The organism is Massilia endophytica, assembly GCF_021165955.1.
GTDB lineage: Bacteria > Pseudomonadota > Gammaproteobacteria > Burkholderiales > Burkholderiaceae_D > Rugamonas > Rugamonas endophytica.
Window position 1 is genome coordinate 4459977 of record NZ_CP088952.1, and the last position, 445257, is coordinate 4905233.

At 64.2% G+C, this 445257-nt stretch carries 436 protein-coding genes, 4 tRNA genes, 1 pseudogene and 1 riboswitch (2 of these 442 running past the window's edge); of the genes and pseudogenes, 185 read left to right on the plus strand and 256 right to left on the minus strand.

Features of this window, described 5'->3' with window-relative positions:
* From LSQ66_RS20365 to hppD, 4 genes are all read right to left on the minus strand, one after another.
* Positions 1-906: the 5' portion of a M14 family metallopeptidase gene (locus LSQ66_RS20365; RefSeq protein ID WP_231766990.1), read on the minus strand. Its footprint begins 861 nt before the window's first position; 906 of the gene's 1767 nt are visible here — the first part of the coding sequence; it begins with the start codon at positions 904-906; its stop codon lies off the left edge, out of view.
* Between the two features lie 111 nt (positions 907-1017).
* Positions 1018-2589, minus strand: coding sequence for a S41 family peptidase (locus LSQ66_RS20370; RefSeq protein WP_231766991.1), 1572 nt, complete (start codon positions 2587-2589; stop codon positions 1018-1020).
* A 33-nt stretch (positions 2590-2622) separates the two neighbouring features.
* The gene (locus LSQ66_RS20375; protein WP_231766992.1) at positions 2623-6186 is read right to left on the minus strand and encodes an indolepyruvate ferredoxin oxidoreductase family protein; all 3564 of its coding nucleotides are present in this window, start codon (positions 6184-6186) and stop codon (positions 2623-2625) included.
* Between the two features lie 92 nt (positions 6187-6278).
* On the minus strand, positions 6279-7400 hold the full coding sequence (hppD, locus tag LSQ66_RS20380) for a 4-hydroxyphenylpyruvate dioxygenase (RefSeq protein ID WP_231766993.1): 1122 nt from the start codon (positions 7398-7400) through the stop codon (positions 6279-6281).
* 126 nt (positions 7401-7526) lie between these two features.
* Here hppD and LSQ66_RS20385 point away from each other — a divergent pair, with 126 nt between their 5' ends.
* Positions 7527-8048, plus strand: coding sequence for an Lrp/AsnC family transcriptional regulator (locus LSQ66_RS20385; protein ID WP_231766994.1), 522 nt, complete (start codon positions 7527-7529; stop codon positions 8046-8048).
* Here LSQ66_RS20385 and LSQ66_RS20390 read toward each other — a convergent pair.
* From LSQ66_RS20390 to LSQ66_RS20410, 5 genes are read right to left on the minus strand one after another with little or no spacing between them, the layout of a single operon-like run.
* Positions 8009-8923: a cupin-like domain-containing protein gene (locus LSQ66_RS20390; RefSeq protein WP_231766995.1), complete on the minus strand. Its 915-nt coding sequence runs from the start codon at positions 8921-8923 to the stop codon at positions 8009-8011. The genes LSQ66_RS20385 and LSQ66_RS20390 overlap by 40 nt on opposite strands.
* A gap of 4 nt (positions 8924-8927) precedes the next feature.
* Entirely contained in the window at positions 8928-9587 is a 660-nt protein-coding gene (locus tag LSQ66_RS20395) for a GNAT family N-acetyltransferase (protein ID WP_231766996.1), read from the minus strand.
* Positions 9584-10843 carry a multifunctional CCA addition/repair protein gene (locus LSQ66_RS20400; protein WP_231766997.1) on the minus strand — a complete coding sequence of 420 codons (1260 nt, stop codon included), beginning with the start codon at positions 10841-10843 and terminating at the stop codon, positions 9584-9586. Before LSQ66_RS20400 ends, LSQ66_RS20395 begins: the two co-directional genes overlap by 4 nt.
* 4 nt (positions 10844-10847) lie before the next feature.
* Complete coding sequence (locus tag LSQ66_RS20405) at positions 10848-11558, minus strand: glutathione S-transferase family protein (RefSeq protein ID WP_231766998.1); 711 nt, start codon at positions 11556-11558, stop codon at positions 10848-10850.
* Positions 11559-11565: 7 nt separating this feature from the next.
* Positions 11566-13524, minus strand: coding sequence for a lytic transglycosylase domain-containing protein (locus tag LSQ66_RS20410; RefSeq protein WP_231766999.1), 1959 nt, complete (start codon positions 13522-13524; stop codon positions 11566-11568).
* 100 nt (positions 13525-13624) lie between these two features.
* On the opposite strand from LSQ66_RS20410, the gene LSQ66_RS20415 reads away from it, so the two are divergent.
* Positions 13625-14155, plus strand: a complete 531-nt coding sequence (locus LSQ66_RS20415; protein ID WP_231767000.1) for a 5-formyltetrahydrofolate cyclo-ligase — start codon at positions 13625-13627, stop codon at positions 14153-14155.
* Here the strand turns inward: LSQ66_RS20415 and metF are convergent.
* The 5 genes from metF to metK all read right to left on the minus strand — a co-directional run bounded on the left by metF (position 14142) and on the right by metK (position 19089).
* Positions 14142-14978, minus strand: coding sequence for a methylenetetrahydrofolate reductase [NAD(P)H] (gene metF / locus LSQ66_RS20420; protein ID WP_231767001.1), 837 nt, complete (start codon positions 14976-14978; stop codon positions 14142-14144). The genes LSQ66_RS20415 and metF overlap by 14 nt on opposite strands.
* On the minus strand, positions 14971-15321 hold the full coding sequence (locus LSQ66_RS20425) for a phage holin family protein (RefSeq protein WP_231767002.1): 351 nt from the start codon (positions 15319-15321) through the stop codon (positions 14971-14973). Before LSQ66_RS20425 ends, metF begins: the two co-directional genes overlap by 8 nt.
* Positions 15322-15488: 167 nt before the next feature.
* Positions 15489-16898, minus strand: a complete 1410-nt coding sequence (gene ahcY, locus LSQ66_RS20430) for an adenosylhomocysteinase (protein ID WP_231767003.1) — start codon at positions 16896-16898, stop codon at positions 15489-15491.
* Between the two features lie 29 nt (positions 16899-16927).
* Positions 16928-16999: riboswitch (S-adenosyl-L-homocysteine riboswitch) on the minus strand.
* A gap of 28 nt (positions 17000-17027) precedes the next feature.
* Positions 17028-17849, minus strand: a complete 822-nt coding sequence (locus LSQ66_RS20435) for a M14 family zinc carboxypeptidase (protein WP_231767004.1) — start codon at positions 17847-17849, stop codon at positions 17028-17030.
* Positions 17850-17925: 76 nt separating this feature from the next.
* A complete protein-coding gene (gene metK / locus LSQ66_RS20440; RefSeq protein WP_231767005.1) occupies positions 17926-19089 on the minus strand; it encodes a methionine adenosyltransferase in 1164 nt (387 codons plus the stop codon).
* A 194-nt stretch (positions 19090-19283) separates the two neighbouring features.
* Between metK and LSQ66_RS20445 the strand changes: the two genes are divergently transcribed.
* Genes LSQ66_RS20445 through dapF form a run of 3 tightly spaced genes read left to right on the plus strand, consistent with a single transcriptional unit; the run spans position 19284 to position 21885 of the window.
* Complete coding sequence (locus LSQ66_RS20445; RefSeq protein ID WP_231767006.1) at positions 19284-20132, plus strand: lysophospholipid acyltransferase family protein; 849 nt, start codon at positions 19284-19286, stop codon at positions 20130-20132.
* Complete coding sequence (locus LSQ66_RS20450; RefSeq protein ID WP_231767007.1) at positions 20129-21025, plus strand: LpxL/LpxP family acyltransferase; 897 nt, start codon at positions 20129-20131, stop codon at positions 21023-21025. Before LSQ66_RS20445 ends, LSQ66_RS20450 begins: the two co-directional genes overlap by 4 nt.
* Positions 21022-21885 carry a diaminopimelate epimerase gene (gene dapF, locus LSQ66_RS20455; RefSeq protein WP_231767008.1) on the plus strand — a complete coding sequence of 288 codons (864 nt, stop codon included), beginning with the start codon at positions 21022-21024 and terminating at the stop codon, positions 21883-21885. The genes LSQ66_RS20450 and dapF overlap by 4 nt, the downstream gene beginning before the upstream one ends.
* A gap of 3 nt (positions 21886-21888) precedes the next feature.
* On the opposite strand, the gene LSQ66_RS20460 is transcribed toward dapF, so the two are convergent.
* Positions 21889-23397: a tetratricopeptide repeat protein gene (locus LSQ66_RS20460; RefSeq protein ID WP_231767009.1), complete on the minus strand. Its 1509-nt coding sequence runs from the start codon at positions 23395-23397 to the stop codon at positions 21889-21891.
* A 425-nt stretch (positions 23398-23822) separates the two neighbouring features.
* On the opposite strand from LSQ66_RS20460, the gene LSQ66_RS20465 reads away from it, so the two are divergent.
* The 9 genes from LSQ66_RS20465 to LSQ66_RS20505 all read left to right on the plus strand — a co-directional run bounded on the left by LSQ66_RS20465 (position 23823) and on the right by LSQ66_RS20505 (position 31753).
* Positions 23823-24878 (plus strand): porin, encoded by a 1056-nt coding sequence (locus tag LSQ66_RS20465; protein ID WP_231767010.1) that lies wholly within the window; start codon positions 23823-23825, stop codon positions 24876-24878.
* A gap of 91 nt (positions 24879-24969) precedes the next feature.
* The gene (locus tag LSQ66_RS20470) at positions 24970-25641 is read left to right on the plus strand and encodes a DUF484 family protein (RefSeq protein WP_231767011.1); all 672 of its coding nucleotides are present in this window, start codon (positions 24970-24972) and stop codon (positions 25639-25641) included.
* A gap of 8 nt (positions 25642-25649) precedes the next feature.
* Complete coding sequence (locus LSQ66_RS20475) at positions 25650-26600, plus strand: tyrosine recombinase XerC (RefSeq protein WP_231767012.1); 951 nt, start codon at positions 25650-25652, stop codon at positions 26598-26600.
* Between the two features lie 97 nt (positions 26601-26697).
* Positions 26698-27747 carry a CobW family GTP-binding protein gene (locus LSQ66_RS20480; RefSeq protein ID WP_231767013.1) on the plus strand — a complete coding sequence of 350 codons (1050 nt, stop codon included), beginning with the start codon at positions 26698-26700 and terminating at the stop codon, positions 27745-27747.
* A gap of 97 nt (positions 27748-27844) precedes the next feature.
* Complete coding sequence (gene dksA, locus LSQ66_RS20485) at positions 27845-28291, plus strand: RNA polymerase-binding protein DksA (protein ID WP_231767014.1); 447 nt, start codon at positions 27845-27847, stop codon at positions 28289-28291.
* A 69-nt stretch (positions 28292-28360) separates the two neighbouring features.
* The gene (locus tag LSQ66_RS20490) at positions 28361-29608 is read left to right on the plus strand and encodes a hypothetical protein (RefSeq protein ID WP_231767015.1); all 1248 of its coding nucleotides are present in this window, start codon (positions 28361-28363) and stop codon (positions 29606-29608) included.
* A 78-nt stretch (positions 29609-29686) separates the two neighbouring features.
* Entirely contained in the window at positions 29687-30223 is a 537-nt protein-coding gene (hslV, locus tag LSQ66_RS20495) for an ATP-dependent protease subunit HslV (protein WP_231767016.1), read from the plus strand.
* A 4-nt stretch (positions 30224-30227) separates the two neighbouring features.
* Positions 30228-31562, plus strand: a complete 1335-nt coding sequence (gene hslU / locus LSQ66_RS20500; RefSeq protein ID WP_231767017.1) for an ATP-dependent protease ATPase subunit HslU — start codon at positions 30228-30230, stop codon at positions 31560-31562.
* 38 nt (positions 31563-31600) lie between these two features.
* Positions 31601-31753 carry a hypothetical protein gene (locus tag LSQ66_RS20505; protein ID WP_231767018.1) on the plus strand — a complete coding sequence of 51 codons (153 nt, stop codon included), beginning with the start codon at positions 31601-31603 and terminating at the stop codon, positions 31751-31753.
* 104 nt (positions 31754-31857) lie between these two features.
* On the opposite strand, the gene LSQ66_RS20510 is transcribed toward LSQ66_RS20505, so the two are convergent.
* Genes LSQ66_RS20510 through gpmA form a run of 16 tightly spaced genes read right to left on the minus strand, consistent with a single transcriptional unit; the run spans position 31858 to position 47148 of the window.
* Complete coding sequence (locus LSQ66_RS20510; RefSeq protein ID WP_231767019.1) at positions 31858-32463, minus strand: type II secretion system protein N; 606 nt, start codon at positions 32461-32463, stop codon at positions 31858-31860.
* A 16-nt stretch (positions 32464-32479) separates the two neighbouring features.
* Entirely contained in the window at positions 32480-33700 is a 1221-nt protein-coding gene (gene gspF, locus LSQ66_RS20515) for a type II secretion system inner membrane protein GspF (RefSeq protein ID WP_231767020.1), read from the minus strand.
* Positions 33701-33703: 3 nt separating this feature from the next.
* Positions 33704-35125: a type II secretion system ATPase GspE gene (gspE, locus tag LSQ66_RS20520; RefSeq protein WP_231767021.1), complete on the minus strand. Its 1422-nt coding sequence runs from the start codon at positions 35123-35125 to the stop codon at positions 33704-33706.
* A complete protein-coding gene (gene gspD / locus LSQ66_RS20525; RefSeq protein WP_231767022.1) occupies positions 35125-37308 on the minus strand; it encodes a type II secretion system secretin GspD in 2184 nt (727 codons plus the stop codon). Before gspD ends, gspE begins: the two co-directional genes overlap by 1 nt.
* Entirely contained in the window at positions 37308-38081 is a 774-nt protein-coding gene (gspN, locus tag LSQ66_RS20530) for a type II secretion system protein N (RefSeq protein ID WP_231767023.1), read from the minus strand. The genes gspD and gspN overlap by 1 nt, the downstream gene beginning before the upstream one ends.
* Entirely contained in the window at positions 38081-38590 is a 510-nt protein-coding gene (gene gspM, locus LSQ66_RS20535) for a type II secretion system protein GspM (protein ID WP_231767024.1), read from the minus strand. The genes gspN and gspM overlap by 1 nt, the downstream gene beginning before the upstream one ends.
* A complete protein-coding gene (gene gspL / locus LSQ66_RS20540) occupies positions 38587-39822 on the minus strand; it encodes a type II secretion system protein GspL (RefSeq protein ID WP_231767025.1) in 1236 nt (411 codons plus the stop codon). The genes gspM and gspL overlap by 4 nt, the downstream gene beginning before the upstream one ends.
* A 22-nt stretch (positions 39823-39844) precedes the next feature.
* Complete coding sequence (gspK, locus tag LSQ66_RS20545) at positions 39845-40795, minus strand: type II secretion system minor pseudopilin GspK (protein ID WP_231767026.1); 951 nt, start codon at positions 40793-40795, stop codon at positions 39845-39847.
* Complete coding sequence (locus LSQ66_RS20550) at positions 40792-41406, minus strand: prepilin-type N-terminal cleavage/methylation domain-containing protein (RefSeq protein ID WP_231767027.1); 615 nt, start codon at positions 41404-41406, stop codon at positions 40792-40794. The genes gspK and LSQ66_RS20550 overlap by 4 nt, the downstream gene beginning before the upstream one ends.
* The gene (gene gspI, locus LSQ66_RS20555) at positions 41403-41771 is read right to left on the minus strand and encodes a type II secretion system minor pseudopilin GspI (RefSeq protein WP_231767028.1); all 369 of its coding nucleotides are present in this window, start codon (positions 41769-41771) and stop codon (positions 41403-41405) included. Before gspI ends, LSQ66_RS20550 begins: the two co-directional genes overlap by 4 nt.
* Positions 41768-42229 carry a type II secretion system minor pseudopilin GspH gene (gene gspH, locus LSQ66_RS20560; RefSeq protein ID WP_231767029.1) on the minus strand — a complete coding sequence of 154 codons (462 nt, stop codon included), beginning with the start codon at positions 42227-42229 and terminating at the stop codon, positions 41768-41770. Before gspH ends, gspI begins: the two co-directional genes overlap by 4 nt.
* Before the next feature lie 11 nt (positions 42230-42240).
* A complete protein-coding gene (gene gspG, locus LSQ66_RS20565; RefSeq protein WP_231767030.1) occupies positions 42241-42684 on the minus strand; it encodes a type II secretion system major pseudopilin GspG in 444 nt (147 codons plus the stop codon).
* A gap of 54 nt (positions 42685-42738) precedes the next feature.
* Entirely contained in the window at positions 42739-43485 is a 747-nt protein-coding gene (locus tag LSQ66_RS20570; protein ID WP_231767031.1) for a HesA/MoeB/ThiF family protein, read from the minus strand.
* Positions 43486-43488: 3 nt separating this feature from the next.
* Entirely contained in the window at positions 43489-44967 is a 1479-nt protein-coding gene (locus tag LSQ66_RS20575) for a S41 family peptidase (protein ID WP_231767032.1), read from the minus strand.
* Between the two features lie 11 nt (positions 44968-44978).
* The gene (locus LSQ66_RS20580; protein WP_231767033.1) at positions 44979-46394 is read right to left on the minus strand and encodes a murein hydrolase activator EnvC family protein; all 1416 of its coding nucleotides are present in this window, start codon (positions 46392-46394) and stop codon (positions 44979-44981) included.
* Between the two features lie 7 nt (positions 46395-46401).
* Entirely contained in the window at positions 46402-47148 is a 747-nt protein-coding gene (gene gpmA / locus LSQ66_RS20585; RefSeq protein WP_231767034.1) for a 2,3-diphosphoglycerate-dependent phosphoglycerate mutase, read from the minus strand.
* Positions 47149-47251: 103 nt separating this feature from the next.
* On the opposite strand from gpmA, the gene LSQ66_RS20590 reads away from it, so the two are divergent.
* The 6 genes from LSQ66_RS20590 (at position 47252) to LSQ66_RS20615 (ending at position 51475) form a co-directional block, all read left to right on the plus strand.
* Positions 47252-47653: a rhodanese-like domain-containing protein gene (locus tag LSQ66_RS20590; protein WP_231767035.1), complete on the plus strand. Its 402-nt coding sequence runs from the start codon at positions 47252-47254 to the stop codon at positions 47651-47653.
* Between the two features lie 20 nt (positions 47654-47673).
* Positions 47674-47934 (plus strand): glutaredoxin 3, encoded by a 261-nt coding sequence (gene grxC / locus LSQ66_RS20595; RefSeq protein ID WP_231767036.1) that lies wholly within the window; start codon positions 47674-47676, stop codon positions 47932-47934.
* A 162-nt stretch (positions 47935-48096) separates the two neighbouring features.
* Positions 48097-48588, plus strand: a complete 492-nt coding sequence (gene secB / locus LSQ66_RS20600; RefSeq protein ID WP_231767037.1) for a protein-export chaperone SecB — start codon at positions 48097-48099, stop codon at positions 48586-48588.
* Positions 48589-48678: 90 nt separating this feature from the next.
* Positions 48679-49122, plus strand: a complete 444-nt coding sequence (locus LSQ66_RS20605) for an SH3 domain-containing protein (RefSeq protein WP_231767038.1) — start codon at positions 48679-48681, stop codon at positions 49120-49122.
* 75 nt (positions 49123-49197) lie between these two features.
* The gene (locus LSQ66_RS20610; RefSeq protein WP_231767039.1) at positions 49198-50895 is read left to right on the plus strand and encodes an esterase/lipase family protein; all 1698 of its coding nucleotides are present in this window, start codon (positions 49198-49200) and stop codon (positions 50893-50895) included.
* An 85-nt stretch (positions 50896-50980) separates the two neighbouring features.
* Complete coding sequence (locus LSQ66_RS20615) at positions 50981-51475, plus strand: hypothetical protein (protein WP_231767040.1); 495 nt, start codon at positions 50981-50983, stop codon at positions 51473-51475.
* On the opposite strand, the gene LSQ66_RS20620 is transcribed toward LSQ66_RS20615, so the two are convergent.
* Positions 51464-52285, minus strand: coding sequence for an IS3 family transposase (locus tag LSQ66_RS20620; RefSeq protein ID WP_231766975.1), 822 nt, complete (start codon positions 52283-52285; stop codon positions 51464-51466). The two genes, LSQ66_RS20615 and LSQ66_RS20620, sit on opposite strands and share 12 nt — an antisense overlap.
* Positions 52282-52596: a transposase gene (locus LSQ66_RS20625; RefSeq protein WP_028103033.1), complete on the minus strand. Its 315-nt coding sequence runs from the start codon at positions 52594-52596 to the stop codon at positions 52282-52284. The genes LSQ66_RS20620 and LSQ66_RS20625 overlap by 4 nt, the downstream gene beginning before the upstream one ends.
* Positions 52597-52599: 3 nt before the next feature.
* On the opposite strand from LSQ66_RS20625, the gene LSQ66_RS20630 reads away from it, so the two are divergent.
* Both LSQ66_RS20630 and LSQ66_RS20635 read left to right on the plus strand, forming a co-directional pair.
* Complete coding sequence (locus LSQ66_RS20630) at positions 52600-53187, plus strand: T6SS immunity protein Tli4 family protein (RefSeq protein ID WP_231767041.1); 588 nt, start codon at positions 52600-52602, stop codon at positions 53185-53187.
* A gap of 61 nt (positions 53188-53248) precedes the next feature.
* Positions 53249-54334, plus strand: coding sequence for a T6SS immunity protein Tli4 family protein (locus LSQ66_RS20635; RefSeq protein ID WP_231767042.1), 1086 nt, complete (start codon positions 53249-53251; stop codon positions 54332-54334).
* A gap of 8 nt (positions 54335-54342) precedes the next feature.
* Here the strand turns inward: LSQ66_RS20635 and LSQ66_RS20640 are convergent, their stop codons facing one another.
* A complete protein-coding gene (locus tag LSQ66_RS20640; protein ID WP_231767043.1) occupies positions 54343-55116 on the minus strand; it encodes a hypothetical protein in 774 nt (257 codons plus the stop codon).
* A gap of 122 nt (positions 55117-55238) precedes the next feature.
* Here LSQ66_RS20640 and LSQ66_RS20645 point away from each other — a divergent pair, with 122 nt between their 5' ends.
* Positions 55239-56282 carry an NAD(P)H-dependent glycerol-3-phosphate dehydrogenase gene (locus LSQ66_RS20645; RefSeq protein ID WP_231767044.1) on the plus strand — a complete coding sequence of 348 codons (1044 nt, stop codon included), beginning with the start codon at positions 55239-55241 and terminating at the stop codon, positions 56280-56282.
* On the opposite strand, the gene LSQ66_RS20650 is transcribed toward LSQ66_RS20645, so the two are convergent.
* Positions 56263-56592 carry a cupin domain-containing protein gene (locus LSQ66_RS20650; protein WP_231767045.1) on the minus strand — a complete coding sequence of 110 codons (330 nt, stop codon included), beginning with the start codon at positions 56590-56592 and terminating at the stop codon, positions 56263-56265. The genes LSQ66_RS20645 and LSQ66_RS20650 overlap by 20 nt on opposite strands.
* Before the next feature lie 192 nt (positions 56593-56784).
* On the opposite strand from LSQ66_RS20650, the gene LSQ66_RS20655 reads away from it, so the two are divergent.
* Positions 56785-57498: a hypothetical protein gene (locus LSQ66_RS20655; RefSeq protein ID WP_231767046.1), complete on the plus strand. Its 714-nt coding sequence runs from the start codon at positions 56785-56787 to the stop codon at positions 57496-57498.
* 30 nt (positions 57499-57528) lie between these two features.
* On the opposite strand, the gene LSQ66_RS20660 is transcribed toward LSQ66_RS20655, so the two are convergent.
* From LSQ66_RS20660 to LSQ66_RS20670, 3 genes are all read right to left on the minus strand, one after another.
* Positions 57529-58176 (minus strand): dienelactone hydrolase family protein, encoded by a 648-nt coding sequence (locus tag LSQ66_RS20660; protein WP_231767047.1) that lies wholly within the window; start codon positions 58174-58176, stop codon positions 57529-57531.
* A 41-nt stretch (positions 58177-58217) separates the two neighbouring features.
* Positions 58218-58691 carry a YbhB/YbcL family Raf kinase inhibitor-like protein gene (locus tag LSQ66_RS20665; protein WP_231767048.1) on the minus strand — a complete coding sequence of 158 codons (474 nt, stop codon included), beginning with the start codon at positions 58689-58691 and terminating at the stop codon, positions 58218-58220.
* 136 nt (positions 58692-58827) lie between these two features.
* A complete protein-coding gene (locus tag LSQ66_RS20670) occupies positions 58828-59667 on the minus strand; it encodes a helix-turn-helix domain-containing protein (RefSeq protein WP_231767049.1) in 840 nt (279 codons plus the stop codon).
* A gap of 152 nt (positions 59668-59819) precedes the next feature.
* Between LSQ66_RS20670 and LSQ66_RS20675 the strand changes: the two genes are divergently transcribed.
* Positions 59820-60770, plus strand: coding sequence for an alpha/beta fold hydrolase (locus LSQ66_RS20675; protein WP_231767050.1), 951 nt, complete (start codon positions 59820-59822; stop codon positions 60768-60770).
* 133 nt (positions 60771-60903) lie between these two features.
* Positions 60904-61911: an HNH endonuclease gene (locus LSQ66_RS20680; RefSeq protein WP_231770167.1), complete on the plus strand. Its 1008-nt coding sequence runs from the start codon at positions 60904-60906 to the stop codon at positions 61909-61911.
* A 94-nt stretch (positions 61912-62005) separates the two neighbouring features.
* Here LSQ66_RS20680 and LSQ66_RS20685 read toward each other — a convergent pair whose 3' ends face one another.
* From LSQ66_RS20685 to petA, 8 genes are all read right to left on the minus strand, one after another.
* The gene (locus LSQ66_RS20685; protein ID WP_231767051.1) at positions 62006-63115 is read right to left on the minus strand and encodes a beta family protein; all 1110 of its coding nucleotides are present in this window, start codon (positions 63113-63115) and stop codon (positions 62006-62008) included.
* A 1-nt stretch (position 63116) separates the two neighbouring features.
* Entirely contained in the window at positions 63117-64331 is a 1215-nt protein-coding gene (locus LSQ66_RS20690; RefSeq protein ID WP_231767052.1) for an ImmA/IrrE family metallo-endopeptidase, read from the minus strand.
* A 959-nt stretch (positions 64332-65290) separates the two neighbouring features.
* A tRNA-Thr gene (locus LSQ66_RS20695) sits at positions 65291-65366 on the minus strand.
* Between the two features lie 26 nt (positions 65367-65392).
* Complete coding sequence (locus LSQ66_RS20700; RefSeq protein WP_231767053.1) at positions 65393-65896, minus strand: ClpXP protease specificity-enhancing factor; 504 nt, start codon at positions 65894-65896, stop codon at positions 65393-65395.
* A gap of 142 nt (positions 65897-66038) precedes the next feature.
* On the minus strand, positions 66039-66650 hold the full coding sequence (locus tag LSQ66_RS20705; protein ID WP_130316072.1) for a glutathione S-transferase N-terminal domain-containing protein: 612 nt from the start codon (positions 66648-66650) through the stop codon (positions 66039-66041).
* 114 nt (positions 66651-66764) lie between these two features.
* Positions 66765-67532, minus strand: a complete 768-nt coding sequence (locus LSQ66_RS20710) for a cytochrome c1 (RefSeq protein ID WP_231767054.1) — start codon at positions 67530-67532, stop codon at positions 66765-66767.
* A 24-nt stretch (positions 67533-67556) separates the two neighbouring features.
* Positions 67557-68969 (minus strand): cytochrome b, encoded by a 1413-nt coding sequence (locus LSQ66_RS20715; RefSeq protein WP_231767055.1) that lies wholly within the window; start codon positions 68967-68969, stop codon positions 67557-67559.
* 3 nt (positions 68970-68972) lie between these two features.
* A complete protein-coding gene (gene petA, locus LSQ66_RS20720; protein ID WP_231767056.1) occupies positions 68973-69581 on the minus strand; it encodes a ubiquinol-cytochrome c reductase iron-sulfur subunit in 609 nt (202 codons plus the stop codon).
* Between the two features lie 202 nt (positions 69582-69783).
* Here petA and mscL point away from each other — a divergent pair, with 202 nt between their 5' ends.
* The 3 genes from mscL to LSQ66_RS20735 are packed head-to-tail and all read left to right on the plus strand — an operon-like array spanning position 69784 to position 72112.
* Positions 69784-70206 carry a large conductance mechanosensitive channel protein MscL gene (mscL, locus tag LSQ66_RS20725; RefSeq protein WP_269449109.1) on the plus strand — a complete coding sequence of 141 codons (423 nt, stop codon included), beginning with the start codon at positions 69784-69786 and terminating at the stop codon, positions 70204-70206.
* A gap of 49 nt (positions 70207-70255) precedes the next feature.
* Positions 70256-71413 (plus strand): Do family serine endopeptidase, encoded by a 1158-nt coding sequence (locus LSQ66_RS20730; RefSeq protein WP_231767057.1) that lies wholly within the window; start codon positions 70256-70258, stop codon positions 71411-71413.
* A gap of 6 nt (positions 71414-71419) precedes the next feature.
* Positions 71420-72112 (plus strand): DUF2461 domain-containing protein, encoded by a 693-nt coding sequence (locus LSQ66_RS20735; RefSeq protein WP_231767058.1) that lies wholly within the window; start codon positions 71420-71422, stop codon positions 72110-72112.
* A gap of 4 nt (positions 72113-72116) precedes the next feature.
* Here the strand turns inward: LSQ66_RS20735 and LSQ66_RS20740 are convergent, their stop codons facing one another.
* Positions 72117-73010: a LysR family transcriptional regulator gene (locus tag LSQ66_RS20740; RefSeq protein ID WP_231767059.1), complete on the minus strand. Its 894-nt coding sequence runs from the start codon at positions 73008-73010 to the stop codon at positions 72117-72119.
* Positions 73011-73092: 82 nt separating this feature from the next.
* On the opposite strand from LSQ66_RS20740, the gene LSQ66_RS20745 reads away from it, so the two are divergent.
* The 3 genes from LSQ66_RS20745 (at position 73093) to LSQ66_RS20755 (ending at position 75324) form a co-directional block, all read left to right on the plus strand.
* Complete coding sequence (locus tag LSQ66_RS20745; protein WP_231767060.1) at positions 73093-74169, plus strand: tartrate dehydrogenase; 1077 nt, start codon at positions 73093-73095, stop codon at positions 74167-74169.
* 153 nt (positions 74170-74322) lie between these two features.
* Positions 74323-74529, plus strand: a complete 207-nt coding sequence (locus LSQ66_RS20750; RefSeq protein WP_231767061.1) for a hypothetical protein — start codon at positions 74323-74325, stop codon at positions 74527-74529.
* Between the two features lie 30 nt (positions 74530-74559).
* Positions 74560-75324, plus strand: coding sequence for a GIN domain-containing protein (locus LSQ66_RS20755; protein ID WP_231767062.1), 765 nt, complete (start codon positions 74560-74562; stop codon positions 75322-75324).
* A 12-nt stretch (positions 75325-75336) separates the two neighbouring features.
* On the opposite strand, the gene LSQ66_RS20760 is transcribed toward LSQ66_RS20755, so the two are convergent.
* The 14 genes from LSQ66_RS20760 to LSQ66_RS20825 all read right to left on the minus strand — a co-directional run bounded on the left by LSQ66_RS20760 (position 75337) and on the right by LSQ66_RS20825 (position 87811).
* Complete coding sequence (locus LSQ66_RS20760; RefSeq protein ID WP_231767063.1) at positions 75337-76209, minus strand: LytR C-terminal domain-containing protein; 873 nt, start codon at positions 76207-76209, stop codon at positions 75337-75339.
* 12 nt (positions 76210-76221) lie between these two features.
* Positions 76222-77166, minus strand: coding sequence for a type II secretion system F family protein (locus LSQ66_RS20765; RefSeq protein ID WP_231767064.1), 945 nt, complete (start codon positions 77164-77166; stop codon positions 76222-76224).
* Entirely contained in the window at positions 77163-78137 is a 975-nt protein-coding gene (locus LSQ66_RS20770) for a type II secretion system F family protein (protein ID WP_231767065.1), read from the minus strand. Before LSQ66_RS20770 ends, LSQ66_RS20765 begins: the two co-directional genes overlap by 4 nt.
* A 9-nt stretch (positions 78138-78146) precedes the next feature.
* The gene (locus tag LSQ66_RS20775) at positions 78147-79496 is read right to left on the minus strand and encodes a CpaF family protein (RefSeq protein ID WP_231767066.1); all 1350 of its coding nucleotides are present in this window, start codon (positions 79494-79496) and stop codon (positions 78147-78149) included.
* 10 nt (positions 79497-79506) lie between these two features.
* Complete coding sequence (locus tag LSQ66_RS20780) at positions 79507-80682, minus strand: AAA family ATPase (RefSeq protein ID WP_231767067.1); 1176 nt, start codon at positions 80680-80682, stop codon at positions 79507-79509.
* Between the two features lie 22 nt (positions 80683-80704).
* The gene (locus tag LSQ66_RS20785; RefSeq protein WP_231767068.1) at positions 80705-81268 is read right to left on the minus strand and encodes a TadE family protein; all 564 of its coding nucleotides are present in this window, start codon (positions 81266-81268) and stop codon (positions 80705-80707) included.
* Positions 81258-81725 (minus strand): TadE/TadG family type IV pilus assembly protein, encoded by a 468-nt coding sequence (locus tag LSQ66_RS20790; RefSeq protein WP_231767069.1) that lies wholly within the window; start codon positions 81723-81725, stop codon positions 81258-81260. Before LSQ66_RS20790 ends, LSQ66_RS20785 begins: the two co-directional genes overlap by 11 nt.
* Complete coding sequence (locus LSQ66_RS20795) at positions 81722-83125, minus strand: TadE/TadG family type IV pilus assembly protein (protein ID WP_231767070.1); 1404 nt, start codon at positions 83123-83125, stop codon at positions 81722-81724. Before LSQ66_RS20795 ends, LSQ66_RS20790 begins: the two co-directional genes overlap by 4 nt.
* Positions 83122-83400: a hypothetical protein gene (locus tag LSQ66_RS20800; RefSeq protein ID WP_231767071.1), complete on the minus strand. Its 279-nt coding sequence runs from the start codon at positions 83398-83400 to the stop codon at positions 83122-83124. Before LSQ66_RS20800 ends, LSQ66_RS20795 begins: the two co-directional genes overlap by 4 nt.
* Before the next feature lie 11 nt (positions 83401-83411).
* On the minus strand, positions 83412-84881 hold the full coding sequence (locus LSQ66_RS20805; protein ID WP_231767072.1) for a type II and III secretion system protein family protein: 1470 nt from the start codon (positions 84879-84881) through the stop codon (positions 83412-83414).
* A 9-nt stretch (positions 84882-84890) separates the two neighbouring features.
* Complete coding sequence (gene cpaB, locus LSQ66_RS20810) at positions 84891-85721, minus strand: Flp pilus assembly protein CpaB (RefSeq protein WP_231767073.1); 831 nt, start codon at positions 85719-85721, stop codon at positions 84891-84893.
* Positions 85718-87076, minus strand: a complete 1359-nt coding sequence (locus tag LSQ66_RS20815) for an ATP-binding protein (protein ID WP_231767074.1) — start codon at positions 87074-87076, stop codon at positions 85718-85720. The genes cpaB and LSQ66_RS20815 overlap by 4 nt, the downstream gene beginning before the upstream one ends.
* Positions 87077-87144: 68 nt before the next feature.
* Entirely contained in the window at positions 87145-87582 is a 438-nt protein-coding gene (locus LSQ66_RS20820; protein ID WP_231767075.1) for an A24 family peptidase, read from the minus strand.
* A gap of 46 nt (positions 87583-87628) precedes the next feature.
* Positions 87629-87811: a Flp family type IVb pilin gene (locus LSQ66_RS20825; RefSeq protein WP_231767076.1), complete on the minus strand. Its 183-nt coding sequence runs from the start codon at positions 87809-87811 to the stop codon at positions 87629-87631.
* Positions 87812-88214: 403 nt separating this feature from the next.
* Here LSQ66_RS20825 and LSQ66_RS20830 point away from each other — a divergent pair, with 403 nt between their 5' ends.
* Positions 88215-89261 carry a GGDEF domain-containing protein gene (locus LSQ66_RS20830; RefSeq protein ID WP_231767077.1) on the plus strand — a complete coding sequence of 349 codons (1047 nt, stop codon included), beginning with the start codon at positions 88215-88217 and terminating at the stop codon, positions 89259-89261.
* Between the two features lie 9 nt (positions 89262-89270).
* Here LSQ66_RS20830 and LSQ66_RS20835 read toward each other — a convergent pair whose 3' ends face one another.
* Positions 89271-90491 (minus strand): HD-GYP domain-containing protein, encoded by a 1221-nt coding sequence (locus tag LSQ66_RS20835; protein WP_231767078.1) that lies wholly within the window; start codon positions 90489-90491, stop codon positions 89271-89273.
* Between the two features lie 107 nt (positions 90492-90598).
* On the opposite strand from LSQ66_RS20835, the gene LSQ66_RS20840 reads away from it, so the two are divergent.
* Entirely contained in the window at positions 90599-91543 is a 945-nt protein-coding gene (locus LSQ66_RS20840) for a LysR substrate-binding domain-containing protein (RefSeq protein WP_231767079.1), read from the plus strand.
* On the opposite strand, the gene LSQ66_RS20845 is transcribed toward LSQ66_RS20840, so the two are convergent.
* Both LSQ66_RS20845 and LSQ66_RS20850 read right to left on the minus strand, forming a co-directional pair.
* Positions 91524-92735: a cation:dicarboxylate symporter family transporter gene (locus LSQ66_RS20845; protein WP_231767080.1), complete on the minus strand. Its 1212-nt coding sequence runs from the start codon at positions 92733-92735 to the stop codon at positions 91524-91526. The genes LSQ66_RS20840 and LSQ66_RS20845 overlap by 20 nt on opposite strands.
* 4 nt (positions 92736-92739) lie before the next feature.
* Complete coding sequence (locus tag LSQ66_RS20850; protein ID WP_231767081.1) at positions 92740-93654, minus strand: LysR family transcriptional regulator; 915 nt, start codon at positions 93652-93654, stop codon at positions 92740-92742.
* 101 nt (positions 93655-93755) lie between these two features.
* On the opposite strand from LSQ66_RS20850, the gene LSQ66_RS20855 reads away from it, so the two are divergent.
* The 5 genes from LSQ66_RS20855 to LSQ66_RS20875 all read left to right on the plus strand — a co-directional run bounded on the left by LSQ66_RS20855 (position 93756) and on the right by LSQ66_RS20875 (position 104320).
* A complete protein-coding gene (locus tag LSQ66_RS20855) occupies positions 93756-95063 on the plus strand; it encodes an alpha/beta hydrolase (protein WP_231767082.1) in 1308 nt (435 codons plus the stop codon).
* A gap of 27 nt (positions 95064-95090) precedes the next feature.
* A complete protein-coding gene (locus tag LSQ66_RS20860; RefSeq protein WP_231767083.1) occupies positions 95091-96143 on the plus strand; it encodes a porin in 1053 nt (350 codons plus the stop codon).
* A gap of 174 nt (positions 96144-96317) precedes the next feature.
* Positions 96318-99863, plus strand: a complete 3546-nt coding sequence (locus LSQ66_RS20865) for an indolepyruvate ferredoxin oxidoreductase family protein (protein WP_231767084.1) — start codon at positions 96318-96320, stop codon at positions 99861-99863.
* Positions 99864-100037: 174 nt separating this feature from the next.
* Positions 100038-103331: a fused isobutyryl-CoA mutase/GTPase IcmF gene (gene icmF / locus LSQ66_RS20870; protein ID WP_231767085.1), complete on the plus strand. Its 3294-nt coding sequence runs from the start codon at positions 100038-100040 to the stop codon at positions 103329-103331.
* A 92-nt stretch (positions 103332-103423) separates the two neighbouring features.
* Positions 103424-104320 (plus strand): phytanoyl-CoA dioxygenase family protein, encoded by an 897-nt coding sequence (locus tag LSQ66_RS20875; protein WP_231767086.1) that lies wholly within the window; start codon positions 103424-103426, stop codon positions 104318-104320.
* On the opposite strand, the gene LSQ66_RS20880 is transcribed toward LSQ66_RS20875, so the two are convergent.
* From LSQ66_RS20880 to LSQ66_RS20900, 5 genes are all read right to left on the minus strand, one after another.
* On the minus strand, positions 104298-105308 hold the full coding sequence (locus tag LSQ66_RS20880; RefSeq protein WP_231767087.1) for a substrate-binding domain-containing protein: 1011 nt from the start codon (positions 105306-105308) through the stop codon (positions 104298-104300). The two genes, LSQ66_RS20875 and LSQ66_RS20880, sit on opposite strands and share 23 nt — an antisense overlap.
* On the minus strand, positions 105305-106573 hold the full coding sequence (locus LSQ66_RS20885; protein WP_231767088.1) for an MFS transporter: 1269 nt from the start codon (positions 106571-106573) through the stop codon (positions 105305-105307). Before LSQ66_RS20885 ends, LSQ66_RS20880 begins: the two co-directional genes overlap by 4 nt.
* A gap of 27 nt (positions 106574-106600) precedes the next feature.
* On the minus strand, positions 106601-107242 hold the full coding sequence (gene pgmB / locus LSQ66_RS20890) for a beta-phosphoglucomutase (protein WP_231767089.1): 642 nt from the start codon (positions 107240-107242) through the stop codon (positions 106601-106603).
* Between the two features lie 9 nt (positions 107243-107251).
* Positions 107252-109561 carry a glycoside hydrolase family 65 protein gene (locus LSQ66_RS20895; RefSeq protein WP_231767090.1) on the minus strand — a complete coding sequence of 770 codons (2310 nt, stop codon included), beginning with the start codon at positions 109559-109561 and terminating at the stop codon, positions 107252-107254.
* A 77-nt stretch (positions 109562-109638) separates the two neighbouring features.
* Positions 109639-110643 (minus strand): LacI family DNA-binding transcriptional regulator, encoded by a 1005-nt coding sequence (locus LSQ66_RS20900; RefSeq protein ID WP_231767091.1) that lies wholly within the window; start codon positions 110641-110643, stop codon positions 109639-109641.
* Between the two features lie 200 nt (positions 110644-110843).
* Between LSQ66_RS20900 and LSQ66_RS20905 the strand changes: the two genes are divergently transcribed.
* The gene (locus tag LSQ66_RS20905; protein WP_231767092.1) at positions 110844-113318 is read left to right on the plus strand and encodes a TonB-dependent siderophore receptor; all 2475 of its coding nucleotides are present in this window, start codon (positions 110844-110846) and stop codon (positions 113316-113318) included.
* 182 nt (positions 113319-113500) lie between these two features.
* A complete protein-coding gene (locus LSQ66_RS20910; RefSeq protein WP_231767093.1) occupies positions 113501-113761 on the plus strand; it encodes a hypothetical protein in 261 nt (86 codons plus the stop codon).
* Here the strand turns inward: LSQ66_RS20910 and LSQ66_RS20915 are convergent.
* Positions 113751-114869 (minus strand): MBL fold metallo-hydrolase, encoded by a 1119-nt coding sequence (locus LSQ66_RS20915; protein WP_407659542.1) that lies wholly within the window; start codon positions 114867-114869, stop codon positions 113751-113753. The genes LSQ66_RS20910 and LSQ66_RS20915 overlap by 11 nt on opposite strands.
* 80 nt (positions 114870-114949) lie before the next feature.
* Here LSQ66_RS20915 and LSQ66_RS20920 point away from each other — a divergent pair, with 80 nt between their 5' ends.
* Positions 114950-115564: a TetR/AcrR family transcriptional regulator gene (locus LSQ66_RS20920; RefSeq protein ID WP_231767094.1), complete on the plus strand. Its 615-nt coding sequence runs from the start codon at positions 114950-114952 to the stop codon at positions 115562-115564.
* Here LSQ66_RS20920 and LSQ66_RS20925 read toward each other — a convergent pair whose 3' ends face one another.
* Together LSQ66_RS20925 and LSQ66_RS20930 are read right to left on the minus strand one after the other, a co-directional pair.
* Positions 115565-116650, minus strand: a complete 1086-nt coding sequence (locus LSQ66_RS20925; protein ID WP_231767095.1) for a WD40/YVTN/BNR-like repeat-containing protein — start codon at positions 116648-116650, stop codon at positions 115565-115567.
* Position 116651: 1 nt separating this feature from the next.
* Positions 116652-116921 (minus strand): MoaD/ThiS family protein, encoded by a 270-nt coding sequence (locus tag LSQ66_RS20930; RefSeq protein WP_231767096.1) that lies wholly within the window; start codon positions 116919-116921, stop codon positions 116652-116654.
* Positions 116922-117008: 87 nt separating this feature from the next.
* Between LSQ66_RS20930 and LSQ66_RS20935 the strand changes: the two genes are divergently transcribed.
* Complete coding sequence (locus LSQ66_RS20935; protein ID WP_231767097.1) at positions 117009-117320, plus strand: hypothetical protein; 312 nt, start codon at positions 117009-117011, stop codon at positions 117318-117320.
* Here LSQ66_RS20935 and LSQ66_RS20940 read toward each other — a convergent pair.
* From LSQ66_RS20940 to LSQ66_RS20995, 12 genes are all read right to left on the minus strand, one after another.
* Positions 117314-117595, minus strand: coding sequence for a 2Fe-2S iron-sulfur cluster-binding protein (locus LSQ66_RS20940; RefSeq protein ID WP_231767098.1), 282 nt, complete (start codon positions 117593-117595; stop codon positions 117314-117316). The two genes, LSQ66_RS20935 and LSQ66_RS20940, sit on opposite strands and share 7 nt — an antisense overlap.
* Positions 117596-117614: 19 nt before the next feature.
* Positions 117615-118589 carry a polysaccharide deacetylase family protein gene (locus LSQ66_RS20945; RefSeq protein WP_231767099.1) on the minus strand — a complete coding sequence of 325 codons (975 nt, stop codon included), beginning with the start codon at positions 118587-118589 and terminating at the stop codon, positions 117615-117617.
* Positions 118582-119943, minus strand: coding sequence for a phenylacetate--CoA ligase family protein (locus tag LSQ66_RS20950; RefSeq protein WP_231767100.1), 1362 nt, complete (start codon positions 119941-119943; stop codon positions 118582-118584). Before LSQ66_RS20950 ends, LSQ66_RS20945 begins: the two co-directional genes overlap by 8 nt.
* A complete protein-coding gene (locus tag LSQ66_RS20955) occupies positions 119943-121058 on the minus strand; it encodes a glycosyltransferase family 4 protein (RefSeq protein WP_231767101.1) in 1116 nt (371 codons plus the stop codon). Before LSQ66_RS20955 ends, LSQ66_RS20950 begins: the two co-directional genes overlap by 1 nt.
* Entirely contained in the window at positions 121055-122293 is a 1239-nt protein-coding gene (locus tag LSQ66_RS20960) for a TIGR04063 family PEP-CTERM/XrtA system glycosyltransferase (protein WP_231767102.1), read from the minus strand. Before LSQ66_RS20960 ends, LSQ66_RS20955 begins: the two co-directional genes overlap by 4 nt.
* Positions 122280-124190 carry an XrtA/PEP-CTERM system amidotransferase gene (locus LSQ66_RS20965; RefSeq protein ID WP_231767103.1) on the minus strand — a complete coding sequence of 637 codons (1911 nt, stop codon included), beginning with the start codon at positions 124188-124190 and terminating at the stop codon, positions 122280-122282. The genes LSQ66_RS20960 and LSQ66_RS20965 overlap by 14 nt, the downstream gene beginning before the upstream one ends.
* Entirely contained in the window at positions 124178-125326 is a 1149-nt protein-coding gene (locus LSQ66_RS20970; RefSeq protein ID WP_231767104.1) for a glycosyltransferase, read from the minus strand. The genes LSQ66_RS20965 and LSQ66_RS20970 overlap by 13 nt, the downstream gene beginning before the upstream one ends.
* 9 nt (positions 125327-125335) lie before the next feature.
* A complete protein-coding gene (gene xrtA, locus LSQ66_RS20975; RefSeq protein WP_231767105.1) occupies positions 125336-126877 on the minus strand; it encodes an exosortase A in 1542 nt (513 codons plus the stop codon).
* Positions 126874-128106, minus strand: coding sequence for a TIGR03087 family PEP-CTERM/XrtA system glycosyltransferase (locus LSQ66_RS20980; protein WP_231767106.1), 1233 nt, complete (start codon positions 128104-128106; stop codon positions 126874-126876). The genes xrtA and LSQ66_RS20980 overlap by 4 nt, the downstream gene beginning before the upstream one ends.
* A gap of 3 nt (positions 128107-128109) precedes the next feature.
* Positions 128110-129153 carry a FemAB family XrtA/PEP-CTERM system-associated protein gene (locus LSQ66_RS20985; RefSeq protein WP_231767107.1) on the minus strand — a complete coding sequence of 348 codons (1044 nt, stop codon included), beginning with the start codon at positions 129151-129153 and terminating at the stop codon, positions 128110-128112.
* Positions 129150-130019 carry an XrtA system polysaccharide deacetylase gene (locus LSQ66_RS20990; protein ID WP_231767108.1) on the minus strand — a complete coding sequence of 290 codons (870 nt, stop codon included), beginning with the start codon at positions 130017-130019 and terminating at the stop codon, positions 129150-129152. The genes LSQ66_RS20985 and LSQ66_RS20990 overlap by 4 nt, the downstream gene beginning before the upstream one ends.
* 100 nt (positions 130020-130119) lie before the next feature.
* Positions 130120-131670, minus strand: coding sequence for a TIGR03016 family PEP-CTERM system-associated outer membrane protein (locus tag LSQ66_RS20995; RefSeq protein WP_231767109.1), 1551 nt, complete (start codon positions 131668-131670; stop codon positions 130120-130122).
* A 31-nt stretch (positions 131671-131701) separates the two neighbouring features.
* On the opposite strand from LSQ66_RS20995, the gene LSQ66_RS21000 reads away from it, so the two are divergent.
* Both LSQ66_RS21000 and LSQ66_RS21005 read left to right on the plus strand, forming a co-directional pair.
* Positions 131702-132466, plus strand: coding sequence for a S1 family peptidase (locus tag LSQ66_RS21000; protein WP_231767110.1), 765 nt, complete (start codon positions 131702-131704; stop codon positions 132464-132466).
* A 44-nt stretch (positions 132467-132510) separates the two neighbouring features.
* The gene (locus LSQ66_RS21005) at positions 132511-133077 is read left to right on the plus strand and encodes an XrtA/PEP-CTERM system exopolysaccharide export protein (protein WP_407659647.1); all 567 of its coding nucleotides are present in this window, start codon (positions 132511-132513) and stop codon (positions 133075-133077) included.
* A 3-nt stretch (positions 133078-133080) separates the two neighbouring features.
* Here LSQ66_RS21005 and LSQ66_RS21010 read toward each other — a convergent pair whose 3' ends face one another.
* Genes LSQ66_RS21010 through LSQ66_RS21020 form a run of 3 tightly spaced genes read right to left on the minus strand, consistent with a single transcriptional unit; the run spans position 133081 to position 137720 of the window.
* Positions 133081-134895 (minus strand): asparagine synthetase B family protein, encoded by a 1815-nt coding sequence (locus LSQ66_RS21010; RefSeq protein WP_231767112.1) that lies wholly within the window; start codon positions 134893-134895, stop codon positions 133081-133083.
* Between the two features lie 12 nt (positions 134896-134907).
* Positions 134908-136143: a pyridoxal-dependent decarboxylase, exosortase A system-associated gene (locus LSQ66_RS21015; protein ID WP_231767113.1), complete on the minus strand. Its 1236-nt coding sequence runs from the start codon at positions 136141-136143 to the stop codon at positions 134908-134910.
* Positions 136140-137720, minus strand: coding sequence for an acyl-CoA ligase (AMP-forming), exosortase A system-associated (locus LSQ66_RS21020; RefSeq protein WP_231767114.1), 1581 nt, complete (start codon positions 137718-137720; stop codon positions 136140-136142). Before LSQ66_RS21020 ends, LSQ66_RS21015 begins: the two co-directional genes overlap by 4 nt.
* A 212-nt stretch (positions 137721-137932) precedes the next feature.
* On the opposite strand from LSQ66_RS21020, the gene LSQ66_RS21025 reads away from it, so the two are divergent.
* From LSQ66_RS21025 to LSQ66_RS21040, 4 genes are read left to right on the plus strand one after another with little or no spacing between them, the layout of a single operon-like run.
* Positions 137933-138181 carry an acyl carrier protein gene (locus LSQ66_RS21025; protein WP_231767115.1) on the plus strand — a complete coding sequence of 83 codons (249 nt, stop codon included), beginning with the start codon at positions 137933-137935 and terminating at the stop codon, positions 138179-138181.
* Entirely contained in the window at positions 138178-138993 is an 816-nt protein-coding gene (locus tag LSQ66_RS21030; protein WP_231767116.1) for a hydrolase 2, exosortase A system-associated, read from the plus strand. The genes LSQ66_RS21025 and LSQ66_RS21030 overlap by 4 nt, the downstream gene beginning before the upstream one ends.
* Positions 138986-139804 carry a hydrolase 1, exosortase A system-associated gene (locus tag LSQ66_RS21035; RefSeq protein WP_231767117.1) on the plus strand — a complete coding sequence of 273 codons (819 nt, stop codon included), beginning with the start codon at positions 138986-138988 and terminating at the stop codon, positions 139802-139804. The genes LSQ66_RS21030 and LSQ66_RS21035 overlap by 8 nt, the downstream gene beginning before the upstream one ends.
* Positions 139798-141093, plus strand: coding sequence for a glycosyltransferase (locus LSQ66_RS21040; RefSeq protein WP_231767118.1), 1296 nt, complete (start codon positions 139798-139800; stop codon positions 141091-141093). Before LSQ66_RS21035 ends, LSQ66_RS21040 begins: the two co-directional genes overlap by 7 nt.
* Here the strand turns inward: LSQ66_RS21040 and LSQ66_RS21045 are convergent.
* The 7 genes from LSQ66_RS21045 to LSQ66_RS21075 form a co-directional block, all read right to left on the minus strand.
* Entirely contained in the window at positions 141014-142222 is a 1209-nt protein-coding gene (locus tag LSQ66_RS21045) for a VanZ family protein (protein ID WP_231767119.1), read from the minus strand. The two genes, LSQ66_RS21040 and LSQ66_RS21045, sit on opposite strands and share 80 nt — an antisense overlap.
* Complete coding sequence (locus LSQ66_RS21050; RefSeq protein ID WP_231767120.1) at positions 142200-143231, minus strand: SDR family oxidoreductase; 1032 nt, start codon at positions 143229-143231, stop codon at positions 142200-142202. The genes LSQ66_RS21045 and LSQ66_RS21050 overlap by 23 nt, the downstream gene beginning before the upstream one ends.
* A 1-nt stretch (position 143232) precedes the next feature.
* Positions 143233-144522 carry a nucleotide sugar dehydrogenase gene (locus LSQ66_RS21055; protein ID WP_231767121.1) on the minus strand — a complete coding sequence of 430 codons (1290 nt, stop codon included), beginning with the start codon at positions 144520-144522 and terminating at the stop codon, positions 143233-143235.
* 99 nt (positions 144523-144621) lie between these two features.
* Complete coding sequence (locus LSQ66_RS21060; protein ID WP_231767122.1) at positions 144622-145428, minus strand: MBL fold metallo-hydrolase; 807 nt, start codon at positions 145426-145428, stop codon at positions 144622-144624.
* Positions 145409-146938, minus strand: a complete 1530-nt coding sequence (gene dsbD, locus LSQ66_RS21065; protein ID WP_231767123.1) for a protein-disulfide reductase DsbD — start codon at positions 146936-146938, stop codon at positions 145409-145411. The genes LSQ66_RS21060 and dsbD overlap by 20 nt, the downstream gene beginning before the upstream one ends.
* 15 nt (positions 146939-146953) lie before the next feature.
* The gene (locus LSQ66_RS21070; RefSeq protein ID WP_231767124.1) at positions 146954-147997 is read right to left on the minus strand and encodes a redoxin domain-containing protein; all 1044 of its coding nucleotides are present in this window, start codon (positions 147995-147997) and stop codon (positions 146954-146956) included.
* 1 nt (position 147998) lies between these two features.
* The gene (locus LSQ66_RS21075) at positions 147999-148388 is read right to left on the minus strand and encodes a cupin domain-containing protein (protein WP_231767125.1); all 390 of its coding nucleotides are present in this window, start codon (positions 148386-148388) and stop codon (positions 147999-148001) included.
* A 100-nt stretch (positions 148389-148488) separates the two neighbouring features.
* Between LSQ66_RS21075 and pdxR the strand changes: the two genes are divergently transcribed.
* The 4 genes and pseudogenes from pdxR to LSQ66_RS21095 all read left to right on the plus strand — a co-directional run.
* Positions 148489-149883 (plus strand): MocR-like pyridoxine biosynthesis transcription factor PdxR, encoded by a 1395-nt coding sequence (gene pdxR, locus LSQ66_RS21080; protein ID WP_231767126.1) that lies wholly within the window; start codon positions 148489-148491, stop codon positions 149881-149883.
* A gap of 32 nt (positions 149884-149915) precedes the next feature.
* Positions 149916-150506 carry a TetR/AcrR family transcriptional regulator gene (locus LSQ66_RS21085; protein WP_231767127.1) on the plus strand — a complete coding sequence of 197 codons (591 nt, stop codon included), beginning with the start codon at positions 149916-149918 and terminating at the stop codon, positions 150504-150506.
* A gap of 75 nt (positions 150507-150581) precedes the next feature.
* Positions 150582-151676: an NADP-dependent oxidoreductase gene (locus LSQ66_RS21090; protein ID WP_269449110.1), complete on the plus strand. Its 1095-nt coding sequence runs from the start codon at positions 150582-150584 to the stop codon at positions 151674-151676.
* A pseudogene (locus LSQ66_RS21095) lies at positions 151651-151920 on the plus strand (tyrosine-type recombinase/integrase); the annotation flags it as partial. The gene LSQ66_RS21090 and the pseudogene LSQ66_RS21095, both read left to right, overlap by 26 nt.
* A gap of 54 nt (positions 151921-151974) precedes the next feature.
* Here LSQ66_RS21095 and LSQ66_RS21100 read toward each other — a convergent pair.
* The 4 genes from LSQ66_RS21100 to LSQ66_RS21115 are packed head-to-tail and all read right to left on the minus strand — an operon-like array spanning position 151975 to position 154824.
* Positions 151975-152892, minus strand: a complete 918-nt coding sequence (locus LSQ66_RS21100) for a hypothetical protein (protein ID WP_231767129.1) — start codon at positions 152890-152892, stop codon at positions 151975-151977.
* A gap of 16 nt (positions 152893-152908) precedes the next feature.
* Positions 152909-153379, minus strand: a complete 471-nt coding sequence (locus LSQ66_RS21105) for a hypothetical protein (RefSeq protein ID WP_231767130.1) — start codon at positions 153377-153379, stop codon at positions 152909-152911.
* A gap of 12 nt (positions 153380-153391) precedes the next feature.
* Positions 153392-154513 carry a HigA family addiction module antitoxin gene (locus tag LSQ66_RS21110; RefSeq protein ID WP_231767131.1) on the minus strand — a complete coding sequence of 374 codons (1122 nt, stop codon included), beginning with the start codon at positions 154511-154513 and terminating at the stop codon, positions 153392-153394.
* Between the two features lie 14 nt (positions 154514-154527).
* Positions 154528-154824, minus strand: a complete 297-nt coding sequence (locus tag LSQ66_RS21115; protein ID WP_231767132.1) for a type II toxin-antitoxin system RelE/ParE family toxin — start codon at positions 154822-154824, stop codon at positions 154528-154530.
* A 636-nt stretch (positions 154825-155460) separates the two neighbouring features.
* On the opposite strand from LSQ66_RS21115, the gene LSQ66_RS21120 reads away from it, so the two are divergent.
* Positions 155461-155676, plus strand: coding sequence for a hypothetical protein (locus tag LSQ66_RS21120; RefSeq protein WP_231767133.1), 216 nt, complete (start codon positions 155461-155463; stop codon positions 155674-155676).
* A gap of 279 nt (positions 155677-155955) precedes the next feature.
* On the opposite strand, the gene LSQ66_RS21125 is transcribed toward LSQ66_RS21120, so the two are convergent.
* Positions 155956-156031, minus strand: a tRNA-Arg gene (locus LSQ66_RS21125).
* Positions 156032-156231: 200 nt separating this feature from the next.
* Between LSQ66_RS21125 and LSQ66_RS21130 the strand changes: the two genes are divergently transcribed.
* Positions 156232-156783 carry a c-type cytochrome gene (locus LSQ66_RS21130; RefSeq protein WP_231767134.1) on the plus strand — a complete coding sequence of 184 codons (552 nt, stop codon included), beginning with the start codon at positions 156232-156234 and terminating at the stop codon, positions 156781-156783.
* 131 nt (positions 156784-156914) lie between these two features.
* Here LSQ66_RS21130 and LSQ66_RS21135 read toward each other — a convergent pair whose 3' ends face one another.
* From LSQ66_RS21135 to LSQ66_RS21150, 4 genes are all read right to left on the minus strand, one after another.
* The gene (locus tag LSQ66_RS21135; RefSeq protein WP_407659543.1) at positions 156915-158963 is read right to left on the minus strand and encodes a M13 family metallopeptidase; all 2049 of its coding nucleotides are present in this window, start codon (positions 158961-158963) and stop codon (positions 156915-156917) included.
* A gap of 78 nt (positions 158964-159041) precedes the next feature.
* Positions 159042-161057, minus strand: coding sequence for a M13 family metallopeptidase (locus LSQ66_RS21140; protein WP_231767135.1), 2016 nt, complete (start codon positions 161055-161057; stop codon positions 159042-159044).
* A 13-nt stretch (positions 161058-161070) separates the two neighbouring features.
* Complete coding sequence (locus tag LSQ66_RS21145; protein ID WP_231767136.1) at positions 161071-163272, minus strand: TonB-dependent receptor plug domain-containing protein; 2202 nt, start codon at positions 163270-163272, stop codon at positions 161071-161073.
* 145 nt (positions 163273-163417) lie between these two features.
* Complete coding sequence (locus tag LSQ66_RS21150; protein WP_231767137.1) at positions 163418-163963, minus strand: hypothetical protein; 546 nt, start codon at positions 163961-163963, stop codon at positions 163418-163420.
* Between the two features lie 298 nt (positions 163964-164261).
* Between LSQ66_RS21150 and LSQ66_RS21155 the strand changes: the two genes are divergently transcribed.
* The 3 genes from LSQ66_RS21155 to ybaL all read left to right on the plus strand — a co-directional run bounded on the left by LSQ66_RS21155 (position 164262) and on the right by ybaL (position 168709).
* On the plus strand, positions 164262-165689 hold the full coding sequence (locus LSQ66_RS21155) for a S41 family peptidase (RefSeq protein ID WP_231767138.1): 1428 nt from the start codon (positions 164262-164264) through the stop codon (positions 165687-165689).
* Positions 165690-165804: 115 nt separating this feature from the next.
* Positions 165805-166926, plus strand: a complete 1122-nt coding sequence (locus LSQ66_RS21160; RefSeq protein WP_231767139.1) for a beta-ketoacyl-ACP synthase III — start codon at positions 165805-165807, stop codon at positions 166924-166926.
* 79 nt (positions 166927-167005) lie between these two features.
* On the plus strand, positions 167006-168709 hold the full coding sequence (ybaL, locus tag LSQ66_RS21165; RefSeq protein ID WP_231767140.1) for a YbaL family putative K(+) efflux transporter: 1704 nt from the start codon (positions 167006-167008) through the stop codon (positions 168707-168709).
* Positions 168710-168722: 13 nt separating this feature from the next.
* Here ybaL and LSQ66_RS21170 read toward each other — a convergent pair whose 3' ends face one another.
* Positions 168723-170750: an NADPH-dependent 2,4-dienoyl-CoA reductase gene (locus LSQ66_RS21170; protein WP_231767141.1), complete on the minus strand. Its 2028-nt coding sequence runs from the start codon at positions 170748-170750 to the stop codon at positions 168723-168725.
* 87 nt (positions 170751-170837) lie between these two features.
* Here LSQ66_RS21170 and LSQ66_RS21175 point away from each other — a divergent pair, with 87 nt between their 5' ends.
* Positions 170838-171452, plus strand: a complete 615-nt coding sequence (locus LSQ66_RS21175; RefSeq protein WP_231767142.1) for an SRPBCC family protein — start codon at positions 170838-170840, stop codon at positions 171450-171452.
* A 3-nt stretch (positions 171453-171455) separates the two neighbouring features.
* On the opposite strand, the gene LSQ66_RS21180 is transcribed toward LSQ66_RS21175, so the two are convergent.
* From LSQ66_RS21180 to LSQ66_RS21210, 7 genes are all read right to left on the minus strand, one after another.
* The gene (locus LSQ66_RS21180) at positions 171456-171908 is read right to left on the minus strand and encodes a hypothetical protein (protein WP_231767143.1); all 453 of its coding nucleotides are present in this window, start codon (positions 171906-171908) and stop codon (positions 171456-171458) included.
* A 3-nt stretch (positions 171909-171911) separates the two neighbouring features.
* On the minus strand, positions 171912-172364 hold the full coding sequence (locus tag LSQ66_RS21185) for a DUF2721 domain-containing protein (protein WP_231767144.1): 453 nt from the start codon (positions 172362-172364) through the stop codon (positions 171912-171914).
* 52 nt (positions 172365-172416) lie between these two features.
* Positions 172417-173373, minus strand: a complete 957-nt coding sequence (gene pip / locus LSQ66_RS21190) for a prolyl aminopeptidase (RefSeq protein WP_231767145.1) — start codon at positions 173371-173373, stop codon at positions 172417-172419.
* Positions 173374-173411: 38 nt separating this feature from the next.
* Positions 173412-174710, minus strand: a complete 1299-nt coding sequence (locus tag LSQ66_RS21195; RefSeq protein ID WP_231767146.1) for an amino acid deaminase — start codon at positions 174708-174710, stop codon at positions 173412-173414.
* Between the two features lie 86 nt (positions 174711-174796).
* Positions 174797-175537, minus strand: coding sequence for an acetoacetyl-CoA reductase (phbB, locus tag LSQ66_RS21200; RefSeq protein WP_231767147.1), 741 nt, complete (start codon positions 175535-175537; stop codon positions 174797-174799).
* 49 nt (positions 175538-175586) lie between these two features.
* Positions 175587-176765, minus strand: coding sequence for an acetyl-CoA C-acetyltransferase (locus tag LSQ66_RS21205; protein ID WP_231767148.1), 1179 nt, complete (start codon positions 176763-176765; stop codon positions 175587-175589).
* Between the two features lie 187 nt (positions 176766-176952).
* Positions 176953-177861: a LysR family transcriptional regulator gene (locus LSQ66_RS21210; protein WP_231767149.1), complete on the minus strand. Its 909-nt coding sequence runs from the start codon at positions 177859-177861 to the stop codon at positions 176953-176955.
* Between the two features lie 112 nt (positions 177862-177973).
* Here LSQ66_RS21210 and metE point away from each other — a divergent pair, with 112 nt between their 5' ends.
* The 4 genes from metE (at position 177974) to minE (ending at position 182248) form a co-directional block, all read left to right on the plus strand.
* Entirely contained in the window at positions 177974-180271 is a 2298-nt protein-coding gene (gene metE, locus LSQ66_RS21215) for a 5-methyltetrahydropteroyltriglutamate--homocysteine S-methyltransferase (RefSeq protein WP_231767150.1), read from the plus strand.
* Between the two features lie 126 nt (positions 180272-180397).
* Complete coding sequence (gene minC / locus LSQ66_RS21220; RefSeq protein ID WP_231767151.1) at positions 180398-181144, plus strand: septum site-determining protein MinC; 747 nt, start codon at positions 180398-180400, stop codon at positions 181142-181144.
* 37 nt (positions 181145-181181) lie between these two features.
* Positions 181182-181997 (plus strand): septum site-determining protein MinD, encoded by an 816-nt coding sequence (minD, locus tag LSQ66_RS21225; RefSeq protein WP_231767152.1) that lies wholly within the window; start codon positions 181182-181184, stop codon positions 181995-181997.
* Positions 181997-182248, plus strand: coding sequence for a cell division topological specificity factor MinE (gene minE, locus LSQ66_RS21230; protein ID WP_231767153.1), 252 nt, complete (start codon positions 181997-181999; stop codon positions 182246-182248). The genes minD and minE overlap by 1 nt, the downstream gene beginning before the upstream one ends.
* A 30-nt stretch (positions 182249-182278) precedes the next feature.
* On the opposite strand, the gene LSQ66_RS21235 is transcribed toward minE, so the two are convergent.
* On the minus strand, positions 182279-182743 hold the full coding sequence (locus tag LSQ66_RS21235) for a hypothetical protein (protein WP_231770171.1): 465 nt from the start codon (positions 182741-182743) through the stop codon (positions 182279-182281).
* Between the two features lie 214 nt (positions 182744-182957).
* Here LSQ66_RS21235 and LSQ66_RS21240 point away from each other — a divergent pair, with 214 nt between their 5' ends.
* From LSQ66_RS21240 to LSQ66_RS21270, 7 genes are all read left to right on the plus strand, one after another.
* Positions 182958-183647 carry a response regulator transcription factor gene (locus LSQ66_RS21240; protein ID WP_231767154.1) on the plus strand — a complete coding sequence of 230 codons (690 nt, stop codon included), beginning with the start codon at positions 182958-182960 and terminating at the stop codon, positions 183645-183647.
* A gap of 81 nt (positions 183648-183728) precedes the next feature.
* Positions 183729-185003: a glutamyl-tRNA reductase gene (gene hemA, locus LSQ66_RS21245; RefSeq protein WP_231767155.1), complete on the plus strand. Its 1275-nt coding sequence runs from the start codon at positions 183729-183731 to the stop codon at positions 185001-185003.
* Positions 185004-185088: 85 nt separating this feature from the next.
* Positions 185089-186165, plus strand: coding sequence for a peptide chain release factor 1 (gene prfA / locus LSQ66_RS21250; protein WP_231767156.1), 1077 nt, complete (start codon positions 185089-185091; stop codon positions 186163-186165).
* Positions 186166-186216: 51 nt separating this feature from the next.
* A complete protein-coding gene (locus LSQ66_RS21255; protein ID WP_231767157.1) occupies positions 186217-186684 on the plus strand; it encodes a disulfide bond formation protein B in 468 nt (155 codons plus the stop codon).
* Positions 186681-187514, plus strand: coding sequence for a peptide chain release factor N(5)-glutamine methyltransferase (gene prmC, locus LSQ66_RS21260; protein ID WP_231767158.1), 834 nt, complete (start codon positions 186681-186683; stop codon positions 187512-187514). Before LSQ66_RS21255 ends, prmC begins: the two co-directional genes overlap by 4 nt.
* Before the next feature lie 133 nt (positions 187515-187647).
* A complete protein-coding gene (gshA, locus tag LSQ66_RS21265; protein WP_231767159.1) occupies positions 187648-189243 on the plus strand; it encodes a glutamate--cysteine ligase in 1596 nt (531 codons plus the stop codon).
* 17 nt (positions 189244-189260) lie between these two features.
* Entirely contained in the window at positions 189261-190277 is a 1017-nt protein-coding gene (locus tag LSQ66_RS21270; protein WP_231767160.1) for a histone deacetylase family protein, read from the plus strand.
* A gap of 5 nt (positions 190278-190282) precedes the next feature.
* Here the strand turns inward: LSQ66_RS21270 and LSQ66_RS21275 are convergent, their stop codons facing one another.
* A complete protein-coding gene (locus LSQ66_RS21275; RefSeq protein ID WP_231767161.1) occupies positions 190283-191233 on the minus strand; it encodes a proline dehydrogenase family protein in 951 nt (316 codons plus the stop codon).
* Between the two features lie 84 nt (positions 191234-191317).
* Between LSQ66_RS21275 and LSQ66_RS21280 the strand changes: the two genes are divergently transcribed.
* The gene (locus LSQ66_RS21280; protein WP_231767162.1) at positions 191318-192205 is read left to right on the plus strand and encodes a helix-turn-helix domain-containing protein; all 888 of its coding nucleotides are present in this window, start codon (positions 191318-191320) and stop codon (positions 192203-192205) included.
* Here the strand turns inward: LSQ66_RS21280 and LSQ66_RS21285 are convergent.
* Genes LSQ66_RS21285 through LSQ66_RS24760 form a run of 3 tightly spaced genes read right to left on the minus strand, consistent with a single transcriptional unit; the run spans position 192193 to position 194382 of the window.
* Complete coding sequence (locus tag LSQ66_RS21285; RefSeq protein ID WP_231767163.1) at positions 192193-193479, minus strand: ATP-binding protein; 1287 nt, start codon at positions 193477-193479, stop codon at positions 192193-192195. The genes LSQ66_RS21280 and LSQ66_RS21285 overlap by 13 nt on opposite strands.
* Positions 193480-193505: 26 nt before the next feature.
* Positions 193506-194246: a response regulator gene (locus LSQ66_RS21290; protein WP_231767164.1), complete on the minus strand. Its 741-nt coding sequence runs from the start codon at positions 194244-194246 to the stop codon at positions 193506-193508.
* 7 nt (positions 194247-194253) lie between these two features.
* Positions 194254-194382, minus strand: coding sequence for a hypothetical protein (locus tag LSQ66_RS24760; protein WP_269449186.1), 129 nt, complete (start codon positions 194380-194382; stop codon positions 194254-194256).
* A 174-nt stretch (positions 194383-194556) separates the two neighbouring features.
* Here LSQ66_RS24760 and LSQ66_RS21295 point away from each other — a divergent pair, with 174 nt between their 5' ends.
* Together LSQ66_RS21295 and LSQ66_RS21300 are read left to right on the plus strand one after the other, a co-directional pair.
* Positions 194557-195258 (plus strand): cytochrome c biogenesis CcdA family protein, encoded by a 702-nt coding sequence (locus tag LSQ66_RS21295; protein WP_231770172.1) that lies wholly within the window; start codon positions 194557-194559, stop codon positions 195256-195258.
* Positions 195259-195260: 2 nt separating this feature from the next.
* Positions 195261-195782, plus strand: a complete 522-nt coding sequence (locus LSQ66_RS21300; RefSeq protein ID WP_231767165.1) for a thioredoxin family protein — start codon at positions 195261-195263, stop codon at positions 195780-195782.
* A gap of 3 nt (positions 195783-195785) precedes the next feature.
* Here the strand turns inward: LSQ66_RS21300 and LSQ66_RS21305 are convergent, their stop codons facing one another.
* Both LSQ66_RS21305 and LSQ66_RS21310 read right to left on the minus strand, forming a co-directional pair.
* Positions 195786-196913 carry a nuclear transport factor 2 family protein gene (locus LSQ66_RS21305; RefSeq protein ID WP_231767166.1) on the minus strand — a complete coding sequence of 376 codons (1128 nt, stop codon included), beginning with the start codon at positions 196911-196913 and terminating at the stop codon, positions 195786-195788.
* A gap of 110 nt (positions 196914-197023) precedes the next feature.
* The gene (locus tag LSQ66_RS21310) at positions 197024-198034 is read right to left on the minus strand and encodes a helix-turn-helix transcriptional regulator (RefSeq protein WP_231767167.1); all 1011 of its coding nucleotides are present in this window, start codon (positions 198032-198034) and stop codon (positions 197024-197026) included.
* Between the two features lie 148 nt (positions 198035-198182).
* On the opposite strand from LSQ66_RS21310, the gene LSQ66_RS21315 reads away from it, so the two are divergent.
* Positions 198183-199226: a hypothetical protein gene (locus LSQ66_RS21315; protein ID WP_231767168.1), complete on the plus strand. Its 1044-nt coding sequence runs from the start codon at positions 198183-198185 to the stop codon at positions 199224-199226.
* A gap of 4 nt (positions 199227-199230) precedes the next feature.
* Here LSQ66_RS21315 and LSQ66_RS21320 read toward each other — a convergent pair whose 3' ends face one another.
* The gene (locus LSQ66_RS21320) at positions 199231-200043 is read right to left on the minus strand and encodes a helix-turn-helix domain-containing protein (protein WP_231767169.1); all 813 of its coding nucleotides are present in this window, start codon (positions 200041-200043) and stop codon (positions 199231-199233) included.
* Between the two features lie 135 nt (positions 200044-200178).
* On the opposite strand from LSQ66_RS21320, the gene LSQ66_RS21325 reads away from it, so the two are divergent.
* The 4 genes from LSQ66_RS21325 (at position 200179) to LSQ66_RS21340 (ending at position 202596) form a co-directional block, all read left to right on the plus strand.
* A complete protein-coding gene (locus LSQ66_RS21325) occupies positions 200179-201129 on the plus strand; it encodes an alpha/beta fold hydrolase (RefSeq protein ID WP_231767170.1) in 951 nt (316 codons plus the stop codon).
* 173 nt (positions 201130-201302) lie between these two features.
* Positions 201303-201728: an organic hydroperoxide resistance protein gene (locus LSQ66_RS21330; protein ID WP_231767171.1), complete on the plus strand. Its 426-nt coding sequence runs from the start codon at positions 201303-201305 to the stop codon at positions 201726-201728.
* A 56-nt stretch (positions 201729-201784) separates the two neighbouring features.
* On the plus strand, positions 201785-202102 hold the full coding sequence (locus LSQ66_RS21335) for a DUF4148 domain-containing protein (protein WP_231767172.1): 318 nt from the start codon (positions 201785-201787) through the stop codon (positions 202100-202102).
* A 41-nt stretch (positions 202103-202143) separates the two neighbouring features.
* On the plus strand, positions 202144-202596 hold the full coding sequence (locus LSQ66_RS21340) for a GNAT family N-acetyltransferase (protein ID WP_231767173.1): 453 nt from the start codon (positions 202144-202146) through the stop codon (positions 202594-202596).
* A gap of 43 nt (positions 202597-202639) precedes the next feature.
* Here LSQ66_RS21340 and LSQ66_RS21345 read toward each other — a convergent pair whose 3' ends face one another.
* Positions 202640-203104, minus strand: coding sequence for an FKBP-type peptidyl-prolyl cis-trans isomerase (locus LSQ66_RS21345; protein ID WP_231767174.1), 465 nt, complete (start codon positions 203102-203104; stop codon positions 202640-202642).
* Positions 203105-203216: 112 nt separating this feature from the next.
* On the minus strand, positions 203217-205094 hold the full coding sequence (locus LSQ66_RS21350; RefSeq protein ID WP_231767175.1) for a potassium transporter Kup: 1878 nt from the start codon (positions 205092-205094) through the stop codon (positions 203217-203219).
* Between the two features lie 116 nt (positions 205095-205210).
* On the opposite strand from LSQ66_RS21350, the gene LSQ66_RS21355 reads away from it, so the two are divergent.
* Together LSQ66_RS21355 and rarD are read left to right on the plus strand one after the other, a co-directional pair.
* Positions 205211-205651, plus strand: a complete 441-nt coding sequence (locus LSQ66_RS21355; RefSeq protein WP_231767176.1) for a GNAT family N-acetyltransferase — start codon at positions 205211-205213, stop codon at positions 205649-205651.
* Positions 205648-206544, plus strand: coding sequence for an EamA family transporter RarD (gene rarD, locus LSQ66_RS21360; RefSeq protein WP_231767177.1), 897 nt, complete (start codon positions 205648-205650; stop codon positions 206542-206544). Before LSQ66_RS21355 ends, rarD begins: the two co-directional genes overlap by 4 nt.
* On the opposite strand, the gene LSQ66_RS21365 is transcribed toward rarD, so the two are convergent.
* The gene (locus LSQ66_RS21365; protein WP_231767178.1) at positions 206513-208618 is read right to left on the minus strand and encodes an HzsA-related protein; all 2106 of its coding nucleotides are present in this window, start codon (positions 208616-208618) and stop codon (positions 206513-206515) included. The genes rarD and LSQ66_RS21365 overlap by 32 nt on opposite strands.
* A 112-nt stretch (positions 208619-208730) precedes the next feature.
* On the opposite strand from LSQ66_RS21365, the gene LSQ66_RS21370 reads away from it, so the two are divergent.
* The 4 genes from LSQ66_RS21370 (at position 208731) to LSQ66_RS21385 (ending at position 213130) form a co-directional block, all read left to right on the plus strand.
* Positions 208731-210341 (plus strand): hypothetical protein, encoded by a 1611-nt coding sequence (locus LSQ66_RS21370; protein WP_231767179.1) that lies wholly within the window; start codon positions 208731-208733, stop codon positions 210339-210341.
* A 13-nt stretch (positions 210342-210354) separates the two neighbouring features.
* Positions 210355-210879: a superoxide dismutase family protein gene (sodC, locus tag LSQ66_RS21375; RefSeq protein ID WP_231767180.1), complete on the plus strand. Its 525-nt coding sequence runs from the start codon at positions 210355-210357 to the stop codon at positions 210877-210879.
* Between the two features lie 119 nt (positions 210880-210998).
* Positions 210999-212666 (plus strand): energy-dependent translational throttle protein EttA, encoded by a 1668-nt coding sequence (gene ettA, locus LSQ66_RS21380; RefSeq protein ID WP_231767181.1) that lies wholly within the window; start codon positions 210999-211001, stop codon positions 212664-212666.
* A gap of 2 nt (positions 212667-212668) precedes the next feature.
* Positions 212669-213130, plus strand: coding sequence for a DUF6265 family protein (locus LSQ66_RS21385; RefSeq protein WP_231767182.1), 462 nt, complete (start codon positions 212669-212671; stop codon positions 213128-213130).
* A gap of 25 nt (positions 213131-213155) precedes the next feature.
* Here LSQ66_RS21385 and LSQ66_RS21390 read toward each other — a convergent pair whose 3' ends face one another.
* The 3 genes from LSQ66_RS21390 to LSQ66_RS21400 form a co-directional block, all read right to left on the minus strand.
* Positions 213156-213743 (minus strand): outer membrane beta-barrel protein, encoded by a 588-nt coding sequence (locus LSQ66_RS21390; protein ID WP_231767183.1) that lies wholly within the window; start codon positions 213741-213743, stop codon positions 213156-213158.
* A gap of 194 nt (positions 213744-213937) precedes the next feature.
* A complete protein-coding gene (locus LSQ66_RS21395; protein ID WP_231767184.1) occupies positions 213938-215254 on the minus strand; it encodes a serine hydrolase domain-containing protein in 1317 nt (438 codons plus the stop codon).
* A gap of 117 nt (positions 215255-215371) precedes the next feature.
* Complete coding sequence (locus LSQ66_RS21400; protein WP_231767185.1) at positions 215372-215968, minus strand: alpha-ketoglutarate-dependent dioxygenase AlkB family protein; 597 nt, start codon at positions 215966-215968, stop codon at positions 215372-215374.
* A gap of 19 nt (positions 215969-215987) precedes the next feature.
* Here LSQ66_RS21400 and LSQ66_RS21405 point away from each other — a divergent pair, with 19 nt between their 5' ends.
* On the plus strand, positions 215988-216563 hold the full coding sequence (locus tag LSQ66_RS21405) for a molybdopterin-dependent oxidoreductase (RefSeq protein WP_231767186.1): 576 nt from the start codon (positions 215988-215990) through the stop codon (positions 216561-216563).
* Here LSQ66_RS21405 and LSQ66_RS21410 read toward each other — a convergent pair.
* From LSQ66_RS21410 to LSQ66_RS21445, 8 genes are all read right to left on the minus strand, one after another.
* Positions 216560-216922, minus strand: coding sequence for a hypothetical protein (locus LSQ66_RS21410; protein WP_231767187.1), 363 nt, complete (start codon positions 216920-216922; stop codon positions 216560-216562). The two genes, LSQ66_RS21405 and LSQ66_RS21410, sit on opposite strands and share 4 nt — an antisense overlap.
* Positions 216923-217122: 200 nt before the next feature.
* A complete protein-coding gene (locus tag LSQ66_RS21415) occupies positions 217123-217941 on the minus strand; it encodes a Rossmann-like and DUF2520 domain-containing protein (RefSeq protein ID WP_231767188.1) in 819 nt (272 codons plus the stop codon).
* On the minus strand, positions 217941-218525 hold the full coding sequence (locus tag LSQ66_RS21420) for a DUF924 family protein (protein ID WP_231767189.1): 585 nt from the start codon (positions 218523-218525) through the stop codon (positions 217941-217943). The genes LSQ66_RS21415 and LSQ66_RS21420 overlap by 1 nt, the downstream gene beginning before the upstream one ends.
* 10 nt (positions 218526-218535) lie before the next feature.
* Positions 218536-219282 carry an MgtC/SapB family protein gene (locus LSQ66_RS21425; protein ID WP_231767190.1) on the minus strand — a complete coding sequence of 249 codons (747 nt, stop codon included), beginning with the start codon at positions 219280-219282 and terminating at the stop codon, positions 218536-218538.
* 15 nt (positions 219283-219297) lie between these two features.
* Positions 219298-219555 (minus strand): hypothetical protein, encoded by a 258-nt coding sequence (locus LSQ66_RS21430; RefSeq protein ID WP_231767191.1) that lies wholly within the window; start codon positions 219553-219555, stop codon positions 219298-219300.
* Complete coding sequence (locus LSQ66_RS21435; protein ID WP_231767192.1) at positions 219552-221360, minus strand: aminopeptidase P family protein; 1809 nt, start codon at positions 221358-221360, stop codon at positions 219552-219554. The genes LSQ66_RS21430 and LSQ66_RS21435 overlap by 4 nt, the downstream gene beginning before the upstream one ends.
* 71 nt (positions 221361-221431) lie before the next feature.
* Positions 221432-222430 carry an alpha/beta fold hydrolase gene (locus LSQ66_RS21440; protein WP_231767193.1) on the minus strand — a complete coding sequence of 333 codons (999 nt, stop codon included), beginning with the start codon at positions 222428-222430 and terminating at the stop codon, positions 221432-221434.
* 87 nt (positions 222431-222517) lie between these two features.
* Positions 222518-223204, minus strand: a complete 687-nt coding sequence (locus LSQ66_RS21445; RefSeq protein ID WP_231767194.1) for a Crp/Fnr family transcriptional regulator — start codon at positions 223202-223204, stop codon at positions 222518-222520.
* 139 nt (positions 223205-223343) lie between these two features.
* Here LSQ66_RS21445 and LSQ66_RS21450 point away from each other — a divergent pair, with 139 nt between their 5' ends.
* From LSQ66_RS21450 to LSQ66_RS21490, 9 genes are all read left to right on the plus strand, one after another.
* Complete coding sequence (locus LSQ66_RS21450; RefSeq protein WP_407659648.1) at positions 223344-225293, plus strand: AMP-binding protein; 1950 nt, start codon at positions 223344-223346, stop codon at positions 225291-225293.
* A gap of 14 nt (positions 225294-225307) precedes the next feature.
* Positions 225308-226123, plus strand: a complete 816-nt coding sequence (locus tag LSQ66_RS21455; protein ID WP_231767195.1) for an ABC transporter ATP-binding protein — start codon at positions 225308-225310, stop codon at positions 226121-226123.
* A gap of 6 nt (positions 226124-226129) precedes the next feature.
* Entirely contained in the window at positions 226130-227026 is an 897-nt protein-coding gene (locus tag LSQ66_RS21460; protein ID WP_231770174.1) for a branched-chain amino acid ABC transporter permease, read from the plus strand.
* A 3-nt stretch (positions 227027-227029) separates the two neighbouring features.
* A complete protein-coding gene (locus LSQ66_RS21465; RefSeq protein WP_231767196.1) occupies positions 227030-228088 on the plus strand; it encodes a branched-chain amino acid ABC transporter permease in 1059 nt (352 codons plus the stop codon).
* Positions 228089-228117: 29 nt separating this feature from the next.
* On the plus strand, positions 228118-229425 hold the full coding sequence (locus LSQ66_RS21470) for an ABC transporter substrate-binding protein (RefSeq protein ID WP_231767197.1): 1308 nt from the start codon (positions 228118-228120) through the stop codon (positions 229423-229425).
* A gap of 49 nt (positions 229426-229474) precedes the next feature.
* Positions 229475-230284, plus strand: a complete 810-nt coding sequence (locus LSQ66_RS21475; protein ID WP_231767198.1) for an ABC transporter ATP-binding protein — start codon at positions 229475-229477, stop codon at positions 230282-230284.
* Between the two features lie 7 nt (positions 230285-230291).
* Positions 230292-230645: an MmcQ/YjbR family DNA-binding protein gene (locus LSQ66_RS21480; protein ID WP_231767199.1), complete on the plus strand. Its 354-nt coding sequence runs from the start codon at positions 230292-230294 to the stop codon at positions 230643-230645.
* Entirely contained in the window at positions 230645-231898 is a 1254-nt protein-coding gene (locus tag LSQ66_RS21485; RefSeq protein WP_231770175.1) for a phenylacetate--CoA ligase family protein, read from the plus strand. Before LSQ66_RS21480 ends, LSQ66_RS21485 begins: the two co-directional genes overlap by 1 nt.
* Positions 231899-231992: 94 nt before the next feature.
* The gene (locus tag LSQ66_RS21490) at positions 231993-232568 is read left to right on the plus strand and encodes a hypoxanthine-guanine phosphoribosyltransferase (RefSeq protein WP_231767200.1); all 576 of its coding nucleotides are present in this window, start codon (positions 231993-231995) and stop codon (positions 232566-232568) included.
* Between the two features lie 20 nt (positions 232569-232588).
* On the opposite strand, the gene LSQ66_RS21495 is transcribed toward LSQ66_RS21490, so the two are convergent.
* The 4 genes from LSQ66_RS21495 to LSQ66_RS21510 all read right to left on the minus strand — a co-directional run bounded on the left by LSQ66_RS21495 (position 232589) and on the right by LSQ66_RS21510 (position 235323).
* Positions 232589-233545, minus strand: coding sequence for an NAD(P)H-dependent flavin oxidoreductase (locus tag LSQ66_RS21495; protein ID WP_231767201.1), 957 nt, complete (start codon positions 233543-233545; stop codon positions 232589-232591).
* A 205-nt stretch (positions 233546-233750) separates the two neighbouring features.
* Entirely contained in the window at positions 233751-234662 is a 912-nt protein-coding gene (locus LSQ66_RS21500) for an MBL fold metallo-hydrolase (protein WP_231767202.1), read from the minus strand.
* Positions 234659-235102, minus strand: a complete 444-nt coding sequence (locus tag LSQ66_RS21505) for a hypothetical protein (protein WP_231767203.1) — start codon at positions 235100-235102, stop codon at positions 234659-234661. Before LSQ66_RS21505 ends, LSQ66_RS21500 begins: the two co-directional genes overlap by 4 nt.
* Complete coding sequence (locus LSQ66_RS21510; RefSeq protein ID WP_231767204.1) at positions 235099-235323, minus strand: DUF1289 domain-containing protein; 225 nt, start codon at positions 235321-235323, stop codon at positions 235099-235101. The genes LSQ66_RS21505 and LSQ66_RS21510 overlap by 4 nt, the downstream gene beginning before the upstream one ends.
* A gap of 185 nt (positions 235324-235508) precedes the next feature.
* On the opposite strand from LSQ66_RS21510, the gene LSQ66_RS21515 reads away from it, so the two are divergent.
* Positions 235509-236501, plus strand: a complete 993-nt coding sequence (locus LSQ66_RS21515; RefSeq protein WP_231767205.1) for an extracellular catalytic domain type 1 short-chain-length polyhydroxyalkanoate depolymerase — start codon at positions 235509-235511, stop codon at positions 236499-236501.
* On the opposite strand, the gene LSQ66_RS21520 is transcribed toward LSQ66_RS21515, so the two are convergent.
* Entirely contained in the window at positions 236482-236685 is a 204-nt protein-coding gene (locus LSQ66_RS21520) for a cysteine-rich CWC family protein (protein ID WP_231767206.1), read from the minus strand. The genes LSQ66_RS21515 and LSQ66_RS21520 overlap by 20 nt on opposite strands.
* A gap of 111 nt (positions 236686-236796) precedes the next feature.
* On the opposite strand from LSQ66_RS21520, the gene argB reads away from it, so the two are divergent.
* Complete coding sequence (gene argB, locus LSQ66_RS21525) at positions 236797-237723, plus strand: acetylglutamate kinase (RefSeq protein ID WP_231767207.1); 927 nt, start codon at positions 236797-236799, stop codon at positions 237721-237723.
* A gap of 45 nt (positions 237724-237768) precedes the next feature.
* Positions 237769-237843, plus strand: a tRNA-Thr gene (locus LSQ66_RS21530).
* A 7-nt stretch (positions 237844-237850) separates the two neighbouring features.
* Here the strand turns inward: LSQ66_RS21530 and LSQ66_RS21535 are convergent.
* Positions 237851-238759, minus strand: coding sequence for a TraB/GumN family protein (locus tag LSQ66_RS21535; RefSeq protein WP_231767208.1), 909 nt, complete (start codon positions 238757-238759; stop codon positions 237851-237853).
* Between the two features lie 23 nt (positions 238760-238782).
* Between LSQ66_RS21535 and LSQ66_RS21540 the strand changes: the two genes are divergently transcribed.
* From LSQ66_RS21540 to pabB, 4 genes are read left to right on the plus strand one after another with little or no spacing between them, the layout of a single operon-like run.
* Positions 238783-239508: a pyrimidine 5'-nucleotidase gene (locus LSQ66_RS21540; RefSeq protein WP_231767209.1), complete on the plus strand. Its 726-nt coding sequence runs from the start codon at positions 238783-238785 to the stop codon at positions 239506-239508.
* A gap of 25 nt (positions 239509-239533) precedes the next feature.
* Positions 239534-240100, plus strand: a complete 567-nt coding sequence (gene slmA, locus LSQ66_RS21545; RefSeq protein WP_231767210.1) for a nucleoid occlusion factor SlmA — start codon at positions 239534-239536, stop codon at positions 240098-240100.
* Between the two features lie 7 nt (positions 240101-240107).
* Positions 240108-240980 carry a DMT family transporter gene (locus LSQ66_RS21550; RefSeq protein WP_231767211.1) on the plus strand — a complete coding sequence of 291 codons (873 nt, stop codon included), beginning with the start codon at positions 240108-240110 and terminating at the stop codon, positions 240978-240980.
* The gene (gene pabB, locus LSQ66_RS21555) at positions 240977-242788 is read left to right on the plus strand and encodes an aminodeoxychorismate synthase component I (protein WP_231767212.1); all 1812 of its coding nucleotides are present in this window, start codon (positions 240977-240979) and stop codon (positions 242786-242788) included. Before LSQ66_RS21550 ends, pabB begins: the two co-directional genes overlap by 4 nt.
* On the opposite strand, the gene LSQ66_RS21560 is transcribed toward pabB, so the two are convergent.
* On the minus strand, positions 242785-243144 hold the full coding sequence (locus LSQ66_RS21560) for a DUF1428 domain-containing protein (protein WP_231767213.1): 360 nt from the start codon (positions 243142-243144) through the stop codon (positions 242785-242787). The genes pabB and LSQ66_RS21560 overlap by 4 nt on opposite strands.
* 52 nt (positions 243145-243196) lie before the next feature.
* Positions 243197-244162, minus strand: a complete 966-nt coding sequence (gene ftrA / locus LSQ66_RS21565) for a transcriptional regulator FtrA (protein ID WP_231767214.1) — start codon at positions 244160-244162, stop codon at positions 243197-243199.
* A gap of 94 nt (positions 244163-244256) precedes the next feature.
* On the opposite strand from ftrA, the gene LSQ66_RS21570 reads away from it, so the two are divergent.
* Complete coding sequence (locus LSQ66_RS21570) at positions 244257-244652, plus strand: rhodanese-like domain-containing protein (RefSeq protein WP_231767215.1); 396 nt, start codon at positions 244257-244259, stop codon at positions 244650-244652.
* On the opposite strand, the gene LSQ66_RS21575 is transcribed toward LSQ66_RS21570, so the two are convergent.
* Entirely contained in the window at positions 244649-245245 is a 597-nt protein-coding gene (locus LSQ66_RS21575) for a glutathione peroxidase (protein WP_231767216.1), read from the minus strand. The genes LSQ66_RS21570 and LSQ66_RS21575 overlap by 4 nt on opposite strands.
* A 181-nt stretch (positions 245246-245426) precedes the next feature.
* Between LSQ66_RS21575 and LSQ66_RS21580 the strand changes: the two genes are divergently transcribed.
* Positions 245427-246464, plus strand: a complete 1038-nt coding sequence (locus LSQ66_RS21580; RefSeq protein ID WP_231767217.1) for an extracellular catalytic domain type 2 short-chain-length polyhydroxyalkanoate depolymerase — start codon at positions 245427-245429, stop codon at positions 246462-246464.
* Here the strand turns inward: LSQ66_RS21580 and gabD are convergent.
* A complete protein-coding gene (gene gabD, locus LSQ66_RS21585) occupies positions 246461-247909 on the minus strand; it encodes an NADP-dependent succinate-semialdehyde dehydrogenase (RefSeq protein WP_231767218.1) in 1449 nt (482 codons plus the stop codon). The two genes, LSQ66_RS21580 and gabD, sit on opposite strands and share 4 nt — an antisense overlap.
* 72 nt (positions 247910-247981) lie before the next feature.
* Entirely contained in the window at positions 247982-248824 is an 843-nt protein-coding gene (locus tag LSQ66_RS21590) for a PPK2 family polyphosphate kinase (RefSeq protein ID WP_231767219.1), read from the minus strand.
* A gap of 145 nt (positions 248825-248969) precedes the next feature.
* Between LSQ66_RS21590 and LSQ66_RS21595 the strand changes: the two genes are divergently transcribed.
* On the plus strand, positions 248970-251303 hold the full coding sequence (locus tag LSQ66_RS21595) for a TonB-dependent receptor (protein WP_231767220.1): 2334 nt from the start codon (positions 248970-248972) through the stop codon (positions 251301-251303).
* A 6-nt stretch (positions 251304-251309) separates the two neighbouring features.
* Here LSQ66_RS21595 and LSQ66_RS21600 read toward each other — a convergent pair whose 3' ends face one another.
* On the minus strand, positions 251310-252209 hold the full coding sequence (locus tag LSQ66_RS21600; protein ID WP_231767221.1) for a LysR family transcriptional regulator: 900 nt from the start codon (positions 252207-252209) through the stop codon (positions 251310-251312).
* 137 nt (positions 252210-252346) lie between these two features.
* Here LSQ66_RS21600 and LSQ66_RS21605 point away from each other — a divergent pair, with 137 nt between their 5' ends.
* The 6 genes from LSQ66_RS21605 to LSQ66_RS21630 all read left to right on the plus strand — a co-directional run bounded on the left by LSQ66_RS21605 (position 252347) and on the right by LSQ66_RS21630 (position 257972).
* Complete coding sequence (locus LSQ66_RS21605) at positions 252347-253213, plus strand: alpha/beta fold hydrolase (RefSeq protein WP_231767222.1); 867 nt, start codon at positions 252347-252349, stop codon at positions 253211-253213.
* 38 nt (positions 253214-253251) lie between these two features.
* On the plus strand, positions 253252-254433 hold the full coding sequence (locus LSQ66_RS21610) for a substrate-binding domain-containing protein (protein WP_231767223.1): 1182 nt from the start codon (positions 253252-253254) through the stop codon (positions 254431-254433).
* A gap of 12 nt (positions 254434-254445) precedes the next feature.
* The gene (locus tag LSQ66_RS21615) at positions 254446-255195 is read left to right on the plus strand and encodes an ABC transporter ATP-binding protein (protein WP_231770176.1); all 750 of its coding nucleotides are present in this window, start codon (positions 254446-254448) and stop codon (positions 255193-255195) included.
* Positions 255188-255910, plus strand: a complete 723-nt coding sequence (locus LSQ66_RS21620; RefSeq protein ID WP_231767224.1) for an ABC transporter ATP-binding protein — start codon at positions 255188-255190, stop codon at positions 255908-255910. Before LSQ66_RS21615 ends, LSQ66_RS21620 begins: the two co-directional genes overlap by 8 nt.
* A 75-nt stretch (positions 255911-255985) precedes the next feature.
* Complete coding sequence (locus LSQ66_RS21625; protein ID WP_231770177.1) at positions 255986-256909, plus strand: branched-chain amino acid ABC transporter permease; 924 nt, start codon at positions 255986-255988, stop codon at positions 256907-256909.
* 1 nt (position 256910) lies between these two features.
* Positions 256911-257972 (plus strand): branched-chain amino acid ABC transporter permease, encoded by a 1062-nt coding sequence (locus LSQ66_RS21630; protein ID WP_231767225.1) that lies wholly within the window; start codon positions 256911-256913, stop codon positions 257970-257972.
* A 42-nt stretch (positions 257973-258014) separates the two neighbouring features.
* Here the strand turns inward: LSQ66_RS21630 and LSQ66_RS21635 are convergent, their stop codons facing one another.
* Positions 258015-258254, minus strand: coding sequence for a hypothetical protein (locus LSQ66_RS21635; protein WP_231767226.1), 240 nt, complete (start codon positions 258252-258254; stop codon positions 258015-258017).
* On the opposite strand from LSQ66_RS21635, the gene rsgA reads away from it, so the two are divergent.
* Positions 258235-259290 carry a ribosome small subunit-dependent GTPase A gene (gene rsgA, locus LSQ66_RS21640; RefSeq protein ID WP_231767227.1) on the plus strand — a complete coding sequence of 352 codons (1056 nt, stop codon included), beginning with the start codon at positions 258235-258237 and terminating at the stop codon, positions 259288-259290. The two genes, LSQ66_RS21635 and rsgA, sit on opposite strands and share 20 nt — an antisense overlap.
* A 56-nt stretch (positions 259291-259346) precedes the next feature.
* Here the strand turns inward: rsgA and LSQ66_RS21645 are convergent, their stop codons facing one another.
* Complete coding sequence (locus LSQ66_RS21645) at positions 259347-259736, minus strand: VOC family protein (protein WP_231767228.1); 390 nt, start codon at positions 259734-259736, stop codon at positions 259347-259349.
* 105 nt (positions 259737-259841) lie between these two features.
* Here LSQ66_RS21645 and LSQ66_RS21650 point away from each other — a divergent pair, with 105 nt between their 5' ends.
* Entirely contained in the window at positions 259842-260390 is a 549-nt protein-coding gene (locus LSQ66_RS21650) for a hypothetical protein (protein ID WP_231767229.1), read from the plus strand.
* 49 nt (positions 260391-260439) lie between these two features.
* Here the strand turns inward: LSQ66_RS21650 and LSQ66_RS21655 are convergent, their stop codons facing one another.
* The 14 genes from LSQ66_RS21655 to LSQ66_RS21720 all read right to left on the minus strand — a co-directional run bounded on the left by LSQ66_RS21655 (position 260440) and on the right by LSQ66_RS21720 (position 273073).
* Positions 260440-260865 carry a F0F1 ATP synthase subunit epsilon gene (locus LSQ66_RS21655; protein WP_231767230.1) on the minus strand — a complete coding sequence of 142 codons (426 nt, stop codon included), beginning with the start codon at positions 260863-260865 and terminating at the stop codon, positions 260440-260442.
* Between the two features lie 51 nt (positions 260866-260916).
* The gene (atpD, locus tag LSQ66_RS21660; protein WP_231767231.1) at positions 260917-262317 is read right to left on the minus strand and encodes a F0F1 ATP synthase subunit beta; all 1401 of its coding nucleotides are present in this window, start codon (positions 262315-262317) and stop codon (positions 260917-260919) included.
* A 30-nt stretch (positions 262318-262347) separates the two neighbouring features.
* Positions 262348-263223 (minus strand): F0F1 ATP synthase subunit gamma, encoded by an 876-nt coding sequence (gene atpG, locus LSQ66_RS21665; RefSeq protein WP_231767232.1) that lies wholly within the window; start codon positions 263221-263223, stop codon positions 262348-262350.
* A gap of 55 nt (positions 263224-263278) precedes the next feature.
* Positions 263279-264820 carry a F0F1 ATP synthase subunit alpha gene (gene atpA / locus LSQ66_RS21670; protein ID WP_231767233.1) on the minus strand — a complete coding sequence of 514 codons (1542 nt, stop codon included), beginning with the start codon at positions 264818-264820 and terminating at the stop codon, positions 263279-263281.
* 60 nt (positions 264821-264880) lie between these two features.
* Entirely contained in the window at positions 264881-265414 is a 534-nt protein-coding gene (locus LSQ66_RS21675; protein ID WP_231767234.1) for a F0F1 ATP synthase subunit delta, read from the minus strand.
* A 2-nt stretch (positions 265415-265416) separates the two neighbouring features.
* The gene (locus LSQ66_RS21680) at positions 265417-265887 is read right to left on the minus strand and encodes a F0F1 ATP synthase subunit B (RefSeq protein ID WP_231767235.1); all 471 of its coding nucleotides are present in this window, start codon (positions 265885-265887) and stop codon (positions 265417-265419) included.
* A gap of 38 nt (positions 265888-265925) precedes the next feature.
* Complete coding sequence (gene atpE / locus LSQ66_RS21685) at positions 265926-266207, minus strand: F0F1 ATP synthase subunit C (protein ID WP_231767236.1); 282 nt, start codon at positions 266205-266207, stop codon at positions 265926-265928.
* Between the two features lie 67 nt (positions 266208-266274).
* Complete coding sequence (atpB, locus tag LSQ66_RS21690; RefSeq protein WP_231767237.1) at positions 266275-267078, minus strand: F0F1 ATP synthase subunit A; 804 nt, start codon at positions 267076-267078, stop codon at positions 266275-266277.
* Positions 267079-267140: 62 nt separating this feature from the next.
* Positions 267141-267509, minus strand: coding sequence for an ATP synthase subunit I (locus LSQ66_RS21695; RefSeq protein WP_231767238.1), 369 nt, complete (start codon positions 267507-267509; stop codon positions 267141-267143).
* 164 nt (positions 267510-267673) lie between these two features.
* Positions 267674-268564 (minus strand): ParB/RepB/Spo0J family partition protein, encoded by an 891-nt coding sequence (locus LSQ66_RS21700; RefSeq protein ID WP_231767239.1) that lies wholly within the window; start codon positions 268562-268564, stop codon positions 267674-267676.
* A 158-nt stretch (positions 268565-268722) separates the two neighbouring features.
* Positions 268723-269493: a ParA family protein gene (locus LSQ66_RS21705; RefSeq protein WP_231767240.1), complete on the minus strand. Its 771-nt coding sequence runs from the start codon at positions 269491-269493 to the stop codon at positions 268723-268725.
* 100 nt (positions 269494-269593) lie between these two features.
* The gene (gene rsmG / locus LSQ66_RS21710) at positions 269594-270238 is read right to left on the minus strand and encodes a 16S rRNA (guanine(527)-N(7))-methyltransferase RsmG (RefSeq protein ID WP_231767241.1); all 645 of its coding nucleotides are present in this window, start codon (positions 270236-270238) and stop codon (positions 269594-269596) included.
* A complete protein-coding gene (mnmG, locus tag LSQ66_RS21715; RefSeq protein WP_231767242.1) occupies positions 270238-272166 on the minus strand; it encodes a tRNA uridine-5-carboxymethylaminomethyl(34) synthesis enzyme MnmG in 1929 nt (642 codons plus the stop codon). The genes rsmG and mnmG overlap by 1 nt, the downstream gene beginning before the upstream one ends.
* A 142-nt stretch (positions 272167-272308) precedes the next feature.
* Positions 272309-273073 (minus strand): sulfite exporter TauE/SafE family protein, encoded by a 765-nt coding sequence (locus LSQ66_RS21720; RefSeq protein WP_231770178.1) that lies wholly within the window; start codon positions 273071-273073, stop codon positions 272309-272311.
* Between the two features lie 104 nt (positions 273074-273177).
* Here LSQ66_RS21720 and LSQ66_RS21725 point away from each other — a divergent pair, with 104 nt between their 5' ends.
* The 3 genes from LSQ66_RS21725 (at position 273178) to LSQ66_RS21735 (ending at position 275105) form a co-directional block, all read left to right on the plus strand.
* Positions 273178-274341: an iron-containing alcohol dehydrogenase gene (locus LSQ66_RS21725; protein WP_231767243.1), complete on the plus strand. Its 1164-nt coding sequence runs from the start codon at positions 273178-273180 to the stop codon at positions 274339-274341.
* A gap of 105 nt (positions 274342-274446) precedes the next feature.
* Positions 274447-274692 carry a BPSL0067 family protein gene (locus LSQ66_RS21730; protein ID WP_231767244.1) on the plus strand — a complete coding sequence of 82 codons (246 nt, stop codon included), beginning with the start codon at positions 274447-274449 and terminating at the stop codon, positions 274690-274692.
* On the plus strand, positions 274686-275105 hold the full coding sequence (locus LSQ66_RS21735) for an STY0301 family protein (RefSeq protein ID WP_231767245.1): 420 nt from the start codon (positions 274686-274688) through the stop codon (positions 275103-275105). Before LSQ66_RS21730 ends, LSQ66_RS21735 begins: the two co-directional genes overlap by 7 nt.
* On the opposite strand, the gene LSQ66_RS21740 is transcribed toward LSQ66_RS21735, so the two are convergent.
* From LSQ66_RS21740 to LSQ66_RS21785, 10 genes are all read right to left on the minus strand, one after another.
* Entirely contained in the window at positions 275102-277093 is a 1992-nt protein-coding gene (locus tag LSQ66_RS21740) for a D-(-)-3-hydroxybutyrate oligomer hydrolase (protein ID WP_231767246.1), read from the minus strand. The genes LSQ66_RS21735 and LSQ66_RS21740 overlap by 4 nt on opposite strands.
* A gap of 71 nt (positions 277094-277164) precedes the next feature.
* The gene (locus tag LSQ66_RS21745) at positions 277165-277854 is read right to left on the minus strand and encodes an alpha/beta hydrolase family esterase (protein ID WP_231767247.1); all 690 of its coding nucleotides are present in this window, start codon (positions 277852-277854) and stop codon (positions 277165-277167) included.
* Between the two features lie 324 nt (positions 277855-278178).
* Positions 278179-279156, minus strand: a complete 978-nt coding sequence (locus LSQ66_RS21750; RefSeq protein WP_231767248.1) for a branched-chain amino acid ABC transporter permease — start codon at positions 279154-279156, stop codon at positions 278179-278181.
* Between the two features lie 10 nt (positions 279157-279166).
* A complete protein-coding gene (locus LSQ66_RS21755) occupies positions 279167-280051 on the minus strand; it encodes a branched-chain amino acid ABC transporter permease (protein WP_231767249.1) in 885 nt (294 codons plus the stop codon).
* 112 nt (positions 280052-280163) lie between these two features.
* On the minus strand, positions 280164-281372 hold the full coding sequence (locus tag LSQ66_RS21760) for an ABC transporter substrate-binding protein (RefSeq protein ID WP_231767250.1): 1209 nt from the start codon (positions 281370-281372) through the stop codon (positions 280164-280166).
* A 48-nt stretch (positions 281373-281420) separates the two neighbouring features.
* On the minus strand, positions 281421-282128 hold the full coding sequence (locus LSQ66_RS21765) for an ABC transporter ATP-binding protein (protein ID WP_231767251.1): 708 nt from the start codon (positions 282126-282128) through the stop codon (positions 281421-281423).
* The gene (locus tag LSQ66_RS21770) at positions 282128-282898 is read right to left on the minus strand and encodes an ABC transporter ATP-binding protein (RefSeq protein WP_231767252.1); all 771 of its coding nucleotides are present in this window, start codon (positions 282896-282898) and stop codon (positions 282128-282130) included. Before LSQ66_RS21770 ends, LSQ66_RS21765 begins: the two co-directional genes overlap by 1 nt.
* 132 nt (positions 282899-283030) lie before the next feature.
* Positions 283031-284677 carry a GMC family oxidoreductase gene (locus tag LSQ66_RS21775; RefSeq protein WP_231767253.1) on the minus strand — a complete coding sequence of 549 codons (1647 nt, stop codon included), beginning with the start codon at positions 284675-284677 and terminating at the stop codon, positions 283031-283033.
* 10 nt (positions 284678-284687) lie between these two features.
* Positions 284688-285725, minus strand: a complete 1038-nt coding sequence (locus LSQ66_RS21780) for an NAD(P)H-dependent flavin oxidoreductase (RefSeq protein WP_231767254.1) — start codon at positions 285723-285725, stop codon at positions 284688-284690.
* A 234-nt stretch (positions 285726-285959) separates the two neighbouring features.
* Positions 285960-287288: an aminotransferase-like domain-containing protein gene (locus LSQ66_RS21785; protein ID WP_231767255.1), complete on the minus strand. Its 1329-nt coding sequence runs from the start codon at positions 287286-287288 to the stop codon at positions 285960-285962.
* Positions 287289-287346: 58 nt separating this feature from the next.
* Here LSQ66_RS21785 and LSQ66_RS21790 point away from each other — a divergent pair, with 58 nt between their 5' ends.
* Positions 287347-287922, plus strand: a complete 576-nt coding sequence (locus LSQ66_RS21790; protein ID WP_231767256.1) for a LysE family translocator — start codon at positions 287347-287349, stop codon at positions 287920-287922.
* Positions 287923-288145: 223 nt separating this feature from the next.
* The gene (locus LSQ66_RS21795; RefSeq protein WP_231767257.1) at positions 288146-288850 is read left to right on the plus strand and encodes a 5'-methylthioadenosine/adenosylhomocysteine nucleosidase; all 705 of its coding nucleotides are present in this window, start codon (positions 288146-288148) and stop codon (positions 288848-288850) included.
* Here LSQ66_RS21795 and putA read toward each other — a convergent pair.
* Positions 288847-292479 carry a trifunctional transcriptional regulator/proline dehydrogenase/L-glutamate gamma-semialdehyde dehydrogenase gene (gene putA, locus LSQ66_RS21800; protein WP_231767258.1) on the minus strand — a complete coding sequence of 1211 codons (3633 nt, stop codon included), beginning with the start codon at positions 292477-292479 and terminating at the stop codon, positions 288847-288849. The two genes, LSQ66_RS21795 and putA, sit on opposite strands and share 4 nt — an antisense overlap.
* Positions 292480-292690: 211 nt before the next feature.
* On the opposite strand from putA, the gene LSQ66_RS21805 reads away from it, so the two are divergent.
* Together LSQ66_RS21805 and LSQ66_RS21810 are read left to right on the plus strand one after the other, a co-directional pair.
* Positions 292691-293146, plus strand: coding sequence for an Lrp/AsnC ligand binding domain-containing protein (locus LSQ66_RS21805; RefSeq protein ID WP_231767259.1), 456 nt, complete (start codon positions 292691-292693; stop codon positions 293144-293146).
* 81 nt (positions 293147-293227) lie between these two features.
* A complete protein-coding gene (locus LSQ66_RS21810) occupies positions 293228-294742 on the plus strand; it encodes a methyl-accepting chemotaxis protein (RefSeq protein ID WP_407659649.1) in 1515 nt (504 codons plus the stop codon).
* Here the strand turns inward: LSQ66_RS21810 and LSQ66_RS21815 are convergent, their stop codons facing one another.
* Together LSQ66_RS21815 and LSQ66_RS21820 are read right to left on the minus strand one after the other, a co-directional pair.
* On the minus strand, positions 294743-295288 hold the full coding sequence (locus LSQ66_RS21815; RefSeq protein ID WP_231767261.1) for a DUF1579 family protein: 546 nt from the start codon (positions 295286-295288) through the stop codon (positions 294743-294745).
* A 92-nt stretch (positions 295289-295380) separates the two neighbouring features.
* The gene (locus tag LSQ66_RS21820; protein ID WP_231767262.1) at positions 295381-296349 is read right to left on the minus strand and encodes a LysR family transcriptional regulator; all 969 of its coding nucleotides are present in this window, start codon (positions 296347-296349) and stop codon (positions 295381-295383) included.
* Positions 296350-296451: 102 nt separating this feature from the next.
* On the opposite strand from LSQ66_RS21820, the gene LSQ66_RS21825 reads away from it, so the two are divergent.
* A complete protein-coding gene (locus tag LSQ66_RS21825; protein ID WP_231767263.1) occupies positions 296452-296745 on the plus strand; it encodes a hypothetical protein in 294 nt (97 codons plus the stop codon).
* A gap of 38 nt (positions 296746-296783) precedes the next feature.
* Here LSQ66_RS21825 and LSQ66_RS21830 read toward each other — a convergent pair whose 3' ends face one another.
* From LSQ66_RS21830 to coaD, 3 genes are all read right to left on the minus strand, one after another.
* The gene (locus tag LSQ66_RS21830; protein WP_231767264.1) at positions 296784-297377 is read right to left on the minus strand and encodes a chalcone isomerase family protein; all 594 of its coding nucleotides are present in this window, start codon (positions 297375-297377) and stop codon (positions 296784-296786) included.
* Between the two features lie 114 nt (positions 297378-297491).
* Positions 297492-297746: a YfhL family 4Fe-4S dicluster ferredoxin gene (locus LSQ66_RS21835; protein ID WP_231767265.1), complete on the minus strand. Its 255-nt coding sequence runs from the start codon at positions 297744-297746 to the stop codon at positions 297492-297494.
* A gap of 9 nt (positions 297747-297755) precedes the next feature.
* The gene (gene coaD, locus LSQ66_RS21840; protein WP_231767266.1) at positions 297756-298247 is read right to left on the minus strand and encodes a pantetheine-phosphate adenylyltransferase; all 492 of its coding nucleotides are present in this window, start codon (positions 298245-298247) and stop codon (positions 297756-297758) included.
* A gap of 198 nt (positions 298248-298445) precedes the next feature.
* Between coaD and LSQ66_RS21845 the strand changes: the two genes are divergently transcribed.
* Positions 298446-299060, plus strand: coding sequence for a DUF2306 domain-containing protein (locus tag LSQ66_RS21845; RefSeq protein ID WP_231767267.1), 615 nt, complete (start codon positions 298446-298448; stop codon positions 299058-299060).
* On the opposite strand, the gene rsmD is transcribed toward LSQ66_RS21845, so the two are convergent.
* Positions 299007-299633 carry a 16S rRNA (guanine(966)-N(2))-methyltransferase RsmD gene (gene rsmD, locus LSQ66_RS21850; protein ID WP_231767268.1) on the minus strand — a complete coding sequence of 209 codons (627 nt, stop codon included), beginning with the start codon at positions 299631-299633 and terminating at the stop codon, positions 299007-299009. The genes LSQ66_RS21845 and rsmD overlap by 54 nt on opposite strands.
* 21 nt (positions 299634-299654) lie before the next feature.
* Positions 299655-300551 (minus strand): DUF6279 family lipoprotein, encoded by an 897-nt coding sequence (locus LSQ66_RS21855; RefSeq protein WP_231767269.1) that lies wholly within the window; start codon positions 300549-300551, stop codon positions 299655-299657.
* A gap of 26 nt (positions 300552-300577) precedes the next feature.
* On the opposite strand from LSQ66_RS21855, the gene glmU reads away from it, so the two are divergent.
* Positions 300578-301954: a bifunctional UDP-N-acetylglucosamine diphosphorylase/glucosamine-1-phosphate N-acetyltransferase GlmU gene (gene glmU / locus LSQ66_RS21860; protein ID WP_231767270.1), complete on the plus strand. Its 1377-nt coding sequence runs from the start codon at positions 300578-300580 to the stop codon at positions 301952-301954.
* On the opposite strand, the gene LSQ66_RS21865 is transcribed toward glmU, so the two are convergent.
* Together LSQ66_RS21865 and LSQ66_RS21870 are read right to left on the minus strand one after the other, a co-directional pair.
* Positions 301938-302531 carry an acyl carrier protein phosphodiesterase gene (locus tag LSQ66_RS21865; RefSeq protein WP_231767271.1) on the minus strand — a complete coding sequence of 198 codons (594 nt, stop codon included), beginning with the start codon at positions 302529-302531 and terminating at the stop codon, positions 301938-301940. The genes glmU and LSQ66_RS21865 overlap by 17 nt on opposite strands.
* A 297-nt stretch (positions 302532-302828) precedes the next feature.
* Positions 302829-303293, minus strand: coding sequence for an Lrp/AsnC family transcriptional regulator (locus LSQ66_RS21870; RefSeq protein ID WP_231767272.1), 465 nt, complete (start codon positions 303291-303293; stop codon positions 302829-302831).
* Between the two features lie 126 nt (positions 303294-303419).
* Here LSQ66_RS21870 and glmS point away from each other — a divergent pair, with 126 nt between their 5' ends.
* The gene (gene glmS / locus LSQ66_RS21875; protein WP_231767273.1) at positions 303420-305249 is read left to right on the plus strand and encodes a glutamine--fructose-6-phosphate transaminase (isomerizing); all 1830 of its coding nucleotides are present in this window, start codon (positions 303420-303422) and stop codon (positions 305247-305249) included.
* A gap of 106 nt (positions 305250-305355) precedes the next feature.
* Here glmS and LSQ66_RS21880 read toward each other — a convergent pair whose 3' ends face one another.
* The 10 genes from LSQ66_RS21880 to LSQ66_RS21925 form a co-directional block, all read right to left on the minus strand.
* On the minus strand, positions 305356-306342 hold the full coding sequence (locus LSQ66_RS21880; protein ID WP_231767274.1) for a hypothetical protein: 987 nt from the start codon (positions 306340-306342) through the stop codon (positions 305356-305358).
* A gap of 17 nt (positions 306343-306359) precedes the next feature.
* Positions 306360-308828, minus strand: coding sequence for a S8 family peptidase (locus LSQ66_RS21885; protein ID WP_231767275.1), 2469 nt, complete (start codon positions 308826-308828; stop codon positions 306360-306362).
* Between the two features lie 8 nt (positions 308829-308836).
* A complete protein-coding gene (locus LSQ66_RS21890; RefSeq protein WP_231767276.1) occupies positions 308837-309829 on the minus strand; it encodes an AAA family ATPase in 993 nt (330 codons plus the stop codon).
* Between the two features lie 470 nt (positions 309830-310299).
* The gene (locus tag LSQ66_RS21895; RefSeq protein WP_231767277.1) at positions 310300-312099 is read right to left on the minus strand and encodes a hypothetical protein; all 1800 of its coding nucleotides are present in this window, start codon (positions 312097-312099) and stop codon (positions 310300-310302) included.
* A complete protein-coding gene (locus LSQ66_RS21900) occupies positions 312096-314567 on the minus strand; it encodes a phospholipase D-like domain-containing protein (RefSeq protein ID WP_231767278.1) in 2472 nt (823 codons plus the stop codon). The genes LSQ66_RS21895 and LSQ66_RS21900 overlap by 4 nt, the downstream gene beginning before the upstream one ends.
* Before the next feature lie 560 nt (positions 314568-315127).
* Positions 315128-317962, minus strand: coding sequence for an ATP-binding protein (locus LSQ66_RS21905; protein ID WP_231767279.1), 2835 nt, complete (start codon positions 317960-317962; stop codon positions 315128-315130).
* A 128-nt stretch (positions 317963-318090) separates the two neighbouring features.
* The gene (locus tag LSQ66_RS21910; protein ID WP_231767280.1) at positions 318091-318711 is read right to left on the minus strand and encodes a hypothetical protein; all 621 of its coding nucleotides are present in this window, start codon (positions 318709-318711) and stop codon (positions 318091-318093) included.
* On the minus strand, positions 318708-319283 hold the full coding sequence (locus LSQ66_RS21915) for a hypothetical protein (RefSeq protein WP_231767281.1): 576 nt from the start codon (positions 319281-319283) through the stop codon (positions 318708-318710). The genes LSQ66_RS21910 and LSQ66_RS21915 overlap by 4 nt, the downstream gene beginning before the upstream one ends.
* Before the next feature lie 18 nt (positions 319284-319301).
* On the minus strand, positions 319302-319787 hold the full coding sequence (locus LSQ66_RS21920; RefSeq protein WP_231767282.1) for a hypothetical protein: 486 nt from the start codon (positions 319785-319787) through the stop codon (positions 319302-319304).
* A 70-nt stretch (positions 319788-319857) separates the two neighbouring features.
* On the minus strand, positions 319858-320214 hold the full coding sequence (locus LSQ66_RS21925) for a cupin domain-containing protein (RefSeq protein ID WP_231767283.1): 357 nt from the start codon (positions 320212-320214) through the stop codon (positions 319858-319860).
* Between the two features lie 70 nt (positions 320215-320284).
* On the opposite strand from LSQ66_RS21925, the gene LSQ66_RS21930 reads away from it, so the two are divergent.
* A complete protein-coding gene (locus tag LSQ66_RS21930) occupies positions 320285-321136 on the plus strand; it encodes an AraC family transcriptional regulator (protein WP_231767284.1) in 852 nt (283 codons plus the stop codon).
* Here the strand turns inward: LSQ66_RS21930 and LSQ66_RS21935 are convergent.
* Positions 321133-321846 (minus strand): anti-sigma factor family protein, encoded by a 714-nt coding sequence (locus LSQ66_RS21935; RefSeq protein ID WP_231767285.1) that lies wholly within the window; start codon positions 321844-321846, stop codon positions 321133-321135. The genes LSQ66_RS21930 and LSQ66_RS21935 overlap by 4 nt on opposite strands.
* Complete coding sequence (locus LSQ66_RS21940; RefSeq protein WP_231767286.1) at positions 321843-322349, minus strand: RNA polymerase sigma factor; 507 nt, start codon at positions 322347-322349, stop codon at positions 321843-321845. The genes LSQ66_RS21935 and LSQ66_RS21940 overlap by 4 nt, the downstream gene beginning before the upstream one ends.
* A 73-nt stretch (positions 322350-322422) precedes the next feature.
* Between LSQ66_RS21940 and LSQ66_RS21945 the strand changes: the two genes are divergently transcribed.
* Positions 322423-323706 carry a S8 family serine peptidase gene (locus tag LSQ66_RS21945; protein WP_231767287.1) on the plus strand — a complete coding sequence of 428 codons (1284 nt, stop codon included), beginning with the start codon at positions 322423-322425 and terminating at the stop codon, positions 323704-323706.
* Positions 323707-323799: 93 nt separating this feature from the next.
* The gene (locus LSQ66_RS21950) at positions 323800-324324 is read left to right on the plus strand and encodes a hypothetical protein (protein ID WP_231767288.1); all 525 of its coding nucleotides are present in this window, start codon (positions 323800-323802) and stop codon (positions 324322-324324) included.
* A gap of 36 nt (positions 324325-324360) precedes the next feature.
* Here LSQ66_RS21950 and LSQ66_RS21955 read toward each other — a convergent pair whose 3' ends face one another.
* Complete coding sequence (locus LSQ66_RS21955; RefSeq protein ID WP_231767289.1) at positions 324361-324870, minus strand: hypothetical protein; 510 nt, start codon at positions 324868-324870, stop codon at positions 324361-324363.
* 232 nt (positions 324871-325102) lie between these two features.
* On the minus strand, positions 325103-327913 hold the full coding sequence (locus tag LSQ66_RS21960) for a ThuA domain-containing protein (protein WP_231767290.1): 2811 nt from the start codon (positions 327911-327913) through the stop codon (positions 325103-325105).
* Between the two features lie 129 nt (positions 327914-328042).
* Between LSQ66_RS21960 and ipdC the strand changes: the two genes are divergently transcribed.
* The 5 genes from ipdC (at position 328043) to LSQ66_RS21985 (ending at position 334642) form a co-directional block, all read left to right on the plus strand.
* The gene (gene ipdC / locus LSQ66_RS21965) at positions 328043-329701 is read left to right on the plus strand and encodes an indolepyruvate/phenylpyruvate decarboxylase (protein ID WP_231767291.1); all 1659 of its coding nucleotides are present in this window, start codon (positions 328043-328045) and stop codon (positions 329699-329701) included.
* Complete coding sequence (ubiU, locus tag LSQ66_RS21970) at positions 329698-330720, plus strand: ubiquinone anaerobic biosynthesis protein UbiU (protein ID WP_231767292.1); 1023 nt, start codon at positions 329698-329700, stop codon at positions 330718-330720. The genes ipdC and ubiU overlap by 4 nt, the downstream gene beginning before the upstream one ends.
* Positions 330721-330736: 16 nt before the next feature.
* A complete protein-coding gene (gene ubiV, locus LSQ66_RS21975) occupies positions 330737-331630 on the plus strand; it encodes a ubiquinone anaerobic biosynthesis protein UbiV (RefSeq protein ID WP_231767293.1) in 894 nt (297 codons plus the stop codon).
* Complete coding sequence (ubiT, locus tag LSQ66_RS21980; protein ID WP_231767294.1) at positions 331627-332079, plus strand: ubiquinone anaerobic biosynthesis accessory factor UbiT; 453 nt, start codon at positions 331627-331629, stop codon at positions 332077-332079. Before ubiV ends, ubiT begins: the two co-directional genes overlap by 4 nt.
* An 88-nt stretch (positions 332080-332167) precedes the next feature.
* Complete coding sequence (locus LSQ66_RS21985; protein WP_231767295.1) at positions 332168-334642, plus strand: adenosylcobalamin-dependent ribonucleoside-diphosphate reductase; 2475 nt, start codon at positions 332168-332170, stop codon at positions 334640-334642.
* A gap of 45 nt (positions 334643-334687) precedes the next feature.
* On the opposite strand, the gene LSQ66_RS21990 is transcribed toward LSQ66_RS21985, so the two are convergent.
* Complete coding sequence (locus LSQ66_RS21990; RefSeq protein WP_269449111.1) at positions 334688-334996, minus strand: c-type cytochrome; 309 nt, start codon at positions 334994-334996, stop codon at positions 334688-334690.
* Between the two features lie 90 nt (positions 334997-335086).
* Entirely contained in the window at positions 335087-336505 is a 1419-nt protein-coding gene (hemN, locus tag LSQ66_RS21995; RefSeq protein WP_231767296.1) for an oxygen-independent coproporphyrinogen III oxidase, read from the minus strand.
* A 208-nt stretch (positions 336506-336713) separates the two neighbouring features.
* Here hemN (LSQ66_RS21995) and LSQ66_RS22000 point away from each other — a divergent pair, with 208 nt between their 5' ends.
* The 5 genes from LSQ66_RS22000 to LSQ66_RS22020 are packed head-to-tail and all read left to right on the plus strand — an operon-like array spanning position 336714 to position 341258.
* Positions 336714-338990, plus strand: a complete 2277-nt coding sequence (locus LSQ66_RS22000) for a nitric-oxide reductase large subunit (protein ID WP_231767297.1) — start codon at positions 336714-336716, stop codon at positions 338988-338990.
* Between the two features lie 54 nt (positions 338991-339044).
* A complete protein-coding gene (locus tag LSQ66_RS22005; protein ID WP_231767298.1) occupies positions 339045-339308 on the plus strand; it encodes a DUF2249 domain-containing protein in 264 nt (87 codons plus the stop codon).
* 21 nt (positions 339309-339329) lie between these two features.
* Positions 339330-339833 carry an RrF2 family transcriptional regulator gene (locus LSQ66_RS22010; protein ID WP_231767299.1) on the plus strand — a complete coding sequence of 168 codons (504 nt, stop codon included), beginning with the start codon at positions 339330-339332 and terminating at the stop codon, positions 339831-339833.
* On the plus strand, positions 339817-339987 hold the full coding sequence (locus LSQ66_RS22015) for a DUF2249 domain-containing protein (protein ID WP_231767300.1): 171 nt from the start codon (positions 339817-339819) through the stop codon (positions 339985-339987). The genes LSQ66_RS22010 and LSQ66_RS22015 overlap by 17 nt, the downstream gene beginning before the upstream one ends.
* Positions 339987-341258 carry a hypothetical protein gene (locus tag LSQ66_RS22020; protein ID WP_231767301.1) on the plus strand — a complete coding sequence of 424 codons (1272 nt, stop codon included), beginning with the start codon at positions 339987-339989 and terminating at the stop codon, positions 341256-341258. The genes LSQ66_RS22015 and LSQ66_RS22020 overlap by 1 nt, the downstream gene beginning before the upstream one ends.
* Here the strand turns inward: LSQ66_RS22020 and LSQ66_RS22025 are convergent.
* Together LSQ66_RS22025 and nirK are read right to left on the minus strand one after the other, a co-directional pair.
* A complete protein-coding gene (locus tag LSQ66_RS22025; RefSeq protein ID WP_231767302.1) occupies positions 341246-341926 on the minus strand; it encodes a Crp/Fnr family transcriptional regulator in 681 nt (226 codons plus the stop codon). The genes LSQ66_RS22020 and LSQ66_RS22025 overlap by 13 nt on opposite strands.
* A 62-nt stretch (positions 341927-341988) precedes the next feature.
* Positions 341989-343386 (minus strand): copper-containing nitrite reductase, encoded by a 1398-nt coding sequence (gene nirK, locus LSQ66_RS22030; RefSeq protein WP_231767303.1) that lies wholly within the window; start codon positions 343384-343386, stop codon positions 341989-341991.
* Between the two features lie 229 nt (positions 343387-343615).
* Here nirK and LSQ66_RS22035 point away from each other — a divergent pair, with 229 nt between their 5' ends.
* Together LSQ66_RS22035 and LSQ66_RS22040 are read left to right on the plus strand one after the other, a co-directional pair.
* The gene (locus tag LSQ66_RS22035) at positions 343616-344575 is read left to right on the plus strand and encodes a transporter (protein ID WP_231767304.1); all 960 of its coding nucleotides are present in this window, start codon (positions 343616-343618) and stop codon (positions 344573-344575) included.
* A complete protein-coding gene (locus LSQ66_RS22040) occupies positions 344575-345042 on the plus strand; it encodes a TlpA family protein disulfide reductase (protein WP_231767305.1) in 468 nt (155 codons plus the stop codon). Before LSQ66_RS22035 ends, LSQ66_RS22040 begins: the two co-directional genes overlap by 1 nt.
* Positions 345043-345049: 7 nt before the next feature.
* Here LSQ66_RS22040 and LSQ66_RS22045 read toward each other — a convergent pair whose 3' ends face one another.
* Together LSQ66_RS22045 and LSQ66_RS22050 are read right to left on the minus strand one after the other, a co-directional pair.
* The gene (locus LSQ66_RS22045; RefSeq protein ID WP_231767306.1) at positions 345050-345535 is read right to left on the minus strand and encodes an Rrf2 family transcriptional regulator; all 486 of its coding nucleotides are present in this window, start codon (positions 345533-345535) and stop codon (positions 345050-345052) included.
* 54 nt (positions 345536-345589) lie between these two features.
* Entirely contained in the window at positions 345590-346798 is a 1209-nt protein-coding gene (locus tag LSQ66_RS22050) for an NnrS family protein (protein WP_231767307.1), read from the minus strand.
* Positions 346799-346975: 177 nt separating this feature from the next.
* Here LSQ66_RS22050 and LSQ66_RS22055 point away from each other — a divergent pair, with 177 nt between their 5' ends.
* A complete protein-coding gene (locus LSQ66_RS22055) occupies positions 346976-347227 on the plus strand; it encodes a heavy-metal-associated domain-containing protein (protein ID WP_231767308.1) in 252 nt (83 codons plus the stop codon).
* A 2-nt stretch (positions 347228-347229) separates the two neighbouring features.
* Here the strand turns inward: LSQ66_RS22055 and LSQ66_RS22060 are convergent, their stop codons facing one another.
* Entirely contained in the window at positions 347230-347967 is a 738-nt protein-coding gene (locus LSQ66_RS22060) for a substrate-binding periplasmic protein (protein ID WP_231767309.1), read from the minus strand.
* A gap of 83 nt (positions 347968-348050) precedes the next feature.
* Here LSQ66_RS22060 and LSQ66_RS22065 point away from each other — a divergent pair, with 83 nt between their 5' ends.
* The gene (locus LSQ66_RS22065) at positions 348051-348401 is read left to right on the plus strand and encodes an ArsR/SmtB family transcription factor (RefSeq protein ID WP_231767310.1); all 351 of its coding nucleotides are present in this window, start codon (positions 348051-348053) and stop codon (positions 348399-348401) included.
* Positions 348385-349344: an SRPBCC domain-containing protein gene (locus LSQ66_RS22070; RefSeq protein WP_231767311.1), complete on the plus strand. Its 960-nt coding sequence runs from the start codon at positions 348385-348387 to the stop codon at positions 349342-349344. The genes LSQ66_RS22065 and LSQ66_RS22070 overlap by 17 nt, the downstream gene beginning before the upstream one ends.
* Here LSQ66_RS22070 and LSQ66_RS24765 read toward each other — a convergent pair.
* The 3 genes from LSQ66_RS24765 to LSQ66_RS22080 are packed head-to-tail and all read right to left on the minus strand — an operon-like array spanning position 349341 to position 351419.
* Positions 349341-349472 carry a hypothetical protein gene (locus LSQ66_RS24765; protein WP_269449112.1) on the minus strand — a complete coding sequence of 44 codons (132 nt, stop codon included), beginning with the start codon at positions 349470-349472 and terminating at the stop codon, positions 349341-349343. The genes LSQ66_RS22070 and LSQ66_RS24765 overlap by 4 nt on opposite strands.
* A complete protein-coding gene (locus LSQ66_RS22075) occupies positions 349469-350668 on the minus strand; it encodes an MFS transporter (RefSeq protein WP_231767312.1) in 1200 nt (399 codons plus the stop codon). Before LSQ66_RS22075 ends, LSQ66_RS24765 begins: the two co-directional genes overlap by 4 nt.
* 10 nt (positions 350669-350678) lie before the next feature.
* Positions 350679-351419, minus strand: coding sequence for an SDR family NAD(P)-dependent oxidoreductase (locus tag LSQ66_RS22080; RefSeq protein ID WP_231767313.1), 741 nt, complete (start codon positions 351417-351419; stop codon positions 350679-350681).
* 143 nt (positions 351420-351562) lie between these two features.
* On the opposite strand from LSQ66_RS22080, the gene LSQ66_RS22085 reads away from it, so the two are divergent.
* Complete coding sequence (locus LSQ66_RS22085) at positions 351563-351874, plus strand: DUF2917 domain-containing protein (protein WP_231767314.1); 312 nt, start codon at positions 351563-351565, stop codon at positions 351872-351874.
* Here LSQ66_RS22085 and LSQ66_RS22090 read toward each other — a convergent pair.
* On the minus strand, positions 351815-352771 hold the full coding sequence (locus tag LSQ66_RS22090; RefSeq protein WP_231767315.1) for a LysR substrate-binding domain-containing protein: 957 nt from the start codon (positions 352769-352771) through the stop codon (positions 351815-351817). The genes LSQ66_RS22085 and LSQ66_RS22090 overlap by 60 nt on opposite strands.
* 72 nt (positions 352772-352843) lie before the next feature.
* Between LSQ66_RS22090 and LSQ66_RS22095 the strand changes: the two genes are divergently transcribed.
* Positions 352844-353425, plus strand: a complete 582-nt coding sequence (locus LSQ66_RS22095) for a YdeI/OmpD-associated family protein (protein ID WP_231767316.1) — start codon at positions 352844-352846, stop codon at positions 353423-353425.
* Here LSQ66_RS22095 and LSQ66_RS22100 read toward each other — a convergent pair.
* Positions 353422-353886 (minus strand): DUF2269 family protein, encoded by a 465-nt coding sequence (locus LSQ66_RS22100; protein WP_231767317.1) that lies wholly within the window; start codon positions 353884-353886, stop codon positions 353422-353424. The genes LSQ66_RS22095 and LSQ66_RS22100 overlap by 4 nt on opposite strands.
* Positions 353886-355154, minus strand: coding sequence for an SDR family oxidoreductase (locus tag LSQ66_RS22105; RefSeq protein ID WP_231767318.1), 1269 nt, complete (start codon positions 355152-355154; stop codon positions 353886-353888). The genes LSQ66_RS22100 and LSQ66_RS22105 overlap by 1 nt, the downstream gene beginning before the upstream one ends.
* 33 nt (positions 355155-355187) lie before the next feature.
* On the opposite strand from LSQ66_RS22105, the gene LSQ66_RS22110 reads away from it, so the two are divergent.
* A complete protein-coding gene (locus LSQ66_RS22110; protein WP_231767319.1) occupies positions 355188-355655 on the plus strand; it encodes a hypothetical protein in 468 nt (155 codons plus the stop codon).
* On the opposite strand, the gene LSQ66_RS22115 is transcribed toward LSQ66_RS22110, so the two are convergent.
* A complete protein-coding gene (locus tag LSQ66_RS22115; protein WP_231767320.1) occupies positions 355652-358735 on the minus strand; it encodes a response regulator in 3084 nt (1027 codons plus the stop codon). The two genes, LSQ66_RS22110 and LSQ66_RS22115, sit on opposite strands and share 4 nt — an antisense overlap.
* Before the next feature lie 156 nt (positions 358736-358891).
* Here LSQ66_RS22115 and fnr point away from each other — a divergent pair, with 156 nt between their 5' ends.
* Positions 358892-359647 carry a fumarate/nitrate reduction transcriptional regulator Fnr gene (fnr, locus tag LSQ66_RS22120; protein ID WP_231767321.1) on the plus strand — a complete coding sequence of 252 codons (756 nt, stop codon included), beginning with the start codon at positions 358892-358894 and terminating at the stop codon, positions 359645-359647.
* Here the strand turns inward: fnr and LSQ66_RS22125 are convergent.
* The 11 genes from LSQ66_RS22125 to LSQ66_RS22175 all read right to left on the minus strand — a co-directional run bounded on the left by LSQ66_RS22125 (position 359644) and on the right by LSQ66_RS22175 (position 371170).
* Positions 359644-360141, minus strand: coding sequence for a FixH family protein (locus tag LSQ66_RS22125; RefSeq protein WP_231767322.1), 498 nt, complete (start codon positions 360139-360141; stop codon positions 359644-359646). The two genes, fnr and LSQ66_RS22125, sit on opposite strands and share 4 nt — an antisense overlap.
* Positions 360142-360151: 10 nt before the next feature.
* Entirely contained in the window at positions 360152-361513 is a 1362-nt protein-coding gene (gene ccoG, locus LSQ66_RS22130) for a cytochrome c oxidase accessory protein CcoG (protein ID WP_231767323.1), read from the minus strand.
* 14 nt (positions 361514-361527) lie between these two features.
* Entirely contained in the window at positions 361528-362454 is a 927-nt protein-coding gene (ccoP, locus tag LSQ66_RS22135; RefSeq protein ID WP_231767324.1) for a cytochrome-c oxidase, cbb3-type subunit III, read from the minus strand.
* Positions 362447-362611, minus strand: a complete 165-nt coding sequence (locus tag LSQ66_RS22140; RefSeq protein WP_231767325.1) for a cbb3-type cytochrome oxidase subunit 3 — start codon at positions 362609-362611, stop codon at positions 362447-362449. Before LSQ66_RS22140 ends, ccoP begins: the two co-directional genes overlap by 8 nt.
* 1 nt (position 362612) lies before the next feature.
* Positions 362613-363227 carry a cytochrome-c oxidase, cbb3-type subunit II gene (gene ccoO / locus LSQ66_RS22145; RefSeq protein ID WP_231767326.1) on the minus strand — a complete coding sequence of 205 codons (615 nt, stop codon included), beginning with the start codon at positions 363225-363227 and terminating at the stop codon, positions 362613-362615.
* A 13-nt stretch (positions 363228-363240) separates the two neighbouring features.
* Positions 363241-364662 (minus strand): cytochrome-c oxidase, cbb3-type subunit I, encoded by a 1422-nt coding sequence (gene ccoN / locus LSQ66_RS22150; RefSeq protein ID WP_231770180.1) that lies wholly within the window; start codon positions 364660-364662, stop codon positions 363241-363243.
* 77 nt (positions 364663-364739) lie between these two features.
* Positions 364740-364895, minus strand: coding sequence for a cbb3-type cytochrome oxidase assembly protein CcoS (gene ccoS, locus LSQ66_RS22155; protein WP_231767327.1), 156 nt, complete (start codon positions 364893-364895; stop codon positions 364740-364742).
* A 4-nt stretch (positions 364896-364899) separates the two neighbouring features.
* The gene (locus LSQ66_RS22160; RefSeq protein ID WP_231767328.1) at positions 364900-367347 is read right to left on the minus strand and encodes a heavy metal translocating P-type ATPase; all 2448 of its coding nucleotides are present in this window, start codon (positions 367345-367347) and stop codon (positions 364900-364902) included.
* On the minus strand, positions 367326-368063 hold the full coding sequence (locus tag LSQ66_RS22165; RefSeq protein WP_231767329.1) for a sulfite exporter TauE/SafE family protein: 738 nt from the start codon (positions 368061-368063) through the stop codon (positions 367326-367328). The genes LSQ66_RS22160 and LSQ66_RS22165 overlap by 22 nt, the downstream gene beginning before the upstream one ends.
* A 7-nt stretch (positions 368064-368070) precedes the next feature.
* Positions 368071-369510 carry an oxygen-independent coproporphyrinogen III oxidase gene (hemN, locus tag LSQ66_RS22170; protein ID WP_231767330.1) on the minus strand — a complete coding sequence of 480 codons (1440 nt, stop codon included), beginning with the start codon at positions 369508-369510 and terminating at the stop codon, positions 368071-368073.
* A 25-nt stretch (positions 369511-369535) separates the two neighbouring features.
* Entirely contained in the window at positions 369536-371170 is a 1635-nt protein-coding gene (locus LSQ66_RS22175; protein ID WP_231767331.1) for a methyl-accepting chemotaxis protein, read from the minus strand.
* A gap of 145 nt (positions 371171-371315) precedes the next feature.
* Between LSQ66_RS22175 and LSQ66_RS22180 the strand changes: the two genes are divergently transcribed.
* Positions 371316-371621: a TfoX/Sxy family protein gene (locus LSQ66_RS22180; RefSeq protein WP_307730232.1), complete on the plus strand. Its 306-nt coding sequence runs from the start codon at positions 371316-371318 to the stop codon at positions 371619-371621.
* On the opposite strand, the gene yiaA is transcribed toward LSQ66_RS22180, so the two are convergent.
* Positions 371622-372029, minus strand: a complete 408-nt coding sequence (yiaA, locus tag LSQ66_RS22185; protein ID WP_231767333.1) for an inner membrane protein YiaA — start codon at positions 372027-372029, stop codon at positions 371622-371624.
* Positions 372030-372087: 58 nt separating this feature from the next.
* Positions 372088-373014 carry a DUF808 domain-containing protein gene (locus LSQ66_RS22190; protein WP_231767334.1) on the minus strand — a complete coding sequence of 309 codons (927 nt, stop codon included), beginning with the start codon at positions 373012-373014 and terminating at the stop codon, positions 372088-372090.
* Positions 373015-373120: 106 nt separating this feature from the next.
* Between LSQ66_RS22190 and LSQ66_RS22195 the strand changes: the two genes are divergently transcribed.
* The 3 genes from LSQ66_RS22195 to LSQ66_RS22205 all read left to right on the plus strand — a co-directional run bounded on the left by LSQ66_RS22195 (position 373121) and on the right by LSQ66_RS22205 (position 376431).
* Positions 373121-373762, plus strand: a complete 642-nt coding sequence (locus tag LSQ66_RS22195; RefSeq protein WP_231767335.1) for a LysE family transporter — start codon at positions 373121-373123, stop codon at positions 373760-373762.
* 93 nt (positions 373763-373855) lie between these two features.
* Complete coding sequence (locus LSQ66_RS22200) at positions 373856-375835, plus strand: DUF6600 domain-containing protein (RefSeq protein WP_231767336.1); 1980 nt, start codon at positions 373856-373858, stop codon at positions 375833-375835.
* A gap of 323 nt (positions 375836-376158) precedes the next feature.
* The gene (locus tag LSQ66_RS22205) at positions 376159-376431 is read left to right on the plus strand and encodes a DUF493 family protein (protein WP_231767337.1); all 273 of its coding nucleotides are present in this window, start codon (positions 376159-376161) and stop codon (positions 376429-376431) included.
* On the opposite strand, the gene gcvA is transcribed toward LSQ66_RS22205, so the two are convergent.
* Positions 376424-377326 (minus strand): transcriptional regulator GcvA, encoded by a 903-nt coding sequence (gcvA, locus tag LSQ66_RS22210; protein WP_231767338.1) that lies wholly within the window; start codon positions 377324-377326, stop codon positions 376424-376426. The genes LSQ66_RS22205 and gcvA overlap by 8 nt on opposite strands.
* Before the next feature lie 103 nt (positions 377327-377429).
* Between gcvA and yfcF the strand changes: the two genes are divergently transcribed.
* From yfcF to LSQ66_RS22265, 12 genes are all read left to right on the plus strand, one after another.
* Positions 377430-378065, plus strand: coding sequence for a glutathione transferase (yfcF, locus tag LSQ66_RS22215; protein WP_231767339.1), 636 nt, complete (start codon positions 377430-377432; stop codon positions 378063-378065).
* Positions 378066-378111: 46 nt separating this feature from the next.
* Entirely contained in the window at positions 378112-378789 is a 678-nt protein-coding gene (lipB, locus tag LSQ66_RS22220) for a lipoyl(octanoyl) transferase LipB (protein ID WP_231767340.1), read from the plus strand.
* A gap of 38 nt (positions 378790-378827) precedes the next feature.
* Positions 378828-379814 carry a lipoyl synthase gene (gene lipA, locus LSQ66_RS22225; RefSeq protein WP_231767341.1) on the plus strand — a complete coding sequence of 329 codons (987 nt, stop codon included), beginning with the start codon at positions 378828-378830 and terminating at the stop codon, positions 379812-379814.
* Positions 379814-380485, plus strand: coding sequence for a uracil-DNA glycosylase (locus tag LSQ66_RS22230; protein ID WP_231767342.1), 672 nt, complete (start codon positions 379814-379816; stop codon positions 380483-380485). Before lipA ends, LSQ66_RS22230 begins: the two co-directional genes overlap by 1 nt.
* Positions 380486-380497: 12 nt before the next feature.
* On the plus strand, positions 380498-380923 hold the full coding sequence (locus tag LSQ66_RS22235; protein ID WP_231767343.1) for a PaaI family thioesterase: 426 nt from the start codon (positions 380498-380500) through the stop codon (positions 380921-380923).
* Positions 380923-381387, plus strand: coding sequence for a group I truncated hemoglobin (locus LSQ66_RS22240; protein WP_231767344.1), 465 nt, complete (start codon positions 380923-380925; stop codon positions 381385-381387). The genes LSQ66_RS22235 and LSQ66_RS22240 overlap by 1 nt, the downstream gene beginning before the upstream one ends.
* A gap of 10 nt (positions 381388-381397) precedes the next feature.
* On the plus strand, positions 381398-382282 hold the full coding sequence (locus LSQ66_RS22245) for a DUF3034 family protein (RefSeq protein WP_231767345.1): 885 nt from the start codon (positions 381398-381400) through the stop codon (positions 382280-382282).
* Positions 382283-382499: 217 nt separating this feature from the next.
* Entirely contained in the window at positions 382500-382847 is a 348-nt protein-coding gene (locus LSQ66_RS22250; RefSeq protein WP_231767346.1) for a YbbC/YhhH family protein, read from the plus strand.
* 285 nt (positions 382848-383132) lie between these two features.
* Positions 383133-383585, plus strand: coding sequence for a DUF4279 domain-containing protein (locus LSQ66_RS24825; protein WP_407659544.1), 453 nt, complete (start codon positions 383133-383135; stop codon positions 383583-383585).
* A 39-nt stretch (positions 383586-383624) separates the two neighbouring features.
* Positions 383625-383921, plus strand: a complete 297-nt coding sequence (locus LSQ66_RS22255) for a hypothetical protein (protein ID WP_231767347.1) — start codon at positions 383625-383627, stop codon at positions 383919-383921.
* A gap of 60 nt (positions 383922-383981) precedes the next feature.
* Entirely contained in the window at positions 383982-384251 is a 270-nt protein-coding gene (locus LSQ66_RS22260) for a hypothetical protein (protein WP_231767348.1), read from the plus strand.
* A gap of 113 nt (positions 384252-384364) precedes the next feature.
* Positions 384365-384577, plus strand: a complete 213-nt coding sequence (locus LSQ66_RS22265; RefSeq protein WP_231767349.1) for a FitA-like ribbon-helix-helix domain-containing protein — start codon at positions 384365-384367, stop codon at positions 384575-384577.
* Positions 384578-384670: 93 nt separating this feature from the next.
* Here LSQ66_RS22265 and LSQ66_RS22270 read toward each other — a convergent pair whose 3' ends face one another.
* From LSQ66_RS22270 to LSQ66_RS22290, 5 genes are read right to left on the minus strand one after another with little or no spacing between them, the layout of a single operon-like run.
* Positions 384671-385186, minus strand: coding sequence for a peroxiredoxin family protein (locus LSQ66_RS22270; protein WP_231767350.1), 516 nt, complete (start codon positions 385184-385186; stop codon positions 384671-384673).
* Between the two features lie 24 nt (positions 385187-385210).
* Positions 385211-385825, minus strand: a complete 615-nt coding sequence (locus LSQ66_RS22275; protein ID WP_231767351.1) for a BON domain-containing protein — start codon at positions 385823-385825, stop codon at positions 385211-385213.
* Entirely contained in the window at positions 385818-386414 is a 597-nt protein-coding gene (locus LSQ66_RS22280; protein WP_231767352.1) for a phosphoheptose isomerase, read from the minus strand. The genes LSQ66_RS22275 and LSQ66_RS22280 overlap by 8 nt, the downstream gene beginning before the upstream one ends.
* Positions 386415-386472: 58 nt before the next feature.
* Positions 386473-386823 carry a YraN family protein gene (locus tag LSQ66_RS22285; RefSeq protein WP_231767353.1) on the minus strand — a complete coding sequence of 117 codons (351 nt, stop codon included), beginning with the start codon at positions 386821-386823 and terminating at the stop codon, positions 386473-386475.
* Between the two features lie 10 nt (positions 386824-386833).
* A complete protein-coding gene (locus LSQ66_RS22290) occupies positions 386834-388102 on the minus strand; it encodes a penicillin-binding protein activator (RefSeq protein WP_231767354.1) in 1269 nt (422 codons plus the stop codon).
* Between the two features lie 10 nt (positions 388103-388112).
* Here LSQ66_RS22290 and rsmI point away from each other — a divergent pair, with 10 nt between their 5' ends.
* The gene (rsmI, locus tag LSQ66_RS22295; RefSeq protein WP_231767355.1) at positions 388113-389018 is read left to right on the plus strand and encodes a 16S rRNA (cytidine(1402)-2'-O)-methyltransferase; all 906 of its coding nucleotides are present in this window, start codon (positions 388113-388115) and stop codon (positions 389016-389018) included.
* A gap of 3 nt (positions 389019-389021) precedes the next feature.
* On the opposite strand, the gene LSQ66_RS22300 is transcribed toward rsmI, so the two are convergent.
* Positions 389022-389582: a hypothetical protein gene (locus LSQ66_RS22300; RefSeq protein ID WP_231767356.1), complete on the minus strand. Its 561-nt coding sequence runs from the start codon at positions 389580-389582 to the stop codon at positions 389022-389024.
* A 73-nt stretch (positions 389583-389655) separates the two neighbouring features.
* Here LSQ66_RS22300 and LSQ66_RS22305 point away from each other — a divergent pair.
* Positions 389656-389732: transfer RNA gene (locus tag LSQ66_RS22305), tRNA-Pro, on the plus strand.
* Positions 389733-389870: 138 nt separating this feature from the next.
* A complete protein-coding gene (locus LSQ66_RS22310) occupies positions 389871-390449 on the plus strand; it encodes a PEP-CTERM sorting domain-containing protein (RefSeq protein ID WP_231767357.1) in 579 nt (192 codons plus the stop codon).
* Here the strand turns inward: LSQ66_RS22310 and LSQ66_RS22315 are convergent.
* The 10 genes from LSQ66_RS22315 to LSQ66_RS22360 are packed head-to-tail and all read right to left on the minus strand — an operon-like array spanning position 390424 to position 401575.
* On the minus strand, positions 390424-391332 hold the full coding sequence (locus tag LSQ66_RS22315) for a hydroxymethylglutaryl-CoA lyase (protein ID WP_231767358.1): 909 nt from the start codon (positions 391330-391332) through the stop codon (positions 390424-390426). The genes LSQ66_RS22310 and LSQ66_RS22315 overlap by 26 nt on opposite strands.
* A gap of 1 nt (position 391333) precedes the next feature.
* Positions 391334-392266, minus strand: coding sequence for a 2-hydroxyacid dehydrogenase (locus LSQ66_RS22320; protein ID WP_231767359.1), 933 nt, complete (start codon positions 392264-392266; stop codon positions 391334-391336).
* Positions 392267-392275: 9 nt separating this feature from the next.
* Positions 392276-394303 (minus strand): acetyl/propionyl/methylcrotonyl-CoA carboxylase subunit alpha, encoded by a 2028-nt coding sequence (locus LSQ66_RS22325; protein ID WP_231767360.1) that lies wholly within the window; start codon positions 394301-394303, stop codon positions 392276-392278.
* A 46-nt stretch (positions 394304-394349) separates the two neighbouring features.
* Positions 394350-395387, minus strand: coding sequence for a biotin synthase BioB (bioB, locus tag LSQ66_RS22330; protein WP_231767361.1), 1038 nt, complete (start codon positions 395385-395387; stop codon positions 394350-394352).
* 17 nt (positions 395388-395404) lie between these two features.
* Complete coding sequence (gene bioD / locus LSQ66_RS22335; protein ID WP_231767362.1) at positions 395405-396178, minus strand: dethiobiotin synthase; 774 nt, start codon at positions 396176-396178, stop codon at positions 395405-395407.
* 1 nt (position 396179) lies between these two features.
* Complete coding sequence (gene bioF / locus LSQ66_RS22340; protein WP_231767363.1) at positions 396180-397364, minus strand: 8-amino-7-oxononanoate synthase; 1185 nt, start codon at positions 397362-397364, stop codon at positions 396180-396182.
* A 4-nt stretch (positions 397365-397368) separates the two neighbouring features.
* Positions 397369-398700, minus strand: coding sequence for an adenosylmethionine--8-amino-7-oxononanoate transaminase (gene bioA, locus LSQ66_RS22345; RefSeq protein ID WP_231767364.1), 1332 nt, complete (start codon positions 398698-398700; stop codon positions 397369-397371).
* 15 nt (positions 398701-398715) lie between these two features.
* Entirely contained in the window at positions 398716-399501 is a 786-nt protein-coding gene (locus tag LSQ66_RS22350) for an enoyl-CoA hydratase/isomerase family protein (RefSeq protein ID WP_231767365.1), read from the minus strand.
* 10 nt (positions 399502-399511) lie between these two features.
* On the minus strand, positions 399512-401134 hold the full coding sequence (locus tag LSQ66_RS22355) for a carboxyl transferase domain-containing protein (protein ID WP_231767366.1): 1623 nt from the start codon (positions 401132-401134) through the stop codon (positions 399512-399514).
* Between the two features lie 15 nt (positions 401135-401149).
* Positions 401150-401575, minus strand: coding sequence for a YchJ family protein (locus LSQ66_RS22360; protein ID WP_231767367.1), 426 nt, complete (start codon positions 401573-401575; stop codon positions 401150-401152).
* Positions 401576-401728: 153 nt separating this feature from the next.
* On the opposite strand from LSQ66_RS22360, the gene LSQ66_RS22365 reads away from it, so the two are divergent.
* Complete coding sequence (locus LSQ66_RS22365; protein WP_231767368.1) at positions 401729-402100, plus strand: BPSL0067 family protein; 372 nt, start codon at positions 401729-401731, stop codon at positions 402098-402100.
* 417 nt (positions 402101-402517) lie between these two features.
* Here LSQ66_RS22365 and LSQ66_RS22370 read toward each other — a convergent pair whose 3' ends face one another.
* Entirely contained in the window at positions 402518-403774 is a 1257-nt protein-coding gene (locus tag LSQ66_RS22370; RefSeq protein WP_231767369.1) for a D-amino acid dehydrogenase, read from the minus strand.
* A gap of 129 nt (positions 403775-403903) precedes the next feature.
* Positions 403904-405241, minus strand: a complete 1338-nt coding sequence (locus LSQ66_RS22375) for a serine hydrolase domain-containing protein (protein ID WP_231767370.1) — start codon at positions 405239-405241, stop codon at positions 403904-403906.
* 199 nt (positions 405242-405440) lie between these two features.
* Here LSQ66_RS22375 and LSQ66_RS22380 point away from each other — a divergent pair, with 199 nt between their 5' ends.
* The 10 genes from LSQ66_RS22380 (at position 405441) to LSQ66_RS22425 (ending at position 414598) form a co-directional block, all read left to right on the plus strand.
* The gene (locus LSQ66_RS22380) at positions 405441-405836 is read left to right on the plus strand and encodes a hypothetical protein (protein WP_231767371.1); all 396 of its coding nucleotides are present in this window, start codon (positions 405441-405443) and stop codon (positions 405834-405836) included.
* A 171-nt stretch (positions 405837-406007) separates the two neighbouring features.
* The gene (locus LSQ66_RS22385) at positions 406008-406463 is read left to right on the plus strand and encodes a hypothetical protein (RefSeq protein ID WP_231767372.1); all 456 of its coding nucleotides are present in this window, start codon (positions 406008-406010) and stop codon (positions 406461-406463) included.
* Positions 406464-406565: 102 nt separating this feature from the next.
* Positions 406566-407306: a GntR family transcriptional regulator gene (locus LSQ66_RS22390; RefSeq protein WP_231767373.1), complete on the plus strand. Its 741-nt coding sequence runs from the start codon at positions 406566-406568 to the stop codon at positions 407304-407306.
* A 98-nt stretch (positions 407307-407404) separates the two neighbouring features.
* Entirely contained in the window at positions 407405-408301 is an 897-nt protein-coding gene (gene murQ / locus LSQ66_RS22395) for an N-acetylmuramic acid 6-phosphate etherase (protein ID WP_269449184.1), read from the plus strand.
* A gap of 44 nt (positions 408302-408345) precedes the next feature.
* On the plus strand, positions 408346-409611 hold the full coding sequence (locus LSQ66_RS22400) for an MFS transporter (protein WP_231767375.1): 1266 nt from the start codon (positions 408346-408348) through the stop codon (positions 409609-409611).
* Positions 409612-409627: 16 nt separating this feature from the next.
* Positions 409628-411223, plus strand: coding sequence for a glycoside hydrolase family 10 protein (locus LSQ66_RS22405; RefSeq protein WP_307730234.1), 1596 nt, complete (start codon positions 409628-409630; stop codon positions 411221-411223).
* Positions 411224-411232: 9 nt separating this feature from the next.
* A complete protein-coding gene (locus LSQ66_RS22410; protein ID WP_231767376.1) occupies positions 411233-412144 on the plus strand; it encodes an N-acetylglucosamine kinase in 912 nt (303 codons plus the stop codon).
* Positions 412145-412166: 22 nt separating this feature from the next.
* Complete coding sequence (locus LSQ66_RS22415) at positions 412167-412997, plus strand: N-acetylmuramoyl-L-alanine amidase (RefSeq protein ID WP_231767377.1); 831 nt, start codon at positions 412167-412169, stop codon at positions 412995-412997.
* Positions 412998-413084: 87 nt separating this feature from the next.
* A complete protein-coding gene (locus LSQ66_RS22420) occupies positions 413085-413990 on the plus strand; it encodes a LysR family transcriptional regulator (protein WP_231767378.1) in 906 nt (301 codons plus the stop codon).
* A complete protein-coding gene (locus LSQ66_RS22425; protein WP_231767379.1) occupies positions 413987-414598 on the plus strand; it encodes a M15 family metallopeptidase in 612 nt (203 codons plus the stop codon). Before LSQ66_RS22420 ends, LSQ66_RS22425 begins: the two co-directional genes overlap by 4 nt.
* 17 nt (positions 414599-414615) lie before the next feature.
* On the opposite strand, the gene LSQ66_RS22430 is transcribed toward LSQ66_RS22425, so the two are convergent.
* Positions 414616-416271 (minus strand): D-alanyl-D-alanine carboxypeptidase/D-alanyl-D-alanine-endopeptidase, encoded by a 1656-nt coding sequence (locus tag LSQ66_RS22430; RefSeq protein WP_231767380.1) that lies wholly within the window; start codon positions 416269-416271, stop codon positions 414616-414618.
* A 9-nt stretch (positions 416272-416280) separates the two neighbouring features.
* Positions 416281-417519: a nucleoside recognition domain-containing protein gene (locus LSQ66_RS22435; protein ID WP_231767381.1), complete on the minus strand. Its 1239-nt coding sequence runs from the start codon at positions 417517-417519 to the stop codon at positions 416281-416283.
* 188 nt (positions 417520-417707) lie between these two features.
* Between LSQ66_RS22435 and LSQ66_RS22440 the strand changes: the two genes are divergently transcribed.
* The 4 genes from LSQ66_RS22440 (at position 417708) to LSQ66_RS22455 (ending at position 424415) form a co-directional block, all read left to right on the plus strand.
* The gene (locus LSQ66_RS22440) at positions 417708-419522 is read left to right on the plus strand and encodes an ABC transporter substrate-binding protein (RefSeq protein WP_231767382.1); all 1815 of its coding nucleotides are present in this window, start codon (positions 417708-417710) and stop codon (positions 419520-419522) included.
* Positions 419523-419678: 156 nt separating this feature from the next.
* Positions 419679-422423, plus strand: a complete 2745-nt coding sequence (locus tag LSQ66_RS22445) for a TonB-dependent receptor (RefSeq protein WP_231767383.1) — start codon at positions 419679-419681, stop codon at positions 422421-422423.
* 26 nt (positions 422424-422449) lie between these two features.
* Entirely contained in the window at positions 422450-423478 is a 1029-nt protein-coding gene (locus LSQ66_RS22450; protein ID WP_231767384.1) for a S66 peptidase family protein, read from the plus strand.
* A 49-nt stretch (positions 423479-423527) separates the two neighbouring features.
* The gene (locus LSQ66_RS22455) at positions 423528-424415 is read left to right on the plus strand and encodes a YihY/virulence factor BrkB family protein (RefSeq protein WP_231767385.1); all 888 of its coding nucleotides are present in this window, start codon (positions 423528-423530) and stop codon (positions 424413-424415) included.
* 19 nt (positions 424416-424434) lie between these two features.
* On the opposite strand, the gene LSQ66_RS22460 is transcribed toward LSQ66_RS22455, so the two are convergent.
* The 3 genes from LSQ66_RS22460 to LSQ66_RS22470 form a co-directional block, all read right to left on the minus strand.
* On the minus strand, positions 424435-425088 hold the full coding sequence (locus LSQ66_RS22460; RefSeq protein WP_231767386.1) for a hypothetical protein: 654 nt from the start codon (positions 425086-425088) through the stop codon (positions 424435-424437).
* Positions 425085-425672 (minus strand): papain-like cysteine protease family protein, encoded by a 588-nt coding sequence (locus LSQ66_RS22465; RefSeq protein ID WP_231767387.1) that lies wholly within the window; start codon positions 425670-425672, stop codon positions 425085-425087. Before LSQ66_RS22465 ends, LSQ66_RS22460 begins: the two co-directional genes overlap by 4 nt.
* 128 nt (positions 425673-425800) lie before the next feature.
* The gene (locus LSQ66_RS22470; protein ID WP_231767388.1) at positions 425801-427108 is read right to left on the minus strand and encodes an ATP-binding protein; all 1308 of its coding nucleotides are present in this window, start codon (positions 427106-427108) and stop codon (positions 425801-425803) included.
* 130 nt (positions 427109-427238) lie between these two features.
* On the opposite strand from LSQ66_RS22470, the gene LSQ66_RS22475 reads away from it, so the two are divergent.
* The 3 genes from LSQ66_RS22475 (at position 427239) to LSQ66_RS22485 (ending at position 430152) form a co-directional block, all read left to right on the plus strand.
* The gene (locus tag LSQ66_RS22475; RefSeq protein WP_231767389.1) at positions 427239-428477 is read left to right on the plus strand and encodes a protease complex subunit PrcB family protein; all 1239 of its coding nucleotides are present in this window, start codon (positions 427239-427241) and stop codon (positions 428475-428477) included.
* Between the two features lie 66 nt (positions 428478-428543).
* Positions 428544-429452 (plus strand): MipA/OmpV family protein, encoded by a 909-nt coding sequence (locus LSQ66_RS22480; protein WP_231767390.1) that lies wholly within the window; start codon positions 428544-428546, stop codon positions 429450-429452.
* 1 nt (position 429453) lies between these two features.
* The gene (locus tag LSQ66_RS22485) at positions 429454-430152 is read left to right on the plus strand and encodes a hypothetical protein (RefSeq protein WP_231767391.1); all 699 of its coding nucleotides are present in this window, start codon (positions 429454-429456) and stop codon (positions 430150-430152) included.
* 6 nt (positions 430153-430158) lie between these two features.
* Here LSQ66_RS22485 and LSQ66_RS22490 read toward each other — a convergent pair whose 3' ends face one another.
* The 7 genes from LSQ66_RS22490 to LSQ66_RS22520 form a co-directional block, all read right to left on the minus strand.
* Positions 430159-430839: a response regulator gene (locus LSQ66_RS22490; protein WP_231767392.1), complete on the minus strand. Its 681-nt coding sequence runs from the start codon at positions 430837-430839 to the stop codon at positions 430159-430161.
* Positions 430840-430945: 106 nt separating this feature from the next.
* Positions 430946-432073: an acyl-CoA dehydrogenase family protein gene (locus LSQ66_RS22495; protein WP_231767393.1), complete on the minus strand. Its 1128-nt coding sequence runs from the start codon at positions 432071-432073 to the stop codon at positions 430946-430948.
* A gap of 148 nt (positions 432074-432221) precedes the next feature.
* Positions 432222-432890, minus strand: a complete 669-nt coding sequence (locus LSQ66_RS22500; protein WP_231767394.1) for an SDR family oxidoreductase — start codon at positions 432888-432890, stop codon at positions 432222-432224.
* Between the two features lie 2 nt (positions 432891-432892).
* Complete coding sequence (locus tag LSQ66_RS22505) at positions 432893-434092, minus strand: acetyl-CoA C-acyltransferase (RefSeq protein ID WP_231767395.1); 1200 nt, start codon at positions 434090-434092, stop codon at positions 432893-432895.
* A complete protein-coding gene (gene aceK, locus LSQ66_RS22510; RefSeq protein ID WP_231767396.1) occupies positions 434089-435900 on the minus strand; it encodes a bifunctional isocitrate dehydrogenase kinase/phosphatase in 1812 nt (603 codons plus the stop codon). The genes LSQ66_RS22505 and aceK overlap by 4 nt, the downstream gene beginning before the upstream one ends.
* A 46-nt stretch (positions 435901-435946) precedes the next feature.
* A complete protein-coding gene (locus tag LSQ66_RS22515) occupies positions 435947-437131 on the minus strand; it encodes an isovaleryl-CoA dehydrogenase (RefSeq protein ID WP_231767397.1) in 1185 nt (394 codons plus the stop codon).
* A 105-nt stretch (positions 437132-437236) separates the two neighbouring features.
* A complete protein-coding gene (locus LSQ66_RS22520) occupies positions 437237-437638 on the minus strand; it encodes a MerR family transcriptional regulator (RefSeq protein ID WP_231767398.1) in 402 nt (133 codons plus the stop codon).
* Positions 437639-437686: 48 nt separating this feature from the next.
* Here LSQ66_RS22520 and LSQ66_RS22525 point away from each other — a divergent pair, with 48 nt between their 5' ends.
* Positions 437687-438727 carry an MBL fold metallo-hydrolase gene (locus tag LSQ66_RS22525; protein WP_231767399.1) on the plus strand — a complete coding sequence of 347 codons (1041 nt, stop codon included), beginning with the start codon at positions 437687-437689 and terminating at the stop codon, positions 438725-438727.
* 279 nt (positions 438728-439006) lie between these two features.
* The gene (locus LSQ66_RS22530; protein ID WP_231767400.1) at positions 439007-439414 is read left to right on the plus strand and encodes a hypothetical protein; all 408 of its coding nucleotides are present in this window, start codon (positions 439007-439009) and stop codon (positions 439412-439414) included.
* 12 nt (positions 439415-439426) lie between these two features.
* Here LSQ66_RS22530 and LSQ66_RS22535 read toward each other — a convergent pair whose 3' ends face one another.
* From LSQ66_RS22535 to LSQ66_RS22545, 3 genes are all read right to left on the minus strand, one after another.
* On the minus strand, positions 439427-440008 hold the full coding sequence (locus LSQ66_RS22535; protein ID WP_231767401.1) for a UbiX family flavin prenyltransferase: 582 nt from the start codon (positions 440006-440008) through the stop codon (positions 439427-439429).
* Complete coding sequence (gene grxD / locus LSQ66_RS22540; RefSeq protein ID WP_231767402.1) at positions 440001-440315, minus strand: Grx4 family monothiol glutaredoxin; 315 nt, start codon at positions 440313-440315, stop codon at positions 440001-440003. Before grxD ends, LSQ66_RS22535 begins: the two co-directional genes overlap by 8 nt.
* Before the next feature lie 70 nt (positions 440316-440385).
* Positions 440386-442734: a Tex family protein gene (locus LSQ66_RS22545; RefSeq protein WP_231767403.1), complete on the minus strand. Its 2349-nt coding sequence runs from the start codon at positions 442732-442734 to the stop codon at positions 440386-440388.
* A gap of 184 nt (positions 442735-442918) precedes the next feature.
* On the opposite strand from LSQ66_RS22545, the gene LSQ66_RS22550 reads away from it, so the two are divergent.
* A protein-coding gene (locus LSQ66_RS22550) for a DEAD/DEAH box helicase (protein ID WP_231767404.1) crosses the window boundary here: on the plus strand, positions 442919-445257 show its 5' portion. It continues 778 nt past the right edge of the window; 2339 of the gene's 3117 nt are visible here — the first part of the coding sequence; its start codon is at positions 442919-442921; the stop codon falls past the right edge of the window.

A 445257-nucleotide genomic window follows, 5' to 3' on the forward strand; every position in this document is an offset into this window, starting at 1 on the left:
GCGGGTCGGGTAGTCCTTCCACGAATGGGTTTCCACCAGCATGGCGAAGCGGTTGCGCAGCTGGAAGTAGCCGGTCGAGAAGCGCGGCGTGGACATCTCGTCCACGAAGCCGGATTGCGGATCGTCGGTTTTGGCAAAGGAGATGTAGAAGTGCTTGGGGTCGGAGCCCTGCTTGCGCAGGTCGGCCATCACGTTCTCGCGCAGGGCCAGGCCCGCCGCCTTCAGCGCTTCGTCGCCGCCGTGCACCGGCTCGACCTGGATCGACACGTCCGGCTGGAACTTCGCGCCATCCGTCACGTGCAGGTCGATATAGGCCAGCGGGTCCCACTGGTTGACCAGCGCCAGCATGGCCTGCATCTCGGGCGCGTCCGCCTTCACATAGTCGCGGTTCAGGTTCAGGTTCTGGGAGGTGACGCGCCAGCCCATCTCCACCGGTCCGCGCTGGTTGGGGCGGTTCCACTTGCCGAAGCGCTCATGGCCGTCGACATTGAAGACGGGGACGAAGAGCAGCACCTGCTTGTCCAGCGCACCCGGCGCCGCCTTGCCCTCCAGCGCCTCGCGCAGGGCCAGGAAACCGGCGTCCTTGCCGTCGATCTCGCCCGCGTGAATGCCGCCCTGCACCAGCAGGACGGGCAGCTTGCGCTGCTTCGCCTGTTCCGCCGTCAGCGCGCCGGTGCGCGACACGGCCAGCGCCAGCATGGGACGCCCTTCCGGCGTGCGGCCGAATTCGAAGCAGCGCACGGCTTTCGGATACGCCTTCTGGAAGGCGGCGCACAGCTTCACGACTTCCTCGTAGCGGCCGGTGGCCTGGAAGCCGGATTGCTCGGAAACGGTGCTCAGGACAGGCGCGGCATGGGACAGCGGCAGGGCGGACAGCAGGGCAAGCAGGAGGGCAGGACGGATCATCGGCAACGGGCTCCGGTTAGCGGTTGGAAGACGCCAGGGTCCGGATCGCGGGCCGCGGCGAAGGCCGGAGCATTATAGTCGGCTTTCTCCGGCGGGGCCGGCGCCCGGCCTTCAGTTGACGATGGAGATCTCGCTGCCCTGTTCGCGCACCGGCACCAGCAGCTCGCCTTCGCCGCCGGCGCGCATGCGGGCGCTTGCAGCAGGCGCGCAGCTGCGGCGCGTCTTGTCGAGCGCTGCGGCGAACAGGCCTTCGCGCTTGTCGCCCAGGGCGTGGCCGAAGTCGTCCGCCACACTGCAGGATGGAGCGAAGCCGTCGCTGTAGTCGCCGAAGCCCTTGTGGTTCACGCCCTGGTACTGGATGGTGAAGTAGGTGTTCTCGCAGTTCTGCGTCGGCACGAAGGCGTAAGGCTTGCCGCAGGTCTGGCCGCCCACCAGGTTCACCTCCACGTCGATGCCGCGCAGGCTGTTGATGATGGATTCGCTGGCCGAGCAGGTGCCGGGACCGGTGAGGATGCTCACGCGCTTCAGGCCCAGCGCGGGCAGCGCCTGGCCCCATGGCACGGGATTGCTTGTGTCCAGCCCCAGCGAAGTGGAGTTGAAGGGCATGGGGTCGGGCAGCGGGCTCTTGTCGTTGACCAGCGTGAGCTCGAACGTCTTGCCCTGCGTTTGCTGAGGGCCTGCGATCATGTACGCGACCTGGCTCGCCACGCTCAGCAGCCCGCCGCCGTTGTAGCGCAGGTCCAGCACCAGTTCCTTCACCTTCGCGTCGCGGAAAAGGGCGAAGGCTTCGATCAGCGGCTTTTCGGCGGGCGCGTTGTGGTTGATGAAGGTGAGATAAGCGACCTTGCCATCGGGCGTATCGATCACGCGCGCATTCTGCACCGGCGATATGCTCACGGCGGCCGATACCATGTTCACCGTGACGCGGCGGCCGTTACGCATTACCACGAAGCTGTGGCGCTCGTCCTTCTTCGGCGGGAACAGGCCCGCATTCAGTTTTGCGATGCTGTCGTTATCCGCCGTGTTCACGAAGTCCACGCCATCCACTTCCTGCAGCACGTCGCCGCGCAGCAGGCCTGCCCGCGCCGCCGCGGACCCCGGCTGCACCATGGAGATGCGCCAGGTGCGCGGCACCTTGCCGTCCGCATTGCGCATCCAGGAGATGCCGTAACCCAGTTCCGAGCCGCGCGAGAGCTCCGCCCAGCGCTCGTTCGTGTAACTGAAGTGGAAGCGGTCTTTCGGCTTGCCGGACGCCGTCAGCTGCGGGGTTTTCAGCGCGTTGAAATACGGGACAGGGGCCTGGTAATTCGCCGTGTCCAGCGTCGGCACTTCGCGATACCAGAGATAGGTGAGGCTGGTCCAGCGCCGCAGGAACTGCAACTCGTCGGCGAGCGTGCCCTGGGTCTGGCCGGACGCGGGCTTCTCGCAACGGTTGCGGTAGTGGATCACCGCATGCAGTTCCGACGGAAACTCCGGTTCGGCCGGTGGCGGATCGACAGGCGGCGGGTCGACCGGAGGCGGGTCGACAGGCGGCGGGGTGACGGGCGGCGGGTCCACCGGTGGCGGATTCACCACCGGCGGGTCGGAAGGAACGTCCCCGCCCTGCCTGGGCGGCGGCTCACCGCCGCCGCCGCAGGCGGACAGCAGTGTCACAATCGCAAGGCAGGTCCCGATCTTTTTCATGCCCGGCATTATAGCAATGCCGTATTGCAAGGATCAGGCGGCGCTGCTCCCCGCCTGCTGCAGTACCGGCGCATGGAAGGCCGCCAGCAGCGAGGCTTCCTTCTGCCTGGCTGCCTTCAGGTGGCGCTCCTTCACGTGGCCGTAGCCGCGAATGTCCTCCGGAATGCGGGCGATGGACACGGCGGTCGCCAGATTCTCCTGGCTCAGCTTCGCCAGCAGCCCTTCCACGGTGGCGCGGTATTCGCCGATCAGCGCACGCTCCATGCGGCGTTCGGCGGTATAGCCGAAGATGTCGAGCGGCGTGCCGCGCAGGCCCTTGAGCTTCGCCAGCACGCGGAAGGCGCCCATCATCCACGGCCCGAACTCCTGCTTGATCAGATGGCCGTCCTTGTCGTGCTTCGCCAGCAGCGGCGGGGCAAGGTGGAACTTGAGCTTGTAGTCGCCTTCGAACATGCCTTCGATCTTCGCGCGGAAGGCGGGGTCGGTATGCAGGCGGGCCACTTCGTATTCGTCCTTGTAGGCCATCAGCTTGTACAGGTAGCGGGCCACAGCCTCGGTCAGCTTGAACTGCTGGTTGCCCAGCTTGCCCTCCGCCGCGCGCACCTGGTCCACGAAGGCCTTGTACTGCTGCGCGTAGGCAGGGTTCTGGTAGGCCGTGAGCAGCTCGATGCGGCGCGCCACCACCTCGTCCAGCGTCTGCGAGCGCTTGAACTCGATGACCTTGGCCGGGGTGGCGAGCTTCGTCACCGCAGCGATATCGTGGGCGGCGTAGCGGCCCCAGTTGAAGGCGGCCTTGTTGAAGCCGACCGACACGTTATTGAGTTCGATGGCTTTCATCAGCGCCGCCTCGCCCAGCGGCACATGGCCCTTCTGGAAGCAGTAGCCCAGCATGAACATATTGGTGGCGATGGAGTCGCCCATCAGCGCGGTCGCGATATGGCCTGCGTCCACGAAGTCCACATGCTCCTTGCCGCAGGCGCGCGTGATCTCGCCCTGCGAGGAAGCGCCGGGGAATTGCCAGTCCGGGTTCTTCACGAAAGCCGCGGTGGTGGCGCCCGTGGAGTTGATGGCGGCCCAGGTGCGGCCTTCGCCCATGCGCGACAGGGCGTCGCGGCTGGCGGTCACGATCTGGTCGCAGCCGATCACGAGGTCCGCATTGCCGGTGCCCACGCGGGTCGAGTGCAGGTCGGACTGGCGGTCCGCCAGGCGCACGTGCGACATCACGGGGCCGCCCTTCTGCGCCAGGCCGCTCATGTCCAGCACTACGGCTCCCTTGCCCTCAACGTGCGCCGCGACAGCCAGGATCTGGCCCACGGTAACGACGCCCGTGCCGCCGATGCCGGTGATCAGGATGCCGAAAGGCTGCTCGGTCGACGGCAGCTGAGGCGCGGGCAGCGGCGGCATGGCCGCTTCGCCCTGCGCGGCCTTCTTCGGCTTCTTCAGCGCGCCGCCTTCCACCGTGACGAAGCTCGGGCAGAAGCCGGTGGTGCAGGAGAAGTCCTTGTTGCAGGAGGACTGGTTGATCTGGCGCTTGCGGCCCAGTTCCGTTTCCAGCGGCTCCACCGAGAGGCAGTTCGACTGCGCGGAGCAGTCGCCGCAGCCTTCGCACACGGCCTCGTTGATCACCGCGCGCTTGGCGGGGTCCGGATATTCGTTGCGCTTGCGGCGGCGGCGCTTCTCGGAGGCGCAGGTCTGGTCGTAGATCATGGCGGACACGCCCGGCTTGTCGCGCAGTTCGCGCTGCACGTCCATCAGCTCCGAGCGGTGGCGCACGGTGACGCCGGGCGCCCAGGCGTAATCGTCCGGATACTTCTCGGGATCGTCCGTCACCACGATGATGGGGTTCACGCCTTCGGCCGCGATCTGGCGCGAGATCATGCCCGGATCGAGCGGGCCGTCCACGTTCTGTCCGCCCGTCATGGCCACGGCGTCGTTGTACAGGATCTTGTAGGTAATGTTCACCTTGGCCGCCACGGCCGCACGGATCGCCAGGATGCCGGAGTGGAAGTAGGTGCCGTCGCCCAAGTTGGTGAACACGTGCTTCTCGTTCGTGAACGGCGCCTGGCCCACCCAGGTCACGCCTTCCGCGCCCATATGGGTGAAGGTGGAGGTTTCGCGGTCCATCCACAGCACCATGTAGTGGCAGCCGATGCCTGCCAGCGCGCGCGAGCCTTCCGGCACCTTGGTGGAGGTATTGTGCGGGCAGCCGGAGCAGAAGAAGGGCGTGCGGTCGGTCTGCGGATTCGGCTTGGCCGGAACGCTGTTCAGCAGCAGCTCCTTGGCTTCCAGGTAGGCGATGCGCTCCTTCACACGCGCCGCCACGGGATGGCCGTCGCAGTAGTGCATGATGCGGCTGGCGATGGCGCGCGCGATCTGCGCCGGGTTCAGCTCATAGGTGGCGGGCAGGAGCCAGTCGCCGTGGCCGCTGCGGTGCTTGTTGGACCATTCGCCCGTGTCGTCGAACTTGCCCACCACGCGGGGGCGTTCGCTGTCCGGCAGGTTGTAGAGCTCCTCCTTCAGCGCGTATTCCAGGATCTGGCGCTTCTCTTCCACCACGATGATCTCGTCCAGGCCGCGCGCGAATTCGTGCACGCCGTCCGCTTCCAGCGGCCAGGTCATGCCGATCTTGTACAGGCGGATGCCGATGTCGGCGGCGGCCTGCTCGTCGATGCCCAGGTCCGCCAGCGCCTGGCGGGTGTCGAGGTAGGATTTGCCCGCGGTGATGATGCCGATCTTCGGCTTCGGGCTGTCCCAGATGATCCTGTTCAGCTTATTGGCGCGCACATAGGCCAGGGCCGCGTACCACTTGTAGCTGTTCATGCGCACTTCCTGGTCCAGCACCGTGTCCGGCCAGCGGATATTCAGGCCGCCCGGCGGCAGCTCGAAGTCGTCCGGCATGGCGATCTGCACGCGGTCCGGATCGAAGTCCACCACGGCGCCCGATTCGATAATGTCGGTCACGCACTTCATCGACACCCACAGGCCCGTGTAGCGGCTCATGGCCCAGGCGTGCAGGCCGTAGTCGATGTATTCCTGCACCGAGGACGGATAGAGCACGGGAATGCCGCAGGCGGTCAGGATATGGTCGGACTGGTGGGCGGTGGAGGAGGACTTCGCCGCATGGTCGTCGCCCGCCAGCACCAGCACGCCGCCATGGCGCGCGGAACCTGCGTTGTTGGCGTGCTTGAACACGTCGCCGCAGCGGTCCACGCCGGGGCCCTTGCCGTACCACATGGCGAAGACGCCGTCGTATTTCGCGTCCGGGAAAAGATTGGTCTGCTGCGTGCCCCACACGGCCGTCGCCGCCAGGTCTTCGTTCATGCCGGGATGGAATTTGACGTGGTGTGCGTCCAGGTGCTTCTTCGCCTTCATCGCCGTCATGTCCACGCTGGTGACGGGAGAGCCGCGGTAGCCGGTGATGTAACCGGCCGTGTTCAGGCCCGCCTTCAGGTCGCGCTCGCGCTGCATCATGGGCAGGCGGATCAGGGCCTGGGTGCCGGTCATGAAGGCGCGGCCGCGCTCCAGGGTCCACTTGTCGTCCAGCGAAACTTCCTGGGCCTGGGCGTTGAGCTCCGTCCCTTTCAGGGGTGCGTTCATACTATCTGTCTCCAATATTCTTCAAAGTGCCAAAGCCGGCGCCCCGTCTTGCGCGGGGCTGCCGGCTTGTCGTGCTGCCGATGCTGCGTGTATCAGGCTGGCGTCTTGCTCGGGTCCTCGAGAACGCCGCGGCGGATCTGGTCGAGTTCAATCGATTCGAACAGGGCGCGGAAGTTGCCTTCGCCGAAGCCCTGGTCGCCCTTGCGCTGGATGATCTCGAAGAAGATCGGGCCGATCACGTTCTGCGTGAAGATCTGCAGCAACAGCTCGCGTTCCGTTTCCGACTTCGCCTTGCCGTCGATGAGGATGCGCAGGCGGCGCAGCTCTTCGAGGTTCTCGCCGTGGTTCGGCACGCGGCGGTTCACCAGCTCGTAATAGGTTTCGATCGTGTCCTGGAAGACCACGCCCGCATCCTTCATGCCCTGCACGGCGCCGTAGATGTCGTCCGTGCCCAGGGCGATGTGCTGGATGCCTTCGCCGTGGTATTCGTTCAGGTATTCCGCGATCTGCGACTTGTCGTCCGACGATTCGTTGATAGGAATGCGCACCTTGCCGCAAGGCGAAGTCATGGCCTTCGACTTCAGGCCGGTCAGCTTGCCTTCGATGTCGAAGTAGCGGATCTCGCGGAAGTTGAACAGGCGCTCATAAAAGTCGGCCCACTCCTTCATGCGGCCGCGGTGCACATTGTGGGTCAGGTGGTCGATGTAGGTCAGGCCGTTGCCCTTCGGATTGGGTTCGGCGCCCGGAATGGCCACGAAGTCCGCATCGTAGATGCTGATGTCGCCGATGCCGCCAGGCGTTACGCCCGGCTTGCCGCGCCAGCGGTCCACAAGGTACAGCAGGGAGTCGCCCACGCCCTTGATGGCAGGGATGTTCAGCTCCATCGGGCCGGTCTTGTTGTCGAAGCCCCAGGCGCCCAGTTCCAGGGCGCGCTTGTAGGCAAAGGCGGCGTCCTGCACGCGGATCGCAATGGCGCACACGGAAGGGCCGTGGATGCGGGCAAAGCGCTGGGCGAAGGAGTCCTGCTCGGCATTGATGATGAAGTTGATGTCGCCCTGGCGGTACAGGGTCACATCCTTGGTGCGGTGGCGTGCGATGGCGGTGAAACCCATCCGTTCGAACAGGGCGCCAAGCGCTTTGGGGTCTGGTGCTGCGTACTCGACGAACTCGAAGCCGTCGGTCCCCATCGGGTTTTCCCAGGGCGTGAATTGCATATTGCGTCTCCTTGCAGAATAGCGCTCAGTATAGTCGCCGGATCGCAGAATTAAATTGCAAACATTTCCCTACTCTGCAGGTTTTGAGCAATAATATTGCCCAGGCACGCACTTTATGGGGGAAAGATGTCCAAGATTTCGCTGGATAAGACCGACCGCAAGATTTTGTCCATTCTGCAGACGGATGGCCGCCTGTCCAACCAGGACGTGGCCGAGCAGGTGAACCTCTCGCCCTCCCCTTGCCTGCGCCGCATCAAGCGGCTGGAGGAAGAAGGCGTGATCCGCCAGTACGTGGCCCTGCTGGATCCGGACAAGATCGGCCTGGGCCTGCTGGCCTACGTGAACGTGCGGCTGGAAAAGCACAGCGACGGCGCGGCCCAGAGCAATGCGCGCGCCCTCGGCGCCCTGGCGGGAACGGCTTCGCCCCGCGCCGATTTCGCGGTGGCGGTGGAACAATGGCCGGAAGTGGTGGCCTGCTACGCGATGACGGGCGAAATGGACTACCTGCTGCGCGTCCACGTGGAGGACATGGACCACTTCTCCCGCTTCATGATGGCGACGCTGCTGCGCCACCCGGCGGTGCTGGACGTGAAATCCTCCTTCGCCCTTCAGCGCATCAAGGACACCACCGCCCTGCCATTGGTCTGAAGCGCCAGCGGCATCGCCCTGGCCCAGCGGTTGGACGACAGGGAAAAGGCCAGCGAGCGCACCTGGTGATACCACCCGGCCGGCACATACAGCATGTCGCCGGGATTGACGATGCACTCCACGATAGCGGCCTGCCGCGCCAGCGGGAAGCGGTCGTAATCCGGCGCCTCCGGGTCGAAGGGGGAACCGAAGAGAATGGCGTTCGCCTCGCGCACGTACAGGAATTCGTCGTGGTGCGGCGGCGCCAGGCAGATGCGCTTCGTGCCCCAGATCTGGGCGAAGATATTGTCGTCGTAATCGCAGTGCAGCGGCGTCACGGTTCCTGCGGGACCGATCCAGAAACGGGGCGGCCCCATTTTCCCGAAGTAGGCAGGCCAGTGGCACAGGCTGTTCAACTCGCGCAGCTCCAGGTTCCCCAGGTAGGGCGGCAGGTCCTGCGTTCCGGCTGCGGCAAGATCGAGATACTCCAGCATCGTCATGTCCTGCATGGCCCGGTCGGGCGCGAACGCCGTGTTGATGTAGTCGCCCACCCGTGCCCGCACGTGCAGGTGGCCGAAGCGCTCGCGCAGGATTTCAGGCGGGTGGGCGGACAACGGCCACTTGCCGACAAGCCCAGTGATGAGGAATGGCAGGCCTTCTTCGGCGCGCGCACGGAAGGCCGCGGCATCGGGCGCCCGCACGCGCGGCACTTCGGACAGGGGCGGGAGGGTGCGGGCGGCCTGCCTGATCGCTTCCCGCATTTCATGGATCGAGGCGACGCCGCGCACCTGGGCGTCCCTGCGCTCCTGCGCCTGCCTGCGGGCGATGATCTCTTCCGGCGATGCGGGAACGTGCAATCGCGGCGGCAGCCGCGGTGAAGTCTTCTCGTTGGACATCTGGCTAGTCTGTGCGTTTCCGGCGGCCGGGCAGGCGTTCCCACAGCTTGGTGGCACGCCGCACATTGGCCTTGAGCGCGTAATCGAGCGTGGCCAGCTGCTCCTGCATCGCTTCCTGCAGCACACTGGCCGGGTCGGCGGGACCGAGTTTCAGGTAGGCGTCCGCCTCGCCGTAATCGCGGTGGATCTCCATACCCGCCTTCTTCGCGATATGCATCATGGTCTGGTTGGAGGCCAGGCAGTGCATGTAGAGCGTATCCACGTCGTTGTTGCGGCAGACGATGTTGGCGCGCTCGAACATGCGCGAGCCGATGCCCAGGCCGCGCGCGGACTTCAGCACCGACACGCCGAACTCCGCCACCCTGTCCTTCTCTGTGGTGCTCTCGGCGGGCTTGGGCGCGAAGGCGAGATGGCCGACCGCCACCAGCTTGAAGGTGCGGTTGTAGACGCCGAACACGATATCGCGCTCGAAATTAATGCCCATCACGTACTTCGTGACTTGCTCGTCGTTCAGGTGGGAGCCGAAGCGCAGCACGCGGTCCTGCTGTTCCAGGGCCAGAAAATGGCGCAGCATGCGGCGGCGGTCGCGCTCGCGCAGTTCCTTGATGGGCACGGCCGGACGCTGCGGCGACTCTCCGAGCCAGCGGAAGAAGTTCAGGGTCATGCCTCGCCGTCCTCTTCGTCGGGTCCCTGGTCGCCGATGGCTTCCTTCACCGCCACGACACGGGCGCGGCGGATCATCTCGGGAATACGCTCCGGGCGCTCGGCCAGGCCCTGCGCGATCTCGCCCGCGTTGACGCCGCGCGCCGCTTCCAGCGCCTTCTCGAGATAAGGCCGCTGAGGATAGGGCTTGTCGCGGAAACTGCCGGAAGGCCCTTCCCTGCCGCGCGCATCGCATTCGGATGCCAGCAGCATCTGGCCGAAGCGCGCGGGCTTGCGGAAGGCGTCGCAGCGTTCGAAGAGGGTCACGATGGTGCGCGGGCGCAATTCCAGCGCGCGCGACACGTTGCCGTGGTCGCGCGCGGTCATCACCGCCAGGTCGCGGCAATCCGTGGGCGCGCGCAGGCGCTTGCAGACCTCCCCCACCAGCTCCACACCCAGCCCTTCATGGCCGTGGTGGGACGGCCATTTCTCCGGCGGCGTTGCGCCCTTGCCCAGGTCGTGCAGCAGCGCCGCGAAACGCACAGGCAGCTCATAAGCCTGCGAGGCGGCATAGTCCGCGACCTGCTCCATGTGGATGCCGGTGTCGATCTCGGGATGCCACTTCTCGGGCTGTGGCACGCCCCACAGGCGGTCCAGCTCCGGAACGATGCGGGCCAGGGCGCCGCAGTCGCGCAGCACCTGGAGCATGCGCGAGGGCTTCTGTTCCATCAGGCCGCGTGAAAGCTCCTGCCACACGCGCTCGGGCACCAGGGCATCCACTTCGCCCTCGTCCACCATCTTGCGCATGAGCGCATTGGTTTCGGGCGCCACGCGGAATTCGGGATAGCGCGCCGCGAAGCGGGCGACGCGCAGGATGCGCACCGGGTCCTCGGCAAAGGCATCGGAGACGTGGCGGAAGATGCGGTCGCGCACGTCCTGCTGGCCGTTGAAGGGATCGGTAAGCGTGCCGTCTTCTGCGCGGGCCATCGCATTGATGGTGAGGTCGCGCCGCACGAGGTCGTCCTCCAGCGTCACGTCCGGCGAGGTGTGGAAGACGAAGCCCTTGTAGCCTGGCGCCGTCTTGCGTTCGGTGCGGGCCAGGGCGTATTCCTCCTGCGTCTGCGGATGGAGGAAGACAGGGAAGTCCTTGCCTACGGGGCGGAAGCCCTGCCGCACCATGTCGTCGGGGGTGGCGCCGACCACCACGTGGTCGTGGTCCTTGACCGGCAGGCCAAGCAGCTCGTCGCGCACGGCGCCGCCGACGACATAGGTTTTCATTGCATCAGTCCAGCGTGTCGTACTTCGGCAGCGCCTCCTGCTCGGCCAGCGCCTCCTCCACCCAGCGCGCCACGGCGGGATGGTTGCGCACGCGCTCGCAGTACGCGTTCAGCGCGGGCGGCAGCACCACGCCGTAGGTCTTGAAGCGCATGACCACGGGCGCGTAGAAGGCGTCCGCCACCGAGAAGTCGCCGAACAGGAACTGGTTGTGGCCGAAGCGGCTCAGGCACTCTTCCCAGATCTCGCTGATGCGGCCAATGTCCGCCTGGGTCGCGGCCGTGCGGCCCTTGCCGGGGAAGCTGGCCTTGATGTTCATGGACATAGTGCTGCGCAGGCTGCTGAAGCTCGAATGCATTTCGGCGCAGACGGAGCGCGCCAGGGCGCGTGCCGCCACGTCGCGCGGCCACAGGTGCTCGTCCGGGAACTGCTCGGCGAGATACTCGCAGATGGCCAGGCTGTCCCAGATGGCGATTTCGCCCGCCAGCAGCACGGGCACGCGGCCGCTCGCGCTGTAGCGGGCGATGTTGTTGGCCGTATCCGGCTGGTCCAGCAGCACGCGCACTTCCTGGAAGGGGATGCCGAAGGCGTGCAGCAGCACCCAGGGCCGCATGGACCAGGAAGAGTAGTTCTTGTTGCCGATGACGAGGGTCAGGCCGGGGGCGCGGGCCGCCGCCAGGGTCTGGCTCAGGGTGGGGTCGAGTTGGGTAGTGTGCATGTAAGTGTTATCGGCTGCTGAAAGTGGTCTGCTGCTGTTCCTGCTGGGTATAGCCCTTCGGCGTCACCACGCCGAGGCGCGCCTTGAGCGACTGCGGCTTGCCTTCGAAGAGGGCCGCATAATAGGTGGCGTTCGTCATCACGTTCTTCACGTACGAGCGCGTCTCGTAATAAGGCATGGTTTCGATGAAGACGGTGGCGTCCATCGGTTTCGTGAGCGAGGAGCGCCAGGAGCGCAGGCGGCCGGGGCCCGCATTGTAGGCCGCCGTTGCCAGTACCTGCGAGCCGTCCATGCTGCCCAGGACCATGTTCATGTAGTTCGCGCCCAGCAGGATATTGGTGCGCACGTCGGTGAGCATGTCCTGCACGAAGTCCGTGAGGCCGATCTTCTTGGCGACCCAGCGGCCCGTGGACGGCATCACCTGCATCAGGCCCGAAGCGCCCACGCTCGACTGCGCGTTCATGATGAAGCGCGATTCCTGGCGGATCAGGCCATAGACCCAGGCGCGGTCCAGGCCCAGGGTGCGCGTGGTGGGCGCCATGATGTCGTCGTGCGGCGCGGGGTAACGGTGCGTGTAGTCGGCCTGTACCCGCGTGCGTTCCGCCGTGTACACCATGCGGTCCAGGATATGGTTCTGGCGCGCGTATTCGGCCGCGGCGATCAGTTCGCGCTCGTTCAGGCGGCGCACTTCCCAGTTCCACTCGCGCGTGCCTTCGAAGCGCAGGCGCAGGTCGAAGAACTTCAGGGCACGCTGGAAGCCGGGGCTGGCGGCGATGGCGGCGATTTCGGCAGGCGTGGGCGGAGCGCCAGGCGCGGGGATGGACACGTTGCGGCCCAGCTCCTCGGCGGCCAGCAGGCCGTAATAGTCCTGGCGGTCGGCGATGCTGCGGTAAAGCGCCAGCACTTCGGGCGTGTTGCCGCGCGCTTCGGCCGCCATGGCGCGCGCGTTCCAGTAGATCCAGGTGGGATCGGCGCGCAGGCTGGCGGGCATGGCGGCGATGGTCTGGCGCAGCAGGCTCCAGTCGCCATCGCGCATCGCGGAGCGCGCCTTCCACTGGAACTGGTCGATGGAGAGCGGTGCGCCGCTGGACTGGCGCCAGTATTCGGAAGTCTCGGGCGCGATCACGTACGAGGCCTGCAGGGCGATATTGGCCCAGCCGATGGCCCGCTCCTGCGGCGTGAGTTTGGGCAGCGCCTTCTTCAGCGCCAGCACGGAGAGCTTGATGCTGGTCTTGGCGGCGCGGCCGACGGCGACCAGGAAGGCCTCGTGCTCGTCCTTCGTCTGGCCGGCTCCCTTGGCCAGGGCCACGGCAGGCAGGTCGATGGCCTGCGCGATTTTCTTGTCCGAGCCGTTCAGGAGGATGATGGTGCGGCGCGCGGGCCCCGTGGCGTTCATCTCGCCCGCGAGGCGCACCTGGGCCCACAGGTCCTCGGCGCTGAACTGGCGGGTCTGGGACAGCGCGGCGATCAGGGCGCCGCAGCCCTCGCCGTAGTTGGGCGGATTGACCAGCAGCGCGCGCGCCTCGTTCGCCACGTTCTGGCCCTTGCTCAGGCGGGACAGCAGGGTGTAGCACTTCACCTGCAGGTCGTCGTCCAGCACGAAGAGCGGCTGCTGCTGGTCGAACATGGCCCAGTCGCGCTTGCGGCCCAGTTCAAGGAGCCAGTCGTTGCGCAGGCGGTCGGCGATGGCGCTGCCTTCGTAACGCTTCAGGAAGTCCAGGATCTCGGCGGCGCTGGCGTCGCGGAAATGCGATTTCAGCCGATAATAGTCGACATAGGACGGGATCGCGTAGTTCGCGAGGCGGGCCGCGTAGAATTCGGCCTTGCTGGCGTCGTCGCGCCGCACCGAGTCGCGCAGGAGCAGGAAGGCATCGTCTTCCTTCCTGGTGTCGCCGTCCTGGGCAAAGGCAGTAAGGCAGGCCGCTGCGAGCAGTGCGCCGGCTATCCATTTCGACTTGGAAATCAATGTACGACTCTCTCTGTAATTCAGCCATATGAGCAGCGATTCAAGAATACCACGCGGGGCCGCCGGGCTACCAGCCTCCAACGCACAGACAGGGGCCGAAGTGAAGGCCAGCCTGCGCAAGCAGCTGCTGGCTGCGCGGCGCGAACTTCCGGCCGAGCTGAGGGCCCGCTGGGACGCGGACATCTGCCGCCATGTGGTGCAATGGTGGCAGCGGAGCCGCGTGGAAGCCCTGGGCGTGTACTGGCCGCTGCGCGACGAGCCGGACCTGCATGCGGCCTACGCCGAGCTGGCGCGGCTGGGCGTGCGCCTGCTGCTGCCGGTGGTGGTGCAGCGCGACGCGGCGCTGGAGTTCGCGGACTGGGAGATCGGCGAATCGATGGTGAAGGACGCGATGGGGATTGCGGTGCCCGCCCACCTGCGGCTGGATGCGCCGCCGGCCGCGCTGCTTGTGCCCTGCCTGGGCTACAACAGCGCGGGCTACCGCCTGGGATACGGCGGCGGATTCTACGACCGGACGCTGGCGCGCGAGCCTCGCCCGGCCACGGTGGGCATCGCCTATTCCTGCCTCGCCGCCGAATTCGGCAGCGACGCGCACGATATCCCGCTGGACAGCATCATCACCGAGGCGTGACGAGGCGCTCCCACAGGGCCGTGGTGGCCGCCGCCTGGTTCATGCTGTAGAAGTGCAGGCCGGGCGCGCCGCCCGCGAGCAGGCGTTCGCACAGCTGGGTCACCACGTCCAGGCCGAAGGCCTTGATCGAGGCGCTGTCGTCGCCGAAGCTGGCCAGCTTCAGGCGCACCCAGCGCGGGATCTCGGCGCCGCACATGTCCGAGAAGCGCATGAGCTGCGTGTAGTTCGTGATGGGCATGATGCCTGCCACGATGGGCACGTCCACGCCTGCCTTGCGGGCATTGTCGGCGAACTGGAAATAGGCGTCCGCGTTGTAGAAGTACTGCGTGATGGCGGCATTGGCGCCCGCCTTCACCTTGCGCACGAAGTTCTGCAGGTCGTCCTGCGGCGACTTCGCCTGCGGGTGCACCTCGGGATAGGCCGCCACCTCGATGTGGAACCAGTCGCCCGTTTCGGCGCGCACGAACTCCACCAGCTCGTTCGCATAGCGGAACTCGCCCGCCGCACCATAGCCGCTGGGCAGGTCGCCGCGCAGCGCCACCAGGCGCTTGATGCCGTGCGACTTGTACTGCTGCAGGATGGCGCGGATGGATTCGCGCGTGCCGCCCACGCAGGAGAGGTGGGGCGCGGCGTCCTCGCCTGCGGCCAGGATTTCGAGCACCGTGTCCAGCGTGCCCTGCTGGGTGGTGCCGCCGGCGCCGAAGGTGACGGAAAAATACTTGGGATGCAGCTCGGAGAGCTTGGCGCGCGTGGCGCGCAGCTTCTCCGCGCCCTCCGCCGTTTTGGGCGGGAAGAACTCGATACTGAAATTATGGTTAGCCATCGGCGTCTTTCAACAACAGTGTGGAAAGGGCCCAGGAGATCACGCTGTACAGCAAGGCTCCGCCGATCGCCGCCCAGAAGCTATCGACATGGAAGCCATCCACCAGCTGCGCCACCATCCAGAACATGAATCCGTTGACGACGAAGATGAAGAGGCCCAGCGACAGCACGGTCACAGGCAGGGTAAGCAGCAGGAGCAGCGGGCGGATCAGGGTATTCACCAGGCCCAGGATGAGCGCCGCAATCAGGGCCGTGCCGACGCTTGTGACATCGACGGAATGCATCAGGTAGGGCACTGCGAAGAGCGCCGCGGCATTGATAAACCAGGTCAGGACCAAACGCATAGTGGTAAGCCTCGCGACTTGAGGACAGAGGGGACGGACCCTGTACAGGGTCTGTCCCCGGTATCCTGGTCCGCCACCGAACATGGTCAGCCGACTGTGTTCGGTGGCGGACCGGGTGTTCGGGGACAGACCCCATGCGGGGTCCGTCCCCATCTGTCCCGGATTGATTAATAGCGGTAGTGATCCGGCTTGTACGGACCGTCGACCTTCACGTTGATGTAGGCAGCCTGCTCTTCCGTCAGGGTGGTGAGCTGCGCGTTCAGCTTCTTCAGCTGCAGGCGCGCCACTTTCTCGTCCAGGTGCTTCGGCAGGGTGTACACGCCGACCGGGTAGGCCTTGGTGTTCGAGAACAGCTCGATCTGCGCGATGGTCTGGTTGGCGAAGGAGGACGACATCACGTACGACGGGTGGCCCGTGCCGCAGCCCAGGTTCACCAGGCGGCCTTCGGCCAGGATGATGATGCGCTTACCGTCCGGGAAGATCACATGGTCCACCTGGGGCTTGATGTTCTCCCACTTGTACTTCTTCAGCGAGGCGACGTCGATCTCGTTGTCGAAGTGGCCGATGTTGCAGACGATGGCCTGGTCCTTCATCTTCAGCATGTGCTGCTCGGTGAGGATGTGGTAGTTGCCGGTGCAGGTGACGAAGATGTCGCCATGTTCGGCGGCGTAGTCCATGGTCACCACGCGGTAGCCTTCCATCGCGGCCTGCAGGGCGCAGATCGGGTCGATCTCGGTCACCCACACCTGCGCGGAGAGGGCGCGCATGGCCTGGGCCGAGCCCTTGCCCACGTCGCCGTAGCCTGCGATCACGGCGATCTTACCGGCGATCATGACGTCGGTCGCGCGCTTGATGCCGTCCACCAGGGACTCGCGGCAGCCGTACAGGTTGTCGAACTTGGACTTGGTGACGGAGTCGTTCACGTTAATGGCCGGGAAGGCCAGCTTGCCTTCCTTGTGCATCTGGTACAGGCGGTGCACGCCGGTGGTGGTCTCTTCGGTCACGCCGAGGATATGCGGCAGGCGCTTGGAGTACCAGTTCGCGTCCTTGGCCAGGTGGGCCTTGATGGACTTGAACAGGCAGATCTCTTCTTCCGAACCCGGATTGTCCAGCACCGAGATGTCCTTCTCGGCGCGCGCGCCCAGGTGCAGCAGCAGGGTGGCGTCGCCGCCGTCGTCCAGGATCATGTTCGAGTACACGCCTTCGCCCGGCCATTCGAAGATGCGGTGGGTGTAGTCCCAGTAGTCGTCCAGGGTTTCGCCCTTCACGGCGAACACCGGGGTGCCGTTGGCGGCGATGGCGGCGGCGGCGTGGTCCTGGGTCGAGTAGATATTGCAGGACGCCCAGCGCACCTGTGCGCCCAGCGCTTCGAGCGTCTGGATCAGCACCGCGGTCTGGATGGTCATGTGCAGGGAACCGGTGATGCGCGCGCCCTTCAGGGGCTGCTTGGCGGCGAATTCCTCGCGGATCGCCATCAGGCCCGGCATTTCGGTTTCGGCGATCTTGATTTCTTTATTGCCCCAGTCGGCGAGACCGATGTCGGCAATGATGTAGTCTTGTTTGAGTCCGGCGTTCATCACGCCCTCCTTTCAGTAAGTTGAATGAAGTAACGTGAGCGCGGTTTGCAGAATCCCGAGCCTGGCGGATGAGTGCACCCGTCGCAACGCTCCTCGGAGAACCGCCATTCTACCTGATCTGCCTGCCGTTCAGGAAGTCCGGTTCACGTTGCGCCGGATCCAGCTCAGCATATCGGCCCAGATGCGCTGCTGCTCGGCGGGCGGCGGCAGGGCCTGGGCGTGCGGCAGTTCCAGGGTGATCACCGGGGTGTTGCGGGAAAGGCCAAGGTAGTTGCCCAGCGAGCCGGGATAGACGCCCACGCGGTTGAAACGCAGGCGCCCGAAGCGCTGCGGCACGGGGGCCGGGCCGTCGAAATCGAGCACGCCGAAGGGCGCGTGCACGGAGATGATGATGTCCGGCTTGAAGCGTTCGATCTCCTCGCTGATCCAGCGGCTCTCCGGCTCGGAGAGCGGCGTCTTGCCGGGGAAGCGGCGCGGATCGCTGCCCGTGCGGCGCGCCCAGTAGGCGGGCGCCTCGCGTTCCCAGCCCGGCGTGGGGAAATTGCGGTTCAGGTCCACGCCCCTGGCGTTCACGCGCGTGGCCCTGGGCGCCAGCAGGCCGTCGGGATTGACGGCCGGGGCGATGCGCCAGTGGAAGCTGCGGGCGATGGGGCGCTCCATCCAGTTCATCCAGCGGAAGACGATGGCCGAGGCGGTGGGCTCGTCGCCGTGGATGCCGCCCAGCAGCAGCACGCGCAGGGGCGCCTCGGCGCCCGGCCCGGGCGGAATCTCGCGCACCAGGATGGGCTGGCCCTTGTGCGACTGCGCGCCCGTGGCCCGCAGGCCGCTGGACTGGCAGTCCGCGCGCGATACGCCGGGCAGGCGTTCGCTCAGCCTTGAACACAGCTGGTCGGCCTGTGCGCCGGCCAGGGCGAAGCCCGGCGCCAGCAGCGCCAGGGCCAGAGCTCCCACAATGCGGTTCGCAGCGATTTCGGCACCCCAAAAGAAAAAAGCGCCCGGAGTATCCGGGCGCTTGTCACTCTAGCACTTACAGGCCGGCGGCGGCGCGCAGCGCTGCTGCCTTGTCCGTGCGCTCCCAGCTGAACTCCGGCTCTTCGCGGCCGAAGTGGCCGTAGGCGGCGGTCTTCTGGTAGATAGGACGCAGCAGGTCCAGCATCTGCACGATGCCTTTCGGGCGCAGGTCGAAGTACTCGTGCACCAGGGCTGCGATCTTCTCGTCCGCAATCACGCCCGTGCCTTCGGTGTAGACGGTGATGTTGATCGGGCGCGCCACGCCGATGGCGTAGGACACCTGCACCTGGCACTGGCGCGCCAGGCCTGCGGCCACAATGTTCTTGGCCACGTAGCGCGCGGCGTAAGCTGCCGAACGGTCAACCTTGGACGGGTCCTTGCCGGAGAAGGCGCCGCCGCCGTGGGGCGCTGCGCCGCCGTAGGTGTCGACGATGATCTTGCGGCCGGTCAGGCCGCAGTCGCCCTGCGGGCCGCCGATGACGAAGCGGCCGGTCGGGTTGACCAGGAATTTGGTGTCCTTCAGCCATTCGCGCGGCAGCACGGGACGGATGATCTCTTCGATCACCGCTTCCTCGATCTGCTTGTGGTGCATTTCAGGCGCGTGCTGGGTGGAGAGGACCACGGTGTCCACGGCCACCGGGCGGCCATCGACATAGCGCAGGGTGACCTGGGACTTGGCGTCGGGACGCAGCCATGGCAGGCGGCCGTCCTTGCGCAGCTGCGACTGGCGCTCCACCAGGCGGTGCGAGTAGTAGATCGCGGCAGGCATCAGTTCCGGGGTCTCGTCGCAGGCATAGCCGAACATCAGGCCCTGGTCGCCGGCGCCCTGGTCCAGGTCGATGCCCGCGCCTTCGTCCACGCCCTGGGCGATGTCCGGCGACTGCTTGTCGTAGGCCACCAGCACGGCGCAGCCCTTGTAGTCGATGCCGTATTCGGTGTTGTCGTAGCCGATGCGCTTGATGGTTTCGCGCGCGACCTGGATGTAGTCGACGTTGGCGTGGGTCGTGATCTCGCCCGCCAGCACCACCAGGCCGGTGTTGCACAGCGTTTCGGCGGCCACGCGCGCCTTCGGGTCCTGGGCCAGGATGGCGTCCAGGATGGCGTCGGAAATCTGGTCGGCGACTTTGTCGGGATGGCCTTCCGAGACGGATTCGGAAGTGAAGAGGTAATCGTTAGACATCGCAAGCTCCTGTGTGTCTGGTTGATAGTACTGTCGCAACCACCACAACGGCCTTGCGACGCTTTAGCGAGATTTGTATTCCGCCTCGCAAGTTGTCTGTTAACTCGGCGGTTGCTGCTTGTCGTGGTATTTTACGCTTCTTCAAAAATTTTTGGGTAGGGCAACGTAAAAATCCGTTGCTGATAAACACCTCCATGCTGTTAGCCACTTTCCGTTTCTTTTCAATCTTTCCATTGCCAGTTTTGCACGCCCTGGGCTCCGCCCTGGGATGGCTGGTCTATCTGCTATCGCCGTCCGTGCGCCGCCGCATGCGGGAAAACATGGCGCGCGCGGGCTTTGAGCAGCATCTGCCGCAGGCCGTGGCCGAGGCGGGCAAGGCCATTGCCGAGCTGCCCTTCATCTGGTGCGCCGACCCGGCCCGCGTATCGCGCCGCGCCCGCATCGAGAACTGGGAGCTGGTGCAAAGCACGCTGGATGCGGGCCGCGGCATCGTCTTCCTGACCCCGCACCTGGGCTGCTTCGAGATCGTGGCGCAGGAGATTGCGCTGCGCCAGGAGCTCATGGTGATGTACCGGCCGCCGAAGAAGGAGGCGATGAAGCCCCTGATCGAAGGCGCCCGCGCCCGCAAGAACCTGCTGCTGGCGCCCGCCAACATGGGCGGGGTGCGCATGCTGGCCAAGTTCCTGAAGAAGGGCCTGCCCATCGGCCTGCTGCCCGACCAGGTGCCGCAGGAAGGCGAAGGCGTGTGGGCCGACTTCTTCGGCAAGGCCGCCTACACCATGACCCTGCCCGCCAAGATGGCGCAGCTGGGGGATGCGGTCGTCATCGTCACCTATGCCGAGCGCCTGCCGCTGGGCCGCGGCTACATCATCCGCTTCGTGCCCTTCACCGGCTCGCTGGACGGCGACAGCGCCCAGCAGGCGCGCGCCATCAATGCGGCCATGGAGCAGCTCATCGCCCGCAACCCGGCGCAGTACTACTGGAGCTACAACCGCTACAAGGTGCCGGCCGGCGTGGCCGCGCCTGCGCAGGAGGCGGCATGAAGATCCTGCTTGGCTTCATGTGGCTGCTGCACTGGCTGCCCCTGCCCGTGCTGGGACGCTTCGGCGACCTGGTGGGCAGCCTGCTCTTCATCGTGATGGGGCCGCGCCGCGAAATCGCGCTGACCAACCTGCGCCTGTGCATGCCCGAACTCTCGGAGGCGGAGCGCCGCAGCCTGGCGCGCCAGCACTTCCAGGCCTATTCGCGCAGCGTGTTCGAGCGCGCGATCCTGTGGTGGGCGCCGGAGTCCCGCCTCAAGCGCCTGATCGAGATCGAGACCAGCGAAGGCATGCCGCCCGGCCAGATCCCCGTGGCGGCCATGACGGAAAAGCCCACCATCCTCCTCTGCCCGCACTTCGTGTGCCTGGATGTGGGCGGCGCCGCCATCGCCATGGAAGCGAGCGCCTCGTCCATGTATGTGCAGCAGAAGAACGCCGACTTCGACAAGGTGCTGCGCGAAGGCCGCGCGCGCTTCCGCCCAGTGAAGCTGTTCACGCGCCAGGACGGCATCAAGCCCATCCTGCGCGCCCTGCGCGAGCACCTGCCCTATTTCATGCTGCCGGACATGGATTTCGGCGAGAAGGATGCGGAATTCGTGCCCTTCTTCGGCATTCCCGCCGCCACCCTGACGGCCACGGCCCGCATTGCGGCCACCACCGGCGCCCAGGTCATGCCCGTGATCGCCACCTTCCTGCCCGGTTACCGTGGATGGCGCGTCAAGTTTTATCCAGTGTGGGACAATTACCCGGGCCCGGACATGGTCGCCGCAACCCGCCGCATGAACGAGTTCATCGAGGACCGCGTGCGCGAAGCGCCTGCGGAGTACTTCTGGACCCACAAGCGCTTCAAGACCCGTCCCGAGGGCGAACCTTCCTTCTACTCGAACAAGCGATGAAACTCAAATTCACCAAGATGCACGGCGCGGGCAACGACTTCGTCGTGATCGACGCCATCAACCAGCAGCTCGACCTGTCGCCCGCGCAGTGGAAGGCGCTGGGCGACCGCCGCTTCGGCGTGGGCGCGGACCAGATGCTCGTGGTGGAGAAGTCGGCCACGCCGGGCTGCGATTTCCGCTACCGCATCTTCAACAGCGACGGCGGCGAGGTGGAACAGTGCGGCAACGGCGCGCGCGCCTTCGTGAAGTTCGTGACCGAGAAAGGCCTGACCGACCGCCGCAGCATCTCCGTCGAAACCATGAAGGGCGTGATCTCGCCCCGCCTGGAAGACGACGGCAGCGTGACGGTGGACATGGGCCCGCCCGTGCTGGAACCGGAGCGCGTGCCCTTCGATACCGAGGGCCTGCAGGGCCAGCGCGAAGGCCGCGACACGCTCTGGCCCCTGGTGCTGGAGCTGGGCGGAGAGAAGGAAACAGTGCTGGTGTCGGTGGTCTCGATGGGCAATCCGCACGCCGTGCAGGTGGTGGCCGATGTGGACACCGCGCCGGTGGAACTGACCGGCCCCCTGATCGAGCACCACCCCCACTTCCCGCAGCGCGTGAACGCGGGCTTCATGCAGCTCATGGACCGCCACCATATCCGCCTGCGCGTGTTCGAGCGGGGCGCGGGCGAAACCCTGGCCTGCGGCACCGGCGCCTGCGCGGCGGTGGTGGCGGGCATCCGGCGCGGCCTGCTCGATTCGCCCGTGCGCGTGGATGCGCGCGGCGGCCGGCTCTCCATCGCCTGGGCCGGCGAAGGCCAGCCGGTGCTCATGACCGGCCCTGCGGTCACGGTGTTCGAAGGCGAAATCGAGATCTGAGCGTCAGGCCGCCATGGCCTCGTTGCCGCGCGCCGTGGAGAGCAGCCAGGTCTTGAAGCGGTAGAGGCGCTGGCGGTAGTTCCCTTCCGGCCCGGAGAGGCTGCAATCCACTTGTTCGAACAGGCGGGCGATGCGGTCCAGGGCCTGGCGCTGCTGGGCGTTGCGCACCAGCACCAGCCGCCGCTTGCTGCGCCCATAGGCGGCGCGGATATCCACCACGAGACAATGCCCCTGGTCGGCCGACCGCACGTCCAGCAGCAGGGCTTCGGCCCGCGTCAGCTGGAAGGTGCGCGCCAGCTCGATGCGGGCAGCCAGCAGGGGCTGGCTGCTGAAAAGCTCCCGCGTCAGCAGGGGCATCAGCTGCTCCGCCCAGCCCGCGGCCGGGGGCGGCGGGGCGATGCGGTCCAGCGCCGCCTGGGCCTCGGCGCTGCCCTGGGCCGCCGCCTTCTGCAGCCAGTAGGCCGCCTTCACATCATTCTGTTCGCCGCCCCGGCGCGTGCGCCAGGCCTGCATGCCGCACTCGAGCTGGGCGCCGCTGTGGCCCATGCCCGCCGCGCGCTCCAGGCAGGCCTGGGCCTCGCTCACGCTGCGCTGGGAGAATTCCGGTTTCACATAGATGCGGGACAGGGCATACCAGGCGTCCGCCAGGCCCTGCTCGCCCGCCTGGGTGAGCCAGCGGATGGCGCGCTTGAAGTTCACCGTGCCGCTGCCCTGCGGCAGGCGCTCGCCTTCGCAGTTCATGCGGGCCAGGGCCAGCCCCAGGGCCAGCTGGGCGTTGCGGTCGCCTGCGGCGGCGGCCAGCTCGCGCATGCGCGCCAGCTCCTCGCCCTCCCCTTCCTCGGCCATGGCCTCGGCACAGCGGGAGAGCAGCCGCACCTGGGCCTCGCTGCCCTGCCAGGCGGCCGCTTCGGCCGGCGCCTCGGCCAGCAGGCTGCGCGCCAGGGGCAGCGCGCATTGCAGGAATTCGCCGCCTTCTTCCTCGTTCCAGATCTGCTCCAGCAGGGCGTACTGGGCTTCCTCCGCGCTGCCGTCGCTCGGCCAGCGGCGCGGCTCGGCCAGGGTATATCCGGCGGGGGCCGGCTCGCGCTGCGGTTCGGGACGCAGCTGGGCCAGCAGCCAGCGCGCATCGGCAAAGCCCTGGCGGGCGGCAGCTTCGAGGCGGGGCAGCAGGCGCTCGCGCAGGCCGGGCTGTTCGAGGACGGGGCCCTGCAGCACCAGCTGGGCCAGGGTCACGGCCGCCTCGGGAATGGCCGCCTCGGCCGCCTGGGCGTACCAGTCCAGTACCGCCGGACGGCAGTGCTGTGCAAACTCGAAGGGAATATGCTCGCCGATCAGGCGCCAGGCCAGGTCCTCGCCCTGGGCGGCCGCCCGGCTCAGCCAATGCAGGGCGGTCGGCATGCTGTGCGGCAGGCTCGCGCCGCCGAACAGATACAACTGCCCCAGTTTCAGTTGGCACGCGGCATCTCCCGCCCGCGCCCCGCGGATCACTGCCAGCTCCTCACGATTCGCCATCGATCGGCTCCAAGAAAGTGCGCTTCTCTTATATTGCCGGGCTCCCGTGGAAGACCGGCTGTTATGGTCTGACCATGTTGCCATAAGAAGCAGACGAGGATGGAAGGCCGCCAAGCGGGCTTTCGCCTAGAAGTTGACGTAGCGCAAATCCCAGAAACGGGCCGAAAGCCCGCGCCAAGACGGAGAATTAGCTCATTAATGAAGGGAAGCGGCCTCTGCCGCAGGCCCTTACCCTAGTAGTTTTACCGTTTCATAAATACAACAAGAAAAACGCAATCTTTCGCTTTCTGCCAATACTCGCGCTCATAATCAACCAATCCTGCGCACTGGACGGGAGCAGCAATTAAGGTTTCACTCATCCGAGTGTTCGAGACGCACTCAGCTTGTTGATTTTTGACCGACACAATTCTTAAAAAGGACGAAAAATGAAGAAATCCTTGGTAGCTCTGGCATTGATGGGTGCATTCGGCGGCGCCTATGCGCAGTCCTCCGTCGTCATTTACGGCACGCTGGACGCGGGCGTCCAAAAGACCACCAATACCGCCAACACCGCCACCCAGATCACCAAGCGCGACAACAACAAGCTGGGCTTCCGCGGCGTGGAAGACCTGGGCAGCGGCCTGAAGGCCCTGTTCCAGCTGGAGATCCGCTATGAGCCGGACACCGGCGTCATCGAATCGACCACCCGTCCCCTGTTCCAGGGCCAGAGCCGCGTGGGCCTGCAAGGCGCCTTCGGTACGGTGCGCCTGGGCCGTGGCCTGACCGCCTACCAGGAATCGACCATCGCCTTCGAGCCATGGTCCGGCCTGCCGAACGTGGCGGGCTACCAGACCAACCTGCAAGTGGCCGGCTACACCAGCGATCCGCTGAGCGCCGCGGGCAACTCCGGCAACCGCTTCTCCAACGCCATCTGGTGGAACTCGCCCGTGTGGAACGGCTTCCAGCTGAACGTGAACGTGGCCAGCAAGGAAGCCAACGGCAGCCCCGCCATCATCGGCCGCGGCACCGCCGCCGCTCCGCAGTACGGCGCGAACGCCATGGCCTCGGCCAACCCGTACTCGATCAGCGCGACCTATACCAACGGTCCGTTCGCCGCCATGCTGGCAACCGAGCGCAACGCCATCGAGACCAAGCTGTGGTCCATGGCCGCCTCGTACAAGCCGACCACCGCCCTGAAGCTGATGGCCACCTACACCAAGCAGGACCTGGAGCACACCGTCGCCGTCAACAACGAAGTGGACGCATGGGTGCTGGGCGCCAACTACACCGTTGGCCCAGGCAAGTTCCTGTTCGGCTACGGCCAGAAGTCGCCGGACGGCCAGCTGAAGACCAAGCAGATCTCCGTGGGCTACGAGTACAGCCTGTCGGCCCGCACCTACCTGTACGTGGACCTGGCCAGCAAGAAGACCCCGCTGACCGCCACCGCGACCAGCGACGTGAACCAGAAACACTACGCACTGGGCATCCACCACAACTTCTGATCGCCTCCGGGCGGTACAAAAAGACGCCTGCGGGCGTCTTTTTTTATTTGCTGTCGGGTAAAATGCGCATGCCTTACTTGGGAAACAACACATGACCGCTCAACTGGACTCTCTGGCTGTCGCGCAGTATCTCGCCGACCATCCGCATTTCTTCGAAGAACACGCCAACCTGCTGGGGGACGTCAAGCTGTCCAGCCCCCTCACCGGCCGCGCCGTGTCGCTGCAGGAAAGGCAGATGGAAGTGATGCGCGAGAAGTACAAGACGCTGGAGCTGCGCCTGGCCGAGCTCACCCGCCACGCGCACGAGAACGCCGCCATCGCCAACCGCTTCCACAGCTGGAACCAGGCGCTGCTGCGCGAGCGCGACCCGGCCGCCCTGCCGCGCGCCATGACCGAAGGCCTGAAGGACAGCTTCCATGTGCCCGCCGCCACCCTGCGCCTGTTCGACGTGCCGTCCCAGTATGCGGACGAATGGTTCGCCGCCGGCGTGTCGGAAGACGCCCGCCTGTTCGCCAACAGCCTGCTGGCGCCCTACTGCGGCAGCAATAACGATTTCGAAGCCGTGCGCTGGCTGGACGATGCGGACAGCATCAAGTCCACCGTCATCCTCGCCCTGCGCAAGCCCGGCACGCGCGACCCGGCCTTCGGCCTGCTGATCATGGGCTCGCCCGATCCGGAACGCTTCACGGCCCTGATGGCGACGGACTTCCTGGTCCACATCGCCGAAACCGCCAGCGTGGCCCTGGCTCCCCTGGTGGCCTGAGCCGCACCATGGACAGGGCGCACGGCAAGCAGGACTGGGCCGGCGCCTGGCTGGACTACCTGAAGACCCAGCGCAAGCTGTCCGATCACACAACTGCCGCCTACGGCCGCGACCTGCGCGAGCTGGCCGTCCTCAGCGAAGGGCGGGAGCCCGCCGCCCTGAACCACTTCGATATCCGCCGCTACGCGGCCAAGCTGCACGCCTCCGGGCAGGATGCGCGCACGATTTCGCGCAAGCTCTCCTGCTGGCGCGGCTTCTTCGACTGGCTGGGCGGCCAGACGGAGCTCGCCGCCAATCCCGTGGAAGGCGTGCGGGCCCCCAAGCGCGCCAGGACCCTGCCCAAGGCGCTGGCCGTGGACGACGCCGTGCAGCTGGTCTCCACCCCGGCGCGCACAGCCGCCGCGGGCAGCGAACCCGCCGAGCTGTGCAGCCTGGCCATGTTCGAGCTGCTCTATTCGAGCGGGCTGCGGGTCTCGGAGCTGTGCGGCCTCGACCTCGTCTTCCGCAAGGCGGAGGCGGGCCGCGGCGCCTCGGCGGGCTGGCTGGAGCGGGACAATGCGGAAGTGGTCGTGACCGGCAAGGGCGGCAAGATGCGCCGCGTGCCCGTGGGCAAGGCGGCCCTGGCCGCGCTGGACGCCTGGCTGGCCGTGCGCCCCGCGCCGGCGGACGGCAGCGCCGCCCTCTTCCTGAGCGCGCGCGGCAGCCGCATGTCGCCCCGCGTGGTGCAGCAGCGCCTCAAGCAGCACAGCCTGGCCACGGGCGCACCCATGCATGTGCACCCGCACATGCTGCGCCACTCCTTCGCCTCCCACGTGCTGCAGTCCTCGGGCGACCTGCGCGCCGTGCAGGAGATGCTGGGCCACAGCAGCATCAGCTCGACCCAGGTGTATACGGCGCTGGATTTCCAGCATCTTGCCCAGGTCTATGACAAGGCTCATCCCCGGGCTAAAATCAAGTAAGGCCGGGCATTAAGGCTGATTCAGATCAATTCCGCCGTTGGACAGCTCTCTTGAAATTCCGGCATAATCGACCGATTCTGTTACCGGTAAAGCGCACATGGCACTGATTCCCACCACTATTCTCACCGGCTTCCTGGGCGCCGGAAAAACCACCCTGCTGAACCGCATCCTGCAGGAAAACCACGGCATGCGCATCGCCGTGATCGAAAACGAATTCGGCCAGGAAAATATCGATAACGAGATCCTGGTGCAGGAAAGCCGCGAGCAGATCGTGGAAATGAATAACGGTTGCATCTGCTGCACGGTGCGGGGCGACCTCATCATTGGCCTCTCCGACCTGGCGCGCCGCCGCGCCGCCGGCGAGATCCAGTTCGACCGCGTGGTGATCGAGACCACCGGCCTGGCCAATCCCGGCCCCGTGGCCCAGACCTTCTTCGTGGACGACGAAGTGGGCAGCAACTACATGCTGGACGCCATCGTGACTGTGGTAGATGCGCGTCACGCCAACCAGCAGCTGGACGAGAACGAGGAAGCCCAGCGCCAGGTGGGCTTCGCCGACAAGATCCTGCTCTCCAAGACTGACCTGGTGGACGCGGCCGCCGTGGACGCCCTGTGCGCCCGCCTCAAGCGCATCAACCCGCGCGCGCCCATCAGCCGTTCCGACTTCGGCCGCGCGCCGATCACGGAAGTGCTTGATCTGAAAGGCTTTAACCTGAACGAGAAGCTGGAGATCGACCCCGATTTCCTGGCCGCCGAAGAGCACGAACACCACCACGATCACGACCACGAGCATGGCGAACACTGCGACCATCCCAGTCATGCGCACGATCATCACCATAGCCATCATACTGACGAGATCGCAGCCTTTGCCTTCCGCAGCGAGCGGCCTTTCGATCCCAACAAGCTGGACGAGTTCCTCGGCGGCCTGATCAACGTGTACGGCCCTCGCATGTTGCGCTACAAAGGCGTATTGTGGATGCAAGGCGCCGAGCGCAAGGTAGTATTCCAGGGCGTCCACCAGATCATGGGAAGCGATCTGGGCGCGAAATGGGGCGAAAGCGACGTTCGCGGCAGCAAAATGGTGTTTATTGGCAAAAATTTACCAAAAGACGTGTTTATTCGCGGTTTGGAACAATGTTTGGTATAAACTAACCCGGTTTTGTGTGGGGACCGGCTGAGCCGGGCCAGATGTCGCCGAACATCTGCTATTTGAAAACTCTGTCGTATCGAAGGTAAGCGAAGTCATGACGAAAACTAATAAATCGACCCCCGCCGCTGAAGCTCCGCTGCTCACGGAAGAACAGATTCTGAAGATGAGCGACAAGGACTACATGAACCCGGCGCAGATGGCCTTCTTCAAGGCCCGGCTGCAGGCGCTGGAAAAGGAGCTTCTGAAGAACGCCGGCGAAACCACCGAACACCTGCGCGAAACCGTGCTGGTGCCGGACCCGGCCGACCGCGCCACCATCGAGGAAGAGCATGCGCTGGAGCTGCGCACCCGCGACCGCGAGCGCAAGCTGCTCAAGAAAGTGCAGCAGTCCCTCATCGCCATCGACAACGGCGAGTACGGCTGGTGCGAGGAAACCGGCGAACCGATCGGCATTCCGCGCCTGATCGCCCGTCCGACCGCCACGCTGTCGCTGGAAGCGCAGCAGCGCCGCGAACTGAAGCAGAAGCTCTACGGGGACTGATCCTTCCGAGCTCAGCACAAAAAGCATGCCCCGGGCATGCTTTTTTTTCGCGTTCAGCTACACTAGGGCGTGGGCATTTTCTCCAAGTTCAGGAAAAACAAGGAAGGCGAGGCCGTCCCCGAGGACGATGCCGCCGCCCGCCGTGCCGCCCAGGCGGAGCTGCAGCGCGAGCTGGCGCGCGCCACGGCCCTGAAAATCGACGCCATCGAAGCGGCCATGGCGGCCGACATCTTCGATAGCCCGGAACCCGTGTTCCGCCGCCCTCCCCGTCCCGCCGCCGCACCGTCCAGCCCCTTCACCGAGGACTTCACCACCGAGCTGCTGGAAGACGAGGACACGCCCGCCGAAGCGGCCGCGGCCGAAAGCGCGCCCCTGGTGGAGGAAGTGGCCATCCTGTACGCGAACGGCGAGCTGGAGGCGGCCGGGCTGCTGCTGCGCAGCGGGCTGGACGCGAAGGACCGCATGGTGTGGTGGATGCTGTTCGACCTCTACCAGATTCTCGGGCGGCAGGAGGACTTCGACAGCCTGTCCCTGGACTATGCCGCCGCCTTCGAAACCTCCCCGCCGCCCTGGAATCCCCCCGCAGCGGACCAGTCCGACGCCCACGCCGGGGCCGTGCAGACGGTAGTGCTCTCCGGCCTGCTGGACGAGCAGGTGGCCGAGCAGATCGGCACCCTGCGCGCCACGGCGGCCCAGGCCAGCCAGCTGCGCCTGGAGCTGGGGCGGCTCACGGGCGCCGAACCGGTCGGCTGCGCCCTGCTGCTGCAGGCCCTGAACCAGATCGAGCGGCCCGGCCTTGAGCTGGCCCTGCCGGGGGCCGACGTGCTGTGCGGCCACCTCCGCGCCCTGCCCGGCCTCAGGGACAAGGCCCAGGGCGAGGCGCCCTGGCTGCTCCTGCTCGAACTGTTGCGCCTGCAGAACCTGGAACAGGAGTTCGAGGATGTCAGCATGGACTACTGCCTCGCCTTCGAGGTCTCGCCCCCGCCCTTCCGGCCGCCGCAGGACAAGGTGGAAGCGCGCATGCGCCAGCCCGCGCCCGCGGGCGGCGAGCGTTTTGTGTTGCCTGAAGTCATCCATACGGACGACCTTGCTTTACTCGGCCGGATTGCCGCCTATGCTGAACGGTATCCGGCGCTGGTGTTCGACTGCTCGCGGCTGGCGCGCATCGAATTCGGCGCCGCCAACCAGCTGCTGGCGGCCCTGCAAGCCCTGCCGGGGCGCCGCATCGAATTCCGCGCCCTGAACCACCTGGCGGCGGCCCTGCTGCGCCTGGTGGGCATGGGCCGGATCGCCCGCCTGCAGCCGCATCGCTACTGATTCGAAGCAACTTGCAATTTTGACGTCCCATCCCCATTTCCGGGGCTGGACGCAGAGGCGTCACTCATCGAGGGCACTATGGAACAATTTCACGGCACCACCATTCTGTGCGTGCGGCGCGGCAAACAGGTCGCATTGGGCGGCGATGGCCAGGTAACCCTGGGCAATATCGTCATGAAGGGCACGGCGCGCAAGGTGCGCAAGGTCTACAACGGCAAGGTGCTGGTGGGCTTCGCGGGCGGCACCGCGGACGCGTTCACCCTGCTGGAGCGCTTCGAAGCCAAGCTGGAGAAGCACCAGGGCAACCTGCTGCGCTCCTCCGTCGAGATGGCCAAGGACTGGCGCACCGACCGCGTGCTGCGCCGCCTGGAAGCCATGCTGCTGGTGGCCGACAGCGAATCGACCCTGGTCATTACCGGCAACGGCGACGTGCTGGAGCCGGAAGACGGCGTGGGCGCCATCGGCTCGGGCGGCAGCTACGCCCAGTCCGCGGCCAAGGCCCTGGCCGAGAACACGGAACTGAGCCCGGCCGAGATCGTCAAGAAATCCCTGACCATCGCAGGCGAGCTGTGCATCTACACCAACCTGAACCACATCATCGAAACGCTGGACTGAGCCCATGAACATGACACCCCAGGAAATCGTCGGCGAACTGGACAAGCACGTCGTCGGCCAAGGCAAGGCCAAGCGCGCCGTCGCCATTGCGCTGCGCAACCGCTGGCGCCGCCAGCAGGTGGAAGAGCCCCTGCGCCACGAGATCACGCCCAAGAACATCCTCATGATCGGTCCCACCGGCGTGGGCAAGACCGAGATCGCGCGCCGCCTCGCCAAGCTGGCCGACGCGCCCTTCATCAAGATCGAAGCCACCAAGTTCACCGAGGTGGGCTATGTGGGGCGCGATGTGGACACCATCATCCGCGACCTGATCGACATCGGCGTGAAGCAGACCCGCCAGTCCGAGATGGCCAAGGTGCGCGCGCGGGCCGAGGACGCGGCGGAAGACCGCGTGCTCGACATCCTGCTGCCGCCGCCGCGCGACTTCGGCTTCGCCAATACGCAGAGCGACGCGCCTGCCAGCGACAGCACGCGCCAGACCTTCCGCAAGCGCCTGCGCCAGGGCGAGCTGGACGACAAGGAAATCGAGATCGAGCTGGCCGAGCCGGCGCCGCAGATGGAAATCATGGCGCCGCCCGGCATGGAGGAAATGACCGAGCAGATCAAGTCCATGTTCTCGGGCGTGGGCGGCGGGCGAAAGAAGGCGCGCAAGATCAAGATCAGGGAAGCCATGAAGCTGCTGCTGGACGAAGAGGCGGCCAAGCTCGTGAACGAAGACGAGATGAAGCAGAAGGCGATTCAGAACGTGGAGCAGAACGGCATCGTCTTCCTGGACGAGATCGACAAGATCGCCTCGCGCTCGGAGACGGGCGGCGCCGACGTATCGCGCGCGGGCGTGCAGCGCGACCTGCTGCCGCTGGTGGAAGGCACCACGGTCAACACCAAGTACGGCATGATCAAGACCGACCACATCTTGTTCATCGCCTCCGGCGCCTTCCATCTGGCCAAGCCCTCGGACCTTATCCCCGAGCTGCAAGGGCGCTTCCCCATCCGGGTGGAGCTGGAATCGCTGTCGATTGCCGACTTCGAGCGCATCCTGACGAGCACCGACGCCTGCCTGACGCGCCAGTACGAAGCCCTGCTGGCGACGGAGGGCCTGAAGCTGGAGTTCTCGCCCGAAGGCATTACGCGGCTGGCAGAGATCTCCTACCAGGTCAACGAGCGCACGGAAAACATCGGCGCGCGGCGCCTGTACACGGTGATGGAGAAGCTGCTCGAAGAGATCTCCTTCACGGCGACGGAAGGCGGCAGCAAGACGGTGGTGATCGACGCCGACTACGTCAACCAGCGGCTGGACGCGCTGGCGGTGAACGAAGACCTCTCCCGCTACGTCCTGTAATGGCCAACAAGACCTTGCGGACGCGGCAGAAGATCGTCGTGACCGCCCCGCCCGTCAAGCCCCGCAACCCGTTTGCGGGGCTGGCGAAGGCGCGTTCCGCAGGTCCCCACGAGCGCAGCAAGAGCGCCGAACGGCAAGCCGCCAAGCGCGCCATCGCCAAAGCCAAGCTCAAGCCCGACCCCGACGATTAACCCGGTCGCCGTAAAAAGTTGCTTAATTGGGGACAGACCCCTTTAAGAAATTCGCAAAATTTCTTAAAGGGGTCTGTCCCCAATTAAGCAACTTTTTCTGTTTTTTATTGCGAGGTGACCGGGCGCTGGGCGGGGGCCGTCTGGACCGGAGCATTCGGGATCGGCGCCAGCTGGCCGGGCGGGCCGACCGGGGTGCCGGGCGGCGGAGTCACCAGCGGCGTGGCCGATGGAGCCTGGGCCACCGGCGCCGGCGGCGGCGTGATTGTGGGCGGGTTCACCGGCGCCAGCGGCGCCGTGGTGGTGGAGGATACGCCTTCAGCCGCTGGCAGGTCGATGCGCTTCTGCACCCCGCCTTCCAGCAGGATCACATGGCGCGCCTGCACATCATGTACGGTGACACCCGGCGCCACTTCTTCGCCTATCGGATACGCCTTGGCCGGTTCGCCGTTCGCGGCGATGATGGCCACGCTGCGCTGCCCCGCGCGCGAGGCGACCACGCCCACCAGCTGGTAGTTGCTGACCGCGGCAACGGCCGTCTGGCCGCCGAACAGGCCGCGCGCCATGTCGGGCGAGGCTTCGGGCATCTGCTGCACGGGCACCACGGCAATGGGGCGCTGCTGCGGCTTGAAGAGCTGCAGGCCCCAGTAGGCCAGCGAGGCGGTCAGCGCGACCACGGCGGCCAGGGTGCTCAGGAAGGGTAGTCGGTTCAAATGTGTTCTCCAGTGTTCAGCGCACCAGCTGGTTGATCTCGATGATGGGCATCAGCACGGCCAGCACGATCAGCAGCACGACCACGCCCATGGCCAGGATCAGCGCCGGTTCGAGCAGGCCCGCAATGGTGAGCGTGCGGCGCTCCAGGTCCTGTTCCTGCGCGCTGGCGGCGCGTTCGAGCATGGCGGGCAGCTCGCCCGTGATTTCGCCTGCGCGGATCATGTGGATCAGCATGGGCGGGAAGTGTTTTTGCGCGGATAGTGCACGCGCGAGGCTCACGCCTTCGCGCACGGCGTTGCTGGCGTCTTCCACCAGCTGGCGCATGGCGACGTTGGACAGGGTGTCGCGGCTGGTCTCCAGCGCGCGCAGGATCGGCACGCCGGAGCCGGTGGTGATCGCGAGCGTGCTGGCGAAACGCGAAGTGTTCAGGCTGCGTTCGAACTTGCCGTACAGGGGCGCCGTGAGCAGCCAGGTATGCCAGCGCAGCTTGAGCGCGATGTTCTGCAGCGCGCGGCGCCACATGAACCATGCGCCAATGAGGAGCACGAGCACGATCAGGCCGTAGTTCCGCACGAAGTCCGACACGGCCAGCATGATGATGGTGAGAACGGGCAGCTTCTGCTTGGTGTTGGCGAACACGGATACGATCTGCGGCACCACATACGTCAGCAGGAAGATCACGATGGCGAATGCCACCACCGTCACGATAGCGGGATAGGTGAAAGCCAGCTTCACCTTCTGCACCAGGGCGTTGCGCCTTTCGATATAGTCCGCAAGCCGCGAGAGCACGCGCGAGAGCTGGCCGATCTGCTCGCCGGATGCGACCAGGGCGCGGTAGATTTCGGCGAAGTCGCGCGGGTGGCGCGAGAGCACGTCCGACAGCGATGCGCCGCCTATCACCTCCGAGCGGATCGATGCGATCAGGTCGCGCACATAGGGGCGCTCGGCCTGTTCCAGCAGGGCCGTGAAGGCCTGTTCCAGTGGCAGGCCCGCTTCGAGCAGGCTGGCCAGCTGGCGCGTGAACAGGGCCAGTTCGCTGGTGGAGAGCTTCTCGCCGAAGCCGCGGCGCGTGGCTGCGCCGCTCGCATCCACCTGGGCGGAAATGGCGTCCACCTTGATCGGCACCAGGCCTTGCGCGCGCAGGTCGGCACGCGCGGAGCGGGCGCTGTCCGAATTGAGCACGCCTTTTTTCGTTGCGCCTGCCTCGTCGACGGCTTCATAGCGGAATGCGGGCATCGCTTAGTCCTTGGAGACGCGCAGCAGTTCGGCGAGCGTGGTGGTGCCGTCCGCGATCCAGCGTTCGCCGTCTTCGCGCATGGTCTTCATGCCGTCGGCGATGGCGACGTTGCGAATCTCCGCTTCGGAGGCGCGGTCGTGGATCTGGGCGCGGATCTGTTCCGTCGTTTCGAGGAGCTCGTAAATACCCACGCGGCCCTGGTAGCCGGTGCTGCCGCACTGTTCGCAGCCGACGGCCTTCCATTGGCCCGCTTCGAAGGTCTTGCAGACGGGGCACAGCTTGCGCACGAGGCGCTGGGCCAGCACGCCGAGCAGCGAAGACGAGAGCAGGAAGGGCTCGATACCCATGTCCAGCAGACGCGTCACCGCCGACGCGGCGTCGTTGGTGTGCAGCGTGGCCAGCACGAGGTGGCCGGTGAGCGAGGCCTGTACGGCGATCTGCGCGGTCTCCAGGTCGCGGATCTCGCCGATCATGATGACGTCGGGGTCCTGGCGCAGGATGGCGCGCAGGGCCTTGGCGAAGCTCATGTCGATGCGCGGGTTCACCTGCGTCTGTCCCACCCCGGCGAGATCGTACTCGATGGGGTCTTCCACTGTGAGGATGTTGGTGGTCGTGGAGTTGAGCAGCGAGAGCGCGGCGTAGAGCGTGGTGGTTTTGCCCGAACCGGTGGGGCCCGTCACGAGGACGATGCCGTGGGGCTGGGTGATCAGGCCGTTGAACTGGGCCAGCATGCCGTCGCTCATACCGAGATGCTGCAGGTCGAGGCGGCCCGCTTCCTTGTCCAATAGACGGAGCACGGCGCGCTCGCCGTGGCCGGTGGGCAGCGTGGACACGCGGACGTCAACAGGCTTGCCGCCCACGCGCAGCGTGATGCGGCCGTCCTGCGGCAGACGCTTTTCAGCGATGTCCAGCTGCGCCATGATCTTGATACGCGAGATCAGCGAGCCGTGGATGGCCTTGCGCGGCTTGACGATGTCGCGCAGCGCGCCGTCGATGCGGAAGCGCACCACCGAAACCTGCTCGAAGGGTTCAACGTGAATGTCCGAAGCACCGTCACGCAGGGCCTGGGTGAGCAGCGCGTTGATCATGCGGATCACCGGCGCGTCGTCCGAGGATTCCAGCAGGTCTTCGATGGCGGGAACATCCTGCAGCAGCTTGGTGAGATCGAGGTCGGCGTCGAATTCGTCCGCCACCTGCGATACGTCGCCGCCCGCGCCTGCATAGGCTTCGGCGATGGCGGCTTCGAGGTCGGCGCGCGGCAGGGATTTGAGATGGATGCGGCCGAAACGGCGCGACACCTCGGCGATGGCCGAAGGCGCGGTCGCGCTGGATACGTACACGTCCACCTGGTTCGCCACCTGCTCGCCCGGCTTGGCCAGGACGAGGAAGTCGCGCGCGAAGGCGTAAGGCAGGAGATTGCTCATTATCGCTGCGGAGTGTTGGTGGTCTCAGGCGCAGCGGCGCCCGGGTCGCGCACTGGAACCGGTGCAGGCGGCACGGGGCGGGCAAGGCCGCCTTCAGAACCTGGCACGCCATTGGTCAGCGCAGGCAGCTGCGGCTGGCCCAGCTGCTTCAACAGCACCGTGTCGCTCGGCGTGAACTCGGCGCCCGCGGCGCGCATGTAGTCGTAGCGGTCGGCGGCAAGGCTCATGCTCTGTTCCTTGTTGCGAATGACGACAGGACGCAGGAAGACCATGAGGTTGGTCTTCTTGCGGCTGCGGGTGCTGTACTTGAACAGGTTGCCAATGACGGGGATATCGCCAAGGCCGCGCACCTTCTCGACGTTGTCGCCCGCGCGGTCTTCGATCAGGCCGCCCAGTACGATGATCTGGCCATCGTCCGCCACCACGTTGTTCTCGATGACGCGGGTGTTGAGCGTAATGCCGGCCGTTGCGGCCAGCGAGGACTGGTCCACGCTGGACGATTCGTTGTAGATGGCGAGCTTGATGGTGCCGCCTTCCGAAATCTGCGGGCGCACCTTCAGCGTCAGGCCCACGTCCTTGCGGTCGATGGTCTGGAAGGGGTTGGTGTTGGTGCCCGAGGTGGTGGTGAACTGGCCCGTGAGGATAGGCACGTTCTGGCCCACGCGGATGGTGGCCACTTCGTTATCCAGCGTGATCATGTTCGGCGTGGAGAGGATGTTGCCGTTGCCGTTCGTCTCCAGCGTGTGCGCCACGGCGCCCAGGCCGAACTTGCCGTCCGCCAGCTGCTTGAATACGCCGATGGTGAGGCCGTTGCCCGGCGCCGCCGTGCCGTTGTAGACGTTGACCAGGTTGTTGCCGCCGCTGGCGAAGGACTGCAGGCCGCCGAGGCGGTAGGTGCTCTTGCTGTCGCCGGATGCGCCCACCCACTGCACGCCGAACTCGGAAGCCTTGTCCGCGCTGACTTCGACGATCAGGGCTTCGATGTAGACCTGGGCGCGGCGTACGTCCAGCTGGTCGATCACGGCGCGCAGGTTGCGGTAGACGGCTTCCGGCGCGGTGATGATGAGGGTGTTGGTGGAGGCGTCGGCCTGGATGAAGCCGCCCGCGCCGCCAGCAGTGGACTGGGTCGCGCTGCGGGCCGCGTTCAGCAGCGGATTGGTGCTGCCGGCGCCCTGCCCCGCCACCCCGGTCTGGCCGATGGTGTTGTTGGCGCCCGTCTGCATGGTGGCCTGGTTGCTGCCCAGCGTGCCTCCCGTGTTGCTGCCACCGGTCGGCGCGGCTTCGCCGGAAATGACGGCGCGCAGGGTTTCTGCCAGCTTGGTCGCATCCGCGTTCTTCAGGTAGACCACGTGCACATTGCCCGCCTGGGTGGTCGGCTGGTCCAGCTTTGCGATCAGCGATTTCGCCAGATTGGCGCGCGCCACGGACGGCGCGCGCAGCACCAGCGAATTGGTGCGCGGATCGGCCAGCACGCTCACGCGGCCGCCGCCATCGCCCCCTGCGCCGGGTTCCATCAGCTTGTTGATCATTGCTGCCAGGTCGCTGGCGATGGCATTGCGTACGGGGATCACGTCCATGTCCGCCGCCGCAGGCGAATCCATGGAAGCGATGATCTTGGCCAGGCGCTTCAGGTTGTCCGCATAGTCGGTGATGACGAGCGTGTTATTGCCCGGATTCGCGTTGATCGTGTTGTTCGGGGTGATCAGGGGGCGCAGCACCGTGACGAGGTTCGCCGCCGACTCGTGGTTCAGGTGGAAGACCTGCGTCGCCACCTGGTCGCCTTTCGGCGCGGCCTGGCCGCCCACGATGGTGGGGCTGGCCTGCAGCTTGGCTTCCGCTTCCGGCACCACCTTCGCGTAGCCGTCGCCGCTGACGATGGCGTAGCCTTGCAGGCGCAGCGCGGAAGTCAGGAGGCTGAAGGCCTGCGACTTGCTGATCGCCTTCTCGGACACCAGCGTGATCGTGCCTTTCACGCGCGGGTCGATCAGGAAGGTGATGTTGGTGTAGTGCCCCACTGCCTTGATGACGGACTCGATGTCGGCGCCAACGAAGTTCAGCGCAGCCTCGTCGGCCTGGGCCCAGGCGGGTCCGGCGGACTGGCCCAGCACGCAGCACAGGAGTGCCGCTGCGCTCATGCGGCGCAGCACGGGGGTGGGGGTTTTGCTTGCAGACTGTTTTTTCATTATCTGAACTCTAGTGCGATGACATTTTTACCGCTGATATTGCGGCGCTGGCCCAGCAGGTTGAGCAGGCTGCCCAGCGTCGCTTCGTATCCTTCTGCCGCCTCGGCCTGTCCGGAGAACTGGAAGCGGCCGTGATTGATGTTGCCGGAACCGCGCAGCAGCAGCGGCCCTTTTACGGTGCTGACGGTGAGCCCGGCCTGCTGGCCGCGCCAGTCCATCGCCACCTGGTAGCTGCCCAGCGGCCGGATCGGCACCAGCCGCGAGGACATGTCCTGCATCTGCAGCGTGGTCTGGCCGTTGATGACGACGTTGCGGTCCACCAGCGCCAGCTGCAGCGATGTCCAGGAGAGCTGCATCGCTCCGCTGAAGGCCAGCGTGTTGAGCGGCGCCCCCAGGCCTGCCAGCCCATCGGCAGGCAGCTTCAGGGCGCCGGGGCTCAGCTGCCATTCCTTCCAGCTTCCCGTAACGTGCAGGGGCTGCGTGAGCGCGTCCGGATTCTCCAGATCCATGTTCACACTGCCGACCAGCACAAGCGGCGAGATCTTCCAGCTGAAACGGCCGGGCAGCAGCGGCGTAATCGCGCCGCTGTGGCTGGCGGCCCCGCCGATAAAGGCCGAACCGCTCCACAGCGTACCTTGCGGGTCACCCAGCGTCAAACGCCCTGCCGTCTGCTTTTCCACCAGGGCGGCGAGCCAGCTGGCGGGGAAGAAGACGGCCAGCGTCAGCGCCGCCGTAACAGCAATCGCCAGCAACCATAGCACGGCGCGCTTCATCAACGCTCCTGCCGCAGGGTGATGGTGGCGTCCACCATGCCTGCGGGAGTCTGTGCCGTGAAGCTCGCGTCCTGCACTGCGATGCGGTTCTCGCGGCGGATGGCGTCGAGCCAGGTAACGATGCCTGCGAAGGAGGCGCCCTTGAATTCGAGCTTCGCATATTCACCCGTCATGACCACCGAAGCAGCCGTCAGGCCGCGCGCGGACAGACCCGTGTTCAGGGACTCGCGCGTCATGGGCGGCGCCTGCAGCGGCGGCTGGGCCGAGAGCTGGGCGGCTTCGGCGGCCAGCGCCTGCAGTTCGGCCGCCTGCTGGCGCAGCTTCGGCAGGTCCTTGTTAAGCTGTTCGCGGCCGCTCAGGGCAGGATCGATCAGCAGGCCATAGACCAGGCCCACGATGACGACGATACCGCCAACGGCCAGAAACTTGCGTTCCTGCTCCGTGCGTTCAGACCAGAAAGCGCGCGCCTGCGCGCGGTAGCCGTTCAGTTGTTCGCGTACGGTGCTCATGATTTTCCTCCTGCGCGAACCTGCCACACGCCGGGCGCGGACTCCGTCAGCGACAGGCGGTGGTTCGCCAGCGCGGCCTGCACCTGCGCAAGCGCGCCGGGATCGGCGGCATCGGGCTTGAGCTTGACGTTGAGGGCGCGGTCGCGGTACTCCAGCGAGGCGATAATGTCCCGGCGGGGCAGCGTGGCAAGCGCCTCGCCCAGCGCTGCGCTCATGGCGTTGAAGTCGTCCGCCGCGGTAGCGCCGCGCGCCGCCTTCGCCGCGGCGAGGTTCTTGCGCATCTGGCCTGCCGGGTCGAGGATCACTTTCTCGTTCGGGTAAGCGGCGCGGAAGGTCTGCTCCATCGACTTGCGCACGGTGTCCGCTTCACGCTTCATGCGCAGCCAGTCGATATTGAGGCCTGCGATGTTGACGAGCAGCGCCAGCACGGCGAGGCGCAGCGGCCAGCGCCAGCGCTGCCACAGGCGCGCATTGGCGCCGCTGCTTGCGGCGAGGCCCGCCGCCAGGTCCAGCTGCACGGCGCGCGAGGCGGCGATACGGTGCGCCCAGTGGTCGTCTTCCAGCGTGATGCCGCCGACCGACGGCAGCAGCGCTTCGTACTGCGCCCGCTGTGCGGGCGGCACGTAGAGCGTTACGGGCGCGTCGCCAGCGAGGGCGCGCACCGTGTGCAGGGCGGCTTCCGGTTCCGGGGGCAGCGTGAGGCCCATGCCTTCGTACTGCGCGGCGCGCAGGGTCAGTTCAATGCCCGCGTCGTCGGTCGCCAGCGCGGCGGAGGCGCCGCCAGGCGCCAGCGGCAGGCAAAGCTGGGAGGGCATCGCCGAAACGGCGTTGGCGCCTTGCGCCACCAGGGCCTGCACCAGCACTTCCAGCCAGGCGCGCTGCACGACGGCGACGGTGCGCTCGCTGCTGTTCGGCTGCGCGGGCGCGAGGGCGAGCACGCAGTCCGCCGGGTCGCCCAGGAGATGTTCTTCGACGAGATTGGGCAGGGCGGCCTTCAGGCGCGCGCCGGAGAGCGGCGGCACTTTCACGCGCAGCAGCGTCACGTCGGCGGCGGCCAGCAGCAGCACCACGCGGCGTGCGGCGGCCACCATGTCGCGCAGATTGCCCAGCGCTCCAGCGCCCTGCTGCATGACGTTGCCGCCATCGCCCACCAGCGCGAAGTGGCAGCTTTGCGGCACGCCGCTGTCACCTGCGGCCGCGCGGGGCGGATAGCTAATGTACAGAGTTGTCAAAAGGTCTCGCTTTCGTTCTTTTTCAGTTTTCCCTGATCCATTCCAGCGACGTCAGATACTGACCGTTGCGGTTCGCCCGCCGGATCAGCGCCCAGGTTTCCAGCGCCGCCCGATCCAGCTTCACCCAGCTCTGCACCAGGAAGAAGTTACTCTCCACGACTCGCGCCGCCGTGGTGCTGAGCCCCAGCTGGCTAAGCTGCGTATCGAACAACTGCCTCGTCAGGAACGGCGTCCTGCGCCGCGTCTGCACCAGTGCCTGCGCCTGCGACACACTCATGCCCTGCACCAGCGCGGCCAACACCTCCGGCGAAGCCGTGTTCACATTGACCGCCGCATCGTCAGGCAGCACGATGACAAAGGGCCGCAGCGCCTCAACAGCTTGCTGGGTAAATCCGGCAACGGCAAGCAGGTCCTCAACGCGCAGCAGCTCCATCGTCGTTGCCACCGCTGGCTGCTGCCCGCCCGTACCCTGCTGCGGTTGCTGCGACCGCGCCACTTCGTTGGCGACGGTTACCGCCAGCCCGGCATCCAGCTGCAGCTGCACCAGCAGGCGCTGGAATACTTCCAGCTGCTCCGGCACCACCTGGCCCTGCCGTGCAAGACTGCCAAGATTGTAGCGCGACTGGGCGTCGTAAATCTGTCCGGCGATTGTCGCATCGTAGGATTCGTTCTCGAGGCGCTCACGCTCCACGTACTGGTCGAGCCGCGTTTCCGCCAGCGGCGTAGCCCATACGCCGTTCTCGCGTGTGACCTCGCGGTCGTCGTAGCCGCTCTGGCGCAGGATCAGGCGGGCCCAGTCCAGCGCGCCGCGCAGGATCCAGCGCGTTTGCAGGTGCAGGCGCTGGTTTTCCATGGACCTCACCTGCACCTGCTGCTGCCAGAACAGGCTGGCGACAATCGTGATGGCCAGAGTTGTCAGGAGCAGCGCCGTGACCACGGCCACGCCGCGCTGTTTCGCCAGGCGCGCCTTCATATCGCCCCCAGCAGGAAGATCTTCACCAGGGGCGTGGCCTGGCCGCGCAGCTTGAGCGACATTTCGAGCCCCAGCGGCGTATCGGCTCCGGGCGCCGTGGCCCCGCCGTTGCCGGGAGCCTGCCAGTTCCCGCCCTGCCAGACGCGCACGCCCATTGTGTCCACCTGTCCCTGCATGGCCACACCCGCCACGGGGTCGCTGTCGCTCATCGCCGCCTGCCACAGGCCGTCCAGCTGCGCCAGGTCGCGGGTGGATGGCGACTCCCGCCGCGTCAGCACGCCGTCGCGCACGCGGTAGCTCACCACCTGCAGCTGCGATGCCGCATTTTCCGGGAAGGTGGTACGCACGAAGACCAGGCGGGCATTGTCGGCTGCGAGGTTGGCGCGGTCCTTCAGCAGCTTCTTCCCGGCCAGTTGTTCAAGGTCGCTCTGCATCTGCGCGAATGCCAGCTGCATGCCGCGCATCTGCTCCATGGTGCCGGTGAGCTGTACGCGCGAACGCACGATGCCGTCCAGGCCGCGCCAGCCCAGCACCGCCACAATGGCGAGCACGGTGATGGCCACCAGGAGCTCCACCAGCGTGAAGCCGCGTTTTGTGCGGAAGGCCATCATTCGCGCAGCACCAGTTGCACCAGCTTGATGATGCGGCGCTCCGGCCGGCTGGCTTCATACACGCTGACCTCCACGCGGCGAAGGCGGGGGTTTGGCGACAGAATCACTTCCTCCTCGCATACCAGCTGCAGGTCGCCCTGCGGACAGGCGAAGGAGGTTTTGCCCACGTTGGGGAAGACCTTGCCGAGGCGGATCTGCACCAGTCGGTTCTCGGCCGACCACGTGGCCATCATGGCGCTGCGCAGGCCGTCGCTGTTCTGCGTAAGGCTGCCCACGGCGCGCAGGGACGCGCCCAAGGCCGTGCCCACGATGACCAGCGCCACCAGCACCTCCAGCAGGGTAAAGCCGCGTGCCTTCTTCATCATTCCACCGTGAAGTGGCCGATGCCGTCGGCGCGGATGGCGGCGCTCACGTCGCCGCTTGCAAGCGTCAGCACGAAGGGTTTGTCCACCGGCTCGCGCCCGAAGACGATGCGCATGGTGCCGGGAATATTCGAGGGGGGGTCGAGCAGCAGGGTTACCGGGCTGCGCTTGAACTCGCGCTGGCGGAGCATGTCGTCCTGCGGCAAGGTTTCCCACTGGCGCCCGTTACGCACCAGGAAGCGGTAGCTCTCGGCATTGGCCTCGAAGGCGATGGGGCGGTTGCGCACGATGGCTTCGTCCCGCGCCAGCTGCAGCAGCAGGGCCACGCGCTGGGCTTCCTGCTGCATGGCCTGGCGCTGGCTCGGCGCCGCGTTCATGGTGACGAGGCCCAGCGTGAGGCCGATGATGACCAGCACCACCAAAAGCTCGATCAGGGTGAAACCCCGCTGGCGGCGCCACATATGCGTGCTTGCTAGATGTCCCAGGAGCCGATGTCGGCGTCGTCGCCGGTGCCGCCAGGCTGGCCGTCCGCACCGTAGGAGAACACGTCCACTTCGCCCTTCACGCCGGGCGAGAGCATCTGGTAAGGGTTGCCCCACGGGTCCTTCGGCATCTTCTCCAGGTAGCCGCCCTCTTTCCAGCCATTGGCTGCGGGACCGGCGGTGGGCTTGGTGATCAGCGCCTGCAGGCCCTGTTCTGTGGTGGGGAAACGCTGGTTATCCAGCTTGTAGAGCTTCAGCGCCTGCATGATGGTGGAGATATCCACCTTGGCCGCTGCAATTTTCGATTCGCCGGTACGGCTCAGGAGCTTGGGCACTACCAGCGCGGCCAGCACGCCCATGATGACGACCACCACCATGATTTCGATCAGGGTGAAACCACGGGAGCGTTTCGTGCGATGTAAGACTTTTTGCATGAGATGGAAACCAGTTGTCGTAAGTTAGTGCGAAAAGGCAGCGAGCAGTATAGCCTACGCCGCGCAGACGGGGCAGCCTTCGTGGCGCCCGATGCGGATGCTGCTCCATTCCATGCGCAGCCCGTCCAGCAGCAGCAGGCGGCCAGCCAGTGATTCGCCGATGCCCATCACCAGCTTGAGCGCCTCAGCGGCCTGCATGGCCCCAACCACGCCCACCAGAGGCGCGAACACCCCCATGGTGGAGCAGGCCACGTCCTCGAAGGCTTGGTCTTGCGGGAAGAGGCAGGAATAACAGGGATTTTCGCCGCTGCGCGGGTCGAAAACGCTGATCTGCCCGTCGAAACGGATGACGGCGCCCGAAACCAGCGGCACCTTGTGCGCCACGCAGGCGCGGTTCACAGCGTGGCGGGTCTTGAAATTGTCCGTGCAGTCGAGCACCACGTCGGCGGTTTTCACCAGTTCGTTCAGCCGCGCATCGTCCGCACGCTCGACCAGCGCCACCACTTCCGTGCCGGGATTGATCTGGGCCAGCGCCTCGCGCGCCGATTCGGCCTTGTAGCGGCCCACGCGCTCCGTGGTGTGCGCGATCTGGCGCTGAAGGTTGGTGAGATCGACCTTGTCGTGATCGACCAGCGTGAGCTTGCCGATGCCAGCGGAGGCGAGGTACATGGCCGCCGGGGAGCCGAGGCCGCCCGCGCCGATCACCAGGGCATGCGCCTCCAACAGCTTCTGCTGCCCTTCGATGCCGATTTCATCGAGCAGGATATGGCGCGAATAGCGCAGCAGCTGCGAATCGTCCATGCCTTACTTCCGGGCCGGCGCCTTCTTGTCTTCCGGTTTGATGTCGGACTTGATCTCGGGCTTCACCAGCATTTGCTCGGCGGCCTTTTCGGCCGGGGTGTCGGCGCGCGCCAGCTTCACGGGCAGGCCCTTGAAGTGATTCAGGGCCTGGGCCAGCTGGAAATCGTCCTTGCCGCCGAATTCGATGGGCTTCTGCTTCTTCGCCAAGGTGAGGATGCGCTGCTCCTCTTCCAGCTCGTCCAGCTTCACGGGACGCTTGTCCTCCGAATCGCCGGAGAGGTGCTTCTCCAGGTCCGCTTCGCGCAGGCGCAGGCTGTTCAGGCCATCGCCATCCGGCGTTTCATCGACGGCGATATCCGGCACGATGCCCTTGGCCTGGATGGCGCGGCCGTGCGGCGTGTAGTAGCGCGCGGTGGTGAGCTTGATGGCCGTGTCGGCGGTGAGCTGGCGCAGGGTCTGCACCGAGCCCTTGCCAAAAGTCTGGCTGCCCATGACGATGGCGCGCTTGTAGTCCTGCAGGGCGCCAGCAACGATTTCGGAAGCGGAGGCAGAACCGGCATTCACCAGCACCACCAGCGGCACCGTCTTCACGGCGGCGGGAAGCTTGGACAGGGGGTCGGCAGGACCGCGCACCGAGTAGTACTCAGGGCGCGCGTAGAAAGTCTGTTTCGAATCGGCCAGCTGGCCGTTGGTGGATACCACCACCGAATCCTTCGGCAGGAAGGCCGCCGATACGCCGATGGCGCCCGGCACCACGCCGCCTGGATCGTTGCGCAGGTCCAGCACCACGCCCTTGATATCCGGATTCTGCGCGTACAGGCCGCCCAGCTTCTTCGCGAAATCTTCCACCGTGGGTTCCTGGAACTGCGAGATGCGCAGCCAGGCATAGCCCGGCTCCACCATCTTCGCCTTCACGCTCTGCACGCGGATTTCCTCGCGAACGATGGGGAAGATCAGCGGCTTGTCCTCGCCCTTGCGGGAGATGGTGAGCACTACCTTGCTGCGCGGCTCGCCGCGCATCTTCTTGATCGCTTCGTCCAGGGACAGGCCCTTGAGGGGCACGTTGTCCAGGCGCGTAATGAGGTCGCCCGCCTTGATGCCCGCCTTGTAGGCCGGAGAATCCTCCATGGGCGACACCACCTTCACGTAGCCGTCTTCCGTGGATACCTCGATGCCGATGCCGACGAACTTGCCCTGCACCGACTCCCGCATTTCGCGGAAGGCTTTCTTATCGAGGTAGATGGAATGGGGATCGAGGGAGGCCACCATGCCGGAGATGGCGTCCTGCAGGAGCTTCTTGTCGTCGACGCTTTCCACGTAGTCCGACTTGATCAGGCCGAAAACGTCCGACAGCTGGCGCAGTTCTTCCAGGGGCAGCGGCGCGTCCGCCTTCTGCGCGATGGCGGAAAACTGCATCGAGGCGGCGACGCCGGCCACCATGCCCAGGCCAATCAGGCCGAAACTCTTGACTTTGTTGCCCATGTTTTTCCCGCTCAGAACTTCACCCACCCGGCCGGATCGAAGGCCCGGCCCTGATGACGCAGTTCAAAGTATAAACCCGATTCTTCGTTGCCACCGGTATTTCCGGCCGCTGCGATCACGTCGCCCGCCTTCACCACGTCCCCCGCCCGTTTGAGGACGGACTGGTTATTGCCGTAAATGCTCATGTACTGGTTGCCATGGTCGACGATGATCAGGTTGCCGAAGCCCCGCAGCCACTCGGAGAACACCACCCGGCCGCCCGCCACGGCGCGCACTTCCGCACCCTCCGGCGCCTGGATGAACATGCCCTTCCACGCCGGGCTGTCGCCACGCTTGCTGCCGAACTTCGCGGCCACCTTGCCGGACACCGGCGCCTGCATGCGCCCTTTCAGGCTGGCGAAGGCGCCATCCGGCGCGGCGGGCGCCAAGGCCACCTCGGACGGACGGGCCGCGCCTTCGTCGCGCGCTTCGGGCTTGTCGTCCTTCGCCACGCGCGGCTCCTCCGGCAGGGGCTTCTGCTCCTTCACTGGCTTGCCCTTGTTTTCGCGGGCGATGCGTTCGCGTTCGGCCTTGATGCGCGCCCGCTCGTCCGCTTCCGCCTTGGCCTTCGCGGCGCGGGCGGCGGCCAGTTCTTCCTTGCGCTTCTTCTCCGCCGCGGCGGCGCGCGCCTGTTCCTCGATAAGCTTGTTCAGGCGATTCACGAGGGCGCCCATGCGCTGCTCGTCCCGTTCCAGCTTGCCCACCTCCTTGCGCTGGCTCTCCAGCTTGCGCGACAGGTTCGCCAGCAGGGCCGCGCGGCGCTGCTTTTCCTTCTCCAGCACTTCCTTCTGCTGCCGCTGCTCCTCGGCGATTTCTTCCAGTTCGTCCTTGGCATTCTGGGCCTGCGCCTGGTTCGCCTCCACCGCCGCCAGGTTGGCGCGCAGGGAAGCGAGCAGGCGCGCCTGCGCCTGCGAAACGTAGGACATGAGCTGCAGCTCGCGGTTGATGCGGTTCGGGTTGTCCCCCGAAAGCAGGAGCTTGATGCGGTCTTCGTTGCCCGTTACGTACTGCTCGCGCAGCAGCTTCGCGAGCTGCTGCTTCTGCTGCGCCACCACGGCGGCAAGGCGTTCATGCTCGGCCGCCAGCTCCTTCACGCGCTGGTTGGTCTGCTCCTGCTCCTCGGCCAGCTCGCGCAGGGAGCGGCGGGCATTGGAAATGGCTTCTTCCGACTCGGCCAGCGTATCCGCCGCATCCTCGCGCGCGCTCTCGGTCTTGCCGATGTCGCTCTTCAGGGCGTTCAGCTTCTGCTGCAGGGCCTTGCGCTCGGCCTCGGCCACAGCCTTCTGCTTGCTGCGTTCGGTGGGCTTGGGCGCCGCCAGCACGTTGCCGGCGGCCAGCGCCAGCGCCAGGGCTGCGGCCAGCCACTGGCGGGTCGGAATCACTGCCATCCTGCGCTTACTTGGCCTTGCCCTGGTTGGCGACAGCTGCCTGAGCCGCGGCAATGGCCGCCGGGTCGCCCAGGTAGTAGTGGCGGATAGGCTTCAGGTCGGCGTCCAGCTCGTACACCAGGGGCTGGCCGTTCGGAATGTTCAGGCCGACAATGGCTTCGTCGCTGATGCCGTCCAGCATCTTGATCAGGGCGCGCAGGCTGTTGCCGTGGGCCGAGATCAGGATTTTCTTGCCCGCGCGGATGGCGGGGGCGATTTCCTCGTCCCAGGCGGGCATGACGCGAGCCACGGTGTCCTTCAGGCATTCGGTCATGGGAATCTGCTCCTTCGGCAGACCGGCGTAGCGCGGATCGTGGAAGGAGGTGCGGTCGTCGCCCGCTTCCAGGGCCGGGGGCGGCGTGTCGTAGCTGCGGCGCCAGACCAGCACTTGCGCATCGCCGAACTTGGCGGCCGTTTCCGCCTTGTCCAGGCCCTGCAGGGCGCCGTAGTGGCGCTCGTTCAGGCGCCAGTCGTGCTTGATGGGCAGGTACATGCGGTCCATTTCGTCCAGCGTCAGCCACAGGGTGCGGATGGCGCGCTTCAGCACGGAGGTGTAGCACAGGTCGAACTCATAGCCTTCTTCCTTCAGCACCTTGCCGGCGGCCTTCGCTTCGGCAACGCCCTTCTCGGTCAGATCCACATCGGTCCAGCCGGTGAAACGGTTTTCGAGATTCCAGGTGGACTCGCCATGACGCATGAAAACAATTTTGTACATAGAGCAATCTTCTAAAGGTGGAATGGGACAGAAATGGACCGCCTGAGCCGTCGTTCGCCTTCTATTTTATAATGCGCGCATTCACTTCAACCATTGGAAGCCCGTGAAATTCGTTCTCGACCATATCTTTCTTATTGGCATCGTTCTGCTCTCCGGCGGCGCGCTGCTGTGGCCGTCCCTGACCCAGCGGGGGAAAAAAGCCTCGCCGCAGGAAGTGACCCTGTTGATAAACCGGGGTAAAGCCACCATTGTGGATGTACGCGAGGCGAGCGCCTTTGCCGCCGGCCACTTGCCGGACGCAAAGAATATTCCGCTGGCCGAGCTGGCCCAGCGCGGTAGCGAGCTGGACAAATTCAAGAACAAGACGGCCGTGGTCGTCTGCCAAAAAGGGGCCCGTGCCTTCGGCGCGGCGAAAATCCTGGAAAAGGCGGGTTTCAGCGATGTCCTCGTCCTCGACGGCGGCATCGACGCATGGCAGGCGCAGAGCCTGCCTATCACCAAATAACGCTTTGGAAGGGGAATGCCATGACCGCCAATGTCACCATGTACAGCACCGCCGTGTGCCCTTATTGCGTACGCGCCGAACGCCTGCTGGAAAGCAAGGGCGTGAAAGGCATCAATAAAATCCGCGTCGACCTCGACCCGGCCCAGCGCCAGGAAATGATGCAGAAGACGGGCCGCCGCACCGTGCCGCAGATTTACATCGGCGACACCCATGTGGGCGGCTTCGACGACCTGCACGCGCTGGACATGCGCGGGGGCCTCGATCCCTTGCTAAAAGGTTAACGCGCACAAATAGCAACGTGGCGACAGCCAAAATAGGCTGTTTGCATAATAGTTTTGCTACAATTGCCCTCGCGTTTGATTTGGGCCACCCCAAGTCTGGCCAAAAAGCACTATTAATACAGAGCGGCGTGGCCGCTCTTTTCTAATTCTTGAAAGCGTTCCATGTCTGACGAAAACCTGCAACCCGTATTCCAAATCCAACGCGTCTACCTGAAAGACATGTCGCTGGAACAGCCGAACTCGCCGGCGATTTTCCTGGAACAGGAATCCCCATCGATCGAAGTGTCCCTGGACGTTGGCGCCGAGCCGCTGGCCGAAGGCATCTACGAATCGACCGTGACCATCACCGTGACTGCCAAGATCAAAGACAAGGTGGCATTCCTGGTGGAAGGCAAGCAGGCCGGCATCTTCGAAGCCCGCAATATTCCTGAAGACCAGCTGGATCCGGTACTGGGCATCGGCTGCCCGAATATCGTGTATCCTTACCTGCGTGCAAACATTGCGGACGTGATCTCCCGCGCCGGCTTCCCGCCCGTGCACCTGGCCGAGATCAACTTCGAAGTGTTCTACCAGCAGCGTCTGCAGGCCATCGCCCAGCAGCAGGCTGCAGCCGCCGGTTCGACCCCGGCTGAAGGCAGCACCACCGTTCAGTAATAGCTGGACATCAGCAGCCGCTGTTGCGGCTGCATAATCAAAACAAAGGCCATTCGTGGCCTTTGTTTATTTGGGCCGAGGGTTTGTGCAATGAATATTTCCCGTCTGCTATTCGCGTTGCTTTTGCTGCTGGCCGCCCTGGCCGGGCAGGCGGCCGATTTCAAGACGGTGGGCGCGACGCCCGTCGTGCTCTACGACGCGCCCTCGCTCAAGGGCAACAAGCTCTTCATCGTGCCGCGCGGCGCGCCCCTGGAAGTGGTGCTCAGCTACGGCGAGTGGGTGAAGGTGCGCGACATTACGGGCGACTTGGCCTGGACCCAGGCCAAGGGGCTCTCGCCCAAGCGCAATGTGGTGGTGAAGTCGGCCAATGTGAAGGTGAAGGCGGAAGCGGACGAGTCTTCCACCACGGTCTTTGTCGCGGACAAGAGCGTCATCCTCGAATACCTGGAACCGGCAGCCAATGACTGGACCAAGGTGCGGCATCGGGATGGGCTGATCGGGTATATCCGCAATGCCGATATCTGGGGCATCTAAAAGTCCCTTGCTGGACATCAATTCTTAACGCTGAGCATTATGTGACGATGGTTTCCCGACACGTGGGGGAGACCAATGCCAACTCAACTGCCCATCTTTATCGAGCATGGCGGCCGTACGACTTACGGCTTCTTCACGCCGCTGGAAGATAAGACTCCCCAGAGAATGATGGTCCCGCCGCGGCGGGTGATTCCCATCGTATTTCTGCCCGGCATTATGGGATCGAACCTCCGGATGAGCGCAGCGCGGCAGAAGCAGATCGAAAAAACCAACAATATTGCCTGGCGTCCGGACCGCACTGCCGAGGCAATAGCGCTGATGAAAGCAAGCGCCGGACAACGCCAGCTGCAACTCGATCCCAATCAAACAGAGGTCGACACCTATGACCCCGCAAGCAGCCCCACAGGTTCCAAGGAAACGGCGGATGAACGGCACTACCTGAGCAACATCCGCCTGCGCATGTCGTCGGAACTGCCTTCGGTATTCCTCAGCGACGATCCACCTGGGCTAGGGGCGCTTGCCAAGACAAAGGAGCAGAAAGCCATGTCGCGCGGCTGGGGCGAAGTCTACTTCTCCAGCTATCGGGACATCCTGGAAACCTGCGAGAAGTATTTGAACTGCAATATCAAGGACGACTGCTGGAAGACCATCCTCGACAAAGATCCCCGCAGCTGGACCTCCGGCGCGCCGACCGATATGGCGCCGCTCACGTTCGACCAGTTGCGCAGAGCTACGAAGGAATGCTTCTTCCCCGTCCATGCAATGGGATATAACTGGCTTCAAGGCAACGAGGTTTCGGCTCGCCAGCTAAGCAAACGCATCCGCGCGTTGATCTCTTACTACAAGAAGGGACGCTTCGAGTGCGAGAAAGTCATCATCGTAACGCACTCAATGGGCGGCCTTGTCGCGCGCGCACTGGTACATCCAGATTTCGGGAACGCTGCGTCAATCATCCTGGGAATGGTTCATGGCGTTATGCCCGCAATGGGAGCGCCCGCAGCTTACAAGCGCATGCGGTGCGGTTTTGAGCAAGGCCCTCTGAACATGTCCCTTACTGCACGAGTGCTGGGCGATACCGGGTCCAAGGTGACCGCCGTCTTAGGCAATTCCCTCGGAGGACTCGAGCTATTGCCGAGCAAAGCCTACGGGAACGGATGGTTGGAGATCAGATGCAACGGCACGCTGTTCGACAAGTTTCCCAAGCACGGAGATCCTTACAAGGAAATCTACAAGGCAGACGGCTGTTGGTACGGCCTTCTCCGCTCCGAGTGGCTGAACCCAGGCGGAGACAAGAAAGCTGGCGTTGAGCGCACGAAGTTGATGCTGGACCAAGCATGCCAGTTTCATGAAACGATACGGGAAACCTACCACGACACTAGCTACGCACACTACGGAGCTGATCCGAGCCGCCCCTCTTGGGAAACCGTAACCTGGGATCTGAAGCATAGTTTTCCCGGCATCGATTGGCATTGTCTGAACATCGAAGACGATGACCAACAATGCCAGCTCACACTGTTGGAAGCAAACCCACCGCCAAATCGTCCTCGGATGAAAGGCCTGGCCGTTCTTGGAGCATCCAAGGGCCCGGGGGATGAAACAGTGCCGTTGAGGTCCGCTGAACATCAACTGCTAAGTGGAAAATTCAAGGGGATCTTCCGCCAGACCGACTACGAACATCAATCAAGTTATCAGAACCAGCGCGCTCTGCGGTCAACTCTCTACAGCATCGTCCGTATTGCGGAACAAATGAAGTGGGAAAGCGATGCTAGGTGATTCGAGAAGCCGTAGAGCGATACTCTTGCTGCTGGCTGCAGTGTTAGTTGGCATTTTCTTCAACCATGGAACGGGAAGATCAACGATGACACCTCCCTCCGAGCGCATCGGCGCCCTGTTCAACAAGACTCGAACAATTTGCGTTGGCCGCTTCCTGCTGGACATCCCCGATTCAGCTACCGTCGCCTTTGGGCGTACCGACACGCCATTCGAGACCTACCGTTATGAAGGCGATGCAGAAAATATGGACAAGATCATCGCCGGATACATAAGTAGGCTGAACGAGCGGAAGGACCTGGCGTACGGCGCGCTCGTCAAGCCCGACTCCATGCTCGGAAAGGTTGTCGACGGGCCCGTGCCGGGACAGAAGATCTTGTTCGACTTCAGCGACGGTGGCGGCGAAGAGTACCACCTCAAGTCTCTCACCAAAGTAGGGAAAGACTTGTTCCTGCAGTCGGTAGATACTTTCGCCGATCGCAGTTACTACTCGAGAGATCTCGCCGAAATAAACGATTCCGCGGCAAGACTGGTCGCTCGAGATGTAATGACCCAGCGGTTCCTGCTCAACTTAAGCCGCTAATCTAAACGCCTCAGCGGGTGTTTTCATGCCCAGCGCCTGATGCGGGCGCCGGTTGTTGTAGAAGCCAATCCAGTCGGCGATGACCCGGCTGGCGTTCTGCAAACTTTCGAAGCGGTGCCGATGTACGCACTGCTCCTTCAGCGTCCTGATGACGCGCTCCACCATGCCATTCTGCTCGGGGCAGTGAGGCGTGATGAATTCCTGGCGCAGGCCATAGCTGCGCACCAATCTGGTGTAGCTGCGGCTGGTGAAAACCAAGCCGTTGTCCGACCTTAACAAGAATGGCGCTGTAACTTTGCCCAGGGTGCCATAGCGGGCAATAAGGGCCTGTTCCAAGGCCGCCTCCGCCGTTTTAGCCTTGCCGGAGCGGGAAAGATGCCAGCCCAGTAGTTCACGGGTATGGCAATCGATCACCAAAGCCAGCACTGACCACCCATCGCGCCCAGCCCAGACGCGGCACATGTCGGTCGCCCAGCGCTGGTCCGGAGCCGTCGCCACCGAAGGCAAGGCCTGCACACGCGGACGAAAGCCGATCGGCCGCTTCTTCACTTGCCAGCCACGTAGTTGGAAGATGCGTTGCACGGTGTTCTTGTTGAAGCCCAGCAGGGCCGCCACGGTGCGATAGCCGAACGATGGCTCCTCGTTGATCATGGCCTTGATTGGTTCGGCAAAGCGCGGCTGCACCTTCGGCGCCGCCTTGACGGACTTGTAGTACACCGTCCGGCGCGGCATGTCGAACCACTGGCACAGCTTATTGATCGAAACTTTGAATCCGTCTTCTGCTAGTCCCTGGCGGATCGTTTCGATCACTTCTCTTCCTCGCCCAGCAGGGACGCCAGCTTTTTTCTGGCACGCAGTTCCAGCATCGCCTCACCGTAGGCTTCCTGAAGCTCTTTGATCTGGCGTTCGTACTGCTCGCGGACGTCGAGCGGTTTTGCCCGCAAGGCGTTCTCCATGCCCCGCTTGGCTTCATCCACCCACTCTTCGATCTCCGAAGGCGGCATATCAAAGGCCCGGCTGGCCTCTGCCACGGTGGTCTTACCTTGAATGATTTCAGTGACCAGCGCCGCTTTGCGCTTCGCCGTCCAACGTTTTACTTCCTCTTCCATGACCATGCTCACGTGATGTCCTTTCTGTATTATCACCTGAGCAGGAATTCACTGGGTCATTACAGAGACAACAACACGATTCCTACCGAAAGCGGGTTCTGCATTGATGGCGCGCTCGTGCGCGATGCCAAACAGTCCGACATTGAACGAATCCAGGTTGGCGTACGCCTGAAAGAATTCCCAGATGTCCACTTCTCGATTGAAATGGTTCGGAAGAACGACAAGATCGAATCTGATGCCCTGGAGCCCAGGTTGAAGGAAGCCGAGAGAGAAGCGATGCTCATGGGGTTTGGGGCTTGGTACGCAAGAATCAAGATGCTGAGGCGCGGCGAGCGCGCTATCAAACCTTGGAACGGTTACGAGGTGTTGGCTCATATGCCCGAACAGGAACACGAGGGTGAATCCCATCACTTCAACTTCGTCGCGTTGGGCGAACCGAAGAACCCTTACGTCCCGACGATAGATATGGACCTCAACACTGGCGTGGAGCAAAACCGTCCCGGCGCGGCCAGGCCAAGCGTCACGGACGATGAGGCAGTCTACATATGGGATCGACTGACGAATTCCCTTCGTCTGAGACCCATATCACCATCGCCAAACTAATCACCACGTAAGTACCCATATCCAACGTCCTCGGGGTGTGGTACGGAACAAGGATAGAGAAATGAATACTCATCTTTTGCGCGGCAACGCTGCGGCTATCGCGGTCGTGTGCGTCCTCGCCATTCCTTTAATCGTTCACAGCACTGCAAAAGCAGCCAGCCCATCACCATCGGATCGCGTAAGTGTCCTCTTCAAGAAAATGCGCACTGTGTGCGCGGGCCGGTTCCTGTTGGATGTTCCTGAATCAGCCACTGTGATATTCGGTCGCGCCGACACTCCTTATCAAACATATCGCTTGGAAGGCGACGGCAACAATGCCGACAAGATCATTGACGAATACCTGAAAGCGCTGGAAAAAGAGAGATACAGGGTGAGTAACGAGCTACTTGAGCCCGAATCCTTGTTAGGTAAAGTGATAGACGGTCCAGTACCCGGACAAAGAATCCTGTTTGATCTTAGTGCGGCTGCGGGTGACGAATACCATATCAAGTCGTTTACAAGAGTTGGCAACGATCTTTTTCTCCAGTCGGCAAACGTCTTCGCCGATCGAGCATACTACTCAAAGCACCTTTCGCAGATCAATGAAGCTGCTGCGCGATTGAGACCTCGTGATAACAACTCCGTTCCAACAGAGAGCGGCTTTTGCATCGACGGGGCGCTTGTACATGATGCTGAGCACTACCTCGTTGAGCGCGTCCAACTGGGTGTACGGCTAGCCGAGTTCCCCGACGTGCACTTCTCCCTCGAAATGGTTCGCAAGAGCCGAAAGATTGAATCCGATGCCCTCGAGCCCCGGCTAAGGGAAGCTGAGCGCGATGCGATCCAGATGGGGATGGGTGCTTGGTACGCCAAAATCAAAACACTTCGCCGCGGTGAACGCATCCTCAAACCTTGGTCGGGTTACGAAGTGTTAGCGCATCTTCCGCCACAAAAACACGAAGGAGAATCGCATCACTTTAACTTCGTTGCGCTAGGTGAGCCGAAAAACGCCTATATTCCGACAATAGACATGGACCTCAACACTGGTGTGAAAAACAACCGCCCCGGTGCCGTCACTCCCAGTGTGACGGACGATGAAGCAGTCTATATCTGGGATAGGCTAACGAACTCGCTTCGGGTGAGGCCTGTTACGACACCGGCGAAATAGCTGGCTGCTCAGGCAGGGCGCCGCATGTTCATCAGTCGCTTTACCGCGATCTGCACGCCAAAGGCAAAACAGAACGCCATTCCAAAGGTCAAAGCGATCGGCCAATCACGCAACGCCAATGCCACCACAAGGCAGAAGACCGAGAACGCGTAATAGCCGTAGACCATTCCACGCATAAGGCTTACAGCAAACGCGCGCCCTGAGCGGGCGTGCGAGAAGCCGACCAGCACGCTTCCCATCACCGGGAACATCGCCAGGAAGCCGCTCAAACGCGGCCCAAGGCTCGATGCGGCAAACGTCACCGATAGAACAAGCACGGCCCCGGCAAGCATGCGCCACGGTAGATCGTTGCCCTGCACTGGGCTCCGGCCGGGTTCGGGCGCCACATCCGGGAACAGTCGCAGAGCAAGCAGCAAGGCGCCCCAGACCAGCACAAAGCAGGCGACCAGCGGCGGATGGATTGCCTGCAAACCCGCTACAGTCAGGGCGTACGCAAACAGCGCGCAAATCATTGAGCCCGTCACCTCAAAGCGCCCCGACGCCCACGCGTAGGCAAGGCTGAATACCAGGATGGCGACTACCGCCAGCAAGGTTCCTTCTGCCGCCGTGGCTGCGAAGTCCGCGCCCTGCTCCAGCGTGATCGTCAGCTGGATCGGCCCCGCAACGATAGGAAAGGCGGACAGCCAGCCCGCAACGCCCGGCCCCCAGCGCCGCCCCGCCAGGGTCACCATGTAGATCAGGAAGGGAACGAGGAAGAGCTTGAGGATCAGGACAAATGGCATGTGGGGAGTCGGAATGATGGCGGAGCCCGATGATGGTAGTGGCTTCCCTGTGAATCTGGCAACCATTTTCCTATGACCGAACTGTCGCGGCTTCCTGCCTTGCACGAGTTATACTTCGCGTCATGCAAGAATCTGACAAATCCACCGCCCGCCAGCGCAAGATCGCCGTCCTCGGCTCCGGCGCCTGGGGCACCGCCGTCGCTATCAGCGTCGCCCACCGCCACAATGTGCTGATGTGGGGCCGCAACGCGCAAGCCATGCAGCAAATGGCGGCCGACCGCGAGAACAAGCACTACCTCGCAGGCTTCCCCTTCCCCACTGGCCTGAACGTGACCGCCGACTTCGATGCGGCCGTCGCCCACGCTGGCGATGACGGCCTGCTGATCGCCGCCTGCCCGGTGGCCGGCCTGCGCCCCCTGCTGGCCGCACTGAAAGGCCGCAAGATTCCAAACCTGGTCTGGCTGTGCAAAGGCTTCGAATACGAAACTGGCCTGCTGCCGCACCAGATCTTCAAGGAAGTGCTGGGCGACGACATCGCCAGCGGCGCCCTTTCCGGCCCCTCCTTCGCGCAGGAAGTGGCGCGCGGCCAGCCCTGCGCGCTGACCATCGCTTCCACCTCCGAAAAGCTGCGCGACTGCGTGGTAAGCACCGTCCACGGCGGCACCATGCGCGTGTATTCGAGCGAGGACGTAATTGGAGTGGAAGTGGGCGGCGCCGTGAAGAACGTGCTGGCGATTGCGACGGGCATCGCGGACGGCCTCGGCTTGGGCATGAACGCCCGCGCCGCACTGATCACGCGCGGCCTGGCGGAGATCACCCGCCTCGGCGCCACGCTGGGCGGCAATATCGAGACCTTCATGGGCCTGACCGGCATGGGCGACCTGATTCTCACCTGCACGGGCGACCTCTCGCGCAACCGCCGTGTGGGCCTTGGCCTGGCCAAGGGCAAGCCCCTGCAGGAAATCGTCGACGAACTGGGTCATGTGGCCGAAGGCGTGCCCTGCGCCAAGGCGGTGCGCGAGCTCTCCACCAAGCTGGGCGTGGAAATGCCCATCACCCACGCTGTGGCCGCCGTGCTGTTCGACGGCGAGAAGCCGCAAGACCTCGTCGCCCGCATGCTGGCGCGCGATCCGCGGGGCGAGGCGATCAGTCCTTCAGCAAAATAGTCAGCAGGGCCACCGAATCCTGGACGGCGCGCAAGGCATGCGCCGCGCCGCCTTCCAGGTACAGCATTTCGCCCTCCCGCAGCGTGACCGTGCGGCCGTGGGCATCGAAGGCGATCTCCCCCTTCAGGCACTGCAAGGTGATTTCGCCCTTTACCCAATGCTCCGGCATGCCCTTTCCGACCGGCATGACCATGCGGATCAGTTCCATCTGCTCGGTCTTCACCAGTGCGATGGACGAGAATTGGGACAAATCTTCCGCGCCGTCCCGGATCTGAAACACCTGGCCCGACGATGCGTGCTGTAGCGCCATGACTGCTCCTTGCGTCTGATCTTTATGGCTATGTTAGCAGCGCATCGATTCGGGCGACGCGCGATGGGTTGCCTCATAATTCAGCAACTCGTCATCGAAATCTGCAAGGCAGCGACAAGATCGCGACAGTTTACCGACCAATGGTTTTCCGTTGCATAGTATGCTGACGGCAACTAAATTGCTGAGATAACAATGAAAGTCCGACTGACGTGGCAATACTTCATTGCCTTCTTCGCGCTGAACGGCGTCGTGAGCGAGCTGCACGAGCAGGCGCATATCACGGTGGGCCGCCTCATCACCGGCTGCTACGGCCCGCGCGACTTCAACAACTGGCTAAGTTGCGCCGACGGCCCCCAGTCGCCGCCCTGGGCGCCGCCGCTGGCCGGGCCGCTGTTCAGCTACCTGGTGATGTGGCTTGGCGTATGGCTGCTGCAGCGTGCCCAATCGACGGCCCAGAAATCGCTCGCGTTCTCGCTTGTGTTTGCGCCGCTGCCCTTCGCGCGCATCTTCACGGCCGTGATGGGTGGCGGCGATGAAAAGATCATGCTGCTACGAATGTTCGACGGTTTGCCCGAAGGCGCTGCCCGCTGGGGTGCGCTCGCACTGACACTGCTCTTCTGCGCGCCGCCAATTGTGATGGCATGCCGCGCGCTGACAAACCACCGGCGGGCTTGGTATGTGGCTGGCTTCTGCGTCGTGCCCCTGCTTGTGATCTGGTTCTACAAGTTGAAGTTCCTGAACGGACTGCTGCAGCAAGGCCTGTTCGCGGAGCCCGTCATCATCGGCACGCCACTGTTTGTGCACATCGTATTCGGTGTGATGCTTGCGACAACCGCCTTGATGTGGCCGTGGCTGCAGCGCCTGGAAGGCCTGCCGCCCAAGGTGCGTGGCTTTGCCGTCCCCTGACAGCCGAATGCAGGCGGCACAGCTCGTCCGTTATGCCCCGAAGTGCCGCACAAACCAGTTCGTGGCGAGTCCCGCAACTGCTTCCAGGGTTCCCGGTTCCTCGAACAGGTGAGTAGCTCCGGGGACGATGTCGAGATGCTTCTCGCACTGGAGGGTGGCGTAGGCGACCTGATTCAGTTCGATTACCCCATCATCAAGCCCCCCGACAATCAGCAAGGTCGGCGCGCGCACATTCCCCAAGGCCTGCTTGCCCGCCAGATCAGGCCTGCCGCCGCGTGAAACCACTGCGGCGATATCCGGTCCGCGCTTTGCCGCCAGTTGCAAGGCTGCTGCAGCGCCAGTACTGGCGCCGAACAGACCGAGCGGCAGTGCCGCACCGCTGGGGTGCTGGCGCAGCCAGTCGGCGGCAATGTCCAGGCGCTCGGTAAGCAGGGCAATATTGAAGCGGGTCTGGTAGTTCTGGTCTTCCTGCTGCGTGAGCAGATCGAGCAACAAGGTGCCTATCCCGGCCTTGCGCAGTTCACCAGCGACATAGTTGTTCCGGGGGCTCAGGCGGCTGCTGCCGCTGCCATGCGCGAACAGGACGATGCCGATCAAGTCAGAAGGCAGTTCGAGCATGCCTTCCATGCTGGCCGAGCCGGCCTTGATTCCGATTAGTTCGCTGTGCGCCGATGCCATGATTCTGCTATCTCAACCTTAACCGTGACGCTTCCGCGCACTCAGCTTTTTTGATAGAGGCCAATCAGTTCCGACTGTTCGATGACATGGCCCTGCATTGCCTTCTCCAGCTGTGCCTTGGTGGGGGTGCCCAGGTCGGGCAATTCGATATCGAGCGCATACAGCTTGTGGAAATAACGATGCCGGCCAATCGGCGGGCAAGGGCCGCCATAGGCAGCCTTGTTCCAATCGTTGCGCCCTTCGCGCGCGCCTGGCGGCAGGTTTCCGTGGCCTGCGCCCTGCGGTATGCCGATAGCGTCGGGCGGTATGCCGTACAGCACCCAGTGCACCCAGATTCTTTGCGGCGCCGCCGGGTCCGGCGCGTCTGGATCTTCAATGATCAGCGCAAGGCTCTTCGCTCCAGTCGGCACGCCCGACCAGGCCAGCGGCGGCGACACATCGGTGCCGTCGCAGGTGAAAACAGAAGGCATGTCCTCGCCGTCACGAAATGCGGTGGAGGTAAGTGTCAGACTCATGCTTGTCCCTTTCAAAGCACTTGCGTTTGACAGCCGATCTATGTCTGCGCAGCTTAAGCCACTGCGGGCTTTCATGGCACACCGGAGGCGCCAGGGGCAAGGGAGTCCAGCTGCGCGCGGCGTATCCCGCCACCGCCTAAGGCCGCAACTGCGCAGGGCTCAGGCCCAGCACGCGGCGCAGGCAGCGTGCCATGTGGCTGGGATGAGCGAAGCCGGTTTCAAGCGCGATATCGGTGGCGCTCATTTTCCCTTGCAGGATGTGCGTACGGGCGCGCTCAACGCGTCGTTCGAGCACGAAACGATGCACTGGCATTCCAGTAGCTTCCCTGAACAGCGCCTTGAAGTGGGACAGGCTGAAGCCTGCCACGCCAGCAAGCTCCGCCAGGGTTAGGTCGTGCGCAAGGTGCGCCTCAACATAGTCCAGCACCTGCCGCAAACGCCACTGGGGCAAAGCATGGCCGCGCCTTGGCGCGTGTTCGGCGGCGCCCGTTTGTACTGCTATCAGCCGGGCTGCCAGCGCCGTCGCAAGGCTGTCCGCGAAAAGACGTCCGCCCGGATAGGCATTGTGGTCCTCGGCCTGCATCATCCAGCCGATGCGCTCGATGTGAGGATCGCGAATATGGATCAGGGAGGCGAGATCGCCGCCCTGCCCTGCTTCCGCCATGAGCGATGGCGACAGGCGCAGTAACAGCGAGGTCGCGGGCTTGGTAAGGGTCCAGCGCGTGCTGGAGCCAGCGGGCACCACGCAGAATTGGCCATGCAGCCGAACTCCCTGCCGCTCATGCTGGCCGGCGCGGTACGACACGGGCACAGGCGCCCCAAGATGCAGGCAGAGTACATGACGGTGGTCGACGGGCGAATCGAAGCGCCCTTCAGGAACCGGGGAGGTGAGCACGTCCAGCAGCGGCAACGCCACCCGACCATCGGCCGCGAGAGCGGATGGCGGAGCGGGATAGCAGGCTGGGCGCGTATTCATCGCGTTCGATTGTACGTCCGTTCTGGGCGTGCGGCTTGCCTCTGGCCGCACAAATAATCAGCCGTTTGTGCTCGACTTCGGCTGCAGGTGCGTGCGAGGAAGGGCCCGGATTGCTAGGCTCTTTCCTCGTGATTTCCCTACTGGAGCTTCCCATGAAACGTCGACACTTCCTGCAGCTGACCGGAGCTACGCTGGCCGCTGTCTCCCTCGTCCAAACCGCCCGTGCTGCGCAGCCGCCAGCCACCGATGCCAAGGCCTTCCGCGCCATGCGCAAGTACGCCAACCTCTCGTTCGGGCGTATCGCCTACGTCGACCGAGGCACGGGCGATGCGGCGCTGTTCCTTCACGGAGCTCCACTCAATAGCTTCCAGTGGCGCGGCGCGATTGACCTTCTCTCGCCGTATCGCCGCTGCATCGCGCCGGACTTCATGGGACTCGGTTACTCCGAGGTACCGGAGCACCAAGCGCTCGATGCACGAGCGCAGCTGGAAATGCTCGTAGCACTTCTGGATTCGCTCGGCATCCGGGCTGTGGACATCGTTGCAAGCGACAGCGGCGGCGCAGTAGCGCAGCTCTTTGTGGCCCACTACCCCAAGCGCGTTCGCACGCTGCTACTGACGAACTGCGACGTGGAACCGAACAGCCCTCCGCCAGGCATCAAGCCAATCCTCGACATGGCCCGGGCGGGCACGCTTGCCGACATGACGGCCGAATGGCTGACTGATAGAGCAAAAGCACGTGCCACATTTGGTGCAGCGGTATTTGTGAACCCAGCGCAGCTCACCGACGAGATCATTGACTACTATGTCCAGCCACTCGTGAGCTCGCCATTGCGGCGCTCGCAGTACGAACGGTATCACCTTGCCCTAACGCCGAATCCCCTGGCTGGCATCGAGAGCAGGCTCGCCCACAGCACGGTGCCAGTACGTATCGTTTGGGGCGGGAGCGATACGCTATTTCCGCAGACCGATGCCGCGTACCTCGACCGCATCTTCCCACGCTCTCAGGGCGTGCATGTCATTCCCGAAGCAAAGCTGTTCTTCCAAGAGGAGTATCCAAGCGTTATTGCGGCGGAAGCCAGGCGGGTGTGGGGCATGCGGTGACTATTGCCCTCATTCGACCCAAATGCGGTCGTAGCGTTAGCTACCAAAAACACGTCATGGATAACCAACTATTGAGAAAGTAACTAAGTGGAGGTATTCTCCGAAGCAAGCTCATCTGTTGGAGGGATCTTTGATGGAGGATTCGGGGGATGGTGGAAACGCCGGGACGCACACGACGAATGTAGACAATACGAACGCCGTGCTGAACGCGAGGCGATTCTGGTGGGTCAATCAAAATCAGACCTATCAGTTTGAGATTGGTGGCCACTATCTATGGTCTCCCAAAACTAAGTCAAACGGGCACCGGAACCCTTTCTATGACTTCATGTGTGAGGTATCCGCGGGCGACCTCGTTTTCTCTTTTTGCGACACCCGGATTCGAGCGATCGGTATCGCGACGGCACCCGCTCAAACCTCAGTGAAGCCGAACTTTGGAAGCGCAGGTGCAAACTGGGCAGAGGAGGGTTGGCTGATCCCCGTGGAATTCGCCGAGCTAGCTAATGTGGTTCGCCCGAAAGACCACATTGTGACGCTTCGGCCACTGCTCCCTGAGAAATACTCCCCGTTACAGCGTAATGGGAACGGATATCAGTCTGTCTACCTTACGAGGATCGATCATACGTTAGCGAATGCCGTGATTGAGCTTATAGGTCCGAGCTATGCCAGCACCTTGCGATTGTTGGAGGGGGCGGTAGACTGGATTGAGCTGGCGGCGGATCGGGTAGAGGCCGCAATAAAAGGGCGTACGGATATCGGAGTGACGGAAAAGGAGCAGCTCGTTAAATCGCGGCGAGGGCAAGGGCTCTTCAAAGCGAATGTTCGGCTCAACGAGAAAAGCTGTCGTGTAACTGGAATTACCGACCCACGCCATCTGCGAGCGAGCCACATTAAACCGTGGAAGGACAGCACGGATGAAGAAAAGCTGAACGGGTGCAACGGCCTTCTTTTAGCGCCACACGTTGATCACTTGTTTGATCGCGGTCTGCTTAGCTTCAGAAGCAACGGCGATATGCTAGTGTCCCCTCGCTTGGATCGAACTATTCTAAGGAAGTGGAACATAAACGAGACTCAGAACGTAGGCAAGTTTAACTCGGAGCAAGCATATTTTCTGGACTACCATTCGCAATTGGTCTTGAGGTAGGGGGCACAGGGACGGCGCAGCCTCATGCGTTTGAATACACGAGACATAGTTGTACTGGCGTTGCGTTGCAGACTTAGCCCCAGTCCAATAGCTCTCACACACTCGAAGCAGAGGTTGGCATTCCAGGGATATGACGTCGTTGAAACTCAAACACCTCAGTCAACACAGCCTGAATGTGATGATTGCTGTCAATGGCAATCCAAGTTGTCGGGGAACCCATCTCAACGGCACCAACGCTACATTGCAAGATTTGACTGTCGCCCCAACTAAAGGTTGGTCCCATGTAGTGATGCGATGAAACGAGAATACAGGCCAACTCTGTGTTCTGAATTGCCAAGCGAGTAATTTTCTTCGAATGACCGCGCACGACAAAGGTCTGATTGCTGATCGTGTAACGAATCTTCGCATTAGCATGCGGTGCTGGTACTCCGTCAAGCGCATCTGGGTTGCGAACGGCATAATCGCCGAACACAATCTTCAAGTCATTTCGATCTTCAAAGATGGCCTTCCAGGCCATCATTTCGATGCGAGGAATACAACCGACTGCGTCCGGCTCATCAACAGCCAAATTGATGGTGGCAGGCATCGAGCTCCCAGCAATGACTACAGTCTCAAATCCGATCGAACGAACAGCGTCGATTGCCGTCTCCGCATCGCCCAGCACGTCTGGTACTGAGGCCTTCGAGACATCGCCCAAATCAACCAACACGACGCAGTCTTTTGGCTCAACCTCAAGCTCGACCAAAATGGCGCCCATACGTTCGCTAAAATACGACAAGTCGTAAGTGTCTTCGAGCGACTCTCGATCGAGGCGGATGCAAGGAGTCACTGTGTGTGATGCAGCGATATTCTTCAACGCCTGACTGTACTCAGGGTCATCCCAACGATCGTAACCGACGACCGGGTGGACCTGAACGCCTTCCGCACGAAACTGCGCAAAGGAATACTCCAGTACATGAATTCCGCTCTCTGTACGTGCGTTTGACTTCCACTTCGTAATATCAAGGAATGCCTCCTTACCACCCCAGGCCTTACCTGCTTTAGCCGCAGTTCGCGACATTGGCATCTCGCGTGGCTTACCGGGTCCAGGATTGGGCACGTCAAAAACTGGTCGAATGCGAGATTTGTATGATGGTTGCAGGTTCGAAAGCGCTGCGAACTCCCCCTGCTTTGCCGGCAAAATTGGGACGTAAAGTAGATCCATACTAAGCCTCGATTTCTAACAAATTGAAGTGCTTACGCACCTGGTTATGCCCAACAAGATCATTGAATACCGTGTAATTCTCGCGCTCTTTCCTTAATCTCCCAGCAATGATCGAAGGATGAATTCGCAACTCTCTAGACAATTTGTCAATTGTTTCGTAATTCGGATTCAGGTAAGCATCGCTCCTCTTCCAAGCTACACGTGGAATTAGAGCCTCCTTAGCAATTCGATTCGCCTCTAACTCGCGTCGATCCTCAGAAGAAGAATCCAAATTATCAAGGAAAAGTTCTTCTATATTTACATGTTTCCACAAATGAGCAACTTCATGCAACAAGGTAAACCAAAAATTATCCAGACGATCAAACCTTAAGGTCAGTCCAATCACCGGCATTCCATCCGAATCCTGTAGCGCAGCCCCGTCCAGAAGTGTTCCCCTTAACGCTGGCTCGACAACGACCGCTATTCCGTGCTTTTCCAGAAATTCGACCGCAAGCGCTGGACCATGCTCATACCAACTCAGTTGCACTAATTCGCGCAAAAACGCGGGTCCCAAAGTCTCTGGATTGAAAGGGCCAACCCTAGATTTTCTCTCCCGGGCCTTTTGAATCACCCTTGCCAGCCAAGCATACAAGGCATGCTTCGTACTCGGGGAGTAAGCGTCCCCATGTAGACTACGCCTAAACGCCGCACTGCCAAACTGCATTCCCGCATCCGCTATGAAGCCCTTTACGAGGTCCTCAGCAGACTGAACCGCTTTGTTTGTGAGCTTATTCAACCACCCCCGGGCCATCATTTCCTTCACAGGGAAGTCAGCCCAATCTATGTCGTCTTTCCCACCAGTAGACGCATCCGTAGGCTCAATTCCAACCAAGGTCTCAGCAGAAATGCCTAACCCAACCGAAAGGGCGCGAATCATATGCACCGTCAGGGGCCGTTTCCGACTCAAAACCTCTGAGACTCTGCTGCGGGTCCCAAAATACTGAACTAGGTCGGCTTGCCTAAGCCCTTGCTCTTGCATACGGAAATGTATGGCGTCGATAGGATCAGGGGCCTCTATCGGATACTTCTGATTCTCATATGCTTCCACTAAGACGCTCAGCAACTCTAAGCGTTCAGCATCTACGCTGCCAACTGCCGGATTATTGGCAATTAACCTTTGCATCTCGAGCAAGTACTCTTGATGCTGCTCTTCGGAGCGAATTACTTTGGCTTCCATCAACATCTCAATTTACGGGTTTCAAGTCGGTTACGATGGCCACAGCGAGTGGGAATGTCACCGAGATCTCAATGTATTTGGCGCAGTTTACTGCGCGAAAATAAAAGACTCCGTCCGCCACACTTTTTGCCTGTGGAAACTGAAGAAGAACATCCCTCGGATGCTTCCAGTTCGCATGCGAAATTTCCGATACCCAGCTGCGAAGCCACTTATCGGTCTGGTCATCCAAACCGTACAGCGCTTGCAGGCGGTTCCTACCGAGCAGTTTCATAATCCCACTAAAGTTCACGATATGGGAACATATTATTGCTCAGCACGGCTTTCGTCAAGTTCCCAAATTGAGAACTTTTTCATGATACTGTATATACATACAGTAGTCAATCGTATTGATACTTTGGGCATACGCCTACTCCATGGGCGCTGACATTCCTTGCGATTGGAATTTGGACAAGACGCTGGATAGAGACAGGATTGTGAGGAAGGTCGAGGCCCACTCGTGCATGCCGGGGTAAGAGGTTGCTCCGACATCGCAAGCTAGATGGAAATTGGTAAGGTCCTCACGGCACAGGCGGTGTTTCCAATAGGATGAACCAGCTCACTGCTCATGGCCATCAAACATTTGCCCAGGAACACGTCGTCGTTGGAGTTACTTCGTTGAGGTTGCGCTGCAGGCCTGCTGCACGGTCAAGTGTTCCCAGCCGTTGCATGTTGGTGGGTACCTTGGATCATCTCATCTTCGATTCTTCGCGCCCAATCCCTACGTTACGTTCGACGCTTGGAAGTGCTGGGCGAACCCCTCATTTGCGCGTGGTGGGTAGGCCACCAGAGGGGGGCTGAACGATGTTGCCATGAACGTACATCCTTCTTGCTATGCTAAAAGGCATGTACTTCTTGAAGAACATAAAGAGAAACGGCTTACGTGCAAGGCACGTAAGCCGGTGAACTCAAAGCCAATTTTCTGGTGCCGGCTGCCGGTTTCGAACTGGCCACCTGATGATTACAAATCAACTGCTCTACCAAATGAGCTAAGCCGGCGTAACTTTTACGGTCGCGATTATACGCTATTTGATGCGGGTGAGGGTCGGTCGGCCGCCCTTGGGGGCTCCGCCGTCGCCGCCGTCATCGGGGCCGTTGTCGTCTTCGCTGCGGGAGGCCGGCGCGGGGGCCAGTGCGGGGCCGCTGGGGACGGCGGACAGCGATGGCGGCGCGGGTTCTTCCGCCTTCGGGGCGGGCGCAGGCGCAGGCGCGGCGCCCAGCAGCGGTTCGAAGGCCATGCCTTGGCCGTTTTCGTTGGCGTAGATGGCCATCACGTTGTTGACGGGGATGTAGATCTCGCGCGACACGCCGCCGAAGCGGGCGTGGAAGTGGATGGCGTCGTTGTCCATCTTCAGGCCCGAGGTAGCGCCGTAGCTGATGTTGAGGACGATTTCGCCTTTCTTCACGTACTCCATCGGCACGGTGGTGGCGCTGTCGACCTTCACGGCCAGGTAGGGCGTGTAGCCGCTGTCGGTGCACCATTCGTAGATGGCGCGCAGCATGTAGGGCTTGGTGGAGATTTCGGACATGGGTGTTCTGCAAATTACTGCAGGGGGAGCCGGGAGTTAGTGGAACACTCCTGGACTCCCGCCTGCGCGGGAGCGACGGTACGTTATTCCCGCCTAAGTTACGGTTTCTCGCGTGTTTGCTGACTTTACGCGGGTTCGCCGATTAGCGGCGCATCACTTTCTCGGACGGGGTCAGCGCTTCGATGTAGGCAGGGCGCGAGAAGATGCGCTCGGCGTACTTCATCAGGGGCGCGGCCGTCTTCGACAGTTCGATGCCGTAGTGGTCCAGGCGCCACAGCAGCGGGGCCACGGCCACGTCCAGCATGGAGAACTCGTCGCCCAGCATGTACTTGTTCTTCAGGAAGAGCGGGGCCAGAGTGGTGAGGCGGTCGCGGATTTCGGCGCGGGCCTTGTCGTGGCTCTTGTCGTTCGCCTTGTTGCGCTCGCTTTCCAGCGTGTGCACGTGGACGAACAGCTCTTTCTCGAAGTTGAACAGCATCAGGCGGGCGCGGGCGCGCATCAGCGGGTCGGCCGGCATCAGCTGCGGGTGCGGGAAGCGCTCGTCGATGTATTCGTTGATGATGTTCGATTCGTACAGGATCAGTTCGCGCTCGACCAGGATGGGCACCTGGCCGTAGGGGTTCATCGTCGAAATGTCTTCCGGCTTGTTGAACAGGTCCACGTCGCGCACTTCGAAGTCCATGCCTTTTTCGAACAGGACCAGGCGGCAGCGCTGGGAGAATGGGCAGGTGGTGCCCGAATAGAGAACCATCATTTTTCGTAGTTCCTTAGAAACAAAGGGGGCGAGACCGCGAACGGTTCACCCCAGTTGAGCCGCTGGCTCTTGGCCAGCGGCGCAAAACTGCGCCGGCACGGGCCGGCGCGCGGATTATTTGACTTCTTTCCAGTACGAGGCGTTCAGGCGCCACGCGAGCAGGGCGAAGACGGTCAGGAACAGCACCACCCACACGCCCAGGCGCTTGCGGAACTGCTGGGCCGGCTCGGCCATCCATTCCATGTAGCCCACCAGGTCGGCCACAGCGGTGTCGAACTCCAGCTTGCTCATCTTGCCCGGGGTCACCTGCTCGAAGCCCACGAACTTGTGGATCATCTTGCTCTCGTCATGGGGGTCCTTTTCCTCCACCATCTTGGCGGCCTGTACGCCCTGCAGATCCCACAGCACGTGCGGCATGGCCACGTTCGGCACCACCAGGTTGTTGAAGCCGGTGGGGCGGGTGTCGTCCTTGTAGAAGGTGCGCAGGTAAGTATACAGGTAGTCGCCGCCGGTGCCGGCGGAGCTGGCCTTGGCGCGCGCGATCACGGACAGGTCCGGCGGCACAACGCCGAACCAGGCCTTGGCGTCCTTGGCGGGCATGGCGGTGGTCATCATTTCGCCCACTTTTTCGCCCGTGAACAGCAGGTTGGCCTTGATCTGCTCTTCCGTCAGGCCCAGGTCGCGCAGGCGGTTGTAGCGCATGGACGAGGCGTTGTGGCAGTTCAGGCAGTAGTTCACGAACAGCTTGGCGCCGTTCTGCAGGGCCGCCATGTTGGTGGAGCGGTCCGGCGCGCGGTCCAGCTTGTGGCCGCCTTCGCTGGCGAAAGCCAGGCCCGGCACGACGATTGCCAGGATGGCGAGCGTTTTCTTATAGAAATTCATTCTTGGTCCTTTGCCTGGTGTCGATCAGTGCGGATGGAAAGTGACGCGGTCCGGCACTTTCTTGAAGTTGCCCATGGTGCTCCACCATGGCATCAGCAGGAAGAAGGCGAAGTAGTACAGCGTGGCGACCTGCGACACGATGGTACCGATCACGCTCGGCGGCTGGGTGCCCAGGTAGCCCAGGGTCACGAAGGCCAGCGCCAGCAGGGCGTACACATACTTGTGCCAGTCAGGACGGTAGCGGATGGATTTCACCGGCGACTTGTCCAGCCACGGCAGGAAGGCCAGGATCACGACCGAGCTGCCGAAGAAGACCACGCCCCAGAACTTCGCATCCAGCACGCTTGGCAGCATGCCGACGATGGCGATCAGGGCGAACACGGCGATGCCGGCCTTGACCTTGAAGGACAGGCGCGACTTCAGCCACAGGAACACCACGTAGGCAGCCACGGCGGCCATGAGCACCCACATGAAGTCGGCGGTGGTGGCGCGCAGCACCGAGTAGAACGGCGTGAAGTACCAGGTCGGCGCAATGTGCAGCGGGGTCTTCAGGGAGTCGCCCGGCAGGAAGTTGTTGTATTCCAGGAAGTAGCCGCCCATTTCCGGAGCGAAGAACACCACGGTGCTGAAGATCAGCAGGAACACGGACACGCCGAACAGGTCGTGCACGGTGTAGTACGGGTGGGAAGGAATCGAGTCCAGCGGGTGGCCGTCCGGGCCCAGGTTCTCTTTCACTTCGATGCCGTCCGGGTTGCTCGAACCCACTTCGTGCAGTGCGATCAGGTGTGCTGCCACCAGGCCCAGCAGGACCAGCGGAATCGCGATCACGTGGAAGGCGAAGAAGCGGTTCAGGGTGGCGTCGGACACCACGTAGTCGCCGCGGATCCACAGCGACAGGTCAGGGCCGATCAGCGGAATGGCGCCGAACAGGTTCACAATCACCTGCGCGCCCCAGTACGACATCTGGCCCCATGGCAGCAGGTAGCCGAAGAAGGCTTCGGCCATCAGGCACAGGAAGATGGCGAAACCGAACAGCCAGATCAGCTCGCGCGGCTTGCGGTAGGAGCCGTAGAGCAGGCCGCGGGTCATGTGCAGGTACACAATGATGAAGAAGGCCGAGGCGCCGGTGGAGTGCATGTAGCGCACCAGCCAGCCCCATGGCACTTCGCGCATGATGTATTCCACGGAGCCGAAGGCCAGGTTGGCGTCCGGCTTGTAGTGCATGGTCAGGAAGATGCCGGTAACGATCTGCAGCACCAGCACCAGCATGGCCAGGGAGCCGAAGATGTACCAGAAGTTGAAGTTCTTCGGAGCGTAGTACTTGCCCCACTGGTCGTTCCACAGCTTGGACAGCGGGAAGCGGTCATCGACCCAGCCCAGGGCCTTCTGGCCTGCCGGCGCGTCGGCCGGGAATTTGGTTTCCTTGAAAGCGCCCATGTCTTATGCCTCGCCTTTCTCGTCTTTGCCGATCACGATCTTGGTGTCGCTCAGGTACATGTGACGCGGCACTTGCAGGTTGTCCGGCGCCGGCTTGTTCTTGAACACGCGGCCGGCCATGTCGAAGGTCGAACCGTGGCAAGGGCAGAGGAAGCCGCCCGCCCAGTCGTCCGGCAGCGAAGGCTGCGGGCCGGGGGTGAACTTCGAGGATGGGGAGCAGCCCAGGTGGGTGCAGATGCCCACGGCCACCAGGATCTCCGGCTTGATCGAGCGGTTCTCGTTCATGCAGTATTCCGGGGTGAACTCCTCCGGATTGCGCTTGGAATCGGCGTCGGCGACTTTATCGTGGGTTTGCTTCAGCGAAGCGACCATCTCGGGCGTGCGCTTCAGAATCCAGACCGGCTTGCCGCGCCATTCCACGGTGCGCATCTCGCCAGGCTGCAGCGTGGAGATGTCCACTTCAACCGGCGCGCCTGCGGCTTTCGCGCGTTCCGAAGGCTGGAACGTGCTCACCAACACCCCGGCGGTGCCCAGACCTACTGCCCCACCCGCCGCGCACGTGGCGACGAGCAGACCGCGACGGCTGGAATCGACCTGCTTTTCGTTACTCATACAAACCCCAATCAGTCAAAATGCGAATCTTTTGTTATGCGTCAATAGAGCTTCTAGCAACCTTAAATTATAAGGCAAGCGCATGACGATTTAAAGCAAAACGTTGCATTTGGCGAAAGCGTCCCCATGGGGAGCGGCGCCGGATTTGGCGCAATGTTGAAAAAACCGTATCATCGGGCAGCACCACAACACGGAGGACATCATGGCAATGTTGCAAGAATTTAAAGAATTTGCGATGAAAGGCAATGTGATCGACCTGGCGGTGGGTGTGATCATTGGCGCGGCCTTCAGCAAGATCGTCGACTCGCTGGTGCAGGACATCATCATGCCACCAATCGGCAAGCTGCTGGGCGGGCTGGACTTCTCCAATTACTACATTCCCCTGAACGGGCAGGCCGCGGCGCTGAGCCTGGCGGAGGCGAAGAAGCTGGGCGCGGTCATCGCCTACGGCAATTTCCTCACCATCCTGCTGAACTTCATCATCCTGGCCTTCGTCATCTTCCAGATGGTGCGGCTGGTGAACAAGGCGCGCCGCGCGAACGAGCCTGCCGCCGCCGCCGAAACGGCGCCGCCCGCCGAAGATGTGCTGCTGCTGCGCGAGATTCGCGATTCTTTGCGAAAATAGCGGCTGGACTTCCCATGCGCCGGTGAACGGCGCTTCTTGAACGAACGCCATGCGACGACTCTGGTTATTGTTTGCGCAAACGGTGACCATTGCCCTGGCACTGTATCTTGTCTACTACGCCGTGCAGCCGGACTTCCGGCTGCGGCGTCCGGCCACCGTGCAGCAGCTGGGCACGGCAAGCCAGCCCGCCGCCACCATCGAGGCGGCGCCGGCGCCCACCCCGAACTCCTTCCGCTCCGCGGCGGGACGGGCCATGCCCGCCGTCGTCAACATCCTCACTTCCAAGGCGGTGCAGCGCAAGCATCCACTGATGCGCGATCCCTATTTCAAGCGCTTCTTCGGCGAGCCGGATGGCGAGGAGGAGGACGACGACCAGAACAGCCTGGGCTCGGGCGTCATCGTCAGCCCGGACGGCTATATCCTCACCAACAACCACGTGGTGGAAGCGGCGGACGATATCGAAGTGGTGCTGGCGGACGGGCGCAAGGCCAAGGCCGCAATGGTGGGCACCGATCCCGAGACCGACCTTGCCGTCATCAAGATCGACCTGCCCAAGCTGCCGGTGATCGTGCTGGGGCATGCGGAGTCGGCCAAGGTGGGCGATGTGGTGCTCGCCATCGGCAACCCCTTCGGCGTGGGGCAGACGGTCACCATGGGCATCATCTCCGCGCTGGGGCGCAACAACCTGCACATCAACCATTTCGAGAATTTCATCCAGACCGATGCTGCCATCAACTTCGGCAACTCGGGCGGCGCGCTGATCGACACCAACGGCAATCTCCTGGGCATCAACTCGGCCATCTATTCGCAAACGGGCGGCTCGGTGGGCATCGGCTTCGCCATTCCGGTAACGACGGCCAAGTCCGTGATGGAATCCATCATCAAGAGCGGGCACGTAGTGCGCGGCTGGATCGGCGTGGAATCGCAGGAGATCACGCCGGAGCTGGCCAAGAGCTTCGACCTGAAACGCGACAGCGGCGCCATCATCGCGGGCGTGGTGCGCAACGGGCCGGCGGACAAGGCGGGCATGAAGCCGGGCGACATTCTGCTCTCCGTGGACGGCAAGGCCGTGAAGGACACCAACGACATGATCAACCTGATCGCCCAGCTTGAACCGGGCGGCAAATCCACCATGCGCGTGCTGCGCAAATCCCGCGAGACCGATCTATCCATCACCGTGGGCCAGCGCCCGCGACCGAGAAAGTAAACAAGAATGCATCTGCGTGACCTGAACGGCTACCTCCAGGAGCTGGCCGAAAACAACAATCGTCCCTGGTTCGTGATGAACAAGCCGCGCTACGACATCCTGCGCGAGGAGTTCCTGCAGCTGGTGACGGACGTGATTGTGGAAGTGGGCAAGTTCGATCCGGCGGTGAAGTTCTGCAATCCTAAGAAGGCCATGTTCCGCATCAACCGCGACGTGCGCTTCGCCCACGACAAGAGCCCGTACAAGACGCACTTCTCGGCGGCGCTGGCGCCGAACGACCAGCGGCGTCCCACGCAGGCGGGCGGGCCCACCTACTACTTCCAGCTGAACGGCGAGGGGCGGCTGCACATTGGCGCGGGCGAATACATTCCGCCGCCGCACAGGCTGAAGGCGCTGCGCAATCACATCGTGGAAGATCCTGCAGGCCTGCGCAAGGTGCTCAACAACAGGGCGCTGAAGGCCCGCTATGGTTCCATCCGCGAAGAGGACGGCAAGCTGCAGCGGCCGCCGAAGGGCTTCGACCCGGAGCACGAGCATATCGAGCTCATCAAGCTGAAAAGCTTCTTCGTCTGGACGGACATCGACCTCGACCTGAACAAGCCCGACCTGCTGCTGCCGCTGATCGTCTCCGGCCTGAAGGACACGCTGCCGCTGGTGAAGTGGATGCGCGAAGCCAAGGTCGAAGAGGAAGCCGAGTAACAGGCTAGGCCGCGAGCCAGCGCTCGAGGAATTCGACGCAGACGCGCACCTTGGCCGAGGCGCTGAGGCGGGTGGGGTACACGGCCCACACGTCCGCAGGCTGCGCGTAGCCGGGCAGCACGCGCAGCAGCCGCCCATCCGCCAGCGCGCTCCCAACATCCCATTCCGAGCGCAGGATGATGCCGTGGCCGTCCAGCGCCCACTGGTGGACGATCTCGCCGTTGCTGGCCGATAGCGGCCCGCTTACCTTCACCACCTCCGGTCCCTTCGGTCCTTCCAGCGCCCAGCGCCCGAAGTCGCCGCTGCGCTCGCGGATGACGATGCAGCGGTGCTGCGCCAGCTCGGCCAGCGTCTGCGGCGCGCCGTGGCGCTCCAGGTAGGACGGCGCAGCGCACAGCACGCGCTGGTTCGGCGCAATGCGCCGGGAGATGAGATTCGGCTCGTGCGCTTCCCCAACGCGGATATCGAGGTGAAAGTCTTCCGCGATCAGGTCCACTTTGCGGTCCACCAGTTCCAGCTGGATTTCGAGCGCGGGATACTGCCTCGCCAGGGCCGACAAGGCAGGCCCCAGCCGGTTGCGCCCGAAGCCGGAGCTGGTGCACAGCCGCAGCAGCCCGCTCGGCGCCATCTTCTCGCTCGACACGGCTTCCGCCATCTGCTCCACATCCTCCAGGATGCGCAGCGCCCACCCATGCACCACCTGCCCCTGCTCCGTCAGCGCCACGCTGCGCGTGGTCCGGTGCAGGAGCCGCACCTGCATGCTCTGCTCCAGCATGGCAATGCGCTTGCTCACATAGGCGTTCGACACGCCCAGCTCGCGCGCGGTCGCGGCGAAGCTGCGCCGCCTCACAACGGCGCAGAATAGACCCAGGTCTTCCAGCAGCGGTGGATTATTCACGATATGTGCACGAATACTTCACGATTCCGTCAATTATATCCGCAGCGTGTTTGGCTATGCTTACGGTCAAAGGAGAGCATTTATGAAAACACAACGTATCGCCGTCATCGCCGGGGATGGCATCGGCAAGGAGGTCATGCCCGAGGGTATGCGCGCCTTGCAGGCCGCCGCCCAGCGCTTCGCCCTGCCGCTGGAATTCACCACCTTCAAATGGGCCAGCTGCGACTATTACCTCGAACACGGCAAGATGATGCCGGACGACTGGTTCGCCCAGCTGAAGGACTTCGACGCCATCTACTTCGGCGCCGTGGGCATGCCCCACCTGGTGCCCGACCATATCTCGCTCTGGGGTTCGCTCATCCAGTTCCGCCGCCAGTTCGACCAGTACGTGAACCTGCGCCCCGTGCGCCTGATGCCGGGCGTGCCCTGCCCGCTGGCGAACAAGAAGCCTGGCGATATCGATTTTTACGTGGTGCGCGAGAATACGGAAGGCGAATACTCGTCCGTCGGCGGCCGCATGTTCCCCGGCACGGAGCGCGAGCTGGTGCTGCAGGAAGCCGTGTTCACGCGCCAGGGCGTGGACCGCATTCTCAAGTACGCGTTCGAGCTGGCGCAGTCCCGGCCGAAGAGGCACCTCACCTCGGCCACGAAGTCGAACGGCATTTCCATCTCCATGCCTTACTGGGACGAGCGCGTGGAAGCCATGGCGCCGTCCTACGCGGATGTGAAGTGGGACAAGTACCACATCGATATCCTCTGCGCGCGCTTCGTGCTGAGCCCCGAGCGTTTCGATGTGGTGGTGGCCTCCAATCTCTTCGGCGATATCCTGAGCGATCTCGGTCCCGCCTGTACTGGCACCATCGGCATTGCCCCTTCCGGCAACCTGAACCCGGAGCGGAACTTCCCCTCCCTGTTCGAACCCGTGCACGGCTCGGCGCCGGACATCTACGGCAGGAATATCGCCAACCCGGTGGCCATGGTGTGGTCGGGGGCCATGATGCTGGACTTCCTCGGCCAGGGCGATGCGCAGTTCAAGGCCGCGCACGACGCCATCATGGCCGCCATAGAGAAGGTGCTCGTGGACGGCCCGCGCACGCCGGACATGGGCGGCAGCGCGAACACCACACAGATGGGGGAGGCCATCGCTGCGCTCATCTGAGCCTCCGGAAATCCCCTCCAGTACGGCCTAAACGCAGTTCATGTCGCCAAAAACGCATTTCGTCGCAAGTCGATAGTGCTGGACATAGCGCTTCTCTATAGTTCACACATCGAAAGACGAAATGCAAACCCCAACCGACACAAGGAGCCGATCATGAACATCGCTAAAAACATGGAAACCATCTTCCTCGCCACCCTGGTAATCGTAGGCGCAACCAGCTTCGCAACGGCCGCCGTGCCGAAGCTCGCACACCGCGCCACCGCACCTGTGGCAGCCGTTGAAGTGAAGGCCGATGCTGCAATGCCTGTTGTAACCGTCACCGCAAAGCGCCTGACCGCAGCAGAAAAAGCAGCACTGTAATCGCAGCATCCAACCTTCACGCAGGAGAGCATGATGAACAAGTTTGTCAACGCAACGATGATGGCTGTAGCCCTGTACGCAACGGCGGCTGCCCCCGTGCTGGCGGATGAGATCATCAGCGAATCGCGCACCGTGGATGCGCGCACTGTGAAGGTTTACCTCGATGGCGTGATCGACCTGAAACTGAAACAGGGTCCGGCCTCGCTGGTGGTGTATGGCGACAAGCGCTACGTGCAGAAGATCGTGGTGACGCAGAAGGGCGAAACCCTGCGCATCGGAACGGACCTGCATGGCATCCACCTCGGCCACCCCAACCTGCGCGCCGAACTGACGCTGCCGAACCTTACCGAACTCGTGTCGGCGGGCGTGGGCAGCGCGGAAGTGAGCGGCTTCAAAGGCGACAAGGTTCGCCTGACCCTGGAAGGCGCAGGCTCCGTGAACATGGCTTCGCAGTACCGCACGGTGGACGCAAGCCTGAACGGCGCCGGCAGCATGACCGTGAATGCCGGCATGGCGGACGCCGTGGACCTGAACCTGCGCGGCGCAGGCCAGATCTCGATCAGCGGCCAAAGCAAAACCCTGCGCGCCCGCCTGGGCGGCGTGGGCAGCCTGGATGCGCAGCAGCTGCGCTCCGACAGCGTGGATGTGGACATGACCGGCCTGGGAGGCGCCACGGTGTACGCGAAGTCCGCCGCGAACCTGCGCCTGAGCGGCCTCGGTTCGGCCACCGTCTACGGCAACCCCGTCAGCCGCAGCACCAGCGCGCGCGGCCTGGGACGGGTCGCCTTCAACTGACGGTCCTCTCCCTCACGGAGCATGCTGCCCGCCTTGTGCGGGCATTTGTTTTTGTGCGCGCTGGTCCCAGCCCAGCACAATGCGCAGGTCCACACTCTGCGACGCCACCTTCTGCAGCGACGCTCCGCCGATGCGTTTCGCGAGCGCCTGAGCGGCGGCCTCGCGTTCTGCCGTGAACTCGATGCGCGTGCGCGGAACGGCGAAAGGCAGGGTATTCGTGAGCCGCACGGATTGCCAGGCGCCGCTGCGCAGCCTGCGCGCCCAGTCGGCCGCCATGCCGTTCACGCCGTTCCCGTTGCTGATCTCCAGCTTCAGCGCGGGCGCTTCGCTTGCCGCCACCAGGGCGTAGTCCGCGCGGATATCGTGCGCGCGAAGGCTCTCGGCCTGGCTCATCATCGTCTTCGCCCGCGCCTCCTCGCCTGCATCGCTGAGCGCCTTGCCGAGCTGCTGCCACGTTCCCGCATCGAGCGGGTTAAGAAGGGCCGCCCTTTCGAGCGCCGTCAGCGCGTCCGGCGCGTTTCCCTGTTTCGAGAGCGCATGCGCGAGGTTGCCCAATACCAGCGACATATCCGGCGGCGCCAGGTCTTCCCCGGCGAGCTTTTTCCAGATCTCGATGGCCTGCGCCGTTTCGCCCCGTTCCGCCAGCAGCACCGCCAGGCCGTTGCGCGCATCGACATGGCCTGCGTCGCGCTGCAGGGCGAGCAGATAGGCGTGCTGCGCCTCGTGCAGCCGGGATGCCGCGTAGTGGCTTCGTCCCAGCGCGTAGTAGGCATCCGCGCTGGCAACCGCCACCGGCGCGGGCGCCGCGCCGAAGCGCGGCAGGCTGCAGGAACAGAGCGCGAGGCTGGCGCAGGCGGCAGCGAGGATCTTCCGTTTCGTTTGCATGGTCCTTTCTCCTTAATGGCCGCCGGTCAGGGAGGGCAGCAGAACACGCGTAATCTGGATGGCGGCAGGCCCCAGCAGCACCAGCATCAGCGCCGGGAAGATGCAGAAGATCAGCGGGAACAGGAGCTTGAGCGCGATGCGGGCCGCAGCCTCTTCCGCCATCAGGCTCCGCTTCAGGCGGAGGTTTTCGGAATGCACGCGCAGCGAGTCGCCCATGCTGGTGCCGAAGCGCTCGGACTGGATCAGCATGGCCACGAGGGTATCCACGTCCTCCACGCCGCTGCGCAGGGCAAAGTTGCGCAGCGCCTTGTCCTTGCTGAAGCCCGCGCGCAGCTCCATCAGCACCAGCTGCAGCTCCTGGGCCAGCACGACGCTCTTCACGTGCATTTCGCTCGCCACCTTGCTCAGGGCCCTCTCCAGGCTCAGGCCCGCTTCCACGCAGATCGTGAGAAGGTCGAGGGCGTCAGGCAGGTTCTCGAAGATCTCGCGCTGGCGCCGTTCGGCCGTGCGGGCCAGGATCATGTTGGGCAGGTAGTAGCCGATGGCAGCCGTGGAGCAGAGCAGAAGCAGGAAGATCTTGCGCAAGCCCGCCGACTGCGAACCCGCCAGCACAATCGCCAGCACAAGGGGAAGGCCGATGGCGAGCACTGTCTTCGCGGCGAAATAGAGCACCGGCGCGTTGGCGCTGCGCCAGCCCGCGTTCATGAAGCGGGTGCGCAGCGGCGACCGCTCCCAGCCCTCCTCCGGCAGCGACAGGCGGGTGAAGGGCCTCGCCACGCGGGCCACGCGCTCCACCCACCCGCCTCCTTCATCCACACGCGCTGCGGAGTCCTTGCCGCGGAAGGCGCGCAGGCGGTCGCGCAAGGGTACGGGCGACAGGGCCAGCATGGCGGCGAGCGCCGGAATCGCGACAGCGAAGAACACAACCGCCAGGAAGGCAATCTGCGAGCCGTTCATACCCGTATCCTTATGGTGTTGCGCATCCAGAGTACGCCGAACAGCACGCCGCCTGCCGCATACCAGAGCAGCTTCGGGCCGGCCGGGTCGGTCCACAGCAGGCCTATGTATTTGGGGCTGGTGATGGACATCACGGCCGCCACGCCCACCGGCAGGGTGGCCAGGATCCAGGCCGAGAGGCGGCCTTCCGCCGACAGCACCCGCACCTGGCCCACGAGCTTGAGCCGCGCGCGCGTCATGCGGCTGATATTGCCAAGCAGCTCGGCGAGATTGCCGCCCGATTCGCGCTGGATCAGCACCGCAATCACCAGGTAGCGCAGGTCCGTGAGCGGGATGCGGATCGCCAGGTTGTGCAGGGCTTCGTTCATCGGCACGCCGTAGTTGATCTCCTCGTAGCAGGTGCGGAACTCGCCGCCGATGGGCTCCGGCAGCTCATGGCCCGCCATCTGCAGCACGTTGGCAAAGGAGTGCCCTGCCCTCAGCGCGCGGCTGAGAAAGTCCGCCGCATCCGGCAGCTGTTCCAGAATCTTCTTGAGCCGGGCGGCGCGCAGATGGAACAGCAGGGCCATGGGCGCGGCAGCGCACAGTCCTCCCATGACCAGGAAGGCCAGCAGGGGTACGGACAGCATGGCCAGCAGGCTCCAGCTCACGATCACAAGGGCCGCCCAGGCAGCAAGGAAGCGCCCCACCTGCCATGCCTGACCCGACTGCATCAGCCACCGGTCCAGGACGGCCATCCGGGGTATGCGGCGCAGCCAGTCCTCCAGCAGCGGGGACGCAGCGTAACGGCGCTGCTTGAGAATGCTGATCCGCTCGGCGCCGTCGGCGCGGCCGGACATGAGCTGGAGCCGCCGCGCGATGCGGCGCGAGCTGCCGCCGTGGCGCGCCTGCCACCACAGCCATGCCGCTTCCACGGCGAAGATGACGGAGGCGAACAGGAAGACGTAGAAGAAGGTGAGCGCCATGTCCATGAGCGGCCCCTATTCATAGACCCGGTCGGGATCGAAGACGCTGTCCGGCACGGGCGCGCCAAACAGGCGCAGGCGGTCGGCGAAGCGCGGGCGCACGCCGGTGGCGGAGAAGCTGCCCTGCACCCTGCCGCTGGCGTCCACGCCTGTCTGGTCGAAGCGGAAGATCTCGTGCATGGCAATGACGTCGCCTTCCATGCCCGTCACCTCCTGCAGGCTCACCAGCTTGCGCGCGCCGTCCGTAAGCCGGGACACCTGCATCACCACGGTGACGGCGGAGCAGATCTGCTGGCGCACCGCGCGCGAGGTGAGGTTCACGCCTGCCATGCCCACCATGTTTTCCAGCCGCGACAGGGCATCGCGCGGGGAGTTGGAGTGGATGGTGGCCAGCGAGCCTTCGTGGCCAGTGTTCATGGCCTGCAGCATGTCGATGGCTTCGGCCCCGCGCACCTCGCCCAGGATGATGCGGTCCGGCCGCATGCGCAGCGCATTGCGCACGAGCGCGCGCTGGGTGACCTCGCCCTTCCCCTCCAGATTCGGCGGCCGCGTTTCCAGGCGCACCACGTGGGGCTGGCGCAGCTGGAGTTCGGCGGCGTCCTCGATTGTCACGATGCGCTCCGTGCCAGGAATGAAGCCGGACAGCACGTTCAGCAGGGTGGTTTTGCCGCTGCCCGTGCCGCCGGAGATCAGGATATTGATCTTGGCATGGCCCAGCGCCTGCAGCACCTGCACCATCGGCGGCGTGAGGCTCTTGAACTCGAGCAGGCGTTCCACGGTCAGCGGATTGGCGGAGAAGCGCCGGATCGACAGCACGGGGCCGTCCACCGCCAGCGGCGGAATGATGGCGTTCACCCGCGAGCCGTCCGGCAGGCGTGCGTCCACCATGGGGCTGGACTCGTCCACCCGGCGGCCCACTCGCGACACGATCTTCTCGATGATCTTCATCAGGTGGGCGTTGTCGTGGAAGCTCACGTTCGTGAGTTCCAGGCGTCCCGCGCGCTCCACGTAGACCTTGTCGTGCGTGTTGACGAGGATGTCGGACACGCCGGGATCGCTCAGCAGCGGCTCCAGGGGCCCGAAGCCGAGCATCTCGTGCTGGATGTCCAGCACCAGGTGGTGGCGCTCGCTCTGGTTCAGCACAATGCGCTCGTCCTCGATGATGCGCTGGACCAGCAGGGCCAACTCGTGCTTGAACTGCTCCGGCGTCAGCCGCTTCAGGCGCTCAAGGTCGATCCTGTCCAGGATCAGCTGGTGCATGGTCTTCTTCAGTTCCAGATAGGCCGCCGTACCGGCCTGCTCCAGCTGGACAGCCATGCCGGGACGGTGTTCCTCCGCCAGGGACAGTCGTTCGCGCAGACTCATATCGCCTCCTTCAGTGTTCCGTTTCGCTGCGGCCGAACAGGCGGTCGAACAGGCCCTTGCTCTCATGGACGCGGCGCGAGGTCAGCATCTCCACCAGCTCCGCCAGGCTGCGCGCTATCAGGCTGGTGCGCGAGATCTCGAGCGCGGGCACGCCCTGGTTGACGGAGTCCGTGACGGCCAGGTAGTCGTTGGGCATGGTGTGCAGCACGGGTGCGCCCAGGGCCTGTTCGAGGTCCGCCAGGCGCAGCTTGCCGCCCTTCTCGTAGCGGTTCACGATGAGGCGGGTGCGCTCGATGGGATAGCCCAGGGAGCGGAAGATGTCCAGCAGCCGGCGCCCGTCGCGGATGTCGGGCAGCGCCAGCTGCAGCACGGGATAGATGGCGTCCGCCGTGTCGAGGGCGCGCAGGGAGATGGCGTCGATCTGGCGGCCCACGTCCAGCAGTATGTAGTCGAAGTGCTGGCGCGCCACCCGCAGGATCGCTTCGATATGCTCCGGCTTCATCTCCACCGCGTGGTTCGGATCGTCCGCCGCCGCCAGGATGCCGTAGTTGGGCGCCACGTGCACCAGGCAGGATTCGAGGAAGGCCCCGTCCATGCGCGCGATCTGGGCGCACACATCGGAGAGCGTCATGCTCGGCTTCTGGTCCGAGACATAGAGCGCCGCGTCGCCGAACTGGCCGTGCAGGTCGATCAGCAGCGTCTTCTTCTCTCCCAGCGCCGCCAGCGCGTGGCCCAGGTTCGTGGACAGGAAGGTGGCGCCGCTGCCGCCCTTGCAGGCGATGAAAGCCAGCACCCTGCCGTCGCGCTGGCGCGTGATCCCGGCCTCGATCTCGATGCGGTCCATGGCCTCGTGGAATGCGCGGTGCACCAGGGGCAGCTGCAGCACTTCGCGCATGCCCGCGCGCATGGCATGGATCAGCAGCTCCTGCTGCGGTTCGCGCGTGAGCAGGATGAAGCTGGCGTTGGGATACAGCCGCGCCAGGCGGTCCACCAGGTCCGCCTCGGCCGGTTCCACGTCGCTCGCGTCCAGGATCACCAGTTCCGGCGCGTCGGGCACGATGCGGTCCACTGCCTCCTTGAGGCTCTTGCGGGAAGAAGTCAGCTGCAGCGTGGGCAGGCGCGCGGAACCCTGGGCGGCGATTTCTGCATGCAGCAGGCTGTCCTTACTGATGATCAGCGTCTTCATGTCGTTCCCTCGTTTCGCAAAGTCAGGGGCAATTCGCCATGCCGGGCCGCCGCCCCAGCGATTCCGCACGCACCACCGTGGCCGACGGCGGCACGACCGCATTCACGGGCAGCAGGGGCAGCATGGGCTCGTACGGTACAGGCACGCATTCGCCGTTGGCATTGGAGCAGAAGCTGGCGCGCACGAAGCGGATGCAGTCGCCCCCGTTCGGATCGCGTGCGCAATTGACGGCGTTGCGCATCGGGCACGCAGGCATGGCCGTCAGCGCCGCCGGACCGCCGCCCGGCGCCTGCGACAGGTACTCGATCCGCAATGTATTCACGTCGAGGAAGGGCGCGAGCGGCATTCTTCCCGCCGTGAACAGCGCGGAGCTGCGCAGCGCGGTCATGGCTGCCGGGTCCGAGAAGTCGGTCATGGCCGCGGCGCGCGCCGCCCGCCTCGTTACGTCCTGCACGGCATTCCATACAAAGAGCAGGCGCGAAACTTCGAACAGGCCCACCAGCATGACCAGCAGGGCCAGCATGTACAGGGCCATCTCCACGATGATCACGCCGCGGCCGCGCCGCTTCCGGATGTCAGGGCGCATAGCTCACCTCCACCACTGCATCCAGGTTCCAGTCGCTTGTTCCGAATGCTGCAATGAGCGCGTCCACGCCAATGCCGTCCGGCGTCACCGGCAGGCGGACGTGCAGGCTGACCGACTGCGGCGGAATGTTGCCTGCGCAGGTGACGTCATCGCACAGGACCTGAACCGAGCCGGGGCCGATGCCGGGGCTCACGCCGGCGGCCGCCAGCGCATCCGCCACCATGTTCCCGGCGGCGGCGAACAGCTGGGGGTTCACCGCCGTGTTGGTGAGCACCTCGGGCGGCGCGGACGCCACCATGCGCGCGGCGTCGTACATTGCCTTGTTCAGCACATTGGCATACCAGGCCATGCGCCCGCACAGAATGAGCATGAACAGGAGCAGGACGCTGGCCAGGAGCACAAAGTAGAACTCGAAGGCCGCAATACCGCGCTGCCGATTGCCTGGTCGCGTTTTCATCGGAACAGCTCCGCAGTCTGGGCCAGCGCGTTGGGGTCGACCGTACCGGCGAATTCTCCCGGCAGCACGGCCGCTGTCGCCTGCGCCGTCAACAGGAAACGGCCCACCGCAAGCACATTGGCCTGGACCGTCGCACCAGCGGGAACCGGACAGGCCAGCAGGGGAATATTCAGGATGCGGCGCGAGGCGCGGCCTTTGATGGGCGGCTGGGTCTTGTACGCCGCGCCAGAGTTCAGGTAGGGCGGCAGCCCGGGATATGCCGCCGCCGTGGTGGCGGGGCTTCCCGGATACAGGGTATTCATCTGCGCCTTCGGCACGGAGCCGTTGCCGGGGTAGGTATGCGCCGGACCATAGGCCCACAGCGTGCCGTAGTTGCCCGGCGCTGTGGCGGCCAGTGGCGGCGGCAGGTCGGCGATTGTGCGCAGCGGCTGCCCGGCCCCGCTGGACTGCTGGGCGGTGACGGCAGCGGGCGGATTTGCCTGCCACACGGGCGCCGTGTAGGCCATGATGTTGGTATCCGGCGGCGCCGCGGCGGCGCTGCAGGACGGCGAGGCATAGTTGGCGAAGCGCGAGTTGAGCTCCTGCCACAGCGCGAAGGACGCGATGCGCCGCAGGTTCAGCTGGCCGCCCGAGAGCCGTGGATAGGCCAGTTCCCCGTTGCAGATAAAGGGCGCGACCACGCTGTCGTCCGTGTTCCCCGGCACATTGGGCTGGCCGGGCGCGTCGAGCGGATTCACCAGGAACATTTCGCCGTCCGTTGCGCCCAGGGCCGGGTTCAGCTTGAGCAGGTTGTAGCCCACGCCGTACCGGAAGCCGTATTCCACCCGCTCGCTGACCGGGGCGCCAGCGGGATTGATGCGCTGGGCGACGGCCGCGCTGTCCATCGCGCAGATGGCGAAAGGCGTGATGCCCAGCTTCGTCTTGCCCGCCACGGAGGCTGCCGCCAGCACGGCTGCGCCGGTCGACCTCAGCGCGTTGAAGAACACCGGCTGCACCTGCCCCACGTCCGCCGCGAGCTGGCGGGTATCGACCCTGGCGTAGCGGATGTCCGCAGGCGCTGCCTGGGCCGCCGCGGCGCTGAGCCAGGCCCCTTCCGCCGTATCCGGGCTGTCGCTGAAACTGAGCGCAGCCACGTTCCAGGGCAGCACCTGCCCGCCCACCTTGATGTTCTGCGCGGCGGTCTGGGCGCGGGTGGCGGCGGCCGTGATGCCTGCGGCGGTGCCATTCAGCTGCTGGGCCGCCGCGAGCACGATCCGGTCCGAAGCCGTCTGCAACTGGGTCTGGCGGTTGTACATCACGCCCAGGTCCAGCGCCAGGCCTGCGAAGCCGAGGATAATCGGCAGCAGAAAGGCGTACATGATCGAGAAGGCGCCGCGCTGGCGCCGCAGCGCGGGTTTCATTTCGATTCCGCGACGCCGATGGTGAAGGCGCTGGGCGGCGCCACGGGTGCGGCATAGGATTTCTGGTAGCGGGTCTGGGTCGCCGCCGCGCTGCGCCCGTCCTGCGCGGGATTGGCGTCGCGCCGCCGGCCCGCGTCGGGATCGAGCACCTGCTGGGCGAAGGTGGCGCGGCTGATTTCGCCGGCCTGCTGGTCCCAGCGCGGCGTCGTTGCCTGCAGGGTGGCGCCGCAGCCCGCGGCGGCGGCGCAGAACATGAGCAAGAGGTGGCGTTTCATCGCAGTGCTCCTCATTTCAGGCGGTAGCCGGAGGGCCGCGCGTCCTGCACAGGCTGCGGCGGCGTGGCGGATTCGAGGCGGCCGCCCAGGAACAACTCGGCGCGGCTGGCCGGCTGCAGGGTATCGGTGGGCAGCGCCGGCACGGCAGGCAGGGGCTTGACCAGGCGCGCCGTGATCACGAATACCAGTTCGCTGCGGTCCTGCTGGAAGTCGGTGCTGCGGAACAGGGCGCCCAGTACGGGGATCTCGCCCAGCAGCGGCAGGCCGTGGATGTTGCTGACCTGGTTGTGCCGGATCAGGCCGCCGATGGCCAGGCTCTGGCCGTCGTTCAGCTGCACCGTCGTCATGGCGCGCCGCGTGGTGATGAGGGGCAGGATGGCGCGCGCATTCAGGCCCTGGGCATTGATGCCCACGCCGTCGCGCGACAGTTCCGAAACCTCGGGCGCCACGCTCAGGTTGATGCGCCCTCCGCCCAGCACCGTGGGCGTGAAGCGCAGGCCGACGCCGAATTCCTTCTCCTCCAGCGTGACCTTGTTGTTGTCCTGCGCCACCGGCACCAGTATCTTCCCGCCCGCGAGGAAGTTGCCCTCCTGGCCGCTCATGGCCACGATGGTGGGTTCGGCCAGCACGCGTACCAGGCCGTTCTGGCGGTCCGCTTCCAGCGCCACCCGGTTGCCGTTGGATTTGAGGAGGTTGACGCCGCCTGCCGCCGTGCCGGTCAGCAGGTCCGAGAACAGGGTCGCGGTCCAGCTGCCGATGCCCTTGTGCAGGCCGATGGCGCTTTCCAGCCGGTCCAGCAGGGTCTTGGAAACTTCGGCGATCTTCACCTCCAGCATGACCTGCTGCGGCGCCGTCACGCTGAGGAGGTTCACGATGCGGACCTGCGGGTCCTTCGCCGCCGCCGCGTCCTGGTCGCCGCCGCGCTGGCCGTTCTCCTCGCGCCCTTCGCGCAGGGCGCGCAGGGGCTTGCGCACATAGGCCTGCGCCAGGTCGAGCACACGCGCCAGTGTCGCGCCATCCTCCACGGTTCCGCTCAGGACGAGGGAATCGGCGGCCGCGCTGACGCGGATATTCTTCTCGTTCGGCAGCAGCGTGGCCAGCGCCGCCTGCAGGGCCGAGGGGTCCATGCTCACGGTGACGTCCACGACGGTGCAGGCGCCGCTGCGGCCCTGCACGATCATGTTCGTGCTGCCCACCTCCACGCCAACGAGGTAGAGCGTCTGCGGCGCCACCAGCATGGCCTGCAGCACGCCGGGATGGCCGATGCTGCGTCCCGCCACCTGCTCGGGGAGACGGTAGAGGGACGACTTGCCCAGCTGGAGAGCCAGGCTGGCGGGCGCGCCGGGATCGCCCCGGCACTGCAGGCCATCACCGCGCGGCGCGGCTTCCTTTGCCTCCTTCGCCTCCTTCGGCAGCGCGGCGGCGGCGCTTGCAGCGGCCAGCAGCAGGCTGGCGGCGGCGATCGTTCGACGGGGGACCATGGCTGCTCCTCAAAGGCATTCCCTGCTGCTGCGTACACCATCGATGGCGCCGATGCAGTAGCGCGGCGCGGGTTCGCGGGGCGGCTTCGGCGGCTTGGGCGGCTGTGCTGCCACCGCCAGTGCGGGCGCGGCCGGCTCTTTTGCAAGACCGAGCAGCGTGCCCTTGGTTGCGCCGGGCGTCACCCCGGGCGTCGGATCGACCTGGTTGCGCAGCACGAGCGACAGCGTGCCCACGCTGCGCGCCAGGTCCAGCTGCTCCGCCTGTTCCGGCGTGACTTCCAGCGTCACGGCGTTCACCACGCGGGGCTTGGTCTCGTCGCGGCTGACTTCCTGGGCCACTGCCAGCACGAGAATCCGTTCGAGCACGATCTTCGAGATCGCGTGTTCCTGCTTTACCCCGGGCTCCGTCTGCGTGTTGACGAGAATGTCGACGAAGGTGCCGGGCAGCGCGAAGCCCGCCACGCCGATCACGTCGTTCACGCGCACGGTGATGGCGCGCTTGCCTTCGCTGATCACCGCGGAGAGCCCGCCCAGTGTGCCGGCCGGCGCCAGCTTCGCTTCCGTGAGCGCCTCGCCGCGCAGCACGCTGGTCTTGAGCACCCGCCCGCTCAGGGCGGCGGGATCGCGCAGGGCGCCCTGGGGCAGCCCGTCGGCGGGCCAGTCGGCCAGCTTCACCATGTCCGGGCTGAGGCGCTGGCCCAGGTTCGCATCGGCGGCGGAGACCACGATGCGTGCTGCGCCGGGGCCCTGGCGCAGGAGCCAGCGCGAAGCCAGCATCACGGCCGCTATGCCGAAGACGACGGCCAGGGCCAGCATGAGGAGTGCGCGGCGGTATTTCATTCGATCCTCGCAAAGAGGCTGCCTTCAGTACCGGTGGCCAGCTGCGGTACGGTGGCGGCGAACATGCTGGACCAGGCCTGGTCCAGCGCGGCCACGGTGGGCCGGGCGGGCTGGCCGGCGTAGCCCGCGAAGTCGGCGACGCGGCCGAGGATCTCGCGAGGGAAACTCGCCAGCAGCGGTTGGCCTCCTCCGCGGTGCAGCTCCTCCACGAGGTAGGCCAGTGCGCCCTCGTCCACCTCCATGCCGCAGGCGCGGCACTGCTGGCGGAACAGGGTGCGGTAGGCGGCGTCGCCCAGGGGGCCGATGTGGATCTTGTAGCCTGCCCTGCGCAGCGCGCCCGCGTCCAGCAGCATTTCCGGCTCCTGGCTGGTGACCAGCGCCAGCACCACGTTGAAGGGAACCGTGAATTCGCTGCCGCCCTGCAGCGAGAGCACGTCCTGCTGCTGCTCCACGGGCCGCGCGAAGCGGGCCAGCAGTTCGTCCGCCGGAATGCGCTGGCGGCCCAGATCGTCCACGATCAGCAGGCCGTTGTTCGCCTTCAGGTGGGGCGGCGCCTGGTAGCAGCCATGCGCGCTGTCGCGGCGCAGGTCCAGCATGGGCTGCGTAAGCTCCGCCCCCAGCTGCAGCACGGGGCGCTGGCAGAGGGCCCAGCGTGCGTCCGTGCTGCGGCGATCGGCGCCGTGGCGCGCCTGCTGGGCCAGCGGCGGCGGCAGGTGCACGGCCGGGTCGTGGAGCTGCACGATCTCGGGCCCCACCGCCAGCGCGTAGGGCACCGCGACCACCCCGTGCAGCAGCCGTCCCAGCTTGCGCGCCAGGGTCGACTTGCCGCTGCCGGAAGGGCCGTAGAGGAACAGGGCGCGGCCCGAATGCAGGGCGGCCCCCACCAGTTCGCGCACCTGCGGCGAGAGGCAGTCCTCGGCGAAGGCTTCGGCCACGTCCTGGGCGCTCACGCGCGGCAGGGTCGCCGCCTGGCGCTGCGAGACCGAGCGGTACATTTCGAGCGGCACCGGCGCCGGGCCCACATAGGCGCTGCGCTCCAGCCATCCCGCCGCGCGCTGGCGGCCCGGTCCCGTCAGCTGGTACTGCACGTCGATCTCCGATTCGCCGCGCCAGGAAACCTCGGCCAACTGGTCCGCCACCAGCGTGTCCAGCACTTCGCGCAGCACGCTGACGGGCAGGCGCAGGCGGGTGGTGAGGACGGGCAGGTGCATCTTGCCGCCCACGTAGAGCGTCTTGGCGCACAGTTCGCACAGCAGGCTCAGGTCCAGCCCCGTTTCCTGCACCGAGCGGGGCGGCTGGGGCAGCAGGGGAAGGTCGGCTTCTTGCGTCGTGCTGAAGGGGGAATGCTCGATCATGTGTTTCTCCTGTTGAGGACACGATGTTAGCGAGGCGTTTCCTATCGGATATTGATGTCCAGCAAAAATCAGCGGTGCTGCCAGAACAGCCAGGCCATGGTGCCGAAGGCGATGGCGACGCCGTAAGGCATGCCGCGCCGCTCCGGCCCGTGGGCGGGCACAAAACTCAGCCACAGTAGGGCCAGCGCGCCGCCCGCCAGGGCCGTCAGCACGGCGGTCACCAGGGCGCCCGCGGCGCCGGTGAAGCCGCCGACCATGGCCATCAGCTTCACGTCTCCGGCGGCCATGCCCCGCAACACGTACATCGGCAGGAAGACCAGCAGTCCCGCCATTGCGCCGGCCAGCCAGTCCAGGGCAGTGGACCATTGGGGGTCGGCGGTGCAACGCAGCGCCAGCGCGAGCAGCAGTCCAGCGGCCACCAGCACATTGGGAATCCGGCGCAGCGTGAGGTCCGTGGCGGCAGCCTGCACCACCAGCCACAGCAGAATCAGTTCGCTGCCATTCATGATGAAAAAAGATCCCCTGGCCTTGGGGCCGGGGGATCAAGCTGGGTCAGGGTGCCGGGGTCAGCTTGGTGACCAGAACATCAAAGGCATCTTTCAAGCCATCGCCCAATACATCGAAGGCGACGGTCACTGCCACAGCCAATACCGCGGCGACCAGACCATACTCGATCGCCGTGATGCCCTCTTCGTCCCGCACAAACTGCCTTACAGCGCTATACAGTGCGTTCATGATGTACTCCTTGAAGTAGAGGAAAACTCTGGCGCCTTGCTGCGCAGCCATTGAGTCCACTATAGGAGCGATGTGCCGGTGGCTGTTGACGGTACGCAAGTTTTCCACACGGAATTATTTGCGCCAAGCCACTACCGAATTGCGACTGACATGATGTTTGGCGTATGTCAAACTGGAAGTGCGCCCGCGACTGCGTCTGGCGAGCGCTGCCGTGAAAAAGCGGACGGTAAAATCGTGGCGTTTTCAAAAATTTTTCGCAAAGGATAATTGCCTATTATGCAAAAAGCCTTTATGCTGATCAGCTGTCCTTTGGAAAGGCACCGTGCTTCGGCTCACTGCGCGCCTTGATACAAGGAAACAATGGCGGCTGCTGCGATGAGTAAGTGATTATCCAAAAGAGAGCATGGATTCCCTACTGAAACACATGGTGGACATGACTGGCCACCGCGATCACGCGATGCTCGACATCTCCGTGATCTCGGCGGTGCAGGAACTGGCGCGCGCCAGCCAGGCGCGCGTGCTCACCATCGCCAATGTGCGCGGCCAGCTCTTCGTGCGTCCGCGCGCCGCCGTCGGCGCCGGCTCCCCTGCCCGCATGGTGGAACTGGCCGACCCGTCGAATCCCGGCGAGCCCATTGCTTCCTTCCCTGCGCTGGCGGCCTGCATCGCGCGCCACGAATCGAACGCCGACGCGATCGATGCGGAAGGCAACCACACGCTGTGGATGCCGATCTGGATCGGCGACAAGGCCGACACCTGCCTCGAGATCGTCAATCCCACGCCCTACACGAGCGACACCATCCACACCATCGGCGGCGTGGTCAGCGTCTACCGCAATTTCCAGAACCTGCTCGACTACAGCGAGCGCGATTCCCTGACCGGACTGCTGAACCGCAAGACCTTCGACGACCAGCTGGCCAAGATGCTGCATTCGAGCGGCGAGCAGGAAGCGGTATCGCTGCCGCCCGGCGAAACGGAACGCCGCCACCATCACGAGGAAGAAAAGCAGTGGCTGGCCGTGGTCGACGTGGACCACTTCAAGCACGTGAACGACAAGTTCGGCCACCTGTACGGCGACGAGGTACTGATCCTCATCGCCAACCTGCTGCAGTCCTCCTTCCGTGCACAGGACCGCGTGTTCCGCTTCGGCGGCGAGGAGTTCGTGGTGCTGCTGCGTTCCACCACGCTGGAGAACGCGAAGAAGATCATCGACCGCTTCCGCATCAACGTGGAGCAGCACGATTTCCCCCAGGTGGGCAAGGTGACGGTGAGCGTGGGCTTCACCAGCATCAGCGCCTACGATGCGCCGGTGGTGGTGCTGGGACGCGCCGACCAGGCCCTGTACTACGCCAAGAGCCACGGCCGCAACATGTCTTGCCACTATGATGAACTGGTCAGCAGCGGGCAGCTGCAAACCATCGAATCGAACGATACCGCCGAATTCTTCTGAGGCGCCGCCTCAGTTCAGCGTCATGAAGCGCATGGGGTCCACGTTCCACTTGCTCGGAGTCTCGTGGCCCACGATCTTGTCGCCGCCGCCAAAGCCCAGCGCCTTCGACAGGTCCACCGTTTCCGGCTTGATGTAGAGGTTCTTCTTGGTGTGGAAGAACACGTTCACCTTCGGCGCCAGCAGGTTGGTCTCGTGCGGCTCCACCACCACGCCCAGGCGGCCCGACTCCAGCAGCACCAGGGTGCCCACCGGGTAGATGCCCACGCAGCGCATGAACTCCTGCACCATCTGCGGATTGAAATGGAACTTGCTCCACTCGTAGATCTTGCGCAGGGCCGCCGCGGCGGACATGCCCTTGTGGTAGCAGCGGTCCGCCGTGATGGCGTCGTACACGTCGACGATGGCGGCCATCTGCGCCAGTTCGCTGATGCTGTCGCCCGCCTGCTTGTCGGGATAGCCGCTGCCGTCGCGCCGCTCGTGGTGGTGGCGCGTGATGTCCAGCGCGATCTGCGGTACTTCCGGCGACTGCTTCAGGATGTTGTAGCCGTCTTCCGGATGCTTGCGGATGATGGCGAATTCTTCGTCGGTCAGGGGGCCCGGTTTGTTCAGGATGGCGTCCGGCACCAGGGCCTTGCCCGTATCGTGCAGCAGGCCGCCCAGGCCCGCCTCGCGCGTGATCTCGGGATCCATGCCGCGCGAATTGCAGAAGGCCACCAGCAGCGCGCACACGCTCACCGAGTGCAGGAAGGTGTAGTCGTCCTTGGTCTTGATGCGCAGGAGGCCGAGCAGCGCGCCGGGATTGCGCAGGATCGACTCGGTAATGTTCTGCACCACCGGTTGAACGGCGTCTACTTCAACCGCCTTGCCCAGGCGGACATCGGCCATCACGCTGCGCACCAGGCCAGCGGCCTGGTTGCGGATCTGGGCTGCGCGCTGGAGCTCCTCGCCCAGCGAGGCCTTGACGATCTTGATCGGCTGCGACGCAATCTCCACCACCTCGCGCTCGGTCGCCTGCTGCGCTTCCGCCAGCGTGGGCGCATCCTGCACGTCCAGCCCCTTGCTGATGTCGATCACCACATCGTGGATGCCCGCCCTCAGGATCTTGCGGATTTCTTCTTCTTCCGTGATCTCGAAACGGTTGCGAACGAAGGGATGGGTCATCCAGTCACAGCTGAGGTCGTGGATGAACATGCCGATCTTGAGTTGGGAGGAATCGACTTTCTTTAACATGATCGGGCGGCAATGAAGGGGAAAATGGGCGCGAAGCGCTAGAATAAGTATAGCAAAATTAGTTGCCCAAAAGGATCAACTGAGGCAAAGAGGAGACAAACTTTCAAATGGAATTGCGACAACTTCGTTACTTTGTCGCCATCGTCGATCACGGCTCGCTCTCGCGCGCGGCGCTCGTGCTGCACGTGGCCCAGCCCGCGCTAACCCAGCAGCTGCGCCAGCTCGAAGAGGAGCTTGGCGCACAGCTCCTGCACCGCAGCGCCCAAGGCGTGCACAGCACGGACGCGGGCAAGGTCTTCTATGAGCACGCCCTCGCCATCCTCAAGCAGGTGGCGGATGCCAAGTCGGCCGTGACGCAGTCCGCGGAGCGCCCAGCCGGCGCGGTCACGCTTGGCCTGCCGCACAGCATTTCCGGCGCGCTCGCCCTGCCCCTGCTCACGGCCGTGCGCGAGCGCTACCCCGAGATTACCCTGCAGCTGACGGAAGAGCTGACGGGCAATCTTGGCGAACAGCTAAAGTCCGGCCGCGTCAACCTGGCCGTGCTGTTTGATGACGGGCAACTCTCGAGCTTCGCCACCACGCCGCTGGCGGAGGAGGAGCTGCGCTTCATCTGCCGCGCCGACTCCCCTTGGGTGCAGGGGCGCGAGAGCATGACCCTGGCCGAGGCGCTGGCCGCCACGCTGATCCTGCCCGGCCTGCAGCACGGCGTGCGGCCGCGCATCGAGAGCACAGCACGCCAGGCCGGGCTGCATACTTCCGACGTCATCGAGATCAATTCCATCGCCATCCTGAAATCCGCCATCCTCGCGGACATGGGCGCCACCATCCTGCCTGTGGCTCCAGTGCTGGAGGAAGTGGAGCGCGGCGCCATGCGCGCGCTGCCGATTCACGATCCCGCGATCTCGCGCACGGTGGTGCTGTGCGCGTCGAAGAACATTCCGCTGACGAATGCGGCCAATGCCGTGAGCCGCCTCGTTGCGCAAGTGGCGGATACGCTGTGCACCAGCGGCAAATGGCTGGGGGCCCACACCCTCAGCACTGCCCGAGCGTAGCCGCCATTGCCTCCCGATCCAGGCTGCGCTCGCGCGCGGCGCATACCACGCAGGCCAGGCCGTGGCCGATCACGTTGGTGAGCGCACGGCATTTCATGGTGCGGTCGATCCCGAGCAGCAGCGCCACCATATCGACGGGAACGATCTGCAGCACCGCGACCGTTGCAGCCAGGGTGGTGATGCCGGAACCGGCGATGCCCACGGCGCCTTTGCTGGTAAGGAGCGCTATGCCGAACAGCATGGCCAGGTCCTGCCAGCCAAGCTGCACATGCGCGGCCTGGGCAAGAAAAAGCAGCGCCAGCGCGATATAGAGGCTGGTGCCCGCGAGATTGAGCGAATAGGAAAACGGCAGTACCACGCCGGTCACAGGACGCGGACAACCCAAGCGCTCCAGCTTTTCCGACAGCGGCGCGAGCGCCGCCAGCGAGGAACTGGTGAAGAACACCAGATAGAGTTCCGTGCGGATGTATCGCAGATAGCGCAGCAGCGGCAGTCCCACGATGCGCGCCACGGCGCCCATCGCCAGTACGACAAACAGGATCGAGCTGGCGTTGATGGCGACGATGAACTTCAGCAGCGGCATCAGCGCCAGCGTGCCGTAACGGCCCACGGTATAGGACATGGCCCCGAAAGCCGCCAGCGGCGCGAGGCGCAGCAGCCATCCGACCGCGGCAAACAGCATCGACCTTCCCCGTTCGATCCATGCCAGCACAGGCTGGCCGCGCGCGCCTGCGCGCCCCAGCAGCAGTCCCGCAGGCACCGCGGCCAGCAGCAGGTACAGATTGTTCACATGCAGCGCGGGCACGCCGAGCAGGAAGCCGAAGGCGCCGCGCGGTGCGGCGTCCGCACCGGCAACCGAGGTGGGTTGCGCGTGATCCGCATCGAATCCTGCGCCGGGCTGCAGCACTGCGCCTGCCAGCAGCCCCGCTCCCAGCGACAGCAGGGACATGAAAAGGAAGTACAGCAGCGCGCTTGCCGCCAGCCTGCTCAGCTTGCGGCCCCGGGCCATGCTCGCGGCGCCCGATGCGAGCATGCAGAAGACGAGTGGGTTCATGAGCCACGCGAGCAGCCGCACAAAGCCATCGCTCAATGGCTTCATCTGCACTGCAGCGGCAGGATCGGCGAGGCCGAACAGCAGGCCTGCGCCAACAGTGGCGGCGAGAACGAGGAAGGGACGGCGATAGAAGCGCATCGCTTCAGCGCCTTGCCTGCTTCAGGCTGAGCTTGAGGAAGTGCTGCAGTGTCGGCGTCTGGCCTTCCTCGCGGCAGACAAGGGTGAGAGGCGCGCCGAGGGCCGATGTCGCATCGCGGATGCTGCAATACACCACGCTCTCGCCGTGGAAGCCCTGCATCGACGCGGGCACGGCGGAAACGCCTGCGCCTGCCGCCACAAGGCTGATATTGGTCAGCATGCGCTCCACTTCGATCGCCACGTTGGGCACGAAGCCTGCCTGCACGCAGGCCTCCACGAGATTTGCGTACATGCCCGGCGCGCCATTGCGGCGCACGAGGATGAAGCGTTCGTCGCGCAGCGCCGTCAACGCAATGCTGGGCCGCCCCTTGCCCTTGTGCCTCGCCAGTGCGGGATGCCCGACGGGCAGCACCAGCAGGAGCTCCTCTTCCAGCAGGGTATGGAACTGCAGCCCCGGCGGGCGGCTCACGGGACGGCGCAGGAAGGCCACATCCAGCTTCTCGCGCGCTACGGCTTCGGTGAGCTCTGCGGCGTTGCGCTCCATGAACTCCACGTTCACCGAAGGCCAGGTTTCGCGATAGGCGCGCATCACGCGTGGGATAAGGGGATGCGCGGCCGCTGAACTGGTGAAGCCCACCGAGAGCTGCCCTTCCGTTCCCTCGTTCGCACGGGCCGCGCGTGCGGCGGCCGCGCTCACGTTGGCCAGGATGGCGCGCGCCTCCTGCAGAAACACTTCACCTCCCGCCGTCAGCGCCGCGCCTTTGGGGTGCCGCCTGAAAAGCGGAAACCCAAGCTCCTCTTCCAATGCGCGGATCTGCTGGCTCAGTGGCGGCTGCTGCATGTGCAGACGCTCCGCCGCGCGGGTGAAGTGGCCTTCCTCGGCCACCACGACGAAGTAGCGCAGGTGTCTCAGTTCCATTTGTCTCTCGATATCTTCTAAGTATGGGACAGCTATTTTCAAGATATTTTACATTGATGAGTCCCGCCGGTAGCATCGGTCCACCAAAAAAGGAGGAGACCATGCACAACTGGATTCGCCGCGCCGCCTGCGCGGTACTGGCGCTGTCGGCCGCGCCGCTGTGGGCGCAGGCCATCACGCCCTGCCCGGCCGATCTCGGGCCCATCGCGCAGTGCTATCGCGGCACGGACGCCAACGGCGCCAACTACTGGATTGCGATGCCGCGCCAATGGAACGGCGTGCTCGTGGTGCATGCGCACGGCGGCCCACGCCTTTCCGCCGCCACCAACGACAACAACGTGGAAGACCTGGAACGCTTCGCCATCAATGTGAAGCAGGGCTTTGCCTGGGCGGGTTCGGCTTACCGCCGTCCCGGCTATGGCGTGCGCATGGCCGCCGAGGACACGGAGAACCTGCGCCAGTTCTTCCTGAAGCGTTTCGGCAAGCCGCGCCGCACCATCCTGCACGGCCAGTCCTGGGGCGGCAACGTGGCAGCCAAGGCGATCGAGCTGTATGGCGACGCGGGCCAGTATGACGGTGTCGTGCTCACGAACGGGATGCTGGCGGGCGGCACGCTGAACTACCTGCACCGCGCCGACCTGCGCGCCGTCTACCAGTACTACTGCAACAACCATCCGCGCCCAGACGAGCCCCAGTATCCGCTGTGGATGGGCCTTCCCGAGAACTCCACCTTGAAAAACAAGGACCTGGAAGCGCGCGTCAATGAGTGCCTCGGCCTCAAGCTTCCCGCCGCGCAGCGCAGCGCCGAACAGCAGCGCAAGCTGCGCAATATTCTCGCGGTGGTGCCGGTGCCGGAACGCAGCCTGCAGTCCCACCTGAACTGGGCCACCTTCACCTTCCGCGACCTGATCAAACGCGTGGGCGGGCGCAATCCCTTCGACAACCGCAATGTCGCGTATCGCGGCACGGACGACGATGCAGCCCTGAACCGCGGCGTGCAGCGCTTCGATGCCGATCCCGCCGCCGTGGCCCAGCTGGCGGACGACTCGGACCTGAGCGGCAAGCTCCCCGTCCCCGTCATCACCCTGCACGCCATCGACGACCCCACAGCGCTGGTCGAGTACGAGGACGTCTACCGCAGCAAGGTCGCCGCCGCGGGCCAGAGCGCCCGCTTGCTGCAGACCTTCACCCGCGAGCATGAGCACAGCAAGCTTTCGGACGCCGAATACGCGGCCGTCTTCGACTCGCTCCTGGAATGGGTGTCGACCGGCCGGAAGCCCGGCGTCGCTGACGTGGACGCGGCCTGCGCGCGGGCGGCATCGCAAGTCCTCGGAGGCTGTCACTTCGACCGCACATACCAGCCCAAGCCCCTGTTCCAACGCGTTCCGCCGCGCCACGCGGCTCCCTGAATCACTACAACCACAACGGAGACAAGAATGAAGCGTTCCATCCTCACCGCAGCGGTTCTCGCTGCCCTTTCCAGCCACGCATTCGCCCAGTCGGGCGTGGTGGTGTACGGCTCCTTCGACGGCGGCCTGCGCCACGAAACCAATATCGACCCCGAAGGCAGCAGTGTCACCACCATGAGTTCCAACGGCACCTTCCGCTCCAACCGCCTCGGTTTCCGAGGCAGCGAAGATATCGGCAACGGCATGAAGGTGAACTTCGTGCTGGAGGCAGGCTTCAATTCCGGCACGGGAGCCCTGAACAACACGAACGGCGTGCTGTTCCAGCGCGAAGCGCATGTGGGCGTATCCGGCAAATACGGCGCCATCGACATGGGCCGCAACTACACGGCAGCCTACCGCACCATCATCGCCTTCGATCCCTTCAAGTACCGCTACCCGAGCGTCACCTATGTGCTCTCCTCCACCGCAGGCACGCGCAAGGACAACGACATCCAGTACACCGGCCGCTTCGGCGACTGGACGGCACGCGCCGAATACGCGCTGGGCGAACAGCCGGGCAGCAGCGACAACGGCACCACCAAGGCGCTGGGCCTGAACTACAGCGCCAACGGCCTGAAGGCGGGCGCCGTGTATACCAAGTCCGAACAGAACGTGGGCACGGCCGCCAACCAGAACTACCGCGACTTCGACCACTACGCTTTCGGCGCGTCCTATGAGCTGGGTCCGGTGACCTTCGCTGCCGGCCATGTGAAACAGGAGCAGGCCACCACCACGCGCGACAACACCTCCACCTGGGACTGGGTCGGCGCCAGCTACCAGGTCACGGAGCGCTTCGACATCACGGGCGCCCTCTACCGCAACAAGGCATACAACACCAAGGCCAGCGCAGCAGCCGCCGTCGGCGATTCGCGCAAGGACCTGCTGATGCTGGGCGTGACCTACGAGCTCTCCCGCCGCACCACGCTTTATGCTGAGCTGGACCGCACCAAGCTGGAGGGAGGCTTCGCCACCGGCGGCACGACCAAACTGAACCAGACCCGCCAGCGCGGCATGGCGGCGGGAATGATGCATACTTTCTAATAGCCATCGTTTTTTCTTATACCCCTATCCCCAAACGGTATTTCCGTATACGTCAACTTGTCTCTAAACTGGGAAGAAAGCCGTTAACAACGGCGCCGCCAGCCCGACTCCTGCCAGCACTTACCCAGTATTGCGCAGGCTCGGGCTGCTTCTGAATACCCTTTGGAGACATTCATGCCCGATACCACGGTGCCCGCAGAGCCGGTCACGCTCAAGCCCGTCACCCTCGACGACAAATACACCGCCACCTCCGGCAAAATCTTCCTCTCCGGCATCCAGGCCCTGGTGCGTCTGCCCATGATGCAGCGCCTGCGCGACGAAAAAGCGGGCCTGAACACGGCCGGCTTTATCTCCGGCTACCGCGGCTCGCCGCTGGGCGGCCTGGACGAAACGCTGTGGAAGACCAAAAAGCACCTGGAAGCGAGCCATATCCAGTTCGTGCCGGGCGTGAACGAGGACCTGGCGGCGACGGCGGTGTGGGGCTCGCAGCAGGTGGACCTGATTGGCCCGGCCAAGTACGACGGCGTGTTCGCCATGTGGTACGGCAAGGGCCCGGGCGTGGACCGCTGCGGCGACGTCTTCAAGCACATGAACCACGCGGGCACCGCGAAGAACGGCGGTATTCTGCTGGTGGCGGGCGACGACCATGGCGCCTATTCCTCCACCCTGCCGCACCAGTCCGACCACATCTTCTCGGCCTGCATGATCCCCGTGCTCTATCCCTGCAACGTGCAGGAATACCTGGACCTGGGCGTGCATGGCTGGGCCATGTCGCGCTTCTCCGGCTGCGCGGTGGCCTTCAAGGCCCTGGCGGATACTGTGGAATCGAGCGCCTCGGTGGATGCGGACCCGTTCCGCGTTGAAGTGAAGCTACCGAAGGACTTCCAGATGCCCGAAGGCGGCCTGAATGCACGCCTGTCCAGCATTCCGCTGGGCCAGCAGGCCCGCAATCAGGAAGCCCTGATGCAGGACTACAAAATCTACGCGGCGCTGGCCTATGCGCGCGAGAACAAGCTGAATCACACCACCATCGACAGCAAGGATGCGAAGCTGGGCATCATCGCCAGCGGAAAATCCTACCTGGACGTGCTGGAAGCGCTGGAAGACCTGGGCATCGACGAGGACATGGCCGCCAAGGTGGGCCTGCGCCTGTTCAAGGTGGCCATGCCATGGCCGCTGGAGCCGGACAGCGTGCGCGAATTCGCGCAGGGCCTGGACGAGATCCTGGTGGTGGAGGAAAAGCGCCAGTTCGTGGAATACCAGCTCAAGGAACAGCTGTACAACTGGCGCGACGACGTGCGTCCCCGCGTGATCGGCAAGTTCGACGACAAGGGCGAGTGGGTTGCCCCGCGCGGCGAATGGCTGCTGCCGCCGAAGGCCGACTTCTCCGTGTCGCAGGTGGCGCGCGTGATCGCCAGCCGCGTAAAGCGGTACATCACCGACACCAATATCCAGGACCAGATCAAGGCCCGCCTGACCTTCCTCGACGCGAAGGACGCGGTGCTGCAGAAGGCGATCAACACGCCTTTCCGTCCGGCCTTCTACTGCTCCGGATGTCCGCACAACACCTCCACCAAGGTGCCAGAGGGCTCCTTCGCGCTGGCCGGCATCGGCTGCCACGTGATGGCGACCTCCATCTACCCGGAGATGAACAAGCTGACGACGCACATGGGCGGCGAAGGTACGCCATGGATCGGCCAGCAGGCCTTCTCCAAGGTGCCGCACGTGTTCCAGAACCTGGGCGACGGCACCTACTTCCACTCCGGCTACCTGGCGATCCGCGCGGCCGTGGCGGCGAAGGTCAACATGACCTACAAGATCCTGTACAACGACGCCGTGGCCATGACGGGCGGCCAGCCGGTGGACGGCACCGTGTCCGTGCCGATGATCGCGCAGCAGATGGCAGCCGAAGGCATCAAGCGCATTGCGCTGGTGACGGAAGACCTGTCGCGCTATGCCGACCGCTCGGCGCTGCCTTCGATCGTGTCTCTACACGACCGCAAGGACATGGACGCCGTGCAGCGCGAACTGCGCGAGGTGCAGGGCGTGTCGGTCCTGATCTACGACCAGACCTGCGCCGCCGAGAAGCGCCGCCGCCGGAAGAAAGGCGAGTTCCCCGACCCGGACAAGCGCATGGTCATCAACGAAGCCGTGTGCGAAGGCTGCGGCGACTGCGGCATCCAGTCCAACTGCGTATCCATCCTGCCGAAGGAAACCGACTTCGGACGCAAGCGCACCATCGACCAGAGCTCCTGCAACAAGGACTACTCCTGCGTGAAAGGCTTCTGCCCGAGCTTCGTGACGGTGGAAGGCGGCACGCTGAAGAAGTCGAAGACCGGCGTGGGCAAGGAGAAGGCGGAAGACGAATGGGTGCTGCCGAACCCCGTGCTGCCTTCGTGCGACGAGCCCTACAACATCCTGATCAACGGCATCGGCGGCACGGGCGTGATTACTGTCGGTGCGCTGATGGGAATGGCCGCCCACCTCGAAGGCAAGGGCGCCTCCGTGCTGGACATGACCGGCATGTCGCAGAAGAACGGCTCCGTGACCTCGCACGTGAAGGTAGCGCAGTCCCCGGCCCACCTGCGCGCGCAGCGCATTGCGACCGGCGAAGCCGACCTGGTGCTCGGCTGCGACATGCTGACCGCAGGCGCTGCCGATGCCGTTGCGAAGATGCGTCCCGGCCGCACCCTGGCCGTGGTGAATCTGCACGAGCAGCCGCCCGGCACCTTCGCACAGAACGCCGACTGGGAATACCCGGCGGAAGACGTGCGCGCGCTGATCACCGAATCCGTGGGCGATGCGGGCGCGGTGGACTTCGTGAACGCCACCAAGCTTGCGACGGCCCTGATGGGCGACTCCATCGCCGCCAACCTCTTCATGCTGGGCTACGCCTGGCAGAAGGGCCGCATCCCGCTGAGCGAAGCCTCGCTGCTGCGCGCCATCGAGATGAACGGCGTGGCCGTGGAATCGAACAAAAAGAGCTTCCTGTGGGGCCGCCGCGCCGCCGTGGACCTGAAGCGCGTGGAGCGTGTGGCGGTTCCGGCCCAGGCCATCGTCGTGCAGATGCCGCAAAGCCTGGACAGCGTGATCAAGAAGCGCGTCGAGTTCCTCACCGGCTACCAGAACGCCGCCTATGCCGCCTCCTTCGAAGAAGTGGTGCAGCAGGTGCGCGCGAAGGAAAGCTCGCTCGGCCTGGGCAACAAGCTCTCCATGGCGGTGGCCAAATCGCTGTCCAAGCTCATGGCCTACAAGGACGAATACGAAGTGGCGCGCCTGTACACGGACGGCCGCTTCGTCGAGCAGATGAAACAGCAGTTCGAAGGCGACTTCTCGCTGAAGTTCAACCTCGCGCCGCCGCTCTTCGCCAAGAAGGACGCAAAGGGCCGCCTGGTGAAAGCCCAATACGGCTCCTGGATGTGGAGCGCCTTCAAGGTGCTGGCCAAGTTCAGGGGCCTGCGCGGCACGGCGCTGGACATCTTCGGCCACACCGCCGAGCGCAAGATGGAGCGCGCGCTGATCGTCGAATACCGCCAGCTGGTGAGCGACCTGCTCGCCCGCCTGACGGCCGACAACTACGAGCAGGCCGTGGCCCTGGCTGCGCTGCCGGAGAAGATTCGCGGCTTCGGCCACGTGAAGGAAGCCGCCGTCGAGGCCTACCACGCCGAAAAAGCGCGCCTCTTCGCCGCCTTCAGCGCTCCGAAAGCCCAAGCCGCCTGACCATGGCATCCCCTTTAGGAAACATTTCCTATTAGGGGACAGACCCCTTTAAGAAATTTCTTAAAGGGGTCTGTCCCCATTTAAGCAACTAATTGCTTGACTTGACGTTAACGTAAACGTCATATAATGAACGCTCCCCCTTGATCGCGTGAGCAAGAATTCGAAGGAACATCCATGAACGATCTCTCCAACGCCAAGAAAATTGCCGCTGAGCCGGACCAGGTGAAACCGGCGAACAAGGTCCGCTTCGTGACCGCGGCTTCCCTGTTCGACGGCCACGACGCGTCGATCAACATCATGCGCCGCATCCTGCAGTCGAACGGCACGGAGGTGGTGCACCTCGGGCATAACCGCTCCGTGGACGAGGTGGTGACCGCCGCCCTCGCGGAGGATGTGCAGGGCATCGCCATCTCCAGCTACCAGGGCGGCCACGTCGAATACTTCAAGTACATGATCGATCTGCTGCGCCAGCGCGGCGGCGCGCATATCAAGGTGTTCGGCGGTGGCGGCGGCGTGATCGTGCCGCACGAGATCAAGGACCTGCACGACTACGGCGTGACCCGCATCTTCTCGCCCGAGGACGGCCAGCGCATGGGCCTCGCGGGCATGATCCAGTGGATGGTGCAGCAGTGCGACATCGACCTGTCCCAGTATTCGCCCACTTCGCTGGCGCCGCTGCGCGAGGGCGATATCGCCGCGCGCCACCGCCCGCTGGCGCAGCTGATCACGGCCCTCGAAAACGGCAAGGCTTCCGATGCGCTGCGCAAGGAGCTGGCGGATGCCGCCGCTTCCCTGTCCGTGCCGACCCTGGGCATTACCGGCACCGGCGGCGCGGGCAAGTCTTCACTCACCGATGAACTGATTCGCCGCATCCGCCTGGACCAGGGCGATGCGCTGAATATCGCCGTCATCTCCATCGATCCGTCACGGCGCAAGTCGGGCGGCGCCCTGCTGGGCGACCGTATCCGCATGAACGCGATCAATCCATGGAACGGCAATGCGCGCGTCTTCATGCGTTCCCTGGCAACGCGCGAGGCGGGCTCGGAGATCTCCCAGGCGCTGCCGGATGTGATCGCGGCCTGCAAGGTGGCAGGCTTCGACCTGGTGATCGTGGAAACCTCGGGTATCGGCCAGGGCGATGCGGCCATCGTGCCGCACGTGGATGTGTCCATGTATGTGATGACGCCGGAATTCGGCGCTGCCTCCCAGCTGGAAAAGATCGACATGCTGGACTTCGCGGACTTCATCGCGATCAACAAATTCGACCGCAAGGGCGCCCAGGATGCGCTGCGCGACGTGGCCAAGCAGTATCAGCGCAACCGCGAACTGTGGAGCCAGAGCCCGGACCAGATGCCGGTGTTCGGCACCCAGGCTTCGCGCTTCAACGACGATGGCGTGACCGCGCTTTACCAGGGCCTGCTGCCCAAGCTGGCGCAGTTCGGCCTGAAGACCCAGCCGGGCAAGCTGCCCGCAGTGAATGTGCGCTTCAGCAGCGGCAAGAATGTGATCGTGCCGCCGGCGCGTGCGCGCTATCTGGCCGAAATCGCCGATACGGTGCGCGGCTACCACAAGAACGCGCGCAAGCAGTCGAAGCTGGCGCGCGAACGCCAGCAGCTGCTGGAATCGAAGCGCATGCTGGCCACCGCCGGCAAGAGCGTGGCGGACTTCGACGATGTGATCATCGAGCGCGATCACGCCATGGAGGCGGGCGCGAAGAAGCTGCTGGCCATGTGGCCTGACATGCAGGAAGCCTACGCGGGCGACGAGTATGTGGTGAAGATCCGCGACAAGGAAATCCGCACCGGCCTCGTTCAGCATACCCTGTCCGGCACGAAGATCCGGAAGGTGTCGCTGCCGAAGTATGAAGACCACGGCGAGCTGCTGCGCTGGCTGATGCTGGAGAACGTGCCCGGGTCCTTCCCATTCACCGCGGGCGTGTTCGCCTTCAAGCGCGAAGGCGAAGATCCCACCCGCATGTTCGCGGGCGAAGGCGATGCCTTCCGCACCAACCGCCGCTTCAAGCTGGTGTCCGAAGGACTGGACGCGAAGCGCCTGTCCACCGCTTTCGATTCGGTTACCCTGTACGGCGCCGATCCTGCCATCCGCCCGGACATCTACGGCAAGGTGGGCAACTCGGGCGTGTCCATCGCAACCCTGGACGACATGAAGGTGCTGTACGATGGCTTCGACCTGTGCAACCCGAGCACTTCGGTGTCGATGACGATCAACGGCCCTGCCCCGACCATCCTGGCCATGTTCATGAACACGGCCATCGATCAGCAGATCGACAAGTTCGTGACCGAGAACCACCGCCAGCCGACCGACGACGAAACCGCCAAGATCAAGGCCTGGGTGCTGCAGAACGTGCGCGGCACGGTGCAGGCGGACATCCTGAAGGAGGACCAGGGCCAGAACACCTGCATCTTCTCGACCGAGTTCTCGCTGAAGGTGATGGGCGACATCCAGGAGTACTTCGTGCACAATCAGGTGCGCAATTTCTACTCCGTTTCGATCTCCGGCTATCACATCGCCGAAGCGGGTGCGAACCCGATCTCACAGCTGGCCTTCACGCTGTCCAACGGCTTCACTTTCGTGGAAGCCTATCTGGCGCGCGGCATGCACATCGACGATTTCGCACCGAACCTGTCCTTCTTCTTCTCGAACGGCATGGATCCGGAATATACGGTGCTGGGCCGCGTCGCACGCCGCATCTGGGCCGTGACCATGCGCGACAAGTACGGCGCGAACGACCGCAGCCAGAAGCTGAAGTACCACATCCAGACTTCCGGCCGCTCGCTGCACGCCCAGGAGATCGACTTCAACGATATCCGCACCACGCTGCAGGCCCTGATTGCCATTTACGACAACTGCAACTCGCTGCACACCAACGCCTACGACGAGGCGATCACCACGCCGACCGACGAATCGGTGCGCCGCGCGCTGGCCATCCAGCTGATCATCAACCGCGAGTGGGGCCTGGCGAAGAATGAGAACCCGAACCAGGGTTCCTTCATCATCGAGGAACTGACGGACCTCGTGGAGGAAGCCGTTCTGCAGGAGTTCGAGCGCATCGCGGAACGCGGCGGCGTGCTGGGCGCCATGGAAACGGGCTACCAGCGCGGCAAGATCCAGGAGGAGTCGCTGCTGTACGAACACAAGAAGCACGACGGCTCCCTGCCGATCATCGGCGTGAACACCTTCCGCAACCCGAAGGGCAGCGAAGCCCCGCAGACGATCGAGCTGGCGCGCTCCACGGACGACGAGAAGCAGTCGCAGCTCAAGCGCCTGGAGGCCTTCCACCAGCGCCATGCGGACGTGGCCCCTGCCGCCCTGGCAGCGCTGCAGAAGGCCGCCATCGACAACGAGAACGTGTTCGCCAAGCTGATGGACGCTGCGCGCGTCTGCTCCCTGGGCCAGATCACCACCGCCCTGTTCGAGGTGGGCGGCCAGTACCGCCGCAATATGTAAGTCCCTTCCCGTTTGCGGCGCATCAAGACCCTGATGCGCCGCAAACGCTACCGTTGTAGCTCACAGCCAGGGCCTCCGGAAGAGGACAGGAAATGAGATACGCACGCCTTACGCCGGGCCACGGCTTCAAGCCCTCCAACAGCTTCCTGTACTACCTCCAGCGCATCATCGTTTCGCCGCCCCTCCGCGGTGTCTGCGTGAAATTGTTCCGGCAGTGGGTACGCGTGCGCCAGGGAGTCAACAATGGCAGGCAATCGGCCTTGCGCGACCAGCAGCTCGCCGCCCTGCACGCAGAGGGATACGTGGCGCTCGGGGCGCTGTTCAGCCGCGAGCAGTGCGAGGACATTCAGCGCTACTTCGCGGACAAGGTGCTGACCGACCGGCACGACGAGAGAACCCGTTTCACCATCGATGCGGTTCCCGACACCGTCAGGCTGGGCGAATACAGCCTGCGCGACATCGTGGCCTGTCCCCATATTCTCGCGCTGGCGAACAGCGAAACCCTTCTTTCGCTGGCGGAGCGCTATATCGGCTGCAAGCCCACCATCTCGCAGCTGGGCGTACGCTGGTCCTTTCCCAAACCGGACGGACGCAGCGACCTGCAGACCTTCCACCGCGACTCGGAGGACTGGCGCTATTTCAAGGTGCTGGTCTACCTCACCGATGTGGGGCCCGGCGAAGGGCCCCATGTCTACGTGCGCGGCACGCACCGTACGCGCGCGCCGCTGCGCCTGCACCTCCAATCGGACGCCGAAATCGACGGCATGTACGGGCGGGACATGCTGATCACCGCCATGGGCGAGCGCGGCTTCGGTTTCGCCGTGGATACGGCGGGTGTGCACAAGGGCGCCGCGCCGTCCGCAGGCCGCCGCCTGATGCTGCAGATTCAGTACTCGCTGTTCCGCAGCTATGCCTATCTCTATCAGCCGGAGCCCTATCACGGCGCCCTGCCGCTGGACCGCTACATCAACCGCCTGATCGTGGCCTAGCCACCGACCCGGCCAGCACAAGCTCCGGCTGCCACAGCGTTTGCAGAAGTTCCGCAGGCTTGCCGCCGATGAGGGCCAGCAGCATGTCCGCCATCACGGCTCCCGCCTCGCGGGCGCGGGTCTGGTCGATGGTTGCCACCGGCATGCCGACATCGTTCATGCGTCCCCAGACGATCAGCGACATCTCGCCGCCGATCTGCACGCCCGCATCCTGCAGGGCGCGCACCACACCGGCGCCTGCCAGGTGGTTGTCCACCACCACGGCGGTGGGCCGGTCCGTCCCGGCAAGCAGCTGGCGCATGGCTTCGTAGCCGCTGCGGTGCTCGATCGCGGTCTCGATGAGGTGGCGCGGGTCCGCCTGCAGTCCCGCCCCCGCCAGCGTGGCCATGAAGCTTTCGCGCCGCTGCGCCGCGAAGTTCAGTTCCAGCGGGGCGCTGATCATGGCGATGCGCTGGTGGCCATGGGACAGCAGGCTTTCTACTGCATTGCGTATGCCAGCGGCGTTGTCGTAGTCGAACCAGGCGTATGGCGCATCGAGCTGGGTGCGGCCATGGGCCACGAAAGGAAAACGCGCCCTCGCCAGGTAGGCAATGCGGCTGTCGTGTACCAGCGTGCGGCTGACCACCAGGCCATCGACGCGCCTTCCCTTCACCATCTGCTCATAGGAGGGCATTTCGTTCGCGGCGGATACGGGGGCGATGATGAAGTTCATCTGCGCCGCTTCCAGCGCCTCGGAAATGCCGCCTACGACGTCCAGGAACATGGGGTCGCCCAGGTCCGCAGCCAGCAGGGGGTAGATGATGCCGAAAACGTTGCTGCGCCCAACCGCCAAGGTGCGCGCCGCAGGATTCGCCTGATAGCCTGCGGCTCGCGCCGCGGCGAGCACGCGCTCGCGGGTGCGGTCGCTCACTTCGGGATAGCCGTTCAGCGCCCTGCTCACCGTCGTTTTCGACATGCCGAGCAGGTCGGCCAGGCTCTTGAGATTCATCCGCCGATTATAGCCGAGCCACCCAGGCCGTTATCGGGCGTGCTGCCATCCACGGCACGCTTGAAGAAGTAAAGCATCACCAGCACCACGGCAATGGGCACGAGCGTGAGATAGAAAGCGAAGTGGCCGCTGAAGGCGCCGAACACATAGCCCGTGATCAGCGAGCCCGTGGTGCCGCCCAGGGCGGAGAAGATCACCAGCAGGCCGGTCATCGCCGAGTGCTGGTTCTTCGGCAGGGAGCTGAGCATGACGGAGTTGATGCCGGGGTAGATGGGGGCCATGAAGAGGCCAATCAGCGGGAAGATGAAGGCAGCGACGGGCGCATTGCTCCAGCTGATATCCGGATTCGCAACGACACCGTGAGTGAGCGGCAGCGCCACCAGCACCACGGCGCCCATGCCGATCAGGCAGGCGTTCATGACGGGATACCAGTTCAGGCGGCGCAGCAGCACACCGGCGGAAAGCCGCCCAGCCGCGAGGCAGGCCGCGAAGATGCTGGTGACCTGCACGCTCATGGCCGCAGGCAGTTTCAGGATTTCGTTGTTGAAGGTCGGCAGCCAGGTCCCTACGCTCTGCTCGATCAGCACATAGAGGAAGGCAGTGATGACGAAGACGCACACCAGGGGCTTGAAGAAGAGCCTGAGCATGGCGGCGAAGTCCTGCGCCAGCGTGCGGTCCGCTGGCAGCGCGGCCAGGTGCTCGTCGAACTGGGTCGTCAGCAGCAGAACGAAAGTGAAGGCGCAGAGCGCGGCAAGCACCCAGTACACATTCAGCCAGCTTTGCGACTTCGGATTGGCTGAATCGATGAAGAAGCTGAACACCCAATAGGCGCACAGCACGCCCACCATGAAAAAGCCCTCCAGCGTGTTCATGATGCCCGCGTGGTGCCGGCGGTCCGTGGCGATGAGGCCGAGGGTCGAGTAGACGGACACCTTGGTGAGCGCGAAGGACACGCCCACCGACAGGAAGAGCAGCTTGGTGGTGAGGAAGCTAGGCAGCAGCGGCATTGCCACGCAGGCCGCGGTGACGATGGCCAGCGCGATCAGCATGGCCTTCTTGTAGCCGAGGCGCGGCAGGAAGGAGGCCACGAGGAAGGACACAACGGCAATCGGCAGATCCTTGAAGCCTTCCAGAACGCTGGCGGAGGATTTGCTGATCTCATAATTGCTGATGACCTGCAGGATCACCGTGCCCACGCTGTTCAACAGGATGGCGAACACGAAATAGATCAGGAACAGGATGTACAGGATGCGCTGGTTTTTCATGGTTTGTCTCCTCCGGCCTTTCTTGTTTTAGTAGGCTTGCAGCTTGAACTGCGTGAGCCCAGGTATCACCACATCCGCCTGGGTGAGTATCTCCGGGTCGCCTATGCCCAGCGCGAACATGCCCGCCGACTTGATCGAGGCCACACCTGCCACGGCGTCTTCCACGCCCAGGCAGTCCGCGGGCGATACGCCGAGTTCGCGCGCCGCCTTCAGGAAGATTTCCGGGTCCGGCTTGCCGCGTTCGATGGTGGCGGCGTCCACCACATAATCGAACTTGCCGCGGATACCCAGGCTGTCCAGCACCGAGAACGCGTTCTTGCTGACGGAAGCAAGGCCGATCTTCAGCCCGTCCCTGCGGCAGGCGTCCAGCGTTTCGACGGCGCCGGGCAGCAGGTCGGCGGGAGTCATGGTGGCGATAAGCGCCTTGTAATGCTCATTCTTCTGGTCCGCCAGCGCCAGCTTTTCCGCTTCAGTGTAATTGCCCGCGGCGCCGGCGAGAATCAGCTCCAGGGAGCCCATGCGGTCGATGCCCTTGAGGTGCTCATTGGCCGCTTCGTCGAAAGGTACGCCTTGCGAATCGGCCAGGCGCTTCCAGGCGAGGTAATGATAGCGCGCGGTGTCGGTGATGACCCCATCGAGGTCGAAGATGACGGCTTTGAATCGGCTCATGGTTTCTCCTTATGCCAGCGCGCAGCTGGGGGCGGTATTCGTCAGTGCGACTGCCTTGCCGCGATGGCTGAAGGCCACCGCCGCGCCCTGCAGCAGGGTGTATTCCGTCTTACCTTCGGCAACGCGCACCTGCAGCAGGCAGCCCTGGATGTGAATCTTGAACTGGTAGTGCTGCCATTGTTTCGGCAGGGTGGGAGCGAAACGCAGGCCGCCATTCACCACCCGCATGCCCGCGAAGCCGTAGGCCACGCCCATCCAGGTGCCGGCCATGGCGGCGGTGTGGATGCCGTAGTGCGTGTTGCCGTGCGTGTCGTCCAGGTCCAGGCGTGCGGTCTCCATGAAGTAGTCGTAGGCCTTGTCGTGGTAGCCTACTTCGGAGGCAACGATGCTGAAGATGCAGGACGAGAGCGAGGAGTCGTGCGTCGTCACGGCTTCGTAGTAGTCGAAGTCGCGCTTCTTGTCCTCCAGCGTGAACTGCTCGCTCAGGAGCAGCAGCGCCAGCACCACGTCCGCCTGCTTGCACACCTGGTGGCGGTAGATCACCATCGGGTGGTAGTTCAGCAGCAGCGGATACTTGTCCTTCGGCGTGCTGGCGAAGTCCCATACCTTCTTGTCGAGGAAGCTGTCGTCCTGGGCGTGGATCTTCAGGGTCTCATCGTACGGCAGCAGCATGAGGTCCGCGGCGCGGCGCCACTCCGCTGCTTCGCCCGCGTCCAGCTGCATGGCGGCCGCAATGCGCGCGAAGTCCGCCGGGTATTGCTTCTCCAGCTTTTCCGCCACCGATGCAGCGAAGCGCAGGTGCAGCTGCGCCATGGCGTTGGTGTAGTAGTTGTTGTTGACGAGGGCCGTGTATTCGTCCGGCCCCGTTACCTCGTTGATGACGAAGCGCCCGGCGCGGTTATAGCTGCCGATGCCGGTCCAGATGCGGGCAGTCTCCATCACGATCTCCGCGCCCGCCTGCACCAGGTAGGCGTCGTCGCCCGTGGCGTCCATGTACAGCTTGATGGAATAGGCAATGTCCGCGTTGATGTGGTACTGCGCGGTGCCCGCCGGGAAGTAGGCCGAGCACTCTTCACCCGCGATGGTGCGCCACGGGTAGAGGGCGCCCTTTGCGTGCGACATCTGGCGCGCGCGCTGGCGTGCCATCTCCAGCCCCGCGTAGCGGTATTCCAGCAGCTTGCGCGCAATCTCCGGCTTGTTGTACAGGAAGAAGGGGAAGATGTAGATCTCGGTGTCCCAGAAGTAGTGGCCTTCGTAGCCTTCGCCCGTCACACCCTTGGCCGAGATATTCGTCTTGCCGTCGCGGCCCACCGACTGCAGCAGGTGGAACTGGTTGAAGCGGATGCCTTGCTGGAGGGCGTCGTCGCCCGCGATCTCGACATCCGCCTGCTGCCAGAAATCGGCCAGGTAGGCGGCCTGGCGCGCGGCGAGCGCGGCGAAACCGTCGGCCCGCGCCTGGTCCAGCGCCCGGCGGCTGCGGCCCGGCAGCTCCGGCGCGGGATAGTCGCGCGAGGAGAAGTAGCTGCCGTACTTGGTGAGGCACACGGTCTGCCCCTGCGCCGCCTGCACGGTGTAGCGCTGTTCCAGCAGCAGGCCGTCGCGCTCGAAGCTCAGTTCATGCGGCGCGTCCACTTCGGAGGCCGTTGCGCTCACCAGCGTGAAGCCGCTGTTGCGCGTGTTCTGCACGAGGGCGGAAAAGTGCTCTTCCTGCTCCACCGCCAGAAGATGCAGGGCCGGGCCGGACACCGCGGAACCCACGCGCGGATCGTCGCCCGCCTCCAGGTTCTTCACGGCCCCGTTCAGCGCGGACACGATGCGCACGCTGCCCGCGAAGTTCAGCGGCGTCACCTCGAAGCGGATGGCGAAGAGGTGCTTGTTCTCGAAGCTGACCAGGCGGCTGCTGCGGATGGCCACCTTGCGCCCCTGGGGCGAGGTCCACTCCAGGCTGCGCTGCAGGATGCCGGTGCGGAAGTCCAGCGAACGCTCATAGTTGTCCACGCCGCCCTGCAGCGGGTCGAAGCGCTCGCCTTCCACCCACAGCGAAATGCCCTTGGCGTTCGGCACGTTCAGCATGAACTGGTTGGTGCGCGCCAGCGCATAGGCGTTCTCGGGATAGTGGATGGGTTCGGACTCGTAGAAACCGTTCAGGTAGCTGCCGTCCAGCGACGTACCCGCCGGGCCGCTGTAGCCTTCTTCGCCCGTGCCGCGCAGGCCAATGTAGCCATTGCCGAGCGCGAACAGGGTCTCATCCAGGAAATGGGACTTGGTGTCGAAGCTGGTCTCCCGTATGCACCACGCGTCCAGAGGAAAAGTATGCACAATCCGTCCTTTTATCTAATTCAAACCGGTTTGGATTTCGGTTTTAGTTCTTTTGATCGTAAAACCACAAGGGAAAATCAGGTCTGGCGCACCATCAGCTGGGTCGGCAGCATCTCGGATGCCACCGGCTGGCCGTTCATCAGGTCCAGCATCTTCTTCGCCAGCAGCACGCCGCCGTCGCGCAGATACTGGTGCACGCTGGTCAGCGGAGGCACGAAGCTGGCCGCGCCGGGCGTATCGTCGTAACCGATCACGGAAACGATTTCAGGCACGCGCAGGTTTTTCTCCGCCAGTGCGCGAATCGCGCCCATGGCCAGCAGGTCGCTCGCGGCGAACACGCCGTCGAACACCTGGCCCTTCTTCTTCAGCAGGGAGGAGATGCAGTCGAAGCCCGCCTCGAAGGTAAACGCCTTCGGACGCATGATGTGCACCGTGCCCTGCCCGCCCATGCCGTCGATGAAACCGGCACAGCGTTCCTGCACCTCGGCGTGGTCCACGTCGCCGAGGAAAACCAGCTTCTTGCGGCCCTGCTCCAGGAAACGCTGGGCCGCGCTGTGGCCGCCCTTCCGGTTGTCGGAACCGACCACGATGGTGTCCGCATCCGCCTCGGGCGCCCCCCACACCACCAGGGGCAGGCCCGTCTTCTTCAGCGCCGTCACCGCCTCGCCGTGCGAGCCCTGGCCCAGCAGGATGAGGCCGTCCGCCGCCTGCACCGGCGCCGTGTCCAGCAGCTGCTTCGAGGTCAGCACCACGCTATAGCCCGAGGTGGTGAGCTCCTGCGTGATGCCGCCCAGCAGTTCCAGCGGGTAGGGATCGGACATGGGCCGGCCCCGCGCCGGTGTCATTTCCACCACCACCGCCACCGAGTAGGAACGTCCCATGCGCAGGTTGCGCGCGCTGACATTGAAACGGTAGCCCTGTTCGCTGGCGATCTGCTGCACTTTCTGGCGCGTTTCCTCGGTGACCAGAGGGCTGTTGCGCAAGGCGCGGGAGACCGTGATTTTCGAGACGCCGGCCAGCTGAGCCAGGTCTTCCATCGTCAGTCCGGCCTCGCCTTTGCGTGCATTTTTTGATAAGGCCATCGATCGCTCATTGTTCCAAAACAGGGTGCGAAATCATTATGACAGATTTTTTCTTGCTGTTGGAGGAAAATGACATCGATAACATTTCGATTGACATCGATATCATTTGTTGATTCAATGATAGTTCCTACCCGTGGCAGCGCAGAAACGACGCGTATTGTCCAGGAGACGACAATTTCTCATAAGAAAGCCCAAGCCAAATGAAGACCCCTCGGAAACTCCTGCTGTCCTCCATCTCCCTGGCCGTACTGGCCCTGATCAACCAGGCCCAGGCCGCCGAGCCAGCCGAGCCGCAAGCCCCGGCCCAGGCCGACCAGAACGCCGCGCCCGCGCAGAAAGATGCCGTCCAGGCCGAACTGCAGCAGGTGGTGGTGACCGGTGTGGCGCGGGGCGGCGTACGCCGCCTCGATTCCGCCTTCTCGATCAGCACCGCGAACGAAGAACAACTGAAATCCGCTGCGCCCAGCAGCACGGCGGACATCCTGAAACTGGTGCCCGGCGTGTATGCCGAGTCCACCGGCGGCCAGTCCGGCGCCAATATCGAGGTGCGCGGCTTCCCCTCCGGCTCCGACTCGCCCTTCGTGTCCGTGCAGATGATGGGCAACCCCATCTATCCTGTGCCCACCCTGTCCTTCTTCGAAGGCTCCTCGGCCTTCCGCCTGGACGACACCATCGAGCGCGTGGAAGTGCTGCGCGGCGGACCGAGCACCATCTTCTCCAACGGCCAGCCGGGCGCCACGATGAACTTCATCCTGAAAAAGGGCACGGACACGCCTGAGGGCTCGGTGCGCTTCTCCACCGGCACAGGCGAGCTGCGCCGTGTTGATGTGTTCTACGGCGGTAAGATCAGCGAGGGCTGGTACGGCACGGTGGGCGGCTTCTACCGCAACACCAATGGGGTGCGCGACGCGGGCTTCCCGGCCGACAAGGGCGGCCAGATCACCGCCACCCTGACCCGCAAGCTGGACCAGGGCGAGCTCACCTTCTATGCCCGCCGCACGGATGACAAGAACGCCTTCTACACCGGCGTGCCCCTGATCTCGAGCAATGAAGGCCGCAGCATCAGCGAATTCCCGGGCTTCGATCCCCTCACCGGCACCCTGATGAGCGGCGAAATGCGCCGCTTCACGGTGGAAGCGGCCCCGGGTAAAACCCTGAACTACGATCTGGGCGACGGCCGCGGCCTGAAAGCCACCGTGCTGGGCGCGGACTTCGAGCAGAAGTTCTCGGGCTGGAACGTGTCGAACAAGTTCAACTACTTCAAGGGCGACCTGAACACCATCGCCATGTTCACGGGTAATAACCCGCTGACGATGGCGGCCTATAACGCCGCCGCCATCAATACCCACCGCAACGCCGTGGCAGGCCAGACCGCCACCACCGCCACCGCCACCTATCTGGACGGCACGGCTGTGAATCCGAACCAGCAGGTGGTGCAGGCCGGCCTGTGGGCCGTGGAGAAGAAGCTGGACTCCTTCACCGACGAGATTCGCGTCAGCAAGGAATGGATGAAGGACAACACCGTCACGATCGGCGGCTACTTCGCCAACTACTCCTCGGACGACGTCTGGTATCTGGGCAGCAGCCACCTGATGACGGCCGTGCCGAACGCGCGCCTGATCAATGTGAAACTGAACAACGGCGTGATCGTGTCCAACAACGGCAAGGACGGCAATGTGTTCTACGCCCCGGTCGCTTCCTATGACGGCAGCAATACCGCCTTCTTCATCTCCAACGATTGGAAAGTCAACGAGCAGATCCGCGTCGACGCGGGCGTTCGCCGCGAACGCCAGAAGATCGATGGCACCATCTCGAACCTGAGCTCGGGCGACACGGACAACAATCCTCTCACCGTGTACAACAACGGCACCTCCATGCCGAACGGTTCGAACACCTTCCTGAGCCGCACGGACTCGGCAAACTCCTTCACCGTGGGCGGTAACTACAAGCTGAGCCGCGACGCCAGCGTGTTTGCCCGCGCCAACACGGGCCATACCTTCATCGCCTTCGACGACCTGCGCAATGCGGGCTCCCAGAAGAACGTGGACGACCGCAACTTCCTGCCGACGCCGAAGATCAAGCAGATCGAAGTGGGCTTCAAGACGGCGACCCAGCTCTACAGTGCCTACCTGAACTACTTCCACACGGAGTTCGACGGCATTGCCTTCCAGCAGATCCTGTCCAATGGCCAGATCCTGAACTCGGTCAGCGGCTCCAAGGGCAACGGCATCGAATGGGAACTGGCACTGCGCCCGGTCAGCAACCTGACCCTGCAGCTCTCCGGCGACTACCAGGATTCGGAGTACAAGGACAATCCGGTAACCGCAGGCAAGCGCGTGCAGCGTCAGCCGAAGCTGCAATACCGCTTCACGCCGACCTACCGCATCCCGATGGGCGACAACGAGCTGAAGCTGTACGGCACCTTCACGCACATCGGCGAGCGCTGGGCTGACCAGGCGAACCTGCAGTACCTGCCGTCGTACAAGACCCTGGACCTGGGCGCCCTCTTCATCGTCAATGACAAGATCGAGTTCCGCGTGAACGCGACCAACGTGAACAACGAGCTGGGCCTGACCGAAGGCAATTCCCGCCTGACCACCGGCGGCACGGGCCCGATCAACGCCCGTCCGCTGTTCGGCCGGACGTGGGAAGCGTCCATCACCTACCGCTTCTGACCGAAGCAAAGGGGCAGGCTCAGGCCTGCCCCTTTTTGTTTCCTGATAGATTTTTCTGGATTTTCCTGCAATATTCGCCTACCCTTGAATTGATGCCTGCTCGGCAGCAAGCCCCTCAAGGTGAGATCGTGGCCAGTTCCATTAACTCTTTGCAATCAGCTGTTGCCATCGCGGAAAGGCGCGTGCAGCAGAGCCGCGCCCAGGTCGCGGAGGACGAAAACCGGCTGGAAGCCAGCCGCAATCAACTCGACAATGCGAACGACGGGCTGCGCCGCAGTCAGCTGGACAGCCAGCGCGCCCAGTCCGGCGAACCGGCCCGCACGGCCCGCACCATCGAGCGCGCCATCTCGACGCCCGTTCCGGCGGACCTCGTCACCCAGCCTTCCTACCAGCTGAATGCCCGCGGCGAAGCCCTGGGCAAGCTGATCGACGTTACGGCCTGAGCGCAGCCGCCGCCTGCTGCGGCTCTTCCTTTTCCACCACCCCGCGCCACCATGGCGTGGCCGCCTGCGGCTGGGCTATGCTCAGCGGCAGGCCGATCTCCGGCGTAGCGAGTACTTGCTCACGCTGCCGTGCCAGCGCCGCAATGCGCTCGAAAGGCTCGTGCCAGCTGTGCATGGCGAGGTCGAAGGTCCCGTTATGGATGGGCATGAGCACCTTGCCGCGCAGGTCGATATGGGCCTGCATGGTTTCCTCGGGCTGCATGTGGATGTCCGGCCACTGGGGATCGTAGGCGCCGGTCTCGAGCATGGTCAGGTCGAAGGGGCCGTATTTTTCGCCAATGGCCTTGAAGCCGGGGAAGTAGCCCGTGTCGCCGCTGAAGAAGATGCGCAGGTCCTGGGCCTGGATGACCCATGAGGTCCACAGGGTGCTGTTGCCGTCGAAAGGCGTGCGGCCGGAAAAGTGCTGGGCCGGAGTGGAGGTCAGCTGCACGCCGTCCAGGGTGACGGAACGCCACCAGTCGAGCTGGCGGACCTTGTCGGCCGGGATGCCCCACTGTACCAGGCGGTCGCCCACGCCCAGCGGCGCAACGAAGTATTCCGTCTTCGCGGCCAGGGCCAGCACGGCGGCATGGTCCAGGTGATCGTAGTGGTCGTGGGACAGGATGACGCCCTTGATGGGCGGCAGCTCCTCAATGGTGACCGGGGGCGCGTGGAAGCGGGCCGGACCAGCCCACTGCACGGGCGAGGCGCGCTTCGAAAACACGGGATCGGTCAGCCAGAACTGGCCGTTCAGCTTGAGCAGCATGGTGGAGTGGCCCAGGCGGTAGAGCGTGGCGTCCGGCGCGGCCAGCAGCTGGGCACGGCTGATGGGGTGCACGGGAATGGGCTGGGAGGGCACCGAATCCGCCGGTTTCTGCGTCATTACCTTCCACATGATCCCGAGGGTTTTGCCCAGGCCGCCCTTCTGCATGCGGGCAGGGTTGCGGAACTTGCCGTCCTGCTGCTGAGGCGAGCTGTGGACGGGGAGATTGGTGGTCATTACGTTGCAGGCCATGGCGATTGCTCCGGTAAGCGACACAAGGGCGAGAGTGCGGAATCGGGATTTCATGCTGTGTCGGCGTTAAATTTACACTACACAGTGTAGTTCCTGTTTTGGGAAAAGTAAACTACCCGGTGTAAAATATCTTCATGACTACCGCATCCGTTCCGCGCCTGACCGACCGCAAGCGCGCCGCCATCGTGGAGGCGGCGCTGGCCGAGTTCCGCAGCAAGGGTTTCGAGGCCACCAGCATGGACCGCATCGCGGCCACAGCCGGGGTGTCCAAGCGCACCGTGTACAACCACTTCCCAAGCAAGGACGAACTGTTCGGGCAGATCCTGCGCGAGCTGTGGGAATGCAGCGCGGCGCTGAATGCCGTGGCCTACGATCCGGCCAGGCCGCTGAAGGAGCAGCTGCTCGCCTTGATGCAGCAAAAGATGCTGCTGCTGCGCGATCCCTATTTCCTGGACCTGGCGCGGGTGGCGATTGCGGAAGCGATCCACACGCCCGAGCGGGCGCGGGACATGGTGGCGAAGCTGGGCGACAAGGAGGAAGGCGTCACCGTCTTCCTGCGCGCGGCCCAGGCGGACGGCAAGCTGAAGGCGGGCGATCCGGCCTTCCTCTCGCACCTGCTGCAAGGCCAGTTGAAGACCTTCGCCTTCTGGCCGCAAGTGGCCATGGGCCAGCCGCCGCTGGACGAAGCCATGCAGGAGCTGGTGGTGAGGAACGCGGTGGAGATGTTCCTGGCGGCCTACGCCGCCTGATCAGGCAAAGCGCACCGCATACACGGGTGGCAGCGTGGTGGAGATGGTGTCCCACTTCGCCCCGCCGCTCTCGGACAGCCACAGACCGCCCGTGGTGGAGCCCATCACCAGGGTTTTCCCATCGTCCGCGACCGCCAGGCCGTGGCGGTAGACCAGGTCGTAGCAATGCTCCTGCGGCAGGCCCGCACGCTCGCTGACGAAATGGCGGCCGCCGTTGTCGGTGCGGTTTACGGCCAGCGCCGCTTCGATGGGCACGCGCTGCTGGTCCGCCACCGCCGGCGCAAACCAGGCGGTGTCGGGGTCGCGCGGGTGCACCGCCACCGCAAAGCCGAAGGTGGACAGCGGCGCATCCGTCACTTCTTCCCAGTTCTGCCCATTGTCCGTTGAGCGCCAGATGCCGCAGTGATGCTGGCACCACAGCACGTCCGGCTGGCCCGCGCAGCGCACGATGCGGTGCGGGTCCTGCACCTCGCCCAGGTTCTGCATTTCCGGCGGCATGTAGCGCGCCGCCATGCCGCGCGTGCGCAGGTTCCAGCTGGCGCCGCCGTCCTCCGTCAGCCATGCGCCGCCGCAGGATATGCCAACCAGCACGCTGCGGCTGTCGCGCGGGTCGACGCAGATGCTGTGGATGCCCGGCACGTCGTAGCCGCCGCCGAACCACTGGCTGCGCCCTTCCACATTCCACAGCGATTCGACCAGCTGCCAGGTCTCGCCCCGGTCCTCGGATTTGAACAGGCCGCCCGGCAGCGTTCCCGCCCACAGCACGCCCGGCTGGTCCGGACCGCCAGCCTCCAGTGACCAGATCTGGCGCAGCTTCCAGTCCGTCTTGTCTTCGCTTCCCTCGGGCTTGGGCGGATAGACCGGCACCGCAACCTCCTTCCACTCGCCGCCCGCATCGCGCCGGTGCAGCTTGGCGCCGAAGTGGCCGAGGTTCAGGGCTGCGTACAGGGCGCCGTCGCGCGTGTCGTGCAGCGCCATGGAGACGGGCTCGCCGAAGAAGTGCTTGTCCTGCAATTGCCAGCCCTGGGCCGTGCGTCCCAGTTCGAACAAACCCTTGCGGGTCGAGATGTACGCGCGGTCTGCCATGTCAGCCTCCAGAAAGTGCTTGCAAGATGTAGATGCGGGAATCGGGACGGAGCGGATCGTCCAGCAGCATGCGGTCGCGGGTGCGCTGGCCGTCGATGAAGATGACGACGTTCTCGCGCAGGTGGCCCTGGTCGTCCAGCACGTAGGCGCCCAGGCGCGGGTTGTCCGCGAAGGCTTCGCTCAGGGCCGCGCGCAGGGTGAGCGCCGCCGTTGCCAGCTCGGGCACGGGCAGGAAGCGGGCAAGCTGTTGTGTAAATATTATTTGCGCCAAGGTTGTCTCCCCTCAGGTGCAGCGATTCTAGCGCGGTTTTGCCCGGCCTGGCCTAAAATGAAACCAGGCGAACAAGCGGAGAGCAGCATGTCGATCAGCCAGCAGGATCTGGAACTACTGATGCAGGAAGTGGAAAAGGAAGACCCCATCGATTTCGCCGATCTGCCTTTCGATGAGCAGGACCTGCGCGGGCTGGTAGCCAGCCACCTGTGCGAGATGGCGGATGCGATGGAAGCGTTCAGCGAGGAGGACAGGCGCCTTACCTTGCTGGCCGTGTCGGCCAAGCTGGTGCTGGAAAATCTCGTGCTGCACGTGCAGCTGCTGCGCCGCCATGGCTTGCCGCTGAACGAACAGACGGAGGCGCTGCTGTCCCGTCTGAGAAAGGGGCCGGATCAGTAACGCCGGGCGGCAGGCGCGAAGAGGGTGAGGTCCGCTTCCGCGACGGTAACGCAGGGCAGCACATCGCCCGCGCGCTTTTCATCCGCGGAGAGGCCGGGCCATTCGACGAGATAGCGCACCGCGCCGCCGTCGCTCCGGCAGTAGCAGGTGCGGCAGGTGCCGTTGCGGCAGGAGCTGGGCAGGCGTATGCCCGCCGCCTCCGCTGCCGCCAGCAGGGACTGGCCTTCGGCGGCATCGAACTCCCAGCCCTGGGGCATGACGGTGATGCGTTTCATGCCCGGGATGGTAGCACCGTCAGGCGCGCGGCGCCTTCTTCAGCACATTGGCCGCAAGGCGCAGGAGGAAGCGGCGGCGGCTCCTGTCCCAAGGGGTGAAGCGGGGCAGCTGGTACACATCCGGCGCGGGGCCCGCCGCGCCCCAGGCCGTCGACACCGCGCCTTCGAAACCGAGCTCCCTCACCATCGCAACGTGCTCGCGCCCATAATCGATACCCGGTTTCCCGTTGGGATAGGCGAACAGGCTCACCTCTTCCCCGATCAGCCCCTGCAGCATGCGGCGGCCTTCCGAAATCTCGCGCTGGGCGCGCGCCAGCGGCGTGCGCGCAAGGATTGGGTGGCGCACCGTGTGCGCGCCGATGCCCATGCCGCAGCGATGCAGCTGGCGCACCTGGGCGCTGCTCATCATGAGGTCTTCCGGCAGCACGCAATCGGCCAGTTCCGCCAGGCGCCGCACCTGCACGCTGCGCTGGGCCATGGGCAGGTACTTGAATTTCCCGATCAGGATGGAGATGGCGCGCTGCCTGTCCGCCAGCGAGAGCAGGGGAATGCGGCCGCAGCCCAGGCGCGACGCGTCCAGCACGCCGCCCGGCGCCCGCCGCACGATCTCGATCACGCAGTCGTTCCACATGCGGCCTCCGTCCAGGAAGCCCGCTGCGATGAAGAAGGTGGCGTGCAGGCCGTGGCGGCGCAGCAGCGGCAGGGCCAGTTCGGCGTTGTCCGCATAACCGTCGTCGAAGGTGATGCAGGCCGCGCGCGGCGGCAGCTCGCCCGCTCTGGCGAGGCGCACAGCGTCCAGCAGGGGAATCACGTTGAAGATGGACTTCAGCAATTGCAGCTGGCTTTCGAATTCAGCCGCATCGACTTCGGAAGGAAGAAGCGCATCCTTGCGCCGGAGCACACGATGGTAGATCAGGATCATGGGCGCCCGCTGCCTTCCCGGCGAGAGCAGGGAGAACAGCGAGCGTTCGAGCGTGGCGGGAATATCAGGCATGGGCCATCACCTTGCTCACCACATAGCGGAACTTGCCCGACGATTCCGGCGCTATGAACTCTACCTGCGAAATGCGCACGGCCACCTGCTGGCCGAGGCGCGCCTTCAGGCCGCGCTCGATGCGCGCCCGCAGGGCCCCGGCCAGGGGCGCATCCAGCACCACCTGCACTTCGGTCAGCGTCAGGCTCTCCTGGGTGATCTTGAAGGCCTTCACCTGCGGCAGCTCGCGCAGTACGTACACCAGCGAGAGGCCGTGCATCACCGTGCCGTCGTGAGCGATGACGAAATCCGTGCTGCGTCCCTGTATCTCCTCCAGCAGCGGCAAGGTGCGCCCGCAGCCGCAGCGGCGCGCGGAGAGCGAGCCGATATCGCCCGTGCGGTAGCGGATGAAAGGGAAGTCGCCCGTCGCCAGGTGCGTGACGACGATCTCGCCGGGTTCTCCGGGCGGCATCGCCTGCCCGTCCTCGTTGACGATCTCCACGATGATGTCCTCGGCGCTGATATGCATGCCGCCGTGGGCGCACTGGTGGGCGATGAATCCCGCATCGCGTCCGCCGTAGCCGTTGGCGACCGCGCAGCCGAAGACGGAGGCGATACGCTCACGCTGCTCGTCGTAGAGCCGCTCCGAAGTGACGAAGGCGACGTGGATGCCCAGGTCGTCCATGCGCTGCCCCCGCGCCAGCGCATGCGCCGCGATGTGCGAAAGCGCCGAGGGATAGCCGAACAGCATGCGGGGACGGCGGCTGCGGATGCTGCTGAGGAACTGGTCGAGCCGCGCCGGGGACATGTCGAAGGCGGGCAGCAGCGACGTGCGCAGCACGCTGTCGCGCAGGCTGCGCACGCGGTCCTGGGCGCCAAGCTCGATGGGCGAGCCCCAGACCACGATTTCGCGGTCGCCAATGTCCACGTCCCACCAGCGGGTGGCGCGCCATTTGGCCGCGACATCGTGGCTCACACGGTCCCGGCCCACGTAGAACACCAGCGGCTCCCCGCTCGACCCGCCGGTGTTGGAACGCGCCAGGCCTGTTGCGCCGCCGGCCTTCAGCTTTTCGATATTGCTGCGGATCGCGGCCTTGTCCAGCATCGGCAGGCGCGCCAGATCCGCCAGGGAACGTATGTCCCGCTCCGGCTCGAAGCCGATCTTGCGGAACAGGTCGCGGTAGTATGGGACGGTGGTGCGCGCTTGCACTGCCAGCGCGCGCAGGCCCTCCAGCTGGCGCGCTTGAAGGGCTTCTTCCGGCCAGTACTGCGAGGCTTCCAGCTGGCGCAGGCGCGCCACGGTATCGTGCTGCTTGATGAGTTCATGCAGGGGGAAGAGCACGCGCGCCACCAGCGCCGTATAAGGGCGCGCCATCACGACACATCCGCCGCCGCAGCGGCATAGCGGGCCGCGACGGCCCGTTCATACACATCCAGCAGGCGCGGGCGGATACCTGCCCAGGTGTACTGCTGCACGTCGCGCAACGCTGCCTGGCGGATGGCGCCGTACAGCGCGGCATCGTCCAGCAGCCGCGCCACGGCCTGCGCCATCGCAACGGGCGACTGGGGCGGCACCAGGAGCGCGGTGCGCTCGTGCTGGACGAGGAAAGGAACGCCGCCCACGGCGCTGCTCACAACCGGAACACCGCTGGCCATGGCTTCCAGCAGGGAGTTCGGCATGTTGTCGGCCAGGCTGCAGTTCAGCACCACGTCCGCCTTCTTGTACAGGGCCGCCATGCCGTGATGCGCAACGGCCCCTGTGAACGTCACCGCCTGGGCGATGCCCAGTTCCGCGGCCAAAGCCTCGAGCTGGCGGCGCTGCGGGCCGGATCCGGCAATCAGCAGCGTGGCGCCAGGGTGGGTGCGGCGCAGGAGGGCCAGGGTGCGCAAGGCGGTTGCATTGTCGTAGATGGCTTCCAGGTTGCGCGCCGCCAGCAGGCAGGGCGCGCGCCCTGCCGCCGGGACGGTGGAGCGCTGCGGGAAGCGCGCGATATCGACCACGTTCGGTATCACGCGCGAGCCCATGCCATGGCGGGCAAAGATCCCTTCCAGGAAGCCGGAGGGAACGATCAGGGCGTCCGTCCGCTTCATTGTGAAGCGCACGACCGCGGCGGCCTTGTCGAGGAACGCCGCCGCCTCGCCGCCCCGGTAATTGACGATGACGGGGATGCCGCGCAGGTGCGCCACCCACACTGCCGGTGCGGCGAACAAATGCCATGACCAGCCGGAGTTCGCCATCACATGCAGCATCTGCACCTTGGCCACGGTGCGCCAAAGCTGCACGAGGTAAGGCAGCAGGCGGACCACGGCGCGCAGGAAGCGGATGCGCCCCGTCCACGCAGGCCGGTAGGGAGGATTGAACTGCACCATCTCGACCAGGAAGCCTTCCGCCCGGAGGAGCGCCGCCAGCTGGAGCGTCTGGTTGGCGATGCCGCCCGAGGGCGGGGGCAGCGGCCCGGCAAGACCGATCCTGAGTACCGGTGAACTCATGTAGCGCTCTCCTTATTGTTCAGCACCTGCTCGTACAGTTCGCGGTAGCCGCGCACGCTGCTCATCCAGGTGCGCTCCTGCTCCACATAATGCCGCGCGCGTTCGCGCAGCATGGGCCACTGCCATGGCGATTCCAGCAGGCCGATGACCTTGCGCGCCAGGTCCTGCGCGTCGCCCGCTTCGAACAGCACACCGGTGCGGCCATCCTGTATCAGCTCGCGGTGGCCGCCGACATTGGAGGCGACGATCAGCCTTCCCTGCGCCATGGCCTCCAGGGGCTTGAGCGGCGTGACCAGCTCCGTCAGGCGCATGCGCAGGCGGGGATAGCACAGCACGTCGATCAGGCTGTAGTAGCGCTGCACCTCGCTGTGGGGAACCTGGCCCGTGAAGATGACATGGCGTTCCAGGCCCAGGGCCGCCGCCCGCCGCCGCAGCGCGGCCTCCTGCGGTCCGCTTCCCACCAGCAGCAGGCGCAGGTCGGCATAGCTGGCAACCATGGCAGGCATGGCTTCGAGCAGGAGGCCGAGGCCCTCGTAGCCGTAGAAGGAGCCCGCGAAACCGAGCACGATTTTCCCTTCCAGGCCGAGATACTGCGCGAACACCGAATCGCGCCGGTAGTGCAGCATGAAGCTGGCGGTATCGACCGCATTGGGAATCACGCGGATGCGGCCCGCCGGAAGCCCGCGCGCGATCAGGTCGCGGCGCAAGCCTTCGCAGATGGTCGCTGCGCCATCCGCCTTCCTGAGCGCCCAGGTCTCGAGCTTGCGCGTGAGCCAGTAGCGCGGCCCCCAGGGATGGCTTGTGCCGTGATCGACCGCCGCATCCTCCCAGAAGGCGCGCACTTCATAGACAAGCGGGATGCCCAGCTGGCGGCTGACGAAGAGCGCGGCAATGGCATTCAGCACCGGCGAGTGGGCATGCAGGATGTCCGGCTGCACCTCGGCTGCCACTTCCCGCATGCGCTGCAGCAGCTGGTAGACAACCAGCATCTGGCGCAATACCGGCAGTCGGGCCAGGGTGCCGCGAAGGGGCTCGCAGCGGTAGAAGGCCAGGCCGTCCACCAGGGCTTCCGGATATCCGCTCGCGCCCTGCTTGGCGCTCGTGAGGTGAAAGGTCTCCCATCCGAGTTCGCGCTGGGTGCGGATGATGGAGCGCGTACGCATGGCATAACCGCTTTGCAGCGGGATCGAATGATCGAGAATATGGAGAATGCGCAGCGGCTTATCCGTTTGCATAGGCGGTTCCCAGTTCCTTGCGCAGGAATGCGTCGAACATGAGCAGGGTCCAGATGGGCGCACTGAAGTCGCGCCGGCCCGACTGGTGCTGCTCGACCAGCATGGCGAGGAAGGCGGGCTGGAAGATGCCCGTCGATGCCAAGCCGTTGCCCAACAGGGCAGTGCGCACGCGTTCGCGGAGCGGGCCCCGGAACCAGGCTTCCAGCGGCACGGCAAAGCCTTGCTTGCGCCGGTAAAGAATCTGCTGCGGAAGGTGCTGCAGCATGGCGCGCTTGAACACATGCTTGCCCTCCCCTTTCTGCAGCTTCAGCCCGGGAGGCAGGCCGGAGATCCATTCCACCAGCTCGTGGTCCAGCAGCGGGGAGCGCACTTCGAGCGCATGCGCCATGCTGGCCCGGTCCACCTTGGTCAGGATATCGCCGGGCAGGTAGGTCTTCATGTCCAGGTACTGGACGAGCGACAGCGGATCGTCGGACGGGGCGTTGCGCGCGTGGGCGCGCAGGGTATCGACGGCGCGGTAGCCCTGCAGGCTGGAACGGAAGCCGCGCGAGAAGAGCTGGTCGCGCATCGCGTCGCGCATCAGGCTCACGCCATGGAAATAGCCGTCCACCAGGTCGCGGGCCAGCGACTCGAAGGTGCTCTTGGCGCGGAAGATGCGCGGCGCCCAGTCGGCCTTCGGATAGTAGCGGCCCAGCATGCGGAAAAGGGGCCGCCGCGCGCAGGCCGGGAGCAGGCGGCGCATGCGCTCTTCCGCCACCGCGTGCCGGTAGCGCCGGTAACCTGCCAGGCTCTCGTCGCCACCGTCGCCGGACAACGCCACCGTGACGCGCTGGCGCGCGAGCTGGCAGACGCGGTAGGTGGGAATGGCGGAGCTGTCGGCATAGGGCTCGTCATAGAGCGCCGCAAGGGTGTCGACCAGGCCGTAGTCCTCGGTGTCCACGGTCTGCACATGGTGCTGGGTTCCGTACTGCTGCGCCACCATGGCGGCAAATGCAGATTCGTCGTAGGCCTTGTCGCGGAAGGCGATGGAGCAGGTGTTGACGGGAGCATCGCTGAGCCCTGCCATCAGCGCCACCACGGCGCTGGAATCGACGCCGCCGGACAGGAAGGCGCCCAGCGGCACCTCGGCCACCAGGCGGATACGCACCGCCTCGCGCAGGCGTTCGACCAGCTCGGCCTGTGCATCGCCCTCGCTGATGCGCGCGCCGGTCCGGAAGGGAACGTCCCAGTAGCGCAGCGCCTGGGCGAGCGGCGCGTTCATTTTCTGCGTGAGGCGGTGCCCCGGAGGCAGCTTGAACGCGGACTGGAAGATGGTGCGCGGTTCGGGGATGTAGCCGTAGGCGAAATAGTCCTCGATGGAGCGCGCCTCGAACATCTTCGGCAGTCCCGGAACGGCCAGCAGCGATTTCAGCTCCGAGCCGAAAATGAAAAAGCCGTTGGGCAGCATGGCATAGAACATGGGCTTGACGCCCAGCCGGTCGCGCGCAAGGAAGAGCTGGCGGCTGTTCCTGTCCCACAGGCCGAAGGCGAACATGCCGCGGAAGCGTTCGACGCAGGCCTCGCCCCACTCCTCCCAGGCATGCACGATCACTTCCGTGTCGCTGCGGGTGCGGAACTGGTGGCCAAGCGCCTTCAGCTCCGCGGTCAGTTCGCGGAAATTGTAGATCTCGCCGTTGTAGCAGACCACAACGCTGCCGTCCTCGTTCGCAAGCGGCTGCTGGCCAAGCGAAATGTCGATGACGGACAGGCGGCGGTGGCCAAGGCCGAGGCCCGGTTCGCGGTAGATATCGCTTTCGTCCGGCCCCCGATGGCTCTGCGTGTCGTTCATGCGGCGCAGCAGGCCGGCATCGATGGCGCGCTGTCCCCGGGTATCGAATATGCCCACTATTCCGCACATTGCGGCACCAGCCTTTCCGCGCCCAGCTTGCGCGCACAGAGCGTGTCGTACATGTCCAGGTAGGCATCGACTGTGGCCTGCATGCTGTAGCGCTGCACGGCGCGCTCGCGCGCGGCCGCGCCATGCCGGGCCGCGTACGATGGGGCCAGCACATAGCGCTCCAGCGCCGCTGCGAGCGCAGCGGGGCGTCCCGGCGCCACCAGCAGGCCGCTGGCGCCATGCTCGATCAGCTCCGGCACGCCACCGACCCGGGTGGCGACAATCGGAAGGCCGCTGGCCATGGCCTCCAGAACTGCCCCTGGGGTTCCCTCGGCCAGGGACGGCAGCGCGAATATCGACATCTGCTGCAACAGGGAAGGAATGTCGTCGCGGGCGCCGGGCATCCAGCAGCAGTTTGCCAGCCCTCGGGCGGCTGCCAGTCCGCGCAGGCTGGCAAGGCAGGGACCGTCGCCGATGATCGCCAGGCGCAGCTCCGCCCGGTGCTCAGGCACGCGAGCGCGCAGCAGCGCAAATGCCTCAACCAAGGTCGCGTGGTCTTTTACCGGGTCCAGGCGGCCGACGGTGCCGATCAGGAACCGCCCCGCGCGCCGCGAGGCTGCTGGACGGAAGCGTTCCGTATCGACGCCGTTCGGCAGGAAGCGGCTGCGCGACGCTGGAATGCCGATCCCGCGGTTCCATGCTTCCATGGCGGCGGAGTTGGCATAGCAGCAGTCGTAGAACGGCGCCAGGAACCTGCGCAGGCAGCGGTGCGAGAACCTGCTGCCGTCGGGATCGTCCGCGTCACGCCCATGGGCGCCGTTCACGCGCACCGGAATGCTTGCCGCCAGGGCGGGAAACACATACTCCATCGCCGACAGGTTGTAGGTGTGCAGCACGGCGGGTTTCAGCTCGCGCAGCAGGCGCCAGAGGCGGTAATGCGTTCCGGGCGACAGGCCCGGCTTTTTGTCGAGGGAATGGAAGGCGACATCCGTACGTCCGATCCGGGCCGCGAACGCCAGGTCTGCACCCGCAAGGCAGACGATGGCGTGCCGGTAGCGGTTCGCGGGCATGCGCTTGATGCGTTCGGCGAGCTGCACCTCCATGCCCCCCATGGCGAAGCGGTAGAGCAGGTGGACGATGAGCGGGGGCTGATGCATGTTCGCTCCCTAGCGCCTGTCGTTGGCCGCGATGGCGGCATGCAGCCCGCCCAGCTGGGACGCCAGCAGCGCGCGCAGGACGGGACGCACCGCCTCCGGGCTGTCTTCCATGCGGGTGAAGGCCACCACAATCGCCCCATCCCCATGGCCCGACCGGAGCTTATGCCGAATCTGGCGAAGCTTCGCCTTGTAATCGCCAGCGACAGGCTCGCCGCCGATCACGTACCATTGCCAGACCAGCAGGCGGTCCGCCCCCGCTATGGTCACTTCGCGTACCGGAAGCTCCATGCCGCCAATGCGCTCGCTGCGCAGCAGGGATCCCGTTTCGTGCCACGCCGCACGCTGGCCCGTGAGGCGGTTGATGGAGCTGACCAGCCGCGCCTTGCCACCGTCACGGTAATAAAAAGCCATCAGGCCCGCTTCCTGTGGGGTGGACAGGAAGTGGCGCAGCTCGACGCTGGGCGGAGCGAACGCCGGGGACCATCCGGTGAAAACTGAAGCTGGCGGCAGCGCCGGGCGGAAAGCCGCCAGGGAAGCGGGGGGCGCCGTGCCCTCCAGGCGCTCGAGATGCCAGGCGTAGGCGGGCCAGGCCGCGAAGGCGAGACCTGCGCAGGCGGCTGCGGCCATGCGCTGCCCCGGACGTGCCGGGGCGGCCCCGATGCTGGGCGGCTCGACGCTTTCTGCGGGAGCTTCTTCGCGCCAGAAGCGGCCCAGCCAGAACAGGACCAGCATCAGCAGACCGAAGAAAAGCCAGCCGTAAAGCACATGATCGATGCCCACGGCGAGCCGCATGCCGCTGGCGTGGCCGATCATCACGATCATGTACGCCCGCACGCCGTTCGCTGCGATGGGCAGCACGAGGGATATGGCGATAAAGGCAGCTCTGCGCCACCAGCTGCGGTAGGTAAGGTAGGCATACAGGCAGCCCAGGGTAAGCGACGAGATCAGGTAGCGCAGGCCGCTGCATGCCTCAACCACCGACCAGTCGCCGGTGGGAATGCTGAAATTGTTCCCCTCTCTCAGGACGGGAATGCCGCTGGCGCGCAAGGCGTCGACGGTGAATCCCGCTGTCAGCTGGATCAGCGGATCGATCAGGCTTTCCCCTGCGGGCACGGCAAACAGGACAAAAAGCAAGGGGAATGCAATAGGCTTTGCGACCTCTACGCCAAAGACGGCCAGCACGCCGAGCGGAATCATGGCAGCGAACATGAACTGGCGCACCACCAGCACCTCACCCAGGGTGGCCACGAGCCACACGGCGCCGCAGAGTGCCAGCGCAGCCACTGCGGGCCAGCATGGCCGTTGCGGTACGCCGCGCAGCCTGGCGCGCCGCTGCCATACCAGGTACGCGCTGATCGGCAGGATCACATATCCGTGGGCGAAGGTTCCCGAGCGCGTCCAGATCGAAACGATGGACTGGGCCGTGCCGACATAGGCCAGCGGCAGGAGCAGAAGGACGCCCGCCGCCAGCCACGCGGCCAGATCCCTGGTATCGCGCATCCCTCCCGGCGGCAGCGGCGCCGGTTGCATGCGTGCCGCTTCCATCTTCATGCTCCGCCTCCCATGCGCGAGGCCTTCCATGGATCTTCCAGCAGCTCCTGAAGATTGGACAGGCGCGCCTGCCAGCCATAGTTGGTCTCAGCCCTGCGGCGCGCAGCCCGGCCGATGGCGGCCAGCGACGCGGGCGGCAGATCCAGCGCCGCATGCAGCACGCCGGAGAACTCCTCGGCGCTGCGGGCAAGCAGCACTTCCAGACCGGATTCGGCATCGATCCCTTCGAGCGCCTGGGGCGTGAGCAGCACGGGCTTGGCCATGGCCATGGCCTCCAGCACCTTGTTCTGGATGCCGCGCGCGACGCGCAGCGGCGCAACGGACAGCACAGCGTGCGAGACATAGGGCCGCACGTCGGGAACGGCCCCTGTCACCACGACTCCGGGAAGCGCGGCCAGCGCCTTGACCTGGGCCGTGGGCCGGGCCCCCACTATCCATAAACCGAGGTTCGGATGGTTCGCCAGAGCGCCAGGCAAAATCTGGCGTGCAAACCAGCTCACTGCATCCACATTGGGCCAGTAGTCCATGGCGCCACAGAAGACGATGGGCAGCATGCCGGGCGGGTAGGGATTGTCGTAGCTGCGCTTGGGCGAGAAGTAGGCGGTGTCCACGCCATTGCAGACGGTGTAGCAGCGTCCTGACGCCTCCGGTGCGAGGCGCGAGAACAGCTCGACCTCCGCGCGCGACACGAACAGCGCTGCGTCGCAGTTCAGGGCCGCCTTGCGCTCCCAGCGCAGCAGGCGGCTGGCTTCATAGCGGTAGAGCGCACTGGCCGGCCAGGGCTTCTTCTCCGCATACTGCCGCCATTTGTCGGAGTCCACATCGCAGAAATCCACGACGCGCTGAGCCGCCGTGTAAGTGGAAAGGTATTGCGCCATCGGCGACGAGAATGCCACCATGCGGGCGATGCCGCGCTGGGCGACGGTACGGTGAACCCATTCCTGCATGGCGCCGTCCCGGTAGTAGCGCAGCGAAAGCGGTTCGTTCCGAGCAAGGGCGAGCAGGCTGCGCACGCGCGCCATCCGTGGATCGAGATGAGATATGTGGGCGGATGCGCACTGGGCCTGTACGTGCGGCACATAGCGCCAGTCGTCCTTCTCGTCCACGAAGGTGGCGAGGTGAACCCTGTAGCGGCGCGAAAGGAACTGCAGCAGCTGCCAGGAACGGATCTTGTCGCCCTTATTGGGGGGATAGGGCAGACGATGCGTGAGGAACAGGAGATCGTCCATGGCCTACCCCAGATCGCGCGCGATATGCGGACCGATGGCGTTGGCCAGCGCCAGGGGAAGGCGGCGCCAGGCGGCGATCAGCAGCTTGTAGCGCGGGTTGAGGGGATTTACATCCGGTACGCTGGCGCCGGTGTTCAGCCAGTACGCATATGGCAGGGGGGCAGGCGCGAAACCCCAGTTCTTCTTGAAATCGAAGGCTCCCGTACCGCGCTTGCTGCGGCCGAAATCGAAGATCGTGCAGCCGCGCGCGGCGGCATCCCGCATCAGGCTCCAGTACATGAAATCGTAGGCGGCCGTACTGCGAGCCTGCGGAACGCCACCGCCGTAGTAGGGCAGCACCTCGTTACGGAAGAAGAAGCTCATGACGGCAGCCAGCGCGTGCCCGTCCTTGCCGATGACGCGCAGTTCGCAATCATCGCCGAATTCCTCCTTCAGCAGCTGGAAGTAGCGCCTGCCGAATACCGGCGTTCCAAGGCGGTGCACGCTGCCCGCGTAGACCGGGAAGAACCGCCCTGCATCCGCATCGATTTCGCTCCGCAGTCCAAGAGCGATGCCCTTGCGTACGACCGCGCGCTGCTTGCGTGGTATCGCCGTGAGATTGGCTTCATCCGAAGCGCAGATCGGTTTGCGGAAAGTGTAGTAGAGGTCCTTCCCATGCCATTCCGGTCCGTCTTCGGCCGCCTGCAGGCGGCGGAGTTCAAGGTGGCGTACGCCAAGCTTCCGCGCCAGCGCCCGGGCTGCGTCAACGAGCGCCGTCCGCGAGCGCTCGCAAGCGCCGGCCACGCCGCCATACACGCAGAATGGCAGCGACACCAGTGCATGCCCGAACAGGCGGCTGCGGATTTCGGCGAGCGGCAGGATGGCGCTGATCCTTCCACCCTGCTCCGTGTAATAAAACCAGCAGCGGTGGCCGAAGGCTTCGCCGATGACGCGCTGCCAGCCGGAACGGTGGAAGAAGGTTGCATCCGGGGTTTCGTAAACAAAAGCGTCCCAGCGCCGGCGGCCGCTCGTGTCGGCGTCCATCAGCTGCAGCACCGGAATGCTCATGGCGCCTCCAGGAAGAGACGGTCCATGCGGCTCCAGGCGAAGTCCGTCAGCAGCGAACGGATCTTGCCTTCCATGCGGCTCAGATTGACGTAGTGGCGGAAGCGCGTGGCCAGGCTGGCGCCGGCGGGACGCGGCTGCTCCGGGTCGATTTCCCATGGATGGAAGTAGAAAACGGCTGGCTGCCCCTCGCCCTCGTTGAGATGGCGCAGCAGCCCGCGCGACAGCGCATAGGGCATCAGCCTGAAATAGCCGCCGCCGCCAGCCGGAAGGTTCTGCCGCATCACGCGCGCCGTGCTGACGGGCACTTCGAGCAGGCCGCTGCCGCAGGGATGGTAGGGAAAGCGCGGCGCGGCGGGCATGCCGTAATGGTCGTGCCGGATCGGGTAGATGCTGGAGCTGTAGCGGTAGCCCGCCTCCTGCAGGGACTCCAGCGCCCACTGGTTGGCTGCGCCAATGGAAAAGCTGGGCGCGCGGTAACCTGAGACCGGCTCGCCGGTCACGTCCTCCAGGATTGCCTTGCTGCGCCGAATGTCCTCGTCGAACTCCCGCCGTTCCTGTTCGCTCGCGCGCTGGTGCGCGTAGCCATGGCTGGCAATTTCGTGGTCTGCGTCGACGATCCTGCGCACCATGGAGGGATAGCGCTCGGCGATCCAGCCGAGCGTAAAGAAGGTGGCCTTGATGCCAGCGTCGGAGAACATGCAGAGGATGCGGTCGACATTGCGTTCGACGCGGCATTCGCGCTGCGGCCAGCTGTCCCGGTCAATCAGGGAGGCGAAGGCGGAAACCTGGAAGTAATCCTCGACGTCGACCGTCATCGCATTGCGGATGGCTGCCAGGCGTGATGATGACATACGCTGTGCATTCATGCCGTGCTCCTGGATTGCAAACGCAGAGGGTCGGGGCGTAACATGATCCATTCTTTCATCGCACGGCCCCATGCGTACTGCGCCAGATCAAGCCGGCGGGTCAGAATGTGGCAGAGAGGCTGGCAGCAACGGCGTGCTCCTTGACGGTACGGGCATCGAAGGCGGACCGGGTGCGCAGCGTGCGCAGCTCCACGGTGCCATTCAGGTGGGGCGCGATGCGGTGGCTGAAGAACACGCGCGCGCTCTTGTGCTGCGCCTCCCTTTCCAGCGCACCGGAACGCGTCGTGTTGACGCTGGCGGCCAAACTCAGGTTGCTGCGCGCCGTCAGCGCGTAATCGGCCACCACGGTGAGGCCCCGCTGGCGCACATTGTCATTGATGCGGGCGCCGCTGCTGCCAAGAAGGGCGCTGTCCGCCTGGAACAGCGAAAGCGCTTCGCGCCGGGTGGAGAAGGCGCTGACAAGCACCGTGGTGCGCGGAAGCCGCAGGCCCACGGATGCCTGTCCCTGCCGCTGCAGCATATAGCGGTTGGTGAAGTAGTTCACGCTGTCGGGCAGCGAGCGTGGCAAGCCTGATGCGCGTATATATGCCTCGACGGCGATGGCGCGCAGCACGGGATCTGGATAGGCTGGGATGAAGAGGCGGTCCAGCATGGCGGCAGTATCGACGGCGGAGGGCAGCAAGAATTGGGAGCGCGTGGTGGTCACGTCGTCGCTATAGCTGATGTTCCAGACCGTATAGCGGCTGCGGTGGCTGCCGCTCAGGAAGTAGCTGTTGCCATAGTAGCGCCGTCCCCCGGAAAGAGTGAGGCTCGTGCGCGGCGAGGGATTCCAGATCAGGCCCGTCGACCAGGACGCGCCCTGCGTGTCGCTTCCCAGGCCCTCGTAGTCGAATTTGTCGTAGCCGCCGCCGAGGGTCCACGTCAGCTCCGGCGTCACCACATAGCGCAGCGACACGCCCGCGCCCTGGCTCGACGAGGGTGGCGCCACGCTGTCCTCCAGATGCTGCTTGCTGAGGGAGACGGACCAACCTGCGCGCTGGAACGCCGCACCGCTGTTGACGGCAAGGTTCAGGGTGTCGGCAGTACTGCGCCCGAAGCCTGCATTGTCGCTGCCTACCATATCGTGCGCGTAGCGCAGGTTGGCGCTGGCGAATGCACCGAATGTGCGGTGGATCCAGGGTGAAACGCGGTAGCTGCGCACTTCGTTCCTGTTGTCCCTAGCGAATCCGTTGCCGAAACCGGCGGCCAGCGGCGTGACGGGAGCCTGTGAGACCGAAGCGCTGGCATCGACGAACAGGAGATCCGACAGCAGTTCGCCGAAGGCGCCCGCCTGCAGCTGCTGCGTGGTGCGGTCGGTCCCGCTCACCCTGTCCCTGGCGTATTCATAGATATGGACCTGATAGGCGGCGTTGAAACGGAAGCGCGGCGTCTGGTCGCTGATCACGATGCTCGGCGCGATTTCGGTGACGAACTGGCCGGTTCCCTGCCCGTCCGGCCGCAGGTTCACGTTATCCGAATAGCTAAGCCTTCCGGTAAGCGCTGGAGTGAAACGCCATTCGGCACGGGCCTGCGGCGCCAGTACGAGGGCGGCGATGGCCGGGCCAATCCAGGCTTTGCGCACGCTCAAGGGCAATACGTTCAGTTCTGCCATCTTCTCAACTCATAGGGATCAGGGATTAGCCATGGCCTCCAACCGCTTCGCCGCTCTGCTGCTCGCCGCAATGCTTTGCGCCATTGGCGCTGCGGCACATGCGGACACGCTGGCTGCAACCGTTGCGGCGGTAAAGCCCTCGATCGTCGGCATCGGCACCTTGCAGCGCACCCGCACGCCGCCGGTGCAGTTCATTGCCACCGGCTTCGTGACCGGCGATGGGCTCAGCGTCATCACCGCTGCGCATGCCGTTCCCCTGGTGCTGGACGTGGCGCGCATGGAGACACTGGGCATCATCACCGGCCGCGGCGATCAGCTCGATTTTCGTCCTGTAACAGTAAAGAACATTGACCGGGAACATGATCTGGTGCATTTGCGGCTGATGGGCGCTCCGCTTCCGGCCTTGCGCATCGACGATGGCGACCGCGGCGCCGAAGGGCAGTCCCTTGCCTTCACCGGCTTCCCGCTCGGGATGGCCCTGGGCATGGTGCCTGTAACCCACCGCGCCACGCTGGCCGCCATCACGCCCGTGGTGCAGCCGATCGCCAATTCGCGTTCGCTGGATGCGCGCACGATCCGGCAGCTCCAGCGCCCATTCAGCCTGTTCCAGCTGGACGGAACGGCTTATCCGGGCAACAGCGGCAGCCCGTTGTACGACCCCGAAACAGGAGTGGTGTTCGGCGTCGTGAATTCAGCGGTGCTGAAAGGTTTGAAGGAAAGTGCGATCAGCCAGCCAAGCGGCATTACCTACGCCATTCCGGCGCGCTATATACGCGAGCTGATGGATCGAATATGAGAAGGAGAGCATCCATGAAAAAACTACTCTGGCTGATGGTTCCCATGATGCTGTGCGCCTGCGCCGCGCAGAAAACGCAGCCGCTGGATGCGGGCCCCGAACCGCAGGTCGACTACCTGATCGGCCCTGGCGACAATGTGCAGATCATCGTTTGGCGCAACCCCGAGGTTTCGCTCTCGGTGCCGGTGCGTCCCGACGGACGCATCACCACCCCGCTGGTGGAGGACCTTGAGGCAAGCGGAAAGACCTCGACCCAGCTCGCGCGCGATATCGAACAGGCGCTGTCGAGGTACATTCAGCAGCCGGTGGTCACCGTCATCGTCACCGGATTTTCAGGCGTCTACGACAAGCAGATACGCGTAATCGGCCAGGCGGCGCGGCCGCAATCGCTGCCATACCGGCGCGGCATGTCGCTGATGGACGTTCTCATCATGGTGGGCGGGGTGACTGAGTTCGCCGCGGGGAACCGCGCCAGCATTATCCGCATGGTGGATGGGAAGCAGCAGCAGTTCACTGTCCGCCTGAACGACCTGCTGAAGAAGGGCGATATCACAGCCAACGTGCCGATGCGCCCCGGCGATGTTCTGGTGGTTCCCGAAAGCTTCTTCTGAGGTTCAGGGAGTCCGCTCCCTGTACCACTGCTCCAGCATCATCAGCACCCACGCCATGGTGCCGTGGTACCCGGCGTGCTCCTGAAGATGCTGCCCGAGCAGCTGCCCGGCGAAATGCGGACGGATGATGCCGCGCCGGGCCAGCCCGGCCAGGCTGTCCGCCGCCAGCTCCTGCAGCGGCTTGTGCTGCTGCAGCCAGATACCGAAGGGTAGGCCGAAGCCGTGCTTCTGTTTGGCGATGATCTCGTCCGGCAGATAGCCGCGCAGCGCCTCCTTGAAGAACCAGCGCAGCTTCCGGCCCCGAAGTTTCTGGCGCGGCGAAAGGCGGGACGAGAAGGCGACGATGGCGTCATCCAGGAATGGAAAGGCGCTGTCCAGGCCCGCCAGCTCGCATGCCTTGCGCACCTTCGGCAGGTCGTTGTCCGCCAGAGTGATCTTCAGATCCAGTTCCAGCATGCGGTTCACCGGGCTCGCGGCGCCGCTGCGGTTGTACTGCTCGCGAAGGGTGGCCAGTGCCAGCTCGGGAGACACAGCGTGCAGGAAGTCGCTCGTGAAAACCTGCCCGGGGCCATAGCGTTCCAGGAGATTGTAGGTCTCCAGGCGCGCGGGCATGGGCACAGACGCCTGTTCGACGTAGCTGCGCGCCTTGCGCAGCAGCCGCACCCGCTCCGTTCCCGGAATGCCGAACAGTAGCGGCTCCAGGACTCCCTTGCGCACGGCCAGCGGGACCCGCCCGTATAGGCCGAACAGCTGCTGTTTCGCGTAGCGCTCATTGCCACCGAAAAGTTCGTCCCCGCCATCGCCGCCGATCAGGCGCTCGACCCCGTCTTCCTTTGCCATGCGGGCGCAGTAGAAGGCGGGAACGGCAGAGGCGTTGCCGAAAGGCTGGTCGAAGACCGCCGCTATCCTTGGAATGGCAGATACCACATCGTTCGGGCTCACATAATATTCGTGATGCGCGGTGCCGAAGTAGCGGGCCGCGAGGCGGGCGTAATCCATCTCGTCGTAGCCCTTGGCATCGAAGCCGATTGAGTAGGTACGTGCTGGTTCGCCACGCAGATCTGTGAGCATGCCTGCGATGGTCGAACTGTCCGTTCCGCCGCTCAGGAAAGCTCCGGTCGATGCGCCTTGGGCGGCGCGGCTCACCCCTTCCCGAAGCTGGCGCAGGAACGCTTCCTTCAAGTCGGGGAAGGGCTGTTCGCTGCCTTCGCTGTAGCGCATTCGCCAGTAGCTGTCCACTCTCGCCCGGCCTTGCCGGTAATGCAGGAAATGGCCGGGCAGCAGGCGTTCGATACCGCGATAGATGGTCGCGGGGCCCGGCACCATGTGAAAGTAGACGTAGTTGTAGACGCTTTGAAGATCGACCTCCGCCTGCCGCCTGAGGCAGTCCGCCAAGCTGGCGAACCGCAGGGTCTCGCCACGCAGGGACCAGAACAGCGGGTGAATACCCATGCGGTCCGCCGCCAGAAGTGCTTCTCCCTTGCGGTTGTCGATAACGGCAAGCGCAAAAGCGCCCTCCATCCGTTCGCACAGCCGGTCGGCGCCCTGCTGCCATAGGCTGGCCAGCACGTGCGCATGGCCTTCCGCCTCGGCCAGCCGCGCCAGGGCAGGATCGCGCCACACCGGGCGGCCCCAGACGGCCGTCAGCAGGCCGTCCGTCCCGGCGATATCCGCCGCGGCGCCATGTGCGCAAAGCGCAAGCGCGCTACGGCCGCCGGAGGCGGAGTGCAGGGGACTGCTATCGAAACGGGCGAGCGGCGCCGCCATCGTGTGGAGCTGCTCGTCACTGCTGCCGATCCATCCGCACAAGCCGCCCATGGCACGCTCCTGTCAGATAAGAACCTCTACTGCTTCGGGATGACTGAGAAAAGCCGCCGGGCTGGCGGAACGGCCATAGGCGCCCGACTGCAGGACCACAACGAGGTCGCCAGGCTCCGCACGCGCCAGTTCCATCTGGTCCGCCAGCAGGTCAAGTGGTGTGCAGAGCGGGCCGACAACAGACACGGTCTCGCGCCCGGCGCCAACAACCTTGTTGCCGATGAGGACGGGGTAATTCTTGCGGATCACCTGCCCGAAATTGCCGGAGGCAGCCAGCTGGTGATGCAGCCCGCCGTCCGTGACGAGATAGACCTGGCCGCGCGATTCCTTGCGGTCCACGACGCTGGCCACGTAGACGCCTGCCTCGCCGACCAGATAGCGCCCCAGCTCGATCACCACCTGCGACTCGCGCAGCTGCGGCGCGTGCCGGTCCATCAGGCCATGCAGATGCTGGCCCACCGCTTGCAGGTCCAGTCTTTCCTCGCCGGGGAAGTAGGGAATCCCGAACCCGCCGCCGATATTCATGATGCGCGGCGCGCGCGGCGCCTCCTCGGCAAGGCGCAGGCCGAGTGCAAAAGTCTTGTCGTGCGCTTCCTGGATCGCGGCCGCCTTGAGGTTCTGCGATCCGCTGAAGATGTGGAAGCCGTTGAAGTCCAGCTCCAGCGCGGCCAGCCGCTTCAGCATGGCAGGCACGCGCTCTGCATCCACGCCGAACTGCTTCGGCCCACCGCCCATGCGCATGCCCGAGGACTTCAGCTCGAAGTCCGGATTGACCCGCACCGCCACACGCGGCTGAATTCCCAGCTGGGCGCCGATGGCCGCGGCGCGTTCCATCTCGCCTTCCGATTCCAGGTTCAGGACGATGCCCGCGGCAACGGCGCAGGAGAGTTCCGCGTCGCGCTTGCCCGGGCCGGCGAAACTGATGTTCTGGGCCGGCATGGCCGTGTCCAACGCCGTGCGCAGCTCGCCGCCCGAGGCCACATCGATACCATCGACCAGTCTTGCCATGTGCTGCACCACCGCAGGCATCGGGTTCGCCTTCATGGCGTAATGCAGGTGGACCGAAGGGGGAAGATGCTCGCGCAGCTCCGCTACCCGCCGCGTCATGGCGGCACGGTCATAGGCAAAGAACGGAGTCTGGCCCACCCGCTGCGCCAGGCGCGTGAGCGGGACTCCGCCAACGGCCAGGCAATCATCCTGGACGGGGAACTGGAGCAATGCTGCGTGCTGCGGACGTGCTGCGCTCATGGCTGTTCCTGGAACACGTTGGCATATTCCATGCTGAGCTGTTTGCGGTCGATCTTGCCGTTCAGGTTGCGCGGCAGGCTGCCCTCGATCATGACGATCTTCTGCGGCAGCATGTAGCCAGGCAGGTGGGGCTTGCACGCGGCCAGCAGATCGGATGCCGTCAGGGCCGTGCCGCTGCGGGCGCTTGCGATCACGACGATCGCCTGGCCCAGCGCCGGATGCGGCACGCCGATGGCGGCCGCCTCCGCAACCTGTTCGCGCGCATAGATCACTTCTTCCACCTCGGTCGGGCTCACGCGGTAGCCGGAGGTCTTGATCATTTCGTCCTTGCGGCTGACGAAGTAGAGGAAACCCTCTTCGTCGCGGCGCACGGTATCGCCGGACCAGACGGCGAGCTCCGGCAGCGGCAGCCCGGCGTGGCGCGCGGGAAGCGGCTTGAAACGTTCGGCTGTGCGCGCGGGATCGTTCCAGTAGCCCATCGCAACCAGCGCGCCCCGATGCACCAGCTCTCCCGGCTCGCCTGGATCGCATTCGCTGCCGTCGGCGCGCAGCACCATCACCTCGGCATTCGGAATTGCCTTGCCCATGGAATCGGGACGCCGCTCCAGCTCCTCCGGTGGCAGATAGGTGGAGCGGAATGCCTCGGTCAGGCCATACATCAGGAAGGGCTGCGCTTTGGGGAGGGCGCGGCGCAAGGCATCCAGCGTCGGGCGCTGCATCGCTCCACCCGAGTTGGTGAAGTAGCGCAGCGTACAGCCGGCCGGCCAGCTCAGGGGAGCCAACTGAATCCACAGGGGCGGTACGGCGGCCAAGCCTGTGATGCGCTCGGCGGCAACCGCATTGAGAACGTCGCGCGGCAGCAGATGGTTCAACAGCACGGCCGTGGCGCCAACGCTGAAGGCAGTGGTCAGCTGGCTCAGTCCATAGTCGAAGCTGAGCGGCAGTACGGCGAGAATCCTGTCCTCTGCCGTGTTCCGAAGATAGGAGGCTACGCTGCGGGCGCCTGCCACCATGTTCCGGTGCGAGAGCACAACGCCCTTCGGTTTGCCCGTGCTGCCCGAGGTATAAAGGATGGCGGCCATGTCGGCGTCGATGGCGCGCGGCGCGCTGCCTTCCTTCGCCGCACCCAGGGCAGCTTCCCAGGCCACGACTTGCACGCCTTCCAGCGGCGGCAATGCACCCTCGCCCACTGCAAGCACAGTCCGCAGATCCGGGCATTGCGCCAGCGAGGGCGCGAGCTGCGCCAGCCTCGCAACGGACGTGACGAGAATGCGCACGTTGCAGTCCGCCAGGATATAGGCCACCTGCTCCGGTTTCAGCAGGGGGTTCACTGGAACGAAGACGCCCGCTGCCGCCGACGCGCCGAACATCGCCGCCACGTTCTCCACATTCTTTTCCATGTACACGGCAACGCGCTCCTCGCGCCGCAGTCCTGCGGCGAGGAAGGCGGATGCCGCTTCGCGCACCTGCTGCGCCAGCGCGCCATAGCACAGCCTTGTGCCGCCGTAGACAAGCGCTTCGGCGTCGGGCGCCATGCGGGCACTCTGGAAAATGAGGTCGTGAATCAGTTCGTTCATGGGAAGTCCGGCAAAACGGGCCGCGGGATCGGCTGCTCCAGCCAGGGAAAGCATCGAAAACTCTCGGACAATCCTACCATTCTACAATTGGGCGTCATTTGCGCCAAGCCAAACTCTTCCGTACGGGAGCCGCCTACACTGGGGAAACGCCGTCAGGGTATACTCCGCCGCGCCACGCCGCGCTGGTTGCGGTCATCACCATGGAGTAGCACATGTATTTGCAAGAAGTGAAAAAGATTGTCATCGAGGTACTGGCCCTGGGCGCCGCGGGCGAAGCGCTGGACGCGCACTCCGCGCTCCTGGGCAGCCTTCCGGAACTGGATTCGATGGCCGTAGTACAGCTGATCGGCGCACTGGAAGACCATTTCGGCTTCAGTGTCGACGACGACGAAATCAGCGCCGCCAACTTCGCCACCCTGGGCAGCCTGGCGGACTTCGTGAAGTTCAAACTCACAGCATGATTCCCTCAAGCGCGCCGCCACCCCACCCGTTCTTCATGGGCGGCGGGGCGGCGGCGCGCTTCTGTCTCTATCACGCACCGGCGGGCGAATGCCGCGGCAGCTGGCTCTATGTCCATCCCTTCGCCGAGGAGATGAACAAGTCGCGCCGGATGGCTGCATTGCAGGCCCGCCTGCTCGCGGATCACGGTTTCGCCGTCCTGCAGCTGGACCTGTATGGCTGCGGCGACAGCGCGGGTGATTTTGGCGACGCGCGCTGGAGCATCTGGCAGGAAGACCTTGACCGCGGCGCCCACTGGCTGCGCCGGAATGCCGATTCGGCGCCCGGATTGTGGGGGCTGCGGCTGGGCGCCCTGCTGGCCGCCACACATCCGAGCTGCAGGCCCGCGGCACTGCTGTTGTGGCAACCCGTCCTGACCGGGGCCCAGCACTTGCAGCAGTTCCTGCGGCTGAAAGTCGCAGGCCAGGCGCTGGCGGCGCCACTGGACCAGCGCAACTCGGCCGCACTGCGCCGTGAGCTGCTGGAAGGCAGTGCGCTGGAAGTTGCCGGCTACAGCCTGGCGCCGGAATTGGCGGCCGCAATGGAACAGGCGAACCTTGCCAGCCGCGTCCCACAATGCCGCGTCCACTGGTTCGAATGCAGCGAGCTCACGCCCGCCTCCTCCCGCGCCATCGAGCAATGGCGCGGTGCAGGCGCAAACATCCATACCCACGCTGTGGAAAGCCAGCCTTTCTGGGCCACGCAGGAGATCACGGAAAGCCAGGCATTGCTGCGCGCGACCCTCGACGCCTGCCTGAGCCCACACCATGCGTGAAAATGCCCTCTCCTTCCGCTGCGGAGACGACTGGCTGACAGGCATCGTCAGCGCCCCCGCGTCGCCAGCACAGCGCGGCGTTCTCATCGTTGTCGGCGGCCCTCAATACCGAGCGGGCAGCCACCGCCAGTTCACGCTGCTGGCCCGCGCCTTGGCCAAAGGCGGCATACCGGCCATGCGCTTCGACTATCGCGGCATGGGAGACAGCACGGGCAAGGTGCGCAGCTTCGAGGCCGTGACCGCTGACCTGCGCGCCGCCATCGACCAGTTCATGGACGTGCAGCCCGGCCTCCAGGAGGTGGTGCTATGGGGCCTGTGCGATGGCGCATCCGCCTCCCTCTTCCACGCGCAGCACGATGCCCGCGTGCGCGGCCTCGTATTGCTCAACCCATGGGTGCGCACAGGCCAGGGCCTGGCGCGCGTCACGATAAAGCACTACTACCGTTCGCGCCTGTTCGACCCCGAGCTCTGGAGAAAAATCGTGGGAGGCCAGTTCCGGCCTGCCGCGGCGCTAAAGTCCTTCACCGGCATCGCATTCGCGGCGAGCGTCGCGCAGGATCAGGACCTGCCCACCCGCATGCTGCAGTGCTTCGCAGGCTTTCACGGCCCTGTTCTTCTGATACTGAGCGGCCAGGATCTCACGGCACGCGAGTTTCAGGACATGGTGGACCGCTCCACGGCATGGCAGCGGCAGATCGTTTCGCCGCGCGTGCGCCGCGAACTGCTGGAAGACGCCAACCACACATTTTCGAGCGCCGCCTGGCGCAGCCAGGTCGCATCCTGGACCGCGGACTGGGTAAGATCATGGTGAAACGCGTGCTGATGGTGGCCTTCCATTTCCCGCCGCTGCATGGCAGCAGCGGCATCCAGCGCACGCTCAAGTTTGCGAAGTATCTCCCGCAGCATGGCTGGCAGCCGCTGGTACTGAGCGCCCATCCGCGCGCCTATCCGCAAACTGGGCCGGACCAGATGGAGGAACTGGATGCCCATATCGTGGTTCGCCGCGCCTTCGCGCTGGATGCGTCGCGCCACCTCTCCCTCTTCGGCCGCTATCCCGGCTGGCTCGCCCAGCCGGACCGCTGGGCGAGCTGGGTGGCAGGCGCCATTCCTGCTGGCCTGTCCCTGATCCGGCATTACAAGCCGCAGCTCATCTGGTCCACCTATCCTATCGCCAGCGCAAACCTGATCGGCTATGCGCTTCATCGTTTGAGCGGGCTCCCATGGATTGCGGACTTCCGGGATCCCATGATCGACGAACACTATCCGGCCAATGCCCTGAGCCGCAGGATGCATCGCCGCATGGAGCAGCTCACCATGCAGCGCTGCGCTGCTGCCGTCTGCACGACTGCCGCTGCGGCGCGCAGCTACCGCCGCAGCTATCCCGGCATGGACCTGCGCCTGATCGAGAACGGCTACGATGAAGCGGACTTCATGGGTGTCGAGCCCACTGCACCTGCTTGCGACCGGCCATTCACGATGCTGCACAGTGGCGTCATTTATCCTTCCGAACGCGATCCCGGCCCGCTGCTGCAGGCCATCGGGAGCCTGCTCAGGGAAGGGATTTTGAGTCCCCTGCGTTTCCGCCTCGTGCTTCGAGCCACCGGGCACGATGCGCACTTGCGAGAGTTGATAGCCGGCCATGGAGTGGAGACAGTGGTACAGACAGCTCCCCATATCGGCTACCGCGAGGCGCTGGCGGAAATGCTGTCGGCGGACGGTCTATTGCTGCTGCAGGCCGCGAACTGCAACGAACAGGTGCCCGCCAAACTCTATGAGTACCTGCGGGCGCGGCGCCCCCTGTTGGCGCTGACGGATCAACACGGCGAAACCGCCGCCGTGTTGCGGCAGGCAGGCGTCGATACCATTGCCCCGCTGGATTCGGCAGAGGAGATCCGGCAGGCCCTGCCTCGCTTTATCGAACTGGCATCGTCCGGCAAGGCGCCCATGGCCTCGGATGCAGCCGTCGCAAAGGCATCACGCCTTTCGCGCACGGCGGAGCTGGCGGCGCTGATGGACGAGATCATTGCGGGTGAACGGGAAGGCGCCGCCGCACGCACCAGGGAACGATCCAGCCCGCACAGACCATTGCCACCTGGGTGATGTCGCCGAAGCGCCCCGGAACGCGCTGCTGCATCCATTCCAGGGCCAGCATGCTCACGGCGAGCAGCAGGCCGCCTACGAGGGCGCATACGCGCTTGTGCTGGGGCGGCACGGCGAGGCGCAGCAGATAGGCCAGAGCCATGCCGGGCCAGACGCATTCCACAATGTTCTCGAAGCCGTCCAGCCCCGACATCTGCGCGCGGAACGGCACCCAGTTGAAGGGAACCGCGCGGCCTGTCCACTGCGCAGGCGAAAGCTCGGAGATCCCCAGCCCCGCCGCAATCAGCACGAAGCTGCAGGCAGCCATGACGCGCGGCGGCAGGCTGCCGTAGATCATCAGCAGGGGCAGGGCCAGAAGCGACGCCGCCATCAGTTCAGCGGAGAGCGTACGCTCCGGCACCAGAAGTTTGGCGATCCACACGGCGCAGGCGAGGCAGCAGTAGGCAAGCAGCCGCGATTGGCGGCGGTTCGCGAGCGTGTAAAGCAGAAGTCCCAGCCCGGTCTGATAGCACAGCAGAACGGCCAGCTTCGGAGGACGCAGCGATTCTGGCGCCATGACGGCACGCCAGACCTGCCCGAGCTCATGGCGCAGGTAAGCGATATCGAGGGTCGGCACCAGCGGACTGGCCTGGGACAGGAACCACAGCGCCAGCACCGCCATGCCGGTGTTCGGCAGAGGCCCGGGCAGTATCCACTTTGCGCGCAGCCTGGCGAGCCACGCGCCGGGCTGCGTATCCTGCGAAAGAAGTCCACCGAATCCGGCCCCGACTGCGCTGCCCGTCATATCCGCCGCCACATCGCCCAGCGAAGAGACACGCGCGGGCAGCCATTGCTGAACCATCTCCACACCCAGGCTGAAAACTCCCGCGCATGCCATGGCGAGCACCACGCCGCGCCACAGGCCCTGGCGCCAGAGCATCGTGACAAATGCGCCGAATGGCATGTAGACAAGGAGATTCTGGACCAGATCGCCCTTGTCGATATGCGCCGGCCATTCGGGCATTCCCGGCCCGTGCGCCGGCCATGCGCGCCATTCGAAAGGGTAGAAGCTCCCGTAGGCCAGGAGCAGGCCGTAGATGATGACGAATGCCGGAAGCGGCGAGCGCTTATGCGTCCAGATAGCGGACATACCAGTCCATGGCTTCGATCAGCCCGTCCTGCACACGGTGCGTCGGCTCGTAGCCAAGAATGCGCCGCGCCTTGCCGATATCCGCTTGCGAATGGCGCACGTCGCCCGCCCGGAAACCGCGGAACTGCGGCTGGTGCTGGCTGAGATGGGGATAGCGCGGCTGGAGCATGTCGCGCATGAGCTGGTAGAGCTGCAGGAGCGTGGTGCGTTCGCCCAGCGCCACGTTGTACACCTCGTTCAAGGCATCGGGATTGTCCGACATCGCCGCCATCAGATTGGCCTGGACGACATTGGCGATGTAGCAGAAGTCGCGGCTGGATTCACCGTCACCGTTGATGAACACCGCCTCATTGGCAATGAGGGCGGACAGCCATTGCGGAATGACCGCCGCATAGGCCCCTGCGGGATCCTGGCGCGGGCCGAACACGTTGAAATAGCGCAACCCTACAACTGGCAGGCCGTAGCAGCGGCTGAACGTATCCGCATACAGCTCGTTCGCAAGCTTGCTGACCGCGTATGGCGACAGCGGCCTGCCGATGCGCTCCTCCACCTTGGGCAATGCGGGATGGTCCCCATAGGTGGAACTGGAAGCCGCGTAGACGAAGCGCGTAACCTCCGCGTCGCGCGCAGCCAGCAGCACGTTCAGGAAACCGGTGACGTTGCTCTCATGGGTGGCGAGCGGATCGTCGATGGAACGGGACACCGAACCCAGTGCCGCCTCGTGCAGCACGAACTGCACGTCCTCGCACGCGCGCCTGCAGGCCTCGATGTCGCGGATGTCGTCGTTCTGGAATCGGAAGCGCGACCAGGCTTCGGGACCGACGTGCCGCCGCACTTCGGACAGGTTGCGCGGATGGCCGGTCGAAAAATTGTCCAGGCCCGTCACCTGCTGTCCCAGCAGGAGCAGCGCTTCCGTGAGGTGCGAGCCGATGAAACCCGCCGCGCCGGTCACGAGCCAGCGGTAGCGGTGCATGACCAGGTGCGCGCGCACCTCTTCTATCTGGCGCATGCTAGAGCCGCCACACGCTGAAACCGGCCTCGCGCAGCGCGGACTTGTCGAACTGCGACTTCACGTCGATGAAGCAGCCGCCCGCATTCAACTTGCTGCACAGGCTTGCCAATGGCAGGTCGAGCAAGGCCTGGTGAGGCACGGTGGCGACCACCGCGTCGCCCTTGGGCAGGCTCTCCCAGCTGTCCAGATGGATGCCATATTCGTACTGCGCATCGTCCGCATTCGCCACCGGGTCGAACACGTGCACGTCCAGGCCATAGGAAGCCAGCTCGCTGACGACGTCCGCCGCCTTGGAGTTGCGCAGGTCGGGGCAGTTCTCCTTGAAGGTCAGGCCCAGCACATTCACCTTCGCGCCCTTGATGTGGCAGCCGGCCGCGATCATTTCCTTCACCGTCTTCTCGGCTACGAACTTGGCCATGCCGTCGTTGATGCGGCGCCCGGCCAGGATCACGTGAGGGTGGTAGCCGATCATGTCCGCCTTGTGCGTGAGGTAGTAGGGATCGACCCCGATGCAGTGGCCGCCGACCAGTCCCGGACGGAAGGGCAGGAAATTCCACTTGGTGCCCGCCGCCTGGAGCACTTCGAGCGTATCGATGCGCAGCCTGTCGAAGATAATGGCAAGCTCGTTCATCAGCGCGATGTTCAGGTCGCGCTGCGTGTTCTCGATGACCTTGGCCGCCTCCGCCACCTTGATCGAGGACGCGCGGTAGACGCCGGCCGTCACTACCGATTCGTAAAGCTTCGCGATGGCCTCCAGCGTGGCCGTATCGTCACCGGACACCACCTTGCGGATCGTGGTGAGCGTATGCGCCTTGTCGCCGGGATTGATACGCTCTGGAGAAAAACCCACGTGGAAGCCCTCCTTCCAGCGCAGGCCCGAATGCTGTTCGAGCAGAGGGATGCAGATCTCCTCGGTGGCGCCAGGGTAGACGGTGGATTCGTAGACGACGATGGCGCCCCGCTTCAGGTGCTTGCCCACGCTGATGCTCGCCGACCGGAGCGGCCCGAAGTCCGGGTTGCGCGCCTCGTCCACGGGCGTGGGCACGGCGACGAGAATGAAGTCCGCCTGCGAGAGCACGGCGGGATCGGAACTGAGCGTGAGGTGCTCCGCCGCGCGCAGCGCCGATTCGGACACCTCGCCTGTTGGGTCGATGAAGCGCCGGTAATTGTCGATCTTCTGCACCGAAAGGTCGAAACCGATGGTTGTCCGCTTCTTGCCGAATTCCACAGCCAGGGGCAAACCGACGTATCCCAGGCCTACAACTGCGACGACAGGCACCTTTTCCATGGCCATTCCCCGAAGTAAACGGCCAAAGCCGGAGCGGCTTCGGCCGTTATGCCATCATAAGAAGGCAATTGCGAGGCGGCTCTGATCTATAGCAAGAGCTCAATCGGAAACGGCATGCAGATAGCGCTCGAAGGAGACATCGGCCGCCGCGCGCGCGCCCTCGATAATGTTCCGCCCCCATGTGAAGCCGAAGATATCGGTGTAGTCGTATGCCGCAAGCCGTGCGCGCATGGCGCGGACGTCACCAGGCTTCATCGGAATATAGTTTGGATAGCTGTACATGAAACCCAGGTGGCGTCTGTCGGAAGCGACCTGCATCGCGTCACCGGGGAAGAGCGCACCGCCGGACCGCGGTCCGCGCTTCCAGTGCAGCGCTGTGCTGCCCGGGAAGTGGCCGCCGCACCGGACAAGCGTGACGTCGGCCGACAATGCCTTCTCCTCTCCCTCCCAGAAGTGTATGCACGGCGAAGGCCGCATCACCCAGCGCCTGTCCGCCTCATGCAGCAGGATAGGAACACCGCCAAAAGCCTCGCTCCACTCCACCATCGACGAATAGAAGTGCGGATGCGAGATTGCGATGCAGTCCACGCCGCCGCGCGCCTTAAGCATGTCCACAACTTCCGGGGTCACGAGGCTCACGCACTCCCAGAGAATGTTGCCAGCGTCGGTAGGGAGCAACAACGCCCGCTGCGGAATCGCAAATTCCACCGGAAGGCCGATGCCGAGCAGGCCGTCGTCCTCCTCGATGCGCAGCGCGTACCGGTCCCGCAGAGCATCATGGGTCGTCCAGGTTTGGCCGTTCCAGCCCACATACTGCCTCTCGTCTTCACAGACCGCGCAATGAGCAGGGGGATGCGCGCTTGGCGCGTACTGCGTTCCACAGGTATTACAGATGAAGCAATCCATTTGCTGTCCTTTCTAGTGAGCGCAGGAAGTCCGGCGCATTCTGGAAACCGATGATGCGGGCGCCCGCTATCTCCCGTCCCTGGCCGTCGAACAGAATGATGGCCGGCGGCCCGAACAATCCGAAGCGCTTCATCAGCGCCCTCTCATCGGGACCGTTGGCTGTTACGTCCACCTGCAGCAGCGTGAGGTCTTTCAGCCTGGCCTTCACCTGCGGCTGGCTGAACGTGAGCTTTTCCATCTCCTTGCAGGAGACGCACCAGTCAGCATAGAAGTCCAGCATCACGGGTCTGCCGCCGGTGCGGCCAAGCGCAGCATCAAGTTCCTGGACTGTGCGGATGCGGGTGAACTGCGTACCGGCCGCCTCGGTCCGCAGTCCGGGAAGCACCGGCGCCACCAGCCAGGCGGCCGTTGCCAGCAGCAGCACGCCGAAGAACTTCTTCACCTTGCCCATCCAGGCGCCGGACCTGGGCAACAGGGAACCGGCCGATACGCCAAGCAGAAGCAGGGGCACGCTCATCCCGGCAGCCATCGCAAACAGGGCGCTCCCGCCGATGAGGACATTACCCGTCTGGCTGATATACAGCAGGGCGCCGGCCAGCGGCGCCGCGACGCATGGCCCGACGATGAGCGCCGATACCATTCCCATCGCGAATACGCCGGCCAGTTTTCCGGACGCCTGCCGGTTCGCCACCCCGGCAAGCCTTCCCTGAAGCGCCGCTGGAACCTGGAGCTCGTAGAGGCCGAACATCGACAGCGCGAGAAGGGTCAGGAGCAGTGCGAAGCCGCCGAGGGTCCATGGGTTCTGGAGAAATGCCGCCAGGCCCTCGCCTATCAGCCCCGCCGTGATGCCAAGCGCCGTGTAAACGATGGCCATGCCGAGCGAGTAGCTGGCTGACAGCAGCAGTCCTCGTTTACGGCTGGCTGTACCTTCCCCAACGATGATCGAAGACAGGATGGGCAGCATCGGCAGCACGCAAGGTGTGAAGGCTAAGCCAAGGCCGAGCACGAGAAACAGTGGAGCGATCACCCACAGTCTCCCTTCGGCCAGCGCCGCCCCGATACGGTCCGGTTCACCTGTACTGGCCTTGCCGGTCAGGGTGATGGACGATTCCTGCGGCATGTAGCAAAGCCCTGAATCCGAGCAGCCCTGGCTGGTGGCAGCAAGCTTGAACGTGCCCGAAGCCTGAACCGGGAGGAGAACCGTCACTTCGCCGCGATAGATCTCCATCTCTTTCTGAAACGTGGAGTCGTACTTGACCTTCCCGCGCGGGAAGCGCGGCTGGCCCAATGTAGCTGCACTCGCCGCGAACTTGAAACGTTCACGGTACATGTAGTATCCGTCGGCTATATGGAAGGTGACTGCAGCTGTGCCTCCGTCCACCATTTTGGCGCTGAAGCGAAACGCGGCTTCCGGTTCAAGGAAATCTTCGGCTGCATTTGCCGCGCGACCAAGGACGAACAAGGCAAACAGCGCGGCCAAAACGAAGCTTGCGCGAATGTAAGCGGGCATGAACACTCCTTGCATTCAGCGGAAGGCCAGCCGCTGGCGCGGCGCCAGCGATTGCACAGCCCTGGCGATGTTGCGGTCCTCCGGACCGAGAACCTGGGCCACGCGTCCGGTGGCGTCGATCAGCACGATGGATGGAATCTGCCTGATGCCGAACGCAGCGAAGAGCGCTCCCGTTCTGTCGAGTACAAGGGGAATGGCAGTCTTCCTGGACTTTCCATACTCGGCCAGTTCTCCAGAGCTTGCCCACAGCGGGGCCGAAACGCCCAGCCACTCCACATCGCCACGCCTGGCCAGGCGCTCTGCCTCCTTGCGCACGCGGGCGCAGGCCTGGGCCGTTGCGGGACGGCTCTCACGCAGATAGGTTTCGCACCATGGAGAGAAGAACACCAGCGCGCGCGGCTTGCCTGAACCGCCCGGACCGAAGGCCACGGACGGCCCTGCAATGGTTTCCGCTGTAATGCCCGAGACCTCCTCGCCCACTTTGAACGCGCGGGACTTGACCGGCGGCTCCGCAGGAAGGATGGCGAGAGGCGCCGGCTTTTCCGACACGGCCTTTTCCAGCGCCTCGTCCAGCTCCCTGTCCGCCAGGTGGCCGACGTGCATGATTCGCCCATCCACGCCGATCAGCACATGCTGCGGCGTGACGCGCAGATTGAGCTTCCCCGCAAGGCTCCCGTTGTCGATCACGATAGGCATATGAAGTCCGTGCCTGCTGCGATACGAACGCACGTCGGCCTCCGTTTCGCTGAAGCCGGTATTGACGGCGACTACCGCGATGCGGCTGCCGTATTTCTGGAATATCTGCTCGAAGCCCGGCATCTGCTCACGGCAGGGCACGCACCATGTGGCCCAGAATTTCAGGTACACCGGCTTCTTTCCATAAAAAGCCGCGAGCTCGATGGTCTTGCCATCGATTGTGGTGAGGCTTGCGCTGGGTCCGGGCTGGCCGATCAGCCGTTTGCCGGCGCTCTGGGCGCGGCTTTTGCCGTCGCCCCCATCGTCGGCCGCGTTGGCGGCGCACAGCACCGCGAGAAGAAGAAGTGCAGCGATCGATTTCATGTCAGTCCGGCTTCGAAAGAGGTTTGTCATCGCTGTCCACCACGAATACGGCCAGCAGTCTGGCGGGCTCGCTCTCGCTGGCGTTCTCGCTGATAAGGTGATGCTCGCCCGGGAGCTCGGAGAAGCCCTCCCCGGCACGATAGACGCGCGCGGCCTGCCCTTCCACCTGGCTCCGGACAGCGCCCGACACCACGTAGGCGTAAATAAAGGCGGATTTTGAATGCCGGTGCGGTGCCGATTTCGCGCCGGGAGCGTAATTCACCTCCACGGCAATCAGCGATTTGCCGGGGATATTCGGAATCGCGCGGTCGAATACGGGGTGCGACTGTGCGCCAGCCAGCGCCAGCCCTGGCAGGGCGGCGAGCGCAATGCAGATCTTCTTCAGGTACATGGTTCGCCTTCAACTCGTTGAGGATCGATGCATGGTATTCGGCTCTTGGCATAGGTAAAAGATGCAAGAATGTTGAGAATCACTGTACCATTACGCTTCGATGGAACCCGGCATCCATATCAACCTCGACCGCGGCAGGGGCGAATCCCTGACCGAGCAAATCACCTCCGCGATGGCTGCGGCCATCCGCGAAGGCCGCCTTTTGCCCGGCGCCCGCCTTCCCTCATGGCGCGACCTGGCGGCCCAGTTGGGCGTCGCCCGGGGCACGGTGCGCATGGCCTACGAGAACCTGCGGGACCAGCAACTGGTGTGGACTGCCGGAGCCGCGGGCACCTACGTCGCGAAGCACATTGCCGCCGTGCCGCCCAGCGCCCGCACCATTCATGATGGCGAACCGGCTGCGGGCTCGCCCTCCCCATCCGCGATCTTCCGTATCGGCGTGCCTGCGCAGGACGTGTTTCCGTTCAAGACCTGGTCCCGCATCATGGGCCGCGCAGCGCGTGCGGCTTCCGCAATGCCCCTGGCCTACCCGGACCCGCAAGGCGAGACCGCATTGCGCGCCGAAATCGCGGCCTACCTGTGCATGGCGCGGGGCATGCAATGCACGCCACAGCAGATCTTCATTACCCACGGCTTCGCGGGAGGACTGGAGCTTGCGCTGAAGGTGTTGGGAATGGCGCGGAGCAGCGCCTGGATGGAGGAACCCGGATTTTCATTGACACGGCAAATGCTGGAGAAATCCGGTGTCAGTCCGATACCGGTGCCAGTGGACGCGGAAGGCCTCAACGTGGAAGCGGGCATTGCCCTGGCGCCCCATGCGGCGCTGGCAGTGGTCACTGCGGGCCAGCAGGCGCCTACCGGCGTCACGCTTTCGCTCGCGAGGAGACATGCCCTTCTCGAGTGGGCAGCCCGTTCAGACGCCTGGATCGTCGAAGATGACTACCTGGGCGAGCTTCAGCTCCAGGGCCGCGCGACGCCCGCATTGGCCTCGCTGGACCGGAACGGCCGGGTGCTCCACATTGGCACGTTCAGCAAAACCATCAATCCGGGACTACGCGTGGGCTACCTGGTGGCGCCGCCACAGCTTGCGCCGCAGGTGGCCAGCATGGCCGGAACTTTCACCTCTGCCCCGGCACCCGCGATCCAACTGGCCGTCGCGGAGTTCATGCACGATGGCCACTACCTGCGCCATCTGCGCCGCATGAAGCGCCTCTATGCGGACCGGCGACGCGCCCTTGGCGATTGCCTCGCTTCGATGTCCATTCCGCATGTCGAAGCCGGACTCGCCGTGCTGATCCGCCTGCCCGATGGCGTGAACGATGCCGAAGCCGCCGCGCGGGCACGCACCGCGGGCATGGCCCCCTCGGCGCTATCCTGGTGGCACGCGAATCCCTTCCCCGGCTATGGCGGGCTGCTGCTGGGCGTCACCAACCTGGCCGTGGAAAACGTTTCCGCATATTGCCAACGCCTGCAAGACGTCTTGAAGAGTTTCTAGACGACTGGTCTACTTCATGTTATGGTGTGCGCATGAAGACCTCCATCGCAGACTCGCGGCAGCACATTCTCCGTATCGGCAAAGGGCTGATACTGCGGAAGGGCTTTACGGCCGTGGGCCTGGCCGAGCTGCTGGCTGCCGCCTCGGTGCCGAAAGGCTCCTTCTATCACTACTTTGCCTCCAAAGAGGCGTTCGGCGAGGCGCTGCTGGAGTGGTACTTCGAGGAGCATCTTCAGCACCTCGATACCTTGCTTACCCGTCCCTCCTCGGCGGCGGAACGTCTCAATGGCTACTGGCGCTACTGGCTCGCCGCCCAGCGTGGCGACGACCCGAACGCCAAATGCCTTGCCGTGAAACTGAGCGCGGAAGTATCGGACCTCTCCGAAGCCATGCGCGCAGTTCTGGAGCGCGGTACGGACGGCGTCATCCGCAGGCTTACGGAATGCATCGAGGACGGCAAGCTCGATGGCTCCATTGCCGTTCCGGACAGCGCAAAAGAGCTGGCCACTTCCCTGTATGCCATGTGGCTGGGCGCCAGCCTGCTGGCCAAGGTCACGCAGGATGACCGTCCGCTGCAGACAGCGATGGTAAGCACACGGCACATTCTGAAGCTTTCAAGGTAGGCGGCATCTCAAATCGAACCGCCAGATTACTTTAACCAATTTCTAGACGACCGGTCTACTTCAAGGAGAACAAAAATGGATAAGAACCACCGCATCGTATTGGCCGCCAGGCCCGAAGGCGCACCGCGCATGGGCGACTTCCGGCTTGAGGAACAGGATAAACCGGCGCCGCAGCACGGCCAGGTGCTGCTTCGAACCCTGTACCTGTCGCTGGACCCGTACATGCGCGGCCGGATGAGCGACGCCAAGTCCTATGCGCCCCCAATCCCGCTGGGCGAAGTCATGGTGGGCGGCACGGTAAGCGAAGTCGCCGAGTCGGCCCATCCGGATTTCCGGCCTGGGGACCTGGTGCTGGCCAATGCGGGATGGCAGACGTACGCCCTGTCCGACGGCAGTGACCTCACCCCTCTCGCCGGCCTGCCCCGGCCCTCCCTCGCGCTCAGCCTTCTCGGCATGCCGGGCTTCACGGCCTGGCACGGGCTGCTGAAGATCGGCGATCCGCAGCCTGGCGAGACCGTGGTGGTGGCCGCGGCCAGCGGCGCCGTGGGCTCCGTCGTGGGACAGATCGCTAAAATCAAGGGCGCGCGGGCAATAGGCATCGCGGGCGGGCCGGAGAAGTGCCGCTACGTCGTCGAAGAACTCGGATTCGACGCATGCCTCGACCGCCACGATACGGACTTTGCCCGCAAACTCGCCGAAGCCTGCCCGCAGGGCATCGACGTCTACTTCGAGAGTGTTGGCGGCGAGGTGTTCGACGCCGTCCTGCCCCTGCTCAATGACGGCGCGCGCGTACCCGTGTGCGGCTCCATCGCGCACTACAACGAGAGCGAAGGCGGCCAAGGCAAGGACAGGCTTCCCGCCCTGCTCTCCGCACTCGTGTTCCGCCGCATCCGTATCCAGGGCTTCATCATCCTGGACCATTACGCGGAAGGCTTCGAGCCCTTCAGGCAGGACATGAGCCGCTGGCTCCGAGAAGGCAAGGTGACGCTGCGGGAGGACGTGATCGAGGGACTGGAGAATGCTCCCGCTGGCCTCATCGGGCTGCTGGAGGGTAAAAACTTCGGAAAGGCCGTGGTGCGGGTCGGCGAAAAAGCCCAGCTTCCCAAAGCAAACAACGCATCTGCCAAAAAACGAAAACTGAGGTCCCCGAACGATTCCCTTATCAACTAAGGCGGTAGCGGCATTGAGGACTCGCGACGTCAACAAGGTAGAGGCTCAAGTATTTTCGCTTCAGGCTGAATCCGTGAACCAAGCTTTTGAGCGAGCTTGTGAGCCTCATCGCGCTAATATTCCCGGGCTGCGCTTCCATGATCTAAGGCACGAAGCTACGAGCCGACTGTTCGAAAAAAGGCTGAACGTGATGGAGGTTGCGGCGATCACTGGTCATAAAACATTGGATATGCTCAAGCGTTAGACACATCTACGCGCAGAGGATCTGGCAAAAGAACTAGGGCGAGCCAGGTCGCAGTTAACTCCAGGGAAGGAATTTTTCGTATTGGGACGGCAGGAGGCTGTATTCTCCCCAGTTCTCAGTCTTGAACCTAGGGATTCCTTCACCCGCCGAACTTATGGCGCCGTAGAACAGCATTACTCGACCAATCGAGCCCTGATCAATTCTCTTCCGTTCGTCAAACGTCGGGTAAGTGTAAATCTTGAGTTCAGGGAAGTTTTGGACTTTGAGGTAGATGATGTTGCGGAACGTCAGGCGAGCATACCGCTCGATACGGCCAAAATACAAGTTGGGCCGCTGCGGGAGGTCCATCTCATCTAAGCGCGCCACATCATAAAGTAAGTCGCGTAAATGCAACGCGTATTGACTGTCTGGCAGGAAGAACGCGCGATGAATGTTCTTATCAAAACCGCGACAGATCGAAAGAACGCTGGTGATTCTCGTTGGGAGTAACACCTTCTTCCCGGTATGACGACCGAGTGGTATTTCCGTAATAGGCCCATCAGGATCGACTATCTGTGTCTGCCGGAATTCGAAATCCTCCAACGTCTCGTCGATCAGAATCTCTGGCGGATGTTCGGCCCATCCCCCCACTAGCACAAGGTTCTCATTCTGAACCGCTCGCTTGACTTCCTCTTCAGAGTGGTATTGCAAGCCCGCTCCACGAGAGACTCGCAGTGAACAGGCAATGTGTTTAAAAGCCTTCCTATGCCTGAAATGAGCTGTACGGCTATTGGTGAAAAGCTCTTTCTCCTCGGGTGCTCTACTCAATGGAGTTGTGCATTCAGGGCAAAAGATCGCACCCCTCATTTCATGACGATACTCAGCTGGAGTGACTTGCTCAGCTTTTTCCAGATCCTCACGTTTATCTTCGCCAAAGATCCAATTAGGGTTATGGTAAGCAAACGCTATCCGATGCTGCTTATCACCAACCATCAGCTCCTCCGCGTAATCAACCGAACTTCCTACGAGCAAGCGCAGACTCTTCTAAGTCATAGGTGAAATCAAACACCACTTGCACTGGAACCTGCGGCTGACGATTTTCGTTATAACTGTCCACATCGTTTTTGAGCTGTTTGCAATCACCTAAAATCTGTTGTCGGCGCTGTTGAAACGCGAGTTGCATGTGCTGAGGCGAGGCCGTGCGAATGTCGTCCCACAGAACGAGTTGCTCAGTACCTTCAACATAGGTAGCAGCGTGCTTGGTTCTTACGCGGCGCCCTTGTGCATCACGAACGTACTCATCTCGAAGGGCGCGTGAGAGTTCCTCCGCACACTGACTGACCACTGCCGATGGATGAGGTGCCCACTTGCCAACTCTTATCGCCCAGCTTGCGACCTCGCGCGTAGTGGCGGGCCATTTTTGACCAGCCTCTTGATAAAGCTGAACAAGTTGTTGCAGTCTCTCATTCTTCGTCGCCATAGCTCCTCCAAATCAATTACTACTTAGATCTAACATCCTTCCAAAGCCATCAGTTAGCGCGGTTGAAGTCACAAAGTCTCTAATCTTCTCCAACTTCTTCCTATGGAAACTCCAAGGTAAAAGGCCTCGATTTTGGAGCTGGCCGACCACTATCCCTGGATGCACTCGCATCCGAAGAGCAAATCCATTGATCGATTCATCGCTAAACATTGGGCTCACTCGCGCTATAAAACCCTCGAACTCTTTACTTGGAACAAGAGTTTCAGCAGCAGCATCATTCGCCCTAATCTCATTCGCTGGCTTCTCATCGTTGCTTTGAATATCCACATCCAAAATAGGATGCGACATCCCTTCTTTGTGCAAGACATGGTCGAGTTCATGGAATAGGGTGTGCCAAAAATTGTCCACCCTATCGAACCTAAGCGACATAGCTATGACTGGACTCTTATCTATCCAAAAACATGCACCGTCGATTTTGCAACCAGGCAAACTCTCCACAACAATGAAGCGGATACCATATCTGTTTAGAATGGAAGCAACTGATCTTGCACCATCTACGTACTCGACAAGCTCACGTAGCTCTTCAATAGCACCTTTGAGCTTAGACTCTGAGTACTTTTGAGCAGGAGCAGCCTTCGCTAGTTGTTTAGCTCGCGATAGCCAAGCAAGTTGCAAAATTGACGTGTCGTCATAGGATTTTTTTTTCGCAGCGTGGAGAAATTCTGGCTGCTCATCAATAGATGATATACCAAAAAACGAAAGCACTTGACTCTCTAAGAGTTCAATATTCTTCGTAGACTCAATCCAACCACGCTTTACCATCTCTCGGACAGGGAAAAGCCCATGCAGCTTTGCCTTCTTAGCGATTGACTCTTCCCCATACGAACGAACCTTAGAAAGCTGATATTGGCTCTCCAAATTCATCCAAAGTTCAGGGCCGGTTTCAAGAGCCTGTCCAAGTGCAATAGCAGTCTCAGGAGTAACCGTTCTCTTCCCACCGATTACTTCGCTCACCAGACGGGCATCTTTACCAATGATCTCGGCAAACTCGGCTTGCGTCCACCCCCTCGCTTCCAGTTCCTCCCGAAGAAATTCTCCTGGAGGAAATACCTCAGCAGCGACTCGTGCTCCCATAACAATCTCCAAATTCAGTGATAATCTTCGATAGAAATGATCCAGACGGCCTTGCCATCGTCGCGTTCTACTAACTTCAAAATCAAGCGCCATTGATCATTCAGCCGCATCGAGTACTCTCCGGCACGGTTGCCCTTCAGCTTCTCAAAATGCAACGATTTCATCGAATAAAACGCCCGCTCATCCGGGGCAGCACGGATGAGTTGCAGACGTTTCCTGTACGCTGTAACGATGGGTCTAGCGAATCCTCCAGTGAAGGTGAGATCCGTCTCAAGACGATCGTACGTTTCATCCTTAAAGTCGATATCCATCCACTGTATATAATATCAGTATTTCGTGATTTTTCCAACTTTACGCTTTGTGTAAAGATGTATGGATCGACAGGTTACAACAGCCATGTGATCTTTGCAACTTAAATGGGGAAATGGGCATGAAAGTGGATAGCGCCACGTACCAGCCCTGTCGGTCAAGAGCAAAGATGAGCACCAGACTCATGCGCACTTTACGTGGGCGGCCACGACGCTTGTCTTCGAATACGGTAGAAGTGTGCTAGGTGGATGGAACCGACAAGGACTCTGAACACATACGAGGCGAAGAAGGCAGCGATACCCTCAGCATGCCAAAGGAAACGCTTAGCCCCAAGGAGGCGTCAGATCGGAGGCAGAGCTGATGGATTGCGAGATGCATCCCTGCTTGCTGATGACTTGTGCATCAGCACCGCTAACTGTTCGACCGACACCAGCTCCAACTCAAAGGAGAACTTGACCTCAACCTCCCCCTTCATAAATTTCCGAGTTAACAATCTCTCGATTCTGGCTCGACTGATAGCGGTCATCAGGGCTGTCACAGATAAACCACGAAGACTCAAGGCGCTAGAGACCACTACAGGAATCTCTGGCGCCACGTGGCGAACCTTTTGGAATAGGACGAGTTCGCCGTCAGGAGAAATGATCGTGACTGCCGCAAAGCATTGGCCGCAATACGCCTTTTGGCTCGCCAGTGGGGCAGCTGAACCGGAGGCATGGCATGTAGCTCTTGCGAGGGCGGACGGTGTAGAAGAGAAGAAGGTGGAACTCGCGGAAACTACGGCGTATTTTGGCTACCAACTATCCCTGATTGGTGCGCTGCAGCCTCCGGCATTTCCTGCCCTCAAAGGTGCTTGAATGGGTGGATGACGCATGGCAGGAAGAAATCGCTAAAAGAATGCCACTTGGCCCGCATCTCTACCAGCACCAGTCGGACTCATCGACAGTTAATCTGGTCAGGAGCCTCGCTTGAGTGCTGAATACATGGCGGCTAGGGAGGAGCTTTTCACCGAAATTAGGCGGAAAAAGCTGGAAAAAACTTGCAACCCTAAGATCGCGGAAAAACCACGCCGCAAGGAAACCAACGCGGCTCATTTTGATACATTCGTATTGCAAAAATGCGCAAAACAATGCCGTTGGTGCGGCTGGCTGGGATCGAACCAGCGACCCTTGGCTTCGGAGGCCAATACTCTATCCACTGAGCTACAGCCGCACGGGGGTATGTCGGAAGAGACACGAAGGATACCGGGTTTCGTGGAAACCGTCCATGGAAAGTGTCTCTTCGCCAGCATATTGCATTCCCCGCAAGGGGTTTTCCGTCTATAATCGCGGGTTTGGCGAGGGTTGCTTGCTATTGGTGCAAAAAAGCTAACGCCAAGGGTCACCAGCTTCGGAAACTGTACTAAGGAAATCATGAGCGACGCACACCACGAACACGAATCCGCCATCAGAACGCCTAAGCAACTCGTTGCTGCCGTAGTTGGCTTCTTTGCCATTACCATTCTCGGTATTATCCTGCTGGTGCAGTACGTTACCCAGGACAAGCTGACGGGCGCCGGTTCGAACGCGCAGACCGCCGAAGCCGTGGCTGCACGCCTGAAGCCAGTCGCAGACGAAGGTTTCACCCTGAAGGATGCGAATGCACCGAAAGTGCTGCAGTCCGGCGAAGCGATCTACACCTCCACCTGCCAAGCTTGCCACGGCACCGGCGCTGCCGGCGCACCGAAGGTTGGCGACAACGGCGCCTGGGGCAGCCGCCTGGCACAGGGCTACGACACCATCGTGAAACACGCTATCGAAGGTATCCGCGCAATGCCTGCCAAAGGCGGCAATCCGGATCTGGACGATGTGGAAGTGGCGCGCGCTGTGGTGTACATGGCGAACAAGTCGGGCGGTAAGCTGAAGGAGCCTGAAGTGCCTGCAGCTCCAGCTGCTGCGGCGCCTGCACCGGAACCTAAGGGCTGATTCTTCCGGCCTCATAAAAAAACCGCTCGTTTGAGCGGTTTTTTTTCGTCCCTGCCGCCGCCGACTGTGTGCGGTGGCGGACCGGGTTACCGGGGACAGACCCCCTGGGGTCTGTCCCCTGCCTTTCGGCATTACCAGATGATGACGCGGTCTTTCGGGGACAGGTACATCTTGTCGCCGGGCTTCACGCCGAAGGCGTCGTAGAAGCCTGGCTGGTTGCGCATGGTGCCGTTGGCGCGGTACTGGCCAGGCGAGTGCGGGTCGGTCTTGATCTGCTGGATCAGCGCCGGATCGCGCATCTTCATGCGCCATACCTGGGACCAGCCCATGAAGAAGCGCTGGTCGCCCGTCAGGCCGTCGATCACGGGCGCCTTCTTGCCCTTCAGGGACAGCTTGTAGGCCTTGTACGCCACGGCGAGACCGGAGTTGTCGCCGATGTTCTCGCCCAGCGTCAGCTCGCCGTTCACGTTGTAGCCTGGCAGCGGGCTGAAGGCGTTGTACTGCGCCACCAGCTGGCCGGTCTTGGCCTTGAAGTTCTTGTGATCCGCTTCGCTCCACCAGTCGCGCAGGTTGCCGTCGCCGTCGTACTGGGCGCCCTGGTCGTCGAAGCCGTGGCTGATCTCGTGGCCGATCACGCCGCCGATGGCGCCGTAGTTGACCGCGTCATCCGCCTTTGGATCGAAGAACGGCGGCTGCAGGATGGAGGCCGGGAAGACGATTTCGTTCATCTCCGGGTTGTAGTAGGCATTCACGGTCTGCGGAGTCATCAGCCACTCGTCGCGGTCGATAGGCTTGCCCAGCTTGTTCACTTCATAGTTGTAGCGGAACTCCGTGGCGCGGCGCACGTTGCCCAGCAGGTCGTCGCGCTTGACGGTCATGGAAGAATAGTCGCGCCACTTGTTCGGATAGCCGATCTTGGTGGTGAACTTGGCCAGCTTGGCCTGGGCTTCCTTCTTGGTGGCAGGGGTCATCCACTCCAGCGTGTTGATGCTTTGCTTGAAGGCGGCCAGCAGGTTCTTCACCAGCACGTCCATGCGCGCCTTGTATTCCGGCGGGAAGTACTGCTCGACATAGACCTTGCCGATGCTTTCGCCCAGCGCCGCTTCGGTGGCGCTCACGCCGCGCTTCCAGCGTGGACGCATCTCGGTCACGCCGCTCAGGGTCTTGCCGTAGAAGTCGAAGTTCGTTTCGACGAACTGCTTGGACATGTATGGCGCTGCGCTGCGCACCAGCTGCCACTGGAAGTAGGCCTTCAGCGTTTCCAGCGGCGTATCCGCCAGAACCTTGTCCAGCGCCTGGAAGTAGGTCGGCTGGCCGACAATGACGTAATCGACCTTGCCCGCCAGGCCGGTGGCGGCCAGGTAGCCGTTCCAGTCGTAGCCCGGCATCATGGCAGGCAGCTTGGCCAGCTCGTACTTGTTGTAGGCCTTGACGGGGTCGCGCAGTTCAACCTTGGTCCACTGGATCTTCGCGATCTCGGTTTCGAAGGCGACGATGGCTTTCGCGTTGGCGGTGGCGTTAGCATCGCCCGCCAGCGCCAGCATCTTGGCGATGTTGACTTCGTACTTGGCCAGCGCGTCGGCCAGCTTCGCGTCGTCCTTCTTCAGGTAGTAGTCGCGGTCCGGCAGACCGAGGCCGCTCTGGCCGAAGTCGGCCACGTATTTGGTGGAATCCTTGTTGTCCTGGTGGACGCCGAAATCGATCGGTGCGCTGATGCCCACGCGGTTCATGTAGGCGATGAGCGCGGGCAGTTCCTTCTTGTCCTTCAGCGCCGCGATGCGGGCCTGGTCGGCCTGGATCGGCGCAACGCCCAGCTGCTCGAGGCGCGCTTCATCCATGAAGGCGGCGTAGAAGTCGCCGATGCGCTGCTTGTCCGCATTGCCGCTTGCGTTCGCGGCGGCATTCTCGATGATGGCGCGCAGCTGCGGCTGGATATCGTCATGCAGCTTGGCGAAGGAGCCCCAGCTTGCCTTGTCCGCAGGGATCTCGGTCGTGGCCAGCCACTTGCCGTTGGTGTGGACGAAGAAGTCGTCCTGCGCGCGCACGGCCGGGTCGATGTATTCGACGGCGATGCCGGAGGTGGGCTTGGATGGCTTGACGGACTTTTCGGCCGCGCCGGCCATACCGGATACGCTGGCCAGCAGGGCCAGCGTCAGGGCACTGAGCAGATGTCGTTTCAAAGTATTCCTCTCATGGAGTTTTGTTTTCAAATGCAAAACGCCCGGTCTTGTAGCCGGGCGCCCTACTCTAGCACATCGTTACCAGATGATTACCCGGTCTTCAGGCTTGAGATACAGCTTGTCGCCTTCCTTCACGCCGAAGGCTTCGTAGAAGCCCGGCTGGTTCACCACCGTGCCGTTGGCACGGAACTGGCCCGGCGAGTGCGGGTCCGTTTTCACCTGCTGCAGCTGCGCTTCCGGACGCATCTTCGTGCGCCACACCTGGCCGAAGCCCATGTAGAAGCGCTGCTCGCCGGTGAGCTTGTCGATGACCGGCGCAGGCTGGCCGTTCAGCGAAATCTTGTAGGCCTTGTAGGCGATGGCAAGGCCGGAATTGTCGGCGATGTTCTCGCCCAGGGTCAGCTTGCCGTTCACGTAGTAGCCGGGCAGCGGGCTGTAGCCGTCATACTGCTTGACCAGCGCATCCGCCTTGGCCTTGAAGTTGGCGCGGTCGGCGTCCGTCCACCAGTTGCGCAGGTTGCCGTCGCCATCGGACTGGCTGCCCGAATCGTCGAAGCCGTGGCTGATCTCGTGGCCGATCACGGCGCCAATGGCGCCGTAGTTCACCGCGTCGTCCGCGCGCGCGTCGAAGAACGGCGGCTGCAGGATGGCGGCCGGGAACACGATTTCGTTCGCAGTTGGGCGGTAGTAGGCGTTCACAGTCTGCGGCGTCATGCCCCATTCCGTACGGTCGATTGGCCTGCCCAGCTTGTTGATGTTGCGGTTGTAGTTGAAATTGGCCGCGCGGTGCACATTGCCCATCAGGTCACCGGCGCTGAACTGCAGCGCTGTGTAGTCGCGCCACTTGTCCGGATAGCCGATCTTCGGCGTGAACTTGGCCAGTTTGGCCTGCGCCTGCTCCTTGGTCTCTGGGCTCATCCAGTCCAGGGAATCGATGCTCTGCTTGTAGGCCGCGAGCAGGTTCTGCACCAGCTTCTGCATGCGCTCCTTGCGGTCGGCCGGGAAGTGCCTGGCCACATACAGCTTGCCCAGGCCTTCGCCGATGGAAGCCTCCACCAGCTGCACGCCGCGCTTCCAGCGCGGGGGCTGCTTCTGCACACCAGCCAGCACCTGGTCGTAGAAGGCGAAGTGCGCTTCGGCGAAAGGCTTGGACAGGTATGGCGAGGCGTCGCGCAGCAGCTGCCAGCTGAAGTAGGCCTTCCAGGTGGCCAGGTCCGTATCCTGCGCGATCTTGTCGAAGCCCGCCAGGTAGCTGGGCTGCATCACGATCACGTAATCGGTCTTGGTGGCCACGCCTGCTTCGGACAGGGCCTGCTTCCAGTCGTAGTTCGGGGCGATATCGCCCATTTTCGCAATCGGCGTCTTGTTATAGCGTTTGACGGGGTCGCGGTTCTCCACGCGCGTCCACTGCACTTCCGCCAGCTTCGTTTCCAGCGCCACGATGGCCTTGGCCTGGGCCGCGCCATCCTTGAAGCCAGCCAGCTCCAGGATCTTCGCCACGTGCAGCTCATACTTGGCGAGGGCGTCCGCCATCTTGGCGTCGTCCTTCTTCAGGTAGTAGTCGCGGTCCGGCAGACCGAGGCCGCCCTGGCTCATGTAGGCGGCGTACTTCGTCGACTCGCGCGCGTCCTGCGACACGCCGATCGAGTACGGCACTGGCACGCCGATGCGGTTCAGATGCGCGATCATGCCCGGCAGGGCCTTCTTGTCCTTCATCGCACGGATGCGGCCCAGCTCACCGGACAGCGGCTTCACGCCCTGCGTTTCCAGCCTGGCTTCGTCCATGAAACTCGCATACAGCGCCGCGATCTTCTTCTCCTCCACATTCAGGTCCTTGCGGGCCTGCAGGCCTTCGATGATGCTGCGCAGCTGCGCCAGCGCATCGTCGCGCAGCTGGTTGAAGGAGCCCCAGCGCGACTGGTCCGCCGGAATCTCGGTCGATTCCAGCCATTTACCATTCAGGTGGGTGAAGAAGTCGTCCTGCGGACGCACCTTCGCGTCGATGTACTGCGTATCGACGCCGGAGATGGCCGGCGTATCGGCCGCGTGGGCAAACGCTGCGGCCAGGCTGAGAGCGAGCAGGGTGTATTTCATGCTGTCCTTACGATCAGAATTTGGTTTCGAGGCGCAGGCTCCACACCGTGAACGTCGGATTCAGGGTATCGGCGCGCGCCGCCAGGCCATTAGCGTATACGAGGTTGCTTCCTATTGCATCTTCAGCAAGCACATTGTTGGCAGAAAGCCGCAGTTGGGTGCGTCCGTCGAATTTCCACAGGGCGTACCAGTCCAGCGCGCGCTTGCGGCCCACCTCCACCGTCTGGGTCAGGCTCGATTGCACGCGGATCGCGGGCGTCCAGTTGTAGCTGCCGCCCAGGGTCAGGGGAGCGGCCTTCAGGCGGTAGTCCAGGCCAAGGTTTGCGGTCTGCTTCGCCTGCTGGTCGAGGCGGTTGTCCGGACCCGGAATGCCATCCACTTTTGACCGGAAGCGGCTGTAATTGCTGCGTATATCCATGTCCGGCGCGTCGGTCATGAACTCGGTGAGCTTGAACTTCGCTTCCAGTTCGATGCCCGCCGTGCGCGCATGGCCGATATTGCCCGGCGTGGATACCCAGCGCGGGCCAAGTTCGGTGTTGCGCAGGGTGAGCTCGCGGCGGATCAGGTTATCGATGTCGCGCACGAAGCCGCCCGCGCTGAGAATGCCGCTCCGGCCGATGTAGTGCTCATAGGCGAAGTCCAGTCCCGTGGCCAGCTCCGGCTTCAGGTCCGGATTGCCGGTGCGGTCCGGGCGGGTGGCGCTGTTCAGGCGCGACAGCGCGGGCAGCGCGATCAGGTCCTGCACGTTCGGCGACTTGTAGCTCTTCGTGAGGCTGGCGCGCACCTGGTCTTTTTCGTGACCGGGAATGCGCCAGACACCGTGCAGCAGGGGGCTGAACACCTTGCTGGTGTTCTCGATCTCGCCTGCGCTTCGCTTGCTGGAGGTGCGTATGCCTTCCCAGCGCGCGCCGAGGTACACGCCGAACTGCGGCGTGATATCCCATTCGTCCTGGGCGAAGACGGCGGCGCGCCGGGTGTCGGCTGTGAGGTTGTCGCCGGAATCCGCAAACTGCGCCTTGCCTTCCTTGTCCAGCTCCACTTTCGTCTGTTCCCGGCGGCTCGCCTCCAGTTCCCAGCCTGCGGCCAGCAGATGCCCCTGGCCGAGGGGGCGGGTGTATTTGCCGCCGGTGTTGACGCCGCGGTCGCGCGTGGAATCGGTATCGGTGAAACGCTCCAGCAGCGTGCCTGCGCTGTCGTACTGATTGCGCAGCGACTCCGAGTTGCGGCGGCCGATGCCGCCGCCGAACTTCACATCCAGCTTCGCGTTGCCGTCCATGCGGTGCAGCCAGTTGCCGAAGCCGCGCAGGAAGCTCATGCTGCTGTGCGATTGCTGGTCCGCGAAGTTGTACTCCGGCGCCATCTGGCCCACGGGCTGCACCAGGGTGCTGTCCGAGCCGCTGTCGCTGCGGTTCGCCATCAGGAAGGGCTGCAGGTTCAGCGTGTCGCCGTTCTCGAACTTGTAGGTGAAGCGGGGCGTCAGGTGCAGGCCCTTGGTGATGCCGGAGCTCCGGTCGCTCACCTCCTGCTCCTTGACCACCGTGCCGTCGTCCAGGGTGTCGACGTTATGCGTTTCACCCCGGTCGTGCTGGCGGTTCTGCATGATGCTGCCGGACAGGCTGTAACTCAGCTTGCCGGATTTTCCGGGAACCGTCAGCGACACATTCGGCGAATGGCGGCCCTGCTCGATGGAATCCGACAGCTTGAGCTGCTTGTCGCGCTGCACATAGCCTTCGCGCAGCACCACGTTGATGGTGCCCGCAATGGCGCGCGTGCTGTGCTCCGCCACCGGGCCGCGCATCACCTCGATGCGCTCCACCTGGTCCGGCGAAAGCGACTCCATGGAGAATCCCGCCGGCGGACGCTCGCCGTTCAGCAGCACCTGCGTGTAGCCGCTGCCCAGGCCGCGCATGCGCACGTCGCCGCCCCTGCCGGGACGCCCGCCTATCGTCACGCCCGGCAGGCGCTTGAGTACATCGCCGATATTGCTGTCGCCATTGCGGTCCAGCTCTTCACGGCCGTAGATCTGTTTCGCGGCGGTGGAAGTGCGGCGCTCCTCCATCTCGGTCTGGCGTCCGCCGGTGATGGTGACCTGCTGGACCGGCTTGCCGTCCTTGCCGAGTACCGGCGTTTGCGGGTTCTCGGAGGGCGCGGTCTGCGCGCCGGCGGCGCCGGATGCCAGCATGGCGGCACAGGCGAGGGGTATCAGTTTGCTCATGAAAGGTTCAGGTCGGGGGTCCGTGCGGCGGGCTGGCGCGGGCTGGCCGGACACGATTGCCGCGATGACATTCTAGACGCCCGGAACGACGCTGAGTTCACGCCGGGCAGCGTTTTTACTTTTCGATACTTTTTGATACAGCGCCTCAGTTCCGGCCAGGTCCGCCTCCGCCCATGCCGCCCGCGCCGCCATGGCCGCCGCGATGGCCGCCCGCGCGCCCCTCCCCGCCTTCCGGACGTGGAGCGGCTGGACGCATGGGGCCCTCCACCCGCTGCAGCTGCTCGACAAGGAAGACCGCCACCGCGCGGCGCTGGGATTCGTCCAGCGCGTCGTTCACGGTGAGCCACCATTCGCGCAGCTGCTTTTCCTCGGCCGCCGTCGCCGCCTGTTCCGCTTCCATTGCTCCGTTCAGGTCGCGCAGCTCCACGTCCTTGCCTTCCAGCGCCTGTTTGCTCGCGGCCTGAAGGCGCTCACGCCGCGACTGCCTTTCCCTGAGCAGGGTGCGCGTCCTGCTCTCGGTCTGGGCCCAGAGCGTGGACTGGTTGGCATTGAGCTTGAGGGAGGCCTTCAGGTCCGGCGCCATCGGCAGCAGGTCCTCCGCGCGCATCTCCATCAGGGGCGTGGCGCCGGCCGAGAAAGCGGCGAACAGGGCGAGGACAAATGCTGTCTTCTTGAAAAGTTTGAATTCCATGCATGCTCCGGGCAAAAAAAAGCCAGCGCGGGCGCGCTGGCGAAAACCACTTCAGGGTAGAGAGAAATACAAACCCAGTGTAGGACGCGGCTGGCACGACTTCCCGGACTCTTACAATTGCTTACCGACGTAAAGCTGCCTATACATTGCGCCCGAAACGCGCAACATTGTCGGGTCAACATTCTGCTTTGTGTAAATCGGTGTTGTATTACGCAAAGGCTGCCTCGCTTGCTGAGAATCAGGTTTATACTCGGCTTACGGCCGTCGCGTGAACCGCCGTAATCTCGGAAGGTGACTCATGGGCAAGAAACTGAAAAGTACCGGGCTGGTGGGCCTGGGAGTCGTAGCGGGGGTTGCCATCTCCCTGCAATTTTCTGCGATGGCACAGCGTCCGGCCGAGCCCGGACTGCCCCTGGAGGAACTGCGCCAGCTGGCCGACGTCTACGGCCTGATCAAATCCGACTACGTGGAGCGGGTCGAGGACAAGAAGCTGCTGACCGAAGCCATCTCCGGCATGGTCGCCTCGCTCGATCCCCATTCCGCCTATCTGGACAAGCAGGCCTACGCCGAGCTGCGCGAAGGCTCGCAGGGCAAGTTCGTGGGCCTGGGCGTGGAGATCGGCCAGAGCGAGGACGGCTACATCAAGATCGTGGCGCCCATCGAAGATACCCCGGCCTGGCGCGCGGGCATCAAGCCGGGCGACCTGATTACGCGCCTGGACACCACCTCGCTCAAGGGCCTCTCGCTGGACGAATCCATCAAGCGCATGCGCGGCGAGCCGAACACCAAAGTCACCCTGACGGTGCTGCGCAAGGACGAGGCGCAGCCTCTCACCTTCACCCTGACGCGCCAGGAGATCCACCAGAAGAGCGTGAAGGCGAAGATCGTGGAGCCGGGCTACGCCTGGCTGCGCGTGGCCCAGTTCCAGGAGCCCACCGTGGACGACTTGGCCGCACGCATCATGGACCTCTACCGCCAGGATCCGAACCTCAAGGGCATGGTGCTCGACCTGCGCAACGATCCGGGCGGCGTGCTGCAAGGCGCCATCGGCGTGGCGGCGGCCTTCCTGCCCAAGGATGCGCCCATCGTGTCCACCAACGGGCAGCTGCCGGACTCGAAGCAGATCTATTACGGCCGCGCGGAGTACTACTCCCTGCGCGGCGATACCGACGCGCTGGCCCGCCTGCCGGAAGCGGTGAAGCGCATTCCGCTCGCCGTGCTCGTGAATACCGGCTCGGCCTCCGCGTCCGAGATCGTTGCGGGCGCGCTGCAGGACTACCGCCGCGCCACCATCATCGGCAGCCAGACTTTCGGCAAGGGTTCGGTGCAGACCATCCGCCAGCTCACGGCCGACACGGCCCTGAAGCTGACGACCGCGCGCTATTACACCCCGCACGGCCGCTCCATCCAGGCCAAGGGCATCACTCCCGACCTGCTGGTGGACGAAACGCCGGATGGCGACGGCATCAACGGCCTGCGCATGCGCGAAGCCGACCTGGAAAAGCACCTGGCCAACGACCGCGAAGCCGAAGGCGAGAAGAGCAAGCGCGACGAACTCGAAGAGAAGATCCGCATCCTCTCGATGGAGAAGAACCGCAAGCCGCTGGAATACGGCGGCACGGACGACTTCCAGCTCACGCAGGCGCTGAACCATCTCAAGGGCCTGCCGGTGCAGCTTTCGAAGGGCGAATCGAAGTTCGCTGCGGCCGTCCCGGCCAGCAAATAAGCCGCTCCGCAGGGGAAAGGCGCCGCCGTTTTAGGCGCTGTCCTCTATGTTTTTTGCATGGCTGCATGCGGTAGAATCTGCCCACAACCGCCTCCACCGAACAAGAAAGCCAAGCATGAAACAAGCCGTCATCAGCGGTACTGGGCTCTTTACGCCACCGAACTCCATCTCGAACGACGAGCTGGTTGCCTGTTTCAACACCTATGTCGAGCAATACAACGCCGAGCACGCGGACGCCATTGCGGCGGGCACGGTGACGGCGCTCGAACCGTCCAGCTCCGCCTTCATCGAAAAGGCCTCCGGCATCAAGTCCCGCCACGTGATGGAGAAGGAAGGCATTCTCGACCCCAAACGCATGGTGCCGCGCATACCTGAACGGGCGGACGACGAACTCTCGCTGCAGGCGGAGATCTGCGTGAAGGCTGCCCAGCAGGCGCTCGACCGCGCGGGCCGCAGCCCGGCCGATATCGACATGGTGCTGGTGGCCTGCTCCAACATGCAGCGCGCCTACCCCGCCATGGCAGTGGAGGTCCAGCAGGCGCTGGGCATCGAAGGCTACGGCTTCGACATGAATGTGGCCTGTTCCTCGGCCACCTTCGGCATCCAGACCGCGGTGGCGGCGGTGCAGACGGGCCAGGCGCGCGCCGTGCTGGTGCTGAATCCAGAAATCACCAGCGGGCACCTGAACTGGCGCGACCGCGACAGCCACTTCATTTTCGGCGACGCCTGCACGGCCATCGTCATCGAAGCGGCGGAAGGCGCGGTATCGAAGCACCAGTTCCTGATCCTCGATACGAAACTGAAGACCAGCTTCTCCAACAATATCCGCAACAATTACGGCTTCATGAACCGCTTCGACGAGAGCGGCGTGGGCAAGCCGGACAAGCTGTTCCGCCAGCAGGGCCGGAAGGTGTTCAAGGACGTGTGCCCGATGGCGGCGGAGATGATCAAGAACTCCATCGCCAGCGCTGGACTGGAGGTCGAACAGGTGAGCCGCTACTGGCTGCACCAGGCGAACCTCAACATGAACCAGCTGATCGCTCGCCTGATCCTGGGCCGCGATGCCGAGCCGTCGGAAGCCCCGGTCATTCTGGACAGCTATGCCAACACCTCGTCCGCGGGTTCCATCATCGCCTTCCACAAATACCAGGACGACCTGCCGCAGGGCGCCTACGGCGTGATCTGCTCCTTCGGCGCGGGCTATTCCATCGGCAGCGTCGTCGTACAAAAACGCTGAGCAGGCGCGGGGGCGCTATACTCGATGACGGGCGTCCGGCCGGGCGTCAGCCACCGATGCCGAAAGGAGTCCCGCGCGCATGCCCCATGACGTCAGCCTGATCACCACCATCGCCGCGGCGCTGGGCTTCGGCCTTGTGCTTGGCTTTCTCGCCACCCGCCTCAAGCTGCCAGCCCTGGTGGGCTATCTCGCCGCCGGTATCCTGATTGGCCCCGCCACGCCGGGCTTTGTGGCGGATGCCGCGCTGGCCGGCCAGCTGGCGGAGATCGGCGTCATGCTCATGATGTTCGGCGTCGGCCTGCACTTCTCGCTGGACGACTTGTGGGAAGTGCGCAAGATCGCCCTTCCCGGCGCCGTGCTCCAGATTGCGGCGGCCACCGGCATGGGCATGGCGCTCGCCCACTGGTGGGGCTGGACCATCGGCGGCGGCCTCGTATTCGGGCTGGCGCTCTCCGTGGCCAGCACCGTGGTGCTGCTGCGGGCGCTCGAAGAACGCGGCATTCTCGATTCCTTCAACGGACGCATTGCCGTCGGCTGGCTGGTGGTGGAGGACCTGGTCACGGTGATCGTGCTCGTGCTCCTGCCGCCGCTGGCGGGTTCGCTGGGCGGCGAAACCACGGGCGCGGCAAGCGATGCGGGCCTGCTGCGCACCCTGGCGGTGACCCTCGGACAGGTAGCCGTCTTCGTCGGCTTCATGATGCTTGTCGGCCGCAAGCTTTTCCCGTGGATTCTCTGGCAGGTGGCGCGCACCGGTTCGCGCGAGCTGTTCACGCTGTGCGTGATCGCGGCGGCAGTGGGCATTGCCTACGCCGCCACCAAACTGTTCGGCATCTCCTTCGCGCTCGGCGCCTTCTTCGCGGGCATGGTGCTGCGCGAGTCGGACCTGAGCCATCGCGCGGCCGAAGAATCGCTGCCGCTGCGGGACGCATTTGCGGTGCTCTTCTTCGTTTCCGTCGGCATGCTGTTCGAACCGTCCATCGTGATGAACGAACCACTGCGGCTGCTCGCGGTGGTCGCCATCATCGTCTTCGGAAAATCGCTGGCGGCCTTCCTGCTGGTGGTGGTGCTGCGCTACCCGGCCAAGACGGCGCTGATGGTCTCGGCCAGCCTGGCGCAGATCGGCGAGTTCTCCTTCATCCTTGCGGCGCTGGGCATTTCTCTCAAGCTGATGCCGCACGAGGGACAGAGCCTCATCCTGGCGGGCGCCATCATCTCCATCGCGCTCAATCCACTGGTCTTCGCGGCGACGCGGCCGCTGGAACGCTGGCTGGGCAAGAACAAGCTGCTGGCCGCGAAGTTCGACCGGCCCGCCGACCCGCTGGCCGAGCTGCCGATGACGACAGCGCACAGCAAACTCTCAGGCCAGGTGGTGCTGGTGGGGTATGGCCGTGTGGGCCAGAGGATTGCGAAGACGCTGGCCGAGCGGGGCATCCACTACGTGGTGGCCGAGCAGAACCGCGAGAAAGTGGACCAGCTGCGGCGTGAAGGCGTGGCGGCGGTGGCGGGCAATGCGGGTGAGCCGGCGGTACTGATCCAGGCGCACATTGCACGGGCCCGGATGCTGGTCATCGCCACGCCCGACACCTTCCATGTCCGCTCCATGATCGCCACGGCGCGCGCCCTCAACCCCGGCATCAAAACCGTGGTGCGCACCCACAGCGAAAGCGAGGCCGAGCTGTTGCGCGGCGAACGCGCGGGCCGCATCTTCATCGGCGAACAGGAGCTCGCCAAGGGCATGGCCGACCACATCATCGCCGACTTCAACGCCCCACCCCACAGCTGAGCCCGGGCGGTTGTCAGAGGCTGGCGGCGAGGGTGGCGCCTTCCTTGATGGCGCGCTTGGCATCGAGCTCGGCTGCAAGGGAGGCGCCGCCGATCTTGTGGAAGCGGGGCCCGCCTGCCGTACCTTCCGGCGGCATGAGCTCGTCCAGGCTGTCCTGGCCCGCGCAGATCACGACGTGGTCCACCGTCAGCAGGCGCTCTTCGCCGCCCACCACAATGTGCAGGCCCTGGTCGTCGATGCGCTTGTAGCTCACGCCTGCGAGCATGACGACGCCGTTCCGCGCCAGCACCGCGCGGTGCACCCAGCCAGACGTTTTGCCCAGCCCCGCGCCGGGCTTGCTGGCCTTGCGCTGCAGGAGGTAGAGCTGGCGCACCGGTTCCGAAGGCACCGGCGGCACCAGGCCGCCGCCCGTCTTGGCGTGCAGGTCGACGCCCCATTCGGCTGTCCAGTGGTCGATGGAGAGGGGCAGCCCGAGCGAAGGATCGTGCAGCAGGTATTCGCCAACGTCGAAGCCGATGCCGCCCGCACCGATGATGGCCACGCGCTTGCCCACGGGCTTCTTGTGCTGCAGGACGTCGATGTAGCTCAGGACCTTGGGGTGGTCGATGCCTTCAATCGCTGGCTTGCGCACCTTGATGCCGGTGGCGACGATGACATCGTCATAGCCTTCCGCCAGCAGCTCTTCGCGCGTGACGCGCCGGTTCAGCTGCTGCTTGACGCCCGTAAGTTCGAGCTTGCGGCTGAAGTAGCGGATGGTCTCGGCAAATTCTTCCTTGCCGGGGATCTGCATGGCGATCTTGAACTGGCCGCCCACCGCGCCGCTCGAATCATAGAGCGTGACGTCGTGGCCCCTCTCGGCCGCCACGGTGGCGGCCGAGAGGCCCGCCGGCCCGGCGCCCACCACGGCGATGCGCCGCTTCGCGGCAGCCGGTTTGTATTCCAGTTCCGTTTCGTGGCAGGCGCGCGGGTTCACGAGGCAGCTGGCGCGCTTGTTGGAGAAGGTATGGTCCAGGCAGGCCTGGTTGCAGCCGATGCAGGTGTTGATTTCGTCCACGCGGCCTTGCGCCGCCTTTTCCACGAAGGCGGCATCTGCGAGGAAGGGCCGTGCCATCGACACCATGTCCGCGTCGCCGCGGCGCAGAATATCCTCCGCTTCGTCCGGCATGTTGATGCGGTTCGATGCCACGACCGGAATCGTGACCTCGCGCCGCAGGCGCCCCGCCACTTCGGCGAAGGCCGCGCGCGGCACGGAGGTCACGATGGTGGGCACCCGTGCTTCGTGCCAGCCGATGCCGGTGTTGAGGATGGTGGCGCCCGCATGCTGCAGGGCCTTCGCCACGGCCACCACTTCTTCCCAGGTATTGCCGCCTTCCACCAGGTCGAGCAGGGAGTGGCGGTACATGATGATGAAGCCGGTCCCCACGGCCTGGCGGATGCGCGACACGATTTCCACCGGCAGCCGCATGCGGTTTTCAATGCTGCCGCCCCAGCGGTCGGTGCGCAGGTTGGTGCGCGCGCACAGGAACTGGTTGAGCAGGTAGCCTTCGCTGCCCATCACTTCGATGCCGTCGTAGCCCGCCTTCTGCGCCAGCTTCGCGCAGCGCACATAGGCGCGGATGGTGGACTCGATGCCGCTCTCGCTGAGCGCGCGCGGCTTGAAGGGCGAGATCGGCGACTTGCGCTCGGAGGCTGACACCACGAAGGGCTGGTAGCCGTAGCGCCCCGCATGCAGGATCTGCATGAGGATCTTGCCGCCTTCCTCATGCACGGCGCGCGTCACCTTGCGGTGGTTGACCACGTCGCCGATGAAGTTCATGGTGCCGCCGAATGGCAGGAGCCATCCCTGGCGGTTGGGAGAGATGCCTCCGGTGACGATCAGCCCCACGCCGCCGCGCGCCCGTTCGCGGTAGAAGGCGGCCAGCTTGCCGTAGTTGTAGAAGCGATCCTCTAATCCCGTGTGCATGGAGCCCATGATGACGCGGTTGCGCAGGGTGGTGAATCCGAGGTCCAGAGGGGCAAGCAGGTGGGGATAGGTCGTCATCTTCTTGTAATAATCGTTCTGTGCGTTGACTAACAGTGGAAGCGCGTTGCGCTTGTATTCTGCCACCAGTTACCTTACGCTGGAAGAATGAAGCGATTTCTGCTGTATTTGCTGTTCGGCCTTGTGGCGCCGGTGTCCGTGCTCGCGCAGGCGCCGCGTGCCGACCTGCCCAAGCTGCAGGTGGACGTGAAGCGCGAAACCCAGGATTCGCTGACCATGTATGTGATCGACGCCAGCGGCGCCGTGCTGGCGCCCCTGCCCGCGGTATGGCGCATCCTCACTGGCTACGACCATATGGAGGAGTTTGTGCCGGACCTGACGTCCTGCCGGGTCCTCTCCCGCAATGGCAATGAGGTCATCATCGAGCAGTTCGGCACGGCGCGCCTGCTCTTCGTATCGAAATCCATCCACCTGATCGTGCGGGCGACCGAGCAGCCCATGTCGTCCATCGACATCTCGCTGGTGTCCGGCGACATGAAGCACTACGAATCGCGCTGGGAGCTGATACCCATGCCGGAAACGGGCGGCACGCGCATTCTCTACAGCGGGAAGATGGCGCCCAACTTCTATGTGCCTGGCCTGCTGGGCACGAATATCATCCGCAGCGATATCGAAAAGATGATGAATGCGGTGCTGGCGCGGCTGGACCGGCCGGCCTCCGCCACCCGCCCCGCCATCGAGCCGCGCCAGGCCCTGAACTGAGCTTCAGGACGGGCGGTAGTCCCTGCCCCGCACTTCCGCGAAGTTCTCCAGGCTGCCGATGCGGATCACTACAGGATTCAGCGATGCGGAGCTCTGCATCGAGCGCCAGGCGAACTGCCATTCCTTTTCCATCGATTCCTGCGTGCCCTTGGTGAAGGCGGCGCCCAGGGCCGCGCGCGTGCCGTATTCGACGGCGCCGTCGATACCTGCCCAGTTGGGCAGGGTGCGCTGTACCGCGCGGTGGATGCGCTCCCCGAACTCCTCGGTGTTGTGGATGACCAGGCAGGCTTCGGCGCCAAAGTGCTCGAACAGGTCCGCGTCCCATACCCGCGAGAAGCTGAGCGTGAGGAAGGAGGCGGCGGGACGCAGCACAAACTGCCCCTGGCTCAGCGCCAGTTCGAGTTCGCTGCGCGGGCCGTAGCGGTGCAGGGTGGGAGGGCGTTTGTAATCGTGCATTGCTTATCCGTTGTCGGTGCGGGGCTGGCGAATGTGGCGGTGGTCGCGCATCCATGAGGAGGCGATGAATATCTCCCGCAGCAGGAAGCCGAAGCTGCCGATCAGGCTGAAGACGCCCGCCACGAACATGCCCGCGATGTATTTGTCGAGGGTGAAGTTGGTGGTATCGCCGATGAACAGCAGCGCAATGACCAGGCAGACGAACAGGCCTGTCGCAGTGGACAGCGTAATGGACCAGTTGATCAGGTGCGAGCGGCGGTACAGCACATCCAGCTCGTTCAGGTAGGTGTCATTGTAGGCGACATCGAGCCGGTCTTCCAGCACGCGCGAGCGGTCGATGATGCGGGCCAGGCGGTTGATCAGCACCGTGAGGTTGGTGCAAACGCCGGTAAGCAGGAAAACCGGCGCGATCGCCAGTTGGATGATATGGCCGATATCGCCGAGCTGTATGTTCATGAATCGTTCTAATAATGTTGGCCCCGGGCCCAAGTGTAGCAGGCCTGCCCGGCTATTCGAAACGGTTCAGGCGCTTGAACTGCTCCGTCGCGGCCACCAGGGCGCGGCTGATGCCCACTTCCATGGCGCCATGGCCCGCATCCGGAATCATTTTCACGATGGAGCCCGGCCAGCGCTTGTGCAGGCGCCATGCCGTGAAGGGCGGGCAGATCACGTCGTAGCGGCCCTGCACGATGACGGCCGGCAGGTGAGCGATGCGGTCCAGGCCGCGCAGCAGCTGCTCCTCCTCGAAAAAGCCAAGATGGGCCATGTAGTGCGCTTCCAGGCGGCCCACGCCGAGGTCCAGGGTGTCCGACGGCAGTTCCTCCGGCTGCGGCAGCAGGAAGACGCGGCGGCCTTCGAAGCGGCTCCACGCGCGCACGGCGGGCCAATGCACCGAAGGGTCTTCGTCCATGATGCGCTTGTAGTAGGCCTGCAGCAGGTCGTTGCGCTCCTCCGGCGGAATCGGCGCCGCGAATTCTTCATGGATCTCGGGATGGAACCACTGCGCCCCGTCCATGAACCAGTCAATCTCCAGCGGCGTGCAAAGGAAGATGCCGCGCAGGACAAAGCCCAGGCAGCGCGAAGGATGGGCTTCGCCGTAGGCCAGCGCCAGCGTCGAACCCCAGGAGCCGCCGAACACCAGCCATTTCTCGATGCCGAAGTGTTCGCGCAGGCGCTCGATGTCTTCGATCAGCAACTGCGTGGTGTTCTGGCGCGTTTCGCCCAGCGGCGTGGACTTTCCGGCGCCGCGCTGGTCGAAAAGGATGACGCGGTAATGCTGCGGGTCGAAGAAGCGGCGGTGCTGCGGCGAGAGGCCTGCGCCCGGGCCGCCATGCAGGAAGATGACCGGAACGCCGTTCGGATTGCCCACTTCTTCCCAGTAGATGGTGTGGATGTCGTCCACCGGCATCATGCCGTGGCGCAGGGGGGTAATCGGCGGGAACAGGTGGTTCAGCGGTTCTGGCATGGCATTCCTCTCGGCGTGAAGCCCAGATTGTAACGGTTTCAGAAGAAGGTATTGACGGCGCCCAGCACCTGGTAACTGTCGTCCACCACCAGCATCAGCGGCCATTTGTCGAAGGTGGTGCAAGGATGCGAGATGCCGCAGCCCACCAGATCGCCCACTTCGATGGAGTAGCCATCGGGCAGGCGCAGATAGCCATGCTGGTCGTTCATCTTCACGATCGCCGCTTCCGCTGGCAGCGCTTCAGGCGCGGCCGCACCGCTGCGCTGCACGAAGAGGGGATGCGGCAGGCCGAGATCGTGCGAGGCGTCGCGCTTGCCCATGGAGAGGATGGCCAGCCCCGGTTCGGGACGGGACAGCACCACGCTCCATACCTCCAGCGCCGGCTGCAGGCCGCCTGCTGGCGCCTCCGGCTCGCGCTCGCTCAGCTCCTTCGTGGCCTGATAGTAGTGGCCGTGGTCGTTGGTCAGGTAGCAGCCGCTGCGCAGCACGGGCAGCACGGGACGCGACAGGCCCTGGATGCCCGCGAAGCCGCGCGCAACGAGATCGAAATGGGAAGAGCCGCCTGCGGAGATGATGATTTGCGGGCCGCCGAACAAGCCCTCGCTGTCCATGGTGTTCAGCAGCTCGCGCATCTGCGCGAGGAACTCGTTGACGCGCACGACGCTGGCTGCGCGGTCGTCGCTCGTGAGCACGCCCTCGTAGCCTTCGATGCCTGCCAGGTGAAGGCCTGGCGCGGCGGCGATGGCGCGCGCCACTTCCAGCACTTCTTCGGGCGTGCGGCAGCCCGCGCGCTTGCCAATTGCACCCTGCTCCACCAGCAGCGGCAAAGGCCTTTGCAGGCCGCTGGCCTGGACCGCCTGCGACAGGCGCGCCACGCCTTCCAGCGAATCTGCGAGGGCGAAGAATTCGAAGTCCGGCTGGTCCTTCATCAGCTGGAGCACGGCGCGGATGTCGGATGGGCCGGCAAGTTCGTTAGCCAGCAGTACGCGCCGGATGCCGAAGCGGGCCGCGATCTGCACCTGCGGGATGGTGGCAAGGGTGATGCCCCACCCGCCGTTGGCAATCTGCGCGGCGAAGAGCTGGGGGCTCATGGTGGTTTTGCCATGCGGCGCAAGGAGCACGTTGAAGTGGGCGCAGAAGCGCTGCATCCAGTTCAGGTTATGCGCCAGTGCGGACTCCTTCAGCAGCGCGACGGGATAGCTGGTATCGCCGCGCAGCACGTTCCAGCCCTGCCTTGCAATATCGGCCTGGCGCAGCGGCGCGGTGAGCGGAAGGCCTTTGACGCCGGGGAGCAGGGTTTGCCCGTCGAGGGCGGGAAGGGATGGGAGCTGGGACATGGCGGAACAGCGCGCGTTGGAAACGGCACACTGTATCAAAAAAAACACCGCCCGGGCGGGCGGTGTTTTGCGGCGGCGAGGCCGGATCAGGACATGTGCTGGCCGCCGTTGATGGCGATGTTCGCACCGGTCACGAAGGCCGCTTCGTCGGAAGCCAGGTAGGCCACCAGGCCTGCCACTTCATCCGGCTTGCCCAGGCGGCCCATCGGGATCTGCGGCAGGATCTTCGAATCCAGCACTTCCTGCGGAATCTCGGTCACCATCTTGGTGCCGATATAGCCTGGCGAAATGGTGTTGACCGTTACGCCCTTGCGCGCCACTTCCAGCGCCAGCGCCTTGGTGAAGCCGTGCACGCCCGCTTTCGCAGCCGAGTAATTGGTCTGCCCGAAGGCGCCCTTCTGGCCGTTCACGGAGGAGATGTTGATGATGCGGCCCCAGCCCCGCTCCACCATGCCATCCGCCACGGGCTTGGTCATGTTGAACACGGAATCCAGGTTGGTGCGCATCACGGCGTCCCAGTTCACCTTGTCCATCTTCTTGAAGGTCATGTCGCGGGTGATGCCGGCGTTATTCACCAGCACATCGACCGGACCGATCTCTTTCATGATGGCGGCCACGCAGGTCTGCGCCGAATCGAAATCCGACACATCGCAGGGATAGGCGCTGAAGTTGTATCCAGCTTCCTTCATCTGCGCCAGCCACGCCTCGGACTTGGTATTGGAGGGGGAGTACGTGGTGACCACCCGGTAGCCCAGCGCAGCCATCTTGATGCAGACCGCTTCGCCCAGACCACCCATACCGCCTGTTACTAATGCTACTCGTGCCATATTGTCTTCCCCTTATTATTGTTGCGTTCTACCGAAAATCGACTGCTGTTTACTCCCGTTCTACTGCCAGTGCCACACCCATGCCGCCGCCGATGCACAGCGAGGCCAGGCCTTTCTTCGCGTCGCGGCGAGCCATCTCGTGCAGCAGGGTCACCAGGATGCGCGCGCCTGAGGCGCCGATCGGGTGGCCGATGGCGATGGCGCCGCCATTGACGTTGATCTTGCTGGTGTCCCAGCCCATTTCGCTGTTCACGGCGCAGGCCTGCGCGGCGAAAGCTTCGTTGATCTCCATGAGGTCCAGCTGCTCGGGAGTCCAGCCAGCCTTCTTCAGGCACAGGCGGCTCGCGGTCACAGGGCCCATGCCCATGAAGGCCGGGTCCAGGCCGGAGGAAGCATAGGCGGCGATGCGCGCCAGCGGCTTCAGGCCCAGCTTCTTCGCCGTGGAAGCGGACATCATCATCACCGCTGCCGCGCCGTCGTTGATGCCCGACGCGTTACCCGCCGTGACGCTGCCCTCTTTCGAGAAGGCGGGACGCAGGCCGCTCAGCGCGTCCAGCGTGGAACCGGCCTTGATGTATTCGTCCGAATCGAAAACGATGCTGCCCTTCTTCTGCGGGATCTCCAGCGGCAGGATCTCGTCCTTGAACTTGCCAGCCTTCTGCGCGGCTTCCGCCTTCTGCTGCGAGGCCAGGGCGAATTCGTCCTGCTGGCTGCGCGAGATCTCGTATTTCTTGGCCACGTTCTCGGCGGTGATGCCCATGTGGTACTGGTTGTACACGTCCCACAGGCCGTCCACGATCATGGAGTCCGTCATCTTGATGTCGCCCATGCGGAAGCCGTCGCGCGAGCCGTTCATCACGTGCGGCGCGGCGCTCATGTTCTCCTGGCCGCCGGCGATGATGATGTCCGCATCGCCGCACTTGATGGCCTGGGCCGCCAGATGGGTCGCTTTCAGGCCGCTGCCGCAGACCTTGTTGATGGTGTAGGCGGGAATGGCGTTGGACAGGCCTGCCTTGATGACTGCCTGGCGCGCCGGGTTCTGGCCCACGCCTGCGGTGAGCACCTGGCCCAGGATGGCTTCATTGATCAGGTTGGGATCGATGCCGGTTTGCGCGATCAGCCCTTTGATCACATGCGCGCCGAGATCGGCCGCGGGGATCTTGGCGAGGCTGCCGCCGAATTTGCCGACCGCGGTGCGGGCCGCGGCAACGATAACTACGTCATCCATGTGAATCTCCGGTGGTTATATCAAAAATACAAAAGCGGTTCCGACCCATTCTAGCGAAGTCCCGAGCCCGGAGCCAGCGCCGCTTCAGCTGAGCAGGCGCAAGGTTTGCCATCTTAAAGTTCGTGGGAGCAACAGCGTTTGAGCTGCGTCAATACCCGGACTATTGTGCAGAAAACTTAACCAACTGTCACGAGAGTAACTTGATACCGTCCAGCGATGCGGCGCACTGCTCGCGTATCACGTTCACGAAGTCCGCCACATAGGCCTTGTGGCGCAGGGGCTCCGGCACGGAAACGAAGAGATCGCTCCACAGGCCCTGCTCCCCGATGGGGCGCGCCATCACATAGTCGTAATCCACATAGTTCTTGATGGCCCAGTTGGGCAGGGCGGCTACGCCCCGGCGGCTCGCCACCAGCTGCAAGATGGCGACCGTGAGCTCCGCCGTGCGGCGCTGGAAATTGATGCCCTTGGGGAGCAGCAGCTCGCGAATGAGGTCGATACGCTCTTCCGGAACGGGATAGGTAATGAGCGTCTCGCCCTCGAAGTCGGCGGCGGCCAGGCGGCGCTGCGCCTGCAGCCGGTGCTTCTGCGCCATCACGCACAGGATCTCGAAGCGGAACAGGGGGAAGGTGGCATAGCCCGCGCGGTAGTCGGAGCCGATGACGAGATCGGCCGCCCCGCTGCGCAGAAGTTCCGCGGGCTCGCTGTGGAATCCCGACACCAGGTCGATCTCCACTTCCGGCCAGCGCTTGCGGAATTCGTCCATCACGGGCATCAGCCAGTCGAAGCAGGTATGGCATTCGAGGGCCACGCGCAGCTGCCCCTGGTCGCCCTGGGAGAGGCGGGCCACATCGCGCTCGGCCTGCTCGATTTCCGGCAGCAGCGCATCCGCGAGCCGCAGCAGGCGCGCACCGGTGGCCGTGAAGCCGATGGGCACGGACTTGCGCTCGAAAAGCGGGCCGCCGTAGCGGTCCTCCAGCAGTTTGATCTGGTGCGACAGGGCGGACTGCGTAAGGTTCAGCAACTGGGCGGCGCGCACGAGGCTGCCGGCTGAGCGCAAGGCAGCGAGAGTGCGCAGGTGGCGAATTTCCAGCATGGTCAGGTTAAATGAATGATTTTCATGTTGATCCGCAAAATCTTTCGTTTTTATTATAGAACGGATTGCTGCACACTCTACTTCACCAATATTTACTGAGCGTGACAGCAACATGAATACCATCCATACCCATATCCCTGGTTATCCCCGTATCGGCGCAGCGCGCGAACTCAAATCCGCCCTGGAGCGCCACTGGAAGGGTGAGCTGACTGAAGCCGAACTGGAAGAAGCAGGCCGCAGCCTGCGCGCCCGCCACTGGGCCGAGCAGCAGGCCGCGGGCCTGGATTACGTTACCGCGGGCGACTTCGCCTTCTACGACCATGTGGCCAACCATATCCAGATGCTGGGCTGCGAACCGGCGCGCTTCGGCTTCGAGCCCGAGTCCACGCCGCTGTCGCGCTACTTCGCCATGGCGCGCGGCGCGGCCCAGTGCAGCTGCGGCCATGCCCACCAGGACGGCGCAGCGCTGGAAATGACCAAATGGTTCGACACCAATTACCACTACCTGGTGCCCGAGTTCTCTGCTGAGACCCGCTTCCACCTCACCAGCGAGCGCCTGTTCGGCGAGGTGGCGGAAGCGCAGGCCCTGGGACACCGCGTGAAGGCGGTGCTGCTTGGCCCCCTCACCTTCCTGTGGCTGGGCAAGGCGCGCGGAGGCTTCGAGCGCATCGAACTGCTGGAACGCCTGCTGCCGGTGTACGGGGCCATTCTCGCGCGGCTGAAATCGGAAGGCGTGGAATGGGTGCAGATCGATGAGCCCATCCTCGGGCTGGACCTGCCGCCGGAATGGCGCAACGCCTTCGAAACCAGCTACTGGCAGCTGAACCAGGCGGGCGCCCAGCTGCTGCTGGCCACCTACTTCTCGCCGCTGGAGGAAAACCTGGGCCTGGCCTGCCGCCTGCCCGTGGCCGGCCTGCATATCGACGGCGTGCGTGCGCCGCAGGAACTGGCCAGCGTGGCGGACTGGCTGCCCGCGCACAAGGTGCTGTCGGTGGGCCTGGTCGACGGCCGCAACGTCTGGCGCACGGACCTCGATGCGGCGCTGGAGCGCCTGGCGCCGGTGCTGGAAAAGCGGCGCGGCGCGCTGTGGCTCTCCACTTCCTGCTCGCTGCTGCACGTGCCCTACAGCCTCGCCGCCGAACAGCGGCTCGACCCCGAAATCCGTTCCTGGCTGGCCTTTGCGTCGGAAAAGCTGGCCGAGCTCCATGCCCTGAAGCTCGCGCTGACCCGGCCTGCGGACGCTGAAGCTGCGCTCGACGCAGCCCGCCAGGCGCTTGCCGCCCGCCGCCGCAGCCCGCGGGTGCACAGCGCCCGCGTCGCGGAACGGCTGGCCGCCCTTCCTGAAGACGCCGACCGCCGCACCTCGCCCTTCGCCCAGCGCCAGCTGGTGCAGCAAAAACGGCTGCAGCTGCCGGTCTTCCCCACCACAACCATCGGCTCCTTCCCGCAGACGCAGGCGATCCGCGGCGCGCGCTCCGCCTGGAAGCGCGGCGAACTCACTGCCGAAGCCTATGCGCAGGCCATGCGCGCCGAGATCGAACACGCCATCCGCCGCCAGGAAGAACTGGAGCTGGACGTGCTGGTGCACGGCGAGGCGGAGCGCAACGACATGGTGGAGTACTTCGGGGAGCAGCTGGAGGGCTTTACCTTCACGGCCAACGGCTGGGTACAGTCTTATGGATCGCGCTGCGTGAAGCCGCCCATCATCTTCGGCGACGTGGCGCGTCCGTCCCCGATGACGGTGGAATGGGCGGCCTATGCCCAAAGCCTGAGCAGCAAGCCGGTGAAAGGCATGCTGACAGGTCCCGTCACCATCCTGCAATGGTCCTTCGTGCGGGACGACCAGCCGCGCGCGGATACCACCCTGCAGATCGCGCTTGCCATCCGCGACGAGGTGCGCGACCTGGAGGCGGCGGGCATCGGCATCATCCAGATCGACGAACCGGCCCTGAGGGAAGGCCTGCCGCTGCGCCGCAGCCGCTGGGACGAATACCTGGCCTGGGCGACCAGGGCTTTCCGCGTGAGCGCCAGCGCCGCGGCGGACAGCACCCAGATCCACACCCATATGTGCTATGCGGAGTTCAACGTCATCCTGCCCCAGATCGCAGCGATGGATGCGGACGTGATCACCATGGAGACCAGCCGCTCCGCGATGGAACTGCTGGATGCCTTCGGCGAGTTCCGCTACCCGAACGAGATTGGCCCGGGCGTCTACGACATCCACTCCCCGCGCGTGCCGTCGCAGGAAGAGATGGCGGCGCTGCTGCGCAAGGCCGCGGCCGTGATTCCCGCCTCGCGCCTCTGGGTCAATCCGGACTGCGGCCTGAAGACGCGGGGCTGGGAGGAGACCGAGCGCGCCCTGCGCAATATGGTGGCCGCAGCGCGCGAGCTGCGGCGCGAAGCGGCGTAAAAGCCAGGTCCCGAAAGGCCGCTGTGGGGCGCCGGACACGCCGGAAAGCCGCATGAAAGCTCCACACGGCCGAATTTACAAAGTAGAATGCGGGTGCCCGGGCGCGCCCGCATTTTTACTTTCGTCATGTCGTTAAAGAAGCCTATCGAAATCAAGATTTCCACCGTCGTCGCCGTTTCCGCCATCCTGCGGACCGCCGACGGCTCCGCCCTCGACGCCGCCCTGCGGCACATGACCGGCGGCGTATCCGACTTCTTCGAGGGCGACCTGGCAGTCATCGACGTTGGCGACCTGGCCCCGGAAAGCCTCATCGACTGGGCGGCCACCATCGCCCTGCTCAGGAAATACAATCTCAATCCCGTCGCCGTGCGCAACGCAACGCCGGACATGATCGAAGCGATCCAGGCCCACGGCCTCTCGCTCGACAGCGGCAAGCGCGAGGAGGCTCCGGCCGCGGCAGCCGCGGCGCCCGCGCCAGCTCCCGCCCCGGCTCCCGCTCCGGCGGCCCCCGCCGCAACGCCTTTCGCAGGCACCATGATCATCGATACCCCGGTCCGCGCCGGACAGCGCATCTACGCGCGCGGCGGCGACCTGGTGGTGATGGCGATGGTGAACAACGGCGCCGAAGTCATTGCCGACGGCAGCATCCACGTCTACGGAGCCCTGAACGGCCGCGCCCTGGCAGGCGCCTCCGGCGACCAGCGCGCGCGCATTTTTGCGCAGTCCATGGCGCCCGAGCTGGTGTCGATCGCGGGCGTCTACCGCACCTTCGAGGACGGTTTTCCGGCCGAACAGGCGCGCCAGCCCGCACAAATCAGGCTCATGGGGGACCGCTTAGAGATACAATCTGTCAATTCTGCAACCCGCGCCTGAGTTCACAGGACGCTTAGCTCACCCAAAAGGATAATCCGTGGCAAGAATTATTGTTGTAACGTCCGGTAAGGGCGGTGTCGGCAAGACGACCTCCAGCGCCAGCTTCTCCAGCGGGCTCGCCCTGCGTGGCCACAAGACCGTGGTGATCGACTTCGACGTCGGCCTGCGCAACCTGGACCTGATCATGGGCTGCGAGCGCCGCGTGGTCTACGACCTGATCAACGTGATCAACAAGGAAGCGACGCTCAACCAGGCGCTCATCAAGGACAAGCACACCGACAACCTCTTCATCCTGCCCGCCTCGCAGACGCGCGACAAGGACGCCCTGAGCGAAGACGGCGTGGAAGAAGTGCTGGCCGAGCTGATCAAGATGGGCTTCGAATACATCATCTGCGATTCGCCCGCGGGCATCGAGCACGGCGCGCTGATGGCGCTGACCTTTGCCGACGAAGCGCTGATCGTGACCAACCCGGAAGTCTCCTCGGTGCGCGATTCCGACCGCATCCTGGGCATCATCCAGGCCAAGTCGCGCCGCGCGCAATCGGGCGGCGAGCCGGTGAAGGAGCACCTGCTGATCACCCGCTACTCGCCCAAGCGCGTGGAAGCGGGCGAGATGCTGTCCTATACGGACGTGCAGGAAATCCTGCGCATTCCGCTGATCGGCGTGATTCCCGAGTCCGAGCAGGTGCTGCACGCCTCGAACCAGGGCAATCCGGCGATCCACTTCAAGGGCACGGACGTGGCCGAGGCGTATGAAGACGTGATCGCGCGCTTCCTGGGCGAAGACCGGCCGCTGCGCTTCACTTCCTACGAAAAGCCTGGCCTGCTGCAGCGCATCTTTGGAGCGAAATAATGGCACTCCTCGATTTCCTGTTCCAGAACAAGCCCAAGACGGCGACGGCGGCCAAGGAACGGCTGCAAGTGATCATCGCGCGCGAGCGCAACGGCCGCGCCGGTCCGGACTTCCTGCCCGCGATGCACAAGGAACTGATCGAAGTGATCTCCAAGTACACCAAGGTGAACGCGGACGACATCAAGATCTCCCTCGACCGCCAGGGCAACCTCGAAGTCCTCGACGTCAACGTCATCCTTCCCGACGCCTGATAGCTCGGCGCGCTGAGGCCGCCCGCGGCCTCAGCGGGCGGTGACGAGTTCCTGGGCGACGCGGGCGCAGGCGTCCACGTGCTGGTAGCCGATCTGGCGGAAGGCGAAGAAGCCGATTGCCGCCGAGGCCGCCTGGCCCGCGAGCGGCACCACCTTGCTCGCCTGCTTCGCCAGCAGCTTTACCCCGCTGCGCCGGATCAGCTTCAATACCACTTCCCGCGTCACGATCTTCCCCACCAGCATGCTGCCCACGCCCATCGCCGCCTCATAGGCGATCAGGCGGAATTTGGGCTGAAGGCGGTCAATCTGCTCCGGCGTGAGGCCGAATTCGCGGTTCACGTCCTCGATCAGCTGGGTAAACAGGCGCAGGTCGGAGATCACGTCCATGCCCGGAATGGGCACCGCCGCCAGCCCGGCCGACATCGTCGCCCGCCGCCGCACCAGGCGCCGGCAACGCTCCCGCACTTCCGCTATTTCCTGCGCGCTGGCAGGCATCACTGTCCACTCTTCCGCCACAGTCGCCACCATTAAAAGATTGCCAAATGTAAATGGCCATTGAAAAGGGGGTCTAACAAGTGTACCGTGTAATCGCCAGGCGGCTCCGCACCGCAACAAAGTATCGTTCTCAATAGAAATATTTGGTTTATTTTGAAACTTTTCTTGTAAATCTCTGTTATATTCCTGTGACCAAGCCTTAACTTCCGCTTACATGAGAATTGTAGTCCTCGACCACGACCGCACCCAGACCGATTTGATCAGCCAAGTCCTGACGTCGGCCGGCCATGCCTGTCATGGCGTGCAGAGCGCCAAGGACCTGCTGGCGCAGTTGCGCAAGGACAACTACGACATGCTGATCATGGACTGGCAGGTGGACGGCATGTCCGCCGCCGAGCTCCTGCGCAAGGCCCGCGAGCGGCTGACCGAGAAGGCGCCCGTGATGTTCATGACCACCGCCTCCGGCGAGGACGATATCGTGGCCGGCCTGGATGCGGGCGCGGACGATTACATGATCAAACCGCTGCGCCGCAGCGAACTGGTGGCCCGGGTGCAGGCCCTGCTCCGGCGCGCCTTCCCCAGCCAGAACGGCGCGGAGCAGCTGCAGTTCGGCCAGTACGTCTTCGAAACCCGTCCCGGCCGCCTGTTGATGGATGGCAATGTCCTGGACGTGACGCACAAGGAGTTCTACCTGGCGCTGCTGTTTTTCCGCAACATCGGGCGCCCCCTGTCCCGCGCCTACATCCACGAGGCCGTCTGGATCCGGGAAACCGACGTGCCTTCCCGCACCATGGACACCCACGTGTCCCGCGTGCGCAACAAGCTGCAGCTCAAGCCTGAGAACGGCTTCCGCCTGGTGCCCGTGTACAGCTACGGCTACCGCCTGGAAAAGCTGGGCGCCTGAGACATTCTGTCCCTGCGGGGGCCGGGCCCCCTCTGCCGCAGCGCGTTATAATGTGCGGCAACGACCCTATCTATTCCGGAAATGCAGCTCCTTGCCGTCGGCCTGAACCACACCACTGCTCCGCTCGCCCTGCGCGAGCGGCTGGCGTTCGCGCCTGAGCAGCTGGGCACGGCGGTCGCGGCGGCGCGCAACTGGTTCCAGCGCCTGGATTCGCGCGGCAGCGACGAGGCAGCCATCCTGTCCACCTGCAACCGCACCGAGCTCTATGCCGCCAGCCATGCGGACAATCCGCTCGACGCGGGCGCCCATTTCCTGGCCGATTTCCACCAGCTGAACTATTCCGAGCTGCGCCCGCACCTTTACATGCTGCCGCAGCACGACGCCGTGCGCCACACCTTCCGCGTCGCCTCCGGCCTCGATTCGATGGTGCTGGGCGAAACCCAGATCCTGGGCCAGATCAAGGACGCCATCCGCACCGCCGACGAAGCGGGCGGCCTGGGCACCTACCTGCACCAGCTCTTCCAGCGCAGCTTCTCGGTCGCCAAGGAAGTGCGCAGCACCACCGAGATCGGCGCGCACAGCGTGTCGATGGCGGCGGCCGCCGTGCGCCTGTCCCAGCGCATCTTCGACAAGCTCGCGGACCAGAATGTGCTCTTCATCGGCGCGGGCGAGATGATCGAGCTGTGCGCCACGCACTTCGCGGCGCAGAACCCGAAGTCGATCACCATCGCCAACCGCACCATGGAGCGCGGCGAAAGCCTGGCCCACCGCTTCAACGGGAAGGCCATGCGCCTGGCCGAGCTGCAGAACCAGCTGCACCAGTTCGACATCGTCATCTCCTGCACCGCCTCTTCGCTGCCGCTGATCGGCCTGGGCATGGTGGAACGCGCAGTGAAAGCGCGCCGCCACAAGCCCATGTTCATGGTGGACCTGGCCGTGCCGCGCGATATCGAAGCCGAAGTGGGCCGCCTCAACGACGTCTTCCTCTACACCGTGGACGACCTGGGCAAGGTAGTCCAGACGGGCATGGAAAACCGCCAGGCCGCCGTGGCGCAGGCCGAAGCCATTATCGAAACGCGCGTGCAGTCCTTCATGCACTGGATCGACGACCGCGCCGTGGTGCCGGTGATCCAGGGCCTGCAGGAGAACGGCGAAGCGATCCGCCTGCTGGAACTGGAGCGCGCGCGCAAGCTGCTGGCCAAGGGCGAAGACATCGACACCGTGCTCGAAGCGCTGTCCAAGGGCCTTACGGCCAAGTTCATGCACGGCCCGCAGCAGGCGCTGCACAGCGCAAAGGGCGACGAGCGCGCCCAGCTGGCCGAACTGCTGCCACAGCTGTTCCGCGGCCGCCGTTAGCGGCGCCGCCTTCTTCTGCTGCCTTGCTGGCGGCGTCCCCTTGCATGTCCCGCGCCGCACCGGCGCATTCACACCGAATCGAACCATGAAACCATCAATGCTGGCCAAGCTGGACCAACTCGCCAACCGCCTCGTGGAGCTGGACGAACTGCTCATGTCCGAAAGCGCGACGTCGAACATGGACAGCTATCGCAAGATGACGCGCGAGCACGCGGAGCTGCAGCCGCTGGTGGCCCTGTACAAGGACTACCAGCAGGCGCAGAGCGACATCGCCGAAGCGCAGGACATGCTCTCCGACCCGGACATGAAGGACTTCGCGCAGGAAGAAATCGAAAACGGCAAGGCGCGCCTGGCGGAGCTGGAACTGGACCTGCAGAAGATGCTGCTGCCGAAGGACGCGAACGACGAACGCAACATCTTCCTCGAGATCCGCGCGGGCACGGGCGGCGACGAATCGGCCCTGTTCGCGGGCGACCTGCTGCGCATGTACACGCGCTTCGCGGAGCGCAGCCGCTGGCAGGTGGAGATCGTGAGCGCATCCGAGAGCGACCTGGGTGGCTACCGCGAAGTGATCGCGCGCATTGTCGGCAACGGCGCCTACTCCAAGCTCAAGTTCGAATCCGGCGGCCACCGCGTGCAGCGCGTGCCCGCAACCGAAACGCAGGGCCGCATCCACACCTCCGCCTGCACCGTGGCCGTGATGCCCGAAGCCGACGAAGTGGAGGACGTGCACATCAACCCCGCCGACCTGCGCATCGACACCTTCCGCGCCTCGGGCGCGGGCGGACAGCACATCAACAAGACCGATTCGGCGGTGCGCATCACCCACATCCCGAGCGGCATCGTGGTCGAATGCCAGGACGACCGCTCGCAGCACAAGAACAAGGCCTCGGCGATGAAGGTGCTTGCGGCGCGCATCAAGGACGTGCAGCTGCGCGAGCAGCAGAGCAAGGAAGCGGCCACGCGCAAGAGCCTGATCGGCAGCGGCGACCGCAGCGAGCGCATCCGCACCTACAACTTCCCTCAAGGCCGCATGACGGACCACCGCATCAACCTCACCCTCTACAAGCTGGACATGATCATGGACGGCGACCTGAGCGAGCTCACCACGGCCCTCGCCGCCGAACACCAGGCCGAGCAGCTCGCCGCCCTTGGCGACTGAGGCGCGATTTGTGCGAGAATGGCGCGGCCTAACTTTTGCGATGATTACACGATGAATTCACGCTCCATTCTTCTCGCTACCGCCGCCGTGAGCTTTGGCCTGATCGGCGTGGCCCTGTATCTGCAGCATGCGATGAACATGCTGCCCTGCCCCCTCTGCGTGATCCAGCGCTATCTGTTCATCGCCATCGGTATTGGCGCGCTGATCGGGGCCTTCTCGCAGAAGCCCAAGCTGGGCGCGGGCATCGGCCTGCTGGCGGCGCTCGGCGGCCTCGGTGTGGTGGGCAAGCATCTGTATGTGCTCGCCCACCCCGGCCTGTCCTGCGGCATCGATCCGCTGGAAACGGCATTGAACAAGATCCCCACCGCCACCGCCCTGCCCTTCCTGTTCCAGGCGGACGGCCTGTGCGAGAACGCGACCGACGCGCTGTTCGGCCTCTCCATTCCGCAGTGGTCCGCCGTGTGGTTCGGCATCCTCACGCTGACCCTCATCTGGGTGCTGCTGCGCCGCCGCGCATGACACGGCTGGTCGCTCCCGGCACCACGCTCGCCGCCCTGCAGCGACAGCCCCTGCTCGATCCGGTGGACCAGCGGCTGCTGGTCTGCCATGCCCTGAACGTATCCCGCACGGCCCTCATCACGCAGGCCGACCGCGCCCTCGATGAGGACGAGGCGCTGCGCCTTTCCGGACTGCTGCAGCGCCGCCTGGACGGCGAACCCGTCGCCTATATCCTCGGCCGCCGCGAGTTCTATGGCCTGGATTTCGAAGTCGGCCCCACCGTGCTGATTCCCCGCCCCGAAACGGAGCTGCTGGTCGAGCTGGCGATGGAGCGCCTGCCCACGCAAGGCCGCATGCTGGACATGGGCACAGGCAGCGGCGCCATTGCGGTGGCCGTGGCACACACGCGGCGCGACGCGAACGTGACGGCGCTGGATGTGAGCCCCGAGGCTCTCGCCACCGCAAGCCGCAATGCCTCGGCCCACGGGGCTTCCGTACGTTTTCTCGCCAGCGACTGGTACTCGGCCGTCGGCGGCGAGACCTTCGAGCTGATCGTCTCCAATCCTCCCTATATCGCGGCGGGAGACCGCCATCTGTCCGAAGGCGATCTGCGCTTCGAACCCACCAGCGCGCTCACCGATCATGCCGACGGCCTGTCCGCCCTGCGCACGATCGTCGCCGGGGCCCCGGCCCACCTCGTTCCGCAGGGCTGGCTGCTCATGGAGCATGGCTACGACCAGGCCGAAGCCGTGCGCGCGTCGCTCGCGCAGCAGGGCTTTACCGAGGTCCGGAGCTGGGCCGACCTGGCGGGCATCGAGCGTGTCAGCGGCGGCCGCCGTCCGCCGACTTAGGTGCGCCAGCGCGCGGAAACACCGCGCCCCGTTTTGCTAAAATGGCATTTTTGGGGCCCGCCACACGCGCCTTGCCGATTTCGGTTACTCTCCCACCAATCTTTTGTTAGCTGCACAAGAAAGGAAGAGCATATTGTCCAATCTATTGACCCGCCGTCTGGCCCTGCTGGCCGAGGAACGGCACCGCGAGGTGCTGCGGGGCGGCTTGCGCGGCATTGAGCGGGAGACCCTGCGGGTGCGTCCGGATGGACACCTGGCCAGTACGCCACATCCCCTTGCACTGGGCTCCGCCCTCACGCACGAACAGATCACGACCGACTACGCCGAGACCCTGCTGGAGTTCATCACTCCCGCCGAAAACGACATCGCCATCACGCTGGACAAGCTGAACTCCATCCACCGCTTCGCCTACGCCCACCTGGGCGACGAACTGCTGTGGAGCCAGTCCATGCCCTGCCAGCTCCCGGCCGAAGAGGACATCGAGATCGCCTGGTATGGCAAGTCCAACCTGGGCATGCTGAAGCACGTGTACCGCCGCGGCCTGGCCCTGCGCTACGGGAAGGCGATGCAGTGCATCGCGGGCATTCACTACAACTATTCGCTGGACGAGCGCCTGTGGCGCATCCTGGACGATCACGAGACCACGGGCCGCCGCCTCTCGCCCATGGCCTACCAGTCGGAAGCCTACCTGGCCACGATCCGCAACTTCCGCCGCTACAGCTGGCTGCTCATGTACCTGTTCGGCGCATCGCCCGCCCTGAACAGCAGCTTCCTGCGCGGCCGTCCGCACAAGCTGGAGACCCTGTCGAACGACACGCTCTACCTGCCCTATGCGACCAGCCTGCGCATGAGCGACCTGGGCTACCAGAACGACGCCCAGTCCGGCCTGCGCCCGCACGAGAATAGCCTGGACAGCTATGTGGCCACACTCACGCGCGCCGTGAACCAGCCGTACGAGCCTTACCAGAAGATCGGCGTGAAGAACGAGAAGGGCGAGTGGCAGCAGCTCTCGACCAACGTGATCCAGATCGAGAACGAGTACTACTCCACTATCCGTCCCAAGCGCGTTATCCGCACGGGCGAACGTCCCATCCAGGCGCTGTGCAACCGCGGCGTGCAGTACATCGAAGTGCGCTGCATGGATGTGGACCCGTTCGAGCCGGTCGGCATCAGCGAACAGGCAGGCCGCTTCCTCGACGCCTTCCTGCTGTTCTGCGCCCTGGAGGACAGCCCCACCATCACCACGCTGCAGGGCGAGCATTACGCCAGCAACTTCGCGCGCACCGTGAAGGAAGGCCGCCGTCCGGGCCTGATGCTGGAAAAGGACGGCAAGCCCGTCGCGCTGAAGGAATGGGGCAGTGAGCTGATCGAACGTATCCGCCCCGCCGCCGAACTGCTCGACACCCTGCGCGGCGACCAGGCGCATGCCGAAGCGCTGAAGGTCCAGCAGCTCAAGCTGGACGATCCCGACGCCACGCCATCGGCCGCCGTGCTGCGCGAACTGAATGCGAACGGCAAGTCCTTCGCGGACTTCGGCCTGCGCCAGAGCCAGAAGCACGCCGAATGGTTCCGCGCGCATCCGCCCAGCGCCCTGGAACAATCGTACTTCGAGAAGCTGGCCGAGGAATCGCTGGCCAAACAGGCCGAGATGGAGCGCATCCAGACCGGCAGCTTCGACGACTACGTGACAGCCTACCGCGCCAGCAATCTCTGCCCCAACCGCAGCTGAACGCCGCAGGGGCAGACGTGCTCACTTTCTACAACGAACAGCACGCCCAGCAGCCCGGCGCCGCCGACAGTCCGCAACGGATCGAAGCGGTGCTGGCCGAGCTGGGACGGCGCGGCCTTGGCCGCATTGTCACGCCGCAGAACGTGCCGCTCATGTCGCTGGAGCGCGTGCATACGCCGCGCTACCTGCACTTCCTGCGCACGGCTTGGAATGAATGGGTATCGCTGGCGCCTGCGAATGCGGGGCGCGCGCCTGTCGCCGCTGGCTGGCCGATTCGCGGCAAGCGCGCCGACATCGAGCCGCAGGACTTCAACGCGCGCCTCGGCCTATATTCGGCCGATGCCTCCACCGAGCTTTCTTCCGGAATGTGGACCGCCGCGCGCATGGGCGCAGACTGCGCGGTCAACGCCGCCCACGCCCTGCGCCTGGGAGAGCGCAGCACCTTCGTGCTTACCCGGCCGGCGGGCCACTTCGCGGGCGCCGACTATCTGGCGGGCGGCTGCTATCTGAACAACGCCGCACTGGCTGCCCAGCACCTGCTGGACGACGGCCTGCAGCGCGTCGCGGTCCTGGACCTGGACTATCACCACGGCAGCGGCACCCAGTCCATCTTCTACGAACGGCCTGACGTGTTCTGCATCTCCCTGCACGCCGACCCGCGCGCCGCCTATCCCCATTTCAGCGGCCATGCCGACGAAACCGGCGCCGGCGCGGGCCTGGGCTACAACGCCAATCTGCCGCTTTCTCCAGGAGCGGCGCCTGCCGAATGGTTTGCGGCCCTGGAAACGGCCTGTGTGCGCCTCTCCATGTACCGGCCGGAGGCGCTGGTCGTGGCGCTGGGCGCCAATACCTTCGCGGGCGAGCCGCACAAGGGCTTCGGCCTGCAGGCGGCTGACTATCTGCGCATCGGCGAACGGCTCTCCTATCTCGGTCTGCCCACCTGCTTCGTCTTCGAAGGCGGGAGCGCGCTGCGCGAGCTGGGAACCAACACGGTCAACGTGCTGGAAGGCTTCGAGACGGGCGACCTGGCCTGAGCGGCTCAGGGCCGCAGCAGGTCGATCAGCGCCTGATAGACCCGTACCGGTTCTTCCGATATCCGGTTCAGCACATACAGGAAGTGCTCCGTTCCGAACACCGCGTATTCGCGCGTGGGGAAGCCCTGCGCGCGCAGTCCGTCGATCTGCTCCGTACCCAGGCCGTCCAGGGATTCGAACTCATAGCGTGCCGGGTCCAGGCCTTCGTTTCGGATCATCTCTGCCAGCTCGCCCTGGATCGCGCGATCATGCGTAGCAATCGAACACAGGTGGCCGGAACGCAGCAGCGTTTGCGCGTGGCGGCGGTAGGCGGCTGCCAGCTCGGGGCTGTTGCGTGGATGCGAAACCTCGGGGCCTTCATGGAAGGCGCCTTTTACGAGGCGGATGCGGCCCGGAAGCTTCATCATCGCAGGCAGGTCCTGCTCGCTGCGGTGGCGGCGTGCGGGAACGGTAATGCCTACATGGTGCATGCCCGCCTCTTCGTGCAAACGGCGGTAGATGTCGTAGATCAGGTCCGCCCGTTCGTGGTTCTCCATGGAGACCATCACCTCCCGACCCTCAGCTGCGCGCGCAATGCGCAGCGCATTGCGGTAGCCCAGCTCCGGATCGACGGCCGCTCCCACGTGGGAAAGGTCGAAGGAAATGGAGCAGTCTGCGCCCTGCCGTGCCAGCGCGCCGGCAAGCTGCAGAAAGACTTCGGTCTCCGAGTTGGCAAAGCCTTCGTCATGGACGCTTTCGCCCATGTACTCGGCGGAAGCCCTGTGCCCGCGCGCGGCCATCTCCGCGACGCGGCGAAGAACGTCGTCCACTGTACTCCCGGCGACATAGCGCTGCGCCACCCGCTGCATGAAAGGCTGCAGCAAGGGATCGGTGCAGAAGCGCTCCTTGGCTTCCTCGTTCAGGGCGAAGGCGCGCAGGGCTTCCGCCGCCTGTTCGATCAGATTCTGGTTCTGCATGAAGGCTCCTTGTGGTCGATACCGGAATCATGCCAGCGCTGGCGGCCGCGCGCTTGCCAAAAATTGCTGTGTTAGAGTCAATGCATGAAGCGCGACGACACTTCCATGCTGGCCCGCCCGCAATCGGTCTTCGGCGGCCTGGCTGCCACCGGCCTGGCTCCGCTGCGCCATATGCAGCTGGGGGACGGCATGGCGCTCACGCTATGGGAGCGCGATACGGAGGGGCTGGAGATCGCCTATTCCCAGCCCGGCCACCACACACTCGCCTACTACCTGAAATCCGGCCGCGGCACGCGCCGCCTGGATGGGGCATCGGCCTTGCAGGACGAGGAAATATGCAGCCTGCCGTACGACCACGCGTCGCGCTGGCTGGTGCGGGGCCGGTTGCGCTTTCTCCATCTCTATTTCAAGCCCGAGCTGCTGGAGCGCCGCGCCACACTGGAGCTGGACCGCGACGCACGGCTCGTGCGGCTGGACGACCGGAGCCATGCTCCCGGCGGAGAGCTCCAGCGCCTATGCGGCAGGCTGGCAGTATTGCCGTGGCAAGGTGCGGACGCCCCGATGCAGGCGAATGAGCTCGCGCACGAAACCCTGAGCTGCCTGCTGCGCGCACAGGGCGAAGCGGCGGACGTGCGACTGCGCGGCGGGCTGCAGCCTGCGGTGCGGCGCCGCGTGCGCGATTACATCGAGGCCCATCTGCACGGCGCCCTCACGCTGGGCATGCTGGCGGATGTGGCCTGCATGTCGGAATACCATTTCCTTCGCATGTTCCGCGCATCCTTCGGCTTGCCGCCGCACGCGTGGATCGCCGCACGGCGAATCGACCGCGCGCGGCAGCTGTTGCGCAGTACCGACCTGCCGCTTCAGCGCATCGCGGACGACTGCGGCTACGCGACCTTGAGCCACTTCAGCCACAGTTTCCGCTCTGCGCTGGGTTGCGCGCCCAGCCGGTTCCGGGCTCAGCTCCCTTGAAGCCTGAGCTGAAGCCGCGCAATGAGACCACCGCCCTCCCGGGGATGCAAAGTCAGCTTCGCGTCCATTGCCTGCGCGAGCTGGCGTGCAATGGCGAGGCCAAGCCCGGTGCCGCCTGTCTGCCTGTTGCGTGACGACTCCAGGCGGCGGAAAGGTTCGAACACGGCTTCCAGCATGTCGTCGGGAATGCCCGGGCCCCGGTCCAGAACCTGCAAAGTGATTACGCCGTCGCGGGGAGGACCAGCCTCGACTTCTGCGGAACCCGCGTACTTCAGGGCGTTGTCCACCAGATTGCCGACGATGCGGCGCAAGGCCTGCGGGCGGCTTGTGAGGGTCTGCCCCACCCTGCCACGCAAGCTCACGTTTTCGCCCGCGTCCTGATAGTCCAGAACCAGGCTCTCCAGCAGCGAATCGGGATCGATCGCGCACGGTTCCTCGCTGGCCGCGTGCAGCGTGCGCGCATAGGCCACGCCCTCTTTCACCAGGCCTTCCATCTCCTGCAGGTCCTGCTGGAGCTTTGCCTGCTGCGGTTCCTCGTCCATCATGTCCACACGCAGGCGCATGCGGGTGATCGGCGTTTGCAGGTCATGCGATACCGCCGCGAGAATCTGTACGCGCTCCGCCATGTAGCTGGCGATGCGCTCCTGCATGGCGTTGAAGGCGCGGGCGGCGCGCGCCACCTCGCTGGGGCCATCCTCCGGCATGCGTACAGGTTTCAGGTCCGGCCCCAGCGCGTCGGCCGCATCCGCCAGCTGATGCAAAGGACGCGTTGCCAGGCGAACGGCGATATAGAAGCAGCCCGCCAGCACCAGCAGCTGTGCCGCCAGCACATAAGGCAGCCAGCCCGAGAGAGGCAGGCTGGGCATGGGCCGGATGTCGATGGTCAGCGGCGAGTCGTCGCTGAGCTGAAGGTGGACCTGCAGCCGCTCCTTCTCGCCGGGCACCATATTGGCCGTGAGCGGGTAGCGCGTGCCGATGCCTTCGGCGATCTGCTGCGCAATCTCGGCGGACAGTTTTGCATCCGGCGCCTGACCCGGGATTCCCGGACCGAGGATGAAGCTGTAGCTGCGGCGCGCAAGCCGTGGCAGCCAGGCCTCGCGCTCGGCGGGCGGCAGATGGTCAAGCAGCGCCACCGAGGCCACCACCTCGCGCTCGATATAGCCCACCATCACCTGCGTCATGGACTGGTCGCGCTCCATGCGGGTCAGCCAGAAGGCCAGCCCCTGCGCCACAAGCAGGCCCGCGACAAGGATCAGCGCCAGCCGCGCGGCCATGCTATGAGGCCAATGCCGCAAGCCGCTCATGCTTCACCGCCGGACAGCGTCACCGAGGACGAGAACACATAGCCCTCGCTGCGCAGCGTCTTGATATAGCGCGGCTCGCGCGCCTCGTCGCGCAGGCGCTGGCGCAGGCGGCTCACCAGCAGGTCGATGGAGCGGTCGAACTGGTCGGCCTGCCTCCCCTGGGTCAAGTTCAGCAGCTGGTCGCGCGTGAGCACGCGCTGCGGATGGTCGAGGAAGACCCGCAGCAGGCGATATTCCGCGCCGCTCAGGGCGACCATCACGCCATCTGCGTCGAGCAGGTGGCGCGCCGTGGTGTCGAGACGCCAGTCACCGAAGCGGATGATCTCCGCCGCCTCGGCCAGCTGCATGTTCGGGGGCAGCATGCGCGCACGCCGCAGCACGGCCTTGATGCGGGCCAGCAGCTCTCGCACGGCAAAGGGCTTGGCGAGATAGTCGTCGGCGCCCATTTCGAGGCCGATGATGCGGTCCGTTTCCTCTCCGCGCGCCGTCAGCATCAGCACAGGCACCGTGCGGAACTTGCCCGCGCGGAGTTCACGGCAGAGGGTCAGGCCGTCTTCTCCAGGCAGCATCAGGTCCAGGACGATGAGGTCGGGGACGCCCTGTTCCAGCTCGGCGCGCATCTGGCGGCCATTGGCCGCGACGGCGGTGCGCATGCCGTTCTTCTCGAGATAGGTGGCGATCAGTTCGCGGATGCCGCGGTCGTCGTCGACGATCAATACGTAGTCGGAAGTATCCATGCGGCGATCATACTCCTCGCCGTTTTATCCGTCCGGCGCTGGCCGGAAGCTGGTCGCAGTGCAGCGGCTGGCGCACTTCCGCGGCCACCGCGCCGGCCAGAAAGGCCAGCATGGCAAACAGGCGCTTCATGGTCATGGTGTTCTCCGAATTGGACATGACTGCTTTATAGCGGAAGCCGGTGGGAGTTTTGTATCCCAGTGTATCTGGCCCGTACACATACACAAAACATTGCAAAAACGGGGGATGGACGACACAAGCGGGATACGTGGCGGGGGTCTAATGGCTTCACACCAAACGACGGAGTCCACCATGCACAACCCGCTCGAAATACCGCTCTCCTTCCTCGCTGGACTGTTTACGATCGCGTCGCCCTGCGTGCTCCCGGTGCTGCCCATCCTGCTCGGGAATGCCGTAACGAAGCAGTCGCGCAGCCGGCCCCTGTATATCGTGGCGGGCTTCATCCTCGCCTTCGCCTCCTTCGCCATGCTGCTGGGCGCCGTATCGGCCAGCATCCACATTGCCCAGGAAGCGCTGCGCAACGCCGCCATCGCCCTGCTGGCCATCTCCGGCCTGCTGCGCATCTGGCCCCAGCCCTACGACTGGCTGGCGCAGCACCTGCAGGGATTCGGTTTCGGCGTGCCGCAGGCGGCCAGCAGCGACAGCAACGCGGGCGGCTTCGTGCTGGGCATGTCGCTGGGCGCCGTGTGGACGCCATGCGCGGGCCCCGTTCTTGCCTCCATCCTTGCGCTGGTGGTGAAGGCGCACGACCCCGCGTGGTCCGCATCTTTGGTCACGCTGTACGCCCTGGGCGCGGGCATTCCCATGCTGGCCATTGTGTATGGCGGGCAGCTCGCCACCCAGCGTGTACGCCTGCTGGCGCGCCACGCATTCAGCCTGCAGAAAGTGTTCGGCGCGCTGGTGCTGGCGACGGCACTGGCCATCTATCTGCAGTACGACATCCTGGCCTATGCCTGGGCCTCCAATCTCTTCCCCAACCTGAAAGGACTCTGACCATGCATGCACTTCTCAAAACCCTGGCCGCAGCCGCCGCGCTGGCCACCGCTGCCGCTTCCGTCACCGCCGCGCCGCTGAAAACCAGCGTAAAGGCGCCCGAGTTCGCGGGCATCGAGCAATGGCTGAACAGCGCTCCGCTCACCATGAGCCAGCTGCGCGGCAAGGTCGTACTGGTCGATTTCTGGACCTATTCCTGCATCAACTGCGTGAACACGCTCTCGCATGTCACGAGCTGGCACAGGAAGTACAAGGACCAGGGCCTGGTAATCGTGGGCGTGCACACGCCGGAATACGCCTTCGAGCGCAGCACCGACAATGTGAAGACGGCCATTAAGCGCTTCGGCATCGAATATCCGGTCGCGCAGGACAACCGCTACGCGACCTGGAACGCCTATGACAACCGCTACTGGCCGGCCTTCTACCTGATCGACAAGAGCGGACAGGTCGTCTACACCCACTTCGGCGAAGGCCAGTACGCGGAAACCGAAGCTCTGATCAAGAACCTGCTGGCCCAGAAATAGGCATCAATCCTTCTGCGCCAGCAGGCGGATCATCGCCTCCGCCACGCCGACGGACGACTCCCAGTTCATGCCGGTCACCAGCCGGCCGTCGACCTCGACGTGGCCTTTTCCGTTCTCGCCGTGCGTGAACTTCCCGCCGCGGCGCTTGATGCTGCCCTCCACGGAGAAGGGATAGGCCTTGAATATCGGCGATTCCCTGTTGAGGAAGGCGTCCGGGAAGGAGGTGAGCACCTTGTTCTGGACAAGATAGCTGCCGTCCCTGAGCTTCAGGTTCGTGATGCCTTCCGTGCCCTGGCAGATGGCTGCGAGCACGCCGCCCGGCTGTTCGTAGATATGCATGGCGAACTCCTGCACCGCCCGGTTCTCCGGCACGCCGACGATGGCAGCGCCGCCCCCGATGAAGGCGACGCCCGCATACTCCTCCGGCTTCGCCTCGGCCACGGGCCGGGTGTGCGCGAGCGCCCACATGAAATCGCTGTCGTACAGGTGGCGCTTGATCGTTTCGTCCGAGGTATTGATCATCTCCAGCGGCACGGCGCCGCCATCCGGGCTGACGAAGTCCACGATATAGCCCGCCTTGCGGAACACGTCGTAGGTATAGGCCAGTTCCGGGAAGTTGTTGCCCGTGTTGACCTTGGTGCCGGGGTACTGGTGGGCGTTCGACACCACCAGCGCGATCTTGCGCGCCTGGCTGATGCCTTTTTCGCTGTAGGCGGACTTGCTGACCACCTTCCACGCTCCGCCAATCTTTTTCAGGACGAACACGTCGACGTAGCGGATGCCTTGTCGCGGAACGAGGATCTCCGCCTTGGCTGTAGCCACACTCCCGCCGACGTTCACATGGGCCACGCGGCCCAGGCGGCCGTTGAACTGCCCCTTCCTCTCGTCGGGAAACAGTTTTGCGTATTCCGGGCCGCTCAGCTCCCACACCTGTCCATCCTTGCCGTCCAGGTAAAGGCGGGAGTTCGGATAGAAAGCCTGGTTGATATCGCTCTGCACGTTCAGGCTCGTTCCGCGCAGATAGAGACCGATGGCCTCGCGGACTTCATCTTCGTCGGAAGCGGCGTTCCCGGCGCCCGCAACAGTCAGCAACAGGCAAGCCAGCGCCAGCCGCCGCAAAAATCGATTCATGACCTCACCTCAATAAATACGTTTATCGGAGCAACGAATCTATCGAAGTGACGCGGGCTTGACTCGCAAAACCACGATTCCGCACTCCGGAATCGCGATTCCGGAGGGTTTCAGGCGGCAAATTCGGCGCGGAAGCTGGCGGGCGTCTGCCCGGCGGCCTTCTTGAAGGCGGCAAAGAAGGTGGAACTGGAGTTGAAACCGCAGCGTTCCGCGACGATCTCCAGATTCAGCTGCGGCTCCTCCGTCAGCAGCCGCTTTGCGTCGGCGATGCGGAATTCGTTGACGTAGGCATTGAAACTCTTGCCCAGCCTGTCGTTCAGTACCTGCGACAGGTGCGCCTGGGTGGCCCCTGCTTTTTTCGCAAGCTGGGCCAGCGTCAGGTTCGGATTCAGGTGCAGTTTCTGCCCGACCATGAGCTGCTCCAGCGACGCCGCCAGGGCCAGCGCATCCTCGTTCGCCAGCTTGCTGTTCCGATACTTCTCCTGTGCGCCGGATTCCCGCCGCAGCAGGAACACCATCACGCCGACATGAAGCGAGAAGGTGAAGGACAGCGCGCCCACTATATAAGAAGTGAACGGTGTGCTCACATAGGCAGCTAGGATGAGGAAGCTGCCGCCATAAACGCTGAGCAGGAGCAGATTTCCTGCCGAGCTGCGGCGCCGCGCCTCGAACAGTTCGTGGCGCGCCTTCCAGAGCGCCCAGCCTGCCGCCGCCAGGTAGCAGAACCAGTAAAGATGGATGCCGTACCAGATCTGGAAAGGCGAATACCTGTAGAAGAAACCAAGGCCGATGATCAGGCAAGACAAGCCGAGATGCCAGCGCCATTCGCCGCCTGAAGTCCGCTGCGCAAGCCGGTCGAGCGAATAGCGGACGTAGAGCCAGGTCAGGGGACCGATCAGCAGGCATGCGGACAGCCCCAGCTGGCGGTAAGCGAGCGGAAGCTCAGGGTTAAAGAAGAGGAAAGTCGACTTGGCCGTGCGCACCCCCACGGCAACCAGCAAGGCGCCGAGCATGCAGTCGGCCAGGCTGCGCGGCCGCCGCGTGAAAAAATACACGGCCAGCAGAATGCCGTTGATGGCGCCCAGGGCGCTGAACAGGAACAGTATTTGGCGGGCGATCATGTCGGATGAGGTCCTGATGCGTCATGCCCAGTATATGACAGCCGGGCGGCCGTGATAAAGCGCGTATTTTCGTGTTCTTTCCAGATGGTATCCTGTACGCGCCGCCGTCCAGCATTGGTTTCCCTGCCATTCCCAGGAGTCGACTGCCGTGAAAACGCACCTGCCTGCCAAAGGCGAACCGAAAACGACCGTACCACCCCATCCGGCCGCGCAGTTGCAGAAAGCACCGGAGGGCGCCGACAGGCGCCCGGCAGCAGTGGTTCAAAGGCAGCTTCGCGACATCGCCAACGGCAGCAGGAGGGCGAGCCAGCTGGGCGCCATGTCGGCGTTGGTGAACCATGGGTCCGCTCCCATGCAGGGAGCAGGCGTGGCGCAGCTCCAGGGCAAGGGAGAACGGGCCCTTCAATACGGCATGCTCGGTGCGACGATGGGATCGCGTGCAGGCGTTTACGGCGCGCTGGCCGGGGGCGCGATTGGCGCGGCCTACGGATACCTCTCCGGCACCTCGGCGCCGCCCACTTTCTCCAATCATCACAAGGACCAGTACCAGAGCGAACTTTCCGTCTACGAGGGATGGCGCTCCCGGCTTCCCGATGGCCTGAGCGCCTACCAGAGCGGCGCTTTCTACCGCTACAGCTCCTCCACGGCGGCGGTAATACACAGCATGCTGTGCGAGGGAAAGCTGATGTACACCTATGACACGGAAGACCAGCTGAAGGTATCGGGAAACCACGGGAACATCAAGCATGCGCTCCTGGCAGGCGGCCAGGATGTGTACGCTGCGGGCACGGTCGACCTGGATCATCCGGAGAAAAACAGGCTGGTCACGGCGATCGACGCGGCCAAGATGCGCGTCGAAAACGAAGGCAACATGATAGGCCTGCGGGACGAATTGCAACGCGAGCAGTTCCAGGCCGAGGTGCAGAAAGCGCAAGGCATCCTGCTGTCGATGGGCTTCCGTCCCGATGTGGGCCTGGATGACCTGGTTGGCCGCTATAACAACCTCGCGGTGCGCAAGGCCGACGCCCACCTGGAAGTCACGGAGGACAGCGGGCACTACTCCCCAAGCTACGATTCGGGGCACAAGGCGGTGGAGGCGTGGCGCAATGCGGGATACAAGAAGATCAGCTGGAAACCACGCTGGACAAAAAGGAAATGGATGGGGTCCGTGGTACAGGATGTGAACGAGTAGCGGTTTACTTCAAGCTTCGGCAGAATTGCGCCGTGGCCTCGTCCACGGGAAAACAGCACTCTATGTGGAGTTCCTCGAGCGTGACGTCGCGCGGCGTGCCAAAGGTGGTGATGGTCGAGAAGAAGGTCAGCACCACGTCGCCGCGCTTCAGCACGGTGGTCAGCAGCGGCATGGTCACGGTGGAGAGGTCGCGGGTCCGCCAGCTGGCCGGGACGCCGGGATAGGCCAGGGCCTCCTCCAGCAGCGCCCGCGCGACTGTGTCGCCAGGCGTCCTCGCAACATGATTGTGCAGGTGCCGTATCAGGGTGCCCGCCACTTCCTCCCAGTTCGCGAAGGCAGCACGGAAGTCGTCCGGGTCGAAGAGCTGGCGCACCATGTTCGTGTGCTTGCTGGGCCGCCCGTCCATCATGAAGTTCCCCACACGCTGCGCTCCTTCGTTCGCGGCCAGCACGTCCCAGTGGTGGTTCAGCAGGAAGGCGGGAAAAGGGTCCTGGTGGCCCAGGATGCAGGCGATGGCGTGGTTCATTTGGGCCAGCTCGGGCCGGGCCAGCGCCGTTTCAGGATAGGTCGGCGCAAAACCCGCCGCCGTCAGCAGCGCGTTGCGCTCCCGCAGGGACATGTCCAGGGAATCCGCCAGGCGCGCCAGCATCTCGCGGCTGGGCTGGGCCTTGCCATTTTCGATGTAGCTCAGGTGGCGGGTCGAGAGTCCCGCATCGAGTGCGAGTTCGAGCTGGCTCAGGCGCCGCGCGGAACGCCACTCGCGCAGCAGCACGCCAACCGGTGCCGGGGAAGAGTCGGAATTGGCGGCGGCGCTCATGGTCATTTGCCCATACTACCAGAGGCCGGTTTGAGCGCCATTACCTCGGAGGTAATGGCCCCTTTACCTTCCAGGTAATTGAATCCGGACCTGGTAGCCGCCGATACTGGCATCTCCCGACAACAAGGAGCAGACATGTATCGCAGAGACTTTCTGAAGACGGCTGGCGGCGTACTAAGCGCAGCTTTAATGGTCAACGTGGCGGGCGCCGCGGTGCGCTCCCTGAGCGCCGCGGACTATCATGCCACCCGCCGGTTCGCGGATACGGGTTTCGGCCGCATTGCGTATGTCGAAAGGGGAAGCGGCGATGCGGCGCTCTTCCTGCATGGTTTCCCCCTCAGCAGCTTCCAATGGCGCGGCGTCCTGGAGCGGCTTGCGCCGCACCGGCGCTGCATCGCTCCCGACTTCATGGCGGCCGGCTTTACCGAGGTCGCGGAAGGCCAGAGCGTGATCCCGCGCGCGCAGGCGGCCATGCTGATCGCATTGCTGGACAAGCTGGGCATCGCCAAGGCCGACATTGTGGCGAACGACAGCGGCGGCGCGGTTGCCCAGCTGCTGCTTGTGCACTACCCCGAGCGCGTGCGTTCGGTCATCCTCACCAATTGCGACAGCGAGATCAACTGCCCTCCGCAAGCCATGCAGGTGGTGTTCACCCTGGCCCGCCGCGGCGCGTTCGCGGACGAAATGCTGGCGCCCTGCGTGGCCGACAAGAACAAGGCCCGGCAGCCGGACAATCTGGGAGGCGCCTGCTACGCCAATCCTGCCAACCTCACCGACGAGGTGATCGATTATCACCTTGGCCAGCTGGTGAGCACCCCGAGCCGCAAGGCCCTGGTCAACGCCTACGCGCTGGGACTGGAGCCCAATATTCTCCACGGCGTGGGACCGGCGCTGAAGAAGAGCCGCATTCCCGTGCGCATCCTGTGGGGCATGTCGGATACGGTATTCGCCCCGTCCGATGCGGACTTCCTCGACCGTGCCTTCGGTAACTCGAAGGGCGTGCTGCGCCTGCCGGAGAGCAAACTGTTCTGGCCTGAAGAGCGCCCCGACCTTATCGCCTCCGAGGCGCTGAAGCTTTGGGGTTGAGCTGCGCTCCTGACTCGGAAATCCTGAATAGTGTGTTCAGTTCAGGTATCAAAAAAATCGCTTGCAAGTAGATCGCGTGCTATGTATATTGTCGACATGGACGAAGCGCACAGCGCCAAGCCGGTTAATAAGTAGCACACGATCCAATAGCCAACTATACGAAAGGATTCATCATGTCGATCAAACAAGTTCTGTACCGTGCCAACGCAACTTCCACCGGCGGCCGCGAAGGCCGTTCCGTCAGCAGCGACGGCGTACTGGATGTGAAGCTGACCACGCCGAAAGAATTGGGCGGCAACGGCGCCGTGGGCACCAATCCAGAGCAGCTGTTTGCAGCCGGTTATTCCGCCTGCTTCATCGGCGCCATGAAGTTTGTCGGCGGCCGCGACAAGATCGCCGTGCCTGCTGACGCCTCCATCGATGCCACCGTCGGCATCGGCGCTATCGAAACCGGCTTCGGCATCGAAGTGGAACTGAAGATTTCGCTGCCTGGCCTGGACCGTGCGACCGCCGAAAAGCTGGTTGCCGCCGCCCACATCGTCTGCCCCTATTCGAACGCCACCCGCGGCAATATCGACGTAACCCTGACCATCGTATAAACAGACCCTTGCCGGTGCGGCCTAACGCCGCCCGGCCCAGCTGAAGGAGAGAGATCATGAAAGCATCCACCTTGTTCGCCGCCGCTGCCTTCGCCTTGAGCACCGGCGCCTTTGCCCAGGCTCCGTCCCCGGTCAAAGCCCCCGTCAACACCACCAGCGGTGAAGCCTATCAGGGCGACATCAGCTTCCAGTCTTCGCGTACCCGCGCCGAGGTGAAGGCGGAACTGGCCGCCGCGCAGCGCTCCGGCCAGGTAGACGCCGGCGAAAGCTATCCCTCCGCACCCATCGCCAGCGGTCCGGCCAAGACCCGCGCCCAGGTGCAGGCCGAGTTCGAGCAGGCCAAGGCGCAGGGCCTGATCCGCCACGAAGACTGAGCTGGCTTACAATGAGCGCCCCGACTGAATATGAGGCGCTCATGATTGAATGGCAGTGGCAGGATTTTGGCGGCATTCCAGGCAAGGACCTGTATGAAGTGCTGCGCCAGCGGCAGCAGGTCTTTGTGCTGGAGCAGAAATGCCTGTATCCCGACATCGACGGCTACGATCTCGATGCGCACCACCTGATGGCCTGGCGAACGGTGGACGGACAGCGCCAGCTGGCGGCCTATCTGCGCTGCCTGGCGCCGGGAGCGAAGTATGCCGAGATGTCCCTGGGCCGCGTACTGACCACGGAAGCGGCGCGGGGCAGCGGCATTGGGAGGCAGCTGATCGCCGAAGGCATCCGCCGTGCCGAGGCGCTGCATCCCGGCCACCGCTTCCGCATCGGGGCGCAGCAGTATCTTGAAAAGTTTTATGCCAGTTTCGGCTTCCGCACGGTGAGCGATCCCTACGACGAGGACGGGATCATGCACATCGATATGGTGCGATAAAAAAGCGGCCCGCAGGCCGCTTTTTTCATGCTCCGTGTAGCGCCTAGCGGCTCAGGGAGATCAGTTCCACTTCGAAGACCAGCGCCGAATTGGCAGGAATGACCACCTTGCCGGTTGCATCGGTCTTCTGCTGCGCGCCATAGGCCATTGCCGCAGGGATGACCAGGGTGCGCTTGCCGCCCGGTTTCATGCCCAGGATGCCCTGGTCCCAGCCGGGGATCACGCTGCCGCGGCCAATGGTGAAGCTGAAGGGATTGCCGGTACGGCTGGTTTCGAACTGGTCGCCCTTGTTGCCGGTGGCGGTCGCGGAGTACACCCAGCCGGTGTAATGCACGGTCAGCAGATCGCCGTTGCTGGCTTCCAGGCCGCTGCCCACCACGGTGTCGGTCTTGGTGAAGGCCGGTTGCGCCGGAGTGTTGTCCGCAGGTTTGTCGTCGCCGCCGCCGCCGCAGGCGGTCAGGGTCAGGGCGCAGGCCAGGGCAGCAATAATTTGGAACATCGATTTCATGTGATCTTGCCTCAATTGATTGAACGGTCCCGGCGCCGGGCGCCGAACAAACCGGGAGTGTATCAGACTGCTGCTGGCTGCCGCCAGCAATCACAATCCGTTACAAAGTTTTTCAGATCTCGACCTGCGTGCCCAGTTCGATCACCCGGTTGGTGGGAATCTGGTAGTAGTCCGCCGCGCCGCGCGCATTGCGCGACATGGCCACGAACAGGTGTTCGCGCCACGGCGCCATGCCTGCACCGGGCGCGGAGATCACGGTCTGGCGCGCAATGAAGAAGGAGGTCTCCATCATCTCGAACGGCAGGCCGTGTTCGGCGCACAGCTCCAGGATACTGGGAATATCCGGCTCGTCCTTGAAGCCGTAGTGCACATTGAGCTGGTAGCAGTTGTGACCCAGCTCCGTGATGCGCACCTGCTCGGCGGATGGCACATAGGGTTCCTCCACGATGTGCACCGTGAAGAAGACAACGCGCTCGTGCAGGATCTTGTTGTGCGAGAGGTTGTGCAGCAGCGCGTGGGGCACGCCGTCGCTCTCGCCGCGCAGGAAGATGGCCGTTCCGGGCACGCGCACGGGCGGCGCCATGAACAGCGAATTGAGGAAGTCTTCCAGTGGAATCGCGTGCTTCTCCAGGTTCTGGAACACCAGTTCGCGGCCTGTGCGCCAGGTCAGCATCACCGTGAACAGGGCAGTACCCAGCAGCAGCGGCATCCAGCCGCCATGGAACAGCTTCAGGGTGCTGGCCGAGAACAGCATGATGTCGATGGCGATGAAGAAACCGGTCGCGGCAAAGCAGACGATCAGCGGCAGGTGCCAGCGGTAGCGGATGACGAAGAAGGTGAGGATCGTCGTCGCCAGCATGGTGGCCGTCACGGCGATGCCGTAAGCGCCCGCCAGCGCATCGGAAGAACCGAAGCCCACCACTGCGATCAACACCACGATCAGCTGCAGCCAGTTCACTGCCGGAATATAGATCTGGCCGATCTGGTGTTCGGAGGTGTGCAGCACGCGCATGCGCGGCAGCAGCCCAAGCGCGATGGCCTGCTTGGTCATGGAGAAGGTTCCGGAGATGGTGGCCTGGGAGGCGATCACCGCCGCCATGGTGGACAGCACCACGAGCGGGTACACGCTCCAGCTGCCCAGCTGCTGGAAGAACGGATTGCTGATCGCTTCGGGGCGCATGATGAGCAGCGCGCCCTGGCCGAAGTAGTTCAGCGCCAGCGCGGGGAAGCAGACCATGAACCAGGCCAGGCGGATCGGCTTCTTGCCGAAGTGGCCCATGTCCGCATACAGCGCCTCGGCGCCGGTGAAGGCCAGCACCACTGCGCCCAGCGCAACGAATGCGACGAAGCCGTTATTGAGCATGAAGGTGAAGGCATGCAGCGGATTGAGCGCATGGAGAATGCGCGGCTCCTGCACGATATTCACCACGCCCATGGCAGCCAGCGCCGCGAACCAGGTCACCATGATGGGGCCGAACCAGCGTCCGATACCCGCCGTGCCGTGGCGCTGCAGCGCGTACAGCGACACCAGAACGATAATCGTCAGCGGCACCACATAGCGCTCAAGCGCCGGCGCCGCCACTTCCAGGCCCTCGATGGCGCCCAGCACCGAAATCGCCGGCGTCACCACGCTGTCGCCATAGAACATGGTGGCGCCGAAGACGCCCAGCAGCAGCAGCGGGAAATGCCAGCCAGAGCGGCGGCTGACGGAATTGAGGGCCAGCGCCATCAGGGCCATGATGCCGCCTTCGCCGCGGTTGTCCGCCCGCAGCACCAGGCTGACGTATTTGAGCGAAACGATCATGGTCAGGCCCCAGAAGATCAGGGACACCACGCCGAGCAGATTGGCCTCATTCAGGGGCAGCCCGTGCTCCGCATCGAAGATGGTCTTGAGGGTATAGAGGGGACTTGTGCCGATATCGCCGTAGACGATGCCGACGGCCGCCAGCGTCAGGGCGGCAATGCTGTTTTTTTTATGTTCCGACGTCAAGATGACACCCAAAGTGGTTTTGGTGCATTGCACAATAGTTCAAGTATTTGCAAATTGCAAGGAGATTGTACCTTCACAAACTGTGGTATTTTCCGTCTTTAGCCCGAAAGAAAGTCATGCAAATCAGTCAAGCAACAGAAGCCGATGTGCCCCGCCTGTTCGAGGTGTGGGAAGCGTCGGTGCGCGCCACCCATCATTTCCTTGGCGAGCAGGGAATCCAGCAGTTGATTCCCCTGGTGCGGCAGATTCTCGGCGAATTCTCTCCACTGTATTGCCTGCGCGATGAAAGCGGCGCAGTGTACGCCTTCATGGGTGCGGCCGAGGGCGTGATCGAGATGCTCTTCGTCGACCCTGCACGGCGCGGCGGCGGCGCCGGGCGCACGCTGGTGGACTTTGCCGTCGCGCAGCTGGGCGCGACGAAGGTGGATGTCAACGAGCAGAATGGCCAGGCCTGCGGCTTCTATGAGCGCATGGGCTTCCGCCAGGTGGGACGTTCGGAGCGGGACCCCTTCGGCAATCCCTATCCCCTGCTCCATCTCGCACTGGCGGCGCAATGAGTACCGGCGTGCTGTATGCGGCCCTCGCCTTCTTCTGCTGGGGCCTGTTTCCGCTCTACTTCCACGCCATCGGCGAGGTGCCGCCCATGGAGATCCTGGCGCACCGCATGCTGTGGTCCCTGCTCTTCCTCGCCATCGTGCTCGCGGTCCGGCGCCAGTGGAAATGGCTGCCGGATGTGCTGTCGAAACCGAAGGTGGTGGGAGCCTTCATCGCCAGCGCCCTGCTGCTCAGCGCGAACTGGCTGATCTACATCTGGTCCGTCAACAACGGCCATGTGCTCGATGCGAGCCTGGGCTACTTCATCAACCCGCTCGTCAATGTGCTGCTTGGACTGGTGGTGCTGAAGGAGAAGCTGCGGCGAGGGCAGTGGCTGGCCGTGGCCATCGCGGCCTGTGGGGTGGGCTGGCTTACCTGGCAGGCGGGCCAGCTGCCTTGGATCGCATTGCTGCTGGCGGCGAGCTTCGGCGCCTATGGCCTGCTGCGGAAGACGGCCGCGCTGGCGGCGCTGGAAGGGCTGTCCTTCGAGACCATGCTGCTGTTCCCGCTGGCGATCGCTTACGTGAGCTGGCTCACGGTGAACGGCCAGAACACCTTCATCAACACGCCGAGCGACACCACCCGCCTGCTGCTGATGGCGGCGGGCCCGATCACGGCCATTCCGCTGCTGCTGTTCGCCGCTGGCGCGCGCCGCATTCCGCTGTCGGTGCTGGGCATGCTGCAATACCTGTCGCCCACCATGCAGATGCTGCTTGGCCTCCTGGTTTTCCACGAGGCCTTCTCGCCCGCGCGGCTGGCAGGCTTCATCGTGATCTGGAGCGCACTCGCCATCTATGTGGCGGAAGGGCTGTGGACTTCGCGCCTTACTGGCGCGGCAGCGTCTTCCAGTAAGTAAGCAGTTCGCGCAGCGCCTGCGGCTTGTTCAGGGGCGGCAGGCGGCCCGCCTGGTCGCGCGTGTTCACGCCGTGGCAGGATGCGCAGGTGCGCATCTCGCCCGGCTGGAAAGTGACCCAGTTCCGCTCGCGCACCACGGCGTTGCCTTGCGCATCCGTGGTCTGCCAGGTGAGCGCACGGCCCGCGGGAACAAAGGCCGCGGTGGAGCCGTCGATGGCGATACGCACACTCCCAGCCGGACCCGAAGGATTGGCCGGATTGGACTGCCCGTCCATGGGCTGGGCGATCACGCGGCGTCCCGGACGGCCCGGATAGGCCCGCAGCTGTTCGCCCTGCAGAATCTGAAAGTGGCTGATCTCATACACCTTCGCATCGGGAGCATCTTTCGACCTGCTCTCGACGCCTCCCGGCACCTTCAGGTTGTATGGCTGCTGCAGCTCCGCTCGGTCGCGGCTTGTCTGGTCGCGCGTGACGACCAGCGCCAGCTCGTGTTGCTGCAGCCAGCGGCGCAGTTCATCCTCGCTCACCTTCTCCTCGGCCAGCACGGCGCGTTCGGGTGCTTCCAGCACCGTGCTCGAAGCGGGCGGGCGGACACGCGCACGCACTTCCACGGCTTCCAGCTCCCATAGTTCCTTGCCGTCCGCTCCACGCAGTCCCTTGGTCAATGCGGGACCTGCGCGGTACAGGCCCGATGTCGAATCGGGCTCCAGCCAGCGCAGGCGCAGCCCGTCGAGCGTACCGCCCGGCTCCGGCGCACGCACGCTGGCCGTGTGGCTGGCGACGATACGCCCGTCCGACAGGGGCAGCGGATTGCGGAAACGCCCGCCGCGCAAAGCGTCGCCGGGATGCGATTCCGTCAGCTGGGTCACCGTCATGCGTTCCGGGTTCATGCCAGCCGGACCATTCAGGCGCACGATCTGGTTGGTGGTGAATGAATCCTGCTCGCGCGCCGCAATGGCGAGGTAGCTGCCGGGCGCGTGCGGGTCTTCGCGCAGGTGGAACAGGCCGCCGTCGCGCCGCACCGCCACGCGGTTGGCGTGCAGCGTATCGAGCGTGCGGGCCGACAACGCGGGATCGTCGCGGAAGCTGGGCGTCATGAAGCCGAACGAGAGTTCGTGCTGGCCCACATGGTTCAGGGTCTCCTCGTTGCTGCCGTCCTGGTTCATGGCCCAGGCAGTAAAGAAGTTCGTCACGAAAGGACTCACTTCGCCATACCTGCCCTTGCTGCCTGCGCGCGATTCGGGAAACACCTCCTCGCGGCTTTCCAGCTGGCGGGCGTTTGCAGCCTCGCTGTCGAAGTTGAAGGAGTTGAAGGGCAGTGCAACGCCGTTGCGCACCGCATCACGGTCGCGCTCCGCCAGCTGGTCCTGCTGCAGGTGGTCCCAGCGCGTGAAGACGATGCGGCCGAAGCTGTCCAGCGTGGGGCTGAAGGCGCCGCTGGGCGCGTGGTTCAGCAGCCGCAGTGCGCCGCTTGCCGGGTCCAGGCTCCAGATCCCGGTGTTGGTGGGCGTGGCCTCGTATTCGTCCAGCTGGGGATAGAGGTGGGCCTCGCCGGTGCGTGGGCGGTCGGAAGTAAACAGGATGCGGTCGTCGCTTGCATAGAGGGGCGAGACATTGTTGTAGCCTTCCGGCTGGCGCGGCACCCTGGCTACATGCGCTGTCTCGTTCCTGCCAAGTCCAGTCACTTCATAAAGCTGCCACACCGCGCCTTCGAGCATGCTGAATACAGCCTTGCGCCCGTCCCAGTACACGGCTGGCTCACGCACCGCGACCTGCCCGAAACCCGCCTCCAGCGTCAGGTTGCGCAGGCTTCCGTCCGGGTAGCGCAGCATGAGCGCGCCGCCGCGCGGCGCCTGCGCTGCACCGGGCATGTGGTTCGCGAAGGTGGACAGGCGCGCCGCGAAATCGGTGTGCAGCGGCGTCTGCGTGACGAACAGGATGGGGTAAGGCGCCGGGGCGGAGGAAGGAATGCGCGCGGGAGGCGCCTCTCCCGGCACGAGCGGACCATTGCGTTCGCACGCAGCCAGAAGAAGGAGCAGAGCGAGGCTGGCGGCGCGTTTCAGGGCTGGTGTCATTGTGGCTGGATCTGCGAAATCGGCTCAAGTGTAGCGCACCTGCAATTGAATACTTGAGTTTTCCAACGGATCGGTGCAACCTTGTGCGGATTACAAGATAACCGGAGACACCATGCCTCACTCCCACCTTCGATCCCTGCGCCGTGCCGGACTGGCTGGCGCCTCCGCGCTGGCGCTCGGCGCACTGGTCATCGCCTGCGGTGGCGGCGGCGGCGGCGGCGGAACCGTGGCGCCGCCTCCCCCGCCGCCCGACCCCGGCCCTACCGGCCCGGGCCCCATCGTGAACGGCCCGGCATGGACTTCCTTTGGGCGCGATGCGCAGCACAGCGCCGTTTCGGCTATTGCGACGCAGACCCTCAGCCGCATCGTGTGGCAGGCGCCGGTGGACATGGCGCCGCAGTACTCGGCGCAAGGCTATCTGCTGGTGCACTACGGCTCTCCCGTCATCACGGGCAAGAACACTGTCATCCTGCCCGTCAAGCGCGCAGCCACGGCGCAGTACAAGGTGGAGGCGCGCAGCGGCGCGAACGGCTTCGTCATGTGGAGCATGGACAGCGATTACGTGATGCCCGCCCATAACTGGATGCCGAGCTATAACGTGACGCTGACCGCGGCCAATCGCATCGTCGCTCCCGGCGCAGGCGGCAAGATCCTGTTCCGCGACGATGCCGATTCGCCCACGTCCACCAACCAGACTTCCCTCTTCTACAGCGCCGCCACCTATGCCGCCAACAAGGCGGCGCTGGATGCGCAGATCTACATCAACACGCCGATCACCGCCGATTCGGCGGGCAACCTGTATTTCGGCTTCGAGGCAGCGGCGGGCAACGCGGCCAACCTTTCCAGCGGCATTGCGCGGCTGGCGGCGGACGGCAACGGCAACTGGAAAGGCATATCCCAGTTGACCGGCGAAGCAGCGCTGCAGAAGGTCGCAATGAACAGCGCACCGGCCCTGTCGGCGGACCAGAAGACGCTGTACATCGTTGCCAAGGGCTCCGCATCCAGCACCGCAGGCTCGCTGCTGGCACTGGACAGCACCACGCTGGAGCTGAAATCCAAGCGCGCCCTGATCGATCCGGAGACCGGCCTCGCTGCACGCATCACCGACGACAGCACGGCCTCTCCTGCCGTCGGCCACGATGGCGACGTATACATCGGCGTGCTCGAGACCACCACGGGCCAGCACAACCAGCGCGGCTGGCTGCTGCACTTCGACGCTCCGCTTGCCACCGTCAAGACGCCCGGCTCTTTCGGCTGGGACGACACGGCTTCCTTCGTGGCCGCAAATCTGGTGCCCAGCTACAAGGGCAACTCGCCTTATCTGGTCATGACGAAGTACAACAACTACGGACGCTCCGGCAGCGGCGATTCGAAGAACCGCATCGCCATCCTCGATCCTTCCGACCCGCAGACCGACGCCATCTCGGGCAAGCCGGTCATGCGCGAAGTGCTCACCATCCTCGGCCCCACGCCGGACCCGCGCTTCCCCGGCGGCGTAGTGGAGTGGTGCATCAACACGGCGGCGGTGGACCCCTTCACCAAGTCCGTGCTGGTGAACAGCGAGGACGGCTATCTGTACCGCTGGGACCTCGCCACCAACACCCTGAGCGAGCGCATTCGCCTCACCAGCGGGCTGGGCGAGTCATACACCCCAACGGCCATTGGCGCGGACGGCAAGGTCTACGCCATCAACAACGCCATCGCTTTCGCGATCGGCAAATAACGGAGGAAAAACCATGCGTATCCTGATGTTGGCTGCCACCCTGGCAAGTTCGCTGGCGATGGCGGCGGAAAGCACCGTGACGGTGGAGATGAACATCGTCGACGGCAATGGCACCGTGTCGAAGGCGGGAGAGATGAGCGTGAGCGAATCGCCATACGGCCTCGTATTCACGCCCAGGCTGAGCGGCCTGCCCGCCGGCGTGCATGGCTTCCATATCCACGCGAATCCTTCCTGCGCGCCGGGCCAGCAGGAAGGCAAGACCGTTGCGGCACTGGGCGCGGGCGGCCATTGGGATCCGGACGCCACCAAGGTGCACGCGGGCCCCTACGGCAATGGCCACAAGGGCGACCTCCCGGCGCTCTATGTGGGCGCGGACGGCAAGGCGGAATATCCGGTGCTGGCGCCGCGCCTGCGCAGCCTGTCGGAAGTGCGCGGCCACGCCCTGATGCTGCACGCGGGCGGCGACAACCACGCCGACCACCCTGCCCCGCTGGGCGGCGGCGGCGCCCGCATGGCCTGCGGCGTGGTCGGCAGCTAAGTTCCCTTCTCCGGGCGGGCGATTTCTCCGAAAATCGCCTGCCTTGCCGTTTTCGCATGGCTAGCGCGGCCGGTTTGGCGTATCCTTGTTGACCTTTGTTCTATTTCTGAGAATTTCCGATGGCAAATTACGTCTATACCATGAACCGCGTGGGCAAAATCGTGCCGCCCAAGCGCCAGATCCTCAAGGATATTTCGCTGTCCTTCTTCCCCGGCGCCAAGATCGGCGTGCTGGGCCTGAACGGCTCCGGCAAATCCACCCTGCTGAAGATCATGGCTGGTATCGATACGGACATCCAGGGCGAAGCGCGCCCGATGCCGGGCCTGAACATCGGCTATCTGCCGCAGGAACCGCAGCTCGATCCCGAAAAAACCGTGCGCCAGGAAGTGGAATCGGGCCTGGGCGAAGCCTTCGAGGCGCAGGCCAAGCTGGAAGCCGTGTACGCCGCCTATGCCGATGAAGACGCGGACTTCGACGCCCTGGCCAAGGAACAGGAGCGCCTGGAAGCCATTATCGCCGCAGCCGACGGCGGCAACCTGAACCTGCAGCTGGAAATGGCCGCCGACGCGCTGCGCCTGCCGCCGTGGGACCAGAAGATTTCCGTGCTGTCCGGCGGCGAGAAGCGCCGCGTGGCGCTGTGCAAGCTGCTGCTGTCCAAGCCGGACATGCTGCTGCTCGACGAACCCACCAACCACCTGGACGCCGAATCCGTGGAATGGCTGGAGCAGTTCCTGGTGCGCTTCCCCGGCACCGTGGTGGGCATTACCCACGACCGCTACTTCCTCGACAACGCCGCCGAATGGATCCTGGAACTGGACCGAGGCCACGGCATTCCATGGAAGGGCAACTACAGCTCCTGGCTGGAACAGAAGGAGGCGCGCCTGAAGCAGGAAGAAGCCACCGAATCCGCCCGCCAGAAAGCGCTGGCGAAGGAACTGGAGTGGGCGCGCCAGAATCCGAAGGCGCGCCAGGCCAAATCCAAGGCCCGCCTGGCCCGCTTCAATGAGCTGAGCGAATACGAATACCAGAAGCGCAACGAGACCCAGGAGATCTTCATTCCCGTGGCCGAGCGCCTGGGCAATGAAGTCATCGAGTTCAAGAATGTGTCGAAGGCTTTCGGCGACCGTCTCCTGATCGACAACCTGAGCTTCACCGTGCCGCCGGGCGCCATCGTCGGCATCATCGGCCCCAACGGCGCCGGTAAATCCACCCTGTTCAAGATGATCGCCGGGCTGGACAAGCCGGACAGCGGCGAGGTGGCCATCGGCCAGACCGCCAAGATTTCGCTCGTGGACCAGAGCCGCGACGAACTGTCCGCCACCAAGACCGTGTTCGAGGACGTGTCCGGCGGCGCCGACCTGCTGAGCGTGGGCCGCTTCGAAATGCCCTCGCGCGCCTACCTGGGCCGCTTCAACTTCAAGGGCGCCGACCAGCAGAAGATCGTGGGCAACCTCTCCGGTGGCGAGCGCGGCCGCCTGCACCTGGCCAAGACCCTGCTCAAGGGCGGCAACGTGCTGCTGCTGGACGAACCGTCGAACGACCTGGACGTGGAAACCCTGCGCGCGCTGGAAGATGCGCTGCTGGAATTCGCTGGCAGCGTGATGGTGATCTCCCACGACCGCTGGTTCCTGGACCGTATCGCCACCCACATCCTGGCCTTCGAAGGCAACTCGCAGGTGACCTTCTTCGACGGTAACTATCAGGAATACGAAGCGGACAAGAAGAAGCGCCTGGGCGAAGAAGGCGCGAAGCCGAAGCGTATCCGCTACAAGCCGCTGTCGGCCTGATCATGCGGACCCTGCTTGCCGCCCTTCTCGCTTCGGCCTGCATGCAGGCCGGGGCTGCATCCGTGGACCAGCTCGGCTGGCTCGCGGGATGCTGGGCTTCCGAAGGCGGCGAGCCGGGTTCTGGCGAACAATGGATGGCGCCTGCGGGCGGCACCATGCTCGGCACGGCCCGTACCGTCAAGGGCGGAAAAACCGTTGCCTGGGAATTCGTGCAGATCCGCGCGCTGGACGACGGGCGCCTGGCCTACGTGGCCAAACCGCACAACCAGGCGGAAGCCGCCTTTCCACTACGGAGCGTGACGGAGAACGAGGTGGTGTTCGAAGCGCCGGAACACGATTTTCCGCAGCGGATCATTTACCGCCGCGAAGGCAGCGAACGGCTGCATGCGCGCATCGAAGGCACGGTGAAGGGGAAGCTGAAAGGCATCGACTTCCCGCTGCGCAGGACGGCGTGCACGCAATAATCGCGCCGCCGTCCCACTTGCAGGCTTAGAAGTTGTAGTTCGCGCCCAGGGTCACAGCGCCCTTGCGGCGACCTACGTCGATATCGTTCTTCCCGTAGTGCTCATATTCGAGCGACAGGGACACTTTCTGGTTCACCGTATACTCCGCGCCCACGGCGGCGTAAAGTGCATTGCGGCTGCTGTCGCCACGGACGGCGGACGCCAGTCCGGTGCCGCTCACGTCGTTCTTGTTGTGGGCCACACCCAGCTTGCCGAACAGGGAAAACTGATCGTTGACGGGATAGCTGCCTTTACCAGCAAGATAGAAGGATTTGGCGTCGCTTTCCACCCGGCCGGTGGCGCTGCCCACGGTGTAGGCGTAGTCGGATTTGCCGAAGTCGGTGTAGCCCGCTTCCACGGCCCAGGTCGGATTGATCTGGACGCCGCCGAAAATCTTGCCGCCCCACTCATTGCTCTTGCGGTCGCCCGAGCTGGTATCGCCGGGGATGTTGTAGCGATGTTCGCTCGAGACGGCGCCGATACCGACGTATGGCGTGTTATCGGCGGCGTGGGCGGTGGACAGGGCGCCAAAGGCGGTCGTGGAAGCAAGCAGGGCAAGGATAGTCTTTTTCATCTTCTTGATCTTTCAGCAAAAGTTACTCGGAGTTGCTTGGGATCGCTGTTCATTAGTGAAAGAACTGCGATGGGTCCAAGATAGCATCGAGATAGCATTACAAAAGAGCCTATTGCGTAATAAATGTGAGAAGATGTAATCACTATTGAAGAAGTTAGCCCTGCCCCCCATATCGCGGCCAGCGTCCCGGCTGCTTACTCATCGGCGGTTTCGATGTCTTCGATCTTGCCTTCGGCGTCATATTTCACGATCCAGCGCACCGTGTGCTCCGAGCCATAGATGGCGCGGTAGACTCGCCTGTTGCCCGATTCTTCCACCAGCAGCAGGCCGCTCAGCGGCGGCAGCGCACCCAGTTCGTAGGGGAGCCAGCCATTGATTTCCGCGAGTCCTTTTTTCGCTTCGCCCGTGAATGATGCGGCTTCGGCCTTGCCCTGGGCCAGCGCATTCAGCACCGGCTTCAGTGCCTGGGTCAGCTCCGGGCGGCTGTCGGCGATGCCGGGCTTGTTCAGGTAAGGCGAGGGCGGCAGGTAGAAATTGGCTACGCCGTGCGCCAGAACCGGCGCCATGCTGCGCTGGTTGGCCAGCACCACCACGCCGAGTTTGCGCGCGGGGAAATAGATCACATCCGCCAGCGCCGGGCCGCCAGCGTGGCCGACGAGGCGCTCGCCACGGTAAGTACTCACTGTCCAGCCGACGGCGAAGCCAGCCAGTTTCCCGTCGTTGAGCTTGGCTGGCGTCCACATCTGTTCCTGGAGGGCGGGCGCCAGCAGCTTGCCGCTCGAGATGCCCTGCAGCAGCCCCGCCATGTCCTTCACGCTGGCGAAGAGACCGCCTGCCGAATACGTGTAGGTGGGATAGTGAAAGCGGTAGGCCTGCTGCCTTCCCTGCTTCCACTGGTAGGTGGTGACGCGGTTCGGAATGATGTCGGAAGTGGTGACGATGCGCGCTTTCTCGACAAAGGCATTGTCGAAACGGATGGTTTCCATACCCTGGGCCGCGAAGCGCTCCGCATACAGTTGCTGCAAGGTCTTGCCGCTCACCTTTTCGATGATGAAGGTGAGGACGGAGAAATCGTCCGAGCCGTAAGCAGCCACCTCGCCCGGCCGGGCGGCCAGCGGCTTCTTCATGGCAGCCTGCACGGCTTCGGCGGCGTTGGAAATGTCATGGGTCACCGGGCCGCGCGGCAGGCCCGAGGTGTGGCCGGCCAGCTGGCGCACCGTCATATTCTTCCAGCCTTCCGGCGTGTCAGGGATGTAGCGCGATACTGGGGCGTCCAGCTCGATCTTGCCCTCTCCCACCAGCTGCATCAGCAGGGTCGAGGTGAAGAGCTTGGTGGTGGAGGCAAGCTGGAAGGCCGAGTTCAGGCTCACCGGCACATTGTTCTCCAGGTCGGCAACGCCGTAAGCCGCCAGTTTCACCAGTTTGCCGTCCTTGAGGACGGCAACGGCAGCGCCCGGAATATGATTGCGCGCCATCTCGCTCTTGAGATAGCTGTCCAGTTCATCAGCCATCGCGGCTGCAGGCAGAAGAAGCAGGAGAAGAGAGGCCAGACGCATGGGATTCCTTGCAGAGTAAGTAGAAAATTTATTCTACTTCAGGAAGCCCGGAGCGAATGTAGAAAATTGTATCTAGTAAATGTGGCGGAGAGTCAGGTTGACCCGCAGGCCGCAGGGCCGCGTCTCCTTGTTGATGCCGTGCCGCCAATTGGCCTGAAGCGGCCCCGCCATGTGCAGCAGGCTGCCGTCGGTCAGGTCCAGCTTGACGGTACGCGGCAGGCGCTTGTGCTTGAGGATGAAAGTGCGGCTGGCGCCGAAGCTCACCGAAGCAATGGAAGGCTCCGGCCCCAGCTCCGGCTCGTTGTCGCTGTGGAAGCCCATGCTGTCGCGCTCGTTGCGGTAGCAATTCAGGAGCACGCTGTTGTAGCGGCGGCCCGTGACCTCTTCGGCAGCGGCCTTGATGGCCAGCTGCAGCGGCGTGAAAGGCAGGGGATCGAAGGTTTTGCCGGAATAGGTGTAGCGGGCTTCGCCGTACCAGGCGCTGAGCCGTGGCTGAAGGTGGCGCTTGCCCCAGACCGTGATCATCTCCTCGCGCCAGGCCGTTTCATCGAGCAGCAGGCGCAGCACTTCATCGTTCGGCAAGGCAAGCGGGAGCTGGGGAAGGAAAGCCAGTTCGCCGTCCTCAACGGGAATGGGCGTCAGTTGATTGACGGTAGAGAACAAGTCCATACACGGTATGATAACGGACATGAAAAAACGACACTTCCTGGGCGCGCTGGCCACCGCGGGCGCCCTGCCCGCCTTGCACGCGGCGCCCGCGAACAAGCGCGGGCCGGTGCTGCTGACCGTCAGCGGCGCCATCGCGAAAGCCAACCGCAAGCCCTTCGATCCCCAGCTGGATCAGATGATGCACAAGCATAAGGTCACGTTCGACAAGGCCTGGGCCTTCGACTTTGCCGCCCTCGCCGCCCTGCCCGCGCAGACGATCCGCCCCACGCTGGAATACGACGCAAAGGTACATACCCTGCAAGGGCCGCTGCTGACGGAGGTGGTGAAGGCAGCCGGGGCCGCGCTGCAGGAGAGCGGCAAGCTGGTGCTGAGGGCCGTGGATGGCTATGCGGCCGTGGTGCCGGTGGCGCAGGCGCGCGCGCAGCGCTTCATCGTCGCCACCCATCTGGATGGCGAAGCGCTGGCGCTGGGCGGCCTGGGTCCTCTATGGGCAGTCTACGATGCCGACCGCATTCCGGAGATGGCGTCCAAACCCCTGGCAGAGCGTTTCGGCAACTGCCCATGGGGTCTTTACCACATCGAAGTGCAGGCTTAGGCGTAAGCCTCGGCCAGGGACATCACGCGCGGCGTGACGGTGATGCCGACGCCGTTGAAGATGCTGTTGATCTGGGCCATGTTGGCCTCGGCTTCTTCGGGCTTCCAGCCTTTGAAGAGATCGGTCCCGTCTTTCTGGAAGTGCAGGTCCAGCACTTTGCCGCGGTCCTTGTGGGTGTAGCCGGAGCTGTGCGTCTTCACGAAACCGGCGCTCGCCAGCGCTTCCAGTACGGCGCTGGGCGGATTGTCCGGATCGGTGGCCATATACACGCCGTAGGTCTTGCCGGGCGGCTTGGCAGCGATATCGACTTCGTAGATGCCAGGCGCCTTGGTGACGGACGTGGACTTCAGAAATAACATAACAATCCCCTGTTCGGCGTCTGAGCATCGCGCCGATGATGAAATAACTTCTTGTTGCGAGAAGCGAGAGGCCTAGCTTATTGCTTTCGGCTAAATTTGTCGATGGCAAGCAGTGCGTTTTTGCTCGTCCGCAACGCTTGGGGTCAAAAAATATTGGTAAGGAATTAGCAGCCATTGCAAGAACAGCCACATTGGCGCGCTCAGCGCTTGCGTGAAGCGAGGTCCTGGGTTGGCGGAACGAGGGCGGCGTAGAGCGCCCCCGTTGCGGCATCCCATGCCGCGAGGGCCTGCTGCTGGCGCTGCACGGTGGCCATGTCGCCGCGCGCTATCGGGCCGCTGAGCGCGGGCGCGGGGCCGAGGCGGAAGACATTGCGCATCGATTCCTCGGCCAGGGGGCGGGCCAGTTCGCGCGCCACGTCTTCGGGAATACCGGCCGCCTGGTAGGCGCGCAGCGCGGCGTCCAGCACGGTGACCAGGTAGTTGCTGGCGAAGACCGCAGCGGCGTGATAGACCGTCTTGGCGGATGCGTCGATGCGCACCGGACGCGCCCCGATCCGCTCCAGCGCGGGCAGCAGCACGGCGAGGGCCGGCTCCTCGCCTTCCACGCCGCAGAACGTGCCCGCGAAATGCGCTGCCACGGCTTCCACGTCCGCAAAACTGCGGATCGGGTGGACGCTGGCGACAAGGGCGCCGGCATCGCGCGCGGCCGAAAGCCGGTCAGAGGCCAGCGCACCGCTGCAGTGGAAGACCACACTGCCTTGCAGCGGCACGGCGCCGGCGAGCGCTTCGCAGGCGCTGACGATCTGGTCGTCCGTCACGGCCAGCAGATACACATCTGCCTTGCGCAATTGGGAATAACTGGAGCAGGCCTGGCCCGCGCCGATGAAGAGCGTGCCTGCGGCGGCCGAAGCGGCGCTGCGGGCCAGGACATCCTGCACCGTGAAGGCGCCGGATTCGTGGAACAGGCGGCCCAGCGTGCGGCCGACATGGCCTGCGCCGATGATGGCGAGCGTGGGCATCAGAAGCGGGAACCGGGCTGCTTGAGGAATTCGATTTCTTCCGGCGTCGATTCGCGGCCGAGGATGGCGTTACGGTGCGGGAAGCGGCGGAAGCGGCGGATCACATCGCGGTGCCGCTTCGCGTAATCGAGCATGCTCTCGTAGCCGCCCGCCGTCGCGTTCAGCATTTCGAAGAGTTCGACGGCGCGCTCCTGCATCGCCAGGTCCTCTGCATGCTCGAAAGGCATATAGGAAAAGGCGCGCTGCACCGGCGGGAGGGTCTGGTTGGCGCCCGAATCGTCCAGCATTCGCGCCGCCTCCAGCGCGAGCTCGTCGCCCGCAAAGGCTTTCGGCGTATCGCGGAAGACGTTGCGGGTGAACTGGTCCAGCACGATGATGCGTGCCAGGGAACCCTGCGTACCCTCGTCGCTCCAGCGCCGCAGGCCGCCCGACAGCGCCTCTTCGATCACGCCGCCGAACTGGCGCTGGATCTCGCGGTCGAAGGCATCGTCCTTGCGGAACCATTCCATGCGCTGGGCGTTGTGGCCTTTTGCGCCAATGGGCAGAAACCAGAAATCGAGTACGTCCTGTGCGGTGACGATCACGCTGTCCTCCTCAGTTCCTTGCGTGGCTTAACTGGAAACCTTCAATGCCCTCGAAGCGCCGCAGTTCCGCGGCGATCTGCGACATGGGCGAGCCGCTGCGCTTGCTCAGCGCCAGCGCGACGAAGCGCCATTCGAGCCTGCCACGGTCGTCCTGGCCGATCATCAGCGAACCGCCTGCGATTTCGTAGCCGCGCTCCAGCGCCATGCGGCGCAACGCATCTTCCTTGGGCTCGTAGTCCTCCTTGAAGCGCATGGTGATGGCGATGGCGTGGCGCGAAGGCAGCCAGGCCTCGATGCGGGACAGATAGATCATGATGGCGGCGCTCAGCAGCGCCAGCACAATGGCTGCGAGATAGAAGCCGACGCCTACCAGCACACCGATGGCGGACGCCGCCCAGATGGAGGCCGCCGTCGTCAGGCCGCTGATATTGAAACCCTCGCGCATGATGACGCCTGCGCCGAGGAAGCCGATGCCCGTCACAATACCCTGGATCACGCGCGTGGGGTCGGCCGAAATCAGAAGGTTGGCATGGCCGCCGAACCAGAAATTCGGATAGCCGCCGATCACGGTGAGCGCGGCGGAAGCCATGCACACCAGGCCGTAGGTACGCATGCCTGCGGCGCGCCCATGATAGGAACGCTCGTAGCCCACCAGCATGCCAAGCAGCAGCGCCCCGACAAGATTCATCAGGATGACGGCATTGGTCCTCACTTCGGCGGACGACCAGTAGGCGCCCAGGAAATCGCTCAACGGCATGACTGCCCTTTCTTCTTATGGTTTCTTCTTGGTGAGCTGCTTTTCAAACGCCACATCGAGCTTGCTGACGCGCTTCGGCTTCTGCGGCCCCTGCGCATTGATGAACGCCACGAATTCGTCCAGCTCCATGGGAGGACAGAGCGGCGGCTCGCCCGGCCCCTCCGTGAGGAAGAAGTGGCCGCTTCCGGTGCGCACCATGGAATAGCCTGCGTTGCCGCTGCGCTCCTTCAGCCGCTCCAATGCGTTGGATGCCTTCGTCGAACGGTTGCTCATAGGGGCTTGGTCCTCTCTTCCAGCCAGGCCAGCGCGTCGCCGCTCACGTGCGAACGCAGGCGCTCCAGCACCGTGGCGTGATAGGCGTTCAGCCATTGCACCTCGTCGGCGCGCAGCAGCGAAGGCTCGATGCAGCGGGTGTCGATGGGGCACAGGGTCAGGGTTTCGAAGCGCAGGAACTCGCCGAATTCGGTCTCCTGCGCTGGCACGTTCAGCACCAGGTTCTCGATGCGGATGCCCCACTTCCCCGGACGGTAAATGCCCGGTTCGATGGAGGTGATCATGCCGGGCTCCATTGCTGTATGCGGCTCGGGCATCGCGGAAGGCGAGACGACCTGCGGGCCTTCGTGCACGTTCAGGAAGAAGCCCACACCATGGCCGGTGCCGTGGCCGTAGTCGATGCCCTCGGCCCAGATCGGAGCGCGCGCAATCGCATCCAGCATCGGTCCGCGCGTCCCGCGCGGAAAGCGCGCGGCGCTCAGCGCCATCATGCCTTTCAGGACCAGAGTGAAATCCCGGCGGTGTTCTGCGGTGATGCGGCCAACCGGCATCACCCGCGTGATATCGGTGGTGCCGCCCACATACTGGCCGCCGGAGTCGATCAGCAGCAGGCCGTCGCCCTCGATGACCGAACAGGCATCGGGCGCGGCGCGGTAATGCATGATGGCGCCATTGGCGCGGAAGCCTGCGATGGTGGCGAAGCTCGGGCTCACGAATCCGGGCCGGCGCGCGCGGGCTGCCGTGATGCGGGTGTCGATGTCGACTTCCGTCAGCGGAGCGCGCTGCGCGTCGGCCAGCGTCTTCTCCAGCGCGGCGAAGAATTCGCAGAGCGCGGCGCCATCCTGCTCCATCGTGGCGCGCACGTGGGCGGCTTCGTCTTCGTTCTTCCTGGACTTGGCAAAGGTGGTCGGATTGATTGCCTCCACCACCTTCACGCCCTGCGGCACGGCCTGGCGGGTGCCGAAGGTGAGGCGGCGCGGGTCCAGCAGGAGCACGGCATCCTGCGGCAGCGCGGCCAGGGCGGACGCGGCCTGCGAGTAAGGCGCCAGCTTCACGCCATCGCGCTCGAGGGACGCCTGAACGTCCGCAGGAACCTTCCCTTCCAGGACGAAGAGCGTCGCGCCCTGGGCATCGACGATGGCGTGGGCGAGGAAGATGGGATTGAAGCTCACATCCGCGCCGCGCAGGTTGAACAGCCAGGCGATATCGTCCAGGGTCGAGATCACATGATGGGTGGCGCCCTGCTTCGCCATGGCGGCGCGCAGGTCGGCCAGCTTGCCGGCGCGGCTGCGGGTGGCGTGGGGCGGCTTGTGCTCGAAGACAGGAGCGTCCGGCAGCGCTGGGCGGTCCTTCCACACCTGGTTCAGCAGATCGGCATCCGTGCGCAGCTTCGCGCCCTTGGCCGACAGCGCCTGCTCCAGCTGGCGCGCAATGGCCAGGCCGAGCACCGCGCCGTCCACCGCCACGGTCTGGCCGGACTGCATGGTTTCGGCCAGCCAGTCGATATACAGCACGCTGGCGCCGGAGGGGATCTTCATCAGCTGCACGCTCGTTCCCGCCAGCTCGGTTTCCGCCTGGGTGAAATAGCGGCCATCGGTCCAGACTCCCGCGAAATGCTGGGTGGCGATAAAGGTGCCGACCGAGCCGGTGAAGTTGGACAGCCATTCGCGCCCCTTCCAGTGGGCGGGCAGATATTCGGACAGGTGGGGGTCCGCGGACGGCACCATATACGCATCCACGCCTTCGCGGCGCATGGCCTCGCGCAAGGCCTGCAGACGGTCGGCGATAACAGAGGTATGGGACATGATCTTCCTGCAGCGTTTCTATCCCGCTATGATACCCCGACTCCCCTCTTGCGCTCGCCTGCACCCGAGCATTAGTGGAGGGTGCGGGGCTCTTCCGTGGAGGCGGGCTGGGGGTAGTCGATGCCCGGGCGCTGTTCGGTGATGCTGCGCACGGCGGCGGCGATGGCGTCCTGCGCCACATAGTGGACCATATGCCCTGTGTGCGGCACCACGTGCAGCTCGCTTTGCTCCAGCTCGCGGTGCAGGCGCTCGGCTTGATGGCTCGGGGATATCATCTTGTCGCCGTCGCCGGTAAAGATGGCGACGGGCATCGTCAGGCTGCCGTAGCGCTCGTGCAGGCGGGCGGCGCTGGGGATCATCAGCGCCGTTTCGGCCGCCTCGACGCGCAGCTGCTTCGGCCGCAGCGACATCCACTTGGGCCAGCGCCGGAACGCCGCGTCCACCGGCCTCGGGCTGAAGACGCGCCGGGTCAGCGCGGGCCACATCGCCCGGCTCAGCAGGGGCGCAAGGGTGTGGCTGAGGAGGTCGCCAACGACGGGCAGCGCAGGAGCCGACAGGGCTACGTCCATGCGCATGCTGGGGTAGTAGTAGCCCGACAGCAGCACGAGGCCGCGCACCAGGCCCGGATGGTCCAGCCCCATGGCCAGCGCCACCATCGCGCCCCATGAGTGGCCCAGCACAATGGCTTGCCGCACATCCAGCAGGCGCAGCGCCTCGGCCAGTACCGCGGCCTGCGCTTCCGGCGTCCAGATCTTGTCCCGGGGACGCTCGCTGTAGCCGAAGCCCGGCCGGTCGATGGCGATGACGCGATGCTCGTAGGCGAGCTGGTCGAACAGGCCGCTCAGGCGGAAGTCCTGGGAGGTGGCGCCATTGCCGTGGAGCAGCACCACGGCCGGCCCGCTGCCCCGCTCCTGGTAGTGCAGGCGCAGGCCGTTGACCGCGATGAATTTGCCGCTCGGGGGATGCTCGGCCTCCACCTGCCGCGTCTTGCTCCGCACTACGAGATATGCCGCCGTCAGCGCGCCCGCCGCCAGCAGGAGATTCCTGTTCCGTCCGCTCAGCCTTTGCATTTGCCTCTCCCGGAGAGTGTCGACTGCAGGACAGCTTAAGCGGCCTTTCAGCGGCAAACCGTTAAAGGGCGAACACAGGACGCCGTTTCAGGCCTCGAAATTGCGCAGGCCTTCCAGGTCGAGGATGCGGATGCCGCCGTAGTCCACGCGCAGCAGCCCCTGCCTTTCCAGCAGCTGCAGCGCCTGGTTGGCGCGCTGGCGGGAGGCGCCGGACAGCAGTCCCACTTCCTCCTGGGAAATCTGCACCAGCCGTTCGATGCCGGGATAGAGATGGGAGTTGAACAGGGAGGCCAGGCAGCGCGCCACCCGAGTGTCCGGATCGAGCAGGCGATCGTTCTCGACCAGGCCGATGAACTGGCCCAGCCGCTCGTTCAGCTGCATGAGGAGAAAGCGGGTAAAGGGCAGGCTGGTTTCGAGCAGCCAGTTGAAGGTGGAGACCGGCATGTGGGCGATGCGCGAGTCGCGCAGGGCCATCACGTCATAGCGCCGCGGTTCGTTCTTCAGCACGGTGCCTTCGCCGAACCAGCTCCCGGCCGGAACGCCTGTAAACGTGACGCTCTTGCCCGCCGGGGAGAAGTTGTTGATCTTGACGATGCCGGAGAGGACGCCGAGCCAGCTTTCCACCGCCACGCCCTTGCGGCAGACGAAGCCGCCTTTCGGCACAAACACCTCGTACGTTTCCGCCTCCACCCGCGCCATCTGCACCGGCGTCAGGGTCTGCGCCCACAGCGACATGTGCAGGGCTTCCTTGAGGCTTGGCTGTTTATCTTCCATTGTTGCGTCGCACAATCAAAAGTCGGGCAATTGTCTTTGAAAAGACAACCATGCCGGAATAGTCACGCTACTATCATCCCACAAACGCTTGCTGGCTCAGAAAAATCATATAGCGCCCCAATGAAGGGCAGAGGAGACACTGGTGCAGACTGACGGACTCACTTTCCCCCGCATGCTGCTGCGGCACGGCGAGGAAAGGCCGCACAAGCCGGCGTTCCGCGAAAAATATCTCGGCATCTGGCAGACCTGGACCTGGTCGCAAGTCAACGAGGAAGTGCGTGCCCTGGCCTGCGGCCTGGCGGCACTCGGCTTCCAGCGCGGCATGAACCTGGCCATCATCGGCGACAACCGCCCGCGCCTTTACTGGTCGATGCTGGCCGCACAGGCCCTGGGCGGCGTGCCCGTTCCCCTTTACCAGGACGCGCCAGCGGCGGACATGAGCTATGTGCTGGAGAACGCCGAAATCCATTTCGCCGTGGTGGAGGACCAGGAGCAGGTGGACAAGCTGCTGGAGCTGAAGGAAAGCTATCCCGGCATCGCCCATATCGCCTACGATGACGAGCGCGGCATGCGCCACTACACCCAGCGCGAGCTGGTGTCCTTCGCGGCATTGCAGGAAGCGGGCCGCGCCTACGACAAGGCCAATCCCGGCTTCTACGAAGGCGCCATCCAGGCAGGCAAGCCCTCGGATAACGCCATCATCCTGTATACCTCGGGCACGACGGGCAAGCCGAAAGGGGTGTGCCAGACCCACGCCGCGCTCATGGCGGCAGGTACGGGCGGCGTGGGCTTCGAACAGCTGACGGATGCGGAGAACGTGCTCTCCTACCTGCCCATGGCATGGGTGGGCGACTGCCTGTTCTCCTTTGCCCAGGCCATGACGGCGGGCTTCACGGTGAACTGTCCCGAATCATCAGACACGGTGATGAACGACCTGCGCGAGATCGGCCCCACCTATTACTTCGCACCGCCGCGCATCTTCGAGAACATGCTGACCCAGGTCATGATACGCATGGAGGACGCGGGCAGCATCAAGCGCCGTATGTTCCATCACTTCATGGAGGTAGCGCGCCGCTGCGGGGCAGAGATTTTGGACGGCAAGCCCGTTGCGCTCTCCGACCGCATCGCCTACGCCATCGGCTCCGTGCTGGTGTACGGGCCGCTGAAGAATGTGCTGGGCATGTCGCGCGTGCGTGTGGCCTATACCGCGGGCGCGGCCATCGGACCGGACCTGTTCCGCTTTTACCGCTCCATTGGCGTGAACCTGAAACAGTTCTACGGCTCCACCGAAACCTGCGCCTATATCTGCCTGCAGCCCGATGGCCAGATCAAGTTCGACAGCGTGGGCCTGCCCGCGCCCGGCGTGGACGTGCAGTTGGCGCCGAACGGCGAGGTGCTGGTGAAATCTCCCACCCTCATGGACTGCTATTACAAGCGCCCCGACGCGACCAGCGAAGCCATCGACGCCAACGGCTACTTCCACACGGGCGATGCGGGCGTGTTCGACCAGGATGGCCACCTGCGCATCATTGACCGCGCGGCGGACGTGGGCAAGATGAACAGCGGGGCCATCTTCGCGCCGAACTATATCGAGAACAAGCTGAAGTTCTTCCCCTTCATTAAGGAGGCCGTCGCCTTCGGCAACCAGCGCGACCAGGTCTGCGCCTTCATCAACATCGACATGGAGGCCGTGGGCAACTGGGCCGAGCGGCGCGGCATCGCCTATTCCGGCTACACCGATCTTGCGGCCCTGCCGCAGACCTATGAGCTGGTGCAGGAATGCGTGGAGAAAGTGAATGCGGACTTGGCCAGCGAAGCGCTGATGGGCGAAACCCAGATCCACCGCTTCCTGGTGCTGCACAAGGAGCTCGATCCGGACGACGACGAGCTGACCCGCACGCGCAAGGTGCGCCGCAAGTTCATCGAGCAGAAGTACGGTGTGCTCATCGATGCGCTCTACAGCGGCAAACCGTCGCAATATATCGAAACGCAGGTGAAGTTCGAGGACGGCCGCACCGGCCTGGTGGCGGCGGACCTGCGCATCGCCGACAGCAAAACCTTCCCTGTCGTGGCGCGGCAGGCGGCATGAGCGAGGACGACAGCATGCAAATGAACGAACCTGGGGCGCATTTCGGCACGGGGCGCCAGATCGGCCCCGTGATCCTGGATCTGCGCAATATCTCGCTCTCCTTCGGCGGCGTGAAGGCGCTCACCAATATTTCCTTCGACGTGCGCGAGCACGAGATCCGCGCCATCATCGGCCCGAACGGAGCGGGCAAGAGCTCGATGCTGAACGTGATCAATGGCGTGTACCGTCCGCAGCAGGGCGAAATCATCTACCGCGGCGAGCACCGCAAGGGAATGGATTGCTATGCGGCCGCCAAATCCGGCATCGCACGCACCTTCCAGAACATCGCGCTGTTCAAGGGCATGACGGTGCTGGACAACATCATGACCGGCCGTAACCTGAAGATGAAGTCCAACTTCCTCATGCAGGCCCTGTACTGGGGACCGGCGCGGCGCGAGGAGATCGAGCACCGCAAGAAGGCGGAGGAGATCATCGACTTCCTGGAGATCCAGCATATCCGCAAGACGCCCGTCGGCCGCCTGCCCTATGGCCTGCAGAAGCGCGTGGAGCTGGGCCGCGCCCTTGCTGCCGAGCCGCAGATCCTGCTGCTCGATGAGCCGATGGCGGGCATGAATGTCGAAGAAAAGCAGGACATGTGCCGCTTCATCCTCGATGTGAATGACCAGTTCGGCACCACCATCGTGCTGATCGAGCACGATATGGGCGTGGTGATGGATATCTCGGACCGCGTCGTGGTGCTCGACTACGGCAAGAAGATTGGGGACGGCACGCCGGACGAGGTGCGCGGCAACCAGGATGTGATCAACGCCTATCTCGGAGTGGCGCACTAAATGGATATCAATTTCTTCTTCGAGGTGCTGATCGGCGGCCTGCTCTCGGGCGTGATGTATGCGCTGGTGGCCATCGGTTTTGTGCTGATCTACAAGGCGTCGGGCGTCTTCAATTTCGCCCAGGGCGCCATGGTGTTCTTCGCGGCCCTCACCTGCGTGGGCCTGATGGACAAATTCGGCATGCCGCTCTGGCTGGCGATTCCCGCCACCATCGTCGCCATGATCATTCTCGGCATCGCCATCGAACGCGTAGTGCTGCGGCCCCTCGTGAACCAGCCCGAGATCACGCTCTTCATGGCCACCATCGGCCTCGCCTTCTTCCTCGAAGGCCTGGCCCAGCTGATCTGGGACTCGCAGGTGCACAAGCTGGAACTGCCCATCGAGGACGTGCCGCTGCAGTACCTGATGGACAAGTTCAACATCATCGTGTCGCAGTTCGATGTGGTGGCGGCCGCCATCTGCGGTCTCATGGTCATTGTTCTGGCCCTCATGTTCGCCTACACGAAGGTGGGCCGAGCCCTGCGCGCCGTGGCGGACGACCACCAGGCCGCGCTTGCCGTGGGCATTCCCCTGCAGCGCATCTGGGCCGTGCTGTGGGCCGTGGCCGGGCTGGTGGCCCTGGTGGCAGGCATGTTGTGGGGCGCGCGCAATGGCGTGCAGTTCGCGCTGACATTCATCGCGCTCAAGGCCCTGCCGGTGCTGATCCTGGGCGGCTTCACCTCGGTGCCGGGCGCCATTGTGGGCGGCCTGATTATCGGCGCCTCCGAGAAGCTGGCCGAGGTGTATATCGGCCCGCACGTCGGCGGCGGCATCGAGGGCTGGTTCCCTTACGTGCTGGCGCTCCTGTTCCTGCTGGTGCGCCCCGAAGGGCTGTTCGGCGAAAAAATCATCCGGAGGATCTGAAGCATGTTCTATCGTGAAGCCGGGCAGTTCAAGACCAGCTATGAGGCCGATGGCCAGATCCTGCCCATCCGGCAGGACCGCATTGCGCTTATCGCCACCATCGCCCTCGCGCTGCTGGTGCTCCCAACGTTCGCCACGCCCTATATGCTGTCGGCGATCCTGATTCCCTTCCTGATCTTCTCGCTGGCGGCGCTCGGCCTGAATATCCTTACCGGCTACGCGGGCCAGCTTTCGCTGGGCACCGCCGCCTTCATGGCCGTAGGGGCCTTCTCGGCCTGGAACTTCGTGGCCCGCGTGCCGGGCATTCCCATGCTGCTGGCCTTCGTGCTGGGAGGACTCTGCGCAGCCGCCGTGGGCATCGCCTTCGGCCTGCCGTCCTTGCGCATCCGCGGCTTCTACCTCGCCGCCTCCACGCTGGCCACGCAGTTCTTCGTGGTGTGGTGCCTCACCAAAATCACCTGGCTCACCGGCGGTTCCGCATCCGGCGTGATCACGGCGCAGAAGATCGAGATTCTCGGCTACGCCTTCGATACGCCGGAACGCAAATACGTGCTGGTGCTGGTGGTGGTCGCCCTCATGGCGCTGCTGGCCAAGAACATGGTGCGCTCGAACGTGGGCCGCTCCTGGATGGCGGTGCGCGACATGGATGTGGCGGCGGAGGTCATCGGCTTCCGCCTGATGCGCACCAAGCTGCTGGCCTTCGCGGTGAGCTCCTTCTATTGCGGCGTGGCGGGCGCGCTGTATGCCTTCGCCTACCTCGGCACGGTGGAGCCGGAGGCCTACAACCTGGACCTCTCCTTCCGCATCCTCTTCATGATCATCATCGGCGGCGTGGGCTCCATTCTCGGCTCCTTCCTCGGCGCGGCCTTTATCGTGCTGCTGCCGGTGTTCCTGAACATTCTGGCGCACAGCCTTTCCCTGCCCACCAGCGTCGCCTCCAATCTGGAGCTCATGGTGTTCGGGTCCCTGATTATTTTCTTCCTGATCGTGGAACCTCACGGTCTGGCGCGTTTGTGGCAAATCGGTAAAGAGAAGCTTCGTCTGTGGCCCTTCCCCCACTAAGGCACATAACAACCTCATAAGGAGACAATATGAAAGCTCTGAAATCCCTGGTCATCGGCGCCGCGCTGCTTGGCAGCCTCGCCTCGGCCGCCGCACAGGCCCAGGAACAGTTCGTGGCCCTGCCCTCCTACCGCGTGGGACCTTACGCCTCCGGCGGCTCGGGCTTCTACGGCGGCATCATCGACTACTTCAACCTGGTCAACGCCAGCGGCGGCGTGAACGGCGTGAAGATCGCCTGGGAAGAGTGCGAAACCGAATACAACCCTTCGCGCGGCGTGGAGTGCTATGAACGCCTGAAAACCAGCCATGGCGGCGCCACCCTGGTGGAGCCGCTGTCCACCGGCATCGCCTACGGTATTCTGGACCGCATCCCGCAGGACAAGATTCCGATGACGATGCTGGGCTACGGCCGCTCGGACGCGGCCAACGGCAAGGTCTTCCCCTATGTCTTCCCGCTCATCTCCAGCTACTGGAGCCAAGCGGCCGCCATGATCAAGTACCTGGGCGACAAGAATGGCGGCGTGGCCAAGCTGAAAGGCAAGAAGATCGTGCACCTCTATCACGACTCCGCCTTCGGCAAGGAGCCGCTGCCGGTGCTGGAGGCGCTGGCCGCCCAGCATGGTTTTGAACTGATCAAGATTCCTGTCGCGCCACCGGGCAGCGAACAGCAGGCGCAGTGGCTGCAGATCCGCCAGGCGCGTCCCGACCACGTCATCCTGTGGGGCTGGGGCGTGATGAACTCCGTCGCCATCAAGACCGCGCAGCGCAACGGCTTCCCGCGCGAGAAGATCCTCGGCGTGTGGTGGGCGGGCTCGGAGGAGGACACCGTGCCGTCCGGCGATGCCGCCAAGGGCTATACCGCCATGTCCTTCAACACGCCGGGCAACTACCCGGTGCTGGATAACATCCGCAAGACCGTGTATGCGGGCGGCAAGGGCAACCTGCAGGACCAGTCGCGCATCGGCTCCGTGTACCACATGCGCGGCGTGACCGCCGGCATCCTGTTTGTGGAAGCCATGCGTACCGCGCAGGCGAAATTCGGCAAGGGCAAACCCGTCACCGGCGAACAGCTGCGCTGGGGCCTGGAGAACCTGAACATCGATGCGGCGCGCCAGAAGGAAATCGGCGCCACCAATATGTTCCCGACCGTGAAGACTTCGTGCGAAGACCACGAAGGCTCGGGCGCCGTGAAAGTGCAGCAGTGGGACGGCAAGAAGTGGGTGCCGATCACGCCGAACTGGATCGTGGGCGACCGCGCCCTGGTGCGCAAGCTGGTGGAAGAGTCCTCCAACAAGTACGCCGAAGAGAAGAAGATCACCCCCGCCTGCATGAAGTAAGCAACCTGCCCGCGCAGCCTTGCGCTGCGCGGGCGCTACGGACAAGACCATGACCACAACGCCTTATCTGTCGGTGAACAATATCGAGGTGATCTACGATCACGTGATCCTCGTGCTCAAGGGCGTTTCGCTCGAAGTCCCGCAAGGGAAGATCGTGGCCCTGCTGGGTGCGAACGGTGCGGGCAAGTCGACCACGCTGAAGACCATCTCCACCCTTCTGCGCGGCGAACGGGGCGACGTGACCAAGGGCGAAGTGCAGTTCAAGGGGGAACGCATCGACCAGCTCACACCCAATGAGCTGGTGAGGCGCGGCCTGTCGCAAGTGATGGAAGGAAGGCACTGCTTCGGCCACCTCACGATCGAGGAGAACCTGCTGACGGGCGCCTACACGCGCAAGGCCTCGCGCGCCGAGCTGCGCGAGTCGCTGGACAAGGTCTATCACTACTTCCCGCGCCTGAAGGAGCGCCGCGCCAGCCAGGCGGGCTACACCTCGGGCGGCGAGCAGCAGATGTGCGCAATCGGGCGCGCGCTGATGGCGCGGCCTTCCATGATCCTGCTGGACGAGCCTTCCATGGGCATCGCGCCGCAGATCGTGGACGAAATCTTCAGCATCGTGAAAGACCTGAACACGAAGGAAAACGTGTCCTTCCTGCTCGCCGAGCAGAACACCAACGTGGCCCTGCGCTACGCTGACTTCGGCTACATCCTGGAGAACGGACGGGTGGTGATGGAAGGCGAGGCCACGGAACTGGCCAACAACGAAGACGTGAAGGAGTTCTATCTCGGTGTATCCGGCGCCGGGCGCAAGAGCTTCCGCGACATGAAATTCTACCGCCGCCGCAAACGCTGGCTGGCCTGAGCTGCACATGAACCTGAACAAAGCAAAGCAAGTATGCCGGAGCCTTCCCGGCACGACGGAAGACATCAAATGGGGCGCGGACCTCGTGTTCTCGGTTGGCGGCAAGATGTTCGCCGCCATGGGCGCTGGGGACGATGCCACGAGCATCAGCTTCAAGGTGGATGACGACCGCGTCCTCGAGCTCACGGACCGTCCCGGCATCATTCCAGCGCCGTATCTCGCGCGGGTGAAGTGGGTGATGATCGAGGACCTCAAGGCCGTGAGCGACGCGGAAGCGGCCGAACTGCTGCGCCGCTCGCACGAGCTGGTGTTCTCCAGGCTGACGAAGAAACTGCAACGCGAAATTCTGGGAGAGGCATGATGCCTGAAACTCTCGACCATCTCGAAACGCGCGATCCCGCGCAGCGCGAGCGCGAGCTGATGCAGCGCCTGCCGCAGCTGGTGGCGCAGGCCAAGCGTGCGCCCGGCTGGGCGCGCATCCTGGGCGATATCGACGCCTCCTCCATCACCAGCCGCGAAGCGCTGGCGCGCCTGCCGGTCACGCGCAAATCCGAACTGAAAGGCCTGCAGCAGCAGGACAAGCCCTTCGGCGGGCTCACGAGCACGCCGCCGCGCGAGCTTTCGCGCATCTACATGTCGCCCGGGCCGATCTACGATGCCGAAGGCCGTTCGAAGGACTGGTGGCGCTTCTCGCGGCCCATGTACGCGGCCGGCGTGCGCGCGGGCGGGCTGCTGCAGAACTGCTTCTCCTACCACTTCACGCCCGCCGCCTTCATGGTGGAAGCGGGTGCGGCGCAGCTGGGCTGCACGGTCATCCCCGCTGGCAGCGGACAGACGGAGATGCAGGTGCAGGCCATGGCCGACCTGAAGCCGGACACTTACGTCGGCACGCCGTCCTTCCTCAAGATCATCATCGAGAAGGCGCGCGAAATGGGCGCGGACATCAGCAGCGTGAAACGCGCCATGGTAAGCGCCGAGGCGCTGCCGGATTCGCTGCGCCGCTGGTTCGCCGAGCATGGCGTGACCGACGTGATCCAGACGTATGCATCGGCGGACCTGGGCAACATCGCCTACGAAACCCGCAGCAACGGCCAGCTCAATCCCGGCATGGTGCTGGACGAAGACGTGATTCTCGAAATCGTGCGGCCGGGCTCAGGCGATCCCCTGCCGCCGGGCGAGGTGGGCGAGGTGGTGGTGACCGTGTTCAGTCCGGACTACCCGCTGATCCGCTTCGGCACGGGCGACCTTTCCGCCATCATGACCGATGCGGCGCCCTCCCCCTGCGGCCGCACCAACACGCGCATCCGCGGCTGGATGGGCCGCGCCGACCAGACCACCAAGGTGCGCGCCATGTTCGTGCATCCGTCGCAGGTGAACGAGGTGGTGCGGCGCCACCCGGAGATCGTCAAGGGACGCCTGGTTGTCACCGGCACCATCGCGGACGAGACCATGACGCTGCACTGCGAGGTGGACGATCCCGGCGCGCAGGACGCCAGCCGCATCGTTGCCACGATCCGCGAGGTGACGAAGCTGCGCGGCGAGGTGCAGTTCGTGGCCCGGGGCGCTCTGCCAAATGACGGCAAGATCATCGACGATGCGCGCGATTACAGCTAGATAGCGCAGTGCGTTGCATAAACCCAACCCCGCACTGCGGCCAGTGCGCGAATGGCGGATAATGGCGCCATTGTTCACTCGTTGTTGCGACACCATGCAAGACTTTCACCACAACCGCGCCCGCGCCCTGCTGAAGAACGCCGAAGAGATCTTCGACCGCGAGGCCGTGCAATCGGCCGTCAGCGCCATGGCCGACACCCTGAATGCCCGTTTCGGCGGCGACGAGGAGTTCCCGCTGGTGCTCGGCGTGATGGGCGGCGCCGTGGTCTTCACCGGCAACCTGCTGCCGCAGCTGACCTTCCCGCTCGAATTCGACTACATCCACGTCACCCGCTACGGCGACGAAGACCGCGGCGGCGAGGTTGTGTGGAAAGTGATCCCGCGCCAGAACGTGGCCGGCCGCACCATCATCGTGCTGGACGACATTCTGGACGAAGGCGAAACCCTGGCGCACGTGAAGCAGCGCCTGCTCGACATGGGCGCCAAGGAAGTGGTGATCGCCGTCTTCGCCGACAAGGACATCGGCAAGCGCAAGCCCGTGAAGGCCGACATCGTGGGCCTCACCATCCCCAACCGCTTCGTGGTGGGCTTCGGCATGGACGTCTACGGCTACTGGCGCAACCTGCCGGGCCTGTGGGCGATCAACCCCGAGGATCTCAGCGCCAGCTGAACGCCGGCGCCGCAGGCGGCTCAGCCAAGCGACAGGCGCTGGCGCGCTGCCGCGTATTCCGTCTTGAGGCGCTCCACCATTTCGGCAACGGAGGGCACATCATCCATCAGGCCCACGCCCTGGCCAGCGCCCCAGATATCGCGCCAGGCCTTGGCGCTGCCGGAGCCGAAGCTCATCTTGGTCTTGTCCGACTCGGGCAGCGCATCGGGATCGAGACCGGCGGCGACGATGGACTTCTTCAGGTAATTCCCGTGCACGCCGGTGAACAGATTCGTGTAGACGATATCCGCCGCCGCCGATTCCACGATGGCATCGCGGTAGCTCTCGCTCACGTTCGACTCCTGCGTGGCCAGCCAGCGCGAGCCGATATAGGCGAAATCCGCGCCCATGGCCTGTGCTGCCAGGATGGCGTCGCCGGTAGCAATGGAGCCGGACAGCGCCAGCGGCCCCTTGAAGAATTTGCGCACCTCGCCCACCAGGGCAAACGGCGACAGCGTGCCGGCGTGGCCGCCAGCGCCGGCAGCCACCAGGATCAGGCCATCGACGCCCGCCTCCAGCGCCTTCTCCGCGTGGCGGATGGAGATCACGTCATGCATGACGATGCCGCCGTAGCTGTGGATAGCATCGAGCATCTCCTTGGGCGGCGCGCGCAGCGAAGAAATGATGATGGGCACCTGATGGCGGACGCAGACCTCCACATCGTGGGGGAGGCGGTCGTTCGACTGGTGGACGATCTGGTTGACGGCGATAGGGCCGACCTTGCGGTCTGGATGGGCCGCCTGAAAGTCGGCCAGCTCCTTCTGCAGATCCGTGAGCCAGGTATCCAGCAGCTCCGCCGGGCGCGCATTCAGCGCCGGGAACGAACCCACGATCCCCGCCTTGCACTGGGCCGCCACCAGGGCGGGCCCGGACGCGATGAACATCGGCGAAGCGATCACCGGAAGGGTCAGGTTTTGCAGTACAGAAGGCAGGGCCATGGCGGACTCGCAAAGAAATAGATCCGCCGATTATATCCCCATAAAAGAACGACCGTGCGAATTTTAGACGGATCGCTCTAGCACCGCCGAGCCCGTGTCCACTTCTGGTGCCAGGGAAGATTTTTGGACACGGACACAGCACTACGGCGGCTACAGCCGCGCTCGTGTCCACTTTTCTTCCCTGGCACCAGAAGTGGACACGAACTCAGCCGTCGTTGAGGAGGTAGTCGCCGTCGACGCGGGCGGAGCAGGCGCGGGTGAGCTGTTTGATGGCCCAGGCGGCCAGCTCGCCGGGCGTTTTGTGCAGGTGGCGGGTGTTGGCTTCAGTTAGGGCGGACATGCCGCCAAGCAGCGCGGCCACGTCGGCGACTTTGATGCGCTGGCGCTCGAGCAGCAGGAATTTCAGCATCACTTTCACCGCATATTCGGCATTGCGCACGGGGTCGCCCGACAGGAAGTCCAGCCGCCGCCGCGCACGGTCCAGCGCCGGCTTCACGTCGCTGAACATGGCGCCGTGGCCGGGGACGACCAGTTCCACGTCCAGGCCCGCGATCAGGTCCAGCGTGGCGCGCGCCTCTTCGAAGCCGCTTTCGCCTTCCAGCTCGGGGAAGATCACGCCGAAGCCGTTCTGCCACAAGGCGTCCGCCGACAGGAGCAGCTTGTGCGCGGGCGCGTAGTAGATCAGGGAATGCGGATGGTGGCCCGGCGCGCCCAGCGCATGCCATTCGACGCCGCCCGCCGCGATCACATCGCCCGGATGCACCACGCCGTCGATGGTGAAGCGCTCGCATTGCTGGCCCGTGGCCTTGAAGCTCAGCGCATTCTCGTCCCAGTGCCGCACCTTCGCTTCTTCCGCCGCAGGAATGAAGGTGTCGCAGCCGTAGTGCGCCTGCAGCATGGCGTTGCCGCCGCAATGGTCGGAGTGCAGGTGGGTGTTGTAGAGGCGGTCCAGGCGGCGGCCGGGTATCGCGTGGCGCACAAGTTCCAGCGTCTGTTCCGCATGCGTGAGATAGCCGCTGTCGAACAGCACGGTGTCGTGCGCCCCCACCGCCAGCACATTGTTGGAGGAGAGCCAGCCGCGTTCGAAGACCTGGATGTTGGATGGCAGCGTCGTCATCGTTTCATCTGGTAGGCGAGCGAGATCTTCGCGAATTCGACCAGCACTTCGCGCGAGCCGCCATTGAAGGTGGCGAAGGCCGATCCGGTGCGCACCACAAGGCGCGGCGGGAACAGCCAGGAGAAATAGGGAATGCCGATCATCTTCGCACCGCGCACGTCGCGCCATTCCACATGCCTGTCGTACAGCCAGGTCTGGCGGATGCCGGCTTCGTCGATGGTCACGGTGGCGCGCAGGAACCAGTAGTAGCTCACGCCCAGCATGAGGCCTGCGCCGAGCAGCAGGAGTTTGACGCCGATGCCGAACTGCGGCAGCGGAAAGCGCATGGCGATGCTCACCGCGTAGGCGCACAGGGCGATGGTGACGCAGCTTGCCAGCACCTTGAAGCCTTTGCCGTAAGCCGGTCCCGTGACGGTGCCCGCGGGTCGGTAGAAATTCATTGGTCGTGCCCGAAGTCGATCAGTTGTTCGCGGCGGCGGATTTCCGCCCATACGCCGCGCTTGTAGGCATCATCCGCCTTCGACCACGCAATGATCTCGTCGATCGTGCGCAGGCAGCCCTCGCAATAACCGGTATCGCGGTTCATCTTGCACAGGCTGATGCAGGGGGACGGCACCGGCGTCGCCAGTTCGGGCGCGCCAGGCGGCAGTGGATTGCTCATGATGCGGTGTCGTTGGATATCAGGCGCTATTTTATCGCGAATGCCCGGCGATGATGCAGCGCCGCAACGGCCGCGACACCAGCCGGGGTTTATGGCTATACTGGATTCAAACAAGGCCCGGGCCATCGCCACGGCGCAAGGAGCGGACGAGGAGGCATCGTCAACACAAGCCCCGAGGTGATTCTATGAGAATCCGTCATCATTTCCTGTCGCAGCTGCGCAAAAGCACGCAGGACCTGCTCAACCGCACCATGCGGCTTTCCGACGCCGCAATGCGCCTGGCCACCATCGAGCCTCCGGCGCCATCTCCTTCCGGCATGCCGCCCGGCGCACGCTTTGTGGATGGCCGCTTCGGCAACCGCGCGGGCAGCCGCCGCTACAAGCTGTATATCCCTTCCACCTGGCGCGGACAACCCATGCCTTTGCTGGTGATGCTGCATGGCTGCACGCAGGACCCAGAGGACTTCGCCGCAGGCACGCAGATGAACGCAGTGGCCGAGGAGCGCGAATGCTTCGTGGTCTATCCCGCCCAGTCGCAACAGGCGAACAATTCGCGCTGCTGGAACTGGTTCAATGCGATGGACCAGGAGCGCGGACAGGGTGAACCATCCATCATCGCGGGCATTGCAAGGCAGGTGATGCGCCGCTTTCCCGTGCAGCGCGGCCAGGTCTTCGTCGCGGGCCTCTCCGCAGGGGGCGCGATGGCGGTCGTCGTCGGCACCCTGTATCCGGATTTGTTCGCCGCAGTCGGCGTCCACTCGGGCCTTCCCTTCGCATCCGCACGCGACCTGCCTTCGGCGCTGAGCGCCATGAAGCGCGGCGCGACGAATTCGCGCGAGGTCAATAGCGCCGGGCTTCCCATCATCGTCTTCCACGGCGACCAGGATACGACCGTGCATCCTGTGAACGGTGAAGAGGTCATCGCGCAGGGGCTGCGCAGCCATCCGCTTGGCAGCAGCGTGCAGCCTTCCACGGTGGCGGGCCGCGTGCCGGACGGGTACGAATACACGCGCGTGAAGCACTGGCTGGAGGACGGCTCGCCGCTGGGCGAGCACTGGATCATCCACGGCGCGGGCCACGCCTGGTCAGGCGGCAGCGCGGCAGGCAGTTATACGGATGGCAAGGGACCGGATGCGAGCCGGGAGATGATGCGCTTCTTCAGCACCCTCGGCGCGTAACGCTGTCGATATGGGCCTTGAGGCAGTCCGGGCACCAGCAGCCGACGGCCTGGCCGGCATCCGGCACGGGCAGCGCTGGCGGCAGGGCGCAGCACCAGCAGGGCTGGGTATCGGCCTTGCCGTCCGGCCCGGGATCGCTCATCGCGCAGTGAAAGGTGGCGCCGCAGCGCTCGCAGGTGCTCATGCGCCCAGCCTAGCCAATCTGCCAGGAAATTACAACGGCTTAGCCCTATAATGCGCTCTTGAAGCCCGCCGTTGGCTGTAAAATCGCAGAAATATCTTTACCGGACCCGCCATGACCCAACTGAGCACCCCTAGCCTCTCCGACAATGCAGATGACCTGAGCGCAGTTTCGCCTGCGATCAAGGCGCAGATCCTGGCGGAAGCTCTTCCTTACATCCGTAATTTCCACGGCAAGACCATCGTCATCAAATACGGCGGCAACGCCATGACGGACGAGCGCCTGAAGCACGGCTTCGCGCGCGACGTGATCCTGCTGAAGCTCGTGGGCATGAATCCGGTGGTGGTGCACGGCGGCGGTCCGCAGATCGACAATGCGCTGAAGAAGATCGGCAAGCAGGGCACCTTCGTGCAGGGCATGCGCATCACCGACGAAGAAACCATGGAAGTGGTGGAGTGGGTGCTGGGCGGCGAAGTGCAGCAGGATATCGTGATGCTGATTAATCACTACGGCGGCCAGGCCGTGGGCCTGACCGGCAAGGACGGTGGCCTGATCCGCGCCCGCAAGATGGCCATGCCGGACAAGGACAATCCGGGCCAGTTCCTGGACATCGGCTTTGTGGGCGAGATCGATGCGATCAACCCCGCGGTGGTGAAGGCCCTGCAGGACGATGCCTTCATCCCCATCATCTCCCCCATCGGCTTCGGCCAGGATGGCCAGGCTTACAACATCAACGCCGACGTTGTGGCGGGCAAGATCGCCGAAATCCTGAAAGCCGAAAAACTGATCATGATGACCAATATCGCCGGCGTGCAGGACAAGAACGGCAACCTGGTCACGGACCTCTCCGCCCGCGAAATCGACGAGATGTTCGCCGACGGAACCATCTCGGGCGGCATGCTGCCTAAAATTTCATCGGCGCTGGATGCGGCCAAGAGCGGCGTGAACACGGTTCACATCATCGATGGGCGGATTGAACACAGTTTGTTGCTGGAAGTATTGACCGAACAGGCGTTTGGCACTATGATCCGGTCTCACTAAAAATTTTGCGGCGCAACGAACACCACCGCGCCGCGAAATGTGAATGCCCTTGTAGCTCAGTGGTAGAGCACTCCCTTGGTAAGGGAGAGGCCACGTGTTCAATCCACGTCAAGGGCACCACTTCCCTTCAGTACACCCGCTCCACCGCAATACCCTTCCGCCGCAGCAGTTCCGGCACGCTTTCCTTCCCCACCAGATGCAGCACGCCAATCGCGGCAATGCTACGCTTTTCGTTCGCCAGCTGTTTCGCGATATTGTCCGCCAGCGCGGGATTGCGCCCTGCCAGCAGCACGCGCTTGACGAAACGGGCCGAGAAGCTGGTATCGGCATCGAGTTTCGCGGCGACGCCGTCGAAAGCGGCGATATCGGCCTTGCGCCAGGCTTCGCCGAGGGCGCGCGCTTCTTCCGCCTGCTCCTTGTTGTCGATGGCGTCGATGCTGTCCTGCAGGAAGAGCAGCTGCTCCTTGTTCGGCATGGCGCCGAACAGCGCCATCTGCCCCGCCGCCGATTCCAGCTCCACCACGCGGACCTTGCGCGCTCGCGCCTCGCGCGACAGCCACGCGTCCACTGCGAGCTCCGGCTGGTAACCCTGGGCCGCGAATTCGCTCACTGCCAGCAGGCTGGCGATCATCCAGGGCTTCATCGGCATCACGGCCTCGCGTGAAATCGCAAAGCGCTGCAGCTGGCGCTCCAGGCGGGGCTGGTAGGCCTTCGGCAGTTCGCTGAACGCCGGACCGCGTCCATTCTGGTACATGCCGTGCTGGCGCACCGCCTGCACCAGGGCGCCCTTGTCGCCCAGGGGATCGACCTCCAGCGCCAGCACCGAGGCCTCGTCCAGCGCCTGCATCATGCGCGGCTCCAGGGGGTAGAAGTCCGGCGCGCCAACGTGAATGGTCCCGAACAGCCAGACCACGTGGCCGCCCTGCTCCGCCTTGAACAGGGCGCCCCGGTTCTGCACAGCGCCTGCATCGGCCCAGGCGGGAACGCCGGCAAACCAGAACAGGCTTGAAAAGATCACTATAATCAGGCGTTGCATAGAATCCTTCGCTTTGTTTGGACGTGAATATTAAACCCTCCGCGCCGGTCTGGCTCTTCGACCTCGATAACACGCTGCACAACGCCTCGCATGCGATCTTCCCGGCGATCATGGCCAATATGAACGCCTACATCGCGCGCGTGCTGGGCGACGGCACCACGCCAGCCAGCATCGATGAGGTGAATGCCGCGCGCACCCTGTACTGGAAGCGCTACGGCGCCACCCTGCTTGGGCTGATACGGCACCATGGCGTGAAAGCCGAGCACTTCCTGCACGAGACCCACCACATGGACGACCTCACGTCGATGATCCGCCACGAAAAGGGCCTGGGCCGCATGCTCAAGCGCCTGCCGGGCAGGAAGATACTGCTCACGAATGCGCCGCACCGCTATTCCACGGCCGTGCTGCGCCACCTGGGCATACAGCGCCAGTTCTCGCACCACATCGCCATCGAATCCATGCGCGTGCACCGCCAGCTGCGGCCCAAGCCGTCCAAGCTCCTGCTGCGCAAGGTGATGCGGCGCCATGGAGCGACCGCCGCGCGCTGCATCCTGGTGGAGGACACGCTGGCCAACCTGCGCACGGCGCACGCCCTGGGCATGGGCACCGTCTGGGTCACGCAATACCTGAAAGTGGGCGATCCTATCGGCACCGCGCACCCGCCAAAACGGCTGCACCGCCCCGCGTGGGTCGATGTCAAAGTAAAATCTGTCAAACACCTGCCGGCGCAGCTCGCGCGCCTGCGTTGAATTATCTTTTCGACACGTAGAGATCATGCCCACGACACCGCCCGGCCAACGCAGGCTGCAAATTCTCCAGGCACTGGCAGCGATGCTGGAGCATCCCAAAGGGGAGAAGATCACCACTGCGGCCCTGGCCCGCAAGCTGGAGGTGTCTGAAGCAGCCCTGTACCGCCATTTCGCCAGCAAGGCGCAGATGTTCGAGGGGCTGATCGAATTCATCGAGTCGAGCGTCTTTGGCCTGATCAACCAGATCGCCGAGCGCCAGCCGGACGGCCTGGCGCAGGCGCGCGACATTCTCACCATGCTGCTGCAATTCGCCGTCAACAATCCCGGCATGACGCGCGTAATGACGGGCGACGCCCTGGTGAACGAGGACGAACGCCTGCAGCTGCGCATGAACCAGTTCTACGACCGCGTTGAGCTGGCCCTGAAACAGGCCCTGCGCGCCGCCTCCCATGTGCGCGAGGAGGATGTGGCCGCGCGCGCCAATCTGCTGGCCAGCTTCGTCCTGGGACGCTGGCACCGCTACGCCAAGAGCGGCTTCAAGGCGGACCCCGCAAAGGACGCGGGCCTGCAAATCGCCATCCTGCTGGGCTGAACACCGGATGAAACCATTTCCTGCTGTAGCATTCGGCGCCCTGCTTCTGGGCGGCATGGCCATTGGCTTCGCCGGTATCCTGATGCGCCTGTCCGACGTCAACCCTATCGCCTCCGCCTTCTGGCGCATGGCCCTCGCATCGCCCCTGCTGTGGGCCTGGGCCCTCTCCACCGCGGATCAGGACAGCGCAAAGGGCCTGCGCACTGACCTGGACAAGGGCGTGGTGCTGTCCGGCCTTTTCTTCGCCGGTGATCTCGCCATCTGGCACCTGGCACTGCACTACACCACCGTGGCCAATGCCACGCTGCTGTCGAACATGACGCCGCTGTTCATTGCGGTCTGGCTCTTCATCGCCTACAAGGCCCGCTTCGCGCCCACCTTCCTGGCGGGCATGGCGATTGCGCTGACCGGCGCCGTGCTCCTGATCGGCCCGAGCGCGAGCACCAGCAGCACGCAGCTGATGGGCGACGCCCTGGGCTTCTTCACGGCAGTGTTCTATGCGGGCTACCAGCTCGTGATCAAGGATTGCCGCGCCAGCTACTCGACGGCACGCCTCATGGCCTGGAGCACCACCATCAGCGCCATCGTGCTTCTGCCCCTGGCCCTGCTGATGCCCGGCCCCTTCCTTCCTGCGGATGCGGCAGGCTGGTGGCCGCTGCTCGGCCTTGCCCTGATCGCGCAGATCGGCGGCCAGACCGTGATAGCCTATGCCTTCGCCCACCTGCCAGCTTCGCTGGCCTCGGTCAGCCTGCTGATCCAGCCGCTGACGGCGGCCGTGGCGGCGCTGCTCATCTTCGGCGAACGCATCGGGCGCCTGCAGGTCGCCGGTGGCGCGCTGCTCCTGTGCGGTATCTATCTGTCCAAACGTGGTTCGCAATGAGTGTTGAATGTTTCGCATTGCTGGACGACGCCAGCACCGGCGGCCGTTCCCGCCTTTTCTCCGGCCATGCCGGAACGCTGCGCTGCGACGATATTGCGCACTGGCCAGCCACCCTGGAGGAGCTGGAGCAAGCGCTGGCCACCGGCCTCTATGCCGTAAGCCTGTGCAGCTACGAACTGGGCGGCCTCATTGCAGGCCTGCCGCCGCGCGCGGATATCGATCCCGCCCAGCCGCTCGCCCAGTTCCTGCTCTTCGACACCTGCGAACGCCTCACACAGGAAGAAGTGGCGGCCTGGCTGGCGATTCACTCGGAACCCGATACGCAGCCTGCCGGTGTCGCGGATATCCGCGCCAGCGTAACGATGGCCGAGTTCACGGATGCCATCGCCCGCATCCGCGACTACATTGCGGCGGGCGACACCTACCAGGTGAATTACACCTACCGCCTGCGCTTCGACGCGTTCGGCTCCCTGTTTGCGCTGTACCAGCAGCTGCGCGCGCGCCAGCCGGTGCCATATGGCGCCCTGATCGCGCTGGAGGATGGCAGCGCCGCCGTATCGCTCTCGCCGGAACTCTTCGTGCGCCATGAGAACGGCCTGCTGACGGCGAAGCCGATGAAAGGCACTGCGCCTGCTTCGCCCGACCCTGCGCTGAACGCGGGCCGCGCCGCGGCCCTGGCGGCCGATCCCAAGAACCGCGCCGAAAACCTGATGATCGTGGACCTGCTGCGCAACGACGTGGGCCGCATCGCCGTCACCGGTTCGGTGAACGTGCCTTCCCTGTTCGAGGTGACGCGCTTCAGCAGCGTGCTGCAGATGACGTCGACCATCCAGGCCGCGCTGCGCCAGGACGCCACGCTGCGGGAGATATTCGACGCCCTCTATCCCTGCGGCTCCATCACGGGCGCGCCCAAGCGGCGCACCATGGAGATCATCGCCGAACTGGAAAGCGCGCCGCGCGGCCTGTACACAGGCGCCATCGGCTACTTCGAACCTGCGCAGGACGCGCAGCGCCGCATCGGCAATTTCTGCCTCAGTGTCCCCATCCGAACGCTCGCACTGGCGGCGCCCGAGAATGGCGTGCGCAAGGGAGAGATGGGCGTGGGCGCCGGCATCGTCTACGACAGCGTGGCGGACGACGAATACGCCGAATGCCTGCTCAAGGCGCGCTTCCTGACCGGCCTCGCGAATGAATTCGAACTGTTCGAGACCATGCACGCCACGAAGGAAGGCGTGCGCCACATGGAGAGCCACCTGAAACGCCTTGCGGCATCCGCGCGCTACTTCGGCTTCGCATGGGATGAAGCGGCGGCGCGCGCCTACCTCACCATCGCCTGCAATGCCCTCGCGCCGGGCCAGCCCTACCGCCTGCGCCTGGCCATGAACGCCGCTGGCGCCTTCGCCGTGCAGACGGGCGAGCTGAAAGAACTGCAGCAGCCCGTACGCCTGTTGCTGGCCGAAGAGAAGACCAGCGCCAGCGATCTTTTCCTGCGCCACAAAACCACGCTGCGCACGACTTATGACGCAGCCTGGAAGGACGCCGAAGCGCAGGGCGCCTTCGACAAGCTGTTCTTCAACGAACGCGACGAGCTCACCGAAGGTGGACGCAGCAATGTCTTCGTCAAGCTGAACGGGCAGTGGCTGACACCGCCCCTGGGCAGCGGCCTGCTGCCGGGCGTGATGCGCGCCGTCGTGCTGGACGCCTGGGGCGCCAGCGAAAGCGTCATCACGCGCGGCATGCTGCTGCGCGCCGAGGAAATCGTGGTCTGCAACGCCCTGCGCGGCGTGCTGCGGGCGACGCTGGCCTAAACCTCCACGAACACCTCGAAACCGCCGAAGAACATGCGCTTGCCGTCGAAGGGCAGGTCTTTCGGGTCCATCATGTCCGCCAGGCGTTTGTCGCTCATGACCTTTTCGTTGCAGGCATCGCGGGCCGCGCGCGACTCGTAGGTGATGTAGGAGAAGAAGACCACTTCATCGTCCTGCAGCTGCACCGCCTGTGGAAAAGAAGTGACTTTTCCCGGCTTCACATCGTCGGCCATGCACTCGCGGAACTCCAGTGCGCCGTGCTCTTTCCATACCTCGCCGGCGCGCCGCGAGAGCTCGCGGTAGGCGTCCAGCTTGCTGCGTGGGACAGGGGTAACGAATCCATCGACGTAGGCCATCTTCTTCTCCTGTTCTGGTTGGCCCCACCGGGCGGCGGGCGCAGAAGCCAGATTAGCCGCGCACCGGCGCGTTGACAAGGAAAGCGCGCCGATAGGCGCCGGGTGTCGTCGCGGCAATGCGGCGGAAATGATGCCGCAGGGATTCTTCCGAGCCGAAGCCCGCCCGCTCGGCCACCTGCGCCAGGGGCAGATCGGGCGATTCGAGCAGGTCCTTGGCAATGCCCACCCGCTCGCGCGTCAGCCATTCGATGGGTCCCATGCCGGTTGCTTCCTGGAACTGGCGCTGCAGGGTGCGCGCACTCATCGCGGCACGCTCGGCCATGGAGCGAATGCTGTGTTCGCCACCTGGATGAGTGCGCAGGTAGTCCATCAGGCGCGACAGGCGGCCCTGCTCATCCGGCGCCATGGGCCGGGGCAGGAACTGGGCCTGGCCACCTTCCCGGTGCGGCGCCACCACCAGGCGCTGCGCGACCATGTTCCCCACCCGCGCGCCATAGTCGCGCCGCACCAGGTGCAGCAGCATGTCGAGCCCGGCGGCGGAACCGGCCGAGGTGATGATCTGGCCGGCGTCCACATAGAGATCGTCTTCCAGCACCTCGATCTTCGGATAGCGCCGCGCCAGCCGCTCCGTGTAGCGCCAGTGCGTGGTGGCGCGCTGGCCGTCCAGCACGCCCGCCGCGGCCAGCACGAAGACTCCGGAACAGATGGTGCACAGCCTCGCCCCGCGTGCGTGGGCCCTGCGGATCGCCTCGAGCAGCTCGGGCGGCGGCACCTCGTCGGCATCGCGCCAGCCGGGAATCACGATGGTATCGGCGCGCTCCAGCAAGGAAGGATCGTAAGGCGCCTGCACCTGGATGCCGCCCGCCGCGCGGATGGGCCCCGGCTCTAGGGCGCAGACGGCGAACTCGTACCAGTCCACCTCCAGCTCGGGACGGTCGAGCGCGAACAGTTCGACCGTGCAGCCGAATTCGAAGGTGCAGAGCTGGTCATAAGCCAGCGCGACGACAAGATGAGCCATGGCGCAATCTTAACGCATATTGGCATTCGCGCCACTGCCGCGCGATCGGCCCGGGACGGACAATGGCTACACGTCAACAAGAAAGGAGCTGAAGATGTCGATTGTTTCCGAAGTCCCCGCCGCCGCCAGCGAAGCCGCGCTCGCCCATTTCGAAGGCGAGCTGCAATTCGAGACCGATTGCTGGGATGTGCACAGCGTAATGGGCACGCCGGGCCAGGACTTTGTGCTGCTGGATGTGCGCGGCACGGAGAAATACCGCGAAGGCCACGTGCCGGGCGCCGTGGACCTTGCCCACCGCAAGATCATCGCCTCGAAGCTGGCGGAGTATCCCGCCGATACCCTGTTCGTGACCTACTGCGCCGGTCCGCACTGCAACGGCGCGGCGCGCGGCGCCATCCGCCTGGCGAAGCTGGGCCGTCCGGTCAAGATCATGACCGGCGGCATCACGGGCTGGCTGGACGAGGGCTTCAGCCTCGCCAAGGGCGATTAAGCGCCGAGCGCTTTCTCGATGGCGCCCACCAGCTGCTTGTCGGAAGGCGTCACTTTCGAGGGGAAGCTTTCGATGACCTTGCCGTTCCGGTCGATCAGGTATTTGTGGAAATTCCAGGCCGGAGCCTTGCCCGTTGCCTTGAGGAGGTTGGCGTACAGGGGATTCGGCGTCGGTCCGGACACCACGGACTTCGCGAACATCGGGAACTTCACGCCGTAGGTGTTATAGCAGAAGTCCGCGATCTCCTTGCTGCTGCCCGGTTCCTGCTTGCCGAAGTCGTTGGAGGGGAAGCCCAGCACCACCAGGCCTTTGGGGCTGTACTTTGCATAGAGCGCTTCCAGGCCTTCATACTGGTTCGTGTAGCCGCAGTAGCTCGCCGTATTCACCACGAGGATCACCTTGCCCGCGTACTGGCACAGATCCTGCGGCGCCTCGTCCTGCAGGCGGTTGAAGGTCTGCTTGAGGATGGCCGGGCAGCTCGCCGGGCGCGCCGTCAGCGCAGGTGCATTTCCAGTGGGAACGGACGTCTGCGCCTGGGCGCTCAGCGCGCTGGCGCCGAGCGCGGCAACTGCGAGGAATCGGGCGATATGCATGGTCGGAGCCTCTGTATTGGTGAGAAAATCATTGTAAGGCAAAGTCTTTTCTTGCGCGCAGCGCCGGTATACTCGGCTGTGAATCGCGCATTGGTTCCGCGCAGACGATTGATGCCGAATAAACGCATCGGTTTGCGTCAACTCAAAAATGCAGCTTCCAGCCACTTGCCGGGAGTGCGACATGATCATCTCTGCCCTGCTTCGCCTGCTGGCACTGCTCGCGGTCTTCGTCTGCAGTGCCGTCCTGCCTGGCCAAGCCGAACCCGGCAGCCTGCCGCCCATGCGGGCCGGCCAGCTCTCGGTCTCCGGCCTTTCTTCCGGCGGCTACATGGCCGTGCAGTTCGAGGTCGCCTTTTCAGCCAGCGTGATGGGTGCGGGCATTGTGGCGGGCGGCCCCTACTTCTGCGCGCGGGGCAACCTGGGCACGGCCGTCACGGTATGCAGCTGCACCACCGGCCTGCCCTGGTGCGGCGTATCGCCGGGCGGTACGAATGTGTCCAGCCTCGCGGACATCACGAACCGCAATGCGGCTGGAGACCGTATCGACGCCACCAGCAATCTGGCCGGACACCGCATCTGGCTCTTCTCCGGCCGCTGGGACACGGTGGTGCCCACGGCGGTGATGAACGACCTGCAGGACTATTACCGCTTTTACGTTCCACCTGAAAACATCCGCTACCGCACCCACCGCAGCGCCGAGCACGCCATGCCGACGGACTTCTTCGGCAACCAGTGCAGCGTACTTGGCTCGCCCTACATCAATAACTGCGGCCTGGATGCTGCGGGCGAGCTGCTGGGCTGGATCTACGGCGCCCTCAACCCGAAGAACGGCAACACGCCCGCCGGGCGCTTCGTGGAGTTCAGCCAGGACGAGTTCCTGCCCGACGCGCGCAGCCACGGCATGGCGGCCACGGGCTTTCTCTACGTGCCGCCCGGCTGCGAGGGCGATGGCGCGGAGTGCCGCCTGCATGTGGCCTTCCACGGCTGCAAGCAGAATGCGGATTTCGTTGGCGACGCCTACATGCGCAACGCCGGCTACAACGGCTGGGCGGACACCAACCGCATCCTCGTGCTTTACCCGCAGGCGGCCACCACCTTCAGCAATCCCAACGGCTGCTGGGACTGGTGGAGCTACGACGACCGCAGCTACGCCGAGCGCTCCGGCCGCCAGATGCGGGCCGTCAAGCGCATGACCGAGCGCCTGACGGGCCAGCCTTAGAGGCCGAGGCAGATGTACTTGATGACCAGATAATCGTCCATGCCGTACTTCGAGCCTTCGCGGCCCAGGCCGGACTGCTTCACGCCGCCGAAAGGCGCGACCTCGTTGGAGATCAGGCCCGTGTTCACGCCCACCATGCCCGATTCCAGGCCTTCGGCCACGCGCCAGATGCGGCCGATGTCGCGCGAGTAGAAGTAGCTGGCCAGGCCGAACTCGGTGCTGTTGGCCAGGCTGACGGCTTCCTCGTCCGTCTTGAAGCGGAACAGGGGCGCGAGGGGGCCGAAGGTTTCTTCGCTTGCCACCTTCATTGCATTGCTCACATCCGCGATCACGGTCGGCTGGAAGAAGCTGTGGCCCAGGGCATGGCGCTGGCCGCCCGTGAGCAGGCGGCCGCCCTTGGACAGCGCATCCGCCACATGCTCCTCCACCTTCTTCACGGCCGCCTCGTTGATGAGCGGGCCCTGGGTCACGCCCTGCTCTACGCCATTGCCCACCTTCAGCTTCTCGACGGCGGCGGTAAACTTCTGCGCGAAGGCGTCGTAGACCCCGTCCTGCACATAAATGCGGTTGGCGCACACGCAGGTCTGGCCTGCGTTGCGGTATTTGGAGGCGATGGCGCCTTCCACCGCCGCATCCAGGTCAGCGTCGTCGAAGACGATGAAGGGCGCGTTGCCGCCCAGTTCCAGCGACAGTTTCTTGATAGTGGGCGCACACTGCTGCATCAGGATGCGGCCCACGGCGGTCGAGCCGGTGAAGCTCAGCTTGCGCACGATGGGGTTGGCGCACATTTCCGCCCCGATTTCTTTGGGCGAGCCTGTCACCACGCTGAAGATGCCTGCCGGAATGCCAGCGCGCTCGGCCAGCACGGCCAGCGCCAGCGCGGAGAAGGGCGTGGCCTCGGCGGGCTTGAGCACCATGGGACAGCCTGCCGCCAGGGCGGGACCGGCCTTGCGGGTAATCATGGCCAGCGGGAAGTTCCAGGGCGTGATGGCGGCGCAGACGCCGATCGGCTCCTTGGTCACGATCATGCGGCGGTCCGGCCAGGGCGTGGCCAGGGTGTCGCCCGCGACGCGCTTGGCCTCTTCCGCGAACCATTCGATGAAGGCGGCGCCGAAGGCCACCTCGCCCTTGGCCTCGGCCAGGGGCTTGCCCTGTTCGGTGGTCATCAGCAGGGCCAGGTCTTCCGCATTGGCCGTGATCAGGTCGAACCATTTGCGCAGCACGGCGGCGCGTTCCTTGGCGGTTTTCTTGCGCCAGGCGGGCCATGCGGCGTTCGCGGCTTCGATGGCGCGGCGGGTCTCTGCGGCGCCCATATTGGGCACGGTGCCGATCTGCTCTCCGGTGGCGGGGTTGCGCACAGCGAAGCTCTCGCCATTGTCCGCATCGGTCCAGACACCGTTCAGATAGGCTTGTTGGCGCAGCAGGCCGGGATCTTTGAGTTGCATGGTAAGAGTCTCCGCAGTTAGTGAAATAGTAAGGCGGTTACTATGCCACAGAGCGCGGCCCCTTGCAGGGGGCTAGACGATCTTGAGCCCCAGCAGCTTCGGGTCGGGTTGCGGCCACTTGAGCTTCATGGCCTGCAGCGTCTCCAGCAGAATCGCGGCCACCGCCACGTTGCGGTGGGGCTTGGAATCGGCAGGCACGATGTACCAGGGCGCGTGGTCCGCATCCGTTTCCATGATGGCGCGCTCGTAGGCGCGCAGGTACTCGTTCCATTTTGCGCGCTGCTTCAGGTCCGCGGGGTCGAATTTCCACTGCTTTTCGGGGTCGCCCAGGCGCGCCTCCAGCCTTTCCTTCTGCTCCGCCTTCGAAATGTGCAGGAATACCTTCACGATGACGGTGCCGGTTTCCGCCAGCATGCGCTCGAAGTCGCGGATCTGGGCGTAGCGGCGCTTGCATTCGCCGGCGCTGATCATGCCCTCGACGCGGGTGATGAGCACTTCTTCATAATGGCTGCGGTTGAAGATGGCGATCTCCCCCGCCTTCGGCACTTCCTTGTGCACGCGCCATAGATAGTCGTGGGCAGCCTCGATCTCGGTGGGCGCCTTGAAGGCGACCGGACGCAGGCCCATGGGATTCACGTAGTCGAAGAGCGCTTTCACGGCGCCGTCCTTGCCCGAGGTGTCCGTGCCCTGGAGGATCAGCAGCAGCTTGCGCTGGCGCTCCGCGTACAGAATGGGCTGAAGTTCGGCGATGCGCTCGCCCAGGCGCTTCGCCTCTTCCTTGTCCATCTCCTTGATGTCGGCATGCGCGAGCTGGCCGTTGCCGGGGCGGCTGGCGGCGCTCATGGGGGTGCACGCGGCATCGGCGTCGCGCAGCTTCAGTTTGGGCGGTGTCCGGAACAGGTCGCAGGCTTTCATGAGGCCAGCGTAGCAAAAGCACGGGGCCACTGTCGCACGGGGAGGCTGTGTGCAAAAATGCACAACGTGAGTGCAACCCTGTCAGTTTCGCACAGTAGGCAAAAGATGCACACTCCCCAGCTATAACAAACATGAGGAGACTTCGATGCGTCTGTCGAAACAGAATTTCGTGCTGCGCCGCTCCGTAGCGGCGGTGATGATGACCCTTCCCGCGCTGTACGCCCAGCCTGTCCTGGCCCAGACGGCCGGTGAAAGCGCCGATGGCGGAGTGGAGAAGGTGATCGTGACCGCCCGCAAGCGCGCGGAGCTTATCCAGGATGTGCCGGGCGCAGTCACTGCGGTTTCCGGCGCCCAGCTCGAGAAGCTGGCCCTGCCCGACATCACGGCCCTGACCGACATCGTGCCGAACACCACGCTGAAGTCCTCCCGTGGCACCAATACGACACTCACCGCCTTCATCCGCGGCATCGGCCAGCAGGATCCGGTGGCAGGCTATGAGCAGGGCGTCGGCATCTACATGGACGACGTGTACCTCGCCCGTCCGCAGGGCGTGCTGACCGACATCTACGACCTGGAACGCATCGAAGTGCTGCGCGGCCCGCAGGGCACCCTGTACGGCCGCAACACCATCGGCGGCGCGGTGAAGTATGTAACGAAGAAGCTCTCCACCAACCCCACCTTCGAGGTGAAGGGCACGCTGGGCAACTACGGCCAGAAGGACCTCGTTGTGAAAGGCAGCACGCCGGTCAATGACATGCTGCGCCTGGGCGCCACCGTGGGCACCTTCAACCGCGACGGCTTCGGCAAGAATGTGCTGAACGGCCGCGAAAACTACAACAAGGACGTGGGCGCGGCCCGCGTGAGCGCCGAACTGGCGCCGAACTCCGACCTGTTCATCCGCCTGGCTGCCGACTACACCAAGGACGACTCCGAGGCCAAGCAGGGCTACCGCCTGACTCCGGGCCCGGCCCCCGCCAACCTGCAGCCGCTGGCAGGCGACTACGATACGCGCGCCAACCTGTACAAGGTGAACGGCCATGCGCAGCAGGTAACCAACAAGGGCGCCTCGCTGACCATCGACTACAACATCAATGCCGAGACCATGTTCAAGTCGGTGACGGCGCACCGCTCGTCCAGGTCCTACGCACCGATCGACTTCGACTCGCTGGATACGCCGCTGTTCGAAGCGCCCGCCATCTACACCGACAAGCAGGACAGCCAGGAATTCCAGCTCACCTACACCGGCTCCAAGTGGCAGGGTGTGGCAGGCCTGTTCTACATGAAGACCAACGCCTTCAACGAATTCGACGTTCTGTACAACGCGGCAGGCGGCCTTTCGCTGCTGACCCGCGACGATATCGACTCGAAGACCTGGGCCGTTTATGCGGATGCCAACTACAACGTGTCGGATGCCTTCAGTGTGAGCGTCGGCGGCCGATGGACCCAGGACGAGCGCGAAGCCGCGATCTACAAGCGCACCTACTTCGGCCTCGCCGGTTCGCCGAACCTCGGCAATCCTGCCGCTGTCGGCGCCCCGGCCAACACGGACCTGGGCAAGGGCGACCTGCACCGCAAGGACACCAAGTTCACGCCGAAGCTGGGCTTCGGCTGGAAGCTGGCCAAGGAACACAATGTGTACGGCACCTACCAGAGCGGCTTCAAGGGCGGCATGTACGACCCGCGCATGGACCTGGCGGCCACCGGCGGCCCGAACACCCCGGCCTCGCTGGAGAAGCGCAAGGGCGTCAATCCTGAAGAAGTCGACACCGTGGAACTGGGCCTGAAGTCCTCGCTGAACGGCGGCCGCCTGCAGACCAATGCAGCCGTGTTCTACACCGACTACAAGAACGTGCAGATTCCCGGCTCCATCCCCACCTTCAACGCGGCGGGCCAGGTGAATGGCTTCGCGGGCACGCTGACCAATGCGGGCAAGGCGAAGATCAAGGGCTTCGAGCTGGAAGCGATTGCCCGTGTCACCGATCGCCTCAGCCTGAACGGCATGCTGAGCTACATCGACGCGCAGTACAAGGAATGGATGGTGGCGAGCGGCTCCACGCTGGTGAACGTAGCGGGCAGCGCCGAGTTCCAGAACACGCCGAAGCATTCCGCCAACGTGAGCGCCAACTACGAGTGGCCGGTAAACATGTTCGGCCGCAGCGGCAGCATGAGCCTGAACAACAGCCTGTCCTACAAGAGCAAGGTCTATCAGGCCGAGATCATCCGTCCGAGCGGCGTGGCTTCGCTGGACCCGCTGGTGGCGCAGAACCTGATGCTGGCGCAGGGCGGCTTCTCGCTGTGGGATGCAAGCCTGGTGTGGACCAGCGCCGACCGCAAGCTGCAAATCGGCCTGCACGGCCGCAACCTGACGGACAAGCGCTACAAGGTGGCAGGCTACGCCTTCGGCGGCTTCTTCAACACCGTCACCACCTACTACGGCGATCCGCGCACCTACAAGCTGACCGCCTCCTACAAGTTCTGATCGGGGTCAGGCCAGGGCGAAAAGCCCTGGCTGCGATTCAGCGAACTTGCGCAGCAGATCCCACACCGCGCGCACGCGCGGCAGGCGATACAGGTCTACTGGCGCCACCAGCCAGTAGGCCCTTTCCACATATACCTCATCCTTCAATACCGGCACCAGGCGGCCGTCCATGGCCATATAGGGCGGCGCCATCATCAGGCCCAGGCCCGACGCAGCGGCTTCGGCCTGCGCCAGCATGCCCGTGCAGCAAAGCCTGCGGCGCGGATCGACGCCCAGTTCATCGAGGAAGTTCAGCTCATTGCTGGCAAGGCGGTCGCGTACATAATCCACGAATTCATGGTTCGCCAGGTCGCTGGGACGCTGGATGGGAGGGTGGCTGGCCAGGTATCCGGGCGAGCCGTGTACGTAAAGACGGAAAGTGGTCAGGCGGGTCACCATGTAGCGGCCAGTGTTCGGTGCATCCAGCGTCACGCCCAGGTCGGCCTCGCGGCTGGCCAGGTTGGCGAAGCGCGGCTGCACCAGCAGGTCCACCGAAAGTTCAGGATAGTTCTGCAGGAATTGCGCCAGCAGCGGCGTGATGAAGCGCACACCCAGCGCTTCCGGCACGCCGAGGCGCACCACGCCGCGGATGGCGACTTCGGTGCCGGAAAGCTGCCCCTGCGCCGCCAGCAGGGCGCTTTCCATCGCCTCCGCGTGCGGCAGCACGGCGTGGCCCATCTCGGTGAGTTCATAGCCTTCGCGCGAACGGTCGAAGAGCGTAGCGCCCAGCTGCTGCTCCAGGCGGTCGATGCGGCGGGCGACGGTGGTGTGCTCCACCTCCAGCCTGCGCGAAGCGCCGGACAAGGTGCCGGAACGCGCCAGCTCCAGGAAGAAGCGCAGGTCTGTCCACTCGGGCAATGTTTTCATGCAGGGTATTGTGCATCATTTTTAGCCGGGCAGCGAACGCTGTGCAAAATTGCACACACAGTGGGCGCTGCCGCCGGTTCACCGCGTGCCGCATTTCACGCACACTGCATGCTCCTGCAACGCTGCCCCTGAGGACAATGTATTCCGAGATCAGCTATCTCAGTGACGATGGATTGCGCCTGTATGCGCGCGATTACGCCCCCGCAAGCGGACCAGCGCACCTGCCCGTCATCTGCATCCACGGCCTGACCCGCAATTCCTCCGACTTCGAGGACGTGGCCCCCTGGATCGCCGCCCAGGGCCGCCGCGTGATCGCGGTGGACGTGCGCGGGCGGGGGAAATCCGATTACGATCCCAATCCCATGCGCTATACGCCCGTCACCTACGCCGGCGACGTGGCCAAGCTGGCGCGCGATCTCGGTATCGCGCGGGCCGTATTCGTCGGCACATCCATGGGCGGCCTGATTACGATGACGCTGGCCTTGCGCGAATCCCCGCTGATCGCGGCGGCGGTGCTGAACGATATCGGCCCCGCGCTCTCGCCGCGCGGCCTGGCGCGCATTGCGGCGTACACGGGCAAGGGCGAGCAGTTCAACAGCTGGCCCCAGGCCGCCGACTACCTTCGCTCCATCAACGAAGTGGCCTTCCCCGCCAATACGGAAGAAGACTGGGACCGCTGGGCGCGCCGCGCCTTCCGCGAGGAGCCGGACGGCAGCCTTGCCATGCGCTACGACCCGAACATCGCCGTTCCGATCCGGGCCAACAAGCTGAAGGCGTCGGCAATGATCACTCACTACGCCTTCCGCCGCCTGGCGCGCAAGCGCCCCACCCTGCTGGTGCGCGGCGGCCTGTCGGACCTGATCGAGCCGGAACAGGCGCAGGCCATGCGCAATGCTGCGCCACGCATGCAGTATGCCGAGGTGCCCGATATCGGCCACGCGCCCATGCTGACCGAGCCCGCCGCACAGGCTGCACTGCGCGGCTTCCTCGCCAGCGTGGATTAATCTATATTAGGACCGGAAAAATAAACGGAGACACGCCGATGAAAAAACTGATTCCCCTGCTGGCCGCCCTGGCGCCGGTATTCGCTTCCCAGGCCGTACTGGCGCAGGACCTGAAGGTTGCCCTCATTACCGGCAAGACCGGCATCCTCGAGCCCTATGCCAAGGAAACCGAGACCGGTTTCATGATGGGCCTGGAGTACCTCACCAACGGCAAGATGGAGATCAACGGCCGCAAGCTGAAGGTCATCGTCAAGGACGACCAGAGCAAGCCTGACCTGGGCCGCACCCTGCTGGCCGAAGCCTATGGAGACGACAAGGTCGATATCGCTGTCGGCACCACGTCCTCCGGCTCGGCCATCGCCATGCTGCCGGTGGCCGCGGAATACAAGAAAGTGCTGATCGTGGAACCTGCCGTGGCCGACGCGATCACCGGCGACAAGTGGAACAAGTACATCTTCCGCACCGCGCGCAGCTCCATGCAGGACGGCCTGGCCGCCGCTTCCACCTTCAAGCAGGGCAGCGTGGGCTTCCTGGCCCAGGACTACGCCTTCGGCAAGGACGCCATCAAGGCAGCCAAGGAAGCCCTGGCCCTCACCGGCAGCAAGGCCAAGGTGGTGCATGAAGAATATGCGCCGCAGACCGCCACCGACTTCACCGCTTCCGCGCAGCGCCTGTTCGACAAGCTGAAAGACGCGCCGCAGCCGCGCGTGCTCGCCATCGTGTGGGCTGGTCCCAACCCGATGAACAAGATCGCCGACATGAAGCCGGAACGCTACGGCATCACGCTGGCTCCCGGCGGCAATATCCTGCCGGTCCTGAAGACCTGGAAGGCCTATGCGGGCACCGAAGGCACCATCTACTACTACTATGACTTCCCGAAGAACAAGATGAACGACTGGCTGGTGGCCGAGCACACGAAGCGCTACAAGGCGCCGCCGGACATGTTCACCGCAGGCGGCTTCACCGCCGCCAGCGCCGTGGTGAGCGCACTGACCAAGGCTGGCGGCGGCAATACCGACAAGCTGATCGCCGCAATGGAAGGCATGGAATTCGACACGCCGAAAGGCAAGATGAGCTTCCGCAAGGAAGACCACCAGGCCATGCAGCCCATGTACCACTTCCGCATCAAGAAAGACCAGAAGTCCGAATGGGACCTGCTGGAGCTGGTGCGCGAAATCCCTGCATCCGAACTGCCGGTGCCGGTCAAGAACAAGCGCTGAGCGATGACGCCATTGCTGTCCACCCGCGGGCTGACGATCCGCTTCGGCGGCCACACGGCCGTCGACGACGTCAGCGCCGATTTCAATGCGGGCCAGCTCACGGTGATCGTCGGCCCGAACGGCGCAGGCAAGACCACCTATTTCAACCTGATGTCCGGGCAGTTGCCCGCGACCAGCGGAAAGGTGCTGCTGCACGGCGAAGACATCACCGGCAGCGGCCCGGCGCACCGCACCCGCAAGGGCATCGGCCGCGCCTTCCAGCTGACCAATCTCTTCCCCCACCTCACCGTGCACGAGAATGTGCGGCTGGCGGTACAGGCGCGCGCCAACGCGGGCATGAAGCTGTGGTCCGTGTGGTCCAGCCACAAGGAACTGATCGAGCGCGCAGACCACTACCTCGAGCGCGTGGCCATGGCGGGCCGCCGCAATACCGCCGTTGCGGCCCTGTCGCATGGCGACAAGCGCAAGCTGGAGGTGGCCATCCTGCTCGCGCTGGAACCGGAAGTGATGATGTTCGATGAACCCACCGCAGGCATGAGTGTGGACGAGGTGCCGGTGGTGCTGGACCTGATCCACCAGGTGAAGGCGGAGCGCAACAAGGCCGTTCTGCTGGTCGAACACAAGATGGACGTGGTGCGCGCCCTGGCCGACCGCATCATCGTGCTGCACAACGGCGCGCTCGTTGCGGATGGCGAACCGGCCGCCGTGATGTCCTCCGCCGTCGTGCAGGAAGCCTACCTCGGAACCGCAACACATGACTGACGCGCTGCTTACCCTGTCCGGCGTGCATACGCACATCGGCGAATATCACATCCTGCAGGGCGTGGACCTCGCCGTGCCGCGCGGCGGCCTCGCAGTGCTGCTGGGCCGCAACGGCGCGGGCAAGACCACGACGCTGCGCACCATCATGGGCCTGTGGCAGGCCAGCGCGGGCAAAATCGCCTTCAATGGCCGCGACATCACGGCCCTGCGCACGCCCGACATTGCGCAAGCGGGCATCGCCTACGTGCCGGAGTCGATGGCTGTGTTCAGCGAACTGACGGTGCGCGAGAACCTGTATCTCGCCGCGCGCAGCGGTCCCATGGATACGGCCCGGCTGGAATGGATCTTCTCCTTCTTCCCCGCGCTGAAAAAATTCTGGAACTACCCCGCTGGCAAACTCTCCGGAGGCCAGAAGCAGATGGTGGCCATTGCCCGCGCCATCATCGAGCCGCGCGAGCTGCTGCTGATCGATGAGCCCACCAAGGGCCTGGCGCCAGCCATCATCCAGAACCTCGCCGAGGCGATCCGCCAGCTCAAGGGCCAGACCACCGTGCTGCTGGTGGAGCAGAACTTCAATTTCGTGCGCCAGCTGGGCGACACGGTGGCCGTGATGGACGACGGCCGCATCGTCCACAGCGGCCCGATGGCCGAACTGGCCGCCGACCGCGCCCTGCAGGAACGCCTGCTCGGCCTCGCCCTCGATTCACACCAATAAGGAGCGACCGTGAGCGACACGACGCTGCCCTCCGTCCCGCGCGACTATGCGCCCCTGCTGCTGGCGCCAGTGCTCATGCTGGCCATGCTGCCCCTCGTCGGCAGCTTCCCCACCTGGGTCACGCTCACCGTGGCCGGGCTGGCGATGGGGATGATGATCTTTATTATGTCCAGCGGCCTGACACTGGTGTTCGGCCTGATGGACGTGCTGAACTTCGGTCACGGCGCCTTCGTTTCTGTGGGCGCCTTCGCCGCCACCCTGGTGCTCGTGCCCATGCAAGGCTGGCTCGAAGCCGAGTCGCTGGCGATGAACCTGGGCGCCCTGGGCCTCGCGATATTGATGGCGATGGCAGTCACTGCGGCGCTGGGCTGGATGTTCGAGCGCGTGATCGTCATGCCTGTCTACGGCCAGCACCTGAAGCAGATCCTCATCACCATGGGTGGCATGATCGTCGTCGAGCAGCTGATCCACGTAATCTGGGGTGCGGACCACAAGCCCATGCCGCTGCCCGCCGCGCTGCGCGGAGCCATCGTGATCGGCGACGCCGCCATCGAGAAGTACCGGCTGCTCGCCGTGGTCGTCGGCCTGGCGGTCTTCGTGCTGCTCTCGCTGGTGCTGAACCGCACCAAGCTTGGCCTGCTGATACGCGCAGGCGTCGAAAATGGCGAAATGGTGGAGGCCCTCGGCTACCGCATCCGGCGCCTCTTCGTTGCCGTCTTTGCCGCAGGTTCCGCGCTGGCAGGGCTGGGCGGCGTGATGTGGGGCCTGTACAAGGAAACCCTGAGCGCCTCCATGGGCGGCGAAGTGATGGTCATGATCTTCATTACCGTCATCATCGGCGGCCTCGGTTCCGTGGGCGGCTGCTTCATCGGCGCCCTGCTCATGGCGCTGACGGCCAACTACGCGGGCTTCCTGGCGCCCAAGCTGGCCCTCGTGTCCCATATCGTGCTGATGATCGCCGTGCTGCTGTGGCGCCCCGCTGGCCTGTCGAGGAAATAAGATGCTGAACACCCTGCTCTCCGGCGACCCGCCGCGCAGCCGCGCCCTGTCCGCCCTCCTGGTGCTGATCGTGCTGGGCCTCGCGCTCGCGCCCTTCATCACGAGCGGCGCGCGCCCGCTGAACACGGCCGCCACCATCTGCGTGTACATCGTTCTCGTAGCGTCCTACGACCTCCTGCTCGGCTACACCGGCATCGTTTCCTTCGCCCACACGATGTTCTTCGGGATCGGCGCCTACGGGGTCGGCCTTGGCCTCTCCGGCGAAGAGCCGACATGGAGCGGCATGGCGCTGGGCGTGGCCGCCGCATTGGCGCTGACCCTGGCCCTCGCTTTCATCATCGGCCTGTTCGCGCTGCGCGTGCGCGCCATCTTCTACGCCATGATCACGCTGGCCGTCGCGTCCTCCTTCGCCGTGCTGGCCTCGCAACTCTCCGACTGGACCGGCGGCGAGGACGGGAAAACCTTCAGCGTGCCAGGCCTGCTCTCTCCCGCAACGGAGTTCGGCGAATTCATGGGCCGCTCGCTGGACGGCAAGCTGATCACCTACTACATCGTCTTCTTCGGCGCGATACTGCTCTTCCTCGTTCTCCTGCGGGTGGTGAATTCGCCCTTCGGCCGCGTGCTGCAGGCGATCCGCGAGAACGAGTTCCGCGCCGAAGCGCTGGGCTACCGCACCGTGGTCTACCGCATTGCGGCCAATTGCATCGGCGCGCTGGCTGCCGCGCTGGCGGGCGCGCTGATGGCGCTGTGGCTGCGCTACGTCGGCCCCAAGACCACGCTGGGCTTCGAAGTGATGACGGATATCCTGCTGATCGTGGTCATCGGCGGCATGGGCACCATGTACGGCGCCGTGGTGGGCGCCGCGCTCTTCATCCTCGCCAACAACTACCTCAAGTCCCTGATGGCCGAAGCGGCGGGCGCCGTGTCCGGCGTGCCCCTGCTCGAAGCGGCGCTGCATCCTGACCGCTGGCTGCTGTGGCTGGGCATCCTCTTCATCCTCGCCATCTACTTCTTCCCGACGGGGATCGTGGGCAAGCTTGCGCCGCCCTCGCGGCGCGGTTGACCTTCCGCCTGGCCGGTGCGATACTGGCCACCCATTCAACTTTTACAGGAGGACCATAAAATGCGAGCCATGGACATTGCCCTCTTGTCGGCAGCCTGATTGCTGCGCCTCAGCTTCTCCTAGCCTTCCTTTATCTGAGCTGGTGTTGAGCCGCGCCTGATCGCGCGCCGACCTTCCCCTTATTTTTCGCGTTGCCGCATTGCCTGCGGCGGCTTGTGCTCGCGCGCCGCGAGCGAACGAATCCGGGAACACCAACTCAATCATGATCGAGATCGATTTCAATTCTCTCCGCACTATCGGCCTGAACAACCAGATCGCCGCCCAGCTGGCGGCCGTGGAGGCCGGCGCCCACCTGATGCGCATCACCGAAGTCCAGCGCGACTGGCTCACCCTGCACGACGGCGCCGGCGAATGGCCCGCCCGCGCCCTGCCGCGCCTGCTGGCCGACATGGCAGAAAGCGGCTTCAGCCTCTCCGTCGGCGACTGGGTCGCGGCCGAACTGCGGGACCAGGGCGAGCTGTGGATAAGCCAGCGCCTGGAGCCCTTCAACCACCTGGCGCGGCGCGCCAACGACGGGCGCCGCCAGTCCCTCGCCAGCAATATCGATACGGCCCTGCTGGTGATGGGGCTGGACAATGATTTCAACGTCCGGCGCCTGGAACGCTATATCGCCATGGCGCAGGCGGCCGATGTCAGCCCCGTTGTCGTGCTGACCAAGGCCGATATCGGCGACGATATCGAGGCGCGCCTGAACGAATTGCAGCGCCGCCTGCCCGCCGTTATTCCCGTATTGGCCGTCAATGGCCTAAGCGACGAGGCCGCCAATCAGCTGGCGCCATGGATGGGGCCGGGTCAAACCCTGTGTTTATTGGGCGCTTCGGGCACCGGCAAATCGACTTTGACAAATACGCTTACCCAGGCGGGACAGGAAACGGGCGGCACCAGAAAAGGCGACGGCCGGGGACGCCATACCACCACGGCGCGCTCGCTCCATTTATGCGGCAATGGCGCCTGCATTATCGATACGCCGGGATTACGGACCTGGCGCCCGGACGCGGACGAAGAAACATTGGCGGCCACATTCGACGATATCGAGTTACTGGCGCGCGATTGCCAATTCCGGGATTGCCAGCATCAGTTGGAGCCGGGGTGCGCGGTGCGGGCAGCCATCGACCCGGACCGCCTGATGAACTACCACAAGCTCCTGCGCGACGCCCGCCGCGGCCAGCAGACGCCGCTCGACCGCATTGCGGAGCGTTCGAAGTGGAAGGTGCTGGGAAAAGCGGCTGCGGAGCGCAGCAGGCAGAAGCGGAGCTAAGGAGATCGTGCCAGCCTCTGGCGCGATCGCGCCGGGAGCTGGCACAGGCAGAGGCGCTAGGCCTCTCGGAACGTGGCCTCGATGTTGTTGCCGTCGAGGTCGAGAATGTAGGCGCTGTAGTATTGGCCGTAGCCGGTGCGCGGCCCCGGCGGGCCATTATCTTCGGCGCCGTATTCCAGCGCCTGGGAATAGAAACGGTCCACCGCTTCGCGGCTTTGCGCCGACAGCGCGAAATGGAATGGCGCCTGCCCGGCCTGGTGCGAGCTTTTCCAATAACTGGGTATTTCGGATCCAATCCAGATAAAAGGCATGCCGCTTTCCGGCGCATAAATGGCCCAGTCCAGATCGGTTTCCGTACGTTTTATCCCCAATGGCAGAAGGCAGGCGTCATAAAGCGGCATGCTGCGCACGAAATCGGATACGACGAAACCGAAGTGGTGAATCATGGAAATCCTCGCGGGCCGAAACTATTAGTCGATCCAGCCTAACACTTCCTGTCGTCGCGCGTCGTTCGGTTAAACTGTCGGCATTTCCCAGCTGGCCATACGACTATGCGTTCTGCCCTCCTTGTTCTTCCCCTGCTGCTCGCTGCCTGCGGCGAAAGCTACACGCCCGAACAGCTGTACATGGCGGCCACGCCGGAGTGCAGGGACTGGCAGGAGGGATCGCAGTTCCTGCTCCCGCGCGGCATCAAGGTCTCGGCTACCGCGCCCGTGCTCCAGGCGGATGGCAGCCTGGACCTGGGGATAACGTACATGCTGCCGCGCACGACCCAGCTGCAGTTCACCACGCGCGCCTACAATGTGACGGAACCGAAGGGCCCCGTGATCCAGAAAGCGAAGGTGGTGAATTTCTACCAGCGGGCGACGAATACCCGCGCCGAGATGGTGGAAGTAGTGGACGGCGTGCCCGGCCTGCTGATCGCCGTCGCCAGCGCCGACGAAACCCAGTGGCGCGTCACGCTGCGCCTGACGGGCAAGCTGCCGCAGCGCTTCGACCTGGTCCCGCCCGCCGCCGTCATCGCAGGCGAGCGCTACCCCGTGCGCACCTTCACCTACCGCTGGTTCGAGGACCGCAAGGCCTACGGCCTGTGCCGCTGAAATAAAAAAGGCAGCCGAGGCTGCCTTTTTGCTGTGCTGTGTGCTGCGATCAGTGCTTGGTCTGGCGCAGTTTGGCGATGGCTGCCAGCTGGCCGATGGCCGCTGCCAGTTCGGCTTGCGCTTTCGCGTAGTCGATGCCCGTCTTGTTGTTCAGCAGATGCTCTTCCGCCAGTTTCTTGGCGGCTTGCGCTTTTGCTTCGTCCAGGTCGTGGCCACGGATCGCGGTGTCGGCCAGCACCGTCACGGCGTTCGGCTGCACTTCCAGCAGGCCGCCAGCGACGAAGACGAACTCTTCCTCAGCCTGGCCCGGCACCTGGATGCGCACGGCGCCCGGACGGATGCGGGTGATCAGCGGGGTGTGCTTGGGATAGATACCCAGCTCGCCCTGTTCGCCCGGCAACGCGACGAAGGTGGCTTCGCCGGAGAAGATCTGCTCTTCTGCCGACACCACATCAACGTGAATGGTATTTGCCATGTGTGTCCTATCGGGGTGACGCGGCCCCGTTGCCGGGGCCGCAGCGCTCAATTAGCCGAGCTTCTTGGCCTTTTCGATGGCTTCTTCGATCGTGCCCACCATGTAGAACGCTTGTTCCGGCAGGTGATCGAGTTCGCCGGAGGCGATCATCTTGAAGCCCTTGATCGTGTCCTTCAGCGAAACGTATTTACCTGGGGAGCCGGTAAACACTTCAGCAACGTGGAACGGCTGGGACAGGAAACGCTGCATCTTACGGGCGCGGGCCACCAGCAGCTTGTCTTCCGGCGCCAGTTCGTCCATGCCCAGAATCGCGATGATGTCGCGCAGTTCCTTGTAGCGCTGCAGGGTGCCCTGCACGGCGCGCGCGGTGTCGTAGTGCTCCTGGCCCACGACCAGCGGGTCCAGCTGGCGCGAGGTCGAGTCCAGCGGGTCCACGGCAGGGTAGATACCCAGCGCGGCGATGTCACGCGACAGAACGACGGTCGAGTCCAGGTGGCCGAAGGTGGTCGCTGGCGACGGGTCGGTCAGGTCGTCCGCAGGGACGTACACGGCCTGGATCGAGGTGATCGAACCGGTCTTGGTGGAGGTGATGCGCTCCTGCAGGCGGCCCATTTCTTCGGCCAGCGTCGGCTGGTAGCCCACGGCGGAAGGCATACGGCCCAGCAGTGCGGACACTTCGGTACCGGCCAGGGTGAAGCGGTAGATGTTGTCCACGAAGAACAGCACGTCGCGGCCTTCGTCACGGAAGGACTCGGCGATGGTCAGGCCGGTCAGCGCCACGCGCAGGCGGTTGCCAGGCGGCTCGTTCATCTGGCCGTACACCATGGCCACTTTCGAGTTGGCCGGGTTTTCCAGGTCCACCACTTTGGCGTCGGCCATTTCGTGGTAGAAGTCGTTACCTTCGCGGGTACGCTCGCCAACACCGGCGAACACGGACAGACCCGAGTGCGCTTTAGCGATGTTGTTGATCAGTTCCATCATGTTCACGGTCTTGCCCACGCCGGCGCCGCCGAACAGGCCCACCTTACCGCCTTTGGCGAAGGGGCAGACCAGGTCGATCACCTTGATGCCGGTTTCCAGCAGGTCCTGCGACGGCGACAGCTCGTCGTAAGCAGGGGCCACGCGGTGGATGGAGGCGATCTGGTCGTGCGCAACGGGACCGCACTCGTCGATCGGGTTGCCCAGCACGTCCATAATACGGCCCAGGGTTGCCTTACCCACCGGCACCATGATTGGTTTGCCGGTGTTCTGGATGGTCATGCCGCGACGCAGACCGTCGGAGGAGCCCAGTGCAATGGTACGGACCACGCCGTCACCCAACTGCTGCTGCACTTCCAGGGTCAGCTCGGAGCCTTCCATTTTCAGCGCGTCAAAAACCTTAGGCATCGCGTTGCGTGGGAACTCCACGTCCACCACAGCGCCGATACACTGAACGATTTTGCCATCAGCCATGTTCGTTCCTTCAAATATAGTTAAATTCGTTTAAACCGCAGCCGCACCGGCGACGATTTCGGACAGTTCTTTGGTAATTGCAGCCTGGCGGGTCTTGTTGTAGACCAGCTTCAGTTCGCCGATCACGTTACCGGCGTTGTCGCTGGCGGCCTTCATGGCCACCATGCGCGCCGATTGCTCGGACGCCAGGTTTTCCGCTACCGACTGGTACACCAGCGCTTCGACATAACGTTCCAGCAGTTCGTCGATCACGGTCGCAGGGTCCGGTTCGTAGATGTAGTCCCACTGGTGGGCGCCTGCATCGGCCTTGCGCTTGTCTGCCGTGAGGGGCAGCAGCTGCTCGACCATCGGTTCCTGCTTCATCGTGTTGATGAACTTGGTGTAGCACAGATAGACTGCGTCCAGCTTGCCTTCCTGGAATTTCTCCAGCATGACTTTCACCGGGCCGATCAGCTTCTCCAGGTGCGGCGTGTCGCCGATCTGGGTGGCCTGCGCAATGACGGGAACGCCAATGCGGTTCAGGAAACCGAGACCTTTGTTACCAATAGCGACTGCTTCAATCTTGTTGCCGGCTGCTTCCAGCTCGCGGGTCTTCGACGTCACCATACGCAGAACGTTGGTGTTCAGGCCACCGCACAGACCCTTGTCGGTCGTGACGATGATGAAGCCCACTGCCTTGGCTTGCGTGCCCTGGGCATCGGCCAGGAACGGGTGCGTGTATTCCGGATTGGCGGCCGCCAGATTCGAGGCGATATTCCGAATCTTGTCACTGTAGGGACGGGCGGCGCGCATGCGATCCTGCGCCTTGCGCATTTTCGATGCGGCGACCATTTCCATCGCCTTGGTGATCTTCTTCGTATTCTCTACGCTCTTGATCTTGCCACGTATCTCTTTGCCTACTGCCATGAGTCCTTACTCCTTCTGCGCGTGAAGGCGGCCCCTTGCGGAGCCGCCGTGCCGCTTAAAATGCGCCGGATTTCTTGAAATCAGCGATGGCGGCGGACAGCGCAGCTTCGCCGTCTTTGTCCAGTTGCTTGGTTTCTTCGATCTTGGCCAGCAGAGCGGCTTGCTTGGTCTTCAGGTACGAGTGCAGACCGGCTTCGAAGGCCAGCACCTGCTTGACCGGCACGTCGTCCAGGAAGCCCTTGTTCACGGCGAACAGGGAAGCGCCCATCAGGGAGATCGGCAGCGGCGAGTACTGGGACTGCTTCAGCAGTTCGGTCACGCGCGCACCGCGGTCCAGCTGCTTGCGGGTCGATTCGTCCAGGTCGGAAGCGAACTGCGCGAACGCAGCCAGTTCACGGTACTGCGCCAGGTCGGTACGGATACCGCCGGACAGGTTCTTGATGACCTTGGTCTGCGCCGCACCGCCCACACGCGACACCGAGATACCTGCGTTGATCGCAGGACGGATGCCGGAGTTGAACAGCGAGGTTTCCAGGAAGATCTGGCCGTCGGTAATCGAGATCACGTTGGTCGGCACGAAGGCGGACACGTCGCCAGCCTGGGTTTCGATGATCGGCAGTGCGGTCAGCGAACCGGTCTTGCCGGTCACGGCGCCCTTGGTGAAGGCGGACACGTAGTCGGCGTTCACGCGGGCTGCGCGCTCGAGCAGGCGGCTGTGCAGGTAGAACACGTCGCCCGGGTAGGCTTCGCGGCCCGGCGGACGGCGCAGCAGCAGCGAGATCTGGCGGTAGGCCACGGCCTGCTTGGACAGGTCGTCGTACACGATCAGCGCGTCTTCGCCGCGGTCGCGGAAGTATTCGCCCATGGTGCAGCCGGAGTAGGCCGAGATGTACTGCATCGCTGCCGATTCGGAAGCGGAGGCAGCCACCACGATGGTGTACTCCATGGCGCCGTGCTGTTCCAGGGAACGCACGATGTTCTTGATGGTCGATGCCTTCTGGCCGATGGCGACGTAGATACACGTCATGCCCTGGCCCTTCTGGTTGATGATGGCGTCGACGGCCACGGCGGACTTGCCGGTCTGGCGGTCGCCGATGATCAGCTCACGCTGGCCACGGCCGATAGGCACCATCGCGTCGATCGACTTCAGGCCGGTCTGCATTGGCTGCGACACGGACTCGCGGGCGATCACGCCCGGAGCGATCTTTTCGATCGGGGAGGTCAGCTTGGCGTCGACCGGGCCTTTGCCGTCGATCGGCTGGCCCAGGGCGTTGACCACGCGGCCGCGCAGTTCAGGACCGACCGGCACTTCCAGGATGCGGCCCGTGCACTTCACGGTGTCGCCTTCGGAGATGTGCTCGTAGGCGCCCAGAATCACGGCGCCGACGGAGTCGCGCTCCAGGTTCATGGCCAGGCCAAAGGTATTGCCTGGGAATTCCAGCATCTCGCCTTGCATCACATCGGACAGACCGTGAATGCGGCAGATACCGTCGGCAACGGAGATCACCGTGCCTTGATTGCGCACTTCAGCGCCGCCTTCAATGCCTTGGATCCGGCTCTTGATCAGCTCGCTGATTTCAGATGGGTTGAGTTGCATACTAACTCCTAATTGTTTTCTCTCAGCTTGCGCGAGGTCTATTGGGTCTGCCGCTGTGGCTTACGCTGCCAGCGCAACACGCATCTGTTGCAGGCGGGCGCGCACCGAAGTGTCCAGCACTTCATCACCAACCACGACGCGCACACCACCGATCAGCGAAGGATCCACCGTGACGCTCGGGTTGAGCTTGCGGCTGAATTTCTTTTCCAGCGTCTGGACCAGCTGCGCGGTCTGCGCGGCGTCCATCTCGAAAGCGCTCGTGATCTCGGCATCCGCCGCACCTTCCTGGCTGTTTTTCAGCGCATGGAATTGGGCGCCGATTTCCGGCAGCAGTTCGATGCGGCCGTTGGCGATCAGCATCGAGAGGAAATTCTTCGCTTCCGCATTGAGCGGCGATTTCAGCAGAGCCTGGATGGCGGCAGCAACATCGCTGTCCGACACCTTCGGATTGCGGGCGTATGCCAGCACCTCGGCATGGCTGCCGACCTGGGTCAGTTCATCGACCAGGTCGGACCACTGCGCGAGGTTGCCAGCCTGGGCAACGCGGAAGAGGGCTTCCGCGTAGGGACGGGCGACGGTTGCGAGTTCAGCCATGATTACAGCTCGGTCGCGAGGCGGGCCAGCAGGTCGGCGTGGGCCGACGCGTTGACTTCGCGCTTCAGGATTTGCTCGGCGCCCTTCACAGCCAGGTCGGCCACCTGGGCGCGCAGTTGCTCGCGGGCCTGGGTGATCTGCTGGTCGGCTTCGGCCTTGGCTTGCGCAATGATGCGGTCCGCTTCGGCTTTGGCATTGGCCTTGATTTCTTCAGCGATCAGCTGAGCGCGCTTTTCGGCATCGGCAACGCGCGAAGCAGCTTCGTCGCGTGCGGAGGACAGGGCCTCGGCGGCGCGCTTTTCAGCCGCTGCCATGGAAGCCTGGCCCTGGTCGGCCGCAGCCAGACCATCCGCAATACGCTTGGCACGCTCATCCAGCGCGCTATTCAGCGCCGGGAATACGAACTTCATCGAGAACCAGACGAGCACCGCGAAGGTGATCATCTGACCGATGAGAGACATATTGATGTTCATACCTTGCTCCTAAAAAGTTTCCCCAGTTGGAGCGTGAATTACTGTGCAGCAGCAGCGGCCAGGGCGGTCAGGAACGGGTTGTTGAAGGTGAACAGCAGAGCAACACCAACGCCGATCATCGAGATCGCGTCCAGCAGACCAGCGATAACGAACAGCTTGGTTTGCAGTTGTGGCATCAGTTCAGGCTGACGTGCCGAAGCTTCCAGGAACTTGCCGCCCAGAATAGCGAAGCCGAGTGCGGTACCGATGGCGCCCAGGCCGATGATGATAGCCACAGCCAGAACGGTCATGCTTTGTACTTGTGCGATCAGAGCTTGCATTTGAGATTTCTCCTAAGATTTAAAAAGAACTACAGATACCAAATTTGAAAAACGAGTATTACGAAAATTAGTGCTTCTCAACCGCGAGGCTAAGGTACACAACCGTCAGGGCCATGAAGACGAAGGCCTGCAGCGTCACAATCAGGATGTGGAAGATTGCCCATGGACCACCCAGCAGCCACTGTGCCCACCATGGCAGCAGCGCGATCAGGATGAAAATCAGTTCGCCGGCGTACATGTTGCCGAACAGTCGCAGCGACAGCGAGATCGGCTTGGCCAGCAGTTCCAGCATCTGGAAGATGAAGTTGACGGGGGCCAGCAGGATGATGCCGACGGTGCCGTGCGCGTGGAAGGGGGCGGTGAACAGCTCCTTGCCCCAGCCGCCGACGCCCTTGGCCTTGATCGAGAAGCCGATGATGCACAGCAGAACGCCGATGGACATGCCGAAGGTGTGGTTCACGTCGGCGGTCGGCACGACGCGCAGGTTGTACACGCCGAAGAACTCCAGCACGCGCGGCAGCAGGTCAACCGGCAGGAAGTCCATGGCGTTCATCAGCCAGACCCAGACGAAGATGGTGACGGCCAGCGGGGCGATCACGGCGCTCTTGGCGTGGAAGGCGGAATTGACGGTGTCGTTCACCAGTTCCATGATCCACTCGACGAAGTTCTGCAGCTTGCCCGGCACGCCAGGGGTGGCGCGCTTGGCGGCCATGTAGAACAGGCCCAGGAACACGAAGCCCAGGACCAGGGAGATCCAGAAAGTGTCCAGGTTGAACGTCTTGTTCGCGTCGGACAGGTGCGTCAGGTGGTGCTGAATGTACTCCGTGGCGTTCGCCGGGGCTGCGTGGCCCGTTCCGTGTTCAGTGGTCATAGTGATGATTTAAGATTTGTTGCCCTTACCCGCCAGCTGCAGCGGGCTCGAACCGGTGATTTTTAAACTGCGAGCAATGCCGACCAGTACGCCAGGGTCGTCACCGCGAAACCTATGATCAGCCACATCCAGGCGGCTGACTGAAACAGCAGCAGCGTGACAATAAACAGCGCTGCTGTGATAAACATCTTCACCATCTCGGCCTTGAAATGCGACCGGAAGGCCTGTTTGGCGTCCCGGCTGCCCCCTGCCACGATCATCGCGTACGCCAGGCTGCCGGCCACCGCGATGAGGCCGCCCACGGCGGCAGACCAGCCTTTTTCCACCCCGGCGAAATACGCGACGAGGGCCGAAAACAGGACGGCGATTGTGAATTGCAGGGCGACGACTCGAAAAACTGGCCGGGCGATACTTTGCGTAGAATCACTCACTTGCCAACTTCCCAGAGATAGCCTATGGACCCAAAGACACGGGATTATAGGGGTTTTTTCTGAGCTCCGTCAAACATGGTGCACCGCAGCAGAGCAAATCGAGCAACATTGCCTTGCAATTTGTGACATAAGGACATGCATCGCACCAAAAAGGTGCGGCGCATTCAACCACGCAGCCGCGCCAGGACGCCTTCGAGAATGTCCAGATCGGCGAAATCGATGATCATCTGGCCGCGGCCCTTGGCGCCCATCTTGAACACGACCGGCGTGGCCAGGGTGTCGGACAGCTCTTCCTCCAGGCGCAGGATGTCGCCCGATTTCTCGCGCGCCTTGGCCTCGCCCTTGCTGCTCTGCTCCTCCAGTTGCTTCGCGACCAACTTCTCGGTCTCGCGCACGGAGAGCCGCTTGGCCACCACCTGGTTGGCCAGGGTGATCTGGGTAGCCGCGTCCACGGCCAGCAGGGCGCGGGCATGGCCCATGTCGATATCGCCCGCCATCAGCATGGTCTGGACCGGGCTTGCCAGGTTCATCAGGCGCAGCAGGTTGGACACGGCGCTGCGGGAACGGCCCACCGCGTTGGCGGCCTGCTCGTGGGTGAAGCTGAAGTCCGTGATCAGCCGGTGAATACCTTGCGCCTCTTCCAGCGGATTCAAGTCCTCGCGCTGGATATTTTCGATCAGGGCCATGGCGGCGGCGGCCGTGTCGTCCACGTCGCGCACCAGCACGGGCACCTGCTCCAGGCCCGCGATCTGGGCCGCGCGGAAGCGGCGCTCGCCCGCGATGATCTCGTACTTCGTCTTGCCGCTCGCCTTGTCCACGCCCACGGGGCGCACAAGGATGGGCTGCATGATGCCCTGGCTCTTGATGGAGGCGGCCAGCTCCGTGAGGCTGACCTCGTCCATGCGGGTACGGGGCTGGTACTTGCCCGCCTGCATCAGGGAGACCGGCAGTTCGTTCGGAGCGCCCTGCACTGCCTGGATTTCGTTCTTGTCGCCATCGCCGCCCAGCAGCGCTTCGAGGCCGCGACCGAGGCCTTTCATTTTTTTCGTAGCCATAATTTCGTTATCAGAGGGGACAGACCCCGGATGGTGACTCGCCGTCCGCGTCTGTCCCCGAAAGCCCAGTCCGCCACCGAGCACAGTCAGCTGACCATGTTCGGTGGCGGACTCTGACACCGGGGACGGACCCCATACGGGGTCCGTCCCCTGCGCCATTACATCTTTTTAATTCGCTTGACCATCTCGGCGCCGAACTCGATATACGCCTGCGCGCCCTTGGAGCTCGGGTCGAAAGTCACGCCCGGCATGCCGTAGGAAGGCGCTTCTGCCAGCCGCACGTTGCGCGGAATGATCGTCTTGAACACCTTGTCGCCGAAGTGCTGCTCCAGCTGCGCGGACACCTGCTGCGACAGCGTCATGCGCGGATCGAACATCACGCGCAGCAGGCCGATGATCTTCAGGTCCGGATTCAGGTTCGCATGCACCTTCTTGATGGTGTTCACCAGGTCGGACAGGCCTTCCAGCGCGTAGTACTCGCACTGCATGGGAATGATCACGCCATGGGCCGCGCACAGGCCGTTCAGGGTCAGCATCGACAGGGCCGGGGGACAGTCGATCAGCACGAAGTCGTAGTCCTTGTCCACGGCGGCCAGCGCGTCCTTCAGGCGGCGCTCGCGGTTGTCCAGTTCCACCATCTCCACTTCCGCGCCCGCCAGTTCGCGGTTGGATGGCAGCACGTCGAAGCGTCCCGCCTCCGAGCGCTGGCGCGCCGTGCCGATGTCGGCGGAACCGAGCAGCACTTCATAGGTGGAGGCGGTAAGCCCCGCCTTGTTGATGCCCGCACCCATGGTGGCATTGCCCTGGGGGTCCAGGTCCACCAGCAGCACGCGCTGGTTCAGCTTGGCCAGTCCTGCGGAGAGGTTGACGGTCGTGGTGGTCTTGCCCACCCCGCCCTTCTGATTTGCGACGCAAAAAATTTTCGCCATGAATATTCTAGTTATTGAACTATACCGTTTATACGGTATAAATATTTTATTCTGTTTATACAATATAAACGTTATATACCGTTTATACGGTATATACGATTTATGCCTTTTGGATGAAAACGAGGTGCCGCTCCGCATCCAGTCCCGGCACCTGGAGAGCCTGCAAACCGCTCACTTTCCAGGGCTCTGGCAGCCGCTCTCTTTCGTCTGCCGGGGCTGTGCCTTTGAGTGCAATGAAACGCCCGCCGTCGGCCAGCAGGTGTCCTGACCAGTTCACAAAATCGCTGAGGTCGGCAAAAGCCCGTGATGTGATGACATCGAAAGGCTGCGCCGTTTCCAGCTCCTGCACCTTCTTCGTGTAGATCGTTGCGTTACCGAGGCCCAGCTCCGCCTTCACTTGCGTGAGGAAGGCGGTCTTCTTGTGGACGGTGTCGATCATCGACACTTTCATGTCCGGCCGTGCGATTGCGAGCACGATACCAGGCAAGCCGCCCCCTGCTCCTACATCCAGCACATTCTGCGCCCCGGCGAAGGCCGGCACGGCGGCCAGCGAATCGAGCAGGTGCAGCGTCATCATCTGCATCGGGTCGCGCACGGAGGTCAGGTTGTAGACCTTGTTCCATTTGTTCAGCAGCGCCAGGTAATCCAGGAGCTGTTCGTGCTGCGTTTCCGATAACGCCAGTTTCAGTTCATTCAAGCCGTTCGTCAATACCTGAGACAGCTTTGGCCGTTCAAACAACACCATTAGGCAGCCTCATCTTTCAGCGTGAGGAAACCGCCGTAGCCCGCTTTCTTCAGGTGCACCAGCAGCAGCGAGATGGCCGCCGGGGTCACACCCGAGATGCGCGAGGCCTGGCCCAGGGTTTCCGGGCGATGCTTGGCCAGCTTCTGGCGCACCTCGACCGACAGGGCCGTGATGTCCAGATAGTTGAAGCCTTCCGGCAGCTTCAGGTTCTCGTAGTGCTCGTGCCGCTCCACTTCCTTGAGCTGGCGGTCGATATAGCCCGAATATTTCAGCTGGATCTCGATCTGCTCGCGCACGGCGTCGTCGCTCACGCCGGGGCCGGCCAGCGGCTGGCCTTCCTTGCCGCTCAGGGTCATCAGCTTTTCGTACTCCACACCGGGACGGCGCAGCAGGTCCGCCAGCGAGTATTCGCGTTCGATGGCCTGGCCGATCACGCGCTCCGACTCGGCCGCCTTCAGGATGCGCGGGTTCACCCAGGTGGATTTCAGGCGCTCCAGCTCCTGTGCCACGGCTTCGCGCTTGCGGTCGAAGGCTTCCCACTGTGCGTCGCCCACGACGCCCAGCTTGCGGCCGATTTCGGTCAGGCGCATGTCGGCATTGTCCTCGCGCAGGCTCAGGCGGTACTCGGCGCGGCTGGTGAACATGCGGTAAGGCTCCTGCACGCCCTGGGTGACGAGGTCGTCCACCAGAACGCCCAGATAGGCTTCCGAACGCGCCGGAGTCCAGGCTTCCCTGCCCTGCGTCTGCAAGGCGGCGTTGATACCGGCCAGCATGCCCTGCGCCGCCGCCTCTTCGTACCCGGTGGTGCCGTTGATCTGCCCGGCGAAGTACAGGCCGGAAATCGCCTTCGTTTCCAGCGAAGCCTTCAGGCCGCGCGGGTCGAAATAGTCGTACTCGATGGCATAGCCGGGACGCAGGATGTGCGCGTTCTCCAGGCCCTTCATCGAGCGCACCAGTTCAATCTGCACGTCGAACGGCAGGCTGGTCGAGATGCCGTTCGGGTAGAACTCGTGCGTGGTCAGGCCTTCCGGTTCCAGGAAGATCTGGTGCGATTCCTTGGACGAGAAGCGGTGGATCTTGTCCTCGATGGATGGGCAGTAGCGCGGGCCCACGCCCTCGATCACGCCCGTGTACATGGGGCTGCGGTCCAGGCCGCCGCGGATGATGTCGTGGGTCTTCTGGTTGGTGTGCGTCACCCAGCACGGCAGCTGCTTCGGATGCATGGCAGCGTTGCCCATGACGGAGAACACCGGCACCGGATCGAGGTCGCCCGGCTGTTCCGTCATCTGCGAAAAGTCGATGCTGCGGCCGTCGATGCGCGGCGGCGTACCGGTCTTCAGGCGGCCCTGAGGCAGCTTGAGCTCCTTCAGGCGGGCGGACAGGGACAAGGCGGGCGGGTCGCCTGCGCGTCCTGCCGAGTAGTTCTGCAGGCCGACGTGGATCTTCCCGTCCAGGAAAGTGCCCGCCGTCAGCACCACGGCACGGCTCACAAACTTCAGGCCGATCTGGGTCACGGCGCCAACCACGCGGTCGCCCTCCACCATCAGGTCGTCCACCGCCTGCTGGAACAGCCACAGGTTCGGCTGGTTTTCCAGGCGCGAGCGGATGGCCTGCTTGTACAGGATGCGGTCGGCCTGGGCGCGGGTGGCGCGCACGGCCGGGCCTTTGGACGAGTTCAGGATACGGAACTGAATGCCCGACTCATCGGTGGCGATCGCCATCGCCCCGCCCATCGCATCCACTTCCTTGACGAGGTGGCCCTTGCCGATGCCGCCAATGGACGGGTTGCACGACATCTGCCCAAGGGTTTCGATGTTGTGCGTCAGCAGGAGCGTCTTCTGGCCCATGCGGGCAGACGCGAGGGCCGCTTCGGTGCCGGCGTGGCCGCCGCCGACAACGATGACGTCGAATTCGGTAGGAAATAGCATGGTGGAAAGCGTAAATCGAGGTATGGAACAGAATTATAGATTCTTTTTGAGGCTGCGACTTTTTTGAGCAGAAATTTTCCGCTCAGATTGTTTCACGTGGAACAAAAGGAAGTCGATTCCCCGACTGTTCCACGTGAAACATTCACCAGCGCACCCAGGCGTCGTAGCCCGTCTTGACGATCAGCACGGAGACCACAAGCAGGAAAACGCGGCGCACAAAACCGGAGCCGTGCTTCATCGCCAACTTCGTGCCGATCAGGGAACCGGCCACCTGGCACACGGCCATCATCAAACCCAGCTGCCAGAGCAGGTGGCCGCTGTAGCCGAACCACATCAGCGCGGACAGATTGCAGGCAACATTCACGACCTTGGCCACTGCCGAGGCGCCAAGGAAGTCGAAGCCGAAACAGCGGACGAAGAGGAAGACCAGGAAGCTACCAGTGCCCGGCCCGAAGAAGCCATCGTAAAAACCGATGCACGCGCCCACCAGCACAGCGATCAGCCGCTCGCGCAGGCCGGTGTGCAGCGGCGCATGCACGCTGCCCAGGTCCTTCTTCCAGAAGGTATAGATCGCAACCGCCAGCAGCACGACCGGCAGCAGCGTCCGCATGAAGTCGGCAGGCACATGGGTCAGGGTGTAGGCGCCAAAGAAGGCGAAGGTGAAGGCGGCAACGGCGGCAGGTGCGGCCGTCGTCCACGCAATGGACACGCGCCGCGCATAGTTCACGGCGGCAGCGGCCGTACCGAAGATCCCCGCCAGCTTGCTTGTGCCTAACAGGGTTGCCGGAGCCGTCTGGCCAAACACCGAGAACAGCACCGGGATCTGGATCAGCCCTCCTCCGCCGACCACGGCATCGACCAGCCCTGCGGAGAATGCCGCCAACCCAAGAAACGCATACTCAACCATCATCAACCCTTCGCTAGACAAGCTCATCATTGTACGGGGGAAACGCAGCGGCATCAGAGCTGGTGTAAGCTAAGCGCTGAGCCAACCGCGAAACGACAACCATCATGAGCTTCCCTGCTTTCAGCTTCAGCACCGTGCCGCACATCGTTTCCGAGACCGGCGCCGCCCAGCGATTGGGCGAGCACATCCGCGCACGATTCCCCAACGTCCACCGTCCGCTGATCGTCACCGACCCCGGCTTCCTGCGCACGGGCATGGTGGCCGCGCCGGCGGCAAGCCTCGACCGCGCCGGACTGCACGCCGCCATCCACTCCGAGGTGGTGGCCGACCCGCCCGAGCAGATCGTGATGGACGGCGTGGCGGCCGCCCGCGACCATGACGCCGACCTCATCATCGGCCTGGGCGGTGGCAGCTCCATGGACGTGGCCAGGCTGATCGCCGTGCTGGCGGGAAGCGACCAGCCTCTGAAAGAGATCTACGGCATTGGGAACGTGAAGGGCGAGCGCCTGCCGCTGGTCCAGATTCCCACGACGGCAGGCACCGGTTCGGAAGTCACCAATATCGCCATCGTCACCACCGGCGAAACGACCAAGATGGGCGTTGTGGCGCCCCAGCTGTATGCAGATATGGCGCTGCTGGACGCCGAGCTCACCATCGGCCTGCCGCCGGCCGTAACGGCCGCCACCGGCATCGACGCCATGGTGCACGCCATCGAAGCCTATACGAGCAGACACAAGAAGAACCCCTTGTCGGATTCCCTGGCCCGGCAGGCGCTGGGCCTCCTGTCCGCCAACCTGATCCGTGCCTGCGAGAACGGCAAGGACCTGCACGCACGGCAGGCAATGCTGCTGGGCGCCATGCTGGCAGGGCAGGCCTTTTCCAACGCACCGGTCGCCGCCGTGCACGCCCTCGCCTATCCCATCGGCGGCATCTTCCACGTGCCGCACGGCTTGTCCAATTCCCTGGTACTGCCGCACGTCCTCCGCTTCAACGCCCCGGCAGCCGCGGCCCTGTACGCCGAGCTGGCCAGCATCGTCGTGCCGCACGCCGAAGGCAGCGAAGAAGCGCGCACCGAAGCCCTCATTGTTGCGATGCAACAAATCGCCGCCATCACCGGCATCGAGCGCAGCCTGCAGCAGGTCGGCATCCAGGAAAGCGACCTCGACCGCCTCGCCGACGACGCCATGCTCCAGACCCGCCTCCTCGGCAACAACCCCCGCGAGCTCACCCGAGCCGACGCCTACGCCATCTACGCTGCCGCCCTATAACAGCATAGTTGCCGCGGGCCGCCAACCGCGGGTACTTGAGGATGGTCACGACCACCCTTCGTCATCAGCGCATCATGACTTCTCTTCATTTCCATGGAGGAAGTCATGCCATATCGCCTCGCCGATCCGGAGCAATTGGTCAAGCCACATGGCAACCATGCAGCACTGGTCCTGAGCGTGATCCGAACCGGAATCTGGGTAGTCGATCAGTGGAATACTGATCCGCAGCGTACTTTCGTCGACCGTCGGTTCATCCGCGTGCCGCCACGCAACCCGCAACGCAGAGCGGACGGCAGTTTCATTCGGCCAAGCGACAATGCGCTTGCCTTTTCGGTGATCGAACTATGCTGATGACCGCCCTTCTTCTGGCGCTGGCTCAAAGCGCATTGACCCAGCAAGTCAGCTGCCCGCCATGGCTAAGCAAGGATGCATTCAAACCCGGCAGAGCCCCGGACGGCTGGGTCGCCCTGATGCCGAGCGCAGCGCGGCTGTCAGGCGGTGGCCTGCTGTATGGCCCGCCTGAGGAACAAGCCTATCTGCGCCCCGACAAAACGAGCGAAAGAACCATCCAGAACCAGACCGAGTACACCACTTCCTGGAGACTAAGCCAACCTCATCAGTTCGAAACGTGGATGTTCTGCTCTTATGGCGGACAAGCCTCGCTCCAAATCTTCAAGAAGGTTCGTTCCGATGCCAATCAATGCACCGCAACGAGCAGGCTCACGCGCGGTACGTTCACGGAAGTCCAATTTGAATGCCGTTAGTTCGGCACGCTCACTACCGTCCCGCTGACCACAATGGCATTCGCGCCGGGGTTCGCGGAAATCGGAGGAACGTTGGCGACCGTAATAGGCGCCAGCGCATTGGGCCGGGTCTGGGTGCGTACGACTTGCGAAGGCGGCAAGGGGGTCCCGTTCTTCAGGTTCGCATACACCGCGTCGAGTGCCCGGAACAGGTAGACGTGCAGCGGCACGATGGCCGTGGGCAGCAGGCTGGTGAAAGAATCGAAGTGATTGGCGTTCGTCACCTCGAGGTAGCGCAGCCTGCTGTTGCCGCCCTCCACTGCCGCGTTCAGGCCAACATAGGCACGTGAAGCGTGGTTCACGGGGATCAGCGCATCGGAACGGCCGGAAACGATCATGGCGGGCTTGCCATGGAGATTTCCCGTAGCGGCTACCTCAGCCATGCCTGAGCGCACGCGAGCGCTCCTGGAGGCCATATCGCCCGTTAGCGGGGCTCCCGTCACCGCATCGGCCCCGGTGGCCAGCGAACGCAGGCAGAGGAAGCCATCGAGCGCCTGGTCGGCAATGTTCGACGAGGGCGACACGGCCGCGCTGTAGATCTTGGCGCCCCCTACGGAATCCTCATACACAGGCGTGCCAACGATGCCGTTTTGCGTGGCAAAGCTGCTCGCCTTGAGCAGGGGCGCCAAGGGAATCGGACTGCCGGTGGCGTCGACCGCCGCCCAGCTGAAGCCGCAGATGTTGTCGGCCACCGAGAACTTGCCGTAGGCGTTGACATAGGTCACTGCAACAAGGACGTTGGTCAGGGCATGGAAAGCCTGCAAAGGCTCGGCGTCGATGTGCCAGCCATAGGCGACCATACGCGCTTTCGCGTCGCTCATCTGCGCCGCGACGTCCACGCCCGTCAGTAAGCCTTTTGCTGCGAGCGAAGTACACCGTCCGGCGCTTCCTGCAATGCAAGGCTGGTAGAGCGCCGCATAGCTCGAATAGTCCAGCAGCGGCTTGCCCTGCGCTGGAACGACGGCTGAGCCCTGCCGGACGGTATAGCCTGTGGACATCTTCGGCTGGATCTGCGGTTCCGTCGCGGCCACCGCATCGATCAGCCCTTGTGTATCCTGCTCGGCCGCCAACAGCGCCGAACCCGCCCCGTTGGAGATACTGGAGGCAATGGTCCAGGTATTGGCAGGCGTGAGCCGGATCTTCTGTCCATACCTTTCGTTGAGCACGTAGAAAGCAAATTCGACGGCCTGCAAGGTGATCTTTCCCCACTCCTTCTCCGGATTCTGCTGGGAGTGCGCATGCTTGAAGGCGATACGGCCGGGGAAATTCAACGCAAACGCCGTGCGCTCCGCATCGCTCAGCGCAGGCGTGAAGTGCGAGGTCTTGCCTGCGGCGCTGCGCGAGGTGCGGACGCCATTGATCAGGTTCACACTGTCGTCCTCGAAGGTGTAGAGACCGGTGCCGCTGCCCTTGTCCGCATAGGCCACTGCGCAGTTGTTCTTCAAACCCCACTCGCCCGCGCTGCCGATGGCGCCATAAATGCCGCGCGAACCGCTGGAAGTCCCCGTCACAATGCAAGGATTGTTGACGGGGTCAAAGCTCGCGGGCACCTGCACCATCAGCGTCACGTTCTGCCTGCCGGAGCCATCGTCGGCATATGCGAGATACTCGGTCCCCGCGACCTTCCCGCTGGGACCATACAGGCTTCCGTATCCGCTGCTGGCGGCAATGTCGAGCACGGCACGGTAGTTCGTGTAGATAGCGTTGCGGCGCAGCTCTGCGGCCGTTGGATGTGCCGGGTCCGCATAGCCCGGCGCTGCGGCAGCGGCGAGACCGGCAGCGCCAAGGCCGGCGGTCAGCAGGTCGTCGCTGTCGCCGTCGTAGCTCGTGGAAGTGATTGGCCCGAGGAAGGCCGGTTTGACGTTGGGCTGGCTGCCGACGGTATCGTCATGGCAGGAAACCAGCGCCAGCAAGGTGGCGCTGGCCAGGGCGTATCGGTACGGTTGCATGTCATCTCCTGAGGGAATGGCACTTCACCGCACAAAGTAAAACGCCGGTCGAGTCCGGCGCTTGTGATTGCTTAAGCGCGCTTCAGGTTGGCGCGCTTCGGCTTGAAAAAATCCCAGGCCGCTTCGGCTGCTTCCAGGTCAGCGTTCTGCGGACCGGTCAGCCAATTGATAAAGCGCGGATAGCGCTTCAGACGGCTGGGTTCGGCATGGCCTGCACCGTCGATACGATACAGGCCCACCTGCAGCCCATCAGGTGCCCTACCCCACATGTAGCGCGTGACGCGCGTTCGCGCCCGCTCGTCGCCCTCCGGCAGATGCACGACGTCGGGCACGTCCGCCAAGCCCGCCAGCTCGCGCCAGGCGTGCACGGTATCCTCAATGCTGCGCACAGGCTCGGCGAACCCGAACGCATACCAAGGTTTGCCACCGCGATAGTAAATCAGCGGATCAGCCGTGCAACCGAAGACCAGCGCGGGCAGCGGCACCGCGGGCTCCTTGCAGCGGCCGGGCGGCGGCATGCCCGCCAGCACCACCGAGAATGCCGCCAGCTTCCGCGGAAGCGCGGTGGCAACGGCGTAAGCCATCCAGCCGCCGCGCGATACTCCCATCAGGTAGACGCGATCGGGATCCACATCGTGATTGGCCACTGCATGGTCGACCAGCGCGCCGATGAACCCGACATCATCCTTCTTCGCCACGCGCGCTTCCGATGCGAAGCAGTCGCTCCATCCGCCTTTTCCCGCGTCCGGTGCGATGACCACGAGCTGCTCGCGCGCCCCGATTTCAAGCCACAGGGATAGCGGCGAGGGGGAAACGCCAGTCCCAGCACCTGGTCTGCCGAGGCGCCAGCGCCATGAAGCACGACCACCAGCGCCCGCCTCTTGGCTCCTTCCCTTGGCGGCGCCGCTACCAGATAACGGCGCTTTCCTTCCGGGCGGCCGAGTGTTGCGGGCACCGGCACGAGCGCTGCTCCGGCACTGTCGTTGACACCTTGCAGGAGAGCCCTGAACGTGGCGGCAACATTGGCATAACTGAGCATTCACATCCTCAAAAAAAACGCCGGACTGATCCGGCGTTCGATTTGCTTAAGCTGGCTTCTTCTTCCTGCCCATGAAAGCCACAATCTCTCCCACGATGCCGCGCCGGAACGCCAGCACGCAGGCAACGAAGATCAGGCCGGTCACCATGCTCACCGCCTCGCCCAGGGTGTTGAACCATTCGATGCCGGTATTCGTTGCGACGAAAGCGCCGAAGTCGCCCAGCTTGTTCTCCAGCGCAATGATCAGCACCGCGCCCAGGATCGGGCCAGCCAGGGTGCCCATGCCGCCCACCAGGGTCATGAGGATGACCAGGCCCGACATGGTCCAGTGCACGTCCGTGAGTGTTTCGAAACCGAGCACCACGGTCTTGGTGGCGCCTGCCAGGCCTGCCAGCGCGGCGGAGAGCACGAAGGCCATCAGCTTGTACTTGTCCACGTCATAGCCCAGCGAGATGGCGCGCGGCTCGTTTTCCTTGATCGCCTTCAGCACCTGGCCGAAAGGCGAGTGCACGGTGCGCACGATCAGCATGAAGCCCAGCACGGCAATGGCCAGCACCACGAAGTACAGGGTCAGGTCGTTGCCCAGATCCACGGCTCCCAGCAGCTTACCGCGCGGCACGCCCTGCAGGCCGTCTTCGCCGCCGGTGAAGTTGGTGAAGCGGAGGCCGCCGAAGTACACCATCTGGGCCAGCGCCAGGGTAATCATCGAGAAATAGATGCCCTGGCGGCGGATGGCCAGCGCGCCCATCACCAGGCCGATCAGCGCCGCGCCGCCCACGCCGGCCAGCAGGGCCAGTTCGAAGGGCAGGCCCCAGTTCTTCAGCGCATTGCCCGCCACATAGCCCGCACCGCCGAAGAAGGCCGCGTGGCCGAAGGACAGCAGGCCCGTGAAGCCGATCAGCAGGTTGAAGGCGCAGGCGAACAGCGCGAAGCACAGCAGCTTCATCAGGAAGACGGGATAGCCCACGAAGGGCGCTGCCAGCGCCACAATGAGCGCAAGGGCGTAGCCGATATTCTTGTTCATACTTGACCTCTTATTTCTCTTTGCCGAACAGGCCAGCCGGGCGCAGCAGCAGCACGATGACCATCACCAGGAACACCACGGTGGAGGAGAATTCCGGGTAGAACACGCGCGTCAGGCCCTCGATCACGCCCAGGCCCAGGCCGGTGAGGATGGAGCCCATGATCGAGCCCATGCCGCCGATCACCACCACGGCGAACACGACGATGATGAGGTTCGAACCCATCAGCGGAGAAACCTGGATAATAGGCGCGGCCAGCACCCCAGCGAAGCCCGCCAGGGCCACGCCGAAGCCGTAGGTCAGGGTCACCATCAGCGGCACGTTGATGCCGAAGGCTTCCACCAGCTTGGGGTTCTCGGTGCCCGCGCGCAGATAGGCGCCCAGCTTGGTCTTCTCGATCACGAACCAGGTCGCGAAGCACACGATCAGCGAGGCCACCACCACCCAGCCGCGGTAATTCGGCAGGATCATGAAGCCCAGGTCGGTGGCGCCCTGCAGCAGCTCGGGCGTATCGAAAGGCTGGCCGGAAACGCCGTAGAAGGAACGGAACACGCCTTCCACCAGCAAGGTGATGCCAAAGGTGAGCAGCAGGCCGTAGAGATGGTCCAGCTTGTACAGCCAGCGCAGCATGGTTTTCTCGATGACGATGCCGAGCGCGCCCACCACCAGCGGCGCCAGCAGCAGCATCGCCCAGTAGCTCAGGCCCAGGTAGGTCATGCCCATCCACGCCAGGAAGGCGCCCATCATATACATGGCGCCGTGCGAGAAGTTAATCACGTTCAGCAGGCCGAAAATGACCGCCAGGCCGAGCGACAACATGGCATAGAAGGAGCCGTTGACGAGACCCAGCAGCAGCTGGCTCATCATTGCAGGCAGAGGAACGCCGAAAATATCCATGGCTGCACAAATTCAAAAAGAGTCAAAAAGAAAGGCGCAGCGGGATAACGCTGCGCCGTAGGCAGGGCGCGGAAACCGCCGGTCGGCGCGTGCGCCCTGCCGGCTTACCGCATTACTTCCACAGCGCGCACTTGGTCTCGGCCTTGGTGGCGTAAGCCTGGTCGCCCGGAATGGTGGCCACCAGCTTGTAGTAGTCCCAAGGATACTTCGACTCGGACGGCTTCTTCACTTCCATCAGGTACATGTCGTGCACCATGCGGCCATCCGGACGGATCACGCCGTTCTTGGCGAACATGTCGTTGATCGGGGTCTTCTTCATCTGCGCGATGACCTTGTCCGAATCGTCGGTGCCCACCGCCTTCACGGCCTTCAGGTAGTTGGTGGCGGCGGAGTAGTCCGCTGCGTGCAGCATCGAAGGTTCCTTCTTCATCTTCGCGAAGAAGCGCTTGGACCATGCACGGGTTTCAGGATTCATATCCCAGTACCAGCCATCGGTCAGGTACATGCCCTGGGTAACGTTCAGGCCCAGCGAGTGCACGTCGTTGATGAAGATGAGCAGGCCAGCCAGCTTCATTTTCTTGGTGATGCCGAATTCGTTGGCCGCCTTGATGGAGTTGATCGCATCGCCGCCCGCATTGGCCAGGCCCAGGATCTGGGCGCCGGAGGACTGCGCCTGCAGCAGGAAGGAGGAGAAGTCGGAAGCCGAGAGCGGGTGCTTCACGCTGCCCAGCACCTTGCCGCCGCCGGACTTCACCACGGCCGCCGTATCGTTCTCCAGCGACTGGCCGAAGGCATAGTCCGCAGTCAGGAAGTACCAGTTCTTGCCGCCCTGCTTCAGGATGGCGTTGCCGGTGCCGCGCGCCAGGGCGATGGTGTCGTAGGCGTAGTGGATGGTGTAAGGGGTGCATTCCTCGTTGGTCAGGCGCGCGGAACCGGCGCCGATGGAGATGAACACTTTCTTCTTCTCGGCCGCCACCTTGGCCATGGCCAGGTTCGCGCCCGAGTTGGTGCCGCCGATCAGCATGTCCACGCCCTGCTGGTCGAACCATTCGCGGGCCTTGGAGGCGGCGATGTCGGCCTTGTTCTGGTGGTCGGCCGAAATGAATTCGACCTTCTTGCCTGCGATGACGACGCCCGCATCGGCAATCGCCATCTTCACCGCCTCGGCGCCGCCGGCGCCATCGATATCGGTGTACAGGCCGGACATGTCGGTGATCATGCCGATCTTGATGGTGTCGCCCGATACCTGGGCAAATGCCGCGGTGGAGAGGCTCATTGCGCAGATGGCAGCGGCTGCGGTGGCGATAGCTTTACGTTTCATTATGTCTCCGATCAAGGTTCTGAGTTCGTGTTGTAGTCCTTGCCCACTTCAAACGCCCAGCAGCTCGGTCAGGACCGGCATCTTGGCGTTCAATTCGGACGAAGCGAAGGTCTCCACAATCTGACCGTGCTCCATCACGTAAAACCGATCCGCCAGTGGTGCGGCGAAGCGGAAATTCTGTTCGACCATCACGATGGTGTAGCCCTTGGATTTCAAGGTCGTGATCATGCGGGCGAGGCCCTGGACGATGACAGGCGCAAGGCCTTCGGAGATTTCGTCCAGCAGCAGCAGGCGCGCGCCGGTGCGCAGGATGCGGGCGACGGCCAGCATCTGCTGTTCGCCGCCCGAGAGGCGCGTGCCCTGGCTGTTGCGGCGTTCCTTCAGGTTCGGGAACATCTCGTAGATTTCCTCGACCGGCATGCCCTTGCCGTCAGTTTTCAGCGCGGGCGGCAGCATCAGGTTTTCTTCAGTGGACAAGGAGGAGAAGATGCCGCGTTCTTCGGGGCAGTAGCCCACGCCCAGGTGCGCCACCTTGTAGGTTGGCAGACCGATGGCCTCTTCGCCGTTGATCTTGATCGATCCCTTGCGGGCCCCGGTCAGGCCCATGATCGCGCGCAGCGTCGTGGTGCGGCCCGCGCCGTTGCGGCCCAGCAGGGTCACTACCTCGCCCGGCTGCACCGACATGTTCACGTCATGCAGGATATGCGATTCGCCATACCACGCCTGCAGATTGCTGATTTCCAGTGCAGTCGTCATCAGTGCGCTCCCACCAGTTCGGTGGCTTCGGTTCCCATATAGGCTTCCATCACCTGCGGATTCTTGGAAACTTCGGCATAGCTGCCTTCGGCCAGCATCGCGCCTCGCTGCAGCACGGAGATCTTGTCGCAGATGCCGGAGACAACGTTCATATTGTGTTCGACCATGAGAATGGTGCGTCCGTTCGATACCTTCTTGATCAATTCCGTCACGCGGTGCACATCCTCGTGGCCCATGCCCTGGGTGGGCTCGTCCAGCAGCATCAGCTCCGGCTCCATGGCCAGGGTGGTGGCGATTTCCAGCGCGCGCTTACGGCCGTAAGGCATGTCTGCGGTGATGGTGTCGGCAAAGCTGGTGAGATCGACTTCGGCCAGCAGCTGCATGGCGCGTTCGTTCAGCTGGTTCAGGGAACGCTCGCTTTTCCAGAAGTGGAAGGTGGTGCCCAGCTGGCGTTGCAGGCCGATACGCACGTTCTGCAGCACGGTGAGATGCGGGAAGACGGCGGAAATCTGGAAAGAACGGATCACGCCCATGCGCGCGATCTGCGCGGGCTTGGCGGAGGTGATGTCCTTGCCGTTGAACAGAATCTGTCCGGAGGTCGGAACGAGAAACTTGGTGAGCAGGTTGAAACAGGTGGTCTTGCCCGCGCCGTTCGGTCCGATCAGGGCGTGGATGTGGCCACGCTGCACCTTCAGGTTCACGTCGTTGACGGCGGTGAAACCCTTGAATTCCTTGGTCAAATTCCTTGTTTCCAAGATGAAGTTTGACATCGTGTCTCCCGATTATTCTTTACATACTGCTAAATTTTTTTTCAGATCATACACAGGATGATTGGGGCTCACAATACAGTATAACTACCATAAAGTTTTGATATTTTGCTTCCAAACTTGCCAGAAATTTGGTCACCGTTTGGCAGAAAATTGCGCTACGCAGCGGTTTTGCTGCAGAATCCTTGCCGTCTTCTCGGCAATCATGATCGTGGGGGAGTTCGTATTTCCGGACGTGATACGCGGCATGACCGAGGCGTCCACGACGCGTAGTCCTGTTACATTTCGGACACGAAGTTGGCTATCCACAACAGCCATCGGATCGTCCGCCCTGCCCATCTTGCAGGTGCCCACGGGATGGAAGATCGTAGTGCCGATGGCGCCCGCCGCTTCCGCCAGTTCGTCCTCGGTGCGGTAGTGGATGCCCGGCTTGAACTCCTCGGGCGCGTATTTTTTCAGCGCCGGTGCGGCCACGATGGCGCGCGTCAGCCCCAGTGCGGCTGCGGCTACCTTGCGGTCTTCCTGCGTGCTCAGATACATGGGCGCGATTTTCGGCGGCGCGTACGAATCGGAGGAGGCGATGCGCACATGGCCGCGTGAAGTGGGGCGCAGGTTGCATACGCTGGCCGTAAAGGCCGGGAAGGTGTGAAGGGGCTCGCCGAAGCGCTCGAGCGACAGCGGCTGCACGTGGTACTGAAGATTGGGCGAGGGCTGGTCTGGATGCGATTTCGCGAATGCGCCCAGCTGGGACGGCGCCATCGACATCGGACCGCTCTGGAACAGCATGTATTCGAGGCCGATGCGCATTTTGCCGAACCAGTTGCTGGCCATGGTGTTCAGTGTTTTCGCGTTAGTAACCTTGAACACCATCCTCAGTTGAAGATGGTCCTGCAGGTTGGCGCCCACGCCCGGCAGGTCCGCAACCGGCTGCACGCCCGCCGCATGCAGGGCCTGCGCATCGCCAATGCCGGACAGCTGGAGAATCTGCGGCGAACCGACCGCGCCTGCAGCCAGCAGCGTCTCGCGCGCTTCCGCAAACCACTGGGTGCCGCCGCCGGTGAAAATCACGCCCTTGCACACCGCGCCGCCTTCTCCCTGCTCGATCATCAGCTTCTCCACATGGCAACCGGTCATGAGCGTCAGGTTCGGGCGCCGCGTCGCTGGCTTGAGAAAAGCCTTGGCTGTATTCCAGCGGATGCCGCGCCTCTGGTTCACTTCGAAGTAGGAAGAACCGAGATTGTCGCCCCGGTTGAAGTCTTCGACCTTGGGAATGCCTACCTGTTCCGCGGCATCGCGGAAGGCGTCGAGAATTTTCCAGGACAGCCTCTGCTTTTCCACCCGCCATTCGCCGCCAGCGCCGTGATAGTCCGTCGCGCCGAGGTGATGGTCTTCGCTTTTCCTGAACAGGGGCAGCACTTCCTCCCAGCGCCAGCTCGGATCGCCCGTCAGCTCGGCCCAGTGATCGTAATCGCCCGCCTGGCCGCGCATATAGATCATGCCGTTGATGGAGGAACTTCCGCCCACCACTTTCCCGCGCGGGTAAAGGAGGCTGCGGCCGCCCAGGCCTGCATCGGGTTCGGTGCGGTAAAGCCAGTCCGTGCGCGGATTGTCGATGCAATGCAGGTAGCCGACGGGGATATGGATCCAGACGTAATCGTCCTTGCCGCCCGCCTCGATCAGCAGCACCTCAACGTTCTTGTCCTGGGTAAGGCGGTTGGCCAACACGCAACCGGCAGTTCCGGCGCCAACAATGATGTAGTCGAACTGTCCTGCCGATTCCAAATGCTGTCTCCTATGCCTGGTGCATTTCGGCGACCAGGGTTTCCATCAGCTGGGCGCAGCTCATGGAGCGCGCCCTTGCCACGCCCGTACCGCACCACATCGACATCAACTCCGTATCGCCCCGCTTGGCGGCTTCCGCCCGGATACTGCCGGTCAGGGCATTCTGCACCGGATATGGTGGAAGCTGTAGCTCAACAGCAGATAAATGTTGCATAAATGTATTTTCCAGACCACGGGCGTAGCGGCCGGAGAAGGTACGGGTCAGGCGGGTTGGCGCATTCCCCGCATGCAGGAGCCGCTGTTTGTAGGAAGGATGGATGCCCGATTCCTCCGTGACGAGGAAGGCTGTCCCCATCTGCACCGCCGAAGCGCCCATGGCCAGGCGCTCCCGGATATCCGCCCCGGTCATGATATTGCCCGCTGAAATGACGGGAATTTGCACGGCCTTCACTACGGCCGCCAGCAATTCCAGCGCCCCCATCGTCGCCTCGCGCTGGTCGACGAGGAAGGTGCCGCGATGCCCACCTGCCTCCACACCAGATGCCACCACAGCATCCGCGCCAATGGATTCCCAGGCCTGCGCTTCCCCAACCGTAGTCACAGTTCCTACCACCGCGATACCGGCCGCATGCAGACGTTCAACTTGAGCCCGCTCAAGGATATTGAAGGTAAAACTCGCCACGGCCGACTTGAGCTCGATCAAGGTCTCGAACTGGGCCGTAAAGTCTTCACACCATTTCGCCGGGGTCGGCAGGCTGTCCCAGCCCAGGCTTTCCCAGACGGGCCGCAGCAGTTCCTTGGCCCGTGCAACTTCTTCGTCCGAAGGGGATGGCGTGTTCTGGACGAAGAAATTGAGCATGAAGGGCTTGTCGCTGAGACGGCGGATCTCCGCCACCTGGGCACGGATGGTGTCCGGCGCGAGCAGCGAGGCGCCAACCGAGCCCAGCCCGCCTGCATTCGACACCGCAGCCACCTGCGCCGGAGTATTCGAGCCGCCCGCCATCGGTCCCTGGATGATGGGATGGGGGAAAAGGTTCAGGAATTCCATGTCAGCTCCTTATTCGGCTGTGGATAAGCTATTGGATATCCACAGGCATCGTTTGTGCGTAAACCGCTTTCGCATGTGGAGGTCCATTTTTGTCCCAAAACAGTTCCTCGTCCATACAAGGTTTACGCGCCCGCTTATTCAGACCGTAAACGATTGATTTCCTTCCGCTTCGCCCACTTATCCACAGAAAGGCCGAGTTGTTAACAACTACTACTATTTTGTATACCTACCTTATCAATGTAAACCTACTGCCTTACCTACCAGCCGCAGCGCCCCCTCAAGCGCTTCAAGAGAAATCGAACCGAGCGCAATTCGCAAAGCCTGAGGAGACTGCAAGCCGATCGAGAAAGGCTCGGCCGTTGTCACCAGTACACCGGAACGCTGCAAATCGGCTGCCACCACATCTGCGCGCAGGTAGTCCGGAAGCTCCAGCCATAAAAAATAGGATGAGGGATGACTTCTGACCGCCGCACCATCCAGTATTTTCCGGGCCAGACGCTGCCTGGCTGCAGCATCTGCCCGCTTCCGCTCTTCGAGCTCATCCACCAGACCCGACTCGATCCATTGGCAAGCCAGGGCGACAGTCATCGACGGCGTATTCCAGGTTGAGATCCTGATTGCATGCTCAAGTTCTGGAATCAGCGCCTCGGGCGCTGCAACAAAACCGAGACGCAGCCCGGACGCCACGCTTTTCGAAAGCCCGGATACATAAACGGTGCGCTCTGGAGCGTAAGTGAACACTGGCTTTGGCGCCGGTTCGGCAAGGAAGGCATATGCGCCGTCTTCGATAATGAAGAACCCGAAACGCTCGGCCAGTGCTGCAAGCCGAAGTCTGTCCTGATCCGTCATGATCCAGCCAAGCGGGTTATGCATGGTCGGCATGGCATAGACCGCGCGAACCGGCCTCTCCATGCACAGCTTTTCCAGGGAATCGAGACACATGCCGCCACCGGCGGCAGGCAGGGCAGCCAGATCGAGCCTGCTCGCAATCGCCAATGCTTTCAAACCGGGATAAGTCAGCGCATCGGCTGCCAGCAGGTCTCCCGGTTTGAGCAAAGCGCTGACAGCCACCGACAATCCCTGCTGCGCACCATTGACGATCAAGACCTGCCTGCCTGGCACACGAATGGAGCGGTTGCGCAAATGCCGGGCGACTGTCTCGCGTTCGTGGGGACGTCCACCTTGGGGAGCAGAATGAAGCAGGGCATCGAGATCTCCCGAATTCGCCAGGGTTCTCAAGCCTTCGCGCAGCATTTCCGCCTGGCCTGGCAAAGAAGGATAGTTGAAGCTCAGGTCCACGGCGCCGCTTGGCAAGGGATGCTGTTCCAGGCCAAGTCCCCGGGGCAGCGAAGCATCGCGAACGAATGTGCCGCGCCCGCCCTCGCCCACGGCAAGCCCGGATTTCTCCAGCTCCGCATACACGCGAACGGCGGTCGCCAGGGCGATGCCCCGCTCCTTCATCATGCGCCGCAAGGGAGGAAGCTGTTCGCCAGGCCGGAGTTCGCCACGCTGGATAGCGGAGGAAAAATGATCGACCAGCTGTTTGTAGCGATTCTTCGGCATGAGCTGTATCCAGAACAATTAATTCACTGTACCAGATACGCCGCGTAAGCTCGCGGGCATGGAAAACCTGATCATGTTCTGCGGCGCCGTGACGCTGCTGCTGCTTTCGCCCGGCCCCAATATGGCGTTCGTGCTCGCCCATTCCTCCGCTTACGGACGTAGTGCAGGCGTCGCGGCCGCTTTCGGCATCGGTGCAGCCGACATCATTCTTACCCTGCTGACCGTAGCCGGATTCACCTCCCTGGTGGCGGCCTGGCCCGCTGCGATGGCAACGATCCGGTACGCAGGCGCCTGCTACCTGCTTTACATGGCCTGGCGCGCCTTGGCGGCCAGGAGCAAGCCGCTGGACGGAGAGCTCGGGTCTGGAGCCGTGTTCTGGCGGGCAGTGGTCAATAACCTGCTGAATCCAAAGGCAATTCTGTTCTTCCTGGTCTTCATTCCACAGTTCGTCGACCCGGAAACCGCTTCCCCGGCTGGCCAGCTGCTGGTACTGGGCCTGCTGCTCACGGCAATCAGCACGGTCTTCCACACGGCCCTGGCGTTTGCTGGCGGCGTCCTTCGTTTTCCGGGTCAACGCTACCTTCTGGCAGCCGTTTTGCTCCTTCTGGCGCTGCGTCTGTTGATAAGTCGATGAATATCCACAGGAACGAATGTGCGTAAACACCCCGTCTGTACACAGGCCTATTTTTTGTACAGAACTCGTCCTTCGCTCATACAATGCTTGTTCAGGCAGTTTTGAAAGATGTAAACACCTGATTTTGTGGATGTTAACAGCCTTATCCACAGACACTCTCCCGTTTACTATCTACTACCAGAGTAAATATTTACTCTTATATCTATAAAACAGCGGAGCGAACATGCGTCTTGGCGTGATCTCGGCCCTGGCTGAAGAACAGCAGGGATTGATAGAAGCCATGGAAGGCCCTCAGAGCGTTTTGCACGGCATGCGCGAGTACACAGCCGGAAAACTCTGGAAAATCGACTCTGTGTGTGTTTTATCGCGAATTGGCAAGGTTGCCGCTGCCATGACAGCCGCGACGCTTGTGGAAAAATTCGGAGTTACCCACATCGTCTTCACCGGCGTGGCCGGAAGCGCCGATTTTGATGTGCGTGTGGGCGATATCGTTGTCGCCGAATCGTTGATCCAGCACGATATGGACGCTTCTCCCCTGTTTCCCCGCTTCGAAGTGCCGCTCACGGGCCTCTCCCGCCTGCCGACTGACAAGGAAATGAGCGCCAGGCTGTCCGCCGCCGTCAGCCGCTTTCTGGAAAACGAGAAAAACAGGACCCTGCACCGCGGCCTGATAGGCAGCGGCGATCAGTTCATGAGCGATCCGGTGAAGCTGGCGGCGCTGAAGAATGCGCTGCCCGACCTGCTGGCCGTGGAAATGGAAGGGGCGGCGGTCGCCCAGGTCTGTTTCGAACTGGGCGTGCCCTTTGGCGTTATCCGGACCATCTCGGACAACGCCAACGAGGATGCGGCCATGGATTTCATGCACTTCGTGAAGCACGTGGCTTCACGCTATGCATTCCATGTGATCCGTAACTTCTGCCAGGCCTAGGCGCCCAGCGTCATCAGGCTGGCGTTGCCGCCGGCTGCCGTGGTGTTCACGCACAGCGCGCGTTCGGCGATCAGGCGCCACAGCGGGATCTCGCCGTCTTCCGTCGTGTCGATCACTGAAATCAGCGCGCCTTCGCGGGCTGCCAGCGGCTCGCGCACGCCCGCCGCCAGCGCCGATTCGACCAGGGCAATCTGGAAGTCGCCCTTGATGCCATCCAGGCTGCCTACCACTTGAATGCGGTCCTGCACTGCGGCCGGAAGGTCGGCAGGTACGCAGGACGTCGACGACGTGACCACGAGCGCCTGGTTGCCGGTCGCCAGAACCGCCGCGAGCTGGTTGAGCAGCACCTGCTGGCTGTCCGCGACGCAGACGATGGTCCCGCGCGGCATGTAGCTCAGGGTATTGCGTTCCCCAGTGGGCCCGGGCAGCAGCGTGACCTGGCCCAGTGGCGTGGTGCGTGCATAGTGCTCGGCCAGCGCGGCCATGCGTTCCTTGCCATGCGTTTTGGCCCAGGCCATGAGCGCATCCATGCTTGGCACGGACAGGCGGGAATGCGGTTCGCCCGAGTACATGCCGCGCTGAAGGCGCTTCAGGTAGAGGGGGCCGCCCGCTTTCGGGCCGGTGCCGGACTTGCCTTCGCCGCCGAAGGGCTGCACGCCTACGACCGCGCCGACGATATTGCGGTTCACGTAGATATTGCCCACATGCGCGCGCGAGGTGATGTAGTCGATGGTCTCGTCGATACGCGAATGCACACCCAGGGTCAGGCCGAAACCGCTGGCATTGATCTCGTCGATCACCTTCGGCAGCTCCGAACGCTTGTAGCGGATAACGTGCATGACAGGGCCGAAGACTTCCTTCGTCAGCTCGCTCAGGGAACGGATCTCCAGCACTGTCGGCGGCACGAAGGTGCCATCCGAGTCGGATGGAACGCCCAGCGAGAAGTGGGCCACGGCGGACATGCGCGTGCGGTCGATATGCGAGAGCAGGTTCTGCTGCGCTTCCGCATCGATCACCGGGCCGATATCCGTCACGAGGCGGTCCGGGCTGCCGATCTTCAGCTCGCCCATGGCGCCCTTCAGCATCTTGATCGTCTTGTCGGCGATGTCTTCCTGCAGGAAGAGCACGCGCAGCGCGGAGCAGCGCTGGCCCGCACTGTCGAAAGCGGAGGAAATCGCGTCCTGCACCACCTGTTCCGGCAGCGAGGAGGAATCCACGATCATGGCGTTCTGGCCGCCGGTTTCCGCGATCAGCGGAATGTCCGTGCTTTCCGCGACGGAGCGCTTGGCGAGGGTGCGGTTGATCAGCTGCGCCACTTCGGTGGAGCCGGTGAATATCACACCCTTGATGCGCGAATCGTTGCACAGCCCCGCGCCAACGACTTCGCCGCGGCCGGGCAGGAACTGGAGCGCCTCGCGCGGCACGCCTGCTTCATGCAGCAGCTGCACGGCGCGGTGTGCGATCAGCGGCGTCTGTTCCGCAGGCTTCGCGAGCACCACGTTGCCGGCAGCAAGCGCCGCAGCCACCTGGCCGGTGAAGATCGCGAGCGGGAAGTTCCATGGGCTGATGCAGGTGACCGGGCCCAGGGCCAGGATATTGGTCGAATGGCGAACCTGCTCCGCGTAGTAGCGCAGGAAGTCGACCGCCTCGCGCACTTCAGCCACCGCGTTCGGCAGCGACTTGCCCGCTTCGCGGATGGCCAGCGCCATCAGCTCCAGCTTGTGGGTTTCAAACAGGTCCGCAGCACGCAGCAGTGCGGCGGCTCGGAGCGATGGTTCGGTGGTTTGCCAGTCCATGGCGAAGTTCGTAGCTGCCGCCAGCGCCATTTCCACATCGCGCGCACTCGCTTCGGTGACTTCGCCCACGATATCGGCATTGCGCGCGGGGTTGCGCACCTGCTGCGGCGTGCCTTCGACGGCATCCACCGCCAGCAGCGGCGCCGCGCGCCAGCTGCGCTTCTCCGACAGGGCGGCTGCCACTTCGCGCAGCACGTCCTCGTTCGAGAGATCCAGGCCGGAGGAATTCTTGCGCTCGGAGCCGAACATGGCCAGCGGCAGCGCAATGCCGGGATGCGGCAGGCCGCCTTCGGCGCGCGCGATTTCCACAGGATTGCGCACCAGGGCATCCACTGGAACACTGGCGTCCACGATCTGGTTCACGAAGGAGGAATTGGCGCCGTTTTCCAGCAGGCGGCGCACCAGGTAGGCGAGCAGCGTTTCATGCGAACCCACCGGGGCATAGATGCGGCAGGGCTTGCCCAGGTTTTCCGCGCCAACCACCTGGTCGTACAGGGTTTCGCCCATGCCGTGCAGGCACTGGAACTCGTAATTCTCGATGCCGTCGCGCTTGGCCCAGGTGTAGATCGTGGACAGCGTCTGCGCGTTGTGCGTTGCGAACTGTGGATAGATAACATCCGTGGCGGCGAGCAGGCGCTGCGCACACACCAGATAGGAAACGTCCGTGTACACCTTGCGCGTGTAGACCGGATAGCCCGGCATGCCTTCCACCTGCGCGCGCTTGATCTCCGCGTCCCAATAGGCGCCTTTCACCAGACGCACCATGAACTTGCGGCCGCTGCGGCGCGCCAGGTCCACGAGGTAGTCGATCACGAAGGGGCAACGCTTCTGGTAAGCCTGCACCACGAAGCCGATGCCTTCGAAGCCTTCCAGTTCGGGATCGAAGGCCATGGCTTCCATCAGGTCCAGCGACAGTTCCAGGCGGTCCGCTTCTTCCGCGTCGATATTCAGGCCGATGTTGTAGCCCTTGGCCAGCAGCACCAGCTGGCGCAGGCGCGGCAGCAGCTCGTTCATCACGCGGTCGCGTTGCGCGCGGCTGTAGCGCGGGTGGAGCGCCGAGAGCTTCACCGAAATGCCGGGACCATTGCGGATGCCGCGGCCGTTCGAAGCGCGGCCGATGGCGTGGATCGCCGTTTCATAGGCGGCGTAGTAATTGGCGGCATCGGCCTCCGTCAGCGCGGCTTCGCCAAGCATGTCGTAGGAATAGCGGTAGCCGCGCGCTTCGTTGTCGCGGCCATTGCGGATCGCTTCGTCGATGGTCTGGCCAGTCACGAACTGGTTGCCCAGCATGCGCATCGCCAGGTCCACGCCCTTGCGGATCAGGGGCTCGCCGCCCTTGGCGATCAGGCGCGTGATGGCTGAACCCAGGCCCTCCTCGCTGGAAGAGCTCACCAGCTTGCCCGTCACGAGCAGGCCCCAGGTGGCGGCATTCACGAACAGCGAAGGCGACTCGCCCAGGTGCTTGCGCCAGTCGCCCTTGCTGATCTTGTCTGCGATCAGGCGGTCAGCGGTGGCACTGTCAGGAATACGCAACAGCGCTTCGGCGAGGCACATCAGCGCCACGCCCTCTTCGGAGGACAGCGAAAATTCGTGCATCAGCGCGTCCACGCCGGAAGCGCGGGTGCGCTTTTCGCGCACGGCCGTCACCAGGCGGCGGGCCAGGGACTGCGCCTGCTCCGTGGTATCCGAGCCGCCTTCGCGGATCTCGGACAGCAGCCATTGCACGGCATTCTGTTCGTCGCGGCGATAGGCGGCAGTGATGGCGGCGCGCAGCGGCGACGGGTCGCGCAGCACTTCCGCCTGGAGGGCGGCGAAGGGGGTATCAAATGGCATGAAATCTACTTTTATCGAATTGAAAAGTGGCTGCACCGCACGTAACAAAACACGCCCCGGGAACCACGTTCGCGGAGCGTGCTGTTCGGCAGTGCCGATGATTTGATTGTATGCCGGATTCTTCTGGATTAATTCTGGTATTGCCGGGGGCTAGCAATACATTGTTTTTGGTGAGAGAATTTAACCAAATAAAATTAATTAGGGGATTTCCATGCTGGACAAGATCAGTAAAAAGATCCTGATGGAACTGCAAAGCGACGGACGTATCAGCAACGTCGAGCTCGCGGGGCGCGTCAATCTGTCGCCTGCCGCCTGCCTCGAGCGCGTCCGCAAATTGCACGAATCTGGCTACATCATGGGCTACACCGCCCAGCTCAACCCGCAGCTGCTCGATGTTTCGCTGCTGGTGTTCATCGAGGTGGTGCTGGACCGCACCACGCCCGAGGTCTTCGACGCCTTCAAGCATAGTGTACAACTGATTCCCGAAGTATTGGAATGCCATATGGTCGCGGGCGGCTTCGACTATCTGGTGAAGGCCCGCGTCAAGGACATGGCCGCCTACCGGGAATTCCTGGGGAAAACTTTATTGCAAAAAGGTGTCAGGGAGACACATACTTACGCTGTAATGGAAGAAGTAAAAAACACGAGCAAACTTCCTATCAAGTAAGGCAGCGGCCCCAGAGCCGCGCACAAGACGGAGACAGTCATGAAGCTGCATGGCAAGCCAGTGCGAAAGATCCTCACGACCATGGCAGCTGCAATCGGGGGGCTATTCGTTTCCTGGCTGGCCTGGGTGAGCATAGGCGCCGGTTCTCCCATGTGGTATGTCGCCCTTGCCGCCGTAGTCAGTGCGGCAGCCATGGCCTTGATCCCGGCCGAAAACGCGGAAGACGGCGCGCTGCGCTTCGCCCACCTGGTGGGCAAGGAGATCGACGCCATCATGATCGGCGCCGCAGAAACCTCCTACTTCGTGGACTCGGTCAAAAAGAAGATCGAGCAGGACGTGCAGACGGCCAGCGATATCGTGGCCAGCTCGGACCAGAACGCCCGCACCACCGAACAGATAGCCGCCAACGCCGAACGCGCATCGCAGGTGGCGCACCGCGTGCGGCAGGAAACCACGGTGGGCCGCACGGAAGTCGACCAGGGCCTCGAACGCATTTCCACCGCGCGGCGCGATGCGCAAACGGCGGCGGAAACCATGGCCAGCCTGCAGGAAAAGGCGAAACGCATCTACGGCTTCACCAACGCGATTACCGAGATTTCAGCCCGCACCAATCTGCTGGCGCTGAACGCTGCCATTGAGGCGGCGCGTGCCGGCGAACAGGGGCGCGGCTTCGCCGTGGTGGCGGGCGAAGTGCGCCAGCTGGCGCAGCGCACCAAGGAGGCTACGGACGAAATCAGCCACATGGTCCGCGAAATCAACGAGCAGGCCGAGAAGGCCAGCAAGGGAATGAGCTCCCTGGCCACCGGCGTGGCGGAAGCCGCGCGCAATGTGGAATCGGTGCACGGGCTGCTGGGGAATATCGAGGAATCATCCAGCATTTCCGAAAAGGAGATCGACGAGATCGCGCGGGCCTCGCGCGAGCATGTCGAGACCACGCACGTCATTGCGCAGGCGATCACGCAGATCCGCGACAGCATGCTCTCCACCGACGGCGAGCTGCCACGCGTTACCGGTTCCGCCATGGCGCTGGCCGAACGGGCCGAGATCATAGCGGGGGCGCTGGCGGAGTCCGGGGTGGAAACGGCGCACGACGAGATCCGGGAGGCGGCGCAGCGCGCGGCGCAGGAAGTGGGCCGTATTTTCGAATCGGCCATCGCCAGCGGGAAGATCACGCGCGACGCGCTGTTCGACCGCCGCTACCGCGAAATTCCGAACACGAATCCGCCCAAGTTCAACACCATGTTCGACGCGTTCACCGACAAGGTGCTGCCCGAGCTGCAGGAAGGACTGCTGGCCGCGCTGCCGCAGCTGGCCTACGCGGGGGCTGTGGATAACAACGGCTACTTCCCCACTCACAACAAGAAGTTCTCCCAGCCGCTGACGGGGAATTACGACGTCGATATCGTCAACAACCGCACCAAGCGCATCTTCAGCGACCGGACGGGCAAGCGCTGCGGCTCGAACACCCGCCCCTTCCTGCTCCAGACCTACAAGCGCGACACGGGCGAAGTGATGCACGACCTCTCCGCCCCCATCTACGTGGACGGCAAACACTGGGGCGGCTTCCGCATCGGCTACCGCTCCAGCGCCCACTGATTACGCCAGGCGCCGCTTGAACAGGATCTGGGCGCGGATGAATTGGGTGGGCCGCACGAGGCCCAGCTGCCAGAAGGTGTAGAGGCGGGTGTCCTTGTCCTTGTATTCCACGTTGAAGCGGTAATCGACGAAGCGGCCCTGCCCATCCGGCTGCTTCGCCGACCAGGCCATAGTCTTCTCGGCTTCGTGCCAGTAGCCGTAGGAGGTGCGCACGGCGCCGTCGTTGGTATCGATCCATGTGTCCACATAGGTCTTGGCCACGGGGTCGTAGCCCCACATGCCGTGGCCCTCGTAGGCAGGGAAATCTCCCGTTTTCGCCACCTTGAATTCGTTGACGATCCAGTGGCCGTTGGCCAGCAGCGTGTTGACCTGCACGCCCTTGGCGGTGCCGGTTGGCTTGCCGCCGCTGTAGAAGGTGATGTCGGCGTCCCAGGTGCCCGCTTCGGCGCGCAGCACCTCGTAGACTGAGTCTGGAACTTGGGCGGCAGCCATCAGGCTGGCGGCGCCGAGTGAAAGTGCGGCGAGGGCGTGAATAAGGCGGTTCATTGCGGGTGTCTCCTGTTTTTGCGGTCCTATTGCCGCTGCTGGAGACAATAGACGCCGCGCGCGGCGGCGTCTTTCGCAAAGTTGTAGCGCCGTCAGGCGGTATCGGGTTTGGGCGAGGTGTTCGGCGCGGTGCGCGAGGCCACGGTGTTCATGCCTTCCAGGTGGCTGCGCAGCCACTTGTGCGCCGGGCTGCGGGCGTCGCGCTCGTGCCACAGCATGTCCAGGTGAACCGCGGGGAGCTGGAAAGGCAGTTCCTTGTAGATCAAGGCGTCCGTCATGCCGGTGGAGGCGATCAGGTGCTTCGGCAGCACCGTGACGAGGTCGGAATTGGCCACCACCCGGCCCGCCGTGAAGAACTGGTTCACCGTGAGGATGATGCGCCGCTCGCGCTGGATCTGGGCCAGGGCCTCGTCCACCAGGCCGTGCGCCCGGCCGGAGAAGCTCACCAGGAGGTGGTTGGCGGCGCAGTAGTTGTCCAGGGTGAGTTCCTTCTTCGCCAGCGGGTGGCCGCGCCGCATCACGCACACATAAGTGCCGGAATACAGGCGCTCATGCCGGATCGGCGAGGCGATTTCGTAGGAAAGCTGCGCGGCCACGCCCGGGAAGAAGCCCACGGCCAGGTCGATATCGCCGCGCAGCAGCATGGGGCGCGGCTCGCGGGTTGTCAGGGGCACCATGCGCACGTTGACGCCGGGTGCGTCGCGCTCGATGGAGCGCATCAGCGAGGGCAGCCAGAAGGCCGCGGTGGCATCGGCCATCGCCAGGCGGAAGGTGGCGTGGGCCTTTGAGACGTCGAAGGTGCCGGGCGTGACCGCCGCCTCCAGGGAGGCCAGGGCGCTGCGCACGGATGGCCAGAGCGCCTCGGCGCGCGGCGTGGGCTTCACCCCGTAGGCGGTGCGGATCAGGAGCTCGTCGCCCAGACTTTCGCGCAGGCGCTTGATGGCGTTCGATACGGCGGGCTGGGTCATCGCCAGATGGCCGGCGGCCCGCGTCAGGTTCTGCTCGGTCATCACCGCGTCGAAGACCCGCAGCAGGTTGAGGTCCAGCGTCAGGAAGCTCATAAGAAATTCACGGTAATGATGATTGTTATCGGGAAATGGAATTGGATTTATATGTTGCGGCGCACTAATATGACAACTGATTCTAATAGCTTACGAAATATCATGTCCAGTTACATTTCCGTCGCACAATATATTGCTCAGGACATGTCCGTGGCCGATGCATTGATCGTTTTGCTGAGCTGCGCCATGTCGGTTGCCCTGCTGTTCCTGTTCAAGCCGCTCCTGCGCGGCCTGGCGCTGGCCGCCATGCTGGTGGTGAAGCCGAAACTGAGCAAGGACGAGCGCCTCCAGCGCCGCCAGATGCGCGACGCCATGCTGCTGAAGCGCCTCATGAACTCGTCGGAGCGCTCGCCCAGCGACGCCGCCGAACTGCGCGCCCTGGCCTCGCGCGCCTGAGCCGAACTAGCGCGGCAGGCCTCTGCCGCGCTGCAACATCAGCTGCCGCCCAGGAGCTTGGGCTTGAGCGAGCTGTCCGCCGGGTTATCCCCGATCCAGATGCGCAGGATCGCGTTGTAGAACGCCACGTCCGGCACCGTTTCCCCGATCTTCTTCCCGTTTAGCGTGCATTGCGTGCCCACATTCGGCACCCAGTCCACAATCAGCACGTCGCCTTTCTTCAGGCCGGGGATGGAAGCGAACATCTCGCCGAAGGTCTTGGTCTGGGGCAGCAGGCGGGTGCGCTCTGCCTGGTCGGTGTTGGCGTTCAGGCCCTTCATGAAGGCTTCGCCGAAATCTTCCGAACTCAGGTCGCGCAGGCTCACGATCTGCACCCGGCGCGCCCCCTGGCTGGCCAGGATGTCGGCCGCCGTGGTCTTCTTCTCCGGCAGGTAGAGCCCCAGGGCGTACACCTTGAAGATGACCTTGGTGCGCTGGCCCGCGCCATTCAGCTTCAGGGTCTGTCCAGCGACGGTGGCCGTATCCTCGAACTTCACGCCGGCCACTTCGGTAGCAGCAAAGGCGCCCGGCGCAAAGGCCGAGGCCAGCAGGACGGCTGCAGCGCCCTGCATCATTTTTCTGCGAGTAATCATCGTGTCTCCAAAGAGTGGGAAGTGCCGTTGCAATATACCATCGCTTTAACGCACGCCCATGCTTTTTCTGTCACCTTCTGGTGCCAGGCACCAGAAGGTGACACGGACTCGGCCTTAGGCTTTGGCGGCTTGCAAGCGCTCGTATTTCACGAACAGCTCTTCCTTCGACTCGCGCCAGGCGGGGTTGAAGGGGATGCAGGCCACGGGGCAGACCTGCTGGCACTGGGGCTCATCGAAGTGGCCCACGCATTCGGTGCATTTGTTCGGGTCGATCTCGTAGATTTCGGGACCCATGTAGATCGCATCGTTCGGGCACTCGGGCTCGCACACATCGCAGTTGATGCAATCGTCGGTAATCATTAATGCCATGACAAACTCCTACCCGGCCTGGCCTGCGGCGATCTTTTTGAGCAGCCAGCGTTCCACCGAGGGGAACACGAACTTGGAAACGTCGCCGCCCAGCTGGGCGATTTCGCGCACGATGGTGCCCGAAATGAACTGATACTGGTCGGACGGGGTGAGGAAGAGGGTCTCCACGTCCGGCAGCAGGTAGCGGTTCATGCCCGCCATCTGGAATTCGTATTCGAAGTCGGAGACGGCGCGCAGGCCGCGCACGATCACGCGGGCGTCGTGGGCGCGCACGAAGTCCTTCAGCAGGCCGGAAAAGCCTTCGACCTTGACATTCGGATAATGGCCGAGCACTTCGTTCGCAATCTCCAGCCGTTCTTCCAGCGTGAAGAAGGGACGCTTGTTCTTGCTGTCGGCCACACCCACCACGAGGGTGTCGAACAGGCCCGAGGCGCGACGCACCAGATCCTCGTGACCACGGGTCAGCGGATCGAAAGTTCCCGGATAAACGGCTACAACCATTGTTGCTCCCTGCGCTTTGCGCCTACTCAGAAGGCGAATTATGCCTTATTTTGGGGCAGCCGATCAGATGGCCGGTCGCCCGCCTGCCCCGTTTCGTCGGCCGGAAAGCCTGTTCCGTCGCTTTCCCCGGAAAGAATATCCGCCCCGCCGTAGTCTTCACGGTGCCGCCATGCCGGCATCCGAACAATTGGGGATAACATGAAAAATACTGCTCGCTTCATCATGTACGCGCTCGTCCTGGTGGTTGCCATCAGCTCGCTGTACAACTACGGATTCAGGGGCTTCAGCCTGCCACAGCATTTCCAGTCGCACTCTGTGGGCATCTTCTATACCCATGTATTCGCGGCGGTGGTGGCGCTGCTGCTGGGGCCGCTGCAGTTCTCCGCGCGCCTGCGCCAGCGGCGGCGCCAGCTGCACCGGTGGCTGGGCCGCCTGTATCTGGGCGTCGGCGTCCTGTTCGGCGGGCTGTCCGGGCTGGCCATGGCCTGCTCCTCCTCCAACAGCCTAGCGGCACGGATCGGTTTTGCTGCGCTGGCCCTCACCTGGCTGTATTCGGGCTTCAAGGCCTACCAGACCATTCGCGCGGGGGACGTGGAGCAGCACCGCAGCTATATGGTGCGCAACTTCTCGCTGACCCTCGCTGCCGTCACGCTGCGCGTCTACCTGCCCCTGTCGATGATGTCGGGCGCGGACTTTACGACGGCTTACGCCGTCATCGCGTGGATGTGCTGGGTTCCCAACCTGCTGCTGGCCGAGCTCTTATGGAACCGCAGGCCGGAGCAGATGAAAGTGGACCATGCCCGCCTTGTCTGAACGCACCACTTCCCAGGGGGCCATCCATTCCGGCGCCTCCTCGCCTTCGAGGGGCGTTTCGGATTCGGCGTAGACGAGTCCGTCCTCGGTCAGGAGCTTCCCGCACAGGGGCAGGGATTTGGGGAGCAGGTCCTGCTGGTAAGGCGGGTCGAGGAAGATGAGGTCGAACTTCTGGCCCCGCAGCGCCAGCGACTGGGCCGTGGCCAGTGCATCGCCGCGCTGGGCGGTGACGTTGGCGGCCTTGAGCTTTTCGCGGATCAGGTCCAGCTGGCGGATGACGGCGGTATTGCTGTCCACCATGGTCACGCGCGCGGCGCCGCGGCTGGCGGCCTCGAAGCCGAGGGCGCCGCTGCCTGCGAAGAGATCCAGCACCTGGGCGCTGTCCCAGTCGCCGTCGCGCAGATGGTTGATCCAGTTGAAGACCGTTTCACGCACCCGGTCGGGCGTGGGACGCAGGCCCAGCGCTTCGAGCACGGGCAGCGGCGTACGCTTCCACTGGCCGCCGATAATGCGCACCTGCCTGCTGTGCTGGGGACCGTGGACGGGGACTTTGGCGGGCTTCTTCTTTTGCATAGGGCGGCACTATAGCACGCCCTATTTTGCCTCGGCCGCCAGGGTGCTGAAGTCCGTGATCCAGCCCTGCATGCGCTTCTGGGCATGGGCCTTCTGCTCCGGCGTGGCGATGCGGATCACCGTGTGTACCAGCTCGATGGTGGCGGCCGTGTAGGCGTCGTAGAAGGGTTTGCGCTCCGAGCTGTCCATGCGGGCGAAGTTCTCGCGGATGGTGCTCTGGATCTGGGCGATGGCCTGTTCCCGGCTCGGCTTTTCGCTCATGATCTTGCGCGCCAGCGCCAGGATGCTCTCCTGGCGCCGCATGCGTTCGTCCAGCCAGATCTGGTTGTCCAGCGGCCGCGCGTCCGACGCCTTGCGGATGATGGCTTCCTGCTCGCGGCTGAAATTGCCGAACCACAGCTCGAACTGCTCCATCGACTTCTTGTAGCGGTACTTGTTCTGGTCGTCCCGGTCGCCGCGCATGTTCTCCTTGCGGAATTTGGCGTTGTTCTTGGCGAATTTCTTCTCCATCTGCTCCAGCTGATCGGGCTTCAGGGTCAGGGCCAGGTCGGCGATGTCGGGCGCAGCCTTCAGCAGCAGGGTCTGGGTGCGGGCGCGGATATCGTCGTAATTGGCCTTCAGCTGGGCCTGCGTCACCTCGCCCTTGAGCTGGGTCTGGGCGCGCTGCAGGAGCTGGATATAGTCTTGCAGCTGGGTCTTGCGGTGCCAGCGGAACAGATCGTCGATATCGCGCTTCACTTCGGCCTTCTGCTCGCCGTCGAAATCGACATAGGCGTCCAGCCACCAGTAGAGCAGGGTATCGCCGTTGTTGTAGGCCAGACGCAGCGAGCTGCAGGCCGCAATGAAGAGCATGCAGGCGAGCACGATCCAGCTGGCCATGGAGCGGTGGGAAGGGGACTGCGTGTTAAACTTTTGCATATATTTAACTCACACTAATTCGGCTTATGAACGTTGTTATCCTCGCCGCTGGCATGGGCAAACGCATGCAGTCCGCGCTGCCAAAAGTGCTGCATCCTCTGGCCGGCAAGCCATTGCTGGCGCACGTGATCGACACCGCGCGGACCCTTTCTCCGGCCAAATTATGCGTGATTTACGGGCACGGCGGCGCAGCGGTGCTCGAGCACCTGGAAAGCCATAAGGCAAAAGGCGGCGTGGAGATCTCGGCCGCCCTGCAGGAGCCGCAGCTGGGCACAGGCCACGCCGTCATGCAGGCCATGTCCGAACTGGACGAGAGCCAGCCTACCCTCGTCCTTTACGGCGATGTGCCCCTGACGACGGCCGACACGCTCAAGCGCCTGGCCGAGGTGGCAGGCAACGACAAGCTGGCCATTCTCACCGTGATGCAGGAAAACCCCTTCGGCCTGGGCCGCATCGTGCGCCATGGCGGCCGCATCACCCGCATTGTGGAAGAGAAGGATGCGCGCGACGAAGAGCGCAGCATCAAGGAAATTAACTCCGGCATCATGGTGGCGCCGACCGTGCTGCTGAAGAAGTGGCTGGGCGCGCTCACCAACAACAACGCGCAAGGCGAGTACTACCTCACCGATATCGTCGCCCAAGCGGTGGACGACAAGGTGGAAGTGGTCTCGGCCCATCCCTCGGCGGGCTGGGAAGTGCTGGGCGTGAACAGCAAGGTGCAGCTGGCCCAGCTGGAGCGCATCCACCAGGGCAATATCGCGCTCGGGCTGCTGGAACGGGGCGTGACCCTGGCCGATCCCGCCCGCATCGACGTGCGCGGCGAACTGGTGTGCGGGCGCGACGTCTTTATCGATGTCGGCTGCGTCTTCGAGGGCAAGGTGGAGCTGGCGGACGGCGTGAGCGTCGGCGTGCACAGCGTGCTGGTCAACGCCAGGGTCGAGGCGGGCGCCAATATCAAGCCCTTCTGCCATATCGAGGACGCGGTGGTAGGCCCGGCCTCGCAGATCGGCCCCTATGCCCGCCTGCGCCCCGGCACCGTGCTGGGCGAGGATGTGCATGTGGGTAACTTCGTCGAAATCAAGAACAGCCAGGTCGCCGCGCACAGCAAGGCCAATCATCTGGCCTATGTGGGCGACGCGACCGTGGGTTCGCGCGTGAATATCGGCGCGGGCGCCATCACCTGCAATTACGACGGCGCCAACAAGTTCCGCACCGTGATCGAGGACGACGCCTTCATCGGCAGCGACAGCCAGCTGGTGGCGCCGGTGACCGTGGGCGCAGGCGCCACCCTGGGGGCGGGCACCACGCTCACCAGGGACGCGCCAGCAGGCAAGCTCACCATCTCGCGGCCCAAGCAGCTGACCATCGAGAACTGGAAGCGTCCCGTCAAGGTGAAGAAATAAGCCTGCGCTCCTCGGCGTAGGCGATCAGGTCCGGGAAGAAGTCGCCGAAACCCTGTGCGAAGGCGGTGTAGTGCTGGCGGACATCGCCCAGGCCTTCGCGCAGCAGGTGCCCGTTCCTGCTCAGCCGCGTGGACAGCCGGTTCACGGCCAGCTCCACGCCTTCCAGCTCGCCATACGCGCCGAGCCAGTCCTGCTGGATCAGGCGGGGCGCGATCTGGCGCAGCCTTTCCGGCAGAATCGCTTCATGCTCCGCCAGCGCCTTGTAGAAGCGCGCAATGAGCTCCTCCCGTGGAATATCGCAGTAGCGCTCCCAGTGCTGGCTCAGCACGTGGTCGTAGAACACGTCCAGCACAATGCCCGCGTAGCGGCGGCGCCCTTCCCCGAACATTTCCTTGGCCGACTGCACGACCGGGTGGCTGTCCGTATAGCTGTCGATATGCCGGTGCAGAATGATTTCCCGCGCAATCCCGGGTGCATAGAGATCCGTGTCGTTCGCCTTCACGAAATCCCCCAGCATGGCGCCTACCATGGCTTCGTCGCTGTGGCGGGCCAGGTAGATGTGGGCGAGGTAGTTCATTGGCTCATTCTAGTCCTGTGGATAAATATGTGCGTAAGCCTGCGAAAAAGCGCGGGACAGAGCTGGGATAAAGGCAAAGTGGTATGGTCCATTTATCCACAAACGACGGCCTGCTGCGGCTCTTGTGGAAAACCATGGGGATAGTGCTTGAGCAACCGGGTATAAGCCGAAATTGTGGATAAGCCTGTGAGCAAGCCCGTGAAAATCCGGTGAATGAGGACTGGAAAGCGTGTGCAAAACTCCAGCCGGGTGTGGAAAACCCTGTGCACAAGGCTTGTAAAACGCAGTACAACTCCCTCACACATCGATTCTGGTCTCAAACTTGCTCCGGAAAGTGGAGAAGTAGGTTTTTACGTTGCGCACATTCTTCTGTGAGGCAAACAGCCGATGAGCCAGCGCATGGTAGGCGGGCATGTCCGCCACCTGCAGCACCAGCACGAAGTCCGGTCCAGGAGAGACCCGGTAGCACTGGAGTACCGCCGACTCCTTGGCCACCACTTCCTCGAACTCGCTCATGCGCTCGGCAGCCTGGATATCCAGCGTGATCTCCACAATGGCAGTGAGCCCTGCCCCCACTTTCTCCGGCGCCACGATGGCGACCTCCCGCTCGATCACCCCGCTGTCTCGCAGCTGCTTGACCCGCCTCAAGCAGGTCGGCGGTGAAACATGGACGAGCTGAGCCAGCTCGTTATTATTCAAGGAGGCGTCCTGTTGCAAAGCATTTAAGATGCGGCGATCAATTTCGTCAAAGATTACGTTCATGCGAAATATTCTTTCATGGCGGGATGCGTTGGAAATATTATTTCATCAAACTGCAAAGTTCGACAGCATATTTCAGATGGCATAGCCTAGCATGCAACTCATCAATCATTTGGCGAAGAGGTTCCTATGTGCGGCATCGTCGGCGCGGTAGCGCAGCGCAATATCACCCCCATCCTGGTCGAAGGCCTGAAGCGGCTCGAATACCGCGGCTACGACTCTTGCGGCGTCGCCCTGCACCTGGACGGCAAGCTGGCCCGCTCGCGCAGCACCTCCCGCGTGGCCGACCTGGAGAAGCAGATCCAGGAAGTGGGCATGAAGGGCTTCACCGGCATCGCCCACACGCGCTGGGCTACCCATGGCGCCCCGGCTTCGCACAACGCCCATCCTCACTTCTCGCCGAATTCGGATGGCGCCCGCATCGCGCTGGTGCATAACGGCATCATCGAAAACCATGACGAGCTGCGCGCCGAGCTGGTCGCCCTGGGCTACATTTTCCAGAGCCAGACGGATACCGAAGTGATCGCCCACCTCGTGGACCACATGTACAACGGCGACCTCTTCGAAACCGTGCAGCAGGCCGTCAAGCGCCTGCACGGCGCCTATGCCATTGCCGTGTTCTGCCGCGAGGAGCCGCACCGCGTGGTCGCCGCGCGCCAGGGCTCCCCGCTGATCGTGGGCCTGGGCGAAGGCGAAAACTTCGTGGCCTCGGACGCGATGGCGCTGGCAGGCACCACCGACCAGATCATCTATCTCGAAGAAGGCGACGTGGTCGACTTGCAGCTGGGGCGCGTCTGGATCGCGGACGTGAATGGCAAGCGCGTGGAGCGCGAGGTGAAGACGGTGCACGCGCATACCGGCGCCGCCGAACTAGGTCCCTACCGCCACTACATGCAGAAGGAAATCTTCGAGCAGCCGCGCGTGGTGGGCGATACGCTCGAAGGCGTGACGGGCATCATGCCCGAACTGTTCGGCGACGGGGCCTACAACGTCTTCAAGCAGGTGGACCGCGTGCTGATCCTCGCCTGCGGCACCAGCTACTACGCCGGGCTCACGGCCAAGTACTGGATCGAATCGATCGCCCAGCTGCCAGTGAATGTGGAAATCGCCAGCGAATACCGCTACCGCGACTCCGTGCCGCACCCGAACACGCTGGTGGTCACCATTTCCCAGTCCGGCGAGACGGCGGACACCATCGCCGCCCTCAAGCACGCACGCTCGCTCGGCATGGAGCACACGCTTACCATCTGCAATGTCTCAACCAGCGCCATGGTGCGCGAATGCAAGCTGGCCTATATCACGCGCGCGGGCGTGGAAGTGGGCGTCGCTTCCACCAAGGCCTTCACCACCCAGCTGGCCGCCCTCTTCCTGCTCACCCTGAGCCTGGCTCAGGTGAACGGCCGCCTGAGCGACGAACAGGAAGCCGCGCACCTGAAAGCCATGCGCCACCTGCCCTCCGCTATCGCCGCCGTGCTGGCGCTGGAGCCGCAGATCATCGCCTGGGCCGAAGAATTCGCGCGCAAGGAGAACGCGCTATTCCTCGGCCGAGGCATGCACTACCCCATCGCGCTGGAAGGCGCGCTGAAACTGAAGGAAATTTCGTACATCCACGCCGAGGCCTATCCGGCGGGCGAGCTGAAACACGGCCCGCTGGCGCTGGTGACGGAGGAAATGCCGGTGGTGACCATTGCGCCGAACGACGCGCTGATCGAGAAGCTGAAGTCCAACATGCAGGAAGTGCGCGCCCGGGGCGGCGAGCTGTATGTGTTCGCCGACGTGGACTCGCGCATCACCTCGGGCGACGGCGTGCACGTCATCCGCCTGCCCGAGCACTACGGCCAGCTCTCGCCGATTCTCCACGTCGTGTCCCTCCAGCTGCTGGCCTACCACGCCGCCCTTGCGCGCGGCACGGATGTGGACAAGCCGCGCAATCTGGCGAAATCCGTCACGGTCGAATAGAACGAGCACTGTCGCTCCAGCATAGATGGTAAGCGACAATAATGTACGAGACAAAATGTTTAAGTCTGAGACAAGATAATAAAGTCGGTTTTTCCTTAGGAGGGCGTCAATCTGATTCTAAGGCTGCGAGAGACGTCGATATGGTCGAACCTGGTGCGCGCGAGTGGATGTCAACGGCGTAATGCGATCGGACATGCGCAACGAGATCTTGATATGGAATACGTTTTTGCAGGCTGTGAGCAATCAAATATCGACGTAGCGCGCGATTCGATAGATCCGAGGATCCTATTTCATGCGCGTTCACACTTTCGGCATACTGGCTGGCGTCTCGCAATATGTGTCCGATGGTCCAAGGCATCACTGCGTCGTCAGTACGGAGTTTTGCAATGAGCGGTACATCAGTTTCGCTAGACCGGGGTGCCGGAGACAAACCTCGCGATATGCGGTAACGACGTAGGGCTTCAATTGCGGGCGCAGGGACAAATACGTTGTCGACTACGTCTCCGCGGCCGAATCGATGAACACTGGTCTGCCATCCAACCGCGGTTTGCCTGATGTCAGACATACGTGCGGAGGCCAGTTCACTACGATGTAGCGCTGTCCAATAGGACCATTCCGCAACAACAATCGTTCGCCATAATGGGTCACGGCTGCCGCGTTCTGGATCGGGCAGCTTGGTCCACGATTCGCGGATCTCATGCCAACGTTTGGCGGCTTGCAGTAGCTGGCGCGGATCAATCTCGTCAGGGTCGACCGTTCTTGGAACCGAAAGTGAGGTCGCGGGGTTGTCCGTGCGTAAGCCCGCCACAGATAGAACTGCAAACAGGCGGACTAGCGTATTGCGAGTGCTGCGCACCGTACGTTCACTGAGCTGAGTAGGCTGCTGATCCCTTTCCAATTTAGGGTGCAATAGGCCAGAAGAAAATTCGTCGAGGTAGCGCGCCAGGTCGCTAGTATCTACATTGAGAAAGTCCAGTTCCTCCAGTAGGAGCCACGTTTGCAGACGTTCAAACTCACGGAAGTATGTTCGATAAGTGTTCGGAATATGTTCATATTGTCCGAGCCATTCCATCAATACCTCGGTGCTACTCATGCCATCCACCTTTGCCACTATCCGAGCTCCAAATCGATCGGTACTTCGAGCTCTTGTGCAATCGCGTTATACAACTGAACTGTCACGTCTTCACTTTCCAGTGACACCAGCAACGAAAAGCGTGCCGGCGTGGTGCATCGGCCGCGGTTGAGCCTTTGCCGCCACCAACCCACAACAGGATAGACGGCGATTAGGTTTTTCGTCGCCAGGTCGGCAGCAGGACCGCGCCAGCAATCTGCATGCAACGAGCCATGCCCACGAAGCCGAGGCCCGAGATCCCATCCCGTGTCACCGGCGACATCGATTGTTTCGCTGTCGTCCCGCATGGCATAGTTGACGCGCTTGTTGAACATATCCTCTGTTTCCGTGGTGCGCTTTACATCGAATCTCAGGCTGTGGGAAGCGTAACGATAGCGGTTCGTCCAACCGCGCTTACCAGGGCTGGGCTCGACAAAATATGAGAGGGTAACACGCATCTTTACCCGCGTGTCTTGCATGTCCAAAAGCATCTGTTGAGGCCATGGCAGCTGAAAAATGCAAAGCTCGTTCATTTTTCCGACGCTTTGATCGAGTCGGAAAGGTTGCAGCGTTTCTTGCGCGATAAGGCAAACGCGATGCTGAGCAGAATGCTTAGCACGGGTCTCATCCGGAACGCCATGTCCACAGGCTCGCAAGAGATCACGCCAATTTGGATAGCGAGCTCGCTGTGCTTCTGTCCAGTTCGCATGGTGCACGATTAGCCCGCGCACCGATTCCGGCCAAAGATCCGGATTTTCCGCCCAAATACGCCCCGCTACTCCTGCTCCTTGAGCAGTTGCCGCGCTTGTGGCCCAAAAATAGGACAGCGGATGGACGTTGAAATTTCGGTTGGTGGTCAATAGCTGCAGTGAAGGCGGGATATCCGTCAGCTCGCCGGCGGGATCGACGGCAACATTTCCTCCTTCAAAGACGACATCGGGCTTCATGGGCCAACCACGCCACTCTTGCGATGTCGAGCTGAACGGGCTCAAATCACCTGCGGCCGCCAACGTGGACCAACCTGCAAAATCATCTGAGGCCGGCAGAGTAGTCTTGTCAGTGTACGCGCCTATGGTCAGAGCGTTCCATGCCTGGCCAGGTTGCTCGACGCCATACTCCTTATTTGACAGCGGATACGCAAGCCAGCGTTGGTCCGGCTGCACATTTCCGGCGGAAATGATGAACAAACGCCCGTCTCCGCCCTCGGCGTCGAAGGCAAGCTGGTCAATTGCCGCTGAATACGAAGACGGCTCGCCGATTTGATGCATGGCGGACGTAACCGCCTTACAAATCACTCGGCGCCGGTTGGGAGCGTCAATTTCGCACTTATAGACCGCTTGTTCGGTTATCGCTCCTAAGACTTCATGGCTATCATTGCCGTCAACTTGCATGCCGCTGGGCGGCAAAATCTTTGACGACTCGAGGCGAAATGGCACTGATATGCGGCCGCCAGCCTCAACTGCGTCGCGCAGATCGCCGTACAAGACCACGCCTGCCATTCTTGTGCCGTGTCCCTCATGGTCAGCCACGCCCCAGGCATTGTTGACGGCATGCATGTCTCCCTCAGCCAGCACCGGGGCAATAAGGGGATGTGCTCGCGCAACCCCAGTGTCCAGGATTGCTACGGACACATCGTCGCCCCTGATGTCGATACGCCCGGCAATATTCGCCACAATATTGTCCTGGTCGCCAAGTGTCAGCGTATGTGGGAATAGCGGCGGTCGATCCGCGCGGCGAATTTCAGCGACGAGATTCAGGATAGGGATCGACTGGGCAAGTTGAGCCTGGGTTGCCTTGATGTTAGTGACGACCCGCTCGTGAAATGCAAGCCATTGCTCTGCAATTTCAATGTGGGCCGCCGTGGCGGCATTTTTGAAGCGGAGAAAGGTAGCTGCTGGCGCGAGCTTGTCGGTGCGTAGCCAGATTTCCCACCAATGCTCGCCATCGCCGTCAGGCATGGCTTCTTCGTCGGTCCAGAGCTGAGTCATTGTTGCAACGCCAATTTCCTCGATGCTTTCGACCAGATTGGCATTTCGAGGTCTTGGAACCTCTGACCGTGTGTTCTCTTGCAAATATGCGACGACTTTGCGAACTAGAATGTCCAGCTTCCCATCGGGAATCCAGCAGGTTGCGAAGGTAACCTCGCCTTGCTCCCTGACGTTGAGCAACTCGATTCCAGAACGTATGACGTCGAGGCTCTCGAATACCAAGTCAAAGCCAGCAGCACTTCGGAATTCGACGGCGATACCGTCCGGCGCGTCGATGTTGAGCGCTTGGCGGCTGAGCTTTCGCTCTTCTAGTACGGGGCGGAGATTTTCCAGCTGGCCCAGAATCCGATTGCCGTGTTGGGCTCGCTCACGCTGCATAAGATGCAAGGTGGGACCACGGCCGGGTCGCGGAGTATAGTCTTGAGTCACAAATCGGTTCACTAGACGCAAATGCGGAAGACGTTGCGGTCCAGTGGCCATAGACTCTCCTAAATCGATTGGGAAAAGTTCTTACGATCAGAGCGCCGTTCTTGCAGCGCATTTTTCATATCTTGCTCAGCAACGTGGTCGCGGCCGGCAACGATCATGTCCTTAATGGCGTCGTTGCACGCGCGCTGAATGTCCGCAAAACTTAGTCCAGCGGCTGCTTCTGCCAATTCATCAACCCTTAAGCCGGGCGCGTGTCGGACTAAGCGGCGTGTAAGCAATTCGACGATGGCTGATGATGGCGGCAATTCGAATCGAAGAACATCGTCGAAACGCCGAAACAGTGCGGCGTCGAGCAATTCTGGGTGATTGGTCGCCGCGATTACGACGCTATTTGATTCGTCTTGTTCAACCAGCTGCAGGAACGAATTTAGGATTCGACGAATTTCGCCGACGTCGTTTGTCGTGGCTCTTTGCTGACCGATAGCATCGAATTCGTCGAATAGGTAGACGCCGCGCACTTGCTGAATGTTATCAAAGATAAGTTTCAGCTTTGCTGCTGCTTCACCCATAAAACGCGTGAAGAGACTCTCTAGTCGTAAGCTAAAGAGTGGCAGGGAAAGTTCGCCGGCCAGAGCCTTGGCTGACATTGTCTTGCCAGTTCCAGGCGGACCAACCAATAAGAGTTTGCTCCGCGGGTGCAAGCCGTGCTCGCGAATTCGATTGGCTTGTCGTTGCTCACGCACCAGCCGATCAAGACGTACGCGCGTCTCCGTAGACAATACGACATCGTCGAGGCGTGCGTCTGGATACGCCACATTCACCAAATCGGCAAGTTCGCCCTTAGGTTGGGCGATCGGCGTGGGGTGCCGCTTCGCAACGATCGAGCCCTGCTCGCGAAGTTGGTCTACCAGGTCTCGGATCTCGCCCGCCAAGCGCTCATGCCCTGCTTTGGCTTCTCGCGCGGCGATTTGAAGCGCAAGCGTCAGCACTTGGTTCTCGTCGGCGTCCTTGTAGGCGCGCAACATTGCCTTGATCTGATCGCCGTTAGCCATTACGAAACCCTTGAGATTTTCCAAAAAATGCCGCGTGAGACCGGCAATTAACACCTAGCGACATTGTAGCCTTAATCGTAGGTCAATATCAACGATATCTAAAAATATCGTTGATAAGATACGCGAAAAGGGCGCCTTCGCTCTGCTTAACCATGACCGATGTGGGGATCGCTTTCGCAGCGCTGCAACCGCTTGCTGACACTCGATCGTTCCTGCCCCAAGAGGATGCGCAACGTGAACGCGGAGTTCTTATCACGGCCTCTTGTAGGCGGCGGCCAAACTGCCGCGATCCCATTGGCTTTTCCTGTCCTAAACTTTATTGCCGTAAGAACGGTGATTCCATTTCAAAGCGGCCCGCCTGTCTCAAACATTGATTCCCAGGACACCAGACCGGCAGTGCGCTAAGTCACTGATTTGTCTAGCACGGTTGTCTCAATCTCTATTACCTATCGCCAACAGAGGCAGTCTCCCTAGCTTTGCGAGGCGTCAGCCAGAAGTCTGCGGCCCGCCGGTAACAGCCTGAAGCTGGCGTCCCGGTAGTATCTGCCCTGCGGCCCGGCGCCAAGCCTTACATCGAGACAGCCGCAGTCTTCCAGCAGCAGCAGCGCGTTCAGCAGAATGTCATGCGCTTCCTGGGCAAAGATGAACTTGGCTGCACGGCCTTCCCGCCACCGCGACAGGCCATGGCTCTCCTGCGTAAAGATGAAGCGATTCTTGCCATCGCCCGCAGACGCCGTGCGCGCACCGGCTGTGCTCAAGTGCTGCTCGATAACGTATCGGCTGATGACTACGAAGACGAAATCGCCAAGTGGCCTGTCCCTGTACTCGTTGACGAGTGCAGCCAGCTGGGCGAGGCAAAGCTTGTCGTCGTCAAAGGCCAGCAGGCTCTCGACGTGGTCCCTCGCCTTCTTCTCGTCATGCACCAGCGCCCTCAAATTTTCTATTTCGATAGCGCAGTAGGTTAGCGCATTGATGGCGAATTGGCCGGTCGTTGCCCAACGCTCGAACGTGCCTTCAATGTCATTTGGCTGGAGAACTATGGGGAAACCCCTCAGGTAGTCCTTCATTGCTCCGGTGTTCAAAAATTCCTTGTGGCGTGCCCGGCATATGCCGGCAGCCTGTAACGACGGAAAGCTCTTTTGTTCCCTCCTGTACCATTCAAGATCGCTGCCTATCGTGGCGCCCAGCGCGATACCAGGCGCCTCCGTCTCGCATATGAGTATCTGCAGTTCCCTGCAGATGTCGGCCTTAAATGTGGGCTCCTTCGCTTGCTCCTTGCGGAGGATGACTCGCTCAACCAGTCCCAGCAGCGCTTCCATCCCGAGGCGCTGGAGCTGGCGAATCTGAAGTACATACCATTCCCGCCAGCTTTCCTCGACGCCGTTCAGGTCGACCCGCACGCGCTCTGGGGCATACCCAGCTGCCATCACTTGCCGTATCGACTCCACAGGGACGAAGTCGCGGGTTTTCCCTTGCCCCGCCTCGATTGCCTCCAAGGCGCGAAGCGCCAATACGATGCTCTGCTTGCGTTTTCGGGCATTCTTGATCCGATGCGTTCGGGTGGGGTCACTGCTACCGTCAAGGTCAACTGATCCGTCCAGGTACAGATGGAGAAAATTTGTCTTTTCCGACTTCGACGGTTTCCGGAGCGATATAACTTCACTCAGGGAGGACAGCCTTTTCCTGGTGCAGGTAATGTCGTCTGTCGACTTAAGCCATCGCAAGACGGCGGGCTCCAAGCTTTCCAGTTCTTTGGCAAATGCTTTGGCCAGCAGCGTCCCAGCCGGGGTGCAGGAGAACGTCCCCTTTGCTTCCTTTATCCCGCGTCCAAGAAGCCCGATTCCGTTCACTAGTCCCGGAAGGTAGTACAGGGGGTTCATGAACGTTGTCTTGACACCCCAGCCGTCAAGGGTCAAATCCCGCTTGTCCCTATCGTCCTTGAAGGCGCTTAGGCCGGGAACCATCTTTTCTTGTTCACGCCAGGCTTGCCACGTCAACAACAGCTGTACTTTGTCCAGCAGAATCGTGGTGGCGGATGCCAGCTCGGCAACGTTCACCTTCTCTCCATCGGATGAAGCTTGCCTGACAGCGTGATCCACCGCCCAGCATAAAGCCGAGTAAGCGCGAATGTGCCGGACAGTATTATTCAGCCCGGGAAAGACTCGACCGTAGAGACGTTCACCCACAGCACCCATACCCAGAAAATCGCCTGCCTGGGCCGAACTCACCACGGCGTTGAAGGTTGGCCCGGCAAACTCGAAGCCCTTCATTGATCTCCTCCTTGCTTTCGTGGTGCGATGAAAGCGTGGCATTGCTCATGAAATTCATGCAAAGCCGTGAACCTGGTGCGCGCGACAATCGGACGGCGGCAAATCGCTTCGCACACGGCGATGTGCTTCTCTCTCAACCTGCTTCCCTGTTGCTTGGAAAGCGCTACGTGGCATTGCGGACATCCGGGAGAATGGATGTCGGAAGGGTCAAGCTCCTGAACGATCGAATACTTCTTGAATCGAGCACCCGGCGCAATCCTTAAGCCCGCGACAAAGTCGGTTTCGGCGTGCGTCATGGCGCCAGGCGGCGACTGCAAAGCGCCCATGCCGTAACGGAGCAAGTCGTCGATACGGTCGGCAAGCCGCGGCGCCTGTGCAATCTTCTGCAGCTCAGGCAGTAATTCGCTCCAGCTGAAGGCCTTGAGTATCAGATAGCCCCTTCCCGGAAAGTCTTGAGCATGAAAGCCCTGTAACTCGGCAACATTGACCGTCCTGCCGACAAACTCTTCAAGGATGTTCAGGACGGTGGGGTAGGAGGGAATGCTGCCGTGTCGGCTGAAAGCGAGGCAAGCGGCGGCACCGACGCAAGCAAATGCCGGCAACAGCTCGTGCTTGCTGGCCTGCGTCAATTGAGCTCCCGCATGCCGTTGGAGAGCCTGAACCAGAATGGTGCCGGCATTCGCGCCGTCCGCCGCAGCGGCGGAGGGCCTTTCTGGAAAATGCCTTCGCAGCTGCAGTCCCAGCAGGTAGGGCAGCAGCCACCTGGCCTTGGCATCCGGCAGCGCGGATTTCAGGGCCTTGCCGATAGCCGCTTCCAGGGACTGCCTGGCCAGTCGCGCTCTTTCGCGGGCATCGGCTTTCTGCTTTCTGTTTCGCCTCTCCGCCTGGGTTTCGGCCGGCACGCCGTCCTCTGCAGCGCTCTCGTGCTCCTCCTCTTCGGTCGATATCGGCTCTTCTTCGTCTTCAGTTGCTTCTGTCCCGTCCTCTGCTTCCCTGATTGATTTTGACAGCGCCAGCAGCATCCGTGTCAGCCTTGAGTTCCCCGCATAGCCATTGGCGTTGCTACGAGAATGATGGTTTTCCTCCAGTTCAGATCTGGTCATTTCGATGTCCGCGTCAGCTGCGCTTTCCTTTGCGGCGCCTCGCGTGCCACCCGACTTCTTGAGCTGCCGTCCAGTTAGTGCCGAATGAACCGCAGTCAGCACGAGATACTCATCCTCGGGGTCGTACGCGCCATCTTCCCGTTCCAGACGCCCGACCGCTTTTTCAACATCCACCTCCGACGGGCGGTACTTCAGCTCGTCCTCGACATTGACCCAGGAATAGCAGAGGAAGGGGTTTCCCCCGGCATTTGTACCCGATACCTCTACCCATATTGCGCCGTCTTTCACCAACTTCTTGATGCTGCCGTTCAGCCACAACTTCAAGGCGCCATCTGTATTCGGAATGTCGCCTTCCTCAAAAAGTGTGGTCTGACCTTGGAAGAGCCGAACATGTAAAGGCGTAGCGGCTGGCCGAGGTGCCAACTCGATTTCCAACTCATAGCCGGCGCTCAGGCTCGCCTTGCAGAGGATCGCTTCCATGGATGCGAGCGGCGCCGGAAACTCGCAGGGCTCGTAAACCACCTTCCCCTTGGCATGCTTCCAAATTTCCGCGCGCGCTTCCATGTTGACGCGAGCAATAGCCAGCTCAATGTTAACTGTGCGCCAGAGGCTCCGATAGGTCGCGTTGACAGAACCGGTCATGGAAACGCTCGCGCTGGCGTGATTGCACACATCGAACCACTTTGCGTGCAATGGACGGTCGTCACCATTGAGCTTGGGGGTTACAAAGTGCGTTGAAGCATCAGGCTTGATGTTCTTCGCGAAGGGAGCCAGGAATTCTCCCTTGGCTCTTTTACCCAAAGCATACTGCAGCGACTTGGCGCCAATCTTCCGCTGCAATTGGCGGGTCGCGTTTGCGTCCTTGTCATGGTAAGGCGAGAGTACCGTCAGCGTTTCGGGAGCCGGAACGAAGCGTTTCACCAGCCCGATCAGTTTTTCGCCGGCAGGGTTTCCCAAGCTGGACACAAGAAATGCCGTACGCGCCGACCCTGCGTTGCGAACATTGATCCTTGATTGAGTGAGGGCCCGCTTCGAAAAGTAGCTTACGGCCCGCCGCTCCGCCCCTTCGGCCAGATTGGCGACCACGGCGACTTCTTCGAGAAATTGGCTGAATTCCTCAAACACCTCAGGCTCGGCAGTGGCGCTGACTGCGTCGAGTACCTCCAATTGCCCGCCCTGGCCGGCGGCAGTGAGGTTCCCGCTGCCGACGACCAGGATGTCGCCACCAGTGGTTTCCAAGTAGGCCAGTTTTGGATGGAAAATGCCGCCCGATGCGCCAGTCGCACTGATGACGCGGTACCGGCTGCCGCCAAACTGGCTCCTGGTATTATCGATACTGCATAAGGCCTCTCGCGAATCGACCATTACAACGATGCTTTCGCAGTCGTTCTGTCTCAGTAGAGGGTAAAGCGTTGATTCGAACCAAGTTGCCGAAAAGGTGTACGACGTCAGCAGTACGCGCCTGGGTTTTACAGCTTTAATAATGCCGTATAGATTGTTCAACCGGTCCTCGCGAGCTATGTTGAGCAAATATCAGTAGAAGACGCATGCGACGCCTCGAGGAATAGTGTGTCAGCCCCTCTATCACAACAATTCTACGTCACCACAGCTACGTCACCACAGCGAGCCCGAGCCTGTCCGGACTTTCGCTGACTTGATCTAGCCATTAATCCGAGAGACAGCGCAAAATCGCAAATTCCGGGCCACGTGAGGGGACTTCCTGCTGGAGCTGCTACTGACAGGTGGACACATGCGCGAGAACTCCTTCAGTTTGCTGCAAAAGTCGCCACGCGGGAGTACCGGATGCGCCCATATCTGCCGGTACTTGTAGCTGGCGCTCGTGACGAAAGAAATGCCGGTCGGTTACTTGGGAATATGACTGCGCGGCCAGGAACGCGGCCGTTGCATGGCAATAGGACTCCGGCTTAATGCCGCACCGGCGGCGCTGTCTGTTCGGCTATCGGCATGTTCATTGACAGCAGCACGTCCAGTTCCGTGTGGTTGACCGGTTTGGTCAGGTGAAAGTCGAAACCTGCCTCGCGCGTCAGGCGGCGGTCGCTTTCCTGGCCCCAGCCGGTGACGGCGATGATGCGCGGCCCCGGTCGGGTCGTCATTCCCCGCAGCTCGCGCGCAACATCGAAGCCGGACATGCCCGGCATGCCCAGGTCGAGCAGCACCACCTCGGGCTCGAACTCGAATGCGAGCTTGAGCCCTTCCCGCCCGTCATGCACTTCGCGCACCTCGTGGCCGGAGGCCTGCAACAGCGCGGCCATGCTGGTGGCGGCATCGCGGTTGTCGTCGACCACGAGAACCCGGCGCGGATGCAATCGCGCCTCGTGGCTGGTGCGGGCCCCTTCGGTCGGCGCCACAGCGGGCCGCTCAAGCAGCGGCAGGTAGACCGTGAAAGTGCTGCCCTTGCCCGCCCCTTCGCTCGCCGCCCCGACAGTGCCGCCATGGAGCTCGACGAAGCCCTTCACCAGCGACAGCCCGATGCCGAGCCCACCCTGGCTGCGCTCCAGCGCGGGAGTGACCTGCGAGAACAAGCCGAAAATATCCTCGAGGTGTTCCGGCGGAATGCCGATGCCGCTATCGGAGATTGAGATCTTTGCCCTTCCCGGCAGGCGTTCGGCTGAAACGCTGATGACGCCCCCGCGCGGCGTGAACTTGATGGCGTTGTTCAGCAGGTTGAGGAAGCACTGGACCATGCGCGTGGTATCCGCGGAGGCATATAGCGGATCGTCCGGCAGGTGCACCACCACCTCGTGCCCTGCGGACTTCAGCGTTTCCTCCACTGCCTGCAGCGCGTCGGACAGGCAGTCGACCAGCGACACATCCGCCTTGCGCAGGGAAACCTTGCCCTGGGTGATGCGGGACACCTCCAGCAGGTCGTCAACCAGCCGCGCGAGGTGGCGGGACTGGCGGTCGATGACGGCCAGCAGCCGTCCCGCATTGGCCGGAAGCCCGGGGATGCGCGACAGCAGCTCGGTGGCGTTGCGGATCGGCGCCATCGGATTGCGCAGTTCGTGGGCGAGGGTGGCCAGGAACTCGTCCTTGCGCTGGTCGGCCAGCTTGAGCGCCTGTTCCGCCTCGGTCTGCGCGGTGATATCGGCGTTGACTCCGAACCAGTGGATGATCTGCCCTTCCTTGTTGCGCAGCGCCACCGCGCGGCTCAGGAACTGACGCCATCGGCCATCGGTACCTTTCAGGGGCACCACCATTTCGTAGGGCTCGCCGGTGGCAACCGAATGGCGCCACCGCTCGACGATGGTCGGCAACAGTTCCGGATCGTTGACCTGCCGCCAGCCCCAGCCCTCCGCCTCGCTCAGCGACAGTCCGGTGTACTCGTGCCAGCGCCGGTTGTACCAGTAGATCCAGCCGTCCGGGCGCGCCATCCACGCGATCTCGGGCAGCTCGTCCGCGAGCGTGTGGAAATGCGCCTCCATCTCCTCTGCCGCCGCTTCGCCACGCTTGCGCTCCGTAATGTCGGCGATGACGCCGGATACCACCGATGCCCTGCCATTGTCGTCGTAGCCCGCTTTCCCCCGTGCGAAGGCCCAGCGCCTGTTTCCCTTCGCGTCGCGCAGGCGGAACTCGACGTGGCAGTCGCGCCTGCTGCTGAGGCATTCGCGCACCTGCGCGCGAAGGCGGTCGCGATCCTCGGCGAACACGTAGTGCATCAGCGCATCTGGCGCCGATCCCAGTTCCCCGGCTTGAAGCCCAAGGATGTCGCGCTCTACTTCGGGGCTCCACCATGCACGGTTGTCGACCAGGTTCCAGTTGAACACGCCCATCTGGCCCGCTTCCAGTGCCAGGCGCAGCACTTGCTGCATCTCCTGGAGCTTGGCTGCGGTGCGTGCTGTGGCCTGGGCTTCGGCCAGGTCCTGGTACATGCGGCGCTGCTCGGTCAGGAGCATGATGAGGACGAAGCTCGAAGCGACCAGTGCGTAGACCCTGCCTGTGTAGAAGCCGACATCCCACCGGCCAGCGTTGAACACGCTCACGAGTCCGATCTCGAAGAACCATGCGGACAGCACCACCACGAGCCACATATCCATCGTTGACGTGGAGCGGCGGGTGAACAGGATCACCAGGGCCAGCCCGGTAATGAACCATTGGCCATAGCGCCCGACGTTGAAGGCGGACGAGTATCGGTCGTTCTTCAGCATCTCGGGCAGCCAGTCGCCGCCCGCCGTTGCCAGCGCACCCAGCATGGCGGCGCAAGCGAGCGTCACCAGCACTGCCTGCGCCGTCGCCCACCCCGGCCGCTCGGCCCGCCAGTCGGCCTGCTTGAGAAAGGAATAGGCGATGACGGAAGCGGGAAAGCCGATGTGCCAGAAGACGTGCAGATAGCCCGTGGTCTGTGGGCCCGCGCCAAGCAGCCCGGTGGGCGCAAAGACGCCCGGGAAGGACAGGAGGTGTACCGTCGCCATGACGGCCGAGTACAGGTAGCCGCAGGCCAGGATGAGGATGCAGCGCTTGCGGACGAGGTAGAAGTAGCCGAGCAATAGTGTCATCGTGATCAGGTCGTTGATCACGAGAACGGGCTGGTGCAGGGGAATGAACCACGGCGCGGCTGACAGCGGCGTGCTGGCGAAAGGGATGAGCGCAATAAACATCCCGAGCGATACTGCAACGATGATCAGGGCCAGCCGCACCGAGGCCGGTCCCGCCCCGTACTCGAACAGGGTTCTTGCTGCCTGGCTGTCAGTGGACGCCGCATCCTCGGGCGGGATACCTGACAACTTGGATATGTAATTCATACGCAATGAGCACCACCAAGCTTTCGCGGAACCCATCGTATGCCAGGTAGCAGTGGAGCGGAGCACGGTACAGGCCGCGCTAGCTGGCGGAATCCGTCACCGGGGAGTGACGGTCCGCCGCAGGGTGCTCAGCGCTGAGCCGTGGGGACCGGCGCCGCCGGCGCCTGCTCCAGAAGAAGCTTCTGCATCTGCAGCAAGGCGTCCTGCATGGCCAGCTTGCCGCTCAGGCCGAAGTCGTTCTTAAACTCCGAAAACTCGGCATTGCCCTTGCCAACCACCCGCTTGGTGTCGATTGTGCGGCCACTGGTGTCGCTGATCTCGCAAACGAGGTCCACCGTGAAGTAGGTGGGCGGCCAGGTCATCATGCTCGACGAAGAGGAATTGGGCTCGATGCGCGGCTTGACGATGTAGTTCAGCGCATTCTGCTGGATGGCCTGCTGGTCGGACGGGCTTTTCAGTGTCGTCACGTTCTCGTAGACGTTGGTGAGCATTTTGTAGAAGCCCACTTCCAGGTCGCGGTAGGGCTTGGTGCTCACCTTGTCGCCACCGCCGCCCGGGGTGATGCGCTCCTGTTCGCGCTGAGCGGCGTCGACGTAGTAGCCGACGTTCGCCTTGACCCGCGGCTTGGCATCGGCCGGGCGTTCGATCTTGGCGATGTCGGGCGTGATCACGATGGGATGGGAGCAGGCGGTCAGCAGCACGGCCGCTACGACGCCGCATCCCAGTTTGCATGCACGAACGAAGGTCATTGCGCCTCCTTGTTCAGCGCGGTGGAAAAGTCGGGATCGGCGTACAGCGCCGCCAGCAGTTTCGAGACCAGAACCGGATAGGCGCCGATGGCGTTCGGAATGGCGACCGCGCCGACGAAGGACGAGTCCCATTCGTGGTTGGCCGACTTCACCTTGTCATACTTCACGCCGCTGGCGCCGCTGACCACGAAGCGCGCGGAAATGATGCCATTGCCTTTGCTGAAACCCGAAGCATCCAGTTCGTTCTTCAGGAGCGTGCCCGTGATGACGGTCGACGCGTCGGGCGACAAGCTGCCGGCCAGCGTCAGTTCCTGTTTCAGCGCTTCGGCCACGTAGGCGGCGTACGAGGAATCGTAGGGAGAGTTCATCGAATTGCCGCGCAGGGAGATCGGGTTGGCGTTCTGCTTGTCCTGGGCGGAGCTGAAGGCGCCCACTTTCGCTTTGGCCGAGCTGGCTTTCTTGATCGCCGCCACGTTGTCCAGAACGGGCGAATACTGGGGGGCATTGGTGCTGCATGCCGTCAGGCTGAGCGCGAGCAGCAGGCTGCTGCCCGCAATGAGAATGCGTTTCATGGTGAGCTTTCTATCGGTTTATTTTGCTGCGGCGGAATCGGTCATCGCGCCAGGTGCGGCTGGCCGATCGCCAATGGGGCGCATGGTGATGGCAACGGTGTTGGGGTAGTCGAACCCGGCTCCGGTATTGCGGTCGACGATGTAGCCGATGCCGCCGCCGAACAGGATGTTGCCCCATACCGCAGTGTTGGACTTCGAAACGACAGTGGCATTGCCGACCATGTCATGGCGCTTGCAGTCGATGACCAGGTCGCCGGTGCTCTTGTGCACAGTAGCGGTGCCCGGGCTCGTGACGAACCAGTTGCCCGAGTCATTGGTCAGCGTGCAGCCGATGCCCGTAATTTCCTGGTTGTTGTGAACGGTGGTGACCGAAAGTGGTTGCAGCTTGTTACCGCTGATGGATGCGCAGCCGGTAAGCAGCGCAGCCGCCAGGACTGCCGATGTTTTTGTTAGCATTTTTATCCCTGTTTTGGTGGGCTGCCGCGTGCGCGGCAGCGTCCGCATTCTAGAAGCAAAATGCTTTGAGAAAACTATCCAAAACTCACACTTGATTGATTTCCCTTACAGGCCAGCCTCAGATCACCCGGCGTGGCGCCGCCGTGGCGGGATCTCCGCTGTTCGGGGTGCCTGTCGGCTCGATGAGCAGGATATGCGCTTCGCCGTGCGCGCGCGGGCGGTGGCTCACGCCGCGTGGCACCACATACATCTGGCCCTGGCCCAGCTTCACCGTGGACCCGTCCTCCAGGTCGATCTCCAGGCTGCCAGCGAGGACGAGGAAGAAATCGTCGGTATCGGGATGAACGTGCCAGTGATAGTCGCCCCGCAGTTTTGCCACCATCACGTCGTGGCCGTTGAAAAGGCCGACGGTGCGGGGCTGGAAAGCTTCGTCGAAGGTGCTGAGCTTCTGGGATAAATCGACAGCGTGCGGCATGCGGGTCTCCTTCCAAATGAAAGGCTCATGGTGTCGCAGGCGCAGCGAGGCGGTCTAGTACAATTGTTGCATGGACCTCATCTCCAGCCCCGCGGCAGGAAACCACGTCGAGATCGCCGCCCTCGATGCTGGCGTCATCCTGATGGAGGCGCGCTTCACGGACTATGCGTTCGAGCGCCACAGCCATGACTGCTATGCAATCGGCGTGACAGGCGAAGGCACGCAGAGCTTCCGCTGCAAGGGCCGCCGGTATGACAGCCGTCCCGGGGAATTCGTTCTGTTCAACCCTGACGAAGATCATGACGGCGATCGTGGAAGCTCCGATGGCTTCCGCTACCAGATGCTCTACTTGCCGGAACAATTCGTGCGCGACTGCGTGGATGCCGATGCGGGACTGGATGCATCGTTCTACCTGCAAGCGCCCAACCTCAGCGACCGCCGCATGGCCCGTGATTTCCTGCGCCTGGCCCGTGTACTTTGGACTGAGCGCTACGAAACCTTGAGGGCGGAAACGCTGCTTCGGGAATTCATTGCAGGTCTTCTGATGCAGCACGGCGAGCGGCCCCGGCCGGAAGCGATACCGCCGAAGGCCGTGGGCATGGAGAAGCTGGCCAGGGCGAAGGATTATATCCGCTCAAACTTCTGGCGCGAACTGACAGTGGGCGAGCTGGCCACGGTTGCGGGCCTGTCGCGCGCCCACCTCACACGCGCCTTCACGGCGGCGTTCCATACCCCGCCGCACGTCTATCTCAATGCGGTCCGCATCGCGCAGGCGCAGAGGCTGATACGCAATGGCATGCCGCTTGCCGCCGTGGCCGCCGAGTGCGGCTTTTCAGACCAGAGCCACTTCGCGCGGCGGTTCAAGGGAAGCATCGGCCTGGCTCCAAGCCAGTGGCGGCAGGCCGTCCTGGCCAGAACCTAGCGTTGCCAGTGGCGCTCGCGGGCGGCGCGTTCCGCTGTCGCGTCCAGCGCCTGGCCATCGATGCGCCCATCGATGGCATCGAGAACCGCGGGCGGCAGCTGGGCCGCGGCCTGGCGGATGCCGCCCTGCTGCCCCGCTTCCGTTTCCTGGATCATCGGCACCACCCAGTTGCCCCCTTCGCGGCAGGCAAGGCCCGCGCTGGCTTGCGCGGTGAAGCTGCGGCAGTAGCTGCCATCCCTGGCGAGGAAGCTGATGCCGGGCTGTATCGGGGACTTCCCGGGCTCGCTGGCCAGCTGCTGCGACAGGGCGTCCGCCAGCGCGCCGCGCGCCACGAGGCGGCCCGACGCATCGGCCGCGAGCAGCGCCTCGCTGGTGGACGGCGCCTGCCGCGTGCCCAGCAGCCCAGCAAAGACACCGATGGCCAGCGAGGCGGCCATGGCAGCCCAGTGCGGCAGGCCCCAGTGGCGCCGTGCCTCGCGCCTTGCCCGCGCGGCGGAGAGTTCGTCCGTCTGCGGCTGGAGCACGGGCGGTACAGGTTCGTCCAGAACGCCCGCAAAAGCGGCGAACACGTCGCTGCGCAGGGACTGGTGGCGGGCGACGGCCGCCGCAACGGCGGGGTCTTCCTGCATGGCGCGCTCGATCTGCGCGCGCTGCGCGGCGTCCAGCTCGCCATCGGCATAGGCCATCAATTCTTCGTCGGAGAACTTCATTGTGTGTTCCTGGCTTGGTCGGACAACAGCTTCTGCAGCGCCTCGCGGGCGCGCGCAAGGCGGCTGGTGAGGGTTCCCATGGGTATTTCCAGCACCTCCGCCGCTTCCTTGTAGGGCAGGCCGTCCACCAGCACCAGGGCGACCACCAGCCGGTGTTCTTCGGACAGCATGCTGACGGCCTTGCGCACCGCCAGGCTCTGCTGCAAGCCTTCGGTGGGGTCGTCGCCCACATGCTCGCCCTCCTCTTCGGGGGCGAACAGCCGGTCGCGGCGGATGCGGCTGCGCACTTCGTCCACCCAGGCGTTCTTGATGATGCGGAAGAGCCAGCTGTCCAGCCGCGTTCCCGCTTCCCACTGCCCGCTTCGGCCCAGGGCGCGTTCGACGGCGATCTGCACCAGGTCGTCCGCATCCTCCCGGTGCCAGGTCAGGGCGCGGGCGAAACGGCGCAGCCTCGGCAGCAGGGAGGCAATCTCGGCAGCTATGGGAGCGCTGGCGGGCGGCATATTAGGTAAACGTTCGTGGCGGCTGGTTTCTTCCGGTGCGAGGCGCCGGGCTCCATCATATTATCATTCGCCCATGAGAACATTTCGCACACGCAATGGCCGTTGGCTGCTGGCGCTGCTTCTCTGCGGCGCGGGAGGCACGGCGCACGCGCAGCTCGGCCTGCCATCCCTGCCCTTGCCGCAACGCCTGGGCCTGGACACGCAGCAGTTGACGCGGCCCGCGGAGCGGCTGCTGGACCGTAATGTGATAGCTGATCTGCGTACTGTGCGGGCGGAGCTTGTCCGCAAGCTGCTCGCCGAGCAGGCGCGTGTGGTGGAGGCCGACCCCGTGGGCCAGCCGGTCCGGCGCGGCGAAATCCTTGCGTGGGCGCCGGGCGAAGCTGGCCGGAGCGCGGCACGGGCGCTCGGGCTGGCCGTTCTGCGCGAGGAAAACCTGGAGGGCAGCGTTCTTCTCGTGCTGCGCGTTCCCGAAAATTTGAGCACGGTTGCGGCCCTGGCCCAACTGCGGGCTGCGGACCCTGAGGGCAGTTACGACTTCAACCACCTTTACAACGAAAGCGGTTCCGCCCCGGGCGTTCCGGCTGCACAGGATTCCGGCCGCCTGCGTGTGGGGCTGATCGATGCGGGCGTGGATGGCGAACATCCTGTGTTTCAGGGCACGGAGATCGTGCGCTGGGGTTGTGGAGGCAGCGCTGTGCCGAGCAGCCATGGCACCGCCGTGGCGGCCTTGATGGTGGGCCGTTCCGAGCGCTTCCACGGGGCCCTGCCGGAAGCGAGGCTGTATGCCGCCGACATCTACTGCGGCGACGCCGCCAGCGCCTCGGTGGACCGGATCGCAGGGGCGCTGGCCTGGATGGCACGGGAAAAAGTGGGTGTCGTCAATATCAGCCTGGTCGGCCCGGCCAACCAGGCGCTGGAACGCGCCGTGGCGGCCATGGTGGCCAAGGGCCATCTTCTGGTGGCGGCCGTGGGCAATGACGGACCGGCGGCGCCGCCGCTGTACCCCGCCAGCTACCCCGGCGTGGTGGGCGTCAGCGCGGTGGACCGCCAGGGCCGGCCCCTGCCCGAAGCGGCGCGCGGGGCGCAGGTGATGTTTGCGGCGCCCGGAAGCCAGATGGTCAGCGCCACCGTCGGGGCGCCGCCTTACCGGCAGGTGCGCGGCACCTCCTTCGCGTCGCCGATCGTGGCGGCCCTGCTCGCCCCCGCGCTGCCTGTGCCATCTCCCGAGTCGGCAAAAGCTGCCGTGGCCGCGCTGGCAAAAAAAGCGCGCCAGGCGGATGGCGTTACGGTGAGCAATACCACCGGCTACGGCGTGGTCGGTTCGGAACTGCGTATCGACCCTTCGCGGCTGCGCTGAATTTTTTTTTCGGGACGGCGGATTAAACCGCCGGGCTCGCTCGTTTTCCTTGCAAGGGCCGGGTTGTCTGGCCTTCAGACAGGAGAAAACATCATGCAAGCCAAGAAACTCGTTCAGTACATCGCACTCATCGCCACTATCGGTATCGCCAGCTCTGCGCAGGCCCAGCTGCTCGGACGCGGCGGACCCATCGGCGGTTCCGTGGGCGGCATGCTGGGCGGCAGCGGCAGTTTCGGCGGCAATATGCGTGCGCTGGATAATCTTCCTTCGCGCAGCGCAGCCGCCGAACCACGCGCCGCGGAAACGCCGCGTCCGGCCCGCCAAGCGAATGCAGGCGGCAGCGCCAGCGGTTCGCTCTCCGGTATCTCCGGCGGCGGCCTGCAAGGTTCGGCCACCAGCCTGATGGATCCGCTGGCGCAGGGCGCGCGCAGCCAGGCGGCGGCTACCCGCGACTATGCAAACGCCACGGGCGGCAATGCCCGCGCGGCAGGCGAGGGCAGCGCCGCCGCCGCGCGCCAGCTGGCGGATTCGGCAAGCAACGCCGGTATCCAGGCGGGCGCGAACGGTTCAGCCAATGCGAATGGCCAGGCGGGCGGCCGGGCGGCTGCCGATCGTTAATCCTGACGCGCCCGGCTTCCGGTTCTGGCGGTTCCCCTATTCGCAGCCTTCGGCGTAGTCAATCACAGGGTGACTGCCTGCGATGATCCTTACAAGCCGTTGGTCCTCGAACTGGAAGCTGAGCGCATGATGCTGTCCCGGCTTTGTAACAAGCAGCGACTTGCCTGAGTCAACGTGGTCAAGTTTCTCCCACTTGCCCTCAGGCAGTCTGCTTGCGACGTCTCGCTCGCGCTGTCCTACCTCAGTGCCATTGATAGAGCGGATTCCGGGAGCGGTGACATCTATCCGCGCAACCTTGTCGTCTATGAAGACCAGGGACAATCCGGGATAAGAGGGAATGTTCTGATAGTCGCAATCAGGCGTGACGCGGGCGCCCACAGGGGACGGCGTAATTGTCGCGGGGAGCACACGGTTAACCTCGGCCACGTGCATTCCGATGCGAACAGGTCCCAATCCGTCGGCATTCAGTAGCCACCGTGGCTTGTCCGCCTGTGCACTGATGGCTACACAGAACTGCATCGCAATGCCAAGAGCCAGACGCATCATCTCTGTGGTCTCCTTTTGGTGGAATTCTAATGACGGAAGGTACTCCAGTGAACGTGATTGTTCATCGTAGGGAGATCAGCACTGCGCGTCCATTGTCCTCCCGGTGATGTACGATACCAACCCTCTACATAGCGCACGCTCAGATTGGCGAGCGCCTGCGCTTCGAGTTGCAGCGCCAGGTTTTCCGGTGCGTCAGCTGTTTGCTCCGCACTGCGACGGACGAGGGTTCACTTCATCGTTTCAGGTAACGGGCCACGTCTTCGATTTGTTCCACGGTCAGGCCCTGAGCATGCGGACGCATGACACCGACGGTCAAGGCGTCAATAATGCGTTCCGTGGATCGGGTGGCGAGGAGGCTGCGTGGCGGGATGTTGCCTTCCGCGTTGTCGTGGCAGATGGAGCAGCGTTGCTGGTAGATCGCCGCGCCGCCGAGGCCAGGCGCGGCAGCCTGCGCAGGAGCGGGGGCCTGTACGGGCGGCGGGGCTTCGGCCCGTCCCGAGAACTTGCGTCCGCCCGGACCGAAGGCCTGGATGCGGTCCGTGCCCACGAATACCTGGCCGCCACCGAAGGCTGGCTCGTTGTATTTGCCGCTGGTGAACAGCTCGTCGGGTGCGCTGCGCCAGGCAATGTCCAGGCTCGCCGCGTCCAGCGCATACAGCACCGGCCTTGGCGAGTCGGCGCCGCTCAGCGAAGCGGAGCGGCTCGCGTTTTCGTCCAGTATCCAGACCAGGGCATCGCGCGCGCCATTGCTGGTGACGACCGGCGAACCGGGGTTGCCCAGCACCAGCGATGGATTGGCCTTGTCGAGGCGCAGGTAAGGTGCGCCTTTCGCCGGGCGGGCCACGGTGAGCCTGGCAACGGATGGTGGAACGCTGGCCGGGGAGCCCGGCGCGCGTTTGGTATTCCCGGTCACGAATAGGAAATCGGCGCCGCGCGCATCGCGGAATGCCGCAGGAACGGAGCGCGCGCGGGCCAGGTCCAGCGCCGCATCCTCGTCGGAATAGGGACCGAAGACGTTCAGCGGGCCGCGTGTGCCGAACTGGGGCTGGGGCCCGGGAGCGAGCAGCGAAGTGTCCAGCGATGCGTCCTCGCTGCATGGCGGCCGCCGTTCAAGGCTGCCGGGCAGCCGGTCGCGGTCCAGCAGGTAGACGTTGCCCTGCTTGCCGCCAATTGCCATCAGCTGGCGCGAACCCTTGGGCGCATCGGGCAGCAGGATTGCACCGCCCGCGCCCAGGTCGATATCCATCTTCGCCGTACGGCAGTAGTTGAAGGGCGTGTATGTCCCTTGCAGCGTGAAGCCCTTGGCGCCGGGCTGCGACAGCTTCAGCACCGACTGCGTCCAGTCGCGGTCGGAGTTCTGGTAGCCGCCGAAACCGCTGCCGGTGACCACATACACGCTTCCCTGCGCATCCACCGCAGGCCCGCCCGCACCCCAGATGCCGCCGCTGCCGCGATTGGGCATGGCCACGGCAGCAAAGGCGCTGCTCACTTTGGGATTATTGGTATCGACGGACACCAGCCAGCCCGTTTCTGTCTCGCCGAACACCACGTACAGCTGCGATCCATCGGGGCTGAGATTCAGCGCGCCACGCTGAACCCGGAAGTCGAAGCGGCGTTTCGGCGGAACGCGTTCGGGACCTGCGTTTACATTGAGCGTGTTGAAGGTTTCTTCGTCCAGACGCACGGGCCAGCCGGGCAGAACTTCGCCGCTCGCGATATCCAGCGCGTAAGCCTGCCAGCGCTTCTCCGGATCGCAGTGGGTCACGTAGAGGCGGCCGCGCGGCACGTCGATCACGGGGGTGCTCAGAATGCCTGTCGGTACGCCGTCCAGCGGCGCGGGCTGCAGCTTGCACGGCGCGGCAAGGCGGGTGCGCCAGAGAATGCGGCCGGGAGCAACGTCGCCATTGCTCGCCGCATTGACCGCATACACGTAGCCGTTGCTGCTGGCCGCGAACACCATTGCGAATGCAACGCCGCGATGGGGACCCTTCGATATCGCAACCTTGTCCACATACAGGGGCGATGCGTAAAGGCGCGGCGGCTGGCCTTCGAATGCATCAAGCTGGGGAGATTCCCAGACGGCGCCGAAGTCCGCGCTGCGCACCTTCTCCGGCGTGAGCACCGTCTCGTTCGCGCGCCAGCCGCTGCGGCCTGCATCGGCGTGGAAGGTGGCGCGCACGGTGGTTGCAGGGCTGGCGGCCGGCGTTTCGACTGTTCGTGCAGGCGCAGTAGAACGGATACCGCCTTCCGGCACTTCGAGACCGGCCGTCCAGAAGATAGCATCGAGCAGCATGCGCCTCGCTTCCGGCTGGTCCAGCGTGTGCAGGTAGTGAGCGCCGCTGAAAGTGAAGGAGCGTCCGCCGCCATCGCGCTCGAAGGCCCAGGCAACGTTTACGGGTTCGGCCAAGTCTTCAAGGATCTGACGGCCATCGCGGAACTGGGGCTGCAGCTCCGTCTTCAGGATGGGGATGACCTTGCCGCCACCTTGGGAGAAGCGGAATGTGGGATAGAACTCGTCGCGGTAGGCGAAGGGCTGGACGCCGCGAATGGCCGGGTGCGCGGGCGCTGCGGGCGCCAGTTCGGCCCATTGGGTGGCGCGGTCGAAGGTTCCATAGCGCGCGGCGCCAAGCCAGCGTGGCAGGCCCAGGTCGTCGTCCGGCGGCACCGTGGAGGCCTGGTGCAGGCTTACGAGGCCTGCGCCACGCTGCATCGCCGCTTCGAATGCGGCGCGGCGCGCGGGATCGCGCAGCGGATGCTTGTCCTGGCCGTCGAAGTACCATACGAGGGCCGCGGCCCCGTCCAGCGCCTTCGGGTCCGCAGGCCATCCATCGGGATAGGCCTCGACCAGCAGCCTGCCTTTGGCATCGGGCGAGGATTCGAGGATGCCTTTCAGCGCGCGTATGCCGTTCGGGTAGTCGTGCAGGCCCGCGCCCTTCTCGCTCTTCACGCCCCCGATCAGGACTACCTTGCGCAACGGCTGGGCGTGGCATGCGGCGGCCAGCGCGAAGCCGCACATCGCGGCGAATACGGTTCTTGTCAACATTTCATCAGCTTCCTTGACCGGTTCTGGATCGGGCCCACTATAACGCCATCGAAATTCTTAATGTAGTTTAAGGCGTGCTGCCAGGGGGCCGGGATACAGTGCGCCTGCATTCTTCAACGGTCCCCTCACATGAATCTTTCACAAGCATTACTGCACGCGTTGCGCGACCATGGCGCGCGCGAGCTGTTTGGGCTTCCGGGCGATTTCGTCCTCGCCTTCTTCAGGCAGGCCGAGAGCTCGGGCATTCTTCCAATGTACACGTTGAGCCACGAGCCCGCGGTCGGCTTTGCCGCCGATGCCGCCGCGCGCTTTCACTCGCGTCCGGGCGTGGCCGTGGTCACCTACGGCGCGGGAGCGCTCAACATGGTGAACGCCGTGGCCTCGGCGTATGCGGAAAAGGTGCCGCTGGTCGTGATCTCCGGAACGCCGGGGGCCGCCGAGCGCAGGAGCGGATACCTGCTGCATCACCAGGCCAAGACGCTGGATTCGCAGCTGGCCATCTATCGCGAAATCACCTGCGCGCAGGCGGTGCTCGACGATCCGCAGCGCGCACCGGGAGAGCTGGCGCGCGTGCTGGCGGAATGCCTGTCCCAGTCCCGCCCCGTCTATATCGAACTGCCGCGCGATCTGGTCCATGCGGCCTGCGCGCCCGTGCTGCGGCTCCCGGCATCGAGCGCGGAGCCGCGCGCCCTTGCCGCCTGCGCCGCAGCGGTGCTGGCGCGGCTGTCGCAGGCGCATTCCCCGCTGCTTCTCGTTGGCGTTGAAATCCGCCGCTTCGGCGTCGAGCGCAAAGTGGCCCGCCTCGCACGGCTGCTCAATATTCCTGTCGCCACCACCTTCATGGGGCGCGGCCTGCTGACCGATACCGACGCCCCGCTGCTGGGCACCTACCTCGGGCTTGCAGGTCCGGAAGGAATCACGGGCGCCGTGGAAAGGTCCGACGCATTGTTCATGCTGGGCGTGATCGTTTCCGACACAAACTTCGGCGTATCGGGAGAGAAGATCGACCTGCATGGCAGCATACTCGCCGCCAATGGCGCGGTGACGATGGGCTACCAGGTCTATCCCGGCATATCGCTGGAAGCGCTGGTCGATGCGCTGCTCGAACAGGGCGAAGCGCTCGGCATCGCCCAGACAGTGCAGCCCGCGCGCTACCCCCGCGGCCTGAAGCGCGACGCCAGCTCCATTACGCCGCGCGACATTGCCTGCGCCCTGAACGATGCGCTGGCCCTTCATCCGGGGCTTCCGCTCGCGGCGGACATCGGCGACTGCCTGTTCACCGCGCTCGATATCGCGCACACGGACCTTGTGGCTCCCGGCTACTACGCCAGCATGGGTTACGGCGTGCCGGCCGGCCTTGGCCTGCAAGCGGCGGGCGCCGGGCGGCCGGTGATCCTGGTAGGCGATGGCGCCTTCCAGATGACGGGCTGGGAGCTGGGCAACTGCCAGCGCTACGGCTGGGACCCCATCGTCATCGTCTTCAACAACCGCAGCTGGGAAATGCTGCGGGCCTTCGAGCCGGAGGCGGGTTTCACGGACCTGAGCGACTGGCACTTTGCCGACATGGCGCCTTCTCTCGGCGGACGGGGATGCCGCGTGTCGAACCGCGCGGAGCTTGGGGCGGCGCTCGATGCGGCCTTGAGCCGGCGCGGGCGCTTCGAGCTGATCGAAGTCATGCTGCCGCGCGGGGCCGTGTCGGAGACCCTGTCGCGCTTCGTCCAGGGTGTCCGCAGGCTGCAGCAGCCAGCCCATTCGGCGGCCGAGGTTCCGGAGATGGCTGAAGAATGAGCGAACCACGTCAGACCGGGATTCCGGAACTCGTTTGCCCGGCAGGCAGCCTGCCCGCCCTGAAGGCGGCAGTGGATAACGGCGCGGACTGCGTCTACCTCGGCTTCCGCGACGCCACGAATGCACGCAATTTCGCGGGCCTGAACTTCGACGACCAGGCCATCGAGGCAGGCATCGTCTACGCGCGCCGCCATGGCTGCAAGGTGCTGGTGGCGCTGAACACATATCCCCAGGCAGACAGCTGGGATTCCTGGCGCAAGGCGGCCGAACGGGCGGCCAAAGCCGGGGTGCATGCCCTGATCTGCGCCGATCCCGCGCTCATGGGCTGGGTAGCGGAACACCATCCCGAACTGCGCCTGCATCTCTCGGTGCAGGGCTCGGCCACCAACCACGAGGCGATCAACTTCTATCACAAGCACTTCGGCATCGCGCGCGCCGTGCTGCCGCGCGTGCTGTCCATGGCGCAGGTGCGCCAGCTTATCGCCAACACGCCGGTGGAAATCGAGGTGTTCGGCTTCGGAAGCCTGTGCGTCATGGTGGAAGGCCGCTGCGCCCTCTCGTCCTATGCCACAGGCGAATCGCCGAATACGCACGGCGTTTGCTCTCCGGCGAAGGCCGTGCGCTGGGCGGGAACGCCGAAAGGACTGGAAGCGCGGCTCAATGGCGTGCTGATCGACCGGTATGAGGAAGGCGAGAACGCCAGCTATCCAACCCTGTGCAAGGGGCGCTTCGATGTGGAGGGCGAGAGCTATTACGCCATCGAGGAACCGGCCAGCCTGAACACCCTGGAACTGCTGCCGCAACTGATCGACGCCGGCGTGCGCGCAGTGAAGATCGAGGGCCGCCAGCGCAGCCCCGCCTATGTGGCGCAGGTGACCCGCGTGTGGCGCGAGGCGCTGGACGCCTGCCGCGACAATCTCGCGCGCTACTCGGTCCATCCGGCATGGATGGCGGCGCTGGGCAAGGTTGCCGAAGGCCAGCAGCACACACTGGGCGCCTATCACCGCGCCTGGAAATAACCTCTATGGAGCACACATGCTGAAGCTGGCCCTCGGGCCTGTATTGACCTACTGGCCGCGCGCCACCGTTTTCGAGTTCTACCAGCAGGTGGCGGAGAGCCCGGTGGAGATCGTGTACATCGGCGAAACAGTCTGTTCGCGCCGCCACGAGCTGCGGCTGAACGACTGGCTCGACGTGGCCGACATGCTGGCGGATGCCGGAAAACAGCCCGTACTGTCAACCCAGGCCCTGATCGAATCTAATAGCGAACTGGCGACACTGCGCAAGATCGCCTCGAACGGCCGCTACCTCGTGGAGGCGAACGACTTCGGCGCCGTCCACAGCATGCCGCCAGGGACGCCATTCGTCGCCGGTCCCCACCTGAACCTGTACAACGGGCCAGCGCTCGCCATGCTCGCGGGGCTCGGCGCCACGCGCTGGGTGCCGCCGCTGGAAATGAACCGCGAGCAGCTGGCCCACCTGATGCTGGACGTTCCGGCGGCCATCGAAACGGAGCTCTTCGCGCACGGCCGCATGCCGCTCGCCTTCTCGGCCCGCTGCTTCACGGCGCGCAACCGTAACCTGCCCAAGGACGATTGCCAATTCAGCTGCATGGAACATCCGGACGGGCTGCTGCTGCGCACGAAGGAGCAGAAGCCCTTCCTCGTCCTAAACGGCACGCAGACGCAATCGTCGGGCATTTATTCTCTGATCGGCGAACTGGAGCAGCTGGAGGCGGCGGGCGCGGGCGTGCTGCGCATCAGTCCCCAGGCCAGCGGCACGATGCAGGTGCTGGAGATCTACGACCAGGCGCGCCGGGGCCTGATCGGCGGGAACGAGGCACGCCAGCGGCTGGCGCCCTTGCTGCCGGGAGAAGCCTGCAATGGCTACTGGTACGGACGGCCGGGCATGGACCAGGTGGCGGCATGAACTGGCGCCAGCGTACCCTCACCGTGCCCTCACCGGCGGCCCTGCTTTCGCGCCTTCCGCCCTATCCCGGGTCCTGGCTGTTCGCGCGCATGCTCAATGCAACGCTCGGGCCGCAACTGCCCGCCGACGTGCGCGCTGCGCTTGAAGCGAGGCGGCTGCGGCTGCGCATCGGCAATCTCGGCATCGCCTTCGACGTGAGCTGGAAGGACAAGGGCTTCGCGCCGCTCCTCCCGGTGCCGCAGCCAGACCTCATCATCTCCGCCACGCTGCAGGACCTGTGGCTGCTCGCGAGGCGCGAGGAAGACCCGGACAGCCTGTTTTTCAGCCGCCGCCTCTGCCTGGAGGGGGATACGGAACTTGGCCTGCTGTTCAAGAACTGCATCGACGCCTTCGACCTGGGCGCGTTCGACCTCTTCCTGCGCCGCCTGCCCTTCCTGCCGAAATCTTAGCCTGCTTTAAGGAATTTGCGGCGGGCTTCGCGGATAGTGAGGTGGTCTGGCGCCGCAGTGGCGGCCAGTATCACTGACCAGGACACGAATGAACGCGAACGAAAAAATGTTGAACCGCTCCCTCCCGCCGCAGGAGCTGGCGGTGGACGTGCTGTGCGAGAAGTACGCAAAGGGCAGCGAGAACACGGTGGGCGCAGTGCAGGCGCGCGTGGCGCGCTCGCTGGCCCAGTACGAGAGCCCTGACCTGCGCGACGCCATGGAAGAACGCTTCCTGTGGGCGCAACTGCAGGGCTTCATTCCCGCGGGGCGCATCAACTCCGCCGTCGGCATGGGCATGAAGGCCACGCTCATGAACTGCTTCGTGCAGCCGGTGGGCGACTCCGTGACGGGCTGGCACGACGGCCTGCCCGGCATTTACACCGCGGTGGCGGAAGCTGCCGAGACCATGCGCCGGGGCGGCGGCGTGGGCTATGATTTCAGCCCCATCCGGCCCTGCGGCAGCAAGGTCAAGGGAACGCATTCGCGCGCCTCCGGGCCGGTCTCCTATATGGAGGTTTTCGACGCCTCGTGCAAGACGGTGGAATCGGCCGGCGCCCGCCGTGGCGCCCAGATGGGCGTGCTGCGCATCGACCATCCGGATATCGAGCGCTTCATCGCGGCCAAGCACAAAGGCGCCTTCACCAACTTCAACCTCTCGGTAGCCGTGACCGACAGTTTCATGCAGGCGCTTGAGGCCGGACAGAGCTTCGACCTGGTGCATGCGGCCGAACCGGCGGACGACCAGATCGCGGCGGGCGCTTACCAGCGGCCGGACGGCGTCTGGGTCTACCGCACGCTCGACGCCGCCGCGCTCTGGCACGCCGTAATGACCTCCACCTACGATCACGCCGAGCCGGGGGTACTCTTCATCGACCGCATCAACGCTGAAAACAACCTGTACTACGCCGAACGCCTGTGCGCCACCAATCCCTGCGGCGAGCAGCCCCTGCCTCCTTACGGCTGCTGCGACCTGGGCTCGGTGGACCTCACCCGCTTCGTCGAGCGGCCCTTCAGCAGCGACCCAGGTTTCGACTTCGCGCGCATGCGCGAAGTGGTGTCCATCGGCGTGCGCATGCTGGACCTGGCGCTGGACGCCACCGAATGGCCGCTGCCGCAGCAGGCGGACGAAGGCCGCGCCAAGCGCCGGATCGGGCTGGGCTTCCTCGGCCTGGGCAGCGCCCTTGTAATGCTCGGCATCCCCTATAACAGCGAGGAGGGGCGAACCATGGCGGCGCGCATCGCCGAACAGCTGCGCGATGCTGCGTACGCGGCCTCCATCGACCTCGCGCGGGAGAAGGGCGCTTTTCCCCTGTTCGATGCAGCGGCCTATCTTGAGGGCCAGTTCGTGTCGCGCCTGCCGGAGGATCTGCGGGCGCAGATCGCGGAACACGGCATCCGCAACTCCCACCTGCTTTCCATTGCTCCCACGGGCACCATCACGCTAGCCTTCGCGGACAATGCATCGAACGGCATCGAACCCGCCTTCTCCTGGGTCTACCAGCGCAAGAAGCGCATGCCGGACGGCAGTACCCGCAGCTACGAGGTGGCGGACCACGCGTGGCGCCTGTACCGCCACCTCGGCCACGACGTGAGCGACGACGCGAAGCTGCCGCCGCAATTCGTCACCGCTCTCCAGATGAGCGCCCGCGACCACCTTGGCATGATGCAGGCGGTGCAGCCCTTTATCGATACGGCCATCTCCAAGACGGTCAACGTGCCGGCCGACTACCCGTACGAGGACTTCAAGGACCTGTACCGCGACGCCTGGCGCGCAGGCCTCAAGGGACTGGCGACCTACCGCCCCAATCCAGGCCTGGACAGTGTGCTGAGCGTGGCTCCCGTCGTGCAGGCGGCCGCGCTGCCGGACGAGGACCCCCTTCGCAAACGTTTCGACAGCCGGCCGCCGGGCGAACTGGAATCGGTCACGTGCAAGATCCGCTACACCACGCAGGAAGGCACGAAGGCCGCCTACCTCACGGTGAGCTTTATCCGCGCCGAAGGCCGCCTGGGAGGCCAGCCCGTGGTGATCGAGCGCCCCTTCGAGTTCTTCATGCCCGCCAACCAGCGCAGCGACGGGCAGCAGTGGATCAATTCCACCATGCGCCTGCTGTCCCTGGCGGCACGCGCAGGAAGTTCGATAGCGAAAGCCCTGGCGGACATGCGCGAGGTGGTATGGGAAAAAGGGCCCGTCCGCTGCGGAAGTCTTACCAGGGAAGACGGCGCCGAGGTGCCGGTATACCACGACTCCGAGGTGGCGGCGATCGCTTTCATGCTGCAGCAGATCCTGATACGGCGCGGCTTCCTGGACCGCTACGGCAACCAGGTGCCGGTGGCCGACCTCGCACGCCGGCTGGCGGCCATGGATGCCGCTGGACCGCCGGCTCCGCCGCCGCTGGCATCCATGGCCATGCCGCCAGCGCCGAACGCGGGACGCAAGTGCCCTGAATGCGGCGCCTATGCCCTGCGCAAGGTGGACGGCTGCAGCCATTGCGCCGAGTGTCACTACATCGGCAGTTGCGGCTGAAAAAAAGCCCGGCTGCCAGCCGGGCCTCGTTCTGGCGTCTTGCGCTTACTGCTGCGCCAGAACCCATTTGGCGAGCGTCTGGGCCTCGGCCTGGCTCACTCCATTCGCGGGCATCGCGATGGGGCCCCAGGCGCCGGTGCTCCCCTTGGTGATGCTGGCGACCAGTTTGGCCTCTGCATCCTTTTGTCCCTTGTACTTGGCCGCCACGTCGCGGAAGGCCGGACCCAGCACCTTCTTGTCGATTGCATGGCAGCCAAGGCAGTTCTTGGACTTCGCGAGGTCCGCGCTGGCGCGCGCCTGGCCGCTCATGGCGATGCTTGCGCAGGCGAGTAAAACGAATACTACGGTCTTCATATCATCTCCCATAAAACCGCGAAGGCGGCGAAATCATTGTAGAACGGGCCTGCCCCCGCCGCGCTTGAACTGCCTTAAGAATGCGGTCTCTCATATCGTCTTCGAGTAGCGCATGCGCTGCAGCGGAATGTGGTTGGGAGAGCCGAAGTACTTGTCGAACACCATGCACAGGTTGCGTACCAGCAGGCGGCCCTTCGGCGTAACCAGGAGGGAGGTCTCCGACAGCTCGAGCAGCCCGTCGCGCTCGAAGCCGCGCAGGCGTTCCAGCTCCTTCGCGAAGCAGGCATTGAAGCCGATGCCGTGCGCGTTCTCGACGGAGGGGATATGCAGGCTGAAGTCGCACATCAGGCGGCCGATCACGTCGCGCCGCAGAACGTCGTCGGGCGAGAGCTCGATGCCGCGCGCCACCGGCAGATGGCCCGCATCCAGGGCGGCGTAGTAGCGCTCGAGCGACTTCTCGTTCTGGCAGTAGGATTCGCCCACAGCGCTGATGGCCGACACGCCGCAGGACACCATGTCCGTGTCCGCATGCGTGGAATAGCCCTGGAAATTCCGGTGCAGCTGCCCGCTGCGCTGGGCGATGGCCAGTTCGTCGTCCGGCTTCGCGAAATGGTCCATGCCGATGTAGACATAGCCTGCTGCGGTCAGGCGTTCGATGCACAGCCCCAGCATGGCCAGCTTGTCCTGGTCCGAAGGCAGGTCCGATTCCACGATCAGGCGCTGCGACTTGAACAGCTGCGGCATGTGCGCGTAGTTGTAGATGGAGATGCGGTCCGGGCTGGCCGCCACCACCTTTGCCAGGGTCTGGGCCATGGTGGCCAGGGTCTGCTTCGGCAGGCCGTAAATGAGGTCGATGCTAATGGAACGGAAACCGGCGCCCCTGGCGGCGGCGATGGCGTCCAGCGTCAGCGCTTCCGGCTGGATGCGGTTGACGGCCTTCTGCACCTCGGGGTCGAAGTCCTGCACCCCAAGGCTGATCCGGTTGAAACCCTGGCGGCGCAGCGAACGGATCCTGTCCGGGTCCACCGTGCGCGGGTCGATCTCGATGGAGTACTCCCCGCTGATGTCGTCGGCGAAGCTGAAGCTGGCGCGCAGGTGAGTCATGAGCTGCTCCATCTGCGCGTCGGAAAGATAGGTGGGGGTGCCGCCACCCAGGTGCAGCTGCTCCACGCGCTGGCCGTCCCCCAGCAGGGCTGCCTGCATGCTGATCTCCCGCATCAGATAGCCAAGATAGACGGCCGCCTTGCCATGCTCCTTCGTGATGATCTTGTTGCATGCGCAGTAGTAGCAGAGCGACTCGCAGAACGGAATATGAAGGTAGAGGGAGAGCGGCAGGCGCTGCCCGCCACCTTTCAGGCGGTTCACCACGGCGGCGTACTCCGCGTGGCCGTAACCGGCGCGGAAACGGTCGGCTGTGGGGTAGGAGGTATAGCGGGGCCCCTGCTGGCTCATTTTGGCTATCAGCGCCGCGTCGAAATGGACGGCTGGCGCCGTGGCAGTGTCATTCATTTTCCAATCCTCTTTAACATGTATTGTAAATCCATGTTAATGGCCGATTCCGCTGGCCGCAAGACGGCACGGAGCATCGAAAAGCGAAAAACCTAACCTGGATCAATTTTAAACATACATTCGCTTTGCATCTTAAAAAACATACCCATAGAATGCATCTTATCGCTTCACCCGTACCACCCATAACATCATCAATAAGGAAACTGTCATGCACGCCACGCGCAAACTATGGACATGGCTGGCCGTCATCTGTGTGCTTTCGTTCGCCGCCCTTGGCTGGGTTGGCCGCGAAATCTACCTGGCGGCGCCGCCGATACCGACGCAGGTCCGTACCCCCAACGGGGACGTCATCTTCTCGAAGGCCCACATCCAGGGCGGCCAGCAGGCCTGGCTGGCCGCCGGCGGCCAGCAGCTCGGCTCCGTATGGGGCCACGGCAGCTACCTGGCTCCCGACTGGTCCGCCGACTGGCTGCACCGCGAGGCGCTCGCCCTGCAGGACCTCTTCGCGCAGCGCGAATACCGCAGCAGCTACTCCGCATTGCACGAGCAGGACAAGGGCCGGGTGGACGTGCTGGTGAAGAACGAGCTGCGCACCAACACCTATGACGCCAAATCGGACACGCTGGTGCTCTCTCCCATCCGGGCGGAAGCCGTGCGCCTGACCGCGCAGCACTTCGATGAGCTGTTCGGCAACGCCAGCGCCCTCGACGCCCTGCGCGAACAGTACGCCATGACGCCAAACGCCCTGCCCAACGCGGAAGACCGCAAGGCCCTGAGCGGCTTCTTCTTCTGGACGGCATGGTCCGCAGCGGCCGACCGTCCCGGCGAAACGGGCCTGTCCTACACCAGCAACTGGCCGCACGAGCCTCTCGTGGGCAATACCCCGACCGCGGGCGCGGGCATCTGGTCCATCGCCAGCGTGATCCTCATGATCGGCGCCATCGCGGGCATGATCTTCTTCCACTCGATGCACAAGGAAGAGGATGATCCGGTCCCGCCCAAGAACGATCCCCTGTTCAACCTGAAGCCGACGGCCTCGATGAAGGCCACGCGCAAATACTTCTTCGTGGTGGCCGCCCTGATCCTGGCCCAGGTCGGAATGGGCGTGATCACCGCCCACTATGCCGTGGAAGGCAGCAGCTTCTTCGGCATCCCGTTGGCCGACATACTGCCCTTCACCGTGAGCCGCACCATCCATACCCAGTTCGCCGTGCTGTGGATCGCCACCGCCTGGCTGGCAACGGGCCTGTACATCGCACCAGCCATCTCCGGCCATGAGCCGAAGTACCAGGCGCTGGGCGTCAACCTGCTGTTCTACGCCCTGCTGTTCATTGTCGCCGGCTCCACCCTGTTCGGCTGGCTGGGCACCCTGCAGCGCCAGGGCAGCGACTTCGCGTTCTGGATCGGCAACCAGGGCCTGGAATTCACCAGCATGGGCCGCGTGTGGCAGATCCTGCTCTTCGTGGGCCTGCTGTTCTGGGCGACCTTGCTGGGCCGCGGCCTGTGGCCCGCGCTCAAAAAGCCTTCGGAAAGCCGCGGCCTGATCGCCATGGTCTTCCTGGCTGCGCTGTGCATCGGCGGCTTCTACGCCACCTCCCTGACCTGGGGCACGCATACCCACTACTCCCTGGTGGAATACTGGCGCTGGTGGCTGGTCCACCTGTGGGTGGAAGGCTTCTTCGAAGTGTTCGCCACCGCCGTCATCGCCCTGCTGTTCTCCCGCCTGGGCCTGATCCGCGCCGCGGCAGCGAACAGCGCCATCGTCCTGGAAACCATCGTCTTCCTCTTTGGCGGCATCCTGGGCACCCTGCACCACCTCTACTTCACCGGCACGCCAACCTCGGTGATCGCCATCGGCTCCATGTTCTCGGCGCTGGAAGTGGTGCCCCTGTCGATCATCGGCATCGAAGCCTACCGCAACTACAAGCGTTCGCAGGCCGCGCCATGGGTGCAGAGCTACAAGTGGGCCATCCTGTGCTTCATCGCTGTAGGCTTCTGGAACACGGTGGGCGCGGGCCTCCTGGGCTTCTCGATCAACACCCCTATCGCGCTGTACTACATGCAGGGCATGAACATGACGGCCGCGCACGGCCACGCAGCCCTGTTCGGCGTGTACGGCATGCTCGGCATCGGCCTGATGCTCTTCTGCCTGCGCGGCCTGTCCGACCGCCTGGCCTGGTCCGACGCGGCCCTGCGTCCGATGTTCTGGCTGCTCAATATCGGCCTGGCCATGATGGTCTTCATGTCGCTCGTCCCGGCGGGTATCTACCAGGCATGGGCCAGCATAAGCCGCGGCGTGTGGTTCGCCCGCTCGCCTGAAGTTGTGCACTCCAGCTTCATGGAAAACATGGTGTGGCTGCGTGTTCCGGGCGACGTCGTGTTCTCGGTGGGCGTCCTGTTCCTGCTGCTGTTCATGTGGCGTCTCGTGTTCCAGAAGCGCGCCGAACGCAAGCTCGCGGCCAGCGCCGAAGCGGCTGTCAAGTAAACCCCGGCCGGCTGCGCCATCGGCGCAGCCGGCAGTATCCACAAGGAGAACACCATGCCACATGACTGCTCCACGCCCCAGGCCCCTGGCGGCGTCTATACCTTCGATGCGCGTGGCGTTGCACGCCGCTTCCGTCACGCCGCAATCTTCGGCGCCCTCGAATCGCTGTATGCGGGCGAGACCATGCGCTTTTACAACGACCACGATCCCCTGCCGCTGATGCACCAGCTGGCGCAGCACTTCGGCGCCCGCCTGAAGGCCGCCTATGTGGCGCGCGTTCCCGGGGAAGTGGTGATCGACTTCAAGCTTGTCAGTTGAGCCAGACCGGCCGGGATTGCCATGCGCCTCACCGACTACACCGACTACGCCTTGCGGGTGCTCATGCATCTGGGCAGTCATCCCGGGCAGACGATCACGATTCGCGAGATCGCCACCGTCCACGGCATCTCGCACAACCACCTGAGCAAAATTGTCTATCACCTGGGACAGCTCGGCGTGCTGACCACCCTGCGCGGCCGCGCGGGCGGAATCCAGCTGGCGCGCCCGCCGGAGCAGATTATGCTCGGCGACGTCATCCGCCTGACGGAGCCCGATTTCCAGATGGTCGAATGCTTCTCCGAGCGCGACAACACCTGCATTCTCGCCGGGCGCTGCAAGCTGCGCGACCTGCTGGCCAAGGCCACCTTCGCCTATCTTGAGCGGCTCGACCAGGTGCCCCTGTCGGCGCTGCTCTCACCCTGTTCTTCGATTGCCAAGCCCCATGCCACAGCCAAACGACCTGCCCGAACTGTTCCTCGACCTGCGCGGCCTGTTTCCGCCCGAGCCGATGGAACGCGTACTTGATGCCCTGACTGCCCTGCGCACCGGCCAGCGGATACGCATGCTGATCGAGCGCGAGCCCCATCCGCTGTTCCGCATCCTGGACAACAACGGCTATGCCTACAGCTGCGCCGAGGTGGAGCCCGGCCTGTATCAGGTTGTGATCCGGGAGAAGTGATGCAGCGCGCACTGGCGTATGCGCTCTCGCCGGCGCCGGGAGTGCCGCTGCGCCTCCTGCTGACCGCCCCGTGGTTCGCCCTGCTGGCGGCGCTGCTGCTTCTGTGGGCAGGCGGCGACGCCTTTGCTTCCCGCTGGTCCGGCGCCACGCTGGGCGCCACCCATCTTCTGACCCTGGGCTACCTGTCCATGGCCATGGCAGGTTCGATGTTCCAGCTGATTCCCGTCGTCTCGGGCACGCCGCTGCCGCTGGCGCGAGGCCTGGCATGGGCGGCCTGGGGCGGCCTGGGATCGGGCGCTCTCCTGCTTGCCGCAGCGCTCGCACTGGGCCTTGCCATGCTGTTCATCCCCGCCGCACTGCTCCTGTGTATCGCATTCGCGCTGATCGCGGCGCCGGTCGCCCTGGCGCTGGCCCGGCCTGCGCCGCCGGCGGCCATGCCCATGGTGCGCGGCATGCGCATCGCGCTGGGCGGCCTGCTCGTGACGGTGACGCTGGGAGCAACACTGGCCAGCCAGCTTGGCGGCCGCGCCGTGCTGCCCTTGCTGATGCTGGCGGACCTGCACGCGGCATGGGGGCTGATCGGCTGGGTGGCCATGCTGGTGGTGTGTGTGGCCTTCCAGGTCATTCCCATGTTCCAGTCCTCGCAAGCCTATCCGGCCGCAGTCACCCGCTGGACCGCATGGGCCCTCGCAGCACTGCTATGCGCCTGGAGCGCGGCCTGGATTGCTTTCCCTGACTGGGCAGTCGCAGCGGGCTTGCCAGTCGCAGCGGCCCTCGCGGCGTTTGCTGCCCTGAGCGCATGGCTGATCACCCGGCGCAAGCGCAAGGATACGGATGTAACGACCCTGTACTGGCGCCTTTCCCTGGGCAGCCTCGCAGGAAGCGCATTGCTGTATGCAGTGCAGGGCGGCCAAGCCATGGAGCTGGCCACGGGTGTGCTGTTCGTGGGCGGCTTCGCCATGGGCGCGGTGAACGGCATGCTGTACAAGATCGTTCCCTTCCTGCTGTGGTATCACCTGCAGCACGATCCCCGCGCAAGGAAAGGTGATGTCCCGCAGATGCGGACGATTATCGCCGACGCCCGCGCGCGGCGGCAGTTCTGGTGGCATGCCGCATCGCTGGCTGCGATGCTCGCCGCCGTGCGCTGGCCGCTATGGCTCGCGCGTCCCGCAGCGGTACTGCTGGCGGTTGCCTGCGCACGCCTCGCACTTGACCTGGGCCGCGCGGCGCTGCGCTGCCGCCGCGTGCAGCGGCAATTTCAGCCCTCGTAGATCCGCAGGCGTTCGATGTCGAGAATGGTGATCTGCCTTCCCTGCACGGCGATCATTCCCTGCTCCGTGAGGTCGTGCAGCACGCGCGAGAAGTACTCGGGCGTGAGGTTCAGGCGCGAAGCAAGGGACTTCTTGCTGACGGCAAGGGTGACCTGGGCGCCGTCGCCATCCGGTTCGTCCTTCAGCAGGTAGCCGACGATGCGCTGGCTGCCGGAGCGCAGCGAGTACGATTCCACGTCCTTGATCAGACCATGCAGGCGGCGGCTCATCCCGGCCAGCATGCGGCGTGCAAAGGCAGGGTTGCGCTCAAGCGTGCCGAAGATCGCCTCCTTCGCAATGTGCAGCAGCATGGTATCGGCCAGCGCAGCGGCGCCGACGATATAGGGCTTCTCCATGAACATGAGCGCCTCCCCGAAGCTGAAGCCTGGGCCGATGATCTCGATGATCTTCTCGTCGCCCTGGGCGGACAGGAAGCCCAGCTTCACCTGGCCATAGATGACGATGTGGAAGCCCCGGCATGGATCGCCGCGCTGGAAGATGGTCGTTCCGCGCGGCACATGGAGCTCCTGGGTCGCGGCGCCGAGGTCCTGCAGTTCGTCAGGCGTGAAGTCGGCAAACAGCGGCAGGCGCCGCAGGAACTCGCGCGGATCGATTTTTGACGTGAGCATGATGCCTCCTTCAGAATGCAAAAAAGACCCGCGCAAGCGGGTCTTGGTGAAAAGCCGGAGAATCAGTGCCCCGAATCCGCGTCCGGCTTGCTGGCGGTGCGGAAGACATCCGGGTTCTCCTTGCCGGTCACATACAGGAAGCCGGCCAGGCCCTTCTCCATGCGCGAGAGCGCGTGGTCGACCAGGATGTAGCGGCCCGGCACCTCCACCTTGAACTCCACCATCGTTGCGCCGCCGGGGGCGACCGTCGTGGTCTGCACGTTCTTCAGCGGCAGCGAGGTGAGGTCGGCCTGCGAATAGACGCGGTCGAACACTTCGCCGATGACATGGAAGCTCGAGGTCAGGTTGGGCCCGCCCACGCCAAAGAAGATGCGCACCGTTTCGCCGACCTTGGCTTCCATGCGGTGAGTCTTGGTCAGCGCATCGTGGGTGCCGTTGAACATCAGGTGCTCCGGCTGCTCGTTGAGCAGCTTCTCCAGCGAGAACTCGGCCTCGCCAGGCGTGCCGTGGCGCTGCGCCGTGTACAGTTCGCCCTGCATGACGTAGAACTCGCGGTCCACTTTCGGCAGGCCGCCTTCAGGCTCCACCAGGATCATGCCGTACATGCCGTTCGAGATGTGCTGGGCCACCATGGGCGTTGCGCAGTGATACACGTAGAGTCCAGGGTTCAGGGCCTTGAAGGTGAAGCTCTTCGTGCTGCCGGGGGCCGCCTGCGTCACCGCCGCGCCGCCGCCGGGACCGGTCACCGCGTGGAAGTCCACGGAGTGGATCATGTGGCTGTCCTTGGCGTTCGCCATATTCACCTCCACCGTGTCGCCCACGCGCACGCGCAGGAAGGGACCGGGGACCTTGTTGTTGAAGGTCCAGTAGCGATAGGTGGTGCCGTCCGCAAGCTGGCCTTCGATCTCCGTGGTTTCCAGGTTGACGGTCAGCTTCTTCGCGCCGCGCGCGCCTACAGGCTGGCCGACATCCATCGGGTTCTGCGAAATGTCGCGTGCCTTCGGTGCGGGTGCTGCGGCAGCGCCGCCCACCACGATCTTGCCGATCATGCCTGCCGCCACGTGGCCGGGCAGGGAGCAGATGTAGGTGAATACACCCTTCTTGTCCGCCTTGAAGACGATGGAGGTGCTGGAGCCCTTGTCGTTCAGCTGGTTCGACTTCACGTTGAAGTCCGGCACGCTCACGTCGTGCGTTGCGCCGTCGCCGTTCACAAGGTTGATCTGCACTACGGCGCCTTCGGGCACGTTGAGGGTGGGGTTGGCCACGCCCTTGTTCGACCCGGTCTCGCTGACGAATACCAGCTTGCCGTCCGCGATATCGGTGCGCAGGGTGAAGGTCACATCGGGGCGGTACTGCACGGCCGAGCTGCCGTCGGTCTTGCCGTGTGCGCCATGCTGGGCCAGGGCCGGCGACATTGCCGCCGCACCGATGACGAGAGCCAGGATTGCCTGCGAAATCATTGTCCTTTTCATGTTTTTCTCACCTAGTTATGTCGAGGTGCGGAACTGCACCGTTTGACCATGAGCAAATCATACATTTGGGCTACATCTTAAAAAATTGATTCAAATCAAAAATCCAGAAAGTCGGTTTGCTTTTTTGCCTGTCTTTGTAATTTTTGATTTGGATCAATTTTTTAAGATGCATCGGAAAGTTATGATTTTCACGCACAACATCAAAGGTAAAGACAACATGAAAACCATTCCTACCGTTCTCGCAGCCGCCTTCGCCGCCATGGCGCCCTCGTTTGCCATGGCCAGCTGCGGCGCATCGTTCTGCCCCGTCAACAGCAACTGGACTTCCGAAAGCGCGCTGGCCGAAGCGAAAAACGCCTTCGACCTGCGCTACGAGTACATCAACCAGGACCAGCCCATGGCGGGCTCGCGCAAGGTCTACGCAGGCCAGATCCGGGCCCACCACGACGAGGTCAGCACGGAGAACAGGAACTTCGTCTTCGCCTACAGCCACAATTTCGACGAACGCTTCGGCCTCACCGTCAGCGGAGCGGTTGGCGCGCGCGACCACCTGCATATCCACAACCACCATGGCGCCCAGATCAGGGACAGCTGGGACATGACGGAGGTGAGCGATGTGCGGGTAGTGGGCCGCTACCAACTTACGACCGTGACCGATCCCCTGAAGCCGGTCAATGGCGGCATCACCTTCGGCATCAAGCTGCCCACCGGGAAGTTCGATGTCGCCAACAGCAAAGGCGACAAGGCGGAGCGCAGCCTGCAGCCGGGCACCGGCACCACGGACCTGATCCTGGGCGGCTACTATCACCAGAAACTCACCGAGTACGGCGCGTCCTGGTTCGCGCAGGCGCAGTACCAGCACGCGCTGAATTCGCGCGACGATTACAAGCCGGGCGCCCAGCTGGGCATCGATGCCGGCGTACGCAAGGGCGTGGGCGGGAATGTCGGCCTGCTCGGGCAGCTGAATTACGTCTACAAGCGCTCGGACAGCGGCAGCGAAGCCGAACCCGCCAGCAGCGGCGGACGCTTCCTCTTCGCCAGCCCGGGCCTGAGCTATGCCTTCACTTCGTCCACGCAGCTCTACGCCTTCTATCAGGTGCCCGTGCACAGGCATGTGAAAGGCGTGCAGCTGACGGCGAACCGCGCATTGGTGGTGGGACTTTCGGGCCAGCTGTAATGAAACCGCGCCCTCTCCGGCTATGGCGTCTGGCAGGCGCCGCCCTTCTCGCCGCGGCCTGCCTGCCCGCCGCCGCCATGCATCTCACCGACGTGCAGGGCAAGGCGCACACGCTCGAAGCCTACCGGGGCAAATGGGTGGTGCTCAATGTGTGGGCAACCTGGTGTGCGCCCTGCATCAAGGAGATGCCAGAGCTGGAGGCGCTGGCGCGCACGCGCAGCGATGTGGTGGTGCTGGGTCTGGCGGCGGATGGCGACAATGTCGTCCGCATACGCCAGTTCGCGCAGGCCCTGCGCGTCAGCTATCCGATCATCGCGGGCAACGAGGAGCTGATGAAGGAGTTCAAGGTGAAGGCCTATCCCACCACCTTGCTCTTCGATGGGGAAGGCAAACTGGTCATGACGAAGATGGGCCAGGTCACCAGGGCGGAACTCGACGCCCGCCTTCCGGCCCAGGCGGGCCGCTGACACACGCTTATGCCGCCTGGCGCTTCGGCTTGAAGTGCAGTTCCACCGGTTTGATCGCGCCCACAGCTTCCTTGCCGCGCCGCTTGCGCTCTTCCTTGATCACCATCTGTTCCAGCGTCATCCCATCCAGCACCTGCAGAAACGCCGCGGTGGCTTCGCCCAGGGCGCCCTTCAGCACGCAGGCAGCGGAATACATGCAGCCCTTCGAGGCTTGGTCGAAGCAGGAGGCCATGTAGAAGTCAGGTTCGGTATGCCGCACCACTTCGCCGATGCGGATGGCGGCAGGCTCCTTGCCGAGCCGCAGGCCGCCGTTCCGGCCCCGGACAGTTTCCACATAGCCCAGCGTGCCCAATTGATGAACCACCTTGGTGAGGTGGTTCTTGGCGATGCCGTGGGCGTCGGCGATTTCCTGAATGGTCACCAGCTGTTCCCTGTTCATCGCGAGGAAGATCAGGGTGCGCAGCGAATAGTCGGTGTAGGCGGTCAGTCTCATGGTCCGGGTTCGTTGTGGCGCGGTGTCGCAAGCATTCTACTCTTGTGGGGGCGATCAGCCTTCCTTGCCATCCAGGCGGCGGCGCCAGAGGTAGGGCGTGTACACCAGCAGGAACAGGACGAAGGCCAGGCTCCAGCAGCTGCCGGACAGCATCAGCGCGGCCTCCCGCCAGCTGGGTGGGGCTATGCCTGCCGCCACGCGGGCTGCCGCCCCGGCCTGGATAAGCAGATACATTGCCGTCTCCGCCTTGCCCGCCACCAGCTTGCGTCCAGTGTGGCCCAGGGTCGTGCGCGTCATCATGCCGACGATCAGGCCCGCCATCGAGCCGACGGCCAGGGCATGGAAGGCCGTGCTGGCGGCGCCCATGCCGAGTGCGGCCAATGCCAGCAGCACGAAGCCAGCCGGTATCCATGCGTAGCTGAGGTGCAGAATCCACAGCAGCGGTATGGGCACGGAGCGCAGCGGCTTCCACCCGGCCAGGCGGCGCGCGCTGGCGGCGGCCGCCGCCAGGGCCAGCGCCGCCGTCACGGCGCCGGGAACGCCGAAGATCCAGCTGGCGCTGGCGGCTGCGAGCAGGCCGAGGGCGACCCTGTCGCCGCGCGGCCGCACCACGGCCTTGGGCCCTCCCGCAGCATTATCGGTGAACATCGGTATCACACGGCCGCCGATGACCGCCTCGATCTGGACGACCAGCAGGATGCCCGCGTGGATGGGCGCAATTTCGGACAGGGGAATCCAGCCCAGGGCCGCCGCATGGAACACACCATTGGCCGCCGTGAGCAAGGCGAGCAGCCCAACCAGGAACATGTTGCGCTTGTTGCCAGCCCGCTGCAGTACGCGAAACATCGACCAGGCGGCGAGCGGCAGGAAGAGCATGTCGACCGCGGCCGCGAGGGGAGGCGGTGCAGTGAGCATGGCCGCACGCCCGGCAATCCACAGCAGGGCCAGCGCGGCCAGGTGCAGGCCGCGCGGCGTCCACAGTCCTGTCCAGGCCCTCCCTGCCGTGAAGAGGAAACCGACGACGACGGCAATGGCAAAGCCGAACACCATTTCGTGCATATGCCAGCCCAGCGTAATGTTCGGCAGCACCGTAAGCCAGCCGAAATAGCGGGCCAGCCATGCTGGCACTGCGCTTGCGGCGAGCAGCGCCGCCAGTACATAGAAGGGCCTGAATCCGAGCGCCCAGAACGCATGCCTGCCGCTCCAGACAGGATAAGCCGTTTCCAGCGGTGGCGCCGGTTCTTCGATGGTCAGAAAGTTCATTTTGCGAGCCCTGCTATAAAAGATACATTGAAAATACTACTTCAAGCCGAGGCAGGCGGCAACGGGGTGTCCGTACCAATCGAGGCGGAATTGATCTGGTTTAGGTTTTTCCAAAGATGCTGTGGACGGAGCCCACGTTCCTGAATACGCTGGCGGCACCAATCAGGAGAATCCAACATGCAAACAGCTACATTCACCATCCCCGCCATGCAGACCGAGGCCGTCGCCATGGAGGTGGCCAAGGCTCTGGAATCTGTGTCCGGCGTTGACCGGGTCTATATCACCCTGGCGCATGCGCGGGCGCGCATCGGTTTCGATGAAACGCTGGCGTCGACGCAGCAGCTCCGTACGGCAGTGCAATCGGCCGGCTTCCTTGTGGCCGACGATGCAGCCACCGCGCATTCCTGCTGCGGGGGTTGCGGAGGCTGAGCTCAGTTCTCCAGATCGTAGCGCCGGTAGATCTTCTGCAGCCTGCCCTGGCTCTTCAGCATCGACAGCGCGTGGCTGAAACGCTCGGCTTCCGATTCCGGCATGTCCGGCGAGCCAGCCAGCCAGGCGGTCAGGCTGCGGATCGGCGCGCTCACAGCAAAGTCGCCAGCCGCGCCACGCTGCTTCAGCGACGCGCCGATGATATTGCGTTCGCCGAACGCGGCATCGGCGATTCCGCTCACCAGGAAGCGGTGCACCTCGTCGATCGTCGAGGCCTCCACCAGGTTCTCATATCCCAGTTCACGCAGGATCGCCGCCTGCACCGCTCCCCGCAATAGCGAAATCTTCCGGCCGCGCATGCGCGAGGGCTGCCCGGTGTCGAAGCTGCCGCCGCGCGGCGCAAGGAACACGTAGTGCTCGTCGTAGAGCGGGGCCAGCCAGCGGAACCTGCCTTCCCTTTCCACGTTGCGCGTGAGCGGGAAGATGGCCGTCGCGGGCAGCTTGCTCGCCATGAAGAGGGCGCGCGGCCAGGGGAAGAAGCCGATATCCGGCTCCACTTCAGCGATGCGGCACAGTTCCCGGACGATTTCCACCAGCGCACCCTGGCGCTGTCCCTTCTCGTACACCAGCGGGGGCAAATGGCTGGTCACGATGCGCAGCTTGCGCGCGGCCTCCGCATGCCCAGGCGGAAGCGCGCCGAGAGCAAGGGCAAGTCCCAAAATCTGTCGTCTGTCTGTCATGGACGCCTTTTACCATATTGGCTTGACATCCGGCTTTTCCACGATTACATTACCAACAGGTTAATTAACCAAATGGTTTAATAATGGAAAACGACCATCTCAGCCTGACTTTCGCGGCCTTGGCCGACCCCACCCGCCGCGCCATCCTGGCCCGGCTGGCTGAGGGCGAAGCCTCGGTTTCCGAGCTGTCCGAGCCCTTCGAGATCAGCCAGCCCGCGATTACCAAGCATCTCAAGGTGCTGGAGCGTGCGGGCCTGATATCGCGCGGCAGGCAGGCGCAGTGGCGGCCCTGCAGGCTGGAGGTGCAGCCGCTGCGGGAAGCCACGGGCTGGATGGACCAATACCGGCAGTTCTGGGAGGAGAGCCTGGACCGGCTGGAAGACTATCTCATCGAACTGCAGGCAAAGGAGACCAGGCATGGCAAACGCAAATGACGTGGCATTCATCATTCACCGTGAATTCAAGGCTCCCCGCGAGCTGGTATTCCGCACCATGATGGAAGCACAGCACCTGAAACACTGGTGGGGGCCCAAGGAGTGCACGATCACTGTGCAGCGCCATGAGCCCCGGCCGGGCGGCATCTTCCACTATTGCATGACGCCGCGCACCGGCGCCGTGCCGGGCGCGGAGATGTGGGGCCGCTTCGACTATCACGAAATCACGAAGCCCAGCCGCATCGTCTTCGTCAACGGCTTTGCGGACGCCCAGGGTACCCGCATCCGTATTCCCATGCTGCCCGTCTGGCCGCTCGAAGTGCTGAACACCATCACCCTGGAAGAACGCGACGGCTGCACGCAGATGACGCTGCAGGCCGTGCCCGTGAACGCGAGTGAAGCCGAATGCGCCGCATTCCTGGCAATGCATGAATCCATGGCGCAGGGCTACGGCGGCATGTTCGACCTTTACCAGGGCTATCTGGTGGAAGCGGATACTTCGGACCGCGAGATCGTGCTGGAGCGTGTGCTGCGCGCCCCGCGCGAACTGGTGTTCGAAGCCTTCACCGACGCGAAGCATATCGGGCAGTGGTGGGGGCCGAACGGCTGGACCGCCACCACCAAGAGCATGGATGTGCGCCCCGGCGGCAGCTGGCGCTTCGATTTCGATGGGCCGAACGGCATGCACTGCGCCGACCGTATCGACTACATTGAAGTGCAGAAGCCGGACCGCCTGGTGTACCGCCACGGCGGCGATGGCGACAACCAGCTCGCCTTCCATGTGACGATCACCTTCGAAGAGGCAGGTCCCGGCCAGACGCTGCTCACCATGCGCTCCGTGTTCGCCGATCCGGGCGCCCTGGCGGAAGTGAAAAAGTACGGTGCCGTGGAAGGCGGCCAGCAGACCATCAGCCGCCTGGAAGCGTACCTGGCTTCCCGCTAACAGAGCAGGAAGACGCGGGCGATGGCGGCCACGTTCTCGCCCTTCATCATGGCCATGAAAGCCCATGCCGAGGCTGTGCATAACAAGGCTGTTATGCACAGCACGATCAGCGCCTGGCCGCGCTTCATGCCACTTGCAGGCGGCTGACCGCCCGGTCGTCGATGGGCCAATGCAGGGCTGCCGCCGCGAGGCCGATCAGCACCGACGCCGTCCACACCATATCGTAGGAATGGGTGGCGTCGAACACCACCCCTCCCATCCACACGCCCAGGAAGCCGCCCAGCTGATGGCCCACGAACACAAAACCGAAGAGCGTTGAGATGTACTTCACGCCGAACACCTGCGATACGAGGCCGTTGGTCAGGGGAACGGTGCCCAGCCAGGTGAGCCCCATCACGAAGGCGAAAGCGTAGACGCTGGCCGCCGTCAGCGGCATCACGACGAACAGCAACATGGCCATGGAGCGGACCACGTAAAGCCCGGCCAGCAGGTGCTTGCGCCGGTACTGGCCTCCCAGCTGGCCGCAGAGATAGGTGCCCGCCACATTCGCCAGCGCCACGATGGCCAGGGCCGCGACACCGGTGCTGGCGGGCAGTCCCTTGTCGATCAGGTAGGCCGGTAGATGGCCAGCGATGAAGGCCAGCTGGAAGCCGCAGGCAAAGAAACCCGCATTGAGCAGCCAGAAGCCCTTGTGCGACAGCGCCTCGCCTATCGCGGCGCGCATCGACTGCCCGCTGGCGGCAGGCGCCCGCGCCGCGCTGCTGTCGTCGAGCGGCAAGGCTAATGGCGCCGCGGCCGCCAGCAGCACCGCGATGATCACCAGCGCGGCCAGCCAGCCCAGATTGCCGATCAGGCCCTGGGCCACTGGCACCATGGCGAACTGCCCCACGCCGCCTACCGCGCCCGCCATGCCGAGCGCCCAGCTGCGCCGCTCGGGGGACACGACGCGGCTCAGGGCCCCGTACACGGTGCCGAAGGCCGTTCCGGACAAGGCCATGCCGATCATCACGCCCCCTGTGAGGGCCAGCTCCATGCTGCCGGCCGCATGCGCCATCAGGTACAGGCCCAGGGCGTAGAGCGAGCAACCGGCAAACAGCACGCGGCGGGAACCGAAACGGTCCGCGATCATGCCCGTAACCGGCTGGGCCAGGCCCCAGATGAGGTTCTGCAAGGCGATGGCCATGGCGAATTCCTCCCGCGTCCAGCCACGTTCCGTGGTCATGGGCAGCATGAAGAGGCCCTGCACGTGGCGCATGCCGAGCGCCAAGCCCATGATGATGCCGCCGCACAGCACCGCGGCAAGGGGGGATTTCAACCATCGCATGACTGCCTCCTTACAAACCTCCCGAAACGGGAAGGGTCACTCCGGTGATATAGGAAGCGGCGGGCGAGAGAAGCCACAGCACCGGCGCTGCAATCTCCTCGGCCTTGCCCGGCCGCTGCATGGGTATACGCTGGGCCACGCGGTAGGGGCGGTCCGGGTCGCCCATATTGGCGTGGATATCCGTCAGGGTGGTGCCAGGCGCCACGCAGCAAACGCGTATGTTCTCGGCGGCGAGCTCGCGCGCCAGGCCGTTGGTGAATGCTTCCACGGCCGCCTTGCTGGCCGAGTAATGCACATACTCCCCGGGACTTCCCGTCTTTGCTGCCACTGAGGAGATGTTCACGATAACGCCGCCCTGACCATGCCTGCGAAAGGCGGCTATGGCTGCGCGGCTGCAGAACATCACACCGTGCACATTGGTGCGGAAAATGCGTTCGATATCCTCCGAGGCCACTTCGGTGAAGGGGCTGGGGCGGCTCGTGATGCCCGCGTTGTTGACCACGGCGGTAACGGGACCCAGTTCGGCCTCGGTACGCTCGAACATCGCATGCACGTCCTTCTCGTTCCCCACGTCGCCGCGCACGGCAATCGCCTCGCCTCCTTCAGCGCGAATCTCGGTGAGGAGCGCTTCCGCCGCGCCTTCGTCGCGGTGGTAGTTGATGGCGACGGCATAACCCTCGCGCGCCGCACCACGGGCAATCGCCGCGCCGATGCCGCGTCCGGCCCCGGTGACGATCAAGACTTTCTTCATGAATCCTCCGAATGTGTGATCAGAATAAAGGCAATTCGTCCGGCGGACGAACGGCGATTTGGCATGCGATCCATGCGAAAAGCGCATGAATGGGATGCCGATATAACGTTTGAAGCGTGGGCGGCGCCGGAACAGAATGGGGCATGGACAAGGAGAATGCCATGCTCACCATGCATTTGACACTGCAGCCCGGACAGGCTGCGAGCTTCACCCCGGACTGCGCCACGCGCCTGCGCTGCCTCGAGGGCATGCTGTGGCTGGTGCGCGACCGCGATACCGAGGACAAGGTTCTGGAAGCAGGCGACAGCCTGCAACTGCCGGGCGCCGCGCGCCACGTGCTCTCCAGCGTGGGACGCAACGAGCCCGTAACCATCGAGCTGGCCGTGCCCTTCGCCTCAGGCGGAACTGCGCTGCGCCCGCGCTGGCTGGCGCACTGCCTGCGCCAGTTCCTTTGACGTGCGCTCCACCTGCGCCCTGACCCAGTCGCGGAAAAGGGCCACTTCGCGGCGCGGATGCTCCGTCGCCTGGATCAGCCAGTAGCCGTAATCGTCCGCGCGCCGCCGCTGCGGCATGTCCGCTACCAGCCTTCCATCCTTCAGCATCGGCAGCACGAGGGCCAGCCTGCCAAGCGCCACGCCGTTGCCCTCGATGGCGGCCTGGATCACCTGGTCGTACTGGTTGAAATGCAGGTATCCCTTTGGCTTGGCGCGGATGCCGTAGGCTTTCAGCCACTGGGCCCAGTGCAGCCACGGCCTGCTCCGTTCATCCAGGTCGAGCAGCACATGCTCCAGCAGCGCACCGGGATCGGAGAAGGCATGCCGGGCCACTGCCTTGCTTGCGACGGGCACGATTTCCTCGTCGAAGAGATGCAGGGAGCCTTCCGGCGCAAGGGCGGCTGGGCAGTAGCGTATGGCGAGGTCCACGCCGTCGCGTTTCAGGTCGGTGAGCCGGTTGCTGGCCGCAACGCGGATATCGATATGGGGGTGCTCCGCCTGGAAGGCGCCCAGCCGGGGCAATATCCACAGGGCCGCCACGCCGATGCTGGCGGTGATGGTGACGGGGCGCAGCTTGGTGTCGTGGCGCAGATTGTCGGAGAGCTCCGCCAGCTGGTCCATCCAGGGTGAAGCCAGCTCGAACAGCTGCGCGCCCGCGTCGGTGAGCACGATGCTGCGCCGCGCCCGCACGAAGAGCGGGGTTCCGAGGCGCTCTTCCAGCTGCTGGATCTGGCGGCTCACGGCGGACTGCGTCAGGCACAGGTCCTCCGCGGCGGCCGTGATGCTCATGCGCCGCGCGGCCGCGACGAAGCCGCGCAGGGCATCCAGCGGCGGCAATGTCAGCAGCGGATTGTGCATGCGTCCTCCCGGGATATTGAAAGCCGATGATATCGCATTAGAATGGCGCAGTGATCAACCCAGGAGCGCCGCATGCCAGCGAAACCCGCCTTACCCGAACTGCTTTTCCGCGACGCGAAGGCCTGGACCCGGTGGCTGGAAAAGGAGCATGCGTCTGCGCCAGGCGTCTGGATGCGCATCGCGAAGAAGGAGGCGCCGGAAAAATCGGTGCAGTATCCCGAAGCGCTGGAGGCTGCGCTGTGCTTCGGCTGGATCGACGGCCAGAAGAAAAGCATCGACGAACATTACTGGCTGCAGAAATTCACCCCGCGCGCTGCGCGCAGCATCTGGTCGAAGATCAACCGCGACAAGGTGGAGGCGCTGATCGCCAAGGGCCTCATGCGCGAAGCCGGCCAGCGCGAGGTCGACCGGGCCAAGGCGGATGGACGCTGGGAGGCGGCCTACGATTCCTGGAGCGCCGCCGAAGTGCCCGCCGACCTGCAGGAAGCGCTGGACGCCAGCCCTGCCGCGAAGGCATTCTTCGCCACGCTTAACAGCCAGAACCGCTACGCCATACTGTTCCGCACCCACACCGCGAAGAAGGCGGAAACGCGCGCCAAACGCATTCGCGATTTCGTGGCGATGCTGGAGCGGGGCGAGAAGATCCATCCTTAAACCGGCTTCGCCACCATCAGGTAGAACACGGCGAGGAAGGCGAAGAAGGCTGGAATGCCCAGCGCCACCCAGGCCTTGAAGTAGCGCCAGAACAGGGGCGGCAGCGCCGTGTCTTCATCCGCCGCCCGCGCCGCGAGGTCGCGCAGGCGCATCTGCAGCCAGACCACGGGAAGCCAGCACAGGCCCGCGATCACATACAGGACGATCGACCATACGATCCATCGGCTGTTCATGGGAAAACCGGCGAGGTGGATCAGGTAGAAGCCGGTCAGCGGCTGGGCCACCATGGTGGTGGCCGTGAAGGTCCAGTCGGCGACCACCACGATGCGGCTCACCACGGCAATGGCGCGCACATTCCGGCTGATGACGGCAAAGAGCAGATACCAGGCCGACCCGATGCCGGTGCCGAACAGGAAGGTGGAGGACAGAATGTGCAGCCACTTGACGACGAGGTATTCCATCACTTTTTCTCCAGTTCGTAGAGCATCCAGATGGCCGCCAGCATGGGCAGGTTCTTGCTCAATGGTCCATAGGGATGCCACAGGAATTCGGGCAACTTCCACGCGATGACCGCCGTGTAGAAGCCGATGAGGGCGAGCTGCGCCAGCCATAGCCAGCGGCGCCAGTGCCGGGCCAGGAACAGGCTGCCGAGGCCCATCAGCAGGTCGAAGGCGCTGGCGCCGTACAGCATCAGCGGTCGAAGCGCGGCAGGAATGCCAGTGCGTTCCAGCAGCAGGTAGCTGTCGGCCACGGGGTAGACGAAGGCCGAGACCCAGGCCGTCCACAGCCAGACTGCGGCTATGCTGACGCGCAGGAGCGGCAGCAGCCAGCCCAGTTGCGCCTCGATCCGCGCGCTGCGCGCGTCCACAATAAAGGTCTCGACAGCGCGTGGCGGCCTGCCGAGCAGCCCTTCCATATCCGCGCTGTCCGCAGTATTGCCGCGTTCGAGCATGCTGAGGGTTTCCGGTGTCAGCGGGCTGGCTGGCAGCAGCACCGCCAGCCTTGCGGCGGCGCTGGCCAGCGCACCGGGCAAGGCGAGTACACGCAGCCTCCCAAGCCCCATCTCGCGGCGCAGCGCGTCCAGATAGTCGAGGAAGCGAAGAGCTTTGGGACCCACGAGCGCGACCCGCCGGGTTCCGGCTCCCGGTTCCGCGAGCAGCGCCACAATCGCGGCACAGACATCGTCGACATGGACGGGCTGCACGCATTGCGCGGCTTGGCCGAAGCGGAGAACCAGCGGCATGGCGGCCAGGGCGCGGAAGAGGCGCGCGCTGGCGCCGTCCGGCCCGTAGACGAGCGATGGCTGCACGATGCGCGACGTCAGCGGCAGCGAGGCGAGGAAATCGTCGGCCACTTTCTTGCTGCGGTGGTAGCCCGTGGCCGCGTGCCCGTCCGCGCCCAGTGCGGAGATCTGTACCACCCGCTGCACCCCTGCCTCCGCGCAGGCCGCAAACAGCGCGCAGGGCGTGGCGATATGCAGTGCCTGGAAAGTCTGTTCCCCCGCTTCGCGGATGATGCCCACGGTATTGATGACCGCGTCCACGCCTCTCAGGCGCGACACCCAGAGCGCTTTTTCGCTATCGTGAACGAAGTCTGCCTCGATGAAGCTCACACGCGGATCGGGGTGCGGGCGGCGCCCGGCACTGGCGACGCGATGCCCCTGTGCCAGCAGCAGCGGCACAAGGTGCGAACCGATAAAGCCGGTGGCGCCGGTCACGAGGATATGCATGCCAACACGATATACGAGAACAGGAACGACGATATGGACAATTGGAAGACGATGATCGGCCGCAGCCTGCTTCCGGGCGCGGCGGCGAGCCTTAGCTCAACCGTTGCACTGGCGCTGTGCGGCAAGACCGACAGCGGCAGCCTGTATGGCCCGACCAATGCCGTCAGCCACTGGCTCTACGGCGACAAGGCCTTCGAGCACGACGAGCCCTCCATGAAATACACGCTGGCGGGCTATGCCATCCACCACGCCAGCGCCATGTTCTGGGCCGCCATCTTTGAGCAGCTGGCAGGCAAGACCCTGGACCGCAAGAACGTCAAGTCCACGGCCGCCGCCGCCGCCGTGGCCAGCGCGGTGGCCTGCTTCGTGGACTACAAGATGACGCCCAGGCGCTTGCAGCCCGGCTATGAGAAACGGCTGAGCACCGGCTCGGTAACGCTCGTCTACGCCGCCTTTGCGGTAGGTCTTGCTGCTGGCGCGATGGTGAACCGCCGCCGCTAGCGGTCTTCCCGTTCGAGCCAGGCGCGGCCGGCATCGAGCACCATCGACAGCTCCTGGCGCACGAGGGCAAAGCGGCGCGGGGCGTCGTCGATGGGGCCTTCGGCAATGGCGGCTTCGGCATCCAGCGTGGCGCTGATCAGGCGTTTGGCGCCCAGCGAGCCGACTGCGCCGCGCAGGCTGTGCATGGCCCGCGCCGCGTCGTGGTGGCGCCCTTCGCGCAGCGCCTGGTCGGCTTCATCCATCGGCTGCATGCCGCTCTCCAGGGCGCCCCTCACCATCTTGAACAGCATGGCCCGGCCTTTCGGGTCGGCGCCCATCACTTTCATCAGGCTGTCCATGCTGAAGACCTGGCCGGCTATCGGCGCGGGTGCGGAATGCCCGCCCGCTTCGTTCTGCGCCGCGGCCTGGGGGCGCGGCAGGTGGCGCTGGATGACACTCATCATTTCCTCCACAACGACCGGCTTGGCGATGAAATCCGTGATCCCGGCCTCCACGCAGCGGTCGCGCTCGGAGGCCAGCACCCCGGCCGTCATCGCTATCACCGGCAGGGTCAGTTTCAGCTCGCGCCGCAGCATGGCAGTGGCCGTGAAGCCATCCATGACAGGCATCTGCATGTCCATCAGGATCATATCGTAGCCTGCGGGGCTTGCGCGCAGCAAATCGACGGCCTGCTGCCCGTCGCCCACCACGTCCAGCGTGGCGCCCGCCTGCTCCAGGATGCCGCGCGCCACGGCCTGGTTCAGCAGATTGTCCTCCACCAGCAGGAAATGCACGCCGCGCAGGCGGTTGTGCAGGCCGTTGCTGCCCAGGGGCTGGTCGTCCCGGCCGCTGTGCCGCGAGGCCATGGCCTGGTGCAGCGCTTCGAACAGGCTGGAGCTCGTGATGGGCTTCACCAGCACCACGCCCGCCTCAGGCGAAAGCGAAATATCCTCCAGCTGGCCGCGCGCGAAGGCGTTCAGCATCACCACGATGGGCGGACTGCCGCCTCCGGCCATGCGCCGGATCTCCTGGGCCACCGTATCGCCTTCAGTCCCGCGCATATGCCAGTCGGCCAGCACGATGTCGTAGGACTCTTCGCGCTCAGCGAAGAGCCGCCGCGCCTCCGCTCCGTCCGCCGCCAGGTCGGCGCTCCAGCCCCAGGCCTCGATCAGGCGGCCGATCATCTCGCGGCTCGTGCGGTTGTCTTCTGCCACCAGCACGGACAGCGGACCGATGGCCGGTTCGCGCTTCGCCGGCGTTTTATCGGGCAGCACCTCGAAGGGCAGCGCGAAGGAGAAGCAGCTGCCCCGCCCTTCCGTACTGCGTACCTGGACTTCTCCGCCCATCAGCGCCACCAGCCGGTGGGTAATGGCCAGGCCCAGCCCCGTGCCGCCGAAGCGCCGCGTAATGCTCTGGTCTCCCTGCGAGAAGGCGCGGAACAGCCTTGCCTGCTGGGCGGGGCTCATGCCGATGCCGGTGTCTTCGACCTCGAAGCGCAGCACCGCTCTGCCATCCGTCTTCTCCTTCACGTGAACGCGCACCACAACTTCTCCCTGCTCAGTGAACTTGATGGCATTCCCGGCAAGGTTGACCAGCACCTGCTGCAGGCGCAGGGCGTCGCCGCGTAGCTGGCGGGGGACTTCGGGGTCCACCACAATGGCCAGTTCCAGCTCCTTGTCGCCCGCGTTCATGGTCATGGTGGTGGCGAGGGAGCTCATACTGTCGTCAAGGTCGAAGTCCGCTGGCGACAGTTCCATGCGCTGCGCCTCGATCTTCGAGAAATCCAGCACGTCGTTCAGGATGGAGAGCAGCGTGTCGCCCGCGCTGCGTATCATGTTCAGGTATTTGCGCTGCTGCGCCGTGAGGCTTGTGTTGCCGAGCAGGTGGGCCATGCCCAGCACCGCGTTCATGGGCGTGCGGATCTCGTGGCTCATATTGGCCACGAAGTCGCTCTTGGCCTGGTTGGCGGCGTTGGCCTTGTCGCGCTGCTCCTCGAGCTCCTTGCGCAGCGCCTGGGCGCGCTCGTCGGCGGCCGTGCGCGCAGCCATCAGCTCATTGAAGGCGGAAGTGAGCTCGCCGATCTCGTCATGCTTGCTGACCGGAATGGGCGTGAACGCGTCAGGTTCTTCGCGCAGGCCCTGGATGGCGTTGCGCAGGTCGACCAGGGGCGCCATCAGCCGCACCGTGAACCAGACGATCAGCGCGGTGGTCAGCAGGGAGGCCAGTCCTCCCCACACAGCCATGCGCATGCGCAGCCCCTTGAAAGGCTCGAAGGCCTCGTCCGTCGGCAGCGATGCGGCCAGCACCCAGTCCACAGTTTTCAGCCTGCGGAAGCTGGTCAGGGCGGGCTTGCCATAGCTGTTGGCGGTGATGACGGTGCCGGTCGTACCGTCGCGCAGCATATGGCCCACGGCGGGATCGGCATCCGGAGGGCGGCGCTGCAGCACCCGTGCGGAATCGGGATGCAGCACATAGATGGGCGCTTCGCCCCGCGTGACCGCGAAGTAGTAACCGGTACGGCCCACCTCCGCGGTGCGCAGGTGGCCCAGCACATTGTCCTTGTACAGCTGCAGTACGCCGAGCAGGATGCAGATCACATTCCCGTCCGGATCCAGCACCGGCGCCACCATCTGCACGATCGGGCGCTTGCCTGCCTTGCCGAGCATCGGCCCGGCGATCAGTGGCTTCTTGCTGGTCATCACTCGGCGGAAATATTCGCGGTCGGATGCGTCCACGCCCGCGCGGCCCGGCCTTTCCGGAACGTCCGCCAGGATCACCCCCTGCGGACTCAGGATCAGAATGTCGTCGAACAGGGAGAGCACCGGCCGATCCTTGTAGAAGGCACGCAGCGCGGCAGGGTCGCCCGCGATGTCGCGCGGCTGGTGCTTGGCGGTAAGAGTGATAACGTCGAACAGCATGGAAATCTTGTCATCCAGCTCTTCGGCGGTGCGCGCCACCAGGGCGCTCTGCTGGGCGAACAGCACGCGCGTGAAGTCCGTCTGCATGCGGTCCGAGAGCAGCGCAGTGACGAGCGCGATCATGACGATCGAAGTGACGCTGGTCGCCAGGGCGACCTTCGCTTTGATCCCAAGCGGTTTCATGGTGTCCTGTTGAGGAAGCGCTGTGGAAATTTTGCTATCAACAGCCGGGCGTGGCAAGGTCAATACCGCGAGGCAATAACGCGCAAGGTGCGCGGTGTTTGTTCATTCGGGCGCAAGCCGGTAAACTGGGGCAAACGCCAATCCCCGGAAACTTTCATGATCGAACTGCCATCCCTCACGCTGCCCGGCGCCACCATCGAGATTCTCAAGGCGCGCTGCGCAACCTGCAGCATGCACCAGCTCTGCCTGCCCATGGGACTGGACATGGGCGATATCGACAAGCTGGACAAGATCATCGGCCGCCGCCGCAAGGTGGAGAAGGGCAGCACCCTGTTCCGCGTGGGCGACCCCTTCACGAGCCTGTATGCGATCCGCCTCGGCCACTTCAAGACCTACCAGATCAATGCCGGCGGCGAGGAACAGGTGACGGGCTTCCAGATGGGGGGCGAGCTGCTTGGCATGGACGCCATCAGCACCGACCTGCACTACTGCAGCGCGGAAGCCCTGGAGGACAGCGAAGTATGCGAAATCCCCTTCGCCAGCCTGGAACAGCTGCTGGGAGACATGCCCACGCTGCTGCGGCACTTCCACCGCATGATGAGCCAGGAGATCACCCGCGAGCAGAGCGTGATGCTCCTGCTGGGGAATATGCAGGCCACGCAGCGTTTCGCGGCCTTCCTGGTGAACCTCGCCTCGCGCTACGAGGCGCGGGGCTATTCCAGCACTGCCTTCCAGCTGCGCATGTCGCGCGAGGACATCGGCAACTACCTGGGCCTGACCATTGAAAGCATCAGCCGCCTGCTGAACAAGTTCAAGAAGCTGGGCCTGATCCGCGTGAGCAACCGCGAAATCCAGGTGCTGGACCTGCCGCGCCTGAAAGCCATCACGGCCGGCACGGAGACTTGCGCCTAATCGGCGCGCAGCGTCACCTCGCGTTCCATAGGCCACTGCCAGCTTCCCTCCAGGCGCCAGCTGCGCTGGCCGCCTTCCACCAGCACCACCCAGCGGCTGCGCTCCAGCATCGGCAGGGGGGCGGTGAAACGTCCTTCCGCGTCCGGCTGCACGGTCAGGCGCACATCGTGCTCCGGCTGCGTGGCATGGGCCAGGTGCAGGGCGAGCGCGCCGGGCGGCAGGGCCGTACGGCTGATGACGCGGCCTTGCAGCGCGCCGCGCGCAGCGTCATAGCGCAATTCGGCGGACAGGCCAAGCGCCGACGCCATCCTGTCGCGCCGCAGGTCCTGGTTGATGGCCTTGCCGCGCTTGTAGTAGTCCCCCACCACCAGCGCGTCCTGCTGCGAGAAGGCGATATAGCTGGTGTAGAAGCAGGCCAGGAGCACGATGGCCGGACCGGCCATCAGCAGCCATGGCCAGCGGTGGGAATACCAGGGGGTGCTTGCGGGGTTCATGTGCTTCTCCTTAACGCGGCACGATGAAGACGGCCTTCTCGTGGACCGCAATGGCGGAATCGTCCAGCGCTTCCAGTGTGATCTCGATGGTGTTCGACCCTTTCTGCGCCTTGCCGTGTTCCGTACGCAGGCGCAGGGGAACGGCGCGGGTCTCGGTGGGCGCCAGCGTCACTTCCGCATCGCTCGCCACGTTCAGCGAAGGAATGCCGCTCGCGCGGATGCGGTAGGTATGCGGCGCCTCCGTCGTGTTCATGATCTGGAGGCGGTAGACGTTTTCGATCTTCCCGTCCTCCACCTCGCGGCCCATCGAGCCGCGGTCGCGGATCACGTCCATCTTGAGGGGCGTGCGCAGCCAGAGCGCGGCGATGAATGCCAGGGCCACGGCGCCCAGCAGGCCGGTGTAGATCAGCACCCGGGGACGCAGGGCGCGGCGCTGGATGTCCCGTGCGCCCAGGCCTTCCGCCATGGCGCGGTCGGTGCTGTAGCGGATCAGGCCACGCGGCTGCGCGACCTTGTCCATCACGCTGTTGCAGGCGTCGATGCAGGCGGCGCAGCCAATGCACTCGTACTGCAGGCCCTTGCGGATATCGATGCCGGTGGGGCAGACCTGCACGCACATGGAGCAGTCGATGCAGCCGCCTTCCGAGCGTGGATTGCGCGGCTCGCCGCGTTTCGCGTCGTAGGTGACGATCAAGGAATCGCGGTCGAACATCGCGCTCTGGAAGCGCGCATAGGGGCACATGTACTTGCACACCTGCTCGCGCATCCAGCCCGCGTTGCCATAGGTGGCGAAGCTGTAGAACAGCACCCAGAACCACTCCCAGGGACCGAAGGAGAACGTGAGCGCCTCCGTTCCCAGCATACGGATGGGCGTGAAATAGCCCACGAAGCTGAAGCCAGTCCACAGCGCCACGGCGCCCCAGGCCAGGTGCTTGGCGCTCTTGCGCGAGAACTTCTTCAGCGAAGGCGGCTGGCGGTCCAGCGCGATGCGCGCGCTGCGGCGGCCTTCGATCTTGCGCTCGATCCAGAGGAAGATCTCGGTATAGACCGTTTGCGGGCAGGCGAAGCCGCACCACACGCGGCCCGCCACCGCCGTCACCAGGAACAGCAGCCAGGCGCACATCACCAGCAGCACCGCCAGGTAGATGAAGTCCTGCGGCCAGAGCACGAGGCCGAAGAGATAGAACTTGCGCGACGCAAGATCGAACAACACCGCCTGACGCCCGTTCCAGCTCAGCCAGGGCAGGCCGTAGAAGGCCAGTTGCGTGAGCCAGACGCAGACCCAGCGCAGGCTGGCGTATCGGCCCTTGATTTCGCGGGGATAGATCTCCTCGCGGGCGGCGTACATCTTGATGACTTGCGGCGCGTTCATGATGCTGCTTCTCTCTACTTCTTCGCTACTTCCACGGGATTCGACAGGCCCCACACATAGGCGGCCAGCACGTGCACCTTGCCTTCGCCCAGGAAGTCCGCGAAGGCGGGCATGGTGTTGTTGCGGCCCTTGCGGATGGTTTCCATCACGGTTTCGGCGCTGCCGCCGTAGAGCCAGACCTTGTCCGTCAGGTTTGGCGCCCCGAGGGCCTGGTTGCCGGTGCCGGCCGCCGTGTGGCAGGCCATGCAGGCGCTGAACTTGGCCTTGCCGAACACCGTCTTGATCGGATCGGCGGTACCGCCCGAGAGGCTCAGGACGTAGTGCGCAACGTTCTCGATGTCCTTGTCCGAACCGAGTGCGGCGCCCATCGGCGGCATCACGCCGTTACGGCCGTGCATGATGGTGGTCTTGATCACGTCGGGCGAGCCGCCATAGAGCCAGTCCTTGTCCGTCAGGTTCGGGAAGCCCTTGTTGCCGCGCGCGTCCGAGCCGTGGCACTGGGCGCAGTAGGTCAGGAACAGGCGTTCGCCGATGGCGTGTGCCTGGGGATCGGCCGCCACGGCCTTCAGGTCCTGCGACTGGTATTTGGCGAACAGGGGGCCATAGTCGGCGTCCGCCTTCGCCAGCTCCTGCTTGTACTGGCCGGAGGAGGCCCAGCCCAGCGTGCCCGCGTAGCTGCCCAGGCCAGGGTAGAGGAACAGGTAGCCCAGGCTGAAAACGATGGTGATGTAGAAGAGCCACATCCACCAGCGCGGCATGGGCGTGTTCAGTTCCGTCAGGTCCTCGTCCCAGATGTGGCCCGTGGTGCCGACGGGGCCCTTGTGGTCCTTCAGCACCTTGTGCACGGACTGCGTGTACAGCAGCACGCCGCAGCCGATTACGCCGAGCAGCGTGAGAACGATAATGAAGCCGTTCCAGAAACCGTTGGTGAAGTCAGACATGGTCTTTCTCCTCGTCCGCGAAGGGCAGCTGCGCGGCCTGCGCAAAGCTGTCCCGGTTCGATTTCGCCCAGGCCCATGCCCAGATGCCGACGAAGGTGATGAATGAGATCACCGTCATCACGCTGCTGGCGCTGTCAAACACATTTTCGATTGCCATTTCAGTTCCTCGTCTTGATCAGGGTGCCCAGGCCTTGCAGGTAGGCCACGAGCGCATCTTCTTCCGTCTTGTCCGCCAGCTCCGCCGGAGCGGCCTTCACCTGCTCCTCGGTGTACGGGGTGCCGAGGCGCTGCAGGGCGCGCATCTTCGGCACGACTTCGGCCGGAACGAGGCGGGTTTTTGCCAGCCAGGGGTAGTTCGGCATATTCGATTCCGGCACCACGTCGCGCGGGTTCTGCAGGTGGGCGCGGTGCCATTCGTCGCTGTAGCGGCCGCCCACGCGCGCCAGGTCGGGACCGGTGCGCTTGGAGCCCCACTGGAAGGGCCGGTCGTAGACGAACTCCCCGGCCACCGAATAGTGGCCATAGCGCTCGGTCTCGGCACGGAAGGGGCGCACCATCTGCGAATGGCAGTTGTAGCAGCCTTCCCGCACATAGATGTCGCGGCCCACGAGGCGCAGTGGGGTGTAGGGCTTCAGGCCTGCCACCGGCTCGGTGGTGGACTTCTGGAAGAACAGGGGAATGATCTCCACCGCGCCGCCCACCGACACCACCAGGGTCACCAGCGCGATCAGCAGCCAGGGGTTCTTCTCGATCCATTCATGTGAAAATTTCATCTGTCTTGCTCCTTCATGCCGCTTTCAGTTCGGGGATGCGGGCGGCGGCGGTTTCGCGGCCGCGCAGCGTCATCCAGGTGTTGTAGCCCATCACGCACATGCCGCCGAGGTAGAGGGCGCCGCCCGCAAGGCGCACAACGTAGTAGGGATAGGTGGCCTTCACGCTTTCGACGAAGGTGTAGGTCAGCGTGCCGTCCGGATTCACCGCGCGCCACATCAGGCCTTGCATCACACCGGCGATCCACATGGCGGCGATGTAGAGCACCACGCCGATGGTGGCTACCCAGAAGTGCAGGTCGACCAGCTTCGTGCTGTACATTTCCTTGCGGCCCGCGAGGCGCGGCAGCAGGTAGTAGATGGAGCCCATGGTGATGAAGCCCACCCAGCCCAGGGCGCCGCCGTGAACGTGGGCGATGCCCCAGTCGGTGTAGTGCGAGAGCGCGTTCACGGTCTTGATGGACATCATCGGACCTTCGAAGGTCGCCATGCCGTAGAAGGAGAGCGAAACGATCATGAACTTCAGGATCGGATCGGTGCGCAGCTTGTGCCAGGCGCCCGAGAGGGTCATGATGCCGTTGATCATGCCGCCCCAGGACGGCGCGAGCAGGATGAGCGAGAACACCATGCCCAGCGACTGCGTCCAGTCGGGCAGCGCGGTGTAGTGCAGGTGATGGGGACCGGCCCACATATAGGTGAAGATCAGCGCCCAGAAGTGGACGATGGACAGGCGGTAGGAATACACGGGGCGCTCGGCCTGCTTCGGAATGAAGTAGTACACCATGCCGAGATAGCCCGCAGTGAGGATGAAGCCCACGGCGTTGTGGCCGTACCACCACTGGATCATGGCGTCCTGCACGCCGCTGTACATGGAATAGGATTTCGTGAGCGAAGCGGGCATGCTCATGCCGTTCACCACGTGCAGCAGGGTCACGGCGAGGATGTAGCCGCCGAAGAACCAGTTGGCCACGTAGATGTGCTTGACCTTGCGCTTGACGATGGTGCCGAAGAAGACCACCGCGTAGGCAATCCACACCACCGCGATCAGGATGGTGATGGGCCATTCCAGTTCGGCGTATTCCTTGCCGCGCGTGAGGCCCATCGGCAGCGTCACCACGGCCGACAGGATCACGGCCTGCCAGCCCCAGAAGGTGAAGGCCGCCAGCTTGTCCGAGAACAGGCGCACCTGGCAGGTACGCTGCACAACGTAATAGGAAGTGGCGAAAAGGCCGCTGATGCCGAAGGCGAAGATCACGGCATTGGTATGCAGGGGACGCAGGCGTCCGTAGGTCAGCCAGGGTATATCCAGATTGAGCGAGGGCCATGCCAGCTGCGCGGCGATGATGACGCCGACCAGCATGCCCACGATGCCCCACACTACCGTGGCAATCGCGAACTGCTTCACGATCCTGTAGTTGTAGTTCAGTTCATGATCCACTTGAAGTTCTCCCGAGAACACTTTGATGATGTACATCAAAGGTTACCGAGCCCAACCTCAAAAATCTTTGACCTGGATCAAAATTCTCCGGATCGGTCGTCGTCCTGGAGAACGCGTAATGCAGGACCGACAAGATCGTCGAACTGGCCTGTGTCGGAAGCGTTGAAAAATAGCCAGATTGCGCCGAACACCAGCAGCACGCTCAAAGGAACCAGCAGATACAAGGCTTCCATAATTTCACTTCCCGCGCAGGCGCAGCGCGTTGAGGACGACGACAGCGGAACTGGCAGCCATGCCAATGCCCGACAGCCAGGGGTTGAGCCAGCCGCAGGCAGCGGCCGGAATCGCGACGATGTTGTATGCCACGGCCCACGCCAGGTTCTGGCGGATGACGCGCATGGTGCGCGAAGCGGTGCGCGCCGCGTCGGCGATGGCGCCGATACGCCCGTTCAGGAGCACCGTATCCGCGCTGACCTGGGCCAGCGCAGAGCCGCTGCCCATGGCAAAGGAGACATCGGCAGCACTGAGCACCGCCGCATCGTTGATGCCGTCGCCTACCATGGCGACAACAGCGCCACGGCTTTGCAGTTCCTGCACCAGTTCCAGCTTTTCCGACGGCAGGCAGCCACCTTCCGCGCGCTCGATCTTCAGTTCGCGCGCCATGCGCTGCACCAGCTCCTCCCGGTCTCCGCTGAGAAGGACGAGGTGCTTGCCCTGGCTGGCGAAGTAGTCCAGGGTCGCGCGGGCGTCCTCGCGGATGGTGTCGCTGAGCGTGAAGCAGGCCAGCCATTTTCCCTGCATGCCGAGGAAGACCGTTGACATTCCGGCATCCGGCGCGCTGCGCCAGGGCGGCAGGCATCCCGCGATTCCGGCCACATGAGAGGCATTACCGATCCGGTAAGCGGTGCCGCCGACCTGGCCTTCCAGCCCCTGGCCCGGCACTTCGCGCAGGCCGGTAGCGGCAAGGCGGGGCGCCCCGGTTTGCGCCGCATGGGCGGCAATGGCGCGCGCAATCGGGTGGGCGCTCCCGGCTTCCAGCGCGGCGGCGATGGCCACGCACTGGGCGCCATCGGCCGCGCTGAAGGTATCCGCACGCTGCACAGCCAGCTGGCCGGTTGTCAGCGTGCCCGTCTTGTCGAAAACGATATGGGTGGCGCGGTGCAGGGTCTCCAGCACATGGGGGCGCACGATCAGCACGCCCTTGCCCAGCAGCCTGTCCGTAGCGGCAGCGAGTGCGGACGGTGTCGCGAGCGACAGGGCGCAAGGGCAGGAAACCACCAGCACCGCAATGGCAACTGGCCAGGCGCGTGCCGCATCCTGCCACCACCAGAAGCCGAAGCTGGCCAGCGCGAAGAGCAGAAGCCCGGCCACGAACCAGGACGCGCTGCGGTCGGCCCACTGCGCGATGGCGGGTTTGGCGCTGCCTGCGCGCTCGGCCAGCTTGAGAAGGCCGGACAATGTGCTCTCGGCCGCGCTGCGTTCGACACGCACCAGCACCATGGCGCTGGCGTTGACGGCGCCGCCGGGCACTTCGTCACCGCAGCTCTTCGTCTGCGGCGCGCTTTCGCCGGTAAGCAGGGAGAAATCGAGTGCTGTGCGGCCTTCGACAATCACGCCGTCCGCGGCGACGGTTTCGCCGGGCTTGACCATGATGACATCGCCGCGCGCCAGCGATGCAGCCGGAACGACGCGGCCTTCGCCGGGCGCAGGCCAGGCGGAAAGCAGCGTGGCCGAGGCGGGCAGCGCATGCTGCAGCCGTTCCAGCGCCGTTGCCGCCTTGCGCCGCGCCGCCATTTCAAGATAGCGGCTGGCGAGCAGCAGGAAAATGAACATCGTGACCGAGTCGAAATAGACTTCGCCCCTGCCGCGCCATGTCGCTGCAATGCTGCCGGCGAAGGCCGCAACAATGCCCAGCGCCACCGGAACGTCCATGCCCAGCGTGCGCGCACGCAGGCTCGCCCAGGCGCCGCGCAGGAAGGGTTGTGCCGAGTACACGATGGCGGGAAGCGTCAGGAGCAGGCTGGCCCAGCGCATCAATCCCGTCATGCTGGCGTCGAGGGTGCCGTCTTCCGCCAGGTACTCCGGCGCCACGTACATCATTACCTGCATCATGGACAGTCCGGCCACGAAGAGCTGGCGGCCCAGCGTGCGGCTGGCCTTTCGCAGCTGCTCGGTATGGCGCACGGCGTCGTAGGGAAAGGCGGTGTAGCCGATCTGGCGCAGGGCCTGCAGGATGGCCGACAGCTGGATTCTGTCCTTGTGCCAGCGCAGGGCCAGACGTTCCGTGGAAACGTTCATCGAGGCCGACACCACGCCGTCCAGCTGCATCAGCCTGCGCTCGATCAGCCAGACGCAGGCCGCGCAGCGGATGCCTTCCACCAGCAGTATCGCTTCGGACTCTTCTCCGCCGCCAGCGAAGCGCGGGTCATCGTTGTACAGCGCCAGCTGGGACGGGAGCGGAGCCTCCGCATCGGCCCGCGCCGCGTAGGCGCTGCGGTTGCGGTAGTAGTCTGCCTGGCCAAGATCCACGATGGCCTTGGCCACGGCTTCGCAGCCGGGGCAGCACATGGCGTGCTGTGCGCCGTCGATGGCGACTGACCAGCGCGAGCCGGGCGGAACGTCCTGCCCGCAGTGGAAGCAGGACTGCAGCGCGGGAGCGGCGGTCATGGCAGCACCGTCAGGCATAGCGCATCCAGCCAGCCGTGAGTGGCGCCGGTGGCGGCGCGTGCCAGGCCAAGCAGGCCGAAGCCCAGTACCAGAAGGCCCGCAGCAATGCGCACCTGCTTGCGCTGCATGGCAGCACGCAGGCGGGCGCCCGCGACGCCCAGCGCCAGCAGCATCGGCAGTGTACCGAGGCCGAAAGCGAGCATCGCCAGCGCGCCGTTCAGTGCGGAGCCACTCAGCAGGGCAGTCAGCAGCACGCTGTAGACCATCCCGCAGGGAATCCATCCCCAGAGCGCGCCCAGCGCAAAGGCCTTGGGCAGCGTATCCATGGGCATGAAATGGCGGATGGCTGGCTGCACGCGGCGCCATACCACGGCGCCTGCGGCCTCCACGCGGGCCAGGCCGCGCCAGGCGTCCATCAGGTAGAGGCCCAGCATGAGCAGCATCGCGTTGGCCAGCCAGTAGCCTGCGCTCTGCACCGCCGCGATGCGCACCATGTTGGCCGCCCCCTGGGCGAGTCCGCCCGCCATTGCGCCCGCGATCATATAGCTGGCGATGCGGCCTGCGTTGTAGGCAAGAACCCGCGGCGGCAAGCTGGCCGGGACGCCGCGCACGACCTGAATACGCCCACCCCCGGCCGTACTCAATGCGCCCACGACGCCCCCGCACATGCCCACACAATGCACGCTGCCCGCCAGTCCGGCGGCAAACAGCGGCAGCAGATTGAGCCCGTTCATGACATCCTCAGATCGTTTTCGAATAGCGCAGCGGCTGCGCTTCGCCGCCGGCGGCCGCCGCTTCGCGCGTGCGGTTCAGGTGGCGGTCGAACACCATGCAGATATTGCGGATCAGGAGGCGGCCTTTCGGGGACACGGTGATCCATTGTTCGTCCATGTGCAGGAGGCCCTCGCGTTCCAGCTCGGCCAGCTTTTCCAGCTCCGCCGCGAAGTAGCTGCGGAAGCGCACCGGGTAGGCCTGCTCGATGGCCTCGACGGACAGCTCGAAGTTACACATCAACATCTGGATGATGATCCGCCGCAGCAGGTCGTCGGTGTCCAGCTTGTAGCCGCGCGCGATGGGCAGCTTGCCCTGGTCCAGCAGCTCGTAGTACTCATCCAGCGTCTTCACGTTCTGGCTGTAGGTGGCGTTCACGGCGCTGATGGCCGATACGCCGCAGGCCACCAGGTCCATCTCCGCGTGCGTGGAATAGCCCTGGAAGTTGCGGTGCAGGCGGCCCTGGCGCTGGGCCACGGCCAGATCGTCTTCCGGCTTGGCGAAATGGTCCATGCCGATATAGACGTAGCCTGCCGCCGTGAGGCGGCTGATGCAGAGCGCCAGCATGTCCAGCTTCAGCGTGGGCGAAGGCAGGTCGGCGTCCGCGATGCGGCGCTGGGGCTTGAACAGGTGTGGCATGTGCGCGTAGTTGTACAGCGCGATGCGGTCCGGGTTGGCCACAATGACCTTGGACAACGTCTGCTCCATGGTCTGCAGGTTCTGCTTCGGCAGGCCGTAGATCAGGTCGATGCTGATCGAGCGGAAGCCCGCTTCGCGCGCCGCATTCATGATGGCGATCGTGTCTTCCGCAGGCTGGATGCGGTTGACGGCGCGCTGCACCTCGGGATCGAAGTCCTGCACGCCCAGGCTCACGCGGTTGAAGCCCTGTGCGCGCAGCGAGTGCACGCGCTCGCGGTCCACCGTGCGCGGGTCGATTTCGATGGAGTATTCGCCTTGCGCATCGGGCGCGAACTCGAAGTTGCGCCGCAGGTGCTCCATCAGCTCCCCCATCTGGGCATCGCTGAAATAGGTGGGCGTGCCGCCGCCGAAGTGCAGCTGCTCCACCCGGTTCATGCCGGAAAAGAGCTTGCCCTGCATGCTGACTTCCTGTTTCAGGTAGCTCAGGTAGGTGGCGGCCTTGCTGCGGTCCTTCGTCACGATCTTGTTGCAGGCGCAGTAGTAGCACACGGTGTCGCAGAAAGGCACGTGCAGGTACAGGGACAGGGGACGGCGTCCGCCGCGCATCTTCAGGCTGGCCAGCGCTTCGAGGAAGTTCCCATAGCCGAAGTCCGGCGTGAAGCGGTCGGCGGTGGGGTAGGAGGTGTAGCGCGGGCCGGACATGGTCAGCTTGCTGATCAGGTCCGCGTCGAACTGCACGGATGGCGCTACGGGGCTGGCGAGGGCATTCATGATTTTCTTGTCTACTTTCGATGTTTCAGGCGGCGATGCGCTTCAAGGCAGGCGCGCGGGTGCTGCGCAGCGGAGAGCGCGTGCTTGCGCGGCCGAACTTGAACAGGCTGACGGCCTGGGTCAGGCTGCCCGCTTCCTCGGCCAGGCTGTTGGCGGCCGCCGCCGCTTCCTCGACCAGGGCAGCGTTCTGCTGCGTCACTTCGTCCATGTGCGTGATGGCCTTGTTCACTTCGTCCACGCCCAGGCTCTGTTCGCGCGAGGCGACCGAGATCTCCTGCATGATGGTGGTGACCTGCTTCACCGAGTTGACCACCTGTTCCATCGTGGCGCCGGCGCGCTGGGCGCGCTCCATGCCGTCGCCCACCTTGCTGACAGAGACATCGATCAGGTGCTTGATGTCCTTGGCGGCTACGGAGGAGCGCTGCGCCAGGTTGCGCACCTCGCCCGCCACCACCGCAAAGCCGCGCCCCTGCTCGCCGGCGCGCGCCGCTTCCACCGCCGCGTTCAGCGCGAGGATGTTGGTCTGGAAGGCGATGCCTTCGATTAGGCCGATGATGTCCACGATCTTCTTCGAGGAGCTGTTGATTTCGTCCATCGTGGCGATCACTTCGGATACGATGGCGCCGCCCTGTTCGGCCACGTCGGAAGCCGCCACGGCAAGCGCATTGGCCTGGATGGAGTTGTCCGCGTTGGCTTTCACGGTGGAGGAGAACTGGTCGATGCTGGCCGCCGTGCGCTCCAGGCTCGCCGCCTGCGATTCCGTGCGGCCTGCAAGGTCCGAATTGCCTGCCGCGATCTGGCGGGTGGCCACGGCCATGGTCTCCACGTTTACCCGCACGTCGCGGATGGTGGCAATGAGGTTGCTGTTCATCTGCTGCAGGGCGCGCAGCAGCTGGCCCACTTCGTCGGTGCTGTCGGTGTCGAAGGAGCCGGACAGGTCGCCAGCGGCGATGCGGCGAGCGCCTTCCAGGGCGCGGCCCAGCGGCTGCAGCACGCCGCTGCGCAGGGTCCACCACAGGAAGACATTGATCAGGAGGCCGATGAAGGTAGCGGCGAAAATGCTGTAGCGTACCGGCCCGCTGGCCTGGTTGCCGAACAGGCTCGCGATGCACACGGCCAGCTGCAGGGTGTTCACGACGCTCGTGGCCAGCCAGATGCGCGCCGCCAGGGACACATGGCTCAGGCGCGCGGCCAGCGAGCGCCAGCCGCGGTGGATGATCTGGCCGTTGCGGATTTCGAGATCCCGGCCCTTGCCTTCGCGCAGGGCGCGGTAGGCTTCGGCGGCGGCGGCGATCTGGGCGCGGTCGGCGCGGCTGCGCACGGACATGTAGCCCACGGTGCGGCCCGCGTCGCGGATCGGCGTGATGTTTGCGCGCACCCAGTAGTAGCTCCCGTCCTTGCAGCGGTTCTTCACGATGCCGGTCCAGGGAATGCCGGCCCGGATGGTGGTCCACAGGTCGGCGAAGGCTTCCACCGGCATGTCCGGATGGCGCACGATATTCTGCGGCGCGCCCAGCAGCTCGGCCTCCGAGAAACCGCTGATCTGGACGAAATAGGGGTTTACATAGGTAATGTTGCCATCCAGATCAGTTTTCGAGACAATGGCTTGATCCTCGTCGATGTCGACTTCGCGATTGATGACCGGCAAATTGTTGCGCACGCTGCTGCTCCTTCCGTTTTATTGCTTCAATGCAATATCTTCAGGATCCAGTTTACGGAGCGGCACCTTCAAAATCATTGATGTAGATCAAAATTCCCCATCTTAGAAAAGGTAGGCATAAACGATGGCATCGCACCAGAGCACGATGGATTTCATTCTTGACCAGATGCACGGGGCGGGCGGCGTGACCGCGAAGAAGATGTTTGGGGAATACGGGGTTTACCTGGACGGCAAGATGTTCGCCGTGGTCTGCGACGACCAGCTGTTCATGAAGCCCACGGCGGCGGGAAAGGCCTATATCGGCGAGCCGGAGATGGTGCAGCCCTTCCCGCAGGCCAAGCCCTACTTCCTCATCCCCGGCGACCAGTGCGAAGACAGCGCCTGGCTCAGCGAGCTGTGCCGCATCACGGCAGCGGAACTGCCGCTGCCCAAGCCCAAAAAGAAAAAATGATCAGTTTGCGGGGGCGGCGCCAGCACTGTCCCGCACAGTTTTCTGCAGGACGACCGCGGCAAACAGGCTCAGAGCAAACGACATGCCGAAAAAGCCCTTTTCGCTGAGTGTTATCGACGCGTTCCACAAACCCACAAGGAGCAGGAGCAGCGCCAGCAGCGTGGACGTCCAGCACAGGCCGAAATACAGGCTGCTGACCGTCAGGCCTTCCAGCCGGTCGCGAACCGACTTCTGCAACGAGACCGCCGAGAACAGGCCATACATCAGGATGGTGAAGTAGTAGCCCTTTTCGTTCAGCTGCATGCCGGCGTTCCACAGCCCGACGAAGTAGGTCAGGGTGCCGGCCAGCAGCGCGGCCCAGGTTGCGCCAGCGAAGGCGCTGGAAGGGTGTTGGGATGTGGCGGCCATATGCTCTCCTTGAAAGAAACCCCGGCCAATTGCCGGGGTTTTCATTGGAGCAAAAGAATCAGCGCTTGCCCTTGATGCCGCTCAGCAGGCGTTGCACTACCGTCACCACACCCAGCACGATAGCGCCCGCGATCACGCCCACCACCGCGTCGATCACGCTGGAGACCACCACGCCAGCACCGGGCACCGCGTGCACGGCTTCCGTGGCATGGTGGATGATGTCGTGCGCGCCGGGCAGGCCGTGGGTCAGGATGCTGCCGCCGACCATGAACATGGCCACCGTGCCTGCCACGGAGAGGAACTTCATGAGTTTCGGCGCCGCCGCGAGCAGCAGGCGTCCCAGGCCCGCGAAGCGGCCGTTGTTGCGGGTCAGGTAAAAGCCCGCGTCGTCCATCTTCACGATGCCCGCCACCAGGCCGTACACGCCCACCGTCATCAGCAGCGCGATCCCTACGAGCACCACCACCTGCTGCGTGAAGGGCGCGGCCGCCACCGTACCCAGGGCGATCACGATGATTTCGGCGGACAGAATGAAGTCGGTGCGCACGGCGCCCTTGATCTTTTCCTTTTCCAGTGCCACCAGGTCCACATCCGGATCGGCCACCGCCGCCGCAAGTTCCGCGTGATGCTGCGCGTCTTCCTCGGGCGTGTGCAGATATTTGTGCGCCAGCTTCTCGAAGCCTTCGAAGCACAGATAGGCGCCGCCGAGCATCAGCAGGGGCGTCACGGCCCAGGGAGCGATGGCGTTGATGGCCAGCGCGGCGGGCACCAGGATCGCCTTGTTGAGGAGCGAACCCTTGGCCACCGCCCACACCACGGGCAGTTCGCGGTCCGCGTCCACGCCGGACACCTGCTGCGCATTCAGGGCCAGGTCGTCGCCCAGTACACCGGCCGTCTTCTTCGCGGCCACCTTGCTCATGGCAGCCACGTCGTCCAGGATGGACGCGATATCGTCGATCAGTGCAAGCAGGCTGCTACCGGCCATGAGGCAAACTCCGTAAAGTGGAAAGACAGACAATCTTACCTTAGCGGCTCCAGCGGTGGCGCAATTCCCGGGCTACAATGGCCTTCCACTACCCGCAGGACCCATCATGAGTTTCGCTACCTGGCTCGCCTTCCTTGTTTCCTCCATCGTGATCGCCCTCTCGCCGGGGTCCGGCGCAGTGCTGTCGATGTCGCACGGCCTCTCCTACGGCGTGCGCAAGGCCAGCGGCACCATCATGGGACTGCAGGCGGGCATTCTGCTGATCCTCTTCATCGCGGGCGCCGGAGTTGGCTCGCTGCTCCTGGCCTCCGAACTCGCCTTCAACGTCGTGAAATCGGTGGGCGCCGTGTACCTGATCTACCTGGGCCTGAGCCAGTGGCGCGCCAAGGTGAGCGAAGGCGGCGGCCCGGGCGTGGCGGCGCAGGCCGAACTGCCCTCGCTGCGCAAGCGCTTCCTCACCGGCTTCCTCACCAACGCCACCAACCCCAAGGGCATCATCTTCATGGTGGCCGTTCTGCCGCAGTTCATCACCCAGGGCCAGCCTCTCCTGCCCCAGCTGGCGATCCTGGCCGCGACCATGCTGGTGGTGGATGTCACCGTGATGCACGGCTACGCCTTGCTGGCGTCCACCATGCAGGGCCTGTTCCGCAACGTGCGCGCAATGAAGCGCCAGAACCGCGTGTTCGGCGGCCTGCTGATGGCCGTGGGCACGGCCCTCTTCTTCGTCAAGCGCGGCGCCCACAGCTGACCGGATATTCCGGCATGTGAAAAAGTTTGTAACCGGCGTCGGCGCGTTCCGGGCAATGGGCGTTTAATGGAGAAAACTCAAGGAGTCTCTCCAATGTCCCGCAAAGCCGTGCATTTCGTCCTGCTTCTGGCCCTCGTGGCTGTTTCCTCCTTCGCGCTGGCCGACCCGCCAAGCCGTGTGGGGCGCATTTCGGCCGTCGAAGGCAAGGTTACGCTCCAGACGGATGGCGACGAGGATACCGGCCCCCTCCTGAACTGGCCCGTCACCAGCAGCAACCACCTGACCACGGCGCGCGGTGCACGCACCGAATTCCGCGTCGGCTCCGCCGCCATATGGCTGGACGGGGATTCCGACCTGGAGGTGGTGGAGCTGGACGACGACAGCCTGCGCCTGCGCCTGAACTACGGTTCGGCCAGCGTGCGCCTGCGCGCTCCCGAGATGCTGGGCGAATTCGAACTCACCACGCCCCAGGCCCGCATCGTGATGACGGAGCCGGGCATGCTGCGCGTGGATGCCGAGCGGGCCGTGGACACCACCTCAGTCTCCGTCTTCTTCGGCGCGGCCCAGGTGGACGGCGCCGGCACGCTGCTCAACCTGCGCGCCGGGAAGCGCGGCGAAGTGCGCGGCGACGATGTGTTCACCGCGCTCGCACGCGCCGACGGCTTCGACGAATGGGTGCAGGGCCGCGACAAGCGCACCGATGCCGCCATCGCCACCCGCTACATTCCGGACGAGGTTACCGGCTACGAAGAACTGGACCGCTATGGCAGCTGGACCGTCAACGAAGAATACGGTCCCCTGTGGACTCCCCGCCTGCTGGCCGCCGATTGGGCGCCCTACCGCGACGGCCGCTGGACCTGGATCTCGCCCTGGGGCTGGACCTGGGTGGACAACGCTCCCTGGGGCTATGCCCCCTCGCACTACGGCCGCTGGGTGGTGGTGAACCGCCGCTGGTACTGGTCGCCGGGCCGCTTCGTGGGCCGTCCCGTATGGGCGCCCGCGCTGGTGGGCTGGGTCGGCGGCGCCAACTGGTCCATCAGCTTCGGCAGCCGCCACAGCGGCCCGGGCATCGGCTGGTATCCGCTCACCCCGCGCGACCGCTTCGTTCCCACCTACCGAGTTTCACCCGACCATGAGCACCGCCTGGGCTGGACCTACCGGGGCAATGAACGCTGGCGCGACCGCAATCACGACGGCCGCCGCGACGGCGTGACCGTGCTCCCGCACGACCGTTTCGACCGCCGCCATACCGTGCAGGTAGACCGCGCCCAGCGCGTTACCGTGGCGCCGAATGCGCTGGTGACGGCGCCAGTGGCCACGCCCCCGGTGCCGGCGGGCATCGACCGCAACCGCGACGGCGTACCCGACCGCTTCCAGCGCGACCGCAACCACGACGGCATTCCGGACCGCATCGTCGGCACCCCGCGCGACCGCAACGGGGATGGCATTCCTGACCGTAACCCGATCTCGACCCGCGACCGGAACGGCGACGGCGTGCCCGACCGCAACGTAATCACCACCCGCGACCGCAACGGCGATGGCATCCGCGACCGCAGCATGGCCGTGCCCCCCTCGCGCGACCTCAACGGGGACGGCGTGCCCGACCGCAGCCGCTTCGACCGCAACGGCGACGGCGTGCGCGACGCGGGCGACTGGCGTCACAGCGGCCCGCGCACCAATCCGGTGCAGCCGCTGCAAACCAATCCGGTGGCGCCCCAGGTCCAGTCCCAGGCCCCTGCGCCTGTTCCACAGCCGGGTATCCTGCAGGCGCGTCCTGCCATCCAGGAAGGAGCGGACCGGCGCCAGCAGATGGAAGAGCGCCGCCAGCACATGCTCGAGGAGCGGCGCCAGCGTGTGGAGGAGCGCATGGCCCAGCGCCCGCAAATACAGCCACAGCCTCAACAGCCACAAGCTCAGATGCAGCCCCAGCCGCAGCCCGCCCCGGCCCCCTTCCAGCGCGCCCAGCCGCCGCAGGCAGTCCAGCCGCAAGCCGCGCCGCCTGCGCAGCAGGATGTCCGGGAGCGGCGGGAGCGACGGGGCGTATCCAAGAACGGCGAACGTGACCGGGAGTAATACCGTCCAGCCGCAATTTTTGGTCGTTCAGCCTGCGATTTGCGCACTTTGTCACAAAGCGGTAGCCCGGCATGCCTACACTCACTAAAGTGTAATCGTGCAATGCTGGGAACTTCGGGAAAGACAGGACAGCTACAGTGTCCGCAACCCAGGGAAGTTCTCGTGATGCTACCGGTGTCCCGACTATTTTCCCGAATCCCGTGGAAATAGTTTTTATGGCCAGCCCTCGGGCTGGCCTTTTTTTATCCGGCGCCGGACGGCGTTACAATACCGGTATGCGCGATCCGCTCGCGCCTTCTTCATTGTTCACGATTGGAAATAACATGGCGATCCCTCCCTCCGAGTCCCTCATCGAGTACCCGAGCGACTTCCCGATCAAGGTGATGGGTCCGACGCATGACGCCTTTGCCGCCACGATCCTGGAAGTGTGCGTCAAGCACGACCCCACCTTCCACGAAGGCAAAATGGAAACCCGGCCTTCGGCCAAGGGCAACTACACTGGCCTGACGGTGGTGGTGCGCGCCACCAGCCGCGAGCAGCTCGACGCGCTGTACACCGAACTGTCCGGCCACCCCATGGTGAAGATCGTCATGTAAGGTCGGCCGCGCCGAAAGCCGCGAGCTCGGCATCGAGCCACTCGCGGAAGGCACGCACTTGCGGCTTCGCTGCCGCGCCCGGCGGCGTCACGAAGTAGTAGTCGTCCGGGCTGGGCACCGAAATGCCGAACAGCCGGCGCAGCTGGCCCGCCGCAATCTCCTGCCGCGCCACCACGTGGCGCACCAGCGCCACGCCGTCGCCGTCCACCGCCGAGCGGATCAGCATCGACAGGTCCTCGAACATCACCCCGCCGGAGGGCTCCGGCAGATCCAGCCCCGCCGCCCGGAACCAGGGCAGCCAGGGTTCGTTCGAGCGCAGCAGGGTGGCCTGCGCCAGTTCCTCTGGCGAGACAGGCAGCTGCCCGCCTCGATAGTGAGGGCTCACAACGGGATAATAAACGTCCCCCATCAGGCGCTCCGCCATCAGGCCCGGATAGCGGCCCCGGCCCCACCGGATGCCCACGTCGATTCCCTCTCTCGCCAGGTCCTGCAGGTGGCTGCTGGCCTGCAGCACCACCTCGATTTCGGGATGCCGCTCGATGAACTGCCCCAGCCGGGGCGCCAGCCAGCGCGCCGCGAAAGAGGGCACCGAGGACACGGTCAGCCGGAGATTCTGCCCGCGCTGGCGCAGCGCTTCTGCCGCCGATGCGATCTCGCCCAAGGCCCGCGCCAGGGTCGCCGCGAAGCGGGCTCCTTCCTCGGTCACGCGCACCTGCCGTCCCTTGCGCTCGAACAGGGCCAGTCCCAGTTCCTGCTCCAGCCCGCGCACCTGGTGGCTGATGGCGCCATGGGTCAAGTGCAGCTCCTCGGCAGCGCGCGAGAAGTTCTGGTGGCGGGCCGCCGCTTCGAAAGCGCGCAGGGCGGAGAGGTTCGGCATGCGCCTCAGGTCGCTCATCTTGTGAGAAAAATTATCAAGGATGGCCAAAATATATCGCTTTGGCGCGGCATGGACAAGGCTTAGCATTGTGAACCGATTTCAAATCATGCCGGAGGCCACCATGCACCTTACGCTCTATGCGGACAGCCAGTTCACCAGTCCCTACGTCCTCTCGTCCTATGTGGCGCTGCTGGAAAAGGAACTGCGCTTCGAGATGCGCACGGTGAACCTGGAAGAGCGCGAGCAGCTGCGTGCGCCATACCGCGAGCTGGCGCTGACGGCCCGGGTGCCCTGCCTGAAGCATGCGGACTTCTACCTGACGGAATCGAGCGCCATCGTCGAATATGTCGAAGAGATGTTCCCCGCACCCCAGTACCGCGCCCTTTTCCCGGCGGACGTGCAGCAGCGTGGCCGGGCGCGCCAGATCCAAGCCTGGCTGCGCAGCGACCTTGGCGCCTTGCGCCAGGAACGCAGTACCTGGAACGTATTCTACGAACCCACGGACAAGCCCTTGTCGCAAGCGGCGCAGGACGCGGCGGACAAGCTGCTCGCCGCTGCCGAGCGCCTGCTGCAAGGTCCCAACCTGTTCGGCGACTGGTGCATCGCCGATACCGAGTTCGCCGTCATGCTCTCGCGCCTCGTGAAGAACGGCGACCCGGTGCCGGAAAAGGTGCGCGCCTACGTGGAGCACCAGTGGCAACGGCCTTCCCTGCAAGCTTGGCTAAAGAACATCACCGCCGCCAGCGGGAAGGAATAGCCGGGCTGACTTATAATGACGGGGCATCGAACAACGCAATGTGCCCATGTCCACGACCCGTCCCGAGCCAGCGGTGATCCGCCATCTCGGCCAAGCAGACTACGAACCGACCTTCGCCGCCATGCGCGCCTTCACCGACGCGCGCACGGCGGACACGCCCGACGAGCTGTGGATTGTCGAGCATCCCCCCGTGTTCACATTGGGCCTGGGCGCCGACCGCGGCCACCTGCTGGCGGGCGCGTCGGCCATTCCCGTGGTGCAGACGGACCGCGGCGGCGAAGTGACCTTCCACGGTCCCGGCCAGGTGGTGATTTACCTGCTGATGGACCTGCGCCGCAACAAGCCGGGCGGGAAGCTCTACGCCCGCCAGTTCGTGCACAAGATCGAACAGGCAATCATCAACGTGCTGGCGGCGTATAATCTTGCGGGCGAACGCATCGAAGGCGCGCCGGGCATCTATATCGCCGGCGGCCCGAAAAAGGGCGCCAAGATCGCCGCGCTGGGCTTGAAGGTGCGCGGCAACGGCTGCACCTATCACGGCGTATCGCTGAACGTGGCGATGGACCTGTCGCCTTTTACCTGGATTAACCCATGCGGCTACGCCGGCCTGGAAACCATCGACATGCGCAGCATGGGCGTCGATGCGCCGCTGGCGGACGTGCAGGACGCGCTGGCGCAGGAGCTGGTGCGGCTGCTGCACGAGGTGGAAGCCGCCGCCGCCTGACCGAATTCACTTGAAAAGCCCGCGAGGGCAAGCAGCTTATGACTACCGAAAACCCTTCCAGCACTGCCGCCGCTTACAACCCGAGCGAAAAGCAGAAAGGCGCCAGCAAGACCTCGCGCATCCCCATCAAGATCGTGCCGGTCGAGCAGGTGGAGCGCCTGAAAAAGCCGGAATGGATTCGCGTGAAGGCCGCTTCCGCCTCCAGCCGCTTCTACGAGATCAAGGACATCCTGCGCGAGAACAAGCTGGTGACCGTGTGCGAGGAAGCGAGCTGCCCGAATATCGGCGAATGCTTCGGCAAGGGCACGGCGACCTTCATGATCATGGGCGACAAGTGCACCCGCCGCTGCCCCTTCTGCGACGTGGGCCACGGCCGCCCCGATCCGCTGGATGTGAACGAGCCCACGAACCTCGCTAACACCATCGCCAAGCTGCGCCTGAGCTACGTGGTCATCACCTCCGTTGACCGCGACGACCTGCGCGACGGCGGCGCCGCCCACTTCGTCGAGTGCATCACGAAGACCAAGGAACTGTCGCCCAAGACCCAGATCGAAGTGCTGGTGCCGGATTTCCGCGGCCGCCTGGAAAAGGCCCTCAACATCTTCGCGGACGGCCTGCCGGACGTGATGAACCACAACCTCGAAACCGTGCCGCGCCTGTACAAGGAAGCGCGTCCCGGTGCGGACTACCTGCACTCCCTGAAGCTGCTGAAGGACTTCAAGGCCATGTACCCGCACGTGAAGACCAAGTCCGGCCTCATGGTGGGCCTGGGCGAAACGGACGAAGAGATTCTGCAGGTGATGCGCGACATGCGCGAGCACGACATCGACATGCTTACCATCGGCCAGTACCTGGCGCCGTCCAACAGCCACCTGCCGGTGCGCCGCTACGTGCACCCTGACACCTTCAAGATGTTCGAGGAAGAAGCCTACAAGATGGGCTTCGGCCACGCCGCCGTCGGCGCCATGGTGCGCAGCTCCTACCACGCCGACGAGCAGGCGCATAACCTGCTCGAATCGGCGTAATGGGCGAGGACAGCGTCCGGATCGAGCCCACCTGGAAGGCGCGGCTCGCACCGGAGTTCGTGAAGGCGTACTGGCAGGAGCTGTCCGGCTTCGTCAAGGGCGAATACGCGGCAACGCACTGCTGCCCGCCGGGCAAGCACATTTTCCGCGCCTTCGACCTCACGCCTTTCGACAAGGTGAAGGTCGTCATTCTCGGCCAGGACCCCTACCACACGCCCGGCGCGGCCATGGGTTTCTGCTTCTCGGTCCCCGAGGGCAACCGCCCGCAGCCCAGCCTTCAGAACATCTTCAAGGAGATCGAGAGCGACACGGGCGTGCGCCGCACGCGCACCGATCTCTCCGACTGGGCCGAACAGGGCGTCTTCCTGCTGAACAGCGTGCTCACCGTGCGCGCGGGCGAAGCGGGCTCGCATGCAAAGCGGGGCTGGGAGAACTTCACCGACTGCGCCATCCGCGCCCTCTCGGAAGAGCGCGAGCACATCGTGTTCATCCTGTGGGGCAGCTACGCCATTTCCAAGAAGGCCCTGATCGACACGAGCAAGCACCTCGTCATCACTTCGCCGCACCCTTCCCCCCTGTCGGTGCACCGCGGCTTCTACGGCAGCAAGCCCTTCACGCGCGCCAACGCCTACCTCGCTGCGCATGGGCAGGAACCGATTCGCTGGGCCTAATCAGAGCAGACCATGGACAAGACCAAATTCAATCTCGACTACTTCAACACCTTCGGCAAAGGCAAACTGCCCGAATACCTGGGCATCCGCGTCACCGGCGCCGATACAGGCGAACTCAGTGCCGAGATTGAAATCGCTCCCCATCACCTCGCGCCAAACGGCTACCTGCATGCAGGCACCATCGTCACGCTGGCCGACACGGCCTGCGGCTACGCCTGTTTTGCCCATCTGCCGGAAGGCGCGAACAACTTCACCACGGTTGAACTGAAATCGAACCACCTCGGCACGGCGCGCGAAGGCGTGATTGCCGTGACCGCGAAAGCCGTCCACCTTGGCCGCACCACGCAGGTATGGGACGCGAACGTCATTAACAAGGCAACGGGCAAAACGCTCGCCCTCTTCCGCTGCACCCAGATGGTCCTGTACCCAAAACAGTGATGAAAAAAGCGCTCGCCGCCAGCCTGCTGCTGGCATCCACCCTGGCGCTGGCCCAGACGCCGTACAAGGACGACACCACCTATCGCGGCCTTGGCGGCAAGGACGGTATCGAGCGCATTATCGACACCTTCTTCCCCATCGTCCTCGCCGACCCGCGCATCAAGGACACCTTCGCCGACTTCGACATCAAGCAGGTAAAGGTGCGGCTGGTCGAGCAGCTCTGCGAATTCGCGGGCGGCCCCTGCAAATACACCGGTAAATACCGCGACAGGACCATGGACGGCGTGGGCACCGTGCGCGACATGCAAACGGTGCACCAGGACCTCCAGATCACCGACGCCCAGTTCAACGCACTGGCGGAAGACCTGCAGCTCGCGATGGAGCGCAACGACGTACCGAACCACATCGCCAACAAGCTGCTCGCCAAGCTCGCGCCCATGCGGCGCGACATCGTCACCAAATAGGCCGACAACCATGAATCCGAAAACGCTGCTGGCGCTGTGCATCCTGACGTTGGGCGGCGGCGCGCAGGCGCAGTCCATGCCCGATTCCGCGAAGCTGCTGGCGACCGGCGGCGTAAGCCAGATCGAAGGCGCCGGCGGCGGAGGCCTCACACCGTGGGCGCTGATCACCGGCTACGGCACGCGCGACAGCTGGGGCGCCAACGCCCACTACACGCACGTGAAAACGCAGGACTACTCCCTCGGCAGCTACGGCGTGGCCGTCGGCATTGCGGACCGCGTGGAACTCTCGCTGGCGAAGCAGGACTTCAAGGGCGAGCTGGCGCCCCTCGACCAGCTCCGCATCAAGCAGGACATCGTCGGCCTCAAGCTGCGCGTGGCGGGCGATGCAGTCTACGAGCAGGACAGCCTCCTGCCGCAGATTGCGGTGGGCGTCATGTACAAGAAGAACAAGGGCGTGGACGGCCTGGGCGCGCTGGGCGTCACGAAGGTCACCCAGCTCGGCGCGAAGGACGACAGCGGCTACGACGTCTACGTATCGGCGACGAAGCTGATGCTCGAATACAGCCTGCTGCTGAACGGTACCCTGCGCTCCACCCGCGCCAACCAGATGGGCCTTCTCGGCTTTGGCGGCGACCAGCACAGCGGGCGCAGAGTGATGCCGGAAGTGTCAGCCGCCTACCTCCTGACCCGCAAGCTGGCGCTGGGCGCCGAATACCGCCGCAAACCCCACAACCTCGGCGTGGACCACGAAAAAGCCTACTCCGACGTCTTCATCGCCTGGTTCCCCACCAAGCACTTCTCGCTGACCGCCGCCTACGCCCAGCTCGGCGACATCACTACCTTCAACCCGAAAAAGCAGAAGGGCATCTACCTGTCCGCGCAAGCCGGGTTTTAAACTTCGAGGGGGCGTTTCGACGCACCGGGAAAAATAATTGGCAGTGACAATTCGAGAGACTTCCCGGCGAAATCACCAAGTAGAATGGTTCCATCAGGAAACTTTTGTCGATGGTGGAGCGACGTAAATTGCGGAAACTGGACGGCGAACTGGACTTATTCACAATGTGAGCTAAATACGCGGTGGCGCTCGCATTACAGTGGAGAAGAAGGATTGCATGAGAAATCGAACGTTCGCACAAAGGGGGTATGCATTTCTGGCTTGCCTCGCAGTCGCCCAGTTTGTAAGCGCTCAGTCGATGAAACCTAGTGGTCGGGAAACCTATCGGCCACCGGAAGGATATGTACCAAATGAATTGGTAGCCGAGCAGATCGCCTATGCGGTTCTCGTACCTGTTTATGGCAAACAGGTGATCGACGACCAGAAACCGTTTAAGGTCACGCTTACACGTGGGGTATGGATGGTAGAGGGCACCTTCCCGAAAAACGCCTTGTTCGGTGGCACGTTTGAGATTGAGATTTCCAAACGCGATGGGCGGATACTGCGAATGATCCATTACCGGTGAGGGACGGGGACCACTTCGAGACTTCGACATCGAAGGGCGACCATTGGCATTTACCGTGGTTCGCCAGAATCGCATGAGCGTTCAGCTTGCAGACGCCGATCAAAAGTATGCGGAGAAAGTGATCGCCGTGTTGAGCGACTAAGCGGCGACATGTGGCCTGACTCTGGGCCGCGAATGCTCAGCTGCTGAGCTTGCCGACGCGATCAACGAGAAGCAGAGGCAAGCAAGGGCAAGCTGCTCGGCAATATTGCTGTTGCGCCTTGTGCTACAGCGGATTGGTGCGAAATGATTGCGAACTCCAAACCAAAGCAGGGCCAGGACGACGATTTTCCTACCTGTGAACAGACCTACGCAGTACTGAGAATATTCTCCGATAGCATTGATCCCGGCGCCATAACGGAGCTACTGGGCATCCAGGCCTCCAGCTGTTTTGAGAAGGGAGAGTCCCAGGATGGCCGAGGCACAAAGCGCAGGGCCCATGGCTGGTTTCTTAGCAGTGAAGATGCAGTGGACTCACGAGATACCCGGAGACATGTCGATTGGATAGTCTCCAGAATTGGTGAGAAGTCGGTCCAACTGGCACAGTTGCAACTGGGTGGCGCGGAGATAGATATTTCGTGTCTATGGCTGTCGAAAGGCCAGGGAGGCCCAATTCTTAGCCCTCCCCAGATAAGGGAGCTCGCACGACTGAATGTCGATATATGGTGGGACGTCTACTTTAGCAATGAATCGTCATGAATCGACTGGTTTTTCCATGGCAGGCAGATAAGCTCGTTGATGAAGCTGATCAATTATCACAGCAGAAACTTTGAAGATGCTGCCATGGCAGCAATCTTCGCCAAACAGCCTTTCTCAGTGAGCATCCGAGGCTGGAAGCGGCACGTTATATCAAAGGCGCTGCCGATCTTTCTTAGCTCCAGCGATTCAGAACGCCGACGGGCTAACAACCTGAAACTGATACCGCTTGCTGTAATTACTCCCCTTTTCTGGGGAGTATGTGTACGGGCAAGTTTCGAAAAATTGCTCCCCAGCTGGCACATGGAGCGTGACACACTGGTTGTACGTTTCAGCTAGTAGATTGAAGCCTATGTCAGGCTGCCAGCGGACTATCTTTGAACAAAGGACGGGAACGCGATGGCTGAGCACATTCCTTTAGAAGAAGTCTCACCCGCCGCAGTGCATTGTGGGAGATTTATTTTTTTTCTCCTAGGAGCATTAGTGCTTCTGGTGCCCCTCGCGTTCGCTTGGGTAGAGCCGGCGAACGAACCATACCTGGCGGCAGCTTTGATGGGCATCGGGCTGGTTTTGATCTGGCTGGGGCTCGTCCTGCCGATGCATATGCTAGCGCAGCTTGGCTTCTGGGTTCCGGGGATTCTGCCGGACGATTGTGAACCGACCCCATAACTGGGGCCGGAGGTGACCGAGAAGCTCACCGCCGGAAACGCGTGGTGGGGTCGTTTGCATCGCCATGAGCCGCCATGCATGATGCAATCATTGATTGCATTTGCGAGGTTTCCATGGCAACGAACTTAGTAGTGCGCAACGTGGAGGAGGAGGTTGCGCTTGCTCTGAAGCAAAGGGCGGCCGCCAATGGTAGAAGCGCGGAGGCTGAGCACCACGAGATCCTGAGGGCGGCGCTTAAGCGGCCACCCCGTCGCAGTGTTGCGGATGTCCTTGCAAGCATGCCCAATGTCGGGGAGGACGCGGACTTTGACGTACGCAGGAGTTAAGATCGGTGATGTGTCTGATCGATACCAACGTCATCAGTGAAGCACCCGCAAAGAGAGAAGTGCCGCTGAAGGTGCTGAATTCGTTTTAGTGAATCAGCCCTGCAGGGCCTTTTCCAGCAGCTTGTGGAGCGCCGCGAATTCGGGCTTGCCGACGTAGCGCTTGAGGATTTTACCGTCCTTGTCGATGACGAAGGTGGTAGGGGTCATGGCCACGTCGCCGTAGGCTTTGGCGGCTTCGCCGGTCACGTCCAGGGCGACCTTGAAGGGCAGCTGGCGGGTTTCGGTGAAGTTGACCACGTAGTTGGGGGCGTCGTACTTCATTGCCACCGCCACGAACTCCAGGCCCTGCGACTTGTACTTGTTGTACGTGTCGACCATCTCGGGCATCTCGGCCACGCAGGTGGTGCAGGAGGTGGCCCAGAAGTTCACCATCACGACCTTGCCTTTGAGGCTGTCCGGCGTGATGCGCTCGCCCTTGATGCCGATGAAGGTCACCTCGGGCGCGCTGCTGTGCTTATTCAGCGAGAAGTAAGCGGCCACGCCGACGCCCGCCAGTACAAGGGCTGCAATGGCAGGTTTGATCCAGGCTTTGGAGGTCGGCGTCGTCATGGGCTTATTATAGTACCGCTTCGCTTAGGCCGCTGGCTTGGGCTGGTACTGCTTCCATTCTTCTTCGGTGATGTACTCGAAGACCTTCACGACCTTGTTCACCCCGTTCACGCCGCGCGCGATCTCCGCTGCCTGCGTCGCTTCGCGCTGGGTCACGCGGCCCATCAGGTAGACGGCGCCGCGCTCGGTCACCACCTTGAAGGAGTTGGCCGAAATGTCCTTGGCGTCCACCAGGCTCGCTTTCACCTTGGTGGTGATCAGCGCGTCGTTGGAGCGCGAGGTGTAGCTGGCCGGGCCGGCGATTTCCAGCTCGTTCACCACCAGCACTACGCCTTCGATATTGCGTACTTCGCGCTCGACCGCCGCCTTCATGGCCTGGTCGCGCACTTCGCCGGTGATCAGCACGCGGCGGTTGAAGCTGTTCACGTTCACGTGGCCTGCGTCGCCGACGATGTTCGGCATCTTCAGGTCGGCCTTGACGGCGATCGTCTTGTCTTCGGTCTGGGCGCCGAAGGTGCGGCGGTCGGACGCGGCGACGGTGCCTGCCACGGCTCCGCCCACTACCAGGGGCACGCAGGCGGACAGGCTGGCCGCCACGCTGGCAGCGATCAGGGCCATTACGAGAACTCGTTTACTCATTCACATCTCCTCCGAACAGCGCGACGTCGATGCCGTCGCAAATGCAATGGATACAGGTCAGGTGCACTTCCTGGATGCGCGCCGTGCGGTCGGCAGGCACGCAGATATGCACGTCGGCGTCGGTCAGCATCTTGCCGATGGCGCCGCCGCCCTTGCCGGTGAGCGCCACCACACGCATCTCGCGCTCCAGCGCCGCCTCGATGGCCGCCATCACGTTGGCCGAGTTGCCGGAGGTGGAAATGGCCAGCAGCACGTCGCCCGCCTGGCCGAAGGCCTGCACCTGCTTGGAGAAGATCTCGCGGTAGCTGTAGTCGTTGGCGACAGCGGTCAGGATCGAGCTGTCGGTGGTCATGGCCAGCGCGGGCAGCGGGAAGCGTTCGCGCTCGAAGCGGCCTACCAGTTCAGCCGCGAAGTGCTGGGCGTCGGCCGCGGAACCGCCGTTGCCGCAGGCAAGGATCTTGTTGCCGTTGGAGAGGGCGGAGAACATCAGTTCGATGGCCTGTGCCAGCGGTTGGGCAAGCACGGTCGCGGACTGGATTTTGGTTTCGGCACTTTCGTGGAAGTGCGCCAGGATGCGTTGATTGGTCATAGTGTGCGTAATTATAGTGCAGCCGGGCACGGGGCCGGACAAGTGCTGTTAAGAATGCTTACATTTCCAGCACGTTGCGCAGCCAGGTCAGCTGGGGACCGTCCAGCGCCACGACATCGAAGCGGCAGGGCGGCAGTTGGGAGAAGCGCATCAGGTAGAACTGGGCGGCGCGCAGCAGGCGTTTCTGCTTGGCGGGCGTGATGCTGGCGGCAGCGCCGCCGTAGGTCCGGCTGCGGCGGTGGCGCACCTCCACGAAAACGAGGTGGGTCCGATCCCGCATGATCAGGTCCAGCTCCCCCACCTTGCAGCGGAAATTGCGTTCCACGAGCTGGAGGCCCTGCAGGCGCAGATGGTCGAGCGCCGCGTCCTCGCTGCGCTGGCCCTGCTCCTGCTGGCTGGTGCGGGGCATGGCGGCCCCGCTATTGCCCTGCAGGCAGGGGCACGCCGTTCTTGTAGACGGCCGTCGGTTCCACGCGCTGGAAGCGCGAAGGGCCGTTGCCGAAGCCGATGGTGAGCTGGCCGGTCACGCCGTCCAGCTGGAATTGCTGCGCCGGGCGGCGCGCGATCTCGCGCGCGATGCGGAAGGCATCGATGCCGAGCGCGTACAGGCGCTCCATGTCCGCGCTCAGGCGGGCCTCGTCGCGCGGCACCGGCTGGGGATAGACCATCACGGCGGGATGGTCGCGCTGCACCAGCCAAGGCAGGTCGATCAGGCGCACGCCGTCCAGCTCCGGGCCGGGCTGCAGCAGGCTCCGGCCGGGATTGAGCGAGGAGGTGCCGTAGACGGGAATATCGCCCAGCGGCGGCGCATTCAGGGCCACGCGCAGCTGGCGCGCCTGGTCCACATCCAGCGCCGCGAACAGCAGTTCCACGGGCTCGCCCGCGAGGCGGCTGCGCAGCGCCACGAGTTCGGGGTCGCTCAGGTAGCCGTTCGGGGTGCTCAGTTCCAGCGTTTTTGCCTTCAGGCCCAGGCGCTGCCATTGCGCCGCAAAGGCGGAAGCGGCGCGGCGTTGCCAGGCATTGCCGCCGCTGACGATGAGGGCCTCGCCACCGGGATAGTCGCGCGACGCCAGGTCGGCCACCTGGCGCGCCTCGTCCTCGATGGAGAGGCCGATGGCCAGCATTTTCTCCGGCAGGGGAAGCTCGTCGCGGCCTTCCGGGTGGTTGAGGGCAATCGTGGGCTTGCTCACGGTCTGGCTGGCGGCCAGGGTGGTCACTGCCGAGCGGGCCAGGGGGCCGACGATGATGTCGTTCTGCTGAAGGGCCTCGGTATAGGCAGGCAGCACTTCCTGAGCGCCGTCCCCGGTTTCGATGACGTTCACCTCGAAGCCGTCGCGGTCGCGCTCCCAGGCGGCCATGAAGCCCGCGCGCAGCGCGTCCGCCGCACGGCCCAGGGTCTCGGAGCGCAGGGGCAGCATGAGGCCTATGCGCACGGCCTTGGAGGCGGGCGCCATGCCCGCAGGCTTTTCGGGGGCCGTGCCGGGCATGGGGACGGCAAAGGTCTGGGGTTCTTCCACTGGCGGTGCGGGCGGGCGCTCCGGCAGGCGGGCGGGTGGCGGCGCTGCTCTTGTCACGGTCTCGATTGGCGCGCACAATGCCCCCGGCGCACCGCAGGGCGTGCTGCAGGCGCTGGACAGCGCAGCCAGCGCGAGGCACAGCAAACCGTTCCACACTTTTTTAGCCAGCATCCTACCTCCAATGACAGTCACCGAAACGAGCCCGCTCGCCGCCCTGCCCGTGCTGGGCGAAACCGCGCTGCAGACCTATCCTACGGCAACATTGTATGTAGTGGCCACGCCGATAGGCAATGTTACCGACATTAGCCTGCGGGCGCTGCACGTCTTGGGTCTGGTGAATGCGGTGGCTTGCGAGGACACGCGCAATACCGCGCAGCTGATGCAGCGCTTCGGGCTGAGCAAGCCGCTGCTGGCTGCGCACATGCATAACGAGCGCGAGGCGGCCGAAATGCTGATCACCCGGCTGCAAGCTGGCGAGCGCATTGCCCTCGTTTCGGACGCGGGCACGCCTGCCGTGTCCGACCCCGGCGCGCGCATCGTGGAGGCCGTGCGGCAGGCTGGCCTGCGCGTGGTGCCTGTGCCGGGCGCTTCGGCGGCCGTTGCGGCGCTGTCGGCCAGCGGCCTGGTGAACGACCAGTTCCATTTCGTGGGTTTCCTTCCCTCCAAGGCCAAGCAGCGGGAGACCGTGCTGCAGGGTCTCGCGGCCGTGAGTGCGACCATGGTGTTCTACGAGGCGCCGCACCGCATCGTCGAATGTGCGGAGGCGCTGGCCAGCGTGTTCGGTCCCGCGCGCCAGGTGGTGTTTGCGCGCGAGCTCACCAAGCTGTTCGAGGAAATCCACCGCTGCCCGCTGGGCGAAGCCGCCGCGTGGCTGGGGGCGGATGCGCACCGGGAGAAAGGCGAGTACGTGGTGCTGGTGGAAGGCGCGCCGCAGGCGGACGACGCGGGCGATGCCGAAGCGGAGCGCGTGCTCAAGATACTGCTGGAAGAGCTGCCCCTGAAGCAGGCGGCCAGCCTGGCGGCACAGATCACGGGACGCAAGAAGAACGCGCTCTACGATCGCGCGCTGGAGCTCAGGAAGGGCTGAGCCTTACCACTTGCAGCCGCTGTCCTTCTTGTCGAGCAACATGATGAGCGGGGACAGCAGGCCCGCGCCATTGAAATCCTTGCAATTCCCGCGCTTGGCGGCCGAGATGGCGCGGCCAAGACGCTCTTCCTTTGTCTCGCGATAGACCGTTTCCTTGCCTGGCGGATCGAGCTCCGCCGCCAGCTGGCGGGCCGAGGCCTTCGCCGCTTCCATGTCGAGGCGCGGGCCGTCCGCGGTCTCGGCGGCCGGGAGGTCGGCAGGCTCGGCAGGAGCTGGCGCCATTGTGATCGCTTGGGGCGCAGCGCGCCGCGCCGCTGGCCGCGGGGTACGCTGCGCAGGCTCGGGCTGCCGCTCTTCGGGCACGGCTTCTGTCTTCGGCGGCGATGGTGGTGCGGGCGGCGTCAGGACGACCGTCAGCACCTCGCTCCAGCGCCGCTGGTCGGATATGGCCTCTGGGCCGGGTGCCTTGAAAAGGCTGAACAGCAGGCCGTGGAGAAGCAGGGATACACCCAGGCCCGTGGCCAGGCTGGCCCGTGGCTGTGGGAGGCGCGGCATTTCTTGCATGTCAGACACCTTTCCGGCGGCAATCTGGTCTGGCTTGACGTTTGCCGCTACAGCTAGTATGATCTTGCTTCTTCGGAGTGTAGCGCAGCCCGGTAGCGCATCTGGTTTGGGACCAGAGGGTCCAAGGTTCGAATCCTTGTACTCCGACCAAGATTCAGGAAGAAAGCCTCAGGAATTCACGTTCCTGGGGCTTTTTTCTTTTCCCCGCTTGATCTGCCTCGTGCCGTCATTTCCGTCAGGAAATAACATGGGATTCCATTCCAGCGTTGGAGGGGAACCATGCGCATCATGCGGAAATTTCTGGGGGCCGCCCTGTTGTGTTCAGGCGTGGCCCAGGCTTCGGACAATATCGTCGTCAATCCCGGCTTCGAAGCACCGGCAGGGTGGCAGACCAGCGGTTCAGGTGCAATCGTCGTCACCACCCTGCGGGGACGCGGGGCTGACAAGGGCGTCGCCTACACCGCCTGTATTCTCGGCTGCCAGAATCTGCCTGGCAAGGGGAGCTATATGGGACAGACGCTCGCTACCCAGGCGGGCGAGTTTTACGACTTCAGCTTCTGGGCGCAGAGCGACCAGCCGGGGAACTGGCTGTCCGCTTTCTGGGACGGACAGCTGCTGACGCCGCAGCGCCGCTATCTGGATGGCAGCGACTGGACGCAGTTCCGCTTCTCCCATCTGCAGGCCAGCAGCCCCCTTACCCGCTTCGAGGTGCACAGCTTCACGGGCCTGAACACGATACGCCTTGACGACTTCATCGTCGTCCTGGTGCCCGAGCCTGCGCGCGCAGCGATGCTCGCTGCGGGCCTGGGAATGCTGGCGCTGGCGGTGCGGCGCAGAAGGCTTAGCCGGCCCTCTTCGCCAGGATAGCGTTGCCCGCGCGGCTGGCGCCCTTGCGGCCCAGGAACTGGGAGATGAAGTGGCCTGCGTCCACCACCGTATCCAGATCGATGCCGGTTTCGATGCCCAGGCCGTTCATCATGTACAGCACGTCTTCCGTGGCCACATTGCCGGTGGCGCCTTTTGCGTAGGGGCAGCCGCCCAGGCCGGACACCGAGGAATGGAAGATGGTGATCCCAACTTCCATGCTGGCGTAGATATTCGCAAGCGCCTGGCCGTAGGTGTCGTGGAAGTGGCCGGAGAGGCCGTCGATGCGGAATTCCTTGATGGCGCGCTCCATCACGGCCTGCGTCTTGCGCGGCGTGGATACGCCAATGGTGTCGGCGATGTCGATCTCGTCGCAGCCCAGGTCGCGCATGCGCGCCACCACATCGCCCACCGCATCCAGAGGCACTTCGCCCTGGTAGGGGCAGCCGAAGGCCGTGCTGACGCTGGCGCGCAGGCGCAGCCCGTGCTGCTTGGCCGCCTGCGCTACAGGCCTGAAGCGCTCGATGGACTCGGCAATGGAGCAGTTGATGTTCCGCTGCGAGAAGGCCTCGGAAGCGGCGCCGAAAATCACCACTTCATCCGCCTTGGCCGCCAGCGCGGCCTCGAAGCCCTGCATGTTCGGGGTGAGCGCGGAGTAGATGACCCCCGGCTTTCGCTCGATAGCCGCCATCACTTCCTTACTGGTGGCCATCTGCGGCACCCACTTCGGCGACACGAAGGACGCTGCCTCGATGTTCGGAAAGCCCGCAGCCGTCAGCCGGTTCACCAGCTCGATCTTCACCTGGGCCGGGACTTCCTCTTTCTCGTTCTGCAGGCCGTCGCGCGGACCCACTTCCACAATCTTGACCTTCTTCGGCAGGCTCATATCAGTATCCCTGTTCGCGGTTGACGACATCGGCGATGGTCTCGCCCTTTTCCAGTTTGCGGATCTTGTCCGCGATCTGCTGCACGCTCTCGCTGCGCTGGGTCAGCGCCGAGATATGCGGCGTGATGGTGATGCGCGGCTCCTGCCAGAACGGATGCTGCACCGGCAGCGGCTCGTTGCGGAACACGTCGAGGGTGGCGCCTGCAATGTGGCCGGACTTCATCAGCGTCAGCAGGTCCGGCTCCGCCACATGGGCGCCGCGCGCCACGTTGATCAGGTAAGCGCCCTGCGGCAGCTTGCCCAGGTTCGTTCGGTTGAGGAGATTGGCAGTATCCGGCGTGAGCGGCAGCATGCAGACCAGCACGCGCGCCTTTCGCAGCAGGGCATCCAGCCCTTCTTCGCCATGGTGGCAACGCACGCCCTCGATCTGCTTCGCACTGCGGCTCCACGCGTGCAGCGGAAAGCCGAAGGGTTTCAGCGCATCCAGCACTCGGCTGCCCAGCACACCGGCGCCAAGAACGCCGATGGCGAAGTCTTCGCGGCTGTGCTGCGGCAGCGGCGACCATTGTCCTGCGCGCGCCTGCGCCTCGTATTCGTCGAAGCGGCGGAAGTAGCGCAGCACGGCATGCAGCACATACTCCGCCATCTGGATGGCCATGCCCGCATCGCCCAGGCGCACGATGGGAACGTGGCGCGGAATCGCATCCTCGTGTTTCAGGATCGCGTCCGCGCCTGCGCCGCCAAGGAAGATCGCCTTGACCTTGGCCAGCTCCTTCAGCGCAGGTTCGGGCGCGCCCCAGGTGATCGCATAGTCGCAAGGCCCGCAATCCGCCCCCTCCTGCCAGGCCACCATCTCGGCCTCGGGCAGCCAGCGCGCGAAATCCTCGATCCAGGGGCCGGTATTGCCATCCGCGCGGTACAGCAGGATACGCATGGCTTGTCCTCAGGCGGCCTGGAAGGCCAGCAGCGGCGCGCCGTCGCTCACCTGGTCGCCCACAGCGTAGAGGATGTCCTCGACCACGCCGTCGTGCGGGGCGGCGATGGTGTGTTCCATCTTCATTGCCTCCATGATCACGAGCGGAGCGCCCTTCTTCACTTCCTGTCCTTTGGCGGCCAGCACGGCCACCACCTTGCCCGGCATCGGTGCGGTGAGGCGTCCGCCTTCGGCTTCCGATTCGCCGGCATGGGCCATCGGGTCGCGGTAGTTCAGCGGATAGTGGCTGCCGCCGGTGAAGACATGCAGGATCTCGCCGTCGCGCCGTACGGCGCCGTGCACGGAGGTTTCGCCCAGCTTGATGCTGAGTTCAGCGCCACGCTGCGAGAGCAGGGCCACGTCGGCGTCGATGCCCTTGATCGAGAGCTGCCAGCCGTGCGGCTGATAGGTGAAGGTGGGGCTGTATTCCTTGCCATGCTCGTCGCTGAAAGCCAGCACGCGCGCATAGCGGCTGTTCATGCGCCAGCCCAGGGCATTGCCCCATGGGTCGGCTGGATTGTTTGCCGATTGCGCCGAAGCGAGCGCCTTCTCACTTTCGATCAGGGACACGGCGGCGAGCGCCAGCGCGGAGACCGGGACGGAACGCGCAGGCGGGAACAGGGCTTCCTGGTTGCGCTCGATGAGGCCAGTGTCCAGGTCTGCGTTCGCAAACGCGTCGCCCTCCACCAGGCGCTTGAGGAAAGCGATATTGGAGGCCAGGCCAACGATCTGGTACTGGGACAGCGCCTGCGCCATGCGGGCCAGGGCCTGTTTGCGGTCCGCGCCCCACACGATCAGCTTGGCGATCATGGGGTCGTAATAAGGCGAAATGGAGTCTCCCTCGCGCACGCCGGAGTCGATGCGGATGGCGGCGGGGTTGCCGGGCGTGCCGCCCAGCTCGAAATTCACCGCCTCAGGCATGGCCATGTGGCGCAGGGTGCCGATGGAAGGCAGGAAGCCCTTCTCCGGGTTCTCCGCATATACGCGCGCCTCGATGGCGTGGCCGTGGATGCGCAGCTCGTCCTGCTTCTTCGGCAGCGGCTCGCCAGCGGCAACGCGCAGCTGCCATTCCACCAGGTCGGTGCCGGTGATCATTTCGGTAACAGGATGCTCCACCTGAAGGCGGGTATTCATCTCCATGAAGTAGAAGCTGCCGTCCTGGTTGGCGATGAATTCCACGGTGCCAGCGCCCACGTAGCCGACGGCGCGCGCGGCGGCGACCGCGGCGTCGCCCATCGCGGCGCGGCGCTCATCGCTCATGCCGGGCGCAGGCGCCTCTTCCAGCACCTTCTGGTGACGGCGCTGCACGGAGCAGTCACGTTCGAACAGGTAGATGCAGTTGCCCAGCTTGTCCGCGAAGACCTGGATCTCGATATGGCGCGGGCGCTGCAGGTACTTCTCCGCCAGCACCTTGTCGTCGCCGAAGGAGCTGATCGCCTCGCGCTTGCAGGAGGCCAGTGCATCCTTGAAGGCTTCGGCATTCTCCACCACGCGCATGCCCTTGCCGCCGCCGCCCGCCGAAGCCTTCAGCAGAACGGGATAGCCGATGCGGTCCGCTTCCTTCTGCAGGAAGTCGGCATCCTGCTGGTCGCCGTGGTAGCCGGGCACCAGGGGTACGTTGGCCTTTTCCATCAGCGACTTGGCAGCGGACTTCGAGCCCATGGCGCGCATGGCCGAAGCGGGAGGGCCGATGAACACCAGTCCCGCTTCCTCGCAGGCTTCGGCGAACTCCGCGTTCTCCGACAGGAAGCCGTAGCCGGGGTGAATGGCTTCGGCGCCCGTGGCCAGTGCAATGGCGATGATCTTGTCGCCGCACAGATAGCTTTCCTTTGCGGGCGCCGGGCCAAGCAGCACGGCCTCGTCGCATACGGCGACGTGGCGCGCGTTGGCGTCCGCCTCGGAATACACGGCGACCGTCTTGATGCCCATGCGGCGCGCGGTGGCGGCGACGCGGCAGGCGATTTCTCCACGGTTGGCGATCAGGATTTTCTTGAACATGGTGTCTCTCTATTCAGCTCGTTGGCCGGTTTTTTTTGAAATGAGATCAGCAGCCGCAGGCTTCCTTCTGCACGGAATCGAGCGTGGTGGCGCGGGTTTTCAGGCCCAGTTTCGCCAGCAGCGCGCGGTCGTCGTTCGCCTCGGGGTTGTCGGTGGTGAGCAGCTTGTCGCCGTAGAAGATGGAGTTGGCGCCTGCCATGAAGCACATGGCCTGAACCGCTTCGCCCAGCTCGCGGCGGCCTGCGGAAAGGCGTACACGCGCTTTCGGCATGGTGATGCGGGCCACGGCGATGGTGCGCACGAACTCCAGCGGGTCCAGCCGGTCCAGTCCATACAGCGGCGTGCCTTCCACCTGCACCAGATGGTTGATCGGCACCGATTCGGGATAAGGGTTCAGGTTCGCCAGCTGCGCGATCAGGCCCGCGCGCTGGTCGCGCGACTCGCCCATGCCCACGATGCCGCCGCAGCAGACCTTCAGGCCAGCATTGCGCACATGGCCCAGCGTATCCAGGCGGTCCTGGTATTCGCGGGTCGAGATCACGTTGTCGTAGAACTCGGGCGCGGTGTCGAGGTTGTGGTTGTAGTAGTCCAGGCCAGCGGCCTTCAGGCGTTCCGCCTGCTGCTCTTCCAGCATGCCGAGCGTGGCGCAGGTTTCCAGGCCCAGGGCTTTCACCTCGCGCACCATCTCCTCGACCTTGTCCATGTCGCGGTCCTTCGGGCTGCGCCACGCGGCGCCCATGCAGAATCGCGTAGCCCCGTTTTCCTTGGCTTGGCGGGCTGCCTCCAGCACGGTGTCGATGCCGAGGATCTTCTTCGCTTCCACGCCGGTGTCGTAGCGCGCGGCCTGCGGGCAGTAGCCGCAATCCTCTTCGCAGCCGCCGGTCTTGATCGACAGCAGGGTCGCCAGTTCCACGTCACCGTCCGGGAAGTTGGCGCGGTGGGTCTGCTGGGCGCGGAACATCAGCTCATTGAACGGAAGTTCGAACAGCGCCAGCACTTCCTCGCGCGGCCAGGTGGCCGCTTCGGGCAGCTTGATCGCTGCGGTGGGACGGTGCAGGGCGACGGTTTTCGGTTCTTGCAGCATGGGATTTCCTTGTTCGTTCAAAGTGTGTTGCGGCGCGCCGGCCAGTTCGGCAGGTGCGTAAAGTTCAGGTATTTCGAGGCGGCTGCCGGCGTCGGCTCGGCGAGCCAGGGCAGGCGGCCCAGCAGCGGGGCGGGAATGCGCGCTTCCAGGGCGGCCACGTTCTCGTCCAGGAAATTCATCTCCAGTTCCAGGGTATTGGCCACCCAGCCTGCGAGCTTCAGGCCGCGCGACTGGATGGCTTCCACCGTCAGCAGCGCGTGGTTGATGCAGCCCAGGCGCATGCCCACAACCAGCACCACCGGCAGGTCCAGCTGCTGCGCCAGGTCGGCCGTGTCGTACTGATCGTTCAGCGGCACGCGGAAGCCGCCCACGCCTTCCACGACCGTCGCATCCGAAGCGGCGGCAATTTCAAGGTAGGCCGCCAGAATCGGCACCGGATCGATGGTAATGCCCTCCATGGCAGCGGCGATATGCGGCGCGGCGGGCTCCTTCAGCATGAAAGGCGTCGTGATCGACGAAAGCAGGCTGACATTGCCCGCTTCCGCCAGCTGGTCGGCGTCGTCGTTGTGCAGGCGGCCGTCGCGCATCACGGCGCCAGCGGCCACGGGCTTCATGCCGCAGGCGCGCACGCCTTGCTGTGTCAGCGCGTGCAGCATGGCGGAGGAAATCATGGTCTTGCCGATTTCGGTATCGGTGCCGGCCACGAAACAGGCAAAGCGCGGCGGCAGGCCTGTTGCGGCGGCCTGGGCCTGGGGTTCGAGCACGGGAGCAACCGGATCTTCAAGTGCCATTTCAGCTCCTTTCCAGTTCGTTCAGTGCGGCGATCAGCTGCGCGACATCGCGCGCCTCGTGGCTTGCGGACAGGGTGGCGCGCAGGCGCGCCGTGCCCGCGGGTACGGTCGGCGGACGGATACCGCCCACCCACAGGCCCTGTTCATACAACGCCGCGGCGGCGCGCATGGTTTCCTCGTTCCCGCCGATGATCACGGGCTGGATCGCGGTGGACGAGGGCATGCGCTGCCAGCGCTGCAGGCGCAGGCCATCTTGCCATTGTGCCACCAAAGCATTCAGGTGGGCGCGGCGCTCCCGGCCTTCCGGCCCGCCGATGATATCGAGGCTCGCCAGCAGGGCATGCGCCAGAGCGGGCGGAGCGGCCGTGGTGAAGATATAGGGGCGTGCGCGCTGGATCAGGGTTTCGATCACGGTGGCATGGGCCGCCACGAATGCGCCGCCCACGCCGGCCGCCTTGCCCAGCGTGCCGACGTAGACCAGATAGGGAGAGCGCAGGCCGAAGTGCTCCAGCGCTCCGCGCCCGTTCTCGCCAACGGTGCCGAAGCCGTGCGCATCGTCCACCACCAGCCAGGCCTGGTGCCGTTCGCACAGCGCCAACAGCTCGGGCAGGGGCGCGAGGTCGCCGTCCATGCTGAAGACGCTGTCCGTTACCACGATCTTCGTGCTGGCGCTGCTGGCCGTGAGCATGGCGTCCAGCGCGGCCACGTCGGCGTGGGGGTAGACCTTGAGCGAGGTGCGCGACAGGCGGCCGCCGTCGATCAGGGAAGCGTGGTTCAGCGATTCGCTGAAGATTTCGCTGTTCTTGTCGCCCACGGCCAGGCCGGTAAGCACGGCAAGATTGGCCATGTAGCCGGTGCAGAAGTACAGGGCGCGCGCCTCGACCAGATTGGGGCCGACGAAGTCCGCGAGGCGCTCCTCCAGTTCGGCGTGGGCGCGGCTATGGCCGCTGATCAGGTGCGAGGCGCCGCTGCCGGTGCCGTACTTTTCAACGCCTTCCTTCATCGCCGCAGCAATCTTCGGGTGCGCGGCGAGGCCGAGATAGTCGTTGCTGCAGAAAGCGAGCATGTCGCGGCCATCCACCCTCACGCGCGGAGCGCAGGGCGACTCCACGTTGCGGCGGCGGCGGATCAGGCTTTTCTCCTGCAGGAGACCGAGCTGGCGGTCGAGCTGTTTGAGCAGTTCCATGGCCTTACCCCGCAATCGTCTGTTCGAACACCGCGAGGGTGCGGGCGGCCAGACCCTCGATTTCCTCGTCGCTGAGGATATATGGAGGCATCAGGTAGACCGTGCCGCCGATGGGGCGCAGCAGCAGCTCGTTGCGCGTGGCATTGGCGAAGAAGCGGCGCGAGAAGCTGCTGTCCACGTCCACGGCGTCGAAGGCCCAGATCATGCCCCGGCTGCGAGCATTGCGGATGCGTGGATGCGCAGCCAGCGGCTCCAGGGCGGCGCCCAGCTTTTCCGCGCGCTGGCGGTTCGCTTCCAGCACGCCGTCCTGCTCGAAGATATCGAGCGTGGCCAGTGCGGCGCGGCAGGCCAGCGGGTTGCCCGTGTAGGAATGCGAGTGCAGGAAGCCGCGCGTGATATCGCTGCTGTAGAAAGCCTGATAGATCTCTTCGCGCGTCAGTACCAGCGAAAGCGGCAGGTAGCCGCCGCTGATGCCTTTCGAGAGGCAGACGAAATCCGGCCAGATGCCCGCCTGTTCGCAGGCGAAGAAGGTGCCGGTGCGGCCGCAGCCCACGGCGATTTCGTCCAGGATCAGGTGCACGCCATGGCGGTCGCACAGTTCGCGCACCAGCTTCAGGTAGAGCGGGTCGTGCATGGCCATGCCGGTTGCGCATTGCACGAGCGGTTCGATGATGATGGCGGCGATGCGGCCGGCCTTTTCCTCGAAGAGGCGCTGCACATCGGCGGCTGCGCGGCGCGCAACGTCTTCCGCGCTTTCGCCCGGTGCTGCCTGGCGCGCATCCGGCGACATCACGGTTTGCGAGGCGCGCAGCAGGGGGCCATAGGCGTCCTTGAACAGCGCCACATCGGTCACCGCCAGCGCGCCGATGGTCTCGCCGTGATAGCTGCCCTGGAGGCAGACGAATTCCTGCTTGTCCGCCTTGCCGCTGTTGCGCCAGGCGTGGAAACTCATCTTCAGCGCGATTTCCACTGCCGAGGCGCCATCCGAGGCGTAGAAGGCGTGGCCCAGCTGGTGGCCCGTCAGCGCCGCCAGGCGTTCGGAGAGTTCGATCACGGGTTCGTGGGTGAAGCCCGCCAGCATGGCATGCTCCAGCGTGTCCAGCTGCTGTTTCAACGCGGCGTTGATGCGCGGATTCGCGTGGCCGAAGAGATTGACCCACCAGGAGCTGATGGCGTCGAGATAGCGGCGGCCTTCGTGGTCGTACAGCCATGCGCCTTTGCCGTGGCTGACGGGAATCAGCGGCACGGTCTCGTGATGCTGCATCTGGGTGCACGGGTGCCACACGCTGCGCAGGCTGCGCGCGACCCAGTCGGTATTGTGTTTCGAATCCTGCAAAAAAACAGCTCCGCTTCAGTTCAGCCAGTTCGGCTTGCGCTTCTCGAGGAAGGACTGCACGCCTTCGCGTCCCTGCTCCGAAGCGCGGATGTTGGCAATGCGCTGGGCCGTATCGGCCAGCAGTTCGTCGGTGACGGGGCGGTCCACCACTTCGCGCACCAGGGCCTTGGCTTCCTTCACGGCGTTGGGGCTGTTCCCCAGCAGGGCCTTGACGATGCCGCCCACCTTGGCGTCCAGTGTATCGGCCGCCGCCAGCTCGTGCACGAAGCCGATGCGGTGCGCTTCCGCCGCATCGAAGCGTTCCGCCGTCAGGAAATAGCGGCGTGCCGCGTTCTCGCCCATGGCCTTGATGACGTAGGGCGAAATGGTGGCGGGGATCAGGCCCAGCTTCACTTCGCTCAGGCAGAAATTCGCTTCCTGCACGGCGACCACGATGTCGCAGGCCGCCACCAGGCCCATGCCGCCCGCGTAGCAGTCGCCCTGCACCCGTGCCACCACGGGCTTCGGGCACAGGTAGATAGTGCGCAGCATCTGGGCCAGGGCCATGGCGTCGGACTGGTTCTCGGCGTGCGAATAGCCCGCCATTTTCTTCATCCAGTTCAGGTCCGCGCCCGCGCAGAAGGCCGGGCCTTCCGCCGCCAGCACGATGGCGCGCACCAGCTCATTGCGCCCCAGCTCCTCGAAGGCGCTGGCAATCTCGTTGATGCTCTGCTCATTGAAGGCATTGCGCACGTCCGGGCGGTTCAGCGTGACGGTGGCCAGCTTGTCCGCGATGGTAATGGCCAGGGTCTGGTAGTCCATGCACCCCCCTTTACATGCGGAAGACGCCGAACTTCGTGTCCGGAATCTCCTGGTTGAGGGCTGCGGAGAGGCCAAGGCCCAGCACCATGCGCGTATCGGCCGGGTCGATGATGCCGTCGTCCCACAGGCGCGCGCTGGCGTAGTAGGGGTGGCCCTGCTCCTCGTACTGTTCCTTGATGGGCTGCTTGAAGGCCGCTTCCTCTTCCGCGCTCCACTGCCCGCCCTTGGCCTCGATACCGTCCCGCTTCACGGTCGCCAGCACGGAGGCCGCCTGCTCGCCGCCCATCACGGAGATGCGCGCATTGGGCCACATCCACAGGAAGCGCGGCGAATAGGCGCGGCCGCACATGCCGTAATTCCCCGCGCCGAAGCTGCCGCCGATGATGACGGTGAACTTGGGCACCGATGCGGTGGCCACGGCCGTCACCATTTTGGCGCCGTTGCGGGCGATGCCCTCGTTCTCGTACTTGCGGCCCACCATGAAGCCGGTGATGTTCTGCAGGAAGACCAGCGGGATCTTGCGCTGGCAGCACAGTTCGATGAAGTGCGTGCCCTTCAGCGCCGACTCCGAGAACAGGATGCCGTTGTTGGCGATGATGCCCACCTTCATGCCGTAGATGTGGGCGAAGCCGCACACCAGCGTGGTGCCGTAGCGCGCCTTGAACTCGTCGAATTCGCTGCCGTCCACGATGCGGGCGATCACTTCGCGGATATCGAAGGGCTTGCGGGTATCCACGGGGATCACGCCGTACAGTTCTTCCGGCGAATACTTCGGCTCCACGGATTCGCGTACGGGGCCCTGCTGCGGCTTGCGGCGGTTCAGGTTGGACACGATGGTGCGCGCCATCGACAGCGCATGCGTATCGTTCTGCGCCAGGTGGTCGGCCACGCCGGAGAGGCGCGTATGCACGTCGCCCCCGCCCAGGTCCTCGGCCGACACCACCTCGCCGGTGGCCGCCTTCACCAGCGGCGGGCCGCCGAGGAAGATGGTGCCTTGTTCCTTGACGATGATGGATTCGTCGCTCATGGCCGGCACGTAGGCGCCGCCTGCCGTGCAGGAGCCCATCACCACCGCGATCTGCGGGATGCCCTTGGCCGACATATTGGCCTGGTTGTAGAAGATGCGGCCGAAGTGGTCGCGGTCGGGGAACACGTCGTCCTGGTTCGGCAGGTTGGCGCCGCCCGAGTCCACGAGGTAAATGCAGGGCAGGTTGTTCTGCTCCGCGATCTCCTGGGCGCGCAGGTGCTTCTTCACCGTCATGGGGTAGTAGGTGCCGCCCTTCACGGTGGCGTCGTTACACACGATCACGCATTCCTGGCCCGCCACGCGGCCGATACCGGTGATGACGCCTGCGGAAGGCGCCGCGTCGTTGCCGCTCGCCTCCTTGTACATGCCGTAGGCCGCCAGCTGGGAAAGTTCCAGGAAGGGCGTGCCCGGATCGAGCAGCATCTGCACACGGTCGCGCGGCAGCAGCTTGCCGCGCGCCACGTGCTTGGCGCTGGCCGCCTCGCCGCCGCCTTCGGCGATCTTTGCGATCTTCGCCCGCAGGTCGTCCACCACGGCCTGCATGGCGGCGGCATTGGCCTTGAAATCGTCGCTGCGGGGATTGAGCTTGCTCTCGATGTGCGCCATGGTCTCTCTTCTCTCTTATTCGGGGAACTGTCCGTCCACGTAATACCAGCGCAGCACGCCGTGCTCGTCGGCCTCGCGCAGGAAGCGGCTCACCTCGTGCAGGCGCTGACCCTTGCCGCCGATGCGGCAGCGGGCCACGAACTCCACGAAATCCTCGCCTTCATTTACTTTACGTTGACGTAAACGTAAAGCAGATTTTACCTCAAGTCCCAGCCACTGCAATCGCTCGTCCGGGTTGATGATTTTTTCGGCAGGGCGGGTGGAGGAATGCCAGGTCGCCAGCAGATAGGGTTCGTTGCCCAGGGTGTAGGCCGTATAGCGCGAGCGCATCAGCTGCTCGGCTGCCTGCGGCACGGTGGCGCCGCTCAGGAAGGGGCCGCAGCAGCTGTCGAGGGAGGGACCGCCGCAGGGGCAGCCGGCCGGCGTCTTGGACTTGGGCATGGGGATGCGAAAGAAGCAAAGTTCGCATTATCCGCCATTCCGGCAGTTCGGGTCAGGCAGCCGGGCCAAAACAGCGTGGCGCATAGTTGACTCAGCGTAACTCAATTTTCGGGCGAGGTCTTAGCATGAAGCTTTCCCAAGACGGAGATCGCCATGCCTTACATCGCAAGAGGCAGCTTCACGGAGCAAACTGGGGCTTTCGGCAACGGACAATGTGTCGCCCTCGTACGCGCGCTAACGGGCGCGCCTCCATCCCCTACCTGGCGGGAGGGTAACAGGCTCGTCGATTTGCTCGAGGCTAATATCCTTATTCCATCGGGCACAGCTATCGCCACATTTACACGGGAGCGCTACCCGAACCTATCGCACGGCAATCACGCCGCCATTTTCATTCGTTGGGTAGCAAATGGGATGGAGGTATTTCATCAATGGAAGGGACGGGCGCCGCACAAGACTGTGCTCTATTTCGGCCGGAAGCAAGCGCAGGCGTTTATGCGCGCCGAACATTACTCCGTCATCAAATGAAGAGGGCAGCCGCTTTGTTGTTGGGGGCACTGGCGCTGAGCGCTGCTTCGGCAGGCCAACGTGCTTGCCCGGCGGTAGCGCCAGCGGACTGGAAGGTTGGCGGAAAGCCGCTGGAGTCTGTGCGCGTCATTTCCTATCCAGCCAGCGAAACGCCCGGCCAGGACCGCGACTATTACGCAGCGCCCCCATGGAGCGAACGTGAGGAGTCTGGATATATCTACCAGACCTGGCACATGAATGGAGATGCGCCCGACTTCAGATACGAGGTGGACTGCATCTACTCAGGCATTGCCCGCTATGTCAGTCTCGATGTGAGCGGCACGCGTCAATGCACCGCGCGCTGGCGGGCTCGGCGCGACCATGGCGTGGTCGCGCGCAGCTTGAGCTTCTCATGCAACTAGCTTCGGGCGCCCACCATCAGCGGCGGTAGCCCAGGCAGTCGAGGGCGAAGGGGGCGCCCTTGCCGGTCATGAGGTCGGCCAGGATGGAGGCGGTGCCGCAGGCGAAGGTGAAGCCCAGGGGGCCGTGGCCCACGTTCAGCCACAGGTTGGGATACTGCGTGGCGCCGATGATGGGCGCGCTGTTCGGCGTGGCGGGACGCAGGCCTGCCCAGGATTCGGCCTGGCCGTAGTCGGCTGCCGTGGGCATGGTCTCGCGCGCCAGCCGGGTCAGGCCCGCGATGCGGCGCTCGTCGATGCCGGTGTCCTCGCCCACCATGTCCACCATGGCGGCCACCCGTAGGTTCCCGCCGATGCGGGCGTACAGGGTCTTGCGTTCGAAGTCGGTCACGCTGATTTCGGGCGCCGTGTGCTCGGCGCGGATGGGCGCCGTCAGGCTGTAGCCCTTCAGGGGATAGAGCGGCAGGCTGATGTCCGCCGTTTCGGCCAGGTTGCGGCTCTGGATGCCCGCGGCCAGCACGAAATGGTCGCCGCCCACCCAGCCCGATTCCGTATGGATGGCCGAGACCTTGCCGTTTTCGCAGAAGATGGCCTGGGCCTCGGCATGCACGACGCCCTGGAAGCGGGGATGGGCGCGCAGGCGCTTTTCCAGCGCCAGGCAGAAGGCGTGGCAGTCGGCCACCGCCTCGCCGCTGTTGAAGATGCCGCCCGCCAGCGAAGGCGCCAGCTGGGCCAGCGCCGGCTCCATGCGCGCCGTTTCCTCGCCGTTCAGCACCTGCCGTTTGCTGGAGGACTCGGGACGGGCCACGGCCGCATCGAACACTTTCTTCGAACGGTAGACCACGAGCTTGCCCGCGTCGCGCCAGGAGAATTCGGAAAGAGGAAGATTCAGTTCCAGCTGCTGCATGGACTTGCGGCTCAGCTCGCCAAGCTCCAGCAGCTTGGCGGTGGTGCGGCGGTTGTCGGCCGCATTGCAGTTGGCGAGGAACTGCAGCAGCCAGCGCCACTGGCGCGGATCGGCTTCCAGCTTGAAGCGCAGGGGGCCGTCCTCCTGGAACATCCACTGCAGGGCCTTCAGAGGCACGCCGGCATCGGCCAGGGGGGAGACATAGCGATAGCTGAGCTGGCCGCCATTGCGGTAGCTGGCGGCGCTGCCCACCGTGGGCGCCCTCTCCAGCAGGGTGACCTTGTAGCCCGCTTCCAGCAGCCACCAGGCCGACGTCAGGCCTACGACACCGCCACCGATCACCACCACTTGCTGTGCTTCTTGCTGCATTGCGCCTCGCTTCTGGGGTTCCGTTGGAACCGTTTTCACTCGATCGGACAGCTTAAAGGCCAGCTTGTCCCGGGCGCCAATGAATCGTCGTGCACAGCATATAACCTTTGGTCATGCCGCCGGGTGGTATCAGTCCACTTTGCCCAGGATGGCGCGGCGGTAGAGGGCGTTCAGGATCAGCTCCTCGGAGCGCGTGTGGGCCGAGAAGGCGCCGGGGCGCTGGTCCGGGTCGGTGCCGAAGCCGCCGATCAGGGAGACCATGCCGTTGCCGTTCTGCAGATCGACCACGAAGGTGGAGATCAGGCCGTAGGCCTCGCCCAGGTGGCCCACCGCGCTGAAGCCGCCCCCTTCCACCAGGCGGTTGCCAACGCCGGGCTCGTCCGGGAAGCGCTGCGTGCCCAGGCCCCAGCTGTGGTAGAGGCCGTTGAGCGTGTCGCCGTTCTTGCCGTTGTAGCGCCACTGTTCCTGGAACATCAGGGCCAGGGTTTCGGGCTTGAGGAAGACCTTGCCCTCGTGCCTGCCTTTGTTGATCAGCATGAGCATCACCTTGCCCATGTCCGGCGCGGAGATGCGCAGCCCGCCCGTCGGGCTGAAGAGGGTTGCGTTCGTGCCCGGCACATAGGACGCCAATCTCGCTGGCGGCGAGGGCGGCTTCACGCCGAAGTCGTCCACCTGGGCGATCCAGGGACCGGCTGGGTTCCAGATCTCGGTATCCGTGGTGCGGCGGCGGTAGAGCGTGGACGTGTCCGCCACTTCGGCCGGGCTGAAGGCGGAGGTGTTGTAGCCGCCGCGCAGGCCCAGCGGGTTCAGCAGCAGGCGCCGCATCAGGAGGTCGAAGCGCTCGCCCGTCACCTTTTCCATCACGGTGCCGATCACGCCCCAGCCCAGGTTGCTGTAGGTGAAGTAGTCGCCCGGTCCCGCATTGCGCGCCCACATCTCGCCCTTGCCATGGCGGGCGCCGCCCGGGACCAGCACGTCCTTCAACGCGGTATCCGTGCCCCAGGAATAGCCCGCGTCGTCGCGCAGGGAAGCGGTGTGGCTCAGCACCTGGCGCAGGGTGACGGCCCGATCGGGGAAGTGCGGATTGCGCACCGTAAAGCCCAGGTAGCCGGAGATGTCCGCATCCAGGTCGATTTTGCCTTCTTCCACCAGGCGCATGAGGCCCAGGGTGGTCATCATCTTGGAAATGGAGGCGATGCGGAACATGGTGGCGGCCGTGACCGGCTCGGCCTTGCCGTGACCCGTGGTGTCGATGCGGCGCAGGCCGAACTGCTGCTGATAGCTCACCTTGCCGTCCCGGATGGCCAGGACGGACAGCCCGCTTAGCGGGTGCTGGGCATCGTTGACGACGGCCGCCAGTTCGCGGTCGAGGAGGGCGGAAGGCGAGGCGCCGCCATCGGCCGCCATCACATGGTTCACACTGCCCAGCAGTAATGCGCCCAACAGCGCGCCCAGTCGGTAAGCCATCACTTCCTCCTCATGTTTTTGCGCCAAGCATACGGGCGCGGTTGGCGGCCATCCAATGAAAACTGATTATCCAGGCATAACCGGTCCCTATGCCATGGTGACAATTCTGGGACATTTTGCAGACCAATTGCCCCAAAACAAAAGAAATGTCCTGCCTATAATTTCATCATTCCAAAACCACTTCCTCCAAGAGACCACCATGCAAGCACAACAGCAACAGGAAAACCCCGTTCTGGCCGGCTTCGAACCGCGCGAAGGGTGGGAAATGATGGACGCCGTGCAGCACCCTTCCGGTGATACCACTGTGGTCCTGGGCGACGGCTGCATCATGCGCCTGCTGCGCATCGACAGCACGGGCGCGGTGCTGAAGAAATCCGATTTCCGCGATCCGCGCGAAAGCACCGCCATCTCGGCCCGCGTGCTGCGTGGCGCGGTGCGCCTGCGCGCCATCGGCGAAGCCGTGACCATGGTCCTGCGCGCCAACAGCAGCGCCGTCATGGTCTACCGCCTGACCTTCTGCCTGGCCAAGGGCTACAAGAAACTGTGGGGCAGCCTGGTCAAGCCCGGCATGTACCGCGACGCGCTGCGCGCCTGAGCGCCGGCCGCGCCGCACGAAGGGCTGGACCGCAAAGGTCCGGCCCTTTTGTTTTTGGGCGGCGGCAGATGGCGACAATTTCTGTACAAAGGCTTACCAAAAGCCGAAGGATGACCGAGGGTTATTTCTTAGAATCAACTCATAGAAGTGTTTTGTTACTGGAGTTGCGCCATGCATGCCACCAAGCCGTCCCTGTTTTCCCGCCTCAGCGCCCCGCCCCCCGCAGCGCCCTTCACGCCGCCGGAAGGCTGGTCCCTGATCGATACGGCCGTCCACCCGTCGGGGGAAACGACCATCGTGCTGGGCAACGGCGAAGTGGTGCGCCTGCTGCGCCTGAACCGTCTGGGCAAGGTGCTGCGCCAGACCGAATTCAGCCAGGACACGGGCCACACCGACCTGACGGACCAGGTGGACCCGGCCGATGCGGCCCAGCCCGCCCCGCGCCGCTTCCGCGACGCCGTGCGCCTGCGCGCCATCGGCGAGGCGGTGACCATGGTGCTGCGCACCGGCCGCAACGGCGTGCTGGTCTACCGCCTCAGCTACTGCGTGGTGCACGGCTACAAGCAGCTGTGGCGCACCCTCGTCAACATGGGGCGCCGCAGTGGCGACACGGGTGCCCCGCAGTAATCGCATAGCCCTACGTTATGCCTTCCCAGCAACTTTTCATGTAGGCGGGCCGCAGCGCGGATTCTTCATCCCTATTACACTGTGCATGATAGGAGGATGGGAATGAGCCATAACAGCGTGGAGCCCAGCAGCGAAGTTAGCGATAATTCGCCGCTGTACATGCAGATAGCGCGGAAATTGATCGACGACGTGCGTACCGGACGGTACCAGGTCGATCAGGCCCTGCCGTCTGAGCGCACGCTGTCGGAACAGCTCAATGTTTCGCGCGTCACGGCCCGCAAGGCCATCGACCAGCTGGTCGAGCAGGGCCTGGTGGTGCGCCGCCGAGGCTCAGGCAACTATATTGCCCCGCGCATCGAGCAGCCTCTCTCCAACCTCTCCAGCTTTTCCGAGCAGCTGCAGCAGCGGGGCTACCAGCCCAGCTCGCGCTGGCTCAAGCGCGCCGTCGTCACGGCAGGTACGGAAGAGCAGCTGAGCCTGGGCCTTTCGCCCAACAGCAAGGTGGCCCGCCTCGAACGCCTGCGCCTGGCGGACGAGATGGTGATGGCCTACGAGGTCAGCGTGCTGCCGTTTTCGGTGGTGCCGCGGCCGGAAGAGATCGGCGACTCGCTCTACAAATTCCTGGAAGCCTCGGGCAAGGTGCCCGCGCGCGCCCTGCAGCATATCCGCGCCATGAATGCCTCGGCCGAGCTGGCCCGCCAGCTCGACGTGCCGGAAGGCCAGGCCGTTCTCTTCATTACCCGCATCGCCTACCTGGAAAGCGGCGAGGCGGTGGAGCTCACGCACTCCTACTGCCGCAGCGACCACTACGACTTCGTCGCCGAGATGCGCCGCGGCGCCTGACCTTCGGTCAGCAACATAACTTTACGGAATGCCCGCGCGCCTTCCTTTCATGGGCCCTCGGCCAGATTTGGTATTACACTGGTTTGGTCGTATCCAGAATATCAAGATTGGCGATGCTGAAAACAGAAACCCCGAGCACGCAGCACGCGCTGCTCGACCAATACCCCGTCACCGAACTCGTCACCGCCTTTGTCGATGACCAGTTCAACGCCGTGCAGGCCGTGCGCGACGCCACCCCGCGCATCGCCGCCGCCATCACGGCCGCCGTGCCGCGCATCGAGGCGGGCGGACGCCTGATCTATGTGGGCGCCGGCACCTCGGGACGGCTCGGTGTCCTGGACAGCGTCGAGCTCTATCCCACCTTCTCCTGGCCGCACGAGCGTGCCCTGGCCCTGCTGGCCGGCGGCGAATCCGCCATGTTCCAGGCGGTGGAAGGCGCTGAGGACGACCGCGGGCAGGGCGCAGCCGACCTGCAGGGCCTGAAGCCCGGCGCAAACGATGTCGTCTTCCTGCTGGCGGCCTCGGGCGGCACTCCCTACGTGCTGGGCGCCCTGCATGCGGCCCGCGCCGCCGGGGCGCTGACCATCGGCATCGCCAACAATCCTGACGCTCCGGTCGCCGCGGAAGCCGAAATCGGCATCACCCTGGACACGGGCAGCGAAGTCATTTCCGGCAGTACCCGCCTGAAGGCGGGCACTTCGCAGAAGATCGTGCTCAATACCATCTCCAGCGCCATCATGGTGCGCCTGCACAAGGTGTACGGCAACCTGATGGTGGACCTCAAGCCTACCAACGCCAAGCTCTTCGCCCGCACCGTGCGCCTGACCGTGCATGCCACCGGCGCCAGCGAGGAAGAAGCGCGCAATACTCTGGAGCAGTGCGGTTATCATGTGAAAGTGGCAGTCGTCGCACTGCTGAGAAAGACGACGGTGCAGCAGGCGGAGACCCTGCTGGCACAAGCCCGGGGCAGCGTCCGCGGCGCACTGACGGCCTGAGGCCGCCGCGCATCCTCGGGCCCCTCGACAAGACAAAGGATGTGATGGAACAAGCGCAACGCCGTAATCCCTGGGCCTGGATCCCGACGCTCTACTTCGGCCAGGGCATTCCCTACTTCGCCGTGCTGGCCCTGTCGGTGGTGATGTACAAGAATGCCGGCATCTCCAACTTCGACATCGCCTTCTATACTTCCTGGCTTTACCTGCCCTGGGTGATCAAGCCCCTGTGGTCGCCCATCGTCGAGATGTTCGGCACCAAGCGCCTGTGGACCGTGGTCCTGCAGGGCGTGGTGGGCGTGGCGCTGGCGCTGGTGGCCTTCACCACCCACCTGCCCGGATTCTTCCAGCTGAGCCTGGCGATCCTCTGGCTGATGGCCTTCGCCTCCGCCACCCACGACATCGCGGCCGACGGCTTCTACATGCTGAGCATGAGCCAGAAGGAGCAGGCGGCCTATGTGGGCGTGCGCAGCACCTTCTACCGCCTGGCCAATATCGCGGGCCAGGGCGGCGCCGTGGCCCTGGCGGGCGTGCTCATCAAGCGCACCGGCGACCCCCACCTGGCCTGGGCCGTGGTCTTCGGCCTGCTGGGCGCCCTCTTCGTGCTGCTTTGCGCCTACCACTTCTTCGTGCTGCCGAAACCGGCCGCCGACGTGCAGGCCCGCCTGCAGGGCAATCCCTTCGAGGAATTTTTCGGCACCTTCGGCTCCTTCTTCCGCCGCGACGGCATCGCCGTCATCCTCGCCTTCCTGCTGCTGTTCCGCCTGGGCGAATCCCAGCTGCTCAAGATGGCCGTGCCCTTCCTGCTCGACCCCGTCGAGAAAGGCGGCCTGGGCCTGGACAATACCCAGCTGGGCGTGGCCTACGGCACGGTGGGCGTCATCGCCCTGACCCTGGGCGGCCTGCTGGGCGGCGTGCTGATCGCGCGCTTCGGCCTCAAGCGCTGCCTGTGGCCCCTCACCTTCGCCGTGCACCTGCCGGACCTGGTCTTCATCTACCTCTCGGCCTACCAGCCGCAGGACCTGCTGCTGGTGTCGGCCATGATCGCGGTGGAGCAGTTCGGCTACGGCCTGGGCTTCACCTCCTACCTGATGTTCATGATCATGGTGGCGGACGGCCCGCACAAGACGGCCCACTACGCCATCTGCACCGGCTTCATGGCCATGGGCATGATGCTGCCGCAGATGGCGAGCGGCGCCATCCAGGAATACCTGGGGTATCACAACTTCTTCATCTGGGCCTGCCTCTCGACCATTCCGGCCTTCGCGGTCACGGCCCTGGTGAAGATCGACCCGGCCTTCGGCCGCAAATAACGATACGGAGACATTCGTGGCTTTCAACGCGAAAAAACGGCTGGTCCTGAGCGCAGGCGCCGCCGCAGTGATGGCGGCCTTCCTCGGCGCCTGCTCGACCACTCCCGCGCCATCCGGCCCGGCCGACACGCAGCCTCATTACACGGGCGACCAGCCGCCCGCCGCGCCGCGCGAGTTCCGCGCCGCCTGGGTCTCCGTGGTGACCAATATCGACTGGCCGAGCAAGCCGGGCCTGAGCACGGCCAGGCAGCAGGAAGAGGCCATCGCCATCCTGGACCGCGCCAAGGCCATGAACCTGAACGCCATCGTGCTCCAGGTGCGCACCAGCGCGGACGCCATCTACCCGTCGAAGATCGAACCCTGGAGCGAATACCTCACGGGCCAGCAAGGCCAGGCGCCTTCGCCCGCCTACGATCCGCTGCAGTTCTGGATCACCCAGGCCCACGCGCGCGGCATGGAGCTGCACGCCTGGTTCAACCCCTACCGCGCGCGCCACCAGAGCGCCAAGTCCTCCGCCTCGCGCGACCATATCTCCGTGGCCAAGCCCCAGCTCGTGCGCCAGTACGGCCAATACCTGTGGATGGACCCGGCCGAGGACGCGGCCTCCCAGCAGACCCTGGACGTGATCCTGGACGTGGTGCGCCGCTACGACGTGGACGGCGTGCACATCGACGACTACTTCTATCCCTACCCGATTCCGGCGCCGACCGCCAGTGGCGGTGAGAGAGCCGCGCTGGATGGGGCCACGGCACAGGCCGAACTCGACTTCCCCGACCAGGGGCCCTGGCAGCGCTATGTGCAGGGCGGCGGCAAGCTGGACCGCGCATCCTGGCGCCGCCAGAACGTGGACCGCCTGATCGAGGCCATCTACACCAAGGTACACCGGGAAAAGAGCTGGGTGCGCTTCGGCGTCAGCCCCTTCGGCATCGGCCGCCCCGACCGCCGCCCGCCCGGCATCAGCGGTTTCAGCCAGTACGACAAGCTGTACGCGGACGCCGAGCTGTGGCTGGAAAAGGGCTGGCTGGACTACTTCGTGCCCCAGCTCTACTGGCCGATCGCCATGCAGACCCAGTCCTTCCCCGTGCTGATGGATTACTGGCGCACGCAGAACCCGAAGGGCCGCCACCTGTGGCCCGGCCTGTTTACCAGCCGCACCGAGGACGGCAGCCCGAAAGCCTTCGGCCCCAACGAGATCGAGCAGCAGATCGACCTCATGCGCCAGCGCCCGGACGTGAACGGCCATGTGCACTTCAGCATGGTCTCCCTGATGCAGGAGCGCAAGGGCTTCGGCGCCCGCCTGGCCGCCACGAAGTATCCGAGCGCGGCCCTGGTTCCCGCCACGCCGTGGCTGGGCAGCGACGCGCCGGCCGCGCCCGCTCCCTCGCTCAAGCGCGGCAGCGGCGGCCTGACCGTGAGCGTGCCGCCCGTGAAGAACGCGGTACAGTACGCCGTGTGGGCGCGCTATGGCCAGGAGTGGCGCTTCACCGTCGCTCCCGCCGCGCGCAGCGAGATCATCCTGGCGGACGATGCCGGGGTGCCCGCCCGCGAAGTGGTCATCACCGCCGTGGACCGCCTCGGCAACGAAAGCCCGCGCGCCAGCGCAAAACTGTAAGGCAGCAGCATGAGCGACACCGCCCGCCACCTGGGCCTCGGCATCGACGCCGGAGGCACGCAGACCCGCTGGGCCCTGGCCCGGCCGGACGGCACGGTGCTGGCCGAAGGCGCCGTGGCCGGTTCCTCGGCCCTGCAGCTGGCCAGCGCCGCAGGGCGCGAGCGCCTGCGCGCCACCTTCACCGAACTGGCGCAGCAGGTGCTGGTGCACGGCCGCCCGCGCCGCATCTGCGCCGGGCTCACGGGCTTCGGCGGCGAGAGCCAGCTGCTGGTGGGCTGGCTGGTGGAGCTCCTGGGCGTGGACGCCGCCGCCATCGCCATCTGCAACGATATCGAGATCGCCTACCTGGACAGCTTCGACTACGGCGAGGGCTACCTCGTCTATGCGGGCACGGGCTCGATTGCCGCCTTCATCGACGGCGACGGCGTCTTCCACCGCGCGGGCGGCCGGGGCGTGGTGCTGGACGATGCGGGCGGCGGCTTCTGGATCGCGCGCGAAGCCCTGCGCCGCATCTGGCGCCGCGAGGACGAGGCGCCCGGCGCCTGGCGCGAATCGCCCATGGCCCATGCCGTGTTCGAGCACGTGGGCGGCGACGACTGGTCCTTCTCCCGCAGCTTCATCTATACTCGCGAGCGCGGCGAGATCGGCCAGCTGGCGCTGGCGGTCGCGCGCAGCGCCGAGGCCGATCCGGCGGCGCGCACCATTCTGCAGCAGGCCGGGCGCGAACTGGCGCGGCTGGCCATGGCCCTGGTGTCGCGCTTCGGGCCGCGGCCCATCGTGCTCGCGGGCCGGGCGGCCGAACTGCATCCGCTGATCGCGGACACCATGCGGTCCGAGCTGGCCGAGGGGCTGGACCTGCGGCAGAAGACGGCACGGCCCCACGCGGCCGCGGCGCGCATGGCGGCCCGGCTGAGCAACTGAATCCTACTGAGAAGAGATGTCCATGAAAAAACTCCTGCTCGCTTCCCTCATCGGCATCCTGAGCGGCTGCGCCACCGTGCCAAGCGGCCCGGTGATCGATCATTCCCTCGTGGCCAAGGGCCAGAACAGCCGTGTGCGCTTTATCGTAATCCACTACACGGTGTCCGACCTGCCGCGCTCGATCATGCTGCTGACGGAGAAGGAAGTCAGCGCCCACTACCTGCTCACCGACCAGGCCCAGCCCAAGCTCTACGGCCTGGTGGACGAGAAGAATTCGGCCTGGCATGCCGGCGTGAGCAGCTGGAAGTCGTACACCAACCTGAACAACAGCTCCATCGGCATCGAGATCGTCAATCCGGGCTTCACGGAAACGCCGGACGGCAAGCGCACCTACTATCCCTTCCCGCAGGCGCAGATGGACCAGCTGATTCCCCTGCTGAAGGACCTGGTGGCGCGCCACAAGGTGGCGCCGGAGAACATTCTCGGCCACTCCGACATTGCGCCCCAGCGCAAGCAGGACCCCGGCCCCCTCTTCCCCTGGAAGCAGCTGGCGGACGCCGGCCTGATCCAGTGGCCCGACGCGGCCGCCGTGGCCGCGGCCCGCGCGAAGTTCGAGACCCAGCTGCCGGATGCGGCCTGGTTCCAGCAGAAGCTGGCCCAGCACGGCTATGCCGTGCCGCAGACGGGCGTGATCGACCGCGCCACCCACAATGTGCTGGTGGCCTTCCAGACCAAGTACCGCCAGTCGAACTGGGACGGCGTGCCGGATGCGGAATCGGCGGCCATCCTGGACGTGCTGACGGCGCCGCCCAAGCCCGCGGCGCCCGCGGCCGCGCTGCCGTCGAAACCATGATCGTTTCGCCATTGCACGGCTGGCGGCTTTCCCCTATTCTGCCTGTTGCCGCGGGCTCCCTGCGGCGTCCCGGATGAGGAACTAGCGATGCGCCTGCGCCATATTGAAGTCTTCCACGCCATCATGCAGGTCGGCACCATCAGCGGCGCCGCCCAGGTCTTGCACATCTCGCAACCGGCGGTGACCAAGGTGCTGCAGCACTGCGAGCTGCAGCTCGGCATGCCGCTCTTCGAGCGCGTGCGCGGCAAGCTGTATCCCAAGCCGGAGGCGCACCGCCTCTTTGCGGAAACGGAAAAGCTGAACCGCGACCTGCAGGGCATCCGCCGCCTGGCGGCCAGCCTGAAGGGGCGAGCGGTCGAAACCATCCGCCTCGTGTCCACGCCCACCGTGGCCATCAGCGTGCTGCCCCAGGCCATGTCGGCCTGGCGCAAGGATTTCCCGAATACCCGCTGCGAGCTGGCCACCCACCACACGAGCGAAATCGTCAACACCCTGCGCCTGGGCGAGGCCGACCTCGCGCTCTCGCTGCAGGACCCGCGCCACCCCGGCATCGTGGCCGAACCCCTGGCCCAGGGCCTGATGACGGTGATGGCGCCCGTCGGCACCTGGCGCGACGACGAGCTGGGCAAGCCCCTGTCGGCGGAAGGCCTGAGCGGCGAGCTGATCGGCTACACCGACAACGACCCGCTGGGCGAGCTGGTGGTGGCCGCCTGCGAAGCCCAGGGCATCCACCCCGTCTTCCGCACCGTGGTGCAGACCTACCAGATCGCCCGCTCCCTGGTGGAGGCGGGCGGCGGCATGGCCGTGGTCGATCCCTTCACGGCCGCCTCGGCCCTGCCGCAGCGCGTGCAGCGGCGCCCGCTGGAACCGGCCATTCCCATCCAGCTTTATCTCCTCACGGCCGGGCATTCGCCCCTGTCGCACGGCGCCCGCCAGCTGGCGGACTGCATCGGCTCGGCGGCCAGGGCCTGCCTGGAGAAAGGGCTGGCATGAACCGCACTATCCGCAGCGAAGAGGTGCCGGACAGTCCCGACTACCGGCACCTGAGCGGCATTGCCGGTATCGGCGTCGACCTGCGCTATGCCACGCCGGACAATTTCGTCGGCCGCGACCTGTATTCCCCTCTGGACTGCGCCTGGCTGCACCGCGACGCGGCGGCCGCGCTGGAGCGGGCAGTGGCCTGGCTGGCCGAGCGCAAGCCGGGCTACTCCTTCCTCATCCTCGATGCGCTGCGTCCCCACCGCGTGCAGGAACAGCTGTGGGAGGCGCTGCAGGGCACGGACTTGCTGATGTACCTGGCCGATCCCGCCAAGGGCTCCATCCACTCCTTCGGCATGGCGCTGGACATCACCATTCTCGATCCCGAAGGGCGCGAGCTGGACATGGGAACGGGCTTCGACGACCTCACAGAGCGCTCGCATCCGGCGCTGGAAAAGGAACTGCTGGCGCGCGGCGAGCTCACGGCGCAGCAGGTCGCCAACCGCCAGCTGCTGCGCGACGCCATGTCGCACGCGGGTTTCGTCGGCATCAACAGCGAGTGGTGGCACTTCGACTGCGGCGACCGCGTCCAGGTCCGCGCCCGCTACACCCGCGTCCTCTGATCCGCGGGTGCCCGCGCTTACTGGATCGTTGCGCTGGAGTGGGCGACCCAGTCGATCAGGGCGTCGGCGATGCCGCGGCCGATGCCCTTGCCTGCGTTCTCGTGGTTGACCATCGCCACCACGATGCACTGGTTGCCGTCAGCATCCGGCACGTAGCCCGCCACCGCCACCACATCCCACAAGGTGCCCGTCTTGATGCGGGCGCGCGAGGCGGCCACGCTTTCCTTCAGGCGCCGCCGCATGGTTCCGTCCACGCCCACGATGGGCAGGCTGGCCTGGAACTCCGGCGCCCACAGCGATTTCTGCGCCGCCTTCAGCAGGCCCGCCATCTGCACCGGCTTGATCCGCTCGGTGCGCGAGAGGCCCGAGCCGTTGTCCAGCACCAGGCCCGTGTCGTCGATGCCGTGGCGGCGCATCCAGTTGCGCACCACCTGCTCCGCCAGCGCGGAGGTCGAGGACGGGACGGCGTTCGCCGCCGTATCTCCGCCGCCCGGCGCAGCGCCGCCCTGGGCCGCGGCCAATGAGGCCATCTGCGTGGCGGCGGGCAGGGGACGGCTGCCCAGCACGGGATCGGTCTGCAGGCTGCCCAGGCTGAGGTAGATGGTGCGCGCCAGCGCATTGTCCGAAGGCTTGTTGGTGTCGCGTACGATTTCGGGCAGGGCGCGCGAGACGTGTTCCACCAGCAGGCGCGTGCCGTCCGGCGTTAGGCCTGCCGCCACGGTCACGGCAGGCAGGGCATTCGAATCGGCGGTGACGGCTGCGGCGGGCGCCGAGGCCGCAGCCTGCGCGCTGGCCGCGCGTTCGACCCAGGCCGTGTGCTCGGCCAGGCCCACATCGCGCACCTTGCCGCCGAAGCTGCCGCCCAGGCGCGTCCAAATGCTGCGGAACATGCGCGCCGTGTACTCCTGGCGGTCGATCACGTTGATGCTGGTGCTCTTCTTGCAGTGGCGCGGGAAGGTGCCGTGCAGCTGCACCACGATGCGGTCGCCCTTGCGCGAATAGTCAGGCACTTTCCAGCCGTCTTCCCATTTGGCGCAGTCGCCGTCGGTCAGGGTCATGTCGGACTGGATCGAGACTTTCTCCAGCGCAGGCAGGTGGTTGAAGCGCAGGGTCTTGTCGTCCGAGGTGATCTCCACGCGCAGCATGTTCATGTTCAGCAGCAGTGCGTCCGGGATCACGTTGTAGTAGGCCTCGGGCGCCTCGTCGAAAGGCGCCACGCCCAGGTCGAGCCGGGAGGGCTGCCACAGCTGGCGGTCCAGCACCAGGTCGCCCGCGATGCGCTTGACGCCCAGCATGCGCAGCTTTTCCAGCATGTGCACGAAGGCGTCCTCGTTGAAGTCGGCGTCCGCGCCGCCGCGCAGGATCAGGTCGCCCTTCAGCACGCCGTTCACGATGTCGCCGTTGCTGCGCAGTTCGGTGCGACCGCGGAAAACGGGGCCGAGCTCTTCCAGCCCGACGATGGTGGTGACCAGCTTCATGGTGGAGGCAGGCGAGCGCGGCTGGTCGGGATAGTTCGAGACCAGCACCGTGTCGCCGCGCAGCACCAGCACGCCGATCGCTTCCTCCGGAATGCCGCCCGCCGCCGCGAGGCGGGCCACCGGCTCGGGCAGCGTGGCCTGGGCCAGGCCGCAGGCGGCGAGCAGGGTGGCGAGAACGAGGCGGCGCAGCTTCATGACAACTCCTTATCCGAAGAATACATAGGCCACCCCGATGGCGGTGATCACACCGGCGAGGTCGGCAATCAGGCCACAGGATATCGCATAGCGCGTGCGGCGGATGCCTACCGAGCCGAAATACAGGGCCACGATGTAGAAAGTGGTGTCGGCCGAACCGTTGAAGATGCAGGCCAGGCGGCCGACGAAGGAATCCGGACCGTAGGTTTTCATGGTGTCGATCATCATGGCCTTGGCGCCGCTGCCGCTCAGCGGTTTCATCAGGGCGGTGGGCAGGGCGGACACGAAATCGGTGTTCATGCCCAGGGCGCTGAAGATCCAGGTGAAGCCGTCCACCACGAAGCCGAACACGCCCGCGTTGCGGATCACGCTGATCGCCACCAGCATGCCCACGAGATAGGGGATGACGGTGATCGAGGTCTGGATGCCGCCCTTCGCCCCTTCGATGAAGGCGTCGTAGACGTTCACGCGCTTGCGCAGCGCCCCCACCAGGAAGATGGTGATCACCCCCATGAGGATGGCGTTGCTGACCACCTTGGAGACCACCTGGATCTCCTCCTTGCTCAGCACCTGGGTGAAATACCAGATCACGCCCACGATGGCGGCCGTCATGCCGCCCATCCAGCCCAGCAGCACGCGGTCGAAGAGGTTGATGCGCTGGCGGATCGACACGGCGATGATGCCGGTGATGGTGGCCACGTAGGTGGCGATCATGCAGGGAATGAAGATGTCCGAAGGATCGGCCGCGCCCATGATGGAGCGCTGGGCCATGATCGCCAGCGGAATCAGGGTCAGGCCCGAGGTGTGCAGCACCAGGAACATGATCTGGGCGTTGGTGGGCTCCTCCTTGTTGGGATTGAGCGTCTGCAGGCTTTCCATGGCCTTCAGGCCGAAGGGCGTGGCGGCGTTGTCCAGGCCCAGCAGGTTGGCCGAGAAGTTCATCACCATGTGCCCGGTGGCCGGGTGCTCCTTCGGCACTTCGGGGAAGATGCGCGAGAAGAAGGGGGCGATGATCCTGGCCAGCCAGTTGATGGCGCCCGCCTTCTCGCCGATGTTCATGATGCCCAGCCACAGGGTCATCACGCCGGCCAGAGGCAGGGCGATATCCATCACGCCCATGCGCGCGGTCTCGAAGGTGCCGTCGATGACCTTCTTGAAGATTTCCGTATCGCCCAGGAAGAGCCACTGCGCCACCGCAGCCGCGAAGCCGACCAGGAAGAAGCCGGACCAGATATATGTGAGTGACATGCGCGCGAATTCCCTGAGACTTGTGTGGAAGAGCAATTTTGCAGCGAAAGTATAGGCCCAGCCCGGTCCGTCCGGATGAAAGAATGCGGGTCGTCCATGTGAAAAAGTTATGAGCGCCGCGGCGGAATTCATTGCCGGGCTCCGGCGCCGTGCTTTATGCTCACCCCGCAACCTGAGGAAACGCAGACATGAAGAGATTCTGGAAACTGGCCGCCTGCGCCGCGGCGCTGGCCATGCTGGGCGGCGCGCCGTCCGTAACCGCCCAGTCCGCCAGTCCGGCGGGCGGGGAGAAGGTGCTGCACGCCCTGCTGTCCACGGGCGAAACCGGCCTGGACCCGGCCGTCGCCTCCGACCTGGCCAGCCTGAGCCTGCTCGAAAACCTCTTCGATCCCCTGCTGCGCTACGACTACCTGGCCCGGCCCGTGAAGCTGCAGGCCAACGCCGCGCGCGCCCTGCCCACGGTGGACGCGGCGGGCACCACCTGGACCTTCCAGCTCAAGCCCGGCATGCTCTTCGCGCCCGACCCCGTCTTCCAGGGCAAGCGGCGCGAGGTCACGGCCGCCGACTATGCCTACAGCATCAAGCGCCTCTACGACCCGGCCCTGAAGTCGCCCTGGCTCTTCCTTTTCGAGGACAAGCTGCTGGGGGACGAAGCCTACCGCAAGGGCAAGTTCAGCTATGCCACCGAGATCCCCGGCATCCAGGTGGTGGACAAGTACACCCTTCGCCTGCGCCTGAAACAGCCCGACCCCAGCCTGCCCTTCTACATGGCCCTGCCCGCGACGGGCGCCGTGGCGCGGGAGGCGGCCGAAGCCTATGGCAGCCAGCTGGGCAACCACCCCATCGGCAGCGGTCCCTTCCGCATGGGCGAATGGAAGCGCACCGACAAGATCACCCTGGCCGCCAACCCCGACTACCACCTGCGCTTCCACGCCGGAGCGGACGTGGCGCCCGCCAGCCGCCCCATCGCCCAGGCCCTGGAGGGCCGCCGCCTGCCCCTGGTGGACAAGGTGGAGGTGAAGATCATGGAGGAATACCAGTCGCGGGTGCTGGGATTCCTGAACGGGGAATTCGACTATATCGAGCAGCTGCCCGAGTCCATGCGCGAAATGGTGCTGGACCCGGCGGCCGCCAGGCCCGCCCTGCGGCCGGAGCTGGCGGCGAAGGGCATGGTGCTCTACCCCTTCCCCGTGCTGCAGACCTACTACATGTGGATGAACATGGAGGACCCCGTCATCGGCGGCTACAGCAAGGAGAAGGTGGCCCTGCGCCGGGCCATAGCTTTAGGCTATAACGGTCCGGAGGACGTGGCCCTGCTGAAGAAGGGCCTGGCCATTCCCGCCCAGTCCCCCCTGCCGCCCAATGTGCTGGGCTACGACCCGGCCTACCGCAGCCCTATCGCCTATGATCCCGCCCTGGCGCGCGCCCTGCTGGACCGTTTCGGCTACAAGACGGGCAGCGACGGCTTCCGCAGCCTGCCCGACGGCCGCCCCCTGACCCTGGTCATGCACAGCGAGCCCACCATGGTGGGCCGCCTGCGCGACGAACTGTGGCGCAAGAACCTGAACGCCATCGGCCTGCGGGTGACGTTCAAAACGGACAAGAAGACGGAAATCATCAAGGCTTCCCGCCTGGGCAAGGTGATGATGTTCGAAACCAACTGGATCGCCGATTTCCCGGACGGCGACAATTTTTACCAATTGTTGTATGGCGGCAACGCTGGAAGGGCAAATTATTCACGCTTCAACCTGCCCGAGTTTAACCAGAGGTATGAACAAGCCAGGCTGCTGAGCGACGGGCCCGAACGCAGCAAGCTCTATCATGAAATGGCGCAGTTGTTGCACGCATATAACCCCTGGGTGCCTTTGACCCATCCAATCTCGGCGGATATCCGTCAATCGTGGCTAAAAAACTACATACGCCACCCTGTGGAACTGACGAACTGGCGATATCTCGACATCGATCCCGAGGCGCGTTCAGGCGCCGCTAAAATAAGCCGCTAGAAAAAATCATAACTTTATTCCTAAAGGTTATGGCCTGGCCTGCAATTTTCATTGGCTGGCGAGATTTGCATCGCGCTAACCTGACCCGACAGATAAAAGCAATGCAAGGACATTGCGCCTGGCCATCCGGACACACAAATTTAAGGGAGAGTCCCCGTGAAGCTTAAAAAGCTGGCGCAACTGATTGCGCTGATTGGTGTAGTAGCCCCTGCCGTTGCGCAGGAAGCCATCCAACGCGTCGAAATCACCGGTTCGAGCATCAAGCGCGTCGCCAAGGAAGGCGCCCTGCCGGTGCAGGTGCTCACTTTCGATACCATCGAGAAGTCGGGCGTGACCGACACCGAATCGCTGATGCGCATGATCGCCGCCAACGGCACCGGCGCCGACAACATGACCTCCGGTAACAACGTCTTCGGCGCCGACGCCGACCGCGTGTCCGGCGGTGCATCGTTTGCGTCCCTGCGCGGCCTCGGCCCGAACGCCACCCTGGTGCTGCTGAACGGCCGCCGCCTGGGCAACCACGGCGCTTCCGGCAAGGCGGTGGACCTGAACTCCATTCCCCTGGGCGCCATCCAGCGCGTCGAGATCCTGAAGGACGGCGCCTCGGCAATCTACGGTACGGACGCCATCGGCGGCGTGGTCAACTTCATCCTGAAGACCAATTACACGGGCCTGGAAGCGGCCGCCACCCTGAACGGCACGGAAGCGGGCGGCGGCATGCAGCGCCGCGCGTCCCTGCTGGGCGGCCTGGGCAATGTCGAAACCGACGGCTGGAACATCATGGCCAGCGTCACGCATGACAACAACGACAAGCTCTCCTCCACGCAGCGCGACTTCGCCAACGGCTACCAGCCCCTGCGCGGCCTGTCCCCGGATACCACCGGCACCCCCTACGCCAACATCCTGACCGGCGCGGGCACCGCCCTGGGCACCGGCTTCAAGATGCCGGGCGACAGCACCACCTACCTGCAGGCTGGCCTGCTGAGCCTGCAAGGCAAGTGCGACACCATTCCGGGCATGTCCCAGTACGCCACCGACCTGTGGAAGGACATCACGGCGCCCGTGCGCACCAAGTATTCCTGCGCCTACGACTACGGCGGCGACTATGTGATGAGCTACCCGGTCGAGCGCACCAATGCGGTCTCGCGCGGCACCTTCAAGATCAACGACGACCACCGCGTCTACGTTGAGCTGCTGGGTTCGCGCACCGAGGCCACTGCCGAGCTGACCCCGGTCCAGATCTCCACCAGCCTGGCCAACGGCAATGCCTATCCGGTGAACGGCCCTTACTACCAGGACCTGTCGGCCTATATCCCGACCTACGACAAGACCAAGCCCATCATCTACAAATGGCGCATGACGCCGTGGGGCAACCGTACGCAGAACAACGTGACGGAGAGCTGGCGCGGGCTGGTGGCCGCCGAGGGCACCCTGCTGGGCAAGTATGACTACAAGGTGGGCCTGTCCAAGTCCACCAGCACCACCCAGACCGACCTGGTCAACGGCTACGCCTGGAACGACAAGATGTACGCCGTGCTGGGCAGCGGCATCGTGAACCCATGGCTGGCCCCGGGCCAGACCCAGACCCAGGCGGCGATGGACGCGATCAACGCCTCCAAGTACATCGGCGCCTTCCAGCACGGCCGCACCACCATGACCCAGCTGGACGGCTCGATCTCGGGCGAAGTGTTCAAGCTGCCGGCCGGCGCCGTGTCCATGGCCGCGGGCTTCGACCTGCGCAAGGAAACCTATTCCTTCGGCCAGGACGTGGACGCCACCAAGATCCTGCTCTCGCCGGGCAACGCTCCCTTCCCCGAAGCCACCCGCTACGTGCGCGCCGTCTACGCCGAAGCCCTGGTGCCCGTGCTCAAGGACCTGGAAGTGCAGCTGGCCATCCGCCGCGACAACTACAGCCTGATCGGCGCCACCACCAACCCGAAAGTGGCCTTCCGCTACCAGCCGACCCAGAACCTGCTGTTCCGCGGCTCGGCCAACGAAGGCTTCCTGGCGCCGAGCTTCTACCAGGCCTACGCGGGCCGCCTGTCGCAGGAACTGCCGAACGGCGTGACCGACCAGGAACTGAAGGCCAAGGACCCGACCCATCCGGAACGCTGGTCCATTCCGCGCCTGAACTACCGTACCGGCGGCAACCCGAACCTGAAGCCCGAGACCTCCAAGCAGGGCACCCTGGGCGTGGTGTTCGAGCCCTTCACCGGCTTCTCGGCTTCCGTGGACTGGTGGGCGATCAACATCAAGGATCGTATCCTGAACCGCACCCCGCAGACCGTGCTGAACAACTGGCAGTACCTGCAGGACCAGATCATCCGCAAGGCGGACGGCACCATCGACTACGTGGAAGCGGGCTGGATCAATGCGGCCGGCCTGAAGACCCGCGGCGTGGACCTGGGCCTGCGCTACGACGTCAAGGTGCAGGGCTACAAGGTGGTGGCGACCATGGACGGCACCTATATGGACAGCTTCAAGTTCGCCGAATTTGAAGGCCAGCCGTACAAGGAGCAGGTGAGCATGTTCAACACCCGCGACGTCTACCTGCGCTGGAAGCACAATATGACGGTGACCGTGGCCAAGGGCAACTGGAGCACGCTGCTGACCCAGCGCTACGCCTCCGGCTACAACGACCAGCTGCCGAACGGCGGCAAGGGCACCCCGCCGGCCGGCTTCGATCCGCGCGTGCACCACTACACCAAGTACGACGCTTCGGTGACCTACACGGGCTTCAAGAACACCACCCTGACGGTGGGCATCCAGAACCTGTTCGACACCGATCCGCCATTCACCGCCCACAACGTGGACGAAGTGGTGGGCGCAGGCTGGGATCCCCGTGTTGCCGACCCGCGCGGCCGTTCGCTGTCCTTCAATCTGAAGTACAAGTTCTTCTGATTAGCCGGCGCAGTTTTGGCCGCCTGATGGCGGCCTCCCTGGCCGCTGCCGCCCTGCCGGCGGCAGCGGCGCCTCGACGCAAGAAATCCATGCACTCTTCCCCGGCACTGATCAAACCGCCCCGCCTCCAGGCAGGCGACACGGTGGGCCTGATCGCGCCCGCAGGACATACCGACGCGCCTTCCATCGAGAAGGCCGTGCGCAATATCGAAGCCCTGGGCTTCAAGGTGAAGCTGGGCCGCAACCTGGAGGCTGTGTTCGGCAACTACGCCGGGGTGTGGCAGCAGCGCCTGGACGATTTCCACGGCATGTTCGCCGATCCCGAGGTGAAGGCCATCTGGGCCATCCGCGGCGGCTCGGGCGCCATGCAGCTCCTGCCCCACCTGGATTACGGCCTGATCCGCAAGAATCCCAAGATCCTGGTCGGCTATTCCGACATCACGGCCCTGCACCTGGCCATCCACCGCCACGTGGGCCTGGTGACCTTCCACGGCCCGGTGGCCGTGTCCACGCCGTCCGACTATTCCATGACGCACCTGTTCAATGTGCTCATGCGGCCGGAGGAAGGCTATGTCATCCCCATGGCCCTGGAGAACAGCCGCAAGGCCGAGGAGTCGCCCGAGTACGCCATGCGCACCGTGGTGCCGGGCGTGGCCACGGGCCGCCTGATGGGCGGCAACCTCTGCCTCGTGTCGGCCCTGGCGGGCACGCCGTACGCGGCCGACTACAGGGACTGCATCCTCTTCCTGGAGGAAGTGAACGAGGCGCCCTACCGCGTGGACCGCATGATGATGCAGCTGGACATGAACCGCCCCTTCAGCCAGGCGGCGGCCGTGATGCTGGGCATCTTCGAGAAATGCGGCCCGGCCGAGGGCGACATCTCCCTCACCCTGGACGAGACCACGGACCAGCACCTGCGGCCCCTGGCGATTCCGGCCGTGACGGGCTATTCCTTCGGCCACATCCGCAACCAGTTCACCCTGCCCATGGGTATCCGCGCCACCCTGGACACGGAACGCCAGACCCTTACCCTGCTGGAAACGGCCGTCAGCTGAGCCCTTCTGCCGGGCGTCGCCTGCCGCGCGGCGCCGCTAGAATGGCCCCATGCCGATACTCAACCGCAAGGCCGTGGCCCAGGTGCTCGGCCATCCGCTGGGCTTCGCCCTGCAATGCCTGAAAGGTTTCCGCGCCAACCAGGGCCTGCTGCTGGCCGGCGCCGTCGCCTACTATTCGCTGCTGTCCATCGTGCCCCTGCTGATGCTGGTGGTGGTGGCGCTGTCCCACGTCATCGCGCCGGACGAGCTGCTCTCCACCATCGGCCACTACCTGGAATGGCTGGTGCCGGGCCAGTCGCGCGCCATCGTGGAGGAGGTGGCCCACTTCCTCGAACACCGCGAGCTGGTGGGCTGGTTCCTCGTGCTCACCATGCTCTTCTTCAGCTCCCTGGCGTTTACCGTGCTGGAGAATGCGATGTCCGTCATCTTCCTGCACCGGATAGAGCTGCGCCGCCGCCACTACCTGATCTCGGCCATCCTGCCCTACTGCTACATCCTCTGCCTGGGCATCGGCGCCCTGGTCATGACCCTGGTGGCGGGCAGCCTGCAGGTGATCGGCGCCGAGAGCGTGCGCCTGTTCGGCTATGCCTGGTCGCTGCACGGCCTGTCCGGCGCCCTGCTCTACATGCTGGGCCTGGCGGGCGAGGTGCTGCTGCTGAGCTCGATCTACATGGTGATGCCGGTGGGCCGCCTGTCCTGGCAGCATGCCCTGATCGGCGGGGCCACGGCGGCCGTGCTGTGGGAGATCGTGCGCCACGTGCTGGTGTGGTACTTCTCCACCCTGTCGCAGGTGAACGTGGTCTACGGCTCCATGACCACGGCCATCGTCGTGATGTTCAGCCTGGAAATCGGCGCCACGCTGCTGCTCTTCGGCGCCCAGGTGATCTCGGAATACGAGCGGGTGGTGCAAGAGACGGAAGCGGCGCAGGCGCAGTGAGCGCCCCGCGCCGCCAGGCTTATTGCGGCAGCCCGTTATAGCCTTCGGCCAGTTTCTGCAGCTGGTGGATGACCCGGTCGGCCGGCAGGGCCACGCCCGGCTTCCAGTCCACGCGGTTGTCCTCCAGCACCGGCGTGAGCATCAGTTTGCCTTCCTCGCGCCGGCCCACGAAATAGGCCTGCAGGGCGGGCACCTTCACCACGAAGTCGCCGGCGCCGCGGCGGTAGCGGGTGAGGGCGCGCGCCACGGCCGCATTGCCCATGTCCGTGGCGCGGTAGCCGTCGCCGGCCTGGGTCACGAAGACGGCGCAGGCCACCCGTTCGCCCACTTCCACCGGGTAGAGGGTGCGCTGGACATTGGTCAGCAGGTCGGGGCTGCCTTCCACCGGCATGGCGCGCAGGGCGTCCAGCCGCACGTGGTAGATCGCCATGGGCGCGCCCAGTTTCGCGCGCTGCACCTCCTCGCGCGAATTGAAGCCCAGGCGGGCGAAGTTGCTGTCGTTGACGATGGCGGCCAGGGTCTTCAGCCCCGCCTCCGCCGCTGCCGCCCCGGTGGCGGAAGGCTGCGGCTGGCTGGCCGAGCCGGAGTCGCCGTGCCGCGAAGGCATGCTGTGGCAGGCGCCCAGCATGCAGGCGGCGGCGATCACGCAGGCGTTGGTTAGAGTGCGCATCATTGCCCCCCGTAGGTGATGTTGTAGTAATCGTTCCAGTGGGTGTGGTGGCCCGCCTGGCTGACATAGTGGCTGTAGGTGATCACGCTCTCCGTGCCGCCCGACAGGGTCTGCAGGTTGGTGTGCGGCAGCGGGTCGTTGATGTCCACGTACTGCACATTGCCGACGGTGAGGTAGCCCTTGAGCACCATCATGTGGCCGCCCCCGCCGGGCCAGTGCCAGCTGAAGGCCACGGGCTTCTTGCGGCAGTAGATCTGGCTGCGCACCTGGGCCCAGGTCAGGGCCGTGTCCGAAGTCTGGTCGGCGGTGAAGCCGTATTTCTCGTACTCCGGCCAGCCGCCGTTGTTGCAGCTGCCGCCGTTGTTGTTGCAGCAGCCGGACAGGCCGAAGCGGTTGTTGGCCTGGGTGCACTGGGCCACGTCGTGGCCGAGGTAGCGCATCGTCATCTGTCCGCTGGCGGCCCAGCACCAGTTGGAGGCCTGCTGGGGCAGCGTGGGCACGTCGACCGTGGCCACCAGGGGCGGATTGCAACAGGCGGAGAGCAGCCCGGCAAGGGGCAGTCCGCACAGGAAGGGGATGAGTTTCATGCCGTAGTCCTCCTCAGTGGTTTGACAGTGACCAGAGGAGATAGTGGGCTTATCGCGGCGGCGCCGCCAGCGCGAAGGCAGGGGGCGCTTGAGTTCGCTCAAGCGCCATCATGACGCGCGGTAATTCCTCAGGCGGCGGGCAGGGTAATGGTGAAGCGGGCGCCGCCCAGGGGGGAGGTATCGACCTTCAGGGCGCCGCCGTGCAGGTTGACGGCCTTGCTGGCGATGGACAGGCCCAGGCCGAAGCCGCCCGTGCTGCGATCGCGGCTGCGGTCCAGGCGGTAGAAGGGTTCGAACACTTTTTCGCGTTCCGATTCGGGAATGCCGGGGCCGTCGTCCTCGACCACGATGGTGACGCCGCCCAGCTTGCGCGTGGCCGACAGGGCCACCTTGGCGTTGGCGTACTTCTGGGCGTTGCGCAGCAGGTTGCCCGTGGCCCGCTGCAGCAGGCGCTGGTCGCCGTAGTAGGTGCCCATGCCGTCCGGCACGGCCACGTCCAGCGACACAGGGGAGGGAGGCAGGGAGTTGGCGCAGCTGCGCAGGGCCTCGGTGACGTCGAAGGTCTCGTAGCGCAGGGGAGCGTCGCTGTCCATGCGGGCCATGCCCAGCAGCTCGTTGACCAGCGACTTCAGTTCGATCAGGTCGCCCTGCATGCCGCCGATGCGCATCTGCAGCACCTGGTCGCGCTGCACCGTGTCGTACAGCAGCTCGAAGGCGAATTCCAGGCGGGCGATGGGGGTGCGGATCTCGTGCGAAACCGAATGCAGCAGGCTGCGCTGCGATTCCAGCAGGGTCTCGATGCGGTCGGCCATGTGGTTGATGCGCTCGGCCAGGGGATAGATGCTGTCGCCCGGCTGCATCTGGGCGCGCGCCTTGAGCTGGCCGGCGCCGAACTTGTCGGCCACCCGCATCAGGACCTGTAAGCCCTTCCAGTGGGAACGCGACCAAAAGCCGATGGGAATGAGCAGGGCCAGGGCCACGATGAGGTAGCGCACCGCCTCCACCTGCAGGGCGACGCCGATGTCGATGGGCAGGTCCTGGGCATGGATGGCCTCTTCGTTGCTGCCGATGTATTTGTCGCCCGCCAGGTCCACGCGGCGGAACAGGGCCTTGTGCGGGATGTCGATCACCACCTCGCCCCGCTCGAAGGCGTCGCGCTCCTGCTCGGGCAGGCTCTTGCGCGCGATGGCCAGGGGCACGAGGTCGATGCGCACGTCCGACACTTCGCGGATCTTGTTCAGGCGGTCCAGCCATTCGTCGGCCGGGGCCTGGTCCACGTACTGCTCGAGCAGGAAGATCTGGGCCGCGGCCTGGCGCCGGGCGATCGCTTCCAGGGGATCACCGAAGAGCCGGTTTATGGTGAAATAGACAATGAACGCAGCCACGCTGATCGACAGCATCACGAGGATGAAGAAGCGGAAGAACAGGCGGTTCATGTTGCCATTGTATAAGAACAAGTCTGGCCAAAACCTGCCTAGACAAATTTATGACAAAAAGGGTACATCTGGCGGTGGATTGGCTACGGTGCGCTGTCTAAGATGAATAGTCTGATCACAGGAGTGTTTCATGAGCAAATTTCAACCCGTCTTTAACGCCCTGCCGCTGATCGGGGCTCTGCTCCTGGCCGCCTGTGGTGGCGGCGGTACGGCAGCCCCGGCTGCGCCGCAGACGGCGGGCGGGAGTCCTGGCATCGCCGTGGGCGAGCCCCATCCGGGCGCCCCGGCGCGCGACGAATTCGTGGCGCTGGCCAAGGAAGGCCAGTGCGCCGACCTGCGCAACCGCCTCTACGTCATCGACGGCAAGCAGGTCCTGTGGGACCGCGCCGGCAGCTGCGCCGACAACACCGAGGGCCTCACCCTCTACGGCCTGACCCCGGGCCAACTGCTGTGCGCCAGCAGCGACACCATCGCCGGACCGCGCACCAGCTGCACCGATGAAAGCTTCCGCAGCATGTTCGATACCATCTCCAAACACCGCGAAGAGGCGGACCTGGGCCTGGGCGCCAGCCATCAGGTGGAAGTGCTGAGCTTCCTGCCCAAGCCCGGCCCCGTGCCCTTCGAGTCCCTGCTGCAGGACGACTACTCCGGCGTGACCCTCAAGCAGAACGTGGTCATCCGCGACGCGGCCAGCTTCGAGCGCCTGTGGAACGCCCATTTCCTGGGCCGCAGCCCGGCCGAACCCCTGCCGAAGATCGATTTCGCCCGCAAAATGGTGGTGGGCGTCTTCACGGGCGCCCAGCCGACGGGCTGCCGCTCCGTGGCCATCACCAAGGCGGCCGTGGAAGGCCGCCAGATGACCGTGGAATACGAGATCAGCACCCTGATGACCATTGCGATCTGCACCCAGGCCAATACCGCGCCCATGAGCCTGGCCGTGGTGGACCGCAGCGATGGCGCCGTGGAGTTCGTCAGCATCACCCCCGAACACCTGCCTTTCAGCAGCCTGGACCTGGACAATAACTCGGGCATTACCAAGGCCCAGACCGCCATCGTGAAGGATGCGGCCACCTGGTCGGCCCTGTGGGCCCAGCACAAGCGCAACGCCGTGCCCGCCCTGCCGGAGCCCGTGGTGGACTTCAACAAGTTCATGGTGGTGGCCGTGTTTGCAGGCAGCAAACCCAATGGTTGTTATTCCACCACGCTGAGTAATCTCTACCGTAGCGGCCGGGTGATCAACGTCACCCGCATCGACCGCCTGCCTGCGCCCGGCGCCGTCTGCACGCAGCAGATTACCTCGCCCGCGCACCTCATCATGATCGAGCGCAGCGATGACCCGGTCGAGGTGGCGGTGCGTACGGTTTCGTGATCGCAACTGACGCGCGGACGCCAAGCCGGATAGAATGGCAGACATTCGATATTTCTGAGTGTCAATATGTCAAGACTCTGCGTGCTGGCGCTGGCCGGAATCTGCAAGCTGGCCCTGGCCCAGACCCCGGCCGCAAATCCCATGCCTGACGGAAGCCGGGACATGTACCTGGGACTGGGCGTGCAGTCCGCCCCCCGTTACGACGGGGCGAGCGGCCACCGCAGCACGCCCCTGCCCGTGATCCAGTTTCAGTGGAGCAATGGTCTCTTCGTATCCGGCATGAGCGCCGGCCTGCACCTGTCGCAGCAGCCCTGGCTGGAATACGGCCCGCTGCTGGCGCTGGCGCCCGGGCGCACGGCCTCCGGCTACCACCAGTTCCGCCTGGGCTCCGTCAACGACGGTTCGGGCAGCCCGATCGACACGCTGCCGCCGCGCCGCTCGGCAGGCGAGTCCCTGCTGGACGACGGCTACGACGGGGATTATGAGGAAGATCCGCCCACGATGAACCGGCTGGAGGGCATGTTCGTGGTGCATCCGCGGGTGGTGGGCGGCGGCTTCCTGAATGTCTACCTGTCCCCGCAATGGCGGGCGACGGGCAAACTGCTGTATGGCGCGGGCAATGCGCGGCGCGGCCTGCTGGCCCACTTCGCCCTGCAGCGCCTGGCGCTGGAGCCGGCGCCCAACCACACGCTGGCCCTGTCGGCCGGCGTCACCCTGGTCAACCGGGCCTACAGCGCGACCTATTTCGGCGTGCTGCAGGAAGAGGCCGACCAGAGCATCAACCCGGTCTATGCGCCCGGCGGCGGCCTGCAGGATGTGCGGGCCGGCGTGCGCTGGAACTGGTGCTTCAGCCCCTCCTGGATGCTGACGAGCGGCCTCCAGGCCACCCGTTACCTGGGCGATGCAAAAAAGAGCCCGCTCGTCGAGCGGCCCACCAACTACACCGTATCCACTGCGCTGGCTTACCGCTTCTGACATGCCGACGACCGTCCGACTCCTCTCCGTGCTCCTGGGCCTTGGCCTGGCGGTGCACAGCTGCGCCCTGCAGGCGCAGGACGCGGGCTGGGTCAGCTACCGGGATGCCTACCGCAGCATGGTCCTGTTCGCGAAATACGGCAAGGCCAAGAATTTCCTGCAGAACCACTACCAGGTCATCCCGCGCGACCCCGGCGCCACCCTGGACGGCCTGCGCCTGACCCTGAGCGGCAAGACCACCCAGCTCAGCCTGCCCCTCGACGCCACGGGACGCACCAGCTTCCCCCTGCTCAAGGCAGCCTACGACGAGAACGCCATGCTGGTGCTGAACCGCAAGATCAGCCAGTTCAGCTTCCAGCCCCGCCTCTCCATCGTGCCGCGCCTGGACGGCGTGTACGAGGCGGCCGACCTGCGCACGGCCTGCGACCAGGCGCTGCAGTACATGCGCTATACGGACGCGGGCTACAACACCCGGCGCTGCGTGGGCGTGCGCTTCGCCTTCCCCAAACGCAGCGACGCCTCCGTGCGCGTGCGCGATCCGGACCGCGAGTCCGGGCTGGCGCCGAACGACGGCGCCGCCTTCGACGGCGAGGCGAACAAGGATTTCCGGGTAATGGTGTACCGCTTTGCCGACTGGCCCGAGCGGGTGCAGGTGATCAGCCAGCAGGCGCCGGTCGCGATTGCGCCGGTGATCGAATAAAGCGGCTCAGCCCCAGGCCGAGGGGGAGAACAGGTAGCCCTCGCCCCACACCGTCTTGATCTTCTCCGACTCGGCGTCGTCGAACTTGCGGCGCAGCTTGGAGATGCTGTTGTCGATGGAGCGGTCCAGGCCGTCGAACTCGATGCCGCGCATCTTCTTCAGCAGGGCGTCGCGCGAGAGCACGGTGCCTGCCGATTCGGCCAGCACCAGCAGCAGCTTGTATTCCGTATTGCTCAGCACGCAGGGCTCGCCGCGCCAGGTCACGGTGCGGTCGCTGGTGGCGATGGAGAGGTTGCCGAACACCAGCATGTCGCTCGGCTGCTTGTTCTGTGCGCGGCGCAGCAGGGCCCGCAGGCGGGCCAGCAGCACGCGCGGCTGCACGGGCTTGTTGATGAAATCGTCCGCACCCTGTTCCAGCAGGGACACCTCGTCGTAGGAATCCTCGCGCGCCGTCATGATCAGGATGGGCACCTCGCTCAGGTCGCGCAGCTGGCGGCAGACCACCATGCCGTCCAGGCCGGGCAGCATCAGGTCCAGCACCACGATATCGGGCGGCGCCGCCTTGAAGCGGCCCACAGCCTCGTCGCCGCGGCTGACCACATCCACCTTGAACTCATACCCTGCGAGATACTCCGTGACCAGGTCGGCCAGGCGGGCATCGTCTTCCACCAGCATCACTTGATACATGCGCATTCTCCTTCGGTGTCTATTGTATAAGAGCAATGACCAAAAATGCACAAAGCCAACTGATTGCGGACAATTAGATACAGTTTCGGGACAAACCCCGGGACAATCAGAGCGCGCGGGCGATCAGCAGCTTCTGGATATCGCTGGTGCCCTCGTAGATCTGGCAGACGCGGACATCGCGGTAGATGCGCTCGACCGGGAAGTCGGACACATAGCCGTAGCCCCCGTGCACCTGGATGGCATCCGAGCAGACGCGCTCGGCCATTTCGGAAGCGAAGAGCTTGGCCATGGCGGCCTCCTTCAGGCAGGGCAGGCCCGCGTCCTTCATCGACGCCGCGTGCAGGATCAGCTGGCGCGCCGCCTCGATCTGGGTCGCCATCTCCGACAGGCGGAACTGCACCGACTGGTGGTTGAAGATGGGCTGGCCGAAGCTCTCGCGCTCCTGGGAATACTTCAGGGCCGCCTCGAAGGCCGCGCGCGCCATGCCCACGGACTGGGAAGCGATGCCGATGCGGCCCCCTTCCAGGCCCGAGAGAGCGATCTTGTAGCCCATGCCCTCCTCGCCGATCAGATTTTCGGCCGGGATGCGGCAATTCTCGAAAAGGATCTGCGCCGTATCGGAAGAATGCTGGCCCATCTTCTGCTCCAGGCCGGCGACGATATAGCCGGGGGTGGAGGTGGGCACCCAGAAGGCGCTGATGCCCTTCTTGCCGGCCGCCTTGTCGGTGACGGCCATGACGATGGCCACGTCCGCGTACTTGCCCGACGTGATGAACTGCTTCACCCCGTTCAGCACATAATGGTCGCCGTCGCGGGTGGCGGTGGTGCGCAGGGCCGCGGCGTCGCTGCCGGTGTGGGGTTCGGTGAGGCAGAAGGCGCCCAGCATCTCGCCCTGGGCGAGGGGGCGCAGCCACTGCTCCTTCTGCTGCGGGTTCGCATACATCATGGCGATGCTGCACACGGGGCAGTTATTCACGGAGATGATGGTCGAGGTGCCGCCATCGCCCGCGGCGATCTCCTCGAGCACCAGGGCAAGGGACACATAGTCGAGCCCCGCCCCGCCCAGCTCCTCGGGCACGGCGACGCCGAAGGCGCCGAGGGCGGCGAGCTCCTTGAGCTCCTGTTTCGGGAAATAGTGTTCCTTATCCCAGCGCGCCGCGTTTGGCGCAATGCGCTCCTGCGCATAGCTGCGCAGCGCGTCCCGGATCATCTGATGCTCTTCACTTAAAATCATGTCTCTCTCTATTCATGAGCCCGTGTCCAAGTCTGGTGCCAGGGAAGAAATGTGGACACGAGCTCGGCTGTAACTAGCTAGGGCTGAGGCCGTGTCCAAAAATCTTCCCTGGCACCAGATTTGGACACGGGCTGGACTGTATTGCTGCTTACCAGCCGATGGGGCTGCCGTCGTAGTTGCGGAACTGGGCTTTCTCGGAGGCGGGGAGCTCGGCCAGCAGCTTGCGGATGCCGGCGGCGCTGTCTTCCACTGCGATGTCGGCGCCCGGCCCGCCCATGGCCGTGCGCACCCAGCCCGGATGCAGGGCGACACAGGTGGCGCCGCGGCTGCCGAAGGTGAGGGCGGTGTCGATCAGCACCGAGTTCAGGGCCGCCTTGCTGGCCCGGTACAGGGAACCGGTCGGGTTGCCGCGCTCGCTGAGCGAACCCATGCGCGAGGACAGCACGGCCAGCTTGCCGCGCGCCGCGCATACCAGCGGCGCCAGCACCGGCAGGAGGCGCATCGCCGCCAGCACGTTCGTGTGCATCACCTGGTCGAAGTCCGACTGCATGGGAAAGCCGTCCTGGCGCGGGCCGTAGACGCCCGCGTTCAGGATGGCGACGTCGAGCCGCTCGCCGTCGAGCTTCCAGCCCAGCGCCGCCACCGCTTCCACGTTGGTGACGTCCAGCGTGTGCGATTCCGCACCCAGGTCCATCAGGGCGTCGCAGTCGGCAGCCTTGCGCGCTGTCGCAATGACGCGCCAGCCCGCCTGCAGGTACTGGATCGCCAGCTCGTGGCCGATGCCGCGCGAGGCGCCGATGACGAGTGCGGTGGGCATGCTTACACCAGCTCGATGCCGACAGCGGTGGCTTCGCCGCCGCCGATGCACAGGGCCGCCACGCCGCGCTTGCCGCCGCTCTTCTTCAGCGCACCGATCAGGGTCACGATGATGCGCGCGCCGGAAGCGCCGATCGGGTGGCCCAGGGCGCAGGCGCCGCCGTGGATGTTCACCTTGCTGTGCGGGATGTCCAGTTCATGCATGGCGGCCATCGGCACGGCGGCGAAGGCTTCGTTGATCTCGAACAGGTCCACGTCGCCCGCCTTCCAGCCGTTCTTGGCGAACAGCTTCTGGATGGCGCCCACCGGCGCGGTGGTGAACTGGGCCGGGGCCAGGGCATTGGTGGCGTGGCCGACCACGCGGGCGATCACGTTCGCGCCCAGCTTCTTGGCGGTCGATTCGCGCATCATCACCAGCGCCGCGGCGCCGTCGTTGATGGAGGAGGAGGATGCGGCGGTGATGGTGCCGTCCTTCTTGAAGGCGGGCTTCAGGGCGGGAATCTTGTCCAGCTTGGCCTTGCCCGGGCCTTCGTCCTTGGCGATCACGGTGTCGCCGCCGCGGCCGGATACGGTCACGGGAGCGATCTCCCAGTCGAAGCTGCCGTTGGCCGACGCGGCCTGCGCGCGCTTCACGGATTCGATGGCGTAGGCGTCCTGCGCTTCGCGGGTGAACTTGAACTGGGTGGCGCATTCTTCGGCGAAGGTGCCCATGGAGCGGCCGCCGCCGGTTTTTTCGTCGCGCGAGTAGGCGTCTTCCAGGCCGTCCAGCATCATGTGGTCGAACATCATGCCGTGGCCGATGCGGTAGCCGCCGCGCGCCTTCGGAATCAGGTAGGGCGCGTTGGTCATGGACTCCATGCCGCCTGCCACCACCACGTCGGCGCTGCCAGCGGCCAGGGTGTCATGCGCGAAGATCGCGGCCTGCATGGCCGAACCGCACATCTTGGACAGGGTCACGGCGCCGGTGGACGTCGGCAGGCCCGCCTTCAGCAGCGCCTGGCGCGCGGGAGCCTGGCCCTGGCCCGCCATCAGGCAGTTGCCGAAGTAGACGTGTTCGACGGCGTCCGCCGCGATACCGGCGCGCTCCACGGCCGCCTTGATCGCCACGGCGCCCAGGTCGTTCGCGCTCAGGCTGGAAAAGTCGCCCTGGAAGGCGCCCATGGGAGTGCGCGCTGCGCCCACGATTACGATTGGATCGTTCATTTGATAGTCTCCGGTAAGGTCGGCGCCGACGGCGCCGGGGATGCTGCGTATTGGCAGGAAAACCGTATCCGCTGCGGGTACGGGAATACATCTTCAACCACGCCGCGCTGGATGCGCTCCTTGCGCTCCTGCCACCACTCGGGCGTCAGGAGTTCGGCGTGGTGCTTCATGAAATACTTGTTGATCTTCGCGTTCCCGAGCAGGAAGCGGCCGAACTGCTCGGGGAAGACATCGTGCTTGCCGATCGGGTACCAGGGCTCGGCGGACAGCTCGTCCTCTTCGTTGCGCGGCGCGGGAATGCGGCGGAACTGGCAGTCGGTGATGTACTCGATCTCGTCGTAGTCGTAGAACACCACGCGGCCGTGGCGCGTCACGCCGAAGTTCTTGTACAGCATATCGCCGGGGAAGATATTGGCGGCCACCAGGTCCTTGATCGCGTTGCCGTATTCGATGATGCCCGCTTCGATGGCGGCATCGTCCCCCGCCTGCTCCGCGTTCGAAAGCCAGATGTTCAATGGCGTCATGCGGCGTTCGATATACAGGTGGCGGATCACGATCTGCTCGCCGTCCTCCTCCACCAGCGAGGGCGCGAAGTGCTTCAGCTCCGCCACCAGCTCCTCGGAGAAGCGCGAGCGCGGGAAAGCCACGTCCGAATACTCCAGCGTATCGGCCATGCGGCCCACGCGGTCGTGGTGCTTCACCAGCAGGTATTTTTCCTTGATCTGGGCGCGTGTCGTGTCCTTGGGCGGCGGATACCAGTCCTTGATCACCTTGAACACATAAGGGAAGGACGGCAGCGCGAACACCAGCATCACCAGGCCGCGGATGCCGGGCGCCGCCTCGAACAGGTCGGAGGAGTGCTTCAGGTGCTGCAGGTAGTCGCGGTAGAACAGCGCCTTGCCCTGCTTCTGCAGGCCGAGGATGGTGTAGATCTCGCTGCGCGGCTTGCGCGGCAGGAGCGTGCGCAGGAACTGCACATAGGCGGACGGCACTTCCATGTCGACCAGGAAGTAGGCGCGCGTGAAGGAGAACAGGATCTCGATCTGCTGGTAGGAGAGCAGCACCGTATCCAGCACCAGCTGCCGGTTCCGGTTGTGCAGGATGGGCACCACGAAGGGCAGTTCCTGGTCGCCGCTGATCGCCTTGCCCACGATGTAGGCGCCCTTGTTGCGGTAGAAAAGGCTGGACAGTATCTGGAACTGCGCATTGGGCGCCAGCTCGTCGCCGAAGAAATCGCTCACGCGCTGCTCCAGCTGCTGCACATCGCGCGTGAGGTTGGCGAAGGGCGCGTCGAGCTGGAAGTTGGTGACAATGCGCTTCAGCGTGAAGTGCATGCCGTCCGCCGCCGGGTAGTAGACGCGGTAGGTGGGCGCCAGCTCCTCGGTCTCGATGTACTCGGTGGAGACCACGGGGCGCACGAAAATGAACTCGTTGTGGAAATAGCTGCGGTGCAGGATATTGCAGCACACGGAGTTGAAGAAGGTCTCCGCCAGCTCCGGACGCTTGTGGCCGGACAGCATGCCGATGTAGTGCAGCTTGCACTCCCGCCACACTTCGTCGGTGAGTTCGGAGGGCTCGTACTCGTCCTCCAGCTGGTGCACGCACTCCTGCACGCGCTTGTCGTAATAGCCGATGCGTTCGCGGGCCTGTTCCTGGGCCACGGCCCAGTCGCCGCGCTCGAACAGGCCTTTCGCCTGCTGGCTGGCGAGCCGGAACAGGCGATAGTGCTTGTCGAAGCCATCGCGTATCGTCCGCGCGATATCGAAGGCGATCTGGGACGACAGCAATTTCGGAAAGGCCTGGGTCATCGAATCCCCGCTAACGCCACCGCTCCCGCCTGCGCGGGAGGGGCGCTTATTTGGTTTCGGCGAAGAGCTCGCGGCCGATCAGCATGCGGCGGATTTCGCTCGTGCCCGCGCCGATCTCGTACAGCTTGGCGTCGCGCCACAGGCGGCCCACCGGGTATTCGTTGATGTAGCCGTTGCCGCCCAGGGTCTGGATCGCTTCGCCCGCCATCCACGTCGCCTTCTCGGCACTATACAGAATTGCGCCGGCCGCATCCTTGCGCAGGGCGCGCACCTGCTCGGGCGAGGTGGCGCGGTCGCAGGCCTGGCCCACGGCGTAGACATAGGCCTTGCACGCCATCATGGTCGAATACATGTCGGCGATCTTGCCCTGCATCAGCTGGAACTCGCCGATCGGCTGGCCGAACTGCTTGCGGTCGTGGATATAGGGCACCACCACGTCCATGCAGGCCTGCATGATGCCCAGGGGGCCGCCCGACAGCACGGTGCGTTCGAAGTCCAGGCCGGACATCAGCACGTTCACGCCCTTGCCTTCGCCGCCCAGCACATTTTCCACCGGCACTTCGCAGTTCTCGAACACCAGCTCGCCCGTGTGGGAGCCGCGCATGCCCAGTTTGTCCAGCTTCTGGGCGATGGAGAAGCCCTTGAAGCCCTTTTCGATCAGGAAGGCGGTCATGCCGCGCGGACCGGCTTCCAGGTCGGTCTTGGCGTACACCACCAGGGTGTCGGCGTCCGGGCCGTTGGTGATCCACATCTTGGTACCGTTCAGCACGAAGCGGTCGCCCTTGAAGTCGGCGCGCAGCTTCATGCTCACCACGTCGGAGCCGGCGTTCGGCTCGGACATGGCCAGCGCGCCCACGTGCTCGCCCGAGATCAGCTTGGGCAGGTATTTGCGCTTCTGCTCTTCGTTGCCGTTGCGCTTGATCTGGTTCACGCACAGGTTCGAGTGCGCGCCGTAGGACAGGCCCACCGAGGCCGACGCCCGCGAAATCTCCTCCATGGCGATGATGTGGGCCAGGTAGCCCATGTTCGCGCCGCCATACTCCTCGCCCACGGTAATGCCCAGCAGGCCCAGCTCGCCCATCTTGCGCCACAGGTCCATGGGGAACTGGTCGCTGCGGTCGATCTCGGCGGCACGCGGCGCGATCTCCGCCGCGGCGAACTGCTGCACGGCCTCGCGCAGCGCGGCGATGTCTTCGCCATGGTCAAAAGTCAGGCCTGGGAGATGGAGCATGTCGTCCTCATTCTTTTATAGGAGTGGTGGAGTGGCAATGATACGCCTATGTGACGTTAACGTAAACGTAAAGCAGATTCCGCCCGGGCGCAGGCCCGGGCACCCTCAGGCGGCCGAGGCGCCTTCCCCTGCGGCGGCCAGCAGGCGGCGGCATTCCTCCTCGTGGGAGGCGATTTCGGCCAGGGACATCTCGATATCCTCGCGCTGCTGCTCCAGGGTTTCGCGGTGCTGGGCCAGCACGCCCAGGAAGCGGTGCATCTGGGCGGCCGTGTCCTTGGGCGACTCGTACATGTCCACCAGGCTCTTGATCTCGGAGAGCGAGAGGCCCAGGCGCTTGCCGCGCAGGGTCAGCTTGAGGCGGGTGCGGTCGCGCGGCGTGTAGACGCGGTTGCGGCCCCCGGCGCCTTCGCGCGAGGGGCTGAGAATGCCCTGGTCCTCGTAGAAGCGGATGGCGCGGGCGGTAATGTCGAACTCGCGCGCCAGTTCGGTGATGGTATAGGTCGGCATGGCTTACAATGTGTTTTCCGTTTACGTAACGTTAACCGCATTGTAGCCATGAACGCCCTCGAATCCCAGCTCCAGTATCCATTTGCCGACCAGGTGCCTGCGCCCGGCGAGCGGCTGGACATCGCGCCCGGCGTCCACTGGCTGCGCATGCCCCTGCCTTTTGCCCTCGACCACATCAACCTGTGGCTACTGAAGGATGGCGCGGGCTGGACCGTGGTCGATACGGGCGCTTCCACGCCCGAGACCCAGGCCGCCTGGGACAGCGTGGCATCGAGCCGCCTGGACGGGCTGCCCCTGGTCCGCGTCCTGGCCACGCATTGCCACCCGGACCATATCGGCATGGCGGACGCCCTCTGCCGCCGCTGGAACATTCCCTTGCAGATGACGGCGGGCGAATATGGCTTCGCCCGCATGATGTCGGCGGCCCTGCCCGGCGTGGACGGCACGGCCGCCCTGCCGCATTTCGAACGCCATGGCCTGAACGATCCGGCCATGCTGGAAAAGATGCGCAGCCGGAAAAGCTACTATCCAAGCCTTGTGCCTGCCGTGCCTTCCTCCTATCTGCGCATGCAGGACGGCCAGCAGGTGGAAATCGGCGCCCAGCGCTGGCAGGTGATCGCCGGGTACGGCCATTCGCCGGAGCATGCCTCGCTGTACTGCGCGGACCTCAACCTGCTGGTGTCGGGCGACATGGTGCTGCCGCGCATCTCCACGAATGTCTCCGTCTTTGCCGTCGAGCCTGAAGGCGATCCCCTGGGCCAGTACCTGGATTCCCTCCAGCGCTTCGCGTCCCTGCCGGACGACGTGCTGGTCCTTCCCTCCCACGGCCGCCCCTTCCGCGGCCTGCACACCCGCATCGCCCAGCTGCGCGAGCATCACGCCGCCCGACTGGCGGAAGTGGTGGAGGCGTGCCGAACGGCCCACACGGCGGCCGACATCGTGCCGCTCATGTTCCGCCGTCCGCTGGACGCCCACCAGCTCAGCTTCGCCCTGGGCGAGGCGCTGGCCCACCTGCACCGCCTGTGGCGCACCGGAATCGTGCGCCGTGATGTCGGCGCGGACGGCATTATTCGTTTCCAGACAGCTTAAAACCGAAAACCGGGCCGGCATCCGTGGGCCACTCCGGCCCGGCTGTTTTGCGGCCATAAAATTGACAAATTGCTAATTGTTGTGACTGCTGTTACAAGAAAAATCTCGCCACTCCCAGCAAGAGTGTTTAACATACTTGGCGCAAAGAAATAATTTTAAATCGTGCTCCCAATAGCTCAGCGGCGCGGTAAAATGTTAATTTTAACCGTGTGACGTGTCACAATCGGTCTGAGCAGTGCATAGACTGACATTCAGGCTGCGACGTGAAATTATGCAACTATGAATTCTTCGAATGAACGTGAAAGCTTTAGCCAGCGGCTTCAGCAGGCTCTGAAAAACGCCCACTACTCCCCCGATAGCCCGACCCGGCTGGCCCGGGAATTTAACATCCGCTTTGAAGGCCGCCCCATCACGGTGCATGCCGCCCGCAAATGGCTGGTGGGCGAGGCCATCCCTACGCAAGAGAAGCTGCGCATGATCGCGCAATGGCTGGGCGTTCCTGCCGAATGGCTGCGTTTCGGCGGCCCGGAAGCGGCGGCCCCGGCAGGCGAGGGGGGCGGCAGCCCTTCACGTTTCGAATCGGCCGACGTCAAACTGATTGCAGACTTGCAAAGACTGGACGAGCATCACCGCCAGATCGCCCGCGAATTTATTCGCATGCTGGTCCGCGTTAATTACCAGAAGTAACAATCAAGGGGCTCAGGCCCCCAGTCCCGTCCAGCGCGCCGCCCCCGGCGCATCCAGCCCCAGCAAGTCGAGCACACGGTCCACCGTGTGGTCCACCATTTCCGCGATGGTGCGGGGTTTGTTGTAGAAGCTGGGCAGGGGCGGGAAGACGATTCCGCCCATCTCCGTCACTGCCGTCATATTGCGCAGGTGCGCCAGGTTGAAGGGCGTTTCGCGCACCATCAGCACCAGCTTGCGGCGCTCCTTCAGCGCCACGTCCGCCGCCCGCGCGATCAGGTTGTCGGACAGGCCATGGGCCACGGCCGCCAGGGTTTTCATCGAGCACGGTGCGATCACCATGCCGTCCGTCTGGAAGGAGCCGCTGGCGATGCTCGCGCCGATATTGCCGGGCTTGTGGACGACATCGGCCAGCGCCTCCACATCGCGGCGCGGCATGCCGGTTTCTTCGATCAGGGTCAGGGCCGCGGCGTCGGACACCACGAGGTGGCGCTCGACGCCGGGAAAGGCTTGCAGCTTTTGCAGCAGACGCACGCCGTACACGGCGCCGGTGGCGCCCGTAATGGCGACGACGATCCGCTGCGGGCGCTCAGGCATTGTTCAGCAGGGTTTTCAGCTCGCCGGATTCGTACATCTCGCTCATGATGTCGGAGCCGCCGATGAACTCGCCGCGCACGTAGAGCTGGGGGATGGTCGGCCAGTTCGAATACTCCTTGATGCCCTGGCGCACTTCGGGGTCGTCCAGCACATTGACGGTGGCGATGTTCTCGACGCCGCAGGCCTTCAGGATCTGGATGGCGCGGCCCGAGAAGCCGCACTGCGGAAACTGTGCGGTGCCTTTCATGAACAGCACGACGGGGGTGCTGTTCACGGTTTCTTTGATCCAGGTTTGTACGTCGCTCATGACTGCCTCAATAAGGGGAAAGTGTTTCGGATGCCGCCATTTTATAAGAAATCGGCGGCACCCGTTGCCGTCAGCCGCGCAGCTTGGCGAAGGCGGCGGCCATGCTGCCTGCCATCGCGGGCTCGCGCGTCTGCTGCTTCTGCTGCTGGCCCATGGCGCGGCGGTCGTTGCGGTCTCCCCGCTGTTCGGGGCGCGAACCGGGCGCGGGGGCGCTGTCGGACAGGCGCATGGTCAGCGCAATGCGCTTGCGCTTGGGATCGACCTCCAGCACCTTCACCTTCACCACCTGTCCCGCCTTCACGACGGTATGCGGGTCCTTCACGAAGGTGGTGGACAGGGCCGAAATGTGCACCAGGCCATCCTGGTGCACGCCGATGTCCACGAAGGCGCCGAAGGCCGCCACATTGGTCACCACGCCTTCCAGGATCATGTCAGGCCGCAGGTCGCTGATCTCCTCCACGCCTTCCTTGAAGGTGGCGGTGGTGAATTCGGGACGCGGATCGCGGCCCGGCTTCTCCAGCTCCTTGATGATGTCCGTCACGGTCGGAACGCCGAAGCGCTCGTCCGCGTACTTGGCCGGGCTCAGGGTCTTCAGCACCGGGGTGGCGCCGATCACGGCCTTGATGTCCTTCTTGATATCGCCCAGGATCTTCTCGACCACGGGATAGGACTCGGGGTGCACCGCCGAGGCGTCCAGCGGGTTCTCGCCGTTCATCACGCGCAGGAAGCCCGCCGCCTGCTCGAAGGTCTTGTCGCCCAGGCGCGGCACGGACTTCAGCGCGGCGCGCGAGGTAAACGCGCCCTTCATGTCGCGGTAGCTCACGATGCTCTGCGCCACGCTGGCCGAGAGGCCGGACACGCGCGCCAGCAGGGGCGCGGAAGCGGTGTTCACGTCCACGCCCACGGCGTTCACGCAGTCCTCCACCACGGCGTCCAGCGTGCGCGCCAGCTGGGTCTGCGACACGTCGTGCTGGTACTGGCCCACACCGATGGATTTCGGATCGATCTTCACCAGTTCGGCCAGCGGATCCTGCAGGCGGCGCGCGATCGAGACCGCGCCGCGCAGGGACACATCCAGCTCCGGCAGCTCGCGCGAGGCGAATTCGGAGGCCGAATACACCGAGGCGCCCGCTTCGGATACCACGATCTTGGTCAGCTTCAGTTCGGGGCGGCGCTTGATCAGGTCCTGCGCCAGCTTGTCCGTTTCGCGCGAGGCCGTGCCGTTGCCGATGGAGATGAGCGACACATTGTGCTTTGCCGCCAGCTGGCCCAGCACGTGCAGCGTGCCTTCCCAGTCGTTGCGCGGCTGGTGCGGGTAGACGGTGGCGGTATCGACCACCTTGCCCGTCGCATCCACCACCGCCACCTTCACGCCGGTGCGCAGGCCCGGGTCCAGGCCCATGGTGGCGCGCGGACCGGCCGGCGCCGCCAGCAGCAGGGCTTTCAGGTTGGTGGCGAAGACGTTGATCGCATCCAGCTCCGCTTTCTCGCGCAGGGCGCCCATCAGCTCCGTTTCCAGGTGCATGAAGCTCTTCACGCGCCAGGTCCAGCGCACGGTGTCGGTCAGCCACTTGTCGGCGGGACGGCCGGCCGGCTTGATGCCGAAGCGCGCGGCGATACGGCTCTCGCAGGGGTTGTGCGGCGCGTCCCACTTGGGCTTCTCCTCCTCGGAGTCGAGGCGCAGGGTCACGTCCAGCATGCCTTCGCGGCGGCCGCGCATCAGGGCCAGGGCGCGGTGCGATGGAATGGCCGACAGGGGCTCGGAATAATCGAAGTAGTCGGCGAACTTCTCGCCTTCCTCCTGCTTGCCTTCCACGACCTTCGATTCCACCACGCCGTGGTCCTGCACGTATTCGCGCAGGGATTGCAGCAGGGTCGCATCCTCGGCGAAGCGCTCCATGAGGATCTGGCGCGCGCCGTCCAGGGCCGCCTTGGTGTCCGGCACGCCGGGGTTGTTGCCGTCCGGGGTGGTGAAGGCTTCGCGCAGGAACCTGGCCGCCTCCTCCTCGGGATTGAGGGAGGGATCGGCCAGCAGGCCTTCGGCCAGGGGCGCGAGGCCCGCCTCAATGGCGATCTGGGCCTTGGTGCGGCGCTTCTGCTTGTAGGGCAGGTAGAGGTCTTCCAGCCGGGTCTTGTCCTCGGCGTGCATGACCGCTTCCAGCAGTTCGGGCGTCATCTTGCCCTGTTCGGTGATCGAGGCCACGATGGCGGCGCGGCGGTCCTCCAGCTCGCGCAGGTAGCGCAGGCGCTCTTCCAGCAGGCGCAGCTGGGTGTCGTCCAGTCCGCCGGTCGCTTCCTTGCGGTAACGGGCGATGAAGGGCACGGTCGCGCCCTCATCCAGGAGAGCGATGGCGGCGGCCACCTGGACCGGTTTTGCCGCCAGTTCGACGGCCAGACGTTGTTCGATAGGAGGCAGCATAGCTTGAATTTCACATAAGGAAGCACGGAATCATACGCAATCCTGTGGTTTTAACCAGTCTTGACACTCCAAAAGAGCTGTGTCAGACCGCGCTAAGTTAGAACTTTCACAAACACAGGACGCCGGTTGACGGATAATATTGCGTGTTGCCGTTTGTGAATCGTTTAGGACCTTAATGCGCCCAATGGATTTGACCCGCGACGAAACCCGCGAAGCTCCTGCTGCTCCCGCACCTGCCCCGGCCACCCCGCCGGGACAGCTTCCCTATGCTGTGGCCACCTGGCTGCAGAGGGTGGACGCAGCCGCGCATCCGAAAGCCAAGCTCACCCCCGTCGATCCCGACCCCAAGCAGACCAATTACCGGCTGATCTATGTGCTGGCCCCCACGAGCGGCGGCCGCCATGTGGCGCTGTGCCTGTACAAGGCCCGGCTGCGGCCGAACGGCGACGTGGCGGCGGCCAGCCCCGTGAACGAAGTGTTTTCCCTGCTGTCCGCCCCGCCGCCCTTCCTGGAGCCGGGCGACGAGGACCTGGTGCGCTTCTTCGTGGCCATGCGCACGGGACCCAATTCCCAGACGGGCAGCGCGACCGAACCGCGCGGCAAGATCGGGGCCGCCCTGCTCCAGATGCTGTCCGAACAGGATAAGTTGCTGTGGGCTAATTCCTGGGCCGACGTGGGCAACGGCCTGGTCTATCCCATGAAGGCGGGCCAGGAGCGCACGGCCAGCCTGGCCTGGCGCGAGGAAGGCAAGGGCCTGCGGCTGGGCTGGAAGGTGGACGCGCCCGAGGGCGCCAAGCATCACGGCGCGGACCAGATCGACTACATGCTGCCCACCGATCCGCCCTGGTACATCGACAACCTGTCGTGCGGCGTGCTGAACCTGAACCAGGGCGGCGCCGAGATTCCCCTGGCCGACCTGCAGGCCCTGGTGGCCCAGGCGCCGCTGCTCATGCCCAACGACAAGCTGCGGGTCTCCCAGCTGCTGCTGGCGCACGGCCTGCAGCAGCTCATGCCCCTGCCGCAGCCCCTGCCGCAGCGCGTCCGCACCGACGTCAAGCCGCGCCCCATCCTCGTGCTTGATTCCGCCCAGCTGGCGGACGGCACGCTGCAGCGCTGGAACGACTACGCCGTGCTGTCCTACGACTACGACGGCGAGCGCGTGTCCTTCGACCCGTCGCAGCGCGTGGTGCGCCAGCGCGGCGACGTGACCGAGATCATCCAGCGCGACGAGGCGGCCGAAGCGGCGGCTCTGGAGATGCTGACCGGCCTGGGCTTCCGCAAGCCCGCCACCCTGCCCCTGTCCAGCGTGCGGGGCGGCCTGGTGCTGTCCAGCCAGGCCGACTGGATACGCTTCGCCGAATCCGGCATCGAGCCCCTGCGCGCGGCGGGCTGGCAGGTCGAGAAGACCTCCAAATACCGCTACGACATGGTGGCCCTGGAGGACTGGTACGCCGAAATCGAGGAAGAGGGGCCGGATACGGGCAATGCCTGGTTCGAGCTGGAGCTGGGCATCACGGTCAACCAGGAGCGCGTGCCCCTGCTGCCCGTGCTGGTGCAGATGATCCGCGCCATGCCCAACGACTTCAGCCCGAAAGCCCTGTCCGCCCACGGCGAGACGGACCAGATGCTGGCCGTGCTGCCGAGCGGCCTCAAGGTGGCGCTGCCGTGGAACCGGGTCAAGCCCATCCTGTCCACCCTGGGCGAGCTGTACTTCAACGACAAGATCCGCCATTCCGTGCGCATGGCCACCCTGGACGCGGCGCGCCTGAACGAACTGGAGAAGTCCGGCGACTTCGTCTGGAGCGGCGGCGGGGAGCTGCGCGAAATGGGCCGCCGGCTGAACCAGTTCTCCTCCGTGAAGCGGGTGGCGACGCCGGCCGGCCTGCGCGCCACCCTGCGCGACTACCAGACGGAGGGCCTGTCCTGGATGCAGTTCCTGCGCGAATACAATCTTGCGGGCATCCTGGCCGACGACATGGGCCTGGGAAAGACGGTGCAGACCCTGGCGCATATCCTGGTGGAGAAGGAATCGGGGCGCATGACGCATCCCACCCTCGTCATCGCGCCCACCAGCCTCATGGGCAACTGGAGCGAGGAAGCGGCCCGCTTCGCGCCCAGCCTGAAGGTGCTGCTGCTGCAAGGCAAGGACCGCGCCGAGCTCTTCGACAAGATTCCCGAGGCCGACCTGGTGCTCACCACCTATGCCCTGCTGCCGCGCGACGAGGAAAAGCTGCGCGAGCACGACTTCCACCTCGTCATCCTGGACGAATCGCACTACATCAAGAATACCCGCTCCAAGGCAGCCCAGAGCGCCGGGCTGCTGCGCGCCAGGCACCGGCTCTGCCTGTCCGGCACGCCGCTGGAGAACCACCTGGGCGAGCTGTGGTCCCAGTTCCACTTCCTGCTGCCCGGCCTGCTGGGCGACGAGAAGACCTTCAACACCCAGTTCCGCCACCCCATCGAGCGCCAGGACGATCCCCTGCGGCGCGCCCTGCTGAACCGCCGCATCAAGCCTTTCCTGCT

What these genes read in the sequence shown, in the direction of transcription:
- LSQ66_RS20370 (WP_231766991.1), bottom strand. Translation starts at nt 2,589, where the DNA reads ATGAAAAAGATCGGGACCTGCCTTGCGATTGTGACACTGCTGTCCGCC.
- LSQ66_RS20375 (WP_231766992.1), bottom strand. Translation starts at nt 6,186, where the DNA reads ATGAACGCACCCCTGAAAGGGACGGAGCTCAACGCCCAGGCCCAGGAA.
- hppD (WP_231766993.1), bottom strand. Translation starts at nt 7,400, where the DNA reads ATGCAATTCACGCCCTGGGAAAACCCGATGGGGACCGACGGCTTCGAG.
- LSQ66_RS20385 (WP_231766994.1), top strand. Translation starts at nt 7,527, where the DNA reads ATGTCCAAGATTTCGCTGGATAAGACCGACCGCAAGATTTTGTCCATT.
- LSQ66_RS20390 (WP_231766995.1), bottom strand. Translation starts at nt 8,923, where the DNA reads ATGTCCAACGAGAAGACTTCACCGCGGCTGCCGCCGCGATTGCACGTT.
- LSQ66_RS20395 (WP_231766996.1), bottom strand. Translation starts at nt 9,587, where the DNA reads ATGACCCTGAACTTCTTCCGCTGGCTCGGAGAGTCGCCGCAGCGTCCG.
- LSQ66_RS20400 (WP_231766997.1), bottom strand. Translation starts at nt 10,843, where the DNA reads ATGAAAACCTATGTCGTCGGCGGCGCCGTGCGCGACGAGCTGCTTGGC.
- LSQ66_RS20405 (WP_231766998.1), bottom strand. Translation starts at nt 11,558, where the DNA reads ATGCACACTACCCAACTCGACCCCACCCTGAGCCAGACCCTGGCGGCG.
- metF (WP_231767001.1), bottom strand. Translation starts at nt 14,978, where the DNA reads ATGGCTAACCATAATTTCAGTATCGAGTTCTTCCCGCCCAAAACGGCG.
- LSQ66_RS20425 (WP_231767002.1), bottom strand. Translation starts at nt 15,321, where the DNA reads ATGCGTTTGGTCCTGACCTGGTTTATCAATGCCGCGGCGCTCTTCGCA.
- ahcY (WP_231767003.1), bottom strand. Translation starts at nt 16,898, where the DNA reads ATGAACGCCGGACTCAAACAAGACTACATCATTGCCGACATCGGTCTC.
- metK (WP_231767005.1), bottom strand. Translation starts at nt 19,089, where the DNA reads ATGTCTAACGATTACCTCTTCACTTCCGAATCCGTCTCGGAAGGCCAT.
- LSQ66_RS20445 (WP_231767006.1), top strand. Translation starts at nt 19,284, where the DNA reads ATGCTGTTAGCCACTTTCCGTTTCTTTTCAATCTTTCCATTGCCAGTT.
- LSQ66_RS20450 (WP_231767007.1), top strand. Translation starts at nt 20,129, where the DNA reads ATGAAGATCCTGCTTGGCTTCATGTGGCTGCTGCACTGGCTGCCCCTG.
- dapF (WP_231767008.1), top strand. Translation starts at nt 21,022, where the DNA reads ATGAAACTCAAATTCACCAAGATGCACGGCGCGGGCAACGACTTCGTC.
- LSQ66_RS20460 (WP_231767009.1), bottom strand. Translation starts at nt 23,397, where the DNA reads ATGGCGAATCGTGAGGAGCTGGCAGTGATCCGCGGGGCGCGGGCGGGA.
- LSQ66_RS20465 (WP_231767010.1), top strand. Translation starts at nt 23,823, where the DNA reads ATGAAGAAATCCTTGGTAGCTCTGGCATTGATGGGTGCATTCGGCGGC.
- LSQ66_RS20470 (WP_231767011.1), top strand. Translation starts at nt 24,970, where the DNA reads ATGACCGCTCAACTGGACTCTCTGGCTGTCGCGCAGTATCTCGCCGAC.
- LSQ66_RS20475 (WP_231767012.1), top strand. Translation starts at nt 25,650, where the DNA reads ATGGACAGGGCGCACGGCAAGCAGGACTGGGCCGGCGCCTGGCTGGAC.
- LSQ66_RS20480 (WP_231767013.1), top strand. Translation starts at nt 26,698, where the DNA reads ATGGCACTGATTCCCACCACTATTCTCACCGGCTTCCTGGGCGCCGGA.
- dksA (WP_231767014.1), top strand. Translation starts at nt 27,845, where the DNA reads ATGACGAAAACTAATAAATCGACCCCCGCCGCTGAAGCTCCGCTGCTC.
- hslV (WP_231767016.1), top strand. Translation starts at nt 29,687, where the DNA reads ATGGAACAATTTCACGGCACCACCATTCTGTGCGTGCGGCGCGGCAAA.
- hslU (WP_231767017.1), top strand. Translation starts at nt 30,228, where the DNA reads ATGAACATGACACCCCAGGAAATCGTCGGCGAACTGGACAAGCACGTC.
- gspF (WP_231767020.1), bottom strand. Translation starts at nt 33,700, where the DNA reads ATGCCCGCATTCCGCTATGAAGCCGTCGACGAGGCAGGCGCAACGAAA.
- gspE (WP_231767021.1), bottom strand. Translation starts at nt 35,125, where the DNA reads ATGAGCAATCTCCTGCCTTACGCCTTCGCGCGCGACTTCCTCGTCCTG.
- gspD (WP_231767022.1), bottom strand. Translation starts at nt 37,308, where the DNA reads ATGAAAAAACAGTCTGCAAGCAAAACCCCCACCCCCGTGCTGCGCCGC.
- gspN (WP_231767023.1), bottom strand. Translation starts at nt 38,081, where the DNA reads ATGAAGCGCGCCGTGCTATGGTTGCTGGCGATTGCTGTTACGGCGGCG.
- gspM (WP_231767024.1), bottom strand. Translation starts at nt 38,590, where the DNA reads ATGAGCACCGTACGCGAACAACTGAACGGCTACCGCGCGCAGGCGCGC.
- gspK (WP_231767026.1), bottom strand. Translation starts at nt 40,795, where the DNA reads ATGAAGGCGCGCCTGGCGAAACAGCGCGGCGTGGCCGTGGTCACGGCG.
- LSQ66_RS20550 (WP_231767027.1), bottom strand. Translation starts at nt 41,406, where the DNA reads ATGATGGCCTTCCGCACAAAACGCGGCTTCACGCTGGTGGAGCTCCTG.
- gspI (WP_231767028.1), bottom strand. Translation starts at nt 41,771, where the DNA reads ATGATGAAGAAGGCACGCGGCTTTACCCTGCTGGAGGTGCTGGTGGCG.
- gspH (WP_231767029.1), bottom strand. Translation starts at nt 42,229, where the DNA reads ATGTGGCGCCGCCAGCGGGGTTTCACCCTGATCGAGCTTTTGGTGGTG.
- gspG (WP_231767030.1), bottom strand. Translation starts at nt 42,684, where the DNA reads ATGCAAAAAGTCTTACATCGCACGAAACGCTCCCGTGGTTTCACCCTG.
- LSQ66_RS20570 (WP_231767031.1), bottom strand. Translation starts at nt 43,485, where the DNA reads ATGGACGATTCGCAGCTGCTGCGCTATTCGCGCCATATCCTGCTCGAT.
- LSQ66_RS20575 (WP_231767032.1), bottom strand. Translation starts at nt 44,967, where the DNA reads ATGGGCAACAAAGTCAAGAGTTTCGGCCTGATTGGCCTGGGCATGGTG.
- LSQ66_RS20580 (WP_231767033.1), bottom strand. Translation starts at nt 46,394, where the DNA reads ATGGCAGTGATTCCGACCCGCCAGTGGCTGGCCGCAGCCCTGGCGCTG.
- gpmA (WP_231767034.1), bottom strand. Translation starts at nt 47,148, where the DNA reads ATGTACAAAATTGTTTTCATGCGTCATGGCGAGTCCACCTGGAATCTC.
- grxC (WP_231767036.1), top strand. Translation starts at nt 47,674, where the DNA reads ATGACCGCCAATGTCACCATGTACAGCACCGCCGTGTGCCCTTATTGC.
- secB (WP_231767037.1), top strand. Translation starts at nt 48,097, where the DNA reads ATGTCTGACGAAAACCTGCAACCCGTATTCCAAATCCAACGCGTCTAC.
- LSQ66_RS20605 (WP_231767038.1), top strand. Translation starts at nt 48,679, where the DNA reads ATGAATATTTCCCGTCTGCTATTCGCGTTGCTTTTGCTGCTGGCCGCC.
- LSQ66_RS20610 (WP_231767039.1), top strand. Translation starts at nt 49,198, where the DNA reads ATGCCAACTCAACTGCCCATCTTTATCGAGCATGGCGGCCGTACGACT.
- LSQ66_RS20615 (WP_231767040.1), top strand. Translation starts at nt 50,981, where the DNA reads ATGACACCTCCCTCCGAGCGCATCGGCGCCCTGTTCAACAAGACTCGA.
- LSQ66_RS20630 (WP_231767041.1), top strand. Translation starts at nt 52,600, where the DNA reads ATGTCCTTTCTGTATTATCACCTGAGCAGGAATTCACTGGGTCATTAC.
- LSQ66_RS20635 (WP_231767042.1), top strand. Translation starts at nt 53,249, where the DNA reads ATGAATACTCATCTTTTGCGCGGCAACGCTGCGGCTATCGCGGTCGTG.
- LSQ66_RS20640 (WP_231767043.1), bottom strand. Translation starts at nt 55,116, where the DNA reads ATGCCATTTGTCCTGATCCTCAAGCTCTTCCTCGTTCCCTTCCTGATC.
- LSQ66_RS20645 (WP_231767044.1), top strand. Translation starts at nt 55,239, where the DNA reads ATGCAAGAATCTGACAAATCCACCGCCCGCCAGCGCAAGATCGCCGTC.
- LSQ66_RS20650 (WP_231767045.1), bottom strand. Translation starts at nt 56,592, where the DNA reads ATGGCGCTACAGCACGCATCGTCGGGCCAGGTGTTTCAGATCCGGGAC.
- LSQ66_RS20655 (WP_231767046.1), top strand. Translation starts at nt 56,785, where the DNA reads ATGAAAGTCCGACTGACGTGGCAATACTTCATTGCCTTCTTCGCGCTG.
- LSQ66_RS20660 (WP_231767047.1), bottom strand. Translation starts at nt 58,176, where the DNA reads ATGGCATCGGCGCACAGCGAACTAATCGGAATCAAGGCCGGCTCGGCC.
- LSQ66_RS20665 (WP_231767048.1), bottom strand. Translation starts at nt 58,691, where the DNA reads ATGAGTCTGACACTTACCTCCACCGCATTTCGTGACGGCGAGGACATG.
- LSQ66_RS20670 (WP_231767049.1), bottom strand. Translation starts at nt 59,667, where the DNA reads ATGAATACGCGCCCAGCCTGCTATCCCGCTCCGCCATCCGCTCTCGCG.
- LSQ66_RS20675 (WP_231767050.1), top strand. Translation starts at nt 59,820, where the DNA reads ATGAAACGTCGACACTTCCTGCAGCTGACCGGAGCTACGCTGGCCGCT.
- LSQ66_RS20680 (WP_231770167.1), top strand. Translation starts at nt 60,904, where the DNA reads ATGGAGGATTCGGGGGATGGTGGAAACGCCGGGACGCACACGACGAAT.
- LSQ66_RS20685 (WP_231767051.1), bottom strand. Translation starts at nt 63,115, where the DNA reads ATGGATCTACTTTACGTCCCAATTTTGCCGGCAAAGCAGGGGGAGTTC.
- LSQ66_RS20690 (WP_231767052.1), bottom strand. Translation starts at nt 64,331, where the DNA reads ATGGAAGCCAAAGTAATTCGCTCCGAAGAGCAGCATCAAGAGTACTTG.
- LSQ66_RS20700 (WP_231767053.1), bottom strand. Translation starts at nt 65,896, where the DNA reads ATGTCCGAAATCTCCACCAAGCCCTACATGCTGCGCGCCATCTACGAA.
- LSQ66_RS20705 (WP_130316072.1), bottom strand. Translation starts at nt 66,650, where the DNA reads ATGATGGTTCTCTATTCGGGCACCACCTGCCCATTCTCCCAGCGCTGC.
- LSQ66_RS20710 (WP_231767054.1), bottom strand. Translation starts at nt 67,532, where the DNA reads ATGAATTTCTATAAGAAAACGCTCGCCATCCTGGCAATCGTCGTGCCG.
- LSQ66_RS20715 (WP_231767055.1), bottom strand. Translation starts at nt 68,969, where the DNA reads ATGGGCGCTTTCAAGGAAACCAAATTCCCGGCCGACGCGCCGGCAGGC.
- petA (WP_231767056.1), bottom strand. Translation starts at nt 69,581, where the DNA reads ATGAGTAACGAAAAGCAGGTCGATTCCAGCCGTCGCGGTCTGCTCGTC.
- mscL (WP_269449109.1), top strand. Translation starts at nt 69,784, where the DNA reads ATGGCAATGTTGCAAGAATTTAAAGAATTTGCGATGAAAGGCAATGTG.
- LSQ66_RS20730 (WP_231767057.1), top strand. Translation starts at nt 70,256, where the DNA reads ATGCGACGACTCTGGTTATTGTTTGCGCAAACGGTGACCATTGCCCTG.
- LSQ66_RS20735 (WP_231767058.1), top strand. Translation starts at nt 71,420, where the DNA reads ATGCATCTGCGTGACCTGAACGGCTACCTCCAGGAGCTGGCCGAAAAC.
- LSQ66_RS20745 (WP_231767060.1), top strand. Translation starts at nt 73,093, where the DNA reads ATGAAAACACAACGTATCGCCGTCATCGCCGGGGATGGCATCGGCAAG.
- LSQ66_RS20750 (WP_231767061.1), top strand. Translation starts at nt 74,323, where the DNA reads ATGAACATCGCTAAAAACATGGAAACCATCTTCCTCGCCACCCTGGTA.
- LSQ66_RS20755 (WP_231767062.1), top strand. Translation starts at nt 74,560, where the DNA reads ATGATGAACAAGTTTGTCAACGCAACGATGATGGCTGTAGCCCTGTAC.
- LSQ66_RS20760 (WP_231767063.1), bottom strand. Translation starts at nt 76,209, where the DNA reads ATGCAAACGAAACGGAAGATCCTCGCTGCCGCCTGCGCCAGCCTCGCG.
- LSQ66_RS20765 (WP_231767064.1), bottom strand. Translation starts at nt 77,166, where the DNA reads ATGAACGGCTCGCAGATTGCCTTCCTGGCGGTTGTGTTCTTCGCTGTC.
- LSQ66_RS20770 (WP_231767065.1), bottom strand. Translation starts at nt 78,137, where the DNA reads ATGGACATGGCGCTCACCTTCTTCTACGTCTTCCTGTTCGCCTCCGTC.
- LSQ66_RS20775 (WP_231767066.1), bottom strand. Translation starts at nt 79,496, where the DNA reads ATGAGTCTGCGCGAACGACTGTCCCTGGCGGAGGAACACCGTCCCGGC.
- LSQ66_RS20780 (WP_231767067.1), bottom strand. Translation starts at nt 80,682, where the DNA reads ATGAAGACGCTGATCATCAGTAAGGACAGCCTGCTGCATGCAGAAATC.
- LSQ66_RS20785 (WP_231767068.1), bottom strand. Translation starts at nt 81,268, where the DNA reads ATGCGCCCTGACATCCGGAAGCGGCGCGGCCGCGGCGTGATCATCGTG.
- LSQ66_RS20790 (WP_231767069.1), bottom strand. Translation starts at nt 81,725, where the DNA reads ATGAAAACGCGACCAGGCAATCGGCAGCGCGGTATTGCGGCCTTCGAG.
- LSQ66_RS20795 (WP_231767070.1), bottom strand. Translation starts at nt 83,125, where the DNA reads ATGAAACCCGCGCTGCGGCGCCAGCGCGGCGCCTTCTCGATCATGTAC.
- LSQ66_RS20800 (WP_231767071.1), bottom strand. Translation starts at nt 83,400, where the DNA reads ATGAAACGCCACCTCTTGCTCATGTTCTGCGCCGCCGCCGCGGGCTGC.
- LSQ66_RS20805 (WP_231767072.1), bottom strand. Translation starts at nt 84,881, where the DNA reads ATGGTCCCCCGTCGAACGATCGCCGCCGCCAGCCTGCTGCTGGCCGCT.
- cpaB (WP_231767073.1), bottom strand. Translation starts at nt 85,721, where the DNA reads ATGAAATACCGCCGCGCACTCCTCATGCTGGCCCTGGCCGTCGTCTTC.
- LSQ66_RS20815 (WP_231767074.1), bottom strand. Translation starts at nt 87,076, where the DNA reads ATGATCGAGCATTCCCCCTTCAGCACGACGCAAGAAGCCGACCTTCCC.
- LSQ66_RS20820 (WP_231767075.1), bottom strand. Translation starts at nt 87,582, where the DNA reads ATGAATGGCAGCGAACTGATTCTGCTGTGGCTGGTGGTGCAGGCTGCC.
- LSQ66_RS20825 (WP_231767076.1), bottom strand. Translation starts at nt 87,811, where the DNA reads ATGAACGCACTGTATAGCGCTGTAAGGCAGTTTGTGCGGGACGAAGAG.
- LSQ66_RS20830 (WP_231767077.1), top strand. Translation starts at nt 88,215, where the DNA reads ATGGATTCCCTACTGAAACACATGGTGGACATGACTGGCCACCGCGAT.
- LSQ66_RS20835 (WP_231767078.1), bottom strand. Translation starts at nt 90,491, where the DNA reads ATGTTAAAGAAAGTCGATTCCTCCCAACTCAAGATCGGCATGTTCATC.
- LSQ66_RS20840 (WP_231767079.1), top strand. Translation starts at nt 90,599, where the DNA reads ATGGAATTGCGACAACTTCGTTACTTTGTCGCCATCGTCGATCACGGC.
- LSQ66_RS20845 (WP_231767080.1), bottom strand. Translation starts at nt 92,735, where the DNA reads ATGCGCTTCTATCGCCGTCCCTTCCTCGTTCTCGCCGCCACTGTTGGC.
- LSQ66_RS20850 (WP_231767081.1), bottom strand. Translation starts at nt 93,654, where the DNA reads ATGGAACTGAGACACCTGCGCTACTTCGTCGTGGTGGCCGAGGAAGGC.
- LSQ66_RS20855 (WP_231767082.1), top strand. Translation starts at nt 93,756, where the DNA reads ATGCACAACTGGATTCGCCGCGCCGCCTGCGCGGTACTGGCGCTGTCG.
- LSQ66_RS20860 (WP_231767083.1), top strand. Translation starts at nt 95,091, where the DNA reads ATGAAGCGTTCCATCCTCACCGCAGCGGTTCTCGCTGCCCTTTCCAGC.
- LSQ66_RS20865 (WP_231767084.1), top strand. Translation starts at nt 96,318, where the DNA reads ATGCCCGATACCACGGTGCCCGCAGAGCCGGTCACGCTCAAGCCCGTC.
- icmF (WP_231767085.1), top strand. Translation starts at nt 100,038, where the DNA reads ATGAACGATCTCTCCAACGCCAAGAAAATTGCCGCTGAGCCGGACCAG.
- LSQ66_RS20875 (WP_231767086.1), top strand. Translation starts at nt 103,424, where the DNA reads ATGAGATACGCACGCCTTACGCCGGGCCACGGCTTCAAGCCCTCCAAC.
- LSQ66_RS20880 (WP_231767087.1), bottom strand. Translation starts at nt 105,308, where the DNA reads ATGAATCTCAAGAGCCTGGCCGACCTGCTCGGCATGTCGAAAACGACG.
- LSQ66_RS20885 (WP_231767088.1), bottom strand. Translation starts at nt 106,573, where the DNA reads ATGAAAAACCAGCGCATCCTGTACATCCTGTTCCTGATCTATTTCGTG.
- pgmB (WP_231767089.1), bottom strand. Translation starts at nt 107,242, where the DNA reads ATGAGCCGATTCAAAGCCGTCATCTTCGACCTCGATGGGGTCATCACC.
- LSQ66_RS20900 (WP_231767091.1), bottom strand. Translation starts at nt 110,643, where the DNA reads ATGGCCTTATCAAAAAATGCACGCAAAGGCGAGGCCGGACTGACGATG.
- LSQ66_RS20905 (WP_231767092.1), top strand. Translation starts at nt 110,844, where the DNA reads ATGAAGACCCCTCGGAAACTCCTGCTGTCCTCCATCTCCCTGGCCGTA.
- LSQ66_RS20915 (WP_407659542.1), bottom strand. Translation starts at nt 114,869, where the DNA reads ATGAAATCCCGATTCCGCACTCTCGCCCTTGTGTCGCTTACCGGAGCA.
- LSQ66_RS20920 (WP_231767094.1), top strand. Translation starts at nt 114,950, where the DNA reads ATGACTACCGCATCCGTTCCGCGCCTGACCGACCGCAAGCGCGCCGCC.
- LSQ66_RS20925 (WP_231767095.1), bottom strand. Translation starts at nt 116,650, where the DNA reads ATGGCAGACCGCGCGTACATCTCGACCCGCAAGGGTTTGTTCGAACTG.
- LSQ66_RS20935 (WP_231767097.1), top strand. Translation starts at nt 117,009, where the DNA reads ATGTCGATCAGCCAGCAGGATCTGGAACTACTGATGCAGGAAGTGGAA.
- LSQ66_RS20940 (WP_231767098.1), bottom strand. Translation starts at nt 117,595, where the DNA reads ATGAAACGCATCACCGTCATGCCCCAGGGCTGGGAGTTCGATGCCGCC.
- LSQ66_RS20945 (WP_231767099.1), bottom strand. Translation starts at nt 118,589, where the DNA reads ATGCCTGATATTCCCGCCACGCTCGAACGCTCGCTGTTCTCCCTGCTC.
- LSQ66_RS20950 (WP_231767100.1), bottom strand. Translation starts at nt 119,943, where the DNA reads ATGGCGCGCCCTTATACGGCGCTGGTGGCGCGCGTGCTCTTCCCCCTG.
- LSQ66_RS20955 (WP_231767101.1), bottom strand. Translation starts at nt 121,058, where the DNA reads ATGAGTTCACCGGTACTCAGGATCGGTCTTGCCGGGCCGCTGCCCCCG.
- LSQ66_RS20960 (WP_231767102.1), bottom strand. Translation starts at nt 122,293, where the DNA reads ATGCAAACGGATAAGCCGCTGCGCATTCTCCATATTCTCGATCATTCG.
- LSQ66_RS20965 (WP_231767103.1), bottom strand. Translation starts at nt 124,190, where the DNA reads ATGTGCGGAATAGTGGGCATATTCGATACCCGGGGACAGCGCGCCATC.
- LSQ66_RS20970 (WP_231767104.1), bottom strand. Translation starts at nt 125,326, where the DNA reads ATGCATCAGCCCCCGCTCATCGTCCACCTGCTCTACCGCTTCGCCATG.
- xrtA (WP_231767105.1), bottom strand. Translation starts at nt 126,877, where the DNA reads ATGAAGATGGAAGCGGCACGCATGCAACCGGCGCCGCTGCCGCCGGGA.
- LSQ66_RS20980 (WP_231767106.1), bottom strand. Translation starts at nt 128,106, where the DNA reads ATGGACGATCTCCTGTTCCTCACGCATCGTCTGCCCTATCCCCCCAAT.
- LSQ66_RS20985 (WP_231767107.1), bottom strand. Translation starts at nt 129,153, where the DNA reads ATGAGCATTCCGGTGCTGCAGCTGATGGACGCCGACACGAGCGGCCGC.
- LSQ66_RS20990 (WP_231767108.1), bottom strand. Translation starts at nt 130,019, where the DNA reads ATGAATGCACAGCGTATGTCATCATCACGCCTGGCAGCCATCCGCAAT.
- LSQ66_RS20995 (WP_231767109.1), bottom strand. Translation starts at nt 131,670, where the DNA reads ATGGCAGAACTGAACGTATTGCCCTTGAGCGTGCGCAAAGCCTGGATT.
- LSQ66_RS21000 (WP_231767110.1), top strand. Translation starts at nt 131,702, where the DNA reads ATGGCCTCCAACCGCTTCGCCGCTCTGCTGCTCGCCGCAATGCTTTGC.
- LSQ66_RS21005 (WP_407659647.1), top strand. Translation starts at nt 132,511, where the DNA reads ATGATGCTGTGCGCCTGCGCCGCGCAGAAAACGCAGCCGCTGGATGCG.
- LSQ66_RS21010 (WP_231767112.1), bottom strand. Translation starts at nt 134,895, where the DNA reads ATGGGCGGCTTGTGCGGATGGATCGGCAGCAGTGACGAGCAGCTCCAC.
- LSQ66_RS21015 (WP_231767113.1), bottom strand. Translation starts at nt 136,143, where the DNA reads ATGAGCGCAGCACGTCCGCAGCACGCAGCATTGCTCCAGTTCCCCGTC.
- LSQ66_RS21020 (WP_231767114.1), bottom strand. Translation starts at nt 137,720, where the DNA reads ATGAACGAACTGATTCACGACCTCATTTTCCAGAGTGCCCGCATGGCG.
- LSQ66_RS21025 (WP_231767115.1), top strand. Translation starts at nt 137,933, where the DNA reads ATGTATTTGCAAGAAGTGAAAAAGATTGTCATCGAGGTACTGGCCCTG.
- LSQ66_RS21030 (WP_231767116.1), top strand. Translation starts at nt 138,178, where the DNA reads ATGATTCCCTCAAGCGCGCCGCCACCCCACCCGTTCTTCATGGGCGGC.
- LSQ66_RS21035 (WP_231767117.1), top strand. Translation starts at nt 138,986, where the DNA reads ATGCGTGAAAATGCCCTCTCCTTCCGCTGCGGAGACGACTGGCTGACA.
- LSQ66_RS21040 (WP_231767118.1), top strand. Translation starts at nt 139,798, where the DNA reads ATGGTGAAACGCGTGCTGATGGTGGCCTTCCATTTCCCGCCGCTGCAT.
- LSQ66_RS21045 (WP_231767119.1), bottom strand. Translation starts at nt 142,222, where the DNA reads ATGTCCGCTATCTGGACGCATAAGCGCTCGCCGCTTCCGGCATTCGTC.
- LSQ66_RS21050 (WP_231767120.1), bottom strand. Translation starts at nt 143,231, where the DNA reads ATGCGCCAGATAGAAGAGGTGCGCGCGCACCTGGTCATGCACCGCTAC.
- LSQ66_RS21055 (WP_231767121.1), bottom strand. Translation starts at nt 144,522, where the DNA reads ATGGAAAAGGTGCCTGTCGTCGCAGTTGTAGGCCTGGGATACGTCGGT.
- LSQ66_RS21060 (WP_231767122.1), bottom strand. Translation starts at nt 145,428, where the DNA reads ATGGATTGCTTCATCTGTAATACCTGTGGAACGCAGTACGCGCCAAGC.
- dsbD (WP_231767123.1), bottom strand. Translation starts at nt 146,938, where the DNA reads ATGCCCGCTTACATTCGCGCAAGCTTCGTTTTGGCCGCGCTGTTTGCC.
- LSQ66_RS21070 (WP_231767124.1), bottom strand. Translation starts at nt 147,997, where the DNA reads ATGAAATCGATCGCTGCACTTCTTCTTCTCGCGGTGCTGTGCGCCGCC.
- LSQ66_RS21075 (WP_231767125.1), bottom strand. Translation starts at nt 148,388, where the DNA reads ATGTACCTGAAGAAGATCTGCATTGCGCTCGCCGCCCTGCCAGGGCTG.
- pdxR (WP_231767126.1), top strand. Translation starts at nt 148,489, where the DNA reads ATGGAACCCGGCATCCATATCAACCTCGACCGCGGCAGGGGCGAATCC.
- LSQ66_RS21085 (WP_231767127.1), top strand. Translation starts at nt 149,916, where the DNA reads ATGAAGACCTCCATCGCAGACTCGCGGCAGCACATTCTCCGTATCGGC.
- LSQ66_RS21090 (WP_269449110.1), top strand. Translation starts at nt 150,582, where the DNA reads ATGGATAAGAACCACCGCATCGTATTGGCCGCCAGGCCCGAAGGCGCA.
- LSQ66_RS21100 (WP_231767129.1), bottom strand. Translation starts at nt 152,892, where the DNA reads ATGGTTGGTGATAAGCAGCATCGGATAGCGTTTGCTTACCATAACCCT.
- LSQ66_RS21105 (WP_231767130.1), bottom strand. Translation starts at nt 153,379, where the DNA reads ATGGCGACGAAGAATGAGAGACTGCAACAACTTGTTCAGCTTTATCAA.
- LSQ66_RS21110 (WP_231767131.1), bottom strand. Translation starts at nt 154,513, where the DNA reads ATGGGAGCACGAGTCGCTGCTGAGGTATTTCCTCCAGGAGAATTTCTT.
- LSQ66_RS21115 (WP_231767132.1), bottom strand. Translation starts at nt 154,824, where the DNA reads ATGGATATCGACTTTAAGGATGAAACGTACGATCGTCTTGAGACGGAT.
- LSQ66_RS21120 (WP_231767133.1), top strand. Translation starts at nt 155,461, where the DNA reads ATGATCGTGACTGCCGCAAAGCATTGGCCGCAATACGCCTTTTGGCTC.
- LSQ66_RS21130 (WP_231767134.1), top strand. Translation starts at nt 156,232, where the DNA reads ATGAGCGACGCACACCACGAACACGAATCCGCCATCAGAACGCCTAAG.
- LSQ66_RS21140 (WP_231767135.1), bottom strand. Translation starts at nt 161,057, where the DNA reads ATGAAATACACCCTGCTCGCTCTCAGCCTGGCCGCAGCGTTTGCCCAC.
- LSQ66_RS21145 (WP_231767136.1), bottom strand. Translation starts at nt 163,272, where the DNA reads ATGAGCAAACTGATACCCCTCGCCTGTGCCGCCATGCTGGCATCCGGC.
- LSQ66_RS21150 (WP_231767137.1), bottom strand. Translation starts at nt 163,963, where the DNA reads ATGGAATTCAAACTTTTCAAGAAGACAGCATTTGTCCTCGCCCTGTTC.
- LSQ66_RS21155 (WP_231767138.1), top strand. Translation starts at nt 164,262, where the DNA reads ATGGGCAAGAAACTGAAAAGTACCGGGCTGGTGGGCCTGGGAGTCGTA.
- LSQ66_RS21160 (WP_231767139.1), top strand. Translation starts at nt 165,805, where the DNA reads ATGAAACAAGCCGTCATCAGCGGTACTGGGCTCTTTACGCCACCGAAC.
- ybaL (WP_231767140.1), top strand. Translation starts at nt 167,006, where the DNA reads ATGCCCCATGACGTCAGCCTGATCACCACCATCGCCGCGGCGCTGGGC.
- LSQ66_RS21170 (WP_231767141.1), bottom strand. Translation starts at nt 170,750, where the DNA reads ATGACGACCTATCCCCACCTGCTTGCCCCTCTGGACCTCGGATTCACC.
- LSQ66_RS21175 (WP_231767142.1), top strand. Translation starts at nt 170,838, where the DNA reads ATGAAGCGATTTCTGCTGTATTTGCTGTTCGGCCTTGTGGCGCCGGTG.
- LSQ66_RS21180 (WP_231767143.1), bottom strand. Translation starts at nt 171,908, where the DNA reads ATGCACGATTACAAACGCCCTCCCACCCTGCACCGCTACGGCCCGCGC.
- LSQ66_RS21185 (WP_231767144.1), bottom strand. Translation starts at nt 172,364, where the DNA reads ATGAACATACAGCTCGGCGATATCGGCCATATCATCCAACTGGCGATC.
- pip (WP_231767145.1), bottom strand. Translation starts at nt 173,373, where the DNA reads ATGCCAGAACCGCTGAACCACCTGTTCCCGCCGATTACCCCCCTGCGC.
- LSQ66_RS21195 (WP_231767146.1), bottom strand. Translation starts at nt 174,710, where the DNA reads ATGTCCCAGCTCCCATCCCTTCCCGCCCTCGACGGGCAAACCCTGCTC.
- phbB (WP_231767147.1), bottom strand. Translation starts at nt 175,537, where the DNA reads ATGGCACGAGTAGCATTAGTAACAGGCGGTATGGGTGGTCTGGGCGAA.
- LSQ66_RS21205 (WP_231767148.1), bottom strand. Translation starts at nt 176,765, where the DNA reads ATGGATGACGTAGTTATCGTTGCCGCGGCCCGCACCGCGGTCGGCAAA.
- LSQ66_RS21210 (WP_231767149.1), bottom strand. Translation starts at nt 177,861, where the DNA reads ATGCTGGAAATTCGCCACCTGCGCACTCTCGCTGCCTTGCGCTCAGCC.
- metE (WP_231767150.1), top strand. Translation starts at nt 177,974, where the DNA reads ATGAATACCATCCATACCCATATCCCTGGTTATCCCCGTATCGGCGCA.
- minC (WP_231767151.1), top strand. Translation starts at nt 180,398, where the DNA reads ATGTCGTTAAAGAAGCCTATCGAAATCAAGATTTCCACCGTCGTCGCC.
- minE (WP_231767153.1), top strand. Translation starts at nt 181,997, where the DNA reads ATGGCACTCCTCGATTTCCTGTTCCAGAACAAGCCCAAGACGGCGACG.
- LSQ66_RS21235 (WP_231770171.1), bottom strand. Translation starts at nt 182,743, where the DNA reads ATGCCTGCCAGCGCGCAGGAAATAGCGGAAGTGCGGGAGCGTTGCCGG.
- LSQ66_RS21240 (WP_231767154.1), top strand. Translation starts at nt 182,958, where the DNA reads ATGAGAATTGTAGTCCTCGACCACGACCGCACCCAGACCGATTTGATC.
- hemA (WP_231767155.1), top strand. Translation starts at nt 183,729, where the DNA reads ATGCAGCTCCTTGCCGTCGGCCTGAACCACACCACTGCTCCGCTCGCC.
- prfA (WP_231767156.1), top strand. Translation starts at nt 185,089, where the DNA reads ATGAAACCATCAATGCTGGCCAAGCTGGACCAACTCGCCAACCGCCTC.
- LSQ66_RS21255 (WP_231767157.1), top strand. Translation starts at nt 186,217, where the DNA reads ATGAATTCACGCTCCATTCTTCTCGCTACCGCCGCCGTGAGCTTTGGC.
- prmC (WP_231767158.1), top strand. Translation starts at nt 186,681, where the DNA reads ATGACACGGCTGGTCGCTCCCGGCACCACGCTCGCCGCCCTGCAGCGA.
- LSQ66_RS21275 (WP_231767161.1), bottom strand. Translation starts at nt 191,233, where the DNA reads ATGCAGAACCAGAATCTGATCGAACAGGCGGCGGAAGCCCTGCGCGCC.
- LSQ66_RS21280 (WP_231767162.1), top strand. Translation starts at nt 191,318, where the DNA reads ATGAAGCGCGACGACACTTCCATGCTGGCCCGCCCGCAATCGGTCTTC.
- LSQ66_RS21285 (WP_231767163.1), bottom strand. Translation starts at nt 193,479, where the DNA reads ATGGCCGCGCGGCTGGCGCTGATCCTTGTCGCGGGCCTGCTTGTGGCG.
- LSQ66_RS21290 (WP_231767164.1), bottom strand. Translation starts at nt 194,246, where the DNA reads ATGGATACTTCCGACTACGTATTGATCGTCGACGACGACCGCGGCATC.
- LSQ66_RS24760 (WP_269449186.1), bottom strand. Translation starts at nt 194,382, where the DNA reads ATGACCATGAAGCGCCTGTTTGCCATGCTGGCCTTTCTGGCCGGCGCG.
- LSQ66_RS21295 (WP_231770172.1), top strand. Translation starts at nt 194,557, where the DNA reads ATGCACAACCCGCTCGAAATACCGCTCTCCTTCCTCGCTGGACTGTTT.
- LSQ66_RS21300 (WP_231767165.1), top strand. Translation starts at nt 195,261, where the DNA reads ATGCATGCACTTCTCAAAACCCTGGCCGCAGCCGCCGCGCTGGCCACC.
- LSQ66_RS21305 (WP_231767166.1), bottom strand. Translation starts at nt 196,913, where the DNA reads ATGAATCGATTTTTGCGGCGGCTGGCGCTGGCTTGCCTGTTGCTGACT.
- LSQ66_RS21310 (WP_231767167.1), bottom strand. Translation starts at nt 198,034, where the DNA reads ATGATCGCCCGCCAAATACTGTTCCTGTTCAGCGCCCTGGGCGCCATC.
- LSQ66_RS21320 (WP_231767169.1), bottom strand. Translation starts at nt 200,043, where the DNA reads ATGAGCGCCGCCGCCAATTCCGACTCTTCCCCGGCACCGGTTGGCGTG.
- LSQ66_RS21325 (WP_231767170.1), top strand. Translation starts at nt 200,179, where the DNA reads ATGTATCGCAGAGACTTTCTGAAGACGGCTGGCGGCGTACTAAGCGCA.
- LSQ66_RS21330 (WP_231767171.1), top strand. Translation starts at nt 201,303, where the DNA reads ATGTCGATCAAACAAGTTCTGTACCGTGCCAACGCAACTTCCACCGGC.
- LSQ66_RS21335 (WP_231767172.1), top strand. Translation starts at nt 201,785, where the DNA reads ATGAAAGCATCCACCTTGTTCGCCGCCGCTGCCTTCGCCTTGAGCACC.
- LSQ66_RS21340 (WP_231767173.1), top strand. Translation starts at nt 202,144, where the DNA reads ATGATTGAATGGCAGTGGCAGGATTTTGGCGGCATTCCAGGCAAGGAC.
- LSQ66_RS21345 (WP_231767174.1), bottom strand. Translation starts at nt 203,104, where the DNA reads ATGAAATCGATGTTCCAAATTATTGCTGCCCTGGCCTGCGCCCTGACC.
- LSQ66_RS21355 (WP_231767176.1), top strand. Translation starts at nt 205,211, where the DNA reads ATGCAAATCAGTCAAGCAACAGAAGCCGATGTGCCCCGCCTGTTCGAG.
- rarD (WP_231767177.1), top strand. Translation starts at nt 205,648, where the DNA reads ATGAGTACCGGCGTGCTGTATGCGGCCCTCGCCTTCTTCTGCTGGGGC.
- LSQ66_RS21365 (WP_231767178.1), bottom strand. Translation starts at nt 208,618, where the DNA reads ATGACACCAGCCCTGAAACGCGCCGCCAGCCTCGCTCTGCTCCTTCTT.
- LSQ66_RS21370 (WP_231767179.1), top strand. Translation starts at nt 208,731, where the DNA reads ATGCCTCACTCCCACCTTCGATCCCTGCGCCGTGCCGGACTGGCTGGC.
- sodC (WP_231767180.1), top strand. Translation starts at nt 210,355, where the DNA reads ATGCGTATCCTGATGTTGGCTGCCACCCTGGCAAGTTCGCTGGCGATG.
- ettA (WP_231767181.1), top strand. Translation starts at nt 210,999, where the DNA reads ATGGCAAATTACGTCTATACCATGAACCGCGTGGGCAAAATCGTGCCG.
- LSQ66_RS21385 (WP_231767182.1), top strand. Translation starts at nt 212,669, where the DNA reads ATGCGGACCCTGCTTGCCGCCCTTCTCGCTTCGGCCTGCATGCAGGCC.
- LSQ66_RS21390 (WP_231767183.1), bottom strand. Translation starts at nt 213,743, where the DNA reads ATGAAAAAGACTATCCTTGCCCTGCTTGCTTCCACGACCGCCTTTGGC.
- LSQ66_RS21395 (WP_231767184.1), bottom strand. Translation starts at nt 215,254, where the DNA reads ATGGCTGATGAACTGGACAGCTATCTCAAGAGCGAGATGGCGCGCAAT.
- LSQ66_RS21400 (WP_231767185.1), bottom strand. Translation starts at nt 215,968, where the DNA reads ATGGACTTGTTCTCTACCGTCAATCAACTGACGCCCATTCCCGTTGAG.
- LSQ66_RS21405 (WP_231767186.1), top strand. Translation starts at nt 215,988, where the DNA reads ATGAAAAAACGACACTTCCTGGGCGCGCTGGCCACCGCGGGCGCCCTG.
- LSQ66_RS21410 (WP_231767187.1), bottom strand. Translation starts at nt 216,922, where the DNA reads ATGTTATTTCTGAAGTCCACGTCCGTCACCAAGGCGCCTGGCATCTAC.
- LSQ66_RS21415 (WP_231767188.1), bottom strand. Translation starts at nt 217,941, where the DNA reads ATGCCCACGCTCGCCATCATCGGCGCAGGCCATGTCGGCCGCACGCTG.
- LSQ66_RS21425 (WP_231767190.1), bottom strand. Translation starts at nt 219,282, where the DNA reads ATGCCGTTGAGCGATTTCCTGGGCGCCTACTGGTCGTCCGCCGAAGTG.
- LSQ66_RS21430 (WP_231767191.1), bottom strand. Translation starts at nt 219,555, where the DNA reads ATGAGCAACCGTTCGACGAAGGCATCCAACGCATTGGAGCGGCTGAAG.
- LSQ66_RS21435 (WP_231767192.1), bottom strand. Translation starts at nt 221,360, where the DNA reads ATGTCCCATACCTCTGTTATCGCCGACCGTCTGCAGGCCTTGCGCGAG.
- LSQ66_RS21440 (WP_231767193.1), bottom strand. Translation starts at nt 222,430, where the DNA reads ATGCAAAGGCTGAGCGGACGGAACAGGAATCTCCTGCTGGCGGCGGGC.
- LSQ66_RS21445 (WP_231767194.1), bottom strand. Translation starts at nt 223,204, where the DNA reads ATGGAAGATAAACAGCCAAGCCTCAAGGAAGCCCTGCACATGTCGCTG.
- LSQ66_RS21455 (WP_231767195.1), top strand. Translation starts at nt 225,308, where the DNA reads ATGCAAATGAACGAACCTGGGGCGCATTTCGGCACGGGGCGCCAGATC.
- LSQ66_RS21465 (WP_231767196.1), top strand. Translation starts at nt 227,030, where the DNA reads ATGTTCTATCGTGAAGCCGGGCAGTTCAAGACCAGCTATGAGGCCGAT.
- LSQ66_RS21470 (WP_231767197.1), top strand. Translation starts at nt 228,118, where the DNA reads ATGAAAGCTCTGAAATCCCTGGTCATCGGCGCCGCGCTGCTTGGCAGC.
- LSQ66_RS21475 (WP_231767198.1), top strand. Translation starts at nt 229,475, where the DNA reads ATGACCACAACGCCTTATCTGTCGGTGAACAATATCGAGGTGATCTAC.
- LSQ66_RS21480 (WP_231767199.1), top strand. Translation starts at nt 230,292, where the DNA reads ATGAACCTGAACAAAGCAAAGCAAGTATGCCGGAGCCTTCCCGGCACG.
- LSQ66_RS21485 (WP_231770175.1), top strand. Translation starts at nt 230,645, where the DNA reads ATGCCTGAAACTCTCGACCATCTCGAAACGCGCGATCCCGCGCAGCGC.
- LSQ66_RS21490 (WP_231767200.1), top strand. Translation starts at nt 231,993, where the DNA reads ATGCAAGACTTTCACCACAACCGCGCCCGCGCCCTGCTGAAGAACGCC.
- LSQ66_RS21495 (WP_231767201.1), bottom strand. Translation starts at nt 233,545, where the DNA reads ATGGCCCTGCCTTCTGTACTGCAAAACCTGACCCTTCCGGTGATCGCT.
- LSQ66_RS21500 (WP_231767202.1), bottom strand. Translation starts at nt 234,662, where the DNA reads ATGACGACGCTGCCATCCAACATCCAGGTCTTCGAACGCGGCTGGCTC.
- LSQ66_RS21505 (WP_231767203.1), bottom strand. Translation starts at nt 235,102, where the DNA reads ATGAATTTCTACCGACCCGCGGGCACCGTCACGGGACCGGCTTACGGC.
- LSQ66_RS21510 (WP_231767204.1), bottom strand. Translation starts at nt 235,323, where the DNA reads ATGAGCAATCCACTGCCGCCTGGCGCGCCCGAACTGGCGACGCCGGTG.
- LSQ66_RS21515 (WP_231767205.1), top strand. Translation starts at nt 235,509, where the DNA reads ATGAGAATCCGTCATCATTTCCTGTCGCAGCTGCGCAAAAGCACGCAG.
- LSQ66_RS21520 (WP_231767206.1), bottom strand. Translation starts at nt 236,685, where the DNA reads ATGAGCACCTGCGAGCGCTGCGGCGCCACCTTTCACTGCGCGATGAGC.
- argB (WP_231767207.1), top strand. Translation starts at nt 236,797, where the DNA reads ATGACCCAACTGAGCACCCCTAGCCTCTCCGACAATGCAGATGACCTG.
- LSQ66_RS21535 (WP_231767208.1), bottom strand. Translation starts at nt 238,759, where the DNA reads ATGCAACGCCTGATTATAGTGATCTTTTCAAGCCTGTTCTGGTTTGCC.
- slmA (WP_231767210.1), top strand. Translation starts at nt 239,534, where the DNA reads ATGCCCACGACACCGCCCGGCCAACGCAGGCTGCAAATTCTCCAGGCA.
- LSQ66_RS21550 (WP_231767211.1), top strand. Translation starts at nt 240,108, where the DNA reads ATGAAACCATTTCCTGCTGTAGCATTCGGCGCCCTGCTTCTGGGCGGC.
- pabB (WP_231767212.1), top strand. Translation starts at nt 240,977, where the DNA reads ATGAGTGTTGAATGTTTCGCATTGCTGGACGACGCCAGCACCGGCGGC.
- LSQ66_RS21560 (WP_231767213.1), bottom strand. Translation starts at nt 243,144, where the DNA reads ATGGCCTACGTCGATGGATTCGTTACCCCTGTCCCACGCAGCAAGCTG.
- ftrA (WP_231767214.1), bottom strand. Translation starts at nt 244,162, where the DNA reads ATGGCTCATCTTGTCGTCGCGCTGGCTTATGACCAGCTCTGCACCTTC.
- LSQ66_RS21570 (WP_231767215.1), top strand. Translation starts at nt 244,257, where the DNA reads ATGTCGATTGTTTCCGAAGTCCCCGCCGCCGCCAGCGAAGCCGCGCTC.
- LSQ66_RS21575 (WP_231767216.1), bottom strand. Translation starts at nt 245,245, where the DNA reads ATGCATATCGCCCGATTCCTCGCAGTTGCCGCGCTCGGCGCCAGCGCG.
- LSQ66_RS21580 (WP_231767217.1), top strand. Translation starts at nt 245,427, where the DNA reads ATGATCATCTCTGCCCTGCTTCGCCTGCTGGCACTGCTCGCGGTCTTC.
- gabD (WP_231767218.1), bottom strand. Translation starts at nt 247,909, where the DNA reads ATGCAACTCAAAGATCCCGGCCTGCTGCGCCAACAAGCCTATCTGAAC.
- LSQ66_RS21590 (WP_231767219.1), bottom strand. Translation starts at nt 248,824, where the DNA reads ATGAAAGCCTGCGACCTGTTCCGGACACCGCCCAAACTGAAGCTGCGC.
- LSQ66_RS21595 (WP_231767220.1), top strand. Translation starts at nt 248,970, where the DNA reads ATGCGTCTGTCGAAACAGAATTTCGTGCTGCGCCGCTCCGTAGCGGCG.
- LSQ66_RS21600 (WP_231767221.1), bottom strand. Translation starts at nt 252,209, where the DNA reads ATGAAAACATTGCCCGAGTGGACAGACCTGCGCTTCTTCCTGGAGCTG.
- LSQ66_RS21605 (WP_231767222.1), top strand. Translation starts at nt 252,347, where the DNA reads ATGTATTCCGAGATCAGCTATCTCAGTGACGATGGATTGCGCCTGTAT.
- LSQ66_RS21610 (WP_231767223.1), top strand. Translation starts at nt 253,252, where the DNA reads ATGAAAAAACTGATTCCCCTGCTGGCCGCCCTGGCGCCGGTATTCGCT.
- LSQ66_RS21620 (WP_231767224.1), top strand. Translation starts at nt 255,188, where the DNA reads ATGACTGACGCGCTGCTTACCCTGTCCGGCGTGCATACGCACATCGGC.
- LSQ66_RS21625 (WP_231770177.1), top strand. Translation starts at nt 255,986, where the DNA reads ATGCTGGCCATGCTGCCCCTCGTCGGCAGCTTCCCCACCTGGGTCACG.
- LSQ66_RS21630 (WP_231767225.1), top strand. Translation starts at nt 256,911, where the DNA reads ATGCTGAACACCCTGCTCTCCGGCGACCCGCCGCGCAGCCGCGCCCTG.
- rsgA (WP_231767227.1), top strand. Translation starts at nt 258,235, where the DNA reads ATGATCGAGATCGATTTCAATTCTCTCCGCACTATCGGCCTGAACAAC.
- LSQ66_RS21645 (WP_231767228.1), bottom strand. Translation starts at nt 259,736, where the DNA reads ATGATTCACCACTTCGGTTTCGTCGTATCCGATTTCGTGCGCAGCATG.
- LSQ66_RS21650 (WP_231767229.1), top strand. Translation starts at nt 259,842, where the DNA reads ATGCGTTCTGCCCTCCTTGTTCTTCCCCTGCTGCTCGCTGCCTGCGGC.
- LSQ66_RS21655 (WP_231767230.1), bottom strand. Translation starts at nt 260,865, where the DNA reads ATGGCAAATACCATTCACGTTGATGTGGTGTCGGCAGAAGAGCAGATC.
- atpD (WP_231767231.1), bottom strand. Translation starts at nt 262,317, where the DNA reads ATGGCTGATGGCAAAATCGTTCAGTGTATCGGCGCTGTGGTGGACGTG.
- atpG (WP_231767232.1), bottom strand. Translation starts at nt 263,223, where the DNA reads ATGGCAGTAGGCAAAGAGATACGTGGCAAGATCAAGAGCGTAGAGAAT.
- atpA (WP_231767233.1), bottom strand. Translation starts at nt 264,820, where the DNA reads ATGCAACTCAACCCATCTGAAATCAGCGAGCTGATCAAGAGCCGGATC.
- LSQ66_RS21675 (WP_231767234.1), bottom strand. Translation starts at nt 265,414, where the DNA reads ATGGCTGAACTCGCAACCGTCGCCCGTCCCTACGCGGAAGCCCTCTTC.
- LSQ66_RS21680 (WP_231767235.1), bottom strand. Translation starts at nt 265,887, where the DNA reads ATGAACATCAATATGTCTCTCATCGGTCAGATGATCACCTTCGCGGTG.
- atpE (WP_231767236.1), bottom strand. Translation starts at nt 266,207, where the DNA reads ATGCAAGCTCTGATCGCACAAGTACAAAGCATGACCGTTCTGGCTGTG.
- atpB (WP_231767237.1), bottom strand. Translation starts at nt 267,078, where the DNA reads ATGACCACTGAACACGGAACGGGCCACGCAGCCCCGGCGAACGCCACG.
- LSQ66_RS21700 (WP_231767239.1), bottom strand. Translation starts at nt 268,564, where the DNA reads ATGGCTACGAAAAAAATGAAAGGCCTCGGTCGCGGCCTCGAAGCGCTG.
- LSQ66_RS21705 (WP_231767240.1), bottom strand. Translation starts at nt 269,493, where the DNA reads ATGGCGAAAATTTTTTGCGTCGCAAATCAGAAGGGCGGGGTGGGCAAG.
- rsmG (WP_231767241.1), bottom strand. Translation starts at nt 270,238, where the DNA reads ATGGTGTTGTTTGAACGGCCAAAGCTGTCTCAGGTATTGACGAACGGC.
- mnmG (WP_231767242.1), bottom strand. Translation starts at nt 272,166, where the DNA reads ATGCTATTTCCTACCGAATTCGACGTCATCGTTGTCGGCGGCGGCCAC.
- LSQ66_RS21720 (WP_231770178.1), bottom strand. Translation starts at nt 273,073, where the DNA reads ATGGTTGAGTATGCGTTTCTTGGGTTGGCGGCATTCTCCGCAGGGCTG.
- LSQ66_RS21725 (WP_231767243.1), top strand. Translation starts at nt 273,178, where the DNA reads ATGAGCTTCCCTGCTTTCAGCTTCAGCACCGTGCCGCACATCGTTTCC.
- LSQ66_RS21730 (WP_231767244.1), top strand. Translation starts at nt 274,447, where the DNA reads ATGCCATATCGCCTCGCCGATCCGGAGCAATTGGTCAAGCCACATGGC.
- LSQ66_RS21735 (WP_231767245.1), top strand. Translation starts at nt 274,686, where the DNA reads ATGCTGATGACCGCCCTTCTTCTGGCGCTGGCTCAAAGCGCATTGACC.
- LSQ66_RS21740 (WP_231767246.1), bottom strand. Translation starts at nt 277,093, where the DNA reads ATGCAACCGTACCGATACGCCCTGGCCAGCGCCACCTTGCTGGCGCTG.
- LSQ66_RS21750 (WP_231767248.1), bottom strand. Translation starts at nt 279,156, where the DNA reads ATGAACAAGAATATCGGCTACGCCCTTGCGCTCATTGTGGCGCTGGCA.
- LSQ66_RS21755 (WP_231767249.1), bottom strand. Translation starts at nt 280,051, where the DNA reads ATGGATATTTTCGGCGTTCCTCTGCCTGCAATGATGAGCCAGCTGCTG.
- LSQ66_RS21760 (WP_231767250.1), bottom strand. Translation starts at nt 281,372, where the DNA reads ATGAAACGTAAAGCTATCGCCACCGCAGCCGCTGCCATCTGCGCAATG.
- LSQ66_RS21765 (WP_231767251.1), bottom strand. Translation starts at nt 282,128, where the DNA reads ATGACGACTGCACTGGAAATCAGCAATCTGCAGGCGTGGTATGGCGAA.
- LSQ66_RS21770 (WP_231767252.1), bottom strand. Translation starts at nt 282,898, where the DNA reads ATGTCAAACTTCATCTTGGAAACAAGGAATTTGACCAAGGAATTCAAG.
- LSQ66_RS21780 (WP_231767254.1), bottom strand. Translation starts at nt 285,725, where the DNA reads ATGGAATTCCTGAACCTTTTCCCCCATCCCATCATCCAGGGACCGATG.
- LSQ66_RS21785 (WP_231767255.1), bottom strand. Translation starts at nt 287,288, where the DNA reads ATGCCGAAGAATCGCTACAAACAGCTGGTCGATCATTTTTCCTCCGCT.
- LSQ66_RS21790 (WP_231767256.1), top strand. Translation starts at nt 287,347, where the DNA reads ATGGAAAACCTGATCATGTTCTGCGGCGCCGTGACGCTGCTGCTGCTT.
- LSQ66_RS21795 (WP_231767257.1), top strand. Translation starts at nt 288,146, where the DNA reads ATGCGTCTTGGCGTGATCTCGGCCCTGGCTGAAGAACAGCAGGGATTG.
- putA (WP_231767258.1), bottom strand. Translation starts at nt 292,479, where the DNA reads ATGCCATTTGATACCCCCTTCGCCGCCCTCCAGGCGGAAGTGCTGCGC.
- LSQ66_RS21805 (WP_231767259.1), top strand. Translation starts at nt 292,691, where the DNA reads ATGCTGGACAAGATCAGTAAAAAGATCCTGATGGAACTGCAAAGCGAC.
- LSQ66_RS21810 (WP_407659649.1), top strand. Translation starts at nt 293,228, where the DNA reads ATGGCAGCTGCAATCGGGGGGCTATTCGTTTCCTGGCTGGCCTGGGTG.
- LSQ66_RS21815 (WP_231767261.1), bottom strand. Translation starts at nt 295,288, where the DNA reads ATGAACCGCCTTATTCACGCCCTCGCCGCACTTTCACTCGGCGCCGCC.
- LSQ66_RS21820 (WP_231767262.1), bottom strand. Translation starts at nt 296,349, where the DNA reads ATGAGCTTCCTGACGCTGGACCTCAACCTGCTGCGGGTCTTCGACGCG.
- LSQ66_RS21825 (WP_231767263.1), top strand. Translation starts at nt 296,452, where the DNA reads ATGTCCAGTTACATTTCCGTCGCACAATATATTGCTCAGGACATGTCC.
- LSQ66_RS21830 (WP_231767264.1), bottom strand. Translation starts at nt 297,377, where the DNA reads ATGATTACTCGCAGAAAAATGATGCAGGGCGCTGCAGCCGTCCTGCTG.
- LSQ66_RS21835 (WP_231767265.1), bottom strand. Translation starts at nt 297,746, where the DNA reads ATGGCATTAATGATTACCGACGATTGCATCAACTGCGATGTGTGCGAG.
- coaD (WP_231767266.1), bottom strand. Translation starts at nt 298,247, where the DNA reads ATGGTTGTAGCCGTTTATCCGGGAACTTTCGATCCGCTGACCCGTGGT.
- LSQ66_RS21845 (WP_231767267.1), top strand. Translation starts at nt 298,446, where the DNA reads ATGAAAAATACTGCTCGCTTCATCATGTACGCGCTCGTCCTGGTGGTT.
- rsmD (WP_231767268.1), bottom strand. Translation starts at nt 299,633, where the DNA reads ATGCAAAAGAAGAAGCCCGCCAAAGTCCCCGTCCACGGTCCCCAGCAC.
- LSQ66_RS21855 (WP_231767269.1), bottom strand. Translation starts at nt 300,551, where the DNA reads ATGCAAAAGTTTAACACGCAGTCCCCTTCCCACCGCTCCATGGCCAGC.
- glmU (WP_231767270.1), top strand. Translation starts at nt 300,578, where the DNA reads ATGAACGTTGTTATCCTCGCCGCTGGCATGGGCAAACGCATGCAGTCC.
- LSQ66_RS21865 (WP_231767271.1), bottom strand. Translation starts at nt 302,531, where the DNA reads ATGAACTACCTCGCCCACATCTACCTGGCCCGCCACAGCGACGAAGCC.
- LSQ66_RS21870 (WP_231767272.1), bottom strand. Translation starts at nt 303,293, where the DNA reads ATGAACGTAATCTTTGACGAAATTGATCGCCGCATCTTAAATGCTTTG.
- glmS (WP_231767273.1), top strand. Translation starts at nt 303,420, where the DNA reads ATGTGCGGCATCGTCGGCGCGGTAGCGCAGCGCAATATCACCCCCATC.
- LSQ66_RS21880 (WP_231767274.1), bottom strand. Translation starts at nt 306,342, where the DNA reads ATGAGTAGCACCGAGGTATTGATGGAATGGCTCGGACAATATGAACAT.
- LSQ66_RS21885 (WP_231767275.1), bottom strand. Translation starts at nt 308,828, where the DNA reads ATGGCCACTGGACCGCAACGTCTTCCGCATTTGCGTCTAGTGAACCGA.
- LSQ66_RS21890 (WP_231767276.1), bottom strand. Translation starts at nt 309,829, where the DNA reads ATGGCTAACGGCGATCAGATCAAGGCAATGTTGCGCGCCTACAAGGAC.
- LSQ66_RS21895 (WP_231767277.1), bottom strand. Translation starts at nt 312,099, where the DNA reads ATGAAGGGCTTCGAGTTTGCCGGGCCAACCTTCAACGCCGTGGTGAGT.
- LSQ66_RS21900 (WP_231767278.1), bottom strand. Translation starts at nt 314,567, where the DNA reads ATGGTCGATTCGCGAGAGGCCTTATGCAGTATCGATAATACCAGGAGC.
- LSQ66_RS21905 (WP_231767279.1), bottom strand. Translation starts at nt 317,962, where the DNA reads ATGAATTACATATCCAAGTTGTCAGGTATCCCGCCCGAGGATGCGGCG.
- LSQ66_RS21910 (WP_231767280.1), bottom strand. Translation starts at nt 318,711, where the DNA reads ATGACCTTCGTTCGTGCATGCAAACTGGGATGCGGCGTCGTAGCGGCC.
- LSQ66_RS21915 (WP_231767281.1), bottom strand. Translation starts at nt 319,283, where the DNA reads ATGAAACGCATTCTCATTGCGGGCAGCAGCCTGCTGCTCGCGCTCAGC.
- LSQ66_RS21920 (WP_231767282.1), bottom strand. Translation starts at nt 319,787, where the DNA reads ATGCGGACGCTGCCGCGCACGCGGCAGCCCACCAAAACAGGGATAAAA.
- LSQ66_RS21925 (WP_231767283.1), bottom strand. Translation starts at nt 320,214, where the DNA reads ATGCCGCACGCTGTCGATTTATCCCAGAAGCTCAGCACCTTCGACGAA.
- LSQ66_RS21930 (WP_231767284.1), top strand. Translation starts at nt 320,285, where the DNA reads ATGGACCTCATCTCCAGCCCCGCGGCAGGAAACCACGTCGAGATCGCC.
- LSQ66_RS21935 (WP_231767285.1), bottom strand. Translation starts at nt 321,846, where the DNA reads ATGAAGTTCTCCGACGAAGAATTGATGGCCTATGCCGATGGCGAGCTG.
- LSQ66_RS21940 (WP_231767286.1), bottom strand. Translation starts at nt 322,349, where the DNA reads ATGCCGCCCGCCAGCGCTCCCATAGCTGCCGAGATTGCCTCCCTGCTG.
- LSQ66_RS21945 (WP_231767287.1), top strand. Translation starts at nt 322,423, where the DNA reads ATGAGAACATTTCGCACACGCAATGGCCGTTGGCTGCTGGCGCTGCTT.
- LSQ66_RS21950 (WP_231767288.1), top strand. Translation starts at nt 323,800, where the DNA reads ATGCAAGCCAAGAAACTCGTTCAGTACATCGCACTCATCGCCACTATC.
- LSQ66_RS21955 (WP_231767289.1), bottom strand. Translation starts at nt 324,870, where the DNA reads ATGATGCGTCTGGCTCTTGGCATTGCGATGCAGTTCTGTGTAGCCATC.
- LSQ66_RS21960 (WP_231767290.1), bottom strand. Translation starts at nt 327,913, where the DNA reads ATGTTGACAAGAACCGTATTCGCCGCGATGTGCGGCTTCGCGCTGGCC.
- ipdC (WP_231767291.1), top strand. Translation starts at nt 328,043, where the DNA reads ATGAATCTTTCACAAGCATTACTGCACGCGTTGCGCGACCATGGCGCG.
- ubiU (WP_231767292.1), top strand. Translation starts at nt 329,698, where the DNA reads ATGAGCGAACCACGTCAGACCGGGATTCCGGAACTCGTTTGCCCGGCA.
- ubiV (WP_231767293.1), top strand. Translation starts at nt 330,737, where the DNA reads ATGCTGAAGCTGGCCCTCGGGCCTGTATTGACCTACTGGCCGCGCGCC.
- ubiT (WP_231767294.1), top strand. Translation starts at nt 331,627, where the DNA reads ATGAACTGGCGCCAGCGTACCCTCACCGTGCCCTCACCGGCGGCCCTG.
- LSQ66_RS21985 (WP_231767295.1), top strand. Translation starts at nt 332,168, where the DNA reads ATGAACGCGAACGAAAAAATGTTGAACCGCTCCCTCCCGCCGCAGGAG.
- LSQ66_RS21990 (WP_269449111.1), bottom strand. Translation starts at nt 334,996, where the DNA reads ATGAAGACCGTAGTATTCGTTTTACTCGCCTGCGCAAGCATCGCCATG.
- hemN (WP_231767296.1), bottom strand. Translation starts at nt 336,505, where the DNA reads ATGAATGACACTGCCACGGCGCCAGCCGTCCATTTCGACGCGGCGCTG.
- LSQ66_RS22000 (WP_231767297.1), top strand. Translation starts at nt 336,714, where the DNA reads ATGCACGCCACGCGCAAACTATGGACATGGCTGGCCGTCATCTGTGTG.
- LSQ66_RS22005 (WP_231767298.1), top strand. Translation starts at nt 339,045, where the DNA reads ATGCCACATGACTGCTCCACGCCCCAGGCCCCTGGCGGCGTCTATACC.
- LSQ66_RS22010 (WP_231767299.1), top strand. Translation starts at nt 339,330, where the DNA reads ATGCGCCTCACCGACTACACCGACTACGCCTTGCGGGTGCTCATGCAT.
- LSQ66_RS22015 (WP_231767300.1), top strand. Translation starts at nt 339,817, where the DNA reads ATGGAACGCGTACTTGATGCCCTGACTGCCCTGCGCACCGGCCAGCGG.
- LSQ66_RS22020 (WP_231767301.1), top strand. Translation starts at nt 339,987, where the DNA reads ATGCAGCGCGCACTGGCGTATGCGCTCTCGCCGGCGCCGGGAGTGCCG.
- LSQ66_RS22025 (WP_231767302.1), bottom strand. Translation starts at nt 341,926, where the DNA reads ATGCTCACGTCAAAAATCGATCCGCGCGAGTTCCTGCGGCGCCTGCCG.
- nirK (WP_231767303.1), bottom strand. Translation starts at nt 343,386, where the DNA reads ATGATTTCGCAGGCAATCCTGGCTCTCGTCATCGGTGCGGCGGCAATG.
- LSQ66_RS22035 (WP_231767304.1), top strand. Translation starts at nt 343,616, where the DNA reads ATGAAAACCATTCCTACCGTTCTCGCAGCCGCCTTCGCCGCCATGGCG.
- LSQ66_RS22040 (WP_231767305.1), top strand. Translation starts at nt 344,575, where the DNA reads ATGAAACCGCGCCCTCTCCGGCTATGGCGTCTGGCAGGCGCCGCCCTT.
- LSQ66_RS22045 (WP_231767306.1), bottom strand. Translation starts at nt 345,535, where the DNA reads ATGAGACTGACCGCCTACACCGACTATTCGCTGCGCACCCTGATCTTC.
- LSQ66_RS22050 (WP_231767307.1), bottom strand. Translation starts at nt 346,798, where the DNA reads ATGAACTTTCTGACCATCGAAGAACCGGCGCCACCGCTGGAAACGGCT.
- LSQ66_RS22055 (WP_231767308.1), top strand. Translation starts at nt 346,976, where the DNA reads ATGCAAACAGCTACATTCACCATCCCCGCCATGCAGACCGAGGCCGTC.
- LSQ66_RS22060 (WP_231767309.1), bottom strand. Translation starts at nt 347,967, where the DNA reads ATGACAGACAGACGACAGATTTTGGGACTTGCCCTTGCTCTCGGCGCG.
- LSQ66_RS22065 (WP_231767310.1), top strand. Translation starts at nt 348,051, where the DNA reads ATGGAAAACGACCATCTCAGCCTGACTTTCGCGGCCTTGGCCGACCCC.
- LSQ66_RS22070 (WP_231767311.1), top strand. Translation starts at nt 348,385, where the DNA reads ATGGCAAACGCAAATGACGTGGCATTCATCATTCACCGTGAATTCAAG.
- LSQ66_RS24765 (WP_269449112.1), bottom strand. Translation starts at nt 349,472, where the DNA reads ATGAAGCGCGGCCAGGCGCTGATCGTGCTGTGCATAACAGCCTTGTTA.
- LSQ66_RS22075 (WP_231767312.1), bottom strand. Translation starts at nt 350,668, where the DNA reads ATGCGATGGTTGAAATCCCCCCTTGCCGCGGTGCTGTGCGGCGGCATC.
- LSQ66_RS22080 (WP_231767313.1), bottom strand. Translation starts at nt 351,419, where the DNA reads ATGAAGAAAGTCTTGATCGTCACCGGGGCCGGACGCGGCATCGGCGCG.
- LSQ66_RS22085 (WP_231767314.1), top strand. Translation starts at nt 351,563, where the DNA reads ATGGACAAGGAGAATGCCATGCTCACCATGCATTTGACACTGCAGCCC.
- LSQ66_RS22090 (WP_231767315.1), bottom strand. Translation starts at nt 352,771, where the DNA reads ATGCACAATCCGCTGCTGACATTGCCGCCGCTGGATGCCCTGCGCGGC.
- LSQ66_RS22095 (WP_231767316.1), top strand. Translation starts at nt 352,844, where the DNA reads ATGCCAGCGAAACCCGCCTTACCCGAACTGCTTTTCCGCGACGCGAAG.
- LSQ66_RS22100 (WP_231767317.1), bottom strand. Translation starts at nt 353,886, where the DNA reads ATGGAATACCTCGTCGTCAAGTGGCTGCACATTCTGTCCTCCACCTTC.
- LSQ66_RS22105 (WP_231767318.1), bottom strand. Translation starts at nt 355,154, where the DNA reads ATGCATATCCTCGTGACCGGCGCCACCGGCTTTATCGGTTCGCACCTT.
- LSQ66_RS22110 (WP_231767319.1), top strand. Translation starts at nt 355,188, where the DNA reads ATGGACAATTGGAAGACGATGATCGGCCGCAGCCTGCTTCCGGGCGCG.
- LSQ66_RS22115 (WP_231767320.1), bottom strand. Translation starts at nt 358,735, where the DNA reads ATGAAACCGCTTGGGATCAAAGCGAAGGTCGCCCTGGCGACCAGCGTC.
- fnr (WP_231767321.1), top strand. Translation starts at nt 358,892, where the DNA reads ATGATCGAACTGCCATCCCTCACGCTGCCCGGCGCCACCATCGAGATT.
- LSQ66_RS22125 (WP_231767322.1), bottom strand. Translation starts at nt 360,141, where the DNA reads ATGAACCCCGCAAGCACCCCCTGGTATTCCCACCGCTGGCCATGGCTG.
- ccoG (WP_231767323.1), bottom strand. Translation starts at nt 361,513, where the DNA reads ATGAACGCGCCGCAAGTCATCAAGATGTACGCCGCCCGCGAGGAGATC.
- ccoP (WP_231767324.1), bottom strand. Translation starts at nt 362,454, where the DNA reads ATGTCTGACTTCACCAACGGTTTCTGGAACGGCTTCATTATCGTTCTC.
- LSQ66_RS22140 (WP_231767325.1), bottom strand. Translation starts at nt 362,611, where the DNA reads ATGGCAATCGAAAATGTGTTTGACAGCGCCAGCAGCGTGATGACGGTG.
- ccoO (WP_231767326.1), bottom strand. Translation starts at nt 363,227, where the DNA reads ATGAAATTTTCACATGAATGGATCGAGAAGAACCCCTGGCTGCTGATC.
- ccoS (WP_231767327.1), bottom strand. Translation starts at nt 364,895, where the DNA reads ATGGAAGCCTTGTATCTGCTGGTTCCTTTGAGCGTGCTGCTGGTGTTC.
- LSQ66_RS22160 (WP_231767328.1), bottom strand. Translation starts at nt 367,347, where the DNA reads ATGCCTGACGGTGCTGCCATGACCGCCGCTCCCGCGCTGCAGTCCTGC.
- LSQ66_RS22165 (WP_231767329.1), bottom strand. Translation starts at nt 368,063, where the DNA reads ATGAACGGGCTCAATCTGCTGCCGCTGTTTGCCGCCGGACTGGCGGGC.
- hemN (WP_231767330.1), bottom strand. Translation starts at nt 369,510, where the DNA reads ATGAATGCCCTCGCCAGCCCCGTAGCGCCATCCGTGCAGTTCGACGCG.
- LSQ66_RS22180 (WP_307730232.1), top strand. Translation starts at nt 371,316, where the DNA reads ATGGATTTCATTCTTGACCAGATGCACGGGGCGGGCGGCGTGACCGCG.
- yiaA (WP_231767333.1), bottom strand. Translation starts at nt 372,029, where the DNA reads ATGGCCGCCACATCCCAACACCCTTCCAGCGCCTTCGCTGGCGCAACC.
- LSQ66_RS22190 (WP_231767334.1), bottom strand. Translation starts at nt 373,014, where the DNA reads ATGGCCGGTAGCAGCCTGCTTGCACTGATCGACGATATCGCGTCCATC.
- LSQ66_RS22195 (WP_231767335.1), top strand. Translation starts at nt 373,121, where the DNA reads ATGAGTTTCGCTACCTGGCTCGCCTTCCTTGTTTCCTCCATCGTGATC.
- LSQ66_RS22200 (WP_231767336.1), top strand. Translation starts at nt 373,856, where the DNA reads ATGTCCCGCAAAGCCGTGCATTTCGTCCTGCTTCTGGCCCTCGTGGCT.
- LSQ66_RS22205 (WP_231767337.1), top strand. Translation starts at nt 376,159, where the DNA reads ATGGCGATCCCTCCCTCCGAGTCCCTCATCGAGTACCCGAGCGACTTC.
- gcvA (WP_231767338.1), bottom strand. Translation starts at nt 377,326, where the DNA reads ATGAGCGACCTGAGGCGCATGCCGAACCTCTCCGCCCTGCGCGCTTTC.
- yfcF (WP_231767339.1), top strand. Translation starts at nt 377,430, where the DNA reads ATGCACCTTACGCTCTATGCGGACAGCCAGTTCACCAGTCCCTACGTC.
- lipB (WP_231767340.1), top strand. Translation starts at nt 378,112, where the DNA reads ATGTCCACGACCCGTCCCGAGCCAGCGGTGATCCGCCATCTCGGCCAA.
- lipA (WP_231767341.1), top strand. Translation starts at nt 378,828, where the DNA reads ATGACTACCGAAAACCCTTCCAGCACTGCCGCCGCTTACAACCCGAGC.
- LSQ66_RS22230 (WP_231767342.1), top strand. Translation starts at nt 379,814, where the DNA reads ATGGGCGAGGACAGCGTCCGGATCGAGCCCACCTGGAAGGCGCGGCTC.
- LSQ66_RS22235 (WP_231767343.1), top strand. Translation starts at nt 380,498, where the DNA reads ATGGACAAGACCAAATTCAATCTCGACTACTTCAACACCTTCGGCAAA.
- LSQ66_RS22240 (WP_231767344.1), top strand. Translation starts at nt 380,923, where the DNA reads ATGAAAAAAGCGCTCGCCGCCAGCCTGCTGCTGGCATCCACCCTGGCG.
- LSQ66_RS22245 (WP_231767345.1), top strand. Translation starts at nt 381,398, where the DNA reads ATGAATCCGAAAACGCTGCTGGCGCTGTGCATCCTGACGTTGGGCGGC.
- LSQ66_RS22250 (WP_231767346.1), top strand. Translation starts at nt 382,500, where the DNA reads ATGAGAAATCGAACGTTCGCACAAAGGGGGTATGCATTTCTGGCTTGC.
- LSQ66_RS24825 (WP_407659544.1), top strand. Translation starts at nt 383,133, where the DNA reads ATGATTGCGAACTCCAAACCAAAGCAGGGCCAGGACGACGATTTTCCT.
- LSQ66_RS22255 (WP_231767347.1), top strand. Translation starts at nt 383,625, where the DNA reads ATGAAGCTGATCAATTATCACAGCAGAAACTTTGAAGATGCTGCCATG.
- LSQ66_RS22260 (WP_231767348.1), top strand. Translation starts at nt 383,982, where the DNA reads ATGGCTGAGCACATTCCTTTAGAAGAAGTCTCACCCGCCGCAGTGCAT.
- LSQ66_RS22265 (WP_231767349.1), top strand. Translation starts at nt 384,365, where the DNA reads ATGGCAACGAACTTAGTAGTGCGCAACGTGGAGGAGGAGGTTGCGCTT.
- LSQ66_RS22270 (WP_231767350.1), bottom strand. Translation starts at nt 385,186, where the DNA reads ATGACGACGCCGACCTCCAAAGCCTGGATCAAACCTGCCATTGCAGCC.
- LSQ66_RS22275 (WP_231767351.1), bottom strand. Translation starts at nt 385,825, where the DNA reads ATGAGTAAACGAGTTCTCGTAATGGCCCTGATCGCTGCCAGCGTGGCG.
- LSQ66_RS22280 (WP_231767352.1), bottom strand. Translation starts at nt 386,414, where the DNA reads ATGACCAATCAACGCATCCTGGCGCACTTCCACGAAAGTGCCGAAACC.
- LSQ66_RS22285 (WP_231767353.1), bottom strand. Translation starts at nt 386,823, where the DNA reads ATGCCCCGCACCAGCCAGCAGGAGCAGGGCCAGCGCAGCGAGGACGCG.
- LSQ66_RS22290 (WP_231767354.1), bottom strand. Translation starts at nt 388,102, where the DNA reads ATGCTGGCTAAAAAAGTGTGGAACGGTTTGCTGTGCCTCGCGCTGGCT.
- rsmI (WP_231767355.1), top strand. Translation starts at nt 388,113, where the DNA reads ATGACAGTCACCGAAACGAGCCCGCTCGCCGCCCTGCCCGTGCTGGGC.
- LSQ66_RS22300 (WP_231767356.1), bottom strand. Translation starts at nt 389,582, where the DNA reads ATGCAAGAAATGCCGCGCCTCCCACAGCCACGGGCCAGCCTGGCCACG.
- LSQ66_RS22310 (WP_231767357.1), top strand. Translation starts at nt 389,871, where the DNA reads ATGCGGAAATTTCTGGGGGCCGCCCTGTTGTGTTCAGGCGTGGCCCAG.
- LSQ66_RS22315 (WP_231767358.1), bottom strand. Translation starts at nt 391,332, where the DNA reads ATGAGCCTGCCGAAGAAGGTCAAGATTGTGGAAGTGGGTCCGCGCGAC.
- LSQ66_RS22320 (WP_231767359.1), bottom strand. Translation starts at nt 392,266, where the DNA reads ATGCGTATCCTGCTGTACCGCGCGGATGGCAATACCGGCCCCTGGATC.
- LSQ66_RS22325 (WP_231767360.1), bottom strand. Translation starts at nt 394,303, where the DNA reads ATGTTCAAGAAAATCCTGATCGCCAACCGTGGAGAAATCGCCTGCCGC.
- bioB (WP_231767361.1), bottom strand. Translation starts at nt 395,387, where the DNA reads ATGCTGCAAGAACCGAAAACCGTCGCCCTGCACCGTCCCACCGCAGCG.
- bioD (WP_231767362.1), bottom strand. Translation starts at nt 396,178, where the DNA reads ATGGCACTTGAAGATCCGGTTGCTCCCGTGCTCGAACCCCAGGCCCAG.
- bioF (WP_231767363.1), bottom strand. Translation starts at nt 397,364, where the DNA reads ATGGAACTGCTCAAACAGCTCGACCGCCAGCTCGGTCTCCTGCAGGAG.
- LSQ66_RS22350 (WP_231767365.1), bottom strand. Translation starts at nt 399,501, where the DNA reads ATGGACTACCAGACCCTGGCCATTACCATCGCGGACAAGCTGGCCACC.
- LSQ66_RS22355 (WP_231767366.1), bottom strand. Translation starts at nt 401,134, where the DNA reads ATGGCGCACATCGAGAGCAAGCTCAATCCCCGCAGCGACGATTTCAAG.
- LSQ66_RS22360 (WP_231767367.1), bottom strand. Translation starts at nt 401,575, where the DNA reads ATGCCCAAGTCCAAGACGCCGGCCGGCTGCCCCTGCGGCGGTCCCTCC.
- LSQ66_RS22365 (WP_231767368.1), top strand. Translation starts at nt 401,729, where the DNA reads ATGCCTTACATCGCAAGAGGCAGCTTCACGGAGCAAACTGGGGCTTTC.
- LSQ66_RS22370 (WP_231767369.1), bottom strand. Translation starts at nt 403,774, where the DNA reads ATGCAGCAAGAAGCACAGCAAGTGGTGGTGATCGGTGGCGGTGTCGTA.
- LSQ66_RS22375 (WP_231767370.1), bottom strand. Translation starts at nt 405,241, where the DNA reads ATGGCTTACCGACTGGGCGCGCTGTTGGGCGCATTACTGCTGGGCAGT.
- LSQ66_RS22380 (WP_231767371.1), top strand. Translation starts at nt 405,441, where the DNA reads ATGCAAGCACAACAGCAACAGGAAAACCCCGTTCTGGCCGGCTTCGAA.
- LSQ66_RS22385 (WP_231767372.1), top strand. Translation starts at nt 406,008, where the DNA reads ATGCATGCCACCAAGCCGTCCCTGTTTTCCCGCCTCAGCGCCCCGCCC.
- LSQ66_RS22390 (WP_231767373.1), top strand. Translation starts at nt 406,566, where the DNA reads ATGAGCCATAACAGCGTGGAGCCCAGCAGCGAAGTTAGCGATAATTCG.
- LSQ66_RS22400 (WP_231767375.1), top strand. Translation starts at nt 408,346, where the DNA reads ATGGAACAAGCGCAACGCCGTAATCCCTGGGCCTGGATCCCGACGCTC.
- LSQ66_RS22410 (WP_231767376.1), top strand. Translation starts at nt 411,233, where the DNA reads ATGAGCGACACCGCCCGCCACCTGGGCCTCGGCATCGACGCCGGAGGC.
- LSQ66_RS22415 (WP_231767377.1), top strand. Translation starts at nt 412,167, where the DNA reads ATGAAAAAACTCCTGCTCGCTTCCCTCATCGGCATCCTGAGCGGCTGC.
- LSQ66_RS22420 (WP_231767378.1), top strand. Translation starts at nt 413,085, where the DNA reads ATGCGCCTGCGCCATATTGAAGTCTTCCACGCCATCATGCAGGTCGGC.
- LSQ66_RS22425 (WP_231767379.1), top strand. Translation starts at nt 413,987, where the DNA reads ATGAACCGCACTATCCGCAGCGAAGAGGTGCCGGACAGTCCCGACTAC.
- LSQ66_RS22430 (WP_231767380.1), bottom strand. Translation starts at nt 416,271, where the DNA reads ATGAAGCTGCGCCGCCTCGTTCTCGCCACCCTGCTCGCCGCCTGCGGC.
- LSQ66_RS22435 (WP_231767381.1), bottom strand. Translation starts at nt 417,519, where the DNA reads ATGTCACTCACATATATCTGGTCCGGCTTCTTCCTGGTCGGCTTCGCG.
- LSQ66_RS22440 (WP_231767382.1), top strand. Translation starts at nt 417,708, where the DNA reads ATGAAGAGATTCTGGAAACTGGCCGCCTGCGCCGCGGCGCTGGCCATG.
- LSQ66_RS22450 (WP_231767384.1), top strand. Translation starts at nt 422,450, where the DNA reads ATGGCGGCCTCCCTGGCCGCTGCCGCCCTGCCGGCGGCAGCGGCGCCT.
- LSQ66_RS22455 (WP_231767385.1), top strand. Translation starts at nt 423,528, where the DNA reads ATGCCGATACTCAACCGCAAGGCCGTGGCCCAGGTGCTCGGCCATCCG.
- LSQ66_RS22460 (WP_231767386.1), bottom strand. Translation starts at nt 425,088, where the DNA reads ATGATGCGCACTCTAACCAACGCCTGCGTGATCGCCGCCGCCTGCATG.
- LSQ66_RS22465 (WP_231767387.1), bottom strand. Translation starts at nt 425,672, where the DNA reads ATGAAACTCATCCCCTTCCTGTGCGGACTGCCCCTTGCCGGGCTGCTC.
- LSQ66_RS22470 (WP_231767388.1), bottom strand. Translation starts at nt 427,108, where the DNA reads ATGAACCGCCTGTTCTTCCGCTTCTTCATCCTCGTGATGCTGTCGATC.
- LSQ66_RS22475 (WP_231767389.1), top strand. Translation starts at nt 427,239, where the DNA reads ATGAGCAAATTTCAACCCGTCTTTAACGCCCTGCCGCTGATCGGGGCT.
- LSQ66_RS22480 (WP_231767390.1), top strand. Translation starts at nt 428,544, where the DNA reads ATGTCAAGACTCTGCGTGCTGGCGCTGGCCGGAATCTGCAAGCTGGCC.
- LSQ66_RS22485 (WP_231767391.1), top strand. Translation starts at nt 429,454, where the DNA reads ATGCCGACGACCGTCCGACTCCTCTCCGTGCTCCTGGGCCTTGGCCTG.
- LSQ66_RS22490 (WP_231767392.1), bottom strand. Translation starts at nt 430,839, where the DNA reads ATGTATCAAGTGATGCTGGTGGAAGACGATGCCCGCCTGGCCGACCTG.
- LSQ66_RS22495 (WP_231767393.1), bottom strand. Translation starts at nt 432,073, where the DNA reads ATGATTTTAAGTGAAGAGCATCAGATGATCCGGGACGCGCTGCGCAGC.
- LSQ66_RS22500 (WP_231767394.1), bottom strand. Translation starts at nt 432,890, where the DNA reads ATGCCCACCGCACTCGTCATCGGCGCCTCGCGCGGCATCGGCCACGAG.
- LSQ66_RS22505 (WP_231767395.1), bottom strand. Translation starts at nt 434,092, where the DNA reads ATGAACGATCCAATCGTAATCGTGGGCGCAGCGCGCACTCCCATGGGC.
- aceK (WP_231767396.1), bottom strand. Translation starts at nt 435,900, where the DNA reads ATGACCCAGGCCTTTCCGAAATTGCTGTCGTCCCAGATCGCCTTCGAT.
- LSQ66_RS22515 (WP_231767397.1), bottom strand. Translation starts at nt 437,131, where the DNA reads ATGCTCCATCTCCCAGGCCTGACTTTTGACCATGGCGAAGACATCGCC.
- LSQ66_RS22520 (WP_231767398.1), bottom strand. Translation starts at nt 437,638, where the DNA reads ATGCCGACCTATACCATCACCGAACTGGCGCGCGAGTTCGACATTACC.
- LSQ66_RS22525 (WP_231767399.1), top strand. Translation starts at nt 437,687, where the DNA reads ATGAACGCCCTCGAATCCCAGCTCCAGTATCCATTTGCCGACCAGGTG.
- LSQ66_RS22530 (WP_231767400.1), top strand. Translation starts at nt 439,007, where the DNA reads ATGAATTCTTCGAATGAACGTGAAAGCTTTAGCCAGCGGCTTCAGCAG.
- LSQ66_RS22535 (WP_231767401.1), bottom strand. Translation starts at nt 440,008, where the DNA reads ATGCCTGAGCGCCCGCAGCGGATCGTCGTCGCCATTACGGGCGCCACC.
- grxD (WP_231767402.1), bottom strand. Translation starts at nt 440,315, where the DNA reads ATGAGCGACGTACAAACCTGGATCAAAGAAACCGTGAACAGCACCCCC.
- LSQ66_RS22545 (WP_231767403.1), bottom strand. Translation starts at nt 442,734, where the DNA reads ATGCTGCCTCCTATCGAACAACGTCTGGCCGTCGAACTGGCGGCAAAA.